Annotated in this window: 444 protein-coding genes, 2 tRNA genes and 6 pseudogenes (2 of these 452 running past the window's edge); 256 read left to right on the forward strand and 196 right to left on the reverse strand. The window is 71.0% G+C overall.

The features are described 5' to 3' along the window. Both QRX60_RS19455 and QRX60_RS19460 read right to left on the reverse strand, forming a co-directional pair. A protein-coding gene (locus QRX60_RS19455; protein ID WP_286002181.1) for an FAD-dependent oxidoreductase crosses the window boundary here: on the reverse strand, positions 1–468 show its start. It extends 1593 nt beyond the left edge of the window; 468 of the gene's 2061 nt are visible here — the first part of the coding sequence; its start codon is at positions 466–468; its stop codon lies beyond the left edge, outside the window. An 87-nt stretch (positions 469–555) separates the two neighbouring features. Further along, a complete protein-coding gene (locus QRX60_RS19460; RefSeq protein WP_286002182.1) occupies positions 556–1005 on the reverse strand; it encodes a hypothetical protein in 450 nt (149 codons plus the stop codon). A 64-nt stretch (positions 1006–1069) separates the two neighbouring features. On the opposite strand from QRX60_RS19460, the gene QRX60_RS19465 reads away from it, so the two are divergent. Continuing rightward, the gene (locus QRX60_RS19465; protein ID WP_286002183.1) at positions 1070–2038 is read left to right on the forward strand and encodes a helix-turn-helix transcriptional regulator; all 969 of its coding nucleotides are present in this window, start codon (positions 1070–1072) and stop codon (positions 2036–2038) included. On the opposite strand, the gene QRX60_RS19470 is transcribed toward QRX60_RS19465, so the two are convergent. Further along, the gene (locus tag QRX60_RS19470) at positions 2035–2820 is read right to left on the reverse strand and encodes an IclR family transcriptional regulator (protein WP_286002184.1); all 786 of its coding nucleotides are present in this window, start codon (positions 2818–2820) and stop codon (positions 2035–2037) included. The genes QRX60_RS19465 and QRX60_RS19470 overlap by 4 nt on opposite strands. A 164-nt stretch (positions 2821–2984) precedes the next feature. Here QRX60_RS19470 and QRX60_RS19475 point away from each other — a divergent pair, with 164 nt between their 5' ends. The 8 genes from QRX60_RS19475 (at position 2985) to QRX60_RS19510 (ending at position 14185) form a co-directional block, all read left to right on the forward strand. Next, a complete protein-coding gene (locus tag QRX60_RS19475) occupies positions 2985–3299 on the forward strand; it encodes a bifunctional 3-phenylpropionate/cinnamic acid dioxygenase ferredoxin subunit (protein WP_286002185.1) in 315 nt (104 codons plus the stop codon). Between the two features lie 179 nt (positions 3300–3478). Beyond that, a complete protein-coding gene (gene mtrA / locus QRX60_RS19480; RefSeq protein WP_005150760.1) occupies positions 3479–4156 on the forward strand; it encodes an MtrAB system response regulator MtrA in 678 nt (225 codons plus the stop codon). Positions 4157–4163: 7 nt separating this feature from the next. Then, on the forward strand, positions 4164–5888 hold the full coding sequence (gene mtrB, locus QRX60_RS19485) for an MtrAB system histidine kinase MtrB (protein WP_286002186.1): 1725 nt from the start codon (positions 4164–4166) through the stop codon (positions 5886–5888). A gap of 8 nt (positions 5889–5896) precedes the next feature. Further along, positions 5897–7606 (forward strand): LpqB family beta-propeller domain-containing protein, encoded by a 1710-nt coding sequence (locus tag QRX60_RS19490; protein WP_286002187.1) that lies wholly within the window; start codon positions 5897–5899, stop codon positions 7604–7606. Positions 7607–7649: 43 nt separating this feature from the next. Further along, a complete protein-coding gene (locus tag QRX60_RS19495; protein WP_456298895.1) occupies positions 7650–8312 on the forward strand; it encodes a ComF family protein in 663 nt (220 codons plus the stop codon). Positions 8313–9145: 833 nt separating this feature from the next. Continuing rightward, on the forward strand, positions 9146–9832 hold the full coding sequence (gene hpf / locus QRX60_RS19500) for a ribosome hibernation-promoting factor, HPF/YfiA family (protein WP_286002189.1): 687 nt from the start codon (positions 9146–9148) through the stop codon (positions 9830–9832). A gap of 206 nt (positions 9833–10038) precedes the next feature. Then, complete coding sequence (secA, locus tag QRX60_RS19505) at positions 10039–12924, forward strand: preprotein translocase subunit SecA (RefSeq protein WP_286002190.1); 2886 nt, start codon at positions 10039–10041, stop codon at positions 12922–12924. 16 nt (positions 12925–12940) lie between these two features. Next, positions 12941–14185, forward strand: a complete 1245-nt coding sequence (locus tag QRX60_RS19510; protein WP_286002191.1) for a cytochrome P450 — start codon at positions 12941–12943, stop codon at positions 14183–14185. 171 nt (positions 14186–14356) lie between these two features. Here QRX60_RS19510 and QRX60_RS19515 read toward each other — a convergent pair whose 3' ends face one another. Continuing rightward, complete coding sequence (locus QRX60_RS19515; RefSeq protein ID WP_286002192.1) at positions 14357–14803, reverse strand: Rv3235 family protein; 447 nt, start codon at positions 14801–14803, stop codon at positions 14357–14359. A 226-nt stretch (positions 14804–15029) separates the two neighbouring features. Between QRX60_RS19515 and QRX60_RS19520 the strand changes: the two genes are divergently transcribed. After that, positions 15030–15404 (forward strand): HAD-IA family hydrolase, encoded by a 375-nt coding sequence (locus QRX60_RS19520; protein WP_286003646.1) that lies wholly within the window; start codon positions 15030–15032, stop codon positions 15402–15404. A 3-nt stretch (positions 15405–15407) separates the two neighbouring features. Here the strand turns inward: QRX60_RS19520 and QRX60_RS19525 are convergent, their stop codons facing one another. Further along, complete coding sequence (locus QRX60_RS19525) at positions 15408–16169, reverse strand: TrmH family RNA methyltransferase (protein ID WP_286002193.1); 762 nt, start codon at positions 16167–16169, stop codon at positions 15408–15410. A 34-nt stretch (positions 16170–16203) separates the two neighbouring features. On the opposite strand from QRX60_RS19525, the gene QRX60_RS19530 reads away from it, so the two are divergent. Together QRX60_RS19530 and QRX60_RS19535 are read left to right on the forward strand one after the other, a co-directional pair. After that, complete coding sequence (locus QRX60_RS19530) at positions 16204–17610, forward strand: WS/DGAT/MGAT family O-acyltransferase (RefSeq protein WP_286002194.1); 1407 nt, start codon at positions 16204–16206, stop codon at positions 17608–17610. Then, positions 17607–18098: a DUF6912 family protein gene (locus QRX60_RS19535; protein ID WP_286002195.1), complete on the forward strand. Its 492-nt coding sequence runs from the start codon at positions 17607–17609 to the stop codon at positions 18096–18098. The genes QRX60_RS19530 and QRX60_RS19535 overlap by 4 nt, the downstream gene beginning before the upstream one ends. Positions 18099–18521: 423 nt before the next feature. On the opposite strand, the gene QRX60_RS19540 is transcribed toward QRX60_RS19535, so the two are convergent. From QRX60_RS19540 to rsgA, 4 genes are all read right to left on the reverse strand, one after another. Then, the gene (locus QRX60_RS19540) at positions 18522–19403 is read right to left on the reverse strand and encodes an NAD-dependent epimerase/dehydratase family protein (RefSeq protein ID WP_286002196.1); all 882 of its coding nucleotides are present in this window, start codon (positions 19401–19403) and stop codon (positions 18522–18524) included. Positions 19404–19454: 51 nt separating this feature from the next. Continuing rightward, positions 19455–20201, reverse strand: a complete 747-nt coding sequence (locus QRX60_RS19545) for a hypothetical protein (protein WP_286002197.1) — start codon at positions 20199–20201, stop codon at positions 19455–19457. A 68-nt stretch (positions 20202–20269) separates the two neighbouring features. Next, positions 20270–21157 (reverse strand): LolA-like protein, encoded by an 888-nt coding sequence (locus tag QRX60_RS19550; protein WP_286002198.1) that lies wholly within the window; start codon positions 21155–21157, stop codon positions 20270–20272. A gap of 101 nt (positions 21158–21258) precedes the next feature. Further along, the gene (rsgA, locus tag QRX60_RS19555) at positions 21259–22281 is read right to left on the reverse strand and encodes a ribosome small subunit-dependent GTPase A (RefSeq protein WP_286002199.1); all 1023 of its coding nucleotides are present in this window, start codon (positions 22279–22281) and stop codon (positions 21259–21261) included. Between the two features lie 115 nt (positions 22282–22396). Between rsgA and QRX60_RS19560 the strand changes: the two genes are divergently transcribed. Then, positions 22397–23167: an SOS response-associated peptidase gene (locus tag QRX60_RS19560; protein ID WP_286002200.1), complete on the forward strand. Its 771-nt coding sequence runs from the start codon at positions 22397–22399 to the stop codon at positions 23165–23167. Further along, positions 23164–23772, forward strand: coding sequence for an alpha/beta hydrolase family protein (locus QRX60_RS19565; protein WP_286002201.1), 609 nt, complete (start codon positions 23164–23166; stop codon positions 23770–23772). Before QRX60_RS19560 ends, QRX60_RS19565 begins: the two co-directional genes overlap by 4 nt. An 86-nt stretch (positions 23773–23858) precedes the next feature. Here QRX60_RS19565 and ybaK read toward each other — a convergent pair whose 3' ends face one another. Further along, positions 23859–24335, reverse strand: coding sequence for a Cys-tRNA(Pro) deacylase (gene ybaK / locus QRX60_RS19570; RefSeq protein ID WP_286002202.1), 477 nt, complete (start codon positions 24333–24335; stop codon positions 23859–23861). Positions 24336–24528: 193 nt separating this feature from the next. Here ybaK and QRX60_RS19575 point away from each other — a divergent pair, with 193 nt between their 5' ends. Both QRX60_RS19575 and rsrA read left to right on the forward strand, forming a co-directional pair. After that, positions 24529–25152: a sigma-70 family RNA polymerase sigma factor gene (locus tag QRX60_RS19575; RefSeq protein WP_332845835.1), complete on the forward strand. Its 624-nt coding sequence runs from the start codon at positions 24529–24531 to the stop codon at positions 25150–25152. Beyond that, positions 25149–25469, forward strand: a complete 321-nt coding sequence (gene rsrA / locus QRX60_RS19580) for a mycothiol system anti-sigma-R factor (RefSeq protein ID WP_286002203.1) — start codon at positions 25149–25151, stop codon at positions 25467–25469. Before QRX60_RS19575 ends, rsrA begins: the two co-directional genes overlap by 4 nt. A gap of 66 nt (positions 25470–25535) precedes the next feature. Here the strand turns inward: rsrA and QRX60_RS51610 are convergent, their stop codons facing one another. Beyond that, on the reverse strand, positions 25536–25610 hold the full coding sequence (locus QRX60_RS51610; RefSeq protein ID WP_098515123.1) for a 50S ribosomal protein bL37: 75 nt from the start codon (positions 25608–25610) through the stop codon (positions 25536–25538). 99 nt (positions 25611–25709) lie between these two features. On the opposite strand from QRX60_RS51610, the gene QRX60_RS19585 reads away from it, so the two are divergent. Together QRX60_RS19585 and QRX60_RS19590 are read left to right on the forward strand one after the other, a co-directional pair. Beyond that, positions 25710–25922, forward strand: a complete 213-nt coding sequence (locus QRX60_RS19585; RefSeq protein WP_286002204.1) for a biotin/lipoyl-binding carrier protein — start codon at positions 25710–25712, stop codon at positions 25920–25922. A 2-nt stretch (positions 25923–25924) separates the two neighbouring features. Continuing rightward, positions 25925–27445: a sensor histidine kinase gene (locus QRX60_RS19590; protein WP_286002205.1), complete on the forward strand. Its 1521-nt coding sequence runs from the start codon at positions 25925–25927 to the stop codon at positions 27443–27445. 314 nt (positions 27446–27759) lie between these two features. On the opposite strand, the gene QRX60_RS19595 is transcribed toward QRX60_RS19590, so the two are convergent. Together QRX60_RS19595 and QRX60_RS19600 are read right to left on the reverse strand one after the other, a co-directional pair. Continuing rightward, positions 27760–28014, reverse strand: coding sequence for a WhiB family transcriptional regulator (locus QRX60_RS19595; protein ID WP_072481920.1), 255 nt, complete (start codon positions 28012–28014; stop codon positions 27760–27762). A 273-nt stretch (positions 28015–28287) separates the two neighbouring features. Continuing rightward, positions 28288–29214 (reverse strand): diacylglycerol/lipid kinase family protein, encoded by a 927-nt coding sequence (locus QRX60_RS19600; RefSeq protein WP_286002206.1) that lies wholly within the window; start codon positions 29212–29214, stop codon positions 28288–28290. Positions 29215–29548: 334 nt separating this feature from the next. Here QRX60_RS19600 and QRX60_RS19605 point away from each other — a divergent pair, with 334 nt between their 5' ends. Then, positions 29549–30019 (forward strand): hypothetical protein, encoded by a 471-nt coding sequence (locus QRX60_RS19605; protein ID WP_286002207.1) that lies wholly within the window; start codon positions 29549–29551, stop codon positions 30017–30019. Positions 30020–30140: 121 nt separating this feature from the next. On the opposite strand, the gene QRX60_RS19610 is transcribed toward QRX60_RS19605, so the two are convergent. Both QRX60_RS19610 and QRX60_RS19615 read right to left on the reverse strand, forming a co-directional pair. After that, positions 30141–30623, reverse strand: coding sequence for a GNAT family N-acetyltransferase (locus QRX60_RS19610; protein WP_286002208.1), 483 nt, complete (start codon positions 30621–30623; stop codon positions 30141–30143). A 1-nt stretch (position 30624) separates the two neighbouring features. Further along, on the reverse strand, positions 30625–31215 hold the full coding sequence (locus tag QRX60_RS19615; protein WP_286002209.1) for an acid phosphatase: 591 nt from the start codon (positions 31213–31215) through the stop codon (positions 30625–30627). A gap of 83 nt (positions 31216–31298) precedes the next feature. On the opposite strand from QRX60_RS19615, the pseudogene QRX60_RS19620 reads away from it, so the two are divergent. Then, positions 31299–31771: pseudogene (locus QRX60_RS19620) on the forward strand (hotdog fold domain-containing protein). On the opposite strand, the gene QRX60_RS19625 reads toward QRX60_RS19620, so the two are convergent. Continuing rightward, positions 31768–32436, reverse strand: a complete 669-nt coding sequence (locus tag QRX60_RS19625; RefSeq protein ID WP_286002210.1) for a hypothetical protein — start codon at positions 32434–32436, stop codon at positions 31768–31770. The pseudogene QRX60_RS19620 and the gene QRX60_RS19625 sit on opposite strands and share 4 nt — an antisense overlap. A 137-nt stretch (positions 32437–32573) precedes the next feature. Between QRX60_RS19625 and QRX60_RS19630 the strand changes: the two genes are divergently transcribed. After that, complete coding sequence (locus QRX60_RS19630) at positions 32574–34184, forward strand: GMC oxidoreductase (protein ID WP_286002211.1); 1611 nt, start codon at positions 32574–32576, stop codon at positions 34182–34184. On the opposite strand, the gene QRX60_RS19635 is transcribed toward QRX60_RS19630, so the two are convergent. The 3 genes and pseudogenes from QRX60_RS19635 to QRX60_RS19645 all read right to left on the reverse strand — a co-directional run bounded on the left by QRX60_RS19635 (position 34174) and on the right by QRX60_RS19645 (position 35743). Then, positions 34174–34608: a MarR family winged helix-turn-helix transcriptional regulator gene (locus QRX60_RS19635; RefSeq protein ID WP_286002212.1), complete on the reverse strand. Its 435-nt coding sequence runs from the start codon at positions 34606–34608 to the stop codon at positions 34174–34176. The two genes, QRX60_RS19630 and QRX60_RS19635, sit on opposite strands and share 11 nt — an antisense overlap. Beyond that, positions 34605–35078 (reverse strand): SRPBCC family protein, encoded by a 474-nt coding sequence (locus QRX60_RS19640; RefSeq protein ID WP_286002213.1) that lies wholly within the window; start codon positions 35076–35078, stop codon positions 34605–34607. Before QRX60_RS19640 ends, QRX60_RS19635 begins: the two co-directional genes overlap by 4 nt. A gap of 60 nt (positions 35079–35138) precedes the next feature. Beyond that, positions 35139–35743 (reverse strand): annotated as a pseudogene (locus tag QRX60_RS19645) (dTDP-4-dehydrorhamnose 3,5-epimerase family protein). A 359-nt stretch (positions 35744–36102) separates the two neighbouring features. On the opposite strand from QRX60_RS19645, the gene QRX60_RS19650 reads away from it, so the two are divergent. Further along, entirely contained in the window at positions 36103–37284 is a 1182-nt protein-coding gene (locus tag QRX60_RS19650; protein ID WP_286002214.1) for an NAD(P)-dependent malic enzyme, read from the forward strand. Between the two features lie 92 nt (positions 37285–37376). Here QRX60_RS19650 and QRX60_RS19655 read toward each other — a convergent pair whose 3' ends face one another. After that, positions 37377–38795, reverse strand: a complete 1419-nt coding sequence (locus QRX60_RS19655; protein WP_286002215.1) for a bis-aminopropyl spermidine synthase family protein — start codon at positions 38793–38795, stop codon at positions 37377–37379. Between the two features lie 93 nt (positions 38796–38888). Here QRX60_RS19655 and QRX60_RS19660 point away from each other — a divergent pair, with 93 nt between their 5' ends. The 4 genes from QRX60_RS19660 to QRX60_RS19675 are packed head-to-tail and all read left to right on the forward strand — an operon-like array spanning position 38889 to position 42227. After that, on the forward strand, positions 38889–39974 hold the full coding sequence (locus QRX60_RS19660; protein ID WP_286002216.1) for an ABC transporter ATP-binding protein: 1086 nt from the start codon (positions 38889–38891) through the stop codon (positions 39972–39974). Next, positions 39971–40654, forward strand: a complete 684-nt coding sequence (locus QRX60_RS19665) for an ABC transporter permease (RefSeq protein ID WP_286002217.1) — start codon at positions 39971–39973, stop codon at positions 40652–40654. Before QRX60_RS19660 ends, QRX60_RS19665 begins: the two co-directional genes overlap by 4 nt. Further along, positions 40651–41343, forward strand: a complete 693-nt coding sequence (locus QRX60_RS19670; protein ID WP_286002218.1) for an ABC transporter permease — start codon at positions 40651–40653, stop codon at positions 41341–41343. Before QRX60_RS19665 ends, QRX60_RS19670 begins: the two co-directional genes overlap by 4 nt. Next, positions 41340–42227: an ABC transporter substrate-binding protein gene (locus QRX60_RS19675; protein ID WP_286002219.1), complete on the forward strand. Its 888-nt coding sequence runs from the start codon at positions 41340–41342 to the stop codon at positions 42225–42227. Before QRX60_RS19670 ends, QRX60_RS19675 begins: the two co-directional genes overlap by 4 nt. On the opposite strand, the gene QRX60_RS19680 is transcribed toward QRX60_RS19675, so the two are convergent. The 3 genes from QRX60_RS19680 to QRX60_RS19690 form a co-directional block, all read right to left on the reverse strand. Beyond that, entirely contained in the window at positions 42224–42826 is a 603-nt protein-coding gene (locus QRX60_RS19680; RefSeq protein WP_286002220.1) for a LysE family translocator, read from the reverse strand. The genes QRX60_RS19675 and QRX60_RS19680 overlap by 4 nt on opposite strands. 160 nt (positions 42827–42986) lie before the next feature. Beyond that, the gene (locus tag QRX60_RS19685; RefSeq protein WP_286002221.1) at positions 42987–43967 is read right to left on the reverse strand and encodes an LLM class flavin-dependent oxidoreductase; all 981 of its coding nucleotides are present in this window, start codon (positions 43965–43967) and stop codon (positions 42987–42989) included. 11 nt (positions 43968–43978) lie between these two features. Continuing rightward, positions 43979–44497 (reverse strand): GNAT family N-acetyltransferase, encoded by a 519-nt coding sequence (locus QRX60_RS19690; protein WP_286002222.1) that lies wholly within the window; start codon positions 44495–44497, stop codon positions 43979–43981. Between the two features lie 89 nt (positions 44498–44586). Between QRX60_RS19690 and QRX60_RS19695 the strand changes: the two genes are divergently transcribed. Further along, entirely contained in the window at positions 44587–45639 is a 1053-nt protein-coding gene (locus tag QRX60_RS19695; RefSeq protein WP_286002223.1) for a hypothetical protein, read from the forward strand. After that, positions 45636–48896 carry a CHAT domain-containing tetratricopeptide repeat protein gene (locus QRX60_RS19700; protein WP_286002224.1) on the forward strand — a complete coding sequence of 1087 codons (3261 nt, stop codon included), beginning with the start codon at positions 45636–45638 and terminating at the stop codon, positions 48894–48896. The genes QRX60_RS19695 and QRX60_RS19700 overlap by 4 nt, the downstream gene beginning before the upstream one ends. 80 nt (positions 48897–48976) lie before the next feature. Here QRX60_RS19700 and QRX60_RS19705 read toward each other — a convergent pair whose 3' ends face one another. Beyond that, a complete protein-coding gene (locus QRX60_RS19705) occupies positions 48977–52687 on the reverse strand; it encodes a multifunctional oxoglutarate decarboxylase/oxoglutarate dehydrogenase thiamine pyrophosphate-binding subunit/dihydrolipoyllysine-residue succinyltransferase subunit (protein WP_286002225.1) in 3711 nt (1236 codons plus the stop codon). A 258-nt stretch (positions 52688–52945) separates the two neighbouring features. Here QRX60_RS19705 and QRX60_RS19710 point away from each other — a divergent pair, with 258 nt between their 5' ends. Further along, the gene (locus QRX60_RS19710; protein ID WP_286002226.1) at positions 52946–53218 is read left to right on the forward strand and encodes a hypothetical protein; all 273 of its coding nucleotides are present in this window, start codon (positions 52946–52948) and stop codon (positions 53216–53218) included. Here the strand turns inward: QRX60_RS19710 and QRX60_RS19715 are convergent. The 4 genes from QRX60_RS19715 to QRX60_RS19730 form a co-directional block, all read right to left on the reverse strand. Continuing rightward, positions 53215–53820, reverse strand: coding sequence for a DUF4291 domain-containing protein (locus tag QRX60_RS19715; protein WP_286002227.1), 606 nt, complete (start codon positions 53818–53820; stop codon positions 53215–53217). The two genes, QRX60_RS19710 and QRX60_RS19715, sit on opposite strands and share 4 nt — an antisense overlap. Positions 53821–53873: 53 nt before the next feature. Then, on the reverse strand, positions 53874–57620 hold the full coding sequence (locus QRX60_RS19720) for an ABC transporter ATP-binding protein (RefSeq protein WP_286002228.1): 3747 nt from the start codon (positions 57618–57620) through the stop codon (positions 53874–53876). A gap of 105 nt (positions 57621–57725) precedes the next feature. Beyond that, on the reverse strand, positions 57726–58607 hold the full coding sequence (locus tag QRX60_RS19725; protein WP_286002229.1) for an ABC transporter permease subunit: 882 nt from the start codon (positions 58605–58607) through the stop codon (positions 57726–57728). Then, complete coding sequence (locus QRX60_RS19730) at positions 58607–59626, reverse strand: ABC transporter ATP-binding protein (RefSeq protein ID WP_286002230.1); 1020 nt, start codon at positions 59624–59626, stop codon at positions 58607–58609. Before QRX60_RS19730 ends, QRX60_RS19725 begins: the two co-directional genes overlap by 1 nt. A 505-nt stretch (positions 59627–60131) precedes the next feature. On the opposite strand from QRX60_RS19730, the gene QRX60_RS19735 reads away from it, so the two are divergent. The 3 genes from QRX60_RS19735 to QRX60_RS19745 are packed head-to-tail and all read left to right on the forward strand — an operon-like array spanning position 60132 to position 63318. Further along, positions 60132–60809, forward strand: a complete 678-nt coding sequence (locus QRX60_RS19735) for a response regulator transcription factor (RefSeq protein WP_286002231.1) — start codon at positions 60132–60134, stop codon at positions 60807–60809. After that, positions 60802–62160, forward strand: coding sequence for an ATP-binding protein (locus QRX60_RS19740; RefSeq protein ID WP_286002232.1), 1359 nt, complete (start codon positions 60802–60804; stop codon positions 62158–62160). The genes QRX60_RS19735 and QRX60_RS19740 overlap by 8 nt, the downstream gene beginning before the upstream one ends. 45 nt (positions 62161–62205) lie before the next feature. After that, entirely contained in the window at positions 62206–63318 is a 1113-nt protein-coding gene (locus QRX60_RS19745) for an acyltransferase family protein (protein WP_286002233.1), read from the forward strand. A 3-nt stretch (positions 63319–63321) separates the two neighbouring features. On the opposite strand, the gene ald is transcribed toward QRX60_RS19745, so the two are convergent. After that, positions 63322–64437, reverse strand: coding sequence for an alanine dehydrogenase (ald, locus tag QRX60_RS19750; protein ID WP_286002234.1), 1116 nt, complete (start codon positions 64435–64437; stop codon positions 63322–63324). Positions 64438–64609: 172 nt separating this feature from the next. On the opposite strand from ald, the gene QRX60_RS19755 reads away from it, so the two are divergent. Continuing rightward, the gene (locus tag QRX60_RS19755; protein WP_286002235.1) at positions 64610–65542 is read left to right on the forward strand and encodes a zinc-binding dehydrogenase; all 933 of its coding nucleotides are present in this window, start codon (positions 64610–64612) and stop codon (positions 65540–65542) included. Positions 65543–65608: 66 nt separating this feature from the next. Here QRX60_RS19755 and QRX60_RS19760 read toward each other — a convergent pair whose 3' ends face one another. After that, positions 65609–66523 (reverse strand): zinc metalloprotease, encoded by a 915-nt coding sequence (locus QRX60_RS19760; RefSeq protein ID WP_286002236.1) that lies wholly within the window; start codon positions 66521–66523, stop codon positions 65609–65611. 162 nt (positions 66524–66685) lie between these two features. Next, positions 66686–68242 (reverse strand): PucR family transcriptional regulator, encoded by a 1557-nt coding sequence (locus QRX60_RS19765; RefSeq protein ID WP_286002237.1) that lies wholly within the window; start codon positions 68240–68242, stop codon positions 66686–66688. 50 nt (positions 68243–68292) lie between these two features. Between QRX60_RS19765 and QRX60_RS19770 the strand changes: the two genes are divergently transcribed. Further along, positions 68293–68913, forward strand: a complete 621-nt coding sequence (locus tag QRX60_RS19770; protein WP_286002238.1) for a class I SAM-dependent methyltransferase — start codon at positions 68293–68295, stop codon at positions 68911–68913. On the opposite strand, the gene QRX60_RS19775 is transcribed toward QRX60_RS19770, so the two are convergent. The 3 genes from QRX60_RS19775 to QRX60_RS19785 are packed head-to-tail and all read right to left on the reverse strand — an operon-like array spanning position 68831 to position 69680. Next, a complete protein-coding gene (locus QRX60_RS19775) occupies positions 68831–69223 on the reverse strand; it encodes a VOC family protein (RefSeq protein WP_286002239.1) in 393 nt (130 codons plus the stop codon). The two genes, QRX60_RS19770 and QRX60_RS19775, sit on opposite strands and share 83 nt — an antisense overlap. Beyond that, positions 69178–69345: a VOC family protein gene (locus tag QRX60_RS19780; protein WP_286002240.1), complete on the reverse strand. Its 168-nt coding sequence runs from the start codon at positions 69343–69345 to the stop codon at positions 69178–69180. Before QRX60_RS19780 ends, QRX60_RS19775 begins: the two co-directional genes overlap by 46 nt. Continuing rightward, the gene (locus QRX60_RS19785; RefSeq protein WP_286002241.1) at positions 69342–69680 is read right to left on the reverse strand and encodes a PadR family transcriptional regulator; all 339 of its coding nucleotides are present in this window, start codon (positions 69678–69680) and stop codon (positions 69342–69344) included. The genes QRX60_RS19780 and QRX60_RS19785 overlap by 4 nt, the downstream gene beginning before the upstream one ends. 59 nt (positions 69681–69739) lie before the next feature. Between QRX60_RS19785 and QRX60_RS19790 the strand changes: the two genes are divergently transcribed. Continuing rightward, the gene (locus QRX60_RS19790) at positions 69740–70126 is read left to right on the forward strand and encodes a VOC family protein (protein ID WP_286002242.1); all 387 of its coding nucleotides are present in this window, start codon (positions 69740–69742) and stop codon (positions 70124–70126) included. Here the strand turns inward: QRX60_RS19790 and rdmE are convergent. Continuing rightward, complete coding sequence (rdmE, locus tag QRX60_RS19795) at positions 70123–71661, reverse strand: aklavinone 12-hydroxylase RdmE (RefSeq protein ID WP_286002243.1); 1539 nt, start codon at positions 71659–71661, stop codon at positions 70123–70125. The genes QRX60_RS19790 and rdmE overlap by 4 nt on opposite strands. Before the next feature lie 165 nt (positions 71662–71826). On the opposite strand from rdmE, the gene QRX60_RS19800 reads away from it, so the two are divergent. From QRX60_RS19800 to QRX60_RS19810, 3 genes are all read left to right on the forward strand, one after another. Then, complete coding sequence (locus tag QRX60_RS19800; protein WP_286002244.1) at positions 71827–73137, forward strand: bifunctional o-acetylhomoserine/o-acetylserine sulfhydrylase; 1311 nt, start codon at positions 71827–71829, stop codon at positions 73135–73137. After that, positions 73134–74252: a homoserine O-acetyltransferase MetX gene (gene metX / locus QRX60_RS19805; protein WP_286002245.1), complete on the forward strand. Its 1119-nt coding sequence runs from the start codon at positions 73134–73136 to the stop codon at positions 74250–74252. The genes QRX60_RS19800 and metX overlap by 4 nt, the downstream gene beginning before the upstream one ends. A 75-nt stretch (positions 74253–74327) precedes the next feature. Continuing rightward, a complete protein-coding gene (locus QRX60_RS19810; protein WP_286002246.1) occupies positions 74328–74996 on the forward strand; it encodes a DUF2306 domain-containing protein in 669 nt (222 codons plus the stop codon). Here the strand turns inward: QRX60_RS19810 and QRX60_RS19815 are convergent. Together QRX60_RS19815 and QRX60_RS19820 are read right to left on the reverse strand one after the other, a co-directional pair. After that, positions 74924–75142, reverse strand: a complete 219-nt coding sequence (locus tag QRX60_RS19815) for a hypothetical protein (RefSeq protein ID WP_286002247.1) — start codon at positions 75140–75142, stop codon at positions 74924–74926. The two genes, QRX60_RS19810 and QRX60_RS19815, sit on opposite strands and share 73 nt — an antisense overlap. 14 nt (positions 75143–75156) lie before the next feature. Further along, a complete protein-coding gene (locus tag QRX60_RS19820) occupies positions 75157–76035 on the reverse strand; it encodes an AurF N-oxygenase family protein (protein ID WP_286002248.1) in 879 nt (292 codons plus the stop codon). 83 nt (positions 76036–76118) lie between these two features. Here QRX60_RS19820 and QRX60_RS19825 point away from each other — a divergent pair, with 83 nt between their 5' ends. After that, positions 76119–76748 (forward strand): TetR/AcrR family transcriptional regulator, encoded by a 630-nt coding sequence (locus QRX60_RS19825; RefSeq protein ID WP_286002249.1) that lies wholly within the window; start codon positions 76119–76121, stop codon positions 76746–76748. 6 nt (positions 76749–76754) lie between these two features. Here QRX60_RS19825 and QRX60_RS19830 read toward each other — a convergent pair whose 3' ends face one another. After that, a complete protein-coding gene (locus QRX60_RS19830; protein ID WP_155541161.1) occupies positions 76755–77255 on the reverse strand; it encodes a hypothetical protein in 501 nt (166 codons plus the stop codon). 46 nt (positions 77256–77301) lie between these two features. Beyond that, on the reverse strand, positions 77302–77892 hold the full coding sequence (locus tag QRX60_RS19835; protein WP_286002250.1) for an SACE_7040 family transcriptional regulator: 591 nt from the start codon (positions 77890–77892) through the stop codon (positions 77302–77304). A gap of 195 nt (positions 77893–78087) precedes the next feature. Here QRX60_RS19835 and QRX60_RS19840 point away from each other — a divergent pair, with 195 nt between their 5' ends. The 4 genes from QRX60_RS19840 to QRX60_RS19855 all read left to right on the forward strand — a co-directional run bounded on the left by QRX60_RS19840 (position 78088) and on the right by QRX60_RS19855 (position 83760). Beyond that, positions 78088–78858, forward strand: a complete 771-nt coding sequence (locus QRX60_RS19840; protein ID WP_286002251.1) for an SGNH/GDSL hydrolase family protein — start codon at positions 78088–78090, stop codon at positions 78856–78858. Positions 78859–79007: 149 nt separating this feature from the next. Then, positions 79008–80621 carry a carboxyl transferase domain-containing protein gene (locus QRX60_RS19845; protein WP_286002252.1) on the forward strand — a complete coding sequence of 538 codons (1614 nt, stop codon included), beginning with the start codon at positions 79008–79010 and terminating at the stop codon, positions 80619–80621. Positions 80622–80623: 2 nt separating this feature from the next. Further along, the gene (locus tag QRX60_RS19850) at positions 80624–82609 is read left to right on the forward strand and encodes an acetyl-CoA carboxylase biotin carboxylase subunit (protein ID WP_286003648.1); all 1986 of its coding nucleotides are present in this window, start codon (positions 80624–80626) and stop codon (positions 82607–82609) included. After that, entirely contained in the window at positions 82606–83760 is a 1155-nt protein-coding gene (locus tag QRX60_RS19855; protein WP_286002253.1) for an acyl-CoA dehydrogenase family protein, read from the forward strand. Before QRX60_RS19850 ends, QRX60_RS19855 begins: the two co-directional genes overlap by 4 nt. Positions 83761–83820: 60 nt before the next feature. Here QRX60_RS19855 and QRX60_RS19860 read toward each other — a convergent pair whose 3' ends face one another. The 3 genes from QRX60_RS19860 to QRX60_RS19870 are packed head-to-tail and all read right to left on the reverse strand — an operon-like array spanning position 83821 to position 86066. Further along, positions 83821–85194, reverse strand: coding sequence for a hypothetical protein (locus tag QRX60_RS19860; protein WP_286002254.1), 1374 nt, complete (start codon positions 85192–85194; stop codon positions 83821–83823). Next, positions 85191–85526 (reverse strand): hypothetical protein, encoded by a 336-nt coding sequence (locus QRX60_RS19865; RefSeq protein ID WP_286002255.1) that lies wholly within the window; start codon positions 85524–85526, stop codon positions 85191–85193. The genes QRX60_RS19860 and QRX60_RS19865 overlap by 4 nt, the downstream gene beginning before the upstream one ends. Positions 85527–85541: 15 nt before the next feature. Beyond that, positions 85542–86066, reverse strand: coding sequence for a YbaB/EbfC family nucleoid-associated protein (locus QRX60_RS19870; RefSeq protein WP_286002256.1), 525 nt, complete (start codon positions 86064–86066; stop codon positions 85542–85544). 149 nt (positions 86067–86215) lie between these two features. Between QRX60_RS19870 and map the strand changes: the two genes are divergently transcribed. From map to QRX60_RS19960, 20 genes are all read left to right on the forward strand, one after another. Beyond that, positions 86216–86980, forward strand: a complete 765-nt coding sequence (gene map, locus QRX60_RS19875; protein ID WP_286002257.1) for a type I methionyl aminopeptidase — start codon at positions 86216–86218, stop codon at positions 86978–86980. A gap of 9 nt (positions 86981–86989) precedes the next feature. After that, on the forward strand, positions 86990–87502 hold the full coding sequence (locus tag QRX60_RS19880) for a GNAT family N-acetyltransferase (RefSeq protein ID WP_286002258.1): 513 nt from the start codon (positions 86990–86992) through the stop codon (positions 87500–87502). 59 nt (positions 87503–87561) lie between these two features. Then, the gene (locus tag QRX60_RS19885) at positions 87562–88407 is read left to right on the forward strand and encodes an SDR family oxidoreductase (protein WP_286002259.1); all 846 of its coding nucleotides are present in this window, start codon (positions 87562–87564) and stop codon (positions 88405–88407) included. A 112-nt stretch (positions 88408–88519) separates the two neighbouring features. After that, positions 88520–89587, forward strand: a complete 1068-nt coding sequence (locus QRX60_RS19890) for an alpha/beta fold hydrolase (RefSeq protein ID WP_286002260.1) — start codon at positions 88520–88522, stop codon at positions 89585–89587. Between the two features lie 727 nt (positions 89588–90314). Continuing rightward, positions 90315–92675 carry a P-loop ATPase, Sll1717 family gene (locus QRX60_RS19895; protein ID WP_286002261.1) on the forward strand — a complete coding sequence of 787 codons (2361 nt, stop codon included), beginning with the start codon at positions 90315–90317 and terminating at the stop codon, positions 92673–92675. 43 nt (positions 92676–92718) lie between these two features. After that, entirely contained in the window at positions 92719–93102 is a 384-nt protein-coding gene (locus tag QRX60_RS19900) for a TIR domain-containing protein (RefSeq protein WP_286002262.1), read from the forward strand. Beyond that, complete coding sequence (locus QRX60_RS51785; protein ID WP_456298890.1) at positions 93099–93560, forward strand: RipA family octameric membrane protein; 462 nt, start codon at positions 93099–93101, stop codon at positions 93558–93560. The genes QRX60_RS19900 and QRX60_RS51785 overlap by 4 nt, the downstream gene beginning before the upstream one ends. Next, complete coding sequence (locus QRX60_RS51790) at positions 93560–93859, forward strand: DUF7701 domain-containing protein (protein WP_456298891.1); 300 nt, start codon at positions 93560–93562, stop codon at positions 93857–93859. The genes QRX60_RS51785 and QRX60_RS51790 overlap by 1 nt, the downstream gene beginning before the upstream one ends. A gap of 2 nt (positions 93860–93861) precedes the next feature. Further along, positions 93862–94476, forward strand: coding sequence for a hypothetical protein (locus tag QRX60_RS19905; protein WP_286002263.1), 615 nt, complete (start codon positions 93862–93864; stop codon positions 94474–94476). A 79-nt stretch (positions 94477–94555) separates the two neighbouring features. After that, on the forward strand, positions 94556–95791 hold the full coding sequence (locus tag QRX60_RS19910) for a helix-turn-helix domain-containing protein (protein ID WP_286002264.1): 1236 nt from the start codon (positions 94556–94558) through the stop codon (positions 95789–95791). Between the two features lie 4 nt (positions 95792–95795). Continuing rightward, positions 95796–96353 (forward strand): flavoprotein, encoded by a 558-nt coding sequence (locus QRX60_RS19915; protein ID WP_286002265.1) that lies wholly within the window; start codon positions 95796–95798, stop codon positions 96351–96353. 103 nt (positions 96354–96456) lie between these two features. Next, on the forward strand, positions 96457–96729 hold the full coding sequence (locus QRX60_RS19920) for a hypothetical protein (RefSeq protein WP_286002266.1): 273 nt from the start codon (positions 96457–96459) through the stop codon (positions 96727–96729). A 36-nt stretch (positions 96730–96765) separates the two neighbouring features. Next, positions 96766–97218, forward strand: coding sequence for a hypothetical protein (locus tag QRX60_RS19925; protein WP_286002267.1), 453 nt, complete (start codon positions 96766–96768; stop codon positions 97216–97218). Between the two features lie 246 nt (positions 97219–97464). Next, positions 97465–97731: a hypothetical protein gene (locus tag QRX60_RS19930; protein WP_286002268.1), complete on the forward strand. Its 267-nt coding sequence runs from the start codon at positions 97465–97467 to the stop codon at positions 97729–97731. After that, on the forward strand, positions 97712–97963 hold the full coding sequence (locus QRX60_RS19935; RefSeq protein WP_286002269.1) for an AMED_5909 family protein: 252 nt from the start codon (positions 97712–97714) through the stop codon (positions 97961–97963). Before QRX60_RS19930 ends, QRX60_RS19935 begins: the two co-directional genes overlap by 20 nt. A gap of 335 nt (positions 97964–98298) precedes the next feature. Next, positions 98299–99852 carry an FtsK/SpoIIIE domain-containing protein gene (locus QRX60_RS19940; RefSeq protein WP_286002270.1) on the forward strand — a complete coding sequence of 518 codons (1554 nt, stop codon included), beginning with the start codon at positions 98299–98301 and terminating at the stop codon, positions 99850–99852. After that, positions 99849–100235 (forward strand): hypothetical protein, encoded by a 387-nt coding sequence (locus QRX60_RS19945; protein WP_286002271.1) that lies wholly within the window; start codon positions 99849–99851, stop codon positions 100233–100235. The genes QRX60_RS19940 and QRX60_RS19945 overlap by 4 nt, the downstream gene beginning before the upstream one ends. Next, complete coding sequence (locus QRX60_RS19950; RefSeq protein WP_286002272.1) at positions 100235–101830, forward strand: replication initiator; 1596 nt, start codon at positions 100235–100237, stop codon at positions 101828–101830. The genes QRX60_RS19945 and QRX60_RS19950 overlap by 1 nt, the downstream gene beginning before the upstream one ends. Before the next feature lie 14 nt (positions 101831–101844). Beyond that, positions 101845–102033, forward strand: a complete 189-nt coding sequence (locus QRX60_RS19955; protein WP_176175096.1) for a helix-turn-helix transcriptional regulator — start codon at positions 101845–101847, stop codon at positions 102031–102033. Beyond that, positions 102033–103283, forward strand: coding sequence for a tyrosine-type recombinase/integrase (locus QRX60_RS19960; RefSeq protein WP_286002273.1), 1251 nt, complete (start codon positions 102033–102035; stop codon positions 103281–103283). Before QRX60_RS19955 ends, QRX60_RS19960 begins: the two co-directional genes overlap by 1 nt. 92 nt (positions 103284–103375) lie before the next feature. On the opposite strand, the gene QRX60_RS19965 is transcribed toward QRX60_RS19960, so the two are convergent. From QRX60_RS19965 to QRX60_RS19975, 3 genes are all read right to left on the reverse strand, one after another. After that, positions 103376–104578: an acyl-CoA dehydrogenase family protein gene (locus QRX60_RS19965; protein ID WP_286002274.1), complete on the reverse strand. Its 1203-nt coding sequence runs from the start codon at positions 104576–104578 to the stop codon at positions 103376–103378. A 20-nt stretch (positions 104579–104598) separates the two neighbouring features. Then, a complete protein-coding gene (locus tag QRX60_RS19970; protein WP_286003649.1) occupies positions 104599–105894 on the reverse strand; it encodes an acyl-CoA dehydrogenase family protein in 1296 nt (431 codons plus the stop codon). Positions 105895–105989: 95 nt separating this feature from the next. Then, on the reverse strand, positions 105990–106787 hold the full coding sequence (locus QRX60_RS19975) for an SDR family NAD(P)-dependent oxidoreductase (RefSeq protein WP_286002275.1): 798 nt from the start codon (positions 106785–106787) through the stop codon (positions 105990–105992). 100 nt (positions 106788–106887) lie between these two features. Here QRX60_RS19975 and QRX60_RS19980 point away from each other — a divergent pair, with 100 nt between their 5' ends. Next, positions 106888–107712 carry a helix-turn-helix transcriptional regulator gene (locus QRX60_RS19980; protein WP_286002276.1) on the forward strand — a complete coding sequence of 275 codons (825 nt, stop codon included), beginning with the start codon at positions 106888–106890 and terminating at the stop codon, positions 107710–107712. Here QRX60_RS19980 and QRX60_RS19985 read toward each other — a convergent pair. Beyond that, entirely contained in the window at positions 107707–108912 is a 1206-nt protein-coding gene (locus QRX60_RS19985) for a low temperature requirement protein A (RefSeq protein WP_286002277.1), read from the reverse strand. The genes QRX60_RS19980 and QRX60_RS19985 overlap by 6 nt on opposite strands. Before the next feature lie 118 nt (positions 108913–109030). Here QRX60_RS19985 and QRX60_RS19990 point away from each other — a divergent pair, with 118 nt between their 5' ends. From QRX60_RS19990 to fxsT (QRX60_RS20005), 4 genes are all read left to right on the forward strand, one after another. Then, positions 109031–109957, forward strand: a complete 927-nt coding sequence (locus tag QRX60_RS19990; protein ID WP_286002278.1) for an effector-associated domain 2-containing protein — start codon at positions 109031–109033, stop codon at positions 109955–109957. Positions 109958–110051: 94 nt separating this feature from the next. Further along, positions 110052–111539: a VMAP-C domain-containing protein gene (locus QRX60_RS19995; RefSeq protein WP_286002279.1), complete on the forward strand. Its 1488-nt coding sequence runs from the start codon at positions 110052–110054 to the stop codon at positions 111537–111539. Next, complete coding sequence (locus QRX60_RS20000; RefSeq protein ID WP_286002280.1) at positions 111517–112575, forward strand: AAA family ATPase; 1059 nt, start codon at positions 111517–111519, stop codon at positions 112573–112575. Before QRX60_RS19995 ends, QRX60_RS20000 begins: the two co-directional genes overlap by 23 nt. A gap of 1 nt (position 112576) precedes the next feature. After that, a complete protein-coding gene (fxsT, locus tag QRX60_RS20005; protein WP_286002281.1) occupies positions 112577–117022 on the forward strand; it encodes an FxSxx-COOH system tetratricopeptide repeat protein in 4446 nt (1481 codons plus the stop codon). Positions 117023–117028: 6 nt separating this feature from the next. Here the strand turns inward: fxsT (QRX60_RS20005) and QRX60_RS20010 are convergent, their stop codons facing one another. Next, a complete protein-coding gene (locus QRX60_RS20010; RefSeq protein ID WP_286002282.1) occupies positions 117029–118840 on the reverse strand; it encodes an HEXXH motif domain-containing protein in 1812 nt (603 codons plus the stop codon). A 396-nt stretch (positions 118841–119236) separates the two neighbouring features. Between QRX60_RS20010 and QRX60_RS20015 the strand changes: the two genes are divergently transcribed. The 4 genes from QRX60_RS20015 to fxsT (QRX60_RS20030) all read left to right on the forward strand — a co-directional run bounded on the left by QRX60_RS20015 (position 119237) and on the right by fxsT (QRX60_RS20030) (position 127093). Further along, a complete protein-coding gene (locus QRX60_RS20015; RefSeq protein WP_286003650.1) occupies positions 119237–120127 on the forward strand; it encodes an effector-associated domain 2-containing protein in 891 nt (296 codons plus the stop codon). 127 nt (positions 120128–120254) lie between these two features. Continuing rightward, entirely contained in the window at positions 120255–121784 is a 1530-nt protein-coding gene (locus tag QRX60_RS20020) for a VMAP-C domain-containing protein (RefSeq protein ID WP_286002283.1), read from the forward strand. Further along, complete coding sequence (locus QRX60_RS20025) at positions 121762–122811, forward strand: AAA family ATPase (protein ID WP_286002284.1); 1050 nt, start codon at positions 121762–121764, stop codon at positions 122809–122811. The genes QRX60_RS20020 and QRX60_RS20025 overlap by 23 nt, the downstream gene beginning before the upstream one ends. Position 122812: 1 nt before the next feature. Beyond that, positions 122813–127093, forward strand: coding sequence for an FxSxx-COOH system tetratricopeptide repeat protein (gene fxsT, locus QRX60_RS20030; protein ID WP_286002285.1), 4281 nt, complete (start codon positions 122813–122815; stop codon positions 127091–127093). Between the two features lie 5 nt (positions 127094–127098). Here the strand turns inward: fxsT (QRX60_RS20030) and QRX60_RS20035 are convergent, their stop codons facing one another. The 3 genes and pseudogenes from QRX60_RS20035 to QRX60_RS20045 all read right to left on the reverse strand — a co-directional run bounded on the left by QRX60_RS20035 (position 127099) and on the right by QRX60_RS20045 (position 130568). Next, complete coding sequence (locus tag QRX60_RS20035) at positions 127099–128895, reverse strand: HEXXH motif domain-containing protein (RefSeq protein ID WP_286002286.1); 1797 nt, start codon at positions 128893–128895, stop codon at positions 127099–127101. 18 nt (positions 128896–128913) lie between these two features. Continuing rightward, entirely contained in the window at positions 128914–129105 is a 192-nt protein-coding gene (locus QRX60_RS20040; RefSeq protein ID WP_286002287.1) for a hypothetical protein, read from the reverse strand. Positions 129106–129390: 285 nt separating this feature from the next. Next, positions 129391–130568: pseudogene (locus QRX60_RS20045) on the reverse strand (TetR/AcrR family transcriptional regulator). A 149-nt stretch (positions 130569–130717) separates the two neighbouring features. On the opposite strand from QRX60_RS20045, the gene QRX60_RS20050 reads away from it, so the two are divergent. Continuing rightward, the gene (locus tag QRX60_RS20050) at positions 130718–131929 is read left to right on the forward strand and encodes an acetyl-CoA C-acetyltransferase (RefSeq protein WP_286002288.1); all 1212 of its coding nucleotides are present in this window, start codon (positions 130718–130720) and stop codon (positions 131927–131929) included. An 8-nt stretch (positions 131930–131937) separates the two neighbouring features. Continuing rightward, positions 131938–134109 (forward strand): 3-hydroxyacyl-CoA dehydrogenase NAD-binding domain-containing protein, encoded by a 2172-nt coding sequence (locus tag QRX60_RS20055; RefSeq protein ID WP_286002289.1) that lies wholly within the window; start codon positions 131938–131940, stop codon positions 134107–134109. Positions 134110–134161: 52 nt separating this feature from the next. On the opposite strand, the gene QRX60_RS20060 is transcribed toward QRX60_RS20055, so the two are convergent. Then, a complete protein-coding gene (locus QRX60_RS20060; RefSeq protein ID WP_286002290.1) occupies positions 134162–134467 on the reverse strand; it encodes an antibiotic biosynthesis monooxygenase family protein in 306 nt (101 codons plus the stop codon). A gap of 124 nt (positions 134468–134591) precedes the next feature. Between QRX60_RS20060 and QRX60_RS20065 the strand changes: the two genes are divergently transcribed. Then, a complete protein-coding gene (locus tag QRX60_RS20065) occupies positions 134592–136925 on the forward strand; it encodes a GH92 family glycosyl hydrolase (protein WP_286002291.1) in 2334 nt (777 codons plus the stop codon). Here QRX60_RS20065 and QRX60_RS20070 read toward each other — a convergent pair. The 5 genes and pseudogenes from QRX60_RS20070 to QRX60_RS20090 all read right to left on the reverse strand — a co-directional run. Further along, on the reverse strand, positions 136922–139009 hold the full coding sequence (locus QRX60_RS20070; RefSeq protein WP_286002292.1) for an MMPL family transporter: 2088 nt from the start codon (positions 139007–139009) through the stop codon (positions 136922–136924). The genes QRX60_RS20065 and QRX60_RS20070 overlap by 4 nt on opposite strands. A gap of 113 nt (positions 139010–139122) precedes the next feature. After that, positions 139123–139791, reverse strand: coding sequence for a response regulator (locus QRX60_RS20075; protein WP_286002293.1), 669 nt, complete (start codon positions 139789–139791; stop codon positions 139123–139125). A 7-nt stretch (positions 139792–139798) separates the two neighbouring features. After that, positions 139799–140866: a sensor histidine kinase gene (locus QRX60_RS20080; RefSeq protein WP_286002294.1), complete on the reverse strand. Its 1068-nt coding sequence runs from the start codon at positions 140864–140866 to the stop codon at positions 139799–139801. A 9-nt stretch (positions 140867–140875) separates the two neighbouring features. Next, positions 140876–141148 carry an MBL fold metallo-hydrolase gene (locus QRX60_RS20085; protein ID WP_286002295.1) on the reverse strand — a complete coding sequence of 91 codons (273 nt, stop codon included), beginning with the start codon at positions 141146–141148 and terminating at the stop codon, positions 140876–140878. 211 nt (positions 141149–141359) lie between these two features. Further along, a pseudogene (locus QRX60_RS20090) lies at positions 141360–141473 on the reverse strand (MBL fold metallo-hydrolase); the annotation flags it as partial. A gap of 174 nt (positions 141474–141647) precedes the next feature. Between QRX60_RS20090 and QRX60_RS20095 the strand changes: the two are divergent. Continuing rightward, a complete protein-coding gene (locus tag QRX60_RS20095; protein ID WP_286002296.1) occupies positions 141648–142088 on the forward strand; it encodes a DUF3761 domain-containing protein in 441 nt (146 codons plus the stop codon). Between the two features lie 85 nt (positions 142089–142173). After that, positions 142174–143589: an MFS transporter gene (locus QRX60_RS20100; protein WP_286002297.1), complete on the forward strand. Its 1416-nt coding sequence runs from the start codon at positions 142174–142176 to the stop codon at positions 143587–143589. On the opposite strand, the gene QRX60_RS20105 is transcribed toward QRX60_RS20100, so the two are convergent. The 6 genes from QRX60_RS20105 to QRX60_RS20130 all read right to left on the reverse strand — a co-directional run bounded on the left by QRX60_RS20105 (position 143586) and on the right by QRX60_RS20130 (position 149602). Further along, the gene (locus tag QRX60_RS20105; protein ID WP_286002298.1) at positions 143586–144386 is read right to left on the reverse strand and encodes an SAM-dependent methyltransferase; all 801 of its coding nucleotides are present in this window, start codon (positions 144384–144386) and stop codon (positions 143586–143588) included. The two genes, QRX60_RS20100 and QRX60_RS20105, sit on opposite strands and share 4 nt — an antisense overlap. Positions 144387–144472: 86 nt before the next feature. Beyond that, positions 144473–145276, reverse strand: coding sequence for an SAM-dependent methyltransferase (locus QRX60_RS20110; RefSeq protein ID WP_286002299.1), 804 nt, complete (start codon positions 145274–145276; stop codon positions 144473–144475). A gap of 35 nt (positions 145277–145311) precedes the next feature. Next, positions 145312–146112 carry an SAM-dependent methyltransferase gene (locus tag QRX60_RS20115; protein ID WP_286002300.1) on the reverse strand — a complete coding sequence of 267 codons (801 nt, stop codon included), beginning with the start codon at positions 146110–146112 and terminating at the stop codon, positions 145312–145314. Positions 146113–146158: 46 nt separating this feature from the next. After that, a complete protein-coding gene (locus QRX60_RS20120) occupies positions 146159–147712 on the reverse strand; it encodes an acetolactate synthase large subunit (RefSeq protein WP_286003651.1) in 1554 nt (517 codons plus the stop codon). Positions 147713–147717: 5 nt separating this feature from the next. After that, positions 147718–149103, reverse strand: coding sequence for an FAD-binding oxidoreductase (locus QRX60_RS20125; protein WP_286002301.1), 1386 nt, complete (start codon positions 149101–149103; stop codon positions 147718–147720). 91 nt (positions 149104–149194) lie between these two features. Further along, positions 149195–149602 (reverse strand): multicopper oxidase domain-containing protein, encoded by a 408-nt coding sequence (locus QRX60_RS20130; RefSeq protein WP_332845862.1) that lies wholly within the window; start codon positions 149600–149602, stop codon positions 149195–149197. On the opposite strand from QRX60_RS20130, the gene QRX60_RS20135 reads away from it, so the two are divergent. Beyond that, complete coding sequence (locus tag QRX60_RS20135) at positions 149516–150034, forward strand: LysR substrate-binding domain-containing protein (protein WP_286003653.1); 519 nt, start codon at positions 149516–149518, stop codon at positions 150032–150034. The genes QRX60_RS20130 and QRX60_RS20135 overlap by 87 nt on opposite strands. Here QRX60_RS20135 and QRX60_RS20140 read toward each other — a convergent pair. Next, complete coding sequence (locus QRX60_RS20140; RefSeq protein ID WP_286002302.1) at positions 149943–150701, reverse strand: PE-PPE domain-containing protein; 759 nt, start codon at positions 150699–150701, stop codon at positions 149943–149945. The two genes, QRX60_RS20135 and QRX60_RS20140, sit on opposite strands and share 92 nt — an antisense overlap. Before the next feature lie 154 nt (positions 150702–150855). Here QRX60_RS20140 and QRX60_RS20145 point away from each other — a divergent pair, with 154 nt between their 5' ends. Beyond that, positions 150856–151677 (forward strand): aldo/keto reductase, encoded by an 822-nt coding sequence (locus QRX60_RS20145; protein ID WP_286002303.1) that lies wholly within the window; start codon positions 150856–150858, stop codon positions 151675–151677. A 540-nt stretch (positions 151678–152217) separates the two neighbouring features. Here QRX60_RS20145 and QRX60_RS20150 read toward each other — a convergent pair. Together QRX60_RS20150 and QRX60_RS20155 are read right to left on the reverse strand one after the other, a co-directional pair. Continuing rightward, a complete protein-coding gene (locus tag QRX60_RS20150; RefSeq protein WP_086858079.1) occupies positions 152218–152715 on the reverse strand; it encodes a DUF3830 family protein in 498 nt (165 codons plus the stop codon). A gap of 2 nt (positions 152716–152717) precedes the next feature. Continuing rightward, positions 152718–153974, reverse strand: coding sequence for an aspartate aminotransferase family protein (locus QRX60_RS20155; RefSeq protein ID WP_286002304.1), 1257 nt, complete (start codon positions 153972–153974; stop codon positions 152718–152720). Between the two features lie 92 nt (positions 153975–154066). On the opposite strand from QRX60_RS20155, the gene QRX60_RS20160 reads away from it, so the two are divergent. From QRX60_RS20160 to QRX60_RS20170, 3 genes are read left to right on the forward strand one after another with little or no spacing between them, the layout of a single operon-like run. Next, positions 154067–155530: an NAD-dependent succinate-semialdehyde dehydrogenase gene (locus tag QRX60_RS20160; protein ID WP_286002305.1), complete on the forward strand. Its 1464-nt coding sequence runs from the start codon at positions 154067–154069 to the stop codon at positions 155528–155530. Next, positions 155527–156585: a tartrate dehydrogenase gene (locus QRX60_RS20165; protein ID WP_286002306.1), complete on the forward strand. Its 1059-nt coding sequence runs from the start codon at positions 155527–155529 to the stop codon at positions 156583–156585. Before QRX60_RS20160 ends, QRX60_RS20165 begins: the two co-directional genes overlap by 4 nt. A 60-nt stretch (positions 156586–156645) precedes the next feature. Next, positions 156646–157110 carry a DUF4262 domain-containing protein gene (locus tag QRX60_RS20170; RefSeq protein ID WP_286002307.1) on the forward strand — a complete coding sequence of 155 codons (465 nt, stop codon included), beginning with the start codon at positions 156646–156648 and terminating at the stop codon, positions 157108–157110. Between the two features lie 181 nt (positions 157111–157291). Here the strand turns inward: QRX60_RS20170 and QRX60_RS20175 are convergent, their stop codons facing one another. Genes QRX60_RS20175 through QRX60_RS20185 form a run of 3 tightly spaced genes read right to left on the reverse strand, consistent with a single transcriptional unit; the run spans position 157292 to position 159559 of the window. Beyond that, positions 157292–158011, reverse strand: a complete 720-nt coding sequence (locus QRX60_RS20175; RefSeq protein WP_286002308.1) for a GntR family transcriptional regulator — start codon at positions 158009–158011, stop codon at positions 157292–157294. Position 158012: 1 nt separating this feature from the next. Beyond that, positions 158013–158759, reverse strand: a complete 747-nt coding sequence (locus QRX60_RS20180) for a maleate cis-trans isomerase family protein (protein ID WP_286002309.1) — start codon at positions 158757–158759, stop codon at positions 158013–158015. A 59-nt stretch (positions 158760–158818) separates the two neighbouring features. After that, complete coding sequence (locus tag QRX60_RS20185; protein ID WP_286002310.1) at positions 158819–159559, reverse strand: maleate cis-trans isomerase family protein; 741 nt, start codon at positions 159557–159559, stop codon at positions 158819–158821. A gap of 104 nt (positions 159560–159663) precedes the next feature. On the opposite strand from QRX60_RS20185, the gene QRX60_RS20190 reads away from it, so the two are divergent. The 4 genes from QRX60_RS20190 to QRX60_RS20205 are packed head-to-tail and all read left to right on the forward strand — an operon-like array spanning position 159664 to position 162839. Beyond that, positions 159664–160662, forward strand: a complete 999-nt coding sequence (locus tag QRX60_RS20190; RefSeq protein ID WP_286002311.1) for a D-2-hydroxyacid dehydrogenase — start codon at positions 159664–159666, stop codon at positions 160660–160662. After that, on the forward strand, positions 160659–162041 hold the full coding sequence (locus QRX60_RS20195; RefSeq protein WP_286002312.1) for an amidase: 1383 nt from the start codon (positions 160659–160661) through the stop codon (positions 162039–162041). Before QRX60_RS20190 ends, QRX60_RS20195 begins: the two co-directional genes overlap by 4 nt. A 58-nt stretch (positions 162042–162099) precedes the next feature. Next, positions 162100–162357, forward strand: a complete 258-nt coding sequence (locus QRX60_RS20200; protein WP_286002313.1) for a hypothetical protein — start codon at positions 162100–162102, stop codon at positions 162355–162357. Between the two features lie 29 nt (positions 162358–162386). Further along, positions 162387–162839, forward strand: a complete 453-nt coding sequence (locus QRX60_RS20205) for a MaoC family dehydratase (protein WP_286002314.1) — start codon at positions 162387–162389, stop codon at positions 162837–162839. Here QRX60_RS20205 and QRX60_RS20210 read toward each other — a convergent pair. The 9 genes from QRX60_RS20210 to QRX60_RS20250 all read right to left on the reverse strand — a co-directional run bounded on the left by QRX60_RS20210 (position 162817) and on the right by QRX60_RS20250 (position 170851). Beyond that, positions 162817–164049 (reverse strand): MFS transporter, encoded by a 1233-nt coding sequence (locus QRX60_RS20210; protein WP_286002315.1) that lies wholly within the window; start codon positions 164047–164049, stop codon positions 162817–162819. The two genes, QRX60_RS20205 and QRX60_RS20210, sit on opposite strands and share 23 nt — an antisense overlap. 151 nt (positions 164050–164200) lie before the next feature. Then, positions 164201–164725, reverse strand: a complete 525-nt coding sequence (locus QRX60_RS20215; RefSeq protein WP_286002316.1) for a winged helix-turn-helix domain-containing protein — start codon at positions 164723–164725, stop codon at positions 164201–164203. 193 nt (positions 164726–164918) lie between these two features. Continuing rightward, positions 164919–166322: a hypothetical protein gene (locus tag QRX60_RS20220; protein WP_286002317.1), complete on the reverse strand. Its 1404-nt coding sequence runs from the start codon at positions 166320–166322 to the stop codon at positions 164919–164921. A 117-nt stretch (positions 166323–166439) separates the two neighbouring features. Beyond that, positions 166440–167267, reverse strand: coding sequence for a pyrroloquinoline quinone biosynthesis protein PqqB (gene pqqB, locus QRX60_RS20225; protein ID WP_286002318.1), 828 nt, complete (start codon positions 167265–167267; stop codon positions 166440–166442). Beyond that, entirely contained in the window at positions 167264–168328 is a 1065-nt protein-coding gene (pqqE, locus tag QRX60_RS20230; protein ID WP_286002319.1) for a pyrroloquinoline quinone biosynthesis protein PqqE, read from the reverse strand. Before pqqE ends, pqqB begins: the two co-directional genes overlap by 4 nt. Beyond that, positions 168319–168585, reverse strand: coding sequence for a pyrroloquinoline quinone biosynthesis peptide chaperone PqqD (pqqD, locus tag QRX60_RS20235; RefSeq protein ID WP_286002320.1), 267 nt, complete (start codon positions 168583–168585; stop codon positions 168319–168321). The genes pqqE and pqqD overlap by 10 nt, the downstream gene beginning before the upstream one ends. Beyond that, positions 168582–169271, reverse strand: a complete 690-nt coding sequence (gene pqqC / locus QRX60_RS20240; protein WP_286002321.1) for a pyrroloquinoline-quinone synthase PqqC — start codon at positions 169269–169271, stop codon at positions 168582–168584. The genes pqqD and pqqC overlap by 4 nt, the downstream gene beginning before the upstream one ends. A gap of 3 nt (positions 169272–169274) precedes the next feature. Further along, positions 169275–169370 carry a pyrroloquinoline quinone precursor peptide PqqA gene (gene pqqA, locus QRX60_RS20245; RefSeq protein ID WP_086670354.1) on the reverse strand — a complete coding sequence of 32 codons (96 nt, stop codon included), beginning with the start codon at positions 169368–169370 and terminating at the stop codon, positions 169275–169277. 116 nt (positions 169371–169486) lie between these two features. Further along, entirely contained in the window at positions 169487–170851 is a 1365-nt protein-coding gene (locus QRX60_RS20250) for a WS/DGAT/MGAT family O-acyltransferase (RefSeq protein WP_286002322.1), read from the reverse strand. Positions 170852–170931: 80 nt separating this feature from the next. Here QRX60_RS20250 and QRX60_RS20255 point away from each other — a divergent pair, with 80 nt between their 5' ends. The 6 genes from QRX60_RS20255 (at position 170932) to QRX60_RS20280 (ending at position 178980) form a co-directional block, all read left to right on the forward strand. Beyond that, positions 170932–172110: an NAD(P)/FAD-dependent oxidoreductase gene (locus QRX60_RS20255; RefSeq protein WP_286002323.1), complete on the forward strand. Its 1179-nt coding sequence runs from the start codon at positions 170932–170934 to the stop codon at positions 172108–172110. Between the two features lie 71 nt (positions 172111–172181). Next, complete coding sequence (locus QRX60_RS20260; protein ID WP_456298896.1) at positions 172182–173777, forward strand: thiamine pyrophosphate-binding protein; 1596 nt, start codon at positions 172182–172184, stop codon at positions 173775–173777. Continuing rightward, positions 173774–175804 (forward strand): hydantoinase/oxoprolinase family protein, encoded by a 2031-nt coding sequence (locus QRX60_RS20265; RefSeq protein ID WP_286002325.1) that lies wholly within the window; start codon positions 173774–173776, stop codon positions 175802–175804. The genes QRX60_RS20260 and QRX60_RS20265 overlap by 4 nt, the downstream gene beginning before the upstream one ends. Beyond that, complete coding sequence (locus QRX60_RS20270) at positions 175801–177501, forward strand: hydantoinase B/oxoprolinase family protein (RefSeq protein ID WP_286002326.1); 1701 nt, start codon at positions 175801–175803, stop codon at positions 177499–177501. The genes QRX60_RS20265 and QRX60_RS20270 overlap by 4 nt, the downstream gene beginning before the upstream one ends. A 2-nt stretch (positions 177502–177503) precedes the next feature. After that, on the forward strand, positions 177504–178289 hold the full coding sequence (locus QRX60_RS20275; protein ID WP_286002327.1) for an SDR family NAD(P)-dependent oxidoreductase: 786 nt from the start codon (positions 177504–177506) through the stop codon (positions 178287–178289). Positions 178290–178293: 4 nt separating this feature from the next. Continuing rightward, on the forward strand, positions 178294–178980 hold the full coding sequence (locus tag QRX60_RS20280; RefSeq protein ID WP_286002328.1) for a GntR family transcriptional regulator: 687 nt from the start codon (positions 178294–178296) through the stop codon (positions 178978–178980). Here QRX60_RS20280 and QRX60_RS20285 read toward each other — a convergent pair. Continuing rightward, positions 178926–179189, reverse strand: coding sequence for a hypothetical protein (locus QRX60_RS20285; RefSeq protein WP_286002329.1), 264 nt, complete (start codon positions 179187–179189; stop codon positions 178926–178928). The genes QRX60_RS20280 and QRX60_RS20285 overlap by 55 nt on opposite strands. 86 nt (positions 179190–179275) lie before the next feature. Between QRX60_RS20285 and QRX60_RS20290 the strand changes: the two genes are divergently transcribed. Then, positions 179276–180253: an ArsR/SmtB family transcription factor gene (locus QRX60_RS20290; protein WP_286002330.1), complete on the forward strand. Its 978-nt coding sequence runs from the start codon at positions 179276–179278 to the stop codon at positions 180251–180253. Positions 180254–180306: 53 nt separating this feature from the next. Here QRX60_RS20290 and QRX60_RS20295 read toward each other — a convergent pair whose 3' ends face one another. Next, positions 180307–180444: an NPCBM/NEW2 domain-containing protein gene (locus QRX60_RS20295; RefSeq protein WP_408630273.1), complete on the reverse strand. Its 138-nt coding sequence runs from the start codon at positions 180442–180444 to the stop codon at positions 180307–180309. 33 nt (positions 180445–180477) lie between these two features. Further along, positions 180478–180842 (reverse strand): annotated as a pseudogene (locus QRX60_RS20300) (glycoside hydrolase family 27 protein); the annotation flags it as partial. Between the two features lie 168 nt (positions 180843–181010). Between QRX60_RS20300 and QRX60_RS20305 the strand changes: the two are divergent. Both QRX60_RS20305 and QRX60_RS20310 read left to right on the forward strand, forming a co-directional pair. Next, positions 181011–182207: a CaiB/BaiF CoA transferase family protein gene (locus tag QRX60_RS20305; RefSeq protein WP_286002331.1), complete on the forward strand. Its 1197-nt coding sequence runs from the start codon at positions 181011–181013 to the stop codon at positions 182205–182207. A 92-nt stretch (positions 182208–182299) separates the two neighbouring features. Further along, a complete protein-coding gene (locus QRX60_RS20310) occupies positions 182300–183568 on the forward strand; it encodes an aminotransferase family protein (RefSeq protein WP_286002332.1) in 1269 nt (422 codons plus the stop codon). A gap of 252 nt (positions 183569–183820) precedes the next feature. Here QRX60_RS20310 and QRX60_RS20315 read toward each other — a convergent pair whose 3' ends face one another. The 7 genes from QRX60_RS20315 to QRX60_RS20345 form a co-directional block, all read right to left on the reverse strand. Further along, positions 183821–184258 (reverse strand): VOC family protein, encoded by a 438-nt coding sequence (locus QRX60_RS20315; RefSeq protein WP_286002333.1) that lies wholly within the window; start codon positions 184256–184258, stop codon positions 183821–183823. Then, entirely contained in the window at positions 184237–184434 is a 198-nt protein-coding gene (locus QRX60_RS20320; RefSeq protein WP_004561810.1) for a hypothetical protein, read from the reverse strand. The genes QRX60_RS20315 and QRX60_RS20320 overlap by 22 nt, the downstream gene beginning before the upstream one ends. A 131-nt stretch (positions 184435–184565) precedes the next feature. Next, the gene (locus tag QRX60_RS20325) at positions 184566–185069 is read right to left on the reverse strand and encodes a GNAT family N-acetyltransferase (protein WP_286002334.1); all 504 of its coding nucleotides are present in this window, start codon (positions 185067–185069) and stop codon (positions 184566–184568) included. Positions 185070–185100: 31 nt separating this feature from the next. After that, positions 185101–185886 carry an IclR family transcriptional regulator gene (locus QRX60_RS20330; RefSeq protein ID WP_332845863.1) on the reverse strand — a complete coding sequence of 262 codons (786 nt, stop codon included), beginning with the start codon at positions 185884–185886 and terminating at the stop codon, positions 185101–185103. Between the two features lie 121 nt (positions 185887–186007). Further along, positions 186008–186703 carry a family 16 glycoside hydrolase gene (locus tag QRX60_RS20335; RefSeq protein WP_286002336.1) on the reverse strand — a complete coding sequence of 232 codons (696 nt, stop codon included), beginning with the start codon at positions 186701–186703 and terminating at the stop codon, positions 186008–186010. Positions 186704–186809: 106 nt separating this feature from the next. Continuing rightward, entirely contained in the window at positions 186810–188372 is a 1563-nt protein-coding gene (locus QRX60_RS20340; protein WP_286002337.1) for a PH domain-containing protein, read from the reverse strand. After that, entirely contained in the window at positions 188369–188881 is a 513-nt protein-coding gene (locus QRX60_RS20345) for a PH domain-containing protein (protein ID WP_286002338.1), read from the reverse strand. The genes QRX60_RS20340 and QRX60_RS20345 overlap by 4 nt, the downstream gene beginning before the upstream one ends. Before the next feature lie 177 nt (positions 188882–189058). On the opposite strand from QRX60_RS20345, the gene QRX60_RS20350 reads away from it, so the two are divergent. Both QRX60_RS20350 and QRX60_RS20355 read left to right on the forward strand, forming a co-directional pair. Further along, on the forward strand, positions 189059–189976 hold the full coding sequence (locus QRX60_RS20350; protein WP_286002339.1) for a proteasome assembly chaperone family protein: 918 nt from the start codon (positions 189059–189061) through the stop codon (positions 189974–189976). A gap of 10 nt (positions 189977–189986) precedes the next feature. Further along, positions 189987–190718, forward strand: coding sequence for a class I SAM-dependent methyltransferase (locus QRX60_RS20355; protein ID WP_286002340.1), 732 nt, complete (start codon positions 189987–189989; stop codon positions 190716–190718). Between the two features lie 30 nt (positions 190719–190748). Here the strand turns inward: QRX60_RS20355 and QRX60_RS20360 are convergent, their stop codons facing one another. After that, the gene (locus QRX60_RS20360) at positions 190749–191174 is read right to left on the reverse strand and encodes a MarR family winged helix-turn-helix transcriptional regulator (RefSeq protein WP_286002341.1); all 426 of its coding nucleotides are present in this window, start codon (positions 191172–191174) and stop codon (positions 190749–190751) included. 65 nt (positions 191175–191239) lie between these two features. On the opposite strand from QRX60_RS20360, the gene QRX60_RS20365 reads away from it, so the two are divergent. Together QRX60_RS20365 and QRX60_RS20370 are read left to right on the forward strand one after the other, a co-directional pair. Then, the gene (locus QRX60_RS20365; RefSeq protein WP_286002342.1) at positions 191240–191725 is read left to right on the forward strand and encodes a PaaI family thioesterase; all 486 of its coding nucleotides are present in this window, start codon (positions 191240–191242) and stop codon (positions 191723–191725) included. A 49-nt stretch (positions 191726–191774) separates the two neighbouring features. After that, positions 191775–192488 (forward strand): class I SAM-dependent methyltransferase, encoded by a 714-nt coding sequence (locus QRX60_RS20370; protein WP_408630274.1) that lies wholly within the window; start codon positions 191775–191777, stop codon positions 192486–192488. Here the strand turns inward: QRX60_RS20370 and QRX60_RS20375 are convergent. From QRX60_RS20375 to QRX60_RS20385, 3 genes are all read right to left on the reverse strand, one after another. Continuing rightward, a complete protein-coding gene (locus QRX60_RS20375; protein WP_286002344.1) occupies positions 192475–192825 on the reverse strand; it encodes a YciI family protein in 351 nt (116 codons plus the stop codon). The genes QRX60_RS20370 and QRX60_RS20375 overlap by 14 nt on opposite strands. A 22-nt stretch (positions 192826–192847) precedes the next feature. Beyond that, complete coding sequence (locus tag QRX60_RS20380; protein ID WP_286002345.1) at positions 192848–193834, reverse strand: MCE family protein; 987 nt, start codon at positions 193832–193834, stop codon at positions 192848–192850. Positions 193835–193903: 69 nt separating this feature from the next. Then, the gene (locus tag QRX60_RS20385; protein WP_286002346.1) at positions 193904–195094 is read right to left on the reverse strand and encodes an FAD-dependent monooxygenase; all 1191 of its coding nucleotides are present in this window, start codon (positions 195092–195094) and stop codon (positions 193904–193906) included. Positions 195095–195206: 112 nt separating this feature from the next. Here QRX60_RS20385 and QRX60_RS20390 point away from each other — a divergent pair, with 112 nt between their 5' ends. After that, positions 195207–195869: a TetR/AcrR family transcriptional regulator gene (locus QRX60_RS20390; protein ID WP_286002347.1), complete on the forward strand. Its 663-nt coding sequence runs from the start codon at positions 195207–195209 to the stop codon at positions 195867–195869. On the opposite strand, the gene QRX60_RS20395 is transcribed toward QRX60_RS20390, so the two are convergent. Further along, a complete protein-coding gene (locus tag QRX60_RS20395; protein WP_286002348.1) occupies positions 195866–196141 on the reverse strand; it encodes a YggT family protein in 276 nt (91 codons plus the stop codon). The two genes, QRX60_RS20390 and QRX60_RS20395, sit on opposite strands and share 4 nt — an antisense overlap. A gap of 66 nt (positions 196142–196207) precedes the next feature. Then, the gene (locus QRX60_RS20400; protein WP_286002349.1) at positions 196208–197110 is read right to left on the reverse strand and encodes an SDR family NAD(P)-dependent oxidoreductase; all 903 of its coding nucleotides are present in this window, start codon (positions 197108–197110) and stop codon (positions 196208–196210) included. 76 nt (positions 197111–197186) lie between these two features. Here QRX60_RS20400 and QRX60_RS20405 point away from each other — a divergent pair, with 76 nt between their 5' ends. Next, on the forward strand, positions 197187–197768 hold the full coding sequence (locus QRX60_RS20405) for a TetR/AcrR family transcriptional regulator (protein ID WP_286002350.1): 582 nt from the start codon (positions 197187–197189) through the stop codon (positions 197766–197768). Here the strand turns inward: QRX60_RS20405 and QRX60_RS20410 are convergent. Next, positions 197711–198667, reverse strand: a complete 957-nt coding sequence (locus QRX60_RS20410; RefSeq protein ID WP_286002351.1) for an MBL fold metallo-hydrolase — start codon at positions 198665–198667, stop codon at positions 197711–197713. The genes QRX60_RS20405 and QRX60_RS20410 overlap by 58 nt on opposite strands. A gap of 81 nt (positions 198668–198748) precedes the next feature. Between QRX60_RS20410 and QRX60_RS20415 the strand changes: the two genes are divergently transcribed. After that, positions 198749–199621, forward strand: a complete 873-nt coding sequence (locus QRX60_RS20415) for an AraC family transcriptional regulator (RefSeq protein ID WP_286002352.1) — start codon at positions 198749–198751, stop codon at positions 199619–199621. Positions 199622–199631: 10 nt separating this feature from the next. Further along, positions 199632–200225 (forward strand): hypothetical protein, encoded by a 594-nt coding sequence (locus QRX60_RS20420; RefSeq protein ID WP_286002353.1) that lies wholly within the window; start codon positions 199632–199634, stop codon positions 200223–200225. A gap of 133 nt (positions 200226–200358) precedes the next feature. On the opposite strand, the gene QRX60_RS20425 is transcribed toward QRX60_RS20420, so the two are convergent. Further along, positions 200359–200431: transfer RNA gene (locus QRX60_RS20425), tRNA-Arg, on the reverse strand. 150 nt (positions 200432–200581) lie between these two features. On the opposite strand from QRX60_RS20425, the gene QRX60_RS20430 reads away from it, so the two are divergent. Continuing rightward, a complete protein-coding gene (locus QRX60_RS20430; protein WP_286002354.1) occupies positions 200582–201682 on the forward strand; it encodes an epoxide hydrolase family protein in 1101 nt (366 codons plus the stop codon). Here QRX60_RS20430 and QRX60_RS20435 read toward each other — a convergent pair. After that, positions 201679–202503 (reverse strand): SDR family oxidoreductase, encoded by an 825-nt coding sequence (locus tag QRX60_RS20435; RefSeq protein ID WP_286002355.1) that lies wholly within the window; start codon positions 202501–202503, stop codon positions 201679–201681. The two genes, QRX60_RS20430 and QRX60_RS20435, sit on opposite strands and share 4 nt — an antisense overlap. A 105-nt stretch (positions 202504–202608) precedes the next feature. On the opposite strand from QRX60_RS20435, the gene QRX60_RS20440 reads away from it, so the two are divergent. Further along, positions 202609–203028, forward strand: coding sequence for a MarR family winged helix-turn-helix transcriptional regulator (locus tag QRX60_RS20440; RefSeq protein WP_286002356.1), 420 nt, complete (start codon positions 202609–202611; stop codon positions 203026–203028). Positions 203029–203178: 150 nt separating this feature from the next. Beyond that, positions 203179–204099 carry a cation diffusion facilitator family transporter gene (locus QRX60_RS20445; RefSeq protein WP_286002357.1) on the forward strand — a complete coding sequence of 307 codons (921 nt, stop codon included), beginning with the start codon at positions 203179–203181 and terminating at the stop codon, positions 204097–204099. A gap of 138 nt (positions 204100–204237) precedes the next feature. Here QRX60_RS20445 and QRX60_RS20450 read toward each other — a convergent pair whose 3' ends face one another. Together QRX60_RS20450 and QRX60_RS20455 are read right to left on the reverse strand one after the other, a co-directional pair. Next, entirely contained in the window at positions 204238–204951 is a 714-nt protein-coding gene (locus tag QRX60_RS20450) for a DUF305 domain-containing protein (protein WP_286002358.1), read from the reverse strand. Further along, complete coding sequence (locus QRX60_RS20455; protein ID WP_286002359.1) at positions 204948–205766, reverse strand: DUF3105 domain-containing protein; 819 nt, start codon at positions 205764–205766, stop codon at positions 204948–204950. Before QRX60_RS20455 ends, QRX60_RS20450 begins: the two co-directional genes overlap by 4 nt. A 263-nt stretch (positions 205767–206029) precedes the next feature. On the opposite strand from QRX60_RS20455, the gene argS reads away from it, so the two are divergent. The 8 genes from argS to prfA all read left to right on the forward strand — a co-directional run bounded on the left by argS (position 206030) and on the right by prfA (position 216335). Next, a complete protein-coding gene (argS, locus tag QRX60_RS20460) occupies positions 206030–207691 on the forward strand; it encodes an arginine--tRNA ligase (RefSeq protein ID WP_286002360.1) in 1662 nt (553 codons plus the stop codon). 3 nt (positions 207692–207694) lie between these two features. Beyond that, positions 207695–209125: a diaminopimelate decarboxylase gene (lysA, locus tag QRX60_RS20465; protein WP_286002361.1), complete on the forward strand. Its 1431-nt coding sequence runs from the start codon at positions 207695–207697 to the stop codon at positions 209123–209125. 5 nt (positions 209126–209130) lie between these two features. Beyond that, the gene (locus QRX60_RS20470; RefSeq protein ID WP_408630241.1) at positions 209131–210444 is read left to right on the forward strand and encodes a homoserine dehydrogenase; all 1314 of its coding nucleotides are present in this window, start codon (positions 209131–209133) and stop codon (positions 210442–210444) included. Continuing rightward, entirely contained in the window at positions 210441–211502 is a 1062-nt protein-coding gene (gene thrC / locus QRX60_RS20475; RefSeq protein ID WP_286002362.1) for a threonine synthase, read from the forward strand. The genes QRX60_RS20470 and thrC overlap by 4 nt, the downstream gene beginning before the upstream one ends. After that, entirely contained in the window at positions 211499–212386 is an 888-nt protein-coding gene (gene thrB / locus QRX60_RS20480) for a homoserine kinase (RefSeq protein WP_286002363.1), read from the forward strand. Before thrC ends, thrB begins: the two co-directional genes overlap by 4 nt. Before the next feature lie 401 nt (positions 212387–212787). Further along, entirely contained in the window at positions 212788–214767 is a 1980-nt protein-coding gene (gene rho, locus QRX60_RS20485; protein WP_286002364.1) for a transcription termination factor Rho, read from the forward strand. A gap of 190 nt (positions 214768–214957) precedes the next feature. Continuing rightward, the gene (rpmE, locus tag QRX60_RS20490; RefSeq protein ID WP_086840656.1) at positions 214958–215188 is read left to right on the forward strand and encodes a 50S ribosomal protein L31; all 231 of its coding nucleotides are present in this window, start codon (positions 214958–214960) and stop codon (positions 215186–215188) included. A gap of 76 nt (positions 215189–215264) precedes the next feature. Continuing rightward, on the forward strand, positions 215265–216335 hold the full coding sequence (gene prfA / locus QRX60_RS20495) for a peptide chain release factor 1 (protein WP_286002365.1): 1071 nt from the start codon (positions 215265–215267) through the stop codon (positions 216333–216335). 171 nt (positions 216336–216506) lie between these two features. On the opposite strand, the gene QRX60_RS20500 is transcribed toward prfA, so the two are convergent. After that, positions 216507–217160, reverse strand: coding sequence for a TetR/AcrR family transcriptional regulator (locus QRX60_RS20500; protein WP_286002366.1), 654 nt, complete (start codon positions 217158–217160; stop codon positions 216507–216509). Positions 217161–217266: 106 nt separating this feature from the next. On the opposite strand from QRX60_RS20500, the gene QRX60_RS20505 reads away from it, so the two are divergent. Then, positions 217267–218397, forward strand: coding sequence for a serine hydrolase domain-containing protein (locus tag QRX60_RS20505; protein WP_286002367.1), 1131 nt, complete (start codon positions 217267–217269; stop codon positions 218395–218397). A gap of 32 nt (positions 218398–218429) precedes the next feature. On the opposite strand, the gene wsfD is transcribed toward QRX60_RS20505, so the two are convergent. Genes wsfD through QRX60_RS20525 form a run of 4 tightly spaced genes read right to left on the reverse strand, consistent with a single transcriptional unit; the run spans position 218430 to position 222130 of the window. Continuing rightward, positions 218430–219860, reverse strand: coding sequence for a glycan biosynthesis hexose transferase WsfD (gene wsfD / locus QRX60_RS20510; RefSeq protein ID WP_286002368.1), 1431 nt, complete (start codon positions 219858–219860; stop codon positions 218430–218432). Positions 219861–219879: 19 nt separating this feature from the next. Beyond that, positions 219880–220311 carry a GtrA family protein gene (locus QRX60_RS20515; protein WP_286002369.1) on the reverse strand — a complete coding sequence of 144 codons (432 nt, stop codon included), beginning with the start codon at positions 220309–220311 and terminating at the stop codon, positions 219880–219882. Further along, positions 220308–221300 (reverse strand): glycosyltransferase family 2 protein, encoded by a 993-nt coding sequence (locus QRX60_RS20520; protein ID WP_286002370.1) that lies wholly within the window; start codon positions 221298–221300, stop codon positions 220308–220310. The genes QRX60_RS20515 and QRX60_RS20520 overlap by 4 nt, the downstream gene beginning before the upstream one ends. A 32-nt stretch (positions 221301–221332) precedes the next feature. Beyond that, entirely contained in the window at positions 221333–222130 is a 798-nt protein-coding gene (locus tag QRX60_RS20525; RefSeq protein WP_286002371.1) for a TIGR03619 family F420-dependent LLM class oxidoreductase, read from the reverse strand. A 55-nt stretch (positions 222131–222185) separates the two neighbouring features. Here QRX60_RS20525 and QRX60_RS20530 point away from each other — a divergent pair, with 55 nt between their 5' ends. Continuing rightward, positions 222186–222533: a MerR family transcriptional regulator gene (locus QRX60_RS20530; protein ID WP_286002372.1), complete on the forward strand. Its 348-nt coding sequence runs from the start codon at positions 222186–222188 to the stop codon at positions 222531–222533. Between the two features lie 96 nt (positions 222534–222629). Beyond that, the gene (gene prmC / locus QRX60_RS20535; RefSeq protein ID WP_286002373.1) at positions 222630–223496 is read left to right on the forward strand and encodes a peptide chain release factor N(5)-glutamine methyltransferase; all 867 of its coding nucleotides are present in this window, start codon (positions 222630–222632) and stop codon (positions 223494–223496) included. 121 nt (positions 223497–223617) lie between these two features. Here prmC and QRX60_RS20540 read toward each other — a convergent pair whose 3' ends face one another. Continuing rightward, positions 223618–225591 (reverse strand): M6 family metalloprotease domain-containing protein, encoded by a 1974-nt coding sequence (locus QRX60_RS20540; RefSeq protein WP_286002374.1) that lies wholly within the window; start codon positions 225589–225591, stop codon positions 223618–223620. A gap of 181 nt (positions 225592–225772) precedes the next feature. Between QRX60_RS20540 and QRX60_RS20545 the strand changes: the two genes are divergently transcribed. From QRX60_RS20545 to aroA, 14 genes are all read left to right on the forward strand, one after another. Continuing rightward, positions 225773–226423: an L-threonylcarbamoyladenylate synthase gene (locus QRX60_RS20545; RefSeq protein WP_286002375.1), complete on the forward strand. Its 651-nt coding sequence runs from the start codon at positions 225773–225775 to the stop codon at positions 226421–226423. 74 nt (positions 226424–226497) lie between these two features. Further along, positions 226498–227655: a glycosyltransferase family 4 protein gene (locus QRX60_RS20550; RefSeq protein ID WP_286002376.1), complete on the forward strand. Its 1158-nt coding sequence runs from the start codon at positions 226498–226500 to the stop codon at positions 227653–227655. A 49-nt stretch (positions 227656–227704) separates the two neighbouring features. Beyond that, entirely contained in the window at positions 227705–228148 is a 444-nt protein-coding gene (locus QRX60_RS20555; protein ID WP_286002377.1) for a hypothetical protein, read from the forward strand. A 533-nt stretch (positions 228149–228681) separates the two neighbouring features. Beyond that, a complete protein-coding gene (gene atpB, locus QRX60_RS20560) occupies positions 228682–229482 on the forward strand; it encodes a F0F1 ATP synthase subunit A (RefSeq protein WP_286002378.1) in 801 nt (266 codons plus the stop codon). A gap of 55 nt (positions 229483–229537) precedes the next feature. Continuing rightward, positions 229538–229795 carry an ATP synthase subunit c family protein gene (locus tag QRX60_RS20565; protein ID WP_026468506.1) on the forward strand — a complete coding sequence of 86 codons (258 nt, stop codon included), beginning with the start codon at positions 229538–229540 and terminating at the stop codon, positions 229793–229795. A gap of 30 nt (positions 229796–229825) precedes the next feature. Next, on the forward strand, positions 229826–230383 hold the full coding sequence (locus tag QRX60_RS20570; RefSeq protein WP_286002379.1) for a F0F1 ATP synthase subunit B: 558 nt from the start codon (positions 229826–229828) through the stop codon (positions 230381–230383). A gap of 7 nt (positions 230384–230390) precedes the next feature. Beyond that, positions 230391–231215 carry a F0F1 ATP synthase subunit delta gene (locus QRX60_RS20575; RefSeq protein WP_286002380.1) on the forward strand — a complete coding sequence of 275 codons (825 nt, stop codon included), beginning with the start codon at positions 230391–230393 and terminating at the stop codon, positions 231213–231215. Between the two features lie 57 nt (positions 231216–231272). Next, positions 231273–232913 (forward strand): F0F1 ATP synthase subunit alpha, encoded by a 1641-nt coding sequence (gene atpA / locus QRX60_RS20580; protein WP_286002381.1) that lies wholly within the window; start codon positions 231273–231275, stop codon positions 232911–232913. An 11-nt stretch (positions 232914–232924) separates the two neighbouring features. Then, positions 232925–233869, forward strand: coding sequence for a F0F1 ATP synthase subunit gamma (locus tag QRX60_RS20585; RefSeq protein WP_286002382.1), 945 nt, complete (start codon positions 232925–232927; stop codon positions 233867–233869). Next, a complete protein-coding gene (gene atpD, locus QRX60_RS20590; RefSeq protein ID WP_286002383.1) occupies positions 233869–235296 on the forward strand; it encodes a F0F1 ATP synthase subunit beta in 1428 nt (475 codons plus the stop codon). Before QRX60_RS20585 ends, atpD begins: the two co-directional genes overlap by 1 nt. A 114-nt stretch (positions 235297–235410) precedes the next feature. Then, positions 235411–235776, forward strand: coding sequence for a F0F1 ATP synthase subunit epsilon (locus QRX60_RS20595; RefSeq protein WP_286002384.1), 366 nt, complete (start codon positions 235411–235413; stop codon positions 235774–235776). Between the two features lie 25 nt (positions 235777–235801). After that, positions 235802–236236 carry a DUF2550 domain-containing protein gene (locus QRX60_RS20600; protein ID WP_286002385.1) on the forward strand — a complete coding sequence of 145 codons (435 nt, stop codon included), beginning with the start codon at positions 235802–235804 and terminating at the stop codon, positions 236234–236236. Between the two features lie 61 nt (positions 236237–236297). Further along, positions 236298–236618, forward strand: coding sequence for a putative quinol monooxygenase (locus QRX60_RS20605; protein WP_286002386.1), 321 nt, complete (start codon positions 236298–236300; stop codon positions 236616–236618). 9 nt (positions 236619–236627) lie between these two features. Then, the gene (gene aroA / locus QRX60_RS20610; RefSeq protein ID WP_286002387.1) at positions 236628–237866 is read left to right on the forward strand and encodes a 3-phosphoshikimate 1-carboxyvinyltransferase; all 1239 of its coding nucleotides are present in this window, start codon (positions 236628–236630) and stop codon (positions 237864–237866) included. Positions 237867–238108: 242 nt separating this feature from the next. On the opposite strand, the gene QRX60_RS20615 is transcribed toward aroA, so the two are convergent. Then, a complete protein-coding gene (locus QRX60_RS20615) occupies positions 238109–238684 on the reverse strand; it encodes a cob(I)yrinic acid a,c-diamide adenosyltransferase (RefSeq protein WP_286002388.1) in 576 nt (191 codons plus the stop codon). Positions 238685–238745: 61 nt separating this feature from the next. Between QRX60_RS20615 and murA the strand changes: the two genes are divergently transcribed. Beyond that, complete coding sequence (gene murA / locus QRX60_RS20620) at positions 238746–240020, forward strand: UDP-N-acetylglucosamine 1-carboxyvinyltransferase (protein WP_286002389.1); 1275 nt, start codon at positions 238746–238748, stop codon at positions 240018–240020. A 1-nt stretch (position 240021) separates the two neighbouring features. On the opposite strand, the gene QRX60_RS20625 is transcribed toward murA, so the two are convergent. After that, positions 240022–240615: a TetR/AcrR family transcriptional regulator gene (locus QRX60_RS20625; protein ID WP_286002390.1), complete on the reverse strand. Its 594-nt coding sequence runs from the start codon at positions 240613–240615 to the stop codon at positions 240022–240024. 95 nt (positions 240616–240710) lie between these two features. On the opposite strand from QRX60_RS20625, the gene QRX60_RS20630 reads away from it, so the two are divergent. The 3 genes from QRX60_RS20630 to QRX60_RS20640 are packed head-to-tail and all read left to right on the forward strand — an operon-like array spanning position 240711 to position 243146. Beyond that, on the forward strand, positions 240711–241148 hold the full coding sequence (locus QRX60_RS20630; protein WP_408630242.1) for a nuclear transport factor 2 family protein: 438 nt from the start codon (positions 240711–240713) through the stop codon (positions 241146–241148). After that, positions 241141–241959 carry an NmrA family NAD(P)-binding protein gene (locus QRX60_RS20635; RefSeq protein ID WP_286002391.1) on the forward strand — a complete coding sequence of 273 codons (819 nt, stop codon included), beginning with the start codon at positions 241141–241143 and terminating at the stop codon, positions 241957–241959. Before QRX60_RS20630 ends, QRX60_RS20635 begins: the two co-directional genes overlap by 8 nt. Beyond that, entirely contained in the window at positions 241956–243146 is a 1191-nt protein-coding gene (locus QRX60_RS20640) for an alpha/beta hydrolase family protein (RefSeq protein ID WP_286002392.1), read from the forward strand. Before QRX60_RS20635 ends, QRX60_RS20640 begins: the two co-directional genes overlap by 4 nt. On the opposite strand, the gene QRX60_RS20645 is transcribed toward QRX60_RS20640, so the two are convergent. From QRX60_RS20645 to QRX60_RS20655, 3 genes are all read right to left on the reverse strand, one after another. After that, positions 243119–243733 carry an L-2-amino-thiazoline-4-carboxylic acid hydrolase gene (locus QRX60_RS20645; RefSeq protein WP_286002393.1) on the reverse strand — a complete coding sequence of 205 codons (615 nt, stop codon included), beginning with the start codon at positions 243731–243733 and terminating at the stop codon, positions 243119–243121. The genes QRX60_RS20640 and QRX60_RS20645 overlap by 28 nt on opposite strands. A gap of 94 nt (positions 243734–243827) precedes the next feature. Further along, positions 243828–244451, reverse strand: a complete 624-nt coding sequence (locus tag QRX60_RS20650) for a LysE family translocator (RefSeq protein WP_286002394.1) — start codon at positions 244449–244451, stop codon at positions 243828–243830. After that, complete coding sequence (locus QRX60_RS20655; protein ID WP_286002395.1) at positions 244451–245074, reverse strand: LysE family translocator; 624 nt, start codon at positions 245072–245074, stop codon at positions 244451–244453. The genes QRX60_RS20650 and QRX60_RS20655 overlap by 1 nt, the downstream gene beginning before the upstream one ends. A 184-nt stretch (positions 245075–245258) precedes the next feature. On the opposite strand from QRX60_RS20655, the gene QRX60_RS20660 reads away from it, so the two are divergent. The 3 genes from QRX60_RS20660 (at position 245259) to QRX60_RS20670 (ending at position 248072) form a co-directional block, all read left to right on the forward strand. Further along, positions 245259–245750 carry a YdbT family protein gene (locus QRX60_RS20660; protein ID WP_286002396.1) on the forward strand — a complete coding sequence of 164 codons (492 nt, stop codon included), beginning with the start codon at positions 245259–245261 and terminating at the stop codon, positions 245748–245750. Positions 245751–245809: 59 nt separating this feature from the next. After that, positions 245810–245947, forward strand: coding sequence for a hypothetical protein (locus tag QRX60_RS20665; RefSeq protein WP_286002397.1), 138 nt, complete (start codon positions 245810–245812; stop codon positions 245945–245947). A 109-nt stretch (positions 245948–246056) separates the two neighbouring features. After that, positions 246057–248072 (forward strand): protein meaA, encoded by a 2016-nt coding sequence (locus QRX60_RS20670; RefSeq protein WP_286002398.1) that lies wholly within the window; start codon positions 246057–246059, stop codon positions 248070–248072. On the opposite strand, the gene QRX60_RS20675 is transcribed toward QRX60_RS20670, so the two are convergent. Next, entirely contained in the window at positions 248065–248619 is a 555-nt protein-coding gene (locus QRX60_RS20675; protein WP_286002399.1) for a cysteine hydrolase family protein, read from the reverse strand. The genes QRX60_RS20670 and QRX60_RS20675 overlap by 8 nt on opposite strands. Positions 248620–248690: 71 nt before the next feature. Here QRX60_RS20675 and QRX60_RS20680 point away from each other — a divergent pair, with 71 nt between their 5' ends. The 3 genes and pseudogenes from QRX60_RS20680 to QRX60_RS20690 all read left to right on the forward strand — a co-directional run. Continuing rightward, positions 248691–249659, forward strand: a complete 969-nt coding sequence (locus QRX60_RS20680) for a GlxA family transcriptional regulator (protein WP_286002400.1) — start codon at positions 248691–248693, stop codon at positions 249657–249659. After that, positions 249656–250429 (forward strand): enoyl-CoA hydratase-related protein, encoded by a 774-nt coding sequence (locus QRX60_RS20685; RefSeq protein WP_286002401.1) that lies wholly within the window; start codon positions 249656–249658, stop codon positions 250427–250429. Before QRX60_RS20680 ends, QRX60_RS20685 begins: the two co-directional genes overlap by 4 nt. 33 nt (positions 250430–250462) lie before the next feature. Beyond that, positions 250463–250576 (forward strand): annotated as a pseudogene (locus QRX60_RS20690) (DUF2867 domain-containing protein); the annotation flags it as partial. Here the strand turns inward: QRX60_RS20690 and QRX60_RS20695 are convergent. Beyond that, complete coding sequence (locus QRX60_RS20695; protein WP_286002402.1) at positions 250548–251093, reverse strand: NUDIX domain-containing protein; 546 nt, start codon at positions 251091–251093, stop codon at positions 250548–250550. The pseudogene QRX60_RS20690 and the gene QRX60_RS20695 overlap by 29 nt on opposite strands. 37 nt (positions 251094–251130) lie before the next feature. Between QRX60_RS20695 and nucS the strand changes: the two genes are divergently transcribed. Together nucS and QRX60_RS20705 are read left to right on the forward strand one after the other, a co-directional pair. Further along, positions 251131–251790: an endonuclease NucS gene (gene nucS, locus QRX60_RS20700; RefSeq protein WP_286002403.1), complete on the forward strand. Its 660-nt coding sequence runs from the start codon at positions 251131–251133 to the stop codon at positions 251788–251790. Between the two features lie 6 nt (positions 251791–251796). Then, positions 251797–252003, forward strand: a complete 207-nt coding sequence (locus QRX60_RS20705) for a DUF1653 domain-containing protein (protein WP_286002404.1) — start codon at positions 251797–251799, stop codon at positions 252001–252003. Positions 252004–252010: 7 nt separating this feature from the next. Here QRX60_RS20705 and QRX60_RS20710 read toward each other — a convergent pair whose 3' ends face one another. Then, a complete protein-coding gene (locus tag QRX60_RS20710; protein ID WP_286002405.1) occupies positions 252011–252691 on the reverse strand; it encodes a ribosomal protein L7/L12 in 681 nt (226 codons plus the stop codon). Between the two features lie 410 nt (positions 252692–253101). Between QRX60_RS20710 and QRX60_RS20715 the strand changes: the two genes are divergently transcribed. From QRX60_RS20715 to QRX60_RS20750, 8 genes are all read left to right on the forward strand, one after another. After that, on the forward strand, positions 253102–253878 hold the full coding sequence (locus QRX60_RS20715; protein WP_286002406.1) for a hypothetical protein: 777 nt from the start codon (positions 253102–253104) through the stop codon (positions 253876–253878). 197 nt (positions 253879–254075) lie between these two features. Next, complete coding sequence (locus tag QRX60_RS20720; RefSeq protein ID WP_286002407.1) at positions 254076–255773, forward strand: sodium:solute symporter family protein; 1698 nt, start codon at positions 254076–254078, stop codon at positions 255771–255773. Between the two features lie 10 nt (positions 255774–255783). Beyond that, the gene (locus QRX60_RS20725; RefSeq protein ID WP_286002408.1) at positions 255784–256068 is read left to right on the forward strand and encodes a hypothetical protein; all 285 of its coding nucleotides are present in this window, start codon (positions 255784–255786) and stop codon (positions 256066–256068) included. Positions 256069–256115: 47 nt separating this feature from the next. Next, on the forward strand, positions 256116–257120 hold the full coding sequence (locus QRX60_RS20730) for a DUF3558 domain-containing protein (RefSeq protein ID WP_286002409.1): 1005 nt from the start codon (positions 256116–256118) through the stop codon (positions 257118–257120). 67 nt (positions 257121–257187) lie between these two features. Continuing rightward, positions 257188–258189, forward strand: a complete 1002-nt coding sequence (gene dhaK / locus QRX60_RS20735) for a dihydroxyacetone kinase subunit DhaK (protein WP_286002410.1) — start codon at positions 257188–257190, stop codon at positions 258187–258189. Further along, entirely contained in the window at positions 258189–258818 is a 630-nt protein-coding gene (dhaL, locus tag QRX60_RS20740; RefSeq protein WP_286002411.1) for a dihydroxyacetone kinase subunit DhaL, read from the forward strand. The genes dhaK and dhaL overlap by 1 nt, the downstream gene beginning before the upstream one ends. After that, positions 258815–259489 carry a dihydroxyacetone kinase phosphoryl donor subunit DhaM gene (gene dhaM, locus QRX60_RS20745; protein ID WP_286002412.1) on the forward strand — a complete coding sequence of 225 codons (675 nt, stop codon included), beginning with the start codon at positions 258815–258817 and terminating at the stop codon, positions 259487–259489. Before dhaL ends, dhaM begins: the two co-directional genes overlap by 4 nt. A gap of 118 nt (positions 259490–259607) precedes the next feature. Beyond that, the gene (locus QRX60_RS20750; RefSeq protein WP_286002413.1) at positions 259608–261377 is read left to right on the forward strand and encodes a 3-hydroxyacyl-CoA dehydrogenase family protein; all 1770 of its coding nucleotides are present in this window, start codon (positions 259608–259610) and stop codon (positions 261375–261377) included. On the opposite strand, the gene QRX60_RS20755 is transcribed toward QRX60_RS20750, so the two are convergent. From QRX60_RS20755 to QRX60_RS20770, 4 genes are all read right to left on the reverse strand, one after another. Further along, a complete protein-coding gene (locus QRX60_RS20755; RefSeq protein WP_286002414.1) occupies positions 261378–261893 on the reverse strand; it encodes a hypothetical protein in 516 nt (171 codons plus the stop codon). It abuts the gene before it with no gap. 104 nt (positions 261894–261997) lie between these two features. Next, positions 261998–262408, reverse strand: coding sequence for a tRNA (N6-threonylcarbamoyladenosine(37)-N6)-methyltransferase TrmO (gene tsaA / locus QRX60_RS20760; RefSeq protein WP_286002415.1), 411 nt, complete (start codon positions 262406–262408; stop codon positions 261998–262000). Continuing rightward, complete coding sequence (locus QRX60_RS20765) at positions 262405–262833, reverse strand: nucleoside deaminase (protein ID WP_286002416.1); 429 nt, start codon at positions 262831–262833, stop codon at positions 262405–262407. Before QRX60_RS20765 ends, tsaA begins: the two co-directional genes overlap by 4 nt. Further along, the gene (locus tag QRX60_RS20770; protein ID WP_286002417.1) at positions 262830–263669 is read right to left on the reverse strand and encodes an LLM class flavin-dependent oxidoreductase; all 840 of its coding nucleotides are present in this window, start codon (positions 263667–263669) and stop codon (positions 262830–262832) included. The genes QRX60_RS20765 and QRX60_RS20770 overlap by 4 nt, the downstream gene beginning before the upstream one ends. A gap of 93 nt (positions 263670–263762) precedes the next feature. Between QRX60_RS20770 and QRX60_RS20775 the strand changes: the two genes are divergently transcribed. Both QRX60_RS20775 and QRX60_RS20780 read left to right on the forward strand, forming a co-directional pair. Next, positions 263763–264227 (forward strand): Lrp/AsnC family transcriptional regulator, encoded by a 465-nt coding sequence (locus tag QRX60_RS20775; protein ID WP_286002418.1) that lies wholly within the window; start codon positions 263763–263765, stop codon positions 264225–264227. Further along, a complete protein-coding gene (locus QRX60_RS20780) occupies positions 264211–264735 on the forward strand; it encodes a P-loop NTPase family protein (RefSeq protein ID WP_286002419.1) in 525 nt (174 codons plus the stop codon). Before QRX60_RS20775 ends, QRX60_RS20780 begins: the two co-directional genes overlap by 17 nt. Positions 264736–264737: 2 nt before the next feature. Here QRX60_RS20780 and QRX60_RS20785 read toward each other — a convergent pair whose 3' ends face one another. Next, entirely contained in the window at positions 264738–265214 is a 477-nt protein-coding gene (locus QRX60_RS20785) for an Lrp/AsnC family transcriptional regulator (protein ID WP_286002420.1), read from the reverse strand. 58 nt (positions 265215–265272) lie between these two features. Here QRX60_RS20785 and QRX60_RS20790 point away from each other — a divergent pair, with 58 nt between their 5' ends. Then, entirely contained in the window at positions 265273–266391 is a 1119-nt protein-coding gene (locus tag QRX60_RS20790) for a trans-sulfuration enzyme family protein (protein ID WP_286002421.1), read from the forward strand. Here the strand turns inward: QRX60_RS20790 and QRX60_RS20795 are convergent. After that, on the reverse strand, positions 266388–266600 hold the full coding sequence (locus QRX60_RS20795; protein WP_286002422.1) for an FmdB family zinc ribbon protein: 213 nt from the start codon (positions 266598–266600) through the stop codon (positions 266388–266390). The two genes, QRX60_RS20790 and QRX60_RS20795, sit on opposite strands and share 4 nt — an antisense overlap. 45 nt (positions 266601–266645) lie before the next feature. Here QRX60_RS20795 and QRX60_RS20800 point away from each other — a divergent pair, with 45 nt between their 5' ends. From QRX60_RS20800 to QRX60_RS20810, 3 genes are all read left to right on the forward strand, one after another. Then, on the forward strand, positions 266646–267770 hold the full coding sequence (locus QRX60_RS20800) for an alkaline phosphatase family protein (protein WP_286002423.1): 1125 nt from the start codon (positions 266646–266648) through the stop codon (positions 267768–267770). A 106-nt stretch (positions 267771–267876) separates the two neighbouring features. Continuing rightward, positions 267877–268977 (forward strand): NAD/NADP-dependent octopine/nopaline dehydrogenase family protein, encoded by a 1101-nt coding sequence (locus tag QRX60_RS20805; RefSeq protein WP_286002424.1) that lies wholly within the window; start codon positions 267877–267879, stop codon positions 268975–268977. A 150-nt stretch (positions 268978–269127) separates the two neighbouring features. Beyond that, on the forward strand, positions 269128–269433 hold the full coding sequence (locus QRX60_RS20810; protein ID WP_286002425.1) for a hypothetical protein: 306 nt from the start codon (positions 269128–269130) through the stop codon (positions 269431–269433). Between the two features lie 34 nt (positions 269434–269467). Here the strand turns inward: QRX60_RS20810 and QRX60_RS20815 are convergent, their stop codons facing one another. Continuing rightward, positions 269468–270007, reverse strand: coding sequence for a GNAT family N-acetyltransferase (locus tag QRX60_RS20815; protein WP_286002426.1), 540 nt, complete (start codon positions 270005–270007; stop codon positions 269468–269470). Between QRX60_RS20815 and QRX60_RS20820 the strand changes: the two genes are divergently transcribed. Beyond that, a complete protein-coding gene (locus QRX60_RS20820; protein ID WP_286002427.1) occupies positions 270006–270767 on the forward strand; it encodes an alpha/beta fold hydrolase in 762 nt (253 codons plus the stop codon). The genes QRX60_RS20815 and QRX60_RS20820 overlap by 2 nt on opposite strands. Here the strand turns inward: QRX60_RS20820 and QRX60_RS20825 are convergent. Next, positions 270755–271567 carry a phosphotransferase gene (locus QRX60_RS20825; protein WP_286002428.1) on the reverse strand — a complete coding sequence of 271 codons (813 nt, stop codon included), beginning with the start codon at positions 271565–271567 and terminating at the stop codon, positions 270755–270757. The two genes, QRX60_RS20820 and QRX60_RS20825, sit on opposite strands and share 13 nt — an antisense overlap. A gap of 135 nt (positions 271568–271702) precedes the next feature. Between QRX60_RS20825 and ctaD the strand changes: the two genes are divergently transcribed. The 4 genes from ctaD to QRX60_RS20845 all read left to right on the forward strand — a co-directional run bounded on the left by ctaD (position 271703) and on the right by QRX60_RS20845 (position 276030). Then, the gene (gene ctaD, locus QRX60_RS20830; RefSeq protein ID WP_286002429.1) at positions 271703–273490 is read left to right on the forward strand and encodes an aa3-type cytochrome oxidase subunit I; all 1788 of its coding nucleotides are present in this window, start codon (positions 271703–271705) and stop codon (positions 273488–273490) included. A gap of 116 nt (positions 273491–273606) precedes the next feature. Continuing rightward, positions 273607–274836 (forward strand): phosphoserine phosphatase SerB, encoded by a 1230-nt coding sequence (serB, locus tag QRX60_RS20835; protein ID WP_286002430.1) that lies wholly within the window; start codon positions 273607–273609, stop codon positions 274834–274836. Further along, complete coding sequence (locus QRX60_RS20840; RefSeq protein WP_286002431.1) at positions 274833–275612, forward strand: peptidyl-tRNA hydrolase; 780 nt, start codon at positions 274833–274835, stop codon at positions 275610–275612. Before serB ends, QRX60_RS20840 begins: the two co-directional genes overlap by 4 nt. Positions 275613–275628: 16 nt before the next feature. Next, positions 275629–276030, forward strand: coding sequence for an OsmC family protein (locus QRX60_RS20845; protein ID WP_286002432.1), 402 nt, complete (start codon positions 275629–275631; stop codon positions 276028–276030). 242 nt (positions 276031–276272) lie between these two features. On the opposite strand, the gene QRX60_RS20850 is transcribed toward QRX60_RS20845, so the two are convergent. The 3 genes from QRX60_RS20850 to QRX60_RS20860 all read right to left on the reverse strand — a co-directional run bounded on the left by QRX60_RS20850 (position 276273) and on the right by QRX60_RS20860 (position 279537). Further along, the gene (locus QRX60_RS20850) at positions 276273–276614 is read right to left on the reverse strand and encodes a hypothetical protein (protein WP_086672538.1); all 342 of its coding nucleotides are present in this window, start codon (positions 276612–276614) and stop codon (positions 276273–276275) included. Positions 276615–276772: 158 nt separating this feature from the next. Then, positions 276773–278824: an ATP-dependent DNA helicase gene (locus QRX60_RS20855; RefSeq protein WP_286002433.1), complete on the reverse strand. Its 2052-nt coding sequence runs from the start codon at positions 278822–278824 to the stop codon at positions 276773–276775. A gap of 122 nt (positions 278825–278946) precedes the next feature. After that, positions 278947–279537 (reverse strand): biotin transporter BioY, encoded by a 591-nt coding sequence (locus tag QRX60_RS20860; protein WP_286002434.1) that lies wholly within the window; start codon positions 279535–279537, stop codon positions 278947–278949. Between the two features lie 207 nt (positions 279538–279744). On the opposite strand from QRX60_RS20860, the gene QRX60_RS20865 reads away from it, so the two are divergent. Then, positions 279745–280362 carry a choice-of-anchor P family protein gene (locus QRX60_RS20865; protein WP_332845864.1) on the forward strand — a complete coding sequence of 206 codons (618 nt, stop codon included), beginning with the start codon at positions 279745–279747 and terminating at the stop codon, positions 280360–280362. A gap of 97 nt (positions 280363–280459) precedes the next feature. Here the strand turns inward: QRX60_RS20865 and QRX60_RS20870 are convergent, their stop codons facing one another. From QRX60_RS20870 to QRX60_RS20880, 3 genes are read right to left on the reverse strand one after another with little or no spacing between them, the layout of a single operon-like run. Continuing rightward, on the reverse strand, positions 280460–281104 hold the full coding sequence (locus QRX60_RS20870) for a bifunctional 4-hydroxy-2-oxoglutarate aldolase/2-dehydro-3-deoxy-phosphogluconate aldolase (RefSeq protein ID WP_286002436.1): 645 nt from the start codon (positions 281102–281104) through the stop codon (positions 280460–280462). Beyond that, complete coding sequence (locus tag QRX60_RS20875; protein WP_286002437.1) at positions 281101–281679, reverse strand: isochorismatase family protein; 579 nt, start codon at positions 281677–281679, stop codon at positions 281101–281103. The genes QRX60_RS20870 and QRX60_RS20875 overlap by 4 nt, the downstream gene beginning before the upstream one ends. 13 nt (positions 281680–281692) lie before the next feature. After that, positions 281693–282994, reverse strand: a complete 1302-nt coding sequence (locus QRX60_RS20880; protein WP_286002438.1) for a nicotinate phosphoribosyltransferase — start codon at positions 282992–282994, stop codon at positions 281693–281695. A gap of 74 nt (positions 282995–283068) precedes the next feature. On the opposite strand from QRX60_RS20880, the gene clpS reads away from it, so the two are divergent. Genes clpS through QRX60_RS20895 form a run of 3 tightly spaced genes read left to right on the forward strand, consistent with a single transcriptional unit; the run spans position 283069 to position 284899 of the window. Continuing rightward, positions 283069–283368 (forward strand): ATP-dependent Clp protease adapter ClpS, encoded by a 300-nt coding sequence (clpS, locus tag QRX60_RS20885; RefSeq protein WP_285476174.1) that lies wholly within the window; start codon positions 283069–283071, stop codon positions 283366–283368. Next, a complete protein-coding gene (locus QRX60_RS20890) occupies positions 283365–283922 on the forward strand; it encodes a DUF2017 domain-containing protein (protein WP_286002439.1) in 558 nt (185 codons plus the stop codon). Before clpS ends, QRX60_RS20890 begins: the two co-directional genes overlap by 4 nt. After that, on the forward strand, positions 283919–284899 hold the full coding sequence (locus QRX60_RS20895; protein WP_286002440.1) for a P1 family peptidase: 981 nt from the start codon (positions 283919–283921) through the stop codon (positions 284897–284899). Before QRX60_RS20890 ends, QRX60_RS20895 begins: the two co-directional genes overlap by 4 nt. A 1-nt stretch (position 284900) precedes the next feature. Here QRX60_RS20895 and QRX60_RS20900 read toward each other — a convergent pair whose 3' ends face one another. Then, positions 284901–285302, reverse strand: a complete 402-nt coding sequence (locus QRX60_RS20900) for a hypothetical protein (RefSeq protein ID WP_286002441.1) — start codon at positions 285300–285302, stop codon at positions 284901–284903. Between the two features lie 46 nt (positions 285303–285348). Between QRX60_RS20900 and QRX60_RS20905 the strand changes: the two genes are divergently transcribed. The 3 genes from QRX60_RS20905 to QRX60_RS20915 all read left to right on the forward strand — a co-directional run bounded on the left by QRX60_RS20905 (position 285349) and on the right by QRX60_RS20915 (position 287049). After that, on the forward strand, positions 285349–285756 hold the full coding sequence (locus tag QRX60_RS20905; RefSeq protein ID WP_286002442.1) for a M67 family metallopeptidase: 408 nt from the start codon (positions 285349–285351) through the stop codon (positions 285754–285756). Between the two features lie 66 nt (positions 285757–285822). Then, complete coding sequence (locus QRX60_RS20910; RefSeq protein ID WP_086679767.1) at positions 285823–286095, forward strand: MoaD/ThiS family protein; 273 nt, start codon at positions 285823–285825, stop codon at positions 286093–286095. 3 nt (positions 286096–286098) lie between these two features. Further along, positions 286099–287049 (forward strand): PLP-dependent cysteine synthase family protein, encoded by a 951-nt coding sequence (locus tag QRX60_RS20915; RefSeq protein ID WP_286002443.1) that lies wholly within the window; start codon positions 286099–286101, stop codon positions 287047–287049. Position 287050: 1 nt separating this feature from the next. On the opposite strand, the gene QRX60_RS20920 is transcribed toward QRX60_RS20915, so the two are convergent. Further along, complete coding sequence (locus QRX60_RS20920) at positions 287051–287878, reverse strand: MBL fold metallo-hydrolase (protein WP_286002444.1); 828 nt, start codon at positions 287876–287878, stop codon at positions 287051–287053. Positions 287879–287887: 9 nt separating this feature from the next. Between QRX60_RS20920 and QRX60_RS20925 the strand changes: the two genes are divergently transcribed. After that, a complete protein-coding gene (locus tag QRX60_RS20925) occupies positions 287888–288604 on the forward strand; it encodes an aspartate/glutamate racemase family protein (protein WP_286002445.1) in 717 nt (238 codons plus the stop codon). Between the two features lies 1 nt (position 288605). Here QRX60_RS20925 and QRX60_RS20930 read toward each other — a convergent pair whose 3' ends face one another. Further along, positions 288606–289457, reverse strand: a complete 852-nt coding sequence (locus tag QRX60_RS20930) for an arylamine N-acetyltransferase family protein (protein WP_286002446.1) — start codon at positions 289455–289457, stop codon at positions 288606–288608. 94 nt (positions 289458–289551) lie between these two features. Here QRX60_RS20930 and QRX60_RS20935 point away from each other — a divergent pair, with 94 nt between their 5' ends. From QRX60_RS20935 to rdgB, 5 genes are read left to right on the forward strand one after another with little or no spacing between them, the layout of a single operon-like run. After that, on the forward strand, positions 289552–290202 hold the full coding sequence (locus QRX60_RS20935; RefSeq protein ID WP_286002447.1) for a rhomboid family intramembrane serine protease: 651 nt from the start codon (positions 289552–289554) through the stop codon (positions 290200–290202). Then, positions 290199–291005 (forward strand): glutamate racemase, encoded by an 807-nt coding sequence (gene murI, locus QRX60_RS20940; RefSeq protein ID WP_286002448.1) that lies wholly within the window; start codon positions 290199–290201, stop codon positions 291003–291005. Before QRX60_RS20935 ends, murI begins: the two co-directional genes overlap by 4 nt. A 29-nt stretch (positions 291006–291034) precedes the next feature. Then, complete coding sequence (locus tag QRX60_RS20945; protein ID WP_286002449.1) at positions 291035–291802, forward strand: MBL fold metallo-hydrolase; 768 nt, start codon at positions 291035–291037, stop codon at positions 291800–291802. A gap of 23 nt (positions 291803–291825) precedes the next feature. Then, positions 291826–292602: a ribonuclease PH gene (rph, locus tag QRX60_RS20950; protein WP_286002450.1), complete on the forward strand. Its 777-nt coding sequence runs from the start codon at positions 291826–291828 to the stop codon at positions 292600–292602. After that, on the forward strand, positions 292599–293207 hold the full coding sequence (gene rdgB, locus QRX60_RS20955; RefSeq protein WP_286002451.1) for an RdgB/HAM1 family non-canonical purine NTP pyrophosphatase: 609 nt from the start codon (positions 292599–292601) through the stop codon (positions 293205–293207). The genes rph and rdgB overlap by 4 nt, the downstream gene beginning before the upstream one ends. Here the strand turns inward: rdgB and QRX60_RS20960 are convergent. The 6 genes from QRX60_RS20960 to QRX60_RS20985 form a co-directional block, all read right to left on the reverse strand. Next, a complete protein-coding gene (locus QRX60_RS20960; protein WP_286002452.1) occupies positions 293204–296404 on the reverse strand; it encodes an NACHT domain-containing protein in 3201 nt (1066 codons plus the stop codon). The genes rdgB and QRX60_RS20960 overlap by 4 nt on opposite strands. A gap of 77 nt (positions 296405–296481) precedes the next feature. Then, positions 296482–296946: a VOC family protein gene (locus QRX60_RS20965; protein WP_286002453.1), complete on the reverse strand. Its 465-nt coding sequence runs from the start codon at positions 296944–296946 to the stop codon at positions 296482–296484. 38 nt (positions 296947–296984) lie between these two features. Further along, on the reverse strand, positions 296985–297527 hold the full coding sequence (locus QRX60_RS20970; RefSeq protein WP_286002454.1) for a hypothetical protein: 543 nt from the start codon (positions 297525–297527) through the stop codon (positions 296985–296987). A 53-nt stretch (positions 297528–297580) separates the two neighbouring features. Continuing rightward, positions 297581–298744, reverse strand: coding sequence for an ABC transporter permease (locus QRX60_RS20975; protein ID WP_286002455.1), 1164 nt, complete (start codon positions 298742–298744; stop codon positions 297581–297583). Then, positions 298741–299412 (reverse strand): ABC transporter ATP-binding protein, encoded by a 672-nt coding sequence (locus QRX60_RS20980; RefSeq protein WP_286002456.1) that lies wholly within the window; start codon positions 299410–299412, stop codon positions 298741–298743. The genes QRX60_RS20975 and QRX60_RS20980 overlap by 4 nt, the downstream gene beginning before the upstream one ends. Next, the gene (locus tag QRX60_RS20985; protein WP_286002457.1) at positions 299409–300446 is read right to left on the reverse strand and encodes an HlyD family secretion protein; all 1038 of its coding nucleotides are present in this window, start codon (positions 300444–300446) and stop codon (positions 299409–299411) included. Before QRX60_RS20985 ends, QRX60_RS20980 begins: the two co-directional genes overlap by 4 nt. Positions 300447–300525: 79 nt before the next feature. On the opposite strand from QRX60_RS20985, the gene QRX60_RS20990 reads away from it, so the two are divergent. Both QRX60_RS20990 and QRX60_RS20995 read left to right on the forward strand, forming a co-directional pair. Continuing rightward, complete coding sequence (locus tag QRX60_RS20990) at positions 300526–301221, forward strand: response regulator transcription factor (protein ID WP_286002458.1); 696 nt, start codon at positions 300526–300528, stop codon at positions 301219–301221. Next, positions 301211–302980, forward strand: a complete 1770-nt coding sequence (locus QRX60_RS20995; protein WP_286002459.1) for a sensor histidine kinase — start codon at positions 301211–301213, stop codon at positions 302978–302980. The genes QRX60_RS20990 and QRX60_RS20995 overlap by 11 nt, the downstream gene beginning before the upstream one ends. On the opposite strand, the gene bcp is transcribed toward QRX60_RS20995, so the two are convergent. The 5 genes from bcp to QRX60_RS21020 form a co-directional block, all read right to left on the reverse strand. Then, positions 302981–303454 (reverse strand): thioredoxin-dependent thiol peroxidase, encoded by a 474-nt coding sequence (bcp, locus tag QRX60_RS21000; RefSeq protein WP_286002460.1) that lies wholly within the window; start codon positions 303452–303454, stop codon positions 302981–302983. 117 nt (positions 303455–303571) lie between these two features. After that, positions 303572–304111 carry a hypothetical protein gene (locus QRX60_RS21005; RefSeq protein WP_286002461.1) on the reverse strand — a complete coding sequence of 180 codons (540 nt, stop codon included), beginning with the start codon at positions 304109–304111 and terminating at the stop codon, positions 303572–303574. 190 nt (positions 304112–304301) lie between these two features. Next, positions 304302–304484, reverse strand: a complete 183-nt coding sequence (locus QRX60_RS21010) for a hypothetical protein (RefSeq protein WP_286002462.1) — start codon at positions 304482–304484, stop codon at positions 304302–304304. A gap of 134 nt (positions 304485–304618) precedes the next feature. Continuing rightward, complete coding sequence (locus tag QRX60_RS21015) at positions 304619–305500, reverse strand: hypothetical protein (RefSeq protein ID WP_286002463.1); 882 nt, start codon at positions 305498–305500, stop codon at positions 304619–304621. A 49-nt stretch (positions 305501–305549) separates the two neighbouring features. Continuing rightward, positions 305550–306443, reverse strand: a complete 894-nt coding sequence (locus QRX60_RS21020) for an AraC family transcriptional regulator (RefSeq protein WP_286002464.1) — start codon at positions 306441–306443, stop codon at positions 305550–305552. 140 nt (positions 306444–306583) lie between these two features. Between QRX60_RS21020 and QRX60_RS21025 the strand changes: the two genes are divergently transcribed. Continuing rightward, positions 306584–307666, forward strand: a complete 1083-nt coding sequence (locus QRX60_RS21025; RefSeq protein WP_286002465.1) for an aldo/keto reductase — start codon at positions 306584–306586, stop codon at positions 307664–307666. A gap of 163 nt (positions 307667–307829) precedes the next feature. On the opposite strand, the gene QRX60_RS21030 is transcribed toward QRX60_RS21025, so the two are convergent. After that, positions 307830–307903 (reverse strand) — tRNA-Leu (locus QRX60_RS21030). 98 nt (positions 307904–308001) lie between these two features. Between QRX60_RS21030 and QRX60_RS21035 the strand changes: the two genes are divergently transcribed. Continuing rightward, the gene (locus QRX60_RS21035) at positions 308002–308223 is read left to right on the forward strand and encodes a DUF3618 domain-containing protein (protein WP_286002466.1); all 222 of its coding nucleotides are present in this window, start codon (positions 308002–308004) and stop codon (positions 308221–308223) included. Positions 308224–308226: 3 nt separating this feature from the next. Here the strand turns inward: QRX60_RS21035 and QRX60_RS21040 are convergent, their stop codons facing one another. Both QRX60_RS21040 and QRX60_RS21045 read right to left on the reverse strand, forming a co-directional pair. Beyond that, a complete protein-coding gene (locus QRX60_RS21040; protein WP_286003657.1) occupies positions 308227–308682 on the reverse strand; it encodes a hypothetical protein in 456 nt (151 codons plus the stop codon). A 220-nt stretch (positions 308683–308902) separates the two neighbouring features. After that, positions 308903–309460: a TetR/AcrR family transcriptional regulator gene (locus tag QRX60_RS21045; RefSeq protein WP_286003658.1), complete on the reverse strand. Its 558-nt coding sequence runs from the start codon at positions 309458–309460 to the stop codon at positions 308903–308905. A 114-nt stretch (positions 309461–309574) separates the two neighbouring features. Here QRX60_RS21045 and QRX60_RS21050 point away from each other — a divergent pair, with 114 nt between their 5' ends. Further along, positions 309575–311032, forward strand: a complete 1458-nt coding sequence (locus QRX60_RS21050) for a flavin-containing monooxygenase (protein WP_286002467.1) — start codon at positions 309575–309577, stop codon at positions 311030–311032. A 47-nt stretch (positions 311033–311079) separates the two neighbouring features. Here QRX60_RS21050 and QRX60_RS21055 read toward each other — a convergent pair whose 3' ends face one another. The 3 genes from QRX60_RS21055 to QRX60_RS21065 all read right to left on the reverse strand — a co-directional run bounded on the left by QRX60_RS21055 (position 311080) and on the right by QRX60_RS21065 (position 315776). Further along, entirely contained in the window at positions 311080–311550 is a 471-nt protein-coding gene (locus QRX60_RS21055; RefSeq protein ID WP_286002468.1) for a helix-turn-helix domain-containing protein, read from the reverse strand. A 275-nt stretch (positions 311551–311825) separates the two neighbouring features. Next, on the reverse strand, positions 311826–313478 hold the full coding sequence (locus QRX60_RS21060; protein ID WP_286002469.1) for an LCP family protein: 1653 nt from the start codon (positions 313476–313478) through the stop codon (positions 311826–311828). 144 nt (positions 313479–313622) lie between these two features. Then, a complete protein-coding gene (locus tag QRX60_RS21065; RefSeq protein ID WP_286002470.1) occupies positions 313623–315776 on the reverse strand; it encodes a phospholipase in 2154 nt (717 codons plus the stop codon). A gap of 161 nt (positions 315777–315937) precedes the next feature. Between QRX60_RS21065 and QRX60_RS21070 the strand changes: the two genes are divergently transcribed. Further along, positions 315938–316843, forward strand: coding sequence for a hypothetical protein (locus QRX60_RS21070; RefSeq protein WP_286002471.1), 906 nt, complete (start codon positions 315938–315940; stop codon positions 316841–316843). A gap of 4 nt (positions 316844–316847) precedes the next feature. Here the strand turns inward: QRX60_RS21070 and QRX60_RS21075 are convergent, their stop codons facing one another. Continuing rightward, complete coding sequence (locus QRX60_RS21075) at positions 316848–318278, reverse strand: sensor domain-containing diguanylate cyclase (protein ID WP_286002472.1); 1431 nt, start codon at positions 318276–318278, stop codon at positions 316848–316850. Positions 318279–318592: 314 nt separating this feature from the next. Further along, complete coding sequence (locus tag QRX60_RS21080) at positions 318593–319840, reverse strand: MFS transporter (RefSeq protein WP_286002473.1); 1248 nt, start codon at positions 319838–319840, stop codon at positions 318593–318595. 351 nt (positions 319841–320191) lie between these two features. Between QRX60_RS21080 and QRX60_RS21085 the strand changes: the two genes are divergently transcribed. Continuing rightward, positions 320192–321088 (forward strand): SDR family NAD(P)-dependent oxidoreductase, encoded by an 897-nt coding sequence (locus QRX60_RS21085; protein ID WP_286002474.1) that lies wholly within the window; start codon positions 320192–320194, stop codon positions 321086–321088. 91 nt (positions 321089–321179) lie between these two features. On the opposite strand, the gene QRX60_RS21090 is transcribed toward QRX60_RS21085, so the two are convergent. Then, positions 321180–323036, reverse strand: coding sequence for an AMP-dependent synthetase/ligase (locus QRX60_RS21090; RefSeq protein ID WP_286002475.1), 1857 nt, complete (start codon positions 323034–323036; stop codon positions 321180–321182). A 198-nt stretch (positions 323037–323234) separates the two neighbouring features. On the opposite strand from QRX60_RS21090, the gene QRX60_RS21095 reads away from it, so the two are divergent. The 5 genes from QRX60_RS21095 to QRX60_RS21115 all read left to right on the forward strand — a co-directional run bounded on the left by QRX60_RS21095 (position 323235) and on the right by QRX60_RS21115 (position 328367). Next, positions 323235–323891: a transcriptional regulator gene (locus tag QRX60_RS21095; protein WP_286002476.1), complete on the forward strand. Its 657-nt coding sequence runs from the start codon at positions 323235–323237 to the stop codon at positions 323889–323891. Between the two features lie 598 nt (positions 323892–324489). Further along, positions 324490–326997 (forward strand): sensor histidine kinase, encoded by a 2508-nt coding sequence (locus tag QRX60_RS21100; RefSeq protein WP_286003659.1) that lies wholly within the window; start codon positions 324490–324492, stop codon positions 326995–326997. Beyond that, a complete protein-coding gene (locus tag QRX60_RS21105; protein ID WP_284745731.1) occupies positions 326997–327416 on the forward strand; it encodes a roadblock/LC7 domain-containing protein in 420 nt (139 codons plus the stop codon). The genes QRX60_RS21100 and QRX60_RS21105 overlap by 1 nt, the downstream gene beginning before the upstream one ends. Continuing rightward, on the forward strand, positions 327413–327784 hold the full coding sequence (locus QRX60_RS21110) for a DUF742 domain-containing protein (RefSeq protein ID WP_286002477.1): 372 nt from the start codon (positions 327413–327415) through the stop codon (positions 327782–327784). Before QRX60_RS21105 ends, QRX60_RS21110 begins: the two co-directional genes overlap by 4 nt. After that, the gene (locus QRX60_RS21115) at positions 327765–328367 is read left to right on the forward strand and encodes a GTP-binding protein (RefSeq protein ID WP_086674902.1); all 603 of its coding nucleotides are present in this window, start codon (positions 327765–327767) and stop codon (positions 328365–328367) included. The genes QRX60_RS21110 and QRX60_RS21115 overlap by 20 nt, the downstream gene beginning before the upstream one ends. Positions 328368–328391: 24 nt before the next feature. Here the strand turns inward: QRX60_RS21115 and QRX60_RS21120 are convergent, their stop codons facing one another. Then, positions 328392–328841 carry a DoxX family protein gene (locus tag QRX60_RS21120; protein ID WP_286002478.1) on the reverse strand — a complete coding sequence of 150 codons (450 nt, stop codon included), beginning with the start codon at positions 328839–328841 and terminating at the stop codon, positions 328392–328394. Positions 328842–328954: 113 nt separating this feature from the next. On the opposite strand from QRX60_RS21120, the gene QRX60_RS21125 reads away from it, so the two are divergent. Continuing rightward, positions 328955–329422, forward strand: coding sequence for an NUDIX domain-containing protein (locus tag QRX60_RS21125; RefSeq protein WP_286002479.1), 468 nt, complete (start codon positions 328955–328957; stop codon positions 329420–329422). Here the strand turns inward: QRX60_RS21125 and QRX60_RS21130 are convergent. The 4 genes from QRX60_RS21130 to QRX60_RS21145 all read right to left on the reverse strand — a co-directional run bounded on the left by QRX60_RS21130 (position 329412) and on the right by QRX60_RS21145 (position 332828). Further along, a complete protein-coding gene (locus QRX60_RS21130) occupies positions 329412–330059 on the reverse strand; it encodes an HAD family hydrolase (RefSeq protein WP_286002480.1) in 648 nt (215 codons plus the stop codon). The two genes, QRX60_RS21125 and QRX60_RS21130, sit on opposite strands and share 11 nt — an antisense overlap. Before the next feature lie 54 nt (positions 330060–330113). Beyond that, positions 330114–330905, reverse strand: coding sequence for an alpha/beta fold hydrolase (locus tag QRX60_RS21135; RefSeq protein WP_286002481.1), 792 nt, complete (start codon positions 330903–330905; stop codon positions 330114–330116). Then, positions 330902–331552: a DUF998 domain-containing protein gene (locus QRX60_RS21140; RefSeq protein ID WP_286002482.1), complete on the reverse strand. Its 651-nt coding sequence runs from the start codon at positions 331550–331552 to the stop codon at positions 330902–330904. Before QRX60_RS21140 ends, QRX60_RS21135 begins: the two co-directional genes overlap by 4 nt. 154 nt (positions 331553–331706) lie before the next feature. Beyond that, positions 331707–332828 (reverse strand): metallophosphoesterase, encoded by a 1122-nt coding sequence (locus QRX60_RS21145; protein ID WP_286002483.1) that lies wholly within the window; start codon positions 332826–332828, stop codon positions 331707–331709. A gap of 97 nt (positions 332829–332925) precedes the next feature. Between QRX60_RS21145 and QRX60_RS21150 the strand changes: the two genes are divergently transcribed. Together QRX60_RS21150 and QRX60_RS21155 are read left to right on the forward strand one after the other, a co-directional pair. After that, positions 332926–333198, forward strand: a complete 273-nt coding sequence (locus tag QRX60_RS21150) for a DUF6412 domain-containing protein (RefSeq protein WP_286002484.1) — start codon at positions 332926–332928, stop codon at positions 333196–333198. A gap of 63 nt (positions 333199–333261) precedes the next feature. Further along, a complete protein-coding gene (locus QRX60_RS21155) occupies positions 333262–333918 on the forward strand; it encodes a YidC/Oxa1 family membrane protein insertase (RefSeq protein WP_286002485.1) in 657 nt (218 codons plus the stop codon). Here QRX60_RS21155 and QRX60_RS21160 read toward each other — a convergent pair. Then, entirely contained in the window at positions 333901–334314 is a 414-nt protein-coding gene (locus QRX60_RS21160) for a DnaJ family domain-containing protein (protein WP_286002486.1), read from the reverse strand. The two genes, QRX60_RS21155 and QRX60_RS21160, sit on opposite strands and share 18 nt — an antisense overlap. 68 nt (positions 334315–334382) lie before the next feature. Here QRX60_RS21160 and QRX60_RS21165 point away from each other — a divergent pair, with 68 nt between their 5' ends. Beyond that, on the forward strand, positions 334383–335153 hold the full coding sequence (locus QRX60_RS21165) for a TetR/AcrR family transcriptional regulator (protein WP_286002487.1): 771 nt from the start codon (positions 334383–334385) through the stop codon (positions 335151–335153). Here QRX60_RS21165 and QRX60_RS21170 read toward each other — a convergent pair. From QRX60_RS21170 to QRX60_RS21180, 3 genes are all read right to left on the reverse strand, one after another. Beyond that, positions 335150–335416, reverse strand: a complete 267-nt coding sequence (locus QRX60_RS21170; protein WP_286002488.1) for a hypothetical protein — start codon at positions 335414–335416, stop codon at positions 335150–335152. The genes QRX60_RS21165 and QRX60_RS21170 overlap by 4 nt on opposite strands. After that, positions 335413–336564 (reverse strand): lytic transglycosylase domain-containing protein, encoded by a 1152-nt coding sequence (locus QRX60_RS21175; protein WP_286002489.1) that lies wholly within the window; start codon positions 336562–336564, stop codon positions 335413–335415. Before QRX60_RS21175 ends, QRX60_RS21170 begins: the two co-directional genes overlap by 4 nt. A 194-nt stretch (positions 336565–336758) precedes the next feature. Next, a complete protein-coding gene (locus QRX60_RS21180; RefSeq protein WP_286002490.1) occupies positions 336759–337673 on the reverse strand; it encodes a LysR family transcriptional regulator in 915 nt (304 codons plus the stop codon). A 103-nt stretch (positions 337674–337776) separates the two neighbouring features. On the opposite strand from QRX60_RS21180, the gene QRX60_RS21185 reads away from it, so the two are divergent. Together QRX60_RS21185 and QRX60_RS21190 are read left to right on the forward strand one after the other, a co-directional pair. Further along, positions 337777–338472 carry an SDR family oxidoreductase gene (locus QRX60_RS21185; protein ID WP_286002491.1) on the forward strand — a complete coding sequence of 232 codons (696 nt, stop codon included), beginning with the start codon at positions 337777–337779 and terminating at the stop codon, positions 338470–338472. A 101-nt stretch (positions 338473–338573) separates the two neighbouring features. Beyond that, the gene (locus QRX60_RS21190) at positions 338574–339236 is read left to right on the forward strand and encodes a hypothetical protein (RefSeq protein ID WP_286002492.1); all 663 of its coding nucleotides are present in this window, start codon (positions 338574–338576) and stop codon (positions 339234–339236) included. A 2-nt stretch (positions 339237–339238) separates the two neighbouring features. Here the strand turns inward: QRX60_RS21190 and QRX60_RS21195 are convergent, their stop codons facing one another. Then, on the reverse strand, positions 339239–339679 hold the full coding sequence (locus QRX60_RS21195; RefSeq protein WP_286002493.1) for a GNAT family N-acetyltransferase: 441 nt from the start codon (positions 339677–339679) through the stop codon (positions 339239–339241). 139 nt (positions 339680–339818) lie between these two features. Between QRX60_RS21195 and QRX60_RS21200 the strand changes: the two genes are divergently transcribed. The 8 genes from QRX60_RS21200 to QRX60_RS21235 all read left to right on the forward strand — a co-directional run bounded on the left by QRX60_RS21200 (position 339819) and on the right by QRX60_RS21235 (position 347284). Next, a complete protein-coding gene (locus QRX60_RS21200) occupies positions 339819–340040 on the forward strand; it encodes a hypothetical protein (protein ID WP_286002494.1) in 222 nt (73 codons plus the stop codon). A gap of 262 nt (positions 340041–340302) precedes the next feature. Then, positions 340303–341184 (forward strand): SIS domain-containing protein, encoded by an 882-nt coding sequence (locus QRX60_RS21205; RefSeq protein ID WP_286002495.1) that lies wholly within the window; start codon positions 340303–340305, stop codon positions 341182–341184. Continuing rightward, entirely contained in the window at positions 341181–342089 is a 909-nt protein-coding gene (locus QRX60_RS21210) for a 1-phosphofructokinase family hexose kinase (protein WP_286002496.1), read from the forward strand. The genes QRX60_RS21205 and QRX60_RS21210 overlap by 4 nt, the downstream gene beginning before the upstream one ends. Beyond that, complete coding sequence (locus tag QRX60_RS21215) at positions 342089–342931, forward strand: class II fructose-bisphosphate aldolase (RefSeq protein WP_286002497.1); 843 nt, start codon at positions 342089–342091, stop codon at positions 342929–342931. The genes QRX60_RS21210 and QRX60_RS21215 overlap by 1 nt, the downstream gene beginning before the upstream one ends. 84 nt (positions 342932–343015) lie before the next feature. Continuing rightward, positions 343016–344392, forward strand: coding sequence for an ABC transporter substrate-binding protein (locus QRX60_RS21220; RefSeq protein WP_408630275.1), 1377 nt, complete (start codon positions 343016–343018; stop codon positions 344390–344392). Next, positions 344392–345348: a carbohydrate ABC transporter permease gene (locus QRX60_RS21225; RefSeq protein ID WP_286002499.1), complete on the forward strand. Its 957-nt coding sequence runs from the start codon at positions 344392–344394 to the stop codon at positions 345346–345348. Before QRX60_RS21220 ends, QRX60_RS21225 begins: the two co-directional genes overlap by 1 nt. Beyond that, entirely contained in the window at positions 345329–346237 is a 909-nt protein-coding gene (locus QRX60_RS21230; protein WP_286002500.1) for a carbohydrate ABC transporter permease, read from the forward strand. The genes QRX60_RS21225 and QRX60_RS21230 overlap by 20 nt, the downstream gene beginning before the upstream one ends. 6 nt (positions 346238–346243) lie before the next feature. Continuing rightward, entirely contained in the window at positions 346244–347284 is a 1041-nt protein-coding gene (locus QRX60_RS21235) for an ABC transporter ATP-binding protein (protein ID WP_286002501.1), read from the forward strand. 819 nt (positions 347285–348103) lie between these two features. Here QRX60_RS21235 and QRX60_RS21240 read toward each other — a convergent pair. Further along, positions 348104–349333, reverse strand: coding sequence for an HNH endonuclease signature motif containing protein (locus QRX60_RS21240; protein WP_286002502.1), 1230 nt, complete (start codon positions 349331–349333; stop codon positions 348104–348106). A gap of 283 nt (positions 349334–349616) precedes the next feature. Between QRX60_RS21240 and QRX60_RS21245 the strand changes: the two genes are divergently transcribed. Continuing rightward, on the forward strand, positions 349617–350402 hold the full coding sequence (locus tag QRX60_RS21245; RefSeq protein WP_286002503.1) for a DeoR/GlpR family DNA-binding transcription regulator: 786 nt from the start codon (positions 349617–349619) through the stop codon (positions 350400–350402). Between the two features lies 1 nt (position 350403). On the opposite strand, the gene QRX60_RS21250 is transcribed toward QRX60_RS21245, so the two are convergent. The 4 genes from QRX60_RS21250 to QRX60_RS21265 all read right to left on the reverse strand — a co-directional run bounded on the left by QRX60_RS21250 (position 350404) and on the right by QRX60_RS21265 (position 355406). Further along, on the reverse strand, positions 350404–351216 hold the full coding sequence (locus tag QRX60_RS21250) for an SGNH/GDSL hydrolase family protein (RefSeq protein ID WP_286002504.1): 813 nt from the start codon (positions 351214–351216) through the stop codon (positions 350404–350406). 72 nt (positions 351217–351288) lie between these two features. Next, entirely contained in the window at positions 351289–352785 is a 1497-nt protein-coding gene (locus tag QRX60_RS21255; protein ID WP_286002505.1) for an alpha/beta hydrolase, read from the reverse strand. Positions 352786–352868: 83 nt separating this feature from the next. Continuing rightward, the gene (locus tag QRX60_RS21260) at positions 352869–354230 is read right to left on the reverse strand and encodes an MDR family MFS transporter (protein WP_286002506.1); all 1362 of its coding nucleotides are present in this window, start codon (positions 354228–354230) and stop codon (positions 352869–352871) included. Positions 354231–354410: 180 nt separating this feature from the next. Next, the gene (locus tag QRX60_RS21265) at positions 354411–355406 is read right to left on the reverse strand and encodes a LacI family DNA-binding transcriptional regulator (RefSeq protein WP_286002507.1); all 996 of its coding nucleotides are present in this window, start codon (positions 355404–355406) and stop codon (positions 354411–354413) included. A gap of 91 nt (positions 355407–355497) precedes the next feature. Here QRX60_RS21265 and QRX60_RS21270 point away from each other — a divergent pair, with 91 nt between their 5' ends. Then, positions 355498–356991: an FGGY-family carbohydrate kinase gene (locus tag QRX60_RS21270; RefSeq protein ID WP_286002508.1), complete on the forward strand. Its 1494-nt coding sequence runs from the start codon at positions 355498–355500 to the stop codon at positions 356989–356991. An 86-nt stretch (positions 356992–357077) separates the two neighbouring features. Here the strand turns inward: QRX60_RS21270 and QRX60_RS21275 are convergent, their stop codons facing one another. Further along, positions 357078–357401 carry a hypothetical protein gene (locus tag QRX60_RS21275; protein WP_286002509.1) on the reverse strand — a complete coding sequence of 108 codons (324 nt, stop codon included), beginning with the start codon at positions 357399–357401 and terminating at the stop codon, positions 357078–357080. A gap of 484 nt (positions 357402–357885) precedes the next feature. Here QRX60_RS21275 and QRX60_RS21280 point away from each other — a divergent pair, with 484 nt between their 5' ends. After that, on the forward strand, positions 357886–361020 hold the full coding sequence (locus QRX60_RS21280; protein ID WP_286002510.1) for a TIM-barrel domain-containing protein: 3135 nt from the start codon (positions 357886–357888) through the stop codon (positions 361018–361020). A 1001-nt stretch (positions 361021–362021) separates the two neighbouring features. Here QRX60_RS21280 and QRX60_RS21285 read toward each other — a convergent pair. Continuing rightward, positions 362022–362483 (reverse strand): GNAT family N-acetyltransferase, encoded by a 462-nt coding sequence (locus QRX60_RS21285; RefSeq protein ID WP_286002511.1) that lies wholly within the window; start codon positions 362481–362483, stop codon positions 362022–362024. 64 nt (positions 362484–362547) lie between these two features. On the opposite strand from QRX60_RS21285, the gene QRX60_RS21290 reads away from it, so the two are divergent. Beyond that, positions 362548–363141: a TetR family transcriptional regulator C-terminal domain-containing protein gene (locus tag QRX60_RS21290; RefSeq protein ID WP_286002512.1), complete on the forward strand. Its 594-nt coding sequence runs from the start codon at positions 362548–362550 to the stop codon at positions 363139–363141. Positions 363142–363309: 168 nt separating this feature from the next. Here QRX60_RS21290 and QRX60_RS21295 read toward each other — a convergent pair whose 3' ends face one another. After that, positions 363310–364824 carry an FAD-dependent oxidoreductase gene (locus QRX60_RS21295; protein WP_286002513.1) on the reverse strand — a complete coding sequence of 505 codons (1515 nt, stop codon included), beginning with the start codon at positions 364822–364824 and terminating at the stop codon, positions 363310–363312. Positions 364825–364912: 88 nt separating this feature from the next. On the opposite strand from QRX60_RS21295, the gene QRX60_RS21300 reads away from it, so the two are divergent. After that, positions 364913–365527, forward strand: a complete 615-nt coding sequence (locus QRX60_RS21300; RefSeq protein WP_286002514.1) for a TetR/AcrR family transcriptional regulator — start codon at positions 364913–364915, stop codon at positions 365525–365527. On the opposite strand, the gene QRX60_RS21305 is transcribed toward QRX60_RS21300, so the two are convergent. Further along, positions 365524–366501, reverse strand: a complete 978-nt coding sequence (locus QRX60_RS21305) for a helix-turn-helix domain-containing protein (protein ID WP_286002515.1) — start codon at positions 366499–366501, stop codon at positions 365524–365526. The two genes, QRX60_RS21300 and QRX60_RS21305, sit on opposite strands and share 4 nt — an antisense overlap. A gap of 51 nt (positions 366502–366552) precedes the next feature. On the opposite strand from QRX60_RS21305, the gene QRX60_RS21310 reads away from it, so the two are divergent. The 8 genes from QRX60_RS21310 (at position 366553) to QRX60_RS21345 (ending at position 371705) form a co-directional block, all read left to right on the forward strand. Beyond that, complete coding sequence (locus QRX60_RS21310) at positions 366553–366933, forward strand: cupin domain-containing protein (RefSeq protein ID WP_286002516.1); 381 nt, start codon at positions 366553–366555, stop codon at positions 366931–366933. A gap of 9 nt (positions 366934–366942) precedes the next feature. Further along, positions 366943–367518, forward strand: a complete 576-nt coding sequence (locus QRX60_RS21315; RefSeq protein WP_286002517.1) for a GNAT family N-acetyltransferase — start codon at positions 366943–366945, stop codon at positions 367516–367518. 32 nt (positions 367519–367550) lie between these two features. Further along, positions 367551–368060 carry a winged helix-turn-helix transcriptional regulator gene (locus QRX60_RS21320; RefSeq protein WP_286002518.1) on the forward strand — a complete coding sequence of 170 codons (510 nt, stop codon included), beginning with the start codon at positions 367551–367553 and terminating at the stop codon, positions 368058–368060. A gap of 63 nt (positions 368061–368123) precedes the next feature. Further along, on the forward strand, positions 368124–368615 hold the full coding sequence (locus tag QRX60_RS21325) for an SRPBCC family protein (protein WP_286002519.1): 492 nt from the start codon (positions 368124–368126) through the stop codon (positions 368613–368615). Further along, positions 368612–369637 carry an LLM class flavin-dependent oxidoreductase gene (locus tag QRX60_RS21330; protein ID WP_286002520.1) on the forward strand — a complete coding sequence of 342 codons (1026 nt, stop codon included), beginning with the start codon at positions 368612–368614 and terminating at the stop codon, positions 369635–369637. Before QRX60_RS21325 ends, QRX60_RS21330 begins: the two co-directional genes overlap by 4 nt. 11 nt (positions 369638–369648) lie before the next feature. Continuing rightward, on the forward strand, positions 369649–370008 hold the full coding sequence (locus QRX60_RS21335) for a hypothetical protein (RefSeq protein ID WP_286002521.1): 360 nt from the start codon (positions 369649–369651) through the stop codon (positions 370006–370008). Between the two features lie 51 nt (positions 370009–370059). After that, positions 370060–370605: a dihydrofolate reductase family protein gene (locus QRX60_RS21340; RefSeq protein WP_286002522.1), complete on the forward strand. Its 546-nt coding sequence runs from the start codon at positions 370060–370062 to the stop codon at positions 370603–370605. Then, entirely contained in the window at positions 370602–371705 is a 1104-nt protein-coding gene (locus QRX60_RS21345) for an epoxide hydrolase family protein (RefSeq protein WP_286002523.1), read from the forward strand. The genes QRX60_RS21340 and QRX60_RS21345 overlap by 4 nt, the downstream gene beginning before the upstream one ends. Here QRX60_RS21345 and QRX60_RS21350 read toward each other — a convergent pair. Both QRX60_RS21350 and QRX60_RS21355 read right to left on the reverse strand, forming a co-directional pair. Then, the gene (locus QRX60_RS21350; protein WP_286002524.1) at positions 371645–371998 is read right to left on the reverse strand and encodes an RNA-binding protein; all 354 of its coding nucleotides are present in this window, start codon (positions 371996–371998) and stop codon (positions 371645–371647) included. The two genes, QRX60_RS21345 and QRX60_RS21350, sit on opposite strands and share 61 nt — an antisense overlap. Before the next feature lie 34 nt (positions 371999–372032). Beyond that, the gene (locus tag QRX60_RS21355) at positions 372033–373556 is read right to left on the reverse strand and encodes an AMP-binding protein (RefSeq protein ID WP_286002525.1); all 1524 of its coding nucleotides are present in this window, start codon (positions 373554–373556) and stop codon (positions 372033–372035) included. A 61-nt stretch (positions 373557–373617) separates the two neighbouring features. Here QRX60_RS21355 and QRX60_RS21360 point away from each other — a divergent pair, with 61 nt between their 5' ends. Then, positions 373618–374463, forward strand: coding sequence for a hypothetical protein (locus QRX60_RS21360; protein WP_286002526.1), 846 nt, complete (start codon positions 373618–373620; stop codon positions 374461–374463). 169 nt (positions 374464–374632) lie between these two features. Further along, positions 374633–375349 carry a nitroreductase/quinone reductase family protein gene (locus QRX60_RS21365; RefSeq protein ID WP_286002527.1) on the forward strand — a complete coding sequence of 239 codons (717 nt, stop codon included), beginning with the start codon at positions 374633–374635 and terminating at the stop codon, positions 375347–375349. Here the strand turns inward: QRX60_RS21365 and QRX60_RS21370 are convergent, their stop codons facing one another. From QRX60_RS21370 to QRX60_RS21390, 5 genes are read right to left on the reverse strand one after another with little or no spacing between them, the layout of a single operon-like run. Beyond that, positions 375350–376201 (reverse strand): TIGR03620 family F420-dependent LLM class oxidoreductase, encoded by an 852-nt coding sequence (locus QRX60_RS21370; protein WP_286002528.1) that lies wholly within the window; start codon positions 376199–376201, stop codon positions 375350–375352. Positions 376202–376234: 33 nt separating this feature from the next. Continuing rightward, on the reverse strand, positions 376235–376924 hold the full coding sequence (locus QRX60_RS21375) for a TetR/AcrR family transcriptional regulator (RefSeq protein WP_286002529.1): 690 nt from the start codon (positions 376922–376924) through the stop codon (positions 376235–376237). Between the two features lie 28 nt (positions 376925–376952). Beyond that, on the reverse strand, positions 376953–377882 hold the full coding sequence (locus QRX60_RS21380) for a phosphotransferase enzyme family protein (RefSeq protein WP_286002530.1): 930 nt from the start codon (positions 377880–377882) through the stop codon (positions 376953–376955). An 11-nt stretch (positions 377883–377893) separates the two neighbouring features. Next, complete coding sequence (locus QRX60_RS21385) at positions 377894–379075, reverse strand: pyridoxal phosphate-dependent aminotransferase (protein WP_286002531.1); 1182 nt, start codon at positions 379073–379075, stop codon at positions 377894–377896. A 33-nt stretch (positions 379076–379108) separates the two neighbouring features. Then, positions 379109–380017 (reverse strand): hypothetical protein, encoded by a 909-nt coding sequence (locus QRX60_RS21390; RefSeq protein WP_286002532.1) that lies wholly within the window; start codon positions 380015–380017, stop codon positions 379109–379111. 212 nt (positions 380018–380229) lie between these two features. Here QRX60_RS21390 and QRX60_RS21395 point away from each other — a divergent pair, with 212 nt between their 5' ends. From QRX60_RS21395 to QRX60_RS21405, 3 genes are all read left to right on the forward strand, one after another. Beyond that, on the forward strand, positions 380230–380529 hold the full coding sequence (locus tag QRX60_RS21395) for a YciI family protein (protein ID WP_286002533.1): 300 nt from the start codon (positions 380230–380232) through the stop codon (positions 380527–380529). Between the two features lie 119 nt (positions 380530–380648). Continuing rightward, positions 380649–381242 (forward strand): dihydropteroate synthase, encoded by a 594-nt coding sequence (locus QRX60_RS21400; RefSeq protein WP_286002534.1) that lies wholly within the window; start codon positions 380649–380651, stop codon positions 381240–381242. Then, positions 381239–381976: a dihydrofolate reductase family protein gene (locus QRX60_RS21405; protein ID WP_286003660.1), complete on the forward strand. Its 738-nt coding sequence runs from the start codon at positions 381239–381241 to the stop codon at positions 381974–381976. The genes QRX60_RS21400 and QRX60_RS21405 overlap by 4 nt, the downstream gene beginning before the upstream one ends. A gap of 271 nt (positions 381977–382247) precedes the next feature. Here QRX60_RS21405 and QRX60_RS21410 read toward each other — a convergent pair whose 3' ends face one another. The 4 genes from QRX60_RS21410 to QRX60_RS21425 all read right to left on the reverse strand — a co-directional run bounded on the left by QRX60_RS21410 (position 382248) and on the right by QRX60_RS21425 (position 385226). Then, positions 382248–382643: an NUDIX hydrolase gene (locus QRX60_RS21410; protein ID WP_286002535.1), complete on the reverse strand. Its 396-nt coding sequence runs from the start codon at positions 382641–382643 to the stop codon at positions 382248–382250. Positions 382644–382658: 15 nt separating this feature from the next. Beyond that, positions 382659–384329: a hypothetical protein gene (locus QRX60_RS21415; RefSeq protein WP_286002536.1), complete on the reverse strand. Its 1671-nt coding sequence runs from the start codon at positions 384327–384329 to the stop codon at positions 382659–382661. Between the two features lie 81 nt (positions 384330–384410). After that, a complete protein-coding gene (locus tag QRX60_RS21420; RefSeq protein WP_286002537.1) occupies positions 384411–384773 on the reverse strand; it encodes a VOC family protein in 363 nt (120 codons plus the stop codon). 30 nt (positions 384774–384803) lie between these two features. Next, complete coding sequence (locus tag QRX60_RS21425; RefSeq protein WP_286002538.1) at positions 384804–385226, reverse strand: hypothetical protein; 423 nt, start codon at positions 385224–385226, stop codon at positions 384804–384806. 101 nt (positions 385227–385327) lie between these two features. On the opposite strand from QRX60_RS21425, the gene QRX60_RS21430 reads away from it, so the two are divergent. From QRX60_RS21430 to QRX60_RS21440, 3 genes are all read left to right on the forward strand, one after another. Then, positions 385328–386476, forward strand: a complete 1149-nt coding sequence (locus QRX60_RS21430; protein ID WP_286002539.1) for a serine hydrolase domain-containing protein — start codon at positions 385328–385330, stop codon at positions 386474–386476. A 677-nt stretch (positions 386477–387153) separates the two neighbouring features. Next, complete coding sequence (locus QRX60_RS21435) at positions 387154–387339, forward strand: hypothetical protein (RefSeq protein WP_286002540.1); 186 nt, start codon at positions 387154–387156, stop codon at positions 387337–387339. 92 nt (positions 387340–387431) lie between these two features. Further along, a complete protein-coding gene (locus QRX60_RS21440) occupies positions 387432–390041 on the forward strand; it encodes a CHAT domain-containing protein (protein ID WP_286002541.1) in 2610 nt (869 codons plus the stop codon). On the opposite strand, the gene QRX60_RS21445 is transcribed toward QRX60_RS21440, so the two are convergent. Then, positions 390033–391007: an aldo/keto reductase gene (locus tag QRX60_RS21445; protein WP_286002542.1), complete on the reverse strand. Its 975-nt coding sequence runs from the start codon at positions 391005–391007 to the stop codon at positions 390033–390035. The two genes, QRX60_RS21440 and QRX60_RS21445, sit on opposite strands and share 9 nt — an antisense overlap. Before the next feature lies 1 nt (position 391008). Further along, on the reverse strand, positions 391009–391797 hold the full coding sequence (locus QRX60_RS21450) for an SDR family oxidoreductase (RefSeq protein ID WP_286002543.1): 789 nt from the start codon (positions 391795–391797) through the stop codon (positions 391009–391011). A 216-nt stretch (positions 391798–392013) separates the two neighbouring features. On the opposite strand from QRX60_RS21450, the gene QRX60_RS21455 reads away from it, so the two are divergent. From QRX60_RS21455 to QRX60_RS21475, 5 genes are read left to right on the forward strand one after another with little or no spacing between them, the layout of a single operon-like run. Next, on the forward strand, positions 392014–397764 hold the full coding sequence (locus tag QRX60_RS21455; protein WP_286002544.1) for a type I polyketide synthase: 5751 nt from the start codon (positions 392014–392016) through the stop codon (positions 397762–397764). After that, positions 397758–401594, forward strand: a complete 3837-nt coding sequence (locus QRX60_RS21460) for a beta-ketoacyl synthase N-terminal-like domain-containing protein (protein ID WP_408630243.1) — start codon at positions 397758–397760, stop codon at positions 401592–401594. Before QRX60_RS21455 ends, QRX60_RS21460 begins: the two co-directional genes overlap by 7 nt. Next, the gene (locus QRX60_RS21465) at positions 401591–401881 is read left to right on the forward strand and encodes an acyl carrier protein (protein ID WP_286002546.1); all 291 of its coding nucleotides are present in this window, start codon (positions 401591–401593) and stop codon (positions 401879–401881) included. Before QRX60_RS21460 ends, QRX60_RS21465 begins: the two co-directional genes overlap by 4 nt. Then, entirely contained in the window at positions 401869–402645 is a 777-nt protein-coding gene (locus QRX60_RS21470) for an alpha/beta fold hydrolase (protein ID WP_286002547.1), read from the forward strand. The genes QRX60_RS21465 and QRX60_RS21470 overlap by 13 nt, the downstream gene beginning before the upstream one ends. Then, positions 402642–403754, forward strand: a complete 1113-nt coding sequence (locus tag QRX60_RS21475; RefSeq protein WP_286002548.1) for a glycosyltransferase — start codon at positions 402642–402644, stop codon at positions 403752–403754. The genes QRX60_RS21470 and QRX60_RS21475 overlap by 4 nt, the downstream gene beginning before the upstream one ends. Before the next feature lie 146 nt (positions 403755–403900). Here the strand turns inward: QRX60_RS21475 and QRX60_RS21480 are convergent, their stop codons facing one another. Together QRX60_RS21480 and QRX60_RS21485 are read right to left on the reverse strand one after the other, a co-directional pair. Further along, a complete protein-coding gene (locus QRX60_RS21480; RefSeq protein ID WP_286002549.1) occupies positions 403901–404734 on the reverse strand; it encodes an ABC transporter permease in 834 nt (277 codons plus the stop codon). Beyond that, positions 404731–405666 carry an ATP-binding cassette domain-containing protein gene (locus QRX60_RS21485; protein WP_286002550.1) on the reverse strand — a complete coding sequence of 312 codons (936 nt, stop codon included), beginning with the start codon at positions 405664–405666 and terminating at the stop codon, positions 404731–404733. The genes QRX60_RS21480 and QRX60_RS21485 overlap by 4 nt, the downstream gene beginning before the upstream one ends. A 254-nt stretch (positions 405667–405920) precedes the next feature. Between QRX60_RS21485 and QRX60_RS21490 the strand changes: the two genes are divergently transcribed. The 13 genes from QRX60_RS21490 (at position 405921) to QRX60_RS21550 (ending at position 422315) form a co-directional block, all read left to right on the forward strand. Further along, positions 405921–407468, forward strand: coding sequence for a DUF6801 domain-containing protein (locus QRX60_RS21490; RefSeq protein ID WP_286002551.1), 1548 nt, complete (start codon positions 405921–405923; stop codon positions 407466–407468). Between the two features lie 118 nt (positions 407469–407586). Beyond that, positions 407587–408330: a hypothetical protein gene (locus QRX60_RS21495; protein WP_286002552.1), complete on the forward strand. Its 744-nt coding sequence runs from the start codon at positions 407587–407589 to the stop codon at positions 408328–408330. After that, a complete protein-coding gene (locus QRX60_RS21500) occupies positions 408327–409112 on the forward strand; it encodes an MlaE family ABC transporter permease (RefSeq protein ID WP_286002553.1) in 786 nt (261 codons plus the stop codon). The genes QRX60_RS21495 and QRX60_RS21500 overlap by 4 nt, the downstream gene beginning before the upstream one ends. Further along, complete coding sequence (locus QRX60_RS21505) at positions 409113–409928, forward strand: MlaE family ABC transporter permease (RefSeq protein ID WP_013229372.1); 816 nt, start codon at positions 409113–409115, stop codon at positions 409926–409928. Further along, the gene (locus tag QRX60_RS21510) at positions 409925–411121 is read left to right on the forward strand and encodes an MCE family protein (protein WP_286002554.1); all 1197 of its coding nucleotides are present in this window, start codon (positions 409925–409927) and stop codon (positions 411119–411121) included. The genes QRX60_RS21505 and QRX60_RS21510 overlap by 4 nt, the downstream gene beginning before the upstream one ends. After that, entirely contained in the window at positions 411118–412134 is a 1017-nt protein-coding gene (locus tag QRX60_RS21515; RefSeq protein ID WP_286002555.1) for an MCE family protein, read from the forward strand. Before QRX60_RS21510 ends, QRX60_RS21515 begins: the two co-directional genes overlap by 4 nt. Continuing rightward, the gene (locus tag QRX60_RS21520; RefSeq protein ID WP_286002556.1) at positions 412131–413141 is read left to right on the forward strand and encodes an MCE family protein; all 1011 of its coding nucleotides are present in this window, start codon (positions 412131–412133) and stop codon (positions 413139–413141) included. The genes QRX60_RS21515 and QRX60_RS21520 overlap by 4 nt, the downstream gene beginning before the upstream one ends. Continuing rightward, a complete protein-coding gene (locus QRX60_RS21525; RefSeq protein ID WP_286002557.1) occupies positions 413141–414139 on the forward strand; it encodes an MCE family protein in 999 nt (332 codons plus the stop codon). The genes QRX60_RS21520 and QRX60_RS21525 overlap by 1 nt, the downstream gene beginning before the upstream one ends. Further along, complete coding sequence (locus tag QRX60_RS21530) at positions 414136–415107, forward strand: MCE family protein (RefSeq protein WP_286002558.1); 972 nt, start codon at positions 414136–414138, stop codon at positions 415105–415107. The genes QRX60_RS21525 and QRX60_RS21530 overlap by 4 nt, the downstream gene beginning before the upstream one ends. Continuing rightward, positions 415107–416213, forward strand: a complete 1107-nt coding sequence (locus QRX60_RS21535; protein ID WP_286002559.1) for an MlaD family protein — start codon at positions 415107–415109, stop codon at positions 416211–416213. Before QRX60_RS21530 ends, QRX60_RS21535 begins: the two co-directional genes overlap by 1 nt. After that, positions 416210–416707: a hypothetical protein gene (locus tag QRX60_RS21540; protein WP_286002560.1), complete on the forward strand. Its 498-nt coding sequence runs from the start codon at positions 416210–416212 to the stop codon at positions 416705–416707. Before QRX60_RS21535 ends, QRX60_RS21540 begins: the two co-directional genes overlap by 4 nt. Then, positions 416704–417285 (forward strand): hypothetical protein, encoded by a 582-nt coding sequence (locus tag QRX60_RS21545; RefSeq protein ID WP_286002561.1) that lies wholly within the window; start codon positions 416704–416706, stop codon positions 417283–417285. The genes QRX60_RS21540 and QRX60_RS21545 overlap by 4 nt, the downstream gene beginning before the upstream one ends. 242 nt (positions 417286–417527) lie before the next feature. Next, positions 417528–422315 (forward strand): type I polyketide synthase, encoded by a 4788-nt coding sequence (locus tag QRX60_RS21550; RefSeq protein ID WP_286002562.1) that lies wholly within the window; start codon positions 417528–417530, stop codon positions 422313–422315. Between the two features lie 14 nt (positions 422316–422329). On the opposite strand, the gene QRX60_RS21555 is transcribed toward QRX60_RS21550, so the two are convergent. From QRX60_RS21555 to QRX60_RS21570, 4 genes are all read right to left on the reverse strand, one after another. After that, complete coding sequence (locus tag QRX60_RS21555; RefSeq protein WP_286002563.1) at positions 422330–423526, reverse strand: helix-turn-helix domain-containing protein; 1197 nt, start codon at positions 423524–423526, stop codon at positions 422330–422332. A 32-nt stretch (positions 423527–423558) separates the two neighbouring features. Beyond that, positions 423559–424749 carry a helix-turn-helix domain-containing protein gene (locus QRX60_RS21560; RefSeq protein ID WP_286003661.1) on the reverse strand — a complete coding sequence of 397 codons (1191 nt, stop codon included), beginning with the start codon at positions 424747–424749 and terminating at the stop codon, positions 423559–423561. Between the two features lie 381 nt (positions 424750–425130). After that, positions 425131–426063, reverse strand: coding sequence for an alpha/beta fold hydrolase (locus tag QRX60_RS21565; protein WP_286002564.1), 933 nt, complete (start codon positions 426061–426063; stop codon positions 425131–425133). Positions 426064–426400: 337 nt separating this feature from the next. Next, positions 426401–427609, reverse strand: coding sequence for a PucR family transcriptional regulator (locus tag QRX60_RS21570; protein WP_286002565.1), 1209 nt, complete (start codon positions 427607–427609; stop codon positions 426401–426403). A gap of 194 nt (positions 427610–427803) precedes the next feature. Here QRX60_RS21570 and QRX60_RS21575 point away from each other — a divergent pair, with 194 nt between their 5' ends. Continuing rightward, positions 427804–429000 carry a helix-turn-helix domain-containing protein gene (locus tag QRX60_RS21575; RefSeq protein WP_286002566.1) on the forward strand — a complete coding sequence of 399 codons (1197 nt, stop codon included), beginning with the start codon at positions 427804–427806 and terminating at the stop codon, positions 428998–429000. A 361-nt stretch (positions 429001–429361) separates the two neighbouring features. Here the strand turns inward: QRX60_RS21575 and QRX60_RS21580 are convergent, their stop codons facing one another. Then, positions 429362–429883, reverse strand: a complete 522-nt coding sequence (locus tag QRX60_RS21580) for a GtrA family protein (protein ID WP_286002567.1) — start codon at positions 429881–429883, stop codon at positions 429362–429364. Positions 429884–429922: 39 nt separating this feature from the next. Between QRX60_RS21580 and QRX60_RS21585 the strand changes: the two genes are divergently transcribed. Then, on the forward strand, positions 429923–430522 hold the full coding sequence (locus tag QRX60_RS21585; protein WP_286002568.1) for a hypothetical protein: 600 nt from the start codon (positions 429923–429925) through the stop codon (positions 430520–430522). Here the strand turns inward: QRX60_RS21585 and QRX60_RS21590 are convergent, their stop codons facing one another. Together QRX60_RS21590 and QRX60_RS21595 are read right to left on the reverse strand one after the other, a co-directional pair. Further along, a complete protein-coding gene (locus QRX60_RS21590) occupies positions 430523–431707 on the reverse strand; it encodes a lipase family protein (RefSeq protein WP_286002569.1) in 1185 nt (394 codons plus the stop codon). After that, positions 431704–432267, reverse strand: coding sequence for a hypothetical protein (locus tag QRX60_RS21595; protein ID WP_286002570.1), 564 nt, complete (start codon positions 432265–432267; stop codon positions 431704–431706). Before QRX60_RS21595 ends, QRX60_RS21590 begins: the two co-directional genes overlap by 4 nt. A 318-nt stretch (positions 432268–432585) precedes the next feature. Here QRX60_RS21595 and QRX60_RS21600 point away from each other — a divergent pair, with 318 nt between their 5' ends. The 4 genes from QRX60_RS21600 (at position 432586) to QRX60_RS21615 (ending at position 436581) form a co-directional block, all read left to right on the forward strand. Beyond that, positions 432586–433812, forward strand: coding sequence for a DUF6801 domain-containing protein (locus tag QRX60_RS21600; protein WP_286002571.1), 1227 nt, complete (start codon positions 432586–432588; stop codon positions 433810–433812). Between the two features lie 66 nt (positions 433813–433878). Beyond that, positions 433879–434943: a DUF6801 domain-containing protein gene (locus QRX60_RS21605; RefSeq protein ID WP_286002572.1), complete on the forward strand. Its 1065-nt coding sequence runs from the start codon at positions 433879–433881 to the stop codon at positions 434941–434943. A gap of 79 nt (positions 434944–435022) precedes the next feature. After that, entirely contained in the window at positions 435023–435361 is a 339-nt protein-coding gene (locus tag QRX60_RS21610; RefSeq protein WP_286002573.1) for a YciI family protein, read from the forward strand. A 50-nt stretch (positions 435362–435411) separates the two neighbouring features. Beyond that, positions 435412–436581: an RNA polymerase sigma factor gene (locus tag QRX60_RS21615; protein ID WP_286002574.1), complete on the forward strand. Its 1170-nt coding sequence runs from the start codon at positions 435412–435414 to the stop codon at positions 436579–436581. On the opposite strand, the gene QRX60_RS21620 is transcribed toward QRX60_RS21615, so the two are convergent. Beyond that, entirely contained in the window at positions 436568–436927 is a 360-nt protein-coding gene (locus QRX60_RS21620; RefSeq protein WP_286002575.1) for a hypothetical protein, read from the reverse strand. The genes QRX60_RS21615 and QRX60_RS21620 overlap by 14 nt on opposite strands. A gap of 196 nt (positions 436928–437123) precedes the next feature. On the opposite strand from QRX60_RS21620, the gene QRX60_RS21625 reads away from it, so the two are divergent. The 6 genes from QRX60_RS21625 (at position 437124) to QRX60_RS21650 (ending at position 442068) form a co-directional block, all read left to right on the forward strand. After that, positions 437124–438320, forward strand: a complete 1197-nt coding sequence (locus tag QRX60_RS21625; protein ID WP_286002576.1) for a PP2C family protein-serine/threonine phosphatase — start codon at positions 437124–437126, stop codon at positions 438318–438320. Then, complete coding sequence (locus QRX60_RS21630) at positions 438317–439837, forward strand: sensor histidine kinase (RefSeq protein ID WP_286002577.1); 1521 nt, start codon at positions 438317–438319, stop codon at positions 439835–439837. The genes QRX60_RS21625 and QRX60_RS21630 overlap by 4 nt, the downstream gene beginning before the upstream one ends. Next, positions 439834–440274, forward strand: a complete 441-nt coding sequence (locus QRX60_RS21635; RefSeq protein WP_286002578.1) for a response regulator — start codon at positions 439834–439836, stop codon at positions 440272–440274. The genes QRX60_RS21630 and QRX60_RS21635 overlap by 4 nt, the downstream gene beginning before the upstream one ends. A gap of 47 nt (positions 440275–440321) precedes the next feature. Continuing rightward, a complete protein-coding gene (locus QRX60_RS21640) occupies positions 440322–440681 on the forward strand; it encodes an STAS domain-containing protein (RefSeq protein ID WP_286002579.1) in 360 nt (119 codons plus the stop codon). 32 nt (positions 440682–440713) lie between these two features. Continuing rightward, positions 440714–441130: an ATP-binding protein gene (locus tag QRX60_RS21645; protein ID WP_286002580.1), complete on the forward strand. Its 417-nt coding sequence runs from the start codon at positions 440714–440716 to the stop codon at positions 441128–441130. Between the two features lie 185 nt (positions 441131–441315). Beyond that, positions 441316–442068: a dienelactone hydrolase family protein gene (locus tag QRX60_RS21650; protein ID WP_286002581.1), complete on the forward strand. Its 753-nt coding sequence runs from the start codon at positions 441316–441318 to the stop codon at positions 442066–442068. A 70-nt stretch (positions 442069–442138) separates the two neighbouring features. Here the strand turns inward: QRX60_RS21650 and QRX60_RS21655 are convergent, their stop codons facing one another. From QRX60_RS21655 to QRX60_RS21675, 5 genes are all read right to left on the reverse strand, one after another. Then, entirely contained in the window at positions 442139–443761 is a 1623-nt protein-coding gene (locus QRX60_RS21655; protein WP_286002582.1) for a phospholipase C, read from the reverse strand. Positions 443762–443794: 33 nt separating this feature from the next. Beyond that, entirely contained in the window at positions 443795–444994 is a 1200-nt protein-coding gene (locus QRX60_RS21660) for a Dyp-type peroxidase (RefSeq protein WP_286002583.1), read from the reverse strand. After that, positions 444991–446148: an EfeM/EfeO family lipoprotein gene (locus tag QRX60_RS21665; protein WP_332845865.1), complete on the reverse strand. Its 1158-nt coding sequence runs from the start codon at positions 446146–446148 to the stop codon at positions 444991–444993. Before QRX60_RS21665 ends, QRX60_RS21660 begins: the two co-directional genes overlap by 4 nt. 204 nt (positions 446149–446352) lie before the next feature. Further along, on the reverse strand, positions 446353–447135 hold the full coding sequence (locus tag QRX60_RS21670) for an ArsR/SmtB family transcription factor (RefSeq protein ID WP_286002585.1): 783 nt from the start codon (positions 447133–447135) through the stop codon (positions 446353–446355). 78 nt (positions 447136–447213) lie between these two features. Beyond that, positions 447214–447462, reverse strand: a complete 249-nt coding sequence (locus QRX60_RS21675; protein ID WP_286002586.1) for a hypothetical protein — start codon at positions 447460–447462, stop codon at positions 447214–447216. Between QRX60_RS21675 and QRX60_RS21680 the strand changes: the two genes are divergently transcribed. The 4 genes from QRX60_RS21680 to QRX60_RS21695 all read left to right on the forward strand — a co-directional run. Beyond that, positions 447455–447820, forward strand: a complete 366-nt coding sequence (locus tag QRX60_RS21680; protein WP_286002587.1) for a hypothetical protein — start codon at positions 447455–447457, stop codon at positions 447818–447820. The two genes, QRX60_RS21675 and QRX60_RS21680, sit on opposite strands and share 8 nt — an antisense overlap. Continuing rightward, a complete protein-coding gene (locus QRX60_RS21685) occupies positions 447821–447946 on the forward strand; it encodes a hypothetical protein (protein WP_286002588.1) in 126 nt (41 codons plus the stop codon). Between the two features lie 229 nt (positions 447947–448175). Further along, positions 448176–448985, forward strand: a complete 810-nt coding sequence (locus tag QRX60_RS21690; RefSeq protein ID WP_286002589.1) for a hypothetical protein — start codon at positions 448176–448178, stop codon at positions 448983–448985. Next, positions 448982–449943, forward strand: the 5' portion of a protein-coding gene (locus QRX60_RS21695) for a serine/threonine-protein kinase (RefSeq protein ID WP_286002590.1). The gene runs 823 nt beyond the window's last position; the window shows 962 of its 1785 coding nt (coding positions 1–962); its start codon is at positions 448982–448984; the stop codon falls past the right edge of the window. Before QRX60_RS21690 ends, QRX60_RS21695 begins: the two co-directional genes overlap by 4 nt.

Genomic DNA, 449943 nt, shown 5'->3' on the forward strand with positions numbered 1-449943 from the left:
GCCGCGGGCCTTCGCGCGCCGGGCCTGGGCTTCGGCCGCGCGCCGCGCGTGCAGCAGGCCGTCGCCGGGCACGTGGAGCCCGCCCAGCACCCGGGTGCCGTCGAGGAGGGGGTGCAGGTCGGTGCACTCGTGGGGCGTGCGCAGGTAGGCACGCACGCCCCACGACGTCGCCCAGCCGTGCCGCTGTTCCAGCTCCTCGAACCGCTCGGGTCCCGTCGCCACTTCGAGGCTGCCCACCGGGTTGAAGCACCACTCACCGTCGAGGCCGCCGTACTTCTCGACGGTGTACTTCGCGAACTCCGTGAGCGTGCGGTCGGAGTGCGTGCGGAACACGAGCCCGGGGTGGTCGTCCGCTTCGCTGACGCCCAGGACGGTGACGTCGGTCCAGCCGCGCTCGGTCAGCTCGTCGGCCAGCGCGCAGCCGAGCAGGCCGGCGCCGACGACGACCACCCGGGGCCGTGCTGCCATCGTGTTCCTCCGGGCGACGAAGTTGCGTCTTCGGCAACAACGTGCGTTATGCGAGACGCGGTGTCAAGCGCCCGAAGAGGTGCCCGCTCAGGCGCGGGTGAACTCCATGACCCAGTTGGATTCCCAGGTCCGCCCGCCGTCGGCGGAGAACTCCTGCTCCCAGCGGGCCGACGTGTCCGTGATGTCCGACCAGATGTAGTGCGCCCGGATCGGGTTCCCGTCGTGGACATCGTCGCCGTAGAAGTCGCCGCGGCCGTCGGTGAAGGTGCCGACGACCGGCGGCTGGAGCAGCCCGGTGCGGTCGTTGGCCCAGTAGATCGACCACTCCTTCCGCTCGACGTCGAACAGGCGCAGCGTGAAGCCGCGGAACCCGCGGGCGGGGAAGAGGATCTCCTCGGTGTTGCCGCCGCCGTCGAAGAGCGGGGTGCAGGTGGTGGTGCCGGGGAAGACGTCCCAGTCGTCGCTGCCGGCGAAGAGGGTCGTGAGCCGCCGGCTGACGACGGTCCAGGAGCCGTGGAAGAAGGCGAAATCGGCCATGGCGGTGATCTTGGGCCGCTACCACTGACACCTTTTGTCAGTGGTAGCTGGCAGACTTCGCCGGGTGCGTGCGAGCCGGCTGGTGTCCCTGCTGCTGTTGCTGCAGAACCGCGGCCGGATGAGCGCCGCCCGGCTGGCGGCGGAGCTCGGCGTGACCCCGCGGACCGTCTACCGCGACGTCGAAGCGCTGGCGGCCGCGGGCGTCCCGATCTACGCCGAGACCGGGCCCGACGGCGGCTACCAGCTGATGGACGGCTACCGCACCCGGCTGACCGGGCTGACCGCCGGCGAGGCCGGGTCGCTGTTCCTCACCGGCCTGCCGCAGCCGGCCGCGGAGCTGGGTCTCGGCGCCCAGGTGGCCGCGGCCGAGCTGAAGCTGATGGCCGCGCTGCCGACGCCGTACCGGGACGCGTCGATGCGGATCCGGCAGCGCTTCCACCTCGACGCGCCCGGCTGGTACCGCGAAGCGGACCAGGTGCCGCAGCTGCTCGCGGCCGCCGAAGCCCTGTGGCAGGACCAGGTCGTCGAGGTCTCCTACCGCCGCTGGTCGCCGACGCCCGGCGTGGTGACGCGGCGGCTGCACCCGCTCGGCCTGGTTCTCAAGGCGGGTGTCTGGTACCTCGTCGCCGGGCCACGCGTGCGCACCTACCGCGTCGGCAACATCGAAGAACTGCGGACGCTCGACGAGCACTTCACCCGGCCGCCCGGGTTCGACCTGGCGGAGTTCTGGCGCGCGAACGTCGAAAGCTACGAAGACGGCGACGACGGCGAGACCGCCGTCGTGCGGCTCTCGCCGGCGGGAATCGAGGCCCTGCCGGACATCCTGGGCCCGAGAGCCGCCCGGCTCGTCTCCCGCACGCTCGAGCCCGAGGACGCCGAGGGGTGGCGCCGCGCCCGCGTGCCCCTGGAAAGCGTGCCCCACGCCGCCGCCGGGCTGCTGCGGCTCGGCGCGGACGCGCAGGTGCTGGCGCCCGCGGAACTGGTGGCACACATGGGAACCACGATCCGCGCGATGGCGCGGTTGTACCCCTAGTCCCGGAAGTAGCCCAGCTGCGCGGAAAGGTCCTCCGCCGCTTCGGTCATCGGCCGCACGATCTGCTTCACCCGCTGCTTCGAGAGCCGGTACGACGGGCCCGAAGCGCTCATCGCCGCGACGACGTCCCCGCCCGGGCCGTGGATCGGCACGGCGACCGCGTGCATGCCCAGCTCGAGCTCCTCGTAGCAGGCCGCGAAGCCGTCTTCGAGAACCCGTTCCAGCTCGGTCATCAGCTCGTCGGGCTCGACCGTCGTGCGCGGCGTGTACTGCTCCAGCTTCCGCTTCAGCACCCGCTTGCGCTCGGTTTCGCCCATGTACGCCAGGAGGATCTTGCCGCTGGAGGTCGCGTGCAGCGGCGTGCGCTGGCCGGTCCAGTTCTGCGTCGTGATCGCGGCCGAGCCGCGGGCCTGGCTGATGTTGATCGCGACGCCGTCGTCGGCGATGGCGATGTTCACCGTCTCGCCCAGCTCCTCGGCGAGCGCCAGGCAGCTGGCTCGGCCGAGCTTGGCCAGGTCCATGCGGCCGGTCGCGGCGCCGGCCAGCCGCACGATGCCGAACCCGATCGCGTACTTCCCGCGTTCGCCGAGCTGCTCGACGAGGCCTCTGGACTCCAGGACGCTGAGCAGCCGCGACGCCGTCGACTTGTGGACGCCCAGCTCGCCCGCGATTTCGGTGATGCCGGTTTCGCCGTTGCGGGCGAGCAGCTCCAGCACGCTGATCGCCCGGTCGACCGACTGCACCTGGCTCTGAGTTGCGTTGCCCGAGTCCTGGTTCCGCATAGCGCAACACTATCCGTTTCGCGCCGTTCCTATCGGCTGAGTGGGCGAATCTCTTGACGGCGACGCCGTCAGCGTCGGATTGTTGCGCAGGAAGCGCAGAGTCGCGCCACGCGCAACATTCACGAACCGTCCCGGCACCCCGCCAGTCTTTTCCGGAGGCCTCGATGATCCGAGCGTGCGCCGTCGCCGACCTGCCCGTGGGCGAAGCCCTCCGCCTCGGCGGCCCGACCCCGATCGCGGTGTTCCACACCGAGGACGGCTTCTTCGCCGTCGACGACACCTGCACCCACCAGGACGCCTCGCTCGCCGACGGCTGGCTCGAAGGCTGCTTCGTCGAGTGCCCGCTGCACGCCGCCCGGTTCGACCTGCGCACCGGCGCGCCCACCTGCCTGCCGGCCAAGGCGCCCGTGCGCACGTACCGCGTGGTCGTCACCGGCGGCGCGGTCCACGTCGACGTGCCCGTCCCGGCCGTCCCCTGAACCCTGTCCCGCAGGTCCGTGAAGGTCACCCCGAGGAACCCGGAGTCCCCGGAGGTGGCCTTCACGGACCGTCCAGGGCCACCCGGATGGAGCAGGCGCCGGTCGCGATCTTGATCTTTCTGGTGGTCAAACACGCGGGTCGTGCGTCCGGCCGCCGGAACTAGTGCGAATATGTGGTCATGAAGGCACGTGTTCTCGTGGTCGACGACGACCCCGCCCTCGCGGAGATGCTCACCATCGTGCTCCGTGGGGAGGGGTTCGACACGGCGGTGGTCGCCGACGGCTCACGCGCGCTTCCCGCGCTGCGTGAGCTGAAACCCGACCTCGTCCTGCTCGACCTGATGCTGCCCGGGATGAACGGGATCGACGTCTGCAAGGCGATCCGCGCCGAGTCCGGGGTGCCGATCGTCATGCTCACCGCCAAGAGCGACACCGTCGACATCGTGCTCGGCTTGGAGTCCGGCGCGGACGACTACGTCGTGAAGCCGTTCAAGCCGAAGGAGCTGGTCGCGCGGGTCCGGGCCCGGATGCGCCGCACCGAGGCCGAGCCCGCGGAGTCGCTCACCATCGGCGACCTGGCGATCGACGTGCCGGGGCACGAGGTCACCCGCGAGGGCAAGGCCATCCCGTTGACCCCGCTGGAGTTCGACCTGCTGGTGGCGCTGGCCCGCAAGCCGCGCCAGGTCTTCACCCGCGAGGTGCTGCTCGAGCAGGTGTGGGGCTACCGGCACGCCGCGGACACCCGCCTGGTGAACGTGCACGTCCAGCGGCTGCGCTCCAAGGTCGAGAAGGACCCGGAACACCCCGAGGTGGTGTTGACCGTTCGCGGCGTCGGGTACAAGGCCGGCCCGCCGTGATGGCTCCATGACCACGGAGACCGGCAGACGGCTCCCCGCCTTCGCGCGTTCGACGGCACGCCTGGTGCGGCGTGTCGTCGTTTTCGCGCGCCGTCGCGCGGTCGCGTTCAACGAGCTGTGGAAGCACTCGCTGCAGTTCCGCGTCACCGTCTCGACGCTGGCGCTGTCCTCCGCCGTCGTGTTCGTGCTCGGCATGGTGCTGCAGAACCAGATCACCGAGCGCCTGCTGGACACCAAGCGCGACGCCGCCATCGCGCAGACCCGCGCGGCCGGCGACACCGCCGCCGGTGAGCTGGTCGGCCTCGGTGCCGAGACCGACGAAGCGATGGGCGACCGGCTCCAGAACGCGCTGAAGAAGATCGCGATCACGCCGACCAGCAAGGACGCGGCCGGTTCGGCGGCGGGCACGTTCATCCCGGTGCTCGCCAGCGGCGGCCACGACCAGTCCGCCGCGGAGCCCCCGTCGGCCGGGCCGTTCGAGAACGTGCCGCCGCGGCTGCGCCAGTTCGTCGAAGCCAACGAGATGAGCTGGCTCGAGCACACCGTCTCCGATCCCGACGGCGGGCGCACGACGTACCTGATCGTCGGCACGCCGCTCAACACCGTCGCCACCCCGTTGCAGCTGTACCTGCTGTTCCCGCTGACGACCGAGCAGAACACCGTCGCGACCGTGCAGAACACGCTGCTCGTCGGCGGGCTCGTGCTGCTGCTCCTGCTGGCGGGCATCACGAACCTGGTGACCCGGCAGGTGGTGCGCCCGGTCCGGCAGGCCGCGGCGGCGGCCGAGCAGTTCGCCGGGGGCGATCTCGACCAGCGCCTCGCCGTGCTCGGCGAAGACGACCTGGCGAAGCTCGCGGTGTCCTACAACGGGATGGCCGCGAGCATCCAGGGCCAGATCCGCCAGCTCGAGGAGTTCGGCGGGCTGCAGCGCCGGTTCACCTCCGACGTCTCGCACGAGCTGCGTACACCGCTGACCACCGTCCGGATGGCCGCGGACGTGCTGCACGCGTCCCGCGAGCAGTTCCCGGCCGGGCTCGCGCGCTCGACCGAGCTGCTGGTCGACGAGCTCGACCGGTTCGAGTCGCTGCTCGGCGACCTGCTGGAGATCAGCAGGCTCGACGCCGGTGTCGAGGAGCTGTCCGCGGAGTTCATCGACGTCCGCCCGATCGCCACCCGCGCGGTCGAGCAGGTGCGGGTGATCGCCGGCAACGCGGGCAGCTCGGTGGAGCTCGTGCTGCCCGACGAGGAGGTCGTCGCGGAGGTCGACGCCCGGCGCGTCGAGCGGATCCTGCGCAACCTGCTCGGCAACGCCGTCGACCACAGCGAAGGCAAGCCGGTGGTGCTCACCGTCGGGGCCAACGAGACCGCGGTCGCGGTGACCGTCCGGGACCACGGCGTCGGCCTGCGGCCCGGCGAGGCCGACCTGGTGTTCAACCGGTTCTGGCGCGCCGACCCGTCGCGCAACCGGCGCACCGGTGGCACCGGGCTCGGCCTGGCGATCAGCCAGGAGGACGCGCGCCTGCACGGCGGCGAGCTCGACGCGTGGGGCGAACCCGGCGACGGCGCGTGCTTCCGGCTCGTGCTGCCGCGCCGCCAGGACGTGCCCGCCGGCGACCCGCCGCTGGTGCTGCCGCCGCCCGACCGGGCGGCCGTCGAGGTGCCCCTCGGGCTGATCGAGATCACGCCGGCGCCCGAGGCGATCTTCGCCGAACGTGAGGAAATCGGTCAGTGAAGTCCCGGTTGAAACGCCTTCTGCCCGTGGTGCTGTGCCTGGCGCTGGTCGCCGGTTGCGCGAACGTCCCGCTCGAGTCCCAGCCCGTGGTCGTCTCCGGCGAACGCCAGGGCCAGGGTTCGGGCGACGTCGTGCCCGAGCCGAAGCCGGACATCGACCCGCTGACCCTCGTGCGCGACTTCGTCGGCGCGACGCTCAAGCCGGGCCAGAACAACGCGGCCGCCCGCGCCTACCTGGACGAGCAGAGCCGGGCGAACTGGCGCCCGAGCCGCAGCCTGACGATCATCCAGGACACTTTCGGCACGGTCTACGACCCGTCGCCGCAGCCCGACCCGAACACCCTGGTCGTCAACGTGCGCGGGATCGACGTCGGCACGCTCGACCAGAACAGCGCGTTCGTGCCGGACTACACCCCGGCGGCGCTCAAGGTGAAGGTGCGCAAGCAGGCGAACGGCCAGTGGCGGATCGTCGACCCGCCGCCCGACCTGTACGCGACCGAGTCGGACTTCAGCGAGAACTACACCGAGGTGCCGGTCAACTTCTACTCCGAGCAGTCGGCCACCTTCGTCCCCGACCGGCGCTACGTCGTCGCGAAGCCGCAGTCCGGGTTGCCGAGCCGGGTGATGTACCTGCTGGTCAACGGGCCGTCGACGAGCCTGGCCGGGGCGGTGAAGAACCTGCTCGGCGAGCCGGTGGAGATCGACACCAACGTCAAGAGCCTCGACGACGGGACGCTGCTGGTGCCGCTGACCGGGCTGTCCGGGGTCGCCGACGCCACCCGGAACCTGATCGCCGCGCAGATCGTCCTGACGCTGCAGTACGTGACGTCGGCGCGGATCCGGATCCTCGCCGACGGTGCCCCGCTGGTCGCGAACCACCCGGACTGGCGCTCGAACGAGCTGCCCGCGTACGGCGCGACGCTGTCGCCGAGCCAGCAGCTCCCGGGCCTGATGACGGTCGGCGGCCGGGTGCGGTCACTGCTCGACGGCGCACCGGTCGCGGGCCCGGCGGGCAACGGCGGCTACGACGTCGTGAGCGCGGCCCAGTCGATCGACGGCAAGCGCCTGGCGGTGGTGGAGCGCGACAGCGGCCGGGTGCGCCTGCGGATCGGTGACCTGGGCCACGACCTGCCGCTGGTCGGCCTGGGCGGGACCACGCTGAGCCGCCCGACGTGGCGGCCGGGCACCGGCGAGGTGTGGACGGTGGTCGACCAGGTGTCGGTGGCCCGGATGGTGGTGAACCCGGACAACCAGTGGACCCCGCTGCAGGTCAACGCGACGGACCTGACCCAGCAGGGTGACATCACGGAGCTGCGGTTCTCCCGCGACGGCGCTCGCGTGGCGGCGGTGGTGAACGGGCAGCTGTGGGTGGCTTCGGTGGTCGGCAGCGGCGATTCGGTGGCCCTGCGCGAGCCGAGGTTGCTGCAGCCGCACGACCTGCGCGACGTGGTCGACGTGGACTGGCTGGCCCCGGACATGCTGGTGGCGGTGACGAGGTCGACGTCCCAGCCGGTGGTCCGCGTGACGGTGGACGGGCAGCGGATGGACGCGTTCAACAGCTCCAACCTGACGCCTCAGGTCCACGGCGTGACGGCGGCGCCGGGCCGCCCGATCGTGGTGGCGGACGCGAGCGGCCTGTGGATGGCGTCGGTGCTGGGTGAGGTGTGGCGGCCGCAGAACCACTCGGTGAAGGACGCCGATCCGTTCTACCCGGGCTGACGCTTCCGAAACTGTCGGTGGTGGCGGGGACACTGTCCGTGTGCTGCTGCTCGACTTGCTGATCCCCGCCCGGTGCGCCGGCTGCGGGGCCCGTGGGGCGCCCTGCTGCGCCCGGTGCGCGGGGGTCTGGGGTTCGGTGTCCGAGGTCGTCCGGGTGCCCGTGGCGGGGTCGGCGCGGGTGTTCGCGCTGGCCCGGTACCGCGGCGTGGCCCGGCGGTTGCTGATCGCCTACAAAGAGCGCGGGCGCCGGGATCTGGCGGCTTCGCTGGGGCGGGCGTTGGCGGCGGCTCTGGCCGTGCTGCCGCTGCAGAGGACTTCGGCGGCCCCGGCGCGCCGCGGGATCTGCTTGGTGCCGGCACCGAGCCGCCGGTCGGCGTCCCGGGTCCGCGGCGGCCCCCACGTCGAGCGCTTGGCGAACGCGGCGGCGAGCGTCCTGGCGGGAGAGGGTGTCGAAGTGGCGGTGGCCCCGGCACTGGAGCTGGCCGGCGGCGCGCGCGACGCGGTCGGCCTGGACCGCGCGGAACGGGTGGCCAATTTGGCGGGCCGGTTGCGCTTCCGCGAGGCGGGGCGTCCGCCGCCGGGGTTTCCGGTGGTGGTGCTCGACGACGTGATCACCACGGGAGCCACGGCAGCCGCTTGCGTGCGGGCGCTGGAGAAGGAGGGGATCGAGGTCGCGGCGGTCCTGACGTTGCTCGCGGCGGGGTGAATTCGTGTCCCTTGTCGCGTGACGCGAGTTCGGTGTTGGTCGCGGTAGCCGTCGCGGTACCGCAGGCCGCCTCTGGCTGTCGGCTCTGCCGCTGCCTGGCGCCGTCGCGCGGGCCGCTCTGGTGGCACCCGTCCGGGGCAAATGCAGCGGCGGCGGGGCCGTTCCGCCCGGGCGGAAGTCGCGGCAGTCACCGACCGGTGGCCACCACCGCTCCCGTCGGCCACCCGCGACGGCCACCACCACCGCAAACCCCGCCATCCCGCACACCCCGGCTCACTCCGCACCCGGGTGAAGCCCTATGTCACCTACACGAGTGACATCCGGCGGGAACGCAACCGGCCCCGCGGCCGTTGTCCCGGCATGAGGGTGTCGATCACGAACACTCGGCTGCCACACCACTCCACCGGCGTGGCGGCTGCGGCGGACATGGCCGTCACCCTCGGCGTCCACCAGTCGGTGGTGATGCGCCGTCCGTGTGAAGCCGGGCTGCGCCGCGCGCGTCCGACCAGCGGGAGTTTTCTGGTGTTCACCCTCCGCTCACTGCGCGGGGTGACGGAGTCTCATTCCTCGACATCCCCCGGCTCGGGGGCTGTTGCTCCGGGCGTGAGGAAGCTAACGTGCTCCGCTATCAGCAATCCCCGCAGGCAGGGAGGTGACGAGCCCATGTCCCTGGCGCCGGAGGTGCGCTGAGTCCGCGCTCGGGCCCCGGCACGAGACGTCGTGAACCGTTCCCGAGTTCCTTCTCAGCCCGCGATCCGGGCTTCCGTCCCCGCAATACCGGCGCCGTGTGTGAACTCAACAGCTCGCAGTCATCGAAGCGAGGGAGGTCGTGTATGGACATCGTCGTCAAGGGCCGCAACGTGGAGGTGCCCGACCACTATCGGGCGCTTGTCAGCGAAAAGCTGGCCCGGCTCGAGCGCTACGACAGGAAAGTCATCCGGTACGACGTGGAGCTGTTCCACGAACCCAACCGACGCCAGGCCAAGAGCTGCCAGCGCGTCGAAATCACCGGAAAGGGGCGAGGCCCGGCCGTACGCGCTGAAGCGTGTGCCGCCGACTTCTACGCAGCGCTTGATTCCGCAGTCACCAAGCTGGAAAACCGGCTGCGGAGGACGCACGACCGGAGGCGCGTGCACTACGGGCGCAGCCGCCCGGAATCGGTCGCCGAAGCGACCTCGGTACTGCCGGGTGGTGGATCCCCGGCGGCCGCCAGTCCCGCCGCGCGTACCGCGGTGTTGGAAGCACCCGAAGCCGAACCGCAGACGAACGGCTTCGCGAGTGCCGGAGAGATCCACCTGCCCCAGCAGCAGAGCTGGGCCGACGACGACCTGGGTCACCAGCCCGGTCGCGTCGTTCGCGAGAAGCAGCACACCGCGGAACCCATGACGGTGGACCAGGCTCTCTACGAGATGGAGCTGGTCGGCCACGACTTCTACCTCTTCAACGACTCGGAGGCGGGCCGGCCCAGCGTGGTCTACCGGCGGAAAGGCTTCGACTACGGCGTGATCCGGCTCGGCTGAGCCGGTACTGAAGGAGGCCCTCCGGATGGCCCGCACGCGGCTCGCGTGCGGGCCATCCGCATGTCAGGACCTACGGCGTGTGCACACGACGCCCACCGTTCCCTACGATGGGGTGGGATGGTGGCGCCGACCGCGGCCGCCGCCGCGTGAGAATCTGCCCGGGACCGGCCTGGGCGCGCTCAAGATCAGCTAGTGAGGTCGACCGGATGGTGCTGAACCGCCTGCTCCGCGCGGGTGAGGGCAAGATGGTGAAGCGGCTGCGCAACATCGCCGATCACATCAACACCCTCGAAGACGACGTCAAGGACCTGACCGACGCCGAGCTGCGGACCAAGACCGAGGAGTTCCGCAAGCGGAACGGCGACGGCGAATCCCTCGACGACCTGCTGCCCGAGGCCTTCGCGGTCGTCCGGGAGGCGGCCAAGCGGGTGCTCGGCCAGCGCCACTTCGACGTCCAGCTCATGGGCGGCGCGGCGCTGCACCTCGGCCAGGTCGCCGAGATGAAGACCGGTGAGGGCAAGACGCTCACCTGCGTCCTCCCGGCCTACCTCAACGCCATCCCCGGCAAGGGCGTCCACGTCGTCACGACGAACGACTACCTGGCCAAGCGCGACTCGGAGTGGATGGGCCGCATCCACCGGTTCCTCGGCCTCGAGGTCGGCGTCATCCTTTCGGAGCAGCAGCCGGACGTCCGGCGCGCCCAGTACAACGCCGACATCACCTACGGCACGAACAACGAGTTCGGCTTCGACTACCTGCGCGACAACATGGCGTGGAGCCTCGACGACTGCGTGCAGCGCGGGCACCACTTCGCCATCGTCGACGAGGTGGACTCGATCCTCATCGACGAGGCCAGGACGCCGCTGATCATCTCGGGCCCGGCCGACCAGTCGTCGCGCTGGTACGTCGAGTTCGCCCGGCTCGCGCCGCTGATGCAGGGCATCGACACCACCACGATGGGCTCGCGCGAGCGCACCGAGAAGGCGAACCTGATCAACTCGAAGTACCACTACGAGGTCGATCAGCGGAAGCGCACCGTCGCCGTCACCGAGAAGGGCGTCCGGTTCGTCGAGGACCAGCTCGGCATCGAGAACCTGTACGAGGCCGCGAACACCCCGCTGGTCGGGTACCTGAACAACGCGCTGAAGGTCCAGGAGCTCTTCCACCGGGACAAGGACTACATCGTCCGCAACGGCGAAGTCATGATCGTCGACGAGTTCACCGGGCGCATCCTGGTCGGCCGCCGCTACAACGAGGGCATGCACCAGGCGATCGAGGCCAAGGAAAAGGTCGAGATCAAGGCCGAGAACCAGACCCTGGCGACGATCACGCTGCAGAACTACTTCCGCCTCTACGGCAAGCTGGCCGGCATGACCGGTACGGCCGAGACCGAGGCCGCCGAGTTCCACCAGACCTACAAGCTGGGTGTGGTGCCGATCCCGACGAACCGGCCGATGGTCCGCGCCGACCAGCCGGACCTGATCTACAAGACCGAGCAGGCCAAGTTCGAGGCCGTCGCCGAGGACATCGCCGAGCGGCACGAGAAGGGCCAGCCGGTCCTGGTCGGCACGACCAGCGTCGAGAAGTCCGAGCACCTGTCGAAGCTGCTGGTGAAGCTGAGCGTGCCGCACGAGGTGCTGAACGCGAAGCACCACGACCGGGAAGCGCTGATCGTCGCGCGCGCCGGCCAGAAGGGCGCCGTCACGGTCGCCACGAACATGGCGGGCCGCGGTACCGACATCGTGCTGGGCGGCAACCCCGACCTCATCGCCGACCAGGTGCTGCGCGAGCGGGGCCTGGACCCGGTCGAGCACTCCGAGGAGTACGAGGCCGCGTGGCCCGAGGTCCTGGAGCAGGTCAAGGCGGAGTCGAAGGCCGAGGCCGAAGAGGTCCGCGAGGCCGGGGGCCTGTACGTGCTGGGCACCGAGCGGCACGAGTCGCGCCGCATCGACAACCAGCTCCGCGGCCGGTCGGGCCGCCAGGGCGACCCCGGCGAGTCCCGCTTCTACCTCTCGCTCGGTGACGAGCTCATGCGCCGCTTCAACGCAACGATGGTCGAGCGCGTCATGACCACCATGCGGCTGCCCGACGACGTGCCGATCGAGCACAAGATGGTCTCCAAGGCCATCAAGAGCGCGCAGACCCAGGTCGAGCAGATCAACATGGAGCAGCGCAAGGACGTCCTCAAGTACGACGAGGTCATGAACGAGCAGCGCAAGGTGATCTACGCCGAGCGCCACCGCGTGCTCGCCGGCGAGAACATGCGCGAGCAGATCGAGGGCATGCTCGTGGACGTCGTCAACGCCTATGTGGACGGTGCGACCGCCAACGGCTACGCCGAGGACTGGGACCACGAGAAGCTGTGGACGGCGCTGAAGCAGCTCTACCCGGTCAGCATCGACTGGGACGACCTGATGGAGGACGGCGACCTCGACGCGCACAGCTTGCGCGAGGCGCTGGTGCAAGACGCCCGCAACGCCTACGACAAGCGTGAAGCCGAGATCAACGCGCTCGTCGGCCCGGACGGCATGCGGACCCTGGAGCACCAGGTGATGCTGACGGTCCTCGACCGCAAGTGGCGCGAGCACCTCTACGAGATGGACTACCTCAAGCAGGGCATCGGCATGCGGGCGCTCGCGCAGCGCGACCCGCTGATCGAGTACCAGCGCGAGGGCTTCGACATGTTCCGCGCGATGCTCGACTCGCTGAAGGAGGAGGCCGTCGGCTTCCTGTTCAACCTGCAGGTCGAGCGGGCCGAGGCGCCGCCGGCGGAGGACGCCGCCGCGCTGCCGACGGGCGTCGCTTCGGGCAACGGCCAGCCCTCCGAAGGCCGGCACGCGCGGCCGGCGCCGCCGCAGCCGCCGACGACCGACACCGAGTCCGTCCCGGCCGCCCTGCGCGGCAAGGGCCTCGGCGGCGGTGGCCAGCAGCCGGGCGTGACACTGTCCGGTCCGGGCGAGGACGGCGAGGTCGAGTCCCACGCCGAGGGCGGCGCGCAGGCCGCGGGCGGTGGCGCCGGCGGAACCCGCCGTGACCGCCGTGCCGCGCAGCGCGATGCCCAGAAGAAGGGCAGGAAGGGCCCGCGTCGCTGACGTAGCCGGGGCCGGGGTGCGTGCGGAAGTCCGTGCGCACCCCGCCTTCTTTTGCGAGGGGGAGCAGCTGGATCCGCAGGAGTTCTTCGCGCTGTTCGCGGCCGAGCGGCGGCCGGATCCGTACCCGCACTACCGGCGGTGGCGCGAGCGCTTCCCCGTCGCGGAACTGGCCGAGCGGATGTTCGCGGTCAGCGGGTTCGCCGAGGCCACCCAGGTGCTGCGCGACCCGGCCTTCGGGCACCCCGAACCGGAGTACCTGGATCCGGCGGACCGGCTTCCGGACCAGCCGGTCGACGAATCGGGACGCGTGGTCCGGGCGTTCCTGTCCCTGAACCCGCCCGACCACACGCGGCTGCGGCGGCTGGTGGCGAAGGCGTTCACGCCGCGGATGGTCGAGCAGCTGACACCGCGGATCGAGGAGATCACCGCGTCGCTCATCGACGGCGTGCGCGGCGAGTTCGACCTGATGACGTCGCTGGCGAAGCCGTTGCCGGTGGAGGTGATCGCGGAGCTGCTCGGGGTACCGCTGGACGACCGCGAGCGCTTCGCGGAGTGGTCGCACGCATTGGCGCGGGCGCTGGACCCGCCGTTCCTGCAACGCCCGGAGACGGTCGAGCCGGCCGTCCGGGCGCGACAGTCGTTCGTCGGCTACTTCCGCGAGCTGGCGGACCGGCGGCGCCGCGAGCCGGGGGACGACCTGCTGTCCGCGCTGGTGGCGGTGTCCGACGCGGGTGACGTGCTCAGCGAGGGCGAGCTGCTGGTGACGCTCACGCTCCTGCTGATCGCCGGCCACGAGACGACGACGAACCTGATCGGCAACGGAGTACTGGCGCTGCTGCGGCACCCGGACGGCCTGCGCCCCGCGGCGGAGGCGCCCGACCGGGTGGTGGAGGAGGTGCTGCGCCACGACTCGCCGGTCCAGCTGACGGCCCGGACAGCGTTGCGCGACACGGTTTTGGGCGAGGTGGCGGTGCCGGCGGGCAGCCAGGCGATCGTCCTGATCGGAGCGGCCAACCGCGACCCGTCGGCGGGCCCGGACCCGGAGTCGTTCGACCCGTCCCGCGCGCCGGGGCGGCACCTGGCGTTCGGCCAGGGAATCCACTTCTGCCTCGGCGCCCCACTGGCGAGACTGGAGGGCCGCATCGTGTTCCGGGAGCTGGCCCGCCGTCTGCCGGAGTTACGGGCGGCAGGCGATCCGAAGTGGACCGCGACGACGACCCTGCGCGGCTTGGCGACGCTGCCGGTCGCGAGTGGTCGGTAGGTTCCAGCCCGGACTGCCGGTCACGACCGGGCCGGTGGGGTGGGGAGTTGCACGCAGGCCGGACTCGGCGTTGCGCCCGGCTCTGCTGGTGGCCTCAGCCGGGTGCGTTGCGCTGCCGGGCGGTCCGTCGACCGTCGAACCCCGGCGGTGCGCGGGCCGGGCGAGCGCGGCTCACGCCGCCGCCGGCCGTCGCGCCTGCTGGTCCGGCCGACCCGGCTTCAGCAGTGCGAAACGCACGCACTGCCAGCCCGCCGGGGTCCTGGTGAAGCGGGCCGCCAGCGCGAACGACCGGCCGTCCGCCTCCACCCGGGCGCACGCCTCGATCACCCCCGGCACCGGGGTGCACACGTGCACCCGGCCCATCCGGTGCCGCGGCCGCCCCGGGTGTGGCCCGCTGAGGCCGGCGAAGACCTCCGGCGCCACCATCCCGCGGATCTGCGGCACCGGCCGCCGGCCGTCGTACGCCTCCAGCAGCATCTTCAGCAGATGGCTGACCTCGCCCGCCTCGAGTTGTCTCGGCACCGGCCACCGGGCGTCGCTCCGGCGGTGTCCGTGCGGGGGCACCGCCGCCGGCCGTTCGGCCCGGCGCGGCACTTCGTAGTGGACCAGCGTTCTCACGCGGTGTTCCTCGGACATTTTCTCCCCTCCCGGCCGCGGCATTTCGCCGCTGCCTCCGCTTAGAGGGGGGAACCGGCCGGAAAGGCGACGGGAATCGCCCGATTCGGGAAAGAATCACCGAAGTCATGGATTCGCGGATGCCGGTGCGGTAGGCGCGGACCGTTGTTGCGCTATGCGAGACAGCGGTCATCGCCCTCGCTATGGTGTGCCGGTGCTGAAGGGGTTATTGGTCGATTTCGCCGGAGTTCTCACGGATCCCGACGCCGGCCGCTTCTACGACTACCTGGCGGCCGCGCGCGAACGCGGCGTCCGCACCGCGCTGCTGTCCAACGCCCCCGGGGCGTCGGCCGAGGTGAAGAACACGATGTTCGACTTTTTCGACGCCCTCGTGTTTTCCGGTGAGGTCGGTGTCGCGAAACCGGATCCCGCGGTCTACCTCATCGCGGCCGACCGGCTCGGCCTGCCCGCCGTGCGTTGTGCGTTCGTCGACGACTCGGCCGCGAACATCCGCGGCGCCGTCGAGGCGGGCATGGTCGGCGTGCACCACCGGTCGGTCGAGGAGACGCTCACCGAACTCGGCGCGCTGTTCCCGGACCTCTGAGCGTCACCGCGCCCGGCGGACCAGCTCGAACGACAGGACCGCGGCGGCAGCTGAGACATTCAGCGACTCGACGTCACCCGGCATGGGAATCGACACCCATTCCGTGACGAGCTCGCCGACTTCGCCGCCGACCCCGGCCGTCTCGCCGCCGAGGACGAACGCGGCGCGCTGCGGCAGGTCGAAATCGAAAATCGAGGTTTTCGCCGACGCGCCCAGCGCGTAAAGGCCGTAGCCGGCTTCGGTGAGCATTTCGGCGGCTTCGCGCGCGGAGCCGCACCGCAGCACCGGCGCGCGGAAGGCGACCCCGGCCGAAGCCTTGACCACCATCGGGTCGAGCGCCGCGACACCGCGGCGCGGCACGATCACGCCGTCCAGCCCGGCGGCGGTCGCCGTGCGCAGGATCATCCCGACGTTCGCGGGCGTGGTGATGCCGTCGAGCAGCAGCACGCGCGAAGGCGGTCGGCGGTCCGACAGCGCGGCTTCGAGCGCGCGCATGCGCGGCGCGACGACGTCGGCGAGCACGCCCTGGTCCTGCTTGCCGTTACCGGCGAGCACCTTGACCCGGTGGGCGCTGGCGCGCTGCACCGCCACGCCGGCGGCCTTCGCCGCGCGCTGTATCTCCGCCGCGCCGGGGCCGCGGGCGGTGTCGGCGAGGATCACCTTGTCCACGCGCAGGCCGTCGTCGGCCAGTGCTTCGAGCACCGGCTTCCGGCCGTAGACGGTCAGGAAGCGGTCTTTCGGCGAGACAGTCGACTCATCACCCACACCGGGCAGTCTCGCACTGTGTAAGGATCGGCTCATGCCCGACCGCCTGTCCGCGCTGGACGCCTCGTTCCTCTACGTCGAGGACCACGCGACACCGATGCACGTCGGCGGGGTGGCGATCTTCGAGCGGCCGCGGTCCGGGTTCAGCTACGCGCAGCTGCTCGACCTCGTCGGGGCGCGGCTGGCGTACCTGCCGCGCTACCGCCAGCGCGTGCTGGAGGTGCCGGGTCACCTCGCGCGGCCGGTGTGGGTGGACGACGTCGACTTCGACCTCAACTACCACGTCCGGCGCTCGGCGCTGCCCCAGCCGGGCAGCGACGAGCAGCTGTTCGACCTGGTCGCGCGGCTGATGTCGCGACGGCTGGCGCCGGAGCGCCCGCTCTGGGAGGCATACTTCATCGAGGGCCTGGCCGGCGACCGGGTGGCGCTGGTGACCAAGACCCATCAGTCCGTTGTGGACGGTGTCGGCACGATCGAGCTCGGCCAGCTCATCCTCGACCCGACGCCGGCCGAGCCGGAGCCGTTCGAGGACATCTGGACCCCGCGGCGCGAGCCGAGCCGCACACAGCTGGTGCTGGACGCGGTCAGCGAGGGCGTCCAGCGGCCGGGCGAGGTCGTGGAGAACGTCCGCTCGGCGGCGAACGACGCGTTCGCGACGGCGGGCAAGTTCGCCGAGACCGTCGGCGGGGTGGCGTCGACGCTGCGGACGCTGGTCAACCCGGCGCCGACCGGGCCGCTGAACGTCCGGGTGTCCGGCGGGCGCGTGTTCTCGGTGGTGCGCACGCGGCTGGAGGACTACCGGAAGATCCGCGCGGCGCACGGCGGCACGGTCAACGACGTCGTCCTCGCTGCCGTCACGGGCGCGCTGCGCGAATGGCTGCTTTCGCGCGAGGAGTCGCTGACCCCGCACGCGACGATCCGCGCGCTGGTGCCGCTGGCGGTCCGCGACGCGGAGACGGCGGAGTACTCGACGCCGGCGCTGGTCGGCAACCAGGTGGCCGCATACCTGGTGGACCTGCCGGTCGGCGAGCCCAACCCGGTGCTGCGGCTGCAGCACATCAGCCACGCGATGACCGAGCACCTCGACTCGGGACGGCCGGTGGCGGCGCGCGGGCTGCTCAAGGTGGGCGGGTTCGCCCCGGCTACCCTCCATTCGCTGGGCGCGCGGGCGGCGGGGTCGCTGTCCGGGCGCATCTTCAACGTCATGGTGACCAACTCGCCGGGCCCGCAGGTGCCGATGTACGCGGGAGAGGCCAGACTGGTCGAGATGTTCCCGGTGATGCCGCTGATGCGCACCCAGGCGCTGGCGATCGGGGTGACGTCCTACCACGGCGGCGTCTACTTCGGACTCAACGGCGACCGCAAGGCCGCGTTCGACGTCGACCTGGTGGCCGGGATGATCGAAGAGTCCTTGGAAGAGCTGAAGGGTGCGCACTGGTGAGGGTCTATCTGCCTGCGACCATCGCGATGCTTCGCGACCTCGAATCCTCGGGGGAGTTCCGCGCCCGCAGCGGGACGGCGTTCGCGCTGACCCCGGCGCTGCGCGAGGCGTACGTGAGCGGGTCGGACGAGGAGCTGGAGTACGCGGCGCTGCTGGACGCGGCGCGGGCTTCGCTGCGCCTGATCGCGGCTGAGGAGAAGGGCGAACCGCGCCGGGTGGTGATATCGGCGGACGTCGAGGGCGTGACGTTGCGCCCCGACCTCGACGCGCCGGTGGTGCGCATCGGGGGACCGATCCCGCTGTCGGCGGTGGCGGCGATCCACGTGGACGCCTCGGAGGCGGCGGACGCGGTGGCCGCGGCGGCGGCGGTGATCGACGCGGCGGACCTGGGGGACCCGGACGCGGAGTTCACCTTGGGCGACGCCGAGGATCACGAGCTGGCTTGGTACGCGCCGCAGGAACTGCCTTTCCTGCTGGAGCTGCTCTGAGTTGTCCACAGGTGGGTGCTCCTGTGGACAACCTGGGGATCGGGCGGCTGAACCGCGGCACCGGCGAGTCGAGGGGCTCGGTCGTGCTGTCGTGAATGACCCATTCACCTCATCTGACGACAGGAATGAGTCATTCACGACATCCGGAGCGCCTCCCGGCCGCCCAAGACACGCCCCCACCCATCCCCTCCTCGGGGCGGGGATGGCGGGGGCTCTCCGGCGGGGCCCTGGCTGTCCCGGCGCCGCTCGACGGCTGCGGCGCCCTTCGGCAAACGACAGGAATGAGTCATTCACGACCTCCCACGCCGTGAATGACTCATTCAAGACACCGTCGGCGAGGCGACCGACCTGCGTCCGCAAAAACATCCGCCGGGAACTCGGCTTAGCGGGACCCAGCCGAAGACGGGGCGAGCCCCAGCACCCTCAGTCCGCGGTGAACCAGTCCGGCCCCGGCACCGGCCGCTCGCACCGCCACCCGGTCGCCGCCATCAGCTTCCCCGAATCCACCCGCTGCGACCGGGCCATCGGCTCCGCCATCGCCACCCGCGAGAGCAGCCACTTCGGCACCGCCCGCGCCTTCCGCACCCCCGCCGCCGCGGCCATGGCCTCTCCCAGCACGCCCTTCCGCACCGCCGGCGCACCCACGTTGTAAACGCCCGAGGGCGCGGCCAACGCCGCCACCGCGGCCGCCGCCGCGTCGGACGGGTGGATCGCCGTCGTCCAATCCGTCCGGGACCCCATGATCAGCGGCGCCCCACGCCGGGCGGACGCCAGCAGCGCCGACGTCAGCGTGTCCGACCCCACCAGTGTCCCGATCCGCAACCGCACCACCGTGCGGTCCTCCAGCGCCGCCACGTTCTCGTGCGCCACCATCGACGACGCCGTCACCCCGCGCGGGCGCACAGGCGCGTCCTCGGTCAGCAGGCGATCCCCGCCGTCCGCGTACACGAACGAGATCCCCTCCTGGACCACGGTCCGCAGCTCCTCGACCTCCCGGACCGCCGCGGCCAGCGCGGCGCTCCCCGTCAGCCGGACCCGGTCGTTCGCCGCCCAGGCCGCCTTGCTGGTCACCTTCCGGGGAATGCGCGTCGCCAGGTTCAGCACCGCGTCGTGGCCGCGCAACGCCGTCACCAGCGACGATGCCGAGAACAGGTCACCCGGTACCGGCTTCGCGCCGGTCGCCTCGACGGCCGGTGCGCGCGAGGCGTCCCGGGCCAGCCCACTCACCTCGTGCCCCGCCGCCAGCAGCCGGGCCACCGCCGGCACCCCCAGCACGCCCGTCGCTCCGATCACCATCACCCGCATGTCCGTCTCCTTTCGACAGAAGACCGGACGAGACGCGGGACGAAAACGTGACTACCCCACCTCACCCGGGGGCGGCGGCTGCACATCCACCGGCGCACCCCACTCGCTGTACCGGGTGGTGATCCGAGCCTCCCCGCCCTGCAGGATCGGCGACAGGTCCAGCACGACCTGCACCGGCCGGTGCGCGTCGTCGAGCCAGATCTCCACCGGGAACTTGCCGAGCCGCCCGGCCGAGTCCGCCGGCAGACCCGCGGGCAGGTCGGTGCCCAGGCGAGCCAGGTCCAGGTCGACGCGGTAGTGCTCCGCGGCCACGCCGTCCAGCTGCCCGCGCTCCGCCGAGACGATCGTGCCCGCCGTCCGGATCTCGCCGAGGGTGTGCGCCGGGTCGTTCTGGGCCGCCAGCTGCGCGAGACTGCCGCCGAGGACCTGCGAGAACGGGTCCGTGCCGTCCTGGGCGACCACCACCCACGGCTTTCCCATGCCGACCTCTTCGCGCGAACCCTCGGGCACCTTGGCGTACAGCTTTCCGGCCACCAGCCGCAGCTCCATCGGCTCGCCGATGAAGTCGGTCGTCATCACCTGCGACGTCCCGCCCGCGCCGAACCGCGCCTGGCCCTGGCCCTTCGAGCGGACCTGGCCCACGGCGACGTCCGTGCCGAACTTCGCCGAGCCGCCGCTCGTGGTGGCCGCCGTGGCGGCGTCGGCCAGCGCCCGCGAGTCGGCGAACGCGGGGGGTGGCGGCGGGGTGGAGCACGCGCCGGCGAACAGGACGAGCAGCACGACGGCGGCTTTGCGCATGGCACACCAAAACACAGCGGCTCCCCCGAACCCGTTCGGGGGAGCCGCGGTGACTCAGCGTCGTCCGGTCAGCGACCGGCCTTCTTCATCAGCTCGCCGAGGTCGACGACCTGGTCGGCCGGCGGGGCCGTCACGTCGACCTGGGTGCCCCAGTCGCTGTACTTCATCGTGAACTTCGCGTCACCGGCCGGCGCGCCCATCGCCTGCATCATCGGGCCCTGGTCCATGGTGACCTGCACCGGCAGGTTGTCCTTGTTCAGCCACAGCTCGGCCGGGATCTTGAGGTCCTTGCCCTTGAGCTTCTCGGTGAGCTGTTCGCGCGCCGCGGCCGGGACCTGGCTGGTGAACTGGTCGACGGCCTTGGCGACGTCGAGCTCGACCTTGTAGTGGTTGACCTTCTCGCCGTTCAGCTCGGTCTGGTCGGACGAGATGATCCGGCCCGCCTTGGACACCTGGTCCAGGATCTTGCTCGGGTCGCTCTGCTCCGCCGACTGCGACATCGCGGTGCCCATCGCCTGCGAGACCGGGTCGGTGCCGTCGGCCGAGATCTTGGCCCACGACTTGTCGGTGCCCATCTGCTTCTGCTGGTCGGCGGGCAGCTTGATGTACATGACCTTGTCGACCATGCGCATCTCGGTGGTCTCGCCGGCCGCGGTGCTGGTCATCGAGAACTTGGTGTTCGCGCCGTCGAAGGCCATCGCGCCGGACGCGCTGACGGTCTGGCCGGCGGCGGAGCCCTCCATGGTGAACTTCGCCGACTTGGACTTCTCGGTGCCCTGCTTGGACGCCGACGCCAGCTGGATCGCGTCGGTGAACGGCGAGGCGAGGAGGCCGCCGCCGTTGGCCTGCGTCTGGTTGCCCGCGCCGGCCGGCTCGGCGGTGCCGGAGTTGCCGCTGCACGCCGTCAGCGTGAGCACCAGCGCGGCGCCCGCCGCGACCAGGGTCGTCTTGCGCATCGAATTCCCCTCAGAGTCGGATCTTCCGCTCGGCATATCGCCCGAACGGGCGAATAGTTACCACTGGGACGGTGACGATCCGACTTCGGTTCCCGGTTGTCTCAGGCGTCCGTGACGCGGGTCACTTCATGGCCGCCGCGGGAGGTCAGCAGGCGCCGCAGCGACGCGAGCCGTTCGGCGCCCGCCCGGCCCTCGGTGACGACGTCGTCGAGCGCGCAGTCCGGGTCCTCGGGTGGCCCGAGGTGCCCGCAGCCCGACGGGCACTCCTCGGCGGCTTCGGCGAACTCCTCGAAGGCGTCGACGATGTCGTCCGCGGTGACGTGGGCCAGCCCGAACGACCGCACGCCCGGGGTGTCGATCACCCAGCCGCCGTCCGGCAGCGGCAGCGCCACCGCGGCGACGGACGTGTGCCGCCCCTTGCCGACGGCGCTCACCACGCCGACGGCCAGCGCGGCGTCCGGGACCAGGCGGTTCACCAATGTCGACTTGCCGACACCGGAGTGGCCAACCAGCGCCGTCACGCGGTCCTTCAGCATCTCGGCGAGGCCTTCGGGCTCTTCGTCGTAGCGGGTCACGATCGCCGGGATGTCGAGTCCCGCGTAACCGGCGAGGAGCTCGTCCGGGCTGGCCAGGTCGGCCTTCGTCAGGCACAGCACCGGCTCGACACCGCCCGCGTAGCAGGCGACCAGGCAGCGGTCGATGAACCCGGTCCGCGGCGGCGGATCGGCGAGCGCGGTGACGATCAGCAGGCGCTCGGCGTTGGCGACGACCAGTCGCTCGAACGGGTCGGTGTCGTCGGCCGTGCGCAGGAGGGAGCTGGTCCGCTCGTCGACGCGGATGATGCGCGCGAGGGTGTCCGGCTTGCCGGAGACGTCGCCGACGATCCCGACCCGGTCGCCGACCACCACCGGGGTCCGGCCCATCTCGCGGGCCCGCATCGCGGTGATCACCCGCGCGGGATCGGCGTCGACCGCGCAGGTCCAGCGGCCGCGGTCCTTGCCGATGACCATGGCGTTGACGGCGTCGGCGTGCTCGGGACGGCGCTTGCTGCGGGGCCGGGTGCCCTTGCCCGGACGCACGCGGACGTCGGACTCGTCCAGCTTGCTCCAGTCGTTGCGCGCCAAACCCTCGTCCTCTCGTGCACCGGTGCCCACCCGAATGATCCCACGCCGCTCGCCACGGCCCTGGCCTGCGTGTAACGATGGCGTCCCGGACGTTTCCGGCAGAGGAGGTTGGCCCATGTGCGGCCGTTACGCCGCCACGAAGGACCCGGCGAAGCTGATCGAAGAGTTCGAGGCCATCGACCTCACGGAAGGCCACGCGCGCGCCGACCACAACGTCGCGCCGACGAAGAACGTGGTCACCGTCGTGCAGCGGCACCCGCGTGACGAAGACGGCCAGGTCCTCGAGGACGAGCCCGCCGAGCGTTCGCTGCGGATGATGAAGTGGGGCCTGGTGCCGTTCTGGGCCAAGGACCCGTCGGTCGGCTCGCGGATGATCAACACGCGCGCCGAGACGGCCGCCGAGAAGCCGGCGTTCCGCCGCGCGCTCGTGTCCCGCCGTTGCCTGGTGCCCGCCGACGGCTGGTTCGAATGGCGCCGCACCGGCAAGGAGAAGGAGCCGTTCTACATGACGGAGCCGGACGGCTCCTCGATCGCGTTCGGCGGGATCTGGGAGAGCTGGCGGCCCAAGGACGACGACAACGCGTCGCCGCTGATCACGTTCTCGATCATCACGACCGACGCCACCGGCCAGCTCACCGACATCCACCACCGGATGCCGCTGATCGTGCCCCGCGCGCACTGGGACGGGTGGCTGGACCCGGACCGCGAAGACGTCAAGGACCTGCTGGTGCCGACGCCGGAGGACATCGTGGCGTCGCTGGAGCTGCGGCCGATCTCGACCCTGGTCAACAACGTCCGCAACAACGGACCCGAGCTGCTGGAGCGCGTCGACCCGCAGCAGCAGCTCGAGGAGGAGGGCGCGTTGTTCGACGCGCCGAAGTCATGACGGCCCTCGCGATCGACACCGCGTACGGCCCGGCCCGGGTCTACCTGCACTGCGCCGAAGAGGGCGTGGCGGTGCTCATGCTCGGCCACGGCGCGGGCGGCGGTCTCGGCGCGAAGGACCTCGTCGCGGTGACGCGGGCGGCGCAGGCGGCCGGCGTGCACGTGGCGCTGGTCGAGCAGCCGTACAAGGTGGCGGGCCGCCGCGCCCCGGCCCCGGCGAACCAGCTGGACGCGGCGTGGCTGACGGTCGCGGACGAGCTTTCGGAGCGCTTCGACGGCCTGCCGTTCGTGTTCGGCGGCCGGTCGTCGGGGGCGCGGGTGGCCTGCCGGACGGCGTCGGCCGGGCAGGCGGTGGCGGTGCTGTGCCTGGCGTTCCCGGAGCACCCGCCAGGTCGGCCGGAGAAGACGCGCCAGCCGGAGTTCGACGCGGTCGAGGTCCCCACCCTGGTGATCCAGGGCGAGCGCGACCCGTTCGGGCGGCCGAAGGTGGGGGCGCACCAGGAGCTCGTGCTGGTGGACGGGGACCACAACCTGGGCAAGGACCTGGAGACGGTCTCCCGGGCGGCGACGGAATGGCTCTCCCGGGTGCTGCGGCCCCTGGCCTGACCTGGCCCGAGCGTCCCGATGCGGCATTGGTTGCGCCTGACGCATCGGGGCGGTCAACAGCCTGGCCGCCGTCGTGAACCCTCTGGTCAGGCCGCGATCGGGGCCACCACCGCGCCGGTGAGGCGGATCAGCTCGGCCGGGGCCAGCTCCACCTCCAGCCCCCGTCGTCCCGCTGAACAGAACACCGTCTCGAACGTCGGCGCCGAGGCGTCGATCACCACCGCCAGCCGGCTCCGGTGGCCCAGCGGTGAGATCCCGCCCAGCACGTACCCCGTGGCCCGCTGGGCCGCCGCCGGGTCGGCCATCTTCGCCTTCTTGCCGCCGGCCGCGGCCGCCAGCGCCTTCAGGTCCAGCTGTCCGGTGACCGGGACCACACCCACGACGAGACGCCCGTCCACCTCGACCACCAGCGTCTTGAACACCCGGGCGCGCTCCAGGCCCAGTGCCTCCACCGCTTCCAGCCCGTACGACTCCGCCCGCGGGTCGTGGTCGTACGCGTGCAGCGTGTGCGCCACTTTCTGCTTCGCCAACAGCGCCGTCGCCGGGGTGCCCTTGCCAGCCATGGGCCGGAGTCTAGGGAATGCTCGCTCCCCCCGATCGGTTGTAGGGGGCGTGACCACAACCCTCGCCACCACACGCTCTCGCAGCCGCCGCCGCCCACAGGCACCGGCGAACCGCGGTGTGCCCGGCCCCCGCGTAAACTCGACGTCGCCGTATGCGCGCACGCGCATCGACGCCGAGCGGGAAGGGAACGGTTTGCCGAGCACGCAGAACCCAGCGTCGGAAGAAGCGACCGAGGCCGAGCGCGCCGAGCGCTTCGAGCGGGACGCGATGCCGCTGCTCGACCAGCTGTACTCGGCCGCGATGCGGATGACCCGCAACCCCGCCGATGCCGAGGACCTGGTCCAGGAGACCTACCTGAAGGCGTACGCGGCCTTCGCGTCCTTCAAGGCGGGCACGAACCTCAAGGCGTGGATGTACCGCATCCTCACCAACACCTACATCAACGGTTACCGCAAGCGGCAGCGGCAGCCGGTGCAGCAGCCCACCGAGGAGATCACCGACTGGCAGATCGCCAAGGCGGAGAGCCACACCTCCAGCGGGCTGCGCTCGGCCGAGGTCGAGGCGATGGACAACCTGCCCGACACCGACGTGAAGGCCGCCCTGCAGAAGCTGCCCGAGGAGTTCCGGCTGGCCGTCTACCTGGCCGACGTCGAGGGCTTCGCTTACAAGGAGATCGCCGAGATCATGGACACGCCCATCGGCACCGTGATGTCCCGCCTGCACCGCGGCCGCGCGCAGCTGCGCGACCTGCTCGCCGACGTCGCCCGCGAGCGTGGCTTCGTCCGGGGTGCCAAGGAGGAGGTGGCGGGGCGATGAACGACATGTGCGAAGGCGCGTCGGACAAGGTCCGCTGCGAAGAGGCGCTCGCCGACATCTACCTGCTGCTGGACCGCGAGTGCAGCCCCGAGCGGGACGCCGCGCTGCGCGCCCACATCGAGGACTGCCCGCCGTGCCTCGAGGAGTACGGCATCGACGAGCACATCAAGCAGCTGCTGGCCCGCAAGTGCGGGGGCGACCACGCCCCGGCCGAGCTGAAGAGCCGGCTGCGGGCGTCGATCCGCCAGACCGTCGCCACGCGCGGCGGCCTCACCGTGGAACGCACCGAGATCACCCTCGAGCAGCGTTCCGAATAGCGCCCGAGCACGACGAAGGCCCCCGCGCAGGTGTGCGGGGGCCTTCGTCATGCCGGACGCCGGGAATCAGGCGTTGGGCTTCTTGCCGTGGTTCGCGCCGTTCTTCTTCCGGTCGCGACGCTTGCGGGCGCGCTTCGACATGTTCACTCCTCGTCGGCAAAGCTGGTCAACCTCTCAAGTGTGTCATGACGTCCCGTTCTGGTTGGATGGGGTGGTCGGGCGAGCACGAGGAGGGTGTCGATGGCCGAGATCAGGGCCGAAATGGTCGGCACCGTGCTCGAGGTCGTCGCGGAGCCGGGCGCCGCGCTGAACGCCGGCGACACCGTGCTGATCCTGGAGTCGATGAAGATGGAGCTGCCCGCCGTGAGCGAGAAGGCGGGCACGCTGACCAGCCTCGTCGTGGCCAAGGGGGACCGGGTCCAGCAGGGCGACGTCCTCGGGACGGTCGAGTAACCGTGTCCACGCTCGCCGAACTGCTCGCCGACAACACCGGCCTCCCCGGGGAGGCCGCGGATCACCTGCAGACCGTCGTAGCGGAGTGGCAGCTGCTGGCCGACCTGTCGTTCGCCGACTTCCTGCTCTGGGTCCCGGTGACCGAGGAACTGCAGCCGGACGGCGGCGACTTCGTCTGCGTCGCGCACGCGCGGCCGACGACGGCGCCCACCGCGCACCCCGAAGACGTCGTCGGCACGCGGTTCACGGTCGAGGAGCACCCGCAGCTGGCGAAGGCCATGCGCGAGGCGCGGATCTGCCGCGAGGAGGACCCGCACTGGTACCGCGACCTGCCGATGCGGCGCGAGGCGATCCCGGTGCGGTTCCACGACGACGTCATCGCCGTGATGAGCCGCGAGACCAACCTGGCCGCACCGCGCGTGCCTTCGCCGTTGGAGATCGCCTACCTGGGCAGCGCCGGCGACCTGTGCCAGATGATCGTCGACGGCACGTTCCCGCCGAGCGGGACCAACGCGACCGACACGCACACCTCGCCGCGGGTGGGGGACGGGCTGATCCGGCTCGACTCCAGCGGCACCGTCGTGTTCGCCAGCCCGAACGGCCTGTCCGCCTACCACCGGATGGGGCACGAGTCCGACCTGGTCGGCACCCGGCTGGCGCCGCTGACGCGGTCGCTGATCCGCGACCCGTTCGACGCGACCGAGGTGTCGCACCGGATCATCGAGGCGCTCGACGGGAAGCCGTCGAGCCGCACGGAGGCCGACTCGCGGCGCGGCGCGGTGGTGCTGTTCCGCGCGCTGCCGCTGCGGCCGGCCGGGCAGGCGGCGGGCGCGCTGGTGCTGGTCCGCGACGTCACCGAGGTCAAGCGCCGCGACCGCGCGTTGCTGTCGAAGGACGCGACGATCCGCGAGATCCACCACCGGGTGAAGAACAACCTGCAGACGGTGGCGGCGCTGCTGCGCCTGCAGTCCCGCCGGACGTCGTCGGAGGAGGCGCGGCTTGCGCTGGCGGAGTCGGTCCGCCGGGTGACGTCGATCGCGCTGGTGCACGAGGCGCTGTCGATCTCGGTGGACGAGCGCGTCGACCTCGACAAGCTGCTCGACAACGTGCTGCCGATGGTCGGCGAGGTGGCCACGCCGGAGTCGCAGGTCGGCCTGACGCGGAAGGGCTCGTTCGGGGTGGTGGTCGCGGAGATCGCGACGCCGCTGGTGATGGTGCTGGCCGAGTTGGTCCAGAACGCCATCGAGCACGCCTTCCCGGCGGGCCGGTCGGGCAAGGTCGAGCTGATCGTGGAGCGCTCGGCCCGCTGGCTGGACGTCGTCATCCGCGACAACGGGCGTGGCCTGCCGGCGGGGTTCTCGCTGGAGCGCTCGGACGGCCTGGGCCTGCAGATCGTGCGGACGCTGGTGGAGTCCGAGCTGCGGGGCTCGCTGTCGCTGCGGAAGGTGCGCGTGGAGGCGTCGTCGACCCGGGTGACGGGAACCGAAGCCGCGCTGCGCATCCCTCTTTCGAGGCGCTTGTAGACAGTCGCGTTTGGACTTGATCACCGCCGGGAATCTCCGTCTCGGCGGACGTGATCGGGTGCGGATCGCGGCGGGAACCCCCACACGTTGAAGGCCCGGCACGTGGTGCTCGTGTGCCGGGCCGTTCAACGTTCGCGGGAGGACTTGAAGTCCTGGTGAGGTTTCAGCGCACCCGTTGCCGGGTGGTTTCGCCTCGGTTGTTAAACTTGAGCCGGGTAGGTATCACCCCAGACGGTCTGGACACAACAGTGCCAGCCCGGGCGAATTACCTGTTCGGTTCGGGTGTAGCTTGATGCTGTGTAGCTGAATGAAAGTCAGGCGTTGGTACGCGTGCCGATGTGCGTACGGCGGCGCTTGAGCGCGCGTCGCTCGTCCTCGCTCATGCCGCCCCACACGCCGGCGTCCTGCCCGCTGGCCAAAGCCCAGGCCAAGCAGTCGGAAGCGACGGTGCAGCGGTGGCACACGGCCTTCGCCTGAGCTACCTGCGACAGAGCAGGACCGCTGGTTCCCACCGGGAAGAACAGCTCGGGGTCCTCGTCTCGGCAGGCCGCGTCGTGGCGCCAGTCCATGTTCGTGAGCTCCTTCATATGGCGCGGGAGGGCCGCGCCACAGTCGTCATGGCGGTCGTGTTTTTGGGTGCTTGTGAATGCTTTCACGAAGCACCGCTTTCGACAAGGGTTTCTTGAAGATCGGTGAGTCAGGTCACCCGGCTGAGCGACCCCTCTGACCTGCGGTTTCTCTCCGAAACAACCCTCCGAAGGGAAGGCTGATGCGCTGAGTGGAGCTTCTGCGTCGACGAACGGCAGATTGCACTTTGCCGCAGGCGATCAGCGGTCCCGTCGTCACACGATTACCCTGAGTGCGTTCGGGACGCTGAAGAATTCCACCCTGGTCCGCTGGCCGACGAGGTCGCCGTCCACCTGGAAGTTTACCGGTTCAGCTGCGTCTATGCGGATCATCGGCAGGTCGTCGTGACGCACGAGACGTTTGCCCTTCTGGTTGCTCTTCGTAGCCAAAGCACGCCGTACATGCTTGAACACGGTGGGCAACCCCAGACCGTTCAACGCGAACAGGCCCAGTCCCGTCTCGAACGAGCAACCCGGGTTGAGGTGGATCGGACGCTCGCCCAGGTAGCTCCACGGATCGGTGTTCGACACGAAAGCGGTCAGCGCTTCGGTGGGTTCTTCACCCGGGACGCGGATGGTCAGGGCCGGCCGGCCCAGCGGCGGCCGGAAGTAGGAGCGGACGGCGGCCCTCAGGTAGAGGCCCGCGGTCGTCTGCTTGCCGCGGCGCTTCGCGACCCGGCCGACGACGTCGGCGTCCCAGCCGAGCCCGGAGTTGAAGGTGAACCAGTGCCCGTCGGCCAGGCCGAGCCCGACCCGGCGCGAGCGGTCGTTCTCCAGCGCGTTGAGCAGCTGGTGGGTGGCCTCGACGGGATCCGCGGAGATGCCGAGGGCGCGCGCGAACACGTTGGCCGAGCCACCGGGCACGACGCCCAGCGCGGGCACCGGCCCGATCTCGGCCGGGTCACCGTCGGCGTCCGCCAGCAGGCCGTTGACGACCTCGTTGACCGTGCCGTCGCCGCCGTGCGCCACCACCAGGTCGATCCCGTCCCGCGCGGCCGAGCGCGCCACGGCCATCGCGTGCCCGCGGTAGTCCGTTTCGACCACGTCGAGCTTCACCTGGCTGGCGAGCGCGTGCGCCAGGACGTCCCGGCCACCGGCGGTGGTCGAGGTGGCCTGGGGGTTCACGACGAGGATTGCGCGCACTACCGCAGGGTAGGTGACACCCACCGCCCCGAGAACCTCTCGACGGCGCAAGGTGACCGGAAGCACCGGCCTTGGCAACCCTCCGAACAGCACCTGTGACCCTGTGCCGGGCGGCCCTCCTTCGCGTGCGAGTGTCCGCTCGTCGTGACAAGTGCACCCGGGCCGACCGCCCGCTCATCGACGACACCTGAATTCTCAGCGCCCGGGCGGTCCCGCGAAAACGGCCGACCGGGTGGCATACGATCGAATCAGCTCACGCACGGTGACCCGCCCTGGTCGAGTCCACTGTGCTCACGCAAAGCACCTCGCCAAGTCCCTTCGGAAGGCAGCCGCTGTGAAGCTCTCGCCCGCTCCCCGTGAGGTCCGGCTGGCCGGCGTCGTCACCGCGGTGCCGTCGCTCGCCCTGCTGGTGTTCGGGGTGGTCGTGCTGGTGAACGGCCTGGGCGAGCCGGCGCGGCCCGGCAACAACGTCTACGTCGAGTCCGGCACGTTCATCGTCGTGGCGCTGGCGTTCCTGGCCGCGTCGGCCGGGCTGGTCCTGGGGCAGACGTGGGCGCGCTCGCCCGGCGTGGTGATCGCGCTGATCGTGGTCGGTCTCGGCTGGTACCTGCTCGGCCCGTCGGGCGAGCCGGCGTGGGGCGTGCCGGTCGCGCTGTTCGGCATCGCCGCGCTGGTGCTGCTGTTCCGCCGGCCGTCGCGGGCCTGGGCGCTGGGCCTGCGCGAAGGCGAGACCGAGACGGAAGCGGCCGAACGCGGCGGGCTGGCCGGCCGCCGCGCCGAGCGCGAAGGTCACGACGAGGACTGAGCCCGGATCTCACGTGATCAGGCCCGTGACCCGCGTGCTCGAAGCCGTAACTCGCGTGATTGAGGCCGGAACTCGCGAGATCCGGCTCTGATCACGCGAGTCACGGCTCCGATCACGTGAGTTACGCCTGGGCGGCCAGGTCTCGCAGGGGGTCGTCGGTGAGGCGGTTGACCGTCCACTCGTCCATCGGGACCGCGCCGAGGGCCTTGTAGAACTCCGTCGCCGGGTTCCAGTCCAGCACCGACCACTCGAGCCGGCCGTAGCCGTTCGCGACGCACTCCGCCGCGAGCGCCGCCAGCAGGGCCTTGCCCAGGCCGGACCCGCGGTGCGCCGGGCGGACGAACAGGTCCTCCAGGTAGATCCCGTGCACGCCGCGCCACGTCGAGAAGTTCAGGAACCACACCGCGAAGCCGACGACCTCGCCGTCCACTTCGGCCACGTGCCCGAACAGCTTCGGCGCGTCGCCGAACAGCGCCTCGCGCAACTGCGGCGCCGTCAGGTGGCACTCGTCCGGTGCGCGTTCGTACTCGGCCAGGTCGTAGGCGAGCCGGACGGCCGCCTCGACGTCGTCGGGCCGGATCCGGCGGATGCGGTCGTCGGGCACGTCAGTCCTCCAGGGCGGGCGGCAGGTTGAGGTGTTCGATCTGGGGTTCGCCGCGCTCGTCGCCGAGCACCGCGATGCCGGCCGCGTCGAGTCCGAAGTGGACGCCGGACGTCGCCGGCAGGCCGAGCCAGCGGGCCACCAGCACACGGCTGAAGTGCCCGTGCCCGACCAGGATCACGTCGCCGGCCTCGATGTCGGCGCGGGCGCGAGCCAGCACGCGGTCCGCGCGGCCGGAGACGTCCGAGACGCTTTCGCCGCCGGGGATCGGGTGGGTCCAGACCGTCCAGCCCGGCACGGTTTCGCGGATCTTCGGCGTGCTGATGCCTTCGTACTCGCCGTAGTCCCACTCGGAGAGGTCCTCGGTGACCTCGTCGACGCGCAGGCCGGCCAGCGCGGCCGTCCGCAGCGCCCGTTCGCGCGGGCTCGACAGCACGAGCGACGGCCCGCCGACGAGGCTCCGGAGCGTGCCGCCCGCGGCCAGTGCCTGGCCTTCCCCGGCCGGCGTCAGCGGGATGTCGGTGCGGCCGGTGTGCCGCCCGTTCACCGACCATTCGGTCTGGCCGTGCCGGAGGAGGAAGAGACGGTTAGCCACACGGGCGAATATATCCGGGGGTTTGCGCGGCGGCTGGGCGTCTGCTTTGCTACTGACCGGTAGCTTAGTGCAAGGAGACCTCCATGTCCGACACGCCGACGTTCGCGCTGTGGCACAAGCTGGCCGCCAAGCCGGGCGGTAAACAGCTGTTCAGTGCCGCGATGTGCCTGCGTGTGCCGTACTTCCGCACGGTGCTGCCCTCGGTGCGCGAGCTGCGGCCGGGGCACTGCGAGGTCACCGCGCCGAAGTGGTGGGGTGTTTACAACCACATCGGCACGTTCCACGCGATCGCCGCCTGCAACCTCGCCGAGATCGCGATGGGCATGCTCGCCGAGGCGACGGTTCCCCCGACGCACCGCTGGCTGCCGAAGGGCATGAACGTCCAGTACGTCGCGAAGGCCGAGACGGGCCTGCGCGCGGTCGCGTCGCTGCCGGGCTGCCGGAGTTCGGCGACGAGGGTTTCGAGCTCGAGGTCCCGGTGACCATTTCGGACAAGAACGGCAAGCCGGTGGTCACCGGGACGATCACCACCTGGGTGACGCCGAAGAAGCGTTAGAGCGGCTTGTACTGCACGTACGTGGTCTGCTGGAACGTGTTCTCTTCAGCCGGCGACGGCAGGCCCAGCCGGAGGTCGACGAGCTTGCCGAGGGGTCCGCAGCCGGTGGTCGCGGGCAGGGCGAGATCCGGGTCGACGACACCGAAGTAGGCGATCCTGGGGTCGTCCGAGATGATCCGCGGCGGCACCGCCGGGTCGTCGTGGACGACGGTGTGCAGCGCGGCGGCGGGTGTGCCGATGCTGCAGTCCCCGCGCAGCAACGGGTGCCGGACGACGGCGTAGACGTCGACCTCGCCGCGCCGTTCGTCGTTGTTCAGGAAGTCCGAATAGCCGCCGTAGTGCAGCTGGATCGTCGCGCCGGGGAGGCCCGGCAGGGGTACCGGCGCGTGCCGCATGGCACCGAACACCTGCGCGTACTGGCCGTTCACCCGGCCCTCGCCGAACGTCATGCGCAGCTCGCCGAGCGGAATCTCCCGGTCATGGATGGTCAGTTTTCCTTGCGAGACAAAGGCTTCGCAGCGCCACGTGCCCGGGTCGGCGTTCGCGGGCGGTGCCGGGCAGTCCGTGAAGTCGAACGTCGGCAGCTCGTCGGCGGACGCCGTCCCGGGCACGACCCCCAGTGCGGCGACGGCGGCCGCGGCCGCCCCCAGTGCGAGAAGTTTCATGTCGGTGAGCTTGCTCGCGGTGCGGGCCGGGGACATCCGGGATCGCCCCCAGGGGAAGACCCGAAATTTCCCTCGACTGGGTGAAACGCGTTCCATTTAGTTAACGCTGTTTACCGAATTCGGGCATGCTCGGGCCCATGTCTGCCTTCTCCCGCCGCCGGTTCCTCGGTCTCGCCGCCCTGAACTCGGCCGCCGCCCTCGGGCTGACCACGGTCTCGACGCGGCCCGCGGCCGCGTCGCCGCTCCCGGAGTACTCGCCGGCGGTGGTCGTCGGCACCGGGTACGGCGCCGCCGTCACGGCGTTGCGCCTGGGCGAGGCCGGGATCCCCACGCTGATGCTCGAGATGGGCAAGCTGTGGACCGAACCCGGCGCGGACGGCGAGGTCTTCTGCTCGATGCTCAAGCCGGACGAGCGGGCGATGTGGTTCAAGGACCGCACCGAGGCGCCGCTCGCGTCGTTCCTCTGGCTCGACCTGGCCAACCGCGACATCGGGCGCCACGCCGGCGTGCTCGACCGGGTGAGCTTCGGCGACATGGCGGTGTACCTCGGCCGCGGCGTCGGTGGCGGGTCCCTGGTCAACGGCGCGATGGCGGTGACGCCGGAGCGGTCGTACTTCGAGGAGATCCTGCCGCGGGTCGACGCCGGCGAGATGTACGGCAAGTACTTCCCGCGGGCCAACGCGGCTTTGGGCGTCAACGTCGTCGACCCCGCGTGGTTCGAGACGTGCCGGTCCTACCAGTACGCCCGCGTCTCCCGGAAGGCCGCGCGCAAGGCCGGGTTCGGCACGGTGTTCGTGCCCAGCGTGTACGACATGGACTACCTGCGGCGCGAGGAGGCGGGCGAGGTCCCGCGCTCGGCGGACGCGTCCGAGGTCATCTACGGCAACAACCACGGGAAACGCTCGCTCGACAAGTCCTACCTGGCTGCCGCGCTCGGCACCGGCAAGGTGACGATCGGGACGCTGCGGGAGGTCCGCGAGATCCTCCGGCAGCCCGACGGGACGTACACGCTGGTCGTCCGCGAGATCGACGAGCACGGCACCGTCCTGGGCACCCACCACGTGAGCACGAAGTACCTGTTCCTCGGCGCGGGCAGCGTCGGCTCGACCGAGCTGCTGGTGCGCGCCCGCGACACCGGGCGCCTCCCCGCGCTCGGCGAGGCCGTCGGGCAGGGCTGGGGCACCAACGGCAACGTCATGTGCGGCCGCGCCAACCACGTCTGGGACACCACCGGCAGCCTGCAGTCCGGCATGCCCGCGCTGGGCATCGACAACCGGTCCGACCCGGTGCACCCGGCCTTCGCCGAGATCGCGCCGGTGCCCGCCGGCCTCGAGACGTGGGTCAGCCTCTACCTGGCGATCACCAAGAACCCCGAGCGCGGGCACTTCACCTACGACGCCGCGAGCGACTCGGCCCGGCTGCACTGGGCGGCGTCGCAGGGGCAGCCGTCGATCGACGCCGCGAAGGCGCTGTTCGACAAGGTCAACCGGGCGAACCGGACGATCTACCGCTACGACCTGTTCGGCGACACCCGCGTGTTCGAGAACCGCTTCACCTACCACCCGCTCGGCGGCCTGGTGCTCGGCGAGGCGACCGACGACCACGGCCGCGTCAAGGGCTACCGCAACCTGTACGTAACGGACGGCTCGCTCATCCCGGGCAGCACGGGCGTCAACCCGTTCGTGACGATCACGGCGCTGGCCGAGCGCAACATCGAGCGCGTCCTCGCCGAAGACGTCAGGGGCTGAGCTTCGCCAGCGAATCGACGAAGCCGTCGTCGGCGGCGGCGAAGAACTCGGCGTCGGCGCCTTCGACGTCCTTCAGGGCCTTCGCGACCAGCTCCAGGCCGGCGGAGGTGACTTCCAGGCGCTTCGCGCGCGCATCGGCCGGGTCGTCGGCGCGGGCCAGCAGGCCGCGGTCGGCCAGCTTGCGGACGACCTGGCTGGTCATCATCGTGTCCGTGCCGGCCTGCTCGGCCAGCTGCCGCTGGGTCGGTGGCTCGCCCGAGCGGGTGAGCCACCACGTCGTCGTCAGCAGCACGAACTGGACGTGTGTGAGGTCGTGCGGGGCCAGCGCGGCCCGCATCGCCCGCTGCCAGGCCAGTGTCACGCGCCACAGCAGGAAGCCGGGGCTGCGCTCGGGGCCGGGCAGGCGGGACTCCGGGGCGGTCATACCCGCGATCCTGCCCTTCTGGGGTTCCGGGTGGCGGAGCCCCCGGCCTGGGGCGAAGCCCCGGATGTCGCAGCCTCAGCGAGCTTCGCCAGTGCGCGCATCGCTTCCGGGGTGTCCGACGTGACCTGCTCACCGAAGCCCTCGGGCCCGTCGACGGTGACGCGGTAGGTGATCCGCGTGCCGCCGTCGACGTCGGTCAAGACGTGCTCGAACCGCAGGTGGGCGTCGGGCAGCCGGGTCTCGTCGGTGAAGCTCCGGCCCTCGGTGACCTCGGTCAGCGTGAACGGGATCGGCGGCATCCCGTCCATCGTCATGGTTCCGCTGGTCCCGACGGCGAAGGGGCCTTCGAGGACCACCGAGCGGACACCCGCGTCCCACTCGGGCCAGCGGCCGGTGTCGGCCCAGAGCGGCCAGATCGCGGCGGCGGGAGCGGTCGAGGTCTCGCTGTGCTCGTACTCGTAAAGTGTCATGCGAGCAGACTATATGCGCGCTTACTAACTGTGCAAGGGGTCACGGGGACCCGGTGGTGCTCAGTGCGCCGAGCGCAGCTTGTCGTAGTAGGCGACGCAGTCCTGGTAGGACGGCAGCAGTCCCTGCTCCTGGGCTTCGGCCAGCGTGGGGGCGGTGCGGTCCTTCTCGGACAGGATCGGCTCGAGGTCCGCGGGCCAGGGCAGGCCCAGCGCCGGGTCGAGCGGGGTGATGCCGTGCTCGCCCGTGGGGTTGTACGGCTCGGAGCACAGGTAGGCCATCACCGTGTCGTCCTCGAGGGCGATGAAGCCGTGCCCGAGGCCTTCGGCGAGGTAGGCGGCGTTGAACCGGGCCGAGTCGAGGCGGACGGCGTCCCAGGTGCCGAAGCTCGGCGAACCGACGCGGATGTCCACGACGACGTCGAGCAGCGAGCCGCGCGCGCAGTAGATGTACTTCGCCTGGCCGGGGGGCGTGTCGGCGAAGTGGATGCCGCGGATCGCGCCACGCCGGGACACGCTGTGGTTCGCCTGGGCGAGCCGGAGGGGGTGCCCGACCGCTTCGCGCAGGACGTCCTCCTGGAAGGGGGCGACGAACAGGCCCCGCTCGTCGGGGAACGCCCGGGGGAGAACTCGAAGGCGTCCGGGACGCTCAGCCGGCGGAATTCCATGGCGTCACCATATCGGGCGGTTAAAAAACCGAACGGACGTCTTGGCAATTGCCGGAAATCAGGGGTTGTGTGACGTCAACCGCACCGAGGGGTCACCCTCGGCGGAAGACCTGTCACAATGGCCGGACCGCCGCGTCCGCGGCCATCGCCAGACCCACGGCACCGATGGCCGACGTGACGCCTCGCCGACAGGCCGGCGCTACCGCGCTGGGCTGCCGTGCCGGAGGAACAAACCACGGTGTCCCCGTTGCCGTGGTCCCCCGCTCGCATGCCCAGGAGAAATTCCAGTGACCCAAGTCCGATCCGCGAGTTCCGTCATTCCCACTGGGGGAATGACGGAAACGACGACAGGAATCCCCATGAGCGACCCCACCGGCGCCGGAGCGCCGGTCACCGACGAAGAGATCTTCACCGGGCACGAGGGCGGCAAGCTCTCGGTGGCGGCCACCCGCCCGATCGCGAGCCCGCGTGACCTTTCGATCGCGTACACCCCGGGGGTGGCGAAGGTGAGCCGCGCGATCGCCGAGGACGCGGCCAAGGCCAAGCGGTACACGTGGGCGGACCGGCTCGTCGTCGTGGTGAGCGACGGGACGGCGGTGCTGGGCCTCGGCGACATCGGCGCGAGCGCGTCGCTGCCGGTCATGGAGGGCAAGTCGGTCCTGTTCAAGACCTTCGGCGGGCTCGACTCGATCCCGCTGGTGCTGGACACCACCGACGTCGACGAGATCGTCGAGACGCTGGTGCGGCTGCGGCCGTCCTTCGGGGCCGTCAACCTGGAGGACATCTCCGCGCCGCGGTGCTTCGAGCTGGAGGACAAGCTCAAGCAGGCGCTGGACTGCCCGGTCATGCACGACGACCAGCACGGCACGGCGATCGTCACGCTGGCCGCGCTGCGGGGCGCCAACCTGGTCCTCGACCGGGCGATCGCCGACCAGCGCGTGGTCGTCTCCGGCGCCGGCGCGGCGGGGGTCGCGTGCGCGCGGATCCTGCAGGAGGCCGGCATCGGCGACGTCACCGTCCTCGACTCGCGCGGCATCATCCACCCGGACCGGGCCGGCCTGAACCCGATCAAGGCGCACCTGGCTTCGACGACGAACAAGGCCGGCCTGAAGGGCGGGCTCGCGGAGGCGCTGGAAGGCGCGGACGTGTTCCTCGGCCTGTCCGGCGCGACGATCGACGAGACGCTGCTCGACCGGATGGCGGGCGGCGGCATCGTGTTCGCACTGTCCAACCCGGACCCGGAGGTGCACCCGGCCGTGGCTTCGCGCTACGCGTCGATCGTGGCCACCGGGCGCAGCGACTTCCCGAACCAGATCAACAACGTGCTGGCGTTCCCGGGCGTCTTCCGCGGTGCGCTGGACTCCGGCGCGCGGGCGATCACCGAGGGCATGAAGCTGGCGGCCGCCGAGGCGATCGTGTCGGTGGCGATGGACGACCTGGGTCCGGACCGCATCGTCCCGAGCCCGCTCGACCCGCGCGTCGCCCCCGAGGTCGCGGCCGCGGTGGCGAAGGCGGCGGAAGCCGACGGCGTCACGGACTGACCCGAGCGCCCCAATGTGGCGTTCGGTGCGTCCCACGCACCCAATGTGGCGTTCGGTGCGTCTGACGCAACCAACGCCACATTGGGGCGCTGTCAGCCCAGCAGGTCGGTGAGGCGGTGGCGGGGGACGTCGACCAGGCGCAGGTCCACCAGGTCTTCGGGGACGTCCAGGGAGACGTTCGCCAGCCGGGCGTGCGCGCGGGTCAGGACCTCGTCCTGCTGGTCCACCGCGTCCGCGACCACCACCGCGTGCCGGTTGTCCGGCGTGCTCCGCAGGTACCGCAGGGTGTACTTGCCGCGCACCAGCGCCGTCAGGGCCGTCTGGGACCGCTCGTCCGCCAGGTCCGGGTGCGCGTTCGGCACCAGCAGCGCCAGACGCCGGGCGTTCGTGCCCAGCAGGGTGCGCAGCAGCCACGGGCCGGGGTCGGCCGAGAGGTCCATCGCGACCGCGTCGCCCTCGGGCCCGGAGATCGACCAGTCCACCGGCCGCGACTCCGGCGAAAGCCCGCCCGCGACGGCGATCTCCTTCAGCTTCTCCAGCAGTGCCGGCTTCGTCCCGGTCGCCTCCACCGACTGCGGCCCGTGCGTGTAGATCGCGGACTTCCCCTTGCCACCACGGATTTTCTTGGCCTTCGCCGTCGGCTGGCAGACGTACAGGTCCGCCGAGCTGCCGATCGCCTGCGCCCCGAAGTAGCGGTTGAAGTCGGGCAGGATCGCCTCGAACGTCAGCCCGAGCGTCGCCAGCGACCGCTGCACCTGCGCGCCCAGCGCCGGGTGCCGCGGGCTGTAGCCGTACGCGAACAGCAGCCGTCCCTCGGACGGCTCCCGCAGCGCCTGCACCCCGCGCGCCGCGAACAGGCCCATGCCTTCGGGCGTGTACGGCGGGTCGCTGAACACCAGGTCGAACCTACCGCTGACGGCCGGCGGCAGGCCGATGCGCAGGTCCGCGTGGACGGTGGCGATCTCGCGCCCGCCGCGCTCGTCGAGGTACGCCAGCACGCGCTCGTCGAGGTCGACGACCGTCAGCGACGCCGACGGGCAGACCGTGTGCACCGCCAGCGACGTCAGGTCGTGGTCACCGAGGAACAGCAGCCGCGCCGACGCGAGGTCGTAGCGCGCGTCCAGCCACAGCGCGCGGCGCAGCACCGTCTCCGGCGTCGCCTGCACGTGGTCGAGCGCGGCCAGCGGTGGCGGCACCTCCGCGACCCACTCGGCGACCTTCGGCAGCAGCTCGTGCGTCGCGACGGCTTCGTCGAGCGGGTCGGCGTAGCGCGGCGCGCTGTACTGCAGGTACGACGCCGCGACACCGGGGGAGATCCGCAGCCGGTCGCCGCTGCGGTCGAGGTCGTCGCCCAAGGCGGCCAGGACGTCCTCGACGCTGCGCCGTGGCGCCGTGCTCAGCCGCACCAGCTCGCCGAGGTCGTGGTCACCGGTCCGCAGCAGGTCGATGACGCGGTACAGCGGGCGGACGCCGACGCCGTGCGCGGCGAGGACGTCGTCGAGTGCGTTCACGGGCCACGAGCCTAGCCGCCACCTGCCGGAACACCGTGCCAACCGTCGCCAACTCGGCTACGGTCGAACGGACCTGACACGGGGAGTGGGCAAGTGACGATCGAGTTCCGCGACGTGACCAAGCAGTATCCCGATGGGACGGTCGCCGTCGACAAGCTGAACCTGACGGTCGAGGACGGCACGATCACCGTGTTCGTCGGCCCGTCCGGCTGCGGCAAGACGACTTCGCTGCGGATGATCAACCGGATGGTCGAGCCCACCGGCGGCCAGGTGCTGCTGGACGGCAAGGACGTCGCCGAGGGTGACCCGGCGCTGCTGCGCCGCGGCATCGGCTACGTCATCCAGCACGCCGGCCTCTTTCCACACAGGACGGTCCTGGACAACATCGCCACCGTGCCCCTGCTGTCCGGCTGGGACAAGGCGAAGGCGCGCAAGCGGGCCGCCGAGCTGCTCGAGACCATCGGGCTGCCGGTCGAGCTCGGCAAGCGCTACCCCGCCCAGCTTTCCGGCGGCCAGCAGCAGCGCGTCGGCGTCGCCCGCGCGCTCGCCGCGGACTCGCCGGTGCTGCTGATGGACGAGCCGTTCTCCGCGGTCGACCCGATCGTGCGCGAGGACCTGCAGAACGAGCTGCTGCGGCTGCAGTCGCAGCTGGGCAAGACGATCGTGTTCGTCACCCACGACATCGACGAAGCCGTCCGGCTCGGCGACAAGGTCGCGGTGATGCGCGTCGGCGGCGTCCTCGCCCAGTACGGCACGCCCGCCGACGTGCTGCGCCACCCGGTGGACGACTTCGTCGCGTCGTTCGTCGGCCGCGACCGCGGCTACCGCGGTCTCTCGTTCCTCTCCGCGGACGGCGTCGAGATCAAGGAGATCGAGCTGGTCGAGATCGGCGCTCCGGTGCCGGCCGGCGACAGCTGGCGGCTGGCGGTCAACGCCGAGAAGCAGCCGCGGGGCTGGCTGGCGCCGAACTCCACAGTGGACGGACCGCTGGGTGCGGACGACCTCGTCGCGGGCGGCTCGCTGTGGGTCCACGGCACCCCGATCCGCGGCGCGCTCGACGCCGCGCTGTCCTCGCCCGCCAGCCTCGGCGTGGTCGTCGACGACGACCACCGCGTGCTCGGCGGGGTGGTCGCGAGACAGGTCCTGGACGTGATCGAGGCGACGCCCCAGGCGTCATGAGCTTTTTCGACGAGCTCGGGCGGTACCTGAGCAGCGGGAACACCCGCGTCGAAATCCTCGGCGACCTGGGCGACCACGTCTACCTGGCGCTGCTCCCGCTGGTCCTGGGCATCGTCCTGGCGATCGCCGCGGGCTGGTTCGGCCACCGCCGGCGGTCCGCCCGGCAGGTGCTGATGGTGCTGGCCAACCTGCTCTACACGATCCCGTCGCTGGCGCTGTTCGTCGTCATCCCCGGCCTGATCGGGTCGAAGATCCTCGACAGCGTCAACGTCGTCGTCGCTTTGACGATCTACACCACCGCGCTGCTGGTCCGCCCGGTGCTCGACGCGCTCGACGCGGTGGCGCCGCCGGTGATCGCCGCCGCGACCGCCGTCGGGTACAAGCCGGTGCGCCGGTTCTTCGCCGTCGAACTGCCGCTGTCCGTCCCGGTTCTCGCCGCCGGCGTGCGGGTGGCGTCGGTCAGCAACATCAGCCTGGTCAGCGTCGGCGCGCTGATCGGCACCGGCGGCCTCGGCGTGCTCTTCACCGACGGCTTCCAGCGCGAGTACTTCTCGCCGATCGTCGTCGGCATCGTGCTGACGCTGCTGCTCGCGCTGGTCGTCGACCTGGTCCTGGTGGGCATCCGGAACCTCCTGACCCCGTGGGAGCGGGCCGGGAGGGCGGGGGTGGCCGTCGCGTGATCACCGACCTCGTCCACTGGTTCGGCGACCCGGCGCACTGGTCGGGCCCCGGCGGCATCCCGCAGCGGCTGCTGGAACACCTCGGCTACACCGCTTCGTCGCTGGTGATCGCGCTGGTCATCGCCGTCCCGTTAGGACTGTTCGTCGGCCACACCGGACGCGGCGGCGTCGCGCTGGTGAGCGCCGGCAACGTGATCCGCGCGCTGCCGACGCTGGGGCTCGTGACGTTCCTGTTCCTGCTCTTCACCGAGAGCGTCACCTCGACGATCATCGGGCTCGTCGTGCTGGCCGTGCCGCCGATCCTGGCCGGCACGTACGCCGGGTTGCAGGCGACCGACCACGGTGTCGTCGACGCCGCCCAGGGCATCGGGATGACCGGCTGGCAGCGGCTCTGGAAGGTCGAGGTGCCGATCTCGCTGCCGCTCGTGCTGGGTGGCATCCGCAACGCCGTGCTCCAGCTCGTCGCTACCGCCGCGGTGGCCGCGTACGTCGGACTCGGTGGCCTGGGCCGGTTCCTGCTCGACGGACTGGCCATTTTGGACTATTCCGAAGTGATCGCGGGCGCGCTGCTGACGACGTTGCTCGCGATCGTCCTCGACGTGCTTTTCGCGCTGCTGAACCGGGCCCTGGTGCCCCGGGGCGTCCGGCTCGCGACCGCGGCGGCGACCGGCAAGAAGGTGACGGCATGAAGCGGCTCGGTCTTCTCGCCGCCGCCTTGGTCCTGGTGGCCGGCTGCGGCAACCCGCTGGCGGGCGGCGGCGAGGGCGGCGCGTCCGGCGACATCATCATCGGCGCGTCCGACGTCGGGGAAAGCCTTTTGCTGGCCCAGATCTACGCCGGGGCGCTGAAGAACGCGGGCGCGACGAACGTGACCGTGCGGCCGCCGGTCGGCAGCCGCGAGGTCGTCGTCAAGGCGCTGCAGGACAAGTCGCTGTCGGTGGTGCCGGACTACAGCGGGAACCTGTTGCGGTACTTCGACAAGGAGACGGCCGCGACGACGTCTCAGGACGTCTACGCGCAGCTCAAGCAGAAGGTCCCGGCCGGGTTCGAGGTCCTGGACCAGGCGCCGGCCGAGGACAAGGACCTCCTGGTCGTCGGGGCGCAGCTGGCGGCCACGGGCGTGAAGACGTTCTCCGAACTGGGGAAGCGCTGCGGCGAGCTGGTGTTCGGCGGGCCGGGCCAGTGGAGCAGCCGCTGGAAGGACAAGATCAAGACGCTGTACGGCTGCGAGTTCAAGGAGATCCGCACGACCGACACGGGCGGCCCGGTGACGGTGGCGGCGCTGAAGTCCGGTGACGTCCAGGTGGCGGACCTGTTCAGCACGTCGTCGACGATCGCGGCGAACGGGTTCGTGCCGCTGGCCGACGACAAGAACATGTTCCCGGCGCAGAACATCGTGCCGCTGGTGGCACGCGGGACCCTGTCGCCTTCCGAGGTGGCCGCGCTGAACCGCGTCTCGGCGGCCTTGACGACCGAGCAGCTGACGCGGCTGAACGTCGAGTTCACCGAGGAGAAGCGCAATCCCTTGGACATCGCCGAGGACTTCCTGGCGCGCCACAACCTGAAGTCCTAGTCGAGGGCCAGCTTCACGCCGAGGCCGATGAAGATGCCGCCGGTGGCGACCTCGATCCGGCGCTGGTTCTTCTTCCGCCGCACCCACCCGCCGATCCGGCCGGCGAGCACGCCGACGGCGCCGTCCACGAGGAACTCGAAGACGATCATGACGGCACCGAGGACCGCGAACTGCAGGGCCACGTGCCCGCGTGCCGGGTCGATGAACTGCGGGAGGAAGGCGATGGTGAAGGTGACCATCTTCGGGTTGAGCAGATTGGTCAGCAGGCCGCTCAGGTAGGCGCGGTCGGTTTTGCGTTCGACGAGCGGCTTGCGGTTCCGGATGGCCTGGACGCCGAGGTAGACGAGGTAGGCGGCGCCGGTCACGCGGACGACGGTGAAGGCGACGGGAACGGCGGCGAAGAGAGCGGCGAGCCCCGCCGCGGCGACGGCGACGTGGATGGCTTCGCTGGTGGCGACCCCGGCGGTGGCGAGCAGGCCGGCTTTCGGGCCCCCGCGCATGCCGCAGCCGAGGATGAAGAGCATGTCCGGACCGGGGGTCACCATCGCGACGAAGGTCGTGAGGAGGAAGGCCAGGAGGAGGTGCGGGTCGACCGGCATGGGCCGATCCTGACACGCGGGCCGCGCCGGGCGAACTTCTTTTTCGGTGACTCGGTGGCAGCGCCCCGGAGCGCCCCAATGTGGCGTTCGGTGCGTCCCATGCACCCAATGTGGCGTTCGGTGCGTCCAGCGCACCCAACGCCACATTGGGGCGCTTGAGTCAGCCGCGCAGGGCCGCCGCGACTCGGCCGGCGTCCTCGATGCCCCGCTCCGGTGGCTCCTCCGGCAGCGGCAGCAGCACCACCGACCCGCTCCCGGCTTCGTGGAGCGCACGCACCGCGGCCACGCACTCGTCCAGTTCCCCGCACACCGCGAGCCGCGACAGCCACGAAGGATCCAACCCGGCCGCCAGCTCGTCCACAGTGGACGCAGAGTCGACCAGCTCCAGCAGCTCCGCGGCGAATGGCAAACCCTCGGCCTGCACGCGCGCACCGGGAGTCAACGACTCGGCGACGGTCAATCGCGCCCGCGACGGATCGCCCAACGCCAGCCAGTTGTACGTCACCAAAGCGTGGTGAGGAGGCGCACCGTCGACAGAACGACCAGCAGCGATCCCGGACAGAGCCGTCCGCACGAACTCCGGTGGCGACGGCTCCGCCAGGATCGTCCCGTCCGCGGACGAACCCGCCACCGCCAGCGACTTCGGGCGGCGGACCCCCGCGAGCACCGGGGGCACGACAGCCGGCGGGAACACCAGCTCCACCTCGTCCAGGTCGACGTGCCGGCCCGTCACCGAGACCCGGTCTCCCGCCAGCAGGCGGCGGACCGCCACCAGCGTCTCCTCCAAAGCCGCCAGCGGCGAAGCCGGGTACGCGCCGATCTGGCGCATCCACGACGCCACCCCGTGGCCCAGCCCGCCGATCAGCCGGCCCGGGTGCAGTTCCGCCAGAGCCGCCAGCTCCATCGCCGCGATCGCGGGGTTGCGGGCGACCGCCGGCAGGACGCCGATGCCCACCTTGATCGTCGACGTCGCCGCCAGCGCCGTCGCCACCGTCGCGATCCCCGCCGCCCAGAAACAGTCCTCGACCAGCCAGACCTCGTCGAGACCCGCGGCCTCCGCCCGGCGGGCCAGCTCGACCAGCCGGGACGGCGGCTGCTCGCGGTTGATCCGGACGCCGACGGACGAGCTCGGTGCGTACATGCGAAGGCTCCTCAGATCCGGGAGAACGCCGGCGCGTACTCGAACGCGCCCGCCTGCGTGGGTTTGTAGCCGGTGAGCGTGCGGGCCTGGAAGTTCTTGCTCCAGGCCGGATCCGGCGCCGTGATCGAGAGCGTCGACGCCGTGACGAAGCCGAACCGCGCGTAGTACGCCGGGTTGCCGAGCAGGACGACCAGGCCGTACCCGAGCGCGTCCGCCGCGCCGAGCACCGCGTGCACCAGCGCCGATCCGACCCCGCTCGCCTGGTGCGCGGGCAGCACGCCGAGCGGCCCCAGCCCGACCGCCGAAGTCGTGTCCTCGCCGATCCGGGCCCGGCTGCAGCACACGTGCCCGACGACTTCGCCGCCGCGCACGGCCACCAGCGACAGCGCCTCGAGCAGGTCGCCATCCGCGCGCAGCTCGTCCACCAGCGGCGCCTCGATCGGGGTGACGCCCGGTTCGCGCCGGAACGCCTCGCTGTGGATCGCGTACACGGTGCTCCGGTCGGCGGGTGTCTCGCGGCGGATCAGCATGGTCGCCACCTTGCCGCGAACCGGCCGCGGGCGAAAGCCGGTTTCGCGGCCGCCCCCTAGACTCGAATCGAACCGGACGAGGGGAAACGATGGGGATTCGGGAACTGGTCGACCGCGTCGTCAAGCGGGACGCCGAAGGCATCGTGGCCGTGCAGGTGCCGTCCGCCGACGTCGGCGCCGGGCCACCGCCGGAGTTCGCTCCCGGCCAGGTCTACCTCGAAGTCCGGCTCCGGCAGATGTGGCTGACCCGCGCCCGCGAGCTGTGGCGCGAGTACCTGCCCTTCGGGACGATCGTCACCGAGTTCGTCCACAAGGGGAACACCGTCGCGGTGCCCACGGTGCTCAGCAGCGCCGAGCTGGCCCGCCGGTTCCAGGTCACCGGCGCCGACGACGCGGTCGAGATCGCCAACGTCCGGGTCGCCGGGCCCGTCCCGTACGAAGGTGACGAGGTCAGCCTGCTGGTCGCGCTGTTCCGGGCCAAGACCACCGACTGGATCGCGCGCTCGCTGAAGGTCGTCGAAGACGTCACTTCGGCGGTCGGCTTCGGCGGGCTGGCCGGTGCCGTGCCGCTGGCGTCGTCGCTGATCCGCGGCATCGAGTCGTTCCTCGAATCCCCGGACGTCGAACTCCGCGTCGGCGCCTACCGGTCGTGGCAGAAGGGCTTCGAACCGCTGAACTACTGCGTGATGCGCCGGCCGCGCACCACGGCGTCGGAGGCGGAGCTGGCGTCCCTGCGCGTCGCCGACGGGCGGCTGCACCGGCTGCTCGACGACGGCGTCACCCTGGTGCCCTACACCGAGCACGATTTCATCCTGGTCAGCGTCGAAGCGAAGACCGAGCGCGACGACTACCGCAAGCTCGCCTTCTACCCGCTGTGGGAGCGGACGAAGGAGCAGGTGATCGCGGGCGAGCTCGGCGCCGCCCAGCGAGCCTGGCGCAAGACCGCCGGGGCGATCTTCACCGACGACCTGACGCGGCCGCAGCAGGAGATCCTCTTCGCCGAGTACCAGCGGCTGTACGGCGAGCTGGTCGAGCGCTTCTCGGACCTGGAGCTGGCGGAATACCGCGGCACGACGACCGAGCCCGCGGCGGCGCCCATCGTCGACGACCCGCTCGCCATCCTCCGGGCGGCCGGCGCGTGACCGGTCCGACGGAAGCGGACCTGCAGCTGCTGGCCCTGATCCAGCACGTTCACGGGCTCCTGGGCCAGGGGCGGCACCAGGACGCCTACGGGGCCCTGATGAGCGGGCTCGACCTCGCGGAGGCCGAGTCCACCGACCGGCTGACCGTGTTCGCGTTCTACCGGCTGCTCGGCCAGGCCGCGCGGCAGGCCCGGCAGTTCGACGACGCCCGGAAGGCGTACGCACTCGCCTTCGGGATCGCCCGGGAGCTCGAGGACCTCAACGCGGTCAGCGCCGCGCTCGAAGGGCTCGGGCTGGTGGAGCTGGCCGACGAGCGGCTGCCCGAAGCGGACGAGTACCTGGCCGAAGCCGTCAAGGCGGCTCAGGCGTCCGGGGAGGCCGATGGCTATCGCGCCGCTCTGCAGAACCACGCGATGGTGCTGTCCCGGCGCGGGGACCCGCGGGCGGTCGAGCGGTACGAGGAGGCGCTGGCCGTCCCGGGACAGTCGGCGGCGCTGCGGGCCATCACCACCGACAACCTCGCCGACGAGCTGCACCGGCAGGGCCGCTTCGCCGAGTCGATCGCGAAGACGCGCGAAGCCGCGGCGATGTTCCGCGAAGCCGGCGCGGGTTACGACGAGTTCGTGGCCCTGCACAACCTCGCCCTGCGCGCCCGCAAGGCCGACGCCGAAGCCGCGACGCAGGCCTTCGTCGACGCCCACGACCTGATCCACCGGTTGCACGCCGACGTCGACGTCGAGCGCTACACGACCGGGCACGAGCAGATGGTGCGCCGGATCGAGCAGCGGACCGCGGAGAAGTTCGCCGCGGAGCATTCCGACGGCGAAACGACGCTCGAGATCGGGCTCTTCGCGAAGACTGCTTCGGACGCCACCGACGAGGGGGAACGGCTGCTGGGCCGGCACCGGTACGCCGACGCCGAGCGCCTTCTCCGGCAGGCCGAGGCGGCGTGGGACCACCTCGGCGCCGTCCACTGCCTGCCGCGCGTCTGGAACGGCCTCGGCTACCTGTACATGGAGACCGGCGACCACGAAGCCGCGTGGCAGTACCTGGAACGCGCGAAGCAGTACGCGAACCAGCTCGGCGACGCCCGGCGCGAGCTGATCGCGCTGGTCAACCAGTGCAGCCTCAGCCGGCGGTTCGAGGGCATCCCGCAGCAGCAGGCTCTCGAGCTCCTGGCGCGGGCCCGCGGTCTGCAGGCGTTCGTCCGCGACCGGCAGGCCGAGCGGCTGACCGGCGTCGAGCTGACGGAGCCGCAGCGCGAAGAGCTCGCGAGTATCGCCGACGGTGGTGTCCTCGACGGCATCGCTGCCGGGCTCGCGGCCGAACACGGCGCCGCCGAGCTGGAGGAGCGGTACCTGCGGCGGTTCGTGGCCGCCGGTCAGCGGTCGGCCGACGACATGCCGGGACGGTTCGCGAGCCGGCGCGCGCGGCTCATGCACTTCCTGTTCCGGCAGGGGAGGACCGACGAAGCCGCCGAGATCGCCACGCAGCTCGAAGCGGCGCTCGCGGTCACCCCCGACGTCGCGCTGGAGTTCGTCGTCAACACCGTGCTCGGCGGGCTCGCCGTCGAGGACGGGCGGTGGACCGAGGAGACGCTGCAGCGGCTGGAACGGGCCTGCGCCGCCCATTCGGAGCTGCGGCGGAGCGCGGTCGACGTCGGGGAGGCCGCCCGGTTCGGCGTGTACGTCGAGCCGCCGTACCGGGAGGCCGTCGAGGTCGCGATCGACCTCGGGCACGCCGAGCGGGCGTTCGAGCTGGTGCAGGCCGCGAAGTCCCGCGCCCTGCTCGACGCCGTGCGCGACCGGCCGCCGGTCGTGGACGATCCGCTGGCGGCGGAGGAAGAGCAGCTGTGGCAGCGGCTCGTGGGGCTGCGCACTCGCTCGGTCGGCGAGGAGCTCTCGCCGCGCGAGCGCGTCACCCGGCTGCTCGCCGTCGACAAGGAGATCGAAGAGGTCCGCGGCCGGCTCGAGGACGTCTGGGATCAGCTCCCGCCCGATGTCCGATTGCACCGGATGGCGACGCCGTCCACCGGGCCGGACGTGCGCGCGCTGCTCTCGCTGCGCGGGGAACGGACGCTGCTCGAGTTCTTCACCGGCGACAAAGGCATCTACGTCTTCACGGTCGCCGCCGGGGAAATCGGGGTCCGGCTGGTCGTCCCGGCGGACGATCCCGACCTCGCCGAGTTCGGGCGGCTGCTGAACGACGACGATCCGCGCGGCCTCGACCGCCTGCTCGCCCAGCCGGTGTACCAGCGGCTGGCGCGGCTCGTCGGGGAGGTCCGCACCGATGTGTACGTCGCGCCGCACGGCGTGCTCCACCTGGCGTCGCTGCACCTCGTGCCCCGCGAGGACGGGGGTATCGAGCCGCGGCCCGGGACGTTCGTGGTGCCCAGCGCATCCCTGCTGCGCGCGGTGCACAGCGGCTCGTGGGCGCGACGGTCGACGCTGGTCATCGGCGGTGACCCGCTCGGTGACCTGCCGTTCGCGCGGGCGGAGGCGGCCGGTGTCGCGGCCCGGCTGGGCGGTGAGGCGCGCCACGGCGGCGACCTGACGTTCGACTGGCTCGCCGGCGCCCTCGACGGCACCGCGCGCCTGGTGCACCTGGCCTGCCACGCCGTGTTCGACGAAGCCCGCCCCGAACGTTCGGGCCTGCTGCTCGCGCATCCGGAAGGCGGGCCGGACCGGGTGACGCTGTCCCGGCTGGCCTCGCTGGACTGGTCGGGCGCGCTCGTCGTGCTCGGCTCCTGCCAGAGCGGGAAGCACCGGGTCCGGACCGGCGACGAGCTGACCGGTATCGCGAGCACCCTGCTCGCCGCGGGAGCGACGGCGCTGGTCAGCACGTTCCGCCCGGTCCCGGACCTCGCGACGGCGTTGCTGATGCTCTGGTTCCACGACCGGCTCGGCGCGGACGGCGACGGGTCGCTCGAGGCGGTGAGCACGGCCCTGACCGACGCCCAGCGTCGCGTCGCCGCGGCCAGTGCCCGGGAGGTGCTGGCCTGGGTCGTCGACCGGGTGGCCGCCGGGGAGCTGGACCTGGCGCTGGCCTACACACTGCTTTCGGTGGCGCACCGGGCGGCGGGGAACGTCGAGGAGTTCGCCGCCTGCCGGTACCGGCGTCAGCAGCTCCGGGAGGGTTCGGTGGAAGAAGCGCTGGCGGACGTGGCCCGCCAGCGCGCGGTCGGGCCGGGGTACGGCGAGCGGCCCTTCCGCGCGGCGGTGAACTGGGCGCCGTTCTCGATCACCTCGGGCGGGTGACTCCCCTCCCCGAAAAGCCGTGAAGGCCTCCTTACCGGCCATAAGAGCCGATAAGGAGGCCTTCACGGACCATCAAGCGCTCAGTCGAACGCCTTCGAGATCAGCGCCTTCTGCTCCACCTCGTGCACCTTCGACGAGCCGGCCGACGGCGCCGCCATCGGGCGCCGCGAGACGACCTGCAGGCCCGAGAGCAGCTCCGGGAACTTCCGGGGCAGGTTCAGGCCGAAGAACGGCCACGCACCCTGGTTCTCCGGCTCCTCCTGGACCCACGCGACCTCCGTCGCGTTCGTGTACCGCTCCAGGGCCGCCGCCAGCTTCTTCTTCGGCAGCGGGTAGTACTGCTCGATCCGCACGATCGCGACGTCGTGCGCCTCGCGCTTGGTCCGCTCCGCGACCAGCTCCCAGTACAGCTTCCCGGAGGTCAGCAGCACCTTGCGGATCTGCGCCGGGTCCGGTGTCACGTCGTCGATGACGGACATGAACCGGCTCTGGCCGGTGAAGTCCTCGGTCGGTGACGTCGCGGCCTTGTTGCGCAGCATCGACTTCGGCGTGAAGACGACCAGCGGGCGCTGGATGCCGTCGAGGGCGTGCCGGCGCAGCAGGTGGAAGTAGTTCGCCGGGGTGGACGGCACCGCCACCGTCATCGAGCCCTCCGCGCACAGCGAGAGGAACCGCTCGATGCGGCCGGACGTGTGGTCCGGGCCCTGGCCCTCGTGGCCGTGCGGCAGCAGCAGCACGACGTCCGAGCGCTGGCCCCACTTGGCCTCGCCCGAGGAGATGTACTCGTCGATGACGGTCTGCGCGCCGTTGACGAAGTCACCGAACTGCGCTTCCCACATGACCAGCGACTCGGGGTTGGCCACGGAGTAGCCGTACTCGAAGCCGACAGCCGCGTACTCCGACAGCGCCGAGTCGTAGATCATCACGCGGCCCTGGCCGTCGGCCAGGTTCTGCAGCGGCGAGTACTCCTGGCCGGTCTTGCGGTCGATGAACACCGAGTGCCGCTGGGTGAACGTGCCGCGGCGGGAGTCCTGGCCCGACAGCCGCACCAGGCGGCCCTCCATGGCCAGCGACCCGAACGCGAGCAGCTCGCCGAACGCCCAGTCGATGTCGCCTTCGCGGGACATCTTGTGGCGGCGCTCCATGACCGGCTTGACGCGCGGGTGCGGCGTGAAGCCCTCCGGCACGTTCACGAACGCGTCGCCGATGTGCTCCAGCGTCTCGCTGGTGATCGCCGTCGCGACCTTGGCCGGCACCTGCTGCTCCTCCTCGACCGAGGGGCTCGCCTTCGCCGGGTGCTTCTCCAGCTCCCGGACCTCGTTGAAGACGTGCTCCAGCTGGCTCGAGAAGTCGCGCAACGCGGCTTCGGCCTCTTCGACGGAGATGTCCCCGCGGCCGATCAGCGACTCGGTGTAGGTCTTCCGCACCGAACGCTTCGTGTCGATGATGTCGTACATCGCCGGCTGCGTCATCGAGGGGTCGTCGCCCTCGTTGTGGCCGCGGCGGCGGTAGCAGATCAGGTCGATGACGACGTCCTTGTGGAACGCCTGCCGGTACTCGACGGCCAGCTTGGCCACCCAGTGCGCGGCCTCCGGGTCGTCACCGTTCACGTGGAAGATCGGCGAGCCGATCATCTTCGCGACGTCGGTGGCGTACTGGCTGGACCGCGAGTGCTCCGGCGCGGTCGTGAAGCCGACCTGGTTGTTGACGATCACGTGCACGGTGCCGCCGGTGCGGTACCCGCGCAGCAGCGACAGGTTCAGCGTCTCGGCGACGACGCCCTGGCCCGCGAAGGCCGCGTCGCCGTGCATCAGGACCGGCAGCACGGTGTAGCCCTCGCCGCCCTTGTCCAGGAGGTCCTGCTTCGCGCGGACGATGCCCTCGAGCACCGGGTCGACGGTCTCCAGGTGCGACGGGTTCGCCGTCAGCGACACCTTCGTCTCGCCGTCGCCGAACATGCGGAAGTACTTGCCTTCGGCGCCGAGGTGGTACTTCACGTCACCGGAGCCGTGCGCCTGTCCCGGGTCGAGGTTGCCCTCGAACTCCTGGAAGATCTGGCTGATCGGCTTGCCGACGATGTTGGCCAGGACGTTCAGCCGGCCGCGGTGCGGCATGCCGATGACGACCTCGTCGAGCTCGTGCTCGGCGGCCTTGTCCAGCAGCGTGTCGAGCAGCGGGATCGCCGTCTCGCCGCCTTCGAGCGAGAACCGCTTCTGGCCGACGTACTTGGTCTGCAGGAACGTCTCGAACGCCTCGGCGGCGTTCAGCTTCGAAAGCACGTACTTCTGGACCGCGGGGTCCGGCTTCTCGTGCGGGATCTCGACGCGCTCCTGGATCCAGCGGCGCTCCTCGGGGTCGAGGATGTGGGTGTACTCGATGCCGACCGTGCGGCAGTACGAGTTGCGCAGGACGCCCAGGATGTCGCGCAGCTTCATCCGCTCCTGGCCGGCGAAGCCGCCGACCGGGAACTCGCGGTCGAGGTCCCAGAGCGTCAGGCCGTGGGACAGGACGTCCAGGTCCGCGTGGCTGCGCTGGCGGTAGTTCAGCGGGTCGGTGTCGGCCATCAGGTGGCCGCGCATCCGGAACGCGTCGATCAGCTCGATCACGCGGGCGGTCTTGTCGACCGGGCCCTCGGGGATGTCGGCGACCCAGCGGATCGGCTCGTACGGCAGGCGCAGGCTGGTGAAGACGTCGTCGTAGAAGCCGTCTTCGCCGAGCAGCAGCTGGTGGATGCGCTTGAGGAACTCGCCGGACTCCGCGCCCTGGATGATGCGGTGGTCGTAGGTCGAGGTCAGCGTCATGATCTTGCTGATGCCGAGGTCGACCAGCGTCTTCTCGCTGGTTCCCTCGAACGCCGCCGGGTACTGCATGGCGCCGACGCCGATGATGGCGCCCTGGCCGGCCTGCAGGCGCGGCACCGAGTGGTTCGTGCCGATGCCGCCCGGGTTGGTCAGCGAGATGGTGGTGCCGGAGAAGTCGTCCGCGGTGAGCTTGTTGTTGCGGGCCTTCTTGACGATCTCCTCGTAGGCCTGCCAGAACTGCAGGAACGTCATGTCCTCGCAGCCCTTGATCGAGGCCACGACGAGCGTGCGGGAGCCGTCCTTGCCCTTCATGTCGATCGCGAGCCCGAAGTTGACGTGCTCCGGCGTGACCGCGAACGGCTTCCCGTCGATCAGCTGGTAGTGCCGGTTCATGTTCGGGTAGTTCTTCAGCGCCCGCACCATGGCGTAGCCGATGAGGTGCGTGAAGGAGATCTTGCCGCCGCGGGTGCGCTTGAGGTGGTTGTTGATGACGATGCGGTTGTCCGCCATCAGCTTGGCCGGGACCGCACGCACGCTGGTCGCGGTGGGGACGCTCAGCGAGGCGTCCATGTTCTTCGCGATGGCGGCCGCGGCACCGCGCAGCTGCTTCGACTCCGGCTCTTCCTTCTTCGCGTCGGCCTTCGGCTCGGCCTTGGCGGCGGCCGGCTGCGGCGCTGCCTTCTGCGCCGGCTTCGGGTCCGCCTTCGCGGGGGCCGGCTTGGTGGCCGCCTGCTTGGCCGCCGACTCCGCGTTCCGCACGGCCCCGGCCGACGGCTGGGACGCCTGGCCGTTGGTGGCGGTCTTGGCGTCGGCCTGCTGCTGCCGGGCGTTGTCCGCCTTGGCCTGCGCGTTCTGCGTCGGCTTGAAGTCCGCGAAGAAGTCGTGCCATGCGGCATCGACTGAAGAAGGGTCGGCGAGGAACTGGTCGTACATCTCTTCGACCAGCCACTCGTTGGGGCCGAACTGTGACGCAGGGCTGCTGCTGGACACGGCTGGGGCTCGCCTCTATCCGTCTCGATCTCGATCATGAATCCGCTGATGCGCCTACCAGGCTAACCCCCTCGATGACCGCGTTGTGATGGAACCGGCCTGTGTGAGGCGTGGCGCACTAGGGGATCGGTCACTGACTCGATCAAGATGTGCTAAGGGAACCTTAAGCGCTGTACCCGGTACAGGGTTCCTGGCCTCTTCCGCCGGGGTTCGCCCGGCCGCCCGCGGCCGTTCACCGCCGCCGGGTCCACTGGGGGGATGTGGCTGGTCGAATGTCCTTCGTTCTGGGACCAGGGCCTGGTGCGGCCGCTGGTGACGGAGTCCGGCGCGGTCGTGCTGAGGTGCGACTCGTGCGAAGCGGTCTGGCCGACCTTGGCCGACTTCGAGTCGTTCGAGCACGTCGAGCCGGAGGAGCCGGACTGGCTGGTCGGCGCCGGGGTGCACGTCCGCCCGGGGACGGTCCGGTGGGCGTCACAGCCGGACGTCGAGGCGGCGGGCCTGGGCTCGCTGAAGTGGCGGGCGCTGCCTTAGCCGGTGGCGTCGATGGCTCGCGCGAGGTCCGCGGACAGCTCGTACGGCGGCTCGTGGGGGACCAGCTTGACGGCCTTGTGCAGCTGGTCGGTGGCCAGGAGGCCGGAGATGTCGCGCATCACCGGCGTGACGTCGGTGATGGCGGTGATCCACTCGTCGGCGTAGTGGTCGACCGCTTCGCCGCTCAGGCCGATCTGGATGGCCCGGAAGTTCAGCGCGGTGTGGTGCAGGTCTCGCTCCGGATCCCACTGGATGCGCACCGGGCTCGTCTTGAGTTCACGCCGCCAGTCGTCCTTCGGCTGGTCGCGGCGAGGATGGCTCAGCGCGGCGTGCCCGAGGGCCCACTCGAAACCGGCGCGCGTGATGTCGATGGCCAGGATGCGCTCCTGGCCTGGCTTCCTGCCATAACCGCAGCGGTAGGCCATCCAGCGGAACGACGGTTTGATCCAGGTCATCCGATCGCGGTTGAACGGCTCGACGAAAGTCTGTTTCTCGAGCGCCGCGTCCGCGATCGCGGGTGAATAGGCCTGGTAGACCCGGACGGTCGTCTCGGTCTGCGCGGCCCGGATCTGCCGATCGGGTGCCCGCTGCTGTTCGAACATGCCCGTCATGCTCCCAGCGCGGGACGACCGCGGCCACGGACTTTCGGTGCCGGTCAGCCGAGGGCCCAGAGGCGGGCGTAGAGGCCGTTCGCCGCCAGGAGCTCTTCGTGGGTTCCCGTCTCCGCGATGCGGCCGTGGTCCAGGACCACGATGCGGTCCGCGCGGGCCGCCGTGGCCAGGCGGTGGGCCACCACGAACGTCGTGCGGCGGCGGGCCACGTGCTCCGTCGCCCGGAGGACCGCCGCCTCCGTCGACGGGTCCAGGGCCGCCGTCGCCTCGTCGAGCAGCAGGACGTCCGGGTCCACCAGCTCCGCCCGGGCCAGTGCCACCAGCTGACGCTGACCCGCCGACAGCGACCGGCCGCGTTCGCCCACCGGCTGCAGGAAGCCCGCCGGCAGGGCCGCGACGCCGTCGAACGCGCCCACCGCGCGCACCGCCGCCTCCACCTCGGCGTCGGATGCCTCCGGGCGGCCGTAGCGGACGTTGTCCGCCACCGTGCCCGAGAACAGGTGCGCCTCCTGCGGCACCACGCCCATCCGGCGCCGCAGCCCGGCGAGCTCGTACTCGCGGATGTCCGTGCCGTCGATCCGGACCTCGCCGCCGGTGACGTCGTAGTAGCGCGCCACCAGCTTCACCGCCGTCGACTTGCCCGCGCCGGTCGCGCCGACCAGCGCGACCGTCTCCCCGGCCGCGACGTCCAGCGAGAACTGCTCCAGCGCCTTCCCCTCGGTGCCGGTGTAGGAGAAGTCGACGTCCTTGAACGACACCTCGCCGCGCAGCCGCGCGGGTGTCGCGACGGTGTTCTCCGCCGCCGGCACCGACGTCGGCGTCCGCAGCAGGTCGCCGATCCGGTTCAGGCCGACGCGGGCCTGCTGGTAGCCGTCGAACACCGACGACAGCTGCTGGATCGGCGAGAAGAACTGCTGTAGGTACAGCAGGAACGCAAGCAGCACGCCGGCCGACAGCGTCCCCGCCGAGACGCGGTTCGCGCCCGCGACCAGCACGGTCGTCGTCGCCAGGTCGGACAGCAGGGCCACCAGCGGGAAGTACGTCGCCACGTACCGCTGCGCCCGCAGCCGCGAGCGCCGGTAGTCGTCGCTGCGCGAAGCGAACGCCTCCGCGGAGCGGTCTTCGCGCGTGTACGCCTGGGCGACGCGCAGGCCGCTCATGTTCTCCTGCATGTCCGCGTTCACGAGGCTGACCCGCTCGCGGGCCTCGTTGTACGCCTTCGACGCCGCCCGCCGGAAGATCACCGTGGCCACCGCGAGCACCGGCACCATCGCCAGCGCGAACAGCGCCAGCCCGGCGTCGGTGACCAGCAGCGCCGCGGTGATCCCGGCCAGCGTCAGCGCGCTGACCACCGCGGTCGCCAGGCCGGTCTGCAGGAACGTCGAGAGCGCGTCGACGTCCGTCGTCATCCGGGTCATGATCTTCCCGGACAGCTCCCGCTCGTAGTAGTCGAGCCCGAGCCGCTGCAGGTGCGCGTAGCTGCGGACGCGCAGCGCGTACAGCACCGTCTCGCCGACCCGCGAGGTCAGCCGCGTCTGCGCGAACACCACCAGCCAGTCGGCCGCGATCACCGCGGCGCCGATCCCGGCGGCCAGCCAGATCATCCACTCCACGCCCGCCCGGACGCCGTGGTCGACGCCGAACTGGTAGAGCCCCGGCAGCGCGATCGACGCCAGCGCGTCGGCCGACACCAGCCCGATCACCACCGCCAGGGGCCAGCGGACCGGCCGCAGCAGCCGGGCCAGCCGGAACCCGAGGTCGGGCGCGGTGACGTCCACATCGGACATCCGCGGCTCGTCGGCGGCGGCCGGGAGCTTGCGCACGCCCTCGATCAGCTCCGGCGTCGGCGGCACGTCGAGGCCGCCGCCCCCGCCGACGAACCCGCTGCTGTTCGGGTCGCCGCTGCGCAGGCGCGCCGCGTCGGCCAGCTCGTCGACCTCGTCACGGTTCTCGTCCCGCGGCCACAGCGCCTGCGTGACCCCGGCCGGGCCGCAGTCGAGGCCTTCGCAGCGGTGCTTCTCCTCGACGTCGTCGCCCGGGCCCGCGATGAGCTCGCGGAACAGCGGGCAGCGCGCCATCAGCTCGGCCTCGGTGCCGACGTCGACGACGTGGCCTTCGTCCAGCACCGCGATCCGGTCGGCCAGGGCCAGGGTCGAGCGCCGGTGCGCGATCAGCAGCGTCGTCCGGCTCGCGGTGACCGACCGCAGGGTCTCGTGGATCGCCGCTTCGGTGACGGTGTCGATGGCCGACGTCGCGTCGTCCAGGAGCAGGATCCGCGGATCGGTGATCAGGGCCCTGGCCAGCCCGAGCCGCTGCCGCTGCCCGCCCGACAACGTCAGCCCGCGCTCGCCGACCAGTGTGTCGTAGCCGTCCGGGAGGGCGCGGATGAACTCGTCGGCTTCGGCCGCGCGCGCCGCGGCGACGATCTCCTCGTCGCTCGCGTCCGGGCGGCCGTAGGCGATGTTGTCCCGGATCGACGAGGAGAACAGGAACGCCTCCTCGAACACCACGCCGATCGCCTGCCGCAGCTGCCGCAGCGGGACGTCCCGGACGTCGAGGCCGCCGACCCGCACCGAGCCCACGTGCACGTCGTAGAACCGGGGCAGCAGCAGGGAGATCGTCGACTTCCCGGAGCCCGCCGTGCCGACGAGCGCGAGGGTCTCGCCCGGGTTCGCGGTGACCGACAGCCCGGCCAGCACCGGGTCGCTGCGCGTGTAGCCGAACCGGACGCCGTCCAGCTCCACGCCGAGCGGCCCGGGTGGCAGCGGCCGCGCGGCGGGGGAGTCGACGACGTCCGGTTGCGCGTCGATCAGCTCGTACACGCGCTCGGCGCCGGCGCGGGTCAGCTGGGCCTGCACGACCAGGCCGGACAGCATCCGGGCCGGGCCGATCAGCGTCGCGAGGTAGGTCGCGAAGGCGAGGAAGGTGCCGAGGGTGATCGAGCCGTTCAGCGCGAGGACACCGCCGATGCCGAGCACCGCGACCTGGCCCGCGGCGGGCAGGGCCGCGGTGGTCGCCGTCGGGACCGCCGACAGCTTCGCCGCGCGAAGCCGTTCCGCGAACAGCTTGCGCGCGGTCCCCTCGAGCTTCGAGACCTCCCGCGTCTCCTGGCCGAAGCCCTTGACCACGCGGACGCCGGTGACGGTCTCCTCGACCTGCTGCGCGACGTCCGCCGCGCGCTGCTGCGCCGACCACGTCGCCGGGAACAGGCGCTTGCGGCTGCGGGCGATGACGATGCCGACCGCGGGCGTGACGACCAGCGCGATCAGCGTCAGCACCGGCGACATCCACAGCATCGCCGCGAACGACAGCAGTGCGAAGATCACCGAACCGAACGAAAGCGGGACCTGCATGAGGATCCCGGTGACCAGCTGCAGGTCGGAGATGGCCCGCGAGACGACCTGGCCGGTGCGCAGCGCGTCCTGCTTCCCGCCGTCGAGGCGCGAGACTGCGTTGAAGACGCGCTGGCGCAGGTCGTGCTGGACGTCGAGGGCGAGCTTCCCGCCGAAGTACCGGCGCAGGAACGCCGTGCCGAAGGCCACCAGCTGCAGCGCCACCAGGAAGACGGCGATCCCGGGCAGGGCCCCGGTCCGCCCCGCCACCGCGTCGTCGACCGCCGTGCGCACCAGCAGCGGGCTCGCGGCCTGCACGCCGACGCTGAAGACGGCGGCGAGCAACGACAGCACGACGATGGCGCGGTGCTCCCAGGCCGCGGCGGACAGCCGGCGGACCCAGCCGACGGTCTCAGCGGGTGGGAGCTCTTGACGGGAGCGGGGCGGAGCGATGGTCACGTTGTCACACTAAGCGCCGCCACCGACAAAATATTTCCCGTAAAGCCGTGAAGGCCTCCTTACCGGCGTCTTGAGCCGGTAAGGAGGCCTTCACGGACCACGGGACTACGTGATGTCGCGGCGCTGGTTGCCCGCCCAGCCGAGGCCGAAGAACACCATCGTCCAGGCGAAGAAGATCAACGCCGACGCCCACCACGAGATCACGCCCGGCGCACCCGCCGCGAGCTGCAGGCCCAGCTGCGACCAGTGGTCCACCCCGCCCGGGAGGTTGAGCGTGTTGATCCCGAACGCGTCCGCCGCGATCCCGCCCACGATCCCGTTGGCGGTGCCGTTCGGCAGGATCCCGCCCAGGATGTCGGCCGGGCCCCAGAGCGCGATGACCAGGACGTTCTCCACGATCAGGAACCACACCAGGAACAGCACCACCGCCAGCGGCACGTTGCGCAGCACCGCGCCGAACCCGATGCCGAACAGCGTCACCAGCACCGCGGCCAGGATCGTCCCGCCGAGCGCGGCCAGCCACTGGCCCGCGCTCGGCCACCGGCCGGAGTCGACCGACGCCATCACCGCGATCGCCGAGACGCCGAAGCTCACCAGGCCGTAGATCGCGCCCCACGCCACGTAAGTGAGCATCTTCGCGGTCAGCGCCGCGATCCGGTTCGGTGCGGTCAGGAACGTCGTCGTGATCGTCTTGCTGCGGTACTCGCCGGCCAGCGCGAAGACCCCGAACAGACCGGGGATGAGCTGCGCGATGTTCACGCCGTGCGCGAACGCCAGCAGCCCGACCGGAAGCTTGCTCGCGTCCAGGCCGACCGCGCCCGCGACCTCACGCGCGTCGCTCGAGCCGATGAAGTCCGCGAAGTCGTTGGTGATCTTGCCCCAGACGAACGTCAGCCAGAACGCCACCAGCGCCAGCGGGATCAGCAGCACCCACCACGTGTTGAGCGAGAGCGTCTTGCGGAACTCCGCCTTGATCAGGTTGCCCATCACCGCTGCGGTCCTCCCCAGTACTGCTGCTGCAGTTGCGGGCCCGACGGCGGATACCCCGGCGGCGGCGGGCCCTGGTACTGCGGCTGCGGCGGGAAACCCGGCCCGCCGGCGTACTGACCCTGCGTCAGCTGGAAGAACATCCGCTCCAGGTCGGCGTGGTCCTCCTGCATCCCGTAGACCGCGATCCCGGCCTTCGCGGCGATGTCACCGATCTGCTGCACGCTCGACCCGGCGACCGCGACCCGGCCGTCCGGCGTCGGCGAAACCCCGGTGATGCCGTTCTCCTGCAAGGCTTTCACGAGCGCGGACGGGTCCGCCGGCTGCACCAGCACCCGCGACTGCTGGCTCTTGCGCAGCTGCTCGAGCGGGCCGAAGTAGCGCGTGACGCCCTGGCTGATGATCACGACCTGGTCGATCAGCTGCTCGACCTCGTTGAGCAGGTGGCTCGACACCAGGACCGTCCGCCGCTGTTCCCGCGCGTACGAGCGCAGGAAGTTCCGCAGCCACAGGATGCCTTCCGGGTCGAGGCCGTTCGTCGGCTCGTCCAGGACCAGCACCTGCGGGTCACCCAGCAGTGCCGTCGCCAGCGCCAGCCGCTGCCGCATGCCGAGCGAGAACCCGCCGGCCTTGCGGTCCGCGGCGCTGCCCAGGCCCACCAGGCCGAGCACCTGGTCCGCCCGCTGGTCCGGCACCCCGATGGCCGCCGCGTACACGCGGAGGTGGTTGCGCGCCGTGCGGCTCGGGTGGAAGCCCTCGTTCTCCAGCACCGAGCCCACCACCCGCGCCGGGTTCCCCAGCTGCGAGTGCGGGCGCCCGTTGATCGTCGCCGTCCCGGACGTCGGTGTCACCAGCCCGAGCAGCATCCGCAACGTCGTCGTCTTCCCGGCGCCGTTCGGGCCCAGAAAACCCGTCACCGAACCCGGCTCGACCGTGAAACTGAGGTTCTGCACCGCGTTCACCGCGCCGAACTGCTTGCTCAGGTTCTGCACCACAATCCGGCCACTGCCGTCGTGCATACCGTCCCCTAACGTTCCCCGCTGATGCGGCGTCATCCTGCCCTACCCGCGCCGCTCGCGCGCACGGAACGGCCGAACCCGCCGGAAGCGACCTTCGTCACGTTCCGCTACCGGACGCGGGCCGCGGCCGTGAGTGTTGCACGGCGCTGACCTGAGGTTTCGCGCTCGGGCTGACCCGCGGGTCAGATCAACTCGATAAAGAATTCGTTCGACTTGCCGACCCGGTGCAGCGAAGTCGGCCGAAGCCCTCTAAGCTGGAACACGGCGGCCCGCTCCCAATGACCCCCAGGTTGGTTGAGCGGGTCGCCGCTTACGTTTCGGGCTTCGCCCTTCACTTTCGCCCCCTTGCCCGGGGGCCGAGCCCCCGGACCCCCACGGTGCCTCGGCCGCAGCTCCCAGCGTTGTCCGGTCGGCGTGGCTTGGTTGGCGTGGCCTGGTTGGCATGTGGCCTGGTCTCGGCGGTCGCCGAGTGGGTGGGGCCCGGTGCTTGTGGCATCGTGGCGCGGTGCGGATCTTGCTCGTGGAAGACGAACGGCGGCTCGCCGAAGCCCTGCGGGCCGGGCTCGGTGCCGAGGGCTATGCCGTCGACGTCGCCCACAACGGGCGGGACGCGCTCTGGCTCGCCACCGAGCACCCCTACTCCGCCATCATCCTCGACATCATGCTGCCCGGGCTGAACGGCTACCGCGTCTGCCGGCGGCTGCGCGACCAGGGCGACTCCACCCCGATCCTCATGCTCACCGCCAAGGACGGCGAGGACGACGAGATCGAGGCCCTCGACACCGGCGCCGACGACTTCCTGCCCAAGCCCTTCTCCTACGGCGTCCTGCTCTCGCGGCTGCGCGCCCTCATCCGGCGCGGCGGCGCCACCCGGCCGGGGGTCCTCAAACTGGGTGACCTCGAGCTCGACCAGGCCGGCCGGACGTGCCGGCGGGGTACCGCCGACATCGCCCTCACCGGCAAGGAGTTCGCCCTCCTCGCCTACCTCATGCAACGGCCCGGACAGGTCGTCACCAAGGCCGAGCTGCTCGACAACCTCTGGGACTTCGCCGCCTCCGCGACCGCCAACCTGGTCGAGGTGCACGTCAGTGCCCTGCGGCGGAAGATCGACGTCCCGTTCGGAGCCGAGACCATCCGGACGGTCCGCGGGGCCGGCTACCACGTGGTCGGCGCGGGTGCCTAGTTTCCTGCGCTCCACCCGGTTCCGCGTCGCGGTGACGGCCTTCGCCGCCTCGGCCCTCGCGCTCGGGGCCATGTCGGTCTGGTTCGTGGTCCAGGCTCAGGACCGCCTCGAAAACGCCGCCACGCAGATCGCCTTTTCCCGCGCCCAGGCGATCGTCCAGCTGCTGAACACCGGCGCCCGCCCCGCTGACCTTTCGCTGCTCGTCCGCGACTCGATCTTCGAGGTCGCCGACCGGTCGGGGAACCGGGTGACGTCCTGCCCGGCGTTTCGTGGGGCCACGCTGGCCGCGTACGACGCCGACGTGACGCTGCCGCCGTACGTGATCGACCGGGCCGATCCCGCGTCCGTCGGCTGTGCCCCCCAACTGGCCGGCCTCGACGAGTACCTGACCGTGCACGTCGTCCACGAGGTCAGCGGCGACAGCAAGTACGACGTCTACGCCGGCGTCCGGATCGACCCCGAAGGCCAGGCCGCCGTCGACTCGGTCCGCACCGTGCTCACCTTCGGCGTCCCCTCGGTCGCGCTGCTCGTCGGCGTGATCGCGTGGCTCGCCGTCCGCCGGTCGCTGCGCCCGGTCGAGGCCATCCGCGGCGAGGTCGCCGAGATCGGCGCGCACGACCTGGGCCGCCGGGTCCCGGACCCGCGCACCGGCGACGAGATCGCGCGCCTCGCCGGGACGATGAACGGCATGCTCGCCCGCCTCGACGAGGCCGTCACCCGGCAGAGCCGGTTCACCTCCGACGCGTCGCACGAGCTGCGCACCCCGCTCGCCTCCCTGCGGACGCAGCTCGAAGTGCTGCTGGCCCACCCCGACCGGCTCGACTGGCGGCACGCCTGCGAGAACGCGCTGCTCGACGTGACCCGGCTGCAGGACCTCGTCGCCGACCTCGTGCTGCTCGGCAAGCTCGACCACGCCGGACCGGACCGCCTCGAACCCGTGGCACTGTCCGAAGTGGCCGGCGCCGTCGTCGCGGGCCGGACGGGCGTCGACGTCGCGGTCACCGGGGCGCCGGTGGTGCACGGCCACCGGTCGCGGCTGGAACGGCTGGTGCGCAACCTCGTCGACAACGCCCAGCGGCACGCGGTGTCCCGGGTCGCCGTCGAGGTGTCCGCTGTGGACGGATGCGCTGTGCTGTCGGTCACCGACGACGGGCCCGGCATCCCCGAAGCGGACCGCGAGCGCGTCTTCGACCGCTTCGTGCGCCTCGACGACGCCCGCGACCGCGACGACGGCGGATCCGGGCTGGGCCTGGCGATCGTCGCCGACATCGCCCGCGCCCACGGCGGCACGGCCGCGGTCGAAGGCGGGAGCTGGTTCGTCGTCCGGCTCCCGGAGCTGAAGACGTCTTAAGCCCGCTTCAGGTCCGGTTCAGCGTCCGGGACCGACCCTGCGGGCATGATCGATTACTGGCGGCCGCTCGACCACGCCGAATACCGGGCGTCGTCGTGGTTCCCCGGCCTCACCGGCCTGCGCGCGCTGGCCGCCCTGGCCGTCGTGTTCTTCCACTACGGCGGCCCGGTCGTCGACCGGCTGCAGGGCTGGATCGCCGTCCAGCTGTTCTTCGTGCTGTCCGGCTTCCTCATCACGACGCTGGCGCTGCGCGAAGAGGACCGCGCCGGCCGGGTCTCGCTGCGCGACTTCTACGTCCGCCGCGTCCTCCGGATCATGCCGGTGTACTTGCTGCTGCTCGGCCTGACGGCGCTGGCGGTGACGCTCGCCGGCGCGTACCAGAGCAGCAGACTGGCCGACGCGATGCCGTTCTACCTGACGTTCTTCAACGAGGTCGTCGACTTCAACACGCCGTACCCGACGTCGTGGTCGCTGGGTGTGGAGGAGAAGTTCTACCTCGTCTGGCCCGCGCTGCTCGTGCTGACGTCGTTCGCGAAGTCCGGGAAGACCGCGCTGCGCCTGCTGATCGGCGCGGGCGCGGTGGGCGTCGTGCTCGGCGTGCTGCCGCTGGCGCCGTCCCATCAGTGGGCCAGCCTGGCCGTGCACTACGGCTCCCTGGTCGTCGGCTGCCTGCTCGCGCTGGCGCTGCACCACCCGCGTGGGTTCGCGGTGCTGCGGCCGCTGACCAGCCCGGCCGCCGCGGTGCTGGTCGCGCTGGGGTTCTGCGTGCTGCAGCTGTCGGTCAAGCCGCTGGGGCAGTCGCTCGGCGGGTACTGGCAGTTCGTCGTCCCGATCTACGCGGTGGGCGCGGCGCTGCTGCTCGTCGCGGTCGTCTCGGCGGGCCCGGTGCGGCGGCTGCTCGCGAGCCGTCCGCTCACCTACATCGGTGATCGCTCCTACGCGCTCTACCTGGCCCAGACCGGGGCCGCGGGCGTCACCGGGCTCCTGCTGCCGACGGGACTCGCGAAGGCCGCCGCGACCTCCGCCGTCGCACTGCTCTTCGCGTGCTGCCTGCGGCGGTGGGTCGAGCTGCCCGCGATCGCGGTCGGCCGCCGGCTGGTGGCGAAAGCCGAGCGGGCCCCTGCCGGAGAACGACAGGAGCCCGCTCGGGTGGACTAGGGATCAGGCGAGCACGGTCGCCAGCGGCGTGTGGGGCAGGTCGTGAGCGACCGCGACCGGGCCGTTCGTCAGGGCGCCCGCGTGCGTGTTGAGGCCCTTCGCCAGCGCCGCGTCCGCCTGCAGCGCGGCTTTCCAGCCGTGCTCGGCCAGCTGGACCGCGTACGGCAGCGTGACGTTCGTGAGGCCGTAGGTCGACGTCCGCGGCACCGCGCCCGGCATGTTCGCGACGCAGTAGAAGAGCGACTCGTGCACGGTGTAGGTCGGGTCGTCGTGCGTGGTCGGGCGCGAGTCGGCGAAGCAGCCGCCCTGGTCGATCGCGATGTCGACGAGCACGCTGCCGGCCTTCATGCGGGCCACGAGCTCGTTCGAGACGAGCTTCGGCGCCTTCGCGCCCGGCACCAGCACCGCGCCGATGACCATGTCGGCCTGCAGCACGGACTCCTCGACCGACAGGCGGTTGGACGTCACCGTGCGGATGCGGCCGCCGAAGTCGTTGTCGATCTGGCGGAGGCGGTCGACGTTGGTGTCCAGGATCTCGACGTCCGAGCCGAGGCCCAGCGCGACGCGGGCGGCGTTCAGGCCGGCCACGCCGCCGCCGATGACGACGACGCGCGCGGGGTGCACACCCGGGATGCCGCCGGGCAGCACGCCGCGGCCGCCGCTCGGCTTCATCAGCGAGAACGCGCCGACCTGCGGGGCCAGCCGGCCCGCGACCTCGGACATCGGGGCGAGCAGCGGAAGCGCGCCGCTCGCGGTCTGCACGGTCTCGTAGGCGATCGCGGTGGTGCCGGCGGCCAGCAGCGCGTCGGTCAGCGGCCGGTCGGCGGCGATGTGCAGGTAAGTGAACAGCACCTGGTCGGCGCGCAGCCGGGGGTACTCCTCGGCGATCGGCTCCTTGACCTTGAGGACCAGCTCGCCCTCGGCCCAGGTCTCGGCGGCGGTGGCGAGGATCTTCGCGCCGGCGGCGACGTACTCCTCGTCCGAGATGGACGAACCGATCCCGGCGCCCGTCTCGACGAAGACGTCGTGCCCGCGGCCGACCAGCTCGTGGACCCCGGCCGGGGTCAGCGCGACCCGGTATTCGTGCCTCTTGATTTCACGGGGAACGGCGATACGCACGGTCGGCCTCCTGGGTCGGTCTGCGTCCGGATTCGATGCGGTGGTGCCAATCACGGTGAACCACCCGGACGGCGGTGTCATCGTGCTGGACGGACATTTTTTTCAGGCAATCGTGGTGCTGGCAGGACAAGACCGTTGACTTCGACCGCGCTGGAGATTGCAACGTGCACGCATGAGAGCTGTGTGGTTGCGGGAGTTCGGCGGGCCGGAAGTGCTCGAGCCGGGGGACGCGCCGGACCCGGTCCCCGGACCCGGTCAGGTGCTGGTCGAGGTGGCGTTCGCGAACCTCACCTTCGTCGAGACCCAGGTGCGGGCCGGGACGGGACCGTTCCGTCCGGTGTTGCCGATCATCCCCGGCAACGGCGTCGGCGGCGTGATCAGCGCGGTCGGCGAGGGCGTGGACCCGGGGCTCGCCGGGCAGCGGGTGGTCACGTCGACCGGCGGCTCCGGCGGGTACGCCCAGCGCGTCGCGGTGGACGCGGCGGCGGTGTTCGGAGTGCCGGACGCGCTGGCGCTCGACGCGGCGGTGGCGCTGCTCGCGGACGGCCGGACCGCGACGGGCCTGGTCCGTGCCACCCGGGTGCGGCCCGGCGAGCGGGTCCTGGTCGAGGCGGCCGCGGGCGGCGTCGGCGGCCTGCTGGTGCAGCTGGCGAAGGCGGCGGGCGCTTCGGTGGTCGGCGCGGCGGGCGGGCCGGCGAAGGTGGCGTCGGTGGTGGGCGCCGACGTCGTGGTCGACTACCTGGCTTCGGATTGGACGTCTTCGGCCGGCGAAGTGGACGTCGTCTTCGACGGCGTGGGCGGGGCGATCGGCACGGCGGCGTTCGGGCTCCTGCGGCCGGGCGGGCGGATGGCGGTGTACGGCCTGGCGGGCGGCTCGTGGGCGGAAGTGTCCGAAGAGGACGCCGCGGCGCGAGGGGTTTCGCTGGTGCGCTCGATCGGGAGCCCGGCGGACCTGCGGGCGTGCACGGAGTCGGCGCTTTCCGAAGCGGCCGCCGGACGGCTGGTGCCGGTGATCGGCCGGCGCTTCCCGCTGGAGAAGGTCGCGGACGCCCACGCGGCGATCGAATCCCGCGCCACGGTGGGCAAGACGCTCCTGGTCGTCTGAAAGCCGTGAAGGCCTCCTTCCCGGCCGTAAGAGCCGGGAAGGAGGCCTTCACGGACCTCCCGCGGGTCAGGCGCGGTAGGCCGACCAGGAGCTGTTCATCCGCGTGGTCTGGCCCGCGGTGAACTCGTACATGCAGCCGTCGTAGCTGTAGTCCATGAAGTTGTGGATCGGGTCGTTGCCCGCCGCCGAGCAGGTGTTCTTGCTCGCCGGGCAGCCGGACGTCGCCGTCGCTTCGGCCGGGGTGTCGGACACGTAGTCGCCCGAACCGGAGCAGCCGCCCTGGAACGTGTGGTACAGCCCCATCCAGTGGCCGATCTCGTGGGTGGCCGTGTCGCCCTCGTTGTAGTTCGTCGCCGAGCGGCCCGGGAGGGACTCGTCGAGGATCACCACACCGTCCATCTTCGGCTGCGAGCTGTAGTTCCAGGGGAACGTCGCCCAGCCGAGGAGGCTGTCACCGAGGTTGGCGGTGTAGATGTTCAGCGCGTTCTTGCCCCCCTTGCGCAGCGCGTTCTTCATGTTGCGCTCGGCGGACGTGCCGTCGGTGATGCCGTTGTACCAGGTGGAGTTGTTCGTGTAGTCCGTGCTCACCAGCGAGAAGCTGTAGCCGCTCGCGGCATACGCGCTGTTGAGCACCGAGATCTGCTTGGTGATCGTCGCCGCCGGCAGGTTGCCGGTCGAGCCGCTGGTGATGACGTGGAAGTACACCGGGATCGAGACCGCTGCCGGAGCCTTCAGGGTCGTGCGCTTGCCGGCGAGCTTGCTCTGCATGTCCGCTTCGACGCGGGCCGCCTCGGCCGGGGACAGGCTGTCGGCCTGGCCGTCCTTGCTGCGGTCGGCCGAGTGGGTGGGGGTGAAGCAGTCGCCGGCCGGCGCCGCGACGGCGCTCCCGGCTGTGGTGCCCGGGACGACCAGGGCGACCAGGGAGAGCGCGGACACCGCGCCCAGCTTGACGGCCCTGCGAAACCGCTCCGAACTGCTCATGGACACTCCTCTGCGACGACCCGGCCACCCCGGGTGCTGCGAAGAAAATGCGTCAGCCGTTCACCGGAATCCACCATCTTTCGGCTGGAAAGGACAATCAGAACGTTCGGCGCGATCCATGCGGAGTAGTGCATGGGTCATGGGTTGGGCCGAACGGCGCAGTCAGCTCCAGTGCAGGGCGACCAGCTGCGTGATCAGCGCCAGCCGGACGTCGGGGTCGTCGAGGTCCAGCGGCACCAGCTCGAGGAGCTTGCGCATCCGGTAGCGCAGGGTGTTGGGGTGGATCCGCAGCTCGCGGGCGGCCGCGCGCGGGTCGCCGGGGTGACGCAACCATTCGTAGAGCGTCTCGACGTAGCCGGCCTTGCCCGTCTCGTCGTGTGCGCGCAGGACGCCGAGGGGACCGAGCTCCGCGACCTTCGCCCCGGAGGCCGCCGTCGCGCCGCGGTGCAGCGTCAACGCCGTCCAGGCTTCGTCGAAGGTGATCACGCGCTCGTCGAGGAGCTCGGCGCGCAGCAGGCCGAGGGCTTCGTCGGCCTGGCTGCGCGACGCCGAGAGGTCGCCGATCTCGCCGGGTGCGCCGGCCGCGGCGCGCGGGGCACCACTGCGACGAGACGGTCCCGTCCCGACGAGAGCGTCCCGGAGTTCGGCCCAGCCGCCGGGGCCGGGCCGGTCGGGGACCACGGCGTAGAGCAGGCCGGCCAGCTCGGTCGCGACCGGACGGCGGCCGATGCCCTGGGAAAGCCGTTCGAGCAGGGCGAGCCGCAGGCCCTCGGCGTCGCGGCCGTCGCCGCCGGTGACCTCGATGACGACCACGCGGTGCGGCTCGTCGGACAGGTCCAGCTCGGCCATCGCCTTGCGCGGGTTCGCCCGTCCTTCGAGCACCCCGCGCAGCAGCTCGGCCGACGCGCGGCGCTGCGCGTCGGTGTGCGCGCGGCGGCGCAGCAGGTGCAGCGCGACGACCGGGGCGGCGTCGGCGAAGGCGGCCGCGCGCTCGTCGGACACCGGCCCGGCGACGACCGCCCACATCGACCCGAGCAGCTCGCCGCCCATCCGGATCGGCACGATCAGCCGCGGCAGGGTGCCGTCGCGCTGGGCGGGGACGAAGATCGTCTGCCGGCCGCGGGACAGCTCGCGGAACACGCCGCGCGACCGGAACCGCGCGAGCACGTCGTCGGGGATGCGGCGGCCCATGATCGTGGCGACGCGCGCGGGGTCGGTGAGGTCCTGCCGCGCGGAGTAGGCGAGCACGCGGGAGTTGGTGTCCTCGATGGTCACCGGCGCGTCCACGACCGACGCGACGGCGTCGGCGAGCCGGAAGAGGTCTCCGGAACCGGGATCGAGGTCCTCGGACTCGTCGGCGAGGGCGTCGAGGACGGTCCGCAGCAGCCACACGAGCTGGGCCCACGACGTCGCGGCGTGCACCTGGACGAGCGCGATCCCGCTGGCCTTCGCCGCGCGCTTGACGGCGGGCTTCGCGGCCAGCGGCGGCTTGAGCAGCACGGCGGCGGCGCCCTGCTCGGCACTCCGCTTCACCAGCTGGGCGGCGTCTTCGGGTCCGGTGGTGGCCACGCCGAGCACGAGGTCCCCGGCGGCGAGCGTGAGCACCCCGCCGGGCTCGGCGATCACGACGTCGGCGACGGCGGGCGAGTCGTCGGGCACTTGGAGCGCGTGGAGCAGCGTCGGCCCCACCCGGTCGACCACGCTGCGCACCGAGACCACATGGTCATTCTGGCCGAGAAACCGGGGGACGGCTCGGTAGGGTCGGCAGGGTGAGCGACGCGCGGCGGATCGTCGAATCCGGCTACGACAGCTCGGCGGAGCGCTATCTCGAGTGGAGCGCGCGGATCGCGGACGACCCGCGGCTGCGCTTCCTGGCCGAGCTGACCGACCGGCTCGACGACGGCGCCGACGTGCTCGACCTCGGCTGCGGCGCGGGCGTGCCGTGCACGGCGCTGCTCGCCGAGCGCCACGACGTCGTCGGCGTCGACCTTTCCGCGGCCCAACTCGACCTCGCGCGGCGGAATGTCCCCGGCGCGCGGTTCCAAAAGGGCGACATGGCGGAGGTGTCGTTCCCGGACGAGTGCTTCGACGCCGTCACCGCGTTCTACTCGGTGCTGCACGTGCCCCGCGAAGACCAGGGCGACCTCTTCACGAGCATCGCCGATTGGCTCCGGCCCGGCGGCTGGTTCCTGGCCGCGCTGGGGTGCAGCGGGGCGAACGGCGTCGAGGACGACTGGCTCGGTACGCCCATGTTCTTCAGCAGCCACGCCCCGGACGTCAACCGGCGCCTGCTGGCCGCGGCCGGCTTCACGCTCGTCGTCGACGAGCTGGTGACCATGCACGAACCGGAAGGACCGGCCACCTTCCACTGGGTCCTCGCGCGCCGCTAGACCTCGTGGGCTTGCGGGCGTCGATGTCCTCCGGGGTGTACTGCTCCCGCTTCGTCGTCAGCGCCCAGCGGTGCCCGTCCGGGTCGACCACCCGGCCGTAGCGCTCGCCGAAGAACATCTCCGTCACCGGGGCCTCGACCGTCGCCCCCCCGAAGACCGCCCGCCGCGCGAGGTCGTCCGGGTCGGGGGTCTCCAGCGTGAGCAGCATCGGGGTCCCGCCGATCGTCGACGGCGCCAGCGCGTCCAGCGATGCGATCTCCTGGCTCACCAGCAGCCGCGCGTCGCCGACCGCCAGTTCGACGAAAAGCACCGTGCCGTCGGGCAGAACCGTGCGGACAGCTCCACCGCGCCGAACGCCTTGCCGTAGAAGGAAAGCGCCGCCTCGACGTCGCGGACGAACAGGTGCGGCACCAGGCCGAGCGGCCGGCTCACGCCGACTCCGGGCGGGCCAGCAGATCCGCGTCACCGGCCGCCGCGACCAGCCGGCGCAGCAGCGTCGCTTCGCGCGACGCGGCCGCGCGGCCGGCCGGCGTGATGCGGTAGTAGCGGCGGCGGGAGTCCTCGCCCGGGAGCTCCTCGGCCAGCCCGTCGGCGGCCAGCCGGGTCAGCGTCCGGTAGAGCGTCCCCGGTCCGAGCTGGACTTCGCCGGCCGTGACCTCGGCGACGAACCCCATGATCCCGTAGCCGTGCGCGCGCCCGCCCGGCCCGGCGGCCAGTGCCAGGAGCACCTGGAAAGCCGCGGGGGTCAGCGGGTTGCCGTCGGTCATGCGGGCAGCCTGCACTCCGCCCTCTTTAATATCCATGGTGGATATAAAGAGGGCGGATCATGCCCATCCAAGGGGTCGGCAAGGTCGTCGTCGGGGTCGAGGACCAGGCGCGCGCCAAGGAGTTCTGGTCCGGGACCGTCGGCTTCGCGGTGACCACCGACGTGCCCTACGACGACCAGGGGCGCCGCTGGGTCGAGGTGACCGCCCCGGACGGGACGATCCTCGTGCTCAGCGAGTCTCCTGAGGACCGCCGCCGGTTCGGGGCCGCCGACCAGCTGCCGACGTCGGGCTTCTTCTTCTACGCCGACGACGTCGAGAAGACGTACGAGGAGCTTTCGGCGAAGGGCGTGGAGTTCCCCTCGAAGCCGGAGAAGCAGCCGTGGGGCTGGTGGTCGATGTTCGTCGACTCCGAGGGGAACCGCTTCGCCCTGCAGCAGCGCGACTAGCGCGAAAGGACCGCGGTCAGGACCCGCCACAGCTCGCCCGCCGGGTCCTCGACCGGTTCCTTGGCCCGCCACGCGACGATGCCGTCCGGACGCACGAGCGAAGCCCCGCCCGCCGTCAGGCCGTAGCGCGACGCGATGTCGTCGAGCACGTGGCACTCCAGGCGGATGCCGGTTTCCGCCGCGACGTCGGCCGCGGCGCGGTCCCACTCGCCGCCGGTGCACAGGAGCACCCACGAGTGCCCCAGGAGGTCCACAGTGGACTCCAGGCCGGGCGCCCGGAACCCCGGCCGCCCGCTCGGCGCGTGGATGTCTTCGACCCGCGCACCGTCGTCCGGCTCCTCCGCGAGCACCGCCGTCGAGCGGTAGCGGAACCCGAGGACGGCGTTCAGCATGTCCTCCGGCTCGGTCAGCCCGGAGACGTCGAGATCGGGGTGCATCCGCTGCTTCATGTTGTGCAGCGAGGTGTCGATGATCATCCGCGCGATCGGCTTCCGCTCGGCTTCGTAGGTGTCGAGCAGGGCCGGACCCGCTTCGCCGCGCAGCACCGCGGCGAGCTTCCACGCGATGTCCGCGCCGTCGCCGACCGCCGTGTTGCCGCCCTGGCCGCCGGTCGGCGGCGTCACCTTCGCCGCGTCGCCGATCAGGAAGACCCGCCCGGAGCGGAAGCTGTCGGCCAGCCGCGCGGCGATCTCCCACGAGCCGGTCCAGACGATCTCCGGCGCGAGCTCCGGCAGGTCGGTGGCCGCGCGGATCATCGACACGAGCCGGTCGTGATCGAAGTCGGCCGGGCTCTCGCCGCGGTCCGGGAAGTAGTCCGGCGCGAAGACGTACCGGTTCGGCACGTCGGTGTTGACCAGGCCGGCGGTGAAGTCCGGGTGCTGCAGGTAGAACAGGTCGGTCACGCCGGGTCGGACGCGGTCGCCCAGGTCGGCGTCGAACACGACGCCGAGGCAGTGGCTCAGCGCGTCCATCCCGGTGGTCCCGATGCCCAGCCGCTGCCGGATGCCGCTGCGTCCGCCGTCGGCGGCGACGACGTAGTCCGCGCGCACCACGGTCTCCTCGCCGGAGTCCCGGTGCCGCAGCGTCGCGGCGACTCCGTCGTCGTCCTGCGTCAGGTCGACGAGCTCGGTCCGGAACCGGACCCGCGCCCCGGCCTTCTCCGCGTGCGCCAGCAGGATCGGCTCGACGACGTCCTGGCCGGCCATGCCGGCGGGCAACGTCGTCGAGGCCGAGACGTCGAACTCGCTGCCGTCCTCCATGAGCTGGTGCAGGACGCGGCCCGCCAGGCTGGTCGCGACGGTGATCCGCAGCCCCTGCGACGCCCGCGGGCTCACCTCCAGCACCTCGCGGTCGATTCCTGCCCAGTGGAACAGCTCCATCGTGCGCCAGTTCTGCCCGGCGGCCCGGGAGTGGACCGACGTTCCGGCGTGCCGCTCGACCGTCAGGACGTCCACTCCCTCCCGTGCCAGGAACAGCGATGCCGACAGTCCGCCCAGCCCGGCCCCCACGACCAGCACCTGTACCCGCTCCGTCATGACTTCCTCCGTGTCCACGAATCTCCCTGTATAAGTATCTTAGACACAGAGAGATTCAACTGGCAAGAGGACCGTGCTCCCATGGCGTGGGAACGGTTGGGTACTCCGTTCGGCCGAAGTAGCGTCGGACGCACACGATCCCCGTTGAACCGCAAGGAGAAACCGATGAGCGCGGACGACACCTCGGCGTGGTCCTTCGAGACCAGGCAGATCCACGCGGGCGCCGCGCCGGATCCGGCCACGGGCGCGCGGGCGACGCCGATCTACCAGACGACGTCGTACGTCTTCCGCGACAGCCAGCACGGCGCCGACCTGTTCAGCCTCGCCGAGCCCGGCAACATCTACACGCGGATCATGAACCCGACGCAGGACGTGCTGGAGCAGCGCGTCGCATCGCTCGAAGGCGGCGTCGCGGCGCTGGCGTTCGCGTCCGGCTCGGCGGCGACCACGGCGGCGATCCTGAACCTCGCCGGCGCGGGCGACCACTTCGTGTCCAGCCAGTCGCTCTACGGCGGCACCTACAACCTCTTCCACTACACGCTGCCGAAGCTCGGCATCGAGGTCACGTTCATCGACGACCAGGACGACCTCGAGCAGTGGCGCGCCGCCGTCCGGCCGAACACGAAGTTCTTCTTCGCCGAGACGCTCGCCAACCCGGGCAGCAACGTCCTCGACATCCGCGGCGTCGCCGACACCGCGCACGAGGCCGGCGTCCCGCTGCTGGTCGACAACACCATCCCCACGCCGTACCTGGTGCGCCCGATCGAGCACGGCGCCGACGTCGTGATCCACTCGGCCACCAAGTACCTCGGCGGCCACGGCACGACGATCGCCGGCGTCCTGGTCGACGGCGGCACGTTCGACTTCGGCAAGGACCCGGCGCGGTTCCCGGGCTTCACCGAGCCCGACCCGAGCTACCACGGCCTGAGGTACTGGGAGGCGCTCGGCCCGGGCGCGTTCGCGGCGAAGGCGCGCGTCCAGCTCCTGCGTGACACGGGCGCGGCCATCGCGCCGCTGAACAGCTTCCTGATCCTGCAGGGCATCGAGACGCTGTCGCTGCGCATCGAGCGGCACGTGTCGAACGCGCAGGCGCTCGCCGAATGGCTCGAGCAGCGCGACGAGGTCGAAAAGGTGTACTACGCCGGCTTGCCGTCCAGTCCCTTCTACGAGGCCGGGCAGAAGTACCTGCCGCGGGGTGCGGGCGCGGTCCTGTCGTTCGACCTGCGCGGCGGCGTCGAGGCGGGCCGGAAGTTCGTCGACGGCACCGAGCTGCACAGCCAGCTGGTGAACCTCGGCGACGTCCGCAGCCTGATCGTGCACCCGGCGTCGACCACGCACAGCCAGCTCTCGGCGCAGGAGCAGCTCGCCAGCGGCGTGACGCCGGGCCTGGTCCGGATCGCCGTCGGGCTGGAGGGGATCGAGGACCTCAAGGCCGACCTGGAGGCGGGATTCCGGGCGGCCAAGGCAGAACTGTGACGGACGCTCCCGTCACCGGCGCCTGGCGGATCGGTGATCCGCCGGGCCGCCGGAAGTTCGTCACCGGCCCCGGCGCGCTCGCGCTGGAGGCCGGTGGCGTGCTGCCCGGCTTCACCCTGGCGTACGAGACGTGGGGGACGCTGAACTCCGACGCGTCCAACGCGGTGCTCGTCGAGCACGCGCTGACCGGCGACAGCCACGCGGCCGGGCCGCTGGTGCCGGGACATCCCAGCGCGGGCTGGTGGGACGGGCTGATCGGGCCCGGGAAGGCCTTGGACACCGGCGAGTTCTTCGTCGTGGTCCCGAACGTGCTGGGCGGCTGCCAGGGCTCCACAGGCCCGTCTTCGCCGGATCCCGATGGGACGCCGTGGGGCAGCCGGTTCCCGGTCGTGACGGTGCGGGACCAGGTGGCCGCGGAGGCGGTCCTGGCCGACCACCTGGGCATCACGCGGTGGGCGGCCGTCGTCGGCGGGTCCATGGGCGGGATGCGCGCGCTGGAGTGGGCCGTGACGCTGCCGTCGCGGGTGGCGTCGGTGCTGGTGCTGGCGTCGACCGCGCGGGCGTCGGCCGAGCAGATCGCGTGGGCGGCGCCGCAGCTGCACGCGATCCGCAGTGACTCGTTCTTCCACGGCGGTGACTACTACTCGGCTCCGGAGGGTCCGCACCGCGGCCTGGGGGTCGCGCGGCGGATCGCCCACGTCACCTACCGCAGCGAACCGGAGCTGGCCCGGCGGTTCGGCCGCGAACCCCAAGGGGCGGAGGATCCCCTGCGGGGCGGGCGGTTCGCCGTCGAGTCCTATTTGGACCACCACGCGGGCAAGCTGGTGGGCCGGTTCGACGCGAACAGCTACGTGGTGCTGACGGAGTCGATGAACACCCACGACATCGGCCGGGACCGCGGCGGCGTCGCGGCGGCGCTGGGCCGGGTGACGGCGCGGGCGGTGATCGGCGGGGTGGACAGCGACCGGCTCTACCCGCTGCACCAGTCGGCGGAGATCGCTTCGGGGATCCCCGGGTCGCCGGAGTCGTCGGTGGTTTCTTCGCCGTACGGCCACGACTCGTTCCTCATCGAGACCGGCCAGGTCGCGGCGCTGGTGAAAGCGTTGCTGGGCTGATACGTCCCCCTGTGTACGGGCACGAGCCGCTTCCCGGGGGACGCCCGTGCCGCTCCGCCGCGGAACCATCGTCGCATGCGGAAACCGGCAGTGTGGCTGCTCGTCGTCGCGATCGTCTTCGCCCTGGTGCTGGCGTACCCGTACCTGAGCCTCGACATCGGCGAAAGCCGCCTCGACGTGCGCGACGGCCTGCACTACGCGGTGCTGGTGGCGCACATCTTCACGGCCGCGGTGGCGCTCGTGCTCGGCCCCCTGCAGTTCCTGCCGAAGATCCGGGCGCGCCGGCGGGTCCACCGGGCACTCGGCCGGGTCTACCTCTTCGCCGGTGTGCTGCCGTCGGCACTGGCCACGATCCCGGTCGCGGTGTGGTCCGGCCGCCCCGTCACGCAGGTCGGCCTGACCACCGCGGCCGTCCTGTGGCTCGTCACCGGCGGCCTTGCGTACCGGGCGGCCCGGCGGCGCGACTTCGCCGCGCACCGGGCCTGGATGATGCGAAACTACGCGCTGACCTTCCTCGCCGTCACCTCGCGCGTGCTCGTGCCCCTACTCCTGCTGGTCCAGGTGCCCTTCGGCGGAGTGGACCCGGGAAGCGCACCTTCGCTGATCCCGATCGGGCAGACGCTGGGCTGGGTCGTCAACCTGATCTTCGCCGAGTTTCTGATCAGGCGTCGTCAGCGGCCGGCGACGCGTTCCCCGAGGCGCACCAAGCGGTTGGCGGCCCGGCGTGACGCGCCGGCGGCGTAGTCCCCGAGGCGTCCGGCGGCGCGATCGGACAGCTTCGCGACCCGCCAGGCGACGTCGTCCGCGCGGTCGCCCGCTTCGTCGCCCACCGCGGCGATCCGGTCGGCGAGCCGGCCGGTGCCGGCGGCGAGCAGATCCTTGAGTGCCATGACTTCCCCTTCGTCTAGAGCATTCCGGCGCGGCGCCACAGCACCGCGCTCGGACCGCCGATCAGGTCGTTCTCCCGCAGGAACCGGACGAGCTTCCGGGCCCCGAACGCCAGCGTCTCCCGCCGGTGCGCGCTGGTCCGGGCCGCCCGGACCGCGACGCCGGGGTCGATCCCCGCGCGCAGGTACTGCCGAGGCCGGGACAGCAGCCGCGACATCAGCAGCGCGCCGACGGCGACCACGATCCGCGCGAACTCCTTGCGCCACCAGGGTGCTCGCGCGAGTTCCCGGACGAGGTCGTCGCGCGCGTACCGCACGTGGCGTGCTTCTTCCGTGACGTGGATCCGCATCACCGCGCGGACCACCGGCTGCACCGATTCGTCGTCCAGGTGCTCGCGCTGCAGCGCGTCGAAGATCTCCTCGCCGATCAGCGTCGCGACCCACATCGCCGGGCCGTGGAGGATCATCGGCAGGGCCTGCGCGGACCGCTGCAGCCAGCGGCTGTTGCGGTACGGCCGTCCTTCGACCCGCTCGATCAGCCGCGCGAACATCGTGGAGTGCCGGCATTCGTCGGCGACTTCGGTCAGCGCGTAGTGCACGTGCCGGGTCGTCGGGTCCTGGCGGTAGGACGCGCGCAGCAGCATCTGCATGAGGATCAGCTCGAACCAGATCCCGACGCTGACGGTGTTCACGAGTTCCTGGCGCGACAGCTCGATCCGCTGTTCGCGGCTCAGCGTGTCCCACAACGGAGTGCCGTAGAGGGAGACCAGCTTTTCCGGGATGAAGAACTGGTCTTCGTTCAGCGGCGCGGCCCAGTGGACGTCGACGTCCGGGTCGTAGGAGAGCCGGGCGCTCGACCGGAGCAGCCGCTCGGCCGTGGCTTCGCGATCGCCCATTCCGCGCCTCCCTCTGTGTCGTGTAACACTAGAACGCATGAAACATTTTCCGTCAAGTTGTAAAGCGGCCTAGGGTTGAGGCCATGCGCGACCTCCTGAAGCACGCGCTCGAAGCCGACCTGCCCGGCGACGAGACCGCGGAGCGGATCATGGGCGCGGCGCTGACCCAGGCCGAGGACTTCGGGTTGCGCCGGTTCACCGTCGACGACGTCGCGCGCCGCGTCGGCCTCTCCCGCGTGACGATCTACCGCTACTTCCCGAAGAAGGACCAGCTGCTCAACGCGCTGGTCCTGCGGGAGATGAAGCGGTTCCTGACGAAGGTCGACGCCGTCGTCGAGGCGCAGGCGACCCCGGAGGACAAGCTCATCGAGGGGTTGAGCTTCTCGCTGGGGTACCTGCGGGGGCACCGGCTGCTCGACCGCCTGCTGCGCACGGAGCCGGAGCTGATCCTCCCGCAGCTGACGGTCCAGGCTGGCGGCCTGTTCGCGGCGGCCCGCACCCGGATCGCGGCGCACTTCCACGCGGAGATCGCGGCCGGCCGGCTCAGCCTGCCCGCCGAGGACGTCGACGGGATGGCGGAGCTGCTGATCCGGATCGTGGTGTCGCTGGTGCTGACCCAGGAGACGGTGCTCCCGGTGGACGACGACGTCCAGCGGCGCCGGCTGGCCGAGCTGTACCTGGCCCCGATCGTCCGTTCGCTGCGCCCCGCCTGACTCGCTCTAGTCCGAGACGGCTTCCGAAATCCAGGGCGCCACCGGCAGGTCGCGGTCCAGGCACTCGACCGACAGCCGGATCGTCCACCGCAACGCCTGCAGCACCAGGCTGTCCACCTCGTCGGGTGCCGCGTTGGCCAAGGCGATCTCGACCTGCTCCTGCGCCGCTTCCGTGTTGCCGTGGACCTCCGCCAGCAGCGTCCGGACCGCGGTCCGGACCGGCGGGTCGGCCTGGTCGATCGAGACTTCTTCGCCGTCTTCGTCGAAGACCTGGACCTTCACCGGCGCGCTGCCGCCGTCGCCGAGGGTGGAGACCATCGCGCTGCACTCGCCGAACAGCAGCAGCATCAACGCCTTCGTCTCGTCCGCGCGGGCCTGTGGTTCGGCGGCCGTCGGCGCGACCTCGACGAGGGCTTCGGCGTCGTCACCGAGGCTCAGTGCCGTCAGCGCGCGCTGAGCCTTCTCGACGAGCTCCTGCTCGTTCCAGTCCGCATCCACGTGCCCCATCAAACACCAGCGACGGCGATCGTGGGGATACCTTGATCCGGGTCGGTCATCCGGCCGCGCGGAGCGCACCCAGTGCGAGCCGGGAGAGCAGTTCGGCCAGTTCCGAGTCACCGAGATGGCGGTTGTACGGCGTCGAGTTGATCAGTCCGAACACGGCGTGTGCCGCCGACCGCGCCTCCCGTTCTCCCAGCTCCGGCATGGCTTCGCGGATCGCGCGGACCCACACCTCGACGTACTGCCGCTGCAGTGCGCGCACCTGCTTGCGGTCGGCGTCGGTGAGGTTCGCGAGGTTGCGCTCCTGAACGGTGATCAAGGCCGGGTGCGCGAGCGCGAAGCCGACGTGGAACGCCACGAGCCCGGTCAGCGTGTCGTCCGGCGTGCCGGGCCGGTTCGCCCACGTCGTGCCGCCGTCGAGCAGGTAGCGGCTGATCGAGTTCAGCATCTCGCCGAGGATCGCGTCCTTGCTGCGGAAGTGCCGGTAGAGCGCGGGCCCGGAGATGCCGACGGCGGCGCCGATGTCGTCGATCCCGACGCCGTGGAACCCGTGGTGGGCGAAGAGCTCGGCAGCCGCGGCCAGGATCTGTTCGCGTCTGCTCGCCTTCTCACCGTTCACGAGAGGGGTGGGGTTGGCCGGCATCCGGCCATATTAGAGCGGCAGGTTAGCGAGCGCTAACACTGTTCCCGTCTTCCGGCGTGGGCCGAGTGGGTTACCTACCGGTAACCAGGGGTTCCTAGTGGGCCTTTTACATGCTGTGATTTTGAGGTCGGTTCTGTCACAAAGGAGTGGCCCATGGGGGTTCCGATCCGTCTGTCGCGACGGTTTCTGTTGAGGTTGAGCACGGCTCTCGGAGCCGTCGTCCTGTCCACTCTCGGTGTCACGGGCCTCGCCCACGCCGCCGGGACCGTCTACGCCGCGCTCGGCGACTCCTACTCCTCCGGAGTCGGGGCCGGCAGCTACGGCAGTTCCGGGAGCTGCTACCGCAGTTCCAACGCCTACGGTCAGCTGTGGGCCAACGCCCACAGTGGCACGTCGTTCACCTTCCTGGCCTGCTCCGGCGCGAAAACCGGGGACGTCATCAGCCAGGCCAACTCCATCCCCTCCAACGCGACCCTGGTCACGGTCACCGTGGGCGGCAACGACGCCGGCTTCACCGACGTGATCCAGACCTGCACCCTCGGCAGCGACGCGGACTGCACCAACCGCGTCAACACCGCGAAGACCTACGTCAACAACACCCTGCCCGCGTTGCTGACCAACACCTACAACGCGATCAAGGCCAAGGCGCCCGGGGCTCGCCTCGTCGTCCTGTCCTACCCGCGCTTCTACACCGTGCCCGGCTCCTGCTGGGTCGGGCTCAGTGACACCAAGCGATCCGCGATCAACTCCGGTGCGGACACGCTGGCGTCGGTGACCCAGTCCCGGGCGGCGTCGGCGGGCGCGACGTTCGTGGACGTCCGGTCGTCGTTCGCCGGGCACAACATCTGCTCCTCGGCCGACGACTACCTGCACAGCCTGACCTGGCCGGTGATCGAGTCCTACCACCCGACCGCGGCCGGGCAGTCGGGCGGCTACTACGCCCCGCTGCGGGGCGCGATCGGCTGACGTTCCTCCCGCGAAAGTCCGTGAAGGCCCCCTTGCCGGCGCTCAAGGCCGGTAAGGGGGCCTTCACGGCGTTCCGGCGACTGGACACTCACGTTAGCGGTCGCTAACATCGGAGCGTAGGTTAACGCCTGCTAACTTCGAGGGAGCCCATGGACACGCCGGCACTGGGGACTTCGGCTGCCCCGGACAGCGAGGCTTACGCCCGCAACGCCACCTCCCACGCGGAGCTGGTCGAGGACCTCCGCAAGCGGCTGTCGAGCGCCCGTCTCGGCGGGCCGGAGAAGTCGCGCACCCGGCACGTGGAACGCGGGAAGCTGCTCCCGCGCGACCGCGTCGACACGCTGCTGGACCCGGGGTCCCCGTTCCTGGAGCTGTCGCCGCTGGCCGCGACCGGACTGTACGACGACGAGGCGCCGTCCGCCGGGATCATCACCGGGATCGGGCGCGTCTCGGGCCGCGAATGCGTGGTCGTCGCCAACGACGCCACCGTCAAGGGCGGCACGTACTACCCGATGACGGTCAAGAAGCACCTTCGCGCCCAGGAGGTCGCGCTCCACAACAACCTGCCGTGCGTCTACCTGGTGGACTCCGGCGGTGCGTTCCTGCCCCGGCAGGACGAGGTCTTCCCGGATCGTGAACACTTCGGCCGGATCTTCTACAACCAGGCGACGATGTCCGCGCGCGGCATCCCGCAGATCGCCGCGGTGCTCGGCTCGTGCACCGCCGGCGGCGCGTACGTCCCGGCGATGAGCGACGAAGCCGTGATCGTCCGGAACCAGGGCACGATCTTCCTCGGCGGCCCGCCGCTGGTGAAGGCCGCGACCGGCGAGGTCGTCACGGCGGAGGAACTGGGCGGCGGCGACGTGCACTCGCGCCAGTCCGGCGTCACCGACCACCTGGCCGACGACGACGCGCACGCGCTGCGGATCGTCCGCCAGATCGTCTCGACGCTCGGCCCGCGCACCCCGCGGCCGTGGGACGTCGTGGCGACCGAGGCGCCGGCCGTCGACCCCGCCGAGCTGTACGGCGTCGTGCCGACCGACCCGCGCACGCCCTACGACGTGCGCGAGGTGATCGCGCGGATCGTCGACGGCAGCCGGTTCGGCGAGTTCAAGAAGGAGTACGGGGCCACCCTGGTCACCGGGTTCGCCCGGATCCACGGGCACCCCGTCGGCATCGTCGCGAACAACGGCGTGCTGTTCGCCGAGTCCGCGATGAAGGGCGCGCACTTCATCGAGCTGTGCGACAAGCGCTCGATCCCGCTGCTGTTCCTGCAGAACATCACCGGGTTCATGGTCGGCAAGGCGTACGAGGCGGGCGGCATCGCCAAGCACGGCGCGAAGATGGTCACCGCGGTGGCCTGCGCGCGGGTGCCCAAGTTAACGGTCGTTATCGGCGGCTCGTTCGGCGCCGGCAACTACTCGATGTGCGGCCGGGCCTACTCGCCGCGCTTCCTCTGGATGTGGCCGAACGCGCGGATCTCGGTGATGGGCGGCGAGCAGGCGGCGTCGGTGCTTTCGACGGTCCGCCGCGACTCGATCGAAGCGCGCGGCGGCGAATGGTCCACCGAGGACGAAGAGGCGTTCAAGGACCCGATCCGCGAGCAGTACGAGGCGCAGGGCAGCCCGTACTACTCGACGGCGCGGCTGTGGGACGACGGTGTGATCGACCCGGCGGACACCCGCACGGTGCTCGGCCTCGCGCTCTCGGCCGCGGCGAACGCGCCCCTGTCCGATGTCAACTACGGCGTCTTCCGGATGTGATGATGTTCGACTCAGTGTTGGTCGCGAACCGCGGCGAGATCGCGGTCCGGGTCATCCGCACGCTGCGGGCGCTCGGCATCCGCGCGGTCGCGGTGTACAGCGACGCGGACGCCGACGCCCGGCACGTCCGCGAAGCGCACACCGCCGTCCGGATCGGACCCGCCGAAGCTTCGAAGAGCTACCTGTCGATCCCGGCCATCGTGGACGCCGCCGTGTCTTCGGGCGCGCAGGCCGTGCACCCGGGTTACGGCTTCCTGGCGGAGAACGCGGAGTTCGCGCGGGCCTGCGAAGCCGCCGGGCTGGTGTTCATCGGCCCGCCGGTCGCGGCGATCGACGCCATGGGCGACAAGATCCGGGCCAAGGCGACGGTGTCGAAGGCCGGGGTCCCGGTCGTGCCCGGCGCGTCCGATGTGGACATCCCGGCCGGCGGGTTCGCCGCCGCCGCGGCGAAGGTCGGCTACCCGCTGCTGCTCAAGCCGTCCGCCGGCGGTGGCGGCAAGGGCATGCGGCTGGTGCAGGCCGAGGCCGAACTGGACGCCGCGATCGAGTCGGCGCGGCGCGAAGCCAAGGGCTCCTTCGGCGACGACACGCTGCTGATGGAGCGCTTCGTCACGACACCGCGCCACATCGAGATCCAGGTGCTGGCCGACAAGCACGGGAACGTCATCCACCTCGGCGAACGCGAGTGCAGCCTGCAGCGGCGGCACCAGAAGATCATCGAGGAAGCGCCGTCGGTGCTGCTGGACGAGGCCACGCGCGAAAAGATGGGCTCGGCGGCGGTCGAGGCCGCGCGCTCGGTCGGGTACGTCGGCGCGGGCACAGTCGAGTTCATCATGTCGGCGCACGACCCGGACGAGTTCTTCTTCATGGAGATGAACACCCGGCTGCAGGTCGAGCACCCGGTCACCGAGCTGGTCACCGGCCTCGACCTCGTCGAATGGCAGGTCCGGGTGGCGGCCGGCGAGCGGCTTTCCCTGGCCCAGCCGGACGTCGTCCTGAACGGCCACGCCGTCGAGGCCCGGGTGTACGCCGAAGACCCGGCGCGTGGGTTCATCCCGACGGGCGGGACGGTGCTGGCGGTGCACCAGCCGTCCGGCGACGGCGTCCGCGTCGACTCGTGGATGACGCGCGGCGCGGTGATCGGCTCGAACTACGACCCGATGCTGGCCAAGGTCATCGCCTGGGGCCCGGACCGCGCATCGGCGCTGCACCGGCTCGACCGGGCGCTGGCCGACACGGCGCTGCTGGGCGTCGGCACCAACACGGCGTTCCTGCGCGGGCTGCTGGCCGACGACGACGTCCGCGCCGGCCGTCTCGACACCGAGCTCGTCGACCGCCGGCTGTCCACATTGGTCTCTTCGGACGTGCCCGCGGAGTTCTTCGTCGCGGCCGCGCTGGACCGGTTGCTGGAGCTGCAGCCGTCCGGGTCCGTCGTGGACCCGTGGGACGTGCCGGACGGCTGGCGGATGAATGGGTCCGGCGGAGTGACGTTCCGGCTGAAGTCCGGTCAGGCCAAGGCTGTCGTCCGGGTGCAGGGCACGCCGTCCGCGGCGACGGTCTTCGTCGACGACGCCGAGCCGGTCCACGTCTCGGCCCGGCGTGACGGCGACGTGCTCGAGATCCGGCACGCCGGCGGCTTCCACCGCTACCGGCAGGCCTGCGGTCCGGACCGGACGGTCTGGCTCGCCCGTGACGGCCTGAGTTTTCCCTTCGGCGAGCAGGAGTTCGTGCTGTCGTCCCGCGGCGTGGCCGCCGGGGCGGGGCCGGTCACCAGCCCGATGCCGGGCACGGTGCTCGTGGTGAAGGTCGCCGCGGGTGACGTCGTGCGCGCCGGCGCGCCGTTGCTGGTGGTCGAAGCGATGAAGATGGAGCACACGGTCACCGCGCCGATCGACGGCGTGGTCAGCGAACTCCCCGTCCGGGCCGGCCAGCAGGTCGCGCTCGACGAAACCCTTGCCGTAGTCACGCCCCAAGAGGAGCAGCAGTGATCGACTTCCGCCTGGACGAGGAGTACGAGGCCCTCCGCAAGACCGTCGAGGACTTCGCGCACGCCGAGGTCGCGCCGGTCATCGGCGAGCTGTACGAGAAGGAGGCGTTCCCGTACGAGATCGTCGCGAAGATGGGGGAGATGGGCCTGTTCGGCCTGCCGTTCCCTGAGGAGTTCGGCGGCATGGGCGGCGACTACTTCGCGCTGTGCCTGGCGCTGGAGGAGCTCGCGCGGGTCGACTCGTCGGTCGCCATCACCCTGGAGGCCGGCGTTTCGCTCGGCGCGATGCCGATCTTCCGGTTCGGGACGCAGGAGCAGAAGGAGAAGTGGCTGCCGTCGCTGTGCGAGGGCACGGCGCTGGGCGGCTTCGGCCTGACCGAGCCGGGTGGCGGCTCCGACGCGGGCGCGACCCGCACCCGGGCCACTTTGGACGGGGACACCTGGATCATCAACGGCAGCAAGGCGTTCATCACGAACTCGGGCACGGACATCACGCGCCTGGTCACGGTCACGGCCGTGACGGACGTGATGGAGAACGGCCGCAAGGAGATCTCGGCGATCATCGTCCCGTCCGGGACGTCGGGCTTCGAGGTGGCGCCGAAGTATTCGAAGGTCGGCTGGAACTGCTCGGACACGCACGAGCTGTCCTTTTCGGACGTCCGGGTGCCGGCGGAGAACCTGGTCGGGGAGCGTGGCCGCGGGTACGCCCAGTTCCTGTCCATCCTGGACGAAGGTCGCGTCGCGATCGCGGCTCTGTCGGTGGGTCTGGCACAGGGCTGCGTCGACGAGTGCCTCCAGTATGTGAAGGACCGGGTCGCGTTCGGCAAGCGGATCGGCGAGTACCAGGCGATCCAGTTCAAGATCGCCGACATGGAGGTCCGCACGCACACGGCCCGGCTGGCGTACTACCAGGCGGCGTCGAAGATGCTGCGCGGCGAGCCGTTCAAGAAGGAGGCGTCGATCGCGAAGCTGGTGGCCTCGAACGCGGCCATGGACAACGCGCGCGACGCGACCCAGATCTTCGGCGGGTACGGATTCATGAACGAGTACCCGGTGAGCCGGTTCTACCGCGACGCGAAGATCCTGGAGATCGGCGAGGGCACGAGCGAGGTCCAGAAGATGCTGATCTCGCGTCACCTCGGGGTCGCCTGAAAGCCGTGAAGGCCTCCTTCCCGGCTCTTATGGCTGGTAAGGAGGCCTTCACGGCTTTTGCTACTGCGGCTGTTGCTGCTTCTTGTCTTCCTCGGCCCAAGCGGCTTCCGCCTGCATCTGGATGTCGGTGAGACCGCGGTCGACCTGCACGATGTCCTTACCCGCCCAGCCCACGAAGTTCTTCGAGCTCTTGGCGTCGGAGAGGGCCTTCAGCATCGGGTAGTAGTCCGGAGCCTTGGCCTTCAGCCAGTCGTCGACGAACTTCATCTTCTTGTAGCTGTCGCCGAACTTCGTCTTCAGCCAGTCTTCGTGCTTCTTGATCGTGGAGATGTCGTGGTCGCTCAGGTGCGACTTCGGCGGCGCCGGCTTCGGCGGGGCCGGGGGCAGCGGCCGCGAGAAGTTCGGCGTGGTGCCGTCGCCCGGGGGCCGTGTGCTCGGTGTGGCGCCACCGCCAGGACCGTCGTGGGTGATCGCGGTGCCCGGCGGGGGCAGCGGCCGCGAGAAGTTGGGTGTCGTGCCGTCGCCCGGGGGCCGGGTGCTCGGGGTGGCACCACCACCGCCAGGCCCGTCGTGGGTGACGGCCGTGCCCGGCGGCTTCGGCAGCGGGCGTGAGAAGTTCGGCACCCCGCCACCGTGCGGGGGCAGGTTGCTCAGCTCGTGACCCGCGTTCGAGGCACCTGGCTTCCCCTTGACCAGCTTCGACAGCCCGGTGAGCCGGGCCAGCGTGCGCCCGGCGTACGCGACGACCTTGGCGAGCTTCGCCATCATCGCCGCGACCTGCACCGAGACGGTCGCGATGCACTTGGTCACCCCGACGGCGATCGACGCGCCGAAGGTGGGGATGGCGAGGGCGAGCGCGATCAGCATCGTGGAGATGATGTCGCCGAGGACCGTCGTGATGATGTCGCGGATCAGCGAGCGGACCGCGCCGATCAGGGCCCCGGTCGTCTCGACCATGTAGCCGGCGACGTCGGACGCCTTGGCGTTCGCGTCGATCCAGCCCTTCCGGTCGTTGATCGACTTCAGGAAGCTGTCGTAGCCCTTGCCCTGCCACTGGGTGATCGTCGACTTGAGGGTGTCGTCCAGCGAAGTGCCGGTGTTGCGCAGCGACTCGCCGATCTTGTGCAGCTCGTTGGCGACCTTCGTGACCTCCGCGGGGTTGCCCGCGACCTGGTCCAGCGGCCATTTCAGGAACGAGACGTGCTCGATCAGCCAGCCCAGGCCCGCCGCGATCAGCTTCGCCAGCGGGTCCATGACGAACGCGACGGTGTCGAGCGCGGCGCTGATGACGTTGATGCCCAGCTCCACGCTGACGGCCGCGAGGTCGCCGCCGTGCTCGGTCTGGACCTTGCCGATCGAGTCGCCGACCTGTTTCCAGCTGTCGAAGACACCGGCGCCCGTGGTGGAGTTCGATGCCGTGATGGGAACGGTCACTTGCCCAGCTCCGTTTCGAAGGTGCTCAAACCCTGCGCCGTGTTCGAGTCGTGGGTCGCGTACGTGTCGGCGGCCTTCTTCACGTCCGCGGCCGACTTCCCGATATCACCCACCAGCTTGCTGATCTCGCCGGTGATCACCGCCATCGTGACCCGCGAGGGCACGGCGAGCACCTGCGCGAGCAGGATGCCGAACGCGGCGTTGTCGAACCCGTTCGCGGCCTGCATCCGGTTCGCGGCGTCCTGCACCGCGGGTTGCGTGGTGCCCGACAGGTACTGGCTGAACTTCTGCAGCTCGGCCGGGTCGACCGAGAAACCTTCTCCGGAAACCACCGGTTCTCCTCCGTGCTACCAGGGGTTGCTCTCGCCGTCGTCCTCTTCCGGCGCGGGCCGGGGACGGCGACGCGGCGGAGGGGGCGGCGGGTTCGATGGCGGGCGGTGCGGGGGTGCGGGCGGCCGGTCTTCCGCCTCCTGCTCCGGCATGAACACGTCGCTCTTGTCCGGGGGCGTTCCTTCTTCGGGCGCCGGCAGGAACTCGTCCAGCAGTTCGCGGGCGGCCGAGCTTTCGCCCACCATGCCGTCGAACGCGCCGGCGACCTGGGCCGAGACCTTCTGCTGCGCGCGGCCGATCAGCTGCATCACCAGACCGGAAAGGGCCTGCGGCGGCCGCTCGTACGCGCGGGGGCCGAACCGGAGCTCCTGCAGGACCCCGCTCGGGCCGACGGTCACCGAGACCGCCCCGTCCGGGGCCTGCACCGTGGCGACGGCCGACCGGAGTTGTTCTTGCGCCGCTGCGGCTTTTGCCCGGATTTCCTCGAGTTCGACGGTGAACGCGGCCAGCGGATCGTCGCCGGGGGGCACTGACTGGGTCAATTTGTCCTCGTCGCGAGAGAGGTTGTGAACAAAGTGAATTCAATCAGCGCTGCTTGAACTTCGGGTGGCGCGAACGGAGCCGCCGGCTGAACGCGACGCGGATGGCCCACCCGCTGGACACCAATATCTATACCGGTATAGTTATCGCCATGGTCGAGATCAAAACCGAAGCCGAGCTGGCGGTCATGCGCGAAGCCGGGCGAGTGGTGGCACGGACGTTGGACACCGTGAAGGAGGCCGCCGCGATCGGCGTCTCACTGCGCGAACTGGACGAGATCGCCGCCCAGGTGATCAGCGAAGCCGGTGCCAAACCGTCGTTCCTGCACTACCAGCCGAGGTCCGCGCCGACGCCCTACCCCGGGGTCCTCTGCGCCAGCGTCAACGACGTCGTCGTGCACGGCATCCCGACGGCGTACCGCATCCAGGACGGCGACCTGGTCAGCATCGACTGCGGCGCCATCCTCGACGGCTGGAACGGCGACGCCGCGATCAGCTTCGTCGTCGGCAACGCCGACCCGGCGGACCTCGCGCTGATCGAGGCGACCGAGCGCGCCCTGGCCGCCGGGATCGCCGCCGCTCAACCGGGTGCGAAGCTCGGCGACATCTCCCACGCGATCGGCACCTCCGGCCGCGCGTCGGGCTACGGCATGCTCGAGGACCACGGCGGCCACGGGATCGGCCGCGAGATGCACGAGGACCCGCACCTGGCGAACGAAGGCCGCCCGGGCCGCGGGATGCGGCTCAAGCCGGGGCTCGCGCTGGCGATCGAGCCGATGCTCACCCGGGGCGGCGACGCCTACCGGTGCGCCGAGGACGGCTGGTCGCTGCTCACCGTCGACGGCAGCCGGGCCGCCCACGTCGAACACACCATCGCCATCACCGAAGACGGCCCGCGCGTGCTCACTGTGCGGTAGACAGGGGGGATGGACAACATCGTCATCCGATCGGGTGATTCTGGGGACGTTGACACCCTGCTGGGCTTCTTCGACGAGGCTGTCGAGTGGCTCGTCGCCCGCGGCAGCTCGAAGCAGTGGGGGACCGAGCCGTGGAGCCGGATCCCGAAGCGCGTCGAGCGCGTCAAGGGGATGGCCGCCGATCCGGGCCTGCGCATCGCGATGGTCGACGGCGAGCCGGCCGGCGCGCTGATCGTCTCCGAGGAGCACGATCCGCACGTGCCGGCGGTCGACGAGCGTGAGCTGTATGTCCGATTGCTGATCACGTCGCGGCGGTTCGCCGGGCGGCGTGTCGGCGGGCGCCTCGTCGAGTACGCGCTCGACGAGGCGCGGCGGCGCGGCATCGACCTCGTGCGCGTCGACTGCTGGGCCGGCGGCGACGGCGACCTGCAGCGCTACTACGAGAGCCAGGGCTTCAAGCCGACTGTGCAGTTCCACGTCGAGGAGTGGGTCGGGCAGGTCCTGGAGCAACGCGTGGGGTAGCGCGATCGCGGGCCAGGAGCGACACTGTTGGCGCGGTGCCAACAGACGAAGGAGTCGCCATGGCCGAGGAGCTCGCGGGCAAGGTCGTCGTCATCACCGGCGGCGGGCAGGGGATCGGCGCGGCGACCGCGTCGGCACTGTCCCGGCTGGGTGCGCGGGTGGTGATCGGCGACCTCGACCAGGTCCGCGCCGAGAAGACCGCCGGGGAGCTGGACGCCGAGGCGCTCCCGCTCGACGTCACCGACATCCGCGGCTTCACCGAGTTCCTCGACGAGGTCGAGCGCCGCCACGGCCGGATCGACGTCCTGGTCAACAACGCCGGGATCATGCCGCTGGCCCACCTCGAGGAAGAGAGCGACGCGACGACCCGGCGCCAGCTCGAGATCAACCTGCACGCCGTCATCCACGGAACCCGCGAAGCGATGAAGCGGATGCGGCCGCGGCGGTCCGGGCACATCGTGAACGTCGCGTCGTTCGCGGGCAAGGCCGGCTTCCCCGGCGCGGCGACGTACTGCGCGACCAAGCACGCCGTCGTCGGGCTGTCCGAGGCGGTGCACCTGGAGCTGCACGGGTCCGGGGTGCACGTTTCGTGCGTGATGCCCGCTATCGTCCGGACGGAGCTCGCGAGCGGCCTCGGCGAGGCGAGGTTGTTCAAGTCGTCACGCCCGGAGGACGTCGCCGACGCCATCGTGGCCACGCTGCGCAAACCTCGGTTCGAGGTCTTCGTGCCCCGGTCCGTGGGAACTATGGGCAAGCTCACCCGGCTGCTGCCGCGGCGGGCCGGTGAAGCGCTCGCCCGGGCACTGAAGGCGGACCAGCTTTTGGCTTCGGCGGCCCATTCCCCGGCTCGCGCGGACTACGAGGCGCGCGCCGCCGAGAGCGCACCCGGGGCGGGCGCGGAGTAACTCGGACGGCCTAGCGTCTGTCCGATTTGGACGCGGCCGGTGTTGAGTCCACCGGCCGCACCCGGCAAGATTGGCGGGAAGTGCCCGGGGGACGTCGCAGGAGGCTCGAGAAATGGTTTCACCGCCCGCACGGCTGGCCGCCGCGGCGTCGAACGTGGTCGGCAAGGTGCTGCACGGCGGTGTCGCCGACCTGCGCCCGATGCCGCGGGTGCTGATCGACCAGGGACCCAACCGCTCGCTGTACCGGATGACGCACAGCAGCCGCCCGGTGTCCGGGCCGCCGATCCTGCTGGTGCCGCCGCTGGCCGCGCCGGCGATCTGCTTCGACCTGCGCCGCGGCTGCAGCCTCATCGAGCACCTGGTCGAAGGCGGTCGCAACGCGTACCTCGTCGACTACGGCATGGTCGCCTTCTCGGACCGGCGCCTGGGCATCGAGCACTGGATCGACGAGGTGCTGCCGCGGGCGATCCGCAAGGTGAGCGCCGACGCCGGCGGGCAGCCGGTGCACCTGGTGTCGTGGTCGCTGGGCGGGATCTTCTCGCTGCTGGTGAACGCGGACCAGCCGGACCTCCCGATCGCGTCGATCACGGCGATCGGCTCACCGGTGGACTTCACGGCGATCCCGATCGTGGCGCCGTTCCGCCCGCTGGTGGACCTGACGAACGGCCACCTCCTGACGCCGATCTACCGGGCGTTCGGCGGCGCACCGTCCTATTTGGTCAGCCGGGTGTTCCGCGCGACGGGCATCAGCAAGGAGATCACGAAGCCGATCGCGATCCTCTCGCACCTCGACGACCGCGACTACCTGGCGCAGATCGAGGCCGTCGACCACTTCATGAGCAACATGTACGCCTACCCGGGCCGCACGTTCGGCCAGCTGTACCACCGGTTGTTCCGCACGAACGACCTGGCGGAGGGCAAGGTGGACCTCAACGGCCGCATCATCTCGCTGTCGTCGGTCCGGGTGCCGACGCTGGTGGTGGCGGGCGAGAACGACACGATCGCGCCGCGGCCGTCGGTGGAGCGGGTGGTGGAACTGCTGGACAAGGCGCCGGAGGTCCGCTTCAAGACCGCGCCGGGCGGCCACCTGGGTGTCCTGACGGGCCGCAAGGCGCGCGGCACGACGTGGCGCTACCTGGACGAGTTCCTCGACGACCAGGCCACCGCTTCGAAGTCCTGACAAGCGTGAACGCCTCCTTACCGGCTTTATGGCCGGTAAGGAGGCGTTTGTCTTTACTTCAGCTCGGCGGAGGACTTCCCGAGAATCCGGCGAGCCACGATCAACTGCTGAATCTGCTGCGTCCCCTCGAAAATGTCGAGAATTTCTCAGCTGGATCTCGCGGGCCTCGCTCATCTCGCTGTAAACGGCCTCTGAGCTGCGCTGATGCGTCTCGCTAGTTCTCGTCGTCTGTCGCTGCTCCCTGGCCTCTGACGGCCTGGAGACGGACTGGCGGACCAGCCACACCTACCCCTGCATCCCGATACGAAGCCAGCACGCGGCCGGTGGTGCCGGGTCAAGACACGCTTCATCGTCTTGACGCGGTGCTACCGGCCGTTGTCACGATCAGGCGTCGGGATGGAGGTCTCTCACGACGGTGCGTAACAGAGATCGAGTCACGAACGACCCGATTGTCACCACCGCTTGTAGCTCGTCGAGGAGGCCGGGATGGGGCAGGGGACTCGTGTGCCGCCGCGCGGCGCTGCGCCAGGTGACCCGCTGGCGGCCGCACCGCCCGGCCGGCGGGCGGAGCGGAGCGGCAGCCCGCCGTGTCGGAAGCGGATGCGGCCGCCCAGGCGAGGGGCTACGTAGGCGACAGGCGCGCCGCCATCGGCGGCGCGCCCCTTGATCCCATAGAGCCAAGTTCGGCAATCTCTTGCAATCTACTTGCTCGGCTGAGAGGTCTGACGTGGAACGCCTGTTTTTTGGGTATGGAGCGAAGCCAGACGACATTCGACGCACCATGAGTTCCTTGGCTGCGCGGTTAGGAGAGTTAAATGGTGTCGAGAGCTCGGTTTCATGGGAAGATCTCAAAGTTGATGGTCGCCTCATCGTCAACGAGATTGAATCGCATGTAAGCAAGTCTTCTATATGCGTTTTCGATCTCACGGTGCCAAATCTCAATGTGCTTTTCGAGCTGGGATTGGCGATCGGCTTAAAGCGACGTGTCGTCTTATTGCAAAGCTCTGCATTCCAAAAGGCGAGTAAGCGGGTGGATGACGAGGTCCCGCTTCTCTCGACAGTCGGATATACACGCTATGCCAATGAAGACGAGTTGCTTAATCAGATGATCTCGGTGATTGGCCACGAAGCACCACCGCTCTGGAATGACGTCGAGATGAGTATCAGTGCTAACCTCGACGATTCTTGCATGCTGTACGTACCCAGTGCTCAAGAAGACAACGCTAGCAGGCGTCTAAGTCGGACTCTGGAGAGGTTTGAAAAGCTAAATTCGACAACTATTAGCTTTGAAGACTATGGCTCAATGCCATTAGCTTGGTATGTCGAACAAATTTACCGCTGCGGTGTCGCAGTCTTTCATATGACCCCATCGAACGACTACCTCGCTGCTCTGGTCAATCCTAGGGTCGCCCTGCTTGCTGGGATCGCTAGAGGTATAGGTAGGAATACGCTTATTGTGGCTCCTCAGGTGGAAGAGACTGCCGTTGATTACAGGGATATGTCGATCCGCTATTCTAACCCTCCGCAGTTGGAGAGATTGGTATTAAATTGGCTGGATTCCCTGCCTGACGCGTCAACTTCGAGGCACGCTAAGGTTCGAACGGAACTAAAGACCGAATTATCGTGGCTTCGTTTTGGAAATCACGTCGCTGAAAGCGATCGGGATGGACTTGAATATTACTTCGTCCGCACCAGCGACTATCAAGATGTAGTGACTTCTGCCGCCACTATCTTTACAGGGAAAAAGGGAACTGGCAAGACAGCAAATATGCTGACTGCTGCGGATGAGCTAAGGCTTGATCCGCGAAACCTTGTGTGTGTAATCAAGCCAGCAAGCTACGAGCTTGATGGCTTGACCGAAGTTCTTCGGCGTATAGACAAAAAGCATCTTGACAACTATCTAATTGAAGGTTTATGGAAGTATCTACTTTATACCGAGATTGCTGCAAAGACTGTGGCTGAAGCTGAGAGCAGGCCGGCTGGTATAGCAACAGGAAGTCCGGAAGACAGATTGAGGAGGTGCCTTGAGGAGAAGCATGAAGGGGTTGGCAGCAACTTCTCTGACCGGCTCGAATCGCTCGTAGACTCCCTGGCTGGTGTGGTCAACTCTCAATTGGACTCAGCTTCGATCAAGGAAGCTAGGAGTGTGATAGATCGGGCTCTTCATGGCACTGCGATTAAGGATCTACGTCAACTTATTGGCGATGCTCTTTCTGGGAGACAGCGGGTCGCAATCCTTGTCGATAACCTTGATAAGGCATGGGAGCGGGGCGCGGATCTGGACCTGCTCGCTCAATTGCTGTTAGGACTTCTTGGTGTTGTGGGGCGAGTGGTAGACGAATTTCGCCGCGAGAAGAATCGCAAATCTAGTGTAAATGTGACCCTTACAGTCTTCCTGAGAAGTGACATATTTGCATTTATCCGCGATAAGGCCAGGGAGCCCGATAAGATCTCGGTTGCGGAGATTGAGTGGCGGGACCCTGACCTTCTGATCAGGGTTCTCGAAGATCGCTTCAAGTTTAATAGTAATAAAGATTTGGATCCCCGGCTTCTCTGGGATGGGTTTTTCGCTCCGGCGGTCCGAGGGCTGCCGTCGAGGGACTATCTACTGTCGCGCGTGCAAGCCAGGCCTCGCGACCTTGTCTTTTTTGCAAACGCGGCAGTCAACCGCGCTTCCAATGCTAAGCATCAGAAGATCGAAGAGTCGGACATCTTAGAGGCAGAAAAGTCGTATAGTCAGTTTGCTTACGAAGCGCTTCTTGTTGAAGGTGTGGCGGCCGGGATGGATCTAGAAGAAATCCTAATCGAGTTTGCCGGCGAGAATCCAATTCTTGACTTCAGTAGGATCGAGCAGATTCTCGGTCCGTTAGAAGAGTCGCATCTGGGTGTTCCATACATCGTTGAATCTTTGCGCCGCCTAGGCTTTTTGGGTGTAGAGACATCGGATGGAAGCTTTGATTACGGTGGCACTGATGGTGAGATGAAGCGAGCGAACGTTCTTGCAAGAAAGCTTGAGAAGGGGCTTGGTCGCCCGGCCAGATATGAAGTTCATACCGCGTATCGCAGGTTTCTTGAGATCGACGGATAGTTTATGGTTTGAGTGCTGATAGTGTCGAGAAGGGATTTGTGCGATGCCTGACCGTGTGTTCGTTAGTTTTGATTATGATCACGATAGATTTCTTAAAGAGGCTCTTATAGGGCAATCGAAGAACCCGGACTCTCCCTTTGAAGTTGCTGACTGGTCAATCAAGGAGCCATCGCCAGATTGGCGGAAACGAGCTCGCTACAGGATTGCTTCTTCGGACTTGGTGATTGTTATTTGTGGGGAGCATACGCATCAGGCTCTGGGGGTTGGAATCGAGGTCGAGTTAGCGCAGGAGGTTGGTGTACCCTACGTTCTCATTCAAGGGTATGACCAGCGTCAATGTACTAAGTCAACTACGGCAAGGGCGACGGACAGTGTTTACGACTGGACCTGGCCGAACCTCAAGCTGCTCGTGGGTGGAGCAAGGTGACATCGACTCCAGGTGACGTTGATCCCCGTGAACTTGAGATCTACAAGCTAGCTGTCGAGATGGCAGATCGTGTTTCGGCTCGACGAGCGACGGCTAATACATTTTTTCTGACGGTCCAAAGTGCTTTCGTCGCGGTCGTCGGGATAGCTTCGCCGAAGCTTCACGAATCTGCGTGGTGGAATTCTTTGGTGGTGTCTGTCGCAGGTATCGCTCTATCTGGATCGTGGTGGCTCCAATTAAGGAGCTATCGGGATCTTAATCGAGCAAAGTTTGAGGTCATTAATAGTATTGAAAGTAATCTTCCGGTTCAAATATTTTCTGAAGAATGGAAGAGTTTAAAGAAAGATCCTGTTGCTAGATGGCGTGGCCGGTATGCCGAGCTCGGCACGATTGAGAGATCTGTGCCATTCGTCTTCGCAACTTTGTATGTATTGCTGTTTCTTGCTAGACTAGTCTAATGTCTAACTACCTTGCTGAGCTCGCGGTCAGAATACGAGCGGCTCTGTCTGCTGATGCGAGGCCGCCCAGTGATAGTGACGACTTGTTCGTATTGTATGCAGTACTCCTGCGGGCCAAGGGCGTCGAAACTACTCTCTCAGACGTCCATGACGCTTGGGCGGCCTGGATGTCGAGAAAAGATGAAGGTCATAACGCTCTTGTCCCTTTTTCGGATCTCGATGAAGTGACAAAAAGGCAGGATTTGCCGTATGTAGCCGCTATACGCGCAGTAGCGCGAGAATTTGGCGATGGGGGTTGACGTTGGCAGAGTCGGAGTTCGCTGGCGCAACGGATGGGCGATCTGAATATGTCGAGCCTGGAGCCGGATTTGGGAATTCGGTATTTGTGAGTTATCCAAAACCGTACACCCGGGCGCAGATGGCATTCATTAGAGGGCTTTCCGCAAGCCTGAAAGGTCGCGGGTTTTTCCCACGTACGCTCGGCGTGACGGACTACGACACGGATGCACCCCTTCGCGCCGTGCGACGATTGATGTTCGAGTCGCACGGCCTGATCGCGGTGGCCTTCAAGAGAATCTTCGTCGAGTCTGGCACCGGTAATTTTCGGGCAGATCTTAGTAAGATAGAAGAGTTTCCTTTGCGTGGAGTCTGGTTGAGTACTCCGTGGGTTCATATCGAGCCGGCGATGGCGTATCAGTTGGGCTTGCCGACGCTGATAGTTAGGGAAAAGGGAGTGTTAGCCGACGGGATTCTTGAGAAAGGTGTCACGGGTTTATATGCTCCTGAGTTTGATGTTGACGGCGATCCGACTGCTTACTTGAAGTCGACAGAGTGGAACCAAATCCTTACTCGGTGGGAGTATCAAGTTCGAACAGTCATCGACCGAAAGGGAAGTCCTCCACGCCTATACGATTGAGGTGCGTCTGGGGCGATTGACGGAAATCTGGACTGCATATGGCGATACTTGCGCTGGCGTCCGCTGTTAGGCTGAGATCATGCGTGGTGCGGGTGACCAGCTCAGCATCGGTGAGCGGATCGCGTTCTACCGGCGGCGGCGTGGGCTGTCGCAGGCGGTGCTTGCTGACCTGGTAGGCCGTACCGAGGACTGGTTGAGCAAGATCGAGCGCGGCGAGCGAGACATCCGCAGGCTTGACGTCCTAGCCGACCTCGCGCGGTCGCTGCGGGTGACGCTGGGTGACCTGCTCGGCGAACCGGTGCTGATGGAGGAGCAGGACAAGCACGACGACGTCCCCGCGATCCGCGACGCGCTGATGGCTCCCCGCAGGCTTTCGCGGACACTGTTCTCCTCAGCTACGGCACCCGAGTACGTCGACCCTCAGCCGGTCCGCCAACTGGTCGAAGGTGCCTGGTCGAGCTACCAGAAGGGCGACCTCGGTCGAGTCGTCACCGCGCTGCCGGGCTTGATCAAAACTACGCAGGCGATGGAGGCGGCTTCGTCGGACGACGCCGGGTACAAGCGGGCCTGCGCGGCGATCTCGGCACGGGTGCACCATCTGGCCGCGACCACGCTGAGCAAGATCGGTGAGGCTGACCTCGCATGGATCGCGGCGGAACGCGCCATGCAGGCGGCGGACGATTCCGATGATCCGCTGGTCCTGGCCTCGGCCGCCCGGTCCGGCACGCACGCGCTCTTGGCCGTGGGCCGGTTTGATGATGCGCTTGAGCTGGGCGACGTCGCGGCGAAGTGGCTGCTGCCGAGGATGGCCAAGGGTGATCCGGCCGCGCTGAGCCTGTACGGGATGCTCTACCTCCGTACCGCCGTCGCGGCGGCGCGACACCAGGATCGGACCACCACGAACGACCTCCTCGCACACGCGAAAACCGCCGCTGACCAGCTGGGCGTGGACGCGAACTACTGGCAGACCGGGTTCGGGCCAGCCAATGTGGAGCTCCACCGGCTGTCAGCCGCCCTGGACCTCGGCGACGTGAGCCAGGTGATCGAGACCGCACCGCGCGTCAACGTCGACCACCTGCCCGTGGAACGCCAGGTCACGCACCTGATCGACTTCGCTCGCGCGCTGAGCCTGCTCGCCAAGGACGACGACGCCCTACAAGTCCTCCTGGAGGCCGAGCAGAAGTCGCCGACCATCGTCCGGCACAACACCATGGTTCGGGAGGTCGTGCGCTCCATGTACCGGCGCGCTCCAGTCACGGCTGGCAAGTCCTCGGCGCTGCTCGCGCTGGCCGAGCGCTGCGGCGCGGTGAGGTAATCGGATGCCGCGAGTTCTCGGGCTGGTCGCCTCCGGGGCCGGCGGGGTCGAAGACCTGCTTCCGCGCCTGATCAAGCCCGCCCAGGAAGCAGGCTGGACAGTCGTGGTCACCCTGACGCCCACCGCCGGCCGCTGGCTGGCCGAGACCGGGCAACTCGACGAGATCGAGCAAGCCACCGGCTATCCGGTGCGGGTCGAGCCTCGCTCGCCGTCGCAGAAGAGCCCGCACCCCGCCCCGAGCTGCTACCTGGTGACGCCGGCCTCGGCGAACTTCGTAGCGAAGATGTCCCTCGGCATCGCCGACAACCAAGCGTTGACGCAGGTCAACGAGGCGATCGGGACGCTGAACCTGCCGGTGATCGTGTTTCCCCGCGTCAACGCGGCCCACGCACGTCAGCCGTTCTGGACCATGCACATCGAGAACCTCAAGCGGGTCGGTGTGGACCTGCTCTACGGTGACGACGTCTGGCCACTGCACGAACCGCGGTCCGCTCCTGGCCGGGATCTGCCCTGGTCAGCCATGCTGGACGCGATCGAGAAGGCCGTTCCGGCCGACCGGTAGAACCGACCCGGACAGTTTGTCCGGGTGATCTTCCTTACCCGGGTGTCTCCTGGTTTCAGCGCGCCCAATCGGACGCGCGCAAGCCGAGACATCGGGAGAGCACATGGGCATTCACGTGGTGATTCAGCCCCTCGTCGGATACGGCGCTGCCGTCGTGTCACCTTCCCCGGGAGTCCGCCAACTGGTGGCCGGGGGCGATGAAACCGCGATCATGATCCAGGTACCGGCTCGGATCGGCGGCCTGATGGACACCGCGCGCTTCGCGCGGAGCCTCGCCGAGGCCGCGAACGAGTTCGGCGAGTGGTGCGAGACGCAGAACCGCACCCGCACCTTCTCCTCTCCTCTCGGCGACCAGTGGTCGGAAGAGCGCGACTAAGCGCGAAGAAACCCATACCAGCAAAGGAAATTCAGCATGGCTATCGACAAGGGACACCGGTTCGGGATCGACTTCGACGACGCGTTTCCGCAGGGCTTGGTGATGGTGGGCGAGGTGTCGCCCGATAACGAGTACCAGTCGCGTGAGGACCGGGCCGCCAATCGCCCGGTGCGGCAGCGGGTTGACGAGGTGACCGGTAAGCGGCAGTGGAAGGTGATGGTCACCGACCCGGCCGAGACGCGGGCGAAGCGGGCGTCGTTTGAGATCACGCTTCTCGCCGATGTGCAGCCGGTGCCGACGACGTCGGAGGCGCTGCCGGGGATGCGGCCGATCGAGCTGGATGGCCTGACGGCGGAACCGCGTGTGGCGGGGCAGGGTGAGTTCAAGTACCAGTCCTACGTGTTCCGTGCGACCGGGTTCAAGCAGGCCACCAGCAACGCGAAGCCGTCTCGGTCCGGTGGGTCCGGTGAGACGGCGAAGGCGGCGTGACAGGGGTGGGCTTCCGCGAGCGGGTCGAGGCGTGGGAGCAGGCGTATCGGGACTACATGGCCACCTGGCAGCACGGCCGTGCGGTCCGGTCACCGGTCGCGGCAACCAACACGGCGAACGCTGCTCGGCGGGTGTCGCGGGCGTGGCACGAGCTGGCGCAGGCGCGCGGGTTGCCGTGGTGGTGTGTGGCGGCGCTGGAGTCGGCGGCCGAGGGGTTCGCCGACCTGGCCCGGGAATGGGAATCGCATGACGGCGACGTGGGACGGGCTGGGGCTGCGCTGGACGGTGGGCGCGGGGACCGAGGTGACGGTGGAGGAGACCGGGACGGGCGCGTCACATCCACCGGTCCTGGTGCTGGCCGGTGGGCTGTGCGTGGTGACGCTAGTGCCGCCGGAGGACCAGACCGCCTGGACGGGATGCGCAGCGTTCCTTCGCCGGCTCCGCGACCACGCCGAGGAACTGGCGGCCCTGCTGGAAGCCCGCGCAGGGAGGCATGACCGTGCGCAGGAATGAGCCGAAGACGCTGCGGGACGCCCACGAGGTCGTGATGGACCGCCGCCCACCGAACGACGCGAACCCGTCAGTCTGGCTGGCGTTCCGCCTCGGCAACGCACGGCTCTACAAGGCCGTCGCCGACGTCGACCGAGGTCATCACCACGAGGCGCTGTACTGGGCCGGATACGAGGAACGAAAGGCGGGTGAGATCTCGGCGGAACTTCAGCGGGAAGGGACGCCTGCTGATTAGTCGCATGTAGACGACCAGTAAGTCAACAGTAGTAGCGAAAAACGTACGCGATGACGTGCGGCGATCAAACATGCCCTGTTGCGGGTGCGTGTGATCCGTTAAGGCGCAGAAGCGGCGCCTGGCTACCAACCTTGCCGCTCCTGCGCTGTCCACAATCAGCGGAAGTGAACAATGACAACGCTAAACGATGACAACCGGCGAGCGTCAACGGGGGTCACCCGAACGCGCTGCGCCTCCTGCAAACGCTTCGCCAAACTCCTGCCCGGCGAGACCCAGTGCGCCCCCTGTCTGGGAATGCTGCCGCTGGACCTCGATGTGAAGCGGGGTGGTCGGTGATGTCTCCCGGCTTCGCGGTAGTGGCCCTGGCTGGGCTGGGGCTCGGCGTGTGGGTGCTGCACAAGATCGGCCGTGCCCTGGCCTCCGTGGTCGAAGGCTTGGCTGCGGCGGCAGTGGTGTTCGTGGCCCTGTGGTGGCTGTGCAAGGCGGTCGTGTGGATGCTCGCGCAGGTCGTGACCCGGTGGCGGACCAGCCTCGCCGTCGTCGCGGTCTACGGCTGGTGTGAGCTGGTTGGCTGGCTGTCGCTGGCGATCATCCTGGGCAGCGTCGCGGCGGTCCTGGCGACGTGGTGGGCGATCGATGCCGTCTCGTTCGACCAGTGGTGCTGGCGGTTGTTGCGCTCCTGGTGGGCCCGGTGGGCGGTCTACGGGCGGAAGCTGCCGGAGTGGCTGCACGCCTGTGGCCTGTCGGTGCGGGATGAGGCGCTGCCGGTGGTGGTGAACGTGAACCTTGTCGGCCGTCGACGCGCGCTCTCTCGGTCGACGTCGAACCGGCCGAACGCGCGTATTCCGAAGGTGCTCGGCGTTCGCTCTGGTGCGTCGTGGGATGAGGTGCGGGTGGAGCTGGTGGCCGGGCAGAAGCCGGAGGATTTCGACGACGCCGCTCGTGCCTTGGCCGTTGCGCGGAAGGTCGCTCGGTGTCAGGTCCGTGAGCTGGCCCCCAACGTCGTGTCGATCGACTTTCAGCGCCGTGATCTGCTCAGTGGCGGGGTGGCCGGCCCCCAGGTTCCGGACGGCGTCGACGCGACCGGTGTGGACTTGCGCAGCGTCTGGGCTGGGCGGACCGAGTACGGGCGTGACTGGCGTGTCCCGTTGCTCGGGTCCGGTGCGCACTGCCTGACTGCCGGTGCCTCGGGTGCGGGCAAGAACAGCGTCATGTGGTGCCCACTGGTCGCGGCCGCGTCGGCGATCCGGGCGGGGGTGGTGCGCATGTCCGGTATCGATCCCAAGGGCATGGAACTGGCGTACGGGCGCGGAATCTTCGCCCGCTACGCGGTCGGTGGTAAGGACGCGGTCGAGCTGCTGGACGGCCTGGTGGAGGAGATGGAATCGCGCAAGCGCGCGTTCGCCGGGCGGCTGCGGACGATTCCGGTGTCGACGGAGTATCCGTTGGAGCTGCTGGAGTTCGACGAGATTGGCGCGCTGACCAAGTACACCGACCGTAAGACCCGTGAGGCCATTGTGGAGCGCGTCGCGCTGCTGACGACGCAAGGGCGGGCGCTGGGGATCTCGGTCCGTGGCTACGTCCAGGAGCCCACCAAGGACACCGTCCCGGTGCGGGAGCTGTTCACCCGGCGGGTGTGCCTTCGGGTCACCTCGAAGACGCACGTCGGGATGGTGCTGGGTGACGGCGCGTACGAGCGCGGAGCGTGGGCCAACCGCATCGGCGACTCAGAGGCCGGCGTGGGCTACGTCTGGGGTGAAGGCATCCGTGAGCCCCTGCGCGTCCGGGCCGGGTGGGTATCCGACAGCACTGTGAAGGCGCTGGAGGCGTACGTGACCAATGGTGGTGTCGCGGATCTGCGACACGGCGGTGAGGGGGTGGCCGCGTGAACCGGCTGATGATCTTCCTCGACGCGATTCGCGATCACCTGGACTCCCACCAGCTGCCGCCGGTCGCCACGGTCGACGTCAACGCCTGGTCGAGCCCGATCACGGTCCAGCTCGACGTCGATGGCCTGTCCGAGGTCGTCCGGGCGCTGATGGTGTGGGCACACACGCTCGAGGACGTGTCGGCTCGGCTGTGGCGACTGGTCGACGGGAGGTGGGTCCACCTGTCGATCACCGGCCGGACACCCTGCTGCATCCCCGTCCGCGTCTTCGGCGTGGTTCCGTTCGATCCGAGCACGTTCCCCGACCTCCCGGCCGGGGCGAAGCAGGACATGCCCGTCTACCTGCTGCGCGGCTGGTCGACGCCCGGGGAGGTGGCGGCCTGATGAGCGAGACACGCGCAGAGCGGATGCGGGCCCCGCTGGCTGCGGACGTGATCCGGGCGACGGCGGAGAAGCACGGCGTCTGCGTCCGGCCCTTCACGATGGAGGTCGGCGACACCACCACCGGCGAACTCCGCTACGTCCCGGTGCCCTGCGGCTCCACAGTGGAATCGGTGTGCCTGCCGTGCGCTCGGAAGGCGAAGGCGCTTCGGCAGGCCCAGTGTCGCGAGGGTTGGCACATGACCGAAGAACCCGTCCTCACCGCTGAGCCGCCCTCGGAGGATCACAAGGAGCTGTTGACCTACCGGGCTGACCTGGTGGCGGCCTACCGAGAGGTGGTCGAGCACGACCAGGCGGAGGCCGAGGAACTGCGGGAGGAGGTCGCCGGGGTCGACGCGGAACTTCGGCAACTCGGCATGCGCGGCCGCCTGCCCGCCCTCGACGTCCCGACCAAACGAGCCGTGAAGCGGTCGACCCGGCGTCGGCAGGACGCGCCGAACCTGCCCCGGCGGAAGGTCGCGAAGACGACGGTCGGGCGTGAGTACGCCGGTAAGTTCCGGCCGTCGATGTTCGTCACGCTGACCTGCGACACCTACGGGCCGGTCCGGGGTGACGGCTCGCCGGTCGACCCAAGTCGATATGACTATCGGCGGGCAGCCCGTGACGCGGTGCACTTCTCCGCGCTCGTGGACCGGTGGTGGCAGAACCTCCGCCGGGTCGTCGGCTGGGACGCGCAGTACTTCGCCACCGTCGAGCCCCAACGTCGGGCCGCTCCGCACCTGCACGCCGCTATTCGGGGCTCGGTGCCGCATGACGTGATCCGGCAGGTCACCGAGGCCACCTACCACCAGGTCTGGTGGCCAGCTCACGACGAGATCGTCTACACCGACCGCCTGCCAGTCTGGGACGGCCCGGATACCGGCTTCGTCAACCCGGAGACGCGTCGGCCGCTGACCCGGTGGGACGACGCGGTGGAAGCGGTCGAGCACCCGGCGCACGTGGTCCGGTTCGGGCGGCAGGTCCATTCGAAGGGCATTCTCGGCGGCACCGAAGAGGCCGGCCGCCACATCGGCTACCTGACCAAGTACCTCACGAAGTCCACGGGTGAGGTGGTCGAGGCAGACAGCGCGGCCCAGGCCGACCACCACGACCGACTTCATGCCGAGCTGTCGGTCACGCCGTGTTCGCCGCGCTGCGCGGTCTGGCTGCTCTACGGCGTCCAGCCCAAGGGCGTCACGGGCAAGACCACCCCGGGGCACTGCAAGGGCAGGGCTCACCGCCGGAGCACGCTCGGGCTGCCCGGCCGCCGCGTCCTGGTCTCGCGGAAGTGGTCGGGCAAGACCCTCGTCGACCACAAGGCGGACCGGCGAGCATTCGTGCTCCAGGCGCTCGCGGCGGTCGGGATCGAGAAGCCAGAGGCCGACCGGTCACAGCAGGTCTGGCGGAAGGTCGAGCCCGGAGACCCGCAGGTCCCGCCCCGGCCGCACCTGGTGATGCGTGCGATCGCGGAACGGATCACATGGAAGGCCGAGTACGACCGGGCGCTACTCGCCGCGGAAAGACCTCCAGAAACTTCGGCAACTGGACTCGCGGCCTGATCAAAGGGGGAGCAATGAACAACATCAGCAACATCGATCGGCTCTGGACCGTCGAGGACGTCTCGGACTACCTCGGTGTCCCGGTGAAGACGCTCTACCAGTGGAAATGGCGCGGCGAGGGTCCGCCGGTCAAGAAGATCGGCCGGCACCTGCGCTATGACCCGGCCAAGCTGCGCGCCTGGGTCGACGCGGAGGCGGCCTGATGGGGCACATCCAAGATCGGTGGTTTCGCCCCGCGCGGGATGCGGTGACCGGGAAGGTCATCCTCAACGCGCGGGGCAAGCCCGTCATGGAACGGTCCGAGCTGTACGGCATCGGTCTGCGGTACAAGGTTCGGTACCTCGACCCGGACAACAACGAACGCTCGAAGTCGTTCGCGGACAAGCAAAAGAAGCGCGCTGAGGACTTCCTCATCGGCGTCGAGTCCGACAAGCGCGAAGACAAGTACATCGATCCGCGGGCCTCATTGACGACCTTTCGGCAACAGGCGGAGAGCTGGGTAAAGGGCCAGTCTCCGGACCCGGGCACGCGGTCGACCATCCTCAGTCGGCTCGAAAGCCAGATCTACCCGGTCTTCGAGACCAAGAAGGTCGGGCAGATCAAACCATCGACCATTCGGGACTGGGTCGGCTCGATGGAAGAGAGGAAGCTGTCGGACAACTACCAGGCGGTCCTGTTCAACACCGTCTCCGGCGTGATGGATTCGGCCGTGGACGACCGTCGGATTCGTGAGAACCCGTGCCACGCGAAGACCGTGCGGCGGCCCGTCGCGAGTAGCCCGCCGATCGTCGTATGGCCGGAGGAACGTGTTCAGGCCGTGCGGGCGGGGCTCGCGGACCAGTTCAAGATCGCCGTTCCGCTCGGTGCTGGCTTCGGACTGCGGCAGGGTGAGATTCTGGGCTTCTCGCCGGATGACGTCGATCGGACGGCGATGACCGTGCGGATTTGTCGACAGATCAAGACGGTCAGGGGTGTGATGATGTTCGCGCTCCCCAAGCGGGGCAAGGAGCGGACCATCCCGCTGTCGGCTGCCATGCTGGCCGAGATCGACGACCACGAGGACCGGTTTCCGTCCATAGCCGTCACGCTGCCCTGGCAAAGCGCGGACGGTGACCCGGTGACGGCGCGGCTGCTGATGACCGGGGAAGGTGGCCGGCTGTACTCGGGGGACCTGTTCACGAAGGTCGCTTGGCACGGAGCGTTCCGGGCAGCTGGGGTCAAGTACCGAGGTCGCGCGGACGGGATGCACGCGCTCCGTCACTTCTACGCGTCGACGCTCCTGGCCCGTGCGGTGTCGATTACGGAGCTGGCCGACTACCTCGGACACGCGGACCCGGGCTTCACGCTCCGGACGTACACGCACCTCGTCCCGTCGAGCCACCAGCGGGCGCGGGAAGCCGTCGACGCGGTGTTCGGACGGCCTGCCCTCGATGACGGCCTGGAGGCGGCCTGATCATGAAACCCCGCCCCCACCGACGCGAAAGCCGCCTGGTCGCAGAGCCCCGAGAAGGGCAAGCGACCGGGCGGTTTTCCGTTACACCACAACTACTTCAGCTCAGCCGAAGACTTCCCGAGGATCCGGCGGGCCACGATCAGCTGCTGAATCTGCTGCGTCCCCTCGAAGATGTCGAGAATTTTGGCGTCCCGCGCCCATTTTTCGAGCAAAGACTCTTCGCTGTAAGCCCCGGTGAGTTCGACGCACTTCAGCGCGATCTCCACCACCGACCGCCCCGCCTTGGCCTTCGCCATCGACGCCTGCAGCGAGTTCGGCTTGCGGTTGTCCGCCATCCACGCGGATTCCAGCGTCAGCAAGTACGCCGACTCGTAGTCCGCTTCCAAGCGCAGGAACTCCGCCGCGGCTGCGTGCTGCGAGTTCGCCGGCCGGTCGTAGTCGATCGAAACGCCCGCTTCGGTGAGAATGCGACGCGTCTCCTCCAAAGCCGCCCGCGCGACGCCGATCGCCATCGCCGCCACCAGGGGACGCGTGTTGTCGAACGTCTGCATGACGCCCGCGAAACCCTTTTTGGTGTCGATCTCCGGCGAACCCAGGAGGTTCTCCTTCGGGACGCGGCAGTTCTCGAAGCGCAGCACCGCCGTGTCGGAGGCGCGGATGCCCAGCTTGTGCTCGGTGCGCACCACTTCGAAGCCCGGCGTGCCCTTTTCGACCACGAACGACTTGATCGCCGCGCGGCCCTTGGACTTGTCCAGCGTCGCCCACACGACCACCGCGTCCGCGCGCTCGCCCGACGTCACGAAGATCTTCTCGCCGTTGAGGACGTAGTGGTCGCCGTCGAGGCGGGCGGTCGTGCTGACCGCCGCGGAGTCCGAGCCGAAGCCGGGCTCGGTGATCGCCATCGCCGCCCACATGCCGGAGAAGCGCTCCAGCTGCTCGTCCGTCGCGACCGAGCCGATCGCCGCGTTGCCGAGGCCTTGGCGCGGCATCGACAGCAGCAGGCCGACGTCACCCCAGCACATCTCGATCGTGCCGAGGACGACGTTCAGGTTGGCGCCGTTGCGGTTGCCCTTTTCCTTCTCGTCCTTGGACCGGCGGACGCCCGCCGCGCCCGCGCCGCCCTCGCCGGACGAGTTGAGCCCGTCCAGCAGCGCCGCGAACATGTCCAGCTCGGCCGGATAGGTGTGCTCGGCGCGGTCGTACTTGCGCGAGATCGGCCGGAACACCTCGGCCGCGGCCTGGTACGCCTGGTTGATCAGGGCGCCGGCCTTCTTGGGAGCTTCCAGGTTAATCATCGTTAACGCCTTTCCGAAACCTAAAGAAGGACGGCGCCTTCCATGACGCCGATGGCGCGCAGGTCGCGGTACCAGCGCTCGACGGGGTGCTCCTTCACGAAGCCGTGCCCGCCCAGCAGCTGCACGCCCGCGCTGCCGATCTGCATGCCCTTGTCCATGGCCAGCTTCCGGGCCAGCGCGACTTCGCGGGCGTAGGACTTGCCCTGCTCGGCCCGCGCGGCGGCGCGCAGAGTCACCAGCCGCAGGCCCTCCAGCTCGATCGCGATGTCCGCGACGGAGAACGCAACTGCCTGCCGGTGGCTGATCGGCTCGCCGAACGCCACCCGCTCGTTGACGTAGGGCACGACGTAGTCGAGGACGGCCTTCGCGGTGCCGGCGGCCAGCGCCGCCCAGCCCAGCCGCGACAGCCGGACGAGATCGGTGAAGACGTCGAGCTTGCCGCCGCCGAGCAGCGCGCCCGCGGGCAGGTTGACGTGTTCGAGGTGCAGCTTGCCGGTCGCGGCGCCGCGCAGGCCCATGGCCGGCTCGGCCTCGATGGTCACCCCGGCATTCGACGACTCGACGAGGAACAGCGCCGGCCCGCGGCCTTCGAGGTCGGCCGAAACGATGAACAGCTCAGCCTGTGCCGCGCGCGGGACCAGCGACTTCACGCCGTCGAGCTGGTAGCCCTTCGGCGTGCGACGCGCCTTCGTCGCGGGCTTGAACGGGTCGTAGAGCGCTTTCTGCTCCTGCAGCGCCAGCGCCGCAGCGGGCACGTTCTCGCCGACGAACGCGGGCAGGTAGTCGGCCTGCTGCTGCTCGTCGCCCCAGCTGACCAGCGCGGTGCTCACCGCGGACGGCGCGAGCACGGCCACGGCCAGGCCGAGGTCGCCGTGTGCAAGCGCTTCCGCGACGAGCGCGTTGGTGACGACCGAGCGTTCGGTGCCGACGCCGCCGAGCTCCTCGGGGATGCCGACCAGGCTGATGCCCAGCTCGGCGGCCCGGGTCAGCAGGCCTTCGGGCGCCTCGAGCTTGGCGTCGGCGTCCGCGGCGGCCGGGCGCAGCTGCTCGGCGGCGAACTCCGTCACGGTTTCGACGATGAGCTGCTGGTCCTCGCTCGGGGTGAGGTCGAACAGCCCGGTGTCGCCGGCCGGCGCGAGCCGGGCGGGCTTGCCCAGCTTCTGCACCGACTTGAACGACCGGGTCGCCGCGCCGGCGACGCGGAAGCCGTTGCGCGTCCCCGCGGTGACCAGGCTTTCGATGGGCTTGCGCAGCCCCGCCCGATCGACGACCTTGCTCCCGGCCAGCCGGGTCAGCGCGGAAAGGCCCCAGCCCATCGCGTCCCGTTTCCTTGGCGCAGCCATGTGGCCCTCCATCCGTTACCTACTCGTGAGTAGGTTAACCCGGGACGCGGCTCGGCGCCAGTGTGGGCTCACTTACGAGTGAGCCGGGCCGAGATCGTCCACAGTTCCCGGGCGTCCCCGTGGTCCCGGCGTCGTTCGAGCCGGGGTCGTCCGCCGTTCCGGCCGCCCGGGCCGACGTACGCGTTGCCGGGGACGTCCTCCGTCGCGGCGAACAGGATGGGCAGCGCGCCGTACTCGGCCTTCTTCTGCGCGATGACCGGGTAGAGCGCCTTCAGCGCCAGGGCCTGCACACCCCCGAAGTTCCGGTCGATTCCGGTCCGCGCGACGCCCGGGTGGGCTGCGACGGCCCGGACGGTGCTCCCGGACTCGGTCAGCCGCCGCTGCAGCTCCTGGGTGAACAGCAGGTTCGCCAGCTTCGACTGGCTGTAGGCACCCAGCGGCGAGTAGCGGCGGTGCTCCCAGTTCAGGTCGTCGAGCGGCAGTTTTGCTCGGCGCGCCAGATTGGACGATACGGTCACGACCCGACCGGTGAGGTGGGGCAGCAGCAGGGTCGTCAGCAGGAACGGGCCGAAGTGGTTGACGGCCATGTGCGTCTCGAAGCCGTCGGTGGTCTTCCCGTACGGCACCGCCATGACGCCGGCGTTGTTGACCAGGACGTCGAGGTCACCGGTCCAGCCGGCGGCGAACTCGCGCACCGAGGCCAGGTCGGCGAGGTCTAGGTGCCGGACCTCGGTGTCGCCGGGAGGCGGGGTGACGCGGGCGGGGTCGCGCACGGCGAGGACGACCCGGTCACCCCGGGCGGCGAGTTCGCGGGCGGTGAGGGCACCGAGGCCGCCGCCGGCCCCGGTGATGAGGTAAGTGGTCATGGTTTCAGCGTCTCGGCGCAGCGAACGTCGTGGCAGAGCGCGTCGATCGGGGGATCGGCGATCCCTGGCACCGGCCGGGAGAGCGCCGATAATCGACGACGTGGACCGTGCCGAACTCGCCGACTTCCTGCGCCGCCGCCGCGACGCCCTGCGCCCGGAGGACGTCGGGCTGCCGCCCGGGCAGCGCCGGCGGACGTCCGGGCTGCGTCGCGAGGAGGTCGCGACGCTGTCGGGCATGTCCACCGATTACTACACGCGGCTGGAGCAGCAGCGCGGGCCGCGGCCGTCGGAGCAGATGCTGGCCGCGATCGCCCGCGGCCTGCGGCTGACGCTGGACGAGCGCGACCACCTGTTCCGGCTGGCCGGGCACACGGCGCCGTCCCGGGTGTCGCGCGCGGACCACGTCAGCCCGGCGCTGATGCGCGTGCTGGACCGGCTGCACGACACGCCCGCGCAGGTGATGTCGAACCTCGGCGAGACGCTGGTGCAGAACCGGCCGGCCCAGGCGCTGCTCGGGGACGAGACCGGCCACACCGGGCCCGCGCGCAGCGCCGCGTACCGCTGGTTCACCGACCCGGTGGAGCAGCAGGTCTACCCGCCGGCGGACCGCGCACGCCACGCCCGGTTCCTGGTAGCGAGCCTGCGGGCGGCTTCGGGCGGCGACCCCCGGGCGGCGGAGCTGGCGCGGCTGCTGGCGGCGAAGAGCGCGGAGTTCGCGAAGCTGTGGGAGGCGCACGAGGTCTCGGTGCCGTTCGAGCGGCGCAAGACGATCGTGCACCCGGGCTTCGGCGAGATCGCCCTCGACTGCCAGTTGCTCCACACCGACGACTTCGCCCAGGTGCTGCTGGTGTTCACCGCCACGCCCGGCACCGAGGACGCCGAGAAGCTGCAGCTGCTGTCGGTCGTCGGCCCGGAGCTGTCATGAGTGCTCGGTGTGCACCTGCCGCCGCCACTCGGCGAACCGGAGGCGTTCGAAGGCGATGAGCCCGAGCACGAGCCCGGCGACGACCAGCAGCAGCACGGCGGCGGGCACGTGCTGCAGCAGTGGCGTCGCGGCGACCAGCACGATCCCGAGGACGAGCCGCTGGATGTTCCAGCTGCCGAGGTTGCGCTTGCGCAGGGAGCTCAGCGCGATCAGGTAGAGCGCGAGACCGCCGGTCAGCGTCCAGAGCGGCACGCCGTGCAGGGCTTCGCCGGGCGTGTGGTGCTCGGTGTCGGCGATGGAGAGGAAGGACTTCTTCAGGCCGAGGGCGACGAGCACGATGCCGGCGATCAGCGGCAGGTGCAGGAAGGTGTAGGAGTCGGTGGCGAGCTTCGTGCGTTCGGTGCCGGTGGCCTGCGTCAGCCGGTGTTCGGAGACGCGCGCGACGACGTCGAAGTAGGTCCACCACATCCCGGCGGCGAGCGCCAGCCCGCACACGGCGGCGCCGGTGACCAGCCACGACATCGGCAGCGACCCGATCCCGATGCCGATCGCGACGATCGATTCCCCGAGCGCGATGATCACGATCAGCCCGAACCGTTCGGCGAAGTGCGTGGGCGAGTTCAGCCGCCAGCCATCGGGCCCGGCGAGGTAGACGTTGAGGTAGTCGGCCAGCAGCGCGACGACCCACAGCCCCAGCTGCCACGGCCCGCTCAACGCCGTGCCGACGCCCAGCAGCACGACGCTCGGCAGCAGCCCGACGAACATCCGCAGCAGGACGTGCCGCAGCCCCGGATCGTGTTTCGCCGCGCCCAGGTAGGCGACGAGGTGCAGCAGCCGCACGAGCGCGTAGCAGACGACGAAGAGCACGGGCGCGAAAAGCCCGCCCGGATGGTCGACGAAGGCCTCGGGGATGGTGAGGGACACGAGGAACATGACGGCCATGGCCCCGAACATCGCCAGCCGCGCGATCCCGTGGTCGACGTGGATGGTGGTCCCGAGCCAGGCATAGGAGCACCAGCACCACCAGAGGACGGCGAGCATGGCCAGGCCCTGCCCGACGCCGATGAGGCTCAGGTGGTCGGCCATCAGCTGGGTGGTCTGGGTGATGGCGTAGACGAAGACCAGGTCGAAGAAGAGCTCGATGGTGGAGACGCGGTGGTCCTCATCCGCGCTCACCAGGTGCAGGCGTCTCGTGGGCACGCCGAATTATGGCCGCCGGGGTACCGCCGGCATCGCGTTTCGGAGTAACGCCCTGCGCGAACATGGCCGAGCGTGCATATGTCTGGGACAATGAGTGCGGGACGTGGGGAGGTGGGTCGTGCATTCCTATGCGGCCGCGCTGCACCGGACGATCATGGCCGTGGACGTCGCCGGGTACAACGACCCGAAGCGCACCATGGCCCACCTGCACGAAGTGCACGAGGGACTCTGGGCGGTCCTCAAGGGCACGTTCGCCGAAACCGGCATCCCCTGGGACGTGTGCTTCGTCGAGAACACCGGCGACGGCGCGATGATCCTGCTGCCACCCGAGATCGCGAAGGCGGACCTCGTCGCGCAGTTCCCGGAGCGGATGCACGCGGAGCTGCGCCGGTACAACGCGGTGCACTCCGATCCCGCCCGGATGCACCTGCGGCTCGCGCTGAACGCCGGCGAGGTGGGCCAGGGCGGCCACGGTTCGGTCAGCAAGGCCGTGAGCTTCACGTTCCGGCTGCTGGACGCGCCCGGGGCGAAGGCCGCGCAGAAGGCCACGGGTGCGGAACTGGCGCTGATCGCCGCCGACGCGTTCTACCACGACGTCGTGACCGAGGACCCGGCCGCCGCCCCGGGTGAATACCGGCGGATTCCGGTGGCGGTCAAGGAAACCACGACCACGGCGTGGTTACGCCTTCTGGGTGCCCCGCAGGTCGAAGCCGGGGTGCCGGCACCGCGCCCGCGTTTCGATCCCGGCGGCCGGCCGGCGACGTTCGCGATGGTGGTCGAAGCGCTCTTGGCGGTCACCTGCGTGCGGAACGCGGAAAGCCGCCGGCTCCTGCTGGGGATGGTTCCCCGGCGGGAAATCGCGGCGGCGGTTCCACACCAGGCGGAAGATCGGCTGCACGTGATCGAATTGGCGCGCACGTGCGAACGGTACGAGGGTGGTCTCGAGGAACTGCTCGCCACGGTGCGACTGCTCGACCCGGGATCGCCGCAGGTGGAAGAGCTGGCCGCGGTGGTGGCGAGCCGGTCGGGTTTTCGAGTTCGTTGACAGTTGTCCGGCTTTTGCCCCTTTTCCCGCGTCACCGGATAGGTAGACTCGCGATCTTCGGGGGCACTTCGCGGGGGCGGGAGGTGGTACGCCGGTGTCGGCAAGACAAGGGCGGCCCCCCATCGGCATCGCGATTCGCCGCGCACTCGTCGACGTCCTGGTGGTAGCGGGTTTCGCCGACGACAAGTCCATCCGCACGTTGATGGTCGCGGAGTTGCGGCGAGCTCTCGACAATCCCTTCACGGTGCCGGACCAGCTGGCCCCTCGTGCTCAGCTGATCGAGATCGTCAACGGCTGCAGCGTGCTCGACAACGGCCTGCCGACACTGGCCGACGTGCTCGAATTCCTCCGGCCGGGTACAAAAGAGTGCACGCAGTTCCGCGGTCTGGTGGATTCCCTGCCGTTGCGGGATGTGGTACCGGAATCGGAGCAAGAGCGGTTCCGGCAGCAACTCGAGGGATTCGCGCCACCCGGGCTTCGGGCGGCCGTTCGCCGTGCCGCCCGGCACGTCTTCCCGGCGCCGGCTTTCCCGGACGCGGCGGAGGCCTTTTCCGGCCTTGCGGACTTCAACGCCGCGCCCGGAGAGCTGCCACCGGTCGTGGCCTTCGCCGAGGTGATCGCGGCCGAATGCGAAGAACAGCTGGCCGCGAACCTGCGCAAGTGGGCTGACGGACAGGCGCACCGGCTTCGGCTCGAAGGTGCGCTTCGCGAGCTTCGTTCCCAGGTCACTCCATCGCGGTCGGGTCGACTGCACCTGATGATCATGATCAGCCCCGACCCGGTCGACGCGGATCGGTACGAAATCTCGCACTGGCGGCAGGACGATCCGGGCGACTGGCCACCACCTCGTGGGGAAACCGTCGTGGCCAACACGGCGGAACTCGAAGACGAAGTGGCGAAAACGATCTCCGCGGCGGAAGAAGCGTGGTCGGAAAGCGACGCGGAAGCCGCCATCGAGTTCGTGCTCCCGCGCGGCTTGCTGGATCTTCCGGTGCACTCCTGGCGCACGGAGCGTGAGCTCGGCGGACCGCAGCCGTTGTACATGGCTTATCCGACGGTTATTCGTTCACTGGAGCGGATGAGTTCCCGGCGTTCGCACCGGGTTTGGCGGCGGCGGTGGGCTTCTTGGGCGCAGGAGCCATCCGTCGAACGAGTGTATTTCTGCGAGCCCGGCGACACTGAAGATCATCAACACCTCGACGCGATTTTCAGCGACGAGCGGTGGCTCATGACGGTGCTGACAGCGACTCCGCCGGCGAACCCGATTCCCGGCCGGGACGAGCTTTTCGCCGCTTTGCGCGCGGGCTTGCCTGTCGTCGTATGGCACCCTACGGTCTCTTCGGAAGTCGTGCGTGAGGTGGTAACCTGGTTGGCCGGTAGTGACGATTTGGGGAATTTGCCGGCACTGACCCGGAAACACCGGCTCGACGCGCTTCGAAATCGGTCGTCGTCCCCGGATGGCGGCATCATAGGGGATCTGGTGGTGCTATGGGACGACCCGAGCCGGATGCTCCCCCTCGCCGACGGCGGAACCGGCCCGGTTCCGGGAGGGGGTGCCGATGAGCACGACCGAGCGTCCTGAAAGCACGCACGACTGGTGGATCTACCGGGGCACGGGTCATCCGCTGCAGGACACGCACCTGGCCGATCGGCTGCCACCGCCACCGCCGTGGCGCGACTTTCGCCGGGGCGACGAGCCGCCGGCCGTCGACGTGCCGCAGGACGACGCCGAGACCGACCGGCGCCTGGGCGTGGAACTGAGCTTCACCGCCGGGCACGCCGACCGCGCCGAAGTCGACATGGTCAATGCCGCGTTGTACCTTCGCCGCCCGCTCCTGGTGACCGGGAAACCCGGCAGCGGGAAATCGACCTTGGCCTACCGGATATCCCGCGAGCTGCGGCTCGGGCGCGTGCTCCGCTGGTCGGTCACCTCACAGACCACCTTGAAATCCGGGCTCTACGACTACGACGCCATCGGCCGCCTGCAGGCATCGCAGACCCACGGCTCCAGTTCGGGGGGCACCGGTACGGGCGAACGACCCGTCGGCGACTTCTTCCGGCTGCGTGAACTGGGGACGGCGTTCCTGCCTCGGCGGCTGCCCCGGGTGCTGCTCGTCGACGAGCTGGACAAGGCCGAGTCGGACCTGCCCCACGACCTGCTGTCGATCTTCGAGGACGGCGAGTTCCTCATCCCGGAGCTCGCGCGGGACGCCCGTAGTGCACCCGTCGCCGAAGTGTTCACGGCGGATCCCGGCTACACGGCGCAGATCGAGAACGGGGTCGTCCGGTGTTCGGCGTTCCCCGTCGTCATCATCACCAGCAACGGGGAACGGGACTTCCCGCCCGCGTTCCTGCGCCGGTGCCTGCGCCTGGAGATGAAGGATCCCGGACCGGCGAAGCTGGCCGCCATCGTCGCCGCGCACGCCCTCGACCCGAAGCACCGCGCGGTGCTGATCGAGGACTTCGTCACGCGGCGGGCCGCGCTCGGGGGACTGCCCGCGGACAAGCTGCTCGACGCGATCTTCCTGGCGACGTCCGGGGCTTACCAGCCGGACGACCCGAGCTGGCCGGGGCTGGTCGAAGCACTCTGGCAGCACCTGAACCAGCAGGGGCACTGAAATGCCGGAAAGCCCGGGTGGTCCTGAAGACCACGACCTGACGGCGAGTGAGGTCGCCGACGGGCTGTGGCTGATGGCCGCCATCGCGGCGAACTCGGTGAACGAGCCTGAGCCGCCTGCCCCGACCGAGCCTCCAACCCGGGACGAGCCGCCCGAGACAGCCGCGGTGCATCCTCCACCGATGCTTCCGAGGGAAGAACCCGGGCGCGGCGGTGCTCGGCTGCCGCCTCCCGACCTGCCGCCGGTCGTCCTGACCGAACTCGGGAACCACCGGGTGTCCGCGAGTGCGGGTGGCCTGCTCGACGCCGGCGAGGAATCGCCGTCGGCCGGGGCGACGTCCCCGCTGCCCGACATCGGGAAGCTCGTTCGCGCCTTCCGGGCGTTCAAGCGGAAGGTCCCCTCGGACCAGCCGGAAGACGTCGAACTCGACGAGGAGCGGACCGTCGACGACAGCGCGAACGCGGGCATGTGGCTGCCGGTCATGAAACGCACGCGCCGGCCTTGGCTGCACCTGACCCTGGTGGTCGAGCAGGCGCCGTCGATGGCGCTCTGGACCCCGACCATCGCGGCGTTCGTCGCGCTGTGCCAGCGGCGGCTCGGGATCTTCCGCTCGGTCCAGGTGCGGCTGCTGGAGACGGGGAAGACCGGGCGTGCCGAGGGCGGCATGGTCCTGGGGCCGGTGCTGCGCGGCGGGACGCCGGACAGCCCGGCGCGAGGGGCCGGTGAGCCGGTCGACTCCTCCGGGCGACGGGTGATGCTCGTGCTGACCGACGGGATCAGCGACGCGTGGCGGCGGGACCTCGTACAGCCACTGCTGGCGAGGTGGGGGCGCAAGGTCCCGGTCGCGGTGGTGCACCTGCTGCCCCGGCGGCTCTGGGTCCGTGGTGGCGTCGACGCGCAGAACGCCGAGATCACGACCACGGGTCCGGTGCGCCCGAACGACTCGTACCACGTCCGGCTGACCGACTTCCTGCTCGACGAACTCGATCAGGCGGAACTGACCGCGGACTCGATCGCCGTCCCCGTGCTCGAACTGGAAGAACGGTGGTTCCGCAGATGGGGGGAGGTCGTCACCGGCCGGGCCGGCGTGCCGCGGAAATGTTCCGTCATGGTGATTCGGGGCCGTCCGGCGGAAACAGTAACCGAATCGAGTGAAATTCCGGATCCGCGTGAGAATGAGGTGAACGCAAGCGAGCGAGTGAGAGATTTTCACAGTCAGGCTTCACCGCCGGCGTTTCGGCTGGCCACGCTCCTCGCCGCGGTTCCGGTCGATCTCGACGTCGCGTCGGCGGTGCAGGCGGAGATGCTGCCCGGTTCCGGCCCGGACCACCTTGTGGAGGTGTTCACGAGCGGTTTGCTACGACACGAGGGCGATCGGCAGCCCTGGGACCGCAACACCCCGTGGGAATTCTCCGGCCAGACCAGAAGAGTGCTGCTCAGCGGTGCGCGCAGATCGGACACCGCGCACGCGGTCCGGGCGGCGTCCCGGCAGTACGGCGAGCAGAACCCCACGCTGGCCCGGCTGCAGGCGGCATTGGTCGAGCCGGACTCGACACCGGACCCGGAACCCGCGACGGCGTCACGTGCCGAGATAGCGCTCGAACGAGATGTGATGAGTGCGTTGTCGGGTCCGTACTTATCGCGAGCCGATCGGCTGGCTAGAATCGACAATAGGGGCGGTACCCCGAGTTCACCCGGTCTGCGTGGTTCCGCTGTGGACTTTAGCGCTGCTAGCATCCCGGCGGTGAGTGACACGATGTCGCAGGAACTCAAGGGGCCGAGTATCCCCAGCGAACCCGCTGCCACCGATGTGGCGAACCAGGACCCGACCGAACGCCCTCCGGAGATCAGGGAAAAACTCGCCGACCAGGCCAGCGTGGTGGCCAGCGTCGGAGCGTCGACGTCGCGACAGGTACGGCGTTCGGGTGAAGAGGTTCCCCCGGTCTGGGGAGCGATTCCCCCGCCCAACCCGAACTTCACCGGCCGCGGCGACCTGCTCTCTCATCTGAGTGAACTACTGGGCGCTGGCACCACGGCGGTGCTGCCCGCCACCCTGCACGGGATGGGCGGCATCGGCAAGACCCAGATGGCCACCGAATACATCTACCGGCACCTGCAGGACTACGACATCGTCTGGTGGATCCAGGCCACCCGGCCGACCCAGATCCACGCGTCACTCACCGAACTTGCCCAGCACCTGCGCCTGCCCGGCGCCGACGAGGCCATCACCGCCGTGCCCGCGGTCAAGGAGGCACTTCGCCTCGGCCGGCCGTACCGGCGGTGGCTGCTCGTTTTCGACTCGGCCGAAGATCCGGAAATGGTCCGCCCGTTCTTCCCGGTCGGCGGCACCGGCGACATCCTCGTGACCTCACGCAACCCGAACTGGGCGGGGGTGGCGCGTCCGCTCGAGGTGGCCATCTTCGAGCGCAGCGAAAGCAAGACGCTGCTGAGCAGGCGCGGACCCCAGCTCGACGACGCGGACGCCGATCGTATCGCCGAGAAGCTGGGTGACCTGCCACTGGCGATCGAGCAAGCCGCGGCCTGGCTGGCCGAAACCGGCATGAGGGCCGGGGAGTACCTGCAGTTGTTCGACGCGAAGGTCGCGGAAATCCTCGAGACCTCGAGCCCGCAGGACTACGAAACGTCGGTCGCCGCGGCGTGGAACGTGTCGTTCGACCAGTTGAGTGTCAGCAATCCGGCGGCCCATCAGCTACTGCAGGTTTGTGCTTTCTTCGCCCCAGAACCGGTGTCGCGCAACTTGTTCGCCGGCGTTCGCGGGCTCACGGTGTCACCCGATCTCGACACGGCGCTGCGTGATCCGATCAAGCTGAGCCGAGCCATTCGCGACATCAACCGGTTCGGCCTCGCGAAGATCGACCACCGCACCGACACCATCCTCCTGCACCGGCTCGTGCAGCTGGTCCTGCGCAACCGCATGTCGGACCAGCACCGCAACGACATGCGGCACGGCGCACACCAGTTGCTGGCCAACCTCGATCCGAACGACCCGAAATCGCCTCGGCAGTGGCAGCGCTATCAAGAGGTACTGCCGCACATCTACGACGCCGAGCTGATCGAGTGCACGGATCAGTGGGTGCGGCAGCTGGTGATCAACCTGATGCAGTTCCTCTACCACTGGGGTGACCACGACGGCGCGGTCACGTTGGCAGAACGCGCGGTGGGAGCGTGGGAACAGGATCGGCTCGAACGGCAGCGCAGGGGCGAAGCGCCCATCGAAGACCCGCCGATGCAGGAGCTGGCGGCGTCCGAGCGGCTGGCGTTCTTCCAGTGGGCCGTCGGGCGCTACGAAGACGCGGCGAAGACCAGCCACGACACCTACGACCGCTACCGTGAGTCGATCGGTCCCGATCAGGAAGAGACGCTTGGCGCAGCGCTGACCTACGCAGTCATCCTGAAGGCGAGGGGTGAATTCGCGGAAGCTGCCCAGCGCAACGAAGAGATCTACGTCAAGGCACGTGGCTTGTTCGGTAACGACGACCCGATCACACTGGTTGCCGCCAACGACTACGTCGCGGCGCTGCTCTTGGTGGGGGACTATCGGCAGGCGAACGAACTGGCCGCCGATACCTACCACAGGAGCGCAGAGGTCCTCGGTTACGACAACGCGTCGACTGTCACGACACAGGTCTTGATGGTGATCGCCCGGCGCGAGCTGGGCGACTACCCGTGGGCGCGGATCGAGCAGCAGCAGATCACTGACCGGGTCGAGCAGTCCTACGGCACGGACAGCATCAGCACCCTGCGCCGCAAATACCACTTGGCGGTCGCATGCCGGAAGAACGGCGACCACGACGCGGCTAGGGAGATCTCCCAGGATGCCCTCCGCCGATTCCGCATTCGTTACGGAAACAAGCACCCCAACGCACTGGCTTGTGCGCTTGGGTACTCGATCGACCTGCGGCACGCGCACGAGTTCGCACGGGCACGTGAACTGGGCGAGGAGGTCTTCGACCTCTACCGCGAAAGCCTGGGAGAGAAGCACCCGCACACGCTCTCTGCGGCGCTCGACCTCGGTGTGACCATGCGACTGTCCGGCGACCCGTCGAACGCGCGGCTACTGGACGAACGTTCGCTGGAGGAGTTCCGGGCGCAATTGGGCGAGGATCACCCGCACACGATCGTGTGCGCGATCGACGTCGCGAGTGATCTCGCGGCGTTGGATCGCGTCGAAGACGCCGCCGAGCGTGACGCGGAACTGCTGGCGCGGTCACGCCGGGTCCTCGGCGACGATCACCCGACCACACTGGCGGTCCAGCTCAACTATTCCCTCGACCTCAGGACTTTGGGACAGGCGGAGCAGGCTGATGAGCTGTACGTCGACGTCATGAGCCGCTATCGCCAGGTCCTGGGTGAGGCCCACCCCGGCACGGTGGCGGCGTCGCGCGGTGTTCGCGCTGACTGTGACATCGACCCGATGCCCCTGTAGCCCTCTTCAGTGGGTGAACCGGCCGATCCAGCCGGCGACGGTTTCGACGTCGGGGGTGACGCCCGCACTCGCGCGGAGTACTCGGTGCACCGCCCGGACCAGTTCCGGGCGGTGTAACAAAGCTCGTGCGGCCGGTCCTGTGCCGCGCGCGGCGAGGGCCAGCCCAAGGCCGACGATCGCGGTCGGCCCGCCCGGGTTCGCCACCAGCAGGTGTCGGTAGCCCTCCACCGCCGACTCGATGGCTCCGCCGAGCAACGCCAGATCGGCTTCGGTCGCGCCGGGAACCCGGGGGCCGTGTTCGGCCAGGGCGGTGCTGCCGTCCCGGCCCAGCCGGAGCCGGATCAGGTCGGTCCGGGCGTCGGTCCAGCTGCCGTCCGGAACTGGCGTGGGCGTCCGCGACTCCGGTAGCTTGCCGAGCTTGGGCCACGAATCCCCGTGGCGCCAGGCCTCGGCAAGAGCTGAGACGGTACCGGCGTCCGGGCGCAGGTGCCGGAGGCGCCAGGTCGCGTAGTGGTCGAGTGCGGAGGTTCCCGCCCAAGCAGCGGGACCGGCCGCGACCGGTTCCTCCTGCCAGGGAGCGAGTTCGGTCGCGATCCCGTCGAGGAACCGGCGTCCGGTGTCGGTCAGGCTTTCGTCCTGACGCACCGCGCGCAGGGTTCGCCAGGACGCCGATCGCCAGAGTGCGAACTCGAACGACGCCAGCGTGTTGTCCGGTTCGGCCGCGGCCAGTGCCCGCCAAAAGCCGGTCACGCCGAAGAACGCGTAGATCCCGTGCAGCACACCACCGATCGGACGCGGATCGTCTCGCCAAGGTACGTACAACCGCTCGCGGGGATCGTCGGTGTGCAGGGTGGCGAGGTGCTGGACGCCGCCGAGCCGAATGTGCTGGAACTCGTGGACGAGCGCGGCGGCGAGCTGCTCTGAATCGCCGCTGTACGCCACGATCGCACTGCCGAATGCTTCTCCGGTGGAAGCGCTGGGTAGCCGGAAGGCGACGGCCGGGGCCGGTACCAGCGATTCGAGTCCCGCCGGCAGGGCCTCAGCCACGTCAGGCAGGTGCGTGGCGAGAAGATGCCACGCGTCATCGACGACGGTGCGCCACGATTCGACTTCCAGTGCCGTGAGCCGCTTCGGCAGAATCGGTTCGTAGAGGCCGCGGTAGGGATCGAGGTCGTCGAGCCTGATCGAAAGCCGCCGGTCACCGTGCCAGCTCGTGATCCGGCGGACGGGTTGCCAGCCCGCGGTTTCGACGCTCAGATCGTCCGGTAGCCGGACCTCGGTGTGCCGGTTGCGAACGACGAACCCGTCGTCCCCGGCCGACATTCGTGCCACCCCGAACGGTTCGCCGGTACGCAGCCGGACCATGCCGAGCGTCGGCAGTGACACGGTTCCCTGCCAGATCGGGAGCTCAGCCTCGAAGCGGGCCCCGGCACGGACGGCCGCGGCGGCGGCCAGGCAGTGCACGTGGCCGAGGTGGACCCAGAAGGGGCAGACGCCGGTCACGTCCTGGCGGCACAACCGCGTGGTGTAGCCGGCCCAGCTCCCGGTGTAGGGATGGGCGAGAATCGTTTCGACCGCGGCGGGAGCCTGCTGCTGAATCCTGGCCAGCAGCTCCCATGCCCATTCGGGAGACGGGAGCGGCGCGGAAACCCCGGGGGATTTGGCCGCCTGGTCGATGATTCCCCTCAGCAGGAGCAGCCGTCTGCTCCGCTCGGTCGCACGAAGGTGCCGCACCAGCGCCGGACCGCCGCCACCGCGGGCGAACGCGTCGAAATCGGTCCACGACAGGTGGTGGGGGACCAGTTCGTCGGGAGTCACGATCAGTCGACTCGCCGGGCACCTTGGCTGCCACTCGCCGTCACCGGGATATAGGAAACCCGCTCCGTCACGTGTCGCAATGCTTCGCGCAATTCGCTGCCGTCCAGGGTGCGAAGCTCCGAGAGAGGGACACCGCCGAGATCGAGGACCGCGGATTCGATTCCCGCTTCCGTACTGGAGCGTGCAGCATGCATCGCGATTCCCCTCTCGCAGGGAGAACGGACCCCGTCGGCCCACTTCGCATTGTCCCGCATTTCCGGCCGTTGCGACAGGGACGGATGCCGTGCGCCGTTCGGACGACGACGGTGGCGTACCGCGACTTCGGTCGAGCATGGCCGTGGACGGCGTGACCTGTGACAATGAGAGCTGCCGCGAACTCGGGGAGGTCCGGTGGTCATGGACTCGGCCGCGTACCACAAGACGATCATGGCGCTGGACATCGCCGGTTACAACGACCCCAAGCGCACCACGGCACACCGCCTGGTCGTGCACGACGGGTTCTGGAACCTGCTGCGCACCTCGTTCGCGGAGGTGGGTGTGCCCTGGGACGTCCTCTTCCAGGAGAACACCGGTGACGGTGCGATGATCCAACTGCCCGCCCAGGTGGCGAAAGCGGACCTCGTGGCCGCGTTGCCCGACCGGATGCTGGCGGAACTGCGGCGCTACAACGCGGTGCACGCCGAAGAGGCGCACGTGCAATTGCGCGTGGCGTTCCACGCCGGCGAGGTCTACCAGGCCAGTCACGGCACGGTCAGTGACGCGACCAGCCACGCGTTCCGCTTGGTGGATGCACCGGAAGCGAAGAGTGCCTTGAAGAGGTCCGGCGCGGCACTGGCGCTGATCGTTTCGGATTCGTTCTACCAGGACGTCGTGCGGGCCGACCCTGCTGCGGACGCCTCCTCCTACCACCGCATCCGCGTTTCGGTCAAGGAAACGAAGACGGAAGCTTGGCTGCGTTTACTGGGCGCGGCCGTCAACGGGTTCCCGGCGCGTGAATTGCCGCAACCGGTCGTGGCGGAGGCATTTTCGACGTTGGTGGACGCGTTGCTGGCGGTGCCGTGCGTCCGCAAGGCGGAAAGCCGCCACCTGCTGCTGGACCTGTTTCCCCGCCGGGAAATCGCGGACGTGGTTCCGCACCACGCCGAAGACCGCCTGCACGTGATCGCGCTGGCCAGAACGTGCCAGCGGTTCACCCGTGGCCTTGCTGACCTGCTGGACGCGATCAGGATGCTGGAACCGGAGTCCCCACAGGTCGACGCTCTCGCCGCGATCATCGAACGGTTGTGACGCACCGGTTTTCGATCGGCCGCCGCGGTTCGCGCCACCTTGTGTCCACCTTTTGCCCCTATTCCGCCCGGGAACGATGGGTAAAATCACGGGTCCCGGGCACCCGGGCGGGGAGGTGGTTCGTCAGGTGTCGGCCGGTGAGCAAACCCACGGACCGGGCCGGGAGCTGCATCTCCCGTCCACGGTCCGAGTAGCGGTCCGGGAGGCGATCGTCAATCTTCTCGCCAACGCCGGACTGGCCGCCGACCGGCCCGGCCGGTCACTGATGCTGGAATTGATTCACGACAACCTCGGGTTCCCGCTGACGCTCTCGGAACACGCGACCGGGCGGGATCAGCTGATCGATGTCGTCAACGCCTGCGCCCGCGCGGACGGGGGGATGCACGCGCTCGATCAGGCCGTACGCATGTTGCGGCCGGGTTCCCCGGAATCCGAGCTCTTGCATCGGCTCGTGCACGAACCGCGGATGCACGACCTCCTGCCGGATTCCGAATTGTCGTGGCTGCGTTCCGTGCTGAGGGGATTCACCCCGTCCCGGCTCGGCATCCTCGTCCGGCGCGCGGCGAGCCCGGCGACGTGCCCGGCCGCCGATCCGGGCGACGCGTGGGAGGCGTTCTGCCTGCTGACCGAGCTCAACACCCCCGCGCACGGGCTCCCGCCGGCGCTGGCCTTCGTCGAGCTCGTCGCCGCGAAGTGCGCGCGCCCGCTCGGTGACGAACTGCGGGAATGGAACACCTGGCAGGCCCGGCGGGTGCAGGGTGAGGCGCGGTTGCGCGAACTTCGTACCGAACGCGAGCACAACGGCGGCGGTGAACTCCGTCTGCACCTGGTGATCATGGTGGAACCGGACGGGATCGACCCCGACCGGCACGTGGTTTCCCATTGGCGCCAAGAGGATCCCCAGGAGTGGCCACCGGCCAGAGGCGGCATCGCCACCATCCGCGGCGCGGACCTGGAATATCACGTCGACCAGCTGATCGTCGACGCGGAACGGGCTTGGTCGGAATACCGGGAAGAGGTGGCGCTCGAGTTCGTGCTGCCGCGGGCGCTCGTGAACCTTCCGGTGCACCGGTGGTGCAAGGAGCACGAAACCGGGGACCCCCGGCCGCTGTTCCTGGACTATCCGATCGTCATCCGCTCGTTGGAGCGGATGTTCTCCCGGCAATGGCATCGGGCGTGGCGAATCCGCTGGGAGGCGATGAGCGGAAATCCGTCCGCTGAGCGGGTGTACTACTGCTCGCCGCAGGACACCGCCGGGCGTCATCGGCTCGACGCGATTCTCAGCGACGGGAAGTGGCTGATGATGGTTCTCGCCGGTCCGCCGCCGACGCGGCCGCGCCCCGGCGGAGACGAGATGGCGACGGGTCTGCGCTCCGGGATTCCCGTGCTGCTCTGGCACCCCGACGCCGCCACCGACGTGTTGCACGAGGTCGTCGCGTGGCTCCTCGACGGCGGCGGTCTCGGTGACCTGCCCGCACGGACGCAGGATTCCCGGCGGGCGGCCTTTCGCGAGGTGACCAATCCGGTCGACCTCCGGATCGCCCGTGATCTGGTCGTCCTGTGGGACGACCCGAGCAGATTGCTTTTCCTGGACGAAGGTCCTTACCTGCCGGACGCGATGCGGGAGGATTCAGATGAGCGCGGTCGAGCATCCTGAGGTGCCGGACTGGTGGATCTACCGCGGCACCGGCCATCCCCGGACCGGCGGTTCGCTGGCCGACCTGCTTCCACCGGCGCCGCCGTGGCGCGCGTTCAACGGTGGGCCGGTGCCGGCCGAGGACGTCGTGCCGCAGGACGAGGGCGAGGCGGACCGGCGGCTGGGTTCCGAGCACCGGCTGCTTGCCCGGCACGTCGACCCGCACGAGATCGACATGGTCAACGCGGCGCTGTACCTGCGTCGTCCCCTTCTGGTGACCGGTCGCCCGGGAAGCGGGAAGTCGAGCCTCGCGTACCGGGTCGCGCGGGAGCTGGGGCTGGGCCGGGTGCTGCGGTGGCCGATCACCTCCCACACCACCCTCAAGGCCGGTCTCTACAACTACGACGCGATCGGCCGCGCCCAGGCGGCCGGCGCCCGCAGCGACCGACGGGACGGCGACCACGAGCCGCCGATCGGCGAGTACCTGCGGCTCGGCGAACTCGGCACGGTCTTCCTGCCGCGCCGGCAGCCACGCGTACTGCTGATCGACGAACTGGACAAGAGTGAGGCGGATCTGCCCAACGACCTGCTCAGCCTGTTCGAGGACGGTGAGTTCCTGATCCCCGAACTGGCGCGGATGCGCAGCCGTGAAGTCGCGGTCTTCACGGCCGACCCGGATGTGAAGGCCACGATCTCGGACGGCCGGGTCCGGTGTCGCGCGTTTCCCTTCGTGGTGATCACCAGCAACGGCGACCGCGACTTCCCACCGGCCTTCCTGCGCCGGTGTCTCCGGCTCGAAATCCAGGACCCGGACATCGAACAACTGGCCGCGATGGTGGCGGCGCACGCGCTCGACCCGAGCGACGCCCATCGGTCCCGCATCATCGAAGAGTTCGTCAGCCGCAGCGAGGCCTTCGGCGGGTTGCCGGTCGACAAGCTCCTCGAAGCGGTTTACCTCGCGACTTCGGGGGCATACCGCGACGAAGGTGAGTCCTGGCCCCGGTTGGTGGACGCGATCTGGCGGCAGTTGAACTCCGTGGTGCCGTGAGATGGCCGGGGAGCCGTCCAAACGCCCGTCCCACGTCGGGGCCCTGTCGTGGAGTGAAGTCGCGGACGCGGTCTGGCTCGCGGCGGTGCTCGGGGAGCCCGTGGCGCGGCAAGCCGGCGAATCGGCACCGGAGTCCGGCCCGCCTGAGCCGAAGTCGTCGCCGGAGCCGCCGCACCCGGAACCCGAGCCGGCTCCGGTCGCGGATCCGCCGGCGCCTTCGGCCAGGGAACCGGAACCGGTCACCAGGCGTCGGCACCGTCCAGTCGTCGGAGGGTTCGCACGGGACGTCCCCGGGCGCGGTGACCGGTCGGCCGGGAACGGTCGGCCGCCGAGATCGTCGACGATGCTCGGTGGTCCCGACATCCTGCGGGCCCTCCGGCCGTTGAAGCAGCTGCGTCCCTCGTCGCGGGAGGACGATGTCCAGCTGGACGAGGAACTGACCGCTGAACAAGCGGTCCAGGACGGTCTCTGGCTTCCGGTGCTCAAACCCGTCACGACGACCCGTGTTCTCGACCTGACGGTGGTGGTCGACGCGGGGTCGTCGATGGCTTTGTGGCAGCCGGAAGTCCGGTCGTTCCTCAAGCTGGTGCAGCAGCTCGGAGCGTTCCGGACGGTCCGGATCCGGTATCTGGAAACGGAAACCCGGGCGACCGATGGCTCTCTGGCTCCGGTGCTGCGTGGCGGCACCCCGGACGCGCCACAGCACAGCGTGGCCGAACTCCTGGACTGGTACGGCGACCGGCTCATGCTCGTCCTGACCGACGGGGTCGGCGAGGCGTGGCGACGCGACCTGGTTTCGCCGCTGCTCGCGCAGTGGAGCGGGGGCATGCCGGTCGCTCTGGTGCACCTGCTGCCCCAGCACTTGTGGAAGAAGGCCGGCATTCCGCTGCATCGGGCACTGCTGACGTCACCCGGTCCGTTCCGGCCGAACCGCCGTTACGGGTTCGACCTGCCGGACGTCTGGATGACCATGGCGGACCCCGAAAAGGCCGTCAACGGCGCCGTGCCGGTCCCGGTTCTCGAGCTGGGCGGGCGGTGGTTCAGCTGGTGGGTGCGGCTCATTTCGCGCTCGGTGACCGAAGCGGTGCCGGGCACGGTGTTGCTCGCGCGTGACCAGCCGATGCCCGAGACGGGGGACGACGATGAACCGGTCATGACGCCGACGGCCCAGGAGCGGGTCCGGCGCTTCCTCGGTGCCGCGACGCCGCCGGCGTTCCGGCTCGCGACCCTGCTGGCCGCGGTTCCGGTCAGCCTGCCGATCGCCCGGTTCGTCCGGGCGGAACTCGTGCCCGAGGCCGACACGTCCCACCTCGCCGAGGTGTTCACCAGCGGGCTCCTCGGGCCGCAGACGGACCGTCCGGACCTCACCGGGGACGACGCCGTCTTCGAGTTCCCGGCTTCGGTCCGCGAGGCTCTGCTCACGACCGGACGGCGCTCGGAGACCGTGCAGGTCGTCATCGCGGCGGGAGAGCGGTTCGGCGAGCAGCACCCCGTTCTGCTGAGGATCGCGGACGCGCTGGCCGATCCCGACCGGGCCGCCCTGCCCGAAGAGGGTGCGGACGTCACCCTCGAGCGCGTGGTGATGCGCGCCCTTTCCGGGCCGTACGCCTGGCGCGCCGAACGGCTGCACGAGTGGGAGCGCGAACTCGCGGTCGCAGCGGAGGAGAGCGGCGACGCCGGGGAAGACGAGGACGGCGTGGGCCCGCCGGCCACGGTCGAACCGGAGGTCGCGGACGAACGGCTGGTCGCGAACGTCCGGGAGGAAGCCGCCACCTCCCTGCGCCGTGTCCGGCGGATCACCACCGATGCACCGGTGATCTGGGGCGCGGTCCCCGCGCGCAATCCGGAGTTCGTCGGCCGCCGGGATCTGCTCGACCGGCTCGGTGCGAGCCTGGAATCGGCCGACAGCGCGATCTTGCACGGGCCGGGCGGCCTCGGCAAAACCCAGCTCGCGGTCGAGTACATCTACCGGCGGCTCCGTAACCACGACCTCGTCTGGTGGGTCAGCGCGACCCAGGAGAGCCAGATCCGGGCGTCCTTGATGGAATTGGCCCGGCAACTGCGCCTGCCGGGCGCGGACGAGACGGTCGCCGCGGTACCGGCTGTCCTCGCCGCGCTCCGGGCCGGCCAGCCGTACCGTCGCTGGCTGATCGTTTTCGACGCGGCCGATGACCCCGAGTTCCTCCTGCCGTTCCTCCCGGTTGGCGGGCCGGGGCGGATCCTGGTCACGGCACGCGACGCCGCCTCCGGCACCTTCCCTGCGGAGCCGATCGAGGTCGACCGGTTCTCCCGCGCCGAGAGCATCGACCTCCTGCGCCGGAGGGATGGCACGGTCACGATGGCCGACGCCGAGGCGCTGGCGGAGAAGCTGGGTGACTTGCCGATCGCACTGGCCCAGGCCGCGGCCTGGCGAGCCGAGACCGGGATGCCGGTCGCCGACTACACCCGGCTGCTCGACGAAAAGATGGCTGAGCTGCACACCTTGTCCCCACAGCAGACCGACTACGAGATCTCCGTGACGGCGGCCTGGAACGTCTCCTTCGACGGGCTCTCGACCCGCAACCCCGCCGCACATCAGCTGCTCCAGGTGTGCGCGTTCTTCGCCGCCGAACCGGTTTCCCGCAGCCTGTTCGCCGGGGTTCGCGGTGTTTCGATCGCGCCGGAGCTGGACACCGCGATGCGCGATCCGGTCCTGTTGGACCGGGCACTCCGGGAGATCAACCGGTGCCGGCTGGCAAAGCTGGACCACCGCAGTGGCACCTTGCTCCTGCACCGGCTCGCGCAGTTGGTGCTGCGGGCGATGATGACGGACGAGACCCGTACGCGAATGCAGCACGGTGCCCACCTCCTGCTCGGCAACCTCGATCCGAACGACCCGGAGGCGGCCCGGCAGTGGCCGCAGTACCAGATGGTGCTGCCGCACCTCCGGCACGCCGAGCTGATCGACTGTGACGATCCGTGGGTCCGGCGGTTGGTACTCAACCTGATGAAGTTCCTGTACTTCTCCGGTGACCACGTGGGCGCGCTCACTCTGTCCGAAGAGGTCGTCGCCGCCTGGACGGAGCGGTACGGTGCTGAGGACCCGCAGACGCTCGCCGCGTCGGAGCAACTCGGATTCGTGCTCTGGGTGCTCGGCCGGTACGAGGCGTCGTCGGAGGTCAGCAGACGGACGTTGCGGCTCTACCGGCGGACCTTCGGTCCGGAGTCGGAACAGGCGCTGGGTGCCGAAGTGCTGGTGGCGACCGGACTGAAGTCCAGCGGCGACTTCTTCGCCGCCCGTGACCTCAACCGGCAGACCTACGAAAAGGTCCGCTCGCTGTTCGGCGACGACGATCCGACCGCGCTCGAAGCAGCCCACGACCTCGTCGTCTCACTCCTGCTGGCCGGGGACTACGAGCAGGCTCGCTGGCTCAGCGAGGACACCTACGAGCGCCGGTCCGAGAGCCTCGGGTACGACAACTGGAAGACCATCCTCACCCTGAACATCATGATCATCTGTCGTCGCGAGCTAGGTGACTACTCGTGGGCGCGGATCGAACAGGAGAAGGTCCTGGAGCGGGTCCGCGGGCTTTTCGGTTCGGGAACCGACGGTGTAATCCGTCGTGACCTCCACCTCGCGGTGGCACAACGCAAGGACGGTTACCACGAGGCGGCGCTGACCCTGTCGGGCAGCGCGCTCGAGCGGTTCCGGCTCAAGTACGGGTCGGACCACCCCAACGCAATGGCTTGCGCGCTCGCCCATTCGATCGACTTGCGCAACGCCGGTGAACTGACGGCGTCGCTGAAGCTGGGCGAACAGGCGCTGTCGCTGTACCGGGGCAGCCTGGGTGATCGACACCCACACACGCTGGCCGCCGAAGCCGACATCGGCGTCACCCTGCGTCTGCTCGGCGATCCGGCGATCTCGCTGGCCCGGGACGAACGTGCGCTCTCCGGCCTGCGTGATCGGCTGGGGCCGGCCCATCCGCACGTTCTGGCCTGCGCGATCAACACGGCGAACGACTGGTTCGCGCTCGGCGACGTGCAGCGGTCCCTGCGGATGAACACCGACACTCTGGCGCGGTTGCGCCGGGCGCTGCCCGAGAACCACCCCACTACTCTCGCCGCGCGGCTCAACCGGGCCCTGGACCTCGAGCGGCTCGGCCGCTTCCGCGAAGCGTTGAGCCAGCACCGGGACGTGCTCGTCGTGGCCGATCGGATGCTGCGCCCCGGCCATCCCGCGATTACAGCGGCGGAGAACGCTGTCCGAGCGGAGTGCGACATCGACCCGATGCCGTTGTAGCCCGGTCAGGCCTGCGCTTCGCCGATCCAACCGGCCAACTCGTCGACCGCCGGTGATCTCCTCGCAGCGCGCAGCTCCCGGTGCACTGCGCGGACCAGTTCCGGCACGCTGAGCAAGGCGTGCGCGGCAGGCCCGGCCGGCAGGGAAAGACCGAGGCCGATCAACGCTGCGGCGTGTTCCGGATCCTGTCCGAGCACAGCGCGGTAAGCGGTTCGGGCTTCCTCATCCGAGCCGGCGATCAACCGGTGATCGCCCTCGAGTGCGCCCGGCACCTGCGACCATACCTGCGACAGCTTGATTTCTCCGTCTTGGCCTAGCCGGATCCGGATCAGGTCGGCACGGGCGTTCGCCCACTCGCCGTCCGAAACGGTGTCGAGGCGGCCGCCCGGTGCCACCTGCGGGCAGGGCTCGCCGCGCAGCCAGGCCCGGACGAGGTCGGCTGTCGCCTTCGGCTCAGGGCGGACGTGGCGGAGCCGCCAGCCAGCGTAGTGGTCCGCGGCCAGCTTCTCCGCCCAGTGCACTGCTTCGGGGGCGCCCGGTTCGGATTGCCACGGGCCGAAGACGGCGGCGAGTTCGTTCAGGAACCGTCGTCCCGCGTCAGTCAGCGCGGCGTCGTCCCGGATCGCTTCGAGGGTCTGCCACGTCTGGGCCCGCCAGTGAACGAACTCGAAGGCGGCCAACCGGTTTTCCGGCTGCGCCCGCGACAGCGCCCGCCAGAAAGCCGAAACCCCGAAGAACGCGTAGACCCCGTGCACCAAGCCTCCGAGCGGGCGAGGGTCCTCCCGCCACGGCGCGTAGAGCCGTTCGGTGCGGTCGTCGTCGTGCAGCCGCGCCAGTTGCAAGAGGCCGCCCAGCCGGATGTGCTGGAACTCGTGCACCAGGGCCGCGGCGAGGGTGGCGGGCTCTTCGGCCTCGGGCCCGGCGATGACCGCGCTCCCGAAGGCTTCGCCCGTCGACGCGCTGGGGAGCCGGAACGGGACGGCTGGGTTCGGCACGATCGATGTCAGACCGGCGGGCAAGGTCTCCGCGTACTCGGGCAGGTGCTCGACGATCAGCCGCCAAGCTTCGCCGAGCAGGTCCCGCCAGTTCGCCGCTTCGGCCTCCGTCAGCCGGTCCGGCGGAATGGGGTGGTAGAGGCCACGATGCGGGTCCAGGTCGTCGAGCCGCAGAGCCAGAACCCGGCCCTCGGACTCGAAACGGAACTCCCGGAGAGGGTTCCAGGTTGCCGTATCGGGCGCGGCCTGCGAGCGATCGCCGCTGATCATGAAGGATCCGGCCATTCCGTGCACTTCGGCAGTGGTGAACCCGCCGCCTTCGGTCAATCGAGCCGCGCCCAGCGTCGGCAGCACGACGATGTCGTTCCAGACCGGCACCCGGATGGTGAACCGCAGGCCCGCGTGGATCGCTGCGGCCGCAGCGAGCGTGTGGAGGTAGCCGTAGTGGACCCAGAGTGGGCACTCGCCCGTCAGTCCCTGCTCGATCAGCCGGGTGGTGTAACCCGCCCAGCTCCCCGTGTAGGGGTGGGCGATCACGCGCTCCAGCGCGTCCGGCTCGGTCTCCTGAGCTCGAACCAGCAGATCCCAGGCTGTCTCGACGGAGTCGAGCGGGCCTGTCACACGTCCATCTGCTTCCGCCAGGTTCACGAGACCGGACAACAGGAGCAACCGGCGACTGCGATCAGCGCTGCGCAGCACGCTCCCGGCGCTCATCCCACCGGTGCCCGCGGCCAGGTTGTCGAAGACGTCCCAGGAAATCGAGTGCAGGTCCGGTTCGGACGTCACGTGATTCTTCGTGTGCACCATGAGCTCTCGGGCTCGCCTTCAGTCGACGCGTTTGGCGCCGCCACTACCGCTCGCGGTCACCGGGATGTGTGCGGTCCGGTCCGCAGCGTGGCGAATCGAACGGCGAAACGCGACGGGATCGAGTTTTCGCAGTTCTGAGAGCGAGAACGCGCTCAGGTCGAGGAGTTCGGATCTGATCCCCGGTTGCTCATTGCCATCCGGCGATCGCATGCCGATAATTCCTCTTCCATAACCATCGATTCAGCAGGGACGGAGCGTAAGTTACCACGTCGAGCGCTGCTCCAATAGGGTGACCCCGGTTAAGTGTTTTCGCTGGCAACAGGGTCCTGGGGCCAAATTTTGATCGAACATGTATTCGATGATGAGGTTGACTTGTCGGGCGTCGCCGAATTAGACACGCTGTGTTATGAAGGGGTTGCTCTTGGGTACGGCCGGGGAGGCGTAATTCCCGGTTGATTGTCCCTTTGTCGCGACAATGATCTTCTGCTGCTGCGTCTAGTCTGCGACGTCGAGAATCGTGTGCAGGAGGACTGTCAGCTCGGCCTCGAAGTGGGGCCGGGTTGCCACCCGGCGGGTGCGGGCCAGGTCGTTTGCGATGGTCAGGGCCGCGTGAACTGTGATCTTTGCCTCTCGGGGGGGCAGGTCCGGCTGCACCGCCGAAAGCAGTGTGACCCACTGGGTGACGTAGTCCCGTTGCACTCGCAGCAAATCCGCCTTGTCCCGGTCCGGCATCGTCACGCGGTCCGCCGAGAACGACACCAGCAGTTCCGGCGTGTGCAGGATCGTGTGCACGTACGACCCCGCCAGGCGGCGCAGTGCGGAGACCTCGTCCGGTGCTTGCAAGGCACGCTCGGCCGCCAACGCCAGCCGGTCCGCTGCTCGGTGCCCGATCGCCACCATCAGCGCGGCCTTGCTGGGGAAGTGGCGGTAGACGCTCGGGCCTGCGATGCCCGCCGCCGCTCCGATGTCCTCCATGCTCACGTCGTGGAAGCCGCGTTGGGCGAACAGGCCCGTCGCCGCCGCCAGGACCTGCTCGCGGCGGGACGGAGTACCAAGGCTCACCCCCGGCGATGACGGCGGTGAAGACGGCGCCGGCAGTGTGGCGTTGAGCACACCGAGGGCCAGCTCGACCAGCAGTGCGGCGAACCGGCGGCGCGCCACCGACGTGTGGTGGACGGACACGCTCCCGAACACCGACAGGGCTGCCCAGCACAGCAGCTCGGCGTCCTCGGCGGGTAGCTCGGGCCGCTGGACGAGCAGCGCCTTCGACCACGATGCCAGCGCCAGCATGGACCGGCGGGCGATCTCTCGCTGGTCTTCCTTCGGGAGGTGACGGCCTTCCCAGCGCCACAGCGCCGCGATCTCCCGGCGCTCGACGGCTTGGGCCGCGAGGCGGGTGAGCAGGGCTTCCAGCTGGTCGGCGGGGGAACGGAGTCGGACAAGGCCTCCGCCGTCGCCGCCTCCAGGTCCTCGAAGCCGCTCAGGACCACGTACGCCAGGATCGCCTGCTTGTCCGCGAAGTGGCGGTACAGCGCGGGGCCGGTGACGCCCGCCGCGTCCGCGATGTCCTTGATGCCGACCCCGGGGAAGCCGCGCGCGCGGAACAGCTCCGCCGCCACCGCGGCCAGCTGGGCCTTGCGGTCGCGGGGTCGCGCACTACGGGCTTCGGTCATGGTGAAAGAACGATAGCGGCTAACGGCACACCTGCAACCCATTGACACCATGGGGTTATCCGGCGATATGTTAATGGCCATTAGCCCTACTGGCCGGTACCATCGGCCACGGTACGAAGACGTCCCACACGCTCGCGAGGAGTTGTTCTGTGAGTAGCGAGGCCTACATCTACGAGGCGATCCGCACGCCTCGCGGCAAGAACAAGGGCGGTGCCCTGCACGGCACCAAGCCGGTCGACCTGGTGGTCGGCCTGATCGAAGAGCTCAAGGTCCGCCACCCGAACCTCGACCCCACGGTGATCGATGACGTCGTGCTCGGCGTCGTCTCCCCGGTCGGCGAGCAGGGCGCGGTCATCGCGCGCACCGCCGCGCTGAACGCCGGTCTCCCCGAGACCGTCGCCGGCGTGCAGCTCAACCGCTTCTGCGCCTCCGGCCTGGAGGCCACCAACACCGCCGCGCAGAAGGTCCGCTCCGGCTGGGACAACCTGATCATCGCCGGCGGCGTCGAGTCGATGTCGCGCGTGCCGATGGGCTCCGACGGCGGCGCGCTGTTCATGGACCCGACGACCGCGTACGACAACTACATCGTCCCGCAGGGCACCGGCGCCGACCTGATCGCGACCATCGAGGGCTTCTCCCGCGAGGACGTCGACCGCTGGGCCGTCCGCTCGCAGGACCGCGCCGAGGCGGCCTGGTCCGGCGGCTACTTCGCCAAGTCCGTCGTCCCGGTCAAGGACATCAACGGCGTCACGGTCCTCGACCACGACGAGCACCGCCGCCCCGGCTCCACCGTCGAGGGCCTCGGCAAGCTCAAGCCCGCCTTCGCCGGCATCGGCGAGCTCGGCGGCTTCGACGCCGTGGCGCTGCAGAAGTACCACTCGGTCGAGAAGATCAACCACGTCCACACCGGCGGCAACTCCTCCGGCATCGTCGACGGCGCCGCGCTGGTGCTCGTCGGTTCCGAGCGGATCGGCAAGACCTTCGGGCTGACGCCGCGCGCCCGGATCGTGGCGACTGCGTCGATCGGCTCCGAGCCGACGATCATGCTCACCGGCCCCACGCCGGCCACCGAAAAGGTGCTGAAGACCGCGGGCCTCAAGCCCGAGGACATCGACCTGTGGGAGCTCAACGAGGCGTTCGCGTCCGTCGTGCTCAAGTGGATCAAGGACCTGCACCTCGACGAGGAGAAGGTCAACGTCAACGGCGGCGCGATCGCCATGGGCCACCCGCTCGGCGCCACCGGCGCGATGCTGGTCGGCACCGTGGTCGACGAGCTCGAACGCCGCCAGGCGCGCCGCGCCCTGGTGACCCTGTGCATCGGCGGCGGCATGGGCGTCGCGACCATCATCGAGCGGGTGTGAGGAAAGAAATGGCCGAGAGCAAGACCATCCGCTGGGAGCAGGACGAAGACGGCATCGTCACCCTGACCCTCGACGACTCGAAGCAGTCGGCGAACACCATGAACGCCGACTTCCGCGAGTCGCTCGGCGTGACCGTCGACCGCCTCGAGGCGGAGAAGGACAGCATCACCGGCGTCGTCATCACTTCCGCCAAGAAGACGTTCTTCGCCGGCGGCGACCTGAACGACCTCATCCAGGCCAAGCCCGAGCACGCGGTCGAGCTGACCGAGGGCAGCGCCCTGATGAAGGGGCAGATGCGCCGCATCGAGCAGCTCGGCAAGCCGGTCGTCGCGGCGATCAACGGCGCCGCGCTCGGCGGTGGCCTGGAGATCGCGCTGGCGACGCACCACCGCATCGCCGCCGACGTCAAGGGCAGCCAGATCGGCCTGCCCGAGGTGACGCTGGGCCTGCTGCCCGGCGGCGGCGGTGTCGTGCGCACTGTCCGATTGCTGGGTATCCAGAGCGCGCTGCTGAACGTCCTGCTGCAGGGCCAGCGCCACCGCCCGGCCAAGGCGCTCGAGCTCGGTCTCGTGCACGAGCTCGTCGGCACGGTCGAGGAGCTCGTCCCCGCCGCGAAGGCGTGGATCAAGGCGAACCCCGAAGGCGGCGTCCAGCCGTGGGACGTCAAGGGCTACAAGATCCCGGGCGGCACCCCGTCGAACCCGAGCTTCGCGGCCAACCTCCCGGCGTTCCCGGCGAACCTGCGCAAGCAGATCAAGGGCGCGAACATGCCGGCGCCGCGGGCGATCCTGGCCGCTGCGATCGAGGGCGCGCAGGTCGACTTCGACACCGCGATCCAGATCGAGACGCGCTACTTCATCCACCTCGCCACCGGCCAGGTCTCGAAGAACATGACGAAGGCGTTCTTCTTCGACCTGCAGACGATCAACTCGGGCGGCTCGCGGCCGGACGGCTTCGAGAAGTACACCGCCAAGAAGGTCGGCGTGCTCGGCGCCGGGATGATGGGCGCCGCGATCGCGTACGTGTCCGCGAAGGCGGGCATCGACGTCGTCCTCAAGGACGTCTCGCTCGAGGCGGCCGAGAAGGGCAAGGGCTACGCGGAGAAGCTGGAGCAGAAGGCCCTCTCGCGGGGCAAGACCACGCAGGAGAAGTCGGACGCGCTGCTGGCGAAGATCAAGCCGACCGGTGACCCGGCCGACTTCGCGGGCGTCGACTTCGTCATCGAGGCCGTGTTCGAGAGCGTCGAGCTGAAGCACAAGGTGTTCGGCGAGATCGAGAGCATCGTCAACGCCGACGCGGTGCTGGGCTCCAACACCTCGACGCTGCCGATCACCACGCTCGCCGAGGGCGTGCAGCGGACCGAGGACTTCATCGGGATCCACTTCTTCTCGCCGGTGGACAAGATGCCGCTGGTCGAGATCATCTGCGGCGAGAAGACGTCGCCGGCGACGCTGGCGAAGGTCTTCGACTACACGCTGCAGATCAAGAAGACCCCGATCGTCGTCAACGACAGCCGCGGCTTCTTCACCTCGCGCGTCATCGGCACGTTCATCAACGAGGCCGTCGCCGCGCTGGGCGAGGGTGTCGAGCCGGCGTCGATCGAGCAGGCGGGATCGCAGGCCGGCTACCCGGCGCCGCCGCTGCAGCTGATGGACGAGCTGACGCTGACCCTGCCGCGCAAGATCCGCAAGGAGACCCGCGAGGCGATCGAGGCCGCGGGCGGCACGTGGAAGGCGCACGCGTCCGAGGCCGTCATCGACCGGATGCTGGACGAGTACGACCGCAAGGGCCGCTCGACGGGCGCGGGCTTCTACGAGTACGACGACGAGGGCAAGCGTGTCGGCCTGTGGCCGGGCCTGCGTGACGCGTTCAAGTCGGGCTCGGCGGAGGTGCCGTTCGAGGACCTCAAGGAGCGGATGCTCTTCGCCGAGGCGCTCGAGACGGTCAAGTGCTTCGACGAGGGCGTGCTGACGTCGGTGGCGGACGCCAACATCGGCTCGATCTTCGGCATCGGCTTCCCCGCGTGGACCGGTGGCGTCATCCAGTACATCAACCAGTACGAGGGTGGCCTGCAGGGCTTCGTGGACCGGGCGCGTGAGCTGGCCGCTCGGTACGGCGACCACTTCGAGCCGCCCGCTTCGCTGGTCGAGAAGGCCGCCAAGGGTGAGATCTACGAGTAAGCCGTGAGCCGTGAAGGGCACCCGTCATGGACGAGGTGCCCTTCACGGCGTTTCACAGCGAGACGGCGACTTCCGCGTGGCTCACGTGGTCGTCCCAGTGGCTCAGCGCTCGCCGCGCGTCGTCTTCGAGCACGGCGTGTTCGTAGCTCTCACCGGCGAAGCCGCGTACGGCGTCGAGGTCGGTGAAGAACGTGATCGAGGTGAACTCGACCTCGGTGCCGTCTGCTCGGCGCAGCAACCGGGCGCCCTGGAAGCCGGGTACGTTCCGCAGGTGCCGCGCCACTTCGGTCTCGTAGTGCCGCTGGTAGTCGTCGGCCGTCTCGGCGGGCGCCCAACCGCGCCAGGTCCGTGCGATCATCGGTGCCCTCCCATCGCCGGGTGCTCGACCGTACACCGGTCAAGGACCGGACAAGATCGGCGATGACAGTGACTTGTCGCCTTCCGTTGGCCTCATCGACGCCGGACTCGGCTACGGTCCGCCCATGCGCCGTCCCGTCACGGTGGCACTGGCCGCCGCCCTGTTCGCCTCCGCGCTGACAACGATGTCAGCCGCCGCCGACCTGAGCCCCGTCGACTTCGTCGATCCGCTGATCGGCTCGGCCGGGGACGGCAACACCTACCCCGGGGCCACTGCGCCCTTCGGGATGCTCGCCTGGAGCCCGACCAGCACCCGCGGCGACCAGACCTCGACCGGCGCCGCCAACGGCTACCAGTACGACACCACCCGGATCCGCGGCTTCGCCCTCACCCACGTCAACGGCGCCGGCTGCAACCCGGGCGCCGCGGGGGACGTGCCGATCCTGCCCTTCGCCGGGGACGTCACCTCCTCGCCGACCGCCGACACCACCGACGCCGTCTACGCGAGCAACTTCAGCCACGCCGACGAAGCCGCGACGCCGGGACGGTACCGTCTCGGCCTGTCCAACGCCGTGACGACCGACTTCGCGGCCACCGAGCGGACCGCGATCGGCACGCTGACCTATCCGCAGGGCAAGCCCGCCAGCCTGCTCTTCCGGACGTCGAACTCCCTCAACGGCAGCGAGGACGCCGAGACCCACATCGACGCGGCGAACCGGCGCGTCACCGGGTCCGTGCTCACCGGTGCGTTCTGCGGCCGCCGCGCGAACGGCGGGGTCAACAACCGCAAGTCCTACTACCGCCTGTACTTCACCGCGCAGTTCGACCAGCCCGTCACCGGCACCGGTACGTGGAAGGACGCGACGCTCCAGCCCGGCGGCACCGACCAGACCGGCGGCGAGGGTTACGCGACCGGCAAGGACCGCGCCGGACGCGGCTCCGGCGGCTACGTCACCTTCGCACCGGGCAGCAAGGTCACCATGCGGCTCGGAATCTCCTACGTCTCCCTCGAAGGCGCCGAACGCAACCTGCGCGCGGAGCAACCGAGCAAGTCCACCGTGGACGGGATCGCTCAGAAGACCAGGAAAGCCTGGAACACCGAGCTGAACCGGATCGGCGTCCAAGGTGGCACCGCCGGCCAGCGCATCGTCTTCACCACCGCGCTCTACCACAGCCTGCAGCAGCCGAACCTCGTCAGCGACGTCGACGGCCAGTACCTCGGGATGGATCAAAAGCCGCACCGCGTCGAACGCGGGCAGGACGCGCAGTACTCCAACTTCTCCGGCTGGGACCAGTACCGCGCGCAGATCCAGCTGCTGGCGCTGCTCGAACCGCGCGTCGCCGGGAACTTCGCGCAGTCGCTCTACAACTACGCGAAGCAGAACGACGGCGTCTGGGACCGCTGGGTGCACGTCAACGGCGCGACGCACGTCATGACCGGCGACCCGTCGGCGGCGACGATCGCGACGTTCTACGCCATGGGCGTGCGCAACTTCGACTACCGCGGCGCGTTCGACTCGCTGTACAAGCAGGCGACGGTTCCGCGCCCCGAGGGTCTGCAGGACGGTGGCTGTCCCGGCCAGTGCGTCGGCCAGCGGCCCAATCTCGCGCAGTACCTGACGTCCCACTACGCGCCCAACGACGTCTGCCACTGCTGGGGCGGCGCCGCCGAGACGCTCGAAGACGCCGTCGCCGACTCTGCAATCGGACATTTCGCAGAGCTGCTCGGCCGCACTCGCGAGGCTGCGGAGCTGCAAGCCCGGGGTTCGTACTGGCGGAACGTCTTCAACCCGGCCACCGGCTACACGCAGGCCCGCAACGTCGACGGCAGCTGGGTGACACCGTTCGACCCGGCGAGCGACCGCGGGTTCGCCCAGGGCAGCGCGGCCGCCTACACCTGGATGGTCCCGCAGGACGTCTCCGGCCTCGCCGACGCGATGGGCGGCAAGACGGCCGCGGTCACCCGCCTCGACGGCTTCTTCCACGACGCCAACGGGAACTGGCAGCTCAAGGGCGGCGGGCCGCTCAAGTACGACCCGACCAACGAGCCCGACATCCACGCGCCGTGGCTGTACAACGAGCTCGGGCAGCCGTGGAAGACGCAGGAAACCGTGCGGCAGCTGGTGAACTCCGTCTACACGACCGGGCCGTCCGGGCTGCCCGGCAACGACGACCTCGGCACGATGTCCGCCTGGTACGTCTTCGCCGCGCTCGGCATCTACCCGCGGACGCCGGGCTCGGGCGAACTGCTGCTGTCGAGCCCGCTGTTCCCGGGGGCCGTGATCCGGCCGGAGGGCGGCGCGCCGATCCGGATCACGACGTCGGGCAGCGGGAAGTACGTCCAGGACGTCCGCCGCGGGACCAGGCTGCAACGCGACTGGAAGGTCGATGCCTCCTTCCTGCACGGCGGCAGCCTGGACTTCCGCCTGTCGGAGACACCGACCACCTGGGGGAGTTAGGGCTCCAGCGCGAGGTGCGGCAGGCGGCGGTCCAGCCACCGCGGCAGCCACCACGCCCGTTCTCCGAGCAGCCGCATGATCGCCGGGACGAGCAGGCAGCGGATCACCAGTGCGTCCAGCAGTACCGCCACCGCCAGGCCGAGGCCGAACTGCGCGAGCATCCGCGACGGGTCGAGGAGGAACGCGCCGAACACCAGCACCATGATCGCGCCGGCCGCGGTGATCACGCGGCCGGTCGAAGCGAGGCCTTCGCGTACCGCGAGCCGCGCGTCGCCGGTGCGCCGCCACTCCTCGTGCATGCGCGACACCAGGAACACCTCGTAGTCCATCGACAGCCCGAACACGATCGCGAAGATCATCACCGGCACGAACGCCTCGATCGGGCCGGGTTGCGCGCCGAGCCGGCCGTCGCCGAACACGAGCGTCATCACGCCGAGCGAGGCGCCGATGCTCAGCAGGTTCAGCAGCGCCGCCTTGAGCGGGATCAGGATCGACCGGAACACGGCCATCAGCAGCAACGCGGACAGTCCGACGACGACCAGCACGAACAGCGGCAGCCGGCCCGCGACGGCGTCGGCGAAGTCCGTCGCGGCCGCCACCGAGCCGCCGACCAGGTAGTGGCCGGGAAGTACCGGCAGGACGTCGGTCCGCAGGTGCGTCACCAGCTCGGCCGTCGCCGCGTCCTGGGGTGACGTCGTCGGGAAGACGAGCACGGTCGGGCCCATCGGCGGCAGCGCGCGGGCGATCCCCGGCGTCGACGCGAGCCGTTGCTGCAGCGCGACGGGGTCGCCGTCTTCGGTCACGACCGCGAGCGGCCCGTTGAAGCCCGGCCCGAAGCCTTCGGCCATGAGGTCGTAGGCCTGCCGCGTCGTCGACCCGGCCGGGTCGGTGCCCGCGTCGGCGAACCCGAGCCGCATGCCCGCGTCGGCGAACCCGAGCCGCATGCCCGCGGCGGGGATGGACAGCCCGATGAGGAGGGCCAGCCCGATCGCGAGCGGCACCACCGGGCGGCGCTGGACGCCGTCGGCGAGCCGTCGCCACATCCTGCCGTGGTCGCGTTTCGCGGCGTGGCGGCGGATGCCGCGGTCGAGCCGCTTGCCGAACAGCGACAGCAGGGCGGGCAGCAGCGTCACCGACGCGAGCATGGTCATCAGGACGGTGAGCGCGACGGCCAGCGCCACCCCGCGCAGCCCACCCAGCCCGAGTGCGAGCAGGCCGAGCAAGGCGATGATCACCGTCGTCCCGGCGAACAGCACCGAACGACCGGCGGTGTCCAGCGCCCGCCGGGCGGCCGCGTCGCGGTCGTGGCCGGCGAGGATCTCACTTCGGTAGCGGGAGAAGATCAGCAACGCGTAGTCGACGCCGACGCCGAACCCGACCAGCATCATCAGCGGCGAGGTGTAGCTCGCGATGCCGACGTAGCGCGAGACGACCGTGATCACATCCAGCGTGCTGCCGACGGCGAACACCGCGGTGATCACCGGCAGCCCGGCCGCGAGCAGCGAACGGAACAGGAACACGAGGATGACCAGCGCGGCCAGCAGCCCGACGCCTTCGGCGGGACCGCCGCCATCGGAGACGCGCTTCACCGGATCGCCGGCGAGCGCGACCTCGAGGGGCCCTGCCTGCTTCGCGGTGTCGACGAACTTCACGATGTCGTCGTAGGGAAGGTCGGTCGACGCGGCGTCGAAGGCCACGGTGGCGTAGCCGATCCGGCCGTCCCGCGACAGTGTCGCCGGGCTGTCGAACGGGCTGGTCACCGACCGCACGTGCGGCTGCAATCGGACATTTCCCAGAGTGTTTTCGACCGCGGCACGCTGGGGGGTAAGCCCGCCGTCGGCCTTGAAGACGATCTGCGCGCTCGCGCCGGACTGCGCGGTCGTCTTCAGCAGGTCGACCACCTGCTGGGACTCCGTGCCGGGCAGCGAGTTGTCGTCGTGGAACGCGCTCCCGGTGAGGCGGGAGGTGAACGTGACGCCGATGAGGACCAGCGCCCAGAGTGCGACGGCGAGCCACCGGTGGCGCTGCGCCCAGCCGGCCAGGTGCGCCAGCCGTCCCCCGGTGGTGCGAGTGATGGTGTCCATGGGGGACAAGGATTCGCGAGAGCGGCGCTACTCCGCGTCGCGCACGGGAGGACACTTCGCGTGCTCCCGGCGGGGTCCCTTAAGGCGTTTCCCGTACACCCCGGGGAGTACGGCTAGGGGGTGAGCCACCGCGGCGTCACCGCGCCGGACTCGTAGGCGAGGACGACGAGCTGCGCCCGGTCGTGCATGCCGGTCTTGGTCATGATGCGGCTGACGTGCGTCTTCGCCGTCGCGGGGCTGAGCGTCAGCTCGCGCGCGATCTCGTCGTTCGACAGGCCCGCCGCGACCAGGGAAAGCACCTCGCGCTCGCGGTCGGTGAGCCGGTCCAGCGCCGGAGCCGGGCCCGGGCGCGTGACACGCGAGGCGAACTCCGAGATCAGCCGCCGGGTGATCGACGGCGCCAGCAGCGCGTCGCCGCGGGCGACCACGCGCACGGCGTGGATCAGCTCTTCGGGCTCGGTATCCTTGACCAGGAACCCGCTCGCGCCCGCGCGCAGGGCGCCGTAGACGTCTTCGTCGAGGTCGAACGTCGTGAGGATGACGACCTTCGTGCCTCCGAGCGCCGGGTCTTCGAGGAGGTGCCGGGTCGCGGCGAGGCCGTCGAGCACCGGCATCCGGATGTCCATCAGCACGACGTCCGGGTGGTGGTCGTGCGCGGCCTGCAGGGCTTCGCGGCCGTCGGCGGCCTCCGCGACGACGTCGATGTCGGCCTCGCCGTCCAAAATGGACCGGAAACCGGCGCGGACCAGCCGCTGGTCGTCGACGAGCAGGACCCGGATCATCGGCCCATCATCGCACCGGCAGCCGGGCGCGCACCCGGTAGCCGCCGCCTTCGCGCGGCGCCGCGGTCAGTTCCCCGCCGAGCGCCCGCGCGCGTTCGGCCATGCCGCGGATCCCGGTGCCCGGCGGGGCGTCGCCGCCGCGGCCGTCGTCGTCGACCTGCACGGACAGCGCGTCGGCGCCGTAGCCGAGCCGGACGACGACGGTCTTCGCGGCGGCGTGCTTGGCGATGTTCGTCAGCGCCTCCTGCACCACGCGGAACGCGGCGTGCTCGACGTCCGGCGGCAGGTCCCGGGCGACGCCGTCGATCTCGGTGCGCACGGTCAGCCCGGACGCGCCGGCCGACTCGGCCAGCTCCGCGACCCGGGACAGGCTCGGCTGGTCAGCCTGGCGGAGCGTGCCGAGCGTCGCGCGCAACTCCTGGAGTGCGGTCCTGCTGGCGTCCTTGATGGTGCCGAGGGCCTCCTCGGCCTGCGCGGGGTCACGGCGGTGCAGCGCGGCGCCGGCCTGGACGTTGATCAGCGCGAGGTGGTGGCCGAGGACGTCGTGCAGCTCGCGGGCGATGCGCAGGCGCTCGTCGGTGGCGCGCGCCCGGGCCTCGGCCTCCTTGGTGCGCTCGGCCTCGGCGCGGTAGTGCGCGACGGCGCCCCCGGCGACGAGCGCGACGAACCAGCCGGTCATCAGGAAGAACGCGAAGTTGTCGACGTGCCGGCCGGTCCGCGAGGCGACTTCCCCGGCGGCGACACCCGCCATCGCGACGACGACGAGCAGCGCGGCCCCGCGGATCCGTCCGGCCGCGGCGGCGTTGTAGAGGGTGTAGGCGAAGGCCAGCAGGACGAGGCCGTCAGGATCGGTGAGCGGGTAGTAGAGGGCGCAGCAGAGAAGCGTGAACCCGGCGACGCTCAGCGGGTACTTCCGGCGGAAGAAGACCGCGGCGCAGCCGAGGACGGTGAGGACCCAGCCGAGGGCGGCGTGATGGGCGGGCTTCGCCCCGTCGTTGAGCACGGCGAACAGTGACCCGACGAGCACCGCGACGGTGATCGTCAGTTCGGGCGCCCAACGCCGTAACCAGGCCATACGCCGAGTCTAGGCGGCCGCGCGCAGTTTCTTCCCGGCGTCGTGGGTGAACGGGTCGGTGTGGCCGAAGCACGCGATCTCGACGTCGAGCGCGGCCAGCCGGCGGAAGGATGCGAGCAGCTTCTCGCGGTCGGTGTTGAAGACGCCGGGCACGGCCTTGCCGTCGATCTGCGCGACCGCGTCGCCGGTGAAGAGGACGCCGTGTTCCGGCAGGTGGACGGCGATGCTGCCGTCGGTGTGGCCGGGGATCGCGAGGATGGTCGCTCCGCCGCCGAAGCCCACGATGTCGCCGTCGCCGACCTCGCGGTCGACGGCGCACGGGCGGCCCGGTCAGCCCGCCCGCCTGCGGGCTGTTCTGGTCGAAGAGCGGGCGTTCCCAGTCGAGCAGGACCGGTGGCGCGGGCGGCTGCTCGCCGCGGATGACCGGGGCGTCGGCGCGGTGGGCGATGATCTCGACGCCGCGGCCACGGAGTTCAGCGGCACCCCCGGCGTGGTCGGCGTGGAAGTGCGTCAGGACGACCCGGCGCAGCTCCCCGGGATCACGCCCGATGGCGCGGATCGCGGCGTCGGTGTCGGGCGCGGACCCGGCGATCCCGGCGTCGACCATGCTCAGGCCGTCGTCGTCCTGCCAGAGGTAGGCCTGGCCGAAGGCGTAGCGGACCAGGTGCAGGACGGGATTTGCTCACAGCGTAATCGCTGCTCGCGGACGGAATTTCGTTTGTAACAAAGGCTTTCGGCGCACCGACCAGGCGGCATTGATTCGTGTTGCTAAGGAGTCTCGGTGAACAAGAAACTGGGGTGGATCCTGGCCGCGGGCCTGCTGGTCGCGGGCTGTGGCACCGGCGCGGTGCCGCCGAAGGACGCCGGGAACGTCGGCCTTCTCGAAACGCCGGTATCGACGTATTCGACGCCCGCGTATTCCGTTCCGGTCACGACCGAAACGCCACCCACGACTTCCGAAGCGCCGGTCGTCACGACCACCCCGCAGGCGCCGAAGACGACCGCGGCGAAGCCCAAGGCGGCCCGGACCACCACGCAGGCCGCGGCGAAGCCCGCCGAATGCGGAGCCGACTACTACCGCAACTCGGACGGCAACTGCGTCCACCGCCCCAGCGACAACCCGTCCGGTGCGACTGCGATCTGCAAGGACGGCTCCTACAGCTACAGCCAGCACCGCTCCGGCACCTGCTCCGGCCACGGCGGGGTCCGCACCTGGCTGTGACGAATCCCCGATCGGTCCGAAACCAGCCATCCGGTGGGTACAGTGCATCAAGTTGCATGATGCGTACTAACTACACACCGGGGGTGTGCTGGTGTCCCGTCCCGGGCGGTCCGGTCGCGCGATCATCGTGGTGCTCGCTTCGTGCGGGCTGGTCGCGTCGTTCATGCAGACGCTGGTCGTGCCGCTCATCCCGGTGTTCCCGCGGCTGCTGAACGCCCCGGCCGCCGACGCCTCCTGGGTCGTCACCGTGACGCTGCTGGCGGCGTCCGTCATCACCCCGGTCAGTGGCCGGCTCGGCGACCTCTACGGCAAGCGGCGGATGATTCTGGTCAGCCTCGCGCTGCTCATCGCCGGCTCGGTCGTGTCAGCGACGACGAGCGCGCTCGCGTTCCAAATCCTCGGCCGCGGGCTGCAGGGCTGCGCGATGGGCGTCATCCCGCTCGGCATCAGCATCATGCGCGACGAGCTCCCGCCCGAACGCATCGGCGGCGCGATCTCGCTGATGAGCGCGACGCTCGGGGTGGGCGGCGCGATCGGGCTGCCGGTCGCGGCCGTCGTCGCCGAGAACGCCGACTGGCACGTCCTCTTCTGGATGGCCGCCGCGCTCGGGCTCGCCTGCGCGACGCTGATCCTGACCGTCGTGCCGGAGTCGCCGCTGCGCACACCCGCGCCGTTCGACTTCTTCGGCGCGTTCGGGCTCGCGGCCGGCCTGCTCTGCCTGCTGCTGCCGGTCGTCAAGGGCGCCACCTGGGGCTGGACGAGCCTGCCGACACTCGGGCTGGCCGCGGCGGCCGTCGTCGTCCTGGCCGGCTGGGGTGCCTACCAGCTGCGACGGCGTGACCCGCTGGTCGACCTGCGGGTGTCCGCCCGCCGCCCGGTGCTGTTCACGAACCTGGCGTCGATCATGGTCGGCTTCGCGCTGTACGCCATGGCGTTGTCGTTCCCGCAGCTGCTTCAGGCCCCGGCGTCGACCGGCTACGGGCTGGGCCAGACGATGGTCGAATCCGGTCTCACGCTGGCCCCGAACGGCCTGGTGATGATGCTGCTCTCGCCGGTTTCGGCGCGGCTCATCGCCCGGTTCGGCCCCCGCCCGACGCTGATGAGCGGCGCGCTCGTGATCGCCGTCGGGTACCTGTTCGCGATCGTGCTGATGGACAACGCGCTCGAGCTGATCACGGCGTCGGTGATCATCGGCGCCGGCGTCGGGATCGCCTACGCGGCGATGCCGGCCTTGATCATGGGCTCGGTGCCGGTCACCGAAACGGCGTCCGCGAACGGCCTGAACTCCCTGATGCGCTCGGTCGGCACGGCGATTTCGAGCGCGGTGATGGCGGCGATGCTGGCCCAGCTGACGATCAGCGTGGGCGGCCTGAGCGTGCCGTCCCTGTTCGGCTTCCGGGCGACGTTCGCCGTGGCGGCGTTCGCCGCGCTGGCGGGCGTGCTGCTGGCGGCGCTGGTGCCGAAGACGCGGGTGGCGCCGGAGCTGGTCGGCGTCGCCTAGTTCTTGCGCGCCACCAGGGCCAGGCCGCCGCACTCGGCCGGGTTCGCCGGCACGGCCTCTTCGGGGCGCCACTCCGGGATGAAGACGATGCCCGGGTCGAGGATCTCGAAGCCGTCCACGAGGGCGCGCAGCTCGTCGGCCGTGCGGGGCGTCACCGGGTTGGCGCTCTTCTGGTACATCGCGACCGCGCGGGCGGTGCCGTCGCTCTGTTGCTCGGGGGTGGCCGACGACATCGCCAGGTAGCTGCCCGGCGCGAGCGCGTCGCGGTAGGCGGCGATCAGCCGGGCCGGGTCGCGCTCGTCCGGGATGAAGTGCACGAACAGCGCCATCACGACCATCACCGGCTGGTCGAGGTCGAGCATCATCTCGGTGGTCTCGTGCTCGAGGACGTCGTCCGGGAACTCGGCGTCGGCGTGCACCATCACCGCGTTCTCGTTGTCTTCCAGCACGATCTCGCTGTGTGCCACGGCGACGGGCTCGTTGTCGACGTAGACGACGCGCGCGGTCGGGTCGATCGCGTGCGCGACTTCGTGGACGTGCCCGACGGTCGGCATGCCCGAGCCGATGTCGAGGAACTGCCGGATGCCGTTGTCCATCCCGAACCGGATGGCCCGGCGCAGCCACTGCCGGTTCAGCTGGGCACGCTCCCGTGCGTTCGGCTGGGCGGCCAGCACCTGGTCGGCGAACATCCGGTCGACCGCGTAGTTGAGCCGGCCACCGAGGATGTAGTCGTACACGCGCGCGGGGTTCGGCTTGTCGAGGTCGATGCCGCGCCGCGCGTACTCGTCTTCACTCATGGCCGCTCCAGGATCCGGTGTGACGGCGAGGATAGCCGGACACGCAGAGCAGCGGATCCGGCACGGCGGTGAATCGCGCCCACGGGTCAGTTCTTGCGCGCCACCAGGGCGAGCTGGCTCGCCAGCTCAGGGTGATCACCCACCTCGGCGGGGTCGTCCGGCCGCCACTCGGGCGTGAACACGATCCCCGGCGGCACGATCTCGAAACCACCCACCAACGCCCGCAGCTCGTCCTTCGAACGGGCCACCACGTCCGTGCCGCTCTTCTGGTACATCTCCGCCGCGCGGCGGACCTCCTCGCCCTGGCCCTCGAACGTGCCCGACGACAACGCCAGGTAGCTGCCCGGCGCGAGCACGTCCCGATAGGCGGCGATCAGGCCGGCCGGGTCCCGCGAGTCCGGGACGAAGTGGATGAACGCCGCCATGATCACCATCACCGGCCGGCTGAAGTCCAGCAGCCGCTCGGTCGTCGGGTGCTCCAGGACGTCCGCCGGGACCTCGGCGTCCGCCTGCACCATCACCGCGTTGTCGTTGTCCTTCAGCACGATCTCGCTGTGCGCGACGGCGACCGGCTCGTTGTCGACGTAGACCACCCGTGACGCCGGGTCGATCGCCTGGACGACCTCGTGCACGTGCCCGACCGTCGGCATGCCCGAGCCGATGTCCAGGAACTGGCGGATCCCCTGCTCGGCGCCGAAGCGGACCGCCCGGCGCAGCCAGCGCCGGTTCAGCAGGGCCAGCTCCCGGGACTCCGGCCGCACCGCCAGGATCTTCTCGGCGAACATCCGGTCGATGGCGTAGTTCAGCTGGCCGCCGATCAGGTAGTCGTACACGCGTGCCGCGTTCGGCTTGTCGAAGTCGATCCCGCGCTTCGCGTGTTCGTCGGTCATCTCCGCTCCTCGCCGTCCGGGTGTCGCGAGAACAGTCAGTCCTTGCGGGCGACGAGCGCCAGCCCGCCCGACTGCTCCGGCGGGTCCTCGAGCGGCTCGTCCGGCCGCCATTCGGGCGTGAACACGACGCCCGGCGGCAGGATCTCGAACCCCTTCACCAGCGCCCGCAGCTCGTCGGGCGACCGCAGCGTCAGGGGCGTACCGCTCTTCTCGTACAGCGAGACCGAGCGCTGGGTCTCCTCGCCCTGCCCCTCCCACGTTCCCGACGACAGCGCGAGGTAGCTGCCCGGCGCGAGGACGTCGCGGTAGGTGGCGATCAGGCCGGCCGGGTCCCGCGAGTCCGGGATGAAGTGCACGAATGCCGCCATGATCACCATGACCGGCTCGCTGAAGTCGATCATCGCCTCGGTGGTCGGATGCTCCAGCACCTCGTCCGGGTACTCGGCGTCGGCCTGGACCATCGCCGCGTTGTCGTTGCCCTCCAGCACGATCTCGCTGTGCGCGACCGCGATCGGCTCGTTGTCGACGTACACCACCCGCGACTCCGGGTCGATCGACTGGACGACCTCGTGCACGTGCCCGACCGTCGGCATCCCCGAGCCGATGTCGAGGAACTGCCGGACGCCCTGCTCCGCCGCGAACCGCGCGGCACGGCGCAGCCATGCCCGGTTGACCACCGCCATGTGCCGTGCGTTCGGGAGGACGCCCAGGATCTGGTCGGCGAACATCCGGTCGACGGCGTAGTTCAGCTTGCCGCCGATCATGTAGTCGTACACGCGTGCCGCGTTCGGTCTTTCGAGGTCGATGCCCCGCTTCGCGTGTTCGTCTTCGCTCATCAGCCGCTCCCGGGTCGAGGGTGTGCCGGGAGAATAGTCCGGTTGGCTACAGCAGTGGCGGCACCACGGCGTCGATGAGGTGCGGACCCGGTTCGGCGAACGCCCGCTGCAGTTGCTCGGCCAGCTCTTCGGCGGTCGTGGCGCGCGTCGCAGGCACACCCATGCCCTCCGCGATCTTCACGAAGTCCATGTCCGGCCGCGAGAGGTCCAGCAGGTCGTTCGCCTTCGGGCCGCCCGACGCCGCGCCGACGCGCTGCAGCTCCATCCGCAGGATCGCGTAGGCGCGGTTGTTGAGCAGCACGGTCGTGACGTTCAGGTTCTCCCGCGCCTGCGTCCACAGCGCCGAGATCGTGTACAGCGCGCTGCCGTCCGATTGCAGGTTCAGGACGGGACGGCCCCGTCCCGCCACTGCTGCGCCGGTGGCCACGGGCATGCCGTAGCCGATCGCGCCGCCGGTGAGTGTCAGCACGTCGTGGCGCGGAGCGCCGGCTGTCGCGGTCGGCAGCAGCAGGCCGGACGTGTTGGCCTCGTCGGCGATGATCGCGTTCTCCGGCAGCAGCGCGCCGATGACGTCGACCCAGTTCTGCGGGGTCAGCGGACCGCTCGGCAGCGCGGGCCGGGACGGCTGCTGCAGCACCGGCTCGGTGTCGGCGGCGACGAGGTCCGCGACCTCGTTCAGCGCGCGCGTGACGTCCTGGCCGACGGCCGCAAGCGTGTGCACCTGGGCGCCTTCGGGCACCAGGTCGCTCGGCTTGCCCGGGTACGCGAAGAACGACACCGGCGCTTTCGTGCCCGCGACAACGAGGTGCTTGATCCCGTCGAGCTGGTACGTCACCTGCTCGGCGAGGTAGCCGAGCCGCTCGATCGTCGGCAGGCCCGCACCGCGCTCGAGACGGGACGGGAACGTCTCGACGAAAACCTTCGCGCCCGTCGCGGCGCCGATCCGGCTCGCCGCGCGCAGACCTTCCTCGCGGCACGCGATCCCGCCGATGAGCAACGCCACCGGCTCGTCGCCGCCGAACACCGCGGCGACATTCTTGACGGTGGTCGCGTCGACAGCCTGCGGCACGCGCGGCGGGACCGGCGCGCACGTCTCGCCGCCTTCGCCCCACGAAGCGTCGGCGGGCAGGATCAGCGTCGCGACGCGGCCGGGCGCGTCCTGCGCGGCGGCGACCGCGGCGGCGGCGTCCGCCCCGACGTCCTTGGTGTGCTCGGAGCGGCGTACCCAGCCTTCCAGCGAGCCGGCGACGGCCTCGATGTCCGACTCCAGCGGCGCGTCGTACTGCTTGTGGTAGGTCGCGTGGTCGCCGACGACGTTGACGATCGGCGTGTGTGCGCGCCGCGCGTTGTGCAGGTTCGCCAGGCCGTTGCCCAAACCGGGGCCGAGGTGCAGCAGCGTCGCGGCGGGCTTGCCGGCGATCCGCGCGTACCCGTCGGCGGCACCGGTGACGACGCCCTCGAACAGCGCGAGCACGCCCCGCATCTCCGGGACGGTGTCGAGCGCGGCGACGAAGTGCATCTCCGACGTGCCGGGGTTCGCGAAGCACACCTCGACACCGGCGTCGACCAGCGTGCGGATCAGGGACTGGGCGCCGTTCATTTCGCTCATGCGGTTCCTTCGGGGAAGAGAACGCCGGGGTTGAGGATCCCGGCGGGGTCGAAGCTCTGCTTGATCCGGCGCATCAGCTCGATCTTCGCCGGGTCTTCGAGTTCCTGGTGGTAGTGCGCCTTGGTGCGGCCGAGGCCGTGCTCGCCGGAGATCGCGCCGCCGAGTTCCATCGCGTACGCGAAGATGTCGGTGAGCAGCCGCTTCCGCTGGTCCGCGTCCTTGCAGAAGATCGCGAGGTGGACGTTGCCGTCGCCGGCGTGTCCGCAGCCGAGCGCGCCGCCGCCCGTGGCCATCGCGAGTTCGCGCGCCTTCGTGATGAACTGCGGCATCGCGGTGCGCGGTACGACGACGTCGATCACGTCGTCGGCGCCGGCGGCCTTCGCGGTCCAGAAGGCCTTCTCGCGGGCTTCGATCAGCTTGCGCGCGGCGGGGCCTTCGAGGACGTAGACGTCCGTGGCGCCGAGTTCGCCGAGCAGCTCGCCGACGGTCTCGACGTCCTCGTGCAGGCGTCCGTTGTCCCGGTTCTCCAGCGCTACCACGAGATAGGCCTCGCTGGTCTCGCGGATCTTGTCCGGGACGCCGAGCTCGAGCTTCTCGTTGTAGACGATGGCGGCCATCGTCATGTTGTCGATGTACTCGAGGATGTGCGGCGCGAGCCCGCTGGAGACGATCGCCGGCACCGCCGCCATCACCTGGCCGAAGTCGCCGAACGGCGCGAGCACGGTGGCGCCGTGGGTGAGCCGCGGGTGCAGCTTGACGGTGATCTCCGTGGCGAGAGCGAGGGTGCCCTCGGAGCCGATGATCAGCTGCGTGAGGTCGTAGCCGGTGGAGATCTTCGACGTCTTGCCGCCGGTCCGGATGATCTCGCCGGTCGGCAGGACGGCCTGCAGGCCGAGGACGTTGTTGCGGGTGACGCCGTACTTGACGGCGCGCATCCCGCCGGCGTTCGTCCCGACGTTCCCGCCGACGCTCGCGCTCAGCTCGCCGGGGTAGACGGTGTAGCTGAGCCCGGCTTCGGCGGTCTTGGCGTCGAGTTCGGCGAGTGTGACCCCTGGCTGGACGACGGCGACGTGGTTCCCGGTGTCGACTTCGAGGACCTGGTTCATCCGCTCGAAGGAGATCAGCAGCCCGTCCGCGCGGGGCCGGGCAGCACCGGACAAGCCGCTCCCGGAGCCGCGGGCGGTCACGGGCACGTTGTGTTCTGTCGCCGCCTTCAGCAGCTTCGAAACTTCTTCGGCGGTTGACGGCTTCGCGACGTACGCAGGCTTCTGCGGCTCCGCCGTCAGTGCTTCGTCGTGCGCGTAGTCCTCGGAGATCGCGTCACCGGTCAGCAGGTTCTTGTCCCCGACGATCTCGGCCAGCTGTGCTGCCACGTCGCCCATCGACAGTCTCTCCTCTGCGCCGTTGCTGTGGTTACCGCAGCGTAGTACGTACCTCCGGTACGCCGCTATGAAAGTTTTTCACGTTAGCGCGTCACGTCGTTTCGAAGGTGGCCATCATGCCCATGTCCTCGTGCTCCGCGTTGTGGCAGTGGAACATGTACCGCCCCCGGTAGTCGTCGACCGGGGCGATCACCTCCACCGCTTCCCCCGGGCGCAGGTCGACCGTGTCCTTGAGCCCGCCGTCGAACGGCCCCGGTTCGCGGCCGCCGCGGGAGAGGATCCGGAAGCTGACCAGGTGCAGGTGGATCGGGTGGTGCAGGTCCGCCACGAACCGCCAGATCTCGACGTCGCCGAGCCGGGGTCGCGCATCGATACGGGACGGCGAGTACGGCTGCCCGCCGATCAGCCAGCCGTGCCCGTCTCCGGGCGGCGCACCGCGGAAGGAGAACTCCCTCGACGCACTCGCCTGTGTCCGATTGAGGGGTTCGATCGTGCTCAGCCCACGCGTCCCGGCTACTGGCCGCGCGAGCTGGCCGACCGGCTGTTCGCGGCGGCCGGGCTCGACCCCGAATACACCTGCGAGAGCGACGAACCCGGTGCCACCGGCGACCTCATCGGCGCGGGTCTCGGCGTCGGGCTGGTGCCCGCGTTCTCTCGCGGCGTCACGCACATCCCAGCTGTGTGGCTGCGCTTGGACGCGCCCGATTGCCACCGCACCCTGAGCCTGGTCTGGCGCGAGAGTGCGTACCTGTCCGTCGCAGCGCAACGGCTGTCCGACTTCGCGGCCGGCTACTTCGGCCGGCTGTGGGGCGGGCGCCGGAGCGCCCGCCCCGAGAAGGTCAGCCGATCGGCCACGGCGGCCGGCAGTCCTGCCGCGGCAGCTCGATCGACGAGTTCGTGTACACGCCGTCGGCCAGGGTGTTGTCCATGATCGGGCGTTCGACGTAGCACCAGTGCTGGGCGAAGTAGCCGCCCGGCGCTTCGAGGGTGTCGAAGTGGCACACCCCGTCGGTCTGGATGCAGTAGCGGATGTACGGGATGCCGCCGAAGTCCGTCCGGCCCGGGCCGAACGAGACGTACCCGCCGAACGGCGACGGCGCGCCCGCGCCCGCCGGGATCACCGCGCTGATCCCGCGTCCCGGCGGTCCGACCGGCTGCATCGGGTCGGCGTACAGCTTCGCGGTGAAGTGGCTCTTGTCGACGTTCACGAGGCCGTCCGCGATGTCATTGAGCAGGAAGTTCGCGACGATCGCGCCCTGCGAGTACCCGACGACGGTGAACTCGCCGCCCGGGTCCTCGTTGAAAGAGTCCTGGGCGACGCGCTTCGCCTCTTCGCGGCCGATGGCGACGCTCTGGTCCATCGGCGTCGCGCCGCACGGTCCCGGGAGTCCGGACGCGCCGGCCGGGTAGTTCACGACCTTGCGGATCCCGCCGCGCAGCCACGCGTCCTGGTACTGGTCGGCGTTCCCGTTGCAGGTGCCGCCGATCAGGATGTAGTAGTGCGCGCCTTCGGCGTGCGCGGCCGGTGTGGTGACGAATCCGGTGACGAGTGCCGCCACCGCCGCGCCGATCAGCGAAAGCCGTTTCAGATTTTTCACTTCGCAGTCCCCTCCGTCAGTTGATCACTGCTCTGGGGACGTTAGGGAAGGCCGATGAAATCCGGATGAAACCGGTGATCAGGCGATTACAGAGCAGGATTTAGCTCAGGCTAAATCTCTGGTGGGTGACTCCGCGCCGGGTGAAGCTTCCGGCATGACATCGACGTACACCTTCGAAGACGGCGTTTCCGTGCGGCGGCTGGGTTTCGGCGCCATGCGGCTCACCGAGTGGGACCACGTCCGCGACGGTGCGGCCGCGGTCGCCCGCCGCGCGGCCGAGCTCGGCGTGACGTTCTTCGACACCGCCGACGCCTATGACCTGGGCTTGAACGAGGAACTGCTCGCCGACGCGCTGCACCCGTATGACGGGCTGTTCATCGCGACGAAGTGCGGCCACTCGCGCCCGAGCCAGGGCGAATGGGTGCCGCTCGGCCGGCCCGAATACCTGCGGCAGCAGGCGGAACTCTCGTTGCGGCGCCTGCGCGTGGAACGCCTCGACCTGCTGCAGCTGCACCGCCTCGACCCGCAGGTGCCGCTCGCCGACCAGGTCGGCGCGCTCGCCCGGCTGCGCGAGGAGGGCAAGGTCGCCCGGATCGGGTTGTCCGAGGTCAGCGTCGCGCAGCTGGCCGAAGCACGGGCCGTCGCGCCCATCGCGAGCGTGCAGAACCGGTACAACCTGACCGACCGCGCGTCCGACGACGTCCTCGACTACTGCGGGCGCGAGGGGATCGCGTTCGTCCCGTGGCTCCCGATCGCACGCGGTGACCACGCGAAGGCGGGCGGTGTGCTCGGAAAGGTCGCGGCCGGCCTCGGCGCGACCCCCGCCCAGGTGTCCCTCGCCTGGTTGCTGCGCCGGTCGCCGGTGGTCATCCCGATTCCCGGTACGTCCTCGCTCGCGCACCTCGAAGAAAACTGCGGCGCGACCGACGTCGCGATTTCCGACGACGATTTCGCGAGACTGGGAGAGCTGGGGTGAAACGGCCTGGCCGCGGTTTCCCGCGGCCAGGCTCCGGAGTTTCCGCCTGGCTCAGACGAGCCAGCCGAGAACGTGCGCCAGGTGCGCCAGCGCGCCGGTCAGGATGTCGTGGCAGTAGTGGGCGTGCTGGGCGAACATCTGCATGGAATGACTCCTTGATGAATAACTCATTGACTTCCCTGGAGAGCTCCCTGGTGGGGAGCGAAAGCAGGTTTTCACCGCACAGGAGAGCTGTCAAAAAGTCATTTTCGGGAGACCCGGGCACCGTGGAATCTTCCCATGCTAAACATGTAATCCCTTCGTGTTCGACGCCGGGGTGCCCGTTTCGGCGGTCAACCACTGTGGGTAACAGGCGGGAGGAATCTCACTGTCGGTAATTCCGGCCTTGATCCGGCATCCTGGGCAATCGCGTAGCTCGATCCGGTGATCACCGGCCACGAAAGGTGAGCTCGCGATGATCACTCTTTCGGGTGGCCGGACGCAGGAAAAGGGGCGTCGAGTGCGGTGACCGCACCCGACGCCCCTTGCCGGGTAAGGGATTCAGGCTCGCGCGAACGAGAGCGTCTCGCCCTCGACACCCCGCAACCAGAGGTCCTGCGCGGCCGCCGCCATCTCGGCCAGGCCCTCCTCGATCGTGGCGAACACGTTGCCGGGCACCCAGCCCGCGTCGCCGTTGATCAGCAGATTGTTGCGCCCGTAGAAGATCGCGAGGTCGGTCGCGCCCTGGTCGCTGTGCGCCTCACTGTCGTCGTCGTAGCCGTACGCGGGATTGCCGATCTCCCAGGCTTCGAAGCCGAAGTACACGACGTCGCCGGGAATCGGCGTGATCGTCGGGTTCTCCCGCCCGGGCTTCGGCTCCGCGAAGGGCGGCACCAGCGTGTAGACCTCGTTGCGCGCGTACTTCGCGTGGTAAGCGGAACCGCTCTGCGGCAACGCGTCCCACACTGCCTTGCACGTGCGCGGTGCCTCGTCGTCGAGCAGCCGGGCGCGGCAGGAGACCCCGCGCTTGTCGAGCGTGATCGTGATGTACCGGGCCATGCTCAGCTCCCCGTGACCGAGGCGACGACGTCGCCCCAGATGCGCAGCGCGTCGTCGACCTGCTCGGCGTTGACGACCAGGGGTGGCACCATGCGGACGACGTTCATGTACGGCCCGCAGGTCAGCAGCAGCAGGCCGTTCTTCGACGCCGTCTGCTGGGCGGCCGCGGCGGTCGCGGCGTCCGGCTCACCGTCTGCGGTGGTGAACTCCGAGCCGACCAGCAGCCCGAGCCCGCGCACCTCGCCGATCGCGGGCGTCTTGTCCGCGATCACCCGGGCGCCTTCGATCAGCTGGCGGCCACGCTCGGCGGCGTTCTCCACCAGGTTCTCTTGCTGGATGACTTCCAGGGTCGCGATCGCTGCCGCGCACGAGACGGCGTTGCCGCCGTACGTACCGCCCTGCGAGCCCGGGAACGCCTTCGCCATCAGCTCCTGCGAAGCGGCGATGCCCGACAGCGGGAAGCCGCTGGCCAGGCCTTTCGCGATGAGCACGATGTCGGGGGAGACGTCGAAGTGGTCGTGCCCCCAGAACTTGCCGGTGCGGCCGAAGCCGGTCTGGATCTCGTCGACGACGAGCAGGATGCCGTGCCGGTCCGCGCGCTCGCGCAGCCCCGCCATGAACTCGGTGTTCGCCGGGACGTAGCCGCCCTCGCCGAGCACCGGCTCGACGAAGATCGCGGCGGTCTCGTTGGGCGCGCTGACCGTCTGGAACAGGAAGTCCAGCTCGCGCAGCGCGAACTTCGTAGCGGTCTGTTCGTCCCAGCCGTAGTGGTAGGCGTAGGGGAAGGGGGCGACGTGCACGCCGGCCATCAGCGGGCCGATGCCGGCGCTGAACCGCGTCCCGGACGTCGTCATGCTCGCCGCGGCGACGGTCCGGCCGTGGAAGCCGCCCTGCATGACGATGACGTTCGGGCGCTTCGTCGCCTGCCGCGAAAGCCGTAACGCGGCTTCGACGGCTTCGCTGCCCGAGTTCGCGTAGAAGAGCGAGTCGAGCCCGCTCGGCAGGACGTCGCCGAGCCGCTTCGTCAGCTCGAGCAGGGGCTGGTGCATCACCGTCGTGTACTGCCCGTGGACGAGCTTGCCGATCTGCTCCTGCGCCGCTCGCACGACGTGCGGGTGGCAGTGCCCGGTGCTCGTGACGCCGATGCCTGCGGTGAAGTCGAGGTGGCGTTTGCCGTCGACGTCGTAGAGGTAAACCCCTTCACCGTGGTCGACCACGACGGGCGTTGCCTGCTTGAGCAGCGGAGATAGCTGGGCCATGGCAGCGTGCTCCTTGGTCGGTTGAGCGGGTTGTCGATTGTTGACAATATCCATAGCATGGCCCTCGGGACAACACGTGAGGAGCAGTCGGGATGAGCGCGAGTACCGAGTCCGGCGTCGTCGACGCGGTCGGCAAGGAACTGTTCATCGGCGGCAAGTGGGTCGCCGCCGAGTCGGGGAAGACGTTCCCGGTGGTGGACCCGGCCACCGGCAAGGAGTTGTGCCAGGTCGCCGACGCCTCGCCGGCGGACGGCGTCACCGCGCTGGACGCCGCCGTCGCCGCGCAAGCGGACTTCGCGAAGGTGGCGCCCCGCGAGCGTGGCGAGATCCTGCGCCGCGCGTACGAGCTGCTGATGAAGCGCCAGGACGAGCTCGCCCTGCTCATGACCCTCGAGATGGGCAAGCCGCTGGCCGAGTCGAAGGGTGAGATCGCCTACGCCGCCGAGTTCTTCCGCTGGTTCGCCGAGGAGGCCGTCCGGATCGACGGCGGTTACGCGACCGCCCCGAACGGCTCGGGCCGGTTCCTCATCACGAAGCAGCCGGTCGGGCCGACGATCCTGATCACGCCGTGGAACTTCCCGATGGCGATGGGCACCCGCAAGATCGGCCCGGCTGTCGCCGCGGGCTGCACGATGGTGATCAAACCCGCCGCGCAGACGCCGCTGTCGATGCTGGCGCTGGCCGGCATCCTCGCCGAGGCGGGGCTGCCCGAGGGCGTGCTCAACGTCCTCACGACCAGCGATTCCGGCGGGGTGATGGAGCCGCTGATCCGTGACGGCCGCGCCCGCAAGCTCTCCTTCACCGGCTCGACCGGCGTCGGCCGGAAGCTCCTGGAGCAGTGCGCCGACAAGGTCCTCCGGACGTCGATGGAGCTCGGCGGGAACGCGCCGTTCCTGGTCTTCGACGACGCCGACATGGACGCCGCCATCGACGGCGCGATGCAGGCGAAGATGCGCAACATCGGCGAGGCGTGCACCGCGGCGAACCGGTTCTACGTGCAGCGCGGCGTCGTCGAGGAGTTCTCGCGGCGGCTGACCGAGCGCATGCAGGCGCTGCCGATGGGCCGCGGCACCGAGAAGGACGTCGTGGTCGGCCCGCTGATCGACGGCAAGGCCGTCGACAAGGTGACGGAGCTGGTCAAGGACGCCACCGACCGCGGCGCGAAGGTGCTCACCGGCGGCTCCGGAGTCGACGGCCCGGGTCACTTCTACCAGGCCACCGTGCTCACCGATGTCCCGCAGGAAGCGCGGCTGACGCACGAGGAGATCTTCGGGCCGGTCGCCCCGATCACGCCGTTCGACACCGAGGAAGAGGCGGTGGCGAAGGCGAACGACACCGAGTTCGGTCTGGTTTCCTACGTCTTCACCAGCGACCTCAAGCGCGCGCTGCGCGTCTCGGAAGCCTTGGAGGCCGGCATGATCGGGCTCAACCAGGGCATCGTGTCGAACCCGGCGGCGCCGTTCGGCGGGATCAAGCAGTCCGGGCTGGGCCGCGAAGGCGGTTCGGTCGGCATCGACGAGTTCCTCGAGACCAAGTACATCGCGGTGGCCCTGTGAGCTCCTACCGCATCGCGAGCATCCCCGGCGACGGGATCGGCGTGGACGTCACGGTCGAGGCCCGCAAGGTCCTCGACCGGGCTTCCGCGCTCTTCGGCTTCTCTCTGGAGTGGAACGAATTCGACTGGAGCTGCGAGCGCTACGCGCAGGCCGGGTCGATGATGCCGGACGACGGCGTCGCGCAGCTCTCGGCGTTCGACGGGATCCTGCTCGGCGCGGTCGGCTTTCCCGGCGTCCCGGACCACGTTTCGCTGTGGGGCCTGCTGATCCCGCTTCGGCGCGCGTTCCAGCAGTACGTCAACCTGCGCCCGGTGCGGCTGCTGCCGGGCACGACGTCCGTGCTGGCCGGGCGGAAGGCCGAAGAGCTGGAGCTGGTCATCGTCCGCGAGAACTCCGAAGGGGAGTACTCGGCGATCGGCGGCCGGCACAACGCCGGGCGGCCGGACGAGTTCGTGCTGCAGGAGTCGGTCTTCACGCGCGTCGGCGTTTCACGGATCATCCGGTACGCCTTCGAACTGGCGCGGACGAGGTCTTCGCGCGTGTGCTCGGCGACGAAGTCCAACGGGCTCATCCACTCGATGCCCTTCTGGGACGAGATCTTTGCCGAAATCGCCGCGGAGTACCCCGATGTCCACAGTGAACAGATGCACGTGGACGCGCTGGCGGCGCGGATGGTCCAGGCGCCGGACCGGCTCGACGTCATCGTGGGTTCGAACCTCTTCGGCGACATCCTGAGCGACCTCGCGGCCGCGATCACCGGCGGACTCGGCATGGCACCGTCCGGCAACATCAACCCATCGGGTGAATATCCGTCGATGTTCGAGGCGGTCCACGGGAGTGCTCCGGACATCGCCGGACAGGGGATCGCGAACCCCGTGGCACAGATCCTGGCGGCCGCGATGCTGGTCGAACACCTGGGCGAAACCGTTGCTGCGCAAGCGATCCGGACCGCGGTGGACCGGGTGCTCGACGAGGGCCGCGTGCGCACCCCGGACCTCGGCGGCACGGATACCACAGAACGGCTCGGCACGGCCGTGGCCGAAGCGATGGGTTGATTTTTTGTCGGTGCCCTCCGGCACGGTGGTCCCAAGTCCACCGAGGGGGAGGAGCCACCGATGTGCTTCGAATGTGAGAACCCGGACAGATCCGGTTACCTGCAACGGCTTCGCGATGGCGTGGCCGGCCGGGGCTGGCTCGTGCAGGGAGTCGAGGGCAGTGGGTCGTACCCGCCGTGGGCCTACACGGTAGGCCTGAGCGAGTACGGCCTGCCCGAGCTGGTCGTGACGGGCCTGCCGGTGCCGGACGCGGCGGGACTGCTCAACGACCTGGCCGCGCACTCACTGCACGAGTCGCCGCCGTCGTCGGGCGAGCGCGTGCCGCTGCGGGGCGGTTCGCTGATCGAGGTGGTCCGGCTGGCGGAGCCGTCGGTGCACCTGGTGTTCGCAGTGGCGTTGTACGGTCCGGAAATCCGCGCGCTCCAACTGGTCCACGCGGACTCGCAGGGCCGCTTCCCGTGGTCGCCGGACTGCCGCGACGGCCGTGGTGGCCAGCCGGTGCTGGGGGTGCGCGGTGGCGCTTAACTGCGGGTGCTCTCCGCCGGTCAACTGCTTCCCCGTACCCGTGCGGGCCGTCCACGTACGCCTGCCGGTTCCCCCGGAGCCTGAGCCGGTCGTCCAGGTGCGCGTGCCGACCCGGCGACTACGCGCGCCGGTTTTCCGATCACGATTGTCGGACTTCAGGCCGCGCCTGCCGGCGCTCCGCTCACGCGTTGCCCGGCACCGGCGGGGCGTGTCCCTCGATGAGGCTCGTCCCCGGCGCGAGGCGCTGCACGGCGTCCTCCATGTGGGAATCGAGCAGCGCCAGCGCCGTTTCCTCGTCGCCGTCGCGAAGGGCCTGGATGAGTTTCGTGTGCTCCTCGACGCGTTCCTCGACCCGCTGATAGGTGCTCTGCAGCGCGGTCAGGCACATCCGCGTCTCGATGAGCAGGGTCCGGGCCATCCGCACGAGCCGTTTGCTGCCGGAGGCGTTGATGAGGGCCTCGTGGAACCTGAGGTCCGCGGTGGAAAGCGCGGTCGGGTCGTCTTCGCTCGCGGCTGTCGCCATCTCGGCGACAGTCCGCTCGAGCACGTCGGCGATCCGCTCGCGTTCCCCGCCGCGCACGGCGCGGATCATCGCGGCGCGTTCGATCGCCGAGCGAGCTGCATAGATGTCGTAGACGTCGCCGGGCTCGAGGTCGATCACGAACAGCCCCCGGTGCCGTTCGCTGCGCAGGAGCCCTTCGGACACCAGATGCTGCATGGCCTCCCGGAGCGGCCCCCGTGACACCTGGAAGCGTGAGGCCAGCTCCGTCTCGCCGAGCTGGGTGCCCGGCGGGAGGGCGCCGGTCATGATCGCGTCGCGCAGCTGACGCGCGATGACCGCGGCTGTCGACTCGCGGCTGACCGGTTCGATCTCGGGCAGCATGCCCGGTGGCATGGCCATGTCAGGCACTCCCGTCCGGCAGGTGCCGGAACAACGCGCCGAGGGAACGGACGAGCCGGTGGCGCCCGGTCAGACGGAGCCCCTCCCAGACGGTCACCTGGTTGGCGGTCAGCACGGGCTTGCCGAGCGCCTCCTCGATCGCGTTGATCTCGGCGAGGGTGCGCATGGCGGTGTCCGGCACGAGCACCGCATCGGCGTCCGGGTGGTCGTGACGCACGGCGAGCTCGACGACGGCCTCCGACGACATCGCGCCGACCTCGGCGGCCGTGATGATGTCGGCGCTGGCCATCGCGACGACCTCGACGCCGCCGGCCTTGAGGAAGTCCACGAACAGCCGGGCGATGTCGTCCGGGTAGCTGGCGGCGACGGCGACCCGTTTGACGTCCAGGGCACGCGCGGCGTGCACGAACGCGAAGGAGGTGCTGGAGGCCGGGATCCCGGCGACGGCGGCGAGGCGGTCGGCCTGGTCGCGGGCGCCGTCCCAGCCGTAGACGAAGCTGCCGCTGGTGCAGGCCCAGACGACGGCGTCCGGCTCGTGCTTCTTGAGCAGGGCGGCACCGTCGGCGAGGCGGGTCTCGCTGCCGAGGTCGAGCAGCTCGGCGACCGCGTGCTTGTCGGTGCCGTAGATGTGCTCGACCGCGAGCCGGATGTCGCCCTCGTCCGCGGCTGCGCCGCCGAGCAGCTGCTCGGCCAGCGGGTAGTCGTCTTCGGCCGCGTGGTCGGGGTAGATGAAGCCGATGGTGGTCACGAAACCTCCGGAGGGACGCAAATTGTCGACAATCCTAGAGGGGTGGTCAAGGAAAACCTTCACGACACGTCACGAAGCCACTTCCCGGGTCCGACGATGGGCAGGTTCATCCGGCGCAGGCACGCCCACATGGTCAGCTGGTTGGCGGTGAGCACCGGCTTGCCGAGCGCGGCTTCCAGGGGCTCGATCAGGTCGTAGGTGGGGAGGTTGGTGCAGCTGACGAAGATCGCTTCGGCCTCGCCGTGGTCGGCGGCGAGGATGCGCTCGGCGATGGTGCGGTAGCTGACCTTCCAGATGCCGCCGCCCAGCCCGAGGTGGTCGCTGGCGACGGTCTCGACGTTCAGCTCGCCGAGGAAGTCGTGCAGGGCGCGGGTGAGGTCGGCGTCGTACGGCGTCAGTATCGAGACGCGGTGGAGGTCGAGCTGGTGCAGCACCTCGGCCAGCGCGCCCGAGGTGGTGACGGCGTCCGGTGCGCCGGCGTCGCAGATCGCCTTGGTGAGCGAGCGCTCGTAGTCGACGCCGTTGACGAAGCTGCCCGACGTGCAGAGGTAGGCGACGACCTCGGGCTCGACGTGCAGCACGTCGCGGGTCGCGCTGGCCAGGTGGTGGCTGTCGCTGACGAGGCGGGCCATTTCCATGCTGACCGGCACCGGCTCGTACGGCGTCCGGGCGAGGTGCAGGGACACCTCCATCGGCACCCAGCGCCAGAGCTCGCGCTCCAGCGCCAGGTCGAAGGGGGCGATCACCCCGATGCCGCGTTGCGCCAGCGGGCCGTCGAACGCCAGGAAGTCGAAATCCAAGGCTCAGCCTCCGGAATACGTCTGCACTTGATGACACGTCCGGTGCTCCGGGGGTCGTTCCTCGGATTGTTGACAATCATACGAGCCGCTTTTACCGTGTCAACGTGATCGCCTCGGAAAACCGGGAAACTCCCGTCCTGGCCGTGCTCTGCGGCGAGCACCGCCCACCGGACATGCGTGCTGTCGAATCCGGGGCGGTCGTGCGTTACACGGACGCAGCCGGCCTGCCCGAAGCCCTGTCCGGAGCTGACGCGCTCTTCGTCTACGACTTCCTCTCCACGGCCGTGCCGGGCGCCTGGCACGCTGCCGACCGCCTGCGCTGGCTGCACATCGCGAGCGCGGGCGTCGACCCGGTGCTGTTCCCCGGGCTGGTGGAGAGCGACGTGATCCTGACCAACTCGCGGGGCGTCTTCGACGACGCCATCGCGGAGTACGTGCTGGGCGTCGTCCTCGCCTTCGCGAAGGACTTCGCGCGCTCGCACGACCTGCAGCGCGAGGGCCGCTGGCTGCACCGCGAGAGCGAGCGGATCGCCGGGCGCCAGGTGGTGGTCGTCGGCACCGGGCCGATCGGCCGGGCCATCGCGCGACTGCTGCGCGCGGCCGGGATGCGGGTCAGTGGTGCCGGCCGCCGGGAGCGCACGGGCGACCCGGACTTCGGTGTCGTGCACGAGTCTTCGCAGCTCGACGAGTTCCTGCCGCACGCCGACTACGTCGTCGCCGTCGCGCCGCTGACCGAGCACACCAAGGGTATGTTCGACGCGCGCGCGTTCGCCGCGATGAAGCCGTCGGCTCGGTTCGTCAACGTGGGCCGGGGCGAGCTGGTGGTCACGTCCGACCTGGTCGCGGCGCTGGAAGACAAAACCATCGCCGGCGCCGCGCTCGACGTGTTCGACACCGAGCCGCTGCCACCCGACAGCCCGCTGTGGACCATGCCGGACGTGCTGGTCTCGCCGCACATGTCCGGTGACTTCGTCGGCTGGCGGAACACGCTCGTCGAGGTGTTCACCGAGAACTTCCGCCGCTGGCAGGCTGGGGAGCCGCTGCGCAATGTCGTCGACAAGTCGCTCGGCTACGTGCCGTCGGGGAACCAGGGAGCCGGATGAACGACAGGATGCTGACCGCCAGCGAGCTCGTCGCCGCCTACGCGACCGGTGAGCTCTCACCGATCGAGGCGACGCAGAACGCGCTGCAAGCCATCGAAGACCGTGACGGCGAGTGCAATGCGTACTGCCTCGTCGACGCCGACGGGGCGCTGGAGCAGGCCAAGGCGTCGGAGGTCCGCTGGCGGGACGGCAACCCGATCGGCTGGCTCGACGGCGTGCCGTCCTCGATCAAGGACATGTTCCTCACCCAGGGCTGGCCGACCGTCCGGGGCTCGAAGAGCATCGACCCGGACCAGCCGTGGGAGGTCGACAGCCCCGTCGCCGCGCGGATGCGCGAGGCCGGCCTGGTGGTGCTGGGCAAGACGACGACGCCCGAGATCGCGTGGAAGGGCGTCACCGACAGCCCGCTGCAGGGCATCACGCGCAACCCGGCCGACCCGTCGAAGACGGCGGGCGGGTCGAGCGGCGGCAGCGCCGCGGCGGTCGCGGCGGGGATGGGCGAGCTTTCTGTCGGCACCGACGGCGGCGGCTCGGTGCGGATCCCGGCGTCGTTCTGCGGGATCGTCGGGCTCAAGCCGACCCACGGCCGGATCCCGCTGTTCCCGGCGAGCCCGTTCGGCCCGCTCTCGCACGCCGGCCCGATGGCGCGGTCGGTGGACGACACCGCCCTGCTGCTGGACGTCCTGTCGATACCCGACCACCGCGACCCGGCCGCGCTCGCGCCGCCGGTGGCGTCGTTCCGCGAGGCCGTCCGCCGGGACGTGCGCGGCCTGATCGCGGCGTTCTCGCCGACGCTCGGGTACGTCGACGTCGACCCGGAGGTCGCCGCGGTCGTCGCGGCCGCGGTGCGCGCGCTCGGTGACGCGGGCCTGCACATCGAGGAGACCGATCCGGGGTTCGCCGACCCGAAGCCGGCCTTCGACATCCTGTGGTCGTCGGGCGCGGCGAAGCTGCTCGACACGTTCCCGCCGGGGTCGGAGGACCGGACGGACCCCGGCCTGCGCAAGGTCTGGGAGCTCGGCAAGACGTGGAGCGCGAGCGACTACCTGGACGCGACCGCCGAGCGGGCCGCGCTGGGCATCCTCATGGGCGAGTTCCACACGCGCTACGACGTGCTGATCACCCCGACCGTCCCGATCGCCGCGTTCGAGGCCGGGCACGACGTGCCGCCGGGCAGCGGGCTGAGCGAGTGGCCGGAGTGGACGCCGTTCACGTACCCGTTCAACATGACGCAGCAGCCGGCGATCAGCGTGCCGGCCGGCCACACGTCGGCGGGGCTGCCGGTGGGGCTGCAGATCGTCGGGCCGCGGCACTCGGACGACCTCGTGCTCGCGGTGGCGAAGCTCCTGGAGGAAGTGCGGCCCTGGGCGCCGGCCTGACCACACGTGAGGGTGAAACCCGGGCCGGGGCGGGGAAAGCTGTGCCACTGTCGGCCGGGTGAACGCTGAAGGCTGGCGGTACGAGCGCGCCATTCCGACCGTGGACGTCGCAGGGGAGCCGACCCGGGTGGTGGTGGGTCTGGTCGAGCAGGGCGACCGCCTGACGGCGGCACTCCGGGTGGACGACGGCAAGGCGGCCCTGGTCCCCCTCGAGATGGGCGGCGAGCTGCTGAAGGCGTTGAGGGAGACGCTGGAGAGCTGGTGGCGTCTCGACGGCCACCGCGACCTGACCCCGGAACCTCGCGCGGGCCGCTAGCCGTCGCCGGGCTGTGGCATCCTGCGCCCATGGCCGATGATCGCTACTTCGAGGACTACGTGCAGGGCGCGACCTACGACTGTGGCAGCGTCGAAGTGACCGAGGCCGACATCCTCGATTTCGCCCGGCGCTATGACCCGCAGAGCTTTCACGTCGACGCCGCAGCCGCGGCGGACGGGCCCTTCGGCGGGCTGATCGCCAGCGGCTGGCACACCGCGAGCCTGATGATGCGGCTCTACGCCGACCACTACCTGTCCACTGTGTCCAGCCTGGGCAGTCCGGGCGTCGACGAGCTGCGCTGGCCGCGGCCGGTGCGGCCGGGCTCGGTGCTGCGGCTGCGGGCCACCGTCACCGAGGCCCGACTCTCGCGCTCTAAGCCGGACCGGGGGCTCGTACGCACGCGCGTCGAGTTCGTCGACGGCGGGGACGACGTCGTCTTCAGCGCGAGCCTGCTGAACCTCATCCTGGTGCGCCCGGGCTGACCGGCGCGCGGCGGACGAGCCCGCGCACCTGGGGGTTGAGCAGCACGATCGCCGTCGCGCCGACGACCAGGGCCGCGCCGCCGAGGAGCGTTGCCGAACGGCCGGCGTGCTCGGCCAGCGGACCGGCGGCGATCTGGCCGAGCGGCATCGCGACGAACGAGCCGAGCATGTCGTAGGAGTAGACGCGGGCCAGCTTTTCGGGCGGCACGTTCTCCTGCAGCGAGACGTCCCACGCGACTCCGAACTGCTCGATCGCCACACCCGCGAGGAACATCGCGAACAGCAACGGCAGCAGGTACGGCGTCTCACCGAGCGCCAGCATCGGCAGCGCGTCGACCATGACCAGCGCGACGCCGACCAGCAGCATCCGCCGGGGTTGCCACCGCGTGGCGATGACACCGCCGAGCAGCGCCCCCGCGGTCTGCGTCGCCAGCGCGAGACCCCAGCCGGTGCGGCCGAACGTGTCGTCGGCGACCAGCGGGCCGATCACCAGCAGCGCGCCCGCGTTCACCGCGTTGACGATCATGAACTGCAGCACCACCAGCCACACCCACGACCGGGCGCGGAACTCCCGCCAGCCTTCCGCGAGCTCGCCGAGGGGGCGACTGCCCGGGATCCGCTCGCCACGCGGGAGGCGGATCCGGCGATAGGACAACGCAGCGGCGAGGAAGAGGACGGCGTTCCCGGCGAGCGCCCACCCGGAGCCGGCGAACGCGACGAGGACTCCGGCGAGGCCGGCGCCGGCGATGCGGCCGACGTTGGACAGCAGCCGGACCAGCGCGTTCGCCTGGGCGAGCAGTGGCGCGGGGACGGTCAACGGCGTGAGCGACGCGGCGGCGGGCAGCGAGATGGCCGAGACGGCGCCGTTGACCAGGCTGAGCCCGACCAGCAGCGGGACGGAGGTGAATCCACAGAGGACACTCGCGGCGATGGTGGCCTGCGTGAGCGCGGCGGCGGTCTCGGTGCCCTGCAGGATCACCGACCGCGGCAACCGGTCGGCGAGCATCCCGCCGAAGAGGATGAGCAGCACATTGGCGATGGACCGCGCCCCGACGACGATCCCGAGGTCCACGGCCGACCCGGTCAGATCGACGACGGCGAAGGCCAGCGCGAAGGGCGCGACGGCATTGGCGAAGTCGGCGAAGGTCCGCCCGGTGACGAGCGCGCGAAAGCGAGGTTCACGAAGCGGGGCGAGGAGCGGGGAGGTCATGGGAGCGCCTCCGGCGTGGTGGTGGGGAGGGCGGGAGTGGGCGCTTCGGCGGTGCCGAGCCGACGACCTGGCGGGGCGGCGGAGCCGACTTCGCGCAGCAAGGCAAGCCCACAAGCGACCCCGCGCGGCAAACCGTCCCCCGGTCGCGCGGTCACCGTGCTTCCTCCGCGCCGGCCTCTGTCAGCTCGAACAACGCCACACTCGCGCTCACGCGGACCGTCCCCGGCGAGCGTGGCGGCTGGGCCGCCGCGTGGAGTTCCTGGCTCAGCTTCGACGCCTGCTCCAGCACCCGCGCCCACACGGCCGGGTCGACCCACAGCTCCGCGTCCGTCAACGACGCTCGACGGCCCGGGGCGCGCTGCGAGGCCCGCCGCAGCAGTTCGCCCGCGATCGCCTTCGTCAGCAACTGTTCTTCCGCCGGGTTGCGGGTCGTCAAGCGGCGGCCCGAGTCCGGGTCGTGGCGATAGCGCTTCGCGCGGCCGCCGCGGATCGTGACTTCCTCCGCCACGTCCAGCAGGCCCGCCTCGTGCAGGCGGCGGAGGTGGTAGCTGATGTTCGCCTGCGTGTCGCCCAGCTCGCGCGCCGCCTCGGCCGCGCTCATCGCCGTTCCCGTCAGGAGCGACAGGAGCCGCATGCGGAGCGGGTGCGCCAGTACGCGCAGGTTGTCGTGGGGCATGGCGTCAGTCTGCCATGACCGTCAAAGAGTTATTTGGGGGTCTTGGTGGCCGGGAGATGCCGAAGATCGCCTTCGGCACCTCCCGGCCTGGCGTGTGGGGTGCGTTCGACGAGGACACCGCCGATCGCCGACGCCGTCCAGGTTGCCGGGGTGGCTCCGGAAGGCGTTGCTTAGCCCTCCGGAGCCGCCGGCGTCACGACAGGGGCGCGCTCACGTGGTCGAGCGTCCAGTTGCCCACGCCCGGGGTGCCTTCGTTGCCGAAGTACGTGTGCAGGGTGTTGCCGAAGACGTGCTGGAAGACGCACGCCGACCCGTTGCCGTAGAGCGGCCCGGCGGGGATTTCGAAGAACTGCGCCGTCGGGGACGACGCGGTGAGCACCCGCGTCTTCCAGACGTTGGTCTGCTCCAGCGTTTCCACCGCCAGGTAGTACAGGGAACCCACCTTCATCACCTGGGGCGAGGCCACGACGTCGTGGGAGTACGCGATGAGCGTGCCGAGATCCCCCGGGTCGGTATCCAGCAGGTCGTCGAAAGTGGGGGCACTCTTGACGCGGATCTCCTTGCGGCCGTTGGCCTCCCGGAACCAGTACAGGTAGACGGTCTGCGTGGCCGGGTCGCGGAACAGGGTCGGGTTGCCGTTGATCACGGTCATTTCCTTGACCAGCGGCACGAACGACGTGAACTGGGTGCCGTTGATCCCGTCCGTGCTCTTGCGCCCGACGATGTAGTACTCGCCGCCGTCGGGGTTGCCGCCGCACCAGTACACGTTGTGCACCAGCCCGATCGTGTTGTCGGGGTTCAGCAGCGCGTTCCCCCAGCGCTCACCGGTGCCGGTGAACAGCGGCGTGGGCTCCTGCGTCCACGCGGTCGCGTTCAGGTCGTTCGTCCGCGCGATGCCCAGTCCCGAGCAGTTGTGGTGGCCGTAGTAGCCGATGTAGCGGAAGCCCTGGTTGATCGACGGCGACTGCGTCGGGTTGACTTCCAGCACGCTGAACGTGTGCGGGTGGTCGCCGGCGCCGCTCCACGACACCGGGCTGAGCACCGACTTCTGCGGCGTGCCCAGAGCGAAGTAGCCGAGGTCCGTCGACGGGGACTGCTGGGCGAACGCGTAGAACAGGAGGGTCTTGTTCTGATAGCCGAACGACTGCAGCTGCGCGTCGGTGAACTCGCCGTCCCGCACGGTGAGCCAGTCCTTGTCGGTGGGGTGCCACCAGCGGCGCACCGCCACGGTCCCCGCGCGCTGCGTCGGGAACGCGTAGTACTGGAACGTCTTGCTCTGATAACCCCAGTTGGCCATCTGCGCGTCCGAGGCCATCCCGACGGGCATGTCGATCCAGTCCTTGTCCACCGGGTGCCACCAGCGGTAGACCTCGACCATGTCGCTGTTGCCGACCAGGCTGACGTAGAACTGCGGTCCGGTCGGCGTCTGGTACCCGTAGGACTGCAGCTGCGCGGCGGTCGGCTGGTTGCCGTGCGCCGGCACCGACAGCCAGTCCTTGTCCACCGGGTGCCAGTACCGCCGGACCGCTGTCGGCGCGCCGGACCCGGGCTGCAGTGCGAGTGCGGCCTCTGTGCTTTCGACGATTTCAGTGCTCACAGGCGTTCTCTCCCCATGTACTTCGAAGCGAAGTACTCATAAGGAGGGTCGCTTGAACGCCCGCAAAGTTTACTTCCGCGACGCAATCGTGACAGTGTGCGGACCGGAGTCGTTTGATCACACGGAGAACTCCGTGCCGTCCGCCGGGAGCAGCGCGCCGGCGGACACCACGGCGGCGTGCTCGGCCGACGCCGGGTCCAGCACCGGGTTCGTGTTGTTCAGGTGCGTGAACGCCCAGCGCCCGGGCCGCCCGGCGATCCGGGCCAGGCTCGCGGTGATCGGCAGGTGCCCCATCGCGATCTGGTCCGGGCCGCCGACGCCGGTCATCTCGCCGGGAGCGTGGAACGTGCCGTCCAGCAGGACCAGGGAAGCATCCTCGACGAACGCGTCGAACCCGTCCGGCCAGCTTTTCAGGCATGGCGCGTACACCAGCGCGCCGCCGGTCGCAAGGTCCGAGATCCGGTAGGCGACCACCCACGGACCATCGCCGGCGGACGAGACGTACTTCGGTTTCTTGTCGCTCACCGGAAGCACATCGACCCGCAGCCCGGGAAGATCCGCCAGTGACGTCCAGCCGCCGTAGCCGTCGATGATCGCGCGGAACGGGGACAGCGCGCTCAGCACCGCGTCCGGCGCGAACACCGGGAGCCCGCCGGCCTCGCGCAGCATGAGCAGGCCCAGCGAGTGATCCAGCTCGGCGTCGGTGAGCAGCACGCCGCGCAGCGGAGTTTCCCGCGGCCCCGGCCCCGCCCGCAGCGCGGGGGTCGAAAGGATCTGGGCACGGATGTCCGGCGAGCAGTTCAGCAGGTACCAGCCGACGCCGTCCGCGCTGATCGCGACGCAGTCCTGGGTGCGCGGTGGCAGCCCGGCCGCGCACAGGCGGCAGGCACAGTTCCACTGTGGACACCCGCCGCCCGCCGCGGTGCCGAGCACGATCACCTTCACCGGCGCATGACCAAGTCCGACTCCGGTGGTCGCGCCAGGATGAGATCCACGACCTCACGCCGCGGCGACCGCGAGCACACCGGGTCGGTCGCCGCGGCGTCGCCGGTGAGCAGGAACGCCTGGCAGCGGCAGCCGCCGAAGTCGAGCCCGCGGCGGTCGCACGTGCGGCACGGCTCGCTCATCCAGTCTTCGCCGCGGTAGGCGGTGAACGACTCGGAGCCGTACCAGATCTCGGCGAGCGGCGTGTCGCGGACGTTGGACAGCGAAAGCGTCGAAATCGCCGACGCCGCCGGGCACGGCAGCACGGTTCCGTCCGGCGCCACGGTCAGCTGCCGCGCACCCCAGCCGTACATGCACGGCTTGGGATACGGCTCGTAGTAGTCGGCGACCACGTAGACGATCTCCATGGTGCCGCGCAGCCGCTGGACCGCCGCACGCACCAGCGGCTCCGCGGCCGCGAGCTGCGCGCGAGTCGGCATCAGCGCCTCGCGGTTGCGCAGCGCCCAGCCGTAGTACTGGGTGTTCGCCAGCTCCAGGCGGTCCGCGCCCATCCGCTCGGCCAGCTCGATGATGCCGGCCAGCTGGTCGTGGTTGCGCCGGTGCAGCACCACGTTGAGCGACAGCGGCAGCCCGCTCGACTTCACGAGAGCGGCCGCGGCGAGCTTGTGGTCGAACGCTCGCGCGCCGGCCAGCAGATCGGCGCGCTCCCGCGTCGCGCCCTGCGCCGACAGCTGGACGTGCGCCAGCCCGCGCTCGACGAGGTCGTCGAGCCGCGCCGCGGTCAGGCCGAGCCCGGAGGTGACGAGGTTGACGTAGCAGCCGAGCGAACTCGCGTGCGCCACGAGCGAAGGCAGGTCCGGCCGGGCCAGCGGCTCACCGCCGGACAGGTGCACCTGCAGCACGCCCAGTTCGCGCGCCTGTGAGAGCACCGAAAGCCAGTCCTCCGTGGACAGTTCGGCGGCGCGCGCCACGAGCTCGACCGGGTTCGAGCAATAAGGACAGTGCAGCGGGCAGCGGTGGGTCAGCTCGGCCAGCAGGCCGAGCGGCGCGCTCACGTCCATGCGACGACCCGCCGTTCGCCCAGCCGCGCCAGCACGTCGAGGACGTCCTGCTCCCGGACGCCGGTGAAGCGCTTTCCCAAGACCTCGGTGATGTCGGTGACGGTCCGGGAGCCGTCGCAGAGTTCGAGCACCGCGGCCGCGGTGGTGTTCGGCACCAGCACGCCTTCGGGGAACAGCAGGACGTGCGTCTCCCGGACGTGGTCGAAGGACAGCCGCACGCCGCGACGCAGCTGGGGCACCGATCCCACGGTGATCACCTCGCCGCCCGCTCGATCGCGTCGAGCATCGACCACAGGACGTCGCACTTGAACGACAGCGCGGCGATCGCGCGATCCTGCTGTTCGCGCGTGGCGCAGTGGCGGACCACGATGTCGAGCGTGTCCTTGCCCTCGCCGGAGACCTTGTCGATGCGGTTGGTGAAGTAGTCGAGGTCCTCGCGCGCGATCCACGGGTAGTGGGCGAGCATGTCCGCGACGCGCTGCTGCATCAGGTGCCCGGCGAACATCTCGGTGAGTCCCGAAGCGACGGCCTCCCACCACGGCTTCGTCCGCGCGAAGGTCACGTAGGCGTCGACGGCGAACCGGACGCCGGGAGCGACGTGCCGCTCGTCGAGCACCTCGTCGCGCTCCAGGCCGACGGCCGTGCACAGCCGCAGCCACCGCTCGATGCCGCCGGTGCCCGCGTGCGGGCCGTCGTGGTAGACGAGCCGGTCGAGCCACTGGCGCCGGATCTCCGGCAGCGGGCAGTTGCTGATGATCGCGGCGTCCTTCTGCGGCAGCACGCGCTGGTAGTACCAGCGGTTGGCCGCCCAGATCCGCAGCCCGCGCTCGTCGAGCTCGCCCGCGTGCAGCCGCAGGTGGAACGGGTGCGTGCCCCAGTACCGGTCCGAAAGACCGCGCAGGGCCGCGATGAATGCGCTTTCCGCGAGCGGCTCGACGGGCACCGGTCAGTCCGCCATGCGAGCCGCGTAGGCGGTCACCTCCATGGGAGTTTCGTACTCGACGAAGTCGGGGGTCGTCCACACCTCAACGGATTCGGTCATTTCCTGCTCCTCTCCCGGGACTGGTCGTCGCCACCGTAGGAGCGGGACGAGCGGGCTGGCCAGAGCAGTTCGGAAAGTTTCCTTCCGATGGCGCAGTGGGGTGCCGATCAGCGGGGCTACTTGACCGCGGCTTCCAGCTCCACCAAGGCGGTGTCGAGGTGCGTGAGGATCCGTTGCAGGTGCGGCACGCTGCGGCGGCAGCCGGTGACGCCGAAGTCGAGGTTGTCGCCGTTGCTGGTCAGCGTGATGTTCACGGCCTGGCCGTCGAGCAGCACCGACGCCGGGTAGATGCCGTCGAGCTGGGCGCCGTTCCAGTACATCTGCTTGCGCGGCCCGGGGACGTTCGAGATCACCAGGTTGAACGGCGGCCGCGTGTTGTTCACGACGCCCGGGATCGGCGAGATGCCCAGCTGTGCGACGTTAACGGCCGATAACAACAGCGTCTGCAACGGCGTCAGCTCCGAGAACAGCCGCTTGCCGTTGCGCATCGACTGGTGGATCGTGACGAGCCGCTTGCCCGCGTCCGGCAGGTCGGTCGCCAGGTTGCACAGCAGCGCGCCGATGTTGTTGCCCGCCGCCTCGCCCGGGTCGTTCTGGCGCCGCAGCGACACCGGCACCATCGCGACCAGCGGCGCGTCCGGGAGCGCGCGCTGCTCGATGAGGTAGTCCCGCAGCGCGCCCGAGCACATCGCGAGCACGACGTCGTTGCGCGACACCCCGGCGGCGGTAGCGACCTGGCGCACGCGATCGAGCGACCACGACTGCGCCGCGAACCGCCGCGCGCCGCCGATCGGCACGTTGAACATCGTCCGGGGCGCCTGCCCCGGCAGGGTCACCGTGTGCTCGCCGAACGCCTCCCGCGCCACCTTCATCGCGGCGGGGGCCAGCCCGGCGAGCTGGTTGACGGTCTTGCTCGCGGTCTGCAGGAGCGACCGGGAACCCTTGACGCGGCCTTCGCCGGGCTTGCGCCGGCTGCCCCACCACGGCGGGCACTCCATGTCCGCGGGGTCGTCCGACAGCGTGCCCTGCAGTTGCCGCAGCGCCGATACGCCGTCCATCATCGCGTGGTGGACCTTGGTGTAGACGGCGAACCGGCCGTCGGCCAGCCCCTCGACGAGGTGCGTCTCCCACAGCGGCCGGTGCCGGTCGAGCAGGGTGCTGTGCCAGCGTGAGGTCAGTTCCAGCAGCTCGCGGACGCGGCCCGGCTGCGGCAGTGCCGAATGCCGGAAGTGGTAGTCGAGTTCGAGGTCGGTCTCGGCCTTCCAGGCCACGTGCCCGAGCGTGTTGACCGGCCGCGCCGGCCGCCGCCGGAACACCGGGCGCAGGTTGTCCGACTCCAGCAGCGAACGGCGGATGTCGCGCAGGTAGTCCGGCCCGGCGCCGTCGGGTTTCTTGAACAGCTGCAGACCGCCCACGTGCATCGGATGCTCGCGCGTTTCGACCAGGAGGAACATCGAGTCGGTCACGGGCATCATCGCCATGGGACATCACCTTCCGCACTCGGCACGCCGACTCTACGCGCTCGGCGGCCGACGGTGGATCACGTTCTACATTGGCGAGTATGACCGTCCGCGGCGCCGGGGAAACGTCCTTGCCACCGATGGCCGAGTGCGTCGTGATCGGTGGCGGTGTGATCGGTGTGAGCTGCGCGTTCCGCTTGGCGGAAGCCGGCGTCGACGTCCTGCTGCTGGAGCGCGACGGGCTCGGTGAGGGTTCGACGGCGAAGGCCGCGGGGGGCGTCCGGTCGTCGTTCACCAGCCGCGTGAACGTCGAGCTGGGCTTGCGCGGGCTCGCCGCATACAGCGCTTTCTCCCGCGACTTCGGAGTCGAGATCGACTTCCGCCGCGACGGCTACCTCTACCTGCTCACCGACCCGGCGGACGTGTCTGCAATCGGACATACCTCGGAGCTGCAGCGCGAGTACGGCGTCCGCAGCCACCTGCTGGATCCGGCGGAGGCGAAGGGTGTCCTTCCGCTGCTCGAGACGGACGGGGTCCTCGCCGCGCTCTGGTCTCCGGGCGACGCGAAGGCGACGCCGGACGCCGTCGTGCAGGGCTACGCGAAGGCGGCCCGCGCGTGCGGCGCGAAGCTGCGGACCGGCGTCGAGGTCGTCGGCATCGAGCGCGACGGTGCCGTGTTAACCGGTGTTAACACGACGGCGGGGTTCGTCCGGACCGGCGCGGTCGTGTGCGCGGCGGGCGCGTGGTCGGGCCGGATCGGCGAGCTGGCCGGGCTCGATCTGCCGGTGCGCCCGTTCCGGCGCCAGGTCGTGTTCACCGGGCCGGTGCCCGGGCTGCCGGCCGCGGTGCCGCTGACCATCGAGCTGCCGTCGGCGTTCTACTTCCACCGCGAAGGCCCGGGCCTGGCCATGTCTTTCTCCGAGGACGATGGCTTCCCCGGCTTCGGCACGCACTACGAAGCGGGCGAGTGGCTGCCGCGGCTGGCCGAGCTGGCGGGCCGCCGGATCCCGGCCGTGCTCGACGCCGGGATCCGCACGGCCTGGGCCGGGCTGTACGAAGTGACGCCCGACCGCAACCAGATCGTCGGGGAAAGCGTCCTGCTGTCGCGGTTCTTCTACGCGACCGGTTTTTCCGGGCACGGGTTCCAGATGGGGCCGGCGACCGGCGAGCTGGTCCGGGACCTCTACCTGGGCCGGCCGACGGCCGTGGACATCGCGGAGCTCGACGTCCGCCGGTTCGAAACCGTCGATACCGCACCGGTCGAGCACAACATCGTCTAGGGGTTGATTGCCAGATCGTTCAACGATCTGGCAGTATCCGGGCTGTGGCTGTGAGTGGTGCTCGGGAGCTGGTGGACGCGCTCGAAGGGTTGGGGACGGAGATCGTTTTCGGTCTTCCGGGGGTGCACAACCTGCCGTTGTGGGAAGCGCTCGCCGAGACCCGCATCAAGCTCGTCGGGGTCCGTCACGAGCAGACCGCGGGCTACGCGGCCGACGGCTACGCGCGCGCCACCGGCAAGCTCGGGGTGGCACTGGTGACCACCGGGCCGGGTGCGGCGAACACCCTCGGCGCGGTCGGCGAAGCGATGGCGTCCGCGGCTCCGGTGCTGGTCATCGCCACCGACATCCCCTCGACGCTGCGGCGCCCCGGCGTCGTCCGCGGCGTGCTGCACGAGACGTCCGACCAGCAGGCGATGTTCGCGCCGGTGACCAAGGGCGGCTTCACGGTGCGGGCCGCGGACCAGATCGGGACCACCGTGCACCGCGCGGCCCGGCTCGCGCTGCAGCCGCAGAGCGGCCCGGTCTACCTCGGCGTGCCCACCGACTACCTGCGCGAGACCGTGCCGCACCGGCGCCCGCCCGCGCCGCACCGCAAACCCGACGGCGACGTCCCGGACCTCGCGCGGGCCGAGGCGATGCTGTCGGACGCGGAGCACCCGCTGATCTGGGCCGGCGGTGGTGCGCTGCGGTCCGGGGCGGGCGACGCCATCGGCGCGCTGGCCGAGAAGATCGCCGCGCCGGTCATCACCACGTTCGGCGCCCGCGGCCTGCTCCCGCTCGACCACCCGTGCCTCGCGCCGAACCCGGTGCACACGCCGGAGGTCGGCGAGCTGTGGGACGAGGCCGACGTCGTGCTCGCCATCGGCACCGACTTCGACGGCCTGATGACGCAGAACTGGCGGATGCCGAAGCCGCGCAAGCTGGTCGCGATCAACGTCGACGCCGACGACGCCGCCAAGAACTACCCGCCGGACCTGACGCTGGTCGGCGACGCCCGCGCGATCGTCGAGCGGTTGCTGCCGAAGGAACGGCCGGGCCTGGACGACATCACGCTGCGGCTGGCCGGCATCGGCCGCCGGGTGCGCCAGCGCATCCGCGACGAAGAGCCGCAGGCCTACGACTTCCTGTCCACTTTGGACGAGGTGCTGCCGACGGACGCGGTGCTGGTGTCCGACATGTGCGTCGCCGGTTACTGGGTCGGCGGCTTCCACCGGGTGCGGGCGCCGCGCAAGCTCGCCTACCCGATGGGCTGGGGCACCCTCGGCTACGGCTTCCCGGCGTCGCTCGGTGCCGCCGCGGCGGGCGTCGGCCGCGCCATCTGCATCACCGGCGACGGCGGGTTCCTCTACGCCTGCGGCGATCTGGCGACGCTCGCGCAGGAGCAGCTGCCGGTCACCGTCGTCCTGGTCGACGACGGCGGCTACGGAATGCTGCGGTACGACCAGGAGCGCGAAGGTCTCCCGCGCCGCGGGGTCGACTGGGACAGCCCGGACTTCGTCGGCCTCGCGCGGTCCTTCGGCGTGCACGCCGACCGCGTTTCCGGGTTCGGGCGGGCGTTCCGGCGGCTGCTCGGCGAGTTCGTCGAATCGGACGAGCCGAACGTGCTGGTCGTGAAGGCCAAGCTGAAGCCGCCGCTGAACACTTCGCCGCGGTGGTATCGCCCATGAGGATCGGCGTCGACATCGGTGGCACGTTCACCGACCTCTGCGCGGTGGACGACACGGGGATCGCGGCCGTCGGCAAGGTGCTGACCACGCACGACGAGCCGGCCCGCGCGGTCGAGGAGGGCCTGGCCGCGCTGCTCGCGGAGTCCGGGATCGCCGCTTCCGAGGTCGACCAGGTCGTGCACGGGACGACGCTGGTGACGAACGCGCTGATCGAGCGCAAGGGCTCGCGGACGGCACTGCTCGCCACCGCCGGGTTCCGGGACGTCCTGGAGATGCGCCGCGAGCACCGGTACGAGCTGTACGACCTGCACCTCGAGCTGCCCGCGCCGCTGGTCCCGCGCCACCTGCGGTTCGACGTCCCGGAGCGGATCCTGGCCGACGGTTCTGTCCACATCGGACTCGACGAGGAGTACGTCGCGCGGCTCGGCAGGGAATTGGCCTCACGCGGCATCGAAGCGGTCGCCGTCTGCTTCCTGCACGCGTTCACGAACCCCGTGCACGAGCGGCGGGTGGCCGAGATCCTGGCGGAGGTGGCACCGTCGCTCAGGGTCGCGCTGTCTTCGGACGTCGTCCCCGAGATCCGCGAGTTCGAGCGGGCGTCGACCACGGTCGCGAACGTCTACGTCCAGGACCTGACCGAGCGCTACCTGCGCGACCTCGAACAGCGGCTGCGGCGGCTCGGGATCACCGGCGCGCCGCACATCATGCTGTCCAACGGCGGACTGGCCACTGTGGACACCGCGGCCCGGTACCCGATCCGGATCCTCGAGTCCGGCCCGGCGGGCGGAGCGCTGGCCGCCGCGTCGATCGGCCCGGCGGACCTGCTGGCCTTCGACATGGGCGGCACCACGGCGAAGCTGTGCCTGATCGCCGGCGGCGCACCGCTCGTCACCCACCAGTTCGAGGTGGACCGCAAGTACCGGCTGCTGCCCGGGTCCGGGCTGCCGGTGCAGGTGCCGGTCACCGACATGATCGAGATCGGCGTCGGCGGCGGGTCGATCGCCCGGATCGACGCGCTCGGCCTGCTGACCGTCGGGCCCGATTCGGCCGGGTCCGAACCCGGCCCGGCCTGCTACGGCCGCGGTGGCACCGAGCCCACGGTCACCGACGCCGACCTGGTGCTCGGCTACCTCGACCCGGCGTACTTCCTCGGCGGCGGCATGGCGCTCGACGCCGCGTCGGCGCGTGAAGCGATCAGCCGCATCGCCGGCCCGCTCGGTGTCAGCGTCGAAGAGGCCGCGTGGGGTATCCACACGAGCGTCAACGAAGACATGGCGAACGCCGCCCGCGTGCACGCCGTCGAGCGCGGCCAGGATCCGGCGAAGCTGCCGATGTACACGTTCGGCGGGGCGGGCCCGGTGCACGGCGTCGGAGTCGCGCGGGCGCTCGGCGCACCGTCGGTCGTCGCGCCACCGGCCGCCGGCGTGCTCAGCGCGGCCGGGTTCCTCACCGCGCCGCTGGCGTTCGACTTCGTCCGGTCGGCCCGCGCCGCCGTGCACGACCTGGCGTGGGACCAGGTCGACGCGCTGTTCGCCGAGATGGAGGCCGAGGGCGCGGCGCTGCTCGCGAAGTCCGGAGTGGACGAGGTGACGCACCGCCGCGTCGCCGAGATGCGCTACGCCGGGCAGGGCTACGAGATCCGCGTCCCGGTCCACGGCGGCAGCTGGCCGGAGACCCTGATCGGCGAGTTCACCGCCACCTACCGCGCGCTGTACCGGCGCACCGGGCCCGAGGTCGGCGTCGAGGTGCTGAACTGGCGGGTCGTCTCGAGCGGCCCCGCGCCGGACGTCACGCTGCGGCTGAACGCGCAGGTGAGCGCAGGTGACGTGCGCAAGGGCACCCGCAAGGCTTACTTTCCGTCGACTGGGGGATTTGTCGACACGGCGGTGTTCGACCGGTACCGGCTCGAACCCGGCTCGCGGATCGACGGTCCGGCCATCGTGGAAGAACGCGAGTCCACTGTGGTCGTCCCACCCGGTGCCCACTGCGTCGTCCGAGGTGACGCGGCACTGGAGGTGACGGTGTGAGCGTCGACCCCATCCTCGTCGGGCTGTTCGGCAACCGGCTGCACTCGATCCTCGCCGAGCAGCAGAACGCGCTGGTCAACACGGCCTTCTCCGCGGTGGTCCGCGAGTCGCTCGACCTGGCCTGCGCGGCGTTCGACTCGCGTGGCGAGATGATCGGCCAGTCCGTCGGCGGCACGCCGGGCCACATCAACGCGATGGCCACCGGCATGCACCACTTCGTCGCCGCCTACCCGCCGGAAAGCCTCGAACCCGGGGACGTGCTGCTCACCAACGACCCGTGGCAGACCGCCGGGCAGATCAACGACATCACCGTCGCGACGCCGGTGTTCCGGCGCGGCAAGCTGGTGGCGTGGTTCGCGTCCTGCTGCCACGCGCCCGACATCGGTGGCCGGCTCGTGTCCGCGGAGGCCCACGAGGTCTTCGAAGAGGGCTTGCGGCTGCCGATCCTGAAGTTCCTGCGCGCGGGCGAGGTAAACGCCGATCTGGAGCGGCTGATCCGGGCCAACGTGCGGACGCCTGAGGAGACCATCGGCGACCTGTACGCGCAGGTCACCGGCAACGAGGTCGGCGCGGCCAGCCTGCTTCGGCTGCTGGGCGAGTTCGGCCTCGACAGCCTCGACGACGTCGCCGCCGAGATCATGAACCGTTCCGAGAAGGCCCTGCGCGACGCACTGCGGGAGCTGCCGGACGGCGTCTACACCAACGAGATCGGCACCGACGGCTTCGACGACGAAGAAGTCGTCCTGCGCGTGAAAGCCACTGTGGACGGTGACGAGATCCACCTCGACTTCGCGGGTTCGTCGCCGCAGAGCCGTCGCGGCATCAACGTCGTGCTGAACTACACGCGGGCGTACGCGTCGTTCGCGGTCAAGGCGGCGATCTCACCGGAGGTGCCGCACAACGCCGGGTCGTTCCGGCCGGTGCACGTCACCGCGCCGGAGGGCTCGGTGCTGAACTGCCTGCCGCCCGCCCCGGTCGCGTCCCGGCACCTGATCGGGCACTTCCTGCCGTCGCTGCTGATCGGCGCCCTGCCCGGTGCCGCGATCGCGCCGAGTGCGGACGCGCTGTGGATGACCATCTGGCGCGGCTCGGGGTTCATGCTCAACGTCTTCCAGACCGGCGGCACGGGCGCGCGCGTGGACAAGGACGGGCTGACCACGACGGGATTCCCCAGCGGCCTGCGCTCGACGCCGACCGAGGTCATCGAGACCATGGCGCCGCTGGTCCAGCGTTCGCGGGAGCTGCGCGCGGACTCCGGTGGGGCCGGGCGGTGGCGCGGTGGCCTCGGCCAGGTGACGACGATGGCGGCGCGCGGCCAGGACTCCTGGAGCGTCAACGGGAACGTCGACCGCGTGCGCGCCGCGGCGTCCGGTGTGGACGGCGCCGGTGCCGGCGCGGCCGGCCGCTTCGGCCTGCACGAGGGCGACGACCTGCCCGCGAAGAGCCGGGTGACGCTGACGCGCGAGTCCGTTGTGGACGTCACGCTGCCCGGTGGCGGTGGCTACGGCCCGCCGTTCGAACGGCCGGTGGCGGCGGTGCTCGCCGACGTCGTCGAGGGGTACGTCTCGGTGGCGGCGGCGCGCGAGGTGTACGGCGTCGAGGTGCGGTACCTCGGCGACCCGGCCGCGCTCGTGCGGCTGCCCGGGGACTACGCGGTGGACGAAGAGCAGACAGCACGACTGAGAGCGGGGCAGTGATCATGGGTCGGTTGGCCGGCAAGGTGGCGGTCGTCTTCGGCGGTGCGCGGGGCATCGGCCTCGCCACGGTGAAGGAGTTCCTCGCCGAGGGCGCGACGGTGTTCGCCTCCGACATCCGCGAGCCCGCGGAACAGCTCGACGGTTACCGGCACTCCATAGTGGACGCGACCGACGAGGACGCCGTCGCGGCGTTCGTCGACGGCGTGCTCGCCGAAGCCGGCCGCGTCGACGTGCTGTTCAACAACGTCGGCATCCACCTCGGCAAGCCCCTCGCGGACACGACGCCGGCCGAGTTCGACAACATCTTCGCGCTCAACGTGCGGGCGGCCTTCCTCGGCACCCGCGCCGTGCTGCCGCACATGATCGAGCGGAAGGCCGGCAGCATCATCACGACGTCGTCGAACGGCGGTGTCATGGGCCGTCCCGGCGACCCGGTGTACAACGCCACCAAGCACGCGCTGGTCGGGCTGACGAAGTCGATCGCCGTCGCTCACGCGCACCAGGGCATCCGCGCCAACACGGTGAACCCCGGGGCGATCGACACCGACATGCTGCGCAGCACGCTCAACTCGCCCGAGGAGTTCGAGACCAAGCAGCACCAGCTCGTCGCGAGCACGCCCGCGGCGCGCGTCGGCGAGGCCTGGGAAGTCGCGAAGGCCGTGGTGTTCCTGGCGAGCGACGAGTCGCGCTTCATCAACGGCGTCGTGCTGCCGATCGACGGCGCGAAGGCCGCGGGCGCGATGCCGGGCAACCGCTACAGCCTCGATTTCGAGCTCGGCGTCAGGTAGCGCCGTGACCGTCGATGCCTCGGGGCTGGAGAGCGAGCGGCACCAGCTCGAACGCAGCGGCACCGCCGAGCGGGTCGCCGCGATCCTGCGCCAGTACATCACCGACGGCGTCTTCGCCCCCGGTGAACGGCTGTCCGAGCCGGTGATCAGCTCGGCGCTCGGCGTCTCGCGCAACACGCTGCGCGAGTCGTTCCAGCTGCTGGCCCACGAGCGGCTGGCCGTGCACGAGCTGAACCGTGGCGTGTTCGTGCGCGTACTGACCACGGAGGACATCGAGGACCTCTACGTCGTGCGCCGCGCCACCGAATGCGGTGCCCTGCGGCGGGCGGCCGAGCTGTCCACTGTGGACTTGACGCCGGTCGAACAGGCCCTGCGCGACGGTCGCACGGCCGCCGCGGCCGAGGACTGGCCGGCGGTCGGGACCGCCAGCATCCACTTCCACCAGGCGCTGGCCGACCTGGCCGGCAGCGAGCGCATCTCCGCGACGATGCGCCAGGTGCTCGCCGAGACGCGGTTGTTCTTCGCCCTCAACGAGAACACGCGCGAGTTCTACGAGCCGTTCCTCGACTGCCACGAGCAGATCCTGCGCGACCTGCGGCGCGGCCGGTTCGGCGTCGCGGAGGCCGCGTTGGACCGCTACCTCCGCGACGCCGAAGCCCGGCTGCTGGCGCTCAGCGGCCCCGCGACGTAGGGGACCTCGAACGCGTACGGCCTGCGGTAGGTGACGGCCCGGTATTTCCCGTCGGGACCGGCCGACCAGCTGCGCCAGGCGATGGTGCGGACTACGGCGACCACGGCGTACCCGGGCACGGGTTCGGCCGCGGCGGGCGGCACCGAGGAGAGGAGCACGGCGGCCACGGCGGCCACGGCGGCCAAAGTTGTCGCGCGTCGTGGGAGCACGGCCCCAGTCAACCCCGCGGACGCCGCCGGCCGGAAAGGATTCGAGCCGGTTCGAATCCACCGGGGTTGCTGTTACCGTCGGTCGGGTGTTCACGCTGCGCGTCGACGCGGAGACAGTGGCCAGGACCCGGTTTTCGCCGTCCCTCGCGGCCGAGTCCCTGGCCTGGCTGAAGCTCGCCGCCGGCCCGGCGCGTCACCCGGTGTTCGGGGATCCCGGCCCGCTCGCCCGGGCGTCCCTCACCCACCCGGACGTCGCCCTGCTCCTGGAGCTGCTGCCGCGCACCGGCGAGGTCTACACCCCCGACCTGCTCACCCCGCAGCCGGGCACGGCCGCCCGGCACCACGACCTGCTCGACGAGCAGATCGCGCGGATCGAGGCGACCCCGCAGGACGACCTCGAGGAGCAGGTGCTTTCCCACACGCAGGCCCACTGGGGCCGGCCGCTGCCGGTCCGGGCCCGCCGGGTCGCGGAGTCGGGGTCGATGCCACGGCGCCTGGCCAACGGGCTCGCCCGGTTCTGGCGCGAGGCCCTGGCCGAGGACTGGGCCGGCCTGCAGCCGGTCGTCGAGCGGGACATCACCCACCGCGCGCGGGCGATCGCCGGCCACGGCGTCGGCGCCGTGCTGGGGAGCCTGCACCCGTCCATCGGCTGGGCGGGCGACGCGATCACCCTCGCCATGCCGTTCGACGGCGAGGTCGACGTCACCGGCCGGGAGCTGGTCCTCGCGCCCGGCGTGCTCAGCTGGCCCGGCACCAGCATCCAGGTCGACGTCCCCGGCCAAGTCGTGCTCTGCTACCCCGCGCACGGGATCGGTACGGGCGGAGCGCACGAGCCGGGCCGGCTCGCGCCGGTGGTCGGGGCCGCCCGGGCGGCGCTGCTGACGGACCTCGAAACCGCGCGGTCGACGGCCGAGCTCGCCACCCGCACCGGGTATGCCGCGGGCACCGTCTCCTACCACCTCACCGCCCTGCACCGGGCGGGTCTCGTCAGCAAGGTCAGGGACGGCCGTTACGTCCTTTACCGGCGGACCCCGCAGGCGGTCGTCCTCCTGGAGGGCGCCTGAACCGCCGACGGGCCGCCCCCGGCGAACGGCCGGGGGCGGCGTGTGAATCCCGCTCAGCAGGTGATCGTGGCGTCCGCCCAGTCGGCGTGGTCGGAGTCGGTGCCGTCGCCGCAGTCGGTGACGACCAGGTCGAGCACCCGCACCCCGCTCAGGTCCGCGGCGAGCTGCCGGGCGGGCAAGCCGGGTGTCATGACGCCGGTCCCGGCGAGCTCCCTGCCGTCGCCGAGGACCTTCTGGCAGGTCAGCGTGCCGGCGCTGGTGTAGATGCCGAGCTTGAGCCCGCGGTCGTGGACGTAGCCGGCCAGCGCCTTGATGCCGCTGGGGAAGCGCGTGTGGCTGGCTTCGAGCTTGCCGTCGGCGGTGCGGTTCTGTTCGGCCCAGCAGCCGTCGATGTTGACGTACTGGTAGCCGGCGGCCTTCAGGCCCGAGCTGACCATCGCGTCGGCCGTCTCGCGATGAGCTCTTCGTTGATGTCGCAGTGGAACTTGTTCCAGCTGTTCCAGCCCATCGGCGGGCGTTCGCCCAGGTGCTGTGCCGGGCGTGGTTCGGCCGCTTGGGCCGGAGTGGACGAGCCGATCGCGGCGGCCACGACGGCGGCCGCGAGCCCGAGAAGAAGGCGCCTGATCCCTCCAGGAGTGCGCAACTCTGCACAAACTCACTCAACAACAAACACCGCCGAGAGGTCAGATGTATACGGCCGTTAGGAGGAACACCTTGCGGAAATCCGGGCCGTGGGAGAGAAAGGGCCGTGACTTCGATGCCTGCTGACCGCGCCGGATTCCGCCCGCTGGACGGGATCAAGGTCGTCGACCTGTCCCGCATCCTCGCCGGGCCGTACTGCACGCAGTACCTCGGTGAGATGGGCGCGGACGTGGTGAAGGTCGAGCCGCCGGGCCACGGCGACGACACTCGCGGCTGGGGGCCGCCGTTCGTCGGCGAGAGCGGTGAAGCCGTGTATTACCTCGCCGCGAACCGGAACAAGCGCGGGATCGTGCTCGATCTCAAGAGTGACCGCGGCCGGGAAGCCCTCCGACGTCTGGTGGCCGACGCGGACGTGCTCGTCGAGAACTTCCGCCCGGGAACGCTGGAGAAGTGGGGGCTCGGGTATGCGGTTTTGTCGGATCTGAACCCGCGGCTGATCCACGTGTCGATCACCGGGTTCGGGCAGACGGGGCCGTACCGCGACCGCGCGGGTTACGACCTGGTGGCGCAGGCCCTCGGCGGCGTGATGTCGCTGACCGGCGAACCCGACGGCGCGCCGGCGAAGGTCGGGCTGCCGGTGGCGGACCTGAACGCGGGGACGTGGGCCATCATCGCCGTGCTGATGGCGCTGCAGGCCCGGCACACGACCGGCCGCGGCCAGTACCTCGACGTGTCCCTTTTGGACAGTCAGCTGGCCTGGCACGTGTACGCCGCGGGCGCGTACTTCTACGACACGCCGAGGCCGCGCCGGATGGGCTCGGCGCACCCGAGCATCGTCCCGTACCAGGCGTACCACGTGTCGGACGGCTGGCTGATCATCGCCGTGGGCAGCGAAAAGCTGTGGCACGCGTTCTGCGGGGTGCTCGATCTGGACATCGCGGCGGACGCGCGGTTCTCTTCGAACGCTCTTCGGGCCGCCCACCGGGATGCGCTGAACGCGCTTTTGGAGCCGGTGCTGCTGACGCGCACGGCGGCGGACTGGATGAAGTCCTTCGACGCGGCGGGCATCCCGGCGGCCCCGATCAACGAGATCGACGACGTGTACGCGGACCCGTGGACCACCGCCCGCGACCAGGTGGTCCGGCTCCCGCACCCGACGGTGGGGACGTACCTGGGGACGGGCTTCCCGGTGAAGGCGTCGGACACGCCGGCGCGGCCGACTTCCGCGCCGCCGACGTTGGGGCAGCACACGTCGGAGGTGCTGGCGGAGCTGGGGTACTCGGCGGAGGAGATCGCGGAGTTCCTGGACTGACCGGCCAGTCCGGCCGCGCGAAGTGTGCACGATGGAGTGTTCGCGCTCCCGGCTGCGCCCTGGTAGGGATGGGGGAGGACTGAGGAGGACCGATGTCAGCACAGCACGCCCTTTGGCACCCGTTCGCCGACATGGGCGCGGTCGACGGCGACCGGATGGTCATCACCCGCGGTGAGGGCTCCTACGTCTGGGACGACGCCGGCCGCCGGTACTTCGACGCCACCGCGTCGCTCTGGTACGCGAACTTCGGCCACGGGCGCCCCGAGATCACCGAGGCCGTCACCAAGCAGCTCCGGACGCTCGACTCGTACAACCTGTTCGGCTACAACGCGAACGAGCCGGCGATCGAGCTGGCCGACCGCGTCGCCGGGCTGGCGCCGACGCCGGGGTCGAAGGTCTTCTTCGGCTCGGGTGGCGGGGACGTCATCGACACCGCCGTGAAGCTCGCGCGGGCGTACTTCGCGCAGACCGGGCGGCCGGAGAAGGTGCACGTCATCGGCCGCGCGCAGGGCTACCACGGCACGCACGGCTTCGGCACGGCCGTCGGCGGCATCCCGGCCAACGCGGCCGGCGTCGGACCGCAGCCGCCGGAGTTCTCGCACGTCCCGTTCGACAGCGCCCCGGCGCTGGAAGCCGAGATCGAGCGAGTGGGCGCTTCGCGAGTGGCGGCCTTCTTCTGTGAGCCGGTGATCGGCGCGGGCGGCGTGCTGCTCCCGCCGGAGGGCTACCTCGAGGAGGTGGCCGCGATCTGCCGGCGGCACGACGTGCTGTTCGTCGCGGACTGCGTGATCGCGGCGTGGGGCCGGCTCGGGACGTGGTTCGGCATCGACCGCTGGGCGGTGCAACCGGACATGATCACGACGGCGAAGGGCATCACCGGCGGCACGATCCCGCTGGGTGCACTGGTGGTGGCCCCGCGCGTGGCGGAGCCGTTCTTCACGGGCGCGCCGGGCGCACCGATCTTCCGCCACGGCGCGACGTACGCGGGTCACCCGGTGGCCTGCGCGGCGGGCCTGGCGACGCTGGACATCTACGAGCGAGACGGCCTGATCCCCCGCGGCCGCGAGCTGGAGAAGCCCTTGGCCGACGCGGTGTCGGCGGTGCGCGGACACCCGCTGGTCGCGGAAGTCCGGGCGGGCCTGGGCTTCCTCGCGGCGGTCGAGCTGACGGCGGAGGTCATGGACGCCGACCCGGGCGCACCGGTGAAGCTGCAACGCGCGTGCCGGGACGAGGGCGTGATCGTGCGGAACCTCGGGCGCGGTGTCGCGGTGTCGCCGCCGCTGATCGCGGGGGAGACGGAGCTGGACCTGCTGGCCGCGGCGTTGCCGAAGGCTCTGGACCACCTGGCGGCGCAGAGCTGACCTACGCGGGCCCACGCCGGCCGACGGGCCCGGCGCCGACGCGGTGAACGACTCTTTCCTGTCCTCCGACGGCAGGAAAGAGTCGTTCACGACGTTCGTTCGCCCTGGCGAGAGCGTGACCGAGGCCGGGTGACGGGGCCGGGTCTCGCGTGACCGGAAGCGGGTCTCGCGTGACTGGGGTCGGGTTTCGCGTGATTCGGGCCGGAACTCGCGACTGGCACCGCCCCGGCCCGCCCGCGAGCACCCGCACCTTCACGAAATGCAGAACTCGTTGCCCTCCGGGTCCGCCATCGTCACCCAGCTGTGCGGCCCCTGCCGCCCCCGGTGCAGGAACTTCGCCCCGCGCGCCGTCAGCTTCTCCAGCGTCGCCTCGACGTTGTCCGCGCCGACCCACACGTCGATGTGGAGGCGGTTCTTCACCGTCTTCGGCTCCGGGACCTCCTGGAACAGGATCCGCCGGGGTGGACCGTCGGGCGGGGAGTCCGGGTGGCGGATCGCCGCCCCGGTTCTCCACACCAGTACCCCGTTGTAGGTCCGGGTTTCCTCCTCCTTCGCGTACCCCTTCGCGATCATCTCGCGGATGAAGTCCTCGTCGGTCGGTTCCACGGGCCAGCCGAGCGTCTCGGCCCACCAGTCGGCGAGCACGTGCGGGTCGGCCGTATCCACCACTACCTGGAAGTCATGCGCCATACCGGCACGTTAACGACCGAGTCCGACATTTTCCGGAGCATCGGGTCCTCGGGCACGACCGTGAAGCGCCACTTGTCGACGCCGCCGCCCATGATCTCGGCGTAGCGGCGGGCGCCGTCGGCGTTGGCGAACCGCACCTGCTGGCCGTTCGTGAGGTGGGTGATCTTGACCGCCATGACAACCTCCGAAGTCTGTGGGCCGGCCCAGGAGCTTCCCCCTCCGAGGCCGGCGAGCACAGTAGAACACATGTTCGACCCGGCGCGCCAGTGGATCCCCCGGCCAGGGGAGAAAAAGGCGAAACACCAGGTCAGAGCGGTCGGATCATCGCCACCCGCGGCCAGGCGTCCAGGCCGCGGGCCGCCTCCGCGCGGCGGATCGCCCGCAGCCCGTCGCCGATCTCGGCGTCCGCCAGGACCCGGAACCGCAGCCGCTCGTAGTAGGGCGCGTTCCACGGCACGGCCGCGAACGTCGTGAGCGTCAGCGCCGGCAACCCGCGAGAAGCCGCCCACTCGGCGAGCGTCTCGATCAGCGCGCTGCCGAGCCCGCGTCGCGCGTGCGAGGGCCGCACCGAGACCTGCTCGACGTGCGCGCGCCCGTCGACGACCTCGGCGACGAGGTACGCCACCGGCCGGTCGCCGTCGTCCACGCTCACCCAGGCGCGGCCGGCGGACTGGTACTCCGCCAGCTCGGCCACCGAACCCGGGTCGTCGTCGGCGATCGCGGCCATGTCGAGGGCGCGGAAGAGGCTGCCGGCCTCGCGTTCGATGTCGATCAGCGCGGGCAGGTCGTCGGGACGGGCGAGCCGGATCACGAACGCATTCGTACGCGCCCGGCGGGGGTTTTCACAGCGAATAAGACGAAATCGTCCGCTGAATGCGGGTCGCGTACCCCTGCAGGGTGGTGATCGCGGTGCGCCGGGCCTCGTCGGTGATCCGCGCGGCCGGGCCGGCCAGGCTCAGCACGGTCGGCCGCCGCCCGTAGGTGGGCACCGGCACCGAACACGCCCAGACGCCTTCGTCGATTTCCCCAGAACTGACTGAAAACCGGTTCTCCAGCGCGTGCTTGAGCTCGTCGCGCACGATCGTGCCGCGCTGCTCGACGATCGGTGCCAGCCGCCGGTCGCGCTCGATCTCCGGCAGCAGCGCGAGCAGCATCTTCCCCGACGCGCCGACGCCGAGCGGCACGGAATGCCCCGGCTCGAACGTGAACCGCATGGCGCGGTCGCACTCGACGCGGTCCGCGCACACGGCGGCGTCGCCGAACTGCTGGAAGAGCATCACCGTCTCGCCGAGCTCGCGCGCGGCTTCCTCCATGGCCGGCTTCGCCAGCCGCACGAGGTCGTTCGCCAGCTGTGCGGCGCGCGCGAGCGGCATCACCTGGCTGGTGAGGTGGTAGTGCCCGGCGCGGCCCTCTTCGAGCAGCTGCAGCTCCTTGAGCAGCGCCACGTAGCGGTAGGTCGTCGCGACCGGGGTGCCGATCGTCGCGGCGAGCTCGGCGACGCTGGCCTCCCAGCGGCGTTCGGAAAAGGCGAGGAGCAGCTGGAGGACCTTGCGGGAACTGCTCGCACCGGGAGTGCGGCGCGGGGCGGTGGTGGCGGAACCGTCGACGGCACTGACGGCAGGCGTCATCATGACCTCTCGGTGAGACAAAAACGACCTTCGCTATCACACGGGGTGAATAAATTAGCACGTTGTGTTAAACGAAGGCCAGCATTCCGCCGACGGCCCGCCAATCGGGAAAACCCGCGAGTCAGAGCGTGAGGAACTCGTCCGGTTTCGTCACCACCGGTGACTCGACGTAGAGCCCGCGGTACTCGTCCTGGATCCCGGAGTTGTGCACCTGCAGCGCGAGCGGGCCGACGCGCCCGGCGGTCTTGTCGGTGAACCGCAGGACTTCGACACCCTTGCAGGTCACGGCGGTCCCGGTGAGCGGGCAGCAGGCCATCCGGGCCACGCCGGTGGCCAGGTCGCCGATCAGTTCGCACTGGGCCCACTTCTTGCTGTCGATCGCCGGGTGCGGCAGCTGGGTGAACAGTTTGCCGCCGCCGTCGTCGTGGCCGGGCCGGTAGTCCCAGTGACCGCCGTTCGGCGGCTGGAACTGGATGGCGCTCAGCGCGTCGCGGATCGGATCGGTGGTGCCCCAGATCAGCACGGTCGGTTTGTGGTTGCCCTTGACCTGGCGGACATTGAATATCCACCGAAACGTGCCGACCTGCATTTTGTTGTAGTACAACCAGCCGCGCGCGGTGCCATTGCCGTGGATGACGCCGTTCTTCGCCGACCAAAGGCCGGCTTTCGACGACGTCCAGGCGCTCAGGTCGGTGCCGTCGAACATCGGCACCAGATTCGGGTCGCCGTAGGGGTTTTCGGCGGCTGCCGCGGCCGGCGCCAGGGCCGAACCCACGACGATCCCCGCGGCCACTACGCCAAGGAGCTTGCGGAACATCCTGCCGTCCTCTCGTGAACGCGAACTGCGGTCGAGGTTTCGGACGGCGGATTTCACGCTACGAGCCGCGGGGGTGGAGCGTCAACCGAGGTCCCCGCTGAGCGGGTCAGCCGCGCTCCAGGAACGGCGTCAGCAGGCCGGGAACCGCCTTTTCGGCGAGCGCGAGCCCGTCGGACTCGCCGACGTCGAGCACGCGGTAGTGCCCCTTGCCCGCGGCGACCGGCGCGATCACCGTGACCAGCCCGGCCCGGCGCTGGAAGTACGAGCGCTCGACGACGACGCCGGTCATCCCGTCGCAGCGGACCGCTGCGGTGCCGCGGTCCAGCGACCCCGAGCGCGTCACCAGGTAGCGGCCGGTGAAGGCGTGCCCGAGGCCGCGGTAGCGGTCCCAGCCGACCAGCGCGGCGAACGGCAGGAGCACGAGCGCGGCCTGCCACGGCCAGTCCGGCAGCGCGCCGAGCCACGCCAGGCCGTAGAGCGCCGCGGCGAGCAGCAGCACGCCGACGACGGCCCGCGAGAGCCGCCGGTACAGCGCCCGGCGCGGGTGGCGCACCAGCGGCGTCGCGGCCGGGTCCTCCCCGAGCACCTCCGCGACGACCTCGTGCGCCTTCGCGAGCGGCGCGGGCGGGAGCAGCAGCCCGCCGCTCTTGTCCGCACCCTTGCCCTCGCGCAGGCCGCCGGCGATGGCGACGCAGCGCGCGCCGCCGGCCAGCCGCAGCGGCAGCGGTTCGCGGATTTCCACGCCCCGCAGGCGGTCCTCCTCGATCGACACCGAGCGCGTCGTGATCAGCCCGCGCCGGATGTGCAGCGTGCCGGCGGGCTCGCGGGTGAGCCGGAAGTTCCAGAACGACAGCACGTACCCGCCGACCGACAGCAGCGAGACGAGCACCAGGAGGCTGACGGCGGCCAGCACCAGGCTCACCCACGTCGGGGTGTCGGCGAAGTGCCCGACGACCGTCTGGACCAGCGAGAACTGGACCGGGTCGAAGTGCAGCTCGTGCGCGAAGTGGTACACGGTGCCGACGGCGGCGCCGACCACCGCGAGGCCCGAGAGCGTGAACGGCGCGTACCGCAGCCACTTCTTGTCGACCACGGCGACGACCTGCTCCGGCGGCGGGGCGGCCTCCTCGGCCGTCTCGACGGCCTTGCGGTGCAGCAGGAGCGTCCGCAGCCGCTGCGCTTCCGCGATCGTGACGGCGTCGAGGACGAGCTCGTCCTTGCCCGGTCCCTTGCCGTGCGAGTGCCGTCCGGTACCGATCCGCGCCGCGGCCAGCGAGAACAGCCGGTGCTTCGGTTCGGAGGTGACGTCGACCGTGCGGATCCGGTCGCGCGGGATGGCCCGCTGCTTGCGCAGCAGCAGCCCGGTGTGCCACTCGACCTGCGTCTCGGTGATCCGGTAGCGCGAGGTCAGCACGTGCGAGATGCCGGTCGCCACGGCGATCGCGGTGAAGGCGAGGCCGATCCACTGCCACGGCTCGCCGTGGCCGAACAGCAGCGCGCCCAGCAGCACCGGCAGCGACCGCACCAGGTCCAGCACCGGCCGGATGAGCAGCATGCGCCGGTCGAGGCGGTGCCACGGCGCGTCCTGCGTGCCCTCGGCGGGCGGGGGCACGAGGGCTTCGGTGCTCTCGGCCGCTTCCACGGGGGAGAGTGCGTCGGCGGGGCTCATGTCGCGTCGCCCCGGACGGCCTGCGTCGTCTTCGTGAGCTCGTCGGCCAGCTCCAGCGCGCGGTCGTGCCGCAGGCCCGCGATGCGCAGCGGGCCCGCCGCGGACGCCGTCGTCACGGTGATCTTCGCCAGCCCGAACAGCTGCTCGAAGGGGTCGCGTTCGATGTCGACGGTCTGGATCCGCGAAACCGGCGCGATCCGCCACTCCTGCTTCAGCCAGCCCGCCTGCGTGTAGACGGCCTCGTCGGTGACCTCCCAGCGGTGCACGCGGTAGCGCCACTGCGGCATCACGATCAGGTGCAGCGGGGCGAGCACGCACGAAACGATCAGCGTGACGTCGAGGAACGACGGCGGGTCGTCGCTGGTCAGCACGATGACCGCCTGCACCCCGATGAGGACGATCCACAGGATCGCGGCGGTCGCCGTCCAGTAGCCGATGGCCCGGCGGCTGACGCGGTGCGCGGGCGGCCGCAACCGCAGCGCCGCTGTGTTCGTGCTGTGTTCGCTCACAGGTCAAGCGTGCCCGATCGGCGCCTTGCGTGCCCACGACATGTGTCACGATGCCGATCCGGTCCGCCTTCGATCGCGTGCCGTTACGATCGGCAACACCGTCGGAGGAATGGATCCGCCGCCGGGGTGTGTTGTGCTTGAGGGATTCACATACATGTAGGCAAGCAGGAGGATCCGGTGGGACTCGATCCCGACGACCTGTACGAGGTGGACTCGGACGTCCCCGACCTGACCGGGGCGGTGCTGATGCACCACTTCGAAGGGTTCATGGACGCGGGCTCGGCGGGCCGTCTGCTGGCCGAGCACCTGCTCGGCCGTGAGCACCGGGTGGTCGCGCGCTTCGACGTCGACCGGCTCATCGACTACCGCTCGCGCCGGCCGACGATGACCTACGCCGTGGACCACTGGGACGACTACGACGCGCCGGAGCTGGTCGTCCACCTGCTGCACGACGACGACGGGACGCCGTTCCTGCTGCTGTCCGGCCCGGAGCCCGACCACGACTGGGAGCGGTTCTGCCGCGCGGTGCGCAACCTGGTCGAACGCTGGGGCGTCCGGCTCACCGCCGGGTTCCACGGCATCCCGATGGGCGCGCCGCACACCCGCCCGCTCGGCGTCACCGTGCACGCGACCCGCAAGGACCTGGTCGGCGAGCACCAGCCGCTGCCGAACCGGCTGCAGGTGCCGGGCAGCCTCGCCGCGCTGCTGGAGTACCGGCTCGGCGAGTGGGGCCACGACGCCGTCGGGTTCGCCGCGCACGTGCCGCACTACCTGGCGCAGTCGACGTACCCGGCCTCGTCGCTGATCGTGCTCGAAGCGCTGAGCCGCTCGACCGGCCTGAACCTGGCCGAGGGCGAGCTGCGGGCCGCGGCGGACCTGGCCGACGCCGAGATCAACCGCCAGGTCGCGGAGTCCGACGAGGTCGCCGAGGTCGTCCGCGCGCTGGAGCGGCAGTACGACACGTTCATCGAGGCTTCGGAGCGGGGTTCGCTCCTCGCGGAATCGGTCGAGCACATGCCGACCGCGGAGGAGCTCGGGTCCCAGTTCGAGCGGTTCCTGGCCGAGCAGAACGGCGGCGACGCCCCGGAGCGCTGAGGACCCGGCAGTGACTCACTACGACGAGATCGGCGTCGGTTACGCGCTGGGGAGGCGGACCGACCCGCGGTGGCTCGCGCCGGTGCTCGACGCGCTGGGCCCGGCTGCTTCCGTGCTCGACGTCGGCTCCGGGACGGGGTCGTACGAGCCGCCGTCCCGGCGCGTCGTCGCGGTGGAGCCGTCGGCGGAGATGATCCGGCAACGGCGTCCCGACGCCGCCCCGGTGGTGCGCGCGGTCGCCGAGGCGCTGCCGTTCGCCGGGGGCACGTTCGACGCCGCGTCGGCGGTGTTGACCGTGCACCACTGGCGGGACTGGCGACGGGGTCTCGCCGAGCTGCGCCGGGTCGCGCGCCGCCAGGTGGTCCTGGCCTACGACACCGCGCTGCACAACGACTTCTGGCTCGTGCGGGAGTACGTGCCGGAGGTGGCGTCACTTGAGCGGTCGCGTCCTTCGGCACCGGAGATCGCGGCTTTCCTGGGCGCGTCTTCGGTGGTCGAGCTGCCGGTGCCGTGGGACTTCACGGACGGCGTGTTCCCGGCTCACTGGCGCCGGCCGGAGGCCTATCTCGACCCGGCGGTGCGGCGGTCGTGCTCGGCGCTCGCGCAGACGTCGCCCGCCGCGGTCGAGCGGGGGATGGCCCGGCTGCGGGCCGACCTGGAGTCGGGCCGCTGGCACGAGGAGCACGCGGAGCTGCTGGACCTGCCGGAGTGGGACGCGGGCTTCCGGCTCATCGTGGCGTGAGCGGGAAACGGGGCCGGACCACGGTTTCCCTCACGGCCCGGGCCAGGCCGCGAGCTTCCCGACGGCCTCGGCGGCCTGACGGAACCCCTCCTCGCCCAGGACGGCGTGCAGCTGGGCGTTGAACTCTTCGATCTCCGGGGCCACCCGGTCCAGCGCCTCTTCGCCTGCCGCGGTCAGCTCCAGGACCACCGCGCGGTGCTCGTGCGGATGGGCGCTCCTGCCGACCAGGCCCGCGTCGGCCAGCCGCGTCACCATCGCCGTCACCGCGGATTCGCGCTGGCCGAGCCGGGCCGCGAGCTCGCGCTGGGTCAAGCCGCCTTCGCGGACGGCGAAGAGCGCCCCGAGCTGGGCCGTCGTGATGCCGGCCGCGGCCAGGCAGCGGCGGTCGGCCGCCACGCGCAGCCGGTGGGCGGCCTGCTGGAGCAGGAAGAACAGGCGCTGGTCGGGTTCGGGCACGCCCCCGATCTTGACAGCTCGGGCCGAGTGGCGCCATCCTCACTTCACTAGTGAAGTGAGGATGCATGCCGGACTTCGAAGCCGCCCGCGCGGGCCTGGCGAGCCAGCCGTTCAGCCGTCTGCTGGGCGCCCGGCTGACCGAGTTCGGTGCCGGCGCGGCCACCCTGGAGCTGGACATCCGCGACGAACTCCAGCAGCAGAACGGGTTCGTCCACGGCGGCGTACTGGCCTACGCCGCCGACAACGCGCTCACCTTCGCCGCCGGCACCGTGCTCGGAGCCGCGCTGCTCACCGCCGGCTTCACGATCGACTACCTCCGCCCGGCCACCGGCGTCACGCTCCGGGCCCGCGCCGTCGTGGTGCAGGCGAGCCGGTTGCGCGCCACCTGCCGGTGCGAGGTGTACACAGTGGATGGTGACGGCGAGACCACGCTCTGTGCCGCCGCGCAGGGGAGTGCGCGGGTCGTCCGGCCCCGTCAGGTACCGTCCCGGGATGAACCGTACGGAAAACCGTTCACCCGTAACGAAAACCCTGAGGCGGACGCTGGGTAGGGTCCTGTTCCGGCTGGCCTCGAAAGTGCACGACCCGTACACCGATCAGCTGAACCGGATGGCTGACGAGCTCCGCGCGGAGATCGTCAGCCAGGGTGACCGGGTCCTCGATCGGGTGGTGGAGTTCGAGATCCGCAGCCGACGCGACATCGTCTACGCCGGCGACCAGGACGCCGCGCTGGAGAGCAACGTCTTCGCTCGCGAGAATCTGGTCGGCGCCCGGCACTTCGGCACGCCGAAGGAGACGCTCGAGTACGCGCTTTCGCTGGCACCGCAAGGAGGGATGGCGCTGGAGTTCGGTGTCGCGTCCGGCAACACGCTGCGAGCGATCGCCGGCGCCCGGGGCGGCCGGGAGGTCTACGGCTTCGACTCCTTCGACGGGCTGCCCGAAGCGTGGCTCAACGGCATGCCCGCCGGCGCCTTCGCCCGCGACGACCTGCCGGACGTCCCCGGCGCCGAGCTGGTCGTCGGCCTGTTCGCCGACAGCCTCCCCGGGTTCCTGGAGCAGCACCCCGGGCACGTCGACTTCCTGCACGTCGACGGCGACCTCTACAGCTCGGCCAAGACCGTGCTCGACCAGTGCGGGCCGCGGCTGCGCGCGGGCAGCATCGTGCACTTCGACGAGTTCTTCAACTTCCCCGGCTGGAAGCGGCACGAGTACCGCGCCTGGACGGAGTACGTCGAGCGCACCGGCGTCGAGTTCGACTACGTCGCCTACACCTACAACGACAACCAGGTGACGGTGAAGATCACGAAGCCGTAGGCGGTCCGTCGAGGATTTCGCGCAGTTCCAGCGTGCCGACCTCGGCCCACGGGTGCCGCGAAGCGACCTCGACCGCCGTCTCGCGGTCCGGGCACTCCAGGACGTTGTAGCCGCCGATCTGCTCCTTGGTCTCGGCGAAGGGGCCGTCGGTCAGCAGGACTTCGCCGTCGCGCACCCGGATCGTCTTCGCCTCGGCCGGCGGGTGCAGGCCCGTGCCGCCCTGCCGGACGCCGCGCCGTTCGGCCTCGGCGGCCCATTCGTGGCAGCGCCGAGCCATCTCCGGGCCGGACGCCTCCGCGGCGCTTTCGTCACCGCACAGCAGGAGCAGGTATCGCACGGCGCCAGCATGCCACGCGGGCTCAGCCGTGGCAGCCCTCTTCGTTCAGCGGGCCGAACGACGGCAGGATGAGCCCGCACAGGTAGCCGTCGATCCACCGGCCGTTCCCGGAGAGGTCGGTGCCGAGCCGGACCAGCGGCGCGAACCCCCGGATGCCGGCGGCGAGCGCGTCCTGGTTGCGCTGCAGCATCGACGTCAGCTGGTCGAGCTGGGTGAGCAGCGGGCCGACCTGGGTGTCGTTGTCGCTGATCAGCCCGGACAGCTCGGTGGCGAGCTGCCGCGAGCCGTCGAGCAGGGAGCCGATCGCCTGTTCGCGGTTGCTCACTTCGGCGAGCAGCTGGTTCCCGTCGGCCAGGAGCCGCTGCACGGCGGTGTCGCGGTCGACGAGCGTCTGCGAAACGACGCGCGTGTTGCCCAGCAGGGTGCCGAGCTGGTGGTCCCGCGTGGCGAGCGTGTCCGACAGCCGCGACAACCCGGTGAGCGCGGCGCGGACGCTCTGCGGCGTGTTCGCCAGCGTCGCCGACAGCGTGTCGAAGCTCTTCGCCAGCTGCGTGGTGTCGATCCTGTCCACAGTGGACGACAGCTCCCCGAACGCCGCGAGGATGTCGTAGGGAACGCTGGTGCGCGAGCGCGGGATCGGCTGCCCGGGATCGAGCGTCCCGTCGCCCCGCGGGTCGAGCGCGAGGTACTTCTGGCCGAGCACGGTCTTCAGCCGGATCGCCGCGCCGGTCGCGTCACCCAGCCACGCGCCCTTGACCCGGAAGGAAACCCGCACGCGGTCGCCGCGCAGCTCGACGTCCGAGACGCGGCCGACCTCGACGCCGGCGATGCGAACGTCGTTGCCTTCGAACAGGCCGGCCGCTTCGCTGAACTCCGCGGAGTAGGTCGTGCCGTCGCCGATCACGGGCAGGGAGCGCGCGTTGAGCGCCGTGAGCACGCCCAGGGCCAGCACGGTCAGGCCGACGAGCGCCGTCCTGACCGGGGCATCGGCGGCCCGGCGTATTGACATGGCGTCAAGAGTGACGTACGCCACGCCGGGTCGCCAGCCGAGTCCCCCGAAGAGACGAAGATCGTCGATTCACGCGGAGGTGAGCTCAGGGTACTCACGGTATTCCAGCGCGTTGGCCGCGCGATCGGTCATCCAGGTGAACACCTTGCCGAACAGCCGCGTGCTCAGCATCCGGTAGGCGCGGTTGCGGCTGCGGATCTTCGCGGCGGTGCGCGGGGCGAGGAAGTTGCCGGAACCCTTGCCGTTCTTCTGCCCGACCGTGGCCGGCTTGCGGAGGCGCTCCTCGTACTTCGCGAACGCCGTCACGTGGTCGCCGCCGGCCGCCGCGAGCTCGCCGGCCAGCACCTGGGCGCCCATCATGGCGAGGCCGGTGCCGGACCCGCCCGGCCCGGCGCACCAGGCGGCGTCACCGAGCAGCACGACCCGGCCCTTCGACCAGCGGTCGAGGTGGATCTGGCTGATCGAGTCGACGTACAGGTCGTCCGCCGCCGGCAGCGCTTCGAGGAGTTTCGGCGTTTCCCAGCCGGTGTCCGCGAAGAGCCGGGCGACCAGGGCGCGCTGCTCGTCCGGGGTGCGGCGGCGGAACTCGACGCCGTCGGCGGCGAAGACCAGCCCGACGTGCAGCCGGTCCGGCAGCCGGTGACTGCCCACGGTCAGGCCGCGGCCGGGCTCGTTGTACATCACGCTGGTGTGGTCGAGGCCGAGGTGGTTGGGCGCGGTGAACCCGGCGATCCCGAACCCGAGGTCGCGCCGGAAGTCCGCCTCGGGACCGAAGGCGGCGGCCCGCACCCCGGAGTGCACGCCGTCGGCCCCGACGACGAGGTCGAACCGGCGCGGCGCACCGTGGCGGAAGGTCACGTCGACGCCGTCGGCGGTCTCGGTCAGGCTCGTGACGCGGTCGCCGAAGACGTACTCGGTGTGGTCCTTGGTGTGCTCGTACAGGATCCGCGCGAGGTCGCCCCGCAGGATCTCGACCTCCCCGCTCCAGGCGGCGCCGGGCACGGTCAGCTGGGGCCGCGCGTCGAGGCCGAGCACGGTCTGGTCGCCCATCGCGGTCTCGCACCGCCTGACGTCGTCGAGGATGCCCATGGCCCGCAGGAGCTTCACCTGCTCACCCCGGAAGTCGACGGCCTGCCCACCGGGCCGCAGGGCGGGCGCGGTCTCGACGACGGTCACGCGGTAGCCGTGGCGGCGCAGCCAGTAGGCCGCGGACGGGCCGGCGATGCTGGCCCCGGACACGAGCACGGTCTTGGCGGTCATGGGAGGTTCCTCTCGGGTCGGTGCTGATGCCCCCAAGCTGCTCCGCCGCGCTGACGGTTCTCGCACGATCCGCTGACCGTTCGGCCGGTGGTGTCCGGTTCGAGTGGCTAGCATGACGCCCGTGGACCGCTCCGCCGCAGGCCGGATCCCGCAGGACGGCGAGGACGCCGCCGTCGAGGCGCGCATCCTGAACGCCGCCGCGCACCTCGTCGCCGAGGAGGGGTTCGGGCGGCTGAAGATCGGGGCCGTCTGCGCCCGGTCCGGCTACGCGCGGTCCGTCGTCTTCCAGCACTTCGGCGACAAGGACGGGCTCGGGCAGCGGCTGGTCGAGTACGCCGTCGAGGAGTTCACCAACGCCTACAGCGAGGCCGTCGCGGCCCGGACCGGCGCCGCCACCGCGACGCCGATGGACATGCTGCGCGCGCTGCTCGACATCATCTTCGAGCTGATCCGCACGATGCCGACACTCAACCAGGCCTTCCTGGCGTGCTGGGGCGACGCGGCGGCCGAGTACTCGGCCCTGCGCGGCGCGCTGACCGAGGCCGACCGCCGGTTCCGGTTCGCCATCGCCCAGACCCTGGCCAGCGGCGTCGCGGACGGGTCCATCACCGGCGTCCGCGACGCGGATGCGTACGCGTCGGCGCTGCTGGCGCAGCTGCGCGGGATCTCGATGCAGGCGCTGATCGACCCCGACGGCGTCGACCTGCGCGGGGTCCGCACCGAGCTGGAGCGCGGCATCGACCGCCTCTCCGCGAGCTTCCGCGGCAGTGCCTAGAGCGCGAAGACGATCCCCCGCAGCACGATCACGCCGATGAAGACCAGCGTGAAGGCGAGGTCGAGCGAGATCCCGCCGATCCGCACCGGCCGCACGACCCGCCGCACCGGCCCGATGACCGGCTCGGTGGCCGAGTAGGCCAGGCTCCGGGCCCGCCGCGCCCACGGCGGGCTGTCCGCCAGCATCCCGACCCAGTCCAGCACCATCCGCGCGATCAGCACGAGCAGGTACAGGCTCAGTGCGAAGCCGAGCAGTGTCCCTAGTACACCCATGGGTTCCTCCGTCCCTGTCACTTCGACAACGCGCGGAGGAGCCCGGCAGTGCCGGATCCGTCCGGTTCACAGCCTTTCGACAGGATCCAGGGCGCAGAGCCCGGCCAAGTCGCGCCAGAGATCTTCTTCGCGGTCGTGGTCGTAGGACGCCGGCGACGACGGCGTCACCTTCCGCCGGTCGATGTACGCCCCGCTCCCGGCGGGCCGCGGGCCGAGGACGGCGTCGGCGAGCAGCCCGCCCGCCGCGGTGGCGGACATGGCGAGCGGCGTCGCCGTGAGGGCGGGCATCAGCGTGCGGGACGCGAACCGGACGACCGGGCCCGCGTCGCGGACGAGCCCGGTCCCGGGCACGTAGCCGGGGTTGAACGTGTAGACGTCGACGCCGTCCGGGAGCCGCCTGGCCAGCGCGTGCACGAGGTGGATCAGGGCGAGCTTGCTCGTCGAGTAGGCCCGGCGGCCGTCGGTGGCGGTGCGGGCGTCCGGGCGGGGGCGGGCGAGCTCGGCGGTGGGCTCCCAGCGCGGCGCGGGCACCATGCCCAGGGTGTGCCTGAAGTCGCCGAAGTGGGTGTCGCTGCCGACGAGCACGATCCGGGCCGGTGCGGCGAACCGGGCCCACAGCAGGCGCAGGAGGAGGTAGTTGGCGAGGACGTTCACCGCGAAGGTCGGCTCGAAGCCGTCTTCGGTGGCGTGGGCGCGGCTGGTCATCTGCAGGCCGGCGTTGCCGACGAAGCCGTCCAACGGCGGCAGTCCGGCCAGCTCCGCGGCGGCGGCCCGGATGGACGTCATCGACGCGAGGTCGCACGCCAGCGCCGTCACGTTCGGATTCCCCGTGCTGCGGGCCAGTTCGCCGGCGAGCGCGCCACCGCGCGCGGTGACCACGAGGTGGACGCCGGGTCGCTCCCGGAGGATCTTCTCGGCGGCAGCGCGTCCCAGCCCCCGGCTCGCCCCGGTCATCAGCAGGGTCTTCACAGCTCCTCCTTGAACTCGATCCCAAGTGGTACTCGGTACCATACGGGATCTGGTTCGACGCCGCTAGGATGCGGCCATGACCGAGCAGGTGCCGCTGCGCGAGCGCAAGAAGCGCCGCGCCCAGGAAGCGATCGTCGACGCGGCGTACGCGCTGTTCGCCGAGCGTGGCTTCGCGGACGTGACGGTGACGGAGATCGCCGAGCGCGCGGAAGTGGGCCGCACGACGTTCTTCCGCTACTTCGGCGACAAGCAAGAAGTGCTGTTCGTCGACGAGCGGAACCTGCTGGCCGCCCTGCTCGCCGCGCCGGCGTCGTCGGCGCGGCCCCCGACGGTCCGCGAGGCGCTGGAAGAGGCCAGGGAGCTGGTCGCGATGATGTGCGCGACGGTGACGGCGGACGGGCACCGGTACCGGCTGCACGAAAAACTGGTGGCGGACAACGAAGAGCTGCACGACCGGAGCGAGCGGAAGCTGCTGAACCTGACGGAGGCGATGACCGGCCGCCTGGCCCAGCGGGGGATGGCTGCGCCGGAAGCGGCGCTCGCGGCGCACGTGGCCCTGGCGTGCTTCCGCGCGGGCCGCGCGACGGCGGGCGACGATCCTCAGGCGCTGGGATCCGCTGTGGACGGCGCTTTCGAGGCGCTGCTGCGGGACTTCTGAGCGTCGCCCGCCCAGCGGTGGATGGCGAACCGGCTGCCGTCGCGGCGCACTTCGACGGCGCCCGGACCGCCGAAGTGCGCGGGGACGACGAGCTCGTGCCGGTCCGCGGCGCGTTCGAGGACGCGGCGCCGGGTGACGGCGGCTTGCCGTTCGTCTTCGCAGAAACAGCTGCTGTGCCGGGGTTCGAGGACCTGGACCGGGCTGTGCAGCAGGTCGCCGACGAACACGGCGCGGTCTCCGCCGGAGGCCAATCGGACGACGGACGAGCCGGGGGTGTGGCCGGGCGCGGGCTCGAGGGTCAGGTTGCGGTCGATCCGGTGGTTTCCCTCCCACAGCACGGCCTTGCCGAGCACGGGGGCGATGCTGTCGGCGTAGACGAGCAGGCTGCCTTCGCGGCGCAGTCGTTCGTGCTCGGTGCGCGGGGAGGGGCGGCGGTGGGCGTTGCGCGGGTCGAAGTACACCTGGTCGGCGCGGGGGATGAGGTAGGTGGCGTTGGGGAAGGCCGGAACCCATTCGCCGTTGCGCCGCAAGGTGTTCCAGCCGACATGGTCGTAGTGGATGTGGGTGTTGACGACGACGTCGACGTCTTCGGGCCGGACACCGGCGGCGGCGAGCCGGTCGAGGAAGTTCGTCGCCAGGTGGTCGAACAGCGGGATCTGCGGGCGGTGCCGGTCGTTGCCGACGCCGGTGTCGACGAGGACGACCCGGCCTTCGCTGCGCAGCACCCAGGTCTGGACCGTGCCGCGGTAGCCACCGGTTTCGGGGTTCCAGTGGTCGGGCGCGAGCCAGTGGGCGTTGTCCTGCCAGAGTTCGGGCGGGCTGGGGACGATGGTCCGCGCGGGGGCGATCTCGCCCTGCCACTCGAGGACCTTCACGACTTCGACGTCACCGATGTGCATGCCTCCACTCTGCGGCTCTTTCTTGAGCTTTCCAATGCCTGAATCGCTCATTCTGATGCGCGAACGTCTTATAGTCGAGGTGTGGACCTGCTGAGTGACGCGATCACCGCCGTGCGGATCGGGCAGCCGACGTCGAACCGGCTGCGCGCCGGCGACGAGTGGTGCTACCGCTTCGCGTCGTACGAGGGCGCGGGCTTCCACGTGCTGCTGCGCGGCAGTGGCTGGCTGGTCCCTTCCGCGGGCGAGCCGGTCCCGCTGGGGGCGGGCGACGTGGTCCTGGTCCCGCACGGCAGCGAGCACACGTTGTCGTCGCGCCCGGACGCGTCCGGGGCGGTGCCGTTCGAGTCGGCGGTGGCGGAGCCGGACGGCCGCACGGAGTTCCTGTGCGGCAAGTACCGCCTGTCCCACGCGCGCCGCCACCCGGTGCTGGCGAGCCTGCCGGAGGTGGTGCACATTCCCGCCCGGATCGGCGGCGAGCCCGAGCTCCGCGCGGCGATCGACCTGCTCGGCGCGGAGGTGAGTGCCCCTCGGCCGGGCTCGGCCACGGTCGTCGCGGGCCTGCTGGATCTGTTGCTGGTCTACCTGATCCGCGCGTGGCTGGCGGGAAACCCGGGCGCGGGCTGGCCCCAGGCCCTGCGCGACCCTTCGATCGCGGCGGCGCTGGAGGCCCTGCACGCGAATCCCGGGGCACCGTGGCGGATCGAGGATCTGGCGTCCCGGGTGGGCCTGTCCCGCGCGACGCTCGCCCGCCGGTTCGCCGCGTTGACCGGCCACCCGCCGATGGCGTACTTGACGTGGTGGCGCCTGGCCACGGCCGCGCGACTGTTGCAGGACACGGATCTGCCGCTGCCGTCGATCGCGTCGAAGGTGGGTTATGGCTCGCCTTTCGCGTTCTCGCACGCGTTCAAGCGCCAGTTCGGTGTCGCGCCGGGCAGTTACCGGAGCAGGGGCTAGGGTCGCGCTCATGACCGCGATTTCCGCCGACGACCTCGACGCGGCCGTCACCTGCCTCGCCGAAGGCCTGCGCCCGGCCGCTGCGAACGACTGGACGACGGTGGCGGGCACGGGCGAGCTGGACGCGTGGCACACGGCGGAGCACATCGGCGACTGCTTGCTGTCGTACGCGGCGCAGCTCGTCTCACGCCGTCCGAGCGGGTTCGTGCCTTTCCTGGCGGCCCTGGAGAAGGACGCATCGTCGGCCGACGCGCTGGAGTTCGCGTTGGCGGGCGGCGCAATCCTCGCGGCGGTGGTCCGTGCGGCGCCACCGGAGTCGCGAGCATTCCACCCGACGGGCACCGCGGACCCGGCCGGTTTCGCGGCAATGGGCTGCGCAGAGGTGTTGGTACACGGCGAGGACGTGGCCCGCGGCCTGGGCCTGGCACTGGACCCGCCCCGAGAGGTTTGCGCCCGAACGGTGTCAAGGCTGTTCCCCCACGTAGGCGACGTCTCGGACCTGGACCCGTGGACGGCGTTGCTGTGGGCAATGGACCGCGCGGAGGTCCCAGGCAGGCCGAAGCAGACAGGTTGGCGCTGGCACGGCGCCCCACCGAAACCGTGATTAACAGCCCGACCCAACCAGACAGGGGGTCCGGGGGCGCGCCCCCGGCGGAGGCCTGGGGGCCCGGCCCCAGAAAACACAGAACCCGAGGCAAGGTCCGCGCTTTCCGCGGACACACCTCGGGCATCTCGGGTGCCCTCGGCAGGATTCGAACCTGCGACACCTGCCTCCGGAGGGCAGTGCTCTATCCCCTGAGCTACGAGGGCCCATCGCTGGGCGACTCCAGAAGCTTAGCGCATCATCCGGACCCCCTGCGGGCAGGTGGCCCCTGTAGAGGATCCGCTGGTCAGCGGAATGAAAGTTGATCCACTCGCCGGGACGTCGCTAGCGTGGGAAGCCCACCTGAAGGAGCCGAGATGGTCAAGCCGTTCCAGGTGTCTCTCGATGAGGCCGATGTCGCCGATCTACGGGAGCGGCTTCGGCGGACTCGGTGGCCGGAGGCCGAGACGGTCGGGGACTGGTCGCAGGGCGTGCCGCTCTCCTACGTGCGTGAACTCTGCCGGGACTGGGGTGAGGAGTACGACTTCGGGTTCGCCGCCCGGCTCAACGCCTTCCCGCAGTTCCGGGCCGAGGTCGATGGTGTCGGGTTGCACTTCGTGCACCTGCGGTCGCCGGAGGCCGGTGCGTTGCCGCTCGTGCTGACCCATGGGTGGCCCGGGTCCGTTCTCGAGTTCCTGGATGTGCTTGGGCCGCTCACGGATCCCGCGAAGTACGGTGGCGATCCCGCCGATGCCTTCCACGTCGTCGCTCCGTCGCTGCCCGGGTTCGGGTGGAGCGACAAGCCCGCGCTGAAGATTTCGCGGGTCGCGGAGCTGTTCGACCTGCTCATGCAAGAGCTCGGCTACGACCGTTACGGCGCCCAGGGCGGCGACTGGGGTGCGGCCATCTCCAACGCGCTCGTGCGGTCCGGGCGGGTCGCCGGAGTGCACGTCAACTTCGCGCCCGTGCGGATGGACCAGGACGATCCGACGCCCGCGGAACGGCGGGCCCTCGCCGACCTCGAAGAGTTCCGGCGGACCGGGGCCGGCTACTCCGCGCAGCAGAGCACCCGCCCGCAGACGCTCGGCTACGGCCTCACCGACTCGCCCGCCGGGCAGGCCGCCTGGATCGTCGAGAAGTTCTGGGCCTGGACCGACAACAAGGGCCACCCGGAGGACGCCGTCGACCGGCAGAAGATCCTCGACGACATCTCCGCCTACTGGTTCACCGCGACGGCGGCGTCGTCGGCGCGGATGTACTGGGAGAACAACGACCGTGACCTGTCCACAGTGGACGTGCCGGCCGGGGTTTCGGTGTTCCCCAAGGAGATCGTGCGGCCGTCGCGGCGGCAGGCCGAGCAGCGCTACACCGACCTGCGGTGGTTCGAGGAGCTGCCCGTCGGCGGGCACTTCGCCGCGCTGGAGCAGCCCGAGCTGTTCGTGGAGCAGGTCCGCGGCTTCTTCCGGCTGGTGCGTTAGGCGAGCCAGCCGGTCGTCAGGCGCTGGACGGCCGAGCCGTCGCGGTCGGCGAACTTGAGCCCGACGAACTCCTCGGCCTGCTTCGACGTCTGGATGCGGAACGCCGGCGCGTCCGCCGTCATCGCGCCCACGATCACCTCGGCGACCTCGTCGGCCGTCTGGGCGCCCTCGAACGACTTCGTCACGTTCGCGATGTACTTCTGCAGCGACTCCGCGTACGGCCCGGCTTCGGTGAAGAGCCGCTCGTCGACGCCGATGTTGTTCACGAACTCCGTCGCGACCGCGCCCGGCTCGACGACGCACACCGTGACGCCCTGGGCCGCGGCGACCGGCGCGAGGGACTCCATCATGCCTTCGACGGCGAACTTCGCCGCGCAGTAGGCCTCGTTGAACGGCTGGCCGACCGCGCCGCCGATGCTGGTCACCGTGATCACGCGGCCGCCGCTCGCGCGCAACGCCGGCATCGCGGCCTTCGTCGTCTCGACGACGCCGAAGAAGTTGACCTCCATGGTCGCGCGCACCGCGGAGACCGGCTCCTGTTCGAGCGTGCCGACGTGGCCCGCGCCGGCATTGTTGACCAGCACGTCGAGCCGGCCGTAGTCGGCGAGGACGCCCTCGAGCGCCGTGCGCACGGACGCGGCGTCGGTGACGTCCAGCGGGCGGATGTCCAACTCGACGCCGGCTTCGCGCAGCCGGTCGGCGCGGGTGGGATCGCGCAGCGTGGCGACCGTCCGGAAGCCCGCGCGGGCCGCCCGGACCGCCGTGGCGAGGCCGATCCCGGTGGACGTGCCGGTGATCAGGGCGACGCGGTCGTTGCTCATCTCGAACCTCGATGTGATTCAGGGGAATGATGATTAATGCAGTGAACTAAAATGACTATAGGCATGGATGGTTCATGCAGTCAACTATCGGCCTACACTCGCGGGATGAGCGCTGACCCGATCACCGACGACGTCGTGGCCCTGCTCGCGCGGATCGTCGACCGGTTCGTCGGCTCCTACGAGTCCGCGGCGGCGGCGCAGGGGCTGACGACGGTGCAGGCCAAGGTGCTCGGCGCGCTCGGGGAGCCGCTGCCGATGCACCGCATCGCCGAGAAGCTGAACTCGGAGCGCTCGAACGTGACGGGGATCATCGACCGGCTCGAGGCGCGCGGCCTGGTCGAGCGCCGGCCCGACGAGCGCGACCGGCGGATCAAGAACATCGTGGCCACGCCGGCGGGTGCCGTGCTGGCGCGGAACTTCCGGCGGTCGCTGGGCTTCGCGGCCGAACCGCTCGCGGCGCTCGATCCGGACGACCGCGTCAAGCTGCGTGACCTGCTGCAGCGGATGGTCGACGCCGAAGCGTGACGGGTCCGCCCGCTGGGAAGCCCCGCCTGGAGGATTGGTCGCCGCGAGCCCGCGGAGTAGCTTGCGGGGGTTGACTTAGCCTAACCTCTGTTGCATATATGCGCATCCGACTATATGTTTGGCCCGAAGTGAACCGGGAACGGAGGCGGAATGGGACACGGCCACGGGCACGGGCAGTCGATCGCGCCGGCGAGCGCGTCCGGACGGCACGTGCGGAGCCTGACCATTGCCCTGGGTATCGGCGCCGGCTTCATGGTGCTCGAGTTCATCGTCGGCTTCACGACCGGCTCGCTGGCCCTGATCTCCGACGCGGCGCACATGTTCACCGACGTCCTCGGGGTCGGCATGGCGCTGACCGCGATCGTCCTGGCGCGGCGCACGGGCCCCACGGTCAGCCGCACCTTCGGGCTCTACCGCGCGGAAGTGCTGGCCGCGCTGGCCAACGCGGTGCTGCTGTTCGGCGTCGCCGGGTACGTCCTCGTCGAGGCGGTCGGCCGGATCAGCGACCCGCCCGCGGTGCCCGGCCTGCCGGTGCTGCTGGCCGCTTCCGCGGGCCTGCTGGCCAACGTCGTGTCGTTCGCCGTGCTGCGGTCGGGGTCGAAGGAGAGCCTCAACGTCCGCGGCGCCTACCTCGAGGTGCTGGCCGACCTGATCGGCTCGGTCGGCGTGCTGGTCAGCGGCGCGCTGACGCTGCTGACGGGGTGGCGCTACGCCGACCCGATCATCGGTGTCGCGATCGGCCTGTTCGTGCTGCCCCGCACGTGGACGCTGGCCCGGCGCGCGCTGCGGATCCTCTTCCAGCACGCGCCGCGGGGCGTCGACGTCGGCGCGATCAACGCGGAGCTGTCCGCGCTGCCCGGCGTGGCGGACGTGCACGACCTGCACGTGTGGACGCTGACGTCGGGCATGGAGGTGGCTTCGGCGCACCTGACGCTGGCGCCGCCCGCGCAGCAGTCGGACGTGTTGACCGAGGCGCAGGACCTGCTGGCTTCGCGGTACGCGATCGAGCACGCGACGCTGCAGGTGGAGGCGCCGCAGTGCGCCCGCCGCTGCCAGGAGCTGTCCTGGTAGCGACAGGCCGTCGCGATCAGCAGCGCAGTGGATCCGGACGTTGGCCGGGCCGCCCCACAGGGCGCCCATGCGCCACGGGCCGGAGAAGAAAGCCCTGACTCGCTCAAGCGACGACGATGTGGTGCGGTGAGGCCGTGATCAAGCGGGCAGCGGCTGGGCGCCCCGGCCCGCGAGCATCAGCTTGATCTGGTCCATCTCCGCGCCCTGCGACGTCAGGATGCTGTTCACCAGGGCCTTCAACGCCGGCAGGGTCGAATGCGCCGCCGCGTACTGGGCCATCGACGTGCCGCCCTGGTGGTGGCGGAGCATCAGCTGCAGGAAGTAGACGTCGAACTCGCGTCCGGACAGCGAGCGCAGCTTCTTCAGATCCGTGTCCGTCGCCATGCCCGGCATCAGCGCACCGCCCGCGGGGTTGACCGAGGACGGGGCCATCGACATCCCGTCGTGGCCCGCCATCGGTTCCGTCATCCACTTCATCGGCGCGCCGATCGCCTGCTCGGGCTGGTCCCACAGCATGAGCCAGCCCTTCATGCGGCCGACCTGCTCGAGCTGCGTGCGCTCGATGTCGAACGAAAGCTGCTTGATCTCCGGGTCGGTGGTGCGGTCACGGGCGATGCCCGCCATCGTCACCGCCTGGAGGTGGTGCGTCGACATGTCCTGGGCGAAGCCGACCTCGACCGAGCCGGCGGCCGGCGTGGCCGCCGACGGCTCGTCGACGGCGCGGGTGAGGAACATCCCCGCCGTCGCGCCGATCAGCAGGACCGCGAGCAGCGTCCCGCCGATGATCACCCAGCGCGACCAGGTCGGCTGCTCGGTGACCTCTTCGGTGCCGAGGTCGGCTTCGTCGGTCATTTGGTCGGCGTGGAGGAGGCGGGGGACGACGCCGGGGCGGAGGAGGCCGGAGCGGACGGCATGCCCTGCTCGCCCTGCGCGGCGGTGCTGCCCTTGTAGTCCATCGGCTTCGCGTCGGGGCCCGGCTTCGACGCGTCGAACGGCGGCGGGTTGTCCGGGTCGAACTGGCCGGGAACCGCGTCGCAGGACGCGCCGACCTCGGGGTAGACGCCGTTCGGGTTGCTCCGCAGGGCGGCGATGAACTCGTCGATCCGCGCGTCGTCGGGCTTGTCCACCTTGAGCTGGTGACCCCACGACTGCAGCGAGATCGGCTTGTCGAGGCCGGGGTAGGGCGACATCATCGTGAACGGCTTGTCCTTGGCGCGCACGCTCAGCTGGTTGAGCGCGTCACCCGAGATCTGCTGCGGGTTGTAGGCGATCCAGACGGCGCCGTGCTCGAGCGCGTGCACCATGTTCTCGGTGCGGACGGCGGTCGGGTACACCACGCCGGTGCAGGTGGCCCAGGTCTGGTCGTGCGGGCCGCCGAACGGCGGGGTCTTGTCGTAGGCGACGCGCTCGGTCGGGAGCACGTGCACGCTGCCGGTGTAGGTGGCCGTCACCACGCCCGGGATGCGCTTGGAGGGGTCCGGGTCCTGCGCGGACGGCGCGAACGAGGCGGCGGCGGCCTCGCGGTCGGCCTGCTCGCGCTTCGGCGCGGACTTCACCATGTAGTACGTGATCACGGCGCCGAGCAGGGCGACGATGGCCACGACGGCGATGATCGTGCCCCACGGCGTGCCCTTCTTGCTCACCACGGAACCGCGGGCCGCCTTCACCGCCGACCCCTTTTTCCGAGTTGTCCCGTTCGCCATGGCTCCCGCGTTCTCCCTCTGGTGGCTGCGGACGGATTCCCGCCCGGGCCAGTGTAGAGACCGTGCGTCTGATCACCGTTAACGCCTCACAGCATGGCAACCGAGGCTTCGCCTCGGGCCGGGGGCTCCGCCACCCGGACCCCCGAAAAACCCGGCCGGGGATGCCGGCTGTGACGTGGCCGAGACCGATGCGAGCGCCCCACCAGGGCACACCTAGAATTCGCGGAGTGACTCCCGCCGCTCTCGCCGACCTGGTCCGCAGCTCCGCCGTGCAGGTGCTCGCCGCACGCGGCATCGACGACGCCGTGCTGCCGGAGCAGGTGACCATCGAACGCCCGCGCAACCCCGACCACGGCGACTACGCGACGAACCTGGCCCTGCAGGTGGCCAAGAAGGCCGGGCTGAAGCCGCGCGACTTCGCCGAGGCGCTCGCCGCGGCGGTCTCGGCGGACGACGGCGTCGCCTCGGCCGAGGTGGCCGGCCCCGGCTTCCTCAACTTCCGGCTCGCCGCGGCCGCGCAGGGCGACATCGTGCGCCAGGTGCTCGACGCCGGTGCCGCGTTCGGCCGCGGGGACGCGCTGGCCGGGACCAAGATCAACCTCGAGTTCGTCTCGGCGAACCCGACCGGCCCGATCCACCTGGGCGGCACCCGCTGGGCCGCGGTCGGCGACGCGCTGGGCCGGGTCCTGGGCGCGCAGGGCGCCGAAGTCACCCGCGAGTACTACTTCAACGACGCCGGTGCCCAGATCGACCGGTTCGTCCGGTCCCTGATCGCCGCCGCGAAGGGCGAGCCCGCGCCGGAAGACGGTTACGCGGGCGGCTACATCAACGACATCGCCGCCGAGGTCATCAAGGCCGAGCCGAGCGCGCTGTCGCTGCCGGAGGAGCAGCGCCACGAGACGTTCCGCCGGATCGGCATCGAGCTGATGTTCACCGAGATCAAGCAGAGCCTGCACGAGTTCGGCACCGACTTCGACGTCTACTTCCACGAGAACTCGCTGCACGAGTCCGGCGCTGTCGACGCCGCCGTCCAGCAGCTGAAGGACTCCGGCAACCTCTACTTCGAAGACGGCGCCTGGTGGCTGAAGTCCTCGGAGTACGGCGACGACAAGGACCGCGTCGTCATCAAGCAGGACGGCAACCCGGCCTACATCGCCGGCGACCTGGCCTACTTCAAGGACAAGCGCAACCGCGGCTTCGACCTGTGCATCTACATGCTCGGCGCGGACCACCACGGCTACATCGCCCGGCTGAAGGCCGCGGCCGCCGCGTTCGGCGACGACCCGGCGACGGTCGAGGTGCTGATCGGCCAGATGGTCAACCTGGTCAGCGAGGGCAAGCCGGTGCGGATGTCCAAGCGCGCCGGCACCGTGATCACCATGGAGGACCTCGTCGAGGCCGTCGGTGTCGACCCGGCGCGCTACGAGCTGATCCGGTACTCCGTGGACTCCACTTTGGACGTCGACCTGGACCTGCTGCGCAAGCACTCCAACGACAACCCGGTCTACTACGTCCAGTACGCGCACGCGCGGCTGGCGTCCCTGCAGCGCAACGCGGCCGACCTCGGCCTCGCGAAGCGGTCCGAATCGGACGTCGATTTCGGACTGCTCACGCTGCCCGCCGAGGGCGACCTGATCCGCACCATCGGCGAATTCCCGGAAACCGTGCGCCGCGCCGCCGACATGCGGGAGCCGCACCGGATCGCGCGCTACCTCGAAGAACTCGCGGGCGCCTACCACAAGTTCTACACCGTGGGCCGAGTCCTCCCGATGGGAGACGAAGAAGCGACCCCGCTGACCTTCGCGCGGCTCGCGTTGTGCGAGGCGGCCCGCCAGGTGCTGGCGAACGGCCTCGCCCTGCTCGGTGTTTCTGCTCCGGAACGGATGTAACCCATGGCGCACCCCGCGGGCCCCAGGCACGCCGACGTCTACCCCCACGCCGACACCTCCGGGCTCCAGCCGTCGGGGGCCGAGGAGCTCGACAAGCTGCCCGCGAAGGTGTGGCCCCGCAACACCTTCCGCGCCGCCGACGGCATCGTGCGGATCGCCGGGGTCGACGTCCGCGAGCTCGCCGAGAAGCACGGCACGCCCCTGTTCGTGGTCGACGAGGCCGACTTCAAGTCCCGCTGCGCGGACTACGCCGAGGCGTTCGACGACCCGTCGCTCGTGCACTACGCGTCGAAGGCGTTCCTGTCCATCGAGATCGCCCGCTGGGTGGCCGAGCAGGGGCTGAGCCTCGACGTCTGCAGCGGCGGCGAGCTCGCCGTGGCGCAGCGCGCGAACTTCCCGGCCGAGCGGATCACCTTCCACGGCAACAACAAGTCGCCCGCGGAGCTCGAAGCCGCGGTCGTCGCCGGCGTGGGCACGATCGTGCTCGACTCCTACTTCGAGATCGCCCGGCTGGCCGACATCGCCGCCCGCCACGACGTCGCGCAGGCGGTGCTCATCCGGGTCACCGTCGGCGTCGAGGCGCACACCCACGAGTTCATCGCGACCGCCCACGAGGACCAGAAGTTCGGGTTCTCGCTGGCTTCCGGCGACGCCGCCGAGGCGGTGCGCCGGGTGCTCAACGCGCGTTCGCTCAAGCTCGTCGGCCTGCACAGCCACATCGGCTCGCAGATCTTCGACGCCGACGGCTTCGAGGTCGCCGCCCGCCGGGTCGTCGGGCTGCTCGCCGACCTGGCCAAGGAGCACGGCCCCGAGCTGCTCGACCAGCTGAGCCTGGTCGACCTCGGCGGCGGCTTCGGCATCGCCTACACCGAGAAGGACAACCCGCCCCCGCCGGCGCAGATGATCACGCAGATCCGCGAGATCGTCCGCAAGGAGTGCGCGTACGCGGGCCTGCCGGTGCCGCGCATCGCCGGTGAGCCCGGCCGCGCCATCGCCGGCCCCGGCACGGTCACGCTGTACGAGGTCGGCACCATCAAGGACGTCTCGCTCGGCGACGACCTGTCGCGCCGGTACGTCAGCGTCGACGGCGGGATGAGTGACAACATCCGGACCGCGCTGTACGACGCGGTGTACGACGTCCGGCTGGTTTCCCGGTCCGCGAGTGAGAACGAGCAGCCGGTGCAGGCCGTGCTGTCCCGGGTCGTGGGAAAACACTGTGAGTCCGGCGACATCGTCGTACGAGACTGCTGGCTGCCCGACACGCTGGCTCCCGGCGACCTGCTGGCGGTCGCGGCGACCGGTGCCTACTGCTACTCGATGGCGAGCACGTACAACCGGCAGCCGCGGCCGGCCGTGGTCGCCGTGCGCAACGGCGGCTCGCGGCTGCTGCTGCGGCGCGAGACGACCGACGACATGCTGCGCCTGGAGGTCTGAACACTGTGGCTGCCCCAGAGGAACGGCGGGCCGTCAAGGTCGCCCTGCTCGGCTGCGGAACCGTCGGCGGCGAGGTCGCCCGGCTGCTCTCCGAGCAGGCCGGTGAGCTGGCCGCACGGGCGGGTGTGCCGGTCGAGCTGGCCGGCATCGCCGTCCGCCGCCCGGACAAGCACCCCGAGCTGCCGCCGGAGCTGCTGACCGCCGACGCCGAGAAGCTCGTGACCAGCGACGAAGTCGACGTCGTCGTCGAGCTGGTCGGCGGCATCGAGCCGGTGCGCGGCTGGCTGCTGGCCGCGCTGAAGGCCGGGAAGTCCGTCGTCACGGCGAACAAGGCCCTGCTCGCCGAGCACTCCGCCGACCTGTTCGAGGCGGCCGACGCCGCGGGTGCCGACCTCTACTTCGAGGCCGCGGTCGCCGGGGCCATCCCGCTGCTGCGCCCGCTGCGCGAATCCCTCGCGGGCGACCGGATCACGCGCGTGATGGGCATCGTCAACGGCACCACGAACTACATCCTGTCCGCGATGGACTCGACCGGCGCCGGCTACGCCGAAACGCTCGACGAGGCCAGCCGCCTCGGGTACGCCGAGGCCGACCCGACCGCCGACGTCGACGGCTACGACGCCGCGTCGAAGGCCGCGATCCTCGCGTCGCTGGCCTTCCACACGCGGGTGACCGCCTCCGACGTGCACCGCGAGGGCATCGCCGACGTCACCGCCGCCGACCTCGGCGCGGCCCGGATGCTCGGCCGCACGGTCAAGCTCCTGGCGATCTGCGAGCGCGTGACCGACGACGACGGCGTCGAGTCGGTCTCGGCCCGCGTGCACCCGGTGATGATCCCGCGCAGCCACCAGCTGGCCGGGGTCGGCGGCGCGTTCAACGCCGTCTACGTCGAGGCCGACGCCGCCGGTGAGCTGATGTTCTACGGCCAGGGCGCGGGCGGCGCGCCGACCGCGAGCGCGGTGCTCGGCGACCTCGTCGCGGTGGCCCGCAACCTGGTGGCCGGCGGCCGCGGCCCGCGCGAGTCCGCGCACGCGGCGCTGCCGGTGCGGCCGATGGGCCAGACCCCGACCCGGTACCACGTAAGCCTTTCCGTGGCCGACCGCGCCGGGGTGCTCGCCCAGGTGGCGCAGGCGTTCGCCGGGCACGGCGTCAGCATCGCGGCCGTGCGGCAGAGCGACGTCGGCGACCGCGCGAGCCTCGTCGTCGTGACGCACCAGGCGCCCGACGCGGCCTTGCAGTCCACTGTGGACGAGATCGCGAAGCTCGACGTCGTCCACGAAGTTGTCAGCGTGATGCGCGTGGAAGGCGAAGACCAGTGAGCAGCCAGCCGTGGCCGGGAATCATCGAGGCGTACCGGGACCGCGTCCCGGTGCCGGACGGGGCGCAGGTCGTCACGCTCGGGGAGGGCAACACGCCGCTGCTGCCCGCGCGGCACCTGTCGGAGCTGACCGGCTGCGAGGTCCACCTCAAGGTCGAGGGCGCCAACCCGACGGGCTCGTTCAAGGACCGCGGGATGACCGTGGCCATCACGCACGCGCTCGCGAGCGGGCTCAAGGCGGTGATCTGCGCGTCGACCGGCAACACGTCCGCCTCGGCCGCGGCCTACGCCGCCCGCGCCGGCCTCACCTGCGCCGTGCTGGTGCCGCAGGGCAAGATCGCGCTGGGCAAGCTCGCCCAGGCCGTCCTGCACGGCGCCCGGATCCTGCAGGTCGACGGCAACTTCGACGACTGCCTCGAGCTGGCCCGCAAGACCGCGGCCGACTACCCGGTGACGCTGGTCAACTCGGTCAACCCGGTGCGCATCGCCGGCCAGAAGACCGCGGCGTTCGAAATCTGCGACGTGCTGGGTGAGGCGCCGGACATCCACTGCCTGCCGGTCGGCAACGCCGGGAACATCACCGCCTACTGGGCGGGGTATTCGGAGTACGCGGCCGACGATGTGGTGAAGAACACCCCGCGGATGTTCGGCTTCCAGGCGGCCGGCGCGGCGCCGCTGGTGCTGGGCGAGCCGGTGCGCGACCCGGACACGATCGCGACGGCGATCCGGATCGGCAGTCCGGCTTCGTGGACCGCCGCCGTCAAGGCGAAAGACGCTTCCGACGGGCTCTTCGAGGCCGTCACGGACGAGAAGATCCTCGAGGCCTACCGGCTGCTGGCCGGGCGCGAAGGCGTGTTCGTCGAACCGGCGTCGGCCACCAGCGTGGCCGGCCTGCTGGCCACGGCCGCCGACGGCCGGCTGCCGCGCGGGTCGCGCGTCGTCTGCACGGTCACCGGGCACGGCCTGAAGGACCCGCAGACGGCTCTGGCGGGCAACGTCGAGGTCGAACCCCTCGCGGTGGACCCCTCGGCGGTCGCGGCGGCGCTGGACCTGCGGTGAGCGGCGGGTTCAAGGTCACCGTCCCGGCGTCGACGGCGAACCTCGGGCCGGGCTTCGACGCGTTCGGCATGGCGCTGGGCCTGTACGACGTCGTCGAGGTGCGGGTCACCGACGCCGGGCTCAAGGTCGAGGTCGTCGACGCCGGCGCGGGCGGGGTCGAAGACGTTCCCACCGACGAAACCCACCTCGTCGTGCGGGCCATCCGGCGGACCTGCGCGCACCTCGGCGTCGAGCCGCCGGGCCTGCACCTGCGCTGCTCCAACGCGATCCCGCACGCCCGCGGGCTCGGCTCGTCGGCGGCCGCGGTGGTCTCCGGCGTCGCCGCCGGGTACGCGCTGGCGGGCCGGGAGCTCGACGCGTTCGGCGCGCTGCAGCTGGCCGCCGGCTTCGAAGGCCACGCCGACAACGCCGCGGCGAGCCTGTTCGGCGGCCTCGTCGTGGCCTGGTGCCAAGGCGCGGAGTTCCACGCCGAGCGGCTCGTGCCGCACGAGGCGATCCGGCCGGTCGTCGCGGTGCCGTCGGTGCGCTCGGCCACCGCGACCACGCGCGGCCTGCTGCCGGCGACCGTGCCGCACGCCGACGCCGCGCACAACGCCGGGCGCGCCGCGCTCGCCGTGCACGCCCTGACGGCGAAGCCGGAGCTGTTGCTCGCGGCCACCGAAGACCGCTTGCACCAGCACTACCGGGCCCCCGCCTACCCGGCGAGCGGCGAGCTGGTGGCGACGCTGCGTGCACACGGAGTCGCCGCGGCCGTCTCCGGCGCGGGTCCCACCGTGCTCGCGCTGACCACGACGGGAATACTGCCGCCGGGGGTCGACGTTGAGGGTTTTGACGTCTTCGAGCTGCCCGTGGATCTCACGGGTGTGCAGGTTGCGGCTCAGTAAAGGGTGGGTCACGTGCCTGCGCTCGGGGCCGCCACGCGGGGGGTGGTTGTTGCACCCGGCACCCGCGCGGTCTACCCTCGGGGGCGTTCGATCACCGTGCGTTTCCGCACCCGATGCCGGTCCTCTGGGATCGCATCCTTCGTCGATCCGCCGAATCCGCACCGCCTGGCAAGCGGGGTAACGCGGAGGGACGCAGGCGGGTTTCCGGTTTCGGCGGTGCCGAATTTCGTGTCCTCCGAATGGAGGACGCAAACCCCTGTGGTGGAGGCGCTCCAGCTGTGTTTCGCACGGCCGAAGAGCTCATCTCTCGTATCGGGGGGCAGTTACGCCGGTTCGCGATCAGAAGCGAGCGGCAGTCCGCTGATCCGCCTGGAGGCGTGGATCGGTCAGGAAGGACATGTGTGAGCAACACCGATCTTTTGAGCGACGTGGGTAGCAGCGCCGCGGAGTCGAACGGCACCACCCCCGCTCCCAAGAAGACGGTCGGCGGGTTGACCGGGAAGACCGTGGCGGAACTGCGTTCGCTGGCTGGGGAGCTCGGCGTCGGTGAGACGACGGGCATGCGCAAGGGCGACCTGATCGCCGCGATCCGTGAGCGTCAGGGCAAGTCTCGCAAGCGTGCGGCTGCCGAGACCCTGCCGCTGGAGGGCGTCGGCGAGCCGGTGAAGGCCCCGAAGCGCGAGCCGAAGGCCGAGGCGCCGTCGGCGCCGGCCGAGGCCAAGCCGGAGCCGAAGGCCGAGGCCCCCGTGGCGAGCGCCCCGGCGGTGGACGCCCCGCCGCAGGCCGAGCGCCCGCAGCAGGACAAGCAGGACGGCCAGCAGGGCCAGGACGGCCAGCCCGAGGAGGGCGGCCGCGGCCGGCGTCGTCGCGGCTCGAACCGCGCCGCCGGGTCGCCCGAGGGCCAGGGTGGTGGCGACCGTCAGCAGCAGGGTGACCGCCAGGGCGGCGGGGACCGGCAGCAGGGCGACCGCCAGCAGGGCCAGGGTGGTGGCGGGAGCAACCGCGACCAGCAGCGCCAGGGCGGCGGCCGCAGCGACAACCGCCAGGACGGCAACCGCCAGCGCAACCAGCAGGACGGCGGTGGCCGCGGCCAGGACAACCGCGACAACCGCGCCCAGCAGCAGGACGACGACGAGGAAGGCGGCCGCCGCGGCCGTCGCTTCCGCGACCGTCGTCGCCGGGGCAGTGGCGGCGGCCAGCGCGACGCCGGCTCGCCGGACACCGAGATCCGCGAGGACGACGTCCTGCTGCCCGTCGCGGGCATCCTGGACGTGCTCGACAACTACGCGTTCGTGCGGACCTCCGGCTACCTCGCCGGCCCGAACGACGTGTACGTCTCGCTTTCGCTGGTCCGCAAGTACGGCCTGCGCCGCGGTGACGCCATCACCGGCGTCGTGCGCCAGCCGCGTGACGGCGAGCAGCAGCGGCAGAAGTTCAACCCGCTGGTGCGCGTCGACTCGATCAACGGCCTGGAGCCGGACGAGGCCAAGCGGCGTCCCGACTTCACCAAGCTGACCCCGCTGTACCCGAACGAGCGGCTGCGCCTCGAGACCGAGTCGCACAAGCTCACGACCCGCGTGATCGACCTGATCATGCCGGTCGGCAAGGGGCAGCGCGCCCTGATCGTGTCGCCGCCGAAGGCCGGTAAGACCACGATCATGCAGGACATCGCGAACGCGATCTCCACGAACAACCCCGAGTGCCACCTGATGGTCGTCCTGGTCGACGAGCGTCCGGAAGAGGTCACCGACATGCAGCGCTCGGTGAAGGGCGAGGTCATCGCCTCGACCTTCGACCGGCCGCCGTCCGACCACACGTCGGTCGCGGAGCTGTCGATCGAGCGGGCCAAGCGCCTGGTCGAGATGGGCCACGACGTCGTCGTGCTGCTCGACTCGATCACCCGGCTCGGCCGCGCGTACAACCTGGCGGCCCCGGCGTCCGGCCGGATCCTGTCCGGTGGTGTCGACTCGACCGCGCTCTACCCGCCGAAGCGGTTCCTCGGCGCGGCGCGCAACATCGAGAACGGCGGCTCGCTGACCATCTTCGCCACGGCGATGGTGGAGACCGGCTCGACGATGGACACGGTCATCTTCGAGGAGTTCAAGGGCACCGGTAACGCGGAGCTCAAGCTCGACCGGAAGATCGCCGAGCGCCGCGTGTTCCCGGCGGTCGACGTCAACCCGTCCGGTACCCGCAAGGACGAGCTGCTGCTCTCGCCGGACGAGCTCGCGGTCACCGTGAAGCTGAGCCGGGTGCTGCACGCACTCGACTCGCAGCAGGCCATCGACCTGCTGATCTCGCGGCTGCGGAAGACGAAGACCAACGTCGAGTTCCTGATGCAGGTCTCGAAGACCGCCCTCGGTGGCGGCGAGGACGACTGAGCAAGTCCGTGAAGGCCTCCTTACCGGCGCAAGAAGCCGGTAAGGAGGCCTTCACGGCGTTCGGAATACCTGGTCAGCGGGGTGCGTTCCAGTGATCGTCTGCCCGTCTGGCAGAATTACCCGCTGAAGTCCGGCGCCGGTTCACCCCACGAGCACGACTGGGGACCCGGAGCCAACGAGAGAGGACACCATGAAGAGCGGTATTCACCCCGAGTACGTGGTCACGAACGTGAACTGCGACTGCGGAAACAGCTTCACCACGCGCAGCACCAAGACCAGCGGCAACATCCACGTCGAGATCTGCTCGAACTGCCACCCGTTCTACACGGGCAAGCAGAAGATCATGGACACCGGTGGCCGGGTCGCGCGCTTCGAGGCTCGCTACGGCAAGCGTCAGAAGAAGGACGCCGACGCCAAGTAGCTTTTTTCACGGCGCCCACCCGCACGCGCGGGTGGGCGCCGTTTCTTGTCTTGACCCGGGCTGAGAGGTGGCAGAGGTGGATTCGAGCTCGCTCAAGGGGCTGCTCGCCGAACACGCGGAGCTGGAGACCCAGCTGGCGGACCCGGCGGTGCACGCCGACCAGGCGCGCGCCCGCAAGCTCGGCCGCCGCTACGCCGAGCTGACGCCGGTGGTGCGTGCCGTCCACGAGCTGGACACCGTTCGCGACGATCTCGCGGCCGCGCGGGAGATGGCTTCGGAGGACGCGGAGTTCGCCGCCGAGGCCGAGCAGCTGAGCGCGCGGATCCCCGAGCTGGAGTCGAAGCTCACCGAACTGCTGCTGCCGCGCGACCCGTACGACGGCTCCGACGTCGTGATGGAGATCAAGTCCGGCGAAGGCGGCGAGGAGTCGGCCCTGTTCGCCGGCGACCTGCTGCGGATGTACCTGCGCTACGCCGAGCGCCACGGCTGGAAGGCCGAGGTCCTCGACTCAGTCGACTCCGACCTGGGCGGCTTCAAGGACGTCACGCTGTCGATCAAGACCAAGTCGGTCGTCCCCGACGGCGTCTGGTCCCGGCTGAAGTTCGAGGGCGGCGTGCACCGCGTCCAGCGCGTGCCGGCGACCGAGTCGCAGGGCCGGATCCACACGTCGGCGTCCGGGGTGCTGATCTACCCGGAGCCGGAGGAGGTCGAGGTCGAGATCGACCCGAACGACCTGCGCATCGACGTGTTCCGGTCCTCGGGCCCGGGCGGCCAGAGCGTCAACACGACGGACTCGGCGGTCCGGATCACCCACCTGCCGACGGGCATCGTCGTGTCCTGCCAGAACGAGAAGTCCCAGATCCAGAACCGCGCGCGGGCCCTGCAGGTGCTGCAGGCCCGGCTGCAGGCGGTCGCGGAGGAAGAGGCGGCGGCGAAGGCGTCGGACGCCCGCAAGTCCCAGGTCCGCACGGTCGACCGGTCGGAGCGGATCCGGACGTACAACTTCCCGGAGAACCGCATCTCGGACCACCGGGTCAACTACAAGGCGTACAACCTGGACCAGGTCCTCGACGGGGACCTGGACGGCGTCCTCGACGCACTGGCGACGGCCGATCGCGAAGAGCGCCTGGCCGCTTCCGCCGGCTGACCCCGCAGCCGTGTCGACCTCCTGATCACGCGTGTCGACCCTCCGATCACGCGTGTCGACCGTTCGATCACCCCGCCCGCCGGCCGCCGTGTGCTCGGAAGGTCGACTCGCGTGATTCCCGGGTCGACACGCGTGATTGCGGGGTCGACACGGCAGAGGCGGGCTCTCCGGTCAGGGGATTCCGGCTTCGATCTGGGCGATCTGGGCGGCGAGGAGTTCTTCGAACGCGGCGCGGCGGTCTTCCCCGAGGGGGCGCACCTCGCGGGCGAAGTGGGACAAGGCCGGGAAGCGTTCGGGGTCCGCGCCCAGCACCGCGACGCGGAACTGTTCCATGCCCTGCTCGTGCTCGGTGGGGGTCACCATGCTGACCCCGGCCTCGGAGGCGATCAACGCGGCGATGAGGATCGCGAGCCGGTGGTAGCGCGCCGGGATCTCTTCGTCGGGCAGCCCCGACGTGCGCAGCGCCTGCAGCACCTCTTCCATGACGAGCCGGGACCCGGCGCCGCCTGACGCGTAGCGTCCCCAGATCGCGGCGATCTGCGGGTGCCGGCCGAAAGCCTCCCGCAGGCGCAGCGCCGTGGCGGTGAGGCGCTGTTTCCAGTCGCCCTCGGGGCGGTAGCCGTCCATGGCGGCCACGAGGATCCGGTCGGCGACCGCGCGCAGCAGTTCGGTCTTGTTGCGGAAGTGCCGGTAGAGGCTGGAGGAATCGGTCCCGAGCGCCGCGGCGAGCTTGCGCACGCTGAACGACTCGGCGTCGCCGGTGCGTAGGAGTTCCGCCGCCGTGTCCAGGATTTCTTCGGTCGACCAACGCCTTCGGCCCGTCATTTCGCCCCTCTCGTCCGGCGCCAGTCTAACCTATGCACTTGCTGTTGCACGCACCGCGTGCATAATGAGGACAACTGGCTCCCAGGATCGAGAAAGGACTCCTGACGTGCAGAACGTGCTGAATCCCGCCGAGCTGGACGCCGCCCTCGAGAACGTCCACCGCGCCGGCGTGCCGGGCTTGTTCGCCGAGGTGCGGGCCGGTGACCAGGTCTGGCGCGGCGCCGCCGGGGTCGCCGACGTCGACACCGGCCGTCCCGTCACCGCCGGCCTGCGGCACCGCGTCGGCAGCATCACCAAGACCTTCACCGCCGCCGCCGTGCTGCAGCAGGTCGAGAGCGGCCGGATCGGGCTCGACACCCCGATCGGCCACTACCTCCCGCGGCTGGTCCCCGGAGACCGCGGTGCCGCGATCACGGTCCGGATGCTGCTCGACCACACCAGCGGGCTCGCCGAGTACCTGCCCTTCGCCTACCCCTCGCTCCGCGCGTTCCCCGACTTGGCGAAGACCGGACCCCAGAGCTTCGACGACCACCGCTTCACGCGGTTCGACCCCGTCGACCTGATCGAACTGGGGGTCGCCGCACCCGCCGTCGGCACGCCGGGCGGTTCGCCGGGGGTCTACTCCAACACCAACTACCTGCTCCTCGGCGAACTCCTGGAACACGTGACCGGCGCCCCGGCCGAGAAGGTGATCACCCGGAACGTCATCGAGCGCGCCGGCCTCCGGGACACCGAACTCCCCGCCGGACCGTACGTCGACGGGCCCCATTCGCGGCTCTACGAGGCGTGGTTCGGCATGATCGACCCGCCGCGCGACTACAGCGACTTCGACATGTCCTGGGTGGGGCCGGCCGCCTCGCTGATCTCGACCGTCGCCGACCTCAACCGGTTCTTCCGCATGCTGCTCGCCGGCGAGATCGTCGGCCGGTCGTCGCTGGCGCAGATGCAGCGCACCGTCCGGGTCGTCTCCCAGGAGGGGACGCCGATCGACTACGGCCTCGGCCTGCACCCGATGGAGGCTCCCGGCCAGGACACCTTCTGGGGGCACGGCGGCACGGTCTGGGGCGGCGGAGCGATCGCCATGATTCGCGCCGACGGCGAGCGGCAGATGTCCGTCGCGCTGAACCTGCAGCGGTGGAACCGGCTCGGCGCCTCGGGAGCGCCGCAGCCCCACCCCATCGACCAGGCGCTCGCGGCTCTGTACCAGGTGGCGATGTACGGCGGAGGTGGGCGATGACCCCCACCGGGCACCGGCGGTGAGGCGGCCGGTCAGCGGACCGCGGGTTCCTCCGGCACCGTGGTGGCGACCTCGCCCAGCGGCTCCTCCACCCGCGCCGGCCGCGGGAACAGGCTCAGCACCGCGAACACCGCCGCCAGGAACGTCGGGAACAACGTCAGCAGCTGGTGCTTCACGCCCTCGACGCCCTCGCCCAGCGCCGACAGCCCGAACTGGCCCACCGCGAACAGCAGCAGCAAGAACACGACGACGCCGTAGTCGCGCGCACGACGGCGGAAGGCGCGCACCCCGGCCCAGCCGATCAGCAGCCAGAACGGCACCAGCGCGAACAGCCCCAGCGGCGCGGCCAGCGCGGACAGCCCGGAGAGCACCGGCACCCGGTACTCCTGGGCCATCGGCGGGAACCCGGCCGACTCGGCGAAGCTGCCGAGCCGGGACGGGCGCGCCGTCAGGGTGTCGACCGCGCCCTGCTGGAGGATCTGCAGCGTGCGCGCCGGGTGGGAGGCGTAGTACTGCAGGATGGTGCGGCGGCTGATCCTGTCGCGGAAGCTGGTGTAGTCCGGGTCCGTCCACGGGCTCGCCGCCCACCAGCCGGTGCCGATGAACTTCTTCGCACTCGGTGGCAGGCCCAGCGCCGCCAGGTCGGCGTCCGTGTCGTGCTTCCCGTCCACGATGCTGTCGAACACGACGTGGTGCATGTTCGCTTCGCGGTATTCGCTATTGGCCGGGTCGCCGTGGGACTGCACCACCGCCGTCCCCGCGCCCACGACCACCAGCACGCCCAGCGGCAGCAGCCACCGGACCCGGCCCCGCGCGCCGGGCGGGCGGACCAGTGCCAGCGCCACCACGAACAGCGGGATCAGCAGCAGCGTCTGCGACTTCGCGTTGATGCCGATCAGCGCGCCCGCCACGGTCAGCGCGGCGCCCCAGTACCGCGACGCGCCCGTGCGGTTCATCAGCAGCAGGCCGCCGGCCAGCAGCAGCATCCCGACGAACCCGGCGCCCTCGCTGAGCACCGACGCGAAGTAGCCGAAGAATGCCGAATCGGCCATCACGAGCAGCAGCAGCACCGCCGCGATGACGCGGTTGCGGCGGCTCAGCTCCAGGCCGAGGACCGTCGCCGCGACGCCGCCCGCGACCAGCACGCACGTGATCGCGCCCAGCACCCGCAGATCGAGCTCCGCCGACGAGCCGAACACCTTCCCCAGCTTGCTCGCGAACCAGTCGAACCACGCCTGGCTCGAGATGTAGCCGCTCCGGCAGGCCGAACCCGGCCCGTAGCCGAAGTGGACGTAGACCTCGGGCGCGACCTCCGGGTGCCGGCCGCCGAGGTTGCACAGCAGGCGCCAGCCGTCGCCGTTGTCGGCCATCCCGACCGGCCTCGGCACCAGGAACCGGATCAGCAGGACGCCCAGGGAGAGGGCGAAGACGCCCAGGGCGAAGCGCAGTTCACGAGCTCGCACCCGGAAGAGGGTACGAGACTCATGCCGAGTCGGCGGGCGCCGCACCGGGCACCGGCGACACGGGCCGGTGCCGGAACACGACGTAGTGGTAGAGCAGGTAGTTCCAGAACAGCCCGACGACGATCGCGGCACCCTTCGGCACCAGCAGGTTGACGCCCGGGAACAGGTGGCTCACCAGCGTGATGACGAGGAACTGGACCACCCAGAGCCCGAACGCCGTGACCGCGAAGAACAGCACCGCCTGACGCCGGACGTCACCGTCCTTGGCGCGGAACGTGAAGTTCCGGTTCAGCGTGAACGACAGCAGCATGCCCGCCGTCGTCGAGACGAGGTTCGCCACGAACGTCGGCACGCCCAGCGTCGCCAGCAGTGCGTAGCCCAGCGCGTCGACGAGCGTGTTGCCGATCCCGACGATCCCGAAGCGCACCTGCGTGGCCGTGACGAACCTCATCGGGCGGCGCTCCGGCTGTCCCGGGCGGACTCGGGAACGCCGGTGCGCACCGACGCCACGGTGTACAGCGGCCGGTTCTGGACCTGCGAGTACGTGCGGCCGATGTAGCTGCCGAGCACGCCGAGCATGATGATCTGGATACCGCCGAGGAAGAACATCGCGATGGTGATGAACGCCCAGCCGGGCACCGCGGTCTCCGGCGCGAACAGCTTCACGCCGACGACGTAGAGCACGCCGAGGAAGCTCAGCAGCGAGATCAGGTACCCCATCCGCGTGATCATCCGCAGCGGCGTCGTCGAGAACCCGAGGATGCCGTCGGCGGCGAAGCGCAGCATCTTCGTCAGCGGGTAGCCGGTGACGCCGGCGTGCCGCTGGTCGCGGTCGAACAGCACCGCCGTCTGCTTGAACCCGACGTAGCTGACGAGGCCGCGCAGGAACCGGTCGCGTTCGCGGTACTTGCGCAGCTCGTCGACGACCTTGCGGTCGACCAGCCGGAAATCGCCGGTGTTCTTCGGGATTTCGACCGCGGCCATCTTCTGGAGGAACCAGTAGAACGCGCTCGCGGTGATCCGCTTGAACGGCGAGTCCCGGCGCGAGCGGCGCTGCGCGTAGACGACCTCGTAGCCCTCTTCCCACTTCTCGAGCAGCTCGAGGGCGACCCGCGGCGGGTCCTGCAGGTCGCTGTCCATGATGATCGTCGCGTCGGCGTCCACCAGGTCGAGCCCGGCGGTGACGGCCATCTGGTGGCCGAAGTTGCGGGACAGCTCGACGACCGTGACGCGGGGGTCGCGCGCGCCCAGCTCGGTGAGCCGGTCCAGGGACGCGTCCCGGCTGCCGTCGTCGACGTAGATGAAGCTGAAGTCGTACCGTCCGGCCAGGGGCGCGGTGACCTCGTCGACCGTGCGGTGCAGCAGGTCGATGTTCGCTTCCTCGTTGTAGATGGGGAAGATGAACGCGACCCGGTGGCGCGTGGTCGGCTCGGTCGGCACTGGCGCTCCCGTGGGTCGGCGTCTCGGGCATCCTAAAGATCGGCGACGCCCTCGGCGAACACGGTCATCCGCTGTCCGTAGTCCTCGGCCGGGCCGAAGTGGACGGCCACCGCGTCCGCCCCGGCCAGGATATACGCCCGGAATCGCGCGATGGCGGCCCCGAGATCGCCGCCGTTCCATTCCATTCTGGCGGTGACCCGTGTTTCGCGGCCGTTTGTCATGCCGGTGAGCTTTTCGGCGCGCTCGCCGACTTCGGCGGGGGAGAGGCCGGCGCTCATCCAGCCCGAACCGATCCGCGCGGCCCGGCGCAGCGCGACGTCCGAGTTGCCGCCGACGGTGATCGGCACCGGCCCGGCCGGCCGCGGCTCGAAGTACCCGCCGCCGGGGCCGCGGCCGGTGCGGAAGAGCTCGGCGAGCAGGTCGAGGGTGGCGTCGGTCCGCTTGCCGCGGCCGCCGAAGTCCGCGCCGACCTCGGCGAACTCGGGCTCGTTCCAGCCGGTGCCGACACCGAGGTCGAACCGGTGCCCGGAGAGCGCATCGAGCGTCGCGACCTGCTTGGCCAGCGCGAACGGCTCCCGCAGCGGCACGATCAGCACGGACGTCCCGAGCCGGATCCGGCTGGTCCGCGCGGCGATGTGGGCGAGCGTCACGAGCGGCTCGTAGACCCCGCCGAAGACGTCGCCGAAGGCGCCGGGCGGGATGAGGTGGTCGGGCAGCCAGGCGGCGTGGTAGCCGAGGTCCTCGGCCAGCTTCGCGAGTTCGGCTGGACGCGCGGGGTCGAGGTCCGGCCGCTCGTTCGGCAGGACGACTTCGAGGAAATGTCCGGTCATGCCGGCGACGTTAGGTCTTCACATCGGTGTGAAGGTCAAGCTGCCAGGGGGTCGGATGCGGATCGGCGAGCTCGCGGGACGCACGGGCGTCAGCACGCGGCTGCTGCGCTACTACGAAGAGCAGGGCCTGCTGACGGCCTCGCGCGACGGCAACGGCTACCGCGTCTACGACGAGGACGCCGTTGTGCGCGTGCGGCAGATCCGGCGGCTGCTCGGGGCCGGGCTGACCACCGAGGTGATCGCGTCGGCGCTGCAGTGCGCCCGCGGCGAGGAAGCCCACCTCGACCTGTGCCCGGAGCTGGCCGGTCTGCTGCACCGCGAGCTGGCCGCGATGGACGACCGGATCGGGGCGCTGCAGCGGCGCCGGAGCGCGCTGGCCGGGTACTTGTCCGCCGAGGGCTGAGGGCGCCTCGATACGCTGGACGGCGTGGGACCGGCGCGTGTCCTGACGGGGGAGTTCCGCCTGGTGTGCCAGGCTTGACGAGGTGAAGGACGACGAGTGAATCGGCAGCCGCTGCGCCTGGCCATCATCGAGGCCACCCGGATTCTCGAACGCGCCGGCGTCGCCTCGCCGCGGTTCGACGCCGAGGTGATCGCGGCGCACGTGCTCGGGGTCGAACGCGGGCGGCTGCCGATGGTGCCGCTGGTCGATCCGCCGGTCATCGAGGCCATCGGCCAGCTCGTCCAGCAGCGCGCGAAGCGGATCCCGCTGCAGTACCTCACCGGCTGGGCGGCGCTCGGCGAGATCACCGTCGCGGTCGGCGCGGGCGTGTTCGTGCCGCGGCCGGAGACCGAGCTGCTGCTCGAGTGGGGCGTCAAGTTCCTGCAGGGGCGCGAGTTCCCGGTCGTGGTGGACCTGTGCACCGGTTCCGGGGCGCTGGCACTGGCGGTCGCGCACGCCCGCCCGGACGCGGTCGTCTACGCGGTCGACGTCGATCCGCAGGCGCTGGCCTGGGCCCGCCACAACGCGGACGTCCACGCGGACGCGGGCAACACCCCGATCCGTCTGTACTCGGGCGACATCGGCGACCCGACGATGTTCGCCGAGCTCGACGGCCTGGTCGACCTGGTGCTGTGCAACCCGCCGTACGTCCCGGAGGGCACGCCGGTGCCCCCGGAGGTCGCGGAGCACGACCCGCCGCGCGCGGTGTTCGCGGAGGAGAGCGGGCTGGCGGTGATCCGCCACGCGATCGCGGCGGGGGCCCGGCTGCTGCGTCCGGGAGGCGGGCTCGCGATCGAGCACGACGACACGCACGGCTCGGCGGTGCCGGCGCTGGTGCGGGCGCGGAGGGTGTTGACGGGTGTCGAGGACCACGCGGACCTGACCGGGCGGGCGCGGTTCGTCACCGCTCGCCGGCTGGGCTGAGCAGGCCGCGGTGTCGTGAATGACTCATTCATGTCGTCCGAAGACATGAATGAGTCATTCAAGACGTTCGGGCCTCGTTGTCCACAACCTGACCGAGCTGGGGACAACGAGACCGTCACGCTCAGAAGCCGAAGGCCGTGCAGCTCGCCGTCGCGGTCTTCGACGGGTCGCTCACCGACGTCGCCGTCAGCTTCACCCGTGCCGCGAGGTCGCCGCCCGCTCCGCGCTTCGCGTACGCCGGCACCTTCACGTGCCCGCCGAACTTCGCCGTCGCCAGCTCGTTCGGCAGCCGGACCTCCCAGCCGCGGGCGTCCGTCGACACGCTCAGCCGGTACGTGTCCGTGTCGTACGGCGCCTGTGCGCCGCGGGCCGCGCCCGTGTTGATCAGACCGAAGTCGCAGGTCGCGAGGCCGCCGCGGGCGAACGCCGGCAGGGCCGGGGTCACCGCCGCGCCGCGCGCCTGGCTGCCCGAGCCGTCCAGGGACGCCACCGTCACCGTGTACGACAGCACACCGCGGCGATCCCGGGCCAGGTCGGTGATCAGGAACTTCAGCCGGTTCGCCTGGTCGGTGTACTCGTACGGGCTCGCCGCTTCGGTACCCGCCTTGAACAGGGCGTCGTTGAGCTGCCGGTAGTCGCCGATGGTGATCTTCACCGGCGTCCCGTCCGCCTTCGTGTAGTCGGTGATGCCGATGTCCGCGGGGTTCGCGTCGATCACCCACTCGAAGGGGGCGGCGTCCTTGTTCTTCGTCTTCGCGATCAGCACGCCCGAGTCCGGCGAGAAGGAGTCCGCGCCCATCCGGTCGACCACCTCGACGGTGTAGTTGTCGTAGCCGCCGCCGTCGCAGAACGGGTCCGTCGCCTTGTCGCACTTCGGGCTCTTGTCGCCGCCGGTCAGCTTGATGTTCAGGCCGGTGAACGCCCCCGGCTGCGCCTCCGCCTCGCGCGCGGTGATGCGGGCCGACACCGGACCCGAGGAAGCCAGTGCGTTGCGGTCGAGCTGCAGGACGTCGGCCGGGTCGACGATGCCGAGCTTCATCTTGTTGCGGAGCATGTGCTGGGCACCCATCGAGCTGCCCTGCGTCGCCGGGATCTGCCAGCGGGTGTGCGGGCCGCCCGGGCCGTTGAACGTGCCGCGCGAGAGCATCTCCCAGGCGCCGGAGTAGTCCCGCCACGGCGGGATCCCGAACGGGTTGTTGTAGTTGTCGCCGATGCCCAGGATGTGGCTGAACTCGTGGGCGTAGGTCGACTGGCCCGAGCTCTCGGCCTGCACCGAGCTGCCGTTTTCGGCGTTCGGCCAGATGCTGGCGGCCGACGCCCACGACGTCCACGGCACGTACCGCGTCGCCGCGTAGTTGGGCAGGTCGTGGCCCGGCGGGCCGAACGCGTCCGGCACGTTCTCCTTCGTGCCGAACTTCATCTCGCCGAACTCCTGCCAGGTCGAGCTCTCGTCCTGGCCGGCCGACAGGTAGAAGACGAAGTCGAACTGGTTCGCGGTGTCGCCGACGTCGGCGCGCCAGGCGTTGCCGGCGTCGGTCCGGATGTCGCGGTCGCAGTTCGCGCTCGGCGGGCAGGCGCCCGGCTGGAACTCCATGCCGTACTCGTAGGACCTCCCGGGCATCCGGTACGGCCCGAACGCGGTCAGCTGCACGCCGAAGCGGCCGCCGGAGTCCTCCATCCAGTACTCGTTGATGGTGTGCCCGTTGTTGAGCGCCTCGGGCTTGTTGAGGAAGTCCTGGTAGTACTGCGCGACGCCGGCCCGCGGGATGTTCGCGGCGCCGGGGCCGGGGTTGCCGAAGATCGTCGAGTTCGCCGGCTTCGTGACGACGAAGTCCTGGTCGGGGTAGTCGGCGAGGACGACCGCGCCCTTGAAGGTGCGCTGGGTGGGCTTGAGGCTGGGGTCGGCCCAGTTCGTACCGGGGACCTTCTTGTAGTCGGACCAGGTCATGTGGTCCTGGTTCTCCCAGTGCGCGGCGTCGATCGGGGCCGGCCAGCCACGGGTCAGCGGCTCGGCGGCGGCGGTGCCGGCGCCGAGCCCGGTGAGGACGGTGACCGCGGCGAGCAGGGCGAGCGCCTTCGGGGTTCTGGAACGCATCTGCGGCTCCTTCACTGGGAACCCACGGGGGTGGTGGTTCCCGATGATCGACCGTATTGAGCCCCGCTGTCCCGGTTCTGCCTCGCGGCGAGGTTTACCCGCTTGCCCCACGACGAAAGTCTGGCCGGCCGGTGTGACGCGGCGAACGCCCGCTCCGGCAGCCGGACTACTCTTGGCGCTCATGAGCGTGGTCTACGACTGCAGCAAGCGGGAGTCCCGGGCCGACGGACTGACGGCGGCCGCGGGCGCGGTGCGGTCGAGCAGGCTGGTCGTCCTGCCGACCGACACGGTCTACGGCATCGGTGCCGACGCGTTCGACGCGGGCGCCGTCCAGGCGCTGTTGCGCGCGAAGAACCGCGGGCCGGACATGCCGGTCGGCGTGCTCGTCGGCTCGTGGTCCACTGTGGACGGTCTGGTGCTCGGCGTGCCCCCGCAGGCGCGTGCGCTCATCGAAGCGTTCTGGCCGGGCGACCTGTCCATCGTGCTCCCGCACGCGCCGAGTCTGCAGTGGAACCTCGGTGACGCGCGCGGCACCGTGATGCTCCGGATGCCGCTGCACCCGGTGGCCCTGGAGCTGCTGCGCGACGTCGGCCCGATGGCCGTGTCGAGCGCGAACGTCTCGGGCCGGCCGCCGGCCAGCACCGCGCAGGAGGCGCAGGAGCAGCTCGGCGACTCGGTCGCGGTGTACCTCGACGGCGGCTCGAGCGGCGAGCCCGTCGCGTCGAGCATCGTGGACCTCACCGGCACCGAACCGGTGGTGCTGCGCGAAGGCGCCGTGAGCAAGGACGCCATCGCGGAGGTGCTCGGTGTACCCGCGGAATCGTTGGCGTGAAGCCGGATCAAGGCGCCGGGCGCGGCACGATAGCGTGTCGCGGGTGACCCCGACCCCGCGAGCGTGACGCACCCGTGCCGCCCACATCCGGTCTTCTCCCCATCCGGGAATACATCCTCGTCGCGTTGACCGCGACGGCCGTGACGTACCTGCTCACCGGCGTCGTCCGGCGGATCGCGATCCGCGTCGGCGCGATCGCCAACCCGCGGGCGCGCGACGTCCACGTCGCCCCGATCCCGCGGATGGGCGGGATCGGCATCTTCCTCGGCGTCGCGGGCGCAATGGGGCTGGCCCACCAGCTGCCCGCGCTGTCGCACGGCTTCGACGCCTCGTTCGACTCGGTCGGCGTGCTGCTCGCGGCCGGGGTCATCTCGCTGATCGGCGCGCTCGACGACCGGTTCGAGCTGGACGCCTGGACGAAGCTGGCCGGCCAGGTCATGTGCGCCGGGATCCTGGTCATCTTCGGCGTGCAGTGGGTGTCGTTCTGGGTGCCGTGGGGCGGCCAGGGCGACTCGTTCGGCTCGGTGCTGGTGCTCGACAAGAACCAGGGCGCGCTGCTCACCGTCGTGATGGTCGTGGTGATGGTCAACGCGATGAACTTCGTCGACGGCCTGGACGGGCTGGCCGGCGGCCTCGGGTTCATCGCGGCGGCGGCGACGTGCGCGTTCTCGCTGGGCCTGCTCGACAGCTCCGGCGGCGACGTCGGCACCTACCCGCCGGCGCTGATCGCGGCGACGCTCGCCGGCGCGTGCCTGGGGTTCCTGCCGTACAACTTCCAGCCCGCGAAGATCTTCATGGGCGACTCCGGGTCGATGATGATCGGCCTGATGCTCGCGGGCGCGACGACGTCGGCGTCCGGGCGCGTGCCGTACCCGCAGTTCAGCGGCAAGGACGCGATCGCGCTGCTCTCGCCGCTGGTGGTCGTGGCGGCGGTGCTGTTCGTGCCGCTGCTGGACCTGATCATGGCGGTCGTCCGCCGCACGCGCCGCGGCGAGAGCCCGTTCGCGGCGGACAAGATGCACCTGCACCACCGGCTGCTGGAGATCGGCCATTCCCAGCGCCGGGCGGTGCTGCTGATCTACTTGTGGGCCGGGATCCTGGCGTTCGGCGCGGTCTCGGTGACCCTGTTCGACGACGCGGCGGCGCTGTGGATCATCGGGGTGGGACTGGTGTTCGCGGTGGTGGTCTCGATCGTCCCGCGCCTGCGTTCGCGCAACCAGCCCGGAACCTGACCAGGCGCGTTCTCTACACTCGGTGGCTGAACCGAGCAGGGAGCCAGCTGTGAGCGAAACCGAAACGCACGAGCAGGAGAACCCGCACGCCAAGGTGGTGCTGCAGGCCGCCCGTGCGATGACCAGGGCTTCGCTGCTGGTGACCCCGCCCGCGGTGATCGTCTGCATCGCGCTCTTCAGCATCCTCAACGGCATGCCCGGCTTCCTGGGCTCGCTCGTCGGCGGCGTGCTCGCCATGCTGGCGTCGCTGTCCACGCTGGGGCTGATGAAGTTCAGCGCCGGCCAGGACCCGATGTTCGTCATGGTCATCGCGCTCGGCGGGTACGTCGTGAAGGTCGTGCTGCTGTTCGGTGCGCTCACCCTGCTGAAGGGCGTCACCGCGCTGCACCCGATGTCCTTGGGCATCACGATGATCGTCGCCATCCTGCTGGCCGCCGCGGCCGAGTTCGCCGCGTTCCGCAAGACCAAGATCCCGACGATCATCCCCTCCTGACACCGGTCCGTTTTGCCGTGGACGTCCGTTACTCACGGTGAACCGGCCTGCGGCCGCCCGAGTGTGACCGGCGCCATAAAAGTGCGCCTTCGTGCGCCCCGCCGAAAGCGGCCGGGACCTGCCGCCTGCGACGTTCCGGAGCCGGTCCCGTCCGGTGCCGGACCAGGGTCCCGGGTCGACCCGGGACTTAGGTCCTGGGCTGATCGGTGGGTATGGAGTACGCGTGTACGGCACTGATTGACCTGCTGGTATGGTCCGCGTCAAGGGTGGCGGCCTCGGCCGCACGCTCCCTAAGACGAACCGCGATCAGCAGTGTGGCGACCGTGTAGTTCCGCCTCTTCGCCGCTGGTCCGAAGTAGACCGCAGGGCAGTGTTCACGCGAGACAACCCCGTGTGCAGAACGTGAAGCCGTGTTCATCGCACAGTGGGGCAGCCGCCTCCGGCGTCCCGATGCGTATCGGGTACGTTAAGTCCAGATCGTGACGATTCCCCCGGCGGAGTGAACGCCGGCCGGGAGAACCGGAAGGAGCCCAGTGGGCGCGCTGGTACTGACCGAGGGTGGCACTTTCACGCCCCCCGGTGTGGCGGACTTCAACCTGCCGCCTATTTTCGGCTCCGGGTACTGGGGCAGCTTCACCAAGCCGATGCTGCTCGTGGTGATCTCGCTGATCATCATCATCACCTACTTCATGGTGGCGTCCCGGAAGCTGAAGGTCGTCCCCGGCAAGTCGCAGTTCCTCGCCGAGTCGGTCTACAACTTCGGCCGCAACAACATCGCGCGGGAACAGATCGGCTCGAAGGACTTCAAGCCGTTCATCCCGCTGATCCTCGGCCTGTTCACCTTCGTACTGGTGAACAACCTGTTCGGGATCATCCCGTTCTTCCAGTTCCCGACCATGGCGCGGATCGGGTTCCCGCTCGCGCTTTCGGTGCTGGTCGTCTACCCGGTCTACCACTACGTCGGTTTCAAGCGATACGGCTTCAAGGGTTACTTGAAGAAGGAGCTCGCGCCGGCCGGAGTCCCGGGCTTCGTGATGCCGCTGTTCTCGACGATCGAGTTCGCGCAGAAGTTCTTCATCGCGCCGGCCACGCTCGCCATCCGAGTGTTCGCCGCGATGTTCGCCGGTCACCTCATCATCATGGTGTTCACCCTCGGCGGCAGCTTCCTGCTGACCGAGACCGACGGATTCGGGCTGAAGCTCGTTTCGCCGGTGGCGTTCATCTTCGCGATCCTGATGACTTTCCTCGAGGCCTTCATCCAGGTGCTGCAGGCCTACATCTTCGCCCTGCTGTCGGCCGGGTACATCGGCGCCGCGCTGGCGTCGGAGCACTGAGAACACAAGCCCCCGATCCACGCGAGCGCGTGGACCGAAGTGAAGGGAAATGCACGTGAGCAACATCGTTCTGGCCCAGGCCGCGGAGCAGGCCGTCAACATCAACCCCGGTCTCGCCGCCATCGGTTACGGCCTGGGCGCGATCGGCCCGGGCATCGGTGTGGGTCTGATCTTCGCCGCGGTCATCAACGGCACCGCGCGTCAGCCGGAGGCGCAGGGCAAGCTGCAGGGCATCGGCTTCTCGACCTTCGTTCTGACCGAGGTGCTGGCCCTGATCGGTATCGTCATCTACTTCATCGCCTCCGCTGCCTGAGTTCGCCGGCTCATCGCTTAAGGAGACGTCGTGCTGAAGACTGAATTGGTGTTGGCCGCCGAAGCGGCGCCCAACCCGATCATCCCGCACATCCCCGAGGTCATCCTCGGGATCGTCGCCTTCGTGATCCTGCTGTTCGTTCTGAAGAAGTACGTCGTTCCGCGCTTCGAAGCGGCGTACGAAGAGCGCGCCCAGATGATCGAAGGCGGCATCGAGAAGGCGGAAAAGGCCCAGGCCGAGGCCGAAGAGGCGCTCGCCAAGTACCGGGCGCAGCTGCAGGAAGCCCGCAGCGAAGCCGCGAAGATCCGCGACGACGCCCGGCTCGAAGCCGAGCAGATCAAGGCGGAACTGCGGGCCGAGGCGGAGGCCGAGTCCCAGCGCATCGTCGCCCAGGGCCAGGCCCAGCTGCAGGCCCAGAAGGCGCAGATCATCGCCGAACTGCGGGCCGACATGGGCCGCAACGCCGTCGAGCTGGCGAGCCGCATCGTCGGCGAGTCGCTCGAGGACGAGGCGCGCCGCCGCGGCACCGTCGACCGGTTCCTGGCGGAGCTGGAGACCGCCGGTACCTCCAACGGAGCGGGGAAGTAGACCAGAGATGACGCTGCATGCTGCGAGCCGTGAAGCGCTCGGCCTCGCCGAGGAACGCCTCGGCGAGGTTCTGGCCGACGCGGGAGCCGACGCCGCCACGGTCGGCGACGAGCTGCTCTCGGTCGTCGACCTGCTGGACCGGGAGATCGGCCTGCGCCGGGCGGTGAGCGACGCCTCGGCGACGCCGGAGGCGCGCACCGCGCTGGTGCGCCGGCTGTTCGAGGGCAAGCTCTCCGAACCGGCCCTGAAGGTGCTCGACGTCGTGGCGGGCAGCCGCTGGTCCAGCCCCCGTGAGCTGACCGACGGGCTCGAAGAGCTCGGCCGCTCGGCGCTGCTCACCGCCGCCGAGCAGACCGGGAACGTCGACGCCGTCGAGTCCCAGCTGTTCCAGGTCGCGCGGATCGTGGCCCACCACCCGGAGCTCGAGACCGCGCTCTCGGACCTCACCGGTCCCGCCGATGCCAAGCGGACGCTGGTGCGCGGGCTGTTCGCCGACAAGGTGGACGTGGTCACCGAGACCCTCGTCGAGCAGGTCGTCCGCCGGGCCAAGGGCCGCGGCGTCGGCATCGGGCTCGACAAGCTGGTCCAGCTGGCCGCGGAACGCCGTGAGCGCTCGGTCGCGTACGTGACCAGCGCGAGCGCCCTGACCGACGAGCAGACCGCCCAGCTGGGCGCGAAGCTCGACGACATCTACGGGCGGCCGATCGCGCTGCACGTCGAGGTCGACCCCCGGCTCGGCGGCGGGCTCGTGGTCCGCGTCGGCGACGAGGTCATCGACGGGAGCGCGGCGGGTCAGCTGGCGACGCTGCGCAGGCGGCTGGCCCGGGCATAGCCCCAGGTCACACAAGACTTTGCATACTGGCAAGAACGAAGCGAGAGCGGGAAAGACATGGCCGAGCTGACGATCTCCTCGGATGAGATCCGTAGCGCGATCGAGAACTACGTCTCGAGTTACGCCCCGGACGTGAGCCGGGAAGAAGTTGGCGTCGTGATCGACGCGGGTGACGGTATCGCCCACGTCGAGGGCCTTCCCTCGGCCATGGCCAACGAACTGCTCGAGTTCCCCGGCGGCGTTCTGGGCGTCGCGCTGAACCTGGACGCGCGCTCCATCGGTGCCGCGATCCTCGGTGACTTCGAAAGCATCGAAGAGGGCCAGCAGGTCAAGCGCACCGGCCAGGTCCTGTCGGTGCCGGTCGGCGACGGCTACCTCGGCCGCGTCGTCAACCCCCTGGGCCAGGCGATCGACGGCCTCGGCGAGATCGAGACCTCCGACCGCCGCGCGCTGGAGCTGAAGGCCGCTTCGGTCGTCGAGCGCCAGCCGGTGTCGGAGCCGCTGCAGACCGGCATCACCGCCATCGACGCGATGACCCCGATCGGCCGCGGCCAGCGCCAGCTGATCATCGGTGACCGCAAGACGGGCAAGACGGCCGTCGCGGTGGACACGATCATCAACCAGAAGGCCAACTGGGAGACCGGCGACCCGCAGAAGCAGGTTCGCTGCATCTACGTCGCGGTCGGCCAGAAGGGCTCCACGATCGCCGCCGTGAAGAAGTCCCTCGAGGACGCCGGCGCGCTGGAGTACACCACCATCGTCGCGGCCCCCGCGTCGGACTCCGCCGGCTTCAAGTGGATCGCGCCGTACACCGGCTCGGCCATCGGCCAGCACTGGATGTACGAGGGCAAGCACGTCCTCATCGTGTTCGACGACCTGACCAAGCAGGCCGACGCCTACCGCGCGATCTCGCTGCTGCTGCGCCGCCCGCCGGGCCGCGAGGCGTTCCCCGGCGACGTCTTCTACTTGCACTCCCGTCTCCTCGAGCGGTGCGCGAAGCTCTCGGACGAGCTGGGCGCCGGTTCGCTGACCGGCCTGCCGATCATCGAGACCAAGGCCAACGACGTGTCGGCCTACATCCCGACGAACGTCATCTCGATCACCGACGGCCAGTGCTTCTTCCAGTCGGACCTGTTCAACGCCGGCCAGCGCCCGGCCATCGACGTGGGCATCTCGGTGTCCCGCGTGGGTGGTGCCGCGCAGGTCAAGGCGATGAAGGACGTCGCGGGCTCGCTCCGGATCGACCTGTCGCAGTACCGCGAGCTGGAGGCCTTCGCGGCCTTCGCCTCGGACCTCGACGACGCGTCGAAGGCGCAGCTCGAGCGCGGTGCCCGGCTGTACGAGGTGCTCAAGCAGCCGCAGTACTCGCCGATCCCGGTCGAGGAGCAGGTCCTCACGGTGTACCTGGGCACGAACGGGCACTACGACTCGGTCCCGACCGAGGACGTCCGCCGGTTCAACCACGAGTTCATCGACTCGGCCCGCCGCAAGCACGCCGACCTGATCAAGGGCATCCGCGAGTCGGGCAAGTTCCCGCAGGAGACCCGCGAGGCCGTGGTCGACGCGGTGAACGAGTTCAAGAAGGAGTTCACCACTTCCGAGGGCAAGCCCCTGGTCGAGGCGGACGCCGACGCGATGGACGCCGACAAGGTCGGGCACGAGACCGTCAAGGTCAACAAGCCCGCCCCGAAGAAGTGAGCTGATAGCTCATGGCCGCACAACTCCGGGAACTCCGGTCGCGCATCAAGGCGACCAAGTCGATCGGCAAGATCACCAAGGCGATGGAGCTCATCGCCACCGCGCGCATCACCAAGGCGCGGGCGAAGGTCGCCGCTTCCCGGCCGTACGCGGACGAGATCACCAAGGTGCTCTCGGCGCTGGCCGGTGCGGCGGCCAACCTCGACCACCCGATGCTGGTCGAGCGCCCGAACCCGACGCGGGCCGCCGTCCTCGTCGTGACCAGTGACAAGGGCCAGTGCGGCGGCTACAACTCCAACGTGCTGCGCGCGACCGAAGAGCTGCTCGCCCTCCTCCGTTCGGAGGGCAAGGAGCCCGAGGTCTACGTCACCGGCAACAAGGGCCTGAACTACTACCGGTTCCGCGACCGCGCCGTCGTGAACAGCTGGACGGGCTTCTCCGACCAGCCGGCGTACGCCGACGCGGTCGCCGCCGGTGACGCGCTGGTGGAGTCGTTCATGCTCGGCGCGGACGACGCGCACGGCAACGCCGACGGCATCACCGGTGTCGACGAGATCCACATCGTCTACACCGAGTTCGTCTCGATGCTGACCCAGCGGCCGGTCGCCAAGCGCGTCGCGCCGCTGGAGGTCGAGTACATCGAGGGCGAGGAAGAGCAGAAGCCCGCCGGTGAGCTCCTCCCCAGCTACGAGTTCGAGCCGAGTGCCGACACGCTGCTGGACGCGCTCCTGCCGAAGTACATCAACACGCGTCTCTACGCGGCCCTCCTCGAGTCGGCGGCGTCCGAGCTGGCCGCCCGCCGGACGGCGATGAAGGCCGCGTCGGACAACGCGAACGAGCTGGTCGGCAACCTGACGCGGGAGATGAACCAGGCCCGCCAGGCGCAGATCACCCAGGAGATCTCCGAAATCGTCGGTGGCGCGAACGCGCTCACCGCAGCAGGAAGTGATGATTGATGACCAGTACTGAAGCCCCGCGCGCCAAGGGGCGCATCGTGTCGGTGACCGGTCCGGTCGTCGACGTCGAGTTCCCGCGCGGTTCCGTGCCCGAGCAGTTCAACGCCCTCAAGGTCGAGATCGAGTTCGAGCAGCTGCGCAAGACGGTGACCCTCGAGGTCGCCAGCCACCTGGGTGACAACCTCGTCCGCACCATCTCGCTCCAGCCGCAGGACGGCCTGGTCCGGGGCGCCGAGGTCACCGACACCGGCGGCCCGATCACCGTCCCGGTGGGCGACAAGGTCAAGGGCCACGTCTACAACGCGCTCGGCGAGTGCCTCGACGAGCCCGGCTACGGCGACGACCTCGAGCGCTGGGGCATCCACCGCAACCCGCCGTCCTTCGACCAGCTCGAAGGCAAGACGAAGATGCTGGAGACCGGCCTCAAGGTCGTCGACCTGCTGACCCCGTACGTCGAGGGTGGCAAGATCGGCCTGTTCGGCGGTGCCGGCGTCGGCAAGACGGTGCTCATCAAGGAGATGATCACCCGTGTCGCCCGGAACTTCGGTGGTACGTCGGTGTTCGCCGGGGTCGGCGAGCGCACCCGTGAGGGCAACGACCTCTTCCTGGAGATGAGCGAAGACGGCGTCATCAACGACACCGCCCTCGTGTTCGGCCAGATGGACGAGCCGCCCGGCACGCGTATGCGCGTCGCGCTGTCCGCGCTGACCATGGCGGAGTACTTCCGCGACGTCCAGAACCAGGACGTGCTGCTGTTCATCGACAACATCTTCCGGTTCACCCAGGCCGGTTCCGAGGTGTCGACCCTGCTGGGCCGCATGCCTTCGGCCGTGGGTTACCAGCCGACGCTGGCCGACGAGATGGGTCAGCTGCAGGAGCGGATCACCTCGACCCGAGGCCGTTCGATCACCTCGATGCAGGCGATCTACGTCCCCGCGGACGACTACACCGACCCGGCCCCGGCCGCGACGTTCGCCCACCTGGACGCCACCACCGAGCTTTCGCGTGGTGTCTTCCAGAAGGGCATCTTCCCGGCGGTGGACCCGCTGGCGTCGACGTCGACGATCCTCGACCCGGCCATCGTCGGTGAGGACCACTACCGCGTGGCTTCCGAGGTCATCCGGATCCTGCAGAAGTACAAGGAGCTGCAGGACATCATCGCGATCCTCGGTATGGACGAGCTCTCGGAAGAGGACAAGCTGACCGTTCAGCGCGCGCGCCGCATCGAGCGGTTCCTGTCGCAGAACATGCTGGTCGCCGAGGCGTTCACGCAGATCCCGGGCTCGACCGTGCCGCTGTCGGAGACGATCGAGTCGTTCGACCGCATTTCGAAGGGTGACTTCGACCACTACCCGGAGCAGGCGTTCCTGGGCATCGGTGGCCTCGAAGACCTCGAGAAGAAGTACAAGGAAATCACCAAGAAGTGATTCTCCGAGCGCGGCGGGGGCAGTGTCCTATGTGGACTCGGGCCCCCGCCGTTCTCGTAGCCGGAGACAGACCTATTACACTCGGTGGCAACACCCCGAGTTAAGGAGTGCTACGTGGCCGAGATGTCCGTGGAGCTGGTGGCTGTCGAGCGCCGTCTCTGGTCGGGTACCGCCACTTTCGTGGTGGCCCAGACCACCGAGGGTGAGATCGGCATCCTGTCCGGCCACGAACCCGTGCTCGGGCAGCTCGTCGAAGGTGGCGTGGTCAAGGTGACGACCACGGACGGTGAGACGGTCTGCGCGGCCGTGCACGGCGGATTCCTCTCCGTGACCGGTGCCGGCGTGAGCATCCTCGCCGAGAGCGCCGAGCTTTCCGACGAAATCGACGTCAACGCGGCGAAGGCGGCACTGAGCGCCGACGACGAGACCGAGCGGACGAGGGCCACGGCCCAGCTCCGCGCGGCAGGTCAGTCGGCCTGAGCAGGAGACGGGCGGGAGCCGGGCCGTGAAGATCACCGTGGTGGTAGTCGGGCTCCTGATCGTGCTCGCCGTGCTGGTCGCCTGGTACGGCCAGCGGTGGATCCGGATGCGCCGCGGTGGGGGCGTGAGCGTCGCGCTGCGGTGGCGTCCGGACAGTGCGCGCTCCAGCTGGCACCTGGGGCTCGGCCGCTACGAGGGCGACGAGTTCGTCTGGTACCGCGTGTGGAGCCTGCGGACCGGCCCGGACCGCGTCTTCCAGCGCGAAAGCATGCAGATCGCCGACCGGCGCGACCCGTCCGGGAGCGAGGCCTACGCCGTTCCGGAAGGCTCGACCGTGCTGCGCTGCGAATCGGAGACCCAGGAAGCGATCGAGATCGCCATGGGCCCGGGCGCGCTGACGGGCTTCCTGTCCTGGCTCGAGTCCGCCCCGCCGGGGCGGCGTCTCCCGCGCGCCTCCTGACACGCTGTGCTGTCTCAAACCGAGACAGCCGGAAGCGCGGCAGTGGCCTACCGTGGAGCCCATGATTTTCATCGTGGTCAAGTTCCCGGTGAAGCCCGAGTACGCGGACTCGTGGCCGGACATCGTCGCCGACTTCACCAAGGGCACCCGCGGCGAGGCGGGCAACAAGTTCTTCGAGTGGTCCCGCAGCATCGAGGACAGCAACACGTACGTGCTGGTGGAGGGCTTCGAGGGCCAGGACGCCGCGGTCGCGCACGTCGGCTCCGAGCACTTCAAGACGGCCGTCGCGACGCTGGGTGCCTACATCTCGGACAACCCGCAGATCATCAACGTCCAGGACGCCTCAGACTGGGGTCCGATGGCCGAGATCTCGCCGCATTAAACTCGGGGGGTGACCCTCGTCGAGATCCCCGGCTCCAAGTCCGTCACCGCCCGTGGCCTGTTCCTGGCCGCCGCCGCGCACGGCACCACGACCCTCGGCCGTCCGCTGCACTCGGACGACACCGAAGGCTTCGCCGAGGGGCTCGTCAAGCTGGGCTACCGCGTCGACCGGCAGCCGGGCGCGTGGACCATCGAAGGCCGTCCGTCCGGCCCCGGCGTCGCCGAGGCGGACGTGTTCTGCCGCGACGGCGCCACGACGGCCCGGTTCCTGCCCGCGCTGGCCGCGGCCGGCACCGGGACGTTCCACTTCGACGCGTCCGACCAGATGCGCCGGCGCCCGCTCGGGCCGCTGACCGACGCGCTGCAGGAACTCGGCGTCGACCTGACCTTCGAGGGTGCGCGGGGGCACCACCCGCTGACGATCCGCGCGAACGGCGTCAAGGGTGGCTCGCTGACGCTCGACGCGGGGTTGTCGTCCCAGTTCCTGACGGCGTTGCTGCTGCTCGGGCCGCTGACGGCGGAGGGGCTGCGGATCACCGTGACGGACCTGGTGTCGGTGCCCTACGTCGAGATCACGCTGGAGATGATGCGCCGGTTCGGCGTCGACGTCCGGCGCGAGGGCAAGACGTTCGTGGTGCCGCCGCAGCCGTACCAGGCGTGCGAGTACCCGGTGGAGCCGGACGCGTCGACGGCCAGCTACTTCCTGGCCGCGGCGGCGGTCACGGGCCGCACGGTGACGATCCCCGGGCTGGGGTCGTCGGCGCTGCAGGGCGACGTCCGCTTCGCCGACGTGCTGGAGCAGATGGGGGCGCACGTCGAGCTGACTTCCGATTCGGTCACCGTGGCGGGCCCGTCGGACGGCCTGCGCGGGGTCACGGTGAACATGCGCGACATCTCGGACACGGTCCCGACGCTGGCCGCGATCGCGCCGTTCGCTTCGGGCCCGGTGCGCATCGAAGACGTCTACAACACGCGCATCAAGGAGTGCGACCGGCTCGACGCGTGCGAGGAGAACCTGCGCGCGCTGGGCATCGAGGTCGAGACGGGCCGCGACTGGATCGAGATCCGGCCGGGCACGCCCACCGGTGCGCTGGTGAAGTGCCGCCGGGACCACCGGATCGCGATGGCGTTCAGCATCACGGGCCTGCGGACGCCCGGCATCACCCTGGACGATCCCGAGTGCGTGAAGAAGACGTTCCCGGGCTTCCACCAGGCGCTGCGGACCCTGCGGGAAAGCTGGGGGATCTAGTGTCGCGCGTCTGAGGTTCGTCGACAGTGGCCTGGCCCTGCGCGCCAAGGTGGTGTCGGGTGCATCGGACCTGGATCTGTCGAGGGTCGCGGTGGCTGGTCCGGCGACATGAATGAGTCATTCATGTCGTCGGACGAGGTGAATGGGTCATTCACTGCATCGCGGCCTGGGCTGCCCGGGCCGGGTTCTCATGGCGCAGGTTCCAGCCGCCTCGGACGTCGGACACCTTGCAACGCGCGACACTAGGAGGGCTGCCCGCCCGGCTGCCACAGCACGTCACCGTCGGGATTCGCCAGCCGGGCGAGGATGAACAGCAGGTCCGACAGGCGGTTCAGGTACTTCAGCGCCACCGGGTTCGTCGTCTCCGGCTCCGCCTCGTACAACGCCCAAGCCGACCTCTCGGCCCGCCGCGACACCGTCCGCGCCTGGTGCAGGAACGCTGCCCCCGGAGTGCCACCCGGCAGGATGAACGACGTCAGCTTCGGCAGCCGCTCGTTGAACTCGTCGCACCAGCCCTCGAGCCGCTCCACGTACTTCTCCGTGATCCGCAGCGGCGGGTAGGGCGGGTCGTCGGAAATCGGCAGGCAGAGGTCCGCGCCGACGTCGAAGAGATCGTTCTGCACCGCACGCAGCACATCCGCGACCTCGCCGGGCAGCCCGCCCATCGCGATCGCCAGCCCCAGCACCGAGTTCGTCTCGTCCGTGTCGGCGTACGCGCCCAGGCGCGGCGACGTCTTCGGCACGCGGGACCCGTCGCCGAGCGCGGTCGTGCCGTTGTCGCCGACCTTCGTGTAGACGCGGTTGATGCGAACGACCATGAACCCACCATAGCGGCCCCCGCCCGGGCCGAATCCGGGCGAGAGGGCATGATTGGCGGCCATGAGCGAGCACTTCGACGTGCATGGCGGAGCCCGGCTGGTCGGTGAGGTCGACGTGGTCGGCGCGAAGAACAGCGTGCTGAAGCTGATGGCCGCGGCCCTGCTGGCCGAAGGCACCACGACCATCACGAACTGCCCGCAGATCCTGGACGTCCCGCTGATGGGCGACGTGCTGCGGAGCGTCGGGTGCGAGGTCGTCATCGAGGGCGACACCGCCACCATCACGACGCCGGCCGAGCTGTCGCACCGCGCGGACTCGGCCGCGATGGGCAAGCTGCGCGCGTCCGTCTGCGTGCTGGGCCCGCTGGTCGGGCGGTTGAAGCAGGCTGTCGTCGCGCTGCCGGGCGGTGACGCGATCGGCTCGCGCCCGCTGGACATGCACCAGAACGGCCTGCGCAAGCTGGGCGCGACGAGCACGATCGAGCACGGCTGCGTCGTCGCGAAGGCCGAGACGCTGGTGGGCGCGCAGATCTGGCTCGACTTCCCGAGCGTCGGCGCGACCGAGAACATCCTGATGGCGGCCGTGCTGGCCGAGGGCACCACGGTCATCGACAACTGCGCGCGCGAGCCCGAGATCGTCGACATCTGCACGATGCTCACCGAGATGGGCGCGAAGATCGAGGGCGCCGGGACGTCGACGCTGACCGTGCACGGCGTGGAACAGCTGCACCCGACCCAGCACAGCGTGATCGGCGACCGGATCGTCGGCGCGACCTGGGCGTTCGCGGCGTCGATGACCCGCGGCGACATCACGGTCCGCGGCGTCAACCCGCACCACCTCGACCTGATCCTCAACAAGCTGCAGCTGGCCGGCGCGGACGTCGAGACGTTCGGGGACAAGGGCTTCCGCGTGGTCCAGCCCGAGCGGCCGAAGGCGGTCGACTGGGTGACGCTGCCGTACCCCGGCTTCGCGACCGACCTGCAGCCGTTCGCGGTGGCGCTGTCAGCGGTGTCCGAGGGCACGTCGATGATCACGGAGAACGTCTACGAGGCGCGGTTCCGGTTCATCGAGGAGATGATCCGGCTCTCCGGGGACGCCCGCACCGACGGCCACCACGCGGTGGTCCGCGGTGTCGAGCGGCTCTCCAGCGCGCCGGTCTGGGCGTCCGACATCCGCGCGGGCGCCGGGCTGGTGCTGGCGGGCCTGTGCGCGGACGGCGTCACCGAGGTCTGGGACGTCTTCCACATCGACCGCGGCTACCCGCACTTCGTGGAGAACCTGAACCGCCTGGGCGCCGACATCCAGCGCGTCACCGGCGAGCCCGACCGGAAGTGACTCACCCGCCCTGCGCGCCCAGTGCGCGCAGGGCGAACTCCACCAGCCGGTCCACGTAGTCCGGCTCCGCCGGGGCCAGGCGGACCACCAGGCGCCAGTAGATCGGCGCCGCCAGGACGTCGAGTGCCAGTTCCATGTCCAGGTCCTCCGGTAGCTCGCCGCGGGTGATCGCGCGGCGCAGCATCGCCTCGCCGACCTCGCGGCGGGGGCCGCCGATGGCCTCCCGCAAGCCGCGGCCGTGGTCGGGGTTGCGGGCGTCCTCCGCGACCAGGTCCGGCAGGATCCGCGAGAACAGCGGGTGCGTGAGCCAGTCGATCAGGGCCTGCATCGTTTCGCGCAGGTCTCCGCGCAGCGAGCCCGTGTCGGCCTCCGCCGCGCGGGACACGCTGAACTCCGTCACGACGGAGGCGATCATGTGGTCCTTCGACGCCCACCGCCGGTACAGCGCGCTCTTGCCGACGCCGGCGCGTTTCGCGACCGCTTCCATCGACAGCCGCCCGTAGCCCTGTTCGGCGAGTTCCCACATGACGGCTTCGGTGATGGCCTGCGTGACCTCGGGCTGGAGGACCGCGGCGCCGGTCGGGGTGCGTGCCATGGGGCGCAGTCTAGCGGGTGGACGAGACGGTACCGTTCCGTCTAGCCTTGACGTCGGGACGGTACCGTCTCGTCCAAACGCTCAAGGAGGCTCCGATGGGGCTGCGAGACCTCGTCGATCACGGGATCGACCTGCTGCTGAAGCACGACATGGCCGGGTTCGCCGGGCTCTGGGCCGAGGACGGCGTCCTCGAGTTCCCGTTCGCCGGCCCGGGCTACCCGAAGCGCGTCGAAGGGCGTGACGCGATCCGCGAGTACCTGCGCGACTACCCGAACCTGCTGGACATCCGCGAGGTCGTCGCGAAAACCGTGCACGAAACCGCGGACCCGGCCGTGGTCGTCGCCGAGTTCACCGTCGCCGGGGTCGTGGTGGCCTCGGCGAAGCCGTACGAGCTGTCGTACATCGCCGTGATCACCGTCGAGGACGGCGAAATCCGCCACTACCGCGACTACTGGAGCCCGCTCGCCGCGGCCGAGGTCCTCGGCGGCGTCGACGAGCTGACGGCGGCCTTCACCGGCGGCGACCGTGGCTGACGTCCTGGTCCTCGGCGGCACCGGCACCACCGGCCGCCGGGTCGTCGCGGGCCTGCGTGCCGCGGGGTTCCCGGCGCGGGCGGCCACGCGCAAGCCGGGCGAGCGCGGTCAGGTCCGGTTCGACTGGACCGACCGGTCGACCCACGCCGATGCGCTGCGCGGTGTCTCCGCGGTGTACCTGCTGCCACCGATCGGCGAAGCCGAGCCCGCAGGGCTGGTCGAGCCGTTCCTGGACGACGCCCTGGCCGCGGGCGTCCGCCGGGTCGTCCTGCTCAGCTCGTCGGCCGTCACGGTGGACACGCCCGGGCTCGGCGACCTGCAGCGGCTGGTGCGCGCGGCGCCGGAGTGGGCCGTGCTGCGGCCGTCCTGGTTCATGCAGAACTTCACCGGCGAGCACCTGGTCGCCCAGGGGGTCCGCGACGGCGAGATCGTCACCGCCACCGGGGACGCGCGGGTCGCGTTCGTCGACGCCGGCGACATCGCGGCGGTCGCCGTCCGCGCGCTGACCGATCCCGGACCGCACAACACCGAACACGTCCTCACCGGGCCCGGTGCGGTGAGCTACGCCGAGGCCGCGTCGATCATCGCCGCGCGCACCGGCCGTCCGGTGCGGCACCGCGCGGTGAGCACCCCCGAGTTCGCGGCTCTTCTGACGGCGGCCGGAATTCCGGCCGGCTTCGCTCGCGTGCTCGCCGCCCTCGACGAGGACATCCGGGGCGGCGCCGAAGACCGCGTCACCGCGGCCGTCGAAGAGGTCACCGGCCGGCCCGCCCGTCCGTTCGAAACCTTTGTGGAGGAGGAGATCCGATGAAGCAGCTCATGTTCCCCGAAGACCCCCAGTTCTGGTTCGAGACGCTGCGCCTGTTCAGCCACGCGGCCTATGGTGGCTCGGACTTCGGCGAGGTGGTCGCGGCCGCGTCCCGGGTGACGGCCGGCGACTACGACAGCTGGCACGATGCCTACCGCGCCCTGGCCGACCGGCTGTACGCGGAAGCCGCCGACGCCGGCCCGGTCACCGCGCGGGACCTGCTGCTGCGCGCGTCGACGTACTACTTCTCCGCGGAGTTCTTCCTCCACGGCGACCCGGCGGACCCGCGCACCGCGGCGGCGTACGACCGCAGCGTCGAGTGCTTCCGGCGCGCGGGCGTCGCGGAGCCGGTCGAAATCCCTTACGAGGGAACGGTTCTGCGGGGGTATTTCTACCGCGCGCCGGGTGCCGGCCCGAAGCCGCTGCTGATCATGCACAGCGGCTTCGACGGCAGCGCCGAGGAACTGCACTTCATGGGCGCGAGTGCCGGCGCCGAGCGCGGCTACCACGTCCTGACGTTCGACGGGCCCGGCCAGCCGAGCGCGCTCCGGCGCGAGAAGCTCGTGTTCCGGCCGGACTGGGAGCACGTCGTCACGCCGGTGGTGGACTTCGCGCTCGGGCTCGACGGCGTCGACCCCTCCCGGATCGCCCTGCTCGGGGTCAGCCTCGGCGGCATGCTGGCCCCGCGCGCGGCGGCGTTCGAGCCGCGGCTGGCGGCGCTCGTCGCGGTCGACGGCGTCTACGACGCGGGTGCCGCGGTGACCGGTCTGCTGCCCTGGGACCGGGCGGAAATCGTCCGCCGGGCGCACGCCGCGGAGGACCCCGAGTTCGACGCGTTGCTTCTTGCGGGCCGGCAGGCGAGCCCCACGCTGCGCTGGGCGTGCGACCACGGCCGCTACGTGATGGGCGCGGCGACCGACCGCGAGTTCGTCGCGAAGTACCTCGAATACACGCTCGACGACGGCGTCGCGGAGAAGATCACCTGTCCGACCCTGGTGTGCGAAGCGGCGGACGACCTGTTCTTCGGCGGGGAAACGGAAACCGAGCCGCGCAGGTTGTACGCCCACTTGAACGCCCCGAAGACGCTGCTGACGTTCACGGCGGAGGAGGGCGCCGACGCGCATTGCCACGTCGGCGCCCAGCGGCTCGCGGCGGGCCGGATCTACGACTGGCTGGACCGGACGTCGTAGCGGCTGAAGTGGAACGGGCAGTGGGTGCCGCCCAGGCCGATGGTGGTGGCCCGGTCGAACCGGAAACCGTGTTCGGGCGGGTCGATCGCCTCGATCCAGTTGGCGTCGAAGGCGCACATCACCGGGGTGAGCTCCGCGGCCCCGTTGGCGACGAGGACGTCGTGGTAGTGGCAGCGGTGGACGTCCTGGAAGAAGCGGGTTCCGTCGTCGACCGGGTGCCGGAAGGTGAAGCCCGCACCGAAGGAGGTGCTCTCCCGGGCTTTCGCGACGGCGACCATGGCTTCGAAGGGATCGGGCGCGGCGTCGAGCATCGCGCGGGTGCCTTCCCGGACGTACCGGCCGAGCGGTTCGACGAAGGCCTTCCGGATGGTTTCGATCGCCCGTTCGCGGCCGAGTTCCGGCTCGAGGTGCTCGTACGCGGCGACGAGGGCGAGCGTCATCCGGACGTTGTGCCGGGCGGGCTCGTCGACTTCGAGGTGCCGGTTCGCTTCGACGAGCTCTTCGTGGCGGGCCCGGATGGGCGCGCCGATGTGCTCGTAGAAGGCTTCGACGACGGCGTCGGTCTCGGATTCGTGGTCGGTGGGCATGGCTGTCCTCTCGGATCGAGGCAGCGCACTCCACCGACCAACCGGCGCTGATGAACGTGGTGTCGCGGAGCAGACTACTCCAGGGGCGACGTGATCAGCCTTCGAAAGCCAGTGCCGCGCCGAAACCCACCAGCGCCATGCCCGTCGCGCCGTCCATCGCGCGGCGTACCTTCCGGCGCTGCAGCCAGGCGCGCACCCGGTGCACGAACACCAGCAGCAGCACCTGCCACACCACCCCGAGCGCGGCGACCGTGTACGCCAGCAGCAGCGAGTCGCCGAAAGTCGACGCCGGCGTGAGGAACTGCGGCAACACCGACAGGTACAGGACGATCACCTTCGGGTTGGTGATGTTCGACAGGAAGCCCTCACGGAACCGCCGCGCGCGGGAGGCGCGAGCGCGCCGGACGTCGTCCAGGGCCTCGTAGTTCCCGCGCCACGCACCACGCAGAGCCTGCACGCCCAAGAACACCAGGTAGGCCGCACCCAGCCACTTCACCGTCTCGAACAACGGCTGGTAGTGCGTGATCACCGCGCCCAGCCCGAGCGCGACCGCCGTGCCCTGCAGGAGGTTCGCGATGCTGATCCCGGCGCACGCCCAGCCGCCGCCCCGGGCGCCCCCGGTCAGCGCGTTCTTCAGCACGATCATCGTGTCCGGGCCCGGCATCATCGCCAGGAACGCCATCATCCCGGCGAACCCCAGGTAGGTGCTCCACGTCATCAGGACTCCAGGGCGAGGGCGGCGCCGAACCCGACCAGCGCGGTGCCGGTGACGCCGTCCAGCGTACGGCGCACCCGGCGGCGGCCCAGCCACGCGCGGACGCGGTGCACGAACACCAGCAGCACCAGCAGCCACAGCACGCCGAGCACCGCGACGGTGTACGCCAACACCAGCGAGTCCCCGATGCTCGACTGCGGCGTCAGGAACTGCGGCAGCACGGACAGGTACAGCACCAGCACCTTCGGGTTCGTGATGTTCGAGAGGAACCCCTCGCGGAACCGCCGGAACCCGCCACCGCGGCGGCGCTGGACCTGCTCGACGACGTCGTGGTTCCCGCGGAACGCCCCGCGCAGCGCCTGGAAGCCGAGGAAGACGAGGTAGGCCGCGCCGACCCACTTGAGCGCGAGGAACAGCGGCTGCGACCGCGCGATGACGACGCCGAGTCCGAGCGCCGCGGCGGTGCCCTGGACGGCGTTGCCGGTGAAGATGCCGAACGAGGCGAGCAGCCCGCCGCGGAACCCGCCGGACAGCGCGTTCTTCAGCATCACCATCGTGTCCGGGCCCGGCGCGAGCACGATCAGGACCACGATGACCAGGTAGCTTCCGTAAGCACTCCACGTCACGGCTGCCCACGCTAACCGACGGTCTCGGCCGGGTCTCGCGGATTTCCGTCACACCGTTCGCGACGGTCGTGCACGGAGGGTGCCCGGGCATGCGCGACGCGCGCGGAACTCGGCGGGCGAGGCTTCCGCAGAGTAGTGTTCGACCATGTCAGCAGGGGAAATCGATCTTCTACCCGGTGAGCGCGTGCTCTGGGCGGGAGAGCCGGTCCAGCGCCCGTTGTACGTCGCGGCCGACGGGGTGATCGCCCCTGCCGGACTCATTCTCGCCGTCGCCGCACTCTGGTTCCTGCTCGCGAAGCAGCCCAGCGGGGGCGCCATGGCCGGAGCCGTCGTCGTGCTCTTGATCGGGCTGTACGGCGCCGTCGGCCGGTCCGCCGTCCGGTACCTCGCGCTCGGGCGCACGACGTACGCCGTGACCGACAGCCGGGTCATCGCGCGGTCGGGGTTGTTCCGGCTGAAGGAACGCGCCAGCGAGCTGGCCGGGTTGTCGGCGCCGGTCCTCAAGCCGGGCCCGTCCCGCACCGGCACCCTCTCTTTCCCCGAGTCCGGGACCGTGACGCTGATGGGCGTCGGCGAGCCCAAGCGCGTTCGCGACCTGCTCACCAAGGCCATCGACGAGGCCAAGGCCCGTCAGGCCCCGCCGGCGTCCGACGCGTCGGACACCTCGGCCGCCTGAGGGCAACCTCGGCGCCCGTCCGGAGCGTCAGCCCGGCGAAGAGCGCCGGGGAGGTCGCCGTGGAAGAACCGATCGTCGTCCTGCATCCGGGTGAGCGGCTGCGGTGGTCGGGGTGCTACTCGGTGCCCGTGGAGCTTCAGCCGGATCCGATCGAGCTGATCGCCGTGCCGGAGCCCGACCGCAGCTCCGCGACCTGATCGGGCGGCACTGACCGCGGACTGAGTCACCCGGACGTGTCCGATTGCACTGCCACCATAAGTTACCGGCCGGTACACTCGACGAAACATCCACCGCCGGAGGTGTCCTGTGCCGTACCCAACGGACCGTGAACGAGACCGACCGTGGGTGATGCGGACCTACGCGGGGCATTCCTCCGCGGCCGCGTCGAACGAGCTCTACCGGCGCAACCTCGCCAAGGGCCAGACCGGCCTTTCGGTCGCCTTCGACCTGCCGACCCAGACCGGCTACGACCCGGACCACCAGCTCTCGCGCGGCGAGGTCGGCAAGGTGGGCGTGCCGGTGTCGCACATCGGCGACATGCGGCGGCTCTTCGACGGCATCCCGCTCGCCGAGGCCAACACGTCGATGACGATCAACGCGCCCGCCATGTGGCTGCTCGCGCTGTACGTCTCCGTGGCGCGCGAGCAGGCCGAAACCGAGGGCCGGGACGTCGACGAAGTCCTCGCGAAGCTCACCGGCACCACGCAGAACGACATCATCAAGGAGTACCTGTCCCGCGGGACCTACATCTTCCCGCCGGGGCCGAGCCTGCGGCTGATCACCGACATGATCGCGTGGACCGTGCACCACGTGCCGAAGTGGAACCCGATCAACATCTGCAGCTACCACCTGCAGGAAGCCGGCGCGACGCCGACGCAGGAGGTCGCCTACGCGCTGTGCACCGCGATCGCCGTGCTCGACGCCGTCCGCGACTCCGGGCAGGTCGACGCGGCCGACATGGCCAAGGTCGTCGCGCGGATCTCGTTCTTCGTCAACGCCGGTGTGCGGTTCGTCGAGGAGATGTCCAAGATGCGCGCGTTCACCGCGCTCTGGGACGAGCTCACCCGGGACCGGTACGGCGTAACGGATCCCAAGGCGCGCCGGCTGCGCTACGGCGTCCAGGTCAACTCGCTGGGCCTCACCGAAGCCCAGCCGGAGAACAACGTCCAGCGGATCGTGCTCGAGATGCTCGCGGTGTCGCTTTCGCGCGGCGCCCGTGCCCGCGCGATCCAGCTGCCCGCCTGGAACGAGGCGCTCGGGCTGCCGCGGCCGTGGGACCAGCAGTGGGCGCTGCGGATGCAGCAGGTGCTCGCGTTCGAGACCGACCTGCTGGAGTACGAGGACATCTTCGACGGCTCGCACGTCATCCAGGCGAAGGTCGACGAGATCATGGCCGGCGCGCGCGAGGAGATCGCCCGCGTGCAGGAGCTCGGCGGCGCGGTCGCCGCCGTCGAAAGCGGCTACATGAAGTCGCAGCTCGTCGGGTCGCTGGCCGAGTACCGCCGGGGCATGGAGAACGGCGAGCGCGTCCTGGTCGGCGTCAACAAGTTCGAGACGACCGAGCCGTCGCCGCTGCAGGCCGAGGGGGCGAAGGCGATCGAGACGATCGATCCCGCCGTCGAGAAGGCCGCCGTCACCGCGATCGAGGAATGGCGCACCCAGCGCGACAACGACGCCGTCGAGCGGTCGCTGGCCACGCTGAAGGAACGCGCGCAGACCACGGAAAACCTCTTCGAGGCCACTGTGGACTGTGCGCGGGCCGGCGTCACCACCGGCGAGTGGGCCGGCGCGCTGCGCGAGGTGTTCGGCGAATACCGGGCGCCCACCGGGGTTTCCGCGGCCGCCGCGAGCGGCGGCGACCCGGGGATCGAGCGGGTGCGCGAACGGGTCCGCGCCACCGAAGCGGAACTCGGCGAACGGCTGCGGATCCTCGTCGGCAAGCCCGGCCTCGACGGGCACTCCAACGGCGCCGAGCAGGTCGCCGTCCGGGCGCGCGACGTCGGGTTCGAGGTCGTCTACCAGGGCATCCGGCTGACACCCGAGCAGATCGTCGCGGCCGCGGTGCAGGAGGGCGTGCACGTCGTCGGGCTCTCGGTGCTGTCCGGCTCGCACCTCGAAGTCGTCCCGCACGTCGTCGACGGCCTGCGCGCCGCGGGCGCGGGGGACGTGCCGGTGATCGTCGGCGGCATCATCCCGCCGGACGACGCCGCGCTGCTGACCGAGCGCGGCATCGCCCGCGTGTTCACGCCGAAGGACTACGAGCTGACCGAAATCATGGACGGCATCGTCAGCCTGGTCCGCGAACGCCACGGCCTCAGCTGAGGCCGGCCAGGATCTCCTTCGTGGACTTCACGGTGGCGAACTGGTTCGCCAGGTTCGCCGCCGTGACGCGGGACAGCTCGTCGGCCGTGACGACGTCGCCGTCCACCCCCGGCAGGTCGAAGGTGAACGTCGCGTCGAGCGCGAAAGTCACGTCGTAGCCGAGGTTCCCGCCCATCCGCGCGGTGGTTTCGCAGCAGAAGTTCGTCTGGATCCCGGCCAGGACGAAGCGCGTGATGCCGCGCTTGCGCAGCCACGCGTCGAGGTCGACGTCGCCGATGAAGGCCGAGTTGACCTTCTTGCCGAACACGAGGTCCGGGCGCGCGCCGTCGAGCTCGGGCTTGAAGTCGTTCCCCGGCTGACCCGGCCGCAGGGGTGAGTCCGGCTTCACGGAATCGTGGTGCACGAGCACGACCGGCTGCCGCCGCTCCTGCCACGCGTCGAGGAGTGCCTTCATGTTCGCTTCGGCGCCGGGGTTGTTGCGCGGTCCCCAGCGGGGCTCGTCGAACCCGCGCTGGACGTCGATCAGGATGAGTGCTGGTGCGGTCATGACCTCGAGTTTTCCGGGATCGGGGAGCTCGGGGGAGTGGCAGAAGACGCGCGATGCGGTACTTTCCTGCCATGCGCACCATCGGCGTTCTGCTGCTGCCGGGCACCCGGATGTTCGACCTCGCGGTGATCGGCGAGGTCTGGGGCCAGGACCGGACCGACAGCGGGATCGGCCCGTTCACCGTGCGGCTGTGCAGCCCGGGCCGGGTGCGCACCGCGGTGTCGCCGTTCGGGGACGTCGCGGCCACGCACGGGCTCACCGGGCTCGACGGCTGCGACCTCGTGCTGGCGCCGGGCCGCGACGACCCGCTGGCGCTGGTCCCGTCCGCCGCCGTCGCGGCGCTGCGGCGGGCGCACCGGGCCGGGACGACCGTCGCCGGGCTCTGCTCCGGCGCGTTCACGCTGGCCGCCGCCGGCCTGCTCGACGGCCGCCCGGCCACCACGCACTGGCGCGACTTCGACGCCCTGACCCGCGTCGCGCCGCGGGCGGACCTCCGGCGCGACGTGCTCTACACCGACGACGGCGGCGTCCTGACGTCCGCGGGTGTCGTCGGCGGCCTCGACCTGTGCCTGCACCTGGTCCGGCGCGACCACGGCGCGGAGGTCGCCGCCGCCTTGGCGCGCCGCCTGGTGATGCCCCCGGCGCGCGAGGGCGGGCAGCGGCAGTACGTCGACAACCCGCTGCCGCCGGTGGCCGCCCAGCCCGGGATGGCGTCCACAATGGACTGGGCGCTGGCGCGCCTCGGCTCCGGGATCGGCGTCGAGGACCTCGTCGGGCACGCGCGGATGAGCGAGCGGACGTTCCACCGCGAGTTCGCCGCGGCCACCGGCGTGACCCCCGGACGCTGGCTGCGCGTGCAGCGCGTCCGGTACGCGCAGCGGCTGCTGGAGACGACGGAGCTGCCGGTCGAGCGCGTCGCGCAGCGCTCCGGCCTGGGCACGGCGGCGAACCTGCGACGCCGGATGCACGCCGAGGTCGGGGTCGGGCCGGACAGCTACCGTCGCACGTTCCGGTCCGGAGGGGTTACCGTCGGGACATGACCGAGTACGAGCACATCCTGGTCAAGCGGGACGGCGACACCGTCACGATCACCATGAACCGCGCGGCGCGGCGCAACTCGCTGTCCGGGGATCACCTGGCCGAGCTGCTCGCCGCGTTCCACGAGGCGGGGACGTCCGACGCGACCGGCATCGTGCTGGCCGGCGCCGGGCCGGTGTTCTCCGCCGGGCACGACTTCGGCGACGTCGCCGCGCGCGACCTGATGGGTGTGCGCGAGCTGCTGACGCTGTGCACGGACCTGATGAAGACCATGCAGTCGGTGCCGCAGGTCGTCATCGCGCGGGTGCACGGGCTGGCCACCGCGGCGGGGTGCCAGCTCGTGGCGTCGTGCGACCTCGCCGTCGCCGCCGAATCGGCGGGCTTCGCGCTCCCGGGTGGCAAGGGCGGCTGGTTCTGCCACACCCCGGCGGTGCCGGTGGCGCGCTCGATCGGCCGCAAGCGGCTGATGGAGCTGGCGCTGACCGGCGACGTCATCGACGCGCCCACCGCGCTGGACTGGGGCCTGGTCAACCGCGTCGTCCCCGACGACCGGCTCGACGACGCGGTCGCGGAGCTGCTGGGGCGGGCGACCCGCGGCAGCCGGGCCAGCAAGACGATGGGCAAGGTCACGCTGTACGCCCAGCTCGACCGGCCCGAGGCCGACGCCTACGCGATCGCGCTGGAGGTCATGGCCGCCGCATCCCAGCTGCCCGGCGCGCGCGAAGGCATGGCGGCGTTCCTCGAGAAGCGCAAGCCCTCCTGGCCCGACTGAGCCGTCCCGGCTCCGGCCGGCTTCCGGCTCGGCACGATCGTGCACTTCCACAACCGCGTCGGCCCGGCCTACTTCGCGATCGTCAAGCCGTTCCACCACCTGGTGATCCGCGGGATGCTCAAGGCCGGTGCCGCTCGACCAGCATGAGCTGCGCCCACGCGGCGATCGACTGCGCGTCGGTGATCTCGCCGGCCAGGATCATCTTCTCGAGGTCCGCGCGCGCGAACCACGCGCTGCGCATGTCCTGCTCCTCGTGCTCGCGTTCGGGCTCGCCCTCGGTGACGTCCGTGGCGAGGAACACCCAGCCGCGCTGGCTGCTCATGCCCGCGGCGACGTCGAGCTTGCCGAGCGGCACCATCGAGCCGGCGCGCAGGCCCGTCTCCTCGCGCAGTTCGCGCGCGGCGAGCTCGGCGGGCGGCACGTCGGCCAGCCCGGGCGCGGTGCCCTGCGGGAACTCCCAGCGGCGCTCGCCGAGCGGGTAGCGGAACTGCTCGACCAGCCGGAACCGGTCACCGTCCTGGGCGATGACGAGCGCGTAGGCCGGCTTGTCGATCACACCGTAGATGCCCGCCGAGCCGTCGGGGCGGCGGATGTCGTCCTCCCGCACGGTCATCCAGTTGTTCCGGTACACCTCGCGGGACGCGACACGCTGAATGGGGTCCACGCGCCCAGTATCACCGACCCTGTCCTACCCTCCTCGGGTGCGTCTCGTGATCGCGCGGTGCCAGGTCGACTACGCCGGCCGGCTCACCGCCCACCTGCCGATGGCCACCCGCCTGCTGCTCGTGAAGTCCGACGGCTCGGTGTCGGTCCACTCCGACGACCGCGCGTACAAGCCGTTGAACTGGATGAGCCCACCCTGCTGGCTGATCGAGGACGGCCAGCTCTGGATCGTCGAGAACAAGCAGGGCGAGAAGCTGGTGATCTCGATCGACGAGGTCTTCCACGACCACGGCCACGCACTGGGCGCGGAACCGGGCCTGCAGAAGGACGGCGTCGAGGCGCACCTGCAGGAGCTGCTGGCCGAGCACATCAAGACCCTCGGCGACGGCTACACGCTGGTCCGCCGCGAGTTCCCGACGGCGATCGGCCCGGTCGACATCATGGCCCGCGACGCCGACGGCAAGTCGGTGGCGGTGGAGATCAAGCGCCGCGGCGAGATCGACGGCGTCGAGCAGCTGACCCGGTACCTGGAGCTGCTCAACCGCGACCCGCTGCTGGCGCCGGTCCAGGGCGTGTTCGCGGCGCAGATCATCAAGCCGCAGGCGCGGACCCTGGCGGAGGACCGCGGGATCCGCTGCCTGACCCTGGACTACGACGAGCTGCGCGGCATCGAGTCCGACGAGTTCCGGCTGTTCTGAGTGTCGGTGGAGCCGGGTCGGTACGTCCACTACAAGGGCGGCGAGTACGAGGTGCTCGGCGTGGCCCGGCACAGCGAGACCGAAGAGGAGCTGGTCGTGTACCGGGCGCTGTACGGCTCGCGCGGGTTGTGGGTGCGGCCGGCAGCGATGTTCGGTGAGACCGTCGAGACGCCGGGTGGTCCGGTGCCGCGGTTCCGCCGGGTCGCCGACTGAGGTCCGTTCACAGCAGTTCGACGGTCGCCCCCGCGTCTTCGAGTCGTTGCCGGGCGGCTTCGGCCTCCGGCCCAGGCACCTGTTCCAGCAGGATCGACGGCGTTCCGGTCACCAGTTCCTTGGCGTCGATGAGGCCGATTCCCCGCACGAGGTGCCGCACCGCTCGCACGACTTCGACCTGGCGGGCACCGGGATCGAGCAGGGCGACGTCGAACCGCTCTTGCCCGCTCCACGGGCCGTGATCCGGGACGGGGTGCGAGCTGAGGTCGTTCAGCAGCGCGGCGAACTCCCGGGCCACGTCCGCGCCGTCCGGGTGCTTGCGGAGGCTCATCGCTCGTTCGAGCCTCGTCCCCGGGCCCTCGATGACGAGGTTCGCCTCGGTGTCGTACTGCTCCTTCTTGACCGCCAGCGCGAGGATGCCGAGCACCAGCACCCTGGGGACGGTCACGCGGCCGGTCCGGGCGCTCCGGATCTCGACGCGCGCGGACAGCCCGGCCAAAGAGTGGCGCAGGGCCCGGTCGCCGGTGCCTTCGATGACGGCCGTTCCGGTCAGCCGCAGACCTCCGAAGGTCGCGAGGACGCCATCGGCCAGGTCTTCGTGCGCCGATGTCGCGGAGTGCATGATCTTCCAGCCCACCGCGCCCACGGGGATCGCCACGAGGAGCACGACAACGGCCCACGGTGACATCGGGACTCCTCTCGGGCAGCGCCGCCGGGTGGCCGCGACGCACGGGAGTCGCCCGGCCGCACTTCGCTGTTACTGAAGTACCGATACCGAATCGATGCCGAATTGCGGTATCTGATTCACGGGCGATTACTCCGCAAGGAAATAGTTGACCCGATAGGCGGCAGAGAAGTGATCGGCTCTCTTTTTTGTCCTGCCTTTATGCGCTGTTCGGGTGAGGTCGGGATCCTATTGCGCGGATTCGTGCGACACTCGATTTCGAGGGGTTCCGCCGGTGCGTCCGGCGTGGCCGGAGGGTGGCGCGCTCGGCCGTCTTTCATTGTCGTGCCAACGTTTTCAGTCCGCCTTCGAGCTCGGTGTGCGCATGTCATCCGGCCGGCGTGCGCGCTTTTCGCCTGCACGGAGGAGGAAGTATGCGTTATCGCCCACTCGGTTCCGATCCGGTCGACCCGCGGCTGGGCCGGTTCATTCCGGACGACTGGCGGCACGTCGAAAGGTATCCGTTCGCCGCGCTGGCCGACGACGACCGGCCCACGCGGGCGCCCGTAGTGATCGGGGTCAACTGGTACTCCGCGTTCGACACCCCGGAGCGGGACGAGACCTCCGGCGAGTTCTTCATCGCCAGGGCCGGCGTCAAGAAGCTGGGCCGGATCCGCGGCGGCCACTGCGTCTGCCTCGAACCGGGCGGCACCCCGGACACCGACGCCTGGTACGCGTTCTACGACCAGGGCAGGGAAGGCGCCTGCGTCGGCTTCGGCTGGTCGCGCTGCATGTCGATCTTCAACGGCAGCGAGTACACCGCCCGCTGGCTCTGGGACTCGGCCAAGAAGCGCGACGAGTGGCCGGAAACCAACCCCGGCGATGACAACGGCACGTCGGTCCGCGCCGCGGCCGAGGTGCTCAAGGAGGCCGGGCACGTCCTCTGGGACGACGCCTACGCGAAAGACGACTGGCAGGCGCGCGAGAAGTACACGCCCGAGGCCAAGCAGGGCATCAAGGCGTTCCGCTGGGCCAAGTCGGTCGACGACGTGCACTCGGTGCTCGCCAACCCGCGGGCCGACGAGCTCGGCGCCGTGCCGTTGCTCAACTCGTGGGGCCCGGGCTACCCGCACCGCACCTACCTGCCCGACGAAGTGCTCGCCAAGCTGATCGAAGAAGACGGCGAGATCGCGATCCCGACCGACCGGTGATCCGAAACCGCTCCCGCGGCGTGTGACGGAGGGCGCGTTTCCCCAGCTCAAAGCCGGGGGGACGCGCCCTCCGGCCACTTTGGACACGTCAGCGTGCCGACCCTGAATCCATGCAGTACTGTCCGGATCCGGCAGGATACTGGTGATTCCTGTCGGATGTTGTCCTGTTCGAAAAGGTACTGCCGGAGGTGGGTCGGGTGCTGGTCCTAGCCGATGCGAACCTGCGACTCGACGCGAGCGCGATCGACTACATCGAGTTGGCGTTCTACTTCGTGCTCGTGCTCGGCATCGGGTACCTGGCCCGGCGTCAGGTGTCGAGCAGTCTCGACTTCTTCCTGTCCGGCCGGTCGCTGCCCGCCTGGGTCACCGGCCTGGCGTTCATTTCGGCGAACCTCGGCGCGGTCGAGGTCATGGGCATGTCGGCCAACGGCGCCCAGTACGGCCTGCCGACCGTCCACTACTTCTGGATCGGCGCGATCCCGGCGATGCTGTTCCTCGGCATCGTGATGATGCCGTTCTACTACGGCTCCAAGGTCCGCAGCGTCCCCGAGTTCATGCGGCGCCGTTTCGGCAAGCCGGCCCACCTCGTCAACGGCGTCAGCTTCGCCGCCGCTCAGATCCTGATCGCGGGCGCGAACCTGTTCCTGCTGGCCAGTGTGGTGAACCTGCTGCTCGGCTGGCCGCTGTGGGTGTCGATCATCATCGCCGCCGTGATCGTGCTCTCCTACACCGCGCTCGGCGGGCTCTCCGCCGCGATCTACAACGAAGTGCTGCAGTTCTTCGTGATCGTCATCGCGCTGGTTCCGCTGACCATCATCGGCCTGGTCAAGGTCGGCGGCTGGCAGGGGCTGGTCGACAAGGTCACCAACAGCCCGGGCGGCACCGCGCAGCTGCACTCGTGGCCCGGTGACAACCTGACCGGTTTCGGCAACAACATCCTGTCGATCCTCGGCATCGTGTTCGGTCTCGGCTTCGTGCTCTCGTTCGGGTACTGGACGACGAACTTCGTCGAGGTCCAGCGCGCGATGGCGTCGAAGAGCATGTCCGCCGCGCGGCGCACCCCGATCATCGGCGCGTTCCCGAAGATGCTGGTCCCGTTCATCGTGATCATCCCCGGCATGATCGCCGCGGTCACCGTGTCCGAGTACGTGAAGGACAAGCAGGTCCTGCTGGACGGCGGCAAGGCGGAAAGCGGCGTCACCTTCAACAACGCGCTGCTCCTGCTGATGCGCGACCTGCTCCCGAACGGCATGCTCGGCATCGCGATCGCCGGCCTGCTGGCCTCGTTCATGGCCGGCATGGCGGCGAACCTCAGCTCGTTCAACACCGTCTTCACGTACGACATCTGGCAGACCTACATCAAGAAGGACAAGCCGGACGGCTACTACCTGCGCCTCGGGCGCGTGGTGACGTCGGTCGGCACGATCCTCGCCATCGGCACCGCGTTCATCGCGTCGAACTCCGGCAACATCCTGAACTACCTGCAGGACCTGTTCTCGTTCTTCAACGCGCCGCTGTTCGCGACGTTCATCCTGGGCATGTTCTGGAAGCGGATGACGCCGCACGCCGGCTGGAGCGGCCTCGTGCTCGGTACCGCGTCCGCGATCACCGTCTGGGGCCTGTCGCAGGCCGGGGTGATCGGCCTGAGCGGCCAGGGCACCAGCTTCGTCGCCGCCGGGACCGCGTTCGTCGTCGACATCGTGGTGAGCGTCGTGGTGTCGCTGGCGACCAAGCCGAAGCCGGACGAAGAACTGGTGGGGCTGGTCTACTCGCTGACCCCGAAGGAAACGCGCAAGCACGACGACACCGGCGAGAACGCGGGCTGGTACCGCCGGCCGGGCCTGCTCGCGGGCATCGTGCTCATCCTGACCATCGCCCTCAACGCCATCTTCTAGGAGGTCCGTCATGGCTACCGAGTCCGGCGCGCGACCGCAGAAGGCGGGCGCCTTCGACATCCGGCTGATCATCGCCCTGCTGATCGGCGTCTACGGCGTGATCCTCACGGTGATGGGCGCCTTCTTCACCTCCGCCGCGGAGCGCGAGAAGGCGGCCGGCGTCAACATCAACCTGTGGGCCGGGATCGGCATGCTGGTCGTCGCCGCGCTCTTCATCATCTGGGCGAAGGTGCGGCCGCTCGTCGTGCCGGCCGAGCCCGAGAGCGCCGACACACCGCCCGCCCAGGCCGAATAGCCGGGTTGTCCGGACAGGGGCGCGAGGTTCCCGCTACCGTGCACCGCGTGCTCCCTGACGTTCGGCGCCGCCGTCTCCCGAAGCTGTTCCTGCTGGTCATTGCCCTCGCGCTGCCGCTGACCGCGTGCGGACAGAACCTCGGCAAGTCCAACTTCGCGCGGACGACGGTGCCCGCGGCGGCCGGCACCGGCCAGGTCTCCGACGGCCCGATCACCGACGCCGCCGTGGCGGCGAACGTGCTGCGCACGATCAAGCCGTGCCAGTTCCTGACCAAGGAGGCCCTCGGCGCGCTGGGCCTCGGTACGGCCGAGGACGACCCGTCGCCGTCGTCGATCGCCTTCGACCGGTGCAGCAACAAGGTGAAGGACCCCGGCGGCAAGGAGATCCGGCTCGAGTTCGAGATCGGCAGCACCCTGCTGCCGCACGCGGACAAGACGACCGGGCAGGTCGGCGGCCTGCCGCTGCGCGTGAGCAAGACCGACGACTCCAGTTGCACGGTCGCGACGATGACGGCGCTGAACCCGGACATGGCCCTGATGGTGTCGGTCACCTACCCCGGCGACCCGTGCCGGCCCGGCCAGACGCTGATGGAAGCCGTCGTGCAGAAGGTGCACAACTCGCCGGAGAAGTACTCGACGCCCGCGGGCACCGTGGTGACCGCCGACCCGTGCGCGATGGCCGACACCGCGGCGGTGGCCCCGGTCGTGCCGTCGGCGAAGTCGGCGCCGTCCGGCCTGCACTCGTGCGAGTGGCAGAGCAACGGCACGGACCCGACGGTGACGGTCGAGTTCCTGCCCGGGCTCCCGCCGCTCGAGGGCGACGGTTACTCCAAGGTGGACCTCGGCGGCGGCGTCACGGGCTTCCAGAAGAAGGGGACCGCGAGCTCGTCGGAGTGCCAGGTCGAGTGGCAGCACCGGCCGTGGCAGGGCGACGACGTCGAACTGGCCCAAGTGGACTACCGGAGCTACACGGCCAACCCGGCCACCGACGACCCGTGCGGCAAGGCCGTGACCGTCGCGAAGAACGTGGTCACGAAGCTCCCCAAAGCCTGACCTGGCGGCGGGCCGCGCGGCGAGGTAGGAAGGGGGCACCCCACCCGCCGATGTGCCGGAGGCTGCCGTGAAGAAGATCATCAACGATCCGGCGAACGTCGTCGCGGAGTCGCTGCGGGGCCTCGCCGCCGCGCACGCGGACATCTTGCGCGTCCAGGAGGATCCGGACGTCGTCGTCCGCGCCGACGCGCCGGTCGCCGGCAAGGTCGCCGTCATCTCCGGCGGCGGATCCGGGCACGAGCCGCTGCACGGCGGGTTCGTCGGCCGGGGCATGCTCGCCGCCGCGGTACCCGGCGCGGTGTTCACGTCGCCGACGCCGGACGCCGTGCAGGCCGCCGTCACCGCGACCACCGGCGAGGCCGGCGCTCTGCTCATCGTGAAGAACTACACCGGCGACGTGCTGAACTTCGAGACGGCCGCCGAGCTGGCCGCGGCCGAGGGCCTCGAGGTGCGCAGCGTCGTGATCGACGACGACGTCGCGGTCAAGGACTCGACCTACACCGCGGGCCGCCGCGGGGTCGGCGGCACGGTGCTGCTGGAGAAGATCACCGGCGCGGCCGCCGAGCGCGGCGACTCGCTCGACGCGGTGACGGCGCTGGCGCAGAAGGTGATCGGCCAGGTGCGCTCGATCGGCGTCGCGCTGACCGCGCCGACCGTGCCGCACGCCGGCACCCCGAGCTTCGACCTCGGCGAGGGCGAGATCGAGTTCGGCATCGGCATCCACGGCGAACCCGGCCGCGAACGGATCCCGCTCGAGCCGGCCGACGCGCTGGTGGCGCGGATGGTTGATGCCGTTCGGGAAGACCTGCCGTTCTCCTCCGGTGACCGCGTGCTGCTGTTCACCAACTCGATGGGCGGCACCCCGCTCGTCGAGCTCTACCTGGCGCACGGCATCGCCGAGCGGCTGCTGGCCGAGCGTGGGATCGTGGTCGAACGCCGGCTGGTCGGCCCGTACATCACCAGCCTCGAGATGCAGGGGATGAGTCTGACGTTGCTCAAGCTGGACGACGAGCTGACCGAGCTCTGGGACGCCCCGGTCAACACCGCGGCGCTGCGGTGGGGGCTCTGATGACCTGCAAGGCCGACGGGGTCGTGGCGGCCGTGCGCGCCGCCGCGGCGGTGATCGCCGAGCACCGGGTGGAGCTGATCGACCTCGACCGCGCGATCGGCGACGGCGACCACGGCGAGAACATGAACCGCGGGTTCACCGCCGTCGTGGCGGCGCTCGACGCGGGCGCGCCGGAAACACCGGGCGCGGTACTGAAGCTCGTCGCGACGACGTTGATCTCCAAGGTCGGCGGGGCCGCGGGACCGTTGTACGGCACGGCTTTCCTGCGTGCCTCGGCCAAGCTCGGCACCGCCGGGGACCTGGATGCGCCGGCGCTGGTGGACGCGCTGCGCGCCGGGCTCGAAGGCGTCCAGGCCCGCGGGAAGGCCGTGGGCGGCGACGCGACCATGGTCGACGCCCTGATCCCGGCGGTGTCGGCCGCGGAGAAGGCGGCCGGGGACGGCGGGGACGTCGCCGCGGTGCTGGCCGCGGCGGCCGGCGCGGCCGACCGCGGCGCGGACTCCACAGTGGACCTGGTGCCGCGCAAGGGCCGCGCGTCCTACCTGGGCGAGCGCGCGGTGGGCCACATGGACCCCGGTGCGCGGTCGTCGGCGCTGCTGCTGCACGCGTTCGCGGAGGCCGCCCGGTGAGTGTCGGCATCGTGCTCGTTTCGCACAGCGCGAAGCTCGCGGAAGGCCTGGCCGAGCTGGCCGCACAGATGGCGCCGGACGTCACCATCCTTCCGGCCGGGGGCCTCTCCGACGGCTCGATCGGCACGGACTACGACGAGGTCGTCGCGGCCACCCAGCGCGCCGACTCCGGCGACGGCGTCGTGCTGCTCTACGACCTCGGCAGCGCGCAGATGACCGCCGAGCTCGCCGTCGAATCGCTGGCCGACCCCTCGGCCGCCGTCGTCGCGGACGGCCCGCTGGTCGAAGGCGCGATCGCGGCGGCGGTCGCGGCGCAGTCGGGGAAGGACCGCAAGGCCGTGGCGGAGGCCGCCGCGGCCGCCGGGATGCCCGAGGATCTCGAGCCGGCCGAACCCGCGGCCGGCGGGGGCGACGAGATCGAGCTGGAGCTGCGGAACGAGGTCGGGCTGCACGCGCGGCCGGCCGCGGTGCTGGTGCGCGCGCTGAGCGCGTTCGACGCCGAGGTCACCGTCCGGCTCGGCGACCAGGAGGCCGACGGCCACAGCGTGCTGGCGCTGATGTCGCTCGGCGCCCGCCTGGGCGACCGGATCCGCGTACGGGCGCGCGGACCGCAGGCGCCCGCCGCGCTGGACAAGGCGAAAGAGCTGGTGGACGGCAATTTCGGCGAGTGAACCCGCCTCGCCGACCGGGTGACTTGCACGGTTCTGACTCGATTCCGTCTGGGCTTCCGGTGGTTCCGTGTGGCAGAGTCGAGGCAATTACCGGCGAGTAACATCTCTGGAGGCCTCAATGGCGCGGGACATCTCGACGGTCGGAGTGGTCGGCCTGGGCACGATGGGGGCCGGGATCGCCGAAGTGCTCGCTCGCAGCGGGCTCGACGTCGTCACGGTCGAGCTCGACGAGACCGGTGTCGCCCGGGGCCGCGGACACCTGGAGCACTCGACCGAGCGCGCACTCTCCGGTGGCAAGCTCGATCCCGCCGGTCGTGCGGCCCTGCTGGACCGGATCCGGTACAGCACGTCGCTCTCGGATCTGTCCGAAGTGGACCTCGTGGTCGAGGCGATCCCGGAGAGCCTGGAGCTGAAGGCCGACGTCTTCACCGAGCTGGACAAGATCACCCGGCCCGACGTCGTCTTCGCCTCCAACACCTCGTCGCTGTCGATCACCGAGATCGGGGTGCACACCACGCGTCCCGGCAAGGTCGTCGGCATGCACTTCTTCAACCCGGCGCCGGTGCAGAAGCTCGTCGAGATCGTGAAGACCGTGGTGACCGAGCCGGAGGTGGTCACCGAGGTGGTCGCGTTCGCCGAGCGGCTCGGCAAGGTGCCGGTGGTGATCGGCGACCGGGCTGGGTTCATCGCGAACGCACTGCTGTTCGGCTACCTCAACCACGCGGTGCGGATGTACGAGCAGCGCTACGCCACACGCGAAGACCTCGACGCCGCGATGCGCTTCGGCTGCGGCTACCCGATGGGGCCGCTCGCGCTGCTCGACCTGATCGGACTCGACACCGCGTACGAGATCCTCGACACGATGTACCACCAGTCCCGCAACCGGCTGCACGCGCCGGCGCCACTGCTCAAGCAGATGATCACGGCGGGCCAGCTGGGACGCAAGACGGGCCGCGGCTTCTACGCCTACGACGCGCCGGACTCGCCGAACGTGGTCTCGGACGCGGTGGCTACGTCCACTGTGGACACGGCCGAGCCACGGCCGGTCTCCCGGGTCGGCGTGGTCGGCACCGGGACGATGGCGACCGGCATCGCGGAGGTCTTCGCGAAGCGCGGGTTCGACGTCGTGCTGCGCGCCCGGAGCCTGGAGAAGGCGCAGGCGTCCGTCGCGAAGGTGAAGAAGTCGCTCGACAAGGCCGTGGTCAAGGGCAAACTGTCCGAAGAGGACGCTTCGGCCGCGCTGGCCCGCATCACGCCGGTGACCGACTTCGACGCCCTGGCCGACGTCGACCTGGTCGTCGAGGCCGTGGCCGAGGAGCTGTCGGTGAAGCAGGCGGTGTTCGCGGCGCTGGACGAGGTCGTCCGCCCGGGCGCGGTGCTGGCGACGACGACGTCTTCACTGCCGGTGATCGAGTGTGCGGCAGCGACCTCCCGGCCGTCGGACGTGGTCGGTCTCCACTTCTTCAACCCGGCCCCGGTGATGAAGCTGGTGGAGGTGGTCTCGACGATCGCGACCGCCCCGGACGTGGTGGCGACGGCGAACGCGGTCTGCGCCGCGGTGGGCAAGCACGCGGTCCACTGTGGAGACCGAGCGGGCTTCATCGTCAACGCGCTGCTGTTCCCGTACTTGAACGACGCGGTGAAGATGCTGGAGGCCCACTACGCGGGGGCGAACGACATCGACACGGCCATGAAGGTGGGCTGCGGCCTGCCGATGGGTCCGTTCGAGCTGCTGGACGTGGTCGGCCTGGACGTGTCGCTGGCCATCCAGCGCACGCTGTACAACGAGTTCCGCGAGGAGGGTTTCGCGCCGGCGCCGCTGCTGGAGCACCTCGTGACGGCCGGGCGGCTGGGCCGGAAGACCGGGAAGGGCTTCAAGGACTACTGATCAGTTGCCCAGGCTGAGGGCGACGTTCCCGTTCCGCGCGTCCTCGGGCTGCACCATGATCCGGCCCCGGTGGGACACCTCGACCAGGTAGAACTTCTCACCCGCCGGAACGTTGGGCGCGGCAAGGCTGAACACGCAGCTACCGGCGCCGTTCGGCCGCCCCGTTCCCAGCGCGCCTTGGGAGAGCACGGTTCCCGCGGCGTTGTAGACGGTGACCGTCGTCCCGGTCGTGATGTCCGAGTAACCGCCGGAACCACCGCAAGTGCCGTAGCCGTACCCGCCGCTGTAGAGCGTGAACGTGCCGCGGAGGTCGAACGCCTCCCCGGACGTGGCCGGAGTGCTGATGGGGGCGCCGGAATCGGCCAGGTCCAGGCCGGCCCACAGGGCGCCGACCAGGGCCGCACCGGCGGCGGCCGCGAGCAGCAGATGCCAGGGATTCGTCCTCGTCCGCACCGGCGGCGGAACCTGCGGAGGCGTCCACGGGTCCGGCGGAACAGGTTCGAACGCACTGGTCATCACGATTCCTCCGTCGGCACGGCCGGGATTGCTCCGTTTGTGCGAAGGAGGTCGGCCGGACGGCCGCGGTCGTTACCCCGGTGCCCGGATCGTGATCGGCCGGGTCAGCGGGCGGCCACCTCGCCGAGGACCGGTTTCACGTCCAGGACCGGGGTGCCGTCGATGGCTTCCAGGCCCGTCACGGTGAGCGTGCCGTTCTCGGCCGACGTCACCGTCACCGTGTGGAGGCCGATCGGGTTCGGGCGATCCGGGGAGCGGGTCGAGAACACCCCTTCGCGGGGGCGGTCCGGGTCGCTGCGCGGGTGGACCGCCTGGACCTCGCGGTCCGCCTCGTGCAGCCACGTCAGCAGCACCAGGCGGTCGCCGGGGCGGAGGTCGGCCGCCGCCGGGTGGAACTCCGGTGCGAACACCACCCGGGCCGGTGGCGCGCCCTCGTCGCCTTGCCTCGGGGCCGATGCGCGGTCCTGGAGGGACGACTCGATCCGCGCCACCGGGCGCACCTCGTAGCTCGTCACTGGTAGTACCCCTCGACCGGCACGCGGGCCTCGTCGAACAGCGCCGGGCCTTCGAGCTGGTGCCCGCCCCACGTGACCGGCGGGCGCAGCGTGAGGAACTGTTCCGTCGACAACGCGTAGACGACGCGGCCCAGCCCCGACCGTTCGATCGCGCCCGTGCACATCCCGCACGGCTGGGTGCTCGTGTACATCGTGGTCGCCGCCGCGGCCTCCGGGGCCAGGTTCTGCGCCGCCCAGCGGGCGAGCTTCAGCTCCGGGTGCGCGGTGATGTCGTTGTCGGTCAACGACGTGTTGCGGTCCTCGGCGAGGACGTTGCCGTCCGCGTCGGCCAGCAGGGAGCCGAACGGCGGGTTGCCGTGTTCCTCGCGCGCTTCGCGGGCGAGCTCGATCGCGCGCCGCAACAGGGCTTCTTCGGTGTCCTTCACCGGTTCTCCTTCCAGGACGCGGCCACGGCCGCGAGGTCCCGCCACGCGACCTCCGGGTGGAGGGTCTCGGCGGGGTCCGCATCGAACGGGTCGAGCACGACGGTCTCCGCGCCCAGCGCCCGCAGCTGTGCCAGGTCGTCGAGGACCTGGTCGAGGGTGCCTTCCCCGGCGCGCCGGTCCGGGCCGGTCACCGGGGTTCCGGTCACCCGCAGGAGGATCCGCGGTGCGAACGCCGGCACCGGCCGGTCGCCGGCCAGGGTCTTCAGGCGCTCCAGGCCTTCCCGGAACCCGGACATCGTCATCCGCAGGGGGTGCCACGCGTCGCCGAGCTCCACCGCGCGGCGCAGCCCGGCGTCGCTGTGCCCGCCCAGCCACAGCGGGATCGGGCCGGCGCGGTAGTCGTCGTGGTCGGCCCAGGCCGCGCGGATCGCCCGGAGGTACTCGCTGGTCAGCTTCCCGCGCTGCTCGAACGGCACGCCGAGCGCGTCGAACTCCTGCTTCGCCCAGCCGATGCCGGCGCCGAGCACCAGCCGGCCGCCGCTGAGCGCGTCGAGGTTCGCCGCCATCCGGGCCACCAGCAGCGGATGCCGGTACGGCACGACCAGCACGGTGGTGCCGAGCCGCACCCGGTCGGTGACGCCCGCGAGCCACGACAGCGTCGTGAACGGCTCGTAGAACGGCGCCGGGTACTGCCCGGCGACGTCCGGGGTGATGGCGACGTGGTCGGACACCATCAGCAAGTCGAAGCCGAGGCCTTCCACGGTCCGCGCCCAGGAACGCAGTACGCCGGGGTCCGTGCCCGGACCGAAGTTGGGGACGTTCACGCCGATCTTCACCAGGAAAGGCTATCGAGGTCAAAGCCGTGATCGGAAGGGAACGATCACGGTGTTCGGCGGCTTCGGCCGTGGATCTCGCGGTACATTCGCCTCATGACCGAGAGTCTCGATCCGACGGACTGGGCCATCCTGGTCGAGCTGCAGCAGGACGCCCGGCTGCCGCTCACCGAGCTCGGCCGCCGCGTGAACCTCAGCGCGTCGGCCGCGACCGAACGGCTGCGGCGGCTCGAGGCCGCGGGCGTGATCACCGGCTACCGCGCCGACATCGACCTCGGCAAGGTCGGCTACCCGGTGCTCGCCGTCGTCCGGCTCAAGTACCCCGGCAGCCGGCACGACGCCCTGCACAAGCTGCTCGGCGAGCGCCTCGAGATCCTCGAATGCCTGCGCACGACCGGCGACGACTGCTACACGCTCAAGGTGGCCGCGGCCTCGATGGCCCACCTCGAGCACACGATGGACGAGCTGGCCCAGTTCGGCAGCACGACCACGAACGTCGTCTACAGCCAGACCCTGCCCTACCGCGGACCGCGGGAGCCCGCCCGTGACCTCGACGGCTGAGCGCATCGTCGTCTACGGCGTGACCGGCTCGGGCAAGTCGACGCTCGCGGCCCGGATCGCCGAGCGCACCGGCCTGCCGTACGTCTCGGCCGACGATCTCACCTGGCAGCCGGGCTGGGTAGCGGTACCCGACGAGGAGCAGCGCCGCCGCATCGGCGAGGTGTGCGCGGGCCGGCGCTGGGTCCTCGATGCCGCCTACGGCAGGTGGAAGGACGTCGTGCTGCCGCGCGCGCAGCTCATCGTGGGTCTCGACTACCCGCGCTGGCTCTCGCTGGGCCGCCTGGTGCGCCGGACGGCCGTGCGCTCGGTGACCCGCGAACGGATCTGCAACGGCAACGTCGAGTCGGTCCGCCAGATGCTCTCCGCGGACTCGATCATCCGCTGGCACTTCGCGTCGTTCGCGAGGAAACGGGCGACCATCCGGGCCTGGGCCGCCGAGTCTCCCGGCCCCGAAATCCTCCGGCTGACGTCCCCGCGCGAGACCCGCCGCTGGCTGGACACCCTCTGACCTCAGGTGCCCGGCGGTAACAGCGGTCCGCCGCTCCAGTGCTGGAACACCAGGTTCGTGTGCACGCGGGCGACCTCGTCGCGGGCGGTCAGCTCGTCGAGGACCAGGCGCTGCAGCTCACCGGCGGAGCTGGTCGCGACGTGCGCGAGGAAGTCGTCCGGCCCGGTCAGGTGGTAGACCGCGCGCACCTCGGGCAGCGACAGCAGGTGCTCGACGAACGGGTCCACCAGCGGCCGCCGGTGCGGGCGGACCTGGACGAACAGGAACGCCTCCAGTGGTCGGCCCAGCTTCGCCGCGTCGACCGACGCGTGCTGCCCGGTGATCACGCCGGTGTCCCGCAGCCGGGAGACGCGGTCCAGGCACGTCGACGGCGCGATGCCGACCGCGGCCGCCAGGTCCTTGTTGGTGATCCGGGCATCGTTCTGGAGCAGGCGCAGAATCTCGAGATCAACCGGACTCAGTTCGACGGAATCGGACATCGGCGAATGATATCCGAGACTGTTGTCCTGGATCCGGTGAAAGCTCGATCATGCTGGCATGACCTCCTCGCTGCGCACGCGCGCCGTCCACGCCGGCCGTGACGACCTCACGGACCTCGGCGTGCACGCCGCACCGCTCGACCTGTCGACGACCTACCCGTCCCGCGACAGTGCCGCCGAAGCCGCCCGGATCGACGAGTTCGCCGCCGGCGGCGAACTCGACGGCCCGCCGATCTACGGCCGGGTGGGCAACCCGACCGTCGAACGGTTCGAGCGCGCGCTCGCCGAGCTCGAAGGCTTCGAGCACGGCGTCGCGTTCGCCAGCGGCATGGCCGCTGTCTCGGCCTGCCTGCTTTCCGCGGTGGCGCAAGGGAAACGGCACGTCGTCGCCGTGCGCCCGCTGTACGGCTGCAGCGACCACCTGCTCGAGTCCGGGCTGCTCGGCACCGAGGTCACCTGGGCCGCGCCCGGCGCCGTCGCCGCCGCGCTGCGGCCCGACACCGGGCTGGTGTTCGTCGAAACACCGGCGAACCCGACGCTCGCCGAGACCGACATCGCCGCGCTGGCGGCCGCCTGCGGTGACGTGCCTCTCTTGGTGGACAACACCTTCGCGACCCCGGTGCTCCAGCGCCCGGGCCGCCACGGCGCGCGGATCGTCCTGCACAGCGCGACGAAGTTCCTCGGCGGCCACGGCGACGTGATGGGCGGGATCGTCGCGTGCGACGCCGCGGAAGCCGCCCGGCTGCGGCAGATCCGCTTCGCGACCGGCGGCGTGCTGCACCCGCTCGCCGGATACCTGTTGCTGCGCGGGCTTTCCACGCTGCCGCTGCGCGTCAACGCCGCGTCGGCGACGGCGACGACGCTGGCCGAGCGGCTCGCCGCCCACCCGGCGGTGACGGCCGTCCACTACCCGCGGCTGGGCGGGCCGCTGGTGGCGTTCGAGGTCGACGGCGACCCGCACGCCCTGATCGGCGCGGTCCGGCTGATCACGCCAGCGGTCAGCCTGGGCAGCGTCGACACGCTCATCCAGCACCCCGGATCGATCAGCCACCGGATCGTCGACCCGGGCGACCGGCACGACGCGGGGGTGTCCGACCAGCTGATCCGGCTGTCGGCCGGGCTCGAGGACGTCGAGGATCTCTGGGCCGACCTGGAACAGGCCCTGAAGGTTCTCTAGCCGCAGCAGCCGCCGCCACAGCAGCCACCGCCGCCGCCGGCCGGGACCGCGGGACCGCTCGCGGCCCCGGTGAGGGCGACCGTGGTGAGCAGCTTGACGGTGTCGGTGTGGCCCTCCGGGCAGGCCGCCGGCGCGCCGGATTCGCTCATCGGGCGCAGGAGCTCGAAGGTCTCGGTGCACTCGCGGCAGCGGTAGGCGTAGGTCGGCATGCCGCGATTATCGCCGGAGGAGCCCGCGGATGGGAAGCTGGGCGCGTGCAGCCGCCAACGCTTGCCGACGTCCCGCACCTCGGCCAGGTCGTCCCGTCCCTGCTCGCCGTGCTCGGGGTGCCCGGTTTCGGGAACACGCTGGCGCTGCCGGAGGCCCGCAGCGCCGGGGTGCTGCTGGTCGACGGGCTCGGCTGGGAGCTGCTGGCCGAGCACGCCGCGGACGCGCCGGTGCTGACCGAGCTCGCCCGGGAGTCGCTGCGCGTGGGCTTCCCGTCCACGACGGCCGCCGGGGTGGCGGCGATCGGCACCGGGCTCGCTTCCGGCGAGCACGGCATGGTCGGCTACACGTTCGAGATGCCCGGCACGGGTGTGCTCAACGCGTTGCGCTGGCGCAGCCACGAGGACGGCAGCGACCTCCGTGGCGCGCTCCCGCCCCGCGAGGTGCAGCCGCTGCCGACGACGTTCGAACGGGCGGCCGAAGCGGGCATCGACGCCGCCGTGGTGTCGTCGGCCAAGTTCGCCGACACCGCCTTGACCCGGGCCACGCAGAGCGGTGCGCGGTACGCCGGGGTGCACGCCTTGGGCGACCTCGCCGCGCGGACGCTGTCGGTGCTCGGCGGGCGGGCGTTCTGCTACGCCTACCACAGCGAACTCGACCTGCTCGGGCACGTGTACGGCCCCGGGTCCACCGCGTGGCGGATGCAGCTGCGGCAGATCGACCGGCTCGTCGAGTCCCTTGTGGACGGTCTGCCGGCCGGCGCCCTGCTCGCGGTGGTGGCCGACCACGGCATGGTCACCGTCGAGGACAAGCTCGACCTCGAAGACGTCCCGGAGCTGCTTGCGGGTGTCCGGACCTTCGGGGGCGAGGTGCGCGCCCGGCACGTCTACACCGAGCCGGGTGCGGCCGCAGACGTCCTCGCGGCCTGGCGGGCGGTGCTGGGCGAGCGGGCCTGGGTGCGGTCGCGGGAGGAGGCCGTCGCCGAAGGGTGGTTCGGGCACACGGTCAGCGACCGGGTGCTGCCGCGGATCGGCGACGTCGTCGCGGCGGCCCGGGGACGGTTCGGGATGGTGCGGGGGCTCGCCGAGGCCGTGGAGACGTCGCTGATCGGGCAGCACGGGTCGCTCACCACGGCCGAGCAACTCGTGCCGCTGGCGCTCGTGCAGGGCTGAGCGTTACCCGGAAGGGTCCGATTTCCGGGAAGGTGCTCCGGCGGGAACTTTGCCGTCCGGTGTGCCGACCTGTCCACTGCGTACCCGAGTGACGGGAGTGGGCGGGATGAGCGGGCTGGACGGGATCGGGGTCGTCGGCGCCGGCGGTGAGGGACGGGCCGTCGCGGCCCACCTCGCCTCGCGGGGGCTGCCGGTGCACCTCTGCACGCGGGATCTCGAGGCCGTGGCGGAGATCGCGCGCAGCCGGGAGATCGTCGCCACCGGGGTGCTCGACGGGCGGTTCCCGCTGCGGGAGGTGACGGCGGATCCCGCAGCGCTTGCCGGGCGGGCCGTGGTGCTGGTCGCGACGGTGACGACCGCTTACCCGGAGGTCGCCGTCCGGCTCGCGCCGTACCTTCGCCCGGGACAGGTCGTCGTGTTGTTCTCCAGCAAGCTGTGCGGGAGCGTCGAGTTCGCGCACGCGCTCGCCGCCGCCGGGGCACCGGAGGTCGACGTCGTCGAGACCGACGCGCTGTTCGCCGCGCGGCCGTCCGGGACCGGCGGCGTGACCGTGCTGGGCGCCAAGGGCTGGAACCTGATCTCCGGCAGCACGCCGGCCGCCGTCGCCCGGCACGCCGGGCTGCTGCGCGAGTGGTTCCCGATGCTGGAGGTCGCACGCAACCCGGTGGAACGCGGCCTGCACGACTTCGGCGCGGTCGCGCACGTGCCGATCGCGCTCGCCAACCTCGGCACCATCGACCGCGCGGAGGAGCTGCTCTTCTACGTCGAAGGCGTTTCCCACCGCACGGTCGCGCTGCTGGAACGGACCGAGGCCGAGTTCGCCGCCGTCGCCCGGGCCTACGACGCCCGGCTGCTACCCATGACCGAGGTCCTCGACCGCTACTACGGCTGCCCGGCCACGACGCTGCTCGACGCGTTGCGGACGGTGGAGCCGTACCGGACGATCGCCGCGCCGACCAGCCTCGACCACCGCTTCCTCACCGAGGACATCCGCTCCACGCTCGTGCCGCTGCAGGCACTCGCGCGGTGTGCCGGGGTCGCCACGCCCATGGTCGACGCCGCCATCACGATCATGTCCGTGCTCGGGGGCGAGGACTTCCGCCGGTCCGGGCGGACACTGGCCCGGCTCGGCTGGGACGGGCTCGGCCACACCGGGATCCTGCGCCGGCTGCGGACTGGCTGCCGGGTGGCGGGCCGCGCGGCCTGAGCCCCACTGACATCTGGTGTGATCGAAGGGCCAGCACACGTGATTGGAGAGTCGACACGCGTGATTGGAGGGTCGACGCGCGTGCCTGGACGGACGACACGTGTGCCTGGGCGGTCGGCTCGCCGGGGCGGGGGCGGATACCGTTCGGGCGTGCCTCGACGGAATCGTCCCGGCCGCCGCGCGGACGGCGGGCCGCCCGAACGCGACCTCGGTGCCGCGACCGGCTGGGCCCGCGCCGAGTCCGGGTCGGACGGCGATTGGCTCGTGCGGACCGTGCCCGGCTCGCAGGCGACCAAGTTCTACCGCTGCCCCGGCTGCGACCACGAGATCCGGCCGGGCACGCCGCACCTCGTCGTCTGGCCGGCCGACGACACCGGCTCGGTCGCCGACCGGCGGCACTGGCACCGGCCCTGCTGGGACGCCCGGGCCCGCCGGCGGCCGAACCGCCGCTGGTGACGCTTCGCTCTGGAGTTTTCAAGCAACGCCCGGCTCAGCGCCGGTAGTGCCGCGACATCGCGCCGTCGTACATCTCCTCCGTGTACTCGGTGAAGCCGAGCCGCTCCGCCACCCGCAGCGACGGCTTGTTGTCGACGCTCACGCTCGCCAGCACCGGCAGCGACGGCAGGTCCCGGGCACACCACTGCAGGATCGCCAGGCCGGCCTCGACCGCGTAGCCCTTGCCCCACGCCGACGGCCGGAACCGGTAGCCGAGGTTCAGCACCTTCTCGCCGTGGAACTCCCGCAGCCGCACCCCGCACATGCCGATCACCTCGGTGCCGCCGCGTTCGGTCACCGCCGGGTAGCCGAAGCCGTGCTCGGCCCAGTGCGCCAGCCACTCCGAGAACATCGCCGACGCGCGCGGGACGTCGGGCGGGTCGGGGTTGAAGCGGTTGGTGCGCGGGTCGGTGTGGATGTCGACCATCGCCTGCCGGTCCGCCTCCTGGGGCGGACGCAGCAGCAGCCGGTCGGTTTCGATGTCGGTGAACACAGCGGCGAAGCTAGCGCGGGGGTCCGACAAAATGGCCCGCATGACCGAACTGCCGCTGGTCCTCCTCCACGCCTTTCCCCTGGACGCCCGCATGTGGAACGCGGTGCGCGAGCCCCTCGCGTCACACCTTCGGGTGATTACCCCGGACCAGCGCGGGCTGGGCCGCTCGCCGTTGCCGGAGTCCGATCGCGAACCGAGCCTCGAGGACGCCGCGCGCGACGTCGTCGCCCTGCTGGACCGCCTGGAGCTGGACCGCGTCGTGCTCGGCGGCTGCTCGATGGGCGGCTACCTCGCGATGGCCGTGCTGCGGCTGGCGCCGGAGCGGGTCGGCGGGCTCGTGCTCATCGACACGAAGGCCACGGCCGACACGCCCGAGGCCGCCCAGACCCGGCTGGACGTCGCCAAGCGGGTCGAAGCCGAGGGCATCCGGGGCTGGCTCGCCGAGGCCAACCTGCCCAACCTGCTGGCCGGGTCGACGCGCGAGCAGCGCCCGGACGTGGTCGAGACCGTCCGGGAGATCATCGAATCGCAGCCGCCCGCCGGGATCTCGTGGACGGCGCTGGCCCTGCGGACGCGCCCGGACTCCCTCGACCTGCTGCGCGAGTCGGGAATCCCCGCGCTGGTCGTCGTCGGCGAAAAGGACCCGATCACCCCCGTGGGGGCGGCGAGCGCCATGGTCGAGGTGCTGGACGGCGCGACGCTGGTGGTGCTGCCGGGCGCCGGGCACCTGACCCCGCTGGAGGACCCGGCGGGCGTGGTCGAGGCGATCCTGTCCTGGTACCCGGCAACTCACGAGAAGTAGGCAGCGAGCGCAGCGTGGGCTTCGGGCAGCCGGTGCGGGAACCGCTGAGCGATCACGAAGCGCCACACCACGGCGTAGAGCTCTCGCAGCCGCGTGAAGAAGCGAAGCGCGTCTTCGTCGACCTCGCCCGGGTACGCGGCCAGGTACTCCGGGCCGCCCTGCCGGGCGAGGATGCCGAGGTCCCAGGCCAGTGGCCCGCGCCAGGTGTCTTCGAAGTCCAGCCAGCACGGGCCGGCGGGAGTGGCGATCAGGTTGCCGGGGTGCGCGTCGCCGTGCAGGGGCTGCACGGCGCCGTCCGGCAGCGTCGCGGCGAGACGGGCCGTCTCGCCGCGCAAGCGGGAGTCCAGGTCGTGCCGGTCGAAGATGCGTTCGAGGTCGTCGAGCGGGCCGCGCCGGGGCAGTTCGCCGGGGTACTCGCGCAGGGCCGCGTGCACCTCGGCGAGCGAGCGCGCGACGACGTCCGGTGCGTACCGGTGGTCCGGATCGTGCGGGGTGTGGTGCCAGAGCGTGACCGGCAGGCCCTCGGCGAAATGCGGTCCGGCCGGGGGATCCGTGGCCGGTGAGACGACGGGCACACCACGTTCCGTGAGGAACCGGGAGACGGCGACGTCCCGCTCCTGCCAGGCCGGCCCGGGCCGCGCCAGGCGGACGGTCCCCGGCACCCGCGCGACCAGCGGACCCAGCTTCACCAGCACGTTCGAGCGTTCGTGGAGCACCTCAGGCTCGTGCTCGCGCAGGCCCAGCCGGGAGGTCACGGTCAGTGCCGCGCGAACCGCGGTGAGCGTGTATTCGTCGGCCACGGCCCGATCTTGCCAGCCGGTGCGCGCGACTGTCGGTAGCGAGGGCTACGATCCCCTTGACCGCCGGAACCGGGCCTCGCCCGCGCCCGGCGGCCGGACGATGACCACCACAAGGTTTCAGTGTTGGAGGCAGGAGTGACGGCCGTAGCCCCCAAGCCGATCGCCACGCGCCCGTACCCCGCGCGCGAGTCGGTTAAGGGTTCGTACCTGCTGCGGTTGTTCCGCACGACGGACCACAAGCAGATCGGGATCATGTACCTGGTCACGTCGTTCGCCTTCTTCATGGCGGGCGGCGCGATGGCGATGCTCATCCGCACCGAGCTGGCGCGGCCCGGGCAGCAGTTCCTGTCGCAGGAGCAGTACAACCAGCTGTTCACCATGCACGGCACGGTGATGCTGCTGCTGTACGCGACCCCGATCCTCTTCGGATTCGCGAACTTCGTGCTCCCGCTGCAGATCGGCTCGCCGGACGTCGCGTTCCCGCGGCTGAACGCGTTCTCGTACTGGCTGTACCTCTTCGGCGGCCTGATCGTGCTGTCCGGCTTCCTGACCCCGGGTGGCGCCGCCGACTTCGGCTGGTTCGCCTACACCCCGCTGTCGGACGCGATCCACTCGCCGGGCGTCGGCGCGGACCTGTGGATCTCCGGCCTGGTGGTCTCCGGTCTCGGCACCATCCTCGGCGCGGTCAACATGGTCACCACCGTGGTCTGCCTGCGCGCGCCGGGCATGACGATGTACCGGATGCCGATCTTCACCTGGAACATCCTGGTGACGTCGATCCTGATCCTGCTCGCCTTCCCGATCCTGACCGCGGCCCTGATGGGCCTGCTGGCGGACCGGCACCTCGGGGCGCACGTGTTCGACCCCGAAAACGGCGGCGTGATCCTCTGGCAGCACCTGTTCTGGTTCTTCGGCCATCCCGAGGTGTACATCGTCGCGCTGCCGTTCTTCGGCATCGTGTCGGAGATCTTCCCGGTGTTCAGCCGCAAGCCGCTGTTCGGCTACAAGAGCCTGGTCTGGGCGACGCTGGCGATCGCGGCCCTGTCGGTCGCGGTGTGGGCGCACCACATGTACGCCACCGGCGCCGTGCTGCTGCCGTTCTTCTCCTTCATGACGTTCCTGATCGCCGTTCCGACCGGCATCAAGTTCTTCAACTGGATCGGCACCATGTGGAAGGGCCAGCTGTCCTTCGAGACGCCGATGATCTTCTCGATGGGCTTCATCGTCACGTTCCTCTTCGGCGGCCTGACCGGCATCATGCTGGCCGCGCCGGCGATCGACTTCCACGTGTCGGACAGCTACTTCGTCGTCGCGCACTTCCACTACGTGCTCTACGGCACGATCGTGTTCGCCACCTTCGCCGGCATCTACTTCTGGTTCCCGAAGATCACCGGCCGGATGATGGACGAGAAGCTCGGCAAGTGGCACTTCTGGACCACGTTCATCGGCTTCCACGGCACGTTCCTCGTCCAGCACTGGCTGGGTGCCGAGGGCATGCCGCGCCGGTACGCGGACTACCTGACCAGTGACGGCTTCACGACGCTGAACACGATCTCGACGATCGGCGCGTACATCCTCGGTGCCTCGACGCTGCCGTTCCTCTGGAACGTCTTCAAGAGCTACCGGTACGGCGAGATCGTCACGGTGGACGACCCGTGGGGCTACGGCAACTCGCTCGAATGGGCGACGTCCTGCCCGCCGCCGCGGCACAACTTCACCGAGCTGCCCCGGATCCGCTCCGAGCGGCCCGCGTTCGAGCTGCACTACCCGCACATGATCGAGCGCCTCCACAAGGAGGGCGAGATCGGCTTCTTCGGGAAGCAGAAGCTCAACGGCCACGCGGCCCCGTCGCAGGTGCTCACCGAAGCGGTGATCCCGGGAGACCACTCCGGGGACAACGCGAGCGAGCAAGGCGACAAGTAGGACCCTGATCGAGTGAGCGCGTGCCCGGCTTTTGTGAAGCCGGGCACGCGCTCTACTTGTGTCCGAGCACGGACCGGCAGACTGATCGTGCAGCGTCGCCGAACGAGGGATGACCAGTGACCCAGACCCCCGTCCTGATCACGACCACCGGCCCCGACAAGCCGGGTGTCTCGTCCGTGCTGTTCGCCGTGCTGACCCGCCACGACGTCGACGTGCTCGACGTCGAGCAGGTCGTCATCCGCGGGCAGCTCGTGCTCGGCGTGCTCGCCGGCGTGTACCGCGACCCGGAGGGCCTGCAGGAGTCCGTCGAGCAGGCGATGGCGTCCGTCGGCATGCAGGTCGACGTGAAAATCGGCTCGGCGATCGGCGACGACCCGTTCGCGCTCGGCCGCAGCGACTCCTCCCACGTGCTGGTGGTGCTGGGCCGTCCGGTGACCGCGCGCGGCTTCTCGGAGGTCGCGCGGCGGCTGGCGTCGCTGGGCGCCAACATCGACGCGATCCGCAGCGTCGCCGACTACCCGGTGACCGGGCTGGAGCTGTACGTCTCGGTCGACCGGGACACCCCGGAGGCCGACACGGCGTTGCGCTCGGAGCTCGCCGACGCCGCCGTCGAGGCGGGCGTCGACATCGCCGTCGAGCGGGCGGGCATCACCCGGCGGGCGAAGCGGCTGGTCGTCTTCGACGTCGACTCGACGCTCATCCAGGGTGAGGTCATCGAGATGCTCGGCGCGCACGCCGGGGTCGAGCCGGAGATCCGCGAGATCACCGAGGCCGCCATGCGCGGCGAACTCAACTTCACGGAATCGCTGGAACGCCGGGTCGCACTGCTGGAGGGCCTGCCCGCTTCGGCGATCGACGAGGTCGCCGCGTCGATCGAGCTGACCCCCGGCGCCCGCACCACGATCCGCACGCTCAAGCGGATGGGGTTCAAGACCGGCGTGGTGTCCGGCGGGTTCACCCAGGTCATCGGCGGCCTGGTGGAGGAGCTCGGACTCGACTTCGCGGCGGCGAACGAGCTCGAGATCGTCGACGGCAAGCTCACCGGGCGCGTGGTCGGCGACGTCGTCGACCGCGCCGGCAAGGCGAAGGTGCTTCGCCGCTTCGCCGGTGAGTACGACATCCCACTGGAGCAGTGCGTCGCGGTCGGGGACGGCGCCAACGACATCGACATGCTGTCGGCGGCGGGCATGGGTGTCGCGTTCAACGCCAAGCCCGCGCTGCGCGAGGTGGCCGACACCGCGCTCTCGCACCCGTACCTCGACGCCGTGCTGTTCGTGCTCGGGCTCACCCGCGGTGAGGTCGAGGCGGCCGACGCCGCCGACGGACTCGAGCTGATGCGTCCGTGAGCAGCGTTCTCGACCCCCTGGGCGCCCGCTACGCCTACTGGCTGGGGCTTCCGGCCGAAGACACGTCGGACACCTCCGACGAGCTCCCGGAGGAAGTCCGGGCGATGCCGGTGATCCTGCGCATCGAGCGGGCCGAGCCGCCCGGCCGCACGCCGCTGCTGGAGGCCGCGGCGGCCGCCGCGCTGGCGGTCTGCCTCGACGAGCGCGCCGAGCCCGGCGGCGAATGGGCCGAGCCGGTGCACGCCTGGCTCGACAACCGGATCCGCAAGGTCGCGCGGCGGGCGCGGGGCGCGCACTGGGCGGCCGTCCAGGACCTGCCGGGCATCACGGTCGAGATCGACGGCGCCGAAGCGCGGGCCCTGGTGCCGGGCCTGGTCACCGAGGCTCCCAAGGAGGTCTCCCGGCTGCAGATCTCGGGCAGCGAGCTGCCGCCGGACGAGCCGGGGCCGCCGCCCGCCGGCGTCCCGCTGCTCCTGCTCAACCCGCACGCGCCGATGACCGTCGGCAAGGCCGCCGCGCAGGTCGGGCACGCCACGATGATCCTCGCCGCCCTGCTGGACGACGCGAAGCTCGCGGCCTGGGCCGAGCGGGGCTACCGGACCGCCGTGCGCACGGCGAGCGTCGCGCGGTGGAAGGAACTGCACCCGGGCGACGACCCGGAGGGCGCGTGGCGGCGCGACCGCGTCATCGCCGTCCGGGACGCCGGGTTCACCGAGGTCGACCCGGGCACCATCACGGTTCTTGCCCAGTGGGAGCCGGAACAAGCGGCTTCCTGATCGGGTTGGAGCGGGCATGGGACTGGAAGTACAGCGCGACGGGCAGCACGCCTTCGTCGGACGCAACGACCGCGGTGCGGAGGTCCGGCTGGGCCGGACGGGCGCGGAAGGGGCGTTCTCGCCCGCGGAGCTGCTGCAGATCGCGGCGGCGGGCTGCAGCGCGGTGACCGCCGAAGAGCTGATCACGCGGCGAGTCGGTGAAGACGCGAAGTTCCGCGTCACCGTCAGCGCCGACCGGCGTGAGGGTGCCTCGGAGCTGGACGCCGTGCACGTCGGCTTCGATGTCGACGTGTCGACTTTGGCGGCGGATCAGCGGGAAGCCCTGGCCGGTGCCGTGGATCGCGCGATCGAACGGCTCTGCACGGTGAGCCGGACGCTCAAGAAGGGGATTCCGGTGACGGAGGAGTTCCCGGCTTAGGGTCGGGAGCGACCGGGATCAGGGAATCCCACTCTTCGGCCAGCCTGCGCTGGTTTTGCTCGTCGAGGAAGGGCACCACGACGAAGCACGCGCGGCAGACCCGGGCATGCCGCACCAAGAAGACCGGACGCGATTCGAGGAACCCCGGCCGTTTGAACATCAGCCGGGCCCAGCTCGAGGCGGTGTCGAAGTCGGCGAGCGGGCTCAGCGCGTCTTCGGTGCCGCAGACGGGACAGCGCACCTCAGTTTTCGCTGGATTCCCAGACCACATAGGCCTGGTCGGCGTCGGTCGTCATGGCCTCGATGAACTTCTCGTTGTCGAAGCCGGGCAGGGCCTGCAGGCGCTCGATGAGCGCGTCGGCCGCCGGGTCGCCGCTTGGCACCGCCGTGCCCTTGCCATCCGTGCCCACCAGCATGAAGAACACGTCTTCGTTCCACGGGCCGTCGGGGATCACCCGGACCATCACCGACGACAGACCGGCCCACGTGACAGCTTCTTCGCTGCCGTCCGCGAGCCGCCGCCGCACGCCGGTGTCGTCGACACTGACGGTCCGGGACTGTGCGCTGGACGAATCCTGGGTCAACCGGTGCTCCCTTGTTGCTGTGCCGCTCGTACTGATCCGACCACAGCCACGGCCGAATGACTCCGCAGCGGCGGTTACGTTCTGTGTGGGGGCGGCCTGCTTTTGGTCGGATCAGTACTTGGGTTGCTTCACCGTACCGGGCGGTGTTGTGGACCGCGTCACGCGGGCGCGGCTGCGTCCAGTCGGCGCAACGCGTCCCGCGCCACCTTCGGGTCCATCGTGGGCCAGAACGGCGGCAGCGAGGCACGGAGGAATCCGCCGTAGCGGGCGTTCGCCAGCCGCGAATCCAGCACCGCGACCACGCCGCGGTCGGTGACCGACCGGTGCAGCCGCCCGGTGCCCTGCGCCAGCAGCAGCGCCGCGTGTGTGGCCGCCACCGTGAGGAACCCGTTGCCGCCGCGGGCTTCCACCGCGCGTTGCCGGGCCGAGGACACCGGGTCGTCCGGGCGCGGGAACGGGATCCGGTCGACCACCACGAGCTGCAGCGACGGCCCGGGCACGTCCACGCCCTGCCACAGGCTGAGCGTGCCGAACAGGCACGTGCGGACGTCCTCGGAGAACTTCTGGACCAGCAGCGATGTCGCGTCCTCGCCCTGGCAGAGGATCGGGAAGTCGAGCCGCTCGCGCATCTCCTCGGCCGCCTGCTTGGCCGCCCGCATCGAGGAGAACAGCCCCAGCGTGCGCCCGCCCGCGGCCTCGACCAGCTCGGCCAGTTCGTCCATTGTGGACGATGCGAGGCCGTCGCGGCCCGGCGGCGGCAGGTGCTTGGCCAGGTAGAGGATGCCGTTGCGCTTGTGGTCGAACGGCGAGCCGACGTCCAGGCCGGTCCACTTCGGCCCGGAATCGGTGTCGGACGGCGCTTCCTTGTCCGTCGCGGCGCCCGGTGCCTTCTCGACGCGTGCCGCGGCCGGCGGGAGCCCCCACTGGCGCGCCATGGTGTCGAACGTGCCGCCCAGGGTCAGCGTCGCCGAGGTGAGGACCGTCGTGTGCAGGTTGAAGACGCGCTCGCGCAGCAGCCCGGCGACGCCCAGCGGGGCGACCTTCAGCGCCGGCGGCCGCGGGTTCGACGAGTACTTGTCGCCGGAGAGCCACACGACGTCGCGCTGGTGCGCCTGGTCGTCGTCGAACGCCTCCAGCAGCCGGACCGCGGTGTCGTGCACCTCGTCGAGCAGCGAGCGCGCCAGCTTGCGCGCGGTGGCCCCTTCGACGTCCTCCTTGCGATCCGAGCCCAGCGCCGTGATGCACCGGTGCGCGGCGTCGCGGATCGCCGGGATGGCGCCCTTCAACGGCTGGGGCAGCTCGTCCATCCGGCCCGCGGGCAGGTCGTCGACGATCAGCGCCAGCCCGTCACCCGCCTCCAGCAGGCCGTCGGCGACGTCGGCGTCGATCAGCTTGCCGCAGCGGCGCGCCGCCGACGCGCACATCGCGCTGGTCAGCTCGCCGGTGGCGACCGAGGTGACGCGGTCGACGAGGTCGTGCGCCTCGTCGATGATCACGACGTCGTGGTCCGGCAGGACCTGGTAGCCCTGCAGGGCGTCGATCGCCAGCAGCGCGTGGTTGGTGACGATGACGTCGGCGCGGCCGGCCTCGGCGCGAGCCTTCTCGGCGAAGCAGTCCGTGCCGATCGGGCAGCGCGAAGCGCCGAGACATTCCTTCGCGGTCACCGACACCTGGCGCCACGCCTGGTCGGTGACGCCGGGGACGAGCTCGTCGCGGTCGCCGGTTTCGGTGTCCGACGCCCACTCCCGCAGCCTCGTGACCTCCTTGCCCAGCCGCGACACCGCGAACGGGTCGAAGAGCTGGGCGTCCTCCGGCTCGTCCGGTGCGCCGGAGTCCAGGCGGTGCAGGCACATGTAGTTGCGGCGGCCCTTGAGGATCGCGAAGGTCGGTTCGCGGCCGAGCGGCTTCTTCAGCGCTTTCGCCAGGCGCGGGAGGTCGCGGTCGACGAGCTGGCGCTGCAGCGCGATCGTCGCCGTGGAGACCACGACGGTGGCTTCCTTCTCGACGGCGTGGCGGATCGCGGGGACGAGGTAGGCCAAGGACTTGCCGGTGCCGGTGCCGGCCTGCACGGCCAGGTGCTCGCCGGTGCGGATGGCGCGGCCGACGGCGTCGGCCATCTGCACCTGCCCTGGGCGTTCGGCACCCCCGACGGACTCCACCGCGTGGGTGAGGAGTTCGAGGACGCCGGGGAAGTCAGTTCGGGCGGGCACAGCGACACATTAGCCGCCACCGCCGACAGGATCGGTGATCCGTCGCGAACGGGCCACTCGCGCCGTGTGCAGGAGACGGCGAAGGGGCCCGCCGTCGCGACGGCAGGCCCCTTCGGCACGCGTCAGTCCTCGGAACGGCGGCCCGAGACCAGCTTCCAGGTCAGCGGCAGCAACCCGGCGGCCACGACGATCTTGATCGCGTCCCCGACCAGGAACGGCGTCACGCCCTTGGCGAACGCGGTCGGCAGGGCGAACCCGGTCGACGCCATCAGCCACGGCACGCCGAACGCGTAGATCACGACGTTGCCGAGCACCATGGTGCCCGCGGTGCGCACCGGTGTCCGGTCGCCGCCGCGGCCGGCGAGCGCGCCGACCAGCGCGCCGGCGAAGACGAACCCGACGATGTAGCCGGCGCTCGCGCCGGACAGGCCCGCGGTGCCGTGCTGGAACCACGGCACGCCCACGGCGCCGACGAGCAGGTACACCAGCATCGACGCGGCGCCGCGCGACATGCCGAGCGACGCGCCGACGAGCAGCGCGGCGAACGTCTGGCCGGTCATCGGCACCGGGCTGCCCGGGACCGGGATGGTCAGCTGCGCGGCGGCGCCGGTGAGCACGGCACCGCCGGCGACCAGCGCGATGTCCCGGACGAGCGAGCCGGGCACGAGGTCGGCCAGCACGGGCCGCTTGCCGGCGAAGGACAGCGAAGACACGAAACCTCCCTGGGTGAGCAGACGATCGAGGTTAACGCTCGTTACCCCGGGAAAAACCCCGGAAGTTGCGTTCCTCACCGGCCACCCGTCCGGGTGGACCCGATCAGGGAAGGCACCCGGCCTGCCGATGACGAAGAGGGTAACTACGAACTGTCACGGAACCGAGGAGGCCGGTGCATGCGAAACGCCAGGAAGAGGACATTCCGGTTGCTGGCGGTGACGACGCTGGCCGCCCCGCTCCTGGTCGCCGCCGCGCCGGTCACGTCCACCGGATGGGCGTCTTCCGGCTCGGTCGACGTGACCATCGACAACGAGCACGTCGTCACCGGTGAACTGGCGAAATGCACCGTCGACGGCCCCTACAGCGCCCGGACGCAGGGCGGTGAGACCGGTGACGTCGCGGTGTTCGGCTTCGGCGAGACCGGCTGCGGGCGCTCGGACGCGGTGTCGATCGCGCAGGCGTCCGGGCACCGGTTCGAGACCACCGTGCTGAAGCGCTACGGCGGCCCGGCGCTCTCCGTGCGCACCTATTCGGCGAAGTGCGCGACGACGGCCACCGGCAGCCTGGGCGAGGTCGAGGTCGGCACGGTCGGCGGGATCACCGTGCCCGCGCAGATCCCGCCGAACGATCGGATCGTCATCCCCGGCGGGCCCGCGGGCACCGCGCTGGCGACGGTGATCCTCAACGAGACCGTGACGCCCCAGCCGCCGGACGGCAGCCTGGTGACGCACGCGCTGCACATCAAGCTGTTCCCGCAGGGCGGCCCGGCGAGCGGGGACATCTACCTCGGCACGGCGGCGTGCGACCCGTTCGGGAAGAAGTAGCGCCCCAAGGCGGCCTTGGGTGCATCCAACGCACCGAAGGCCGCCGTGGGTGCGTTGAACGCACCGAAGGCCACATTGGGGCGCTCAGGGCCGGGGGTCAGACGGTCGTGAAGCGGGCAGCCGCCGCGACGAACTCGCCGGCCCGGGTCGCCAGGTCCGGGAGGCTCCCGCTCGGCGAGAGCGCGTCGCCCAGCAACGGGGTCGCCGCGGCGACCGCGATCGCGCCCGCGCGCAGGTAGCCCTCGACGTCGGCCAGGTGGACGCCACCGGTCGGGACCAGCGGGACGTCCGGCAGGGGCGCCCGGATCGCGCGCAGGTACGCGACCCCGCCGACGGCCGCGACCGGGAACACCTTGACCGCGGCCGCACCGAGGCGCCAGGCCTGGTCGATCTCCGTCGGCGTCAGCGCGCCGCAGATCACCGGGGTCTCCAGTTCGGCGGCGCGTTCGAGGACGGCCGGGTTGACCGTCGGCGTGATCAGGTACGCGGCGCCGGCGTCGACCGCGATGTCCACATCGGACGATTCGCGGACGCTGCCCGCGCCGATCAGCGCGTCGTCGCCGAGCGCCAGGCGCAGCGCGGTGATCGCGGCGGGCGCGCCCGGCGTCGTCAGCGTCGCTTCGAGCAGGCGGATGCCCGCCGCGTGCAGCACCATCGCCGCGTCGGCGAACCGCGATGCGTCGGACGCGCGCAGGATCGCGACGAGCCGGTGTTCCGCCAGCGCGGCCTGCAGATCCTTCACGCGGCCGGCCCGACGAACGCCGTGCCGGTGTGGGTGATCCCCGCCTTGTCGAAGTCCTCGATCGTCGCGTCCACCGTCGGCTGCGACCCGCCGACCGTCAGGTCCAGCAGCACCCGCACGCCGAAGCCCGCCTTCGCCGCGTCGAGCGCCGTCGCGCGGACGCAGAAGTCGGTCGCGATGCCGACGACGTCGACGTCGGTGACGTCGTGCTCGCGCAGCCACGTCTCCAGGGACTTCCCGTCGCGGGACGCGCCCTCGAAACCGGAGTACGCGGCGCTGTACTCGCCCTTGGAGAACACCTCGCCGATCGGGACGACGTCGAGCGCGGGGTGGAACGACGCGCCCGGCGTGCCGGCGACGCAGTGCACCGGCCAGCTGTCCTTGAAGTCGGGCGTCTCGCTGAAGTGGTCGCCCGGGTCGATGTGGTTGTCCCGGGTGGCCACGACGTGGCTGTACCCGCCTTCCACGGCCTGCTTCGAGATGGCGGCCGCCGCGGCGGCCCCGCCCGGCAGGCCGAGCGACCCCCCTTCACAGAAGTCGTTCTGGACGTCCACCACGATCAGCGCGGTTCCCATGGTCGAACTCCGTTCAGAAGAAGAGCGTCGGGATAGCGGGCTCGCCGTGCGAGAGCTTGAGGCCCTCCCACGGCAGGCTGACCAGGCCGCGGCGCAGCCGCTGCCTCGCGTCGTCGAGCGTAGGCAGGTCGGCCTCCGCGCGGCCAGCACGGATCAGCGGGATCTGCAGGGTCCGGTCGTTCGGCTCGGGCTCGGGCGCGCCGCCCGCCGTGGTCCAGACGACCTCCTCGATCGCCGTGCCGGTGCCGCGGTGACGCCGCAGCGCGGACTTCCGGCCGCCGCGGGACTCCTTGTGGGCGCTGCGCTTCGCGACCGGCTTGCCGTCCACCTCGACCAGCTTGTAGACCATCCCGGCGGTCGGCGCGCCGGACCCGGTGACCACCGAGGTGCCGACGCCGTACGCGTCCACCGGCTCCGCGCGCAGTGCCGCGATGGCGTGCTCGTCGAGGTCGCCGGAGACGACGATCCGGGTGTCCTTCGCGCCGAGGGAGTCCAGCTGCTCGCGGGCGCGGCGGGCGAGCGGGCCGACGTCGCCCGAGTCGATCCGGATCGCGCCGAGCTCGGGCCCGGCGACGCGGACCGCGGTCTCGATGCCGGCGGTGATGTCGTAGGTGTCGACCAGCAGCGTCGTGTCCGCGCCCATCTTTTCGACCTGCGCGCGGAACGCCGCCTCTTCGCTGTCGTGCAGCAGCATGAACGCGTGCGCGACGGTGCCGCGGGTCGGGATCCCGTAGCGGCGGCCGGCTTCGAGGTTGGACGTCGTCGCGAAACCGGCCAGGTAGGCGGCCCGCGCCGCGGCGACGGCGGCGTATTCGTGCGTGCGGCGCCCGCCCATCTCGATGATCGGCCGGCCGTGCGCGGCCCCGGACATCCGGGCCGCCGCGGACGCGATGGCGCTGTCGTGGTTGAGGATCGACAGCACCAGCGTCTCCAGCAGCACGCACTCGCCGAACGAGCCGGAGACGGTGAGGATCGGCGAGCCGGGGAAGTACAGCTCGCCCTCGGGGTAGCCGTCGACGTCACCCGAGAACTCGTAGTCCGCGAGCCAGGACAGCGTCGCGCCGTCGACTACCGCGGTGGCCTCCAGCTGTGCCAGCTCGGCGTCGGTGAAGCGGAAGTCCGCGATCGCGTCGAGGACGCGGGCGGTGCCCGCGACGACGCCGTAGCGGCGCCCGTCCGGCAGGCGCCGGGCGAACACCTCGAACACGCAGGGCCGCGCGTGCGTCCCGTCGGCGAGCGCGCTGCCCAGCATGGTCAGCTCGTAGTGGTCGGTGAGCAGCGCAGTGCTGGTCGTGGCCGGCTCCGGTGAACCCATGGGGGCAGCCTATTCACCCACATGGCCGGACCTGGCGCGGCGTACCCTGTCGCCTCCGTGACACCATGGGGTGCATGTCCATGCCTGTCGCAGCCGAGCAGACGCAGGTCGAGCCGGCCGGTGCCGAGGTCGCCGAGTCGGACACACCCTGGCGGACCGTGGTGTGGAACGACCCGGTCAACCTGATGTCGTACGTCACGTACGTCTTCCAGAAGCTGTTCGGGTACGGCCGCGACCACGCCACCAAGCTCATGCTGGATGTGCACCACAAGGGCAAGGCGATCGTCTCGTCCGGCACCAAGGAGAAGGTGGAGACCGACGTGGCGAAACTCCACGCGGCGGGTCTGTGGGCCACCATGGAGCAGACCTCGTGAACGGCTGGCGGCGCAAGGGCGCCGTGATCCACGCGGGGTTCGAGCAGCAGGAAGCCGCGGTGCTGCGGGGACTGGTCAGCCAGCTCGAGGACATGCTCACCGCCCGCGCCGAGGAGGCGCCGCAGGACGAGCTCGCCGAGCTGACCGGCATCCGGATCGGGCCGACCGAGTCCCCGGACGACCCGGTGCTCTCGCGGCTGCTCCCGGACTTCCACAAGCTCGACCCGGACAACCCGACCCGCGAGGACCTCGACTCCGCCGCGGCGATGCGTTCGCTGCACGAGCCGGAGCTGCTGGACCTCAAGGTCGGCGTGGCCAAGATCGTGCTCGACACGCTGCCCCGCGACGGCGGCCACGTCCGGCTGACCGAGGAGCAGGCCGACGCCTGGCTGGGCGCGCTCAACGACGTCCGGCTGGCGCTCGGCACGGCGCTCGACGTCACCGACGACATGCCCGACGAACTGCCCGAGGACGACCCGCGGGCGCCGCACCTGGGCGTCTACCACTGGCTGACCTGGGTGCAGGAGACGCTGATCCAGGCGCTGACCGGATGATCACCGACGTGCCGGGTGTCCTGGTCGGGCACCACGAGCGGGTGGGCGACGGCTGGGCGACCGGGACGACGGTGGTCCTGGTGCCCGACGGCGCGGTCGGCGCGGTGGACCAGCGCGGCGGCGCACCCGGCACGCGGGAGACCAACCTGCTGGAGCCGGAGAACCTGGTGCAGCGGGTCAACGCGATCTGCCTGTCCGGCGGGAGCGCGTACGGGCTGGCCGCGGCCGACGGCGTCATGCGGTGGCTCGCCGAGCGGAACCTGGGGTTCCCGGTGGGCACGCAGCCGCACGAGGTCGTGCCGATCGTGCCCGCGGCCGTGCTGTTCGACCTGCCGCGCAGTGAGTGGGGCAACCGGCCGGACGCGTCCTTCGGGTACGCGGCGTGCGAAGCGGCTTCGGACTCGTTCGCGCAGGGGACGGTCGGTGCGGGCGCGGGGGCGGCGGTGGGGTCGCTGAAGGGCGGGATCGGCTCCGCGAGCGAGGTCGTCGGCGAGTACACGGTCGGGGCGCTGGCGGCGGTCAACGCGGCGGGCGAGGCCGTGGACCTCTCGACCGGACGCGCGTACGCGGCCGACCACGGCGACTTCGGTGTGACATGGCCCTCGCGCGCCGCTTCGCTGCCTTCTCGCGCGACCGACCTGAACACGACGATCGGTGTGGTCGCGGTGGACGCGGCGCTGGCGAAGGCCGAGGCGCGGCGGATCGCGGTCGCGGCCCAGGACGGGCTGGCGCGCGCGGTGCGCCCGGCCCACACGATGTTCGACGGCGACACGGTGTTCGCGCTGGCCACGGGCGCCCGCGAGCTGCCGGAGGCGAGCGGTCCGTTCGGCGCGGCGGCGCGCCCGGCGGCGCTGGACGCGCTGTGCTCGGCGGCCGCGCGGGTGTTCGCGCGGGCGATGGTCCGCGGTTTCCTGGCGGCGACGACGGCCGGCGGGGTGCCGGCCTACCGCGACGTCTGGCCGGAAGCCTTCGCCTGAGTCACAGGTCCGGGAGCGGGTCCGGCGGCAGGTCGCGAGCGCCTTCGAGGTTCGCCGCGCGGACCGCGCTCACGTACTCCTCGTCGATTTCCAGGTGCAGCCGGGCGAAGGACAGCACCGGGCCGAGCGAAGGGTGGACCTCGACCGGGCCGATCTCGGTCCGCCGGGGGAGCCGGTCGTAGACGGCTTTCGGCGTGTGGCGGCGGAAGCGGCCGCCGTAGAGCACGGTGATGCCGCGGTCGGTGACCACGACGAAGAACGCGGCCCTCGTGCGGACGCCGTCGACGTAGAGCGAGATCCCGGGGATGAGGTACTGGATGCGTTCGGCGTCTTCGAGGAACTTGCGGCACCGTTCGCGGGCGATCGCGGTACAGGCATGCCTCGATTGTCCTGGTGAGCGCAATATCTCATCATCTGGACAGCTTGTGTCCACCACCTAAGATGGTGGTGTGCTCCGGATCCGCCGTGACCTCGTCGACGAGATCGTCGCCCATGCCCGCCGTGACCACCCCGACGAGGCGTGCGGCGTGATCGCCGGGCCCGAAGGGTCCGACTCGCCCGAGCGGTTCATCCCCATGCAGAACGCCGCCCGGTCGCCGACGTTCTACGAATTCGACTCCGGCGACCTGCTGAAGCTCTACCGCGAGATGGACGCCAACGACGAGGTGCCCGTGGTGATCTACCACTCGCACACCGCGACCGAGGCGTACCCGTCGCGGACCGACGCGAACATCGCGGCCGAGCCGGACGCGCACTACGTGCTCGTCTCCACCCGCGACCCCGAAGTGCACGAGCTCCGTTCGTACCGGATCGTGGACGCCGAGATCACCGAGGAGCCGGTCGAGATCGTCGACTGAGCCCGCTCGGAACAAACCGCGCGCCGAAGGCGTCTGCGTGTAAGAACCCACCGGAGGTAAGAACCCATGGCCGTGACCGTCTCCATCCCGACGATCCTGCGCACCCACACCGGCGGCGAGAAGTCCGTCGAGGCGAAGGGCGCGACCGTCCTCGAGGTCATCGACGACGTCGAGTCCCGCCACGCCGGCATCAAGGGCCGCCTGGTGAAGGAGGAGAAGCTGCACCGCTTCATCAACGTCTACGTCAACGACGAGGACGTGCGCTTCGCCGGCGGCCTCGAGGCCGAGGTCAAGGACGGCGACACCCTGACCATCCTCCCCGCCGTGGCCGGTGGCTGATCGATGGCTCGCTTCGAGTCCCTGCTCGACGCACTCGGCGGTACCCCGCTGGTCGGGCTGCCCCGGCTCTCGCCCACGCACGACGTGCGCCTGTGGGCGAAGCTGGAGGACCGCAACCCGACCGGCTCGATCAAGGACCGCCCCGCGCTGGCCATGATCGAAGCCGCCGAGCGGGAGGGCAAGCTGCGGCGCGGCTCCACGATCCTGGAGCCGACGTCGGGCAACACCGGCATCTCGCTGGCCATGGCCGCCAAGCTCAAGGGCTACGGGCTGGTCTGCGTGATGCCGGAGAACACCTCGACCGAACGCAAGCAGCTGCTGCAGGCCTACGGCGCGCGGATCGTGTTCTCCCCGGCTGCGGGCGGCTCGAACGAGGCCGTCCGGCGGGCGAAGGAGCTGGCCGAGGCGAACCCGGACTGGGTGATGCTCTACCAGTACGGCAACCCGGCCAACGCCGACGCGCACTACCGCGGCACCGGGCCCGAGCTGCTCAAGGACCTGCCGACGCTGACGCACTTCGTCGGCGGCCTCGGCACCACCGGGACCCTGGTGGGAGTCGGGCGGTACCTGCACGAAGCCAAGCCGGACGTCCAGGTCATCGCGGCCGAGCCCCGCTACGGCGAGCTGGTGTACGGCCTGCGCAACCTCGACGAGGGGTTCGTCCCGGAGCTGTATGACGCCAGCGTCCTCAACGGCCGGTACTCGGTCGGCGCGTACGACGCGCTGCGCCGGACGCGGGAGCTGCTGGAGCACGAAGGCATCTTCGCGGGCATCTCGACGGGCGCGGTGCTGCACGCGGCGTTGGCGGTGGCGGAGAAGGCCGCCGCTCGCGGCGAGGTGGCGGACGTCGCTTTCGTCGTCGCGGACGCCGGGTGGAAGTACCTGTCGACCGGGGCCTACGCGGGCTCGCTCGACGAGGCCGCCGAGCGGCTCGACGGGCAGCTCTGGGCCTGAGTCACTCGGCCTGCCAGAGTTCGGGCAGGGCGAGGTCGATGCCGTCGGCCTCGGCCAGCCGCGTGAAGGTCGCCATCGTCGTCCCCAGGTCGTCGAACACCTTCGGCAGCAGCTTGAGCGGCTTCGACAACGGGCGCCAGAAGGCGTCCCAGTGGATCGGCCGGACGACGCGGGGGTGCACCGCGCCCACCGTCTCCCGCCAGTACTCTTCGCGCCATTCCTCCGTCTGCTTGCCGGCCGCTCCGGCGCCGAGGTAGACGACGTCCGCGTCGTGGCCGGCCAGTGCGCCGGGCACGAAGTTCGCCGACGCGTGGACCAGGACGCTGCCCGCCGCGTGCGCGATGTGGAACGAGTAGCAGCGGCCGGTCTTGAAGGCCTTCGCCCTGGCCGGCAGCCGGACCGGCTCGGTGATCTCGCCCGGTACCCGGTCGCCGTCGCTGTGCTCGGCGTCGACCGGAGTCACGGTGAAGGCCCCGAACTCCACCGGCTTGCCCGGCACCAGCTCCTCGAACGGCTTCGCGGCCAGGCCGTAGCCCTCCTGGACCTTCCGGGTGGACGGCGAGCCGGCCAGCGTGGCACCGGTCAGCTCGGCGACGACCGGCGCGTCGAGAACGTGGTCGACGTGCGAGTGCGCCACCAGGACGGCGTCGAGCTCCGTGACACCGAGCCGCCGCAGGGCCTCGTCGATCCGGCCGCGGTCCGGCGCCACCCGCGTCGCCATCTTCAGCAGCGACGGCCGGGAGAAGAAGCCGTCGACCAGGACGGCCGAGCCGCCGTCGGTGACCAGGACGTTCGAGACCCCGGCGAACGCCGTGCGCAGTTCGGGCATGCTGACATCATGAAGGTCATCGGGCTGCTGGGCGGGATGAGCTGGGAATCGTCCATCGAGTACTACCGCTTGGTGAATGAACGGGTGAAGGCCCTCCTCGGCGGGTTCCACTCGGCGCACACCGTGCTCTACTCCGTCGACTTCGCCGCCGTCGAGGCCATGCAGGCCGAAGACCGCTGGGACGACGCCGGCGCCGAGCTGAACCGCGCGGCGAAAGCCTTGGAGGCCGCGGGCGCCGACTTCGTCGTGCTCTGCACCAACACCATGCACAAGGTCGCCGACCAGCTGGCCGACGGCCTCCGCATCCCGCTGCTGCACCTCGGCGACGCCACGGCCGCGGCCATCCGGGCGGCCGGGATCCGCCGCGTCGGGCTCCTCGGCACCGGGTTCACCATGGGGCAGCCGTTCTACCGCGACCGGCTCGCCGCGCACGGTCTGGACGTGCTGGTGCCCGGTGCCGAAGACCGCGACCTGGTGCACCGGGTCATCTACGACGAGCTGGTGCTCGGCGTCGTGAAGCCCGAGTCCCGGGAGGCCTACCGCGGCGTGATCGCGCGGCTGGCCGAGGCGGGCGCCGAGGGCGTGATCTACGGGTGCACGGAGATCGAGCTGCTCGTCGGCCCGGAGGACTCGCCGGTGCCGACGTTCCCGACGACCCGCCTGCACGCCGACGCCGCCGTCGACTTCGCGCTGGGCAAGACCCCCCTGCCGGTGCCGCCTGCCTGAGTCACACGGCGACCACCGGCCCGCCGCCCGCGTGGGTTTCGTGCTGCCCGACGACCTGCCGCCACAGCTGCTCGCGCTCCCCGGCGGTGAACAGGTCCGGGGTGACGCCGAAGACGTCCGCCGCGGCCGTCCACCAGTCCTCCGGTGACTCGACGACTTCCTTGGCGCCGTGGCGGTTCAGGGTCAGCGCCCGCAGGGTGTCGACGCCCGCGGCGTCCCGGCGTTGCAGCACGCAGACCCGGACGAACCCGGACTCCGGTGCGGTCGACAGCCACGCGTGCTTCTCCGCGAAGTCGGCCATCTCCGCCGCGCCCGGCGCGAAGTCGAAGCCCGCGAAGCTGCCCGACGGGTCGTGGTCGAACCGCCAGCCACCCGGCGCCACCTCCGAGGGCCGCAGCCGGTAGGTGTGCGGGCCCTGGGCGTACGTGCCTTCCCGTAGGGGGAGGGGCTCGTGGATGCCGTCACCCAGCCCGGCGTCCACCAGCCACGTCGTCTCCGGCTCGTCCGGCACCCCGGTGACGGTCAGTGCCAGGTGGTTGCGGTCGACGTTCGGCGCGTCGCCCGGACCGCCCTGCACCCCGCCGAGGTGGCGCGTGACCTGGTAGCCGAGCTCGCGCAGCAAGGCCGAGAAGGCGCCGTTCAGGTGGTAGCAGTACCCGCCGCGACCTCGCAGGATCCGCGCGAGCGACGCCGACGGCTCCAGCGGCGTCGGCCGCCCGAGCTGGACCTCCAGCGCCTCGTACGGCACGCGCTCGACCTGCGCCGCGTGCAGCCGCCGCAGCGCGGCCACGCTCGGCGGCTCCGCGTCGAGGCCGAGCCGCTCCAGGTACCCGTGAACGTCGAAGTTCCCCATGCCCCGAGACGCTAGCGGCAGGCACCGACAGAAAGCGGGGATCAGGGATTTCACCCGAGGCGGACCGACCGGGCCCTGACGTAGCGTCGGTCCCGTGAGCACCTTGCCCGTGAACCCGGTCCCGGAAACCGACGCCGCCAAGCGCGTGCTGCCGCCCAGACCGAAGGCGGCCGCGCTCGTCGCGCTCTCGTTCACCCTGCTGCTCTACCTGGTCGAGCTGGTGGACGTGATCCTGCCCGGCGACCTGGACCAGGGCGGCATCCACTCCCGGGTGCTGTCCGGCCTCGACGGCGTGCTGTTCGCGCCGCTGCTGCACGCCGGCTGGTCGCACCTCTTCGCGAACACCGTGCCGGTGCTCGTGTTCTCCTTCCTCGCCATGGCCGCCGGGATCGGCCGGTTCGCCCTGGTCACGGCCATCATCTGGGTGGTGTCCGGGCTCGGGGTGTGGCTGATCGGGCCGGCGAACGCCGTCACCGTCGGCGCGTCCGGGCTGGCCTTCGGCTGGCTCGCCTACCTGCTGGTGCGCGGCATCTTCAACCGCGCGGCCGGGCAGATCCTGGTCGCCGTCGTCCTGCTCGGCGTGTGGAGCGGCATGCTCGTCGGCCTGCTGCCCGGCAACCCCGGCGTTTCCTGGCAGGGACACGTCTTCGGCGCGCTGGCCGGTGTCCTCGCGGCGTGGCTGACCAGCCGCACGGGCAAGTCGCGCAAAGCCGTGCCCGCGGCTCCGGGTAACCTCGAAGGGTGACGTCTCCGCCCGCTGATGCCCCGATCGGCGTGTTCGATTCCGGCGTCGGCGGGCTGACGGTCGCGAGGGCGCTCCTCGAGCAGCTGCCCGCCGAGCAGCTCCGCTACGTCGGCGACACGGCGCACAACCCGTACGGCCCGCTCCCGATCGCCACCGCCCGCCGCTACGCGCTCGCGGCCCTCGACGAGATCGTCGAAAGCGGCGTGAAGGCCCTGGTCATCGCCTGCAACACGGCGTCCGCGGCCTGCCTGCGCGACGCGCGCGAGCGCTACGACGTGCCGGTGATCGAGGTCGTCCTGCCCGCCGCGCGCCGGGCCGTCGTGGCCACGCACACCGGCCGGGTCGGCGTGATCGGCACCGAGGGCACCGTGCGGTCGCGCGCCTACGAGGACGCGTTCGCGGCCGCGCCGGGCATCACGCTCACCAGCGTCGCCTGCCCGCGGTTCGTCGACTTCGTCGAGCGCGGCATCACCTCCGGCCGCCAGGTGCTCGGGCTCGCGCAGGGCTACCTGCAGCCGCTGCTCGACGCCGAGGTCGACACGCTCGTGCTCGGCTGCACGCACTACCCGCTCCTGCAGGGGGTGCTGCAGATCGTGATGGGCCAGGAGGTCACCCTGGTTTCGAGCGCGGACGAGACGGCCAAGGACGTCGTCCGCGTGCTCACCGAGCGGGACCTGCTGACGACCCGGGAGACGCCGCCGCGGCACGAGTTCCTCGCCACCGGCTCGGCCGAGCCGTTCACCCGGCTCGCCCAGCGGTTCATGGGGTTCGCCCCGGGTGTCCTCGCTCCCACCACCGCGTGATCAGGCCGCCCGGCGCTTAGGGTGTCGACGTGCGACTGACCATCCTCGGGTGCTCCGGCAGCATCCCCGGGCCGAACACCGCCGCGTCCGGCTACCTGGTCGAGGCGGAAGGCTTCCTGCTCGGCCTCGAGCTCGGCAACGGCACGCTGGCGCAGCTGCAGGCCGTGACCGACCCGTTCGACCTGGACGCCCTGGTGCTCACGCACCTGCACCCCGACCACTGCGCCGACGTCAGCGCGCTCACCGTCCTGCGGCGCTACCACCCGGCGCCGCCGTACCCGGCGCGCCCGCGCCTGCTGCCGCTGTACGCGCCGCCGGACGCGCCCGTCCGGCTGGCCAACGCGTACGCGCCCAACGAGGCCGAGCGGGCCGTCACCGACCTCACCGACGTCTACGACTTCCACCCGCTGCGCCCGGAGCCGTTCCGGATCGGCCCGTTCGAGGTCGTCGCGGTCGAGGTCGACCACCCGACCCCGGCGTACGGCCTGCGCATCTCCTACGGCGGCCGGATCCTCGCGTTCACCGGCGACACCGGCCCGTGCGCGGCGCTCAACGAGCTCGCCGACGGCGTCGACCTGCTGCTCGCCGAGGCGTCGTGGACGGATTCGGCCGAACGCCCGGCCGGCGTGCACCTGTCGGGGAAGCAGGCCGGCGAGCTGGCGCGCGACGCCGGTGTCGGGCGGCTGCTGCTGACGCACATCGCGCCGTGGACGGATCCCGGTGCGGTTCTGGCCGAGGCTTCGGCGGAGTTCCCGGGAGCCGAGGTCGTGAAGCAGGGTGCCGTCTACGACGTCTGAACCGCCGGTCCTAGAGTGCTCCCGTGGCTCGAAAAGATGGCAGGAACGACGACCAGCTCCGTGACATCAAGATCACCCGGGGGTTCCAGCAGTGGCCGGCGGGGTCGGTGCTGATCGAATTCGGCAACACGCGCGTGCTGTGCGCCGCGAGCGTCACCGAAGGGGTGCCGCGCTGGCGGGCCGGATCCGGGCTCGGGTGGGTGACCGCCGAGTACGCGATGCTGCCGTCCGCGACCAACACCCGCAGTGACCGCGAGTCCGTGAAGGGCCGGATCGGCGGGCGCACGCACGAGATCTCGCGGCTGATCGGCCGTTCGCTGCGCGCCTGCATCGATCTGGCGGCGCTGGGCGAGAACACGATCGTCATCGACTGCGACGTCATCCAGGCCGACGGCGGCACGCGCACGGCCGCGGTGACCGGCGGCTACGTCGCGCTGGCCGACGCGATCACGTGGCTGGGCGCGGCGAACCGGCTCAACGACCCGCAGCCGCTGTCGACGTCGGTGGCCGCGGTGAGCGTCGGCGTGGTCGACGGCCGGGTGCGGCTCGACCTGCCGTACGAAGAGGACTCGCGCGCCGAGGTCGACATGAACGTGGTCGCCACCGACGCGGGCACGCTGATCGAGGTCCAGGGCACCGGCGAGGGCGCGACCTTCGCCCGGTCCACTTTGGACAAGATGCTGGACATGGCGCAGGCCGGCTGCGAAGAGCTGACCCGGCTGCAGAACGAGGCCCTGGCGCTGCCGTACCCCGGCGAGCTGCCGGAACCGCGTCCGGACAAGAAGAAGGGCTCGAAGTGACGAAGCTGCTTCTGGCCACGCGCAACGCGAAGAAGCTGGGCGAGCTTCGGCGGATCCTCGACGCCGAGGGGATTTCGGGGATCGAGGTCCTCGGTCTCGCGGACGTTCCCGACTTTCCGGAAGCGCCCGAGACAGCGCCGGACTTCGAGGGCAACGCGGTGGCGAAGGCCCGTGACGCCGTGGCGGCCTGTGGACTGCCGGCCATCGCCGACGACTCGGGCATCGCGATCGACGCGCTGAACGGCATGCCGGGCGTGTTGTCGGCGCGCTGGGCGGGCGGCCACGGCGACGACGAAGCGAACCTGAACCTGGTGCTGGGCCAGCTCCGCGACGTCCCGGACGAGCGCCGCGGAGCCCAGTTCGTCTGCGCGGCGGCGCTGGTCCTGGTGTCCGGCGAGGAGACGCTGGTCCGCGGCGAGTGGCGCGGAACCATGGTCCACTCCCGGCGGGGGACGAACGGCTTCGGGTACGACCCGATCTTCCGGCCGGATGGCGAGACCCGGACGTCGGCGGAGATGGAGCCGGCGGAGAAGGACGCGGTGTCCCACCGGGGGCGGGCTCTGCGCGCCCTGCTGCCGGCGTTGCGGGAGCTCGCGGAGGGTTAACGGACGATCAGCTTGACGCCTGAGCCGAGCTTTTCGGCACCGACGAATTCGGCGTCGACTAGCTCGACGGTCACATTCAGGTCGGCTATCGGGGTCAGGTCGACTGGCTCCGAAATACCTTCGAAGACGACCTCTCTCAGGGTTGGGATCAGCGGAAGCTCGTGAATTGCGCCTGGAGTGGTGTAGTGAAACTTCAGCCATTGAATAGGCACGTTTGCCAATGGGGCCAAGTTGTGTAGCTCGATAGAGCTCAATGTCAAAGCTCGTGTCTGAGGGAACACTCGAGCGAGTTCTTCTCCTGAAATCGATGCACCGCCTCTCGCCTCTCCCCTGAACAGCTCGATTTCCGATAATTTCGGAAGAGGTTTGGATCTTTTAATCGTCTCCATGGGTATGTCCCACATTCTGAGGAACCTGAGGTTCTCCAGCGCTGAGATGCTGTCGATGTTTGATACCCGTGTCAGTCGATCGATATTGAGGTGTTCGACTTGGTTGAGATCTTCAAGTTGCCTGAGGCTGAGCCAAGGTGTCTTGCGAAGTAGTGTAAGTGTATGAAGATTGGAAATTTTCTCCAGTGCGCGTAGATTGACGAATCTTCTTGCAAAGAAGAGGCGGAGCGCCTCGAGTTCGGTGTGCTGAGCCAGTTGGCCCAAGTCAATGGTCGTGTCTCGTTCAAAGGAGACCCTAAGGTCGTGTAGATGTGGGACCCCTTCGAGGAATAGTAGATCCTTCTGCCAATCGTAATCGGATAGATCAACGGTTAGTTTTGTCATTTTCTTTAGGAGATGGACGTAGGTGAGCAGGCGGAGGTTGGTCACCTTCGTCCGCCCTTCAGTCAGCGGTGAGTCGCCGAGCACCTGCGTGGCGTACTGCTCAGGATCGAAGTACTGCCACGCTTGAGCCAGCTGATTTTGCACGAGCTCGCGGCTATCCTGGGCGTAGCTTCGCAGCAGCCTCAGGGCATCGTCGCCCGCGGTGAGCGCTGCTGCTCGCGTGGTCGCTGCCGCCGCTGCCTCCGACAAACCCTCCAAGCTTTCCGGCAGGTACCTCAGGATCCGCGGCCCGATGGAGGCCAACGACTGCGTCTCCCGAATGCTTCGCGGTGGTACCAGCTGCTCCCGAATCACGGCTTCCACTTGGGCGATGACCTCCGGGTCCGCGTTGCTCACCGTCTCCAGACAGGCTGCGGCCAGCAGGCGCAAGTGGCGTGCGTGCCGGGGCTCATCGTCTGCGCGATCGAGAATCCCGCTCAATAGCTTTCCCGCTTGGTGGTGCTTCGCATGCCCACACGCCATTACGATCGTCTCCCACCACGTGTCGAGGTGGGCGCGGTCGATCAACGTCTCCAGGTGGTCCTGCTCCGTCGCCTCGTTCGCCGCCAAGCACTCTTGGAACGTCCGGTGCACGAAGTCCACGCGATCGCGAACCGGCTCACGCAGCACGCCGCTGCGTTCCAGGAGGTGGTTGAGCACCTCCTCGGGCGTGTGGTCGACGTGCGGCAGGGAGGGCAGCCGCCGGGCGATGTGTTCGCGGGCTCGCTCCTTCGGCAGCTCCACCTTCGACGCCAGGGAAAGGCGCCACGCCAGGTCTCCGAGCAGGAGCTGCTTCTGTGCCTCCGTCAAGATCACCCCGATGCGCCGCTCGGCGTCGCGCAGGTGCAGCAACATCGACAAAGCCTTGCGGTACAGGTCCATCCGGTCCCGCGGCAACTCCGATCGATGAGCCAGATTCAAAGCGCACAGCATCGCGCACAACAACGGGCTCGCCGCCAGCGTCCTCAAGTGTGGCCGGCTGTCGAGCTGGTTGAGCAACCGCCGCTGGACCGCCGGCAGATCCGTGTCCGTGCGGACCGTTCCGCCGGCCGCTGCCGCCTTGTGCCAGCGGGTCACCAGTGCCTCGATGTCGTCGGCGCTCATCGACTCCAGCAGGACGCAGTCGAAGCCCTCTTGGGCCAGCCAGCGCTGGTCGGCCGCCGCCGTTCGGGACGTCACCACGAACCGCGTGTCCTCGAAGGCCAGCGACAGCTCCCGCAGCCAGGCCTTGACCTCGCGACGGTGACTGGCGCCGACCTCGTCCACACCGTCGACCAAGACCATCGCCCGGCCTGCAGCCAACACCCGGCGGGCCCAGCCCTCCGGCGGGGCCAGCATCGGTGCGACGTGCCCCACGAACTCCTCCGGACGCGGCAACGGCTCGGCCGCGAAGCTCCGCAGCCGGATCGGGAACGGCACCCGGCCGTTCCAGCCGGCGAGTTTCCCGGTGAACCCGCGACGGGCAGCCGTCACCGCCAGCCAGTCCAGCAGGGTCGTCTTGCCCGAACCGGCTTCTCCGCGCACCAGCACTCGGCTCGTCCCGCCGAGCGCGGCTTCGACGCGCATGTTTGCGCTGCCCATCCGGTTCTGCCGCTTCTCGAACCAAAGCTCGTCCATCCGGCGATCGGCCCGCCGCGGTTCGTCTTCGGAGGAGACGCTCAGGCTCAGGTAGGCGACAGTCAGGGGCAGTGCCGGCTGGTCGTCCATCGTCAGACCGAGCAGCTCGAGACGGTCGAGGTTGCGCGCGATCAGGCCCAGGTATGACGTCTCGAACGCGGCGTCGCGGTCGGTGCCGTCCGGTGCGGTGAGGCTTGTCTTCGGGAGCCGGACCAGCAACTCCTCCAACTGGTCGCTCTGCTTGCTGAGCCGGCCCAGCACCTCGGCCAGTGCTCGAGGCTGGAACGACGGCAAGTGCCGGACCACCTGCACGAGGTGACGACACGCCTGGTCGAGGGCGAGTTCGTACAACGCACTCGCTTTGGGGGCGAAATGCCGCTCGGCCGCCAGGTCGGGGAGCTCGCCGCGGATCTTCCTGGCCAGCTGCTCGGGGTCCGCATCCGTGGCCAGGAAGGCTTCGTCCGAGAGATCGGCCTTGGTCAGCGCGTCCTCGACGGCCAGGAAGGCCGCGTCGATCTCGTTTTGCGGCAGCGTTGCGAACCGATCCGCCAGGACCTGTTCCAGCTGCTCAGCGACCTGTGTGCCGATGTTCTGGACGAGGTTCTCCAGCTTCCGCCGCTCGAGCAGGCCCTTCAGTTCCCCGGCGGCGAGGTCGACCAAGTCGTCCGAGCGCTCGGATGTCGCCTTCCGGCGCTGCAACCACGACTTCGCCGCGTGCGTAGCAATCTGCCCGCCGAGCTTCAGCGCCGGCGCTTCCAGGCCCGTCAATGCGTCCTCCCACCCTCAGACCGCCGGATGTTTCCCGGCGAACGGAGCAAGGGCAAGCCTGCAAGCGGGTGGAAGTGCTAGACCCCGGCGACGTCCGGGGTGACGGCGTGCGGCGGCCCCGCGTCGACCTGGGTCGCGACCTCCCTCGTCCACAGCTCGACCACGTGGCCGTCGGGATCCGTGACGTACGCCGAACGCTGGCCGGGTGCTGCCGGGTCGTCGCCGAAGTACACCTCGTCCACCCGGACGCCCTGGGCGCGCGCCCGGGCCACCGCCGCGTCGTAGTCCTCCTCGGCCACCGTCATCGCGAAGTGGACGTGCGCTCCCGGGCGGGCGCCCGCGATGCCGGTGAACGGCTTCCACAGGCCGATCCGCGTCCGGTCGCCGGACTGGACCCAGACGGCTTCGCGGCCCTTCCACGCCGGGCCTTCCCAGCGCAGCACCACCGGCAGTCCGAGCACTTCGGTGTAGAAGCGTTCGGACGCTTCGAGATCACGGGCTTCCAGCACCAGTTCGGTGACGCCCTTCGTCAAGTCGGTCATGTCTTCATGCTGGAACCTCCAGGAAACTGGAGGTCAAGTCACTTGTCACTCGGCCCGAGGATCGCCACTTCGCAGTCGTGTTCGATCTTGTCGGAGTTCGGGGGCTGGGAGTCGCTCGAATACGTCCACGGCGACTCGTCGTTGTCCGGCGTTTCGACCACGTGCATGCCCTTGTCGTTCATGCACTGGACCCACTTGTGCATGTTGTCCTGGTACGCGGGGTTCTCGCGGTCCATGCCCCACGGCAGCAGCGGCAGCTTCGACCGGCAGGCGTCGCCCGCGTCCTTGTGGTCCGCGCTCCACTTCTTCGCGCCCTCGATGGTGTTCGGCTGCGTGTCGACGTCCGCGCCGTGGTCCTTCATGCACGTCCGCCACGGCTCGATCAGGCGCTGGGACTCCTCCGCCGTCTCGTCGACGCGGTGGCGGGGGCGGCCGCCGTCCGCGTCCGTCGAGGGCGGAGCAGAGGACGGCACCGAAACAGGTGTCGTGAGCGAAGCCACCTGCGGCGGCGCCGGCGGCGGCGGCGAACACGCGGCCAAGCCGAGCAACAGAACAAGACCAGCCAGGAGACGAAGAGCCATACCGGAAGCATGACCGGCGCTTTTCAGGAACTCGTCAGCACGCCGTGAGCGGCTCATGCCAGCGCCTGCGTCGGCGGCATCCGCGCGGCGCGCAGCGACGGGTGCAGCCCCGCCAGCACTCCCACCACCAGCGCCCCGAACACCCCGCCCGCCACCGCGACGGCCGGGATCACCGGGGGCCAGCCCTGGTAGGTCGTGTAGCCGAGGGTCACGAGCACGCCCAGGACCGTCCCCGCGCACCCACCGAGCCCGGACAGCGCCACGGCTTCGGTGAGGAACTGGTCGCGGATGTGCCCGCGCGTCGCGCCTAACGCTCGTCGCAAGCCGATTTCGCGGCGGCGTTCCAGCACGGAGACGAACATCGTGTTGGCGACGCCGACCCCGCCGACCAGCAGCGCGACCCCTGCCAAGCCCAGGAACAGCGCGGAGAACGCCGTCTGCGTCGCCTGTTTCGCGGCCAGCGCGTCCGACGGCCGGGACACCTGCACCAAACCTGGTAACGAGGGGTTCAGCGTCGCCGGCAGCACCGCGCGGACGTCGGCGATCGCGTCCTCGCGCGCCTTCACGTACACCACCGTCGGGTGCCCGTCGAAGCCCAGGAACCGTTTCGCCGAACCCCAGCCCACGAGCACCGCGCGTTCGACGTCCGGCGCGAGCGGCATCGGCGCGAGCACCCCGGTGACCGTGTACCAGGTCGTGCCGATCAGCACGACCGGCGGCGGCTGTCCCGGCACCACGCGCGGGATGCCGAGCCGGGACGCGGCGACGTAGCCCAGCGCCACCACAGGCAGGTCCGACGCGTCGAACCGTCCTGATTGGACAGTTCCGTTCAGGGCCGGCAGCAGGTCGAGGGACGCGGCGAGCACCGAAAGTCCCGACCCGTCCTGCGGATCGACGCGGTCGGACCGCCGGACGACGGCGTGCGTGTTCGCGACGGCCGCCGCCGTGGTCACCGGCCCGATCCGCCGCACGCTCCCCACCGCCGACTCCGGCAGCACCACCGGCGGCGTCTGGTTCGGCTGCGGTTCGGCGCGCAGCAGGTTCGTCCCCAGCGCCGTCAGCTGGTCCAGCAACGCGGCTTGGCTCGACGCGGGGATGCCGGTGACCACGATCAGCGTCGCGATGCCGAGCGAGATCCCCAGCGCGGACAGCGCCGCCCGCAACGGCCGCGTCCGGATGCCCAGCAGGCCCAGGCCGAGCACGTCGGCGGGCGTCACGCGGTGTCTCCCACGATCCGGCCGTCGCGGAACTCGACGCGCCGGGGCAGCCCGGCCGCGATGTCCCGGTCGTGCGTGATGACCGCGATCGTCGTGCCCTCGGCGTGCAGCCCGGTCAGCAGCTCCAGCACGGCCTGCCCGTTCGCGGTGTCCAGCGCGCCGGTCGGCTCGTCGGCCAGCACCAGCGCCGGGTCGTGGACGACGGCGCGCGCGATCGCGACGCGCTGGCGTTCCCCGCCGGACAGCTCGTGCGGCCGGTGGGACACGCGGTGCGCGAGCCCGACCCGGCCCAGCGCCTCGAGCGCGAGGGGACGGCGACGGCGGCGCGGCACCCCGGCGTACAGCAGCCCGGTGGCCACGTTGTCCACTGCGGACAGTCCGTCGGTGAGGTGGAACTGCTGGAACACGAACCCCAGCCGGCGCCCGCGCAGCGCGGACAGCTGCCGGTCGGACAACGTCGTGACGTCGTCGCCGCCGACCTCCACCGTCCCCGACGTCGCGCGGTCGAGCGTCCCGGCGATGTGCAGCAGCGTCGACTTTCCCGAGCCCGACGGCCCGGCGATCGCCAGCAGCTCGCCTTCGGACACGGTCAGCGTGACGTCGTCGAGCGCGACGACGTCGCCGGGGTAGCGCTTGCTCACCCCGCGCAGGGCCAGAACCGGCGTCACGACGTCGTCACCACCCTCAGGCCTTCGGTGATCCCCGCACCGCTGATCTCGACGAGGTCGCGCGCGAACATCCCGGTCTTGACGGCTTTCAGGGTCCCGTCCGGCAGCTGCACGGCGTACCCGCCTTCGCGCAGCGCCAGCAGCGCGCCGACCGGCACCGCGAGCACGCCGGCGTGCGTCTCGGTGGCGATCCGCACCTGGACCGACGCCGAGTCGAGGTCGGCGACGGACTTCGGGTCGTCCGGGGCGACCGTGACGTTCACCTTGGGCGGCCCCTGCGCCCCGCCCTCCGGCGTGCCCGTGACGTCCGTGCTCACCGACGTCACCTTGGCGGCGACCTCCTGGCCGTCCGGCCGCACCACCGTCACCGGCGCACCGGTCTTGATCGCCGCGACGTCCGAAGCGGACACCGGCGCGACCACCACCTTCGTCGTCGCGCTGACCGTGAGCAGCGGTTCCGCGACCGGGTCGCCGGGCTGCGCGGTCACCGAGTTGACCCGCACCGGCCCGGGCAGGACGAGGACCTGGCCGACGTCGAGCGTGCCCGTTTCCTCCAGACCGGCCTTCTTCTGCCATTTCTTCAGGACTTCGGAGAAGGTGAACGTCTTGGGGTGCCCCACTTTGTAGCCCAGGGCGGCCAGGTTCGCGGCGACCACGGCGACGTCCGGCCCGGTGAGGTCCGGGTTGTCGAGCTTGCGGAACAGCGGGGTGTCGCCGAAGAACACCGGGACGCCCCGGCCGTCCACTGAGTACAGCGCCTTGCCGCGCTGGGCGAGGTCGCCGACGGCGGGCAGCTTCGTCACGGTCCCGGAACCGGTGCCCTTCATCGGTGCGGGTGTGCCGAAGCCCAGCGTTCCGGTGAACGACTGCGTGTTCGCCAAGTCGGTCTTCCGGACGGCGACGGTGGCCACGGCGGGCGGGGGCGCGGCCGGGGCGGTGGTCCCGCGCCCGTGGTCGACGACGAAGTACGTCGTGGCGCCCAGCACGGTGATCACCGCGACAGCCGCCCAGAGGCCACCCGATCGGGTTTTCATGGCGTCACGCTCGCAGCGGAATGTCAGGGACCGGTCAGGAAACCGTGGTCTTCCGTTAGCCGTGCTTAGACTCGGGACCATGTGCGCCCACATCGTGCTGGCCGAGGACGACGCCAAGCAGGCGGAGCTCGTCCGGCGCTACCTCGAGCGGGAGCGCCACACCGTGGTCGTCGTCGGAGACGGCGCCGTCGCGCTGGACCTCGTCCGCCGGCACCCGCCGGACCTGCTCGTGCTCGACGTCATGCTGCCCGGCGTGGACGGCCTGGAGATCTGCCGCACGCTGCGCGCGGAGTCCGACCTGCCGGTGCTCATGCTCACCGCGCGGTCCACGGAGGACGATCTGCTCGCCGGGCTCGACCTCGGCGCCGACGACTACGTCACCAAGCCGTTCAGCCCGCGCGAGCTGATGGCCCGGATCCGGACGCTGCTGCGCCGGGCCGCGCCGGCCCGGCCCGGCAGCGGCGCCGCGCGCGTCGGCTCGCTGACCGTCGACCCGGTGCGCCACGAAGTGACCGTCGACGGCCGGGCGATCGACTGCACGCCGGGCGAGTTCCGGCTGCTGGAGCTGATGGCGGCCCAGCCCGACCGCGTCTTCACGCGGGGCCAGCTGCTGGAGCACCTGCACGGCTTCGACCGGTTCATCACCCAGCGCGCGATCGACGTGCACGTGATGAACCTGCGCAAGAAGATCGAGGCACGGCCGCGGCACCCGGCGCGGCTGCTGACCGTCTACGGCGTCGGCTACAAGCTGACCGCGGGCGCCGATGCGCCGTAGCCTCCTGCTGCGGTTGTTCGCGGCGTCGGCGCTCGTCGCGGTGGCCTCGATCGCCGCGACCGCGTGGCTCGCCGCGCGCACGACGTCCGGCGCGATCCAGCAGGAGCAGGGGCAGGCGCTGGCCGACGACGGGAACATCTACCGCGGGCTGCTGAAGTACGCCGCGACGCACCCGAACTGGCACGACGTCGGCGACCAGCTGCGCGGCACCGCCGCGACCACCGGCCGCCGCATCGCGCTGACACTGACCGACGGCACCCCGATCGCGGACTCGGCCACCGACGGCCGGCCGCTGCCGCTGCGGCCGTCGATCGTCGTCGACCCGCTGTCGGTCGACTCCGGGCTCGGCCAGGACACCACCGCCGACCGGATCGACCCGGACGCCGTCGGCCCGTACGCGCTCCCGGAGGCCGACCGCGCGAACCTCGGCGCCGTCGCCCAGCGCGTGCTGCGGTGCGTGCAGGGCCGGTCGGGCGTCGGCACGATCGAGACGTCGCCGGGCGGGCACCCGCGGATCGAGGGCGCCGACCCGTTCGTGCTGTCCTCCTGCAACGGCAGCGCGCTCAGCCTGCCGACGAAGACCGAGCAGGCCGCGCTGGACCAGCTGTCCACGCTGGTCAACGCCTGCCTGAACCGCGGCCCGGAGGCGAAGCCACTCGCCCAGGTCCAGGTGCTGCTCGACTTCACGTGGGTGCGGAAAGGCGTGCGGGACGCCGAGTCCGAGCAGGCCGTGCGGTCGTGCCTGAACGCGGCGCGCCGGGAGCAGCTGACGCCGTACGTCGCGCCCGCCGCGTCGCTCTACCTCACCGCGCCGTCGGGCGAGCCGCCCGCGGGGTTCACGCTGTCGCCGGAGAACCAGGTCCGGCTCTTCCAGGTCGCCGGCGGGATCCTGGTGCTGACGCTGCTGGTCACGGCGTTCGCCGGGCGCCGGCTGATCCGCCCGCTGCGGGCGCTCACCGGTGCGGCGCAGCGGATGGAGGCCGGCGAGACCGGCGCGCAGGTCGAGGTGCGCGGCCGCGACGAGGTGGCCCGGCTCGGCACCGCGTTCAACGCCATGTCCGCCAGCCGCGAGCGGCTCGAGGAAACCCGCAAGGCGATGGTCAGCGACATCGCGCACGAGCTGCGCACGCCGCTGAGCAACATCCGCGGCTGGCTGGAAGCGACCCAGGACGGCATCAGCCGGCTCGACGACGAGCTGGTCGACTCGCTGCTCGAAGAGGCCGTCCACCTGCAGCACATCGTCGACGACCTGCAGGACCTCGCGCTCGCCGACGCCGGTGCGCTGCGCCTGCACCCGGAACCGGTCGACGCGGCGGCGCTGCTCGGCCAGGTCGTCGCGGCGCACCGGCCGGCCGGCGTCTCGCTCTCGGTCGAGACACCCGCGTCGCTTCCGGTGACCGCCGACCCGGTCCGGCTGCGGCAGGCCGTGGGCAACCTGGTGTCCAACGCCGTCCGGCACACGCCGTCCGGCGGCTCGGTGGTGGTCCGCGGGCGCCGGGACGGCGACGACGTCGTCATCGAGGTCGCCGACACCGGCGCCGGGATCGCGGCCGAGGACCTGCCGCACGTGTTCGACCGGTTCTGGCGGGCCGACAAGGCCCGCACCCGGGGCACCGGCGGCAGCGGCCTCGGTCTGGCGATCGTGCGCAAGCTCGCGGAGGCCCACGGCGGGAGGGCGACGGCGGAGTCCGTGCCCGGTCGGGGTTCGACGTTCACGCTGCGGCTGCCCGCCGGCACCGTCGCCGCGGTCAGCGGCTGATCAGGAAGCCAGGCCGAGGTCGCGGATCAGCTTCGCCACGTGCCCGGTCGCGCGGACGTTGTAGAAGGCGTGGGCGATCTTGCCCTCGGCGTCGACGACGAACGTCGAGCGGATGACGCCCAGGTACGTCTTGCCGTAGTTCTTCTTCTCGCCGTACGCGCCCCACGCCTCGATGACGCCCTTCTCCGGGTCGCCCAGCATCGGGAACGTCAGCTTCTCGTTCTCGACGAACTTCGCGAGTTTCGCCTGCTTGTCGGGCGAAATGCCGATCACCTGGTAGCCGGCGTCGTTCAGCTCGGCGAGGTTGTCGCGGAAGTCGCAGGCCTGCTTGGTGCAGCCCGGGGTGCTCGCCGCCGGGTAGAAGTACACGACGACGGACTTGCCGCGGAAGTCGCGCAACGAGACGTCCTTGCCCTCGCTGTCGGGCAGGGTGAAGTCCGGGGCTTCGTCGCCGGGGGAAAGTCGCTCGGTCATGGGACCGAGCCTACTGCGCCGGTGGTTGCCGATCCGTCGGCAGCCACGGCGGAAACCGGCGCCTTGCGCTGATCGGTCGCGAAACGTATCCGTCTGCTTTCGGCCGGATCGGCAACGTCAGGCCGGGCCGCAGTAGGTGACCGCGGCGGCCTCGGTCGCGCTCGGCCGGATCTGCAGCCGCAGCTGCGTCGCTTCCTGCGGTACCGCGAAGGCCAGCGTGACGTGCACCGAGCGGCCGGGCAGGACGTCCTTGCCCGCGTCGGTGATGCCGGTGAACCCCTGGGTCGTGTCCACGACCTGCTTGACCGGGGTGCCCGCCGAAGTGGCGGTGACGGTGAGGCCCGAGAGCTTGTACGTCGTCGCGCCGTCGTTCTTCAGCTCGACGTCGAAGGCCGCGCCGCGGGGGCTGCGCGGGTACGCCGACGCACTGGGCTTGAACGACTCCGGCGAGCCGACCGAGATGGTGACGCCGCTGGCGAACCGGTGGTCGGCGCCGAACTTGAGGTCGTTGCCCGCCTGCGCCGCGCTGGCGCCCGCCTGGCCGCCGCCCGCGCCGAGCGCCGCGGTGCCGTCCTTCGCCGAGGGGACCCCGCACGCCACCGCCAGGGAAAGCAGTCCTGTGGTGAACATGATCTTGCACGTGCGCGCGAGCGCCATCGCGGGTACTCCAGTCGGCGGATCGGGTTCCGTTCGGCATCGGGGTGTGCCGGGCGAACCCGCTCCACTCTGGACGTGATCGCGCGTGGTTACGAGGCGCCACGGGGGGTTGTCGCGCACCTGGTGCCGCGCCGTGGCCAATCCGTGACCGGAACGGCACGGGTGGTGACAATCTCTGCCGACATGCCACTTAAACCGCGAGGGCGAACAGCAGGATGAAGATCGCCACGCCGGCCACCCAAGCGGCCATCAACCAGCCGAAATCGCGCACCGGCTCGACCGCGCGGCTCTCCTCGCCGGGCACGTAGACGCCGCGTTCCTCGAACCAGTCGGCCCAGCGGGCGAACCAGCTCAACGGGTTGCGCGACGACATGCTTCACCTCCGGGCACCGGCTTCCCCGTCACAGTACGGGTACGGCCGCGCTCACCGGAAGCCGCGTGACCGCTCACCGCCCGTGACCCGACGTGCCACGGGCGGGTGAACGTCGACGTCGCTCGTGTAGACCTTCAGACGACTCCGTTGCGCTGCAGGACCGAGATCGCGCGGACGGTCGCGTAACCGCTCCACTCGAGCTCCGCCGCGGGCGAATAGCTCGCGAAGTCGACCCGCCAGCCACCGTCGTCGTGCTGCTCGGCGGCGAGCCGCTGCAGCTCCGCGTCGATCACGGCGTCCTTGAACAACGCGCGGGCCGGGCGGCCGGGCAACGGCGCGAAGTCCAGTGCGCGCAAGGTTTCCCCCTCCGCGCCCCCGGCCACCGGGACCAGGCCGTCGGGTGAGACGAACGGCGCCAGCCGGTCCAGCAGCGTCGCCGCCTCGGCGTGGAAGTCGTGGGCCGCGTCCACGAAGCCCACCGCGAACGACAGCGCGATCGCGTGCGGCGCCTCGCTCAGGGCGCGGATTTCGCGGAAGCAGTACTCCGTCGCCGCGGCGAGCCACGGGTGTTCGCGCACCGCCTGGTCCCGGCGGGCGACGCGCAGGGCGACGCCGGCGGCGAACGCGGTGCTCTGCAGCGTGGCCACCGCCGGGTCGGCCTGGACCCAGAACGGCGCGCAGCCGGCCGGGTCCGCCACGGGCAGGGCGAAGGGCAGGCCGCCGTCCGGCGTGGAGACCGAGGCCAGCCAGTCGCAGAGCAGGGCCGCGCGCGGGGTGGGCCCGGCCTCTTCGAACACCTCGAAGGCGTGCAGGGCGCCGCCGGGCTGGCTCTCCGGCGCCCGCAGGTCGGGCTCGAGGCCCCAGCCGTAGCCCCCGTCGGGGTTGCGGTAGCCGTCGACGGCGGCCAGCACGGCATCGGTGTCGGTTTCGCCGCTGAGCAGCTCGAAGCGGCGGCGGTCGAGGAGCCGGGCGTGCGTCGCCATGAACGACGCCGCCGCGGAAAGGTTCACAGCCATGCGGTCAGCGTCGCACCGGCGGGGCCGCGGGTCTTGAACGGATCGGACCTCACGGCAGCCGCGGCCCCGCCGGGGCGGCGGCCGCGCGCAGCCGGGCCGCGTCCTGGCCGGGCGGGGCGCCGAACAGGCGGCGGTACTCGCGGTTGAACTGCGACGGGCTGTCGTAGCCGACGAGGTGCCCGACGCCCGCGACGTCGCCCGCGTCGGCCAGCAGCAGCGAGCGGGCCTCCTGCAGGCGGATGCGCTTCTGGAACTGCAGCGGGCTCATCGCCGTGACCGCGCGGAAGTGCCGGTGGAACGCCGACGGGCTCATCCCGCTCAGCTTCGCGAGCTCGTCGACCCGCATCGGCTCGGCGTGGTTCTCGCGGATCCACCGGATCGCGCGGCCGACGTGCGCCAGCCCGCTGTCGGCCACGCCGATCTGGCGGACCAGGCCGCCGTGCGGGCCGGTCAGCAGCCGCCAGAGGATCTCCCGCTCGATCAGCGGGGCGAGCACGGGCGCGTCGGCGGGGTGGTCGAGCAGCCGCACCAGCCGGACGACGGCGTCGAGCAGCTCGGGCCCGGCGTCCCCGGTCGCGATCGGCGACGGCGGTGGGGTGCGCGAGAACCGGCCGGGCGGGGCTTCGAGGAGCAGCGGGGCGATGGCCGCGGGCCGCAGCGCCAGGCCCACGCCCAGCGCCGGCGTCTCCGGCGTCGCGCCGACGAAGTGACCGGTCACCGGCAGGTCGGTGCTGACCAGCAGGTACTGCCCGGCGCGGTACTCGTGCACCTGCTCGCCGAGCAGCAGGCGCTTGCCGCCCTGGGCCATGACGACCAGGAGTGGCTCGGCCAGCGAGTGGTCCGGCTCGCTGGTGTCCACTTCGGACAGCAGCAGGCCCGGGATCGGCGTGCGCAGGTCGGCGCGCGCGTGGGTGGCAACGAGGTCGCGGAGCTCGGTCAGCACCCCTCAAGGAAAGCACGGCGGTTGCCGGCAGCAATCAAAGTCGAGAGGATCGTGCAAGAGGCAGCGTCGAACGATCTACCGTTGTACTGCTGGTTCACGGTTTCCTGGTGGTGGTCAATCCGACACCTGAGGAGAGTTCCATGCCACTCGACCACTACGTCACCCTCGGCCGGTCCGGGCTGCGCGTCAGCCCGTTCGCCCTCGGCGCGATGACCTTCGGCGAGGACCCCGGCGGCGCCGGCTGCAGCGTCGAGGAGTCCGAGAAGATCCTCGCGACCTACCTCGACCTCGGCGGGAACTTCGTCGACACGGCCAACTTCTACACGAACGGCCACTCGGAGAAGATCCTCGGCGACTTCTTCGCGGCGCGCCCGGGCCTGCGCTCGCACGTGGTGCTCGCGTCGAAGTTCTTCGGCAACATGCACCCGGGCGACCCCAACGGCGGCGGCGCGGGCCGCGCGTCGATCATCGCCCAGCTCGACGCGTCGCTGCGGCGGCTGCAGACGGACCACCTAGACCTGTACTGGCTGCACAACTGGGACCGGCACACGCCGATTGAGGAGACCCTGCGGACCCTCGACGACCTCGTCCGCGCGGGCAAGATCCGCTACGTCGGCTTCTCGAACACGCCGGCGTGGGTCACGGCGCAGGCGCAGACGACGGCGCTGCTGCGCGGCTGGACGCCGTTGATCGCGCTGCAGGTCGAGTATTCGCTGCTGGCGCGGACGGTGGAGGGGGAGCTGGCGCCGTTCGCGCTCGACCAGGGCATCGCGCTGACGCCGTGGAGCCCGCTGAAGAACGGTTTCCTGTCGGGCAAGTACCGGCGCGGCTCCGCGGCGCCGGACTCGGCCCGCGCGGCTTTCGTGGGCGGTCCTTCGGAGGAGGAGTACGCCGTCATCGACGTGGTCGAGGCGATCGCCTCGTCGCTGGAGACGACCTCTGCGGCGGTCTCCCTGGCGTGGCTGCGCGCCCGGCCCGGGACGGTGGTCCCGATCGTCGGCGCCCGGCGGCTGGAGCACCTGACCGGCAACCTCGCGGGACTGGACGTGACGCTGTCGCCGTCGGATCTGGCCCGCCTGGACGAGGTGTCGGCGCCGACGCTGGACTACCCGGCCCCGATGCACGGCGCCCAGCGCGCGATGCTGCAGTTCGCGGGCACGACGGTCGACGGCGAACAGTCCACTGTGTACCCACCGCTGCTGCAGAGCGACGTGCGCTACTGACCTTCGAGGCGAGGAAGCGGCCGTCGAAGCGAGGGTGACCACGGCAGGGGGTCCGGGGGGCGAAGCCCGCCGGGCGGGGCCCGGGGGCGCACCCCCGGAAGAACACGACGAGCGAGTCCGGCGAAGGCGCGAAGCGCCGAGCAGGACTCACCCGGCTCGCTCGTGGGCCCGGAGAGACTCGAACTCTCACTGGCACGGACCTAAACCGTGTGCCTCTGCCAATTGGGCTACGGGCCCCCAGCACTCGGAAGCGTAGCGTGCGGCGTGGCCCGTGCGGCGGCGGTGGGGCGGTCGACTAAGTTGGGCCCCGGAAGTCCCTGCGGCGAGGAGGACACGTGGCCCGCGATCCCGAGACGATCGAGCGTGAGATCGAGCAGGCCAGGACAGCTCTGGCGGCGACGCTCGACCAGCTGACCGTCAAGGCCGACCCGAAGAAGCTCGCGGAAACGGCGAAGGACGGCTTGCGTGCCAAGCTGGACAACCCCAAGGTCAAGTACCCGCTGATCGGTGGCGGGATCCTCGTGCTCGTCCTGCTGGTGCGCAAGCTCCTCAAGTAGCGCTCAGGCGCGGGCCTCGGCCGCCTTCTCGGCGGCGGGGGCCGGCTCGGGCGCCGGCTTGCTCTCCTCGACCGCCTTCGGGAGCTGCTTGCTCGGCGGCAGCGCGGGCTTCTTCTCCGAAGCCGGGGCCGGAGCCGGCGGTACCACCGCGTCCGGGGCCTTCTCGGTCGTCTGCTGCTTCGGCACGCTGCCGGGCGGCGGGACCTCGAGCGGCGGCAGCTTCGGGAGCGTCAGCCGGGCCGTCATGTACGCGCTGGTGAAGTCCAGCGCACTGCCGTTGAGCAGGTGCACGACGGTGGTCTTGCCGTTGCTGCCGAGTTCCTCCACCAGCTGGTCGGCCCGGTCGCGCGCGGCGATGATCCCGGGTGCACGGGCGGTCAGCTCCTTGCCGTGACCGCTGACCGTGATCGCCCAGTCGGCGTCCTCCTGGACGTACGTCGCCGTGATCGCTTCCACCATCTGCCTCACGCCCCTCTCCCTCACCACCATGCTTTACACAACCGTGACGCGGCTACCGCATTCCCATGACGCAGCTTTCGGGGGAGATGCGGGACGCGCCCCCTCTCGGCCGTGAAAGTCCAGCACACTTTCTACCGTGTCTTCAGTACCGTAGAGCAACTCTGTGTCACACGACACGACAGCGCTGAGTAACGACCGAATGGCCTAATGCACGCGCAGGTTACCGTGCACGGCTCCGCAGGCCGCTCCACAGCACGTCCATGGCGTATTCGGTGGCCAGTTCGGGGCTCACTTCGTCGTGCCGCTCACACCAGATCGCGAGCCGCTCGCACGCTCCGACCACGAATTCCGCGGCCGCTTCGGCCCGCAGGTCGTCGCCGCTGTCGAAGTAGCCGCTCATCAGCGCGGCGATCAGGTCGGTCTGCTGGCGCCGGGTCTCCTCGACCTCGTCGGCGGCCGGCGTGCCGATCAGCGCCATCTCGTGCCGCAGCAGCGACCACGCCTCGCGCCGCTCCCGGATGAACACGAAGAAGGCCAGCAGGCCGCGGCGCAGCGTGTCCTCGGCGGTGGCCGCGCCGACCGTCGCCTGCTCGGTGACCTCGCGCAGGACCGACCGCGACTCGCGGATGCAGGCCAGCAGCAGGCCTTCCTTCGAGTTGAAGTACTCGTAGAGCATCGGCTTCGAGACGCCCACCAGTTCGGCGATCTCGTCCATGGACGCCGCCGCGTAGCCGCGCGCCGAAAACACCTGCTCGGCGACCTCGACCATCTGCCGCATCCGCTCGGCCCGGGGCATGCGCTTGCGCTTCGCGGTGGTCACGGGTGACACTCTACCGCTAGTAACCTACTCTGAGTAAGTTGGACGACGAGTAACAGGCAACCGGGAGGCGCGATGGGCAACCGCACGGAGACCGGGGTCGTCATCGTCGGGACCGGGTTCTCCGGTCTCGGCATGGCGATCCAGCTGCGCAAGGAGGGGCGCGACGACTTCGTCATCCTCGAAAAGGCGCACGACGTCGGCGGCACGTGGCGGGACAACAGCTACCCCGGGTGTGCCTGCGACATCCCGTCGCACATGTACTCGTTCTCCTTCGAGCAGAACCCGGGCTGGTCGCGGGCGTACTCGCCGCAGCCGGAGATCTGGCGGTACATGCGCGAGGTCGCCGACAAGTACGACGTGCGCCGCTTCGTCCGCTTCGGCCAGGAGATGACCGGCGCCCGCTGGGACGGCGACGAGAACCGCTGGCACGTCGCCACGAGGGGCGGCGACGAGTTCGTGGCGGGCGCGCTGGTCGCCGGGGTCGGCGCGCTGCACCTGCCGATGGTCCCGGAGCTGTCCGGGATCGAGAACTTCGCCGGCCCGGCGTTCCACTCCGCGCGGTGGCGCCACGACGTCGACCTGAAGGGCAAGAAGGTCGCCGTCATCGGCACCGGCGCGAGCGCGGTCCAGTTCGTGCCGAAGATCGCGCCCGAGGTGGGGGAGCTGACGCTGTTCCAGCGCACGCCGCCGTGGATCATGCCGAAGGCCGACCACGAGATGTCCGGGCGCATCCGCGCGCTGTTCAGGGCGTTCCCGCCGGCCCAGCGCGCCTACCGCGCCCTGCTCTACTGGATGCTCGAAGCGCGGGCGATCGGCTTCAACGGCCAGTCGTGGGTGATGAAGCTCGGGCAGCGCCTGGCCAAGCGCAACATCGACCGAGCGATCACCGACCCGGCGTTGCGGCGCAAGGTCACCCCGGACTACACCATGGGCTGCAAGCGCGTGCTCATCTCCAACGACTACTACCCGGCGCTGGCCCGGGACAACGTCGACGTCGTCACCGACGGCGTCAAGGAGGTCCGGGAGCACAGCGTCGTCGACGCCGCGGGGGTCGAGCACGAGGCCGACGTCATCGTCTACGGCACCGGCTTCCACGTCACCGACGCCTTCGACGACCTGGAGATCGTCGGCCGCGACGGGCGCAACCTGGGCAAGGAGTGGGCGACCGAGGGGATGCGGACGCACCTCGGGATCACCGTCGCCGGCTTCCCGAACCTGTTCTTCCTGCTCGGCCCGAACACCGGGCTGGGCCACAACTCGGTCGTGTTCATGATCGAGGCCCAGATCTCCTACGTCGCCGAGGCGCTGCGGCTGGCCCGCGGGAAGGCCATCGAGCCGAAGCCCGAGGTGCAGGAGCGCTTCAACGGCGACATCCAGCGCAAGCTGGCGAAGGGCATCTGGACGCGCGGGGGCTGCAAGAGCTGGTACCTGGACGCGAAGGGCGTCAACCGGACGATCTGGCCCGGCTTCACCTGGCGCTACTGGCTGGACACTCGGAAGGTGCGGCGCGAGGACTTCCTGGTCGGCTGACCGGGCGGTCCCCACCGGCGGAGGAGGCCGGTGGGGACCGCGGGGGATCAGCGGGAGACGTAGCGGCGGAGGCGGCCGATCAGGTCCACGGTCGGCAGCCCGCACAGCTCGGCCATGCGCTCCAGCGCCGGCAGGTCGAGTGCGACCTCGGCGGCGCCGTGCTCGCCGGCCTGGCGCAGCCGGTCCTCGGCCCAGCGGCGCAGCGGCAGCAGTTCGGCCGAGGCGTCGGCGACGACCTTGCGCAGGTCGACGCGGACCCGGCCGGGCTCGTCGACGAACACCCGGCGGTGCACCTTGGCCAGCAGGTCCTGGGGCAGCTCGTCCATCGCGACGCACAGCTCGACCAGGCGCACGACGGAACACTGTCTGGTGCCCAGTTCGTAGGTGGCCAGCGTCTGCAGCGAAATCTCGCTCTGCAGGTGCTGGTTCAGCTCCTTGCGCGTCCATCCTCGGCTGCGCCTGAGCTTGCGGAGCTCGTCTCCGAGAATCCGCTGATAGTCCTCAGCGTCGATCAGCACATCAATGTCCCCTGCCGTGCTCTCCCGCGGCACCCTCACGACGGTGACAACATTCGCGTGCAGGTGCACCCTCACGTGTATGTAAGTGCGCAGGAGCCCGGCCCTTACGCGATTCCGGGCATGTCTTTGATACCGATTGCGCGAGTTAGGCCGAACGGGTTAACAGCAGTTGGCCGGTCATGCAAATTGCAGTTTGCAGGCCGCGCAAACAATGACAGTGTTCCTGATGGAGCCCCTGATGGAGTCCCTGATGGACGGTCGGTGGCGGACCGTCCTCAGTTGACGCAGGGGACGCCTTGGGCGGTGATCGGCTTGTCCTCGTCGGCGGCCGGCGGCGGGGCGGCAGCCTGCGACGTCGGGCTCGCGGCCGCGCCGGAACCGGCGCTCGCGCCCGCGCTCGTGCCCTCGTAGTCCGAGCCGAGGAACACCATCACGTGTCCCGACTGGACGCTCTTGTCCTCCTGGATCGTCGGCGAGCCGCCGAGCGCGTCCGCGACCGCCTGGCCCTGGTCCTTGCCGCCCTTCGGCACCCAGATCACCGTGGTCTTGCGCGCGGTCGCGTTCGCCGTGTCGCCGGAGGTGAAGCCCTTGCCCTCGAGGGTCTTGGCGACGCTCGCGGCCAGGCCGGTCTTGCCGGAGGCGTTGCGGACGTCGACCGTCGTCGCCTTGTTCGCGGGGTCGGCCTGCTGCGCCGGCGGCGCCGTCTGGCCCGGCTGCGGCCCGGCGAGGCTCTGCACGAACTGCTTCACCTCGGTCGGGTCGACCTGGATGGCGACGCCGTCTTCGGGGGTCTTGTACTCGACGTTCTTCACCGGGATGGTGCGGAACTCGAGCTGGCCGCCGGTCAGGCCCTTCATCTGCTGGGCGAACCCGAAGATGTCCCAGTTCTGGTTGAGCACGACCGACTTCTTGATGGCCTCGATCAGGTCGTTGAGCTTGCCCGGGTTGGTCAGCGTGCCCGCCGAGAGCACCTTGCGGGCCATGCCGGCCATGAACACCTGCTGGCGGACCACCCGGTCGAGGTCGCCGTTCGGCAGGCCGTGGCGCTGCCGGACGAACTCGAGCGCCTCGACGCCGGAGATCGTGTGCTGGCCCTTGGTGAAGTTCGCGCCGGAGTACTGGTCCTTGACGTTGTTGTTGAGGCAGACGTCGACGCCGCCGATGGCCTTCGTGATGTCGCTGAAGCCGAGCAGGTTGACCGCGGCGTAGTTGTCGATGGTGGACCCGGTGAGCTTCTCGACGGTCTCGATCAGCTCCTTCGCCCCGGCCTGGTTGGCCTTGACGTCGAGCTCCTTCGGGTCGGTGACGCCCTGCTTCTGCAGGTCCTTGCGGGCCTGCAGCATCGCGCGCGCGTACGCCGAGTTGATCTTGTGCTTGCCGTAGCCGGGGATATCGACGTAGGAGTCACGCGGCAGCGACATCGCGACGGCCTTGCTGCCGTCGTTCGGGATGTGCACGAAGATCAGCGAGTCGGTGTTGAGCTCGCCGTCGGAGTCGCCGGCGCGCAGCTCGTCGAGCACCTCGCGCGAGAGCGGGTTGCCCTGGGCGTCGGTCCGGCTGTCGAGGCCGACGAGCAGGATGTCGCGGGCGCCGTCGGCGGGCTTGTCGCCACCGCCGCCGTCGCTGATCACGTTCGCGTAGTTCAGCCCGTTGACCAGGCCCTGCATCGCGGCCCACGCGTACCCGGTCAGGCCCATCACCAGCAGCGACACGACGGCCAGCGCGATCTTCGCGCCGCGGAAGGAGTTGCGGCGGGCCCGCGGGGCGGGCCGCGGCTGGGGGCGGCGGGGCGGCACGTCACGGCGCGCGTCCACCGGCTCGCGGCGGGGCGCCGGGCGGCGCGGTGGCGGGGTGCGCCGGCCTGGCTCGTCCTGCCAGGGCCGGGCGGGGCGGCGGTCGCCTTGCCCGTTCCGAGGCGGGTGATCCACGCGGGCGACTCCTCACTGCTTCGATCGGTCGTGCTAGAGGTTGGGACGCATGGTGCCTTCCCCTGGTTGCCGTAGCGTTACACATCCCCCCACGAATGTGTCACGCACCACCCAGTTTCCCGCACGCCCGCCGGTTTCGCCTGGTCAGGACGTCGCATTCGCCGGTCTGCGGACCGGCAACAGGGAGCCGGCCGTCGCGAGCAGGGCGAACCCGGCCGTCGCCGAGTGCAGGGTGACGCCCAGGAGCTCGGACGTGCCGCCGCCGTCGGCGAACAGGAGCGAGGGCGCGCAGGCGAGCGCGGTGGTGAGCCAGGTGCCGGTCGCCGCGCCGGCACCGAGCCGGATCGTGTGCAGCAGGAACACCCCGAGCAGCAGGTGCACCAGGCTCTGGATCGGGTCGAGCCGCAGGCCCAGCAGGTCGGCGTCGGCGGCCACCCCGCCGAAGCGGGTCAGCGCGAAGCCGAACACGCCGAGCGTCGCGTAGCCGATGCCGAACCCGGCCGCGGCCCTGGTCAGCACCACCGCGCGGCGGCCGGGGAGCTCGGCCGCGCGGGGCCGCCGGACGCCGTGGGCGTGCCGTTCGAACCACCAGAACACCAGGGTCGCGGGCACCGCGAGCAGCCCGACCGCGACCAGGGTGCGCGGCCGGACCAGCCAGCTCAGCCCGTCGGCGATCCGGCCGGGCAGGTACACGGTCGACACGAGCAGCAGCATCCCGGCGAGGAACGCCAGGTAGAGGCTCATCGGCGCGCGCAGGACGAACCGGCACGCGGCGGCGACGCGGGGCCGGTCGCCCAGCCGGGTCAGCGGGCCGGCCAGCAGCCCGAGCACGCCGAGCTGGACGAGGCCGAGCAGCAGCACGCCCCACGGCGGGGCCGAGAACGCCGCCGGGGCGCCCGGGCTGCCGAGCAGGACGGGTGGCCCGTTCCGCAGGACGCTCGCCACGGCGAGGCCCGCGACCCCGGCCGCGGCGGCCGCGGCGAGCAGACGTCGTGCCGGGCGTACGCCGTCGGCGTGCGCGAAGGCGAGTTGCTGGGCGAGCAGCGCGAGGGCGAACGTCGCCGCGAACCGGGGCAACGGCGAACCCGTCCCGTCCGCTGCGGCTTCGCCGGCGACGACCAGCGCCAGCAGGCCGGCCGCCGCGGTCACCGGGGCGCGGCGGTGCAGGGCCAGCAGCGGCGGTGCGCAGACGATGGTCAACAGGTAGACCCCCAGCAGCCACAACGGGTGCAGCGCGATCCGCATGACCGTCGCGGTCGTCCCGGCCGGGATGCCGAGGAGCTCGAGCGCGAGCGGCGTGAGGAGGGCGACGACCGCGAAGATCAGCGCCGGGCGCAGCAGCGGGCTGGCGCGTTCGGCCAGGTAGTGGCGGTAGCCGCCGCCGTCGGCCTGTTCGGTGCGCCAGCCGGCCGCGTTGGCGTGGCCGCCGGCGAAGAAGATCAGCGGGACGAGCTGGGCGAGCCAGGTCAGCGGCCAGAGCGACGTCTCGGGCGCGCCGGCCCAGTGGGCGAGCGCCGTCACCGACTCGCCGACGAGCAGGAGGACGACCCCGCCCGCGCCGAGCAGCGCCCACCGGCTGACCGACGCCGGGACGGCGGCGGGCACCAGCGCCCGCGGCTCGCGGCGGGCGCGCAGCCAGCCGCGCAGCCGGACCACCAGCAGGCAGGCGATGACGAGCACGCCGGCGACCATGGGGCCGATCGGGTCGCCGACCGGCGGGCCCCAGCGCTGGTGCCACGAGTTGACGACCAGGCCGGCCGAGTAGAGGGACGCGACGACCCGGCAGGTGCCCGCGGAGTCCATCGGGTTGAGGTCGCAGGCGTGGTGCATGTCGTACGAGAGCCGGTCGTCCAGCGCCTCGCGGACCTCCGGGCCGAGCGGGTGACCCTTGCGGTCGGCGTAGCGCAGCAGGTCGTAGCCGAGGTCGTGGGCCTTGCACGGCACGGCGTAGTCCCACTTCGTGTTGTCGTCGCCCCACGGCGTCGAGCAGCCGCCGTCGACGTGGACGGCGCGGACCGTGCCGTCGCGGGCCGGCATCGCACCGGGGGTGACGCCGCTGAGCGCGGTGAAGTCCTTCGGCAGCCGCGCGAGGGCGTCGGGGTGCGGGCCGGGGTGGACCAGCGCCTCGATGGCGTTCTGCGCGGCGAGCACGTCACCGGTGGGCGGGCCCTGGTCCGGCGGGGCCGGCGGGCGCGAGGCGATCAGGCCGAAGGCGAACACGACCAGGAGGACCAGCAGCAGCCAGCCGGACGTCGACCAGGGTCGGCGGACACGAGACGGCTCGGTCGGGACTGGCATGGACTCAAGGGTGCCAGCCCCGCCACGGCGGCGACACGGGGATAACCCCCGAGGCGGTTCTGCCCGATCGGGTGGCGCGGGGGACTGCCCCTTCTTCCGTTCCGCGGCGGGCCCGCGGCCGCGAGAATGGTCTCGGGGGTGCGGCGACCAGGAGGCGTGCGGTGGGCTCGCGTGGGGTGCCGGTGGAGAACACGGTGTGCGCGTTGCGCAGGCTCGCTCCCGGGGCGGCGTTGCGCCGGCCGGTTTCCCCGGAGCTGCGGGTGCTCGCCCGGGCGTTGCGGTCCTGTCCGCCGGCGGAGCTGGCCCGGGCCCGTCCCGCGCCGGTCGTCGCGGCGGTGCTGGCGTCGCAGGTGCGCGCGCTCGACCGCGCGATGACCGGGTTGTTCGGTGCGGGGTTCCCGGAGGCGGCCCGGCTGGTTCGCGCGGCGCGGTTCAGCGGGCGCAGGTGCGGCGAGCCGCTCGCGCGGGTGAAGGCGGAACCGGGCCTGCGCGCGGCGGCGCTGGGCTGGGCCGGGGTGACCGGCGGGCGGCTGCTGGTGGACGAGTTGCGCGGGGTGCCGCTGGTCCCGGACGCGGAGGACGGGCGGCGGGCGGCGGAGCTGGTGGTGGCCGCGCTGCTGCCGCGGGCGGACGCCGGCGACGGGCGGGAGATCCTGGTGCCGCGGACCGGACCGTCCGGTTCCGGGGCGGGCGCGGGGGGCCGCGGGCTCCTCGATGTCCGCTCGGTGCGCGTCGGCGAGCGCGGGTTCCGGGTCGACGTCTTCGCCGATCCCCCGGTCGAGCTGGCGTGCGGTGGCAGGAGCCTCGCCCTGCGCGCGCTGTGGTGGAACGGTCTCGGCCGGGTGAGCGACGATCTGGGGCACGAGTACCTCGTCCTCGCGAAGGACCCGGACGGCACCGGAGTCGTCCGCCACTGGTGCCACCCCCGCCCCGCGCCGGGGGCCCGGGTGCTGCGCCTGGAATCGGCGGGTTACCGCGGCGAGCACCTGCGGCTCGACCCGGCGGCGTGCGGGACGTCCGCCGAGGTGCTGGTGAAACGGGAACTCACGGTCCGGCTGGCGGCGTGACCGGTCACGAATCCCCGGGAGCCGGGAGCCCGCCTCCCGGCGTGTCCGGCGCGAAACAGACCTGGTCCCGCCCGTTCTCCTTGGCCAGGTACACCGCCGCGTCCGCCGACTGCAGCAACCGCTCCAGCGTGTCGCCGTGCCGCGGGTGGCGGGCCACCCCGATCGAGGTGGTCCGGCCGGCGATCGTCGCCGGATCGCCGCGTTTGTCCGTGGTCACGATATGCAACTTGGCAATCGCAACACGTATCCGTTCGGCCGCGTCCCAGGTCGACTCTTCGTCGATGTCCGGGAGCAGAATGAGGAATTCCTCACCCCCGAAACGGCCGACCAAGTCGCTCGGCCGAGTCACTTCGTCGAGGGTTTGCGCAACCGTCCGGAGCACGTCGTCGCCCGCCGGATGTCCATAGGTGTCGTTAATCCACTTGAAGTGATCGAGATCGACCATCAGCAGCGCCAGTTGATCACCCGATCGAGCGGTCCGTTCCAGTGCCCGCTCGGCCGACTCCGACCAGCCGCGCATGTTGAGAATCCCGGTTTTCGGGTCCGTCCGGACGTCGTTCTGGAGCTGATCGAGTTCCGCGAGGCGATTGAAGACGACGGTGACCACGGCCATCACCGCGACCATCGGCGGCACGGCGGCGAGCAGGATCGCGGTCACCGCGCCCAGGCCGATGGTGATGGCTTCGAGGGTGTTGTCGGCGGGGCTGCCGAGGACGTTACGAACCGTGCGCCCGGCGGGGGATCCGAGCAGCAGGACCCCGCCCACGTACGCGATCTGGATGGCCTCGTAGATGGCGCCGGTGAGGACGATCGTGCCGAACTCGCGGAGGAAGCCGCCCCAGTCCGGCGGCCCGAGCAGGTGCGGTCCCAGTGCCGTGTAGGTGACGTGCGCGAGCGTGCCGGCGAGGCCGTGCGTGATCGACGAAAACACGAAGTTGTTGGCCGGTCGGCGCGCGATGAACCAGTGCTGCGCCCGGACGACCGCGATGACGAACAGAATGAGCGGAATCGGCAGGACCATTGCCGCGGAAAACGTCCAGACGGCGGTGAGGTCGATCAGCACCGTTTTTGTCCGGTCCCGCCGCCGTTCTTCCTGGCGTTGGGTCAGCTGAATGTGCACGGTGGCACCGGCCGCCAGAATGGCGAAATTGATCCAGTCGTTTCCGGACGGAATCGGCGAACGCGCGAACGCGACGGCGAGAATGGCGACCGCGACGGCTTCGGCCGCGAGCATGAACGCGACCTGTGCCGGCCGGCGGCGCCACAGCGCCCAGTTGCGCGGCCGGTAGGGGTGCCCGCTCCGGGCAGGCACGAGTGGACCACCGGTCGTGGCTGCTGACCCGTCCGTGGTCACGCCCTGTTCCCTTGCGGTTTCCCGCTGCGTCGGGGCCGGCTCGCCCGGCGCGCCCGGCACGCCGTCCGGTCCTGGATGCAATTGGTCACCTCCTTTCCAGCCTAGTCGCCGCCTTGAGTAATCTCATCGGTACCTGGCAGAGTGTTCACGCATTCCGTGGCCGGGTACCATCCCACAGCAACGGACTTGCCGCGGACTCGGAGGAACTGCCGGGAACGCGGCGCAAAAGGTTCCGCGAGACTCTCCCCGCACGGAGGTGGCCCCCATGAGCAACCGCGACTTCTGAACCACCCGCGAATTGTCGCCCGCGACGCCCGCGAATGCCATTCATGATCTTGCTCGCACGGAGAGGTGGCACCCGATGGCCAACCGTGACTTCTGATCCCCGCACCCGCTCATGACAGCCGCGATTCCGGTTCCGCACCGCCGACCCGGCGCCACGACACCGCGACCGGCACCGCCAGCAGCAGTCCCAGCGCCCCCGCGAGCGCGATCGTCGCGTTCGCGGAGCCGACCCATTGGGCCACCAGCCCGCCGATGCCCACGCCCACGCCCTGGGCCACCCGCAGCCCCGTCCGGTAGAGCCCGCCGGCGCTGCCCCGGATGTCGTTGGGCACCCACGTGATGAACGTGGCCGACACCGTGATGACATATGCGCCCGTCGCACCGGCCAGCGCAAGCAGGACCAGTGCGAGCGCCAGGCCCGGGCGCAGCGCGAACGCCGCGAGCGCGGCCAGCGGCAGCGCGGCCAGCACTCCCAGCAGCCGGCGGCGGTGCTCCGTCGAGACGAACCGCGAAAGCAGGAACGTCCCGACGACGAAGCCCAGCGGATCGGCCGCCAGCAGCCAGCCCACCGCTTGGTCGCCCGCGCCCAGTTGTGCGGCGAGCGGCGCGGCGAGGCCCTCCGGGATCACCGCGAGGCCGACGAGCCACGACAGGTAGAGCAGCACGCGCAGCCGTTCGTCGCCGAAAACCTGCCGGACGGCGCCGAACCAGGGGGCGCCGCCGTCCCCCGCGGCCGGTCGCCGCAGGATCGCCAGCCGCACGGCGACGGCGGCGACCAGGAACGTCACCGCGTCGATCGCCAGGGCCCACGACGTGCCGACGCCGGTCACCAGCAGACCGCCGGCGGCGAGTCCGGCCAGCATCGCCGTGTTGTTCGTGATCCCGCGCAGGTCCTGGCTCTGCAGGTAGACGTCGTCGTCGGCGAAGATCTCCCGGCCGAGCGCGTTCTGCGCCGCGTTGCACGGCGCGTTCGCCAGCCGGGCGAAGACGAAGAGGACGAACAGCCAGCCCATCGGCATCCCGGGCACGGCCATCAGCCCGATCAGCGCGGCCTGCGCGAGCGAGCCGGCCGTCAGCACCGCGCGCCGCGGGAACCGGTCCGCGAGCTGGGACAACCCGAGCCCGCCGGCGAGCGCGGGCAGGAACGTCAGCGAGTAGACGACGGCCGAGAGCAGCGGCGACCCGGTCCGGTCGAAGATCAGGATGGCCAGCGCGACGATGGTCAGCTGGTCGCCGAGCATCGACTGCGTTTCGGCGAACCACAGCGCGCGGAACTCCCGGTTGGCCAGGACGGCCCGGAGCCGGGGGGTAGCGCGCGTCGTCACCTCGTAACCACCGTCCCCCGATCGAGTGAACATGGACCGTCCGCATTGTGCCTCGCCAGTGACGGCCCCATCCGGGGGAGTCACGGTCGACCGGCTGCAAGCACTGACAGTATGCCGCCGACTACGCGCCGACGTTCCCGGAACGCGCGTCACTGCTCCCTTCGGAGCCGATCGGGTTACGCCGCCGACGAGGGGCCGTGATTGGCCGTGACCGGCGCGTGGGTACCTCCGGACTGATCGAACCGGATTCGCTCGGCGCAGAGCGGCAGCCGCTCGTCGTCGCGACCATGCCCCACTGGACCGAATGGGCCAAGACTGGACCCAGAGCCGGCCGGGGTGGACGGACCGCGCCGCCGCCGGCGCGCGCAGAGCGGGGAGATGACGATGGACGGGTTGATGCAGGGCAGGGCGGTCGTGGTGACCGGCGCCGGCCGTGGCCTGGGCGAGGCGTTCGCGGTGCACGTCGCGCGCGCGGGCGGGTCGGTGGTCGTCAACGACATCGACGTCGAGCTCGCCGAGCGGACGGCGGAGAACATCCGCGCGCACGGTGGCCGCGCCGTGGCCAGCGGGCACAGCGTGGCCGAGGCCGGGGAGGCGCAGGAGATCGTCGACCTGTGCGTCAAGGAGTTCGGCGGGATCGACGGGCTGGTCAACAACGCCGGCCTGAACTACGAGGCACTGCCCTGGGAAGACGACGCCGAGCAGGCGCGCGAGCTCGTCGGGGTCAACGTCATGGGCGTGGTGAACACCGGGCTGGCCGCGATCAAGGCGATGGTCGACGCCGGTACCGGCGGTTCGATCGTCAACATCTCTTCGGGTGCGTCGCTCGGGCAGCGCAAGCTCGGCGTGTACGCGGCGAGCAAGGGCGCGGTCGCCTCGCTGACCTACTCCTGGGCGCTCGACCTCGAGGAGGCCGGGATCCGCGTCAACGCCGTCTGCCCACTTGCGCACACGCGGATGGTGTGGAAGTCCGAGCGCTCGCTGCGCGCCTGCCCGCCGGACCGCACGCCGTCGCGGATCGCGCCGGTGGTGCTGTTCCTGCTCGGCGACGGCTCGCACGGCATCACCGGCCAGATGATCCGGTGCAACGGCCCGCAGCTGCACGTCATGGGCCAGCCGTTCCTCAAGCAGCCGATCCTCGAGCGCCCGGTGTGGGACACCGAGACCGTGCAGAAGGCGTTCGACGAGGTCTTCTCCGCCCACCTGGAGAACTACGGCCTGGAAAAGCGCGTCCCGCCGCGGCTGCGCAAGTGGACCGACACTTCGCCCCGTACCGCCTGACCACTTTGCTCTTCAAAGCCGAGCTTTCCCTAGGAAAGATGCGTCCGGGGGGCCTTCGGACGCATCTTTCCTGGAGAAAGTGGCGAGTGGGCTACGCGCCGGCGGCGGGTTCGGGGGCGCGGGCCGCCGCGTAGAGGGCCTCGATGTCGGCCGAGTAGCGGTCGTTGATGACCCGGCGCTTGAGCTTGAGCGTCGGGGTCAGCTCGCCGGACTCGGGCGTCCACGCCTTCGGCAGCACGTGGTAGCGCTTGATCTGCTCGATCCGGGCCAGCCTGCTGTTCGCCGATTCGACCGCGCGTTCCAGCTCGGCCCGCACGGCCGGGTGGTCGGCGAGCTCCTCGGGCGCCGCTTCGACGCCGTTCGCCGCGGCCCAGCCGGGCGCGATCTCGTCGTCGAGCACGATCAGTGCCGTCACGTACGGCCGGTCGTCGCCGATCGCGACCGCCTGGCCGATCAGCGGGTGCTCCTTGAGCAGGCCCTCGACGCGGGTCGGCGCGATGTTCTTGCCGCTCGAGGTGATGATCAGTTCCTTCTTGCGGTCGGTGATCGTCACGAAGCCGTCTTCGTCGATCGTGCCGATGTCGCCGGTGGCGTACCAGCCGTCGGCGTCGGTGGCGTCCTTGATCGTCCCGTCCTCCTGCAGGTAGCCGAGGAAGACGATCGGCCCGCGCACCAGCAGCTCGCCGTCTTCGGCGACCTTCACCTCGACGTCGGCGAGGGGTTTGCCGACCGTGCCCGCGCGGAAGTGCTCACCGGAGTTCGACGTCGCCGCCCCGGTCGTCTCCGACAGACCCCAGACCTCGCAGATCTCGACGCCGAGGCCGGCCAGGAAGTAGATGATCTCCACCGGCAGGGCGGCCGCGCCGCTGGACGCGACCAGCACCTTGTCGAGCCCGAGCAGCGCGCGGATCGGGGCGAGCGCGGTCTCGTCGGTCTGCTTGATCTTCTCGGCCAGCTCCTCGGGCACCGGCTGCCCGGCGCTGCGCAGCTTGTAGCCCTGCTGCAGCAGCTCGTTCGCCTGCAGCAACGCGGTGCGCTTGTCCTCGGGCACGCCGCCGAGCATGTTCTTCAGCCCCGCGACCATTTTCTCCCACACGCGCGGGACGCCGAAGAAGCTCTCCGGGTGCACCTGGCCGAGCGCGCCGACGACGCCGGACGGATCGGCGAGCGTGTGCACGTGGCCGGCCCACACGATCGGCAGGTAGATCGACAGCTCCCGCTCGGCGATGTGCGCGAGCGGCAGGTACGCGATGTTCGTCGCGTGCATCGGCGGGTGGTGCAGCTCCGTCACCGCGTACGCCTGGTGGATCGCGTTGCGGTGCGACAGCACGACGCCCTTGGGGTCGCCGGTCGTGCCGGAGGTGTAGATCATGGACAGCGGGTCGTCCGGCTTGATCTCCTGCCAGGACCGCTCGAAGACGCCGGGGTCGGCGGCAAGCGCTTCCCGGCCCCGGGCGCGGAGGTCGGCGAAGGAGAGGAACCGGTCGTCCCCGCCGGGGATCGCGGCCGCGTCCATCACGACGATGTGGCGCAGGGCCGGGAGGTCTTCGAGCACCGGCTGCCAGCGCGTCAGTTCGCTCTCCCCGCCGAGCACCACGACCGGCGCCGCACTGTGCCGGGCGACGAACCGGATCTGGTCCGGGCTGAGCGTTGCGTAGGCGGTGCACGGGATCGCGGACAGGTGCGTCGCGGCGAGGTCGGCGATGATGTGGTCCGGGCAGCCGGGCGCCATGATCAGCATGCGGTCACCCTTGGTGAGCCCGAGCCCGGCGAGGCCGCGGGACACCTCCGCGATCGCGGTGCGGAACTCCAGCCAGCTGAGTGTCGGCTTGCCTTCGAGGTCGAGCGAGGTGATCGCCGGCAGGTCCGGGTACTCGACCGCATTGCGGTGCAGCAGCCGCGGGATCGTCAGGCCTTCGGTCTGCTCGGCGACGGACGGGGTGGTCAACGCTGGCCTCCTCGAAAGCGGCGGAAAGCCACACTGTATTGGCTCTCGCGCCGGGTGGATAGAGAATCGCGGCCACGTCAAACGCCCCCTTTACGCGCACTCGCACGGTCAGCTCCTCACGACCGTCCACAGTGCACACGGGCGGCCGCGCGCGAACCGCGCTTCAATGGAGGGGACGACCGACTCCGGGGGGAACCGATGACGCGCTCGGCTCGCGCACTGCTCGACGAGATCCAGCGGGAGCTCGCGCCCCGCGACGACGACAACCTGCTCGTCCCGTCGATCACCGCGGGCCGGGCGCCGCGCGCGGTGTTCGCGGCGCTCGCCGCGGAGGAGAAGCGGATCACGCTCAGCGACTGGCGGAGCTTCCACGCGCTCGCCGCTCGCGCCGACGAACCGCACGCACGCACTTTCTTCGGCGGTCTCGCGCCGGGGGAGCAACAGGCGAACGGGATGCTCGACGCGTTGATCGCGGCCGCTGGTCCGGACCACGGCGAGGAACGCCCGCGCGCGGGCTGCCAGGCCTACCCGGCGTACGTCGCGTGGCTCGCGCTGAACGGCGAATCGTCGGCGACCGCGGCCGGGATCTACGCGAACTTCGCCGCCTTCGGCCGGTACTGCAAGGACGTCGCCGCCGGCATGCGCGAGCACTACGGCTTCGCCGACGACGCCTGCGCGTTCTTCGACTTCTTCGCTGCGGACGTTCCGGAAATTGAGGAACAAGCACTCGCCGCCATCCAGGCCGGGCTCGACGCGCGCCGGCTCGACGAACGCGAAGCCCACCTCTGCGCGCGGCTCTTCCAGAGCTACGAGCTGCAGTTCTGGAACACCCTCGCCGCCGAGTTCCGGGGGTGACGGTGGCGGAACCGGTTCCGGGTCTTTCGGGGCTGCCACGCGGTGTGGCCGAACCATCGCACATGCGGAATGGTGGGAATTCCGGCTCGCTCCCCGAGGAATCCGAGGCGATGGCGTCGAATGCCGTGCATTTCCGCTTTGCGGAGGGTCGCCATGCCGAACGAAGGGGCCGGAAGGTGAGGCGAGGACGAGGTCGTGACCTTTCTCACCGAACGATTCGCCGCGTTCGTACGTAGCGGCCGCGGCCCCGGCGCTTGGGTCGATCGCACCACCGGAGAGCCTGCACCCAAGGTACGGAACGGAAGTAGCGCTGGGACGAACGTCACGACTTTCGGTGGTGGACTTTCCAAGCGCAGGCAGCAAGTGTGGAGGGGTCACCGTTCCAAGATCACGTTATCGCCACGGACTTGACGCGCCCTGGAGGGCTGCATAACGTCGTCGCGGGCGAAGCAGACCACGGTGATGTTGATCCGGCTGGTCGGAATCCGGGTGTTGACCGCCTCGGGCGACCCGAAACCATGTACTGCCGGAAGGAAAACGGACCCAGGTGAAGCAGATTTCTCTTCGACGCAACCGGGGATCCTCGATTCGGAAGCGCGTGCTCACGATCGCGCTGATCCCCAGTGTGGCCCTGCTGCTCGTCGGTGTGGCGCTCGCGGGGTACCTCATCTACGACGCGGTCACGGCTCGCGACTACACGACCAAGATCCGGAACTCGGAAGCTCCGGCGATCCCGTTCTTCGCCGCGCTGCAGCAGGAGCGCCAGGCGACGCTGAGCCTGCTCGCCGGCCAGGGCAACCAGCGCGCCGTGCTCGCGGCCGTCCGCCCGAAGGTGGACGCGACCGCCGCGAAGGAGATCGAGAACCTCAAGGACAACTTCGCCGACTACGCCGGGACGCCGCCGAGCGTCCAGAAGAACATCGCCACGTTCTTCGGGCTCTTCCAGCAGCTGCCGCAGACCCGCCAGGCGGTCGACGGCGGCCAGGTGCAGATGCTCCAGGCCTTCACCTTCTACAACAAGATGATCGACCAGTTCACCGACGGCGTCGCCGGGCTGGCGCAGAACGCCCGTGGCGCGCAGAACGCGTTCGACCGGCTGACGGCCATCCCGCTGTTCACCGCGGCGGACGCGATGCAGCGCAGTGACGCGCTCGCCGCGGCCGGGCTGGCCGCGGGCGGGCTCGGCAACGACGAGTTCCGCACCTACGTCGGCCAGGTCGGTGCCTACCACGCCCAGCTCGACGCGTCGGCGCCGAAGATGATCCCCGAGGTCAAGGCGAAGTACGACCAGTTGCTGGCCAGCCAGCCGTGGCAGACGGTGACCCAGGTCGAGACCGCGTTCCTGCGCGGCGACCTGTCGAAGCTGCCGGTGGCGCAGGACCAGTGGCGCACGGCCGCCCGCCAGGTCGGCGACGCCCTGATGGGCATCTTCGTGGCGCAGAGCTCCAACGCGAGCCAGGCGGCGATCGACGACGCCGACTCGACGTTCACCGAGTCGCTGATCGCCGGTGTGATCGCCGTCCTGTTCGCGGTCTTCGTGGTGTTCGTCGCCGTCCGGCTGTCGAACCGGCTCATCGGCCGGCTGCACCGGCTGCGCGAGGACACCCTCGACGCCGCCGAGGTCCGGCTGCCCGAGCTGGTCGCCCGGGTCCAGGCGGGCGAGCCCGTCGACCTCGAAGAGGGCGGGCACTTCCTCGACCACGGCACCGACGAGATCGGCCAGGTCGCCGACGCGTTCAACAAGGCGCAGCAGACCGCCATCGCGGCCGCCATCGACGAGGCGAAGACCAAGGAAGGCACCAAGGCGGTGTTCCTCAACATCGCCCACCGCAGCCAGGTCATCGTGCACCGCCAGCTCAAGGTGCTCGACCAGGCCGAGCGCAAGCAGGAGGACCCGGAGCAGCTGGACACCCTGTTCCAGCTCGACCACCTCTCCACCCGCGCCCGCCGCAACGCCGAGAACCTGATCATCCTCGGTGGCGGGCAGCCGGGCCGGCAGTGGCGCAACCCGGTCGGGCTGGCCGAGCTGGTCCGCGGCGCGTCCGCCGAGACCGAGGACTTCGCCCGGGTCAAGACGGCGGCGCTGCCGCAGATCGCCATCCGCGGCCCGGTCGTCGGCGACCTCGTGCACCTGCTCGCCGAGCTGATCGACAACGCGACGTCGTTCTCGCCGCCGCAGTCGCGGGTCGAGGTCCGCGGCAACGTGGTCGGCAAGGGCGTCGTGATCGAGGTCGAGGACCAGGGCCTCGGGCTCGAGCCGGACCAGACCGAAGAGATCAACGCGATGCTGGCCGCCCCGCCGGACTTCGGGATCATGGCCCTGTCCGACGAACCGCGCCTGGGCCTGTTCGTGGTCGCGCGGCTGGCCGCCCGCCACGGCATCCAGGTCCACCTGCGGGAGTCGGCCTACGGCGGCACCCGGGCCATCGTGCTGGTGCGCACCGACCTGCTCGCCCCGCTCACCGAGTCCGAGCCGGAGCAGCCGATCACCCCGCCGAAGCCGGAGCTCGTGCCGAACCCGGTCGAGCCGGAGCCGGTGAACGACGAGGTCGCGCCGCTGCGGCGGCCGGTTCGCCGCCCGGCCCGCCACCGGACCGAGCCGCCGCTGCCGGTGTCCCAGCCCGACCCGGTTCCGCCCGCCCCGCCGGTGCCGGTGCCGCCGCCGGCCCCGGCGCAGCCGCCGTCCGTGCCGACGCCGGTGTCCGTCGGGTCCGTCTCCGAGCCGGTCAGCCAGCCGACGCAGGCCCAGCCGATCGCCCCGGTGCGTCCCGCGGCCCCGCCCGCCCGGACGTCGCGCCCGGCCCGCCCCGCCGCGCAGCCGCCGGTGTGGCCGCCGTCGGAGCCGCGGCCCGCGATCCCGGAAGGCCGGCCGCAGCAGCCGCGCCGCCCGGAGGCGCCCGGCCGCCCGCCGCTGCCGCAACGGCGACGTCAGCAGAGCCTCGTGCCCCAGTTGCGGGAAGATAGGCCCGCACAGGAGCGCGAAGAGGTCAGGCTGGACTCGCCGGAAGCCGCCCGCAGCCGGCTGTCCGCCTTCCAGCAGGGCACCCGCCGGGCCCGTGACGAAGAACCGGCTGAGAACGACGACAGGTACGGAGAGCGCGAGTAATGGCCAACTCAGGCGTCAGTGAGCTCGACTGGCTGCTGGACGACCTCGTCAAGCGGGTCGCCGGGGCGGACCGCGCGGTGGTCCTGTCCTCGGACGGCCTGCTCATCGGGCGGTCGGGGAACCTCTCCGAAGAGGACGCCGAACACCTCTCGGCGGTCGCCTCGGCGTTCCAAAGCCTGGCGCGCGGCACCGGACGGCACTTCGGCGGCGGCAACGTGCGCCAGACGATGGTCGAGATGGACCACGCGTTCCTGTTCGTGACGGCGGCCGGGCGGGGCGCCTGCCTCGCCCTGCTGGCCCGCGAAGACGCGGACATGGGCCTCGTCGCGTACGAAATGAACCTGATGGTGAAGCGGGTCGGGCAGGTGCTCACCTCGGCTCCGCGGACCGGCGCCGGCGTCCTGCCCACGTCGCCATGACCGGACGGCACGAAGCCTGGTTCGACGACGAGGCCGGCCCGCTGGTCCGGTCCTACGCGGTCACGGGCGGCCGCACCCGGTCGGACACGCTCGGGCTCGACCTCATCACGCTCGTCGTCGCGCTGCGCACCGCGCACGAGGCGGGCATGCTCGAACCGGAGTACGCGCGCATCATCGCCCTGTGCCAGCGGCCGGTCTCGGTGGCCGAGGTGGCCGCGCGGGTCGATCTCCCGCTGCCCGTGGTCAAGGTGATGCTCAGCGACCTCATCGAGCAGAACCTGGTGCTGTTCCGTACCGCGGCACCGGTGCAGGAAACCCCCAACCGACACGTATTGCAGGCGGTCCTTGATGGCATCCGGAAACTCTGACCCCCGGCGGAACCTGACCGCGACCGCGGTCAAGGTACTCATCGCCGGCGGGTTCGGGGTCGGCAAGACCACGATGGTCGGTTCGGTGAGCGAAGTGCCGCCGCTGCGGACCGAAGAGGTCATCACGACCGCGTCCGAAGGGGTCGACGACCTCTCGGGGATCGAGCAGAAGACCACCACGACGGTCGCGCTCGACTTCGGCCGCATCACGATCAACCCCGACCTGATCCTCTACCTCTTCGGCACGCCGGGGCAGGACCGGTTCTGGTTCATGTGGGACGAGCTGGCGGAGGGCGCGCTCGGCGCCGTCGTGCTGGCCGACACCCGCCGGCTGGACAGCTGCTTCGCGGCGGTCGACTTCTTCGAGCGGCGCAACCTGCCGTTCGTCGTCGGCGTGAACTGCTTCGACGGCGCGTACCGCTACGGCACCGAGGAGGTCCGGCAGGCGCTCGACGTCGGCATGGACGTCCCGCTGCTGCTGTGCGACGCCCGCGAGCGGGAGTCGACGAAGCAGGTGCTGACCAGCCTGATGGAACACGTGATGGCGCGGTCCGACCTCGCGGCCGCCCAGGGCGGCTACTGATCGGACCGCGCGCTCGGTCTTCCTTCAGCGGCTACGGCGCTTGATGAGGGTGTCGAGGGCGAAGCGGCCCGGGCCGATCGCGGCGAACAGCAGGAAGATCCACGAGTAGACGGCGGCAGGCTCGCCCATGTTCTGCAGCGGCAGCAGGCCCATCGGGGCGTGCACGGTGAAGTAGGCGTAGGCCATCACGCCGGACAGCAGGATCGCGGCCGGCCTGCTGGCGAGCCCGACGAGGAGCAGTACCGCACCCGCGAGCTCGAAGACGCTGCCCCACCAGCCGGGGAACGAGCCGAACGGGACGCCGCCGCCCTGGCCGTCGATGCCACCGAAGAAGCCGAATCCCTGGAGGCCGTGGAAGCCGAACAGGAACGAGATCACGATCCGCGAGGCGCCGACGACGATGCCGGTGGCCGGGCTCTTGGTCTCGGTGCGGGTGGCGGCGGTCTGGGTCTCGGTGGTGATCGTGGTGGTCATCGGAGGTTCCTTCCCTGGGGTGTTCCTTGCCTTCTGCCTACGCGTCGAGTGGGTTCTCCCCGGATCGACAACCCCGCGGAAAAATCTTGGGAATCTTTCGGCAGACTGTGTCGATGGCGGGCAAACGCAGTGCCGGGCTCCTGCTCCACCGCGGGCGGGGCGAGGACGTCGAAGTGCTGCTCGGGCACATGGGCGGGCCGTTCTGGGCGAAGAAGGACGCGGCGGCGTGGTCGCTGCCGAAGGGCGAGCTGGACCCGGACGAGCCGCCGGAGCACGCGGCGCGGCGCGAGTTCGAGGAGGAGCTCGGCCTGCCCGCGCCGGACGGTGAGTACGTCCCGCTGGGCGAGGTGAAGCAGTCGGGCGGCAAGGTCGTCACGGCGTGGGCGGTCGAAGCCGACCTCGACCCGGCGGCGGTCGTGCCCGGGACGTTCACCATGGAGTGGCCGCCTCGCTCGGGAAAGCAGCAGGAGTTCCCCGAGGTCGACCGGGTGGCGTGGTTCTCCCTCGACGTCGCCCGGGAGAAGCTGGTGAAGGGCCAGCTGCCGTTCCTGGACCGGCTGCTGGCGCTGGTCAGCGGCTGAGCAGCGCCTCGAGGGTCTTGGCGGTGAACGACGGCAGCACGACGTCCGCCTGGCCGAAGTCGAGGCTCTCGGTGATGGCGTTCGGCACGGCGACGCAGGTCAGCCCGGCGGCCTTGGCCGAGGTGACGCCGTGGGGCGTGTCCTCGAAGGCGATGGACTCCCCGGGAAGGACGTCGAGGGCGTCGAGCGCGGCGAGGTAGAGGTCCGGGTCGGGCTTGGCCTTGTGGAGGTCCCCGGTGAGGACGGCGTCGAAGTAGCTCGCGATGCCGAGCCGTTCGAGGTGCGGGTTCACCCAGGCGCCGGACGAGCTGGAGGCGACGGCCAGCTTGAGACCGTGGTCCTTCGCGGTCTCCAGGTAGCTTCGGACGCCATCGCGCGTGCCGAGCTTTTCGAGGAGTTTCAGCACCCGGGCCCGGGTGACCGGCCGCAGCGCTTCGGGATCGATGCCGGGGACGTGCTCGGCGAGCAGGGCGAACATCGCGGGCGTGGTGTGCTGCGTGCCGATGACGGCGTACCAGGCTTCCATCGGCAGCTCGACCCCGTGGTCGCGGAACACCTCCCGCCACGACTGCAGGACGGCGGATTCGGTGTCGGCGAGGGTGCCGTCGAAGTCGAAGACCAGGGCGCGGGTGGGCACGCCTGCACCCTGCCCGGTCGGTGATCGACCGGGCAAGGGGGTGTGACGAGGGCGCTAGCTCAGGTAGAAGTCCGTCAGCACCGGGGCCAGCGCCGCCGCCTTCACGATGTGCGTCTGGCCCGGCAGCGTCTTGTACTCCGCCGACGGCAGCACCTTCGCCAGCGATGCCACGCCGTTGCGCATCCAGTCCGGGCTGCGGCCGCCGTCCACGGCCAGCGCCGGGACCTTCACCTCCGGCCACGCCGCCGGCAGCGGTGTCCCGGCCTGGTGCTCGACGACCAAGGCCGTGTCGTACGGGAGCGTGTGGGCCGCTCGCTTGAGCTTCGCCCAGAACGGCATGATCCGCATCATCGCCACCATCGCGCCGCCCAGGCCGACGCCTTCGGTCATGAACATCTTCACCGCCTGGCCGCGCTTCCCCGCGGCCAAAGCGGCGTCGAGGCGGGCCGGGTAGCCGGCCGGGACGCGCGGGCGGGTGCCGTCGACGACGAACGGCGGCTCGTACACCGCCAGCTTGGTCACCGGCAGACTGCGCGCCGCTTCGAGCGCCAGCGCGGCGCCGGAGGAGATGCCGAACAGGAACGCCTCCCCGCCCGCCTCCTTGACCAGCGCGGCGACGTCCTCGACCTCCCGCTCGACCGCGTAGGGCCCCGTGTCGGCGCTCTCACCGCGACCGCGGCGGTCGTAGGTGTGAACGGTGAAGTGCGCGGCCAGTTCCTTCGCGAGCGCGTCGTTCGGGGACGAGCCGCGGTAGCACATCGCGCCGTCGACGAGGACGAGCGCGGGACCCGACCCGGCGCGGGTGTAGGCGATCTTCGTGCCGTCGGTGGAAACCGTCGTGCTCATCGGGACTCTCCTCGCGCCATCAGGTGAGCGGACGTGGTGGCGAGCCAGGCGAAGGCGATCACCACGGCAGCCCAGAAACCGAGCGTGACGGCCGGGCTCGTCGATCCGGACGCTACGCCCGCGAAGCCCGCGAGGAACAGCAACCCGCTGAGCCGCGAGTACCACGCGCGGGCCGGCGTGAGGTGCGAGCCGATCGCGAAGCAGGCCGCGACCAGGGCGGCGAAGCCGATGCCGCCGGCGGCGAAGTGCAGCGTCCCGTGCCAGCTGATCGACGCAGGCGGGCCGGCGGGCGTGCCGGCCGGGAAGCCGTCCTGCGGGTCGGCGCGGAAGATGCCTGCGCAGAGCAGGCCGGCGCCGTAGACGGTCAGCAGTCTCGGCCCCCACCGGCCGGGCAGGACGCGCCGGATTCCGGCCGCGGCCGCGATCGTCAACAGGCCGGTGACCAGGAAGTTCGTGATCTGGACGAAGCCGAGCGAGCCGTTCGACAGGACGCTCGCGGGGTGCCGCGTGAAGTCGAAGCCGGCGCGGGTCAGGCCCTGGACGACACCGGTGCCGACGAAGACGGGCCCGGCGAGGATCCCGCAGGTCAGCAGGCCACGGGTGGTCGCAGGAGCGAGGGAGCGGGGGCGGATCGCGGTGGTGGTCATGGCGGACAGCGTGGCACCCGATGATTCGAGCTGTCAAGACAAGAAAAGTTGTCGGAAAGCGACGAGCGCCCCAAGGTGGCCTTGGTTGCGTTGAACGCACCGAAGGCGGCCTTCGGTGCGTTGAGCGCACCGAAGGCCACATTGGGGCGCTGGGTCAGGCGGCGCGCAGGGTGAGGAGCGTGATCTCGCTGGGCGCGAAGATCCGGAACGGCGGCCCCCAGAACCCGGTGCCCCGGCTGTTGTACAGCTGGGTCGGGCCGTGCCGGGTCAGTCCCGACAGCGTCGGCTGGTCGAGGCGCACCAGGAGGTGGAACGGCCAGATCTGGCCGCCGTGCGTGTGCCCGGAGATCTGCAGGTCGACGTCGGCTTCCCGCGCCTGGCGGACCTGCTTCGGCTGGTGTGCCAGCAACACGACCGGGACGTCGGCCGGCCGGTCGGCCAGCGCGAGGGTCAGGTCGGGGCCGTGGCCGGGCAGGCCGGAGGCCGCTCCGGTCGGGTCGTCGATGCCGGCGAACAGGATGCGGTCGCCGTCGCGTTCCAGGAGCGTCGAGCGGTTGTGCAGGGTGTCCCAGCCGAGCCCCTCCATGTGGTCGAGCCACGCCTGCGCTTCGCCGAAGTACTCGTGGTTGCCGGTGATGTAGAACCGGCCGAGCGCGGCCTGGACGCCGCCGAGCGGGTCGACCTGCTTGCGGCGCTTCGCCACCGCGCCGTCGGCGAGGTCGCCGGCGTGGCAGACGACGTCCGCTTCGAGGGCGTTGACCGCCGCGACGACCTTCTCCGACCACTTCGTCCGGTCGATCGGGCCGTAGTGGGTGTCGGTGAGGACGGCGACGCGCAGGCCGTCGAGGCCCGGGCCGAGCCGCGGGATGACGACGTCGGTCGCCTTCACCGGCGGCACCCGCATGGCGACGCGGTTGCCGTGCACGAGCAGGCCGGCCGCCACCACGAAGGTCACGCCCGCCACGATCCGCGACCGCGCCGGGTCGTCGACGCCGAGCAGCGCGGCGCGCAGCACCAGGCTCAGCACGGACCAGCTGAACAGCACCCAGATCACGGCCAGCAGCGAGTCACCGAGGCGGGCGCCGGCGTCGTGCTGGCGCCGTCCGTGGCCGCGGACCATGGCGACCGGCATGGTCACCAGGCCCAGCGCGAACACCGCGGTGCCGGCGATCGTGGCCGCCGTGCCCCAGTCCGGCGCGAGGACGAGCGTCCACCAGGGAACGGTGAACAGCAGGAGCAGCGCCAGGATCGGCACGACGACGAGTTGGCCTCTCATCGAACCAGGTTACAGCCCATCGGGCTGTTACCCGGGACGACCGGGTCACAGCCCGGTTCCGCTACCCTGGGGTCTCGGAGAAAGGGGGACGGCCGCCGTGAACACACTGCTGGAGCTGGCGTTCCCCGTCGTGACCAGCCCGACGACGCTGGTCGCCTTCGCCTCCCTCGCCGCCGCGAGCCTCTTGGTCGTGCTGCTGGTCGGCAGCACGCACGGCAGCGAACTCGCCCTGTGGTCGGCGCCGGTGCGCAGCCGCGTCACCGCCCTGCGCCGCCGGGCCCGGCACGCCGAGTCGATCCGCCTGCGTGACCCCGGCGCCCCGGGGCGCAGCAGGCCACGAGCACCCGGTTCCCGCAGCACGGCTGCGTAGGAACCCTTCCAGCGCAGCCATTCCGCGTACCCCCATCCCTTCCACTCTCGCGGAGTGCTGCCCATGTTCGGCTTTCTCGACGTGCCCGTGGCGGGCGCGTACCACCTGATCCACACGCTCACCGGCCCGCTGTCCACGGCGCTGGCCATCGTCCTGTTCACCCTCGGCGTGCGGCTGCTGCTGCACCCGCTCGCCCGGTCGGCGGCCCGCGGCGAGCGCTCCCGGGCCGCCTTGCTGCCGGAAATCCGGGCCCTGCAGGCCGAGCACGGCCGCGACCGGGAGCGGCTGGCCGCGGAGATGACGAAGCTGCAGCAGGAGTCCGGGACCTCGCTGTTCGTCGGCTGCCTGCCGATGCTGCTGCAGCTGCCGTTCTTCATGGTCATGTACCGGCTCTTCACCACGCCCACGGTCGGCGGCGAACCCAACTCGCTGCTCGGCGCGACGCTGTTCGGGACGCCGCTGGGCGCGCACGGCCTGGCCGGCAGCCCGCTCGTGTTCGTGATCGCGGCCGGGCTGGCGGTCGTGGCGTGGTTCTCGGTGCGATGGCAGGACCGTCACCGCGACGCGACCGCGGAGGTGCCGGGCGGCAAGCTGCTGCGGTTGCTGCCCTACGGCACGGTGCTCGCGACGCTGGTCGTGCCGCAGGCCGCCGGGATCTACCTGCTCACGACGACGGCGTGGACCGCGGCGGAACGGGCGCTGCTACGACGCGGCTCGTGAGCGCCGCCAGTCCTCGACGGCTTCCTCGACGTCCACCGGCGCCACGGTGAGCGGCGGGCCGGAGTGGTGGTTGAGGTAGGCCTGGCGGATCCGCTCGTTGAGGTCCTCGACGACCTCCCGCACCCGCCGTTCGGCCCGCTCGCCGGCGAGCCGGGCGGGCAGGTCCTGGACCTCGCGCTTGAGGGCGAGCGCCGGCGGCAGGAACGCCTTCGTGTCGTGGCCGCCGGCCCGGACCTGCCGCAGCACCCAGTCGGTCGCCGCGTCGTTGCCGGTGGGCTTCGGCAGCGGCTTGCCGGTGCCGGGAAGGTTGTCGAACTCGCCGCGGTCGCGGGCCTCGCCGATCTGCCGGTCGATCCACCAGCGGAAGGAGACCTTGGGCGGTTTGCGTCGGGTCATGCGTTCCAGAATGCCAGGTGGGGCGGTCGTCCCGGGTAGGATCTTCGGCGGAGGAGCGAGGGGAGCGCATGACCGCCGAACGCACTGGCGCCGAAAACGTGGACCGGACGCTCGCACTGCTCTGGCGTGCCCGCGGCGGTGCCGCCGAGCCGACCCGGGGACGCCGGCCGACGCTGACGATCGAGCGGATCGTCGCCGCGGCGATCGCGGTCGCGGACGCCGACGGGCTGTCCGCCGCGTCGATGCACCGCGTCGCCAAGGAGCTCGGCGCCGGCACGATGACGCTCTACACCTACGTGCCCGGCAAGGCCGAGCTGGTCGACCTGATGGTCGACGACGTGCTCGTCGAGCGGCGCCTGCCGGGGCCGGGCGAGCCGCGTCCGGCGGACTGGCGCGAGCAGGTGGCGCTCTACGCCGAGCGGACGCGCGCGGCGTACCGCACCCACCCGTGGCTGTGCGAGGTGTCGCGGGTCCGGCCGCCGCTCGGGCCCGGTCAGCTGGCCGGGCAGGAGTACCTGCTGTCCATCATGGACGGTCTGGGCCTGGCACCGCGGCAGGCCGTGGCCGCGGCCAACGGGATCGGCACGTACGTCGACGCGAACGCGGCGCTCGGCGCGGAGAACACCCGGCTCGAGCGCAGCACCGGGCAGTCGACCGAGGCGTGGTGGCACCAGCGGTCGACGTTCTGGGAGGACTACTTCGTGGTCGACGCGCACCCGGCGATGAACCGGATCTGGCTCGGCGGCGGCTTCGACGAGAGCGCGAAGGCCCAGGGCGACACGGCCTACGAGTTCGGCCTGGACCGGATGCTCGACGGCATCCAGGCGCTGGTCGGTTAGCGCCGGCTCCGCCACCTCGACCGGCGGCGTTCCTGCCGGGGCACCGACGGTTCCGGTGCGGTGCCCCCGCGCAGGACGTCCCGGCACTCGGGGTCGAACCGGCCGGGTGCCTCGATCATCGGTGCCGCCAGCACCACGTGCCCGCACACCGCGCGGAACCGCCCGTCGTGCCGGCCCGTCGCGAACTCGTCCTCGGTGACGGCATGGGTGTAGCCGTCGGTGTCGCAGCGGATGTGCACCAGGAACGGCTCCACCGGGCTCATCCCGTCGGGCTGGTCGTGGTGGTTCCGGTGGGCGTGCTCGCCGAATCGGCCGCGGTGCTGGTCGGCGCGGTGCTGGTCGTGGGCGTGGTGGTCGTCGACGGCGGCGGCGTCGTGGAGGACGCCGGCGGGGTCGTCGTCGGGTCGGTGGTGGGGCTTCCCGGCGTGGTGGCCGGGGTGGACGACGACGGTGACGTGGTGGTCGGCGGCGTCGAGGTGCCCGGCAGCGAGTCCGGCGGTTCGGTGGTCACCGGCGGCGCCGGCGGGGCGGGCGCGCCGACCGGACTGCCCGCGGCGGCGGAGTCCGGGGCGTCGGGGGCGCCGATCGGCACCTGGCTGTCGGGCAGCTGGGCGACCCCGCCGCGGTAGGCCGCGGCCCACGCCATCACCGTGTCCACATAGGACTGCGAGTTGTTGTAGCGGCGCACCGCGATGCGCTGGCCCGCGTCGGTCGACAGGTCCAGCCCGCCCGAGCACAGGTAGCGCGCGGTGGCCAGGGTCTCGTCGTAGATGTTGTTCGGGTTCGAGACGCCGTCGCCGTTGCCGTCGGAGGCGTAGCCCTTCCACGTGCCCGGGATGAACTGCGTCGGGCCGACCGCGCGGTCCCAGACGGCGTCGCCGTCGTACTTGCCGCCGTCGGTGTCCGGGATCGCGGCGAACGCGCCGGCGCCGTTGAGCACCGGGCCGAGGATGGGCTCGAGGGTGTCGCCGTTGGCGTTGACGTACCCGCCGCGCGCGTGGTTCGACTCGATCCGGCCGATGCTCGCGATCAGCGCCCAGTCGAGGTGGCAGTTCGGCTGTTCCTTCGCGAGGATCTCGGCGGCGTTCTTGTACGCCTTGAGCATGCTCCCCGGGATGCCGAGCGGCCCCGAGATGCCCGCCGAGCCGGCGTGGCCGCCGGGCACGACCAGCGGCGTCGGCAGCGGCGGCTGGGGGAGGCTGCCGTCGACGGCGACGGGCGGCATGACGATCTTCGGCGGCTGCAGCGGGGCGGCCTGGTCGGGCAGGGCGTTCCCGGCGCCGGCGATGACGACCGGCGTGGGCAGGCCGGTGGTCAGCGTGGGCAGCACGACGAGCGCGCCGCCGGCGAGCGCGGCCGCGGTGCGGCGGACTCCGCGCGTGCCCTTGCGACGTGGCCGGTGCTTCGGCATGGTCGTCCCCGCTTCCCTCGATCTTCGCTGATCGCCTCACCCGATCGGCCCCACCCACCGGTACTGACCGGTAGGAGCAAGCTAGCCGATGGAACCGAACTTTGGCGAACGGCACAGCGAAATCGAGGCCGCGAAGCGAAGTTCGTCCTGATGGCACAAAACCTTCGTAGGGAATCTGTCACATTCACCAGGACTTAACGGGTCGCTGAGGAGAGTTTGTCCAGCAGGACACCGGGCACGGTGATCCCGCGGTGGCGCACGTCCGAAGAAAACCGCCGGACGAGCGAATCCGACGGCGTCGCGGTGAACGTGACGACATCGCGGTGCAGAACCGGCTTCAGCCGCCGCAGCGCTCCCGCGAACGTGCGGGTCAGCGCGGTGGTCGGGACCAGCGCCACGCCCAGTCCGGCCGTCGCGAGCTGCGCCGCCGTCGCCGCCTGCTTCGTCCGCATCACCGCGCCGAGCACGGTTCCGCGCCGCGCCGCCTCCTCGTCGAGCCAGCTCCCGAGACCGTTGTCCGGGTGGTAGTGCACCACCGGCACCCCGGCCAGGTCGGCCATCGGTACCGCCGCCCGGGTGGCGAGCGGGTGGTCGGCGGCCAGCGCGACGACGATCTCCTCGCGCCCCACGACTTCGGCCGCGCCGGTCCAGCGGCTCGGCCGCGGCCCGACCGCGACGTCCGCTTCGCCCGCCTCCAGGGCCGCCACCAGCGCGTCCGCACTCGTCGTCTCGGTCAGCGTGATCAGCACGCCCGGGCGGTACCGGTGCCAGCTCCGCAGCACCGGCGCGAGCAGCCCGGCCGTCATGCTCTCCGCGCAAGCGATCCGCAGCGTGCCCTCGCCGCCGCCGGCGACCGCGCGCCCGGTCCGGACCACGCGCTCGGCGGCGGCCAGCGCCGCCCGCGCGTCGGCGAGGATCGCGCGCCCGGTGGCGGTCGGCCGGACCCCGCGCGGCAGCCGTTCGAGCACCGGCGTGCCCAGTTCCCGTTCGAGCGCGCCGATCTGGTGCGACAGCGCGGGCTGCGAGAGGTGCACCCGCGCGGCCGCCTCCGTGATCGACCCGGCGTCGAGCACCGCGACCAGGCACTCGAGCGCGCGCAGGGTAGGCATTCGCCGATTCTATCGCAGTCATCGAAAACATTCGGATCGCGACGGGACTGTTCCGGCCGCCTGCCGCGCTGACTCCGGTGTGCGAGACGAAAGGAGCACGGAAATGTCGTTCGAAGGAAAGCGGCTGGTCGTCGTCGGCGGTGGGTCGGGGATCGCGCGCCGGATCGCGGCGGACGCGCACGCGGCGGGCGCCGAAGTCACCTTGGCGGGGCGGAATCCGGCGCGGATCGACGTTCCCGGTATTCGCGCCGCGTTCGCGGACCTCGGGGACGAATCGTCGCTGAAAGCGCTTGCCGCGGAAACCGGGGAACTCGACTACCTGGTCACGCTCGCCGGGGCCCCGGCGAACGGTCCGGTCGCGGCGCTGGAGCGGGACGCGGTCACGCGGGCCTTCGACGCGAAGGTGATCGGGCCGCTCATGCTGGCCAAGCACTTCGCCCCGCGATTCCGGGACGGCGGCGCCATCGCGTTGTTCTCCGGCGTCGCGGCCTGGCGGCCCGCGCCCGAGCGGACGGTCATGGCCACCACGAACGGCGCGGTCGCGTTCCTCGCGGAAGCGCTCGCGGTCGACCTCGCCCCGATCCGCGTCACCGCGATCTCCCCGGGCATCGTCGACTCCGGTGCGTGGGACCGGCTCGGCGCCGGGAAGGACGATTTCTTCCGCCGGACCGCGGACGCGAACCCGGCGCGCCGGGTGGGCCGCACCGCGGACGTCGCGGCGGCGACCTTGCAGGTGCTGGCGAATCCGTTCATCACGGGCACCGTGCTGCACGTGGACGGGGGCGGCAGGCTCGGCTGAAAACTCTGGGTGAGCGAGCCTTTACAGGACCCGGAACCATTCCTATGATCGGCCGGCCGGACGCAGTGCCCGCGTCCGGTCGGCCCAGGGTGGAGGGTTTGATGGCACGCAGGGCTCCGCGCAGCGAAGCGGTCACCGTAGCCGAGTTGCTCGTCCGGTCCGCCGCGGCGCACGACCGCCACCGCACGGCGGGCACCCCGGCGCGGCACCGGGAAAAACCGCAGGTGCTGCGCTCGTTGGCCCGGCTGCGGGTGTTCTCCGTGGTCGCCGGCGCGCTGGCGCTGACCGGTGGGGTCGCCACCGCGGTGTCGATGCCGGTCGAGCGGGGCGCGGGAGCGGTCTGGCCGCCGGCCGGCCTGGAACCCCCGGCGGCCGCGCTGGTGCCGTTTTCCGCGGACGTCGTGGTGCCGCCCGCGAAGCCCGCTCCGGAATCCGCACCGGCACCTGTCGATCCGGGCGGAATAGTTCCGGCTGCCGTCCATCAGGAATCGAATTCCGGACTCACGCCCGCCCATCGCGGAAAGCTCGCGAAAGCGGTCAAGATCGTCGGGAAGGGTGTCGGCACCGCAGTCGGCAAGACGGCCGGGAAGGGGAAATCACCGCACCCGCCGAAGCAGGCGGCTCCGGTGCGGCACGAAATCCCGGACGTCCCGATCTGGTCGCGCGGCCGCCCCGGCGGTCCGCCCGACTGGCAGGCGATGTCCGGTGGCCACCGCCCGGCGGACGGTCACCACTGCGGCGGCGGTGGCCGCCACCGCCGATGACGTCAGCCGTCGAGCGGGATCTGGTACTGCATGAACCCCTTGTCGAGGGCGACCTGGTCGTAGAGGCGCCGCGCGGTGGTGTTCGACGTCTGTGTGTGCCAGTAGACGCGGACGCAACCCCGCTCGCGCGCCCAGTCGGCGACGGCTTCGATGAGTGCCCGGCCGACCCCGCGGCCCCGCGCCCGGGAGTCGGTGAACAGGTCCTGCAGGTAGCAGACGTCGGCGGACGTCGTGCTGACGTGCGTGAAGAAGTGCGCGATGCCGACGAGTTCGCCGTCGAGCCGCGCGCCGAGCGCGTGCATCCGCTCGCCGCCGGCGAACTCGCGCCACGCGCGGTCCATCAGTTCGGGTGCGAGCGTCCTGCCGTAGAACGTGTTGTAGCCGGCGAACAGGTTTTCCCAGGCCGGACGGTCTTCCGCGGTGAGGCCCCCAAGGGTGATCATGCGCCGAGGCTAACGCTCCGGTTGACCGGTCCGGCGAACACGCCGGACACAACTGGCCAGTAAGGTGACGAACCCGAATTCGATTCATAGAATCAGCAGCCATCAGGTCCCGGCAGGCCCAATTCAGCGGAGGTTCCCGATGGCGCGCACGGTGCACCGTGCCAGTGGCAAGCCCGTCACGGTGGGGGAGCTGATGCTCCGGCCGGACGTTCACGGCCGGCGCCGGCCCGAGGACCTGGAGGTACTCGAGCTCGCCTATCGGATGCGCCGCCGGGTCGGCCCCGAACCGGTCGTCGCCCGGACGCCGCGTTCGCGCGCGCTGGCCGTGGTCACCGGTCTCTGGCGCCGCAAGCCGCGGTAGCCCGCCGGCTTCCGGCTCCCCGCCTCGGTCCCCGAGGCGGGGCTCGCCGGCCTTCGAGCCGGTCCCGCTCGATCCGCGCAGTGCAAGCTCTCCCTACAGGCCACCCTCGCCGAGGGTGGCCTTTTTCGTGTCTCCGGTCCCGCGTCGTCTGCACGCGCGTGCGCACTCACTGCGTGAATATGCTCGATATGCCGATTGACGATGCACAAAACTGCACCTACCGTGACAGCTGTTGCGCGTAACCGGCACGGATGGGGAGTTCATGAGCGGGACCTTCATGGCGGCGGAGATCGCCAGCCAGCCCGGCTGCTGGCGGGAGGCCGGCGCGTTCGCCGCCGCGAACAGCGGGCGGCTGCCCGCGCCGGGGGCCCGGGTGGCGGTCGTCGGCTGCGGCACGTCGTGGTTCGTCGGCCAGGCCTACGCCGTGCTGCGCGAAACCGCCGGGCTCGGCGAGACCGACGCCTTCGCCGCGTCCGAGTTCCCGGCCGGCCGCGCCTACGACCACGTGCTCGCGCTGAGCCGCTCGGGCACCACCACCGAGGTGCACACCCTGCTCGCGAAGCTGCGCGGCCGGACGAAGACCACGGCGATCACCGGCGTGCCCGCCGCGATCGCGGGCGCCGCCGGCGCCGTCGTCGACCTGTCCGCGGTGGACGAACGCTCGGTCGTGCAGACCCGGTTCGCCACCACGGCGCTCGCGATGCTGCGCGCGCACCTCGGCGAGGACCTGACCGACGTCGTCGCGCAGGCCGAACGCGTCCTGGCCGAACCACTGCCGGAGTCGCTGGTCGGCGCCGCGCAGTTCAGCTTCCTCGGCACCGGCTGGTCGGTCGGGATCGCGAACGAGGCCGCGCTCAAGTTCCGCGAGGCGTGCCTGCTGTGGACGGAGTCCTACCCCGCGTGGGACTACCGGCACGGCCCGATCAGCATCAGCGAGCCGGGCCGCGTGACCTGGATGTTCGGCCGCGCGCCGGACGGTCTCGCCGACGACGTCCGCCGCGCGGGCGGCACCTTCGCCGAGAGCGGCCTCGACCCGCTCGCCGATCTCGTCCGCGCCCAGCTCGTGGCCGGCGCGATCGCCCGGCGCAAGGGCCTGGACCCGGACCGCCCGCGCAGCCTCACGCGATCCGTCGTCCTCACATGATCGTCACCGTGACGCCGAACGCCGCGCTCGACGTCACGTACACAGTGGACAGTCTGGTGCCCGACGCCGTGCACCGGGCGCGCGATGTCCGGCACCGGGCGGGCGGCAAGGGCGTGAACGTCGCCCGCGTGCTGCACGCGCTCGGCGCCGACGTTCGCGCAGTCACCACCGCGGGCGGCGCCACCGGGGCCGCGTTCGCCGCCGACCTCGGCGCGGCCGGGCTGCCCGCGGACCTGGTGCCGATCGCCGGCGAGACCCGCCGGACCACGACCGTGCTGTCCGCGGTGGACGGTGCGGTCACGCTCCTCAACGAACCGGGGCCGGAGCTGAGCGCGGCCGAATGGGCGCTGCTGGCCGAGCGCGTCCGCCGCCGCGAACCCGAGGTGCTGGTCTGTTCCGGCAGCCTGCCGCCGGGTGCGCCGCCGGACGGCTACGCGCGGCTGCTCGCCGGCGCGACGTCGGTTTTGGACACTTCGGGCGCGGCGCTGCTCGCCGGGCTGGCCGGGCGGCCGACCGTGGTCAAGCCCAACAGCGAAGAACTCCGCGAGGTCACCGGCCTGGCGGATCCGGTCGCGGCCGCGCAAGAGCTGCGCGGAGCCGGGGCCGGCGCGGTCGTCGTGTCGCTCGGGGCCGACGGCCTGCTCGCGGTGACGGCCGCGGGCACCTGGCACGCGACGCCGTCGAGTGTGCTCACCGGTAACAGCACCGGGGCGGGCGACGCCGTGGTCGCGGCGCTCGCGCTCGGGCTCTGCCGCCGCGAGCCGTGGCCGGAGATCCTGCGCCGGGCCGTCGCGCTGTCCGGCGCGGCCGTGCTCGGGCCGCTCGCCGGCGACGTCGACTTCGCGCACTACCACCGGGAACGGGAGCTGGTCGCCGTGCGCGCCCGGCCGGAACGGGAGTCCTGATGCCTCTGGTGACCACCGGGGAGATCGTCGCGGAGGCCGTGTCGGCCCGGCGGGGCTGCGGCGCCTTCAACGCCATCCAGCTGGAACACATCACGGCGATCGTCGAGGGCGCGGCCCTGGCGGACGCGCCGGTGATCGTGCAGCTCAGCCAGAACGCCGTGCGCTACCACGGCGCGCTGGCACCGATCGGGGGCGCCGCGCTGGCCGCGGCCCGCGCGGCCGAGGCCCGCGTCGCCGTGCACCTCGACCACGCCGAATCCCGCGAGCTGGTGCGCGAAGCCGTCGCGCTCGGGTTCGGTTCGGTCATGTTCGACGCGTCCAAGCTGGACTATGCGGACAACGTGCGCGAGACGCGCGAGGTCGCCGCGTTCTGCCACGACCACGGCGTCTGGGTGGAGGCCGAGCTCGGCGAGATCGGCGGGAAGGACGGCGTGCACGCGCCGGGCGCCCGCACCGATCCCGGCGAGGCGGCGGAGTTCGTCGCGGCCACCGGGGTCGACGCGCTCGCGGTGGCCGTCGGCAGTTCGCACGCCATGCTGACCCGGGACGCCGCCTTGGACTTCGACCTCATCGCGCGGCTGCGCGAACGGGTACCGGTACCGCTGGTGCTGCACGGCTCGTCCGGGGTGCCGGACGAAGGGCTCGCCGAAGCCGTGCGGGCGGGGATGACGAAGATCAACATCGCGACCCAGCTCAACAAGGTGTTCACCGCGGCGGCCGCGGGCGACTGGCGCGCGCACCCGGAGCGCGTCGACCCGCGGAAGTACCTGGGTGCCGGACGCGACGCCGTCATGACCGAAGTGCGGCGATTGTTGCGAGTGCTTGTGTTGACAGATGCTTGAAAGCCCATAAAACTGCGCACTAATGCGCAGAACTTGCGCGATATTCGATCGACCGGGTGGTGGCGGATGCGACGAAGCAAAGTCATGGCGTGTGCGGTGGGGGCCTCACTCCTCCTGGCGGGCTGCGGCGGAGGCGCTGACACGGGCAGTGGATCCGGCGAGAACGCGCTGCCCGGGGTCGACCAGTACCTCACCGCGCCGTGCCCGGAGGCGGCGGTCAAGCCGGCCACCGACAAGGAGTTCACCTACTGGGCCATGTGGACCGCCGACGAGCCGCAGGGCAAGGTCCTCCAGAAGGCGTTCAAGTGCTTCCAGGAGAAAACCGGCGTCCAGGTGAACGTCCAGTGGCTCGGGCGCAAGGCCTACACGCAGAACCTGGTGCCCGCGCTGAACACCGACGCCGTGCCGGACCTGTTCGACCAGGACGTCAGCAAGGTCGGCGCGGCCATCGTGACGCCGGGCGGCACGCAGAGCGTCGACGACGTCTTCGCGATGAAGGTCGGCGAGGGCGGAAAGACGGTGAAGGACGTGCTTTCGCCCAGCTCCTACGACTTCGCGCAGAACAAGGACCACGAGGGCCACAACTTCATGGTCCCCTACACCGTGCAGTCGAGCGCCTGGTGGTTCGACAAGAAGGCCGCGGGTGACGTCCAGCAGCCCAGGACGATGGACGACCTGGTCGCGTTGTTCGACAAGGCGAAGGCGGACGGCAAGGCCGCGATCAGCCAGGACGGCGACATCCCGTTCTACAACATGTACTTCTTCACCCAGCTCGCCGAGCGGTACGTCGGCGCGGGCGGGCTGAACAAGGCGGCGACCGACAAGACCGGTCAGGCGTGGCAGAGCGACCCCGGCTTCCTCAAGGCCGCCACCGAAACCGCGAAACTGCCGAAGTACTTCATCGACGGCTGGGACGCGGCGAAGTTCCCGCAGGTGCAGCAGCGCTGGGCCGACGGCGACTCGCGCTACCTCTACGTCGGCACCTGGGCACCGAGCGAGACGCGCGAGTACCTGGACAAGCAGGGAACCGGGACGAAGATCGACTACGGTTCGTTCCAGTTCCCGATGCCGGCCGGTGCCACGCACGACACCGTCGAGCAGATGTCGATCGGGTTCGCGGTGCCCAGGAAGGCCCGGCACGCCGAGGCCGCCAAGGCGTTCATCGCATACTTCCTGAACAAGGACATCCTGTCGGGCATCCCGGCGGTGGCCGACAACCTCGTGCCGCGCGCCGACCTCGCCGTGCCGGACGACCTCAAGCAGGTCAAGGCCGCGATGGACGACCCGAAGAAGGAGCACGTGCTGCAGTACGACGGGATCGACGGCGTCGCGGGCGGCAAGTGGCAGACCGATGTGTTCGACCCGGCGGACACCGCGTTGCTGAAGGGGCAGCTCAGCCCGCAGCAGTTCGTGGACCAGCTGGCCGTGAAGGGTGCCGAGTTCTGGAAGAACCAGAGCTGATGGCGACGCTCACGACGGCGCCGGCGCCGCGGGTTTCGGAAACCCGAGACGCCGGCGGCGCGCACCTGCGCCGCAAGAAGCGGCTGTTCTGGCCGTTCGCCGCTCCGGCTTTGGCGCTGTACCTGGCCTTCTTGGTGCTGCCGACGCTCGCGACCGTGGTCCTGAGCTTCACCGCCTGGGCCGGCGCGGGTGACACGCCGCAGCCGAACGGCGTCACCAACTACACGCGGATGTGGGCGAGCGACTCGTTCCAGTACGCCTTCCGCAACACGCTGGTGTACGTCTTCCTCGGCGGCGTCGGCACGTTCGCGCTGGCGTTCCTGTTCACCATGGTGCTGCGGGACATGCGCGGCGGCAAGGTCGTCCGGGCGATCCTGTTCTTCCCCAACATCGTGGCGCCGGTGGCGCTCGGCATGTTCCTCGGGTTCGTGTTCAAGTACCAGCCGGGCAAGCAGGGCCTCGCGAACTTCGTGCTGGAGCACGCCGGTGCGGACGCGGCGAAGTTCCTGGCGCCGGCCAACGTGACCGGGGTCGTGACGGCGTCGCTGATCTGGGCCAGTTCGGGCTTCTACATCACGATCCTGATGGCCGCGGTCGACCGGATCCCGCCGTACCTCTACGAGGACGCCGAGCTGGGCGGCGCGTCGCCGTGGCAGAAGTTCCGGAACATCACGCTGCCGATGACGTGGGACGTCGTCGGCGTCGCCGGGGTGCTGTGGACGATCAACGCGCTGAAGATCTTCGAGCTGGTGTTCGTGCTGGCCGGGCCGGGCACGTACGCCCCGCCGAACCAGGCGTGGACGCTCGGGATCTACGTGTTCGACCGGACCTTCGGCTCGAACGGCACGCCGGACTTCGGGGCCGCCTGCGCCTGCGCGGTGGCGATGATCGCGCTGGTGTCCGTGCTCGTGGTGCTGCTGAGGCGGGTGATGCGCCGTGACGCTCTCCAGTTCTGAGACGCGCGTCCGGAAGGTGCCGCGCAAGCCGCGGCCGGCACCGGGCTCGCGGCGGCTGAACCCGCTGCGGCTGCTCGGGTCCTCGATCGTCTGGCTGTTCACCGCCGGCAACGTGCTGGTGCTGTACTGGCTGGTCACGGCGGCGTTCAAGACGCCGGTGGAGATCTTCACGAAGCCGTTCGCGCTGCCGTACCAGTGGTTCCACCTCGGCAAGCCGTTCCGCAACTTCGCCTACGCGTGGACCAACGCGGGGTTCGGCGACGCGGTGCTGACGACGGTGGTGCTGGTCGGGCTGGCGACCGTGGCGACGGTGGCCGTGTCGGCGCCCTGCGCGTACGCGCTGACCAGGCTCGGCGTGCGCGGGTCCGGGCCGCTGACGAACGTGGTCGCGATCGGCATGGGCGTGCCGTTCCAGACGGTGATCATCCCGCTGTTCGTGGTGCTGAGCCGGATCCACCTGGACAACGAGTACGGGCTGTTCGTGCTGTACGTCGCGTTGTCGATCCCGTTCACGGTGTTCCTCCTGACGGGGTTCTTCCGCTCGCTGCCGGACGAGCTCGAGGAGGCGGCCGCGCTGGACGGCGCGTCACCGGTGCGGACCTTCTTTTCGGTGATGCTGCCGCTGGCGCGCGGCGGGCTGATCACGGCGTTGACGCTGAACGCGATCGGCCTGTGGAACGAGACGCTGCTGGCGATCGTGTTCCTGAAGGACCAGGCGCACTTCACGCTGTCCCGCGCGCTGTTCACGTTCTACGGAGCGGCGAGCTACCAGTCGGAGTACGGCGGCCTGATCGCCGGCGTGGCGATCGTGGTGCTCCCGATGCTCGTGCTGTACCTCGTGCTCGCCCGCCGGATCATCTCCGGCCTGACGCTCGGCGCCGGAAAGTAGGACACGATGGCCACGGTGAGTTTCCAGGACACGACCCGGTTCTACGCGGGAGTGGACCGCCCGGCGGTCGACGGACTGGATCTTTCGGTTTCCGACGGGGAGTTCCTGGTGCTGGTCGGCCCGTCCGGCTGCGGCAAGTCGACGACGCTCCGGATGCTGGCGGGCCTGGAGGGCGTCGACGACGGCTCGATCCACATCGGAGCGCGCGATGTCACCGCGGTGCCGCCGAAGGACCGGGACATCGCGATGGTGTTCCAGAACTACGCGCTGTACCCGCACATGACGGTCGGGGAGAACATCGGCTTCCACCTGAAGCTGGCCCGCGTCCCGGTGCCGGAGCGTCGTCGCCGGGTTGCCGAGGCGGCGGCGTTGCTGGACCTGACGGCGTACCTGGACCGCAAGCCGGCGCGGCTGTCGGGCGGCCAGCGCCAGCGGGTGGCGATGGGCCGGGCGATCGTCCGCGAGCCGAGCGTGTTCCTGATGGACGAGCCGCTGTCCAATTTGGACGCACAGTTGCGAGTGCAGACGCGGACGCAGATCGCTTCGCTGCAACGCCGCCTGGGCGTCACAACGCTGTACGTGACGCACGACCAGGTCGAAGCGATGACGATGGGCGACCGGGTGGCAGTACTGCGCGACGGAGTGCTGCAGCAGTGCGACACCCCGATCGGCCTGTTCGCCCGCCCGGCGAACGTGTTCGTGGCCGGGTTCATCGGGTCGCCGGCGATGAACCTGCTTTCGACGACGGTGGACGGGCCGTGGTCGGTCCCGCTGACGCCCGCTCAGCGTTCGGCGTTGACGGGACCGGGGTTGGTGGTGGGGGTCCGCCCGGAGGGGTGGACGATCGGGTCCGGGGTCGACGCGGTGGTCGAGGTGGTGGAGGAGCTGGGGAGCGACCAGTATTTGTACTGCCGGGCCGGGTCGGAGGTGCTGACGGTCCGGACGCCGGGGATGGCGCCGTGGCAGCGGGGAGAGCGGATCAGGCTGGCGCCACAGAGGGAGTCGGTCCACCTGTTCGACTCGGCGACGGGTGCGCGGTTGCCTTGACGGTGTCTTTTGTCCGGCGCTCGGTTTCGGGGGTGGTTTTGGGATTCCCGGCGCTGGGCGGGGGTGGTGGCGAGTAGCTGCTGACGTGGGGGCAGCAGTTCGGATGCAGGCTCGGTGCAGGGCTCGCCGGTTTCGGGCGGTCTGGGGTTGGTGGTGTCGCGGTTGTGGTTGTGCGGGGTCGTGCGGCGGCGGGGTGGCTGCTTGGGGATGCAGGGTGGGTACAGAGAGCGGGCTCATCGGTTTCGGGCGGCCGGGCTGGGTGGTGTCGCGGTCGGTGGTCGCGCGGGCCCATGCGGGTTCACTGGCGTTGGGTGGTTGCTCGGAGATACGGGCTGGGGTATTCGGCTCGCTCGCGTCCGGGTGAAGCGAGTTCGGCGGCGTTTCTGTGCGCCGGTGAGCAGCCCATCGATGATGGTGTCGGCGGCCGACTGGTTGCGGTGGCGCTTCTGGGAGACGAGGCCTGCTGATGGCTCGGCGAACTGGTTCGCGAGTCGGTACCTGGTCCTCGGGTTCGGTTGGGGAGAGCCGGCCGAGGTGGCGGGTCCGCGAGAGGAGCTGATCGCATGCGGCGCGTCGCGGAGTACTCGAAGTCGGGCTGGTCGTGATGGGGGGACTCGTGCTTGTCAGCGACGGGGTGACTCGTGGTGGCGAGATGATGCCTGCCGGCGGCGAATTGTTCGGGGCGGTTGCACGTCCTTGGGATCTTCGGGTTCCCGGTACTCCCGATACTGATAGTGGTTCGTGAGGGGTGGGCCTGCCCTTGAGCGTGGGTGTAGGCCCGTAGCCGGTGGCTGCGGGGCCTTTCCCCTCTTCGGTTGATCAGGCGGCGAACGGTAACGGCTCGTGGAGGTTGTTGCGCCTGGGTTTTCGGCGTTTGTCCAGGAACACCGGTGGCAGGAACTCGGGGAGGCCGTCGGCGGCGATGCGGACTTGCCAGCCGGAGCGGTGCAGCAACCGGTGGTGGTGGCCGCACATCAGGACCAGGTTGCCCAGCTCGGTCGGCCCGCCATCTGCCCAGTGCCGGATGTGGTGGCCCTGGCAGTGGCGAGGCGGGCGATGGCAGCCGGGGAACGCGCAGCCGCGGTCGCGCAGGTACAGCGCGCGGCGGAGGCCGGGTGAGACCAACCGCCGGAGACGACCGAGGTCGAGGGGTTCACCCTTGCCGCCCAGCACCGCGGGGATGATCTGGCAGTCGCAGGCATGGATCCGGGCTTCGGCCGCGGAAATCGTGCCAAGGTCGCCGAGGGTCGCCTGGCCGACACCGGACTTCAAGTCTTCCAGGGAGACTGCGACCATGACGTGGGCTCGTTCGCCCGCCTGCATCGGCAGGTCCGGGGAATTCAGGGCGAGGTCGATCGCGTCGGAGAAGGCGTCGCCGTAGCGTTCCTGCGGGGAGCGGAAGTCGGGGCCGTCGTCGGCTCTGCGGCGTTCGGCCAGGGAATCCAGCAGGGCGCTGGCGCGGGCGCCGGTTTCGTCGTCGAAGCGGCCCTGAAGTTCCCAGATCCCGGTTCTTTTGCGGCGCAAGGAGAGTTCGCGGCCGGGGGTGGCCGGTTCAGCGGTGTCGGGTTCGGTGCCGTCGGGATCGAGGTGGGCCAGAATGCGGGCGCCCAGTGCGGCGACTTGCTTGTGCCCGGCGTCTTCGGCGAAGGACAGCAAGTCTCGTTCGGCGTTATCGCGGTGTTCGGGCGGAACTTGCGTCATGACACCGACGATGGTGTCGATCATCGGGGTGCTCAACCGGCCGTCCAACGCGGCGTTGCCGGTGGCGGGAGCGACGGCGGGGATGGGAGTGCCGTCGAGATTGCGGCTCGGCGTGAGGGCTCGGGCTCGTTTGACCACGTTCTCGGCGGCGGCCTTGGGAACGTCGGCGAGATGCTCGAACAACCGGCCGACAGACCGGTAGCCGAAGAGTTCCATGACCCCGCGAGACTCGATTTCCACGAGCAGGGCACCGATCTCGGCCTCGGCAGAGCGCACGACGGTGAGCAGCGCGGAGATGCGGTCGGCCAGGGCCACCGCATCCGCTTTCCACACCGTTTCGCTGTCCACGCACCAAGATTACCGACATCCGAACGCATGTTCATCACACGAAAGGCTGGTCCAAACGAAGCCCGGCAGAGACACCGTTGCGTGGGGAATCGACGCTCCGCACCGAGCCGATTCCCCACGCCCCGGCGAGGCCGCATCTTCGAAACCCCGGCTAGACGAAGCCGGCGCGAAACGGCGTGCCGCGTGCAGCGACCACCGCCGATGCAGCATACTGCTCGAAACGGCGGCCAACAGCGCAACCTCGTGCGCGATGAGCCGTCGAAGGCACGAGGGAGTACTGCCGATGGCCCGGCACGAACGGTTGAGCACCCTGCTGGACATGCTGGGGCAGCGGGAAAAGATCGACGTCGAGGACGTCGCCGCGGAGTTGGACGTCTCGGCCGCCACCATCCGGCGGGATCTCGACCACCTCGCCGAACAGCAGCTGCTCACGCGCACCCGTGGGGGCGCCGTCGCCAACGATCTTGCCTACGACCTGCCGCTGCGCTACAAGACCGCCCGGCACGTTCCCGAGAAGCAGCGGATCAGCGCCGCCGCCGCTGCCTTCGCGTCGAAGGGCATGGTCGTCGGCCTCAACGGGGGTACCACCACCGCGGGGGTCGCCCGGGCGCTCGCCATCCGGTCCGACCTGGGCGGACGGGGTGACGCGCCGGGGCTCACCGTCGTCACCAACGCGCTGAACATCGCGCACGAGCTCGCCGTGCGGCCGAACGTCAAGATCGTCGTCACCGGTGGGGTCGCGCGGCCGCAGTCGTTCGAACTGAGCGGGCCGCTGGCCACGCGCGTCCTCAGTGAGCTCACCATCGACCTGCTGTTCCTCGGCGTCGACGCCTTCGATCCCGACGCCGGCGCGTTCGCCCACCACGAGGGTGAGGCCAGCATCAACCGGCTGATGGTCGAACGGGCCGAGCGCGTGGTCGCCGTCGCGGACGGGTCGAAGCTGGGCCGGCGCGCCTTCGCGCGGATCTGCGAGACGACGCAGGTGGACGCCCTGGTCACCGACACCGACGCCGATCCGGAAGTCTTGCGGGCCTTCGAAGCCGCCGGGGTCGAGGTTCAGGCCGTCTGAGTCAGCGCGCGAACGCCAAGGCTGCCGTCAGCGCGCGGTGGCCGGCCGCGGTCGGGTGGACGTCGCAGCCGCCCGTCGGCAGCTTGATCAGCAACCCCGCCGCGCACGGGTCGCCGCCCGCGCGCAGGGAAGCCAGGAAGAACGCCGTGAAGCCGTCCGCGATCTTGCCGTGGTAGCGGCGGGTCACCTGCGTCAGCGCCGCGTCGATCGCCTTGACCTGCGCCACCTGGGCCGGGTCCCGGTAGTCGAGCGAGTAGTACGACACCAGCACCAGGTCGCCGCGGTAGCGGGCGCGCACCGCGGAAAGGATCGCCGCGAGATTGCGGCTCACCTGGTTCAAAGCGGCCTGGAAGGAAGCGCCGGTGCAGTGGTCCGGCGTCGTGGCCTGGCACAGGAACATGTCGTTGGCGCCGATCGTCAGCGTCACGAGCCGGGTGTCCCGGTGGGACCGCAGGTACTGCAAGGCGTAGTCGATCTGCGCTCCCGCATAGCCGACGTGCAGGGGGTACGCCAGGCGGTAGCCGTTCTCGCAGCCGTTGCTCGGCGCGCTGACGACCAGCATGCTGCCCGTCGTTTCGCCGGGACAGGACGCGTTGGCGAGCCGGAGCCCGCGCAGCGACGCGTACTTCTCCGCGTAGCCGCTGAAGTCGGCCGCGTTCAGGTAGGCCGCGCCCGCGTTGGGGCGGTAACCGAACGCGACGGAGTCACCGAGCGCGAGATACCCGCCGTCGCGGGATGACGCTTCCGCCGGTGCCGTGGGCAGGGAACTCGCCGCGACGACCGCCGCGGCCATGACGAAGAAGCGACGAAGCATTCTCGGCTCCTCTCCCCGCACCAGTGCGTGGCCGGAACGATTGTGCCTCGTTCCGGCCACGCGGCGGAAGCGTCAGAAGCCGATCGGCGCCGGCGCCTTCGGCCCGGCGATCCGGGCTTCGGGCGTTCCCGGTTCGACCGCCGCGCAGTGCGTGCCGCGCGCCGGCAGCTTTCCGCTGATCAGGTAGTCGTCGGTCGCCTTGATCACGCACTGGCTGTTCTTGCCGTAGGCGCCGTGGCCCCAGCCGTCGTAGGTGAGCAGCGTGCTGCCGCTCTGCCGGGCCGCGGCCTGCGACCACGCGTACGGCGTCGCCGGGTCGTACTTGCTGCTCAGCATCAGCAGCGGCGGCGCGCCGTGCACCTGCAGCGGGTGCTGCGGGTTGCTCGTCCGGTTGGGCCAGCCGATGCACCCGGTGATCGCCTGCCAGCCCAGGGAGTTGACCTTGACGTCCGGCGCGAGGGCCGCGGCCGTCCGCCGGTAGGCCTCGAGCTCGGCGTAGTTGTGCACCGGCAGCTTCCAGTCGTCGCAGAACACGCTCTGGAACACGGTGTTGACCGGGATGTCCTCCCTCAGCTGCGCCGCCGCGGCGGGCGGGGTGCCGTCCGCGAACGACTTGAGGACCGTCGCCAGCCTGTCCCAGCTCGGGCCGTAGAAGGAGCCCTGGAAGATCGACGCCAGCGAAAGCGGCGTGACGACCTCGCCGCTCTGCGGGTCCTTCAGCTCCCCGCGCGCGGCCTTGTCCTGCAGGTCGCGCGTCAGCTTCGAGACGTCCCGGCCGTGCAGCGCGCAGCTCGGCGTCCTGCCGCACCACGCCACGAACTCGCCGAACTCCGCCTGCACCGACTGGGTTTCGCTGTTCAGGAACTCGAACGCGGTGAACTGCGAGTGGTCCATGTTGCTGTCCAGCACGAGCGCGCGGACCTTGTCCGGGAACAGCTCGGCGTACTGCTGGCCCATCAGCGTGCCGTAGGAAACGCCGTAGTACGTCAGCTTCTTCTCACCGAGCGCGGCGCGGATCGCGTCCATGTCCCGCGCGACGCTCTCGGTGTCGCCGAACTGGCCGAGCGGCCCGGAAAGCCGGTTGCAGCTTTCGCCGAGCTTGCGGTTGTACGCCGCGAGCTGGTCGAACTCGGCCTGGTTGCGCGGCACCTGCGGGTGGTCGGCGATGACCTCGTCGAGCCCGCACTTGATCTGCGTGCTGTCGCCGACGCCGCGCGGGTCGAAGCCGACGGTGTCGAAGCGCTTGGTGATCTCCGGCGAGAGCGACCAGCCGCCCTTGACCCCACCGGCGCCCGGTCCGCCGGGGCCGCCCGGGTCCATCAGGACCGACCCGATGCGCGCCTGCGGGTCCGTCGCCTTGCGCCGGGCGAGCGCGATGCTCGCCGTGCCGCGGTCCGGGTGTGCCCAGTCGATCGGCACGGTCACCGTGCCGCAGTCCACGCCGGGCGCGTCCGCGCACGGCTTCCAGTCGATCGACGGGGCGGCCGACGCCGGCGTTGCCGCCAGCAGGCTCCCCGATACCGCCGCTGCTGCCGCGGCCGCCAAAAGCCGCTGGGACACCCCCGACATCGCCAGCCCTTCCCCTTACCGACAGTGGTTGGTCGGCTCCAGGAAATCACCAAACCGGTGATCGCGCCAGGTTCCCAGGTGGATCACGTCGTGACGTCCACTGTGGACGAACGCTCGGCGCGCCGGAGCCAGGCCGTCGCCGCCGTGCCGAGGACGCAGATGGCCCCCAGTACCCCGAACGCCCAGCCGAACCCGGTCGCCGGGTCCACGGTGAGGCCGCGGGACAGCACGATCACGCACACCGCGCCGCCGAGTGCGCCGCCCACGCGCATCACGATGTTGACCAAAGCCGTCGCGTGGCCCAGTTCGCCCGCGTCGACCGACGCGTACGCCGCCGTCGACGCGGGCATGATCGCCAGCCCGAGTCCCGCGCCGCGGACCACGAGCAACGCCTGGACCAGCCACAGCGGGGAGTCCGGGCCGAGCCACGGTAGCGGGACGGTGCTCGCCAGCACCACCACCGAACCGGTGAGCGAGACGGTGCCGCCGCCGTGGCGGTCGGTCAGCCGTCCGGCCACGAGCACGAACACCGTGGTGGCCAGGCCCATCGGCGCGAGCAGGACACCGGCCTCGGCGGGCCCGGCGCCGAGCCGGACCTGGAACCACAGCGGCAGCAGCAGGACCGCGCCGAACATCCCGGCGCCGGCCAGCAGGACGGACGTCAGCGCCGAACCCATGACGGGCCGTGCGGCCAGCCGCAGGTCCAGCACCGGGCGCCGCGCCCGCAGCGAACGCCAGGCGAAGACGGCGAGCGCCGCGGCACCGGCAGCCGCCGAGACGGCGTCGAGTTCGGTGAGCGCGTAGACCAGCACCGGCAGGCCGAGCGAGATCAGGAACAGCCCCGGCCAGTCCACCGGCGGCGGCTGCCCGCGGTCGCCGCGCGGCACGTACCGCAGTGCCAGGCCGAACGCGACCAGCCCGATCGGCAGGTTGAGCCAGAACAGCACCGGCCACGAGAAGTGCGCGAGCAGGAACCCGCCGACGCTCGGCCCGACGACCGGCGCCAGCCCGACGACCAGGCCCAGCGTGCCCATGGTGCGGCCGAGCCGGTCCGGCCCGACGGCCAGCCCGATCACCGTCTGCCCGGCGGTGACCATGACGCCGGCGGCCATGCCCTGCAGGGTGCGCAAGGCGATCAGGGTGCCGGCGTCCGGGGCGAGCGCGCAGGCTGCCGACGTCAGCAGGAACGCTGCCAGCGCCCAGAGCCACAGCCGGCCGGCGCCGAGTTTCCTGACGAGCCACGGGGTCAGCGGGAGGGCCGCCGAGAGGCCGAGCAGGAAGGCCGTCGCCACCCACTGGATTTCGATGAGGCCGACCCCCAGGTGCAGCCTCATCGATTCCAGCCCGACCGCGACGATCGAACCGTCCATGTTGCCCAGGAACCCGCCGAGCGCCATGACGCCGGAGGCGATCCAGACGGTGCGGGGGATGGGAGGAGCAGTCATGGTGGCGACGGTAAAAGCTGAAGCAAGGTTGAAGTCAACCTCGGGGCGAGCGGCTCGCGGGGGGTGGGGCCGGTCCGAATCGGGCCGCGAGCCGGCCTCGGCGGCCGACCGGCGGGACGCGACTTTGCCGGGGACTCCGCGGAGAGGGCGGGGGCTGCTCGGTGACTCCGGGCGTCCCGCTCAGCGGGTGGAGCTGCCCCGGACGATCAGCTGCGCGGCCATCGTCGTCGTGGTCGTCGCGCGGGAACCGCCGTCGCCGATGCGGTCGAGCAGGAGGCGGGCGGCCAGCCGGCCCATCGCGTGGGCGGGCTGGGCGACGACCGTGAGCGCCGGCGAGATCAGCGTCGCCCACGGTGCGTCGTCGAACGACACGATCCCGACGTCGCGGCCGGACCGCAGGCCGAGCTCCGCCATCACCTGCAGCACGCCGACCGACATCGTGCTGCTGGAGACGAGGAGGGCGTCCGGCGGGCCGGGTTCCGCCAGCAGCCGGGTCGCGGCTTCGCGGCCGCCGGCTTCGCGGAATTCGCCGCGGCGCACCAGTTTCGCCGAGTACTTCCGGCCCGCGGCGCGGAGTCCGTCGCGGTAACCGTCGAGCCGGTCGTCGGCCGTGGTGACGCCGGGCGGGCCGGCGATGCAGCCGATCCGCCGGTAGCCCTGGGAAGCCAGGTGCGACACGGCGTCCCGGGCCGCGGCGCGGGAGTCCAGCAGCACGGCGTCGCAGTCCGCCGAGGCGAGCCGCCGGTCGACCGTCACGATCGGCGTCCGGTGGGTGGTCAGCGGCCGGACGTCGCTGTCGGCGGTGGTCGGCGACATGATCACGCCGGCGAGCCGCTCCTGGGCCGCGACCTCGACGTACCGGCGTTCCTTGGCGGTGCTCTCGTCGGAGTTGCACAGCATCACCGAGTACCCGGCGGCCTGCGCCGCGTCCTCGGCCCCGCGCGCGATCGCGGTGAAGAACGGGTTCTCGACGTCGGAGATGATCAGTGCCAGCACCGCGGTCTCGCGGCGGCGCAGGCTGCGCGCCAGGCCGTTCGGGGTGTAACCGAGCTCTTCGACGGCTCTGGCCACGCGCCCGGCCAGTGTGGGGTCCACAGTGGACTTGCCGTTGAGCGCCCTGGACACGGTCGCGGTGGAGACCCCGGCCAGCGCCGCCACATCGGAGATCGTCGCCACCGCGTCCTCGTCCGCCTTCGTTGACAGTGCTTCCGGCACACCATAGCGTGGCAGTAATCGATTTCCCGCAGTTTGGTCCGTGGAGGGGCGGATGACGGGACTGCTGCTCGGCGTCGACATCGGCACGGCCAGCTCGAAGGGTGTGCTGGTGGACCCCGGCGGCGCGGTGCTCGCCCGGTCGGTCCGCGAGCACGCCGTCTCGACGCCGTGTCCGGGCTGGTTCGAGCACGACGCCGAAACGGTCTGGTGGGCGGACTTCACCGGGATCGTCGCCGACCTGCTGCGCGCCGCCGGAGGCCGGCCGCTCGCCGGGCTCGGGATCAGCGGCATCGGGCCGTGCCTCCTGCCCGCCGACGCCGGCGGAACGCCGTTGCGGCCGGCGATCCTCTACGGCGTCGACACGCGAGCGGGCGCGGAGATCGCCGAGCTGAACGAAGAGCTCGGCGCGGCCGAAATCCTGGCGCGCGGGGGTTCGCCGCTGACGAGCCAGGCGGTCGGGCCGAAGGTGCGCTGGCTGGCCCGGCACGAGCCGGACGTCCACGCGCGCACGGAGAAGCTGCTGATGGCGAGCTCGTTCCTGGTGCACCGGCTGACCGGCCGGTACGTCCTGGACCACCACTCGGCGAGCCAGTGCACACCGATGTACGACCTCGTGGCCGGCGAATGGGCCGAGGACTGGGCCGAGCGCGTCGCGCCGGGACTGCCGTTGCCGGAGCTGCTGTGGCCGACCGAGGTCGCGGGGGAGGTCACCGCGGCCGCGGCCGCGCTGACCGGGCTGCCCGCGGGGTTGCCGGTGACGGCGGGGACGGTGGACGCCTGGGCCGAGGCGGCGAGCGTCGGCGTCCGCGAGCCGGGCGACGTGATGGTGATGTACGGCACGACGATGTTCCTCGTCCAGGTGCTGACCGAACCGCGCCCGCACCCCGGTCTGTGGGGCACGCGCGGGGTCGTCCCGGGCAGTTTCACGCTGGCGGCGGGCATGGCGACGTCCGGCGCGGTGACCGACTGGCTGCGGAGACTGGCCGGGGCTTCCTACGAGGATCTCGTGGCGGAGGCGGCCTCGGTGCCGGCCGGGAGCCGGGGGCTGTTGCTGCTGCCGTACTTCGCGGGGGAACGGACGCCGCTGTTCGACCCGGACGCGCGGGGTGTGCTGGCCGGGCTGACGACGTCGCACGGCTGGGCCGAGATCTACCGCGCCGCCTTGGAGGGGATCGCTTACGGCGTGCGGCACAACCTGGAGGCGATGGCCTCCGCGGGCGGGGCGGCGGGACGGCTGGTGGCGGTCGGCGGCGGGACGAAGGGCGGGCTGTGGACCCGCATCGTCTCGGACGTGACCGGGCTGCCGCAGCAGATCCCGGCGGAGACGATCGGGGCGTGCTTGGGTGACGCGCTGCTGGCGGCGGAGGCGGTCGGGATGGATGCCTCCCGCGGGAACCCGATCGCCGCGACGGTCACGCCGGACGCGGAGAACCGTGCGCGCTACGAGGAGTTCTACCGGCACTACCGGTCGCTGTACGACGCGACCGGGGAGACCGCGCACTTCCTGGCGGACCAGCAGCGCGTCGTGAGCGGGAAACAGGGTTAGACCACCGTTTCGCCCGGATCGCGGGCACCGTCGTCACCGTTCCGCTCGCCACCGGCACCGGAACGCCGACGGCGGCCGCGCTCGTGTCACTGGGCCAGCCGGCCGCGCCACCGGTGTCCCGCGACCGCGTGCCGGTAGTGCTCCAGTGCCGCCACGGACTGGGTGACCTGCTCGAAGCTCGGCAGCGCGTGCACGTTGGCCACGAGCGTCATGTCCTTGCGCGGGATCTCCACGAAGCACACTTCGACGCCGGACTCCGCCGCGTGCGTCGCCACCTCGGCGCGCCAGGTGGCGAGATCGTGGTCGTCGCCGAGCCACTCGTGCAGGTAGACGCACCACTTGCCGCGCAGCAGCTCACCCGCGATGGCTTCCTGCCCGACCAGGTACGGATCGGCTACGCGGTCGTCCATGACCGTTCCCGGGTATGCCAAGGCACTGCTTCCCTCCTGCTCCCCGGCGGTGACCCCGACCGCCGGAAAGCGCTATCCCGGCGGCAGCCTCCCCGCGGCAGCCGAGCAGCGCGAACCCCGGCGACCGATGCAAGCCCACGGGGACCGCGCCAACATACCGGTGGATTTGGCGCACAGCAACCATTTCCTCGGGCGCGCCGGGTTCGCGGCGACGAGTGTGCACAGCTCGCGTGCGGATGCACGTGCCGATCATGGGAGTGCCGCATTTGAATATTCACCGAAATGGGGAGAGCGATTTCCGCGGGCGAAATCCGCGCACGTCACCCCGGGACCGGAACCCTCGGCAGGTGACCGGCCGGGCGCGGAGGGGAGACCCGACGGAAGTCGTGAGTCGGGCCGCCGAACCGGTTCGGCGGGTGACACTGCGCGAAACGTGCGCTATACAGAGCTCCTGATGCGTGTTGATGCGCGAAAGGTGTCTCGAATGAGCAGAGTTGCGCAGTCAATCGGCTGTCTGGCCGCTGCTGTCGCCCTCGGGCTGGCGCCCACCGCGGCGTACGCCGAGCCGGCCGCGGCGCCCGCCGGGCAGCTCGGGGACCTGACCGGGATCTCGGCCGACGGCCCGGTGGTGACGCTGGAGTCCGGCGCCGCCGCCGTCCGCGTGAGCTTCCCGGCCGAAGGCGCCGTCCGGGTCTGGCTCGCCCCCGACGGGACCTTCACCGACCCGGCCGCCGACAGGATCGTCCTGCCCAAGACCACGCCCCCGGCCACGCCGAAACGCGTCGACAAGGGCTCGTACTGGGCCATTTCGACGCTCAAGGCGACCCTGCGGGCGTACAAGCATCCGCTGGAGTTCGCCCTCTTCGACGCCGCCGACCGCCGGCAGCTCTGGGCCGAGTCCGCCCCGCTGTCCTGGACCGGCACCACGACCACGCAGAGCCTGGCCAGGACCGCGACCGAGCAGTTCGTCGGCGGCGGCGAGCAGAACGGCCGGTTCAGCCACCGCGACCGGACGATCAAGATCTTCGCCGACGACAACTGGAACGACGGCGGCGCGCCCAACTCGCAGCCGTTCTACGCCTCCACCTCGGGTTACGGCGTCCTGCGCAACACCTTCGCCCCGGGCAGCTACTCCTTCACGGCCCCGGTCAGGACGACCCACGACGAGCGCCGCTTCGACGCGACCTACGTCGTCGGCGACACCCTCAAGGACGTCATCGGCGGATACACCGACCTGGTCGGCAAGCCGTTCCTGCCGCCGGTCTACGGCTTGGAGACGGGGGATTCGGATTGCTATTTGCACAATGCAAATCGCGGTGAGCGGCACACGCTCGACGCGGTCGGCGTGGCCGACGGTTACGCCGCGCACGGCATGCCGAACGGCTGGATGCTCGTCAACGACGGCTACGGCTGCGGCTACGAGAACCTGCAGCAAACCGGTGAGGGCCTGCGGAAGAACGCGATGCAGCTCGGCCTCTGGACCGAGGACGGCGTCCCGAACCAGGCCGACGAGGTCAAGGCCGGCGTGCGGGTGCGCAAGCTGGACGTCGCGTGGGTGGGCCCGGGCTACCAGTTCGCGCTCGACGCCTGCAACACCGCGTACCAGGGCATCGAAGACAACAGCGACGCCCGCGGGTTCGTCTGGCAGCCGGTCAGCTGGGCCGGGGCCCAGCGCTGCGGCGTGCTGTGGAGCGGGGACCAGTCCGGCTCCTACGACTACATCAAGTGGCAGATCCCGACGTACGCGGGCGCGACCACGTCCGGCATCGCGTACAACACCGGCGACATCGACGGCATCTTCGGCGGCAGCCCGCAGACCTACGTCCGCGACCTGCAGTGGAAGACGTTCCTGCCGGCGGCGATGACGATGGACGGCTGGGCGTCCTCGGACAAGCAGCCGTGGCGCCAGGGCGAGCCGTACACCTCGATCAACCGGAAGTACCTGCTGCTGAAGGAGCGGCTGCTGCCCTACGCCTACAGCTACTCGGTACAGGCGCACCGGACCGGCGTCGGCCAGGTCCGCCCGCTCGCGCTCGAGTACCCCGACGACCCGACCGTCTGGACCGACAAGGCGAAGTACGAGTTCCTGTCCGGGACGGACTTCCTCGTCGCGCCGGTGTACGAGAAGTCGACCGTGCGCGACGGCATCTACCTGCCCAAGGGCACCTGGGTCGACTACTGGAGCGGCAAGACCTACACCGGGCCGACCACTGTGGACGGTTACGACGCTCCCCTGGACACGCTGCCGCTGTTCGTCCGCGCCGGGGCCGTCGTGCCGATGTGGGCCGAAGGCACGACGTCGTGGCGGACGCGGGACGAGGGAGAGCTGGACCTCGACGTCTACCCGCAGGGCAAGGGCGGTTTCACGCTCACCGAGGACGACGGCGTGACCCGCGGTTACCAGCGCGGTGAGCAGGCCGAGCAGACGTTCACCGTCGACGCGCCTCGGTCGGGTCCCGGCACGGTGACCGTCGGGATCGGCGCGAGCACCGGCACCTACCCCGGGAAGCCGGCCGCGCGGAACTACCAGCTGTCCGTCCACACGGGAACGAAACCGGCCGAGGTCCGGGCGGGAACCGGTGTTCTGCGCCAGTACGGCAGCAAGGCGGAGCTGGACCGAGCGCCGTCGGGCTGGTGGTTCGACCCGGCCGCGCACGGCGTCGTGCGTGTCAAGACCGGCCGGCTCGGCGCGGGTGACCGGCAGGACGTCCGGCTGTTCGGCGCGAGCGCCGTCGGCGGGTTCTTCCCCGAGGACGACAACGGCTCGACGACGCTGACCACGCCTTCGCCGGCCGCACCGGGCCAGGCCGCCGCGGCGAACGTGAGCTTCACCAACGGCACGCCGCTGCCGGTGCGGGACGTGACGCTTTCGGTGCGGGCAGAAGGTTTTCACGCCGACGTCTCGGCCGCACCGAAGCTCGTGTGGCCCGGTCAGACGGTCAAGGTGCCGGTGACGCTGACCCCGGACGCCGGGCTGAAGCCCGCGGACTACCAGGTCACCGCCACCGCGACCTACCGAGCCCGGGCCGGCGCGCACCAGGCCGTCGACTCCTCGACCGTCACCGTCCCGTACGCCTCCTTGGCCGCGGCGTACGGGAACGTCGGCGTCACCGATGCGGCGCACGTCGCGGCCGGGGACCTCGACGGCGGTGGCAGCAGCTTCCGCGCCGAAGGACTCGCCGAGGCGGGACTCGAGCCGGGAGCGGCGTTCACCGCGAACGGGGCCCGGCTGACCTGGCCGGACGCCGGGAGCGGCCGGCCGGACAACGTCGTCGCGGCCGGGCAGACCGTCGCGGTGCGGGGTACCGGCGCGAAGCTCGTGCTGGCCGGCACCGGCACCGGGACGGCCGAGGGCACCGTCGTCGTCCGGTACGCCGACGGCAGCACCAGCCAGGCCGACCTGGGCCTGCCGAACTGGTGCTGCGCCGACCCCGCCCGGTACGGCGCGACGACCGTCGCGACCGTCCTGGGCAAGAACACCCGGAGCGGCCCGGCTTATCCGGCGACGCCGTACCGGGTGTTCGCGAACTCCGTCCCGCTGACCGCGGGCAAGGCGGTCGTGGCGGTGACGCTGCCGTCGAACCCGGCACTGCACGTGTTCGCGGCGAGCGTCGCCTGAAGGAGGTTCGGCGATCCGCCGAAGTAGGCGCCGTCCGTGACGTACACCGTGTCGTCACGGACGGCGACCGCCGTCGGGTTGGCCAGTCCGTCCGAAGTGGACAGTATGGTCCGCACGCCGTCGCGGCCGACCGTGACCACCCGGTTCTCCTGGTTGATCGCGGCGACGACGGTGCTGCCGTGGAAGGCGAAGTCGTCGACCGGCCCGAGGCCGGCCGCGACGATCCGCCCTGGCCCGCCGGTGAGCGGGAACCGGACCAGCGTGCCGCGGTCGAGGTTGGACACCCAGACCGCGCCGGCGTGGACCTTGATCCCGTTGGCACCGAAGCCGTCGACCGGCGCGACCGGTTCCCCGGTGGCGAAGGCGGTGACGCGGCCGGTGCGCGGCGAGACCCGCCACACCGCCGAGCCGAACGAGTCGGCGACGAAGAGGTCGCCGGTGGCCGGGTCGCGCGCGACGCCGTTCTGGAACCCGGCCGGCGGCAGCGAAGCCACCTTGACCGGCGCCGTCCCGGGCCGGACCCGGTAGAGGCCGGTCGCCGCGGTGCCGGTCGAGACCGCGACGTACAGGTCGCCGCCGGGCGCCCGGACGATGCCGCCGAGGAACAGTTTCTTGTGGACCACCGGGACGTCGCCGTCGTCCGGCACCGGGATGCGGGCGATGACCCGGACCTGCCCGCCGGGCGTCACCCGGCCGATTTCGCCGGTGTAGGCGAAAGTGAGGTCGGCGGAGCCGTCGGGCTCCAGGGCGATGTTCTCCGGCTGCTGCCCGGCGGCGAGGTCGAGGGGGACGATCCTCGACGCCGCGTCCGCGGGTGCAGCCGGCAGGGCGAAGACGGCGGCCGCAGCCAGCACGGCGCCGATCTGCTTGATGCGCAAGGGAAACTCCGTTTTTGCGAAGGGAACGGCGAAAAGAACCCCAGATCGCCGTGCCCTCGACGGTAGGCCCGGTGCGCCCCCGGCCACCAATAGCTCAGGCTGGGGTGGCCATCGGAAATCCGATCACAGGTCGCGGGCGAAGCAGCGCGAGAGCGGCTCGCCGGCGTACGGCCCGTAAGCCTCGATGGGTTCGTAGCCTTCGCGCTGGTAGAAGCGGATCGCGTCGGGCTGCCCGGTGCCCGTCTCCAGCAGCAGCCGGGCGATGCCGAGTCCGCGTGCGTGGTCTTCGAGTGCGCGCAGCAGGGCGGCCGCGACGCCGGTGCCGCGGGCCGGCGGCTCGACGTACATGCGCTTGACCTCGCCCGAGCCCGGGCCGAGCAGCCGGAGCCCGCCACAGCCCACGGCCGTGCCGCCGGCGTCCCGGGCGACGAGGAACACCGCGACGGACTCGGCGGTCGGCATGGCGCCGGGCTCGTGGTCGTCGGTGCCGTAGCGGGCGTCCAGTTCGGTGCGCTGGGCCGCGCGCAGCCGGACGGCGTCGGGATCGTCCCAGGTCACCGTGGTGATCTCGATGGTGGTCGGCACAGCGCCCCCTTTCCGTAACAAGCGTTACCGTAGCAGCTGTTACGCTTCCCGGAAAGGAGGTTCCGTGCCGAGACAGCGTGACGTGGGGGCGCAGCGGGAGCTGCTGTCGAACGCGGTGTGGCAGGTCCTGGCCGAGGAGGGCCTGCCGGGCCTGACGCTGCGTGCAGTCGCCGAGCGCGCGGGCTGCACGACCGGCCTGGTGATGCACGCGTTCCCGGCGAAGAAGGCGTTGCTGCTGCACGCGCGCGACCTGCTCCACGAGCGCACCGCCGTCCGCGCCGACGCCGCCGAGGCCGCGAGCGGCGACGCGTTCGGCGCCCTGGAAGCGGTGCTCGGCCAAGCCGTCGACCTGCCGCACGGCCACCACGAGGAGTCCCGCGTCTGGGTGGGCTTCCTCGCGGCGGCCCTGGCCGACGAGGCCCTGGCCGAACGCCACCGCGCGGCGAACCACTCGTTCCTGGCGCGGATCCGGCGGCTGGTCGCGGCCTGCCGTCCGGAGTGGACGGACGAGCGGCTCGAGCTGACGACGAAGAGCCTGGTGGGGCTGGTCGAAGGCCTGAACGTCCTGGCCGCGGCGGACCCGGCGGCCTACCCGGCACGGCTGCAGCAGGACGCGCTGGCCCACGCGCTCACCGAGCTGGGACCGGCGCCGGCCTGACGTCGGGGTCCTCCATGGCGAGGACCCCGCCGAGCGCGAGCACACCGGCGGTGGTGCCGATGACCGCGATCGTGGTGCTGCCGCCGAGCTGCTCGAGCAGGTTCAGCCCGGCCGTGGCCGCACCGGTGTCGCGTCGCTCGACGGCAACGAAACATCAGACGCGCGACGCTAGCGGGCCACGGCCCGGCCGAACGCGGCGAGATAGCCCGAAACCGCCGAGACGTCGCCCGCGTCGGAGATCAGGGCGATGTGGCCGTCGGGGCGGATCAGGGTCAGGGTGCGGTCGGTCGCGCCGTAGGCGTGCGCGAGGTGGCCCCCGGTGTCGGCGATGTCGTCGGGGCCGGCCGGCCGCCCGACGACGTGGAGAGTCCTGAGGCCGGCCGGGGCGGCTTCGATCGCGGGCGTGGCCCCGAAGTCCAGCAAGGTGAAGTGCCCGCCGCGCGTCAGGTCGAACAGCCGGCGTTCGCCTTCCGCCGTCTTCAGCCCGGTCGCGTCGGGGGCGCGGTCGCCGGCGCGGAGCCGGGCGGTCTCGTCGCGGTCGTCGCGTGCCAAGGCGGAGTCGCGGTAGCCCACGTCGAGCTGCGTCGTGCTCGCGGTGCGGCGGGCCGGGATGCCCTTCTGCTCGATCGCCTGCCTGAAGAGCGCGTTCGAGAGGGCGAGCACGCCGGCCGCGACCGGCCGCCGCTCGGCTTCGTAGGTGTCGAGCAGGGCCGGCGAGGCGCCCTTCGCGACCGCCGCGAGCTTCCAGCCGAGGTTGTGCGCGTCCTGGATGCCGGTGTTCATCCCCTGGCCGCCGGCCGGCGAGTGGATGTGCGCCGCGTCGCCGGCGAGGAACACGCGCCCTTCGCGATAGCGGGCGGCGAGGCGGATGTTGGCGCGCCACAGCGACGACCACTCCGGCTCGTGGAGGCGGATGCCGGTGCGGCCGCTGCGCCGCTCGAGGATCGCCTGCATGTTCGCGAGGCTGAGCTCGGGGTCCTGTCCCGGCGCGATGCCGGCCTGGTACTGGAAGACGCCGGTCGAAGGCAGCGGGCAGAGGTTGACGGGACCTTCCTCGTGCCGCCACATGTGCCAGGCGTCGCGGTCGAGGCCGTCGGCCCGGACGTCGGCGACGATCATCCGCACCGTCTCGGGTGTCTCGCCCTCGAAGGCGATGCCGGCCTGCTTGCGGACGACGCTGTGGCCGCCGTCGCAGCCGACCAGCCAGCGCGCGCCGGCCGGCTCGGCTTCGCCGTCCTTGACGACCACCGCCGACACGCCGTCGTCCGACTGCTCGAAGCCGGCGAGCGCGGTACCGAACTCGACCGCGCCGCCGAGCTCCGCCAGCCGCAGCCGCAGTGCTTCCTCGATCCGCCATTCGGGCGTGATCAGGCTCGCCGGGTAGGGGATGTCGGGGCGATCCTCGATGTCGGCGCCGGTCAGGGTCACCTGGCCGTCGGGTGCGGTCGAGCGGATCGGCATCCCCAGCCGGCCGGCGGCGAGCACGCGATCGACGATGCCCAGATCGTCGAACACCTCGAGGGTGCGCGGCTGGACGCCCTTGCCCCGCGAGCCGGGCTGCGGGCCGGGGGCGGCCTCGACCAGGCGGAAGGAGACGCCGTCGCGGGCGAGTTCACAGGCCAGCGTCAGCCCGGTCGGCCCCGCGCCGACGATCAGCACCTGCGGTGACAGCTTCGGGTTCATCGTCCGTCCCCCCGTTCAAGAAAGGAATCTCTTTCTAGTCAGGGTAGGGGCACTTGATAAGAAAGGAAAGCCTTTCTATCGTGAGGAGGTGGCTGCCGAAGCGTCCGAACCCGTCCGCCGTCGCCGGCACGGCAAGCAGCTCGAGACCGCGCTGCTCACCGCCGGCTGGGACGAGCTGGTCGAGGTCGGGTACGCCCGCCTGACGATGGAGTCGATCGCCGTCCGCGCGCGCACCAGCGAGGCCGTGCTCTACCGCCGGTGGGCCAACAAGGACCGGCTGGTGCTCGCCGCGATCGAGCACCAGCGGAACGCCAACCCGATCGTGCTCCCCGACACCGGCTCCCTGCGCAGCGATCTGCTCGCCCTGCTGACAGCCGCGAGTGAAGCCCTCGCCGGGTTCTTCGCCATCGCCGCGGCAGCCGCCTTCTCGGGGCTGCTGGCCGACACCGGCATGACCCCGGCGCAGGTCCGTGCGCAGGTCATGGGCGACGAGCGGGTTCCGCACTCGCGGACCCTCTACCAGCGGGCCCACCGCCGCGGCGAGATCGACCTGGACCGCATCCCGGCCGCGGTGCTGGACCTGCCGTTCGACCTGGTGCGCCACGACCTGCTCATGGACCTCGCCCCCGTGAAACCCTCCCGCATCAAGGCGATCGTCGACGAGCTCTTCCTGCCCCTGCTGCCGCCCGCCGGAGGCTCCTAAGCGCCACTCGCGACGGCCGGGCCGAAGCGCCGGCGGTAGGCGCTCGGGCTCAGCCCGGTGTGCCGCCGCAGCTGCAGGCGCAGGTTCGCCGCCGTCCCGAAGCCGCTCGCCTCGGCCACCCGGTCCAGGCTCGGCTCGCCGCGTTCGATCAGGCGGCAAGCCAGCGTCACGCGCTCGGTCGTCAGCCACGCCAACGGTGTCGTGCCCAGCTCCGCGCGGAACTTCCGGTGCAGCGTCGCCGGGCTGATCGCCGCGCGCGCCGCGAGGTCGTGCACCGTCAGGGGCCGGTCCAGGCGGCCGAGCGCCCAGGCGAGCACCGGGGCGAGCGAGGTGTCCGGCACCTCCGGTACCGGCCGCGCGATGAACTGCTGCTGCCCGCCGTCGCGGTGGCCGGTGAACACCAGCCGGCGGCTGACCGCGTTGACGACTTCGGCGCCGTGGTCGCGCCGGATGAGGTGCAGGCCGAGGTCGAGCGAGGCGGCGCTGCCGGCCGCGGTGAGGATGTCGCCTTCGTCGACGAACAGCACGTCCGGCTCCCAGTGCACCGCCGGGAAGCGCTCGGCGAACTCGGCGGCCCACTGCCAGTGGGTGGTCGCCCGCCTGCCGTCGAGCACCCCCGCTTCGGCCAGCGCGAACGCGCCGGTGCAGAAGCTGACCAGCCGGGCGCCCCGGTCGGCGGCCCGGCGGATCGCGGCGATGACCGCGGGGTCCGTCGGCACGCCGGTGTCCGGCCGGGCCGGCGCGATCAGCGTGTCCGCCGTGTCGGCGGCCTCGATCCCGGCGACGCCGGTGAGCGTGAACATGCCCAGGTTCATCCGCACGTCCGGGGTCGCGGCGCAGAGCGTGAAGTCGTACCAGGGCCGGTCCAGCTCGGGCCGCCGCAACCCGAACAGCTCGGTCGCGACGCCCAGCTCGAACGGGTTGGACCCGGCGGTCACGACCGCCACGACCCGGTGCGAGAATTCTTGCGGCATGTGCGATTCCTAGCACTCGTGCCGCCGGACCGCCAGGTCGACGATGGGGGCATGAACCCGATCGACCTGAACGAAGTCCTGGCGAGCTTCGACGCCGTCTGGAGCCCGCGGATCGTCACCCGCGTGAACGACTACGACATCCGGCTGGCGCGGTTCGCCGGCGAGCACGTGTGGCACGTCCACGAAAACACCGACGAGTTCTTCCTGGTCCTGGACGGCGAGATCGAGATCGGCGTGCGCGACCCGGACGAGCGGGTGGTGACGCTGTCCCGTGGCCAGGTGTTCGTGGTGCCGAAGGGGACGTTCCACAAGCCGTCGTCGAAGGCGGGCGCGAGCGTGCTCCTGGTGGAACCGGCGGGGACGCTCTCGGTCGGCGACGAGCACGACGAAGTCCCCGGCCACGTCGACGTCACGACGGGTCACCTGGTCTAGCGTCGGGGGATGCTGACCGTCGTACCCGTGGACCAGGCCTCCTGGGCGGACCTGCAGGCGATCTTCGGCGACCGCGGCGACCCGGCCCGCTGCCGGTGCCAGTACTTCAAGGAGACGCCCGCGCAGTGGAAGGCGGGGACCGCCGAGGAGCGCGCCGAGCGGTTCCGCGCCCAGACCGCCGAGCACGCGACCGGGCTCGTCGCCTTCCTCGACGGCGAGCCCGCCGGCTGGTGCGCGGTCGAACCGCGGACCGCCTACCGGCGGCTTCTCCGCAGCCGCCTGGTCTGGGACGGCCGTGACGAAGACCAGGAGGACGACGGCGTCTGGGCGGTGACCTGTTTCGTCACCCGCAAGGGGTTCCGGCGGCGCGGGGTCAGCGCGGCGCTGGCGAAGGCCGCAGGGGACTTCGCGCGCGAGCGGGGTGCTCGCGCCGTCGAGGGTTATCCGATCGTCGTCGAGCCCGGGCAGAAGGTCGCCTGGCCCGCTGAACTGTTCGTCGGCACCGCCGGTGTCTTCGCCGCGGCGGGGTTCACCGAAGTGAGCCGTCCGACCGCGCGACGGGTTGTCATGCGGTTGACCTGCTGAGTCCTTCTGGAAAACGGGGTACTCTCGGCCGCATGAAACGGACATCGTTCGCGCAGTGGCCGTGCTCGATCGCGCGCACCATGGACCTGCTGGGGGACTGGTGGACCCCGCTGGTGCTGCGCGACGCCTTCTACGGCATCCGCCGCTTCGACGAGTTCCAGCAGGCGCTCGGCATCGCGCGCAACACCCTCGCCGACCGGCTCAAGCGGCTCGTCGACGAAGGGCTGCTGGAGAAGGTCGCCTACCAGACCGAGCCGGTGCGCTACGACTACGTCCTCACCGAAAAGGGCCGCGACTTCTACCCGGTGCTGCTCGCGATGACGCGCTGGGGCGACAGGTGGCTCTCGAGCGAGGCCGGCCCGCCGATCACCGTGCACCACGCCGCCTGCGGGCACGACACCCACGCCGAAATCGTCTGCGCGGAGTGCGGCGAGCCGATGACGCCGGAGGACACGCGGATGCGCCGTGGTCCGGGCTTTCCGCCCCGGCTGGCGCAACGCCCGGACGTCGAAGCGCGGTTCGCGCGGCAGGAGCGACGTTGACAGTGTAGGTCTATCTACGCAACTATCGTGGTCAGAGGGCTCACTGAGAGGAGTGCGACCACGATGGAGTGGACCGGTGCGCGGTACGCGGACAAGCCGACGGCCGAGGTCTCGACCTGGATCGACGCCGCCCCGGAGGACGTCTGGCCGGTCGTCTCCGACATCGGGCTGATGCCTTCGCTGAGCTCCGAACTGCAAGCCGTCGAATGGTGCGAGGTCGGCCGCACGTTCGTGGGCAGGAGCAAGCACGACGCGTTCGGCGAATGGGAGACGACGTCGTACGTCGTCGAGTGCGAAGAGCCACGCGTGTTCGCCTGGGCCGTCGCGGATCCCGCCGAGCCGAGCGCGATCTGGAAGTTCACCCTCGAGCCGGACAACGGCGGCACGCGGCTGTCGCAGTGGATGCAGATGGGCCCGGGCCGGTCCGGGCTGTCGTTCGCCATCGACCGGATGCCGGAGAAGGAACAGAAGATCGTCTTCGTGCGGCTGCGGGAGTTCGAAACCGCGATGACCGGCAACCTCGCCGCGATCAAGGACCGGATCGAAAAACGATGAAGACGGCGACGACCGTCGAGTTCTCGAAGGATTCGCGCACGACGCTGGACTTCGTGCTGGAGGCGGAAAAGCTCGGCCTCGACGTCTGCTGGGTCGCCGAAGCCTGGGGCTCGGACGCGCCGTCCGCGCTGGGCTACCTCGCCGCCCGCACCGACCGGATCCGGCTGGGTTCCGGGATCATCCAGCTCGGCACGCGCACGCCGGTCGCGATCGCGCAGGCCGCGTTGACGCTGGCCGACCTGTCCGGCGGCCGGTTCTCCCTGGGGCTGGGCCCGTCCGGGCCGCAGGTGGTCGAAGGCCTGCACGGCGTCCCGTTCGCCAAGCCGCTGACGCGCATGCGCGAGACCGTCGAAATCATCCGGCAGGCCTTCGCCGGGGAGAAGATTTCGTTCTCCGGCAAGGCTTTCGAGGTTCCGCTGCCCGGCGAAACGCGGCCGATGCGGCTGTCCACCGCGCCGAACCCGGACATTCCGATCTACCTCGCGACGCTGTCGCCGAAGCTGCTGGAGCTCACCGGCGAGGTCGCGGACGGCTGGCTCGGCACCAGCTTCGTCCCCGAAGGCGCCGACGCGTACTTCACCCACCTCGACGCCGGGCTCGCGAAGTCGGGCCGCAAGCGGAAGGACATCGACGTCTGCCAGGGCGCCGAAGTCGCGTTCGCGGACAACGAGGACGAGCTGCGCGTCCTGGTCGGCACCCGCAAGAAAGAACTCGCGTTCAGCCTCGGCGGGATGGGCTCGGCCACCACGAACTTCTACAACGACGCCTACAGCCGGCAGGGCTGGGCGGACGTCGCGGCCGAGGTCCGCGAGCGCTGGCAGGCCGGCGACCGCGACGGCGCGACCGCGCTCGTCACCGACGAGATGGTGCTCGGCACCACGCTGATCGGCACCGAAGAGATGGTCCGCGCCCGGCTGCGCGTCTGGCGCGACACCGGCATCGACACCGTCCGGCTGTACCCGGCCGGGGAAACGCTCGAAGCGCGCCTCACGACCTTGGGCCGCGCGCTGAACCTGCTGTGAAGGGGAACGCCATGGGCGAGTGGCACCGCACCGCGTGCAGCCTCTGCTACCTCAACTGCGGGCTGGAGGTGCAGCTCGACGGCCGGAAGATCACCCGCGTCCGCGGCGACAAGGCGCATCCGCGCTCGGGCGGCTACCTGTGCCAGAAGGCCCAGCGCCTGACCTGGTACGGCGACCACGAAGACCGGCTGACGACGCCGCTGCGCCGGCGTCAACCTCTTGACCGACGCCCTGGACCGCGACCCGATCGCGGGCACCCCGCACCACAAGGACGTCCCGCGCGCCTGGAGCCCGCGACGGGGGAGGAACGGACCCGGGCGGAGACGGACAGCGCGCGCGTCCGCGAGACCGTCGCGAGTGGACGGTCTTAGCTTTTCACCGGATTTTCGGCCATAGTGGTACCCCTTGACCGAAGGGGGCCCATGCGCAAGATCGTTTCGAACCTGTTCATCTCGCTCGACGGCGTGGTGGAGGCGCCGGACAAGTGGTCGCTCCGGTACTGGAACGACGAAATCGGCCAGGCGGTCGGCGGCGGGATGGCCGCGGCCGACGCGATGCTGCTCGGGCGTGTCACCTACGAAGGGTTCGCCGAGGCGTGGCCCGGCCGGACCGCCGAGGACGACGAAGGCGCCGAGTTCATGAACAATGTGCGCAAGTACGTGCTTTCGTCGACTTTGTCCGACGTGAGCTGGAACAACTCGACGCTGCTGACCGGCGACCCGGTCGCGGCCGTCCGCGCGCTGAAGACCGAGCCCGGCGGCGACATCATGACCAGCGGCAGCACGACGGCGGTGCGCTGGCTGCTGTCCGAAGGCCTGGTCGACGAGCTGAACCTGCTGCTGTACCCGATCGTCGTCGGGCAGGGGAAGCGGCTGTTCCCCGCCGAGGGGCCGGCCTTCCCGCTCGTGCTGAAGAAGTCGGCCACGTTCGGCAACGGCGTCGTCCAGCTGACCTACGTCCCGGCGTGATCACGCCGTTCCGGATCGAGGTCCCCGAGGCGGATCTCGCCGACCTGCGGGCGCGGCTGCGCGGGACCCGCTGGCCCGAGGCCGGCCCGGACGACTGGAGCCAGGGCACGCCGCTGGAGTACCTGCGTTCTCTGTGCGACTACTGGGCTTCCGGCTACGACTGGCGGGTCGTGGAAGCGCGGATGAACCGGTTTCCGCAGTACCGCACGGAAATCGACGGCCTGGGCATCCACTTCCTGCACGTGCGTTCGGCGCGGTCCGATGCGCTCCCGCTGATCCTCACGCACGGCTGGCCCGGCTCGTTCCTCGAGTTCACCAAGGTGATCGAGCCGCTTTCGCGCGAGTTCCACCTGGTGATCCCGTCGCTGCCGGGCTACGGCTTCAGCGACAAGCCGTCGTCGCCGGGCTGGGGGATCGAGCGGATCGCTTCCGCTTGGGCCGCGTTGATGGCCCGCTTGGGCTACTCCCGGTACGGCGCCCAGGGCGGCGACTGGGGGACGTCGATCACGACGTCGCTGGCCCAGCAGGACGCGGCGCACCTGGCGGGCATCCACCTGAACCCGCCGATCGCGGCCCCGGACCCGGCGACGTTCGACGACTTGACTGTTTCCGAACGGGCTTCCCTGGCGGCGTTGGACCACGCGCAGCGGTGGGAGGACGGGTATTCGGTGCAGCAGTCGACCCGCCCGCAGACGATCGGCTACGGGCTGCTGGACTCCCCGGCGGGGCTGTGCGGCTGGCTGGTGGAGAAGTTCCACGCGTGGTCGGACGGCTTCCCGTTCACCCGCGACGAGCTCCTGGACGACGTGACGCTGTACTGGCTGACCGGCACGGCGGCGTCGTCGGCCCGGTTGTACTGGGAGAGCATCCGTAAGGTCCAGAAGTGGTTCTCGGAGGCGACCGACGACACGGTCGACGTACCGACGGGGTGTTCGATCTTCCCGAAGGAGATGCCCCGGCCGTCGCGCCGGTGGGCCGCTAAGCGGTATACGGACATCCGGCATTGGAACGAGCTGGAGCGCGGCGGTCACTTCGCGGCTTACGAGCAACCCGAGCTGTTCGTGGACGAGGTGCGGACGTTCTTCCGGCTGGTCCGCTGACGCTCGAAGCCCTTCGGGTCGGCCAGATACCGGTCCAGCTCCGGATCCTCGTGCAGCTCGGTGAACCCGTCCTCGACGTCCCGCCCCAGCTCGGCCCGCAACCGGGCCAGCGCCGCGCGGGTGTCCGCGTTGAACTTCACGCACCGCGCTTCCCGCCACGGTCCTGGGTCCGGCGGGTAGTCCCAGTTCAGCGACTCGTCGTACTGTTCCGCCAGGCTCTCCAGCGAAACACGCAGGTCGGCGCTGATCGGCAGCTCGTCGAGGTCTGCGGGGCCCAGCCACCCCCACAGCACCGCGCCCGAGCCCGCGTCGAAGAAGAAGCGCAGGTCAGTTGACCCGCCGGGACCGGCCTTCCCAGAACGGCTCCCGGAGCTTGAACTTCTGGATCTTGCCCGTAGCCGTGCGAGGAAGCTCATCCAGGAACTCTATGCGCTTCGGGCACTTGTACCCGGCCAGGTACTCCCGGCAGTGCTTGATCAGCTCCTCGGCCGTCACCGGCTCCGAGGTGACCACCAGAGCCGTGACCAGCTCGCCCCACTTCTCGTCCGGGATGCCGATCACCGCCGCCTCGCGCACCGCCGGGTGCGAGTTCAGCGCGTCCTCCACCTCGATCGACGACACGTTCTCGCCACCCGAGATGATCACGTCCTTCTTGCGGTCGGCGATCGTCAGGTACCCGTCCTCGAACGTTCCGCCGTCGCCCGTGTGGAACCAGTTGCCCTCCTGGACCCGCGCGGTCTCCGACGGGTTCTCCCAGTAGCCGTCCAGGTTGTGGTTCGACTGCGCGAGCACCTCGCCGTCGGTGTCCACGGCGATCCGGACGCCCAGCGCCGGCGTCCCCGCGCGGCCCAGCAGCCGGGCCTGCTCGTACGGGTCCAGGTCCGCCCACTCGCTGCGCATCCGGTTCACCGTCAGCAGTGGCGCCGTCTCGGTGAGCCCGTAGATCTGGATGAACTCCCAGCCCAGCTCCGCGCGCACGCGCTCGATCGTGCGCGTCGGCGGCGGTGCGCCGGCCACCACGATCCGGACGCGGTCGCGGCCCGGGATCTCGCCCTCCCACGTCGCCGCGCCGTCCAGCGCCGCCGTGACCACCGCGGGCGCGGCGCACAGGATCGTGACGCCGTGCTCTTCGATGCGCCGCAGGATCTCGGTGCCGTCGACCTTCCGCAGCACGATGTGCCGTCCGCCGAGGCCGGTCACCGCGTACGGCATGCCCCAGCCGTTGCAGTGGAACATCGGCAGCGTGTGCAGCAGGACGTCGTTGTCGTTCAGCGTCGTGTGCAGGCCGAACACGGCGGCGTTCAGCCAGATGTTGCGCTGGGTGAGCTGCACGCCCTTCGGCCGCGCCGTCGTGCCCGACGTGTAGTTGATGGTCGCCGTGGCCGACTCGTCGCCCGCCCACGGGCGCGGCGTCCCCCCGCCGCCCCAGATCGCCTCGTCGTCGCGGCCGAGGACGAAGACGTGCTTGGCCGTCACCGTGTCGAGCAGGTGCGCCAGCTCGGGGTCGACGATCAGCACCTCGGCCCCGGAGTGCTCCACGATGTACTTGACCTCGGCCGGCGCGAGCCGGAAGTTCACCGGCACCAGGACCCGGCCCCAGCCGGACACGCCGAAGAACGACACGAGCAGCCGCGCGGCGTTGTGCGAAACCATCGCGACGCGCCCACCGACCGGCACGCCGAGCGCGTCGAGGTTCGCGGCCTGCGCGCGGGCCCGCTGCGCCACTTCGCGGTAGGTCAGGGAACCCCAGCTCGGCGCGGGCTGGTCCGGCTCGTCGACCACCGCGACGCGATCCGGGTACACCGTTTCCGCGCGGTCGAGGAAGTCCCGGACACCCAGATCGAAGAACATGCCCCCGATGATGACTCTTCGCAGGTGCTCGCACCAGTCCGATGTGGTTCGCTGGAGCACGATGGACTTCGACACGGTGGCCGGCGAGCTCTACGGGGGTGACCTCGCGGAGTTCGTCAGCGCGCGCAACGCGGCGGCGAAGGCCGCGAAGGCCGAAGGGGACGCCGAGCTCGCGAAGCGGATCCGCGAGCTGCGGAAGCCGACCACGGCCGCGGCGATCGTCAACCGCCTGGCCAGGGACGACGACGCCGAGCTGCGCGAGCTGGCCGAACTGGGCGACGAGCTGCGCGACGCGCACACGCGCCTGGCCGGCGACGAGCTGCGGGCGCTGACCCGGCGCCGCGGCGAGCTGGTCCGGCGGATCGTCCACGGGCTGCCGTCGATGAGCGACACCGTCTCCCGCGAGGTCGAGGCGACGCTGGAGGCCGTCGCGGCCGACCCGGGTACCGCGGAGCTCGCCGTGGCCGGGCGCCTGACGTCGGTTGCGCACCAGGACGCCGACCAGTGGTTCACCCTCGCCGCGACGGCCCCGCCGTCGGCCGGCAAGCGCCCGGCGAAACTGGTGGAAAAGGCCGAACCGGCCAAGCCGAAGAAGGCCGAAAAGGACCGTCGGCGCGAGGAAGAGGACCGCAAGGAGCGCGAACGCGCCCGGGCCGAGCGCGAGCGCCTGCGCAAGGAGGCCGCCGAGCTGGCGAAGGAGCGCGCGGTGGCCGAGCGCGACCTCGTCCGCACCGAACGCGCGGCCGAACAGGCGACCGCCCGCGTCGACGACCTGCGCGCCCGCCTGGCCGAGGCCGAGGAACGCTCCGAGCGCGCGACAGCGGAGTTCGAGAAGGCGAAGGAAGCGTACGAGCAGGCCGACGCGGCGGCGAACGAGGCGCAGAAAGCCGCTGACGCCGCTCGCTGAGCCGTGCTAACGTGGCGGCGCGCCCCGGATGGGCCTACGCACGGAGGTAGTGGCTACTCAGCCCCCTTGAATCGACACGTTCTGCTTTCCTGGCAGAAGTGTGCCCTCCGCGTGCTCATCCCGTGTCGGTTCACGGCCTCCGGTGATCACTTCATCGGAAAGGACCAGCTTGATCCTGCTCACCACGACCGGTGCCCGTACGGGCCGGCCGCACCGCATTCCCTTGGGTGCCTTGGACATCGGCGGCCGCCTGGTCGTCGTCGCTTCGGCGATGGGCGCGCCGAAGCACCCGGCCTGGTACCACAACATCCGCCGCAACCCGCTGGTCACCGTGGAAACCGACGCGGAGACGTTCGAAGCGATGGCCGCGCTCCCGCCGGACCGCGACGCGCTGTTCGCCGAGGTCGTCGCGCGCGAACCGGGGTTCGCGGACTACCAGGCGAAGACGGCTCGCGTGCTGCCGGTCGTGGAGCTGCACCGGCTCGATGCCGTGCGCCGCATGGGCGACTGGCTCGTCGAGGTGCACGACTGGCTGCGCGCCGAGCTGCGAGACCTGCGCGACGGTGGGTCGAAGCGCCTGAGCACGCGGTGTTCCGGCTTCTGCACCGCTCTCACCCGCCACCACACCGGGGAAGGCGCGGCGATCTTCCCGATGCTCGCCGCGCGATTCCCGGCACTCGCGCCGGCGCTGGACAAGCTCGGCGAGGACCACGTCGTCGTCGCGCGGTTGCAGGAGGAGATCCAGCGGCTCGTCGACGAGGAGACCGATCCGGCCCGCCTGCGGACGGAGTTCGACCGGCTGGCGTCCGCTTTGGACGACCACTTCGCCTACGAGGAGCGCACGCTCGTCACCGCGCTGAACGCCCTCCTGCCCGCGCCCGGCTGATCAGAGCAGCACTTCGGCGAGCTGCCGGTGGTTCTCGGCCTCGACCTCGGCCGACCGGCCGATCACCTGCACGGCCACGTGGTCGGCGCCCGCGTCCACATGGGACCGCAGCCCCTTCGCGACGTCCTCCGGTGTCCCGTGCAGCGCGAGGTCGTCGATCAGCCGGTCGCTGCCACCGCCCGCGACGTCGGCGTCGGTGTAGCCGTGGCGCAGCAGGTTGTTCACGTAGTTGCGGAGCCCGAGGTAGGGCTCGCGGATGAAGGCGCGGCCGACTTCGCGGGCCTCCTCGGGAGCACCGAGGACGACTTTCTGTTCCGGGGCCAGGATCTTTCCCGCGCCGAGGACCGACCGCGCGTGCCGCGTGTGCGCGACCGGCACGAGGTACGGGTGCGCGCCCGCGGTGCGGTCCCCGGCCAGTTTCAGCACGCGGTCGCCGAGCGCGGCGAGCACCCGGGCCTCGGCGGGCACGCCGGCCGCGTCGAGCCGGTCGAGGAAGCCGACGAGCGTGTCGTACGGGCTGTGGTACCCGGTGACGGACTCGGGGTGGCCGACGCCGATCCCCAGCAGCAAGCGCTTTCCGTACCGGTCCGCGAGCCGGTGGTACGCCTCGGCGAGCGGCTCCGGCGCGTCGGCCCAGACGTTCACGATCGCCGTCGCCACGGTGATCCGCTCGGTCGAGGCCAGGATGTCTTCGACGAAGGCGAGGTCGCTGATCGAGGCCCGCCCGGTGCCGAGCCAGGCCGTGCCGTAGCCGAGCTTGTCCGCGGCGACGGCGTGCTGCTTGCGGGTCACGTCGTCGCGGTGCGGGGACAGGAACACGCCGAAGGTGCCGAGGTTCACTACACTTGTCATAGACGTCAATGTAGCAAATGTAGCGCCGAGCTGTCAGCCGGCCAGCCGGTGCAGCCACTCGCGCAGCATCTGCCGTTCGGTCGGGGTCAAGGCATCGACGTCGTCCGCGAGCCGGGTCGACAAAGCGACCGCGAGGGCGCCGACGGACGAGCCCTCGGCGGGCCGGTCGGCCAGCAGCCCGGCCAGGACCGACTCGCGGACCTGGGTGGACATCGCCAGGTCGCGGCTCTCCTCGGGCTGCGCGATCAGGCTGAGCGTGACGCCGCTGTTGGCCGCCGCGAACTGCCGTGCGGCCTCCGCCGCCTCGACGCGCAGCCGGCCGTCGCGCGCCAGCGGCGTGAACAGCTCCAGCAACATCGCTTCGGCGCTCGAGGTGAGGTTGCACGGCACGCCCGGCTCGATCTGGCCGTAGAGCAGCACGTAGAACTGCGGGTTTTCCAGGCCGTACCCGACGTGCCGGTCCCAGCCCGCGCGGATCCGGTCCACCGGGTCACCGCCGGGCGCGGGGGCCTGCACGTACTGCGTGAAGCCGTAGTTCACGACGGCGTCGAGCAGGCCCTGCTTGCTGCCGAAGTGGTGGTACAGCGTGGGGGCCTGGACGCCGGCGCGTTCGCAGATCGCCCGCGTCGACACCGGCCCGCCCTGCGCCTCGTGCAGGAGCTGCCCGGCGGCCAGCAGCAGGCGGTCGCGGGTGCTGGTGGCGTTGCTCGATCGTCCGGCCATGTAGCAATTGTAGCGCCGGTATGTAACGTCAGGCCCGTAGCCGCAGCTGCACCCGGCGAAGCCCGGCGAACGCGTTCAGCACCGCCGGGTCGGTCGTCGCCGCGTCCGGGCGCACCGACCGGTAGCCGTCCAGGAGGGCCTCCCGTAGCTCGTCGCGCTGCGGCAGGTGCTTGAGCTCGTCGAGCGCCACGGCGAGGTCGTACGCGTAGTGGCCGTACCCGCAGTCGTCGAAGTCGATCGCCCGGACCCGCCCGCGGTGGAACAGGTAGTTCTCCTGGCGCAGGTCGCCGTGGACCAGGCCGAAGACGTCGGCGCCACACCCCAGCTCGGCCCGCACCGCGCGCACCCGCCCGGCGGCGGCGCGGACCCGTTCGTCGCCACCGGCCAGCGCGACCGCCCGGTCGAGCACGGCGTCGGAGAAGCCGTCGACCTGCGAGCGGCCGAAGTCGGTGAGGTCGTCGACGCGACCGCGGTCGAGGCCGTTCATCCGCGCGCCGTGCAGGTGCAGCCGCGCCGCGAACTCGCCGACCGCGTAGAGCTGCGGGGCGCTGAGCCGTTCGTCGACGAACCGGCCGTCGACCCAGTGGCAGAGCACGCAGGTGCGCGGCTCCGGCACCGCCGGGTCGGCGACGACGGTGATCCAGTCCCGAGCCCGCGTCGGGACCGGCCGCGGGACCACGAGGTCGGTTTCACGGCCCAGTGCGGCGAGCCACGCCATTTCGGCCCGCACCTGCGCGGCACCCGGGCCGTCCGCGCGCTGCACGCGCAGTACGTACCGGTGGCCGTCGGCGCCGTCGACGCGGAACATCGTGTTGAGCCCGCGGCCCAGCGGCGTCAGGCGGGCCACCGGCACGTCGTAGGCGGTCAGGGCGGCTTCGGCCAGCCGGCGCAGGCGTCTCGTGCGGCCCGAGCGGTCGAGCTCGGCGAACGGCCGGTCGTTCGCCGTCGAGCCCGCCATGGCCCACGTGCTCAGCTGATCGACCGTTCCGGCTCGCGGGAGTGCGCGACGAGCTCGATCGTCGGCGTGTGGCGGCCACCGCCACCCAGCCGCTCGACCCCGCGCAATCCCTCGACCAGCCGCTCGACCTCGGTGTCCGGCCGCACCCCGAAGCGCATGAACTGGCTGGTCATGCCGATCTTGTTGCCGCACTGGCGCACCAGCAGGTGGTGCTCGGCGAGCAGGTAGTCGCACAGCTCGGCGCCGTCGACCGAGCCGGGCAGCTTGACGAGCAGGAAGTTCGCCTGCGACGGGAACACCGTCAGCTCCGGGAACTGGTTCAGCTGCGAGTTCATCATGAACCGGTCGAGGGCGAGCTTCTTCAGGCTTTCCTCGTACTCCGCGCGGCGCTCGGCGAGCATGAAGATGACGGTCTCGGCGAGCGAGTTCAGGTTCCACTTCGGCAGCGCGGCGGACAGTTTCCTGGTCAGCGCCGGGTTCGACACCTGGTAGCCGAACCGGATCCCGTGCAGCCCGAAGTTCTTGCCGAGGCTCTTCAGCACGATGACGTTCGGCCGCACGACGGCTTCGGCGGCCACCGACGGGTTCATCTCGACCTCGACGAAGTCGATGAACGACTCGTCGATCACCACGAGGTCGAGGTCGTCGAGGGCGTCCATGAACCGGATGACCTCGCGGCGCGACAGGTACCCGCCGTCGGGGTTGTTCGGGTTGCACAGCACCGCGACCCGGGAGCCGCGGCGCTTGATGAAGTCGACGTACTCGTCCACGCGCAGCTCGAAGTTGTCGGACTCCTTGAGCAGGAACATGTCGACGCGCTTGCCGGTTTCCAGCGGCTGGTCGGTCCAGCGGCCGAACGTCGGGATGGGCACCGCGATGCTGGCGTCGACCAGCAGCCGGTCGATCCAGGTGATCAGCTCGGTCGAACCGTTGGCCGGCGAGATCGTCGACGGGTTGAGCCGCAGCACGCTCGCCAGCTGCGCGGTGATCGCGCCGGCGTCGCTCGGGTAGAACTTGAGGATCGTGCGGAGGTTGCGCTCCAGTTCGCCGAACATCTCGTCGGTCGGGAAGTACGGGTTGCAGGGGATGCAGAAGTCCGCGAGGTCGTCCGCGTGCTGGCCCATCGCCCTGGCCACGGAGAAGAACGACGGGCTGTGGGCGGTGCTCTGCTGGAAAAGGCCTCTGGTGGTCATACCGTGCCGCACGCGTGGTCTCCGTCCGCCGCTTTACCGGCCCCTTGCCTTCCCGATGGGGATACGTGTGAATCGGACGGACGGTTCACCACCGGTCACGGCGTAGACCCCGAGCCCGGCCAGCACGGCGCCGGCCAGCGCGGAGAGGGCGAGCAGCGGCAGCGGCGCGGCCAGCGGGTCGATGCCGGTGAAGGACTCGACGCCGATCACGGCGGTGAGCAGGGCGTCGGCGGCGACCGCGATCCGGACGACGCGCAGCCGGTGGTTCTCGGGCCACCGGGTGAACCGCAGGACCCAGGCCAGCGCGGGGAGCACGAGGATCGCGTGCATCGCGACCGCGTGCAGCGGCTTGAGCGAGCCGGCGGTCGTGTACGCGCCTTGCGGGTTTCCGCCGCGGGCCTCGACCACGCCGCGGGCGATCATCACCGCACCGGTGGCGAGCGCGACCAGCAGCACGACCAGGCCGGCGCGGACGGCCAGGCGCATGCTGGGCGCGTCCGGACCGGGCTCGACCAGCGCCGCGGCCGTGAACCCGATGACCGTCAAGATGAGCACGCCACCGCCGGCGGCGAGCGTCATCGACACGGCGTTGTCGAACGGCGTCTCGAAGTCGAAGTGCGACGGCACCCCGCGCCAGGCCTGCATGCTGACGAGCACGACCTCGACGACACTCGCGGCCGTGAACGCGCCGAGGAGGATCGTGCGCAGCCGGGGACGAATCGTGAGGAACGACGTCGCCCACGCGACCGACGCGAGCGTCAGCCCGAACGACAGGCCGAACGTGACGGCCTTGCGCATCGACAGCGGGCCCAGCCACGAGCCGCCGGTGGCGATGAGCACGAGCGCGTGCACGACGCCGCTCAGGAACAGCGCCGCGCCGACGGCGTAGGCGATCCGCTCGGCTCGTCTTCCGTCGTGCCAGATCCGGGTCAGTGCGTTCACGGCGTGGAGTGTCGCGCCCGGGAGGCGGTCACCGCGTCGGCCCGGTGACGGCACCGCGGCGTACGACGACGGACGTACGGCAATGGGGAAGAATGTCGAAAAGCGCTGGTAAAGGAATTGCGTTGTTCTTGACCGGAATATGGGTAAAACGCGTGTGCGGCGACACTCGGCAGGCGGATGCGGTGGGGACGAAAGAGTTCTACCATCGAATCATGTACATCGCCCTGCTGACCTACACAGCGCCCGATACAGAAGTCGACTACGCGCTCCCGGACCATTCGGACTGGTTGCGCAAACAATTCACGAAGGGAGTCTTCCTCGTTTCCGGAAAGGGCAACGGCGCGGCCGACCACGTGATCCTGACGCGCTCGGTGCTGCGCGGCAGGCTCGACGCGATCCTCGCCAGCGATCCGTTCGTCATCCGGCGCCTCGCCCGCTACGAAGTCATCGAGTTCACCGCCACGCGCACCGCTCAGGAGCTGCTGGCGATCAACGAGGCCCTCGCCTCCTGAGGAGTTCCGCGGCGGTCGGGTGGCCCGGCGACGAGGCCCCGCCACCTGCCGGCGAAGAGTGCTCACCTGCTGGTCTCGCTTATGATCGGGACGCACGGATGCCGAGCAGGGAGAGTGCGATGAAGACCCCCGACCTCGTCTTCCGGGGCCGCCGGTTGAGCAGTGACCGCACGCTGGTGCTGGCGGCGGTCCAGGTGCTCCCGGAGCCCGACGCGGCGCGGGAAGCGGTTCTGAGCGCCGTCGAGGACGGCGCCGATCTCGTGGGTTTCGCCGGAACCGGCGTCGAACCCCTGGTCGCGTGGGCGCGTGAAAAGTTTCCCGATCTCGTCCTGGCGGTCGACACCGCGGACGCCTCGGTGGCGGCCGGCTGCTGCGCGGCCGGCGCCGACCTGATCCTCGCGCGGACCGACCTCACCGAGGTCGCGGCGCGGTTCGGGGCCGGGTACGCGGGCTCGCCGGTACCCGATGGGCCCGGCTTCGTCCTGGACGTCGGGGTGCTGCGGGCGGCGCCGTCCCTGCCGGAGGACGTCCCGGTGCTGCTGGAGGTGGCCGGCGACGGGACGCCGGCCGGCCTGGCGCTGGCGGCGCTCGCGGCGTCGGCCGGGGCGGCGATCATCCGGACCCGGCACGTGCGCGAGACGAGGCACGTGACCGAGATGGCGGCGAGCATCGCGGGCACGCGCCCGCCGGCGAAGGCGGTCCGATGGGAGTGATCCGGCAGATCTGGCCGGTCGAGCGCGGTCTCGACGACCACGACCTGGAACAGCTCTACCAGTACCCGGCCGGTCCCCGGTGGGTCGCGGTCAACTTCGTGTCCAGCACGGACGGCGCGATCACGGTCGAGGGCCGGTCGGCGAGCCTGTCGACCCCGGCCGACCGCATCGTCTACCGGCTGGGCAACGACCTGGCGGACGTGGTGCTGGTGGGCGCGGGCACGGCGATGGCCGAGGGCTTCGAGGGAATGCGCCCCGACGAGCACACGGCCGAGCGTCGCCGCCGGTTCGGGCTGGCCCCGATCGCCCCGGTCGCGGTGGTGACGACGGGCCGCTCCCTGCCCCCGGACGCGCCGGTGATCACGAAGGCGGCGGTCCCGACGTTGGTGTTCACCTCATCGGCGGCACCGTCGGCATTGCGCGACGAATGGATGGCGAACGGGGCCCGGGTGTTCGTGGTGGGTGCTGCGGAGGTGCCGGCTTCCGAGGTGGTCTCGACGCTGGCGGCGGAGGGCTTGGGCCGCATCGACTGCGAAGGCGGGCCGCGGTTGTTCGGGTCGCTGATCGAAGCGGGCGTGGTCGACGAGTTCCGCTTGACGGTGGCGCCGTTCCTGGTTTCGGGAGCATCGAGCCGGGCGGCGGTGGGCGGGGCGATCGACCCGGCTTCGCTGGAGCTGGCTTCGGTGCTGACGGATGGGAGCAGCGTGCTGCTGCGGTATTTGGTTCCGCGCTAGCCCCCGTTTTTGTCGGTCCTGCCCGGTAAAAGTGGTATCCGGGGGTTCCCGAGGCCATTTTTGTCGGTGCCCGCGGGTAGTGTGGAAATCGGGGGCTGTTCGCGCGCCTGCGCAGGCATTTCCTTTGCGTCGCAACGGAAATCGCGCGGCACCGCCGATGTCAGGTTCACCCGGTTCAGCGATGATTTTCGCACGTGTGTTCGGTAGCGTCGGGGGTATGACCACTCTTTCCCTGTCTCACAACCGAAGACCGTCGCCGCACCCGCGGCGATCACAGCAGCCGGCGAAAATGCTCCGCCATGTCGAGACGTCCGGCTTCCTGCGGCGCGAGCCAAGCGAAGTCGTCGTGCTCCTCCGGGTTGAGCACGACGTCTCCGGCGCCGTCTTCTTCCACCGTGTAAACGAAAGCGTGGACTTCCATCGCGCGCCCGGCGACGTCGGGCCAGGAATCGCGGGCGAGTTCACCCGTGACCCGGACCCGCAACCCCGTCTCCTCCACCGCTTCCCGGATCGCGGTGGCTTCGAAAGCCTCGCCCGGCTCGGCCGTCCCGCCGGGCAGTTCCCACCGTCCCGCGAGGAACACGCCGGGCGCGCGCCGGAGGAACAGCACCCGGTCGCCGCGGGCGATCCAGCAGTAGGCCAGGTGCTTCTGCGCGATCTCCGTCATGCGCGGGATTCTCGCTCAGTTGGTCTTCGACGTCGGCAGGTGGGCGCCGAGGTACCCGACGTACACCGTGCCCGTGCGGTCCGTGTCGTCGAGGAAGTGCAGCCGCGGCGCCGGCGACTTGAAGCGCTCGAGGGCGATGTGGGCACCGAAGTAGTCGCGGCCGGAGGGATGCGTCCGCGGGTCGACGCGGAACGTCCGCGCCTGGCGGAGCCGTTCGTTCGTGGTCACCGTGTCCGACTCGGCCAGGGCGATGATGTTGGCGCTGATCAGCGAACCCGGCTGGCCGGTGCGGGCGAACGCGAGCACGTCCGACAGCTCGGGGCCGGGATCCTGGCCCGCGTCGAGCAACGTGGTCCGCGCGCAGGCGTATGCGTCGAGCGTGCGGAGCGCGTCCCACGCCTTGCGCCGCCAGGCGCCGGCTTTCGGGTGGTGGTCGAGGATCGCGGCCGGAGCCGGCTCGGCCGTGATCGCGAGGTGCTTGAGCGTCGCCGTCGCGGCGCCGATCAGCTCGGCGAAGCTCGGGAACTCCTCGGGCGGAAGCTCGGCGGCGGCGACCTCGTCGTCGGCGTCGTGGTAGCGGGCGAGCGTGCCGGCCAGCAGCCCGTTCACGCGTCTGAGCTCGTCGCGCTCGGCCTCCGTCTCCTCGAACGCGCGCGCGTAGTCGTCCACCTCCCCCTGCAGCTGCGCGAGCTGCGTCCGCAGGCACGCGACGTCGATCGCGGTCAGCTCCTCCAGCCGGCGGCGGAGCACCTTCACCTCGCCGGCGTGCCGGTCCCGCTCCTCGGTGTCGGCCTTCGACTTCTTGCGCAGGATCGTGATCACGCCCCGCGCCTCCGCCAGCTCGCGCTCGGCGCGGTCCAGCTTCTCCGTCAGCTCGGCGTCCGGTTCCCGCTCCGGCGCGTCGAACGGATCCGTGGCGTACCACGCCTTCACGCTCGGTACCTCCGCCCATTCCTCGGGAAGCGGTGTCCGGCCGCGCGTCTGGAGCAGCCGCGTGATCGCGCCCTGGAGCGCCTCGCCCGGCACCGGGCTGGCGGTCTCGACGAAGTCCGGGAGCTGGTCGCACAGCGGCGCGTACAGGCGCGCGCCCTGCGGCGCCTCGTAGCCGAGGGGCACGTGCTGGTTGAGGGTGCGCCGGAAGCGGTCGTCGACGTCGAAGACGTTGACCAGCCCGGGCCAGCCGTCGACCGGGACCGTCGGCGGTTCGGTGAGCACCAGCACCGCCGACGTCCGCCACGGCGCCACGAGCGCCTCGCCCAGCAGTTCCGCCACGCGGTCGCATTCCTCGCGAGACCAGCCGCGCATCGCGAGAACCGGCGCTTCGATCGGGATCTCGTCACTCCCGCTAGCGCCGAGCTCCTCGAGCCCGATCCGGTGCGCCGGCGCTTCGTGGCAGCTGCGCCACGCCCGCGTGCACGCGGCGGCCAGCAACCACGCCACGCGGTCTTCGCCGGCGTGGTAGCACAGCGAAAGCAATACCTGAACGGAGTAGCGGCCCTCGGCGCCCGTCCACCCGAACTTCAGGTCGCACCGGCGCGATCCGCCGTCGTCGGAGGAGCCGAGATCGGCGACCGTGTAGTCGTCGTGCTGCCGCTGGCGGGTGATCAGCCTGCTGCGCAAGGCGTCCAGGGGGCGTTTCCCCTCGGTGGGGACCAGTCCGTGGTGCCAGATCCGGTGCACCCCCACAGGACTCAACTCCGTTCGCAGGCAACAGGACCTCAGGCGAACATAGCGGATCCTGTGATCGGGCGAACGCGGGGCGTCACCTCATTCACGCGTCCAGAGGCAGAACGGGTGCCCGGCCGGATCGAAGCAGACGCGGACGTCCTCCTGCGGCTGGAAGTCCGCGACGACGGCGCCCGCGGCGGTCGCGGCCGACGTCGCCGCGTCGAGGTCGTCGACCTCGATGTCGAGGTGCAGCTGCATCTGCTGGGCGCCGCCGGCCGGCGGCCACACCGGCGGGACGTGCTCGGTCTCGAGCTGGAACGACAACCCGGCGCTGCCGTCGTCCGGGCGGAGCGTCACCCACTCCGGCTCGTCGGTCTTGATCGGCCAGCCGAGCAGCTTCGAGTAGAACTCGGCGAGCGCGCGCGGTTCCGGCGCGCCGAGGACGGTGGAGGTCAGTTTCATGATCCGGTGGTACCCGCCGGCGCGGGACTTCTACCGGGCCGGGCCGGGCCGGGTGTCGAAGTAGGCGACGGGCGGGCCGACTTGCCGCCACGACGTCGTCGCGAACACCGCGGCCCCCGACAACGCGAGCAGCACGGTGATGACGGCGAGCGTGGCGCCGATCCGTCCCGGGCCGGGCCGGGTGCGCGCACCGGCGTAGACGCCGAAGACCAGTGCCAGCACGCTGATCGGCAGCAACGCGAACCACAATGCGCCGAGGACCAGCACGAACGACTGCGCGACCCAGGAATACACCCACGCGGTCACGATCGGCGGCCGGACGATCAGCCAGGCCGCCCAGGTGGCGACCGCGAGCGTGAGCCCGGACGCGCCGATCGCGAGCGACGCGATCGCCAGGCCGCGACCGGGTCGCGTGGTTTCCGTCGCTTCGGCTTCGGACTCCGGTGCCCCCATGCCGAGAACATCTCGGCGTCACGCCCCGGCGTTACGCGGAATACCTCGCCGCCGCAGGGGTTGACTCCAGGCGCAGGCGAAAGATCACTGAGGGAGCCGCCATGTCGTCCGAGCACATCCAGGGGACCGTCGCCGACGGGTTCGAGTCCGTCCGCGAGGAGTTCGCCGCCGTCGCGACCGCCGAAGGCGGCGACTACGCCGCCCAGCTCGTCGCGCACGTCGACGGCGAGCGCGTCGTCGACCTGTGGACCGGGCCCGAGATCACCGCCGACTCGCTGACCGGGGTGTTCTCCTCCACCAAGGGTGCGGCACACCTGGTGGTGGCGCTGCTCGTCCAGGACGGCGTGCTCGACCTCGACCAGCGGGTCAGCCACTACTGGCCGGAGTTCGGCGCGGCGGGCAAGGCGGCGATCACCCTGCGGGAGCTGCTCGCGCACCGCGCCGGCGTCGTGGGCGCGGACGCCGGCTTCACGGCCGACGAGATCGCCGACGACCGCGTGATCGCCGAGCGGCTCGCCCCGCAGCGGCCGTACTGGCGTCCCGGCACGGCGTTCGGCTACCACGCGCTGGTGATCGGCGCCCTGACCGGCGAGGTCGTCCGGCGCGTCACCGGCCGCAGCATCCAGGAGCACTACGAGGAGCGGATCCGGAAGCCGTTCGGCCTCGACTTCTACCTGGGGCTGCCGGAGGAGCTGGAGCCTCGGTTCCTGACGACGCAGCCGATGCTGCCGACGCCGGAGCAGCTGGCCGAGCTGGAGGCGAACGCGACGGGGCCGGACAGCATCACCGGGATCGCGTTCAACCGCAACCACCCGAAGGCGCCGGAACTCTGGGACCTGCCGAACATGGAGGTGGTCCGCCGCCTGAGCCCGGCCTCGGTGGGCGGCGTGGCGTCGGCACGCGGCCTGGCCGGGATGTACGCGGCGGCGATCAGCGGCCCGGAGCGGCTGCTGCACCCGGAGACGGCGGCGGAGTTCGCCCAGATCCATTCCATCGGCGACGACCTGTCGACCCGCAACCACAACGCCTTCGGCCTGGGCTTCGCGATCGTCTCGGACGACTACCCGTCCCTCGGACAGGGTGCATTCGGCCACAGCGGCGCGGCGGGTTCCCAGGCGTTCGCAGACCCCCGCAGCGGCCTGGCCTACGGCTACAACCGCCGCCGGTTCGCCTTCCCAGGCGGTGCGGCGCCCGAGAACGCGCGGCTGGTGAGCGCAATCCACAAGGCGGTGACGGACCAGCAGGCATGACGAGGTAACTGTCCACAAAGGACTCTTTTGGCCGGGCGGCCAGGAGAGTAGTGCGCGCACGTCCGAAAGCGGAGCTTGCGCCCGCGCAGATCGCCGAGCGCGAGGTGGTGGGCAGGGGGCTGGCGAGCTTCGCTACGGCAGGCCCGGCGGCTGCGATACGCGAACACGGTCGCCGCGGACTTGGCCGGGTGCCTTGACTTGGCCGAGCGCGGGACGGGCAGAGGCTGGCTGGGCGCAGGGCTACCGGAAGCGCGCCGGCGCGCAGCGGCCCGACGCTGGGCTCCATCGAGAGCGAGGACTGGCCCAGGTCCGCCTCGGTGAGCAAGCAAGGTGGGGCGCGCCGAGGCGAGCCGTCGGCGCCGCGTGGGAGCAGTCCGAGATCGCCGTCCGCGCCTGGCGGAACACCCCACTCCGGACGGTCCTAACCCGACCTCCGCCATCCGGCGGGATGCACGTCCCCTACAGCTCTCGTTACAGAGTTCACTCGTTAGGACGTTCCCACCGCAGCGTTTCGCCTGATCACGCGGGTCGGACTGACTTTCTGTAGCGAAAACCCTCCCGATCATTGCTCCGTTGTGGAACTATTGCCCCATTCGCGGGGAGAGGGCCCCGCGAGGGGGACTCACCGTCACAGGTGAGCGGCCCCATGCAGATCCCCAGGGGAGAGGAGATCGACCATGTCGACGCCCACGGACACCAAGCCTGAAGAAACCCCGGAGCCGGTCGAGAAGGCCGGCCCGGTGGTCCCGCACCCCGAGCCGGACGAGCACGGCTGGGTGCACATCGACCACCCGCCGCTCAAGGACGGCCCGGTCGTGACCCCGAACTGCGGGAACCCGTGCTACCAGGTGGTCAAGTCCTGAGCTTCACCGATTCGTGATCGCCCGCCTGCCGATCTTCGCCTGGCAGGCGGGCTTCTTTCTGCGACTTGCTGTGATGTCATAGGAGTGTGCCTGTGACGAACCTGGACCCGACCGAAGTCATCGAGACGGTCCGCGGCCTTCAGCGACAAGCCGCCGAGGGGTCCTGCCTGAAGCACTACCGGGAGGGGGTCCGGCTGCTGCGTCGCGGCATGACGATGCTGGACTCGATCCACCCCGTCGCGCAGGAGCACCGGACCGACTGGCTGGTCACCCGGATCCGGCTCGCCAGCCTGATGGCCGCGCTGTCCTCCGAGATCAGCGGGGACCTCGCGGCGGGCTTGGCCGGCCTCGACGACGTCCGGTTGCTGATCAACGCGGTACCGGACGCAATCCTGCAAGCCGAGCTCAACGGCTCGCTCAACCACAACTACGCGGCCCGGCTGATGAGTGTCGGCCGCAACGAGGAAAGCCTGGGCTCATTCGACATCTCCGTCGCGCACCAGGAGTACCGGCTGGCGAACGGCCCGGCGCCCGAGACGAGGATGGGGGCTTTCGTCCAGACCCTGTCGTCGCGGGCGTGGGTCCAGATCCGGCTGGGGAACGTCAGCGAGGCTCAGTCAGACCTCAACCGGTCGCTCGAGCTCGCCGAGAAGTACGAGCTCCGCACCGTCGCCGCCGACATGCGGCGCACCATGGGCATGCTCGCCCTGCGCACCGGCGACGTTCCGGAGGCTCTCCGGCTGTACGAGATGGCGGAGCGCAGCTACCGCGCGCTGGACTTGGACGTTCCGGAAGGCCTGCGCTTCGAGCAGGCGGAGGCCCTGCTGGCCGCCGGGCTCGCGGAAGAGGCCGGCGCCCACCTGGACGAGGTGCTGCCGAAGCTGTTCGCCGAACAGAGCATCACCCGGGAGGTGGCGCGTGCGGAGCTGTACCGCGCTTCCGCCGCGTTGATGACCGACGAGATCGAGCTTGCGCGGCAGATGGCCGATTCCAGCCGCCGCAAGATGCTGCGAGTCGGCTGTCAGACCTGCATCGCCAACGCCACCTTGACCGGCTTGCAGGCCGATGCGCGCGATGCGCTCCGCGCCGGGGAAATCCCGGCCGCCCTGCCGACGCGGGCGCTCCGGCTCGCCGCGAAGATGCCGACTCCGCAGCTCGCCGACCAGGCCGCCACCGCGCGGATGCTGGCCGTTCGCCTCGACATCCGGCGCGGCAACCTCAAACGCGCCGTCGAAACCCTCCAGAAGGTTCCGCGACCGGGGCAGCTGACCCCCATCGACTACCGGATGCTGCGCCGCCTCTGCCGGGCCGAGCTGGCCGTCGCCCAGGGGAACCGGGCCAAGGCGCTCACCGAGATCCGGTCCGGGCTCACCGAGCTCGACGCCGTCCGGGACCGGATGGGTGGGCTGGACCTCGTGTCCGGTACCGCTCTGCACGGGCAGGAGCTCGCCGACCTCGCCGTCAAGCTCGTGCTCGAACGCAACGACGCCCGGCGGCTGTTCGTCTGGCTCGAACGGACCCGCGCCCAGACCTACCGCTACGAACCGCTGTCCGCCGGGACCGACCCCGAGCTCGCCGCGCGCGTGGCCGAGGTGCGGGGCCTCGGGCAGGCCATCCAGGAAGCCCAGCACGACGGCCACCCCATCGCCGGCCTGCGGGCCAAGTACAACGAACGGCTTCGCGAGGCCCAGCGGCTCGGCTGGCACACCGGGCGCTGGGGCCGGCCGCGGCCGGTGGCCGGGCTCGGGGAGGTCGTCGCGCAGCTCGGCGAACGAGCCCTGGTCAGCTTCGCCGCTTCCGGGGACGAGCTCGTCGCCGTCGTCGTCGCCGGGGGTGAGTGCCGGCTCGTGCGGCTCGGGTCCGCCGGGGCCGCCGCCGAGTCCGCGCGCGTGCTCAACGTCGACCTCGACGCCCTCGCGCCCGACAACCTGCCCGAACGGCTGGCCGAGGTCGTCATGGCCTCCGCGCGCAAGCAGGCCGACAAGCTCGACGCCCAGCTCATCCGGCCGCTGGCCGAGGTGTTCGGCGACCGCGAGCTGGTCATCGTCCCCACCGGGCCGCTCTACGCCGTGCCGTGGGGTGTCCTGCCCGGGCTGCGGGGGCGGCCCACCGTCGTCGCGCCGTCGGCGACCGCGTGGCTCGCCGCCGAGCTGACGAAGTTGTCGCGCGCACGCAAGATCCTGCTCGTCCGCGGTCCCGGGCTGACCGGCGCCCGCGGGGAGCTGGAGAAGCTGACCACCCACTACCGCACCGCGACGACCATGACCGGCGCCAAGGCCACCGTGAAGTCCGTGCTGCGCGCGATGGACGGCGCCAAGCTCGCCCACTTCGCCGCGCACGGCGCGCACGAGCCGGAAAACGCGCTGTTCTCCCGTCTCGAACTCGCCGACGGCGCCCTCTTCGGGCACGAGATGGCCGGGCTGCGGCAACCGCCGCGGCAGGTCGTGTTCGCCGCGTGCGAGCTCGCGCTCAACCGGATCCGGCCGGGCGACGAAGCCCTCGGCTTCGCCAGCGCCCTGCTCGCCAGCGGCTCCCGCACGGTGATCGCGCCGCTGTCGCGCGTCGGCGACCTGGCCTCGGCGGCCGCGATGGACGACTACTACCGCGCGCTGGCCGTCCGGGACAGCCCCGCCCTGGCGCTGGCCGACGCGATCGCCGTCGACCCGTTCCGCCGGCCGTTCGTCTGCCTGGGCTCAGGCTGAAGACGCTGAAAACGCCGGGGGCGACCACACCAGCCGCGGGTCGGTCTGCACGAAGCTGCCGAGCAGGTGGTCGACCCGGGTCAGCACGTCGAGGTCCAGCCGGACGCCGGCGGCCTTCGCGTTCTCCGTGACCTGCTCGGGCGTGCTCGCTCCGACCACCGCGGACGCGACGGTCTCGTGCTGCAACGTCCACGCCAGCGCGAGCTGCGCCATCGTCAGACCTGCGTCGTCCGCGACACCGCGCAGCAGCTCCACCCGCTCCAGCAGCTCCGGCATCAGCAACGGCCGCGCGTGCGCCGGCCCGGTCGCGCGCGAGCCCGCCGGGACGCGCCCCTTCCGGTACTTGCCGGTCAGCACGCCCTGCGCGAGCGGCACCGACGCGAACTGCCCGACGCCGATCCGTTCGCCCACCGGCATCACCTGCGCCTCCGGCACCCGCCACAGCATCGAGTAGTGCGGCTGGTTGGCGATGAACGGCACGTCGTAGCACGCGGCCGCCTCGTGGGCCTGCAGCAGCTGCTCGGCCGTCCACTCCGCCGTGCCGACGTACCGGATCTTCCCCTGCCGCACCAGATCCGAGAGCGCGAGGAACGTCTCGGCGACCGGTGTCCGGTAGTCGAAGCGCAGCAGCTGGTAGACGTCGACGTGGTCGGTGCGCAGCCGCCGCAGCGAGCCCTCCAGCGACGCGATCACGTGCTTGCGGCTCAGCCCGGCGTCGTTCGGCCCCGGCCCCTCGGGCCAGAACACCCCGGTGCACAGCACGAGCTCGTCGCGACGGACGCCGGTGAACGCCCCGCCGAAAGCTGCTTCCGCCGCGCCGCCGTCCCACGCCGCCGCGGTGTGGAACGTCGTGACGCCGGCGTCCAGCGCCGCGGCGACGCAGCCGGGAGCGTCGTGCGTCTGCCAGTTGCCGTAGGCGATCTCGCTCACGGCGAGCCCGCTCGTGCCGAGCCTGCGGTACTCCACGTCAGCCTCCCTGGACGGCCATCTCGTCGATCCACGCGTCGACCGCGCCCGCCTTGCGCACGAACGACTCCCGCACCGAGGCGTGCGGCAGGATCAGGAACTCCTCCGTGCCGAGGCCGCGCACGACCGCCTCGGCGACGTCCTCGGGTTCGAGCAGCGGCGCGGCCGCGGCGATGGCCAGCGCGGCCGGGTGACCGGCGGCGATGCCGGGTTCGAGCAGCGCCGTCCGGACGCCGAGCGGGCACAGTGCGCTGACCCGCACCCCGCGCGGCCGGTAGGTGATCGCCAGCCACTCGGCGAGGCCGACGGCGGCGTGCTTGGTGACCGAGTACGGCGCGTCGCCGGGCGTGCCGAGCAGCCCGGCGCCCGACGCCGTGATCAGCAGGTAGCCCTCGCCGCGCGCCAGCATCGCGGGCAGCACGACCTGCGCGGCGTGGACGTGCTGCATGACGTTGATCTCCCACGACTTCGCCCACTGCTCGTCCGCCGCGTGGACACCGGTGCCGAACGCCGCGCCCGCGTTGGCGCAGAACAGGTCCACCTCGCCGAACTCGGCGCGGGCCGCCGCGACCAGCGTCTTCAGGTCCTTTTTGGACGTCGCGTCCGCGGTCACGGCGACGGCCCGGCCGCCCGCGGCGGCGATCTCGTCCGCCACCCGCCCGGCGCCCGCGGCGTCGACGTCGGACACAACCACCCCGGCCGCGCCCTCGGCGGCGAAGCGCCGCGCCATGGCGGCCCCGATTCCGTGTGCGGCGCCGGTCAGCACGACGACCCGTCCGGTCAGTTCCACGCGGGCTCCAGGTATTCGGAGTGGAATTGTCATCCACGTGCGAAAAATGTATTTTCCGATTGCGATGCTGATGATAAAAGTGCTGGTCAGGGCGGTGATTGCAAGCTGGTCGCACTTTCGCAGCCTAGCACGAGTATTGCTTTCCGGGTGCTCGGTGCGTTATTCCTGGAATCGGTTCGGTGAAGATCACCCACCCCGCTCACAGGAGGTCCGCCGATGGCCGAACTCGTCCCGCCGTCGCACGCCCGACGGCTGCGGTGCCTGGGCTTCGGCGACCCCGGCGTGGTCGCCGCGGTCGCGCGCGGCGGCGGCCTCGGGGTGCTCGACGGTGCCGATCCGGCCGCGCTGCGGCTGGTCGCGGCCGCGGTCCGGGTGCCCTACGGGGTGCGCACGGACGGTCCGCTGCCCGAAGGCGCGGCCTTCGCCGTCCGCACGAGAGCGCCGTGGGCGGGAGCGCTCGCCGAGGTCGCGGACCTCGCCGTGGCGGCCGAAGCGGTGGACGGCGGCGCGCTCGGGTTGGTCGCGCGCGGTGGTGAGCTGAGCGATTTCGTGCTGCTGCAACAGTTCTTGACCGCCTTCGACGTGCCGGTGTGGGGAACCGCCGCCGGGCCGCGCACCGCGGTCGGTGCGCTCGCCGGCGGCGCGGCGGGCGTGGTGCTGCCGGCCGCGACGGAAACCGGCGTGCGCCGGGTCAGCGGCGCCGGAGTCCCGGCGGCCGGGCTGGGCACGCGGCTGTGCCGGACGCTGGGCAGCGCGCTCCCGGTCGTCCAGGGACCGATGACGCGGGTCAGCGACCAGCCGGGGTTCGCGGCCGCGGTCGCCGACGCGGGCGGGTTCCCCTTCGTCGCGGTGGCCACGGCGAACGGCTCGCGCACCACGGAGCTGCTGACCGCCACCGCCGAACGCCTCGGCGGCCGGCCGTGGGGTGCGGGCATCCTCGGCTTCGTGCCCGACGGCCTGCTGGCCGAGCAGCTCGCCGCGATCCGCGCGGTGCGGCCGCGGTGCGTGCTGATCGCGGGCGGGAAACCGGGGCAGGTCAAGGCATTGGAGGCCGAGGGGATCGCGACGTTCGTGCACGTCCCGTCGCCGATCCTGCTCGGCCAGTACCTCGACGCCGGGGTCCGCCGGTTCGTCTTCGAAGGCGCCGAATGCGGCGGGCACGTCGGCCCGCGGTCGAGTTTCGAGCTGTGGGAGGAACAGCTGGCCGTCCTCGGCGCGGCCGAGGACGTCGAAGTGCTGTTCGCGGGCGGCATCCACGACGCCCGGTCGGCTGCCATGGTCACCGCGATGGCGGCGCCGCTCGACGCCGTCGGCGTCCTGATGGGCACCGCTTACCTCTTCACCGAAGAAGCCGTGACCCACGGCGCGATCACCGCCCTGTTCCAGGAGCGCGTGCTCGCCGCCGACGCCACCGTCACGCTCGAGACCGCGCCGGGTCACCGGACGCGGTGCTTGCCGAGCCCGTACACGGCGGAGTTCGAGCAGGTCAAGGCCAGTCTGCGCGACGTGCCCGCCCAGGAAGCGTGGCAGCGGCTGGAAGAGCTGAACACCGGACGGCTGCGCGTCGCGAGCAAGGGCGTCCGGCGCGACGGTGAGCGCCTTGACGAACAAACCCAGCTCGCCGAGGGGATGTACCTGGCCGGCCAGGTCGCCGTGCTGCGCGACCGCCGGACGACGGTCGCCGGGCTGCACGCTGACGTGACTTCCGGGAAAACCTTTGCCCGGCGGGAAGAACAGGCAGTGTCTCCGGAGTCCGGGGACATCGCCGTCATCGGGATGGCCTGCACCTTCCCGGGCGCTCCCGACCTCGAAGCCTTTTGGTCGAACGTTCTGCGCGGCGAGGACGCGGTCACCGAGGTCCCGCCGCAGCGCTGGGACCCGGAAGTCTACTTCGGACAGTCGACGTCGAAGTGGGGCGGGTTCCTGCCACCGCTGGACGTCGACCCGCTCGACCACGGCATCCCGCCGTCCGCGATGGGCCGCATCGACCCCGCGCAGCTCGTGTCCCTGGAGACCGCGCGCCGGGCCCTGGCCGACGCCGGGTACGGCGAGCGCGACTTCGACCGGGAGCACACGAGCGTCGTGTTCGGCGCGGAGGCGGGCGGTGACCTCGCCAACGCCGGCACGCTGCGGTCGCTGCTCGACGGCTACTTCGAGGAGGTGCCGCCCGAGCTGCTCGCCCAGCTGCCCGAACCGACGGAGGACACGTTCCCCGGCACGCTCGCCAACGTCATCTCCGGCCGGATCGCCAACCGGCTCGACCTCGGCGGCGCGAACTACACGGTGGACGCCGCGTGCGGGTCGTCGCTGGCCGCGCTCGACCTCGCGGCGAAGGAGCTGCGCGCCGGGACCAGTTCGCTGGTGCTGTGCGGCGCGGTCGACCTGCACAACGGCATCCACGACTACCTGATGTTCACCTCCGCCGGCGCGCTCTCGCCGACCGGCCGCTGCCGCCCGTTCGACGCGGCCGCCGACGGGATCGCGCTGGGCGAGGGCGTCGCGTGCCTGGTGCTGAAGCGCCTGTCCGACGCCGAGCGCGACGGCGACCGGATCTACGCCGTGGTCAAGGGGGTGGGCGCGGCCAGCGACGGCAAGGCTCTGGGGTTGACCGCGCCGCGTCCGGAAGGGCAGCACCGGGCGCTGGCACGGGCCTACCGCGACGCCGGAGTGTCCCCTGTGGACGTCGGGCTGGTCGAGGCGCACGGGACGGGCACAGTGGTCGGCGACGCGACCGAGCTGCGGACGTTGACGGAGTTCTTCACGTCGTCGGGTGCCGAGCCGGGGAGCTGCGCGCTGGGGTCGGTGAAGAGCCAGATCGGCCACACGAAGTGCGCGGCCGGGTTGGCCGGCCTGATCAAGGCGGCGCTGGCGCTGTGGCACGAGGTCGTGCCGCCGACGCTGCACCTGAGCCGGCCGAACGCGGCTTGGGACGCGGCGACGAGCCCGTTCACCTTCACGACGGCGGCGCGGCCGTGGCCGGACCCGGCCCGGCTGGCGGGGGTGAGCGCGTTCGGCTTCGGCGGGACGAACTTCCACGCGGTGCTCGGCGCGGGACCGGTGGCTCCGGACCGGCGGCACGGTCCGCGGGACTGGCCCGCCGACGCCGAAGAGATCCTCCGTGGCGTCCGGAAGAGCGACGAGGACCCCGGCAAGGTCGCCTTCCTCTTCCCCGGCCAGGGCAGCCAGCGCACCGGCATGCTCGCCGAGCTCTTCGTGCACTTCCCCGAGCTGGCGGACCTGCTCGACCTGGCTCCCGACGTCGCCGCGAAAGCGTTTCCCCCCAACGCCTTCGACGTCGACACAGCCGACGCGCAAGAACGAGCCCTCACCGACACCCGCGTGGCCCAGCCCGCGCTCGGGCTGGTCGAGACCGCCGTGGCGAGACTGCTGGAGCAGGTCGGGGTCCGGCCGGACTTCCTGGCGGGGCACAGCTACGGCGAGCTGGTCGCGCTGTCGGTCGCCGGTGCCTTCGACACCGAAACGCTGCTGAGGCTGAGCCGGGCCCGCGCGAAGGCCATCGCCGACGTCGCCCGGCCCGGCACGATGGCCGCCGTGAAGGCGTCGCGGGACCTCCTCACCCCGACCCTCATCGGCCCGGATGTCGTGATCGCCAACCACAACGCGCCCGAGCAGGTCGTCCTTTCCGGGCCGGCGGCGGCCGTCGAACGCGCGATCCGGCGACTGCGCGAGACCGGCGTCGCGGCCCAGCGGATCCCGGTCGCCTGCGCCTTCCACAGCCCGCTGGTCGCCGAAGCGGGTGACCTCTTCGGCAAGGAACTCGCGCGGGAGTCCCTCGGGCCACCCCGGTGGAAGGTGTGGGCGAACCGCACCGCGAAGCCGTACGGAGACGATATCGGAAGCGAACTCGCGGCCCAGATCGGCGCGCCCGTGCGGTTCCTCGACCAGATCGAAGCCCTGTACGACGCCGGCGCGAGGACGTTCGTGGAGGCCGGGCCCGGCCGGGTGCTCACCCGGCTGGTCGGGGAGATCCTCGGCGACCGCCCGCACACCGTCGTCGCGTGCGGGCCCGACCTGAAGGGGTTCCTGACCGCGCTGCGCACCCTTGCGCGAGCCGGGGTCGACGTCCGCACCGAGCGGCTGACCCGGCCGAAGCGTCCCGCACCGTCCCCGACCGCCTGGGCCGTCGACGGGCGGTCCGTCCGCGCGCCCGGCGCCGAGGCTCCCGCCCTGCCCCCGGCCCGACGAATCCCCGCAAAACACCGGAGTTCTGCCATGACTCAGCCCTCTCCCGGCCGCGACCAGGCGGTCGTCGACTTCCTGCGCACCACCCGCGAGCTCGTCGCCGCCCAGCGGGAGGTCATGCTCGGCTACCTCGGCAGCGCGCCCGCCTTCGCTCCCGCACCCGCGCCGGTCGTGCTCGAGGAGCCCGTGGTGCTGCCGGAACCCCAGCCGGAGCCGGTGGCCGAAGCGCCCGCCGACGTCCGCGGCACGGTGATCGGCGTGATCAGCGAACGCACCGGCTACCCGGCCGAGATGATCGCCGGCGACCTCGACCTCGAAGCCGACCTGTCGATCGACTCGATCAAGCGCACCGAGATCGCGGGCACGCTGCTCTCCCGGCTGGGGCTCCCGGCCGACGACCGCACCGACCAGCTCAGCCGCGACCGGACCGCCGACGCGCTGGCCGCGCACCTGGAGAGCTGGCTGAACCCCACCCCGGCGGCGGCCGTGCCCACGCGGTACCGGCTGGAGCGGGTGCCCGTGCCGCTGGACCCGGATCCCGGGCGGCTGCGGGGGAAGACCGTGGCGGTGCCGGACGACGCCGTGGGAGCCGCGTTCGCCGCGGCCGGCGCGGAGGTCGTCACCGGGGACGCGGACATCACCGTGCTGCTCGCCCGGGACCTCACGGAGGTGTTCACCCGGCTGAAGACACTGCGGGGGACCGTCCTGGTGGCGGCGGAGCCGGACGCCGTGGCCGGCCTCCGGGGCCTGGTGCGGTCGGCCGCCTTGGAGCGCGACGGCGTGACGCGGCTCGTCGAAGTCGCCCAGGACGTCGCGAAAACCCTGGTGGACGAGGCCCTCAGCGACGGCCCCTCGGTCGTCGGCCACGACGACGCCGGCCGCTTCACGATCGAGCCGCGGCCGGCGGACCTCCCGTCGGTCGCGTACTCCGGCGCCGGCCCGGGCGGCGGCGAACTCGCCGCGCTCGGCCTCGGCCCGGACTCCGTCGTCCTGCTGGTCGGCGGGGCCCGCGGGATCACCGCCCGCGCGGCGGTCGCGTTCGCCGCCTCCGGCTGCCGGCTCGAACTCGCCGGGCGGACGCCGTGGCCGGGCGAACCGGACGACCTGCCCGAGGACGCCACGGCGATGCGCGCGGTGCTGGCCGGCCGCGGTGGCTCGGTCGCCGAGATCGAACGTCGCGTGCGGACCGTGCTGGCCCAGCGCGAGATCGGCCGCACCCTCGACGAGATCCGCGCCGCGGGCGGGAACGCGGGGTACACCGCGCTCGACGTGCGTGACCCGGACGCCGTGCGGCGCCTCGTCAAGAACCTGCCCAGCCGGCTCGACGGCGTCGTCTTCGCCGCCGGGGTCATCGACGACAAGCTCATGGCGGACAAGGACGAGGCATCGTTCCGGACTGTGTACGAGACCAAAGTGGACGGAGCGCGGGTCTTGCTCGACGCGCTCGACGCCGAGCCCGGGTTCGTCGCGTTCTTCGGCAGCATCGCCGCGGTGCTCGGCAACCGCGGCCAGACCGACTACGCCGCCGCGAACGACGCGCTGGAAGCACTCGCCAGGAACTGGCCCGGCCGGGCCGTGACCGTCCACTGGGGACCTTGGGCGCCCGCGGCCGACCACCGCGGCATGGTTTCCCCGGAACTCGCGCGCGAGTACGAGCGAAGGGAAATCAGCCTCCTCGACGCGGACGCGGGCACCGCCGCCCTGCTCCGCGAACTCGCCTACGGCACGGACCGCGCGGTGCTGTACACGGCGTCGCTGTGGTGACCCAGGAGCCGGTCGCGATCGTCGGCATGGGCGTGTTCCTGCCCGGCGCGTCCACAGTGGACCAGTACTGGCGGAACCTCGCCGAAGGCGTCGACGCCGTCACCGAGATCCCGGCGCACCGCCGGGACCCGGCGTTCCACGGGCACGACGCCACCGCGCCGGACCGGACCCACGGCCGCCGCGGCGGGTTCGCCCCCGACACGCTCGCCTTCGACCCGGTCGCCCACGGCCTCCCGCCGACGTCGCTCGAAGGCGCCGAGCCGGACCAGCTGACGGCGCTGGCCGTCGCCGTGGCCGCGGTCGACGACGCCGGTGGCCTCGGCCGGCTCGGCGACCCCGAACGCATCGGCGTCGTGCTCGGCCGCGGCGGCTACCTCTCGCCCGGGCTGCGGGGCTTCGACCAGCGCGTCCGCACCGTCCGGCAGATCACCCGCACGGTCGGCGAGCTGATGCCCTCGGCCGGGCCGGACGTCCTCGACCGGCTGCGGGCGGCGCTGCTGGAGCCGCTCGGCGAGTTCCGGCCGGAGACCGCGGCCGGGCTCGTGCCGAACCTCGCCGCGGCCCGCGTCGCCAACCGGCTCGACCTCGGCGGCCCGGCGTACACCGTCGACGCCGCCTGCGCGTCTTCGCTGGTCGCGGTCGACCAGGCGATCGGCGAGCTGATCCGGCACCGCTGCGACGTCGTGCTGGCCGGGGGCGCGCACCAGACGCACGACGACACGCTCTGGTCGCTGTTCACCCAGCTCGGCGCGCTGTCGCCGAGCCAGCGGATCAGCCCGCTCTCGCGCGAAGCCGACGGCATGCTCATCGGCGAGGGCACCGCGCTCGTCGTGCTCAAGCGGCTGGCCGACGCGCGGCGCGACGGCGACCGCGTGTACGCCATGATCCGCGGCAGCGGAACGTCGAGCGACGGGCGGGGAGCGAGCCTGCTCAGCCCGTCCGTCGCCGGCCAGACCCTTGCGCTGCGGCGGGCCTGGGACGGGCTCGACCCGGCGGAGATCGGCCTGCTGGAGGCCCACGGGACGGCCACGCCCGCCGGGGACGCCGCCGAGCTGACCACCGTCGCCGACGTCTTCGGCCAGGCCGAGGGGCCGCGGCCGGTGATCGGCTCGGTCAAGTCGATGATCGGGCACACGCTGCCGACGGCCGGCGTCGCCGGGCTGGTCAAGGTCGCGCTCGCCCTGCACCACGGGGTGCTGCCGCCGACGCTCAACTGCGCCGACCCGAACCCGCTGCTCGACAAGACCCGGTTCCGGGTGCTGGCCGAGGCCGAGCCGTGGGGTGCGCTGCCGCGCGTGGCCGCGGTCAACGCGTTCGGCTTCGGCGGCGTCAACGCGCACGTCGTGCTGGCGGCCGGGGACCCGGCGCCGAAGCGGCGGGTGCGCGTCGACGAGCCGGAACGCGTGCTGCGGCTGGCCGCGGACACTCCCGGCGAACTCCTGGACCGGCTCGACCGGTCAGACCCGGGCGAGGGTCCCTGCCGGATCGGGATCGTCGGCCCGGACGAGCGCAAGCTGGCCACGGCCCGGAAGGTGCTCGCCAAGGTGGCGGCCGAGGGCCGGTCGTGGCACGGCGGCGGCGACGTCTGGTGCTCGGTCGACCCGCTGCTGCCGGCCGGGAAGATCGCGTTCGTCCATCCGGGACTGGAAGCCGGCGCCGAACCGCGCATCGACGACGTGGCCACGCACTTCGGCCTCGACCGTCCACAGTGGTCGAGCGCGAGCGTGCTCGACCGCGCGGCGAGCGTGTCGGCGACCGGGCTGGTGCTCGACGAGGCCCTGCGGCGGCTGGCGATCCGGCCGGACGCGCTCGCCGGGCACAGCGTCGGCGAGTGGACCGCGATGCAGGCGGCCGGGATGTACCGGGCGGCGCCGGACCTCCTGGAGCGGTACTGGCCCGACGGGTTCGAGCTGCCCGACGCGGACTACCTGGTGCTGGGCTGCCCGGTCGCCCGGATCGCCGAGCTGCTGCCCGCTGGCCTGGTCGTCTCGCACGAGAACGCGACGAAGCAGACGATCGTGTGCGGTCCGCCGGATGCCGTCGCGAAGTTCGCCGAGACGTGCCGCGGTCTCGGGATCGTGGCCCGGACGCTGCCGTTCCGCTCCGGCTTCCACACCCCGCTGATGCGGCCGCACCTCGCGCCGTTCGCCCGGCTCGCCGCGGAGCTCGACCTGCGCGAGCCCACGCTGCCGGTGTGGTCGGCGACGACCGCGCGGCCCTACCCGGCCGACCCGGACGCGGTCCGCGAGCTCTACCTCGTGCACCTGATCCGCCCGGTCCGGTTCCGGGAGCTGACCGAAGCACTGCACGACCACGGGTTCCGCGCGTTCGTGCAGGTCGGCGCCGGGCAGCTCGGCTCGTACGTCACGGACACGCTCGGCGAGCGGCGGCACCTCGTCGTCGCGGCGGCGTCCGGCACCCGGTCCGGGCTCGCGCAGCTGCGCCGCGTCGCGACCGCGCTGTGGACCGAAGGCGGGAACCCGGACTTCGCGGCCCTGGAGCCACGGCGGATCCGGCTCACCACCGGGAATTCGCTGCTGTCCCTGGGGGAATCGGCTCGCGGCCTGCTCGGCGACCGGACCCTGCCGGAGCTGCCCGCCGGGGTGCCGGACGCGATCGTCGCCGAGTTCACGGCTCTGCTCACCGAGACCCGTCAGACGGCGGCGGACGTCGTCGCGGCGGCCGCGAACAGGCGGTCCGAGTCCACTGTGGACGTCTCGCTCGCCGCGATGCCGTACCTGCGGGACCACCGGTTCTTCCGGCAGCGCGAAGGCTGGCCCGACGAGTCCGACTTCCGGCCGGTGGTGCCGGCGACGACGCTGGTCGACCTCGCCTGCCGGGCCGTCGAACGCACGTGGCCGGCCGCGACGGCCGTCGCGGTGCGGGACGCCGTGTTCTCCCGGTGGCTGATCGCTTCCCCGGCGCAGCGGGTGCCGCTGTCGATGAGCCGCGAGGGCGACCGGGTGACCGTCGAGATCGGACCGTACGCGCTGCTGACCGTCGAGCTGGGAGCGTTCGCCCCGCCACCGCCCCCGGCCGGGGTGCCCGGACCGGAGACCACGCCCCCGCTGACCGCGGACGAGATCTACGCGCAGCGCGAGATGTTCCACGGGCCGGCGTACCGCGGCCTGGCCCGGCTCACCGGCCTCGGCGAGCAGCACATCCGCGGCGAGCTGGTCGTGCCGTCCGCGCCCGGCGGGCTGCTCGACAACGTCGGCCAGCTGCTCGGCTGCTGGCTGATGGCCACGCGCTCCGACGGCCTGCTCGCCTTCCCGCGGTCGATCGGCCGGCTCACCTGGCACGGGCCGGAACCCGCGCCCGGCACGCGGCTCGGGTGTCTCGTCCACGTCCGGCTGCCCCGGCCCGACGTGCTCGAGATGGACGCCGAGCTGGTGCGCGACGGCCGGGTGCTCGCGAGCATCGAGGGCTGGCGGGACGTCCGGTTCCCCTGCGACCGCGCGGCCCACCGCGTCTACGCCTTCCCGGACCGGCACCGGCTCGCCGAACGGCGGGACGACGGCTCGGTCGCGGTCACCGACCGCTGGCCCACGGTCGCCGCGCGGGACATCTACGCCGGCATCTACCTCAGCGCCTCCGAACGCGCCGAGTTCGCCGCCGTCCCGCCGCGCCGGCAACGCGGCTGGCTGCTGGAGCGCATCGCCGCGAAGGACGCCGTACGGGCGCGGCTCGCCGAACCCGTCTACCCGGCGGAGATCCGCGTCCACGACGACGGCCGGGTGTCCGGCCGCGGCCGTGAACTCCCGGACTTCGCCGTCACGGTCGAGCTGACCGGGGACACCGCCATCGCCCACCTCAGGAGCACGAAATGACCATCGACCACGCGTCCGCCGTCTTCGACGTCGTCGCCGAGCTGCTCACCGAGCTCGTCGGCGACGCCGAGGTGCTCGGCGTCGAGATCACCCCGGACACGACGTTCCACGAGGACCTGCAGCTGGAGAGCATCGACCTGGTGACCTTCGCGAGCATCCTGTCCGAGCACTTCGGCGCCGAGGTCAACCTCGCCGAATACCTGGCGGAGCAGGACCTCGACGACGTCATCGGGCTGACCGTCGGCGACATCGCCCGGTTCGTGGGGGAGCGCACGTGCCCACGATGACCGTGAACGGGCTGCGCACCAACGTGCAGCTCGTGCCCGCCGGCGGCACCGAGACCGTGGTGTTCCTGCACGGCATGGGCACCGACAGCCTGGCGAGCTTCTACCTCACGCTGGCCCCGCCGGTCGCGGCCGCCGGCATCGACGTCATCAGCTACGACCTGCGCGGGCACGGCAAGACCGAGCGGCCGGTGCGGGGGTACACGCTCGGGGACTTCGTCGCCGACCTCGACGACCTGCTGAAGCAGCTCGGCGTCGACCGGCCGGTGCACCTGGTGGGCAACAGCTTCGGCGGCACGCTCGCCTACAGCTACGCCGTGGCGAACCCGGATCGTGTGCGCAGCATCGTGTGCATCGAGTCCGAGCCCGCGACCGAGGTGTGGGCGGGCAAGATGGCCGAGATCCTCGCGCACACCGTGCGGTTCCTGCAGGTGGAGGAGAGCTTCGACTGGATCGAGGCGAACTTCAGCGCCCACCACCGGCGGCTCGCGCGGATGGCGGCCGAGCGGATCACGTCGACGAAGATGGCCGAGGAGGTCCCGCTCGGGCCGCTGCTCACGTGGGAGCAGGTGGCGGCGATCGGCTGTCCCGTGCTGTCCATCCTGGGCAGTAACGGCTACCAGGCCGACGACCTCGAAGCGCTGACGTCGGTGCTGCCGCACGGCGAGCTGCACGTGTTCGAGGGGCAGGGGCACTCGGTGCTGGTGGAGCAGCACCGAGAGGTGCGCGAGCTGGTGCTGCGCTGGATCGCGCGGCACGCGGCGTGAGGTTCCTGCTGGTCGTGCCGCCGCTGGCCGGGCACGTGGCGCCGTTGCGCGGGGTGGCCGCGGAGCTGGCTTCGCGCGGGCACTCCGTGGCCTGGTGCGGACCTGCGCCGGAACTGTCCACTTTGGTCTCCGGGCGGGTGTTCCCGGCCGGGGACTCCGGGCCGTTTTCGCCGGCGCTGCGACCCCCTGAGCTGCGGGGGTTCGCCGCGTTGAAGTACTTGTGGGAGTCGTACCTGGTTCCACTGGCCGACGCGATGGTGCCGGGGGTGGCCTCGGCGGTGGCTTCGTTCGAGCCGGACGTCGTCGTGGTGGACCAGCAGGCGATGGCGGGCGCGCTGGCGGCCGCGCGGTGCGGGCTGCCGTGGGCGACGTCGGCGTCGACGTCCACCGAACTGGCGGACCCGCTGGGGGCGTTGCCGAAGATCGCGTCCTGGGTGGACGAGCTGCAGGCGGGGCTGCGTGCACGGCACGGCGTGCTGCTCGGCGACCTGCGGTTCTCGCCGCACCTGGTGCTGGCGTTCACGACCCGGGCGTTGGCCGGTCCGTCCCGCCAGGCGGCTCCGGTGGCTTACGTCGGTCCCACGTTGCCCGCGGCTTCGGGCGAATGGTCTCTTGGAGACGATCGGCCGCTGGTCGTGGTGACGCTGGGGACGTCGAACGCTTCGGCAGGTGCCCGGTTCCTCGCCGAGAGCGTGGACGCGCTGGCCGGGATGCCTGCCGTGCAGGGGCTGGTGGTGGACCCGTCCGGTCGCCTGATCAGTGAAAGGGTCGGGCTGGCCCGGCGGATCCCGCAGGTGGCGGTGTTCGCGCGGGCATCGGTGGTGGTGTGCCACGGCGGGCACAACACGGTGTGCGAGGCACTGGCCGCCGGGGTACCGCTGGTGGTCGCCCCGATCCGCGACGACCAGTCGATGCTGGCCCAGCAGGTGGTCACGGCGTCGGCCGGTGTGCGGGTCCGGTTCGACCGCGCGAAGGCGGCGGACATCCGCAACGCGATCGAGTCCGCGGGGGCGTTCCGCCCCGGCGCGATCCGGATTCGCGAGTCGTTCGCAGTGGCCGGTGGCGCGAAAGAGGCAGCAACCCACCTGGAATCCCTGGCCGGCTTGTGATCGGGGAGCCGACACGCGTGATTGGGGAGCCGACACGCGTGATTGGAAGGTCGACACGGCGCGGGGCGGTGGCCGGGGTCGTGTCGTCGCTCCAATCACGCGAGTCGACCCTTCAATCACGCGAGTCGGCGTTCTGATCACGCGGGTTACGTGCGGGTGCGGAACGCGTGGGCGGACAGGGCGGAGCCCGCTGCCGCGGCCACCGCGGCGATCACCAACGCCGTCAAGACCGACCAGCCGATCGGGCGGGCCAGGGCCAGTGCGCGGGTCGCGTCGATCGCGTAGGTCAGGGGGTTCACCGCCGAGACCGCGCGGACCCACGCCGGCATCGTGTCCAGGGGCATGTACGCGCTCGAGGAGAACATCAGCGGGAACATCACCACGAACGACGCCGCCTGGAGCGTCTCGGCCTTGCGCAGCCACGTCGTGATCGCGACGAACACCCAGCTCAGGCACCAGCCGACCACCAGCGTCAGCAGCAGCGCCAGCCCCAGGCCGAGCACCCCGCCCGCCGGGCGGAAACCCAGGAAGACCACGCTCGCCAGCGCCGTCACCACCAGCTGGACACCCAGCCGGGCCGAGTCGGCCAGGGTCCGGGCCACCAGCACCGAGAACAGCGAGATCGGCAGGCACCGCAGCCGCCCGGTGAAGCCGCCGTAGATCTCCGCCAGCAGGCCCGCGCCCGAGCTCATCGCCGTCGTCATCGCGATGGTGACCAGCGTCGCCGGCACCAGGAAGTTCACGTAACCCTGGTACGCCGCCACGCCCGGCAGCGCCCCGACGCCGCTGAACACCTGGCTGAACAACAGCAGCAGCACCACCGGCTGCAGCAGTCCGAAGAAGACCAGCCGCCGGTCGCCGAACGCCGTCCGCAGCGAACGGGCCGCCAGTACGCGGACCTGCGTCCAGAAGCCGGATTCCGGCCAGGCCGCCGGGTCGGCGAGCGCGGCCACCGCCGCGCGGTGCCGGGCCTGCGTCACGACGCCACCGCCGTCCGGTGCAGCGAAAGGTAGACGTCGTCGAGCGTCGGCTCGGTCACCGTGAGGTCCCGCAGCGGCGCGCCGGCCGCGTCGAGCGCGCGCACCAGCACCGGGATGTCGCCCGGTCCGCTCAGCGGCACCGAGAGCACCAGCCCGGTCCGGCCCGCCGCGAGACCGAGGCGCGCCAGCGCGTCCACCGCGCGCCGCAACGCCAGTTCGGTGCCGAAGGTCAGCGTCGCCGTCCGGTTGCCGAGGCGCGCCTTGAGCTGCGACGGCGTCCCCGACACGGTGATGTGGCCCAAACCGAGGACGACGACGTGGTCGGCCAGCCGGTCGGCCTCCTCGAGGTACTGCGTGGTCAGCACGACGGTCGTGCCGCGCGCCGCGAGGCCTTCGACGACCGCCCACAGCCCGGACCGGCTGACCGGGTCGAGCCCGGTGGTCGGCTCGTCGAGGAACAGCACCTGCGGCGCGCCGACCAGGCCGGCGGCGAGGTCCAGCCGGCGGCGCATCCCGCCGGAGTAGGTGCCGGCCGGACGGTCGGCCGCGTCCTCCAGGCCGAACGACGCGATCAGCTCGGCGGCCCGCGCCTGCGCCTGCCGCGGCTTCGCGCCCAGCAGCCGGGCGATCAGCACGAGGTTCCCGCGGCCGGAGAGGGCGTCGTCGACCGCGGCGAACTGCCCGGTCACCCCGATCCGCCGCCGGACCGCGCGCCCGCGCTGCACGACGTCGTAGCCGCAGACGCGCGCGGTGCCGGCGCTCGGCCGGACGCGCGTGCTGAGGATGTCGATCAGCGTCGTCTTCCCGGCGCCGTTGTGGCCGAGGACCGCCAGCACCGCGCCGCGGGTGACGCTGAGGCTGATCCCGGCGAGCGCGGTGACTTCGCCGTAGGACTTCGCGAGGTCAGTCACGGCGATGACCGGCTGGTTCATGGCCGCTCCTTTCCCTGCCCGGAAAAAAGGTATCGGGACACGGTGTCGACGAGCAAGAAGATGGCTGCCATTCGCCGTGCGCATGACAATTTTTGCGGCCGCGGACCGTCCGCACGTGACAACCGCTGACCTGCGTGACCCTTCGCGAGGTGGCCGATCCCCTGCGCGTGACAAAGAATCAGCGGCCGCTTGTTAAGCCGGTTTTACGGAGGTACTTTTCGCTGAAATTCCCCCATTCCCCGAGGTGACGAGCCGTGAAGTTTTCGTGGAAGTCGAGAAAGCCCGCCTTCGGCCTTGCGGTCGCGACCGTCGCGGGCGTCGCGGCGACCGTCGCGCTGGTCGGGGCGGGGCCGAGCCAAGCCGCGCCGGTGAGCCTGACGCTGAACTACAACTGCCCGTTCCCGCTCATCGGGGACCAGGTGCTGACGGTGAAGATCGACACCAACCTGCCCGACGACGCCGTCGCGGGCGCGTCGTCGACGCCGATCACCTTCGACGTCGACGTCACCGTGCCGGAGACCGCGACCGAAGGCCTGGCGCTGGTCGGCGCCACGTCGCTGGACGGCTCGGCCAAGGCCGCGGCCCAGCTCAAGTACCCGGTCGACAAGACGCTGAACCTGAACCTCCCGCTGACCATCGCCTCGACGCCGGTGCCGGCTTCCGGCGCGTTCCACGTCAAGAGCAGCGGCAAGGCGCCGGCCGTGACGTTCCCCAGCCCGGGCACCGCCTCGGTGACCGTCGGGAACTTCAGCACCACGATGACCCCGCGCACCGCGGACGGCCAGCCGACCGACCTCGGCACGTTCACCTCGGACTGCGTCGCCGTCCCGGGCCAGAACCAGCAGCTGGGCACGTTCGAGATCAAGCCGGCGGGCGGCACCACGACGCCCACCACGCCGACGAGCCCGACCACGCCCACGACCCCGACGACCGAGCCGACGACGCCGACCACCGAGCCGACGACCCCGACGACGGAACCCACGACGCCGACGACTCCGACCACGGAGCCCACGACTCCGACGACGGAGCCGACCACGCCGACGACCGAGCCGACGACCCCGACCACCGAGCCCACGACTCCGACGACGGAACCGACCACGCCGACGACGGAACCGACGACTCCGACCACGGAACCGACGGCCCCGACGACCGAGCCGACCACGCCAACCACCGAGCCGACGACCCCGACCACGGAACCCACGACCCCGACGACGGAGCCGACCACCCCGACGACCGAGCCCACGACCCCGACGACCCAGCCGACCACGCCGACGACCCAGCCGACCACGCCGGGCGGCATCGACGTCAAGTACTCGGTCAAGGGCAAGTCGGCCCTCAAGCAGCTGCACGCCACGCTGCCGCTCGGCCCGGGCACCCTGGACGCCGAGCTCGACGCCGCGTCCGGCAAGTTCGGCGCCCGGCTCGCGCTGCCCAAGTCCGATGTGGACTTCCGGGTGCTCGGCTTCATCCCCGCGTCCGCGACGGTGAAGCTGAACCAGGTCGGCGCGATCAACGGCACCCTGGCCGGCGGCGCGGTCAAGGCGAACGCGCAGATGGACGTCCAGCTCACCAAGGTCCGCGTGTTCGGGTTCCCGATCCTGTCGTCGAACTCCTGCCACACGGTGAAGCCGGCCGACGTGCCGCTCGCCTCGGCGCCCGGGTTCGACCCGCTCAAGGGCGGCAAGCTGAGCGCGACGTACGGCATCCCGCAGTTCACCGGCTGCGGTTTCCTCACCGGCCTGATCACCGGCATCACCTCCGGCCCGGGCAACAAGCTGGAGGTGACCCTCACCAGGAAGTGAAGTTGTGACGCGGCGCGGAAAAACCGCGCCGCGCACCACTGAGCGGCATGACAAGAAACGCGGATTCCTTGTGTGCCACCAGGAATCGTGAGTAACTACGAACCATGAGGAACTTCGGATGTCAGTGCTGACACGTGCGGTGCCGCTCCTGCTCGTGCTGGTGCTGACCGCGTTCTCGCTCGGCGCCGCGGAAGCCGCGCCGGGCGAGAACGCGCCGCAGGCACCGGCCGCGGTCAACTTCCCGGTCGGCTTCTACGTCGGCGACGAGCAGCAGCCGACCACCAGCCACGTCGCGAAGCTCGGTTCGGACATCGCTTTCCCGCAGGGCCGCTTCGACGGCGCCCTGCTCGGCCTCAGCGGCCGCGTGCCGATCACCGGCAAGCTCAGCATCCCGGTGACCTCCAGCTACTTCGTCGCCTTCCGGTTCATGCCGGCCACCGGCACGGTCGAGCTGGTCCCGGCCGGGGACGTCACCGGCAGCACCCAGGTGCTGACCGGCAAGGACACCGGCTGCAAGCAGACGCAGACCAACCTCTGCGCCGACGCGGAAGTCACGGCGAAGGTCTTCGTCAAGCTGTCGAACGTCGAAGTGGACGGCAAGGCGCTCGACGTCGGCCCGGACTGCCGCACCGCGCAGCCGGCCGAGGTGACCCTCAAGTCCCTGCTGCCGCTGGCGTTCCCCGCGCAGCCGGCGAAGACGCAGACGACGTTCACCACGCCGCCGTTCGCGGGCTGCCGCGGCCACGAGGACCTCAGCCGCCTGCTCACCGGCCTGGTTTCCGGGCCGGGCAACACGTTGGTGACCGACCTCGTGCTCCGCTGCGTCGGCAGCACCGGCCCGAACGGCTGCGGGACGGCATGACGATCCAGGTGCAGCAGCGCGCCGCGAACGGCCTGCGCGAGTTCGGCCGCATGTGTGCGATGGGCCTCGACATCATCCTGGCGATGTTTCGCCGCCCGTACCAGGTGCGCGAGTTCGTCCAGCAGTTCTGGTTCATCGCCAGTGTGTCCATCGCGCCGGCGATCCTCGTCTCCATCCCGTTCGGTGCCGTGATCTCGCTGCAGCTCGGCTCGCTCACCAGCCAGATCGGCGCCCAGCAGTTCAACGGCGCGGCGAGCGTCCTGGCCGTCGTGCAGCAGGCCAGCCCGATCGTGACGACGCTGATCATCGCCGGCGCGGGAGGCAGCGCGATCTGCGCCGACCTCGGCGCGCGCAGCATCCGCGAGGAGATCGACGCGATGGAGGTGCTCGGCGTCTCGCCGATCCACCGCCTGGTCGTGCCGCGGGTGCAGGCCGCCGTCTGCGCGTCCGTGCTGCTCAACGGCCTGGTCAGCGTGGTCGGCGTGCTCGGCGGCTACTTCTTCAACGTCATCGTCCAGGGCGGCACGCCCGGCGCGTACCTGGCCAGCTTCAACGCCCTCGCGCAGCTGCCCGACCTCGTCGTCAGCTCGGTGAAGGCGGTGATCTTCGGCTACCTCGCCGGGGTCGTCGCCTCCTACCGCGGCCTGAACCCCAAGGGCGGCCCGAAGGGGGTCGGGGACGTCGTCAACCAGTCCGTCGTCATCACGTTCCTGCTGCTGTTCTTCGTCAACACCGTGCTCACCGCCCTGTACCTGCAACTCGTTCCGGCGAAGGGGACCTGAGTGGCCATCCTCGGCAAACCCGGCGACCGGCTGTTCGACCTCGGCGACCAGCTGCTCTTCTACGTCCGCGCGCTCGCGGCCGTCCCGCTGGCGGTGACGCGCTACTTCCGGGAAGTGGTGCGGCTGCTGGCCGAGGTGACGTTCGGCAGCGGCGCGCTCGCGGTGATCGGCGGCACCATCGGCGTGATGGTCGGGCTGTGCGTGTTCACCGGCGTCACCGTGGGCCTGCAGGGTTTCAGCGCGCTGAACCAGATCAACATCTCGGCGATGACGGGGTTCCTCACCGCGTACTTCAACACCCGCGAGATCGCGCCGCTCGTCGCCGGGCTCGCGCTTTCGTCCACTGTGGGCAGTGGGTTCACCGCGCAGCTGGGCGCGATGCGGATCTCCGAGGAGATCGACGCGCTCGAGGTGATGGCCGTGCGGAGCATGCCGTACCTGGTCACCACCCGGATCGTCGCCGGGTTCATCGCGATCATCCCGCTCTACGTCATCGGCCTGCTGATCTCCTACCTCGGCTCGCGGCTCACCACGGTCGTCTTCTTCGGCCAGTCCGGCGGCACCTACGACCACTACTTCACGCTGTTCCTGCCGCCGGGTGACGTGCTCTGGTCGTTCGGCAAGGTGCTCGTCTTCAGCGTCGGCGTGATCCTGACGCACTGCTTCTACGGCTACCGCGCGTCCGGCGGCCCGGCCGGTGTCGGCGTCGCGGTGGGCCGGGCCGTGCGGACGTCGATCGTGCTGATCAGCGTGCTCGACCTCTTCCTGTCCCTGGCCATCTGGGGCGCGACGACGACGGTGAAGGTGTCGGGATGAGCCGGTTCGGCACGCAGCTCGCCGGGGTCGCGTTCCTCGGCGTGCTCGTCCTGCTCGGCTATCTCGCGGTCGCCATCTACGACAAGGACTTCGACGATTCGGAGCTGGTGACGCTGCGGGCGGATCGCCTCGGCAATCAGCTCGCGCCGACCGCCGAGGTGAAGGTCAAGGGCGTGCCGTTCGGCGAGGTCCGGGCGGTGCGCAGCACGCGCACGGGCGCCGAGATCGACCTCGCGCTCGACCCGGCGAAGATCGGGATGCTGCCCGGGAACGTCTCCGCGCGGCTGCTGCCGAAGACGGTCTTCGGCGAGCGGTACGTCAACCTCGTGCTGCCGGACCGTCCACAAGGGAAGCTCAGCGCGGGCGACGTCATCGGGCAGGACCACTCGGCCAACGCGATCGAGCTGGAACGCGTCCTCGGTGACCTGCTGCCGCTGCTGCGGGCGGTCCAGCCGCAGAAGCTGAACAGCTCGCTCGGCGCGATCTCGCAGGCCCTCGACCACCGCGGGAAGCCGATCGGCGAGAGCATCGTGCAGCTGCAGGACCTGCTGGCCCAGGTCAACCCGCTGATGCCGCAGTTCAAGGCGGACATCACCGGGCTCGCCAACGCGGCCGACGTCTACACGGGCGCCGCGCCGGACATCCTGCAGGCGCTGACCGACCTGTCGACGACCGCGAAGACCATCGTGGACACCCGCGCGGACCTCGACAACCTCTACTCGAGCGTCACCAGCGCCACCGGGCACCTGAACGACTTCCTGCGGAAGAACAAGGACAACATCATCGGCGTCTCGGTCGAGAGCCGGCCGTCGCTGGAGCTGCTCTCGCAGTACTCGCCGGAGTTCCCGTGCCTGGTCGACGCGGTGACCCGGCTCAAGCCGCTGATGGAGAAGGCGCTCGGCAAGGGCACGAACGAGCCGGGCCTGCACGTGACGCTCACCGTGCAGGACCCGCGCGGCAAGTACGTGCCGGGCCGCGACACCCCGCGGTTCGACGCCACCGGCGGGCCGAAGTGCTACGGCGGCGGCGCGGCGGCCCCGGGCGCCGCCGACGGCGACCTGGGCCCGGCCAACTCGCCGGGTGAGCGGCAGCTCGTCGCCGAGCTGCTGAAGCCCACGCTGGGCGACGTGCCCGACTGGAGCAGTGTCCTCATCGGACCGGCGCTGCGCGGGACGGAGGTGACCGTCCGATGAGGAGCGTCGCGGGCCCCGCGATCAAGGGCCTGATCTTCTTCCTGGTGACCGCGGTCGCCACCGGGATCCTCGCGATCACCATCGCCAACTCCAGCGTCGGCGCCACCATCGGCTACTCGGCCCGGTTCACCGACGCCACCTCGGTCAACCCCGGCGACGAGGTCCGGATGGCCGGCGTCCGGATCGGCCAGGTCGACGAGGTGCACGTCGTCGAACACCGGCTGGCCGACGTCGCGTTCTCCGTCGACCGCGCGCACCGGCTGACGGCGTCGGCTTCGGTCACCATCCGCTACCGCAACCTCGTCGGGCAGCGGTACCTCTCGGTCGACCCGGGGGCCACGGATACTTCGCCGACGCTCGCGGAAGGCGCGCAGATCCCGCTGGAGCGGACCAAGCCCGCGCTCGACCTCACCGCGTTGTTCAACGGCTTCAAGCCGCTCTTCCAGGCGCTGTCGCCGAACGACGTCAACCAGTTGTCGTTCGAGATCATCCAGGTCCTGCAGGGCGAGGGCAGCACGATCGAGAGCCTGCTGCAGCACACCGCGTCGCTCACGTCCACCCTGGCCGGCAAGGACGCCCTGATCGGCCAGGTGATCGGCAACCTCAACACCGTGCTCGACACCGTGAACGCCCAGGGCGACCAGTTCGACGCGCTCGTCGACACGACCGCGCAGCTCGTCACCGGCCTGGCCGCGGACGCGAAGCCGATCGGGCAGGCGATCGGCGGCCTCGGCGAGCTGACCACCGCCACCGCCGGCCTGCTGCAGCAGGGGCGTCAGCCGCTCAAGGACAGCATCACCGCGCTCGGCGACCTGTCGAAGAACCTGGCCGACAACACCCCGGTGTTCCAGCAGTTCCTCGACAACCTGCCGAAGAAGCTCGACCGCATCGGCACGCTCTTCTCCTACGGCTCGTGGGCGAACTTCTACCTCTGCTCGGTGGAGACCGACGCGAAACCGGCGCCCGGCGGGCCCCCGCCCGGCATCCCCGTCACGGCCGCGAGGTGCCGATGAAACCGCCCCGGATCAAGCCGTTCCGGTCCCGGAACCCGATCGCCGTCGGCGCGGTGACCGCGCTGGTCATGGCCCTGGCCGGCAGCGCCACGTTCTTCTCCGACGACCTGCCGATCCTCGGCGGCGGCACCACGTACAAGGCCGAGTTCCACGAGGCCGCCGGGCTGAAGCCGAACGACGAGGTCCGCGTCGCCGGGGTGAAGGTCGGCGAGGTCACCGACGTGCGGCTGGCCGGCGACCACGTCGAGGTGCTGTTCCGGGTCAAGGACACCTGGGTCGGCAACCGGACGACGGCGGCGATCAAGATCAAGACGCTGCTGGGCCAGAAGAACCTCGTGCTCGACCCGGTCGGCAACGGCGAGCTGAACCCGGACCAGCCGATCCCGCCCGAGCGCACCAGCTCGCCCTACGACGTCACCGAGGTGTTCAACGACCTCGCGAGCACGGTCGGCGCGATCGACACGAACCAGCTCGCGCAGGCGTTCCGCGTCCTGTCCGACACCCTCGGCGCGTCGGCACCCAGCGACGTCAAGACCGCGTTCGACGGGATCGCAGCCCTGTCGCAAACGCTTGCGTCCCGCGACGACGAGCTGGTCAAGCTGTTCCAGAACACCAACCAGGTGTCCAAGACGCTCGGCGAGCGTTCCGACCAGATCCAGGCCCTGATCCGCGACGGCACCACGCTGCTCACCGAGCTGAACGCCCGCAAGGACGCGATCGCGTCGCTGTTCAGCGGCATCAAGAACCTCTCGATCCAGCTGCGCGGGCTCGTCGCCGACAACCAGAAGACGCTCGGCCCGGCGCTCGACCAGCTCGACCGCGTCGCGACCGTGCTGCAGCGGAACCAGGGGAAGCTGGAGGACAGCCTGCGCCTGGCCGGCCCGTTCTACCGGCTGCTCGGCAACGCCGTCGGCAACGGCCGGTGGATCGACACCTACATCTGCGGGCTCATCCCCACCGGCACCACGCCGGGCAGCTGCCTGCCGCCGAAGAACGGGGGACGCTGATGGCGCACCAGCTCATCGACCTGGGGGCCCGGGCCCGCCGGCGCGGCCGGCTCCGGGCGCTCGCGCTCGGCGTGGTGCTCGCGCTGGTGGTCTCGGGCGTGTGGCCGCTGGTCACCGCGCCCGCCGAACGCACGCTGACCGCGTACTTCGCCGCCGCCGTCGGCATCTACCCGAACTCCGACGTCCGCGTGCTGGGCGTCGCCATCGGCTCGGTGTCCCAAGTGGAACCGAACGGCACCGACGTCAAGGTGACCATGACGCTGGAGCCGGACGTCCGGCTGCCCGCCGACGCCGGGGCCGTCGTCATCACGCCGAGCCTCGTCGCCGACCGGTACGTGCAGATCACGCCCGTCTACCACGGCGGACCGCAGCTGGCCGACGGCGCTTCGATCCCGCGGGAGCGCACCGCGACCCCGGTCGAGGTCGACGACCTCCTGCACAGCCTCAACCAGCTGATGACGGCGCTCGGCCCGCAGGGCGCGAACAAGGACGGCGCGGTCAGCGACGTGCTGACCAAGTCGGCCGAGTACCTGAACGGCAACGGGCAGACCATCGGCGAAGCGATCAAGAACCTCGGCGAGTTCGCGCGCGCGGCGAGCGACTCCAAGGACGACCTGTTCGGGTCCGTCGACAACATCAGCAAGTTCACCGCGATGCTCGCCGCCAACGACGGCCAGGTGAAGCAGGCCATCTCGCAGATCGCGTCGCTCAGCAAGGTCCTGGCCGACCAGCGCGACCAGTTCTCCGGCGCGCTGACCGAGCTGACCCAGGCGCTGGGCGTCGTGCAGGGGTTCATCAAGGACAACCGCGGCAAGGTCCAGTCGAACGTGGACAAGCTGGCGGACGTCACGAAGGTGCTGGTGGACCAGAAGGACTCCCTCGCCGAAGCCCTCCAGGCGGCCCCGAACGCCCTGACGAACCTGCTGGGCGCCTACGACCGGGCGAACGGGACCATCGACGGCCGCGGCAACCTCCTCGAGTTCCCGGAGCCGAAATGAAGTCCCTGGTCAAGCTCGCCGCGGTCGTGACGCTCGCGCTGGTCACCACCGGCTGCGGCCGCGGGGTCAGCGTCTACGACATCCCGCTGCCCGGCGGCGCCGCGCTCGGTGACCACCCGATCCACGTGACCGCGAGCTTCACGAACGTCCTCGACCTGGTGCCGCAGTCCGGGGTCAAGGTCAACGACGTGCCGGTGGGGCAGGTCGTCAAGGTCGAACTGGCGCCGGACGGGCACAGCGCGATCGTCGGCCTGCTCCTCAACGGCGACGTCGACCTGCCGGGCAACGCCGTCGCGCGGCTGCGGCAGGCCAGCGTCCTCGGCGAGAAGTTCGTCGAGCTGGCCCCGCCGGACGACGCGACGCCGACCGGCCGGCTCCTCGACGGCGCGGCCATCCCGCTGGATCGCTCCACTTTGACGCCCGAAATCGAAGAGGTCTTCGGTGCGTTGTCGCTGCTGCTCAACGGCGGTGGGGTGGCGCAGGTCCAGAACATCAGCCACCAGCTCAACGACGCTCTCGGCGGTCGCGAAACCGCGGCGCGCAGCCTGCTGTCCAGTTTGGACGAATTCGTGAAGGGGCTCGACGAGCACCGCACCGAGATCACGCGGGCCATCGAGAGCGTCAACAAGCTGGCGCAGACGCTCAACGCGCACACCGACCAGATCACCACGACGCTCAACGGCCTGACCCCCGGTATCGGCGTCCTCAACCAGCAGCGGGAGGCGCTGGTCGGGATGCTCAAGTCCCTGGACGGGCTGACCTCGGTCGCCGTCGACACGGTGAACAAGAGCAAGGACGACCTGGTCGCCGACCTGAAAGCCCTCGAACCGCTGCTGCGGCGGCTGGCCGACTCCGGGGACAAGCTGCCGAAGGCGATGGAGATGATCTTCACCTTCCCGTTCCCGGACGCCGCGCTGGACGCCATCCGCGGCGACTACCTCAACGGGTTCCTCAAGGTGGGCCACTGATGCTGACCCGGTTCGTGCGCGTCCAGGTGACCGCCTTCGTCGTCATCGCCGTCCTCGGCGTCGCCTACGTCGGGGCCACCTACGCGGGCCTCGACAAGGTGTTCTTCGACCGCGGCTACACCGTCCGGGCGCAGTTCCCGACCGGTGGCGGCATCTTCACCAACGCCGAGGTGACCTACCGCGGGGTCCCGATCGGCCGCGTCGGCGAGCTGCGGCTGACCCCGGCCGGGATGGAAGCCGACCTCGAGATCGACGCCGGCACCGCGCCCGTCCCGGCCGACACCGAGGCCGTCGTCGCCGACCGGTCGGCCGTCGGCGAGCAGTACGTCGACCTGCGGCCGCGCACCGACGGCGGCCCGAAGCTGCGGGACGGGTCCGTGCTCACGCAGGCCGACACGAGGATCCCGCTGCCGGTCGACGTGGTTTTGTCGACAGTGGACTCCTTCGCCAATTCGGTGCCCAAGCCCGCGTTGCGCACGGTCGTCGACGAGCTGTACAACGCGACGTCCGACGCCGGCCCGGCGCTCGACCAGCTCGTCGGCCGCGGCATCGAGTTCGTGCAGGCGGCGAGCGCGCACGTGGCACCGCTGACCCGGTTCGTCACCGACGCGCACGTCGTGCTCGACACCCAGGTGCAGCAGGCCGGCGCGATCCGCGAGTTCGGCGCCAACGCGAAGCTGCTCGCGTCGACGCTCAAGCAGTCCGACGGCGACCTGCGCACGCTCATCCCGGCGGTCCCGGCGGCGGCGAACGAGGTCGGCGCGCTGATCCGCGACTCCGGGCCCCAGCTGGGCGTGCTGCTGGCCAACCTGCTGACCACCGCGGACGTCCTCGAAGCGCGCCAGGGCGGGCTGCGGCAGCTGCTGATCACCGCGCCGGAGGCGGTCGCCGCGGCCGCCGCGGTGGTGCGGCCGGACGGCGCGCACTTCGGGCTGTCGCTGACCTTCTTCGACCCGCCGCCGTGCACCACCGGGTACACGACGCCGTACCGCAACGGCCTCGACACTTCGACCGGCCCGCTGAACACGGCCGCGCGCTGCGCGCTGCCGAAGGGCGACCCGACGAACGTGCGGGGTTCGCAGAACGCACCGGGAGGACGGCCGTGAGGATCTTCGCGTGGGTGGCCGCGGTCTTGGCGACCGTGGCGGCCGGGTGGTCGGGGTTCACCTGGTGGCAGGCGGCGCACGACGACGGTGTCGCCCGGGCGGTCGTCCGGGAGGATGCCTTGCAGGCGGGCCGGACCGCCGTCGCCGGACTGACCACTTTGGACTACCGGCAGGCGGCGCCGGGGTATCAGCACTGGCTCGAGCTCTCGGGCGGCGCGCTGCACGACGAGCTGGCGCAGGACCGGCAGGGCAGCCTCGACCGGATCGCGCAGGCGAAGACCGTCACCACCGGCAAGGTGACCGACGCCGCGGTGACCGAAGTGGACACCGGAGCGGGCACGGCGAAGCTGATCGCCTCGGTCGAGCTGGTGGTGGCTCCTGAAGGCGGGGACGCCGTGACGAAACGCAACCGGTTCCAGGCCGACCTGACCCGCGGCCCCGACGGCTGGCGGGTTACGGGGCTGGGTCAGGTCCCGGCGGGGGAGACGCCATGACCGTGCCCACGAAGAAACGCTCGGTCAAGGTCGCCGGGCGTCACCACGACCCGAAGCCGGTCGATACGCCGGTCGTGCCACCTCGCCGCCGGGCGCCGTGGGTGCTCGCCGCGGTCGCCGTCGTGCTGGCGGGGCTTGCCGGGTGGTTCACGCTCGAAGCGCGGAGCACGAACTCCGTCGTGGCGCACAACACCGCGCTTTCCGATGTCGCGGGCACCGCGGACGCCGGGAAACAGATCAGTGCCGCGCTCGGCACGCTGTTCTCCTACCGCTACGACGATCCGGCGAAGAACGAACAGGCGGCGAAGGACCTCCTCACCGGTCCCGCGCTCGCGCAGTACGCGCAGCTCTTCGGAGAGGTCCGGAAGCTCGCCGCCGACCAGAAACTCGTGGTCACGTCGACCGCGGTGGCGTCCGGGGTGAAACTGCTGGACGGCGACCGCGCGGCGCTGCTGGTGTTCCTCGACCAGACCGGAACCCGGGGCGACGGGCAGCGCAGCACCGGTGCCGCCCAACTGAGCGTCACGGCCGAACGCGTGGGCGGGAAGTGGCGGATCACGGGGATGTCCGCGGCGTGATTGTCACGCCGACAACAGGCGTTGCCCGGTACGCAGTGAACGGAATGACAAAGTATTCCGGCGCATTCTCGATTCGTTGACAGGGATTCAATGCGGGAAATACGGTGAATCACCGATACGCCGCGAGAAATGCGCGAGGAATCCATGCTCACGAGTTCTGCACTCCGGTCTGCTTCGGACGAACGCGGGTGCCCGGTGCCGACGGTCGATATCGTCGAATCGCGCACCCCGGACGGCCTGCGATGACCGACCCCGGTGAGCTGCGCCGCTGGCTCACCGAGCGGATCGCCGGGCTCGCCGGGCTCGCGCCGGACCTGGTCGACGCCCGGGTCCCGCTGGCCGAGCTGGGCCTGTCGTCGCGGGACGCGGTGACCGTCGCCGCCGAACTGGGCGAGCTGCTCGGTCGGGAACCCGACCTCGGCCTGCTCGGCCGGTACCCCTCGATCGCCGCGCTGGCCGCGGCGCTGGCCGAGTCCCGGCCGCGACCCCGGGCGGGTGAACCGGTGGCCGTGCTCGGCGTCGGCTGCCGGTTTCCGGGGGGCATCGAGTCGCCGGACCAGCTCTGGCGCGCGCTGCTCACCGGCTCCGACGTCACCGGCACCGTGCCGCCGGACCGCCGTCCGTGGTTCGAGGCGGAATTCCGCGGCGCGTTCCTGACTGACGTCGCGGGGTTCGACGCCGCCTTCTTCGGGATCGACCCGGCCGAAGCGGCGGCGATGGACCCGAGGCAGCGGATCCTCCTGGAGACGGCGTGGGCGGCGCTCGAACACGCGGGCATCGCACCCGGGAGGCTGCGCGGCAGCCGGACCGGCGTGTTCGCCGGTGTCTCGGCGGCGGACTCGGCGCGGTTCACCGACGCCGGGGCGGCCGCGTCGCTGATCGCGAACGGGGTGTCGGAGAGGTTCGACCTGCGCGGACCCAGCATGGTGGTGGACACGGCGGGCTCGGCGGCGCTGGTGGCGGTCCACCAGGCGGTTCGGGCGCTGGCCGCGGGGGAGGCCGACCTGGCGCTGGCGGCGGGGGTCCACGTGCTGTTCGCCCCGCCGGACGACGGCGTCGTGCCGGGCGAGGGGTGCGGAGTGGTGGTGCTGAAACGGCTGGCGGACGCCCGCCGCGACGGCGACCGCGTGCTGGCGGTGATCCGCGGCAGCGCGGCCGGGTGGTCCGCCGGTCCGAACATGCGCGAGGTGCTCGCCGACGCGCACGCCGTGGCCGGATCGGACCTGCCCACTGTGGACTACATCGAGACGCGGGGTGGTCCGGACGAGGCTTTCGAGGTGATGGCCGGCGGAGCCCGCGATCCGCGACGGCCACTGCTGGCGGGGTCGGCGAGCACGGTGTTCGGCCACCTCGCCGCGGCGTCGGGGATCCTCGGGCTGATCAAGGTGGTCCTGGCCCTGTGGCACGACCGGCTCCCGCCCTCACCTGGGGACGCCGCACTCCCTCTGTCCCGTGTGGACAAACCGGCGGACTGGCCGCGGTACGCCGGCACCGCCCGCGCCGGCGTCTCGGCGTTCGGCTCCGGCGGCACGGGAGCGCACGTCGTGCTCGAGGAATGGCCGAAACCGCTCGAACCCGCCACGCCCGGCTCGCGGTGGAACGGCCGGCCACAGGTCTTCACGGTGTCGGGCCGGTCGGAGCCGGCCCTGCGCCGCCGGGCCGGCGAGCTGGCGGACTGGCTCACCGGGCCCGGCCGGGGGACCGCGCCGGGCGACCTGGCCGCGACACTCGCCCGGCGCCGGGAGCAGCTGCCGCTGCGGGCCGCCGTCGTCACGTCGTCCCGCGCCGCACTGGCCGCGGGCCTGCGGGCCGTCGCCGGCGGCGGGACCACGGCGGACGTCGTGCGGGGTACGGCCGGGCGCGAGCTGCCGCGCCCGGTCTTCGTGTTCTCGGGGGCCGGCTCGCAGTGGCCGGCGATGGGACGGCGGATGCTGGGCGCCGAGCCGGAGTTCCGGGCCGCGGTGGCCGCGCTCGAGCCGGTGTTCCTGGCCAAGGCGGGGTTCTCGCTGCGGGGCGCGTTGCGCCGGCCGCTCGGCGACCCGGCCGTCGTGCCGCCGCTGGTGTTCGGCCTGCAGGTCGCCCTGGCGGGGTGGTGGCGGGCACACGGCGTCGAGCCCGCCGCCGTGCTCGGGCAGTCGGCGGGCGAGATCGCGGCGGCCGTCGTCGCCGGCGTGCTGGACGCCGAGACCGGGCTCGACATCGTCGTCAGCCGGGCGAACCTGCTCTCGGAGCTGCCCGCCGGTGCGATGGCCGTCGTCGAGCTGTCCGCCGCCGAGGTGCTCGAACTGGGGTTCCCGGGCGTCACGGTCGTCGAACACGCGTCGCCGGCGCAGTGCACGGTCACCGGCGGCGCCGAGCACGTCGCCGCGCTGGTGTCCTATGTGGACGGACGTGGGCGGATGGCGCGCCTGCTGGCCGGAACCGGGCACTCGGCCGCCGTCGACCCGATCCTCGGCCGGTTCCGCGCCGGGCTCGGTCAGCTGCGGCCGGTGCCGCCGGCGACGGCGTACTACTCGAGCGTGCTCGACGACCCGCGCGCGGTGCCGACCTTCGACGCCGGCTACTGGACCGCCAACCTGCGGCGTCCGGTCCGGTTCACCCAGGCGGTCGCGGCCGCCGTCGCCGACGGGCACCGCTGGTTCGTCGAGGTCTCGCCGCACCCGATCGCACTGCCGGCCGTCGAGCAGACCGCGGCCGGCGTCCGGACGCTGCCCACCCTGAGCCGGCGCGACGGTGAAGAAAACGCTTTCGCGCGTTCGCTGGCCGAACTGCACGCGGCCGGGCACCCGGCGGTGCTCGGCCGGCGGTACCCGGAGGCGCCCGTGCTCGACCTGCCCCCGCCCCCGTGGGAACACCGGACGTTCCGGCCGCCCCGGCGCAGCGCCGGCCATCCGCTGCTCGGCACCCGTGTCGAGGTGCCGGACGAGGGCAGGCACCTGTGGCAGGCGACGATCGCGCCGGACGCGCCCGCGTGGCTGGGCGAGCACCGGGTGCACGACGTCCCGGTGTTCCCGGCGACCGGGTTCCTGGAGCTGTTCCTGGCCGGCGCCCGGGAGCTGTTCGGCACCGGTCGCGTCCGGGTCGACGTCCTCGAAGTGCACCGGACGCTCGCGGTGACCGGGGAAACGCTGCTCAGCACGGAGATCCGGGCCGACGGCACCGCCGTGGTGCGGGCGAAGACCGGCGCGGGCTGGGTGCGGCACGCGACGGCGTGGGTCTCGGCCGACACCGAACCCGCTCCTCTTGCACTGTCCGAAGTGGAGGATCCCGTTCGCGCGGCGGTGACCCCGTCACCGCCGGGGTACGCGCTGCACCCGGTCCTGGCCGGCAGCTGCGTGCGCGCGCTGACCGGCAGCCGCCCGCCGGCCGGGTTCGGCCGGGTCCGCCTGCTCGGCGACCCGAGCCGGGGCGTGCGGTGCGAGGCGGCGCCGGCCGACGGGGTCGTCCAGCTCGTCACGGAGGACGCCGAAGTCGTCGTCGACTTCGGTGACGTCCGCGCCCAGGCCGGGGGCGGCGTGCCGCTCGCCGCCCGCGTGTTCGGGACGGCGTGGCCGCAAGTGCCGCTGCCCCCGGTCCCGCCGGCGGGACCGGGTTCGTGGCTGCTGCTCACCGACGAGCACCCGGCCGCGCTCGGCCGGGCCGTCGCGCTCGCCCTCGCACTGGCCGCCGCCGGGGACGAGGCGCTTTCCCTGCCGCAGGACGACCTCGGCGAGCTGCCGGGGTTCCTGGCCGAGCGGCCGGTGCGCGGCGTCGTCTTCCTCGCCGGAGCGCCCCACGCCTACCGCGATCCCGTGGACGCCCAGGACCTGCTGCGCACCGTCCGCTCGGTGCTCGCCCGCCTCGGGCCCGGCGTCCGGTTCCACCTGGTCACGCAGTCGGGCGGCGAGCCGGGGCTGGCGTTCCTGCGCGGCCTGGTGCGGGTGCTCGCCTTCGACCGGCCGGGGTTGCGGGCGACGCTCGTCGACTGCGACGCCCGGTCACCGGTGGACGTTCTCGCTCGCGAGCTGCGCTCGGACGCACCGGACGACGAGGTGTGCTGGCGCCACGGCGTCCGGTACGCGGCCCGGTTGACCCGCGTGCCGCTCGTCGACGGCGGGTCGACCGGCCCGGGCGCGTACGTGATCACCGGCGGCTTCGGTGCGCTGGGCTCGGCCACCGCGCGCTGGCTGGCGGGCAACGGCGCGACCCGGATCGTCCTTTGCGGACGGTCGGGCGGGGAGGCTGGACTGTCCGGAGTGGACGTCGTGACCGTCACCGGTGACATCGCGGAACCCGGTGTCGCGGAACGGCTCGTCGCCGCGGCCACCGCGGACGGGCTGCCGCTGCGGGGAATCGTGCACGCGGCGGGCGTCCCCGGCGACGACGTCTCGGCCGTGTGGCGGCCCAAGGTGCTCGGTGCGCGGCGGCTGCACGAAGCGACCGCCGACACCCCACCGGACTGGTGGCTGACGTATTCGTCGTCGGCGGCGCTGGTCGGCGCGCCCGCCCGGACGGCCCTCGCGACCGCGGACGCGTGGCTGGACGCGTTCGCCGCCTGGCGTCGCTCGCGCGGGCTGCCCGCGACGACGGTGAACTGGGGCGCGGACCCCGTGCTGGACCCGTTGCCGGTGGCCGAAGGACTCGACGCCCTGCCCGCGGTGCTCGGTGCGGACCGGCCGTCGGCCGGGATCGGCCGGCTCGACGCGGGCCGCGTCGCCGGGCTGTTCCCGGAACTCCTCCGACGGCCGTTCTTCTCCGAAGTGCTGACGGGCGTTCCCGCGACCGCGCCCGAGCGGCTCGCGGACCTCGTCGCCGGGCTGCTCGGCGGCCCGGTGCCCCGGGACGTGCCGCTGGTCGAGCTGGGCCTGGACTCCCTGACGGCGATGCGGGCGCGGGCGGCGGCCGAGCGCGAGTTCGGCGTCACGCTACCGGTGCCGCTGCTCCTGCGGGGCGCGAGCCTGGACGACCTCGCCGGGTACGTGACGGGTACACCGGTCCCCGCGCCCGAGCGGCCGGCGCGGGTGCTGCGGCCGGACGAGCCGACGCTCTAGCGTCACGCGTCGCCCTAGGTCAGGGTGGCGCGGAGGGCGAGGATCATCTCGAAGCGGTCGTCCGGATCCCGCAGGTGGTCCGCGAACAACGTCTCCAGCTCCTGGGCCCGGGCGCGGACCGTCTGGGGGTGGATCGCCAGGCGGTCGGCGACCTCGCGGACGTTGCCGCACGTCTCCAGCCAGGCCAGCAGCGTCCCCGCCAGGCGGTTGTACTGCTTGGGGTTCAACGCCGTCAGCGGGGCCAGCCGGCGCCGGGACACCTCGGTCGCGAGGAACGGCTCCTTGCACAGCCACAACGTCGCCAGGTGGTCTTCGCACCAGGTCAGGGGCTCGTCCGGGAGGACGTCGGCCGCCACCAGGCGCAACGCCTCCTGCGCCGTCGCCAGGGAACGGCCCGCCTGACGCGGGGGCACCGGAGGACCGACCGCGGCCCGGTGACCGGCCAGGGCCGCGATCAACGCGGAACGGTCCGAAGGCACCGGCAGCAGCAGCCGCGGCGTCCCGTCTTCCAAGTCCTCCAGCGCGTCCAGCCCGGTGACGTCCGCCGGGCCGGCCAAGGCCACCGCGACCAGCCGGTGCGGCAACGGCCAGTCCGCCGCCGTCGCCGCTTCCTGGACCGTCCGCGACGGTGCCGGCGGGTCGGCCAGCAGCAGGTCGAGCAGCCGGCGGCGACGGCGTTCCAGCGCGCCCGCCGCGCGGGCCTGCGCCGCCGCGTGCCCTTCGATCGACAACGCCGACAGCTCGTCGATGTAGGCGAAGATCGCCTCGGCCAGCAGGCACAGCGTCGCCGACGGCACGCCCGCCCGCGTCCCCACCTCGGCCATCCGCCGCCAGGTCACGCGCGCGCCGACCCGGTACGCCGCCTGCAGGACGTCGAGGTTGCGGCCCTGCGCGAGCTCGTGCACGCCGAGCCCGACGAACAGCTTCCGCCGCGAGTCCGGCACCGGCCCGGACGCGGCGATCCGGTCGATGAACTGCAGGATCGCCGCCTGCACGCCGGCCCGCAGCGCCTTGCCGAAGGCGCCGTCGAGCGGCCGCGCGTAGTCCGGGATGGTCCGCTGGATCTCGCGCAGCACCTCGTCGGCGACGTCGAGCATCCGCGGCCGGAACACCGCGGCCAGCTCCCGGGGGAGCAGGGCCCACAGCTGTCCCGGCCGGCCGTCGCCGCTCAGCATCGGCCCGAAGGCCGATTCGCCGGACGGTCCCGTCACTAGTCTCACCACTCCTTCGGGATGAGCCGATCTCAGGAACCGAGCAGGGCCTCCGCCCGCAGCGCGATCTCCATGTCGAGCCGGTCGTCGGCGTTGTCGAGCCGGTCGCCGAACAGGTCGACGAGCTGGTGCATGCGGTACCGCACGGTCTGCGGGTGCACCTTGAGCTTCTTCGCGATCTCGGGTGCGCTGCCGCGGGACTGCAGCCAGATCAGCAGCGTCTCGCCGAGGCGCGCCCGTTGCTTCGGGGTGAGGTCCCGGAACGGCTCCAGGCTGCGCGAGCACAGTTCGCGGACCAGGAACTCGTCGGCGAGCAGCCACAGCGTGGAGAGGTGGTCGGTGCAGCGCGTGACCGGCGCGTCCGGCAGCACGCCGCGCTGGACGAGCTTCAGCGTCCGGCGCGCCCACAGCAGCGACCGCGGCGCGTCGGTGAGCCGCACGGTCGGGCCGATCACCGCGCGCCAGCCCTGCAGCCGCTCGGTGAGGTTCTTCAGGTGCTTCTCCGCGTCGCCGGTGACCAGGCACGGCTCGCCGCCCTCGAGGTCGACGAGGACGTCGGAGTGCAGGTCCGGCGCGGCGAGGCTGTGCTGGTCGGCGCGGGGTTCGAGGGCGACGACCGTGACCTCCGCCGGCAGCGCCCACTGCGCGGTCGCGGCCTGCGCGCTGATGGTCTGCGGCGCCGACGGCGGGTCGGCGAGCAGCAGTTCGAGCAGCCGTCTCCGGCGGCGCGCGCGGGTGCCGGCGGCGCGGGTCTGCGCCGCCGTGTAGCCCTCGATCGAGAGCGCGGAGATCTCGTCGACGTAGGCGAAGATGGCTTCCGCGCTGGTGCACAGCGTGTCCGCGGCGAGCCCGGCGGCCTGCCCGAACTCGGAGATGTGCCGCCACGCGACGCGCCCGCCGACCCGGTAGGCCGTCTGCAGGCAGTCGAGGCTGCGCCCCTCGTTGAACTCGATCTTGCCCAGGTTGCGGAACACGGTCGTCCACGTTTCGAGCGGTACGGCACCCGGGGTGCCGACACTGTCGAGGCATTGGATGATCGCCTGCCGGACACCCTGCGTGATGATGTGCCCGAACGCGCCTTCGAGCGGCTGGCGGTACTCGGGCACCGCCCGCTGGACCTCCTGCAAGATGGCGCGGGCCAGCGGGTCGACCCGCGGCTTGAAGCGGATCGCCAGCTCGCGGGGCAGCGACGCCCACAGCCCGATGGCGCCGGAAGCGCGCACGGGCCGGGGTTCCGCCGGGGTCCGCGGGGCGGGTGGGTAGGCGGGCCGGGGCCGGTCGGCCGACACGGACTGCTGCCGGTACGCCGGTCCGGAAGAGCGCTCGCCGGGGTTGGGCCGGCCCGTCCGCAGTGCGGGGGTGGCGAACCCGGTGTCCATGTCGGTCATGTGTTTTATCCTTGCTGGCAACAAAACTGGCCTCTTCGTCGTCGAAGCCGGTCCGGATTTTGTGGCTCAGGCAACATAATTTCGCGCGAACGGCACTGTCAACGGGTTCTCCGCTGACTTTGCGGTAACCCGTCCGGACTACACCCGAACGGGTGGAACGGCGCGATGAGAGGTGACACTTCCGCTTCGGGCGGATGGTGCGCGGATGACAACTTTTCAGGAGGGTGTTTTCCGGCCCGCGGCGGCCGTGAGCCGCTCGACGACGTCGTCCAGGGTCAGCCGCGCGGGCTCGGTCCCCGTGACGAACTCGTTCAGCAGCAGGCAGAACCCGTCCGGGTCGGACACATGTGGAAAGTGTTTCGCGTTTTGCCGCACGGTCAATCGTCCGTTCGGCAGCAGTTCGGCGGTCCGGTGGCCGTGTGCCACGGGGATGAGCGGGTCCCGCGCGCCCCAGACCAGCAGCGTCGGCACGGCCTCGGCCAGGTAGAGCTTCTCGACGGCGCTCGCGCGCTGCCCGCGCAGGTCGATCAGGCTGCGCGCGATGAACAGGAACGCCCGCCGCCGCGCGGGATCGGCCAGCGAGCCGAAATGCCGGGCCAGCTCCCGTGTTTCAGTTTTCAACGACCCGCCGAGCCGGCGTCCGAGCCGGGCCGCGGCCCGCGCGATCGCGAGCGTCACGCGGTTCACCGCGCACGCCAGCACGGCCGGCGCGCCCGGCAAGGCCGTGGCCCGCAGCACCGGGCTCACCTCCGGGCCCAGCCCGGCGCTGCCGACGAGCACCAGCCGGTCGCACATTTCCGGGAACTGGTAGGCGAACTGCATCGCGACGCCGCCGCCGAGCGAGTGGCCGACGACGGTCGCGTGCCGCACGCCCGACACCGCCAGCACGTCCCGCACGGTGCTCGCCAGCGCGCCGAGGCCGTAGTCGGCGCGCGGTGCCTCCGATGCGCCGTGGCCGGGCAGGTCGGGTGCCAGCACGCGCCGGCCCAGCGCGGCGCACCGCGCCAGGACCGGGGCCCAGGTCTCGGCGCTGCCCGCGATCCCGTGCAGCAGCACGATCGCTTCGTCGCCCGCGTCCGACGGCGGCGTGTGCTCGTGCAGCCGGATCCGGCGGCCGTGGAGGGTGAGCGTGTACGTCTCGAGTGTCATCGGCGGCCTTTCTCGCGAACCCGAAAATAGGGCATCCGACTACTTGCACCCGATGTGGCGAACACCACTTCGGCCGAATGCGGGTGTGCATGACAAGAACGGAACCGGAAAGGCGATCGGAAGTGCGGGTTCTGCCGGATTCACCGGTAATGCCTCTCGACATTCCGCCGGTATCCGCGTATTCCTCGAAGGCATGGTCGCAATGACGCACCGGACGCGCTGATGTCCTGCCGCGCGAGTTTTCCCCTCCCGCACCAGCAGCTCCCGCCGCCGCGGCCGGGGCGCCGTGCGTGGTGGCGCGTGCTGCCGATGCCGGTGCGCGCGCTCGACCGCGCCCTCAGCGCTCCCGCTCACCGTCCGGCCGGTGCGCGCGCATGAGCCGCTGAGCCCGCAGGGCGAGCTGCATGCCCAGGCGGTCGTCGGCGTCCTTGAGCCGGTCGCCGAACAGCTCCTCCAGCTGCCGCAGCCGGTTGCGCACGGTCTGCGGGTGGACGCCGAGGCGCTGCGCGATCTCGGGCGCCCCGCCGCGCGTCTCCAGCCAGGCCAGCAGCGTCTCGCTGAGCCGGTCACGCTGCTTCTCGCTGAGGGAGGCGAACGGGTCGAGGCTCTGCCGGGCCAGCTCGGCGGCCAGGAAGTCCTCCGCGAGCAGCCACAGGGTGGCGAGGTGGTCGCGGCACCAGATGATCGGTCCGGGGACGTCCGGGCCGGACAGCAGCAGGGCCCGGCGGGCGGTGCGCAGCGCGGCCGGGGCGTCGGCCAGCGGCACGGTGGGGGACACCGCGGCCCGCCACCCGTCGAGCTTGGCTTCCAGGGGCGCGAGGTCGGCGTCGGGATCGCGGGTGAGCAGGTGCGGCTCGGGACCGTCGAGGTCGGCCAGGACGCCGTCGCCGAGCAGGTCGGCGGGGAAGTCGGCGGCGTCGGGACCGCGTTCGAGGGCGACCATCGCGGCGGTCTCCGGCAGCGGCCAGCCCGCCCCGCCGGCGAGCCCGGCGATGCTGGTCGCGGCGCCTTCGGGGCCTTGGACGATGAGCTCGAGCAGCCGCCGGCGGCGGACCGGGACGGCGCCCTCGGCCTCGGCCTGCGCCTGCTGGTAGCCCTCGATCGCGGTGGCGCACAGCTCGTCGACGTAGGCGAAGATGGCCTCCGCGGCGACCGAGATCACGGCCGGGTCGACGCCCGCGGCGACGACGCCGGGGTGCATCGCCCGCCAGGCCACCCGGGCCCCGACGGTGGCGCTGTCCTGCAGCGCGTCGAGGTTGCGGCCCTCGGTGAACTCGATGCGGCCGCGGCCGCGGTAGAAGTCGGCCCAGTGCTCGTGGGACAGGTCCGGCTCGCCCATCGAGTCGACGCAGTGCTGCACGGCGTACTCGACGCTCTTGACCAGGACCTTGCCGAACACACCCTTGAGCGGCTGGCCGTAGGCGGGGACCGTGCGCTGGACCTCCTGGATCATCGAGGCCGCGGCGTGCCCGACGTGCGGGCGCAGGCCCGCGCCCAGTGCGCGCGGCAGCGAGGCCAGCAGGCGGAAGCTGCGGTACTCGACCACGAATCCCCCTTCGAGTTCGTCCGGGCGGAGCAGAGCGTATCCGACGGTTGTGTCACTGAAAAATCAACGAGGTGTTCCCGGAAAGGGTGACGCGGTGACGTCCTTTTGACACGGACGGGTGGGCGTTCTACGCTCCGTGTCAGATGGCGGGATATTTCTGGGGCGCCAATTCCCAAGTGGAGGACCGAATTTCCATGCGCGGTTCCGCTGCTTCGAAGGGGTCCGTCTGGGCCCGCCTGCCCCACGAGCTCGGCGACGCGGTGCGCCCGCGGATCCCGGAGATCGCGCGGGCCTGCATCGAGGGCATCGCCGCCGAGATTCCGGAATATTCCGCGAGTTACGGCCACGGCCCGGCCCGGACCGCGGCGATCGAGCAGGCGCGGCGCGGGATCGAGCGGGACATCGACCGCGTCGGCACGCCCGCGATGTGGCAGGCCGACCGGCTGGCCGAGTTCCGCGGCCACGGGCGCGAGGCGTTCCACGATGGTCTGAGCCGCGAGGCGGTGCAGGCGGCCGTGCGCGTGTCGAGCCGGGTGACGTGGCGCTGGATCGCCGACATCGCCCGGGATGCCGGCCTGTCCGGCGACGTCCTGTACGGCGCGGCCGAGGGGATGTTCGCCGACGTCGAGACGTCGATGGCGGCGGTCGCCGAGGGCTACAGCGCGGCCGAAGCGGCGATGTCCGGCACCGGCGAGCGCCACCGGCGGCTGCTGCACGCCCTGATCGGCGGCCGCACACCGGCCGAAGTGGACGGTCTGCTCGCGGCGTCCGGGCTGCCGGTGCCGGCACAGGTGGCCGCGGTGGCGTTCCGGGCGCTGCCGGGCGCGCCGGAGTTCCCGCCGGGCCTGCTGCCCGCGCACGTCCCGGCCGACCCCGCCGGCGATCCACCGGCGGCGTTGACCCCGGCCCCGGACACGGACCTCGCGGGGCTGGCGGCGTTGCCGGCCGGCTGGACGGCGGCGGTCGGGCCCCTGGTGCCCCCGGCTTCGGCCCCGGAGTCGTTCAGGATCGCCCGGCGCGCGATCGACCTGGCGGCGCGGGGGCTGCTGGACGCGCCGGGCCCGGTGGTGTGGTGCCGCGACCACCTGACGACGCTGTTGCTGCTCGCGGACGAGTTCCTGGTGGCCCAGCTGGCTTCCACGACGTTGGCGCCGCTGGCCGGGGTGACCGGGAAGCGCCGGGAGCAGCTGGCCGAGACGTTGCTGGCGCTGGTCCAGACCCGGGGGAGCGCACCCGAGCTGGGGCGGTTGCTCGACCTGCACCCGCAGACGATCCGGGCGCGGCTGAAGAAGCTGGGCGAGCTGTTCGGGGCACGGCTGGACGATCCGGGTGAGCGGCTGCGGCTGGAGCTGGCGCTGCTGGCGGAGCGGGCCCTGCCGGACGGGGAGTGAGCCGGGGCCGGACGGCGGCGCGCAGCGGCGCCGACACCGCAGCGGCTCGGGCGGCTGCGCGGGTGGGCCGGGCTTGAGTGGGTGCGCGGCGGCGCCGAAGGGTTGCTCGGCTGCCGGATCAGTCCGGCAGCGAGCCGGCTCCCGTTCGCGCGGCCGGGTTCGAGCGGGCCGCCGGACGCACCGAACGCCGCGTTGGGTGCGTGGGGCGCACGAACGCCGCGTTGGGTGCGTGGGACGCACCGAACGCCACATTGGGGCGCTCGGCCCAAGGCGGAGTCGTCCGGTTGGCGGCGTGGCGATCGGCTCTGCGGAGCAGGCCATCCGCCCCCGACCGAGCGTCGGCTGCGCCTTCAGCGCCGTCCTACGGCACTTCGAGGACCGCCCCGTCGCGCGGTCCGGCAAGCCGCTCTACGGCCACCTCGGCTTCACCACTCCGGGCGACGCCGAGTGGTGGGGCCGACCGCGGGAACACCCACCGCCGGTAGCCGTACCAGCGGAACGCCGTCCCGGACAGCGTGCCCAGCACCATCCCGGCCACGAAGTCCGCGACCTCCTGCGCCAGGTAGCTCACGTGCGGGACCGACAGGTGCAGCGCGTACCGCGAGATCAGCGGGGGCACCAGGTTCACCGCCACCGCACCCGCGTTGACCACGAAGAACAGTGCCGCCTCGCGGGCCCGCCGATGGCCGCCGCGGCCGGCGAACGACCAGCGCCGGGACAGCAGGTACGCGAACGCCGTCGAGGCCACCGTCGCGAAGAAAAGCGCCGTTACCGGTTTCTCACGGAACACGGTGAGCTTCAGGCTGTAGTCGCCCAGTAGGGTGACCCCGTACGCGGCCAGGCCGACGACGGCGAAGCGGAGCAGCTCTCGCGGCTCGGGCATGGTTCCTCCAGGTGACGCCGACAGGGTGGAGGTCTTTCGATGGCACGCACGGGCGGTGAGGGCGAGCTCCCCTCGGTCGCCGAACTGGTGAGCCTCTCGCAGACGAAGCCGCTGATGATCCGCGGTGACCTCGACGCGATGCTCGCCGGCGAACCCGTGCCCGAACCGGAGCCCGAACCCCGGCCCGACCCGCTGGCCATCCTCGACGCCGAGCTCGCGGCGCCGGAGCCCGAGGACGAGCGTCCCCTGGAAGCTCCGCCCGCCGAGCCCCGCCGGACCAAGCCGTACGTCCTCGCCGCGGGTGCGGCCGTCGCGCTCGGGCTGGCCGCCGTCGTGCTGTTCCAGCCGCAGCAGGTCGGGGGGACCGCCACGCCGCCGCCGGGCGTCACCGCCCCCGCCGCGCCGCCGGCCTCGAGCGACGCGGTGGAGACGATGAGCGCCACGGCCGAGCCGGCCCCGCTCACCGCGAAGGTGCACGATTCGCCGGTCCGGACCACGAACGCCCCGGCCGCCGCCGCGGGACGCAAGCCCGCGCGCCCCACGACGTCGCCGCCGCCCCAGGACACCTGGCAGCAGTACGTGAGCTCGGTGATCAGCTCGTGGCAGCAGCAGCACCCGCACGGCAGGCCGAACCGCTGATCAGCAGCTCGACGTCGCCGGCTTCCCGGCGATCCGGTCCTTGACGAACGCCAGGACGTCGGCGTTGCCGGTGTAGACCAGCGTGATGTGGTCGGTGTCGTAGGTCTTCCACGTCTCCTGGACGCCGGCCGCGCAGTACGCCTTGTGCAAGCTGTCGGCCTGCGCGAACTGCACCAGCTGGTCACCGGTCGCGTGGTACTGGAACACCGGCACCTTCGGCGGGCTGCCGCCGAGCTTGTTCTCGTTCAGCCGCGCCACCCACGCGGGCTTGATGTAGCCCGGGCCGGTCGTGTAGTCCGCGATCTTCTGGTTCGCGTACCTCGTGAGCAGCTCGAACGTGCACGCGCTCTGCTTCATCTCGGCCAGCTTCGCGCGGCCGTTGTCGCTGAGGAACGAGTCGAGCTGCAGCTCCGGGTAGGCCTGGTCGAGGCCGAGCAGCGCGTAGGCGAACACGCCGAACCCGAACTTGCCGTCGAGTTGCAGCGTCACCTGGACGAGGTCCGCCGGCACCCCACCCGCCGCGATGCCGACGAGGTTCAGTTCCGGCGCGTAGGTGGGTTGCAGCTCCCCGGCCCACGCCGCGGCGCCGCCGCCCTGGGAGTAGCCGCGGAAGACGACCTTCGCCGTCGCGGACAGCCCGGCGGCGGTGAGCCGCTGGGCCGCGCGGACCCCGTCGAGCACCGCCGGGCCTTCGGACCGGCCCACGACGTACGTCGTCTTCGGCGTGCTCTGGTAGCCCTCGTAGTCCGGGACGGCGACGGCATAACCGGCGTCGAGCAGGTCGTCGAGGCCGGGCTGCTCGTAGAACGCGCCGATGTCGATCATCTTCGACGGCGTGCAGCCGAACGCCGGGCCGTGCGTGCCGGGGTCGAAGGAGACGATCGGCGCGGTCGCGCGGTCGACGTTCTTCGGGACGAGCACGGTCCCGGTGACGGCGTCGGGCTGCCCGAGTGCGTCGGTGGACAGGTACATCACCTGCCACGCGTCGACGGATGCCTTGCGCGGCCCGGCGTTCGACGTCCGCCAGCGGATCACGTCACCCGGCTTGCCCGCGGGCAGGGGCGAAGGCGGTGTGTAGAACGAGTCGTCGAAGGGCCCGGGTTCCGGTGCCGCCGACGCCGCGGGCGCGACCACGGCGGCGAGCACCAGCGCCGCCAGCGCGGCGAGCAGGCGGCGGGCGGTCACGAGCCCGTCCCGTAGACGCGCTTGCAGGTCGCGGACTCGCTGAAGGCCAGGTTCAGCTCGGGGTTCGCCTTGAGGTCCTTGATCGGGCCCTCCGGGTCGGCGAGCTGCCCCATGGTCGCGTCCGCCTCGGAGATGACCTGGCGCAGGCTGCCCTGGTCGGTCACCTTCGCCTGCTCCATCTTGGACTTCGTCTCGGTCAGCTTGGACTTGGTCTCGGCGAGGGTGCCGGTCGCCTTGTCCACAGCGGACTGTCCATCCGGGACGGGCGGGACACCGGCGGTGCGGATGCCGCCCGCCATGTCGTCGAGGGCCGAGCCGAGACGGCCCAGGAAGTCGACCATCGCGTCCCGGGTCTTCACCGGGTCGGCGTCGTCGACCGCCGGTGGCTGCGAGAGCTTCGCCGAGCCCGCGGCCACCCCGGTGCACACCTTGTCGACCCAGGCCAGCGCCGCGGGGTCGGCGTGCCGGCCGGGGTCGGCCGGGGCGCCGGACCCGCAGGCGGAGCACGACAGGAGCGCGGCCGCCGCCATTGCGAGCACCACGCTGTGCATTCTTTTCATGGGTTTCGAAGCTACGCGGCGCGGTTGCGTGCGGGCAAGAAGAGAATAGCCGGTTGGCACGTGCGTCAACATTCCGCGGCGGGGATTTGTCATGCACGTCAGCGGTTCGCCGACCGCGCTGTGCTGGGGAAACCTTCCCTTGCCTGCTAGGAACCCGGCCCGGCTGACGTGCCGGGGTGACAATTTACCGGTACCGCGTGACGTTTTCACCAAAAGCTCTTGATCGGCGCCATCCGCGCTCGTTAGCTTACGGTCCGGTCGCGATTCTCGAATAGCGCGCGCCGTTTCGTATCACTGTTGATACACGGAAGGACCATCGTGAATCACCCAAGAGGCAAGAAGACGGCCGCGGCCGCCGCGGTCGTGGGCGCGGTGGGGCTGGTCGCCACCGCACTGCTCGTCGGGGCGCAGACCAGTGCCGCCGACCCGGTTTCGCTGACGCTGAACTACCACTGCACGTTCCCGCTGGTGGGCTCGCAGTCGCTGAAGGTGGTGATCAACACCGATCTGCCGACCACGGTGAACACCGGGCAGCCGACCGGCGCGTTCGACATCAAGGCCGTGTCCACCATCAACGCGGACACCGTCGCGGGCCTGAGCCTGATCGGCGCCACGACGATCGAGGGCACCGCGACGGCCGCCGCGACCGTCGCCGCGCCGAGCCTCAACCTGCCGGTCAACGTCCCGATCACGCTGGACAAGACGAACATCCCGGCTTCGGGTGAGCTGAACATCAACGCGGCGGGCAAGACCCCGTCGCTGACGTTCACCCAGGCCGGCCAGGCGAAGATCACCGTCGGCGACTTGAACCTCAAGGTCACCCCGCGCAAGGCCGACGGCTCGGTCACCGGCATCACGCCGGACGGCACGATCGACGCGCCCTGCACGCAGGACGCCGGCCAGAACAACACCCTGGCCACGATCACCATCGCCGGCGGTGGCGGGACGACGACCCCGCCCACCACCACCCCGCCGACGACCACGCCCCCGACCACCACGCCGCCGACGACCACCCCGCCCACCACGACCCCGCCGGGCGGGGGCATCAAGTACTCCTTCGGCATCACCGGGTCGACGTCGCTGAAGTCGCTCGGCAGCACCGCGCCGATCACCGGCTCGTTCGACGCCGACGTCAACCTGTCGGCCAAGACGTTCACCGGTGACCTGAAGCTGAACCCGACGCACACCGACTTCAAGCTCTTCGGGTTCCTGCAGGGCAGCTCGGACGTCAAGGTCGTGCAGAACGGCCCGCAGACCGGGGAGCTGGTGGGCACCGGCTTCAAGGCGCACATCAAGTTCGACACGTTCCTCACCACGGTCAACCTGTTCGGCATCCCGATCAGCACCGACCCGAAGTGCGGCACGGTCAGCTCGTCGACCAGCGAAATGACCACCGGTCCCGACTTCGACCTGCTCAAGGGCGGCAAGCTGTCGGGCACCTACTCGCTGTCCGCGCTGCAGAACTGCGGCTCGTTCAACGACATCATCAGCGCGTTCGCGAAGAGCGACGGCAACACGCTGGACCTCGTGCTCGCCAAGAAGTGACCCGAACTGCCGGCCCCCGTCGCGCCGCGGCGGGGGCCGGTGCCACGCCCCGGAAGGAGAGAGCCCGTGCGGAAAGCCCGGTCGTTGCTCGCGGCGGGCCTCGCCTGCCTGGTGCTGCCGCTGCCCGCCCCGCCCGCGGACGCGTCGACGCCGATCGACAGGAAGCTGAGCTTCACCTGCCCGTTTCCCTTGATCGGCAAGCAAAAGCTGGACGTCGAGGTCAAGGCGTCCTTCGAGGTGCCCGCCGCACCCGGCGGCACGTTCACGACGACGGACCTCACGGTCGCGGTGACCGTGCCGGACAAGTCCACCCGCGGCCTGGCCTTGGTCGGCGCGGCGAGCATCGAAGGGACGGCGTCCGCAGGGGTGACGCTGGCCAACGGCTCGCTGACGCTGCCGCTCGCCCTGCCGCTGACCGTGGCCAAGACGGCGGTGCCGCCGTCGGGGGCGTTCACCACCCGGGCCAGCGGGTCGGTCCCGCCGGTGCAGCTGCCGAACGCGGGCCGGACGACGCTGACGATCGGGGACTTCAGCACCCGGTTGACGCCGAAGAAGGCGGACGGCTCGTTCACCGGGCTCGGCTCGTTCACCTCGGACTGCACGCTCGATCCCGGTCAGGACCCGGTTCTGCTGAGCTTCGACCTCGGCGGCACGCAGTCGTCGTACGAGTACGGCGTCACCGGGACGACCACGCTGAAGGCGCTCGGGGCGAGCGCGCCGGTCACCGGTTCGCTGGCCGTCCCGGCGTTCGGTACGGCGTTCGACCGGACGCGGGTGGAGTTCAAGGTCTTCGGGTTCGTGCCCGGGACGGCCGACCTGCGGTTCGCCCCGGACGGCCCGCAGACCGGCGAGCTGACCGGCGGCGGGTTCGTCGCGCACGCGAACCTCGCGCTGGCCCTGCCGCAGGTGACGCTCTTCGGGCTGCCCGTCGCCGACGCGGGCTGCCGGGCGAGCGCGCCGATCCCGGTCGACCTGAAGTCCGGGAATGGCTTCGTGCTCGCGTCGGGCGGGCCGGTGAGCGGGGAGTACCCGATCCCGCCGCTGACCGGCTGCGGCTCGTTCACGGCGTACCTGAGCTCGCTGGTCCAGGGGCCGGGCAACACGTTCGCGCTGACGGTGACCGCGCGCTGAAGAAAGGTCCGCCGTCCTGTCGATTCCGCCTCCTCCCGCGTGACGGAGTAGGAAAGGACCACGACGAGAGGAAACGGACATGGCGCAGTACGCGGTGCTCATCTACGAGCGGGTGGCCCCCGAGGACCTGCCGAAGGAGATCATGGACCGGCACCTGGGACTGCCCGACCGGATCGGCGAGCTGGGCGGCAAGGTGACCGCGGGCCTGGCCCTGCAGCCGAACGAGACGGCCACCGCGATCCGCGGCGACCTGGTGACCGACGGGCCGTTCGTGGAGACCAAGGAGGTGCTGGCCGGCGTGTACGTCCTGGAGGCCCGCGACCTCGACCACGCCCTCGCCTGCGCGAAGCTGACGCCGGTCGTCGAGGGCGGGGTCGAGGTCCGGCCGCTCGTCGGCTTCCAGGTGGTGCCGGACTGACCTCCGTCCCGGACGCCGTCGCCGAAGCGCACCGTCGCGAGTGGGCCTACGTGCTCGCCGCGACGGTGCGGGTCACGCGCGACCTCGACGAGGCCGAAGAGGCCGTCCAGGACGCCTACCTCCAGGCGCTGAAGCGCTGGGCGGCCGACGGCGTCCCGGAGCGGCCCGGCGCGTGGCTGACCACGGTCGCGCGCCGGACCGCGCTCAACGGCGTCCGGCACCGGGAGGTGCTGCGGCGCAAGCTGCCGCTGCTGGTCGAGCCGGCCGTCGCCGAGCCGCCGGAACCGGCCGGGCCGATCCCGGACGACCGGCTCCGGCTCGTCTTCACCTGCTGCCACCCGGCGCTGGCGCAGGAGGCCCAGATCGCGCTGACGCTGCGGCTGGTGTGCGGCGTCGCGACGGCCGACATCGCGCACGCCTTCCTGGTGCCCGAGCCGACGATGGCCGCCCGGATCACCCGCGCCAAGAAGAAGATCGCCGCCGCGCGGATCCCGTACGCGGTGCCCTCGGCCGAGGAGCTGCCGGAGCGCGTGTCCGTCGTGCTGACCGTGCTGCACCTGCTCTACTCGGCCGGGCACACCGCTGCGTCGGGGAACGACCTCGTGCGGGACGAGCTGACCGGCCGCGCGCTGGACCTGGCGCGGATGCTGCGGACCCTGCTGCCCGCCGACACCGAGGTCGCCGGGCTGCTCGCGCTCCTGCTGGTCCACCAGGCCCGCCGGGCCACCCGGACCGACGACGCCGGGCGGCTGCTGCGGCTCGAAGAGCAGGACCGCACGCGCTGGGACACGGCGATGGTCGCCGAGGCCGACCGGCTCGTGGTCGAGGCGCTCACGGGCGGTCCGCCCGGGCGGTTCGGCGTCCAGGCCGCGATCGCCGCCCTGCACGCCCAGGCGCCCGGCTACGCCGAGACGGACTGGCCGCAGATCCTGGCCCTCTACGACGTGCTGCTGCGCCTGTGGCCCTCGCCCGTGGTGGCGCTCAACCGCGCGGTCGCCCTGGCCATGGTCGAAGGCCCGGAAGCCGCCCTCGCCGAAATCGCCCGGCTGGAGGTCGGCGGCCGGCTCGCCGGCTACCGCTACCTGCCCGCCGCCAAAGCCGACCTGCTGCACCGCCTCGGCCGCGACGCCGAGGCGGCCGAGGCCTACCGGGCCGCGCTCGCGTTGAGCGACAACGCCGTCGAGCAGGAGTTCCTCGCCGCGCGGCTCAGCGGCGCCTGAGCAGCAGGACGAACCCGGCGGCCGAAAGGACCAGCGCGGCCAGGAAGAACGCGCCGTGCACGACGGCGCCCGCGGTGACGTCCCCGGCCAGCTGCAGCACCAGGTCCGCGATGCCGACCACGCCGATGACCGCCAGCGCGACCCGGGTTCCGCCGACCCCGCGGTACACGCCCAGGACGAGCAACGCCCACAGCCCGGCGCAGACCACGTACGCGAGCAGCGCGACCGGGAGCGGGACGGCGGCTTCGACGGCCGTCCGGCGGCCGCCGAGCAGTGAGCCGAGGAACCAGCACGCCGTGGCGCCCCACCAGGCGAAGGCGGCGCGCGGCGCCCGGGTCGGGGACATGGCCGCAGCGTAGGTCCGGACCGTCCGGTTCCGGCACGGTCACGACCCGAACCGTTACCCGTCCGGTGACACACCGGGGTGCTATAAAACGCTACCTCTGTGGGACCGCTTCCACGGCCGTAGGCGGCCGCCGCCGGTGCCGCTAGGGTGATCGTCTGGATGTGCTGGCTCACGAGCAGCCGAACGGGAGAAGCCGGTGACCGCCGCGCACGACTCATCGTGGGACTCCGGCATCCGCTTGCGCGTGCTGCTCGTCGAGGACGACGACGGCGACGCGCTGCTGGTCGAGGAGATGCTCGCGGACACGTCCGTGCCGTTCTCGCTCGAACGCGTCGAAACGCTCGCCGCCGCGCTGGCCGGCCCGCTCACCGCCGACTGCGTCGTCCTCGACCTGCAGCTGCCCGACGCCATGGGCCTGAGCGGGCTGACGAAGCTCGGCCAGCACGCGCCCGGCGTCGCGGTCGTCGTGCTGACCGGGCAGCACGACCAGGCCACCGGCGTCGCCGCGGTCGCCGCCGGCGCCCAGGACTACCTCGTCAAGGACCAGGTGGACGGGCCGCTGCTGGTGAAGGCGCTGCGCTTCGCCCGCGAACGCAAGCGCGCCGAGCAGGTCGAGCAGCAGTTCCTGCAGCAGCAGCTGCTCGCCCGGGAGAACGCGCGGCTCGAACGCGGCCTGCTGCCCGTGCCGCTGCTGCGCGACCCGTACCTCGAGCTGGCCTCCCGCTACCGCCCGGGCCGCAACGGTTCCCTGCTGGGCGGCGACTTCTACGACGCGATCGAGCTCGCCGACGGCACCGTGCACATGATGATCGGCGACGTCTGCGGCCACGGCCCGGACGAGGCCGCGCTCGGCGTCGCGCTGCGGATCGCGTGGCGCTCGCTCGTGATGGCCGGCCTGCCGATGGCCGACGTGCTGAGCATGGTCGAGCGGGTGCTGGTGCACGAGCGGATCGAGCCGCTGTTCGCCACGGTCTGCATGGTCGTCGTCGCGCCGGACCGAAGATCCCTGCGCCTGTCGCTGGCCGGGCACCTCCCGCCGCTGCTGCTCACCCCTGGCGACGGGCACCTGCTCTCCGGGAAACACCTCGGCGTCCCGCTCGGCGTCGTCGAAGGCACGAAGTGGGAAGCGCTCGACGTGCCGCTGGAACCGGGCTGGTCGCTGCTGCTCTACACCGACGGCGTGTTCGAGGGCCGCGTCGGCGCCGGGTCGGAACGGCTCGGCCACGAGCGGATGGCCGCCATCGTCCTCGAGATCCAGCACCAGGCCGGGCTGGCCGGCACCGACCTGCTCGACGAGCTGATCGCCCGCGCCGAGCGGCTCAACTCCGGCCCCCTCGACGACGACGTCGCCCTCGCCCTGCTCAGCCACGACCCGGGGGAGCACGCCCGATGAGCGCTGAAGCGCGAGGCTGGTCGATCCGCCGCTGGCTGACCCTGTTCGCCGTCGCCGAAGCCGTGCTGCTGCTCGCCGCCCTGGTCGGCGGCGCGGTCGCGCTGGCCAGCCTGACCGCGGCCCGCAACAGCCTCCTCGACGTCATCGGGCCGCAGCGGCTGGCCGCCTACCAGCTGTCCACCTCGCTGCTGAACCAGGAGACCGGCGTCCGCGGCTACCAGCTCGGCCGGCAGCCGGAGTTCCTCACCCCGTACACCGACGGCGTCCGGTCGCAGGCCGACGCGGTCGCGCAGCTGCGGCAGCTCGGCGCGGTGCCCGGCACGCAGATCGGCGACGACCTCGAGACCGTCCTGCGGGCGGCCACCACCTGGCAGGCCGCGGCCGCGCCCACCATCGCGCCCGGGGCGGCCCCGGTGAGCCCGGCGCAGGTCCAGCGCGGCCGGACGCTGTTCGACACGGTCCGCCGGGCCCTGGACGCCCAGCTCACCCACCTCGGCGCGGTCCGCGACGCCGGCCGCGCGGACCTGGACGCCGCGGCGGCGTTCCTGACCTCCATGCTCATCGCGGTCGCCGTGCTGGTCGTGCTGCTGTTCGTGGTGCTGTTCCTCGGCCTGCGGCAGGTCATCACCCGGCCGATCGTGCGGCTGGCGGACGAGGTCCGCCACGTCGCCGACCAGGACGTCCGACGGCCGGTGAACGGGAGCGGGCCACGCGAGATCGCCCAGCTCGGCGCCGACGTCGAGGCCATGCGGCTGCGCATCCTCGACGAGGTCGCCGAGCTCGAGCGGGCGCACGCGATGCTGGACCGGCGCACGCGCGAGCTGGAACGGTCGAACGCCGACCTGGAGCAGTTCGCCTACGTCGCTTCACACGACCTGCAGGAGCCGCTGCGGAAGGTGGCGAGCTTCTGCCAGCTACTGCAGAAGCGCTACCAGGGCCTGCTCGACGAGCGCGGCGAGCAGTACATCGAGTACGCCGTCGACGGCGCGAAGCGCATGCAGGGCCTGATCAACGACCTCCTGGCGTTCTCGCGGGTCGGGCGCAAGCCGGGCGAGCACGTCGTGGTCGAGGCGAGCCGGCTGGTCGACGACGCGCTGGCGAACCTGGAGGTCGCGCTCTCGCTGAGCGGCGGCAAGGTCGACCGCGGTGAGCTGCCGGAGGTGCGCGTCGAGCCGGCGCTGATGACGGCGGTGTTCCAGAACCTGATCGGCAACGCCCTGAAGTTCAAGGGCGAGGCGCCGCCGGAGGTGCGCGTCACCGCGGACGGCGACGGCGACGGCTGGGTTTTCACCGTGTCGGACAACGGGATCGGCATCGACGCGGAGTACGCCGAACGGGTCTTCGCGCTGTTCCAGCGCCTGCACACCCGCAGCGCGTACCCGGGCACCGGGATCGGGCTCGCCCTGTGCCGCCGGATCGTCGAGTACCACGGCGGCCGGATCTGGCTCGACACCGAGGCCGAGGGCACCACGTTCCGCTTCACCCTGCCCGCCACCGAGGACAATGGGGACGCATGACGCAGGCGCACGCACCGATCGACATCCTGCTCGTCGAGGACGACCCCGGCGACGTGCTGATGACGCGCGAGGCCTTCGAGCACCACAAGATCCGCAACGCCCTGCACGTCGCGAGCGACGGCGTCGAGGCGCTCGAGTTCCTGAACCACCAGGGACGCTTCGCGGCGGCGCCGCGGCCGGGGCTGATCCTGCTCGACCTCAACCTGCCCCGCAAGGACGGCCGGGAGCTGCTCGGCGAGATCAAGCAGGACCCGGAGCTGCGCACCATCCCGGTGGTCGTGCTGACGACGTCCGAAGCGGACGAGGACATCGTGCGCAGCTACGACCTGCACGCCAACGCCTACGTCACCAAGCCGGTCGACTTCGAGAAGTTCGTCGAAGTGGTCCGGAAGATCGACGACTTCTGGGTCACGGTCGTCAAGCTGCCGCACCGGTGAGGAGCGTCGATGGCGGGGCGCCGGGGATTGGGGCACCATAGAGCGCCGTGACCTCTTCATCCCGGGATCTTCCCGCCGTCGAGCTGGCGGTCACGCTCGACTGGCGGGGCACGGCCGCGGTGCTGCGCGTGGCGGGGGAGATCGACCTGCTGAGCGCGCCGGAGTTCGAGGAAGTCGTCGACGTCGTGCTGGCCGACGAGCCGCGGACGCTGGTGGTCGACCTGCGCGCGGTGACGTTCTTCTGCTCGGCGGGCCTGCAGGTGCTCGCGGCGGCGCACCGCCGGCTCCCCGAGCACGCGCTGCGGGTGGTGAGCGACTCGCCGGTGACGTCGGGGCCGCTGAGGACCACCGGCCTCGACACGTGGATCGGTATCCACGCGACGGTCGACGAAGCGCTGGCCAAGTGACGGCCCCCGGCTGGGGAGAAAGGCGACCCCCGATGGACGAACCCCCGGGACCGTTCCGCTGCCACGGCGTGGAGGCGGTGCCCCAGGCCCTGCGGCGGCTCCGGCACGACCTGATGGCCTGGGTCCTCTCGGCGGGCGTCGAGGAGGGCCGGGCGCAGGACATCGTGCTGGCCAGCTACGAGGCGCTGGCCAACGTCGCCGACCACGCGTACGACGGCGCGGGTTCCGGAGTGGTCGACCTCGAGGCGACGGCGCACCCGGACCGGATCGAGGTGGTCGTCAGCGACCACGGGAAGTGGCGGACCCCGGTGGTGGACCCGCGCCCGGTTTCCGTGCGGGGGCGGGGATTGACGCTGCTGCGAGCCAGTGCCGACCGGGCGGACATCTCGTCCGGCGAAGCGGGGACCGTGGTGACGCTGGTGTGGGACCTGGCGCCGGTCCGGCCGTGAGCGGCGGCGCCGAAATCCGGTTGGGCCGCCCGGTGCCCGGCTGGTAGCGTGCCGTCGACCGTGACCCACCCGAGGAGGTGAGACCCGTGAACGCTGTGCGCACGTGGGTGCTCCCCCTCGCCGTCATGGTCGGGCGATAGGCCTCCGGGAGCGCCTCGAATCAGGCACGCCCGAAAGGCACTCCCATGAATTCTCTGTGTTTCACGTCCGAAACGGCGTCGGACGGGGTCGTCGAGCGCGACTTCACCGTCGGCGACGTCCCCGGCGTCCTCTGGTCACCCGCGTCCGGCCCGGCGTCCGCGCCCCTGGTCCTGATGGGGCACGGAGGCGGCCTGCACAAGAAGACGCCGGCCCTCGCTGCCCGGGCCCGTGACGCCGTGACCCGGCAGGGCTTCTCCGTCGTGGCCATCGACGCTCCCGGACACGGCGACCGCCCACGCGCGGCCGAAGACGAGCAGGTCCGCGCTTCGTTCCGGGAAGCGCACGCGACGGGCGACCGGGAACGCTTCCGGTCGGTCAGCATCGGCTACGCCCTCTCCCTGGCGGAGCGGGCCGTCCCCGAATGGCGCGCCACGCTGGATGCACTCCAGGAGCTGCCCGAAATCGGCCGCGATGCGCGGATCGGCTACGGCGGCGGCATCTCGCTGGGCACCGCGATCGGGATCCCGCTGACGGCGGCCGAACCGCGGATCTCCGCGGCGATCTTCGGCGGCGGGTTCTTCGTCCACGACGAACTGCTCGACGCGGCGCGGCGGATCACCGTGCCGGTCCAGTTCCTGCTCCCGTGGGACGACGAGCACGTCGACCGGCAATCGTGCTTCGCGCTCTTCGACGCCTTCGCGACCACCGAAAAGACGTTGCACGCCAACCCGGGTGACCACCGCACCATCCGCTGGATCGGCGTCGACGAGGGCTTCCTCGCCCGTCACCTGACCTGACGGGGTCGTGAGTGTTTAGGCGGGTTAGAACCCGCCTAAACACTCACGACCGGCCGCGGCAGACGGGGGACTAGCTGTGCGCGACCGCCCCGGTCTTCGGGTCGAGCGTGACCTTCTTCGCCCGTGGCCACCAGAAGTCGAACATCCCGTTCAGCGACCCCGCGCGGGAGTCGAACGACGAGTCGCCGATCCGGCCGGCGAACCAGTTGTCCTCGATGAACTTCAGCACCGAGGTCTGGTCCGTCAGCGAGTGGTCGACGTGGTTCACCTTGCTGTACGGCGAAATCACCAGCAGCGGCAGCCGCGGGCCGTAGCCGCAGCGGTCGGCGTAGGTGCCCATCTTCGTCGGCTGGGCCGTGCACACCGCCTGGTCCTGCGCGGCGTCGTGCGAGCCGTTGACGATCGGCGACCTGGCGTGGTCGTACCAGCCGTCCGAGTCGTCGTACGCCAGGACGATCGCCGTCGACTTCCACTCCGGCGACTGCTGGATCTTGTTGATCTCGCTGACGACGAACTGCTGCTCGTCCAGCGGGTCCGAGTAACCCGCGTGGCCGTCCTGGTACTCCGGGGCCTTCAGGAAGCTCACCGCGGGCATCGAGCCGGCGCGCAGCGCGTCGTCGAAGTCCGAGGTGTCGTACTGGTGGTTGGCGCGGTCGGTCTGGCCGATCGCCTGCACCGACGTCGGCGGGAGGTGCTTCGGGTTCGCCGTCGACGGGTAGTACTGGAACGGCTCGTGGTGCGGGCTGTAGTCGACGACCGCGTTGCCGCCCACGTTCGTGTGCTTCTGGCCGCAGACCGCGTAGCCGTTCGCTTCGCCGGTGGGACGGAAGCCGCCCTGGAACCAGCCCCACGTCACGTGACGCTGGTTGAGCAGGTCACCGACGTTGCGGCCGTTCATGGTGGCCAGGTTGTCCTTGCTCGTGTGGTTCTTGTCCGAGCAGTCGTCCCAGGCCGGGTCCGGGTCGTTGATCACCGTGCCGACGCCGTTCGCGTCCGGCGACGACACGACGTAGGAGTCGCTGACCGGCTCGTGCGTCACCGGGTCGACCGCCTGGCCGCCGTGCGTCTGGCCCGAGATCAGGTTCAGCGCGCCCGGCGTCGACGGGCCGAACGTCGTGTTGAACGAGTTGTCGCTCATCGCGTAGTGCTGGGCGTAGTTCCACATGCCCGTGACGGTGTTGCCGTCGTAGTAGTCCATCACCAGGCCGGGCTCGCCGAACAGCACCGGCTGGCCGGTGCACTTGTCCGTCTCGGTCTTCTCGACGAACTTGTCCATCTTGCCGCCGTTGAAGGCGGCCTGCTCCGCGCCGTAGTTGTGGTTCTGGTCGCAGGTCATCGCCTGCTCGTGCGTGAGCCGCTTCGGGTCGTACGCGTTGGGGTTGTCGGTCAGCAGCTTGTGGTCGAGGCCGTTGATCTTCGGGGTGTTGCGTGCGGCCTGGAACGGGGTGCCGTCCGTGTTCGCCGCGTTCGGGTAGGTCCCGAAGTAGTGGTCGAAGGAGATGTTCTCGCCGAAGATGACCACGACGTGCTTGATCGGCGTCGAGGTCGGGATCCAGTGGGCGGGGAAGACGTTCAGCGGCTGGGCGTCCGCGGTGGTCGCCGCGGAACCGGTGACGACGGCCAGCACGGCCACCGAGGCGAGCGCCCCGGCGCCGAGCAGGCCGCGCCGTCGCCGGCGAGGTCGGGTGTCCACTGTGGATTCCTTTCGTGGTGGGGTGGTGTGCGGTCAGGTGAGCAGGGAGCGCCCGAAGTGGTCGTCCGGGCCGGTGACGCCCGGCAGCGCGAAGAAGTAGCCGCCGCCGAACGGGGAGATGTAGTCGGTCAGGGGTTCGCCGGCCAGCCGCGTCTGGATCGCCTCGAACTGGCGCTCCAGGTCCTGCTGGTAGCAGACGAAGACGAGGCCCATGTCGAGGTTGCCGTTGCTGTCGATGCCGCGGTCGTAGTTCACCGCGCGGCGCAGGATGCGGCCGGCGTCGGTTTCCGGCGTGCGGGGGTTGGCCTTGCGGATGTGGCTGGTCAGCGGGATCACGGTGCCGATCGGGTCGTCGGCGTAGCGGGGGACGTCGGTCTCCTCGGTGCCGTCGAGCGGGGCGCCGGTGTCGCGGCGGCGGCCGAACATGTTCTCCTGCTCCGCCAGCGAAACCCGGTCCCAGAACTCGACCAGCATCCGGATCAGCCGGATCACCTGGTAGCTGCCGCCCGCGGCCCAGGCGGGTTCGCCCGTTCCGGACGTCCACACGAGACGGTCGAAGTCGGCTTCTTCCGGGTTGGAGGTGCCGTCCTTGAAGCCCATCAGGTTCCGCGGTGTCCCGGCCGGGCGCGGCGGGGAGCTGAAGCCGTTGAGCTTCCACCGCAGCTGCATGCCGCCGCGGGTCGCGCGGGCGATGTCGCGCAGCGCGTGCAGCACGGTGTCGGTGGAGTTCGCGGACAGCGTGAGGCTCAGGTCGCCGTGGCACTGGGCGGGGTCGAGGGCGTCGTCCGGGAACGTCGTCATCGGCTTCAGCTTGGCGGGCTTGAGCTTCGCCAGGCCGTACCGGTCGTCGAACAGCGACGCGCCGACGCCGAGGACCACGCCCAGGTCGCCACCCGGGACGACGGGACCGAGCACCCCGGAGTCGGCGGGCGGCGCGGTGATGCCGAGGGCGGCGGGCGCACCACCGCCGGTGAGGAACCGCGCCCGGTCGGTGACGGCGCGGAAGAGGTCGGTGAGCTCGGCTTTCGACTCGGCGACGACGTCGAACGACGCGACGATGGTCTGGGTGGGCGGCTTCCGCAGGATGGCGGCCTGGTTCTTGCCGTGGAAGGCGACGGGCGCCGTGCTGTCGGTGACGGCGGCGGAAGCACCGAGCCCGGCTCCGGCGGCCACGGTCAGGCCGGCCCCCATCGCGGCGCGGCGCAGGAAGGAGCGGCGCGGCAGATCACTCACGAAACCCTCCTCGGCTCGGCGATCGCCGCGATCGGGGCCAGTAGTTCCGTCAGCTCGCTCACGTCCGCGTTCAGCTTCTGTCGCTCCTTCTGCGGCAACTGTGTCAGCGGCGTCCAGCTCCCGTCCGGCCGGTGCGCGAAGTCCAAAAGGGACTGTGTGCGCGTCAACCAGCTGTCCACCTCGGACAGATCCGGGTACCGGGGCGCGAGCAGCGGGCGGAGCACGTCGAGCACCGCGCGGGTGCCGTCGAGGTTGGCGCGGGCCGTGGCCAGGTTGGTGCCGCTGCCGTAGTCCGTGCGGCCCGTCAGTTCGAACTGCAGCGTGTTCTCCATGATCTCGTGCGCGCGCAGGCCGAGGTCGTTGCCGTCGATCTGGCTGTTGCCGAAGGACGCCTGCAGCGCGTGGGCGTCCGTGTCCAGCCGGTCGGCCACCGAGCCCAGCGCGGCCAGATCCTCGCCGTGCCAAAGCCCCTGCTCGAGGCGGTGGAACCCGGTGAAACCCGGGTCCGACGTGCCGTTCGGGAGGCCGTCGGCGGTGCCGTTGAGCGCGCCGTCGGAGTCGCCGAACGCGTCGTACGCCGCGCCGAGACGCTCGTACGTCAAGTGGGCCGTCAGCCACGCCGCCTCGCTCGCCGCGCGGTCGCCGCCGTGGACGGCGTTCTTCAGCGCGCCCGTGTTCGCGACCAGCTCGCCGAGGCCCGTCGTGACGTGCTGCTGGTAGGCCTTGAGCGGCCCGAGCAGGTCGTTGTGCGTCACCGGCGCGACGCCCGGGCCGGTCCGCTCGGCACCGCCGCTGACCTGCACCGCCGGCCCGACGATCGCGCCCGCGTCCTCGGGCAGGCAGCGGAACGCGTAGCTGCCGTTGCCGAGGTTGACCTGCAGCGGCCGGGTGGTCGCCGCGCCGAGGCCCTCGACCTCGCCGTAGATCACGCCGGTCGCCGGGTCGATCAGGTCGACCTCGGCGGTCACCGAGCCGGTGTTGTGCAGGCGGAACGTCTGCGGCCCGGGCTTCGGGTCCGACCAGCCGGTGCCGCACGCCGAACGCGACACCGCGATCTCCGGGTCGCCGGCGGACGCGCTGTCCGGCCAGAACGCCACGACGGCTCCCGCCGCGGCGGCCACGACCACGGCCGCCACGATCCAGCGGGTACGCACTGACCCCGGCACGCACACTCTCCCGTCACTCGATCGGACCATCACCGATCACGGATTATGCGAGCCTATCGTCCGAAAAACCGCATCGGATGCCGTCGAGAGGAGGGAATTCACCGGGACTTCAGCCCCGCGCCCACGAAAGGGGTAGAAATCAGACGATTCCGTGTGCCAGATCTGTCTGGTTGGGACGGTTCGTCCGGTTGGTTACGCTGCCGGCAGCGGCGAGCCGGTCTCCAGCAGCGTCTTCAGGCTCGACAGCAGGGCCGGCCAGCCCTGGCTGCACATCGCCATGACCGTGCTGCCCGGCTCGAAACCGTCGTGCAGCACCGTCAGCTTCACGCTTTCTCCCTGCGGTTCGAGCGTGAAGGTGACCTTCGAGCGGCCTTCCGCCTGCAGCTTCGAAAGCGTTTCCGCGTCGATGCCGTTTCCTTTCGCCCATTCCTCGGTGAACGTGTGCCAGGTGTAGGAAAGGCGGCGGTAGGGGTCGGATTCGAGCACGACCTGGTCGGGGTGGCTCGTTTTCGCGCCGTTTTCCGCCCAGACCACCGGTGACCCTTTCTTCCAGTCGGTTTCGAAGGAGACGCCCCAGTACTGCCGGGTGAACGCGGGGTCGGTAAGCGCTTGCCAGAGCTTTTTCGGGGTCGTGCTGATGTAGGTGGTGTACGCGAATTCGTTCATGGGTGTGGACTCCAGGGCTCGTTTCAGATCGGCCAGCGCGCCGGCCCGCCGCCGGTCGTAGCGGGTCATCCAGCGCTCGGTGATCGCGTTGATCGGCGCCGCGTCGAGGTAGTGCAGCTTTTCGCGGCCGCGCCAGGTCGTCGTGACCAGCCCGGCCGCCTCGAGCACGGCCAGGTGCTTGCTCACCGACTGGCGGGCCATGTCCAGCCCCGCGCACAGTTCGCGCAGGGTCTGGCCGTTGCGCTCGTTGAGCACGTCCAGCAGCCGGCGTCGGCTGGGGTCGGCCAGTGCTTTGAACACCTCGTCCATCGCGCCTTCTTCCGAACATGCAGCCATTCGGCTGCCTTTTCACGATAGGCAGCTGAACGGCTGCATGTCAACCGGGGGTCAGCGGAAGCGGATCACCGTGCTGCCCGCGAGCACGAAGAACACGAGGATGACCAGCGTCCCGGTCTGCCCGCCGGACGACCGGGTCACGACCTGGTCGACCGCGCCGGTCAGCCGCACCCCGCACTCGGCGATGACGGTGTGCCGCCCCGCCTCGATCCGGGTGAACTGGACCGGCGCGGTGAAGGCCCCGGAGCTGTCGGTGTAGGCGGAGCCGACCTCGGCGCCGTCGGAGGTCAGCGTGACCATCCGCCCCGGCTGGCAGCCCTTGCCCGACGCCGACAGCTCGTCGCCGGGCTGGACGCTCGGCCGGTCGAGCACCAGCTCACCCGGCTTCGGCTCGGTGCTGGTGGTGGCCGGGGTGCCGGGTGTCGTCGGCGTGGTCGCGGGCGGCGGCGTGGACGTGGTCGTCGGCGGGGTGGTGCTCGTGGTCGGAGGCGGGGTCGTGGTGATGCTGGGCTTGCTCGGCCGCGTGGTCGCGGGCGGCGGCGTGGTGGTGGTCGGGGGCGGCGGGGTCGTGGTGGGTGTGGCGGTCACGGTGAACCGGCTGCTCGCGGTGAGCGGCTGCTTGGTCCGGGCGTTGGTGCAGGTGCCGGTGACCGGGTAGGTGCCGGGCTGGGCACCGGCCGGCACGGTGGCCGCGACCGTGCCGCTGGTCTCCTGGAGGGTCGCGTTCCCCGTCCACATCGGCGTGCCGTTCCAGGAAAAGGTGATCGCCGTGCCGCACGGGTAGAAATTCCAGGAAATGGTGAAGGAACTGCCTGCCTTGCCGCTCGACGGTTTCAAACCAACCGACGACGTGTATTGTGCGTTGGCGTTACCGGCGAACGCGAGCAGAAGTATCGTTCCGGCCACGGCGCCGAAAAACAGCCGAACCACGAATCGCATTGGGACGTCCCTCCCCGGTGTGTGCTCGCTGTAGCATTCCGGACCAGTCGGATAACGCAAGTAGGGGATGCCCAATGGGACGTGTCATCGCGGCGGGGGTTGCGTTGGGTTTGTGCGGGGTGCTGCTCGGCGCGCCACCCGCGTCGGCCCAGTCCGGTTCGGCACCGTCCGGCTCGCTCGGGGTGCAGGTGTCGATCGACCGGCGGCCGATCGCCGACGTGACGGTCCCGATCGACCCGGCCAAGCAGGTCGAGCTCCAGGTCGTGGCCACCAACCCGGGCACCGCGCCGGTGAAGGTCCGCAGCGTGCGGCTCTCCGGCGTCGCGCTCGCCCTCACCTTCTTCGCCTACGACACGACCGCGCCGTTCGAAGTGCCGGCGCGGGGCTCGACCACCCGGACGTTCGTGCTGGACCTCGGCGATCTCGCCGGACAGGCGACCGGGCTGCTGCCGTCGTCGGTCGAGCTGCTCGACGCCCAGCGCGCGACGCTCGGCGAGGCCACGACGGTCGCCGACGTCCAGGGCTCCTTCTGGTCGGTCTACGGCGTCTTCGGCCTGGCGATGCTCGTGCTCACCGTCCTCGCCTGGCTGACCGCGCTGCTCGCGCTGGCCCGGCACCGGCTGGCCCCCAACCGCTGGCGCCGCGGCCTGCGGTTCCTGCCCGCCGGGTTCGGCACCGGCCTGGTCGCGGTGATCAGCCTGTCCGTGCTGCGGCTGGTCCCGCCGGAGCCGGCGATCGAGATCCCGGTGGTGCTCGGCGCCGCGGCGATCGCGTTCCTGCTCGGCTACCTGACGCCGCACCCGGCGGCGCCGGCCGCCGCGGCCGCCGGGGACGGCGCCACCGTCCGGCTGCCGGTCCCGTCGACCCAGGAATTCACCCGATGAGCGCACCGGCCGAACTGGTCGCCGCCCTGCCGCAGTACGACATCGGCGCCGAGATCGGCGAAGGCGGCATGGGTGTCGTGTTCGCCGGGACGCACCGGACGCTGGGGCGCAGCGTCGCGATCAAGCAGCTGCCCTGGGACGTGCTCAACCACGCGGCGAGCAGCGAGCTGTTCGACCGCGAGGCCCGCGTGCTGGCCAGCCTGGACCACCCGCACATCGTGCCGGTGTACGACTACGTCCGCACCGGCCGCGAGCACCTGCTGGTGATGGAACGGCTCGACGGCGGCACGGTGCACAGCCGGTTCCACGGCGGCGGCGTCACCGGCGAGCAGGCGTGCGCGATCGGCCTGGCGATGCTCGCCGGGCTGCACGCCGCACACCGGGCCGGCGTGCTGCACCTCGACGTCAAGCCGCGGAACCTGCTGTTCAACCTGCAGGGCGTGGTGAAGGTGGCGGACTTCGGCATCGCGCGGGTGATCAGCGAGGGCGCCACGCTCGTCACGCACGGTGGCGAGATCCTCGGCACCCCGGCGTACATCGCGCCCGAGCAGGCGATGGGCAACGCGCTGAGCCCGGCGGCCGACGTCTACGCGGCCGGCACGGTGCTCTACGAGCTGCTGTCGCGGCAGCTGCCGTTCGACAACACGCGCGGCGCGATCAGCATGATGCGCCAGCACATGTTCACCGACCCGCGGCCGATCGCGGGCGTCCCGATGCCGATCGCCGGGGTGATCATGCGCAGCCTCGCGCGCGAGCTCGACGCGCGCTACCGCGAGGCCGAATCGTTCGCGGCCGATCTGGCCGGCGCCGCGACCGCCGTCTACGGGCCCGGCTGGCTCGAACGCTCCGGGGTGCCGGTCCTGCACCTGACGCCGCGGGTGATCGCCGGGCTCAACTCGGCCACCGCGCCGGCGCCGCCGGAGGAGTCCCGGACGCGGCCGGTCCGGCGGCCGTCGGG

Source organism: Amycolatopsis mongoliensis (genome assembly GCF_030285665.1).
GTDB classification, from domain to species: domain Bacteria; phylum Actinomycetota; class Actinomycetes; order Mycobacteriales; family Pseudonocardiaceae; genus Amycolatopsis; species Amycolatopsis mongoliensis.

Coding starts and splice junctions, on each gene's coding strand:
- QRX60_RS19460 (WP_286002182.1), bottom strand. CDS start 1,005: ATGGCCGATTTCGCCTTCTTCCACGGCTCCTGGACCGTCGTCAGCCGG.
- QRX60_RS19470 (WP_286002184.1), bottom strand. CDS start 2,820: ATGCGGAACCAGGACTCGGGCAACGCAACTCAGAGCCAGGTGCAGTCG.
- QRX60_RS19475 (WP_286002185.1), top strand. CDS start 2,985: ATGATCCGAGCGTGCGCCGTCGCCGACCTGCCCGTGGGCGAAGCCCTC.
- mtrA (WP_005150760.1), top strand. CDS start 3,479: ATGAAGGCACGTGTTCTCGTGGTCGACGACGACCCCGCCCTCGCGGAG.
- mtrB (WP_286002186.1), top strand. CDS start 4,164: ATGACCACGGAGACCGGCAGACGGCTCCCCGCCTTCGCGCGTTCGACG.
- hpf (WP_286002189.1), top strand. CDS start 9,146: ATGGACATCGTCGTCAAGGGCCGCAACGTGGAGGTGCCCGACCACTAT.
- secA (WP_286002190.1), top strand. CDS start 10,039: ATGGTGCTGAACCGCCTGCTCCGCGCGGGTGAGGGCAAGATGGTGAAG.
- QRX60_RS19530 (WP_286002194.1), top strand. CDS start 16,204: ATGCCCGACCGCCTGTCCGCGCTGGACGCCTCGTTCCTCTACGTCGAG.
- QRX60_RS19540 (WP_286002196.1), bottom strand. CDS start 19,403: ATGCGGGTGATGGTGATCGGAGCGACGGGCGTGCTGGGGGTGCCGGCG.
- QRX60_RS19545 (WP_286002197.1), bottom strand. CDS start 20,201: ATGCGCAAAGCCGCCGTCGTGCTGCTCGTCCTGTTCGCCGGCGCGTGC.
- QRX60_RS19550 (WP_286002198.1), bottom strand. CDS start 21,157: ATGCGCAAGACGACCCTGGTCGCGGCGGGCGCCGCGCTGGTGCTCACG.
- QRX60_RS19560 (WP_286002200.1), top strand. CDS start 22,397: ATGTGCGGCCGTTACGCCGCCACGAAGGACCCGGCGAAGCTGATCGAA.
- QRX60_RS19565 (WP_286002201.1), top strand. CDS start 23,164: ATGACGGCCCTCGCGATCGACACCGCGTACGGCCCGGCCCGGGTCTAC.
- ybaK (WP_286002202.1), bottom strand. CDS start 24,335: ATGGCTGGCAAGGGCACCCCGGCGACGGCGCTGTTGGCGAAGCAGAAA.
- rsrA (WP_286002203.1), top strand. CDS start 25,149: ATGAACGACATGTGCGAAGGCGCGTCGGACAAGGTCCGCTGCGAAGAG.
- QRX60_RS19585 (WP_286002204.1), top strand. CDS start 25,710: ATGGCCGAGATCAGGGCCGAAATGGTCGGCACCGTGCTCGAGGTCGTC.
- QRX60_RS19595 (WP_072481920.1), bottom strand. CDS start 28,014: ATGGACTGGCGCCACGACGCGGCCTGCCGAGACGAGGACCCCGAGCTG.
- QRX60_RS19625 (WP_286002210.1), bottom strand. CDS start 32,436: ATGAAACTTCTCGCACTGGGGGCGGCCGCGGCCGCCGTCGCCGCACTG.
- QRX60_RS19630 (WP_286002211.1), top strand. CDS start 32,574: ATGTCTGCCTTCTCCCGCCGCCGGTTCCTCGGTCTCGCCGCCCTGAAC.
- QRX60_RS19635 (WP_286002212.1), bottom strand. CDS start 34,608: ATGACCGCCCCGGAGTCCCGCCTGCCCGGCCCCGAGCGCAGCCCCGGC.
- QRX60_RS19640 (WP_286002213.1), bottom strand. CDS start 35,078: ATGACACTTTACGAGTACGAGCACAGCGAGACCTCGACCGCTCCCGCC.
- QRX60_RS19650 (WP_286002214.1), top strand. CDS start 36,103: ATGAGCGACCCCACCGGCGCCGGAGCGCCGGTCACCGACGAAGAGATC.
- QRX60_RS19665 (WP_286002217.1), top strand. CDS start 39,971: ATGAGCTTTTTCGACGAGCTCGGGCGGTACCTGAGCAGCGGGAACACC.
- QRX60_RS19675 (WP_286002219.1), top strand. CDS start 41,340: ATGAAGCGGCTCGGTCTTCTCGCCGCCGCCTTGGTCCTGGTGGCCGGC.
- QRX60_RS19680 (WP_286002220.1), bottom strand. CDS start 42,826: ATGCCGGTCGACCCGCACCTCCTCCTGGCCTTCCTCCTCACGACCTTC.
- QRX60_RS19685 (WP_286002221.1), bottom strand. CDS start 43,967: ATGTACGCACCGAGCTCGTCCGTCGGCGTCCGGATCAACCGCGAGCAG.
- QRX60_RS19690 (WP_286002222.1), bottom strand. CDS start 44,497: ATGCTGATCCGCCGCGAGACACCCGCCGACCGGAGCACCGTGTACGCG.
- QRX60_RS19695 (WP_286002223.1), top strand. CDS start 44,587: ATGGGGATTCGGGAACTGGTCGACCGCGTCGTCAAGCGGGACGCCGAA.
- QRX60_RS19710 (WP_286002226.1), top strand. CDS start 52,946: ATGTGGCTGGTCGAATGTCCTTCGTTCTGGGACCAGGGCCTGGTGCGG.
- QRX60_RS19715 (WP_286002227.1), bottom strand. CDS start 53,820: ATGTTCGAACAGCAGCGGGCACCCGATCGGCAGATCCGGGCCGCGCAG.
- QRX60_RS19725 (WP_286002229.1), bottom strand. CDS start 58,607: ATGGGCAACCTGATCAAGGCGGAGTTCCGCAAGACGCTCTCGCTCAAC.
- QRX60_RS19730 (WP_286002230.1), bottom strand. CDS start 59,626: ATGCACGACGGCAGTGGCCGGATTGTGGTGCAGAACCTGAGCAAGCAG.
- QRX60_RS19745 (WP_286002233.1), top strand. CDS start 62,206: ATGATCGATTACTGGCGGCCGCTCGACCACGCCGAATACCGGGCGTCG.
- QRX60_RS19755 (WP_286002235.1), top strand. CDS start 64,610: ATGAGAGCTGTGTGGTTGCGGGAGTTCGGCGGGCCGGAAGTGCTCGAG.
- QRX60_RS19760 (WP_286002236.1), bottom strand. CDS start 66,523: ATGAGCAGTTCGGAGCGGTTTCGCAGGGCCGTCAAGCTGGGCGCGGTG.
- QRX60_RS19785 (WP_286002241.1), bottom strand. CDS start 69,680: ATGACCGACGGCAACCCGCTGACCCCCGCGGCTTTCCAGGTGCTCCTG.
- QRX60_RS19790 (WP_286002242.1), top strand. CDS start 69,740: ATGCCCATCCAAGGGGTCGGCAAGGTCGTCGTCGGGGTCGAGGACCAG.
- rdmE (WP_286002243.1), bottom strand. CDS start 71,661: ATGACGGAGCGGGTACAGGTGCTGGTCGTGGGGGCCGGGCTGGGCGGA.
- QRX60_RS19800 (WP_286002244.1), top strand. CDS start 71,827: ATGAGCGCGGACGACACCTCGGCGTGGTCCTTCGAGACCAGGCAGATC.
- QRX60_RS19810 (WP_286002246.1), top strand. CDS start 74,328: ATGCGGAAACCGGCAGTGTGGCTGCTCGTCGTCGCGATCGTCTTCGCC.
- QRX60_RS19815 (WP_286002247.1), bottom strand. CDS start 75,142: ATGGCACTCAAGGATCTGCTCGCCGCCGGCACCGGCCGGCTCGCCGAC.
- QRX60_RS19820 (WP_286002248.1), bottom strand. CDS start 76,035: ATGGGCGATCGCGAAGCCACGGCCGAGCGGCTGCTCCGGTCGAGCGCC.
- QRX60_RS19825 (WP_286002249.1), top strand. CDS start 76,119: ATGCGCGACCTCCTGAAGCACGCGCTCGAAGCCGACCTGCCCGGCGAC.
- QRX60_RS19830 (WP_155541161.1), bottom strand. CDS start 77,255: ATGGGGCACGTGGATGCGGACTGGAACGAGCAGGAGCTCGTCGAGAAG.
- QRX60_RS19835 (WP_286002250.1), bottom strand. CDS start 77,892: ATGCCGGCCAACCCCACCCCTCTCGTGAACGGTGAGAAGGCGAGCAGA.
- QRX60_RS19845 (WP_286002252.1), top strand. CDS start 79,008: ATGGACACGCCGGCACTGGGGACTTCGGCTGCCCCGGACAGCGAGGCT.
- QRX60_RS19850 (WP_286003648.1), top strand. CDS start 80,624: ATGTTCGACTCAGTGTTGGTCGCGAACCGCGGCGAGATCGCGGTCCGG.
- map (WP_286002257.1), top strand. CDS start 86,216: ATGGTCGAGATCAAAACCGAAGCCGAGCTGGCGGTCATGCGCGAAGCC.
- QRX60_RS19880 (WP_286002258.1), top strand. CDS start 86,990: ATGGACAACATCGTCATCCGATCGGGTGATTCTGGGGACGTTGACACC.
- QRX60_RS19885 (WP_286002259.1), top strand. CDS start 87,562: ATGGCCGAGGAGCTCGCGGGCAAGGTCGTCGTCATCACCGGCGGCGGG.
- QRX60_RS19890 (WP_286002260.1), top strand. CDS start 88,520: ATGGTTTCACCGCCCGCACGGCTGGCCGCCGCGGCGTCGAACGTGGTC.
- QRX60_RS19900 (WP_286002262.1), top strand. CDS start 92,719: ATGCCTGACCGTGTGTTCGTTAGTTTTGATTATGATCACGATAGATTT.
- QRX60_RS51790 (WP_456298891.1), top strand. CDS start 93,560: ATGTCTAACTACCTTGCTGAGCTCGCGGTCAGAATACGAGCGGCTCTG.
- QRX60_RS19910 (WP_286002264.1), top strand. CDS start 94,556: ATGCGTGGTGCGGGTGACCAGCTCAGCATCGGTGAGCGGATCGCGTTC.
- QRX60_RS19915 (WP_286002265.1), top strand. CDS start 95,796: ATGCCGCGAGTTCTCGGGCTGGTCGCCTCCGGGGCCGGCGGGGTCGAA.
- QRX60_RS19920 (WP_286002266.1), top strand. CDS start 96,457: ATGGGCATTCACGTGGTGATTCAGCCCCTCGTCGGATACGGCGCTGCC.
- QRX60_RS19925 (WP_286002267.1), top strand. CDS start 96,766: ATGGCTATCGACAAGGGACACCGGTTCGGGATCGACTTCGACGACGCG.
- QRX60_RS19930 (WP_286002268.1), top strand. CDS start 97,465: ATGACGGCGACGTGGGACGGGCTGGGGCTGCGCTGGACGGTGGGCGCG.
- QRX60_RS19935 (WP_286002269.1), top strand. CDS start 97,712: ATGACCGTGCGCAGGAATGAGCCGAAGACGCTGCGGGACGCCCACGAG.
- QRX60_RS19940 (WP_286002270.1), top strand. CDS start 98,299: ATGTCTCCCGGCTTCGCGGTAGTGGCCCTGGCTGGGCTGGGGCTCGGC.
- QRX60_RS19950 (WP_286002272.1), top strand. CDS start 100,235: ATGAGCGAGACACGCGCAGAGCGGATGCGGGCCCCGCTGGCTGCGGAC.
- QRX60_RS19955 (WP_176175096.1), top strand. CDS start 101,845: ATGAACAACATCAGCAACATCGATCGGCTCTGGACCGTCGAGGACGTC.
- QRX60_RS19960 (WP_286002273.1), top strand. CDS start 102,033: ATGGGGCACATCCAAGATCGGTGGTTTCGCCCCGCGCGGGATGCGGTG.
- QRX60_RS19965 (WP_286002274.1), bottom strand. CDS start 104,578: ATGATTAACCTGGAAGCTCCCAAGAAGGCCGGCGCCCTGATCAACCAG.
- QRX60_RS19970 (WP_286003649.1), bottom strand. CDS start 105,894: ATGGGCTGGGGCCTTTCCGCGCTGACCCGGCTGGCCGGGAGCAAGGTC.
- QRX60_RS19975 (WP_286002275.1), bottom strand. CDS start 106,787: ATGACCACTTACCTCATCACCGGGGCCGGCGGCGGCCTCGGTGCCCTC.
- QRX60_RS20000 (WP_286002280.1), top strand. CDS start 111,517: ATGAGCACGACCGAGCGTCCTGAAAGCACGCACGACTGGTGGATCTAC.
- fxsT (WP_286002281.1), top strand. CDS start 112,577: ATGCCGGAAAGCCCGGGTGGTCCTGAAGACCACGACCTGACGGCGAGT.
- QRX60_RS20015 (WP_286003650.1), top strand. CDS start 119,237: ATGGACTCGGCCGCGTACCACAAGACGATCATGGCGCTGGACATCGCC.
- QRX60_RS20025 (WP_286002284.1), top strand. CDS start 121,762: ATGAGCGCGGTCGAGCATCCTGAGGTGCCGGACTGGTGGATCTACCGC.
- fxsT (WP_286002285.1), top strand. CDS start 122,813: ATGGCCGGGGAGCCGTCCAAACGCCCGTCCCACGTCGGGGCCCTGTCG.
- QRX60_RS20035 (WP_286002286.1), bottom strand. CDS start 128,895: ATGGTGCACACGAAGAATCACGTGACGTCCGAACCGGACCTGCACTCG.
- QRX60_RS20040 (WP_286002287.1), bottom strand. CDS start 129,105: ATGCGATCGCCGGATGGCAATGAGCAACCGGGGATCAGATCCGAACTC.
- QRX60_RS20055 (WP_286002289.1), top strand. CDS start 131,938: ATGGCCGAGAGCAAGACCATCCGCTGGGAGCAGGACGAAGACGGCATC.
- QRX60_RS20060 (WP_286002290.1), bottom strand. CDS start 134,467: ATGATCGCACGGACCTGGCGCGGTTGGGCGCCCGCCGAGACGGCCGAC.
- QRX60_RS20065 (WP_286002291.1), top strand. CDS start 134,592: ATGCGCCGTCCCGTCACGGTGGCACTGGCCGCCGCCCTGTTCGCCTCC.
- QRX60_RS20070 (WP_286002292.1), bottom strand. CDS start 139,009: ATGGACACCATCACTCGCACCACCGGGGGACGGCTGGCGCACCTGGCC.
- QRX60_RS20075 (WP_286002293.1), bottom strand. CDS start 139,791: ATGATCCGGGTCCTGCTCGTCGACGACCAGCGGCTGGTCCGCGCCGGT.
- QRX60_RS20080 (WP_286002294.1), bottom strand. CDS start 140,866: ATGGCCTGGTTACGGCGTTGGGCGCCCGAACTGACGATCACCGTCGCG.
- QRX60_RS20105 (WP_286002298.1), bottom strand. CDS start 144,386: ATGAGTGAAGACGAGTACGCGCGGCGCGGCATCGACCTCGACAAGCCG.
- QRX60_RS20110 (WP_286002299.1), bottom strand. CDS start 145,276: ATGACCGACGAACACGCGAAGCGCGGGATCGACTTCGACAAGCCGAAC.
- QRX60_RS20115 (WP_286002300.1), bottom strand. CDS start 146,112: ATGAGCGAAGACGAACACGCGAAGCGGGGCATCGACCTCGAAAGACCG.
- QRX60_RS20120 (WP_286003651.1), bottom strand. CDS start 147,712: ATGAACGGCGCCCAGTCCCTGATCCGCACGCTGGTCGACGCCGGTGTC.
- QRX60_RS20125 (WP_286002301.1), bottom strand. CDS start 149,103: ATGGGCGACGTGGCAGCACAGCTGGCCGAGATCGTCGGGGACAAGAAC.
- QRX60_RS20145 (WP_286002303.1), top strand. CDS start 150,856: ATGACATCGACGTACACCTTCGAAGACGGCGTTTCCGTGCGGCGGCTG.
- QRX60_RS20150 (WP_086858079.1), bottom strand. CDS start 152,715: ATGGCCCGGTACATCACGATCACGCTCGACAAGCGCGGGGTCTCCTGC.
- QRX60_RS20155 (WP_286002304.1), bottom strand. CDS start 153,974: ATGGCCCAGCTATCTCCGCTGCTCAAGCAGGCAACGCCCGTCGTGGTC.
- QRX60_RS20160 (WP_286002305.1), top strand. CDS start 154,067: ATGAGCGCGAGTACCGAGTCCGGCGTCGTCGACGCGGTCGGCAAGGAA.
- QRX60_RS20170 (WP_286002307.1), top strand. CDS start 156,646: ATGTGCTTCGAATGTGAGAACCCGGACAGATCCGGTTACCTGCAACGG.
- QRX60_RS20175 (WP_286002308.1), bottom strand. CDS start 158,011: ATGGCCATGCCACCGGGCATGCTGCCCGAGATCGAACCGGTCAGCCGC.
- QRX60_RS20195 (WP_286002312.1), top strand. CDS start 160,659: ATGAACGACAGGATGCTGACCGCCAGCGAGCTCGTCGCCGCCTACGCG.
- QRX60_RS20205 (WP_286002314.1), top strand. CDS start 162,387: ATGGCCGATGATCGCTACTTCGAGGACTACGTGCAGGGCGCGACCTAC.
- QRX60_RS20210 (WP_286002315.1), bottom strand. CDS start 164,049: ATGACCTCCCCGCTCCTCGCCCCGCTTCGTGAACCTCGCTTTCGCGCG.
- QRX60_RS20215 (WP_286002316.1), bottom strand. CDS start 164,725: ATGCCCCACGACAACCTGCGCGTACTGGCGCACCCGCTCCGCATGCGG.
- pqqE (WP_286002319.1), bottom strand. CDS start 168,328: ATGGACGTGAGCGCGCCGCTCGGCCTGCTGGCCGAGCTGACCCACCGC.
- pqqA (WP_086670354.1), bottom strand. CDS start 169,370: ATGACCGAATCCGTTGAGGTGTGGACGACCCCCGACTTCGTCGAGTAC.
- QRX60_RS20250 (WP_286002322.1), bottom strand. CDS start 170,851: ATGGCGATGATGCCCGTGACCGACTCGATGTTCCTCCTGGTCGAAACG.
- QRX60_RS20255 (WP_286002323.1), top strand. CDS start 170,932: ATGACCGTCCGCGGCGCCGGGGAAACGTCCTTGCCACCGATGGCCGAG.
- QRX60_RS20265 (WP_286002325.1), top strand. CDS start 173,774: ATGAGGATCGGCGTCGACATCGGTGGCACGTTCACCGACCTCTGCGCG.
- QRX60_RS20275 (WP_286002327.1), top strand. CDS start 177,504: ATGGGTCGGTTGGCCGGCAAGGTGGCGGTCGTCTTCGGCGGTGCGCGG.
- QRX60_RS20295 (WP_408630273.1), bottom strand. CDS start 180,444: ATGACACCCGGCTTGCCCGCCCGGCAGCTCGCCGCGGACCTGAGCGGG.
- QRX60_RS20305 (WP_286002331.1), top strand. CDS start 181,011: ATGCCTGCTGACCGCGCCGGATTCCGCCCGCTGGACGGGATCAAGGTC.
- QRX60_RS20310 (WP_286002332.1), top strand. CDS start 182,300: ATGTCAGCACAGCACGCCCTTTGGCACCCGTTCGCCGACATGGGCGCG.
- QRX60_RS20315 (WP_286002333.1), bottom strand. CDS start 184,258: ATGGCGCATGACTTCCAGGTAGTGGTGGATACGGCCGACCCGCACGTG.
- QRX60_RS20320 (WP_004561810.1), bottom strand. CDS start 184,434: ATGGCGGTCAAGATCACCCACCTCACGAACGGCCAGCAGGTGCGGTTC.
- QRX60_RS20330 (WP_332845863.1), bottom strand. CDS start 185,886: ATGACGCCTGCCGTCAGTGCCGTCGACGGTTCCGCCACCACCGCCCCG.
- QRX60_RS20335 (WP_286002336.1), bottom strand. CDS start 186,703: ATGTTCCGCAAGCTCCTTGGCGTAGTGGCCGCGGGGATCGTCGTGGGT.
- QRX60_RS20340 (WP_286002337.1), bottom strand. CDS start 188,372: ATGAGCCCCGCCGACGCACTCTCCCCCGTGGAAGCGGCCGAGAGCACC.
- QRX60_RS20365 (WP_286002342.1), top strand. CDS start 191,240: ATGCCGGACTTCGAAGCCGCCCGCGCGGGCCTGGCGAGCCAGCCGTTC.
- QRX60_RS20380 (WP_286002345.1), bottom strand. CDS start 193,834: ATGTCAATACGCCGGGCCGCCGATGCCCCGGTCAGGACGGCGCTCGTC.
- QRX60_RS20385 (WP_286002346.1), bottom strand. CDS start 195,094: ATGACCGCCAAGACCGTGCTCGTGTCCGGGGCCAGCATCGCCGGCCCG.
- QRX60_RS20390 (WP_286002347.1), top strand. CDS start 195,207: ATGACGCCCGTGGACCGCTCCGCCGCAGGCCGGATCCCGCAGGACGGC.
- QRX60_RS20395 (WP_286002348.1), bottom strand. CDS start 196,141: ATGGGTGTACTAGGGACACTGCTCGGCTTCGCACTGAGCCTGTACCTG.
- QRX60_RS20405 (WP_286002350.1), top strand. CDS start 197,187: ATGACCGAGCAGGTGCCGCTGCGCGAGCGCAAGAAGCGCCGCGCCCAG.
- QRX60_RS20410 (WP_286002351.1), bottom strand. CDS start 198,667: ATGCACATCGGTGACGTCGAAGTCGTGAAGGTCCTCGAGTGGCAGGGC.
- QRX60_RS20420 (WP_286002353.1), top strand. CDS start 199,632: ATGACCGCGATTTCCGCCGACGACCTCGACGCGGCCGTCACCTGCCTC.
- QRX60_RS20430 (WP_286002354.1), top strand. CDS start 200,582: ATGGTCAAGCCGTTCCAGGTGTCTCTCGATGAGGCCGATGTCGCCGAT.
- QRX60_RS20435 (WP_286002355.1), bottom strand. CDS start 202,503: ATGAGCAACGACCGCGTCGCCCTGATCACCGGCACGTCCACCGGGATC.
- QRX60_RS20440 (WP_286002356.1), top strand. CDS start 202,609: ATGAGCGCTGACCCGATCACCGACGACGTCGTGGCCCTGCTCGCGCGG.
- QRX60_RS20445 (WP_286002357.1), top strand. CDS start 203,179: ATGGGACACGGCCACGGGCACGGGCAGTCGATCGCGCCGGCGAGCGCG.
- QRX60_RS20450 (WP_286002358.1), bottom strand. CDS start 204,951: ATGACCGACGAAGCCGACCTCGGCACCGAAGAGGTCACCGAGCAGCCG.
- lysA (WP_286002361.1), top strand. CDS start 207,695: ATGGCGCACCCCGCGGGCCCCAGGCACGCCGACGTCTACCCCCACGCC.
- rpmE (WP_086840656.1), top strand. CDS start 214,958: ATGAAGAGCGGTATTCACCCCGAGTACGTGGTCACGAACGTGAACTGC.
- QRX60_RS20500 (WP_286002366.1), bottom strand. CDS start 217,160: ATGACGGGCCGAAGGCGTTGGTCGACCGAAGAAATCCTGGACACGGCG.
- QRX60_RS20515 (WP_286002369.1), bottom strand. CDS start 220,311: ATGAGGTTCGTCACGGCCACGCAGGTGCGCTTCGGGATCGTCGGGATC.
- QRX60_RS20525 (WP_286002371.1), bottom strand. CDS start 222,130: ATGACCGGACATTTCCTCGAAGTCGTCCTGCCGAACGAGCGGCCGGAC.
- QRX60_RS20530 (WP_286002372.1), top strand. CDS start 222,186: ATGCGGATCGGCGAGCTCGCGGGACGCACGGGCGTCAGCACGCGGCTG.
- QRX60_RS20540 (WP_286002374.1), bottom strand. CDS start 225,591: ATGCGTTCCAGAACCCCGAAGGCGCTCGCCCTGCTCGCCGCGGTCACC.
- QRX60_RS20545 (WP_286002375.1), top strand. CDS start 225,773: ATGAGCGTGGTCTACGACTGCAGCAAGCGGGAGTCCCGGGCCGACGGA.
- QRX60_RS20575 (WP_286002380.1), top strand. CDS start 230,391: ATGACGCTGCATGCTGCGAGCCGTGAAGCGCTCGGCCTCGCCGAGGAA.
- atpA (WP_286002381.1), top strand. CDS start 231,273: ATGGCCGAGCTGACGATCTCCTCGGATGAGATCCGTAGCGCGATCGAG.
- QRX60_RS20585 (WP_286002382.1), top strand. CDS start 232,925: ATGGCCGCACAACTCCGGGAACTCCGGTCGCGCATCAAGGCGACCAAG.
- atpD (WP_286002383.1), top strand. CDS start 233,869: ATGACCAGTACTGAAGCCCCGCGCGCCAAGGGGCGCATCGTGTCGGTG.
- QRX60_RS20605 (WP_286002386.1), top strand. CDS start 236,298: ATGATTTTCATCGTGGTCAAGTTCCCGGTGAAGCCCGAGTACGCGGAC.
- QRX60_RS20615 (WP_286002388.1), bottom strand. CDS start 238,684: ATGGTCGTTCGCATCAACCGCGTCTACACGAAGGTCGGCGACAACGGC.
- murA (WP_286002389.1), top strand. CDS start 238,746: ATGAGCGAGCACTTCGACGTGCATGGCGGAGCCCGGCTGGTCGGTGAG.
- QRX60_RS20625 (WP_286002390.1), bottom strand. CDS start 240,615: ATGGCACGCACCCCGACCGGCGCCGCGGTCCTCCAGCCCGAGGTCACG.
- QRX60_RS20630 (WP_408630242.1), top strand. CDS start 240,711: ATGGGGCTGCGAGACCTCGTCGATCACGGGATCGACCTGCTGCTGAAG.
- QRX60_RS20640 (WP_286002392.1), top strand. CDS start 241,956: ATGAAGCAGCTCATGTTCCCCGAAGACCCCCAGTTCTGGTTCGAGACG.
- QRX60_RS20645 (WP_286002393.1), bottom strand. CDS start 243,733: ATGCCCACCGACCACGAATCCGAGACCGACGCCGTCGTCGAAGCCTTC.
- QRX60_RS20650 (WP_286002394.1), bottom strand. CDS start 244,451: ATGACGTGGAGCACCTACCTGGGGTTCGCCGGGATGATGGCGTTCCTG.
- QRX60_RS20675 (WP_286002399.1), bottom strand. CDS start 248,619: ATGACCGCACCAGCACTCATCCTGATCGACGTCCAGCGCGGGTTCGAC.
- QRX60_RS20680 (WP_286002400.1), top strand. CDS start 248,691: ATGCGCACCATCGGCGTTCTGCTGCTGCCGGGCACCCGGATGTTCGAC.
- QRX60_RS20685 (WP_286002401.1), top strand. CDS start 249,656: ATGACCGAGTACGAGCACATCCTGGTCAAGCGGGACGGCGACACCGTC.
- QRX60_RS20710 (WP_286002405.1), bottom strand. CDS start 252,691: ATGTCACCGTGGGCCGTTGTCGTGCTCCTCGTGGCGATCCCCGTGGGC.
- QRX60_RS20715 (WP_286002406.1), top strand. CDS start 253,102: ATGCGTTATCGCCCACTCGGTTCCGATCCGGTCGACCCGCGGCTGGGC.
- QRX60_RS20725 (WP_286002408.1), top strand. CDS start 255,784: ATGGCTACCGAGTCCGGCGCGCGACCGCAGAAGGCGGGCGCCTTCGAC.
- dhaL (WP_286002411.1), top strand. CDS start 258,189: ATGACCTGCAAGGCCGACGGGGTCGTGGCGGCCGTGCGCGCCGCCGCG.
- QRX60_RS20750 (WP_286002413.1), top strand. CDS start 259,608: ATGGCGCGGGACATCTCGACGGTCGGAGTGGTCGGCCTGGGCACGATG.
- QRX60_RS20755 (WP_286002414.1), bottom strand. CDS start 261,893: ATGACCAGTGCGTTCGAACCTGTTCCGCCGGACCCGTGGACGCCTCCG.
- QRX60_RS20775 (WP_286002418.1), top strand. CDS start 263,763: ATGACCGAGAGTCTCGATCCGACGGACTGGGCCATCCTGGTCGAGCTG.
- QRX60_RS20785 (WP_286002420.1), bottom strand. CDS start 265,214: ATGTCCGATTCCGTCGAACTGAGTCCGGTTGATCTCGAGATTCTGCGC.
- QRX60_RS20790 (WP_286002421.1), top strand. CDS start 265,273: ATGACCTCCTCGCTGCGCACGCGCGCCGTCCACGCCGGCCGTGACGAC.
- QRX60_RS20795 (WP_286002422.1), bottom strand. CDS start 266,600: ATGCCGACCTACGCCTACCGCTGCCGCGAGTGCACCGAGACCTTCGAG.
- QRX60_RS20805 (WP_286002424.1), top strand. CDS start 267,877: ATGAGCGGGCTGGACGGGATCGGGGTCGTCGGCGCCGGCGGTGAGGGA.
- QRX60_RS20820 (WP_286002427.1), top strand. CDS start 270,006: ATGACCGAACTGCCGCTGGTCCTCCTCCACGCCTTTCCCCTGGACGCC.
- QRX60_RS20815 (WP_286002426.1), bottom strand. CDS start 270,007: ATGCGGGCCATTTTGTCGGACCCCCGCGCTAGCTTCGCCGCTGTGTTC.
- QRX60_RS20845 (WP_286002432.1), top strand. CDS start 275,629: ATGGGACTGGAAGTACAGCGCGACGGGCAGCACGCCTTCGTCGGACGC.
- QRX60_RS20875 (WP_286002437.1), bottom strand. CDS start 281,679: ATGGGAACCGCGCTGATCGTGGTGGACGTCCAGAACGACTTCTGTGAA.
- QRX60_RS20880 (WP_286002438.1), bottom strand. CDS start 282,994: ATGGGTTCACCGGAGCCGGCCACGACCAGCACTGCGCTGCTCACCGAC.
- clpS (WP_285476174.1), top strand. CDS start 283,069: ATGTCCATGCCTGTCGCAGCCGAGCAGACGCAGGTCGAGCCGGCCGGT.
- QRX60_RS20895 (WP_286002440.1), top strand. CDS start 283,919: ATGATCACCGACGTGCCGGGTGTCCTGGTCGGGCACCACGAGCGGGTG.
- QRX60_RS20910 (WP_086679767.1), top strand. CDS start 285,823: ATGGCCGTGACCGTCTCCATCCCGACGATCCTGCGCACCCACACCGGC.
- QRX60_RS20915 (WP_286002443.1), top strand. CDS start 286,099: ATGGCTCGCTTCGAGTCCCTGCTCGACGCACTCGGCGGTACCCCGCTG.
- QRX60_RS20920 (WP_286002444.1), bottom strand. CDS start 287,878: ATGCCCGAACTGCGCACGGCGTTCGCCGGGGTCTCGAACGTCCTGGTC.
- QRX60_RS20925 (WP_286002445.1), top strand. CDS start 287,888: ATGAAGGTCATCGGGCTGCTGGGCGGGATGAGCTGGGAATCGTCCATC.
- QRX60_RS20930 (WP_286002446.1), bottom strand. CDS start 289,457: ATGGGGAACTTCGACGTTCACGGGTACCTGGAGCGGCTCGGCCTCGAC.
- QRX60_RS20965 (WP_286002453.1), bottom strand. CDS start 296,946: ATGACCGACTTGACGAAGGGCGTCACCGAACTGGTGCTGGAAGCCCGT.
- QRX60_RS20970 (WP_286002454.1), bottom strand. CDS start 297,527: ATGGCTCTTCGTCTCCTGGCTGGTCTTGTTCTGTTGCTCGGCTTGGCC.
- QRX60_RS20985 (WP_286002457.1), bottom strand. CDS start 300,446: ATGAAAACCCGATCGGGTGGCCTCTGGGCGGCTGTCGCGGTGATCACC.
- QRX60_RS20990 (WP_286002458.1), top strand. CDS start 300,526: ATGTGCGCCCACATCGTGCTGGCCGAGGACGACGCCAAGCAGGCGGAG.
- QRX60_RS20995 (WP_286002459.1), top strand. CDS start 301,211: ATGCGCCGTAGCCTCCTGCTGCGGTTGTTCGCGGCGTCGGCGCTCGTC.
- bcp (WP_286002460.1), bottom strand. CDS start 303,454: ATGACCGAGCGACTTTCCCCCGGCGACGAAGCCCCGGACTTCACCCTG.
- QRX60_RS21005 (WP_286002461.1), bottom strand. CDS start 304,111: ATGGCGCTCGCGCGCACGTGCAAGATCATGTTCACCACAGGACTGCTT.
- QRX60_RS21010 (WP_286002462.1), bottom strand. CDS start 304,484: ATGTCGTCGCGCAACCCGTTGAGCTGGTTCGCCCGCTGGGCCGACTGG.
- QRX60_RS21015 (WP_286002463.1), bottom strand. CDS start 305,500: ATGGCTGTGAACCTTTCCGCGGCGGCGTCGTTCATGGCGACGCACGCC.
- QRX60_RS21025 (WP_286002465.1), top strand. CDS start 306,584: ATGCCACTCGACCACTACGTCACCCTCGGCCGGTCCGGGCTGCGCGTC.
- QRX60_RS21040 (WP_286003657.1), bottom strand. CDS start 308,682: ATGGTGGAAGCGATCACGGCGACGTACGTCCAGGAGGACGCCGACTGG.
- QRX60_RS21045 (WP_286003658.1), bottom strand. CDS start 309,460: ATGCGGCAGATGGTCGAGGTCGCCGAGCAGGTGTTTTCGGCGCGCGGC.
- QRX60_RS21050 (WP_286002467.1), top strand. CDS start 309,575: ATGGGCAACCGCACGGAGACCGGGGTCGTCATCGTCGGGACCGGGTTC.
- QRX60_RS21065 (WP_286002470.1), bottom strand. CDS start 315,776: ATGCCAGTCCCGACCGAGCCGTCTCGTGTCCGCCGACCCTGGTCGACG.
- QRX60_RS21080 (WP_286002473.1), bottom strand. CDS start 319,840: ATGTTCACTCGATCGGGGGACGGTGGTTACGAGGTGACGACGCGCGCT.
- QRX60_RS21085 (WP_286002474.1), top strand. CDS start 320,192: ATGGACGGGTTGATGCAGGGCAGGGCGGTCGTGGTGACCGGCGCCGGC.
- QRX60_RS21095 (WP_286002476.1), top strand. CDS start 323,235: ATGACGCGCTCGGCTCGCGCACTGCTCGACGAGATCCAGCGGGAGCTC.
- QRX60_RS21105 (WP_284745731.1), top strand. CDS start 326,997: ATGGCCAACTCAGGCGTCAGTGAGCTCGACTGGCTGCTGGACGACCTC.
- QRX60_RS21110 (WP_286002477.1), top strand. CDS start 327,413: ATGACCGGACGGCACGAAGCCTGGTTCGACGACGAGGCCGGCCCGCTG.
- QRX60_RS21115 (WP_086674902.1), top strand. CDS start 327,765: ATGGCATCCGGAAACTCTGACCCCCGGCGGAACCTGACCGCGACCGCG.
- QRX60_RS21120 (WP_286002478.1), bottom strand. CDS start 328,841: ATGACCACCACGATCACCACCGAGACCCAGACCGCCGCCACCCGCACC.
- QRX60_RS21125 (WP_286002479.1), top strand. CDS start 328,955: ATGGCGGGCAAACGCAGTGCCGGGCTCCTGCTCCACCGCGGGCGGGGC.
- QRX60_RS21135 (WP_286002481.1), bottom strand. CDS start 330,905: ATGAGCACGACGGTTTCCACCGACGGCACGAAGATCGCCTACACCCGC.
- QRX60_RS21140 (WP_286002482.1), bottom strand. CDS start 331,552: ATGACCACCACCGCGATCCGCCCCCGCTCCCTCGCTCCTGCGACCACC.
- QRX60_RS21145 (WP_286002483.1), bottom strand. CDS start 332,828: ATGAGAGGCCAACTCGTCGTCGTGCCGATCCTGGCGCTGCTCCTGCTG.
- QRX60_RS21155 (WP_286002485.1), top strand. CDS start 333,262: ATGTTCGGCTTTCTCGACGTGCCCGTGGCGGGCGCGTACCACCTGATC.
- QRX60_RS21160 (WP_286002486.1), bottom strand. CDS start 334,314: ATGACCCGACGCAAACCGCCCAAGGTCTCCTTCCGCTGGTGGATCGAC.
- QRX60_RS21165 (WP_286002487.1), top strand. CDS start 334,383: ATGACCGCCGAACGCACTGGCGCCGAAAACGTGGACCGGACGCTCGCA.
- QRX60_RS21170 (WP_286002488.1), bottom strand. CDS start 335,416: ATGAGCCCGGTGGAGCCGTTCCTGGTGCACATCCGCTGCGACACCGAC.
- QRX60_RS21175 (WP_286002489.1), bottom strand. CDS start 336,564: ATGCCGAAGCACCGGCCACGTCGCAAGGGCACGCGCGGAGTCCGCCGC.
- QRX60_RS21180 (WP_286002490.1), bottom strand. CDS start 337,673: ATGCCTACCCTGCGCGCGCTCGAGTGCCTGGTCGCGGTGCTCGACGCC.
- QRX60_RS21185 (WP_286002491.1), top strand. CDS start 337,777: ATGTCGTTCGAAGGAAAGCGGCTGGTCGTCGTCGGCGGTGGGTCGGGG.
- QRX60_RS21190 (WP_286002492.1), top strand. CDS start 338,574: ATGGCACGCAGGGCTCCGCGCAGCGAAGCGGTCACCGTAGCCGAGTTG.
- QRX60_RS21195 (WP_286002493.1), bottom strand. CDS start 339,679: ATGATCACCCTTGGGGGCCTCACCGCGGAAGACCGTCCGGCCTGGGAA.
- QRX60_RS21200 (WP_286002494.1), top strand. CDS start 339,819: ATGGCGCGCACGGTGCACCGTGCCAGTGGCAAGCCCGTCACGGTGGGG.
- QRX60_RS21205 (WP_286002495.1), top strand. CDS start 340,303: ATGAGCGGGACCTTCATGGCGGCGGAGATCGCCAGCCAGCCCGGCTGC.
- QRX60_RS21210 (WP_286002496.1), top strand. CDS start 341,181: ATGATCGTCACCGTGACGCCGAACGCCGCGCTCGACGTCACGTACACA.
- QRX60_RS21215 (WP_286002497.1), top strand. CDS start 342,089: ATGCCTCTGGTGACCACCGGGGAGATCGTCGCGGAGGCCGTGTCGGCC.
- QRX60_RS21220 (WP_408630275.1), top strand. CDS start 343,016: ATGGCGTGTGCGGTGGGGGCCTCACTCCTCCTGGCGGGCTGCGGCGGA.
- QRX60_RS21225 (WP_286002499.1), top strand. CDS start 344,392: ATGGCGACGCTCACGACGGCGCCGGCGCCGCGGGTTTCGGAAACCCGA.
- QRX60_RS21235 (WP_286002501.1), top strand. CDS start 346,244: ATGGCCACGGTGAGTTTCCAGGACACGACCCGGTTCTACGCGGGAGTG.
- QRX60_RS21245 (WP_286002503.1), top strand. CDS start 349,617: ATGGCCCGGCACGAACGGTTGAGCACCCTGCTGGACATGCTGGGGCAG.
- QRX60_RS21250 (WP_286002504.1), bottom strand. CDS start 351,216: ATGCTTCGTCGCTTCTTCGTCATGGCCGCGGCGGTCGTCGCGGCGAGT.
- QRX60_RS21255 (WP_286002505.1), bottom strand. CDS start 352,785: ATGTCGGGGGTGTCCCAGCGGCTTTTGGCGGCCGCGGCAGCAGCGGCG.
- QRX60_RS21260 (WP_286002506.1), bottom strand. CDS start 354,230: ATGACTGCTCCTCCCATCCCCCGCACCGTCTGGATCGCCTCCGGCGTC.
- QRX60_RS21270 (WP_286002508.1), top strand. CDS start 355,498: ATGACGGGACTGCTGCTCGGCGTCGACATCGGCACGGCCAGCTCGAAG.
- QRX60_RS21275 (WP_286002509.1), bottom strand. CDS start 357,401: ATGGACGACCGCGTAGCCGATCCGTACCTGGTCGGGCAGGAAGCCATC.
- QRX60_RS21280 (WP_286002510.1), top strand. CDS start 357,886: ATGAGCAGAGTTGCGCAGTCAATCGGCTGTCTGGCCGCTGCTGTCGCC.
- QRX60_RS21295 (WP_286002513.1), bottom strand. CDS start 364,824: ATGAACCCGAAGCTGTCACCGCAGGTGCTGATCGTCGGCGCGGGGCCG.
- QRX60_RS21305 (WP_286002515.1), bottom strand. CDS start 366,501: ATGCCGCAAGAATTCTCGCACCGGGTCGTGGCGGTCGTGACCGCCGGG.
- QRX60_RS21310 (WP_286002516.1), top strand. CDS start 366,553: ATGAACCCGATCGACCTGAACGAAGTCCTGGCGAGCTTCGACGCCGTC.
- QRX60_RS21315 (WP_286002517.1), top strand. CDS start 366,943: ATGCTGACCGTCGTACCCGTGGACCAGGCCTCCTGGGCGGACCTGCAG.
- QRX60_RS21320 (WP_286002518.1), top strand. CDS start 367,551: ATGAAACGGACATCGTTCGCGCAGTGGCCGTGCTCGATCGCGCGCACC.
- QRX60_RS21325 (WP_286002519.1), top strand. CDS start 368,124: ATGGAGTGGACCGGTGCGCGGTACGCGGACAAGCCGACGGCCGAGGTC.
- QRX60_RS21330 (WP_286002520.1), top strand. CDS start 368,612: ATGAAGACGGCGACGACCGTCGAGTTCTCGAAGGATTCGCGCACGACG.
- QRX60_RS21335 (WP_286002521.1), top strand. CDS start 369,649: ATGGGCGAGTGGCACCGCACCGCGTGCAGCCTCTGCTACCTCAACTGC.
- QRX60_RS21340 (WP_286002522.1), top strand. CDS start 370,060: ATGCGCAAGATCGTTTCGAACCTGTTCATCTCGCTCGACGGCGTGGTG.
- QRX60_RS21355 (WP_286002525.1), bottom strand. CDS start 373,556: ATGTTCTTCGATCTGGGTGTCCGGGACTTCCTCGACCGCGCGGAAACG.
- QRX60_RS21360 (WP_286002526.1), top strand. CDS start 373,618: ATGGACTTCGACACGGTGGCCGGCGAGCTCTACGGGGGTGACCTCGCG.
- QRX60_RS21370 (WP_286002528.1), bottom strand. CDS start 376,201: ATGACAAGTGTAGTGAACCTCGGCACCTTCGGCGTGTTCCTGTCCCCG.
- QRX60_RS21375 (WP_286002529.1), bottom strand. CDS start 376,924: ATGGCCGGACGATCGAGCAACGCCACCAGCACCCGCGACCGCCTGCTG.
- QRX60_RS21380 (WP_286002530.1), bottom strand. CDS start 377,882: ATGGCGGGCTCGACGGCGAACGACCGGCCGTTCGCCGAGCTCGACCGC.
- QRX60_RS21385 (WP_286002531.1), bottom strand. CDS start 379,075: ATGACCACCAGAGGCCTTTTCCAGCAGAGCACCGCCCACAGCCCGTCG.
- QRX60_RS21395 (WP_286002533.1), top strand. CDS start 380,230: ATGTACATCGCCCTGCTGACCTACACAGCGCCCGATACAGAAGTCGAC.
- QRX60_RS21400 (WP_286002534.1), top strand. CDS start 380,649: ATGAAGACCCCCGACCTCGTCTTCCGGGGCCGCCGGTTGAGCAGTGAC.
- QRX60_RS21410 (WP_286002535.1), bottom strand. CDS start 382,643: ATGACGGAGATCGCGCAGAAGCACCTGGCCTACTGCTGGATCGCCCGC.
- QRX60_RS21420 (WP_286002537.1), bottom strand. CDS start 384,773: ATGAAACTGACCTCCACCGTCCTCGGCGCGCCGGAACCGCGCGCGCTC.
- QRX60_RS21425 (WP_286002538.1), bottom strand. CDS start 385,226: ATGGGGGCACCGGAGTCCGAAGCCGAAGCGACGGAAACCACGCGACCC.
- QRX60_RS21430 (WP_286002539.1), top strand. CDS start 385,328: ATGTCGTCCGAGCACATCCAGGGGACCGTCGCCGACGGGTTCGAGTCC.
- QRX60_RS21435 (WP_286002540.1), top strand. CDS start 387,154: ATGTCGACGCCCACGGACACCAAGCCTGAAGAAACCCCGGAGCCGGTC.
- QRX60_RS21455 (WP_286002544.1), top strand. CDS start 392,014: ATGGCCGAACTCGTCCCGCCGTCGCACGCCCGACGGCTGCGGTGCCTG.
- QRX60_RS21465 (WP_286002546.1), top strand. CDS start 401,591: ATGACCATCGACCACGCGTCCGCCGTCTTCGACGTCGTCGCCGAGCTG.
- QRX60_RS21485 (WP_286002550.1), bottom strand. CDS start 405,666: ATGAACCAGCCGGTCATCGCCGTGACTGACCTCGCGAAGTCCTACGGC.
- QRX60_RS21495 (WP_286002552.1), top strand. CDS start 407,587: ATGTCAGTGCTGACACGTGCGGTGCCGCTCCTGCTCGTGCTGGTGCTG.
- QRX60_RS21500 (WP_286002553.1), top strand. CDS start 408,327: ATGACGATCCAGGTGCAGCAGCGCGCCGCGAACGGCCTGCGCGAGTTC.
- QRX60_RS21510 (WP_286002554.1), top strand. CDS start 409,925: ATGAGCCGGTTCGGCACGCAGCTCGCCGGGGTCGCGTTCCTCGGCGTG.
- QRX60_RS21515 (WP_286002555.1), top strand. CDS start 411,118: ATGAGGAGCGTCGCGGGCCCCGCGATCAAGGGCCTGATCTTCTTCCTG.
- QRX60_RS21520 (WP_286002556.1), top strand. CDS start 412,131: ATGAAACCGCCCCGGATCAAGCCGTTCCGGTCCCGGAACCCGATCGCC.
- QRX60_RS21525 (WP_286002557.1), top strand. CDS start 413,141: ATGGCGCACCAGCTCATCGACCTGGGGGCCCGGGCCCGCCGGCGCGGC.
- QRX60_RS21530 (WP_286002558.1), top strand. CDS start 414,136: ATGAAGTCCCTGGTCAAGCTCGCCGCGGTCGTGACGCTCGCGCTGGTC.
- QRX60_RS21535 (WP_286002559.1), top strand. CDS start 415,107: ATGCTGACCCGGTTCGTGCGCGTCCAGGTGACCGCCTTCGTCGTCATC.
- QRX60_RS21545 (WP_286002561.1), top strand. CDS start 416,704: ATGACCGTGCCCACGAAGAAACGCTCGGTCAAGGTCGCCGGGCGTCAC.
- QRX60_RS21550 (WP_286002562.1), top strand. CDS start 417,528: ATGACCGACCCCGGTGAGCTGCGCCGCTGGCTCACCGAGCGGATCGCC.
- QRX60_RS21565 (WP_286002564.1), bottom strand. CDS start 426,063: ATGACACTCGAGACGTACACGCTCACCCTCCACGGCCGCCGGATCCGG.
- QRX60_RS21575 (WP_286002566.1), top strand. CDS start 427,804: ATGCGCGGTTCCGCTGCTTCGAAGGGGTCCGTCTGGGCCCGCCTGCCC.
- QRX60_RS21580 (WP_286002567.1), bottom strand. CDS start 429,883: ATGCCCGAGCCGCGAGAGCTGCTCCGCTTCGCCGTCGTCGGCCTGGCC.
- QRX60_RS21585 (WP_286002568.1), top strand. CDS start 429,923: ATGGCACGCACGGGCGGTGAGGGCGAGCTCCCCTCGGTCGCCGAACTG.
- QRX60_RS21595 (WP_286002570.1), bottom strand. CDS start 432,267: ATGAAAAGAATGCACAGCGTGGTGCTCGCAATGGCGGCGGCCGCGCTC.
- QRX60_RS21610 (WP_286002573.1), top strand. CDS start 435,023: ATGGCGCAGTACGCGGTGCTCATCTACGAGCGGGTGGCCCCCGAGGAC.
- QRX60_RS21620 (WP_286002575.1), bottom strand. CDS start 436,927: ATGTCCCCGACCCGGGCGCCGCGCGCCGCCTTCGCCTGGTGGGGCGCC.
- QRX60_RS21630 (WP_286002577.1), top strand. CDS start 438,317: ATGAGCGCTGAAGCGCGAGGCTGGTCGATCCGCCGCTGGCTGACCCTG.
- QRX60_RS21635 (WP_286002578.1), top strand. CDS start 439,834: ATGACGCAGGCGCACGCACCGATCGACATCCTGCTCGTCGAGGACGAC.
- QRX60_RS21645 (WP_286002580.1), top strand. CDS start 440,714: ATGGACGAACCCCCGGGACCGTTCCGCTGCCACGGCGTGGAGGCGGTG.
- QRX60_RS21650 (WP_286002581.1), top strand. CDS start 441,316: ATGAATTCTCTGTGTTTCACGTCCGAAACGGCGTCGGACGGGGTCGTC.
- QRX60_RS21670 (WP_286002585.1), bottom strand. CDS start 447,135: ATGGACGAGGTGTTCAAAGCACTGGCCGACCCCAGCCGACGCCGGCTG.
- QRX60_RS21675 (WP_286002586.1), bottom strand. CDS start 447,462: ATGGTCACGCTGACCTCCGACGGCGCCGAGGTCGGCTCCGCCTACACC.
- QRX60_RS21690 (WP_286002589.1), top strand. CDS start 448,176: ATGGGACGTGTCATCGCGGCGGGGGTTGCGTTGGGTTTGTGCGGGGTG.